This window comes from Pseudomonas sp. GW821-FHT07G06 (assembly GCF_058986625.1).
Genome location: NZ_JBYSVW010000002.1, coordinates 343,781 through 673,157, shown reverse-complemented (window position 1 = coordinate 673,157; position 329,377 = coordinate 343,781). Strand labels below are relative to the sequence as shown.

The following is a 329,377-nucleotide window of genomic DNA, read 5'->3' as shown; positions in this document are numbered from 1 at the left end:
GAGGTGACGTTGCTGCCGGAACCGTCAGTGACGGTGTAGCTGACGGTCGGCACCGTGCCGTTGTAGTTGGCATCCGGCGTAAAGGTGTAGGCGCCATTGGCCCCGATCACCAGGGTGCCGACGTTGGCGATGGTCGCGGTCTGGCCGGCGTTGAAGGTGCCAGGAACGCCGTCGATGGTGAAGTTCACCACGCTGACCGGACCGTCGACGCTGCTCGTGCCAGTGAGGACGCTACCGGTCACCAGGGCATCTTCAGTGGTGGTCACGCTTTCGCTGAGGTCGGTGAAGTTGTCATCGACCGGGGTGATGCTGATGTTCAAGGACGAGGTGACATTGCTGCCCGAACCGTCGGTGACGGTGTAGCTCACCGTCGGAACGCTGCCGTTGTAGTTGGCGTCGGGGGTGAAGGTGTAAGCGCCATTGGCCCCGATCACCAGGGTGCCGACGTTGGCGATGGTCGCGGTCTGGCCGGCGGTGAAAGTGCCAGGAACGCCATCGATGGTGAAATTAACCACGCTGACCGGACCGTCGACGCTCGAGGTGCCCGTCAACACGCTGCCGGTTACCGGGGCATCCTCAGCGGTGGTCACGCTTTCACTGGCATCGATAAAGCTGTCATCAACCGGCGTAACACCGATGTTCAGCGTCGAGGTGGAACCGTCGGTGACGGTGTAGCTCACGGTCGGCACCGTGCCGTTGTAATTGGCGTCCGGTGTGAAGGTGTAAGCGCCGTCGGCCCCGACCACCAGGGTGCCAACGTTGGCGATGGTCGCCGTCTGGCCCGCTGTGAAGGTGCCAGGAACACCATCAATAGTGAAGGTGACCACGTTCAGGGCGTTATCGATGTCGCTGTCGTTGCTCAGCACATTGCCGATCGCGGTGGTGTCTTCAGCAATGGTTTGGGTGTCGGCAGTCAAAACGCTCGGATCATCGACCGCTGTCACGGTGAGGTCCAGCGTGCTGCTCGAGCCGGTGTTGGTGGTGTACGTGATTTGCGGTACGGCACCGTTGTAGTTGGCGTCCGGAGTAAAGGTGTAGTTGCCATTGGCACCGATGGTCAACGTACCGACGCCGACGATGGTCGCTGTCTGGCCTGCGATGAAACTGCCGGTGACGCCGGCGATGGTGAAGCTGGTGACGCTGAGCGGCGTCTCGGCATCGCTATCGTTGTTCAGTACGTTGCCCGTCGCGATGCTGTCTTCGGCCAGAGTGCCCGTATCCGCGGTCAGTACACTCGGAGCGTTGAAGGTCGTGAGGGTCGTGGTGTTCTGGTTGCCAGTATCGAGCGTAGTGGGAGCAGCCGTGGACTCAAGACCGGTGGTTGGGAAGCCGATGGTTGGGTCGACGCGGCCAGCCGTGGCGTCGAGCATGACGAAGCTGTGACCGCCCCCGGCGGCACCACCCGAACCTGCGGCAGTCGGGCCCGCGGCGGTGGCTTCAAGGTCTTTGGTCGGGTCGGCACCGGCGGCAATGGCCTGTTGCAGCTCTTCAACGGACGGCGCGGCTTGTGCGGTGGCGGCTGCCAGGTCAACACTGGAGTCCGGCGCGTCAGCGCTCCATTGGGTGTCGCGGCCCAGATCGAGTGTGCGGCCATCGGCCAGTTCCAGGGACACGGCACCGGATAGGCCTGTGTCGATCTGGTCCCCGGCGGACAGTTTGTCGCCTTCAACGAGAACGCGGCGGATGCCCTCTGGGGACACCACGAAAACTTGACCGACAATGCTTTTGACGATGGCCACAACACTGCTCATTGAAGACTCTCCGGGGTGTCACGTTCAGTTGACTTCCATAGACCTGATGGCGTCTGCGCCGACCAGACTGGACGTTCATTGCAAAATAGATGCACAAGTTTGACGCTGCAATTCGTCAATATTTTGGCTATATTTTTTCGCTATTAACTTTATGCCAAACTATTGACCTTCTTGGAGCCATCCTAAACAATCGTCCCAGTAATGTCACATTGATATTTGAGCTGTGACCCTGTCTTCGGTATGTGATCCAGTTCCGCTTTTGAGCTTTCCGACATACGGTCACTCCGCTTGCCATCTTCCGACACCGCGCGCTTTTCAGCCGTGATTCAAGACAAGAAGTCCTGGGAAATTCCTACAATGCGTTCGCCTTTGTTCATGGCTCTACCTTTCGTCCTCGCCGCGTCTTTTGTCCAGGCGCAATCCTTACCAGAAGCCATGCAACAAGCGCTGGATGTCCATCCAGAGGTCCAGGCCGGCGTCAACAGCCGGTTGGCTGCGGACTATCAGTTGAGGGCTGCGAAGGGTGGGTACTTGCCACGGGTCGATCTGCTGGGCGGTTATGGTCGTGAAGGCACCGATAGCGTGACGACTCGAGACGGCAGCAACAATCACTTCGAAACCCTGAATCGCAGTGAATCAAGTTTGCGACTGACCCAAATGGTCTTTGACGGTTTTGCGACGACCAGCGAAGTAGGGCGTCAACAAGCCACCGTCAACTCCCGTGCCTATTCGCTGCTGAGTACTTCCGAGCGTACCGGGTTGACCGTGGCCCAGGTCTATCTCGACGTGCTGACCCGTCGCGAGTTCGTGCGCCTGGCCGAGGACAACCTCAAGAGCCACCAACGCATTTACGACCAGATCCAGCTGCGCACCCAGCGTGGCGTCGGCAGCGGTGCCGATCTCGATCAGGCGGAGGCGCGGATGGCCCAGGCGCGCAACAACCTGATCACCGAGCAGACCAACCTGGCTGATGCCGAGACCAACTACCTGTCCGCTGTCGGCCAGATGCCCGATCAACTGGAACGCCCGGCGAGTTTCCTGGCGCTGATGCCGGCCAACCTGAATGAAGCCCGCGCGCAGATGCTGGAAAACAGCCCGATCCTGCGCTCGGCCGAATCCGACATCGCCGCCGCCGAAAAGCAGTACGACACGGCCAAGTCGACCTTCTACCCACGCTTCGATGCTGAGCTGGGTCGCAGCGCCGACAACGATATCGATGGTCAGAACGGCCACAACAACGAGTGGCAGGCCATGCTGCGCATGCGCTTCAACCTGTATGCCGGCGGCAGCAACAAGGCCGACCTGGAGTCCAAGGCCTACCTGTCGAACCAGGCGCTGGACATCCGCAACAACGCCCTACGCCAGTTGAATGAAGAACTTGGCCTGGCCTGGAACGCCCTGAACAACGCCAATGCCCAGGTGCCGATCGCCCAGCAGTACGTTGATCACAGCACCGCCGTGCGTACCGCTTACCAGCGTCAGTTCAGCCTTGGCGAGCGCACTCTGCTCGATTTGCTCGACAGCGAGAACGAGCTGTTCTCCTCTTCTCGCCGTCTGGCGGAGATCAAGAACATTCAGTTATTTACTCAATACCGAATCAAGGCGACCATGGGCGAGTTGCTCAAGAGCCAGGGAGTGGTCGCACCGTTGGCATCCGTTGTGCAGAACGACGTGAAGCCCAAGGTCCAATTGCCCGGTATGAATTGAGCAGGACCTTCATTGTTCAATTGTTAGCCAAGAGTGCCGAGCGTGGAATCAGAAGTCAGTCGGGTTCAACTCATTCATGATCCACGCGCGTTGCATGACGATCCGTTGCTGGATGGTCTGCTCGCTCTTTGCATGCTGCACCAGAAGCCGGCCAGCGCGGCCATGCTCACCACCGGCCTGCCACTGCCCGAGCAGCGTTTGAGTGTCGAGTTGCTGCCTCGTGCGGCGGCTCGCGCGGGGCTGCAAGGTCGGGTGCTGCAGCGCAAGCTGGAGGACATTCCGCCGATTGCCATGCCGGCACTGTTGCTGCTCAAGGACGGTCGCAGTGCCGTGCTGCTTGGCTGGCAAGGCGAAGATCAGGTGCGGGTGCTGCTCAGCGAAAGCGATGGCGGTGAGTCCCTGGTCAGCCGCGAGCTGCTGGCCGACGATTACACCGGCAAGGTCTTTTTTGCCCAGCCGCAGCACAAGTTCGACGTCAATCACGGCACACTGATTCCGCGTGCGCGCTCGTGGTTCCGCGACACCCTCAAACGTTCGCGCTGGTTGTACGCCGACGCCATCGCCGCCAGTTTCCTGATCAACATCATTGCCATGGCCGCGCCGTTGTTCGTGATGAACGTCTACGACCGTGTCGTGCCGAACCAGGCCGAAGCGACGCTATGGGTGCTGGCTGTCGGCATCTCTGGCGCCTACCTCTTCGACCTGATCCTGAAAAGCCTGCGCAGCCTGTGCCTGGATCTGGCCGGCAAGAAAACCGACCTGATTATCTCGGCCACGCTGTTCGAGCGCATCGTCGGCATGACCATGAAGTACCGGCCGGCACGGGTCGGCAGTTTTGCCCAGAACATCCATGAATTTCAGAGCCTGCGCGATTTCCTCGCCTCGCTGACCCTCACCAGCCTGATCGACCTGCCGTTTACCCTCCTGATTTTCATGGTTATCGCGATCCTCGGCGGCCATCTGGTGTGGATACCGGTGCTGGCATTCCCGATAGCCCTGGCCATCGGCTATGCGTTGCAGAAACCCCTGGTAGCGACCATGGAGCGGACCATGGCGCTGGGGGCCGAGCGTCAGTCGAGCCTGATCGAAACCCTGGCCGGGCTGGATGCGGTAAAGGTCAACAACGCCGAAAGCGAACGGCAGTATCAGTGGGAGCAGACCATCGGCACCCTCAGTCGCCTAGAATTGCGGGTGAAGATGCTGTCCGGCCTGGCGATGAACATCACCTTGCTGATCCAGCAACTGGCCGGGGTGATCATGATCGTCTTCGGTGTGTACCAGATCATCGACGGTCACCTGAGCATGGGCGGCCTGATTGCCTGCTACATGCTCAGTGGCCGTGCGCTCAGCCCGCTGGCGTCGCTCTCCGGGTTGCTGACCCGCTATCAGCAGGCACGGGTGACCATGACGTCCGTCGACCAAATGATGGAACTGCCCCAGGAGCGCAATTTCGAAGAGCGCCCGCTCAGCCGCAAGGTGTTGCAGGGCGCGATTGAATGTCGCCAGCTCAATTTCACTTACCCCGAACAGCAGAACCTGGCGCTGAAGAACATCAATCTGTCGATTCATCCCGGCGAGAAGATCGGCATCATTGGCCGAAGCGGCTCGGGCAAGAGCTCGCTGGCCAAACTTCTGGTGGGGCTCTATCAGCCGGATGATGGCTCGTTGTTGGTCGATGGCGTGGATATCCGCCAGATCGACGTCAGCGAGCTGCGCTACAACATCGGCTACGTGCCCCAGGACATTCAGTTGCTCGCCGGCACCTTGCGCGACAACCTGGTTTCCGGTGCGCGGTATGTCGAGGATGAACTGGTGCTGCAAGCGGCAGAGCTGGCCGGTGTCCACGAATATGCGCGCCTGCATCCGCAGGGGTATGAGCTGCAAGTGGGCGAGCGCGGGCAGAACCTCTCCGGCGGCCAGCGGCAAAACGTGGCCCTGGCCCGTGCGTTACTGCTCAATCCGCCGATCCTGCTGCTCGACGAGCCGACCAGTGCCATGGATAACACCGGTGAAGAGCGCCTCAAGCAGCGCCTGGCAGCCGTGATCGAAAACAAGACCGTGGTGCTGGTGACACACCGGGCATCGCTGTTGTCGCTGGTGGATCGGCTGATCGTGATCGACCGCGGGCAGATACTCGCCGACGGTCCGAAAGCCGCGGTGATGGAAGCGTTGAAGAAGGGGCAGATCAGTGTTGCTTAAGTCGGGTAAGGGTTCGATCCTTCGCTACTTCAGGGGCTCTGCTTCGCTTCAGGGCCAGCCGCTGCCGGAGGTCAACAAGGCGTTGATCGAAGATGCGCCGCGCGTGGTGCGGCTGACGATCTGGTCGATCATCGCGTTCTTTGTATTCCTGATGTTCTGGGCCAACTTCGCGGTCATCGACGAAGTGACCAAGGGCGATGGCAAGGCGATTCCGTCGTCGAAGATCCAGAAAATCCAGAACCTTGAGGGCGGTATCATTTCCGAGCTGTTCGTCAAGGAGGGCCAGATCGTCGACGCGGGTGCACCGCTGCTTCGCCTGGACGACACTCGATTTGCGTCGAACGTTGGTGAAACCGAGGCCGACCGGTTGTCGATGGTGCTGCGGGTCGAGCGCCTGAGCGCCGAGGTCGACGATCGTCCGCTGAACTTCCCCGAGGATGTACTCAAGGCCGTGCCGGGTCAGGCCAAGAGCGAAGAGTCGCTCTATATCAGCCGCCGCCAGCAGTTGCACGACGAAATTGGCGGCTTGCAGGAGCAGTTGATCCAGCGCCAGCAGGAGCTGCGCGAGTTCACCTCCAAGCAGGCGCAGTACCGCCAGCAATTGGGCTTTCAGCGTCAGGAAATCAGCATGTCCGAGCCATTGGTGGCCCAGGGCGCGGTATCGCCGGTGGAAGTCCTGCGCCTCAGGCGTGCCGAAGCGGAGACCCGTGGTCAGCTCGACGCCACCACCCTGGCTATTCCGCGAGCCGAGTCGGCGATCAAGGAAGTACAGCGCAAAATTGACGAAACTCGCGGCAAGTTCCGTAGCGAAGCCCTGACCCAACTCAATGAAGCACGCACCGAACTGAACAAGGCCCAAGCCACCGGCAAGGCCCTGGAAGACCGGGTCAGCCGGACGCTGGTCACCTCGCCGGTGCGGGGTATCGTCAACAAGCTGCTGGTCAATACCATCGGCGGGGTTATCCAGCCAGGCAGCGACCTGGTGGAAATCGTGCCGCTGGACGACACTTTGCTGGTCGAGGCGAAGATCCGCCCGCAGGACATCGCGTTCCTGCACCCGGGGCAGGAAGCGACGGTGAAATTCACCGCCTATGACTACACCATCTACGGTGGGCTGAAGGCCAAGCTGGAACAGATCGGTGCCGACACCATTACCGACGAAGACAAGAAAACCACCTACTACATCATCAAACTGCGCACCGACCGCAGCCACTTGGGCACCGACGAAAAACCCCTGTTGATCATTCCGGGGATGGTGGCTTCCGTGGACATCATCACCGGCAAGAAGACCATCCTCAGCTACCTGCTCAAACCGATCATCCGCGCGCGGGCCGAGGCGCTGCACGAGCGGTAATTCGTCATTGAGGCTGATGGCCCCATCGCGAGCAGGCTCGCTCCCACATGGATTTTTTGCTGGATCACAAATTTGTGCCCAGCGGAGAACCCCTGTGGGAGCGAGCCTGCTCGCGAAGGCGTCAGTGGAAACACCACAACCCTGTCAGTAAGTGACAAATAACGTCACTCCGCATTCCACGCAGTCCCTTAGCAATCGCCATATCGTTATTCATTAACGGTATTTAAATTTCAATTCTTATACCTATAAAGTCAATCTCCTGCGTACCTGCCGACCAATCGGCGCGCCGCACGACACGAACCAACACGGGACCTCCGTGAGTTTCTGATCGACGCGCGCGCCCTTGAGCGTGCCGTGCGTGGGAGTGATTTATGTCTGCAGCTTCAGCTTCGCCAAGCATCGCGCCACAATTCTTTGAAATCCGCCCGTTCAGCGGAGCGGTGGGCGCCGAAATCCTCGGCCTCGATTTGTCCCGCCCGATCAATGACCAGGACTTCGCACGCATTCACCGCGCGCACCTGGACCATCATGTGGTGGTGTTCCGCGACCAACGCATCACCCCCGAACAGCACATCGACTTCAGCCGTCGTTTTGGCGTGTTGCAGATTCACGTGCTCAAGCAGTTCCTGCTGGCAGGGCATCCGGAAATCCTCATCGTTTCCAACATCGTCGAAAACGGCCAGAACATCGGCCTGGGCGACGCCGGCAAGTTCTGGCATTCCGATCTCTCCTATAAACAACTGCCGAGCCTGGGCTCGATGCTGCATGCCCAGGAGCTGCCATCGGAGGGCGGCGATACGCTGTTCGCCGACATGCACAAGGCCTGGGACAACCTGCCCGAGGCGCTGCGCAAAGCGGTGGAAGGCCGATCGGCCGCGCACTCCTACACGGCGCGTTACAGCGAAACCAAATTCGAAGGCAACTGGCGCCCGACCCTGACCCCGGAGCAGCTGGCCCAGGTCGCCGAAGTCGTGCACCCGGTCGTGCGGACACACCCGGAAAACGGCCGCAAGGCCTTGTTCGTCAGCGAGGGTTTCACCACCCGCATCATTGGCCTGCCGGAGGACGAGAGCCAACAACTGTTGGCCGAGCTCTACGCCCACAGCGTGTTGCCGCAAAACATCTACCGCCATCAATGGCAGCCCCATGACCTGGTGTTCTGGGACAACCGTTCGCTGATCCACCTTGCTGCCGGATGCCCCAGCCATCTGCGCCGCAAGCTGTATCGCACCACCATCCAGGGCGACGCGCCTTTCTGAATTGCCGGAGAATTGATCATGTCCAAACGTCTGCCCTTTGCACCCCTGGCCGCCGCCATCGGCCTGGGTTTCAGCCTGATCGCCGGCAGCCTGGTGGCGCCGACCGTGGCCCACGCCGAAGGTGAAATCCGCATCGCCGAACAGTTCGGCATCGTCTACCTGCTGCTCAACGTGGTGCGCGATCAGAACCTGATCGAGAAGTACGGCAAGCAGGAAGGTATCGACATCAAGGTCGACTGGACCCAGCTCTCCGGCGGCGCGGCGGTCAACGATGCGCTGCTGTCCGGCTCGATCGACATTGCCGGTGCCGGTGTCGGCCCGCTGCTGACCATCTGGGATCGCACCCACGGCAAGCAGAACGTCAAGGCCGTGGCTTCCCTCGGTAACTTCCCGTATTACCTGGTGAGCAACAACCCCAAGGTCAAGACCATTGCCGATTTCACCGAGAAGGACCGCATCGCGGTGCCGGCGGTGGGCGTGTCGGTGCAGTCGCGCTTCCTGCAATACGCGGCCGCCAGGCAGTGGGGCGACAAGGAATTCAACCGCCTCGACAAGTACACCATCGCCGTTCCGCATCCTGATGCCACGGCTGCGCTGATCGCTGGCGGAACCGAGTTGACCGGCCACTTCTCCAACCCGCCATTCCAGGATCAGGCGCTGGAAAATCCCAATGTACACGTGGTGCTGAACACCTATGACCTGCTCGGCCCGAACTCGCCGACTGTTCTGTTCGCCACCGAGAAATTCCGCAACGAGAACCCGAAAACCTACAAGGCCTTCATCGAAGCGCTGACCGAGGCCGCACAGTTTGCGCAGAACGATAAAGGCGCAGCGGCGGACACTTACATCCGCGTGACCAAGGCCAAAATCGACCGCGCCGCGTTGCTGAAAATCATCGACAACCCGCAGTTCGAATTCAGCGTCACGCCGAAAAACACTTACCCGTTGGCCGAGTTCCTCTACCGCGTCGGCGCGATCAAAAACAAACCGGACTCGTGGAAGGATTATTTCTTCCAGGACGCCAAGCCGCTGCAAGGGAGCTGACCGAAATGAACGCCCCTTTGCAAGGCCACACGGTCAGCAATCCGATCGCGGCAGCCCAGGCGCTGCTGTCGGTCGATAACGTCAGCCTCGAGTACCGCACGCCGCAGCGGGTGGTGCGGGCGACCCATCAAGTCAGCTTTGAGATCGATCCGGCGGACCGTTTTGTCCTGCTCGGGCCTTCCGGTTGCGGCAAGTCGACCTTGCTCAAGGCCGCCGCCGGATTCATCCAGCCCGTGGAAGGTGAGATCCGTCTGCAAGGCCAGCGCGTCGATGCGCCGGGGCCGGACCGGATCGTGGTGTTCCAGGAGTTTGATCAACTGCCGCCGTGGAAAACCGTCAAACAGAACGTGATGTTTCCGCTGCTCGCCTCGAAAACCCTCAGGCGCAAAGAGGCTGAAGAGCGGGCGTTGCACTACCTGGAGAAGGTCGGTCTGGCGGCGTTTGCCGATGCCTATCCGCACACCTTGTCCGGTGGCATGAAGGCTCGGGTTGCCATCGCCCGGGCGCTGGCGATGCAGCCGAAAATCCTCCTGATGGACGAACCCTTCGCCGCCCTCGATGCGCTGACCCGACGCAAGATGCAGGAGGAACTGCTGCTGCTTTGGGAAGAGGTGCGCTTCACGCTGCTGTTCGTCACGCATTCCATCGAAGAGGCGCTGGTGGTGGGTAACCGCATTCTGTTGCTGTCACCGCATCCGGGGCGAGTGCGGGCGGAAGTGCACAGCCACCAATACGATTTGCACAGCCTCGGCGGTGTGGCGTTTCAGGAATCGGCGCGCCGCATTCACCGGCTGTTGTTCGACGAAGGTCAATCGCCGCAAGCCGAGCATGAGCTGGATTTCGCTGACATCCGCATCGCGTATTGAGCCAGTTGAGAGGAGGGTCCGATGAGCCATTTATCATCCCCGCGTGAAGCGTTCGAAACGGTTTTGCAGCCACTGACCAGCGTGCCGCTGGAGCGTGAACTGCCCCTTGGCCAGCGCCTGTGGCAACAGGGCTGGTTGCGTAAAAGCCTGATCCTGGTGTTGCTCGCCGTGCTCTGGGAAGCCGTTGCGCGCTATCAGAACAACGATCTGCTGCTGCCGGGCTTTTTGCAGACCGCTCACGCGCTGTACGACGGCCTGCTCAGTGGCGAGTTGCTGGGCAAGGTGTGGATCTCTTTGGTGGTGTTGCTCAAGGGTTACCTGATCGGCATCGTCCTGGCGTTTGGCCTGACGACGCTGGCGGTGTCGACGCAATTCGGTCGCGACTTGCTCAGTACCCTGACTTCGATGTTCAACCCGTTGCCCGCTATCGCACTATTGCCGCTGGCGCTGTTGTGGTTCGGCCTGGGGCAGAACAGCCTGATTTTCGTACTGGTGCATTCGGTGCTTTGGGCCTTGGCGCTGAACACCTACGCCGGGTTTCTCGGCGTCTCGGAAACCCTGCGCATGGCCGGGCGCAACTATGGCCTCAAGGGCATGCGTTTTGTGCTGTTCATCCTGATCCCGGCGGCGCTGCCGTCGATCCTCGCCGGGTTGAAAATCGGCTGGGCTTTTGCCTGGCGGACGTTGATTGCTGCCGAGTTGGTGTTTGGCGCGACCAGCGGCAAGGGTGGGTTGGGGTGGTACATCTTTCAGAATCGCAATGAGCTGTACACCGACAAGGTGTTTGCCGGCCTGGCGGTGGTGATTCTGATTGGGTTGCTGGTGGAGAATCTGGTGTTTGATTCGTTGGAGCGGGTGACGGTGAAGCGCTGGGGGATGCAGCGCTGATCGAAAATCAAAAGATCGCATTCCTCTGTAGGAGCTGCCGAAGGCTGCGATCTTTTGACCTGCTAGCATTGCACCTGGATCAATCCTGATCGGTCATGAGTGCCCTGCATGCAACTCCCGGACATGAACCTGCTGGTCGCCCTCGACGCCTTGCTCGACGAGGGCAGTGTGGTGGGGGCGGCGCGGCGGATGAACCTGAGCCCGGCGGCCATGAGCCGGACGTTGACGCGCATCCGCGAAGCCATTGGCGACCCGATCCTGGTGCGCGCCGGCCGTGGCCTGGTGCCGACACCCAAGGCGCTGGAATTGCGCGAGCAAGTGCGCAGCGTTGTCGAGCAGGCCGGGTTGCTGTTTCGTTCGGCCGATGCGGTGGAGCTGAGTTCGCTGCGGCGGCGGTTCAGTATTCGGGCCAATGACTTCTTTGTCGGTGTCTACGGCGGCAGGTTGTTCGACACCCTCGACCGGCAGGCGCCGCACTGCGAATTGCGGTTCGTCCCGGAAGGCGATGGCGATGATGAGGCCTTGCGCGAAGGGCGGATCGATCTGAGCGTCAGCAACACACGGCCGTTGACCCCGGAAGTGAAGGTTCAGAACCTGTTTTCCACCCATTTCGTCGGCCTGGTGCGTGAGGATCATCCGCTGCTGGACGAAGAGATCACGGCAGAGCGCTATGCCGGTTATTCGCATATCAGCATGTCCCGGCGTGGCATTGCCCGGGGGCCGATCGATACCGCGCTCAATGCCCTGGGCCTGGAGCGGCGGGTGGCGGTGATCGCGCCAAGTTTTCATGCGGCGATGTTTGCCCTGCCCGATTCCGACCTGATTCTGCCGGTGCCCAAGGAAGCCTTGCTGAGTGTGCGGCGGCTGGGGTTGAAACTGCGCTCGTTCAACCTGCCGATTCCGTTGCCGACCCTGATGCTGACCCAGGCCTGGCACCCGCGCTTCGACAAGGACCCGGCGCACCGCTGGCTGCGTGAAACCCTGAAAACCTGCTGCGATGAGACGTGGCTGGCTGCGCAGCCTGAAAATCACCGCTGAACCCCTGTGGGAGCGAGCCTGCTCGCGAAGGCGTTGGGTCAGTCAGTATCAATGTTGAATGAAAAACCGCATTCGCGAGCAGGCTCGCTCCCACAGAGGTCCTTCATCATTGCGTCTGGCGCACTTATAACCTGCCAATAAGTTGATTTTCGTCAGGCATCACGCTTTTTAGAATGCTTCGGTCTTTCCACGCCGGAGCTCGCAGTACATGACTTCCCTTACGGTCACGGCACCTGTCGCTGCAGCCGCACCGCCGGTTTTCGGCCCACGGATCATCATCGGCCTGGTGGGTGTGCTGCTGGCGGTGCTGGTGTCGGGCCTGAACGAAATGGTGACCAAGGTCGCGCTCGCCGACATCCGCGGTGCATTGGCCATCGGCTACGACGAAGGCACCTGGCTGGTCGCCTGTTACACGGCGACGTCGGTGGCGGCCATGGCGTTTGCGCCGTGGTGTGCGGTGACGTTCTCGTTGCGGCGTTTCACCCTGTGCGCCATCAGCCTGTTCACCCTGTTGGGTGTGTTGTGCCCCTTCGCCCCGAATTACGAAAGTCTGCTGTTGCTGCGCACCTTGCAAGGCCTGGCGGGTGGTGCACTGCCCCCCATGCTGATGACCGTGGCCCTGCGGTTTCTGCCCGCCAACGTGAAGTTGTATGGCCTGGCCGGTTATGCCCTGACGGCGACGTTCGGTCCGGGCCTGGGCACGCCATTGGCCGGGCTGTGGACCGAATACGTCGGCTGGCAATGGACCTTCTGGCAAATCATCGCGCCGTGCCTGATTGCCATGGCCGCGGTAGCGTACGGCTTGCCCCAGGATCCGCTGCGCCTGGAGCGCTTCAAATCCTTCAACTGGCGCGGATTGCTGCTGGGTTTTCCTGCCATCTGCATGCTGGTGATCGGCATCCTGCAGGGCAACCGCCTGGACTGGTTCGAGTCGAACCTGATCTGCGGATTGCTCGGTGGCGGGCTGTTGCTGCTGGTGCTGTTCTTGGGCGGCGAGTGGTCGCAGCCGATGCCGTTTTTCAAGATGCAGATGCTCGGCATCCGTAACTTGTCTTTCGCCCTGCTGACCCTGGCGGGCGTGCTGGTGGTGTTGCAGGCGGTGATCATTATCCCGTCCAGCTATCTGGCGCAGGTCCAAGGTTATCGCCCGGTACAGACCGCACCGATCATGCTGCTGGCGGCGCTGCCGCAATTGATTGCGCTGCCGTTGGTGGCCGCCCTGTGCAACTTTCGCTGGGTTGATTGCCGCTGGGTATTGGGCATCGGCCTGGGCATGCTGGCGTTGTCGTGCGTCGGCGGCTCGCAACTGACGTCCGCGTGGATTCGTGACGATTTCTATGTACTGCAATGGTTGCAGATTTTCGGTCAGCCCATGGCGGTATTGCCGCTGCTGATGCTGTCCACCGGCAGCATCAACCCGATGGAAGGGCCGTTCGCATCGGCTTGGTTCAACACCGTCAAAGGCCTGTCGGCAGTCATCGCCACCGGGGTGATCGAAGCGCTGACCACGGCCCGTCTGCATTTTCACTCGACCATGCTGGTCGATCGCCTCGGCAACTCGCCGCTGGCCGAACGCGACAGCGCAAGTCTCGCTCATCGTCTGCATGAGCAAGCGCTGGTGCTCACGTCCTCTGATCTTTACCTGTGCATGGCCGGTATCGCCGTGACCTTGATCCTGCTGATTTTCTGGCTGCCGACGCGGATCTATCCGCCGCGCACACCGACCTGAATGCTCCACTGAAACAGAAGGTTTTTATGAACACCCAAGCAAAGCAGAAAGTCGCGGTGGCCGTGGCCGTCGCATTGGCCGTCGGTGGGGCGCTGTACCTGGCAATGCCCGGCCTGTTCGGCAAGCGTACCCAGCAGAACACCAACGATGCTTACGTCTCGGCGGATTTCACCCTGGTCGTGCCGCGGGTTGCCGGGTTTATCAAGGAAGTGCTGGTCGAGGACAACCAGCAGGTCAAGGCGGGGCAGTTGCTGGCGCTGATCGACGACCGGGATTTGCGCGCCGCCGCCCAGGCCGCCGACGCCGAAACGCTGGTGGCCAGGGCGCAGTTGCAAAACGCCCGGGCGACTCTGGAGCGCCAGGCATCGGTGATTGCCCAGGCGCAATCTTCGGTGGTTTCGGCCAAGGCGGAAATGGCCTTTGCCGAGCATGAATTGAACCGCTACAAGCACCTCGCCGGGGTGGGCGCCGGCACGGTGCAAAATGCGCAACAGGCGCAAACGCGCATCGACCAGGCTGGCGCACGTCTGGCTAACGCCACGGCAGTGCTGGCGGCGGAGCGCAAGCAGGTGGAGATCCTGACGGCCCAGCGCGATGCGGCGCAAGGCGGTCTGAAGCGGGCGCAAGCGAAGCTGGAAATGGCCAGCTACGAGTTGTCCTATACGCGGATCGTGGCGCCACAGGACGGTATGGTCGGAGAACGCGCGGTGCGGGTCGGCGCCTACGTGACGCCGGGCAGCAAGATCCTCGCCGTGGTGCCGCTGGCGCAGGCTTATGTGATGGCCAATTTCCAGGAAACGCAACTGACGGATGTGCAGCCGGGGCAGGCGGTGCAAGTGCGCGTCGACAGCCTGGGCGGTGCGGCACTCAACGGTCGTGTCGAAAGCATCGCACCGGCCACCGGGGTGACGTTCGCCGCGATCAAACCGGACAATGCCACCGGCAACTTCACCAAGGTGGTGCAGCGGATACCGGTGAAGATCGTGCTGGAGCCGGGGCAGGCGCTGGCCGAGCGCTTGCGGGTTGGGATGTCGGTGGAGGCGAGTATCGATACGGCCACCGCCAAGGCGAAAGAGGTTGTTCAGCGATGAAGATTTTTGTTGGTCGCGCTGACGCCTTCGCGAGCAGGCTCGCTCCCACATTCAAACGCATTCCCCTGTGGGAGCGAGCCTGCTCGCGAAGAGGCCTGTGGCAGCCACTCACCTTCAGTGCCTTGCTCGTCATGAGCCTCAGCGCCTGCACCGTCGGCCCCAATTTCCAAAAGCCCGAAACCACACAAATCACCGAATGGGCAAAACCGGCCAAATCCGCCGCCAGCCAGGCCATCGCCGAAACAATGGCCGAGCGCTGGTGGGAGGTATTCCATGACCCGAAACTCTCGGCCTTGAGCCAGCGCGCCCTGACCGACAACCTCGACCTGAAGCTGGCCGGCAGCCGTTTGCAGCAAAGTCGTGCGGTGCGCCAGGTCATCACTGCCAACCGCTACCCCAACACGGCCGCCAGTGGCAGTTACGGGCGCAATCGCAACAGTGGTGAAGGTCTGAGCGATCCGTCGGGTCACAACGGCCAATCGGCTTTCAACCTGTGGAATGCCGGCTTTTCCGCTTCCTGGGAGTTGGACTTCTGGGGCCGCGTGCGTCGGGAAACCGAAGCGGCCGACGCCACTTTGGAGGTCGCCGAGAACGATCGGCGTGGCGTGCTGCTGTCGGTGCTGGCCGAAACCGCTCAGGACTACATTCAATTGCGCGGTGTGCAGAACACCCGGCTCGTCACCGAACAGAACCTCGACGTCGCCCGCCATAGCCTGAAGCTCTCGCAACTGCGCCTGGCCGACGGCGTCGCGACGGATCTGGATGTCGCCGAGGCCGCCGCGCAGGTGGCGGCCATCGAATCGCGTCTGCCCGCGCTGGAGCAGCGCCAGTGGCAGCTGATCAATGCCTTGAGCCTGTTGATGGGCGAAGCACCCCAGGCATTGGCGGCGGAGTTATCCACAGACGCCCCGGTGCCACAAACGCCCCGCCAGGTTGCCATTGGCTTGCCCTCGCAACTGGCTGAACGTCGACCGGACATTCGCCAGGCCGAAGCGCGACTGCATGCCGCCACGGCGAGCATTGGCGTGGCCAAGGGGGATTTCTATCCGCGAATCATCCTGTCGGGGAGCATCGGCTCCCAAGCCATGCAACTGAGCGATTTCGGCTCCTGGGGTTCGCGTTCGTTCGGGATCGGCCCGCAATTGAGCTTGCCGTTGTTCGACGGTGGCCGTTTGCGAGGCGTACTCCAATTGCGTGAAGCACAACAACAGGAAGCGGCCATTGCCTATCAGCAAACCGTGTTGCGCGCCTGGCATGAAATCGATGACCAACTGACCGCCTACAACGCCAGCCAATTACGCCGCGACAGCCTGGCCGAAGCCGTGCGTCAAAACCGCATTGCGCTGGACACCGCACAACAGCAGTACGTTGAGGGCGTGGTGGATTTCGTCACCGTACTCACCGTGCAAGGGGCGTTGCTAGCCACGCAGGAGCAGTGGGTCGAGAGCTCGACCGGCGTGTCGCTGGCGGCCGTCGGGTTGTACAAGGCGTTGGGTGGGGGTTGGGAGTCGGTGTATCCGTTGAGCGAGACGGCGCAGCGTTAATACACAGGCAATGATGGCCATCTGCTTGACGCTAGTCCCCGCTGTCGTAGACTCCGTTGATCCGAAAGGGAGTGCGGTCATGCGGATTTTCTGTGTGTTGGGGTTGGGATGGGTCCTCGTCGCGAGCGTTGTCCAGGCGCAAACGCCCGGGGCAGACGACCCGCTTGCGCAAATGGATGCAGGCGCCAGTGCTGCGACCAGCACCGAGGCTCGCGGTGTATTGCGCGCCCGGGACCAGGCCGTACTGGCCAGTGAGGTCCCCGGGCGGATTGTCGAATTGCCGTTCAGCGAGGGGGAGTCGTTCAAGAAGGGCGACACCCTGGCGCGGTTCGATTGCTCGGCCTATCAGGCGCAGCTCAATGCCGCTCAAGCGGCCAGCCGTGGCGCAGGTGAAGAGCTGGCGCACAACCGGCAACTGGCCGCGCTGAATTCGGTCGGGCGTTTCGAAGTGGCACGTGCCGAGGCCAAGGTCAGCGAAACCCAGGCGCAGTCCCAGGTGTATCAAGTGCAGGTCAAGCGTTGCAGCGTGCTGGCGCCGTTCGATGGCCAAGTCGTCGAGCGCAAGGTGCAGCGCTATGAAAGCGTTCCTGCCGGTGCGCCATTGCTGGACGTGGTCGATAATCGCACCCTGGAAATCCATCTGCTGGTGCCCTCGCGCTGGATGGCCCGCCTCAGGCCCGGCCAGACCTTCAGTTTTGTTCCCGATGAAACCGGCAAGCCGTTGGACGCGACGGTCAAGCGCCTGGGCGCGCGAATCGATGAAGGCAGTCAGACCTTGCTGCTGGTGGCCAGCGTGCCCGATGCCAGCGGGTTGCTGGCGGGCATGAGCGGCACGGCGCATTTCGCGGAGTTCAAGTGAACGCGCCGGTGAGCGGCGGTGCCGAGCAGGTATTCGCACGTTTTCTTGATCTGGAGCGCCAGACCCGCGCAGCCCAAACGCCCGCCCAATTGGCCTACAGCCTGGTCAATGATGGCCAGGCACTGTTTGGCTTTCGCCATGCGGCACTGTTGATCGCCGGGAAGGTGCAGGCCGTGACCGGTGTCAGCGCGGTGGAACCGAATTCGCCGTTTGTCGCGTTCGTCGAGCAGGCGGTGGCGCAGTTGTTCAAAGGCGAGCAGTTGCAGCAGGCGCGGGTCATTGCCGCCGATGTCCTCAGCGAATCACTGCAGGCGGAGTGGCAAAGCCTGTCGGCTGCGCAGGTGTTCTGGCTGCCGCTGATCGATCGGCAGGGCGAAGTGTTCGGCGGGTTGTGGCTGGCCCGGGATGTTCCGTGGAACCCTGCCGAACAAGTGCTGCTGTCGCAACTGAGCGATACTTACAGCCACGCCTGGCAGGCGTTGCAACCGCGCAAGCCATGGCGCCTGCGCTGGACGCGCAAACGCCAGGCATTGCTGGTGGCAATGCTATTGCTCGGGCTGTTGACCCCGGTGCGCCAATCCGTTTTGGCGCCGGCCGAAGTGGTGCCGCTGGGTGGTCGGGTGGTGGCGGCGCCGCTGGACGGTGTGATTGCCGAATTCCTGGTCAAACCCAACCAGACGGTGAAGACCGGCGACCTGCTGCTGCGCTTCGAAAGCACCACGCTCAAGGCTCAGGCCGATGTCGCCGGACGCGCCCTCGGGGTTGCCGAGGCGGAACTCAAGGCCAACTCCCAGCGCTCGTTCGCCGATGCCGAGTCCAGCTCGAAACTGGATTTGCTGGCCGCCCGGGTCGAACAGAAACGCGCCGAGCGTGACTACGCCCGTGAACTGCTCAAGCGCAGCGAAGTGCGCGCCGAGCGCGATGGCATCGCGGTATTTGCCGATGCCGAGCGCTGGACCGGCAAGCCCGTGCAGACGGGCGAGCGGCTGATGGAAATCGCCGATCCGGCTCAGGCGCAATTGCGTATTGAACTGGCCGTGGGCGATGCGATTTCCCTGGAGCCCGGCGCCGAGGTCGCCTTGTTCCTCGACAGTGACCCACTGCAACGGCACCTGGCCAGACTCGAACGTTCGGCTTATGAAGCGCAGCCCACGGCGGGCGGGCAGTTGGCCTATCGCCTGGATGCGAATTTCGACGCGAAACCACCACGCATCGGTTTGCGCGGTACGGCGAAAATCTTCGGTGACCGGGCGCCGCTGGCGTTGTACCTGCTGCGTCGACCGCTGGCGGGTTTGCGTCAGAGCGTGGGCCTGTAAATGAGCCTGCCCGGCCTGCGTGCCGACCTGCAATTGTCCCCGGCAGCGCCGGCACTGGACGGTGCGCCCTGCTGGACGCTGGCCGACCCGGTGCGGGGGCGTTACTTCAAGCTCGGTACCACGGCCATGCGTTTGTTGCGCCACTGGTCGTTGGGTGAACCCGAGCAAGTCCTGCAAGCGGCCAATCGTGAGCCGGGACTGGCACTGGACGCTGCAGATCTTGAGCAGTTGCTGGTGTTCTTGCGCAGCCACGACCTGATTACCGCCCTCGATCCCCAACAGCGGGCCAGTTATAGCCTTAAAGCGGCTGCCCAGCGTCAGAGCCTGTGGCAGCAGCTGCTGCATCAATACCTGTTTTTTCGTATTCCGCTGTGGCGTCCCGAACGTTTTCTCAACCGTGCCTGGCCATGGCTGGAGCGCTTTGGCCCGCGGGCGCTACGCTACGGATTGCCCGCCGTGCTGGGGTTGGGGGTGTTTCTGGTGTCGCGGGACTGGCAGCGGTTTATCGCGACCTTTCCGCATTTGTTCAGCCTTGGCGGCGCATTGGCGTTCGGCGTGGCCCTGTTCTTCGCCAAGCTCTGCCACGAATTCGGTCATGCGTTCATGGCCAAGCGCGCCGGGTGCCGGGTACAAAGCATGGGCGTGGCGTTCATGGTGCTGCTGCCGATGTTCTATACCGATGTCAGCGATGCCTGGCGGGTCAATGATCGCAAGGCCCGGTTGCTGATTGGCGCGGGCGGTGTGCTGGCCGAGTTGCTGTTGGCATGCTTGGCCTTGCTGGCGTGGTCGTTGCTGCCCGACGGGCCGGCTCGCACCGCAGCATTCATGCTCGCCAGTGCTACGTGGATCACGACGTTGGTGGTCAACCTCAACCCGTTCATGCGCTTTGACGGTTATTTTTTGCTCAGCGATTTCTGGCAGGTCGATAACCTGCAAGGCCGGGCGTTTGCCTTGTGTCGCTGGCGCCTGCGCGAATTTTTGTTCGGCTACGGTGCCACGGCGCCGGAGCCTTGGCCGCCGTCAATGCAACGGCGTTTGCTGATCTGGGGGTATGGCTCGTGGTTATGGCGCGCGGCATTGTTTTTCGGGATCGCTCTGGCGGTCTACCACCTGTTCTTCAAGGTGTTGGGGATCTTCCTGATGCTGGTGGAACTGGTGTGGTTCATCTTCCTGCCCATCATGATTGAATGGCGTCAGTGGTGGAGCCGCCGCGAGCAGGCGCATGGGCCGCGGGTGCTGCTCAGCAGTCTGGCGGTGCTCGGGCTGTTGTTGCTGCTCATCCTGCCGTGGCGCAGTGCCGTCGAGGTGCCGGCCATGCTCGAAGCAGGACGGGTCAGCACCCTGCATGCGCCAGTGGCGGCCCGGATCAAGGCGGTGAATGTGCAGGACGGGCAGGCGGTGGCCCAGGGCGATGTCCTGATCGAACTGGAATCCCCTGATCTCGATTCGCACCAGGCCATCGCGCGCCGGGAAATCGAGATTCAGCAGTTGCAGATGCGTCGTCAGGCCAGCCGCAGTGAAACGGCTTCCGATGCCGGGATCGTCGAGCAGCGCCTGGCCGAAGCGGTCGCGGAATACCGGGGGCTGGCGGCTCAGCGCGAGCGTTTGCTATTGCGCGCCCCCCATGCCGGCACTGTGCGCGATCTGCTGCCGCAATGGGCGGTGGGTCGCTGGCTATCGACCCGGGAGCCGCTGGCCCGGGTTGTCGAACGGGGTGTGCGCTTGCGCGGTTATCTGGCCGAGGCGGAGCTCTGGCGCGTGGCACCGGGTGCCACCGGACGGTTTATCGCGGACGATCCGATGCACCCGGCGATTGCCGTGCAACTGAGCGAAATCGATACCAATGGTGCGGCGTTTGTCGATCAGGAGGCGCTGACTTCCGATCACCACGGGCCGATTGCCGTGCGCCGCGATCAGTATCAACGGGCCGAGCCGGTACAGGCGCAGTACGGTGCGCGGTTGATGACCCTCGAACCGGCGCCGCCGCCGGTGCAGCCATTGCGTGGCGTGGCAGTGTTGCAGGGCAGCGGCGAGTCGTTATTGGGGGTCGCCTGGCGGCGCATGGCGGCGCTGGGGGTCAGGGAAAGCGGTTTTTAAGGAGAGCGACGATGGCGAACAACAGTGCTGTGGCAGCCGAAGGTTTGGTGGTACGGCCTTCGCTAGTCAGTGACGGGCCTTTTTTGCAGCGCCTGTATCAATCGGCCCGACCCGACCTGCAATGGATCGACGACAGCGTGGAGGTGGTCGAGCAGGTTGTGGCCCAGCAGTTCCTGGTGCAGGAGCAAGGTCTGGGTGAAAACTTCCCCAATGCCATGCATTACGTGGTTGAGAAGCTTGGCACTGCGATCGGCGCGTTGAGCACTGATTTCGGGGCGAACGAGATTCGCGTGTTGTATCTGGCCTTTATCCCGGCGGCGCGGGGGCAGGGGTATGGGCGGGCGGTACTGCAGGGGGTGCAGAAAGCCGCCCAACAGATTCGTTGCCCGGTGGCGACGGTGGTCTGGGCCAGCAATCCCCATGCACTTGGGCATTACCTGGCCCTGGGCTTTGCAGTGCAGGAATACAACGTCGCGGCACAACGGCTGGTGTGGTATCCGCAAGGCTGAAGGCACTGCGAGCCAGAAAAGGGTCAGTTGAAGGCGATGTAGAAGTAGCCTCGCTGCGGATCACGTCCCATAGACGGCACCCGGGAAACGAAAATGTTTTCCACTTTGCCCAGTTCCGGCAATTGCAGCGTGCATAACCCGTCCACAAAATCGGTCGGGACCAGGCTGTTGAGCTCGACACTGAATGGCATGCGCTCACTGTTGCGCATGCGGGCACGGGGTGAGTCCTCAAGGTGTTCGATCTGTACCGACAATTCGCTGCCGTCGGGCAGGCGTAGGGCGACGGTCTGACCCAGCAGGGTCTGGAAATGATGGCTTTGAACCGCTTGCAACATGATCAGGCTCCGAAAAGTGAACAGTGCCGGGGGCGCGCGGCCCCCGACGAACCCTCAGCCACGCGATGGAAAATACCCTTGCAGGGCGATGCTGAAGTTGATGACCAGGAACGGGTTCATCACGCTCATGGGCTGGGTCCCGCCAGTGGAGGCAATCTCACCGGTGACGGTGGTGCTCACGCCCTGGAGCGTCACCGCTGTTGTCCCTTGTTGATCCGAATAGATATTCGCCGTCCCCGGTCCGCCACTTGAAGCGCCGATGAACGAGTTGGTTGCCGTTGGCACGTTCACGGGATTGCTCGCAGGGTTGGCCAGTTGCAGGGTGGTGGTGGCGGTCAGTCCGGACATCTGGTGGGTGTGGTTAGGCATGTTGCCGATGGTCGCGGTGACGTTTTCGGTTCCGGAAATCTCGCCAATGGTGCGCGTGCTGAGATTGGTGCCGGTGCCCTGGGCCATCGGTAATCGACCTTGCAGGTTGGGTAGCATGAAGGTGGTCTGGCCGTTGCCGCCGTAGTTCACGCCAATCAGCGAGAACAATGCACTCCATTGCGAAATGCTTAACGTCTGGCCATTGCAAAGGGCCCAGTTCTGGGGGGCGAAATCAAAGGCGAAAGGCTGGATAGTGCCGATAAATACTTCCATGAATCCTCATCCTTCAGGTTAGTGGTTGGCGCGCCACGCGGCTGCCAGACACTGGGGGTGTCGACTCCTTTTCCTTACGTGGCTCGGTCACGCCACGCCACAGCGTAGTCGTAGATTGTGGGTGTCGTGGCGATGCTGTGTTTGCCCGATGGACGCACTCCCCAAGGCTGTCATCGTTAAAACCCTTCATTGGTTGCGCAAAGCTCGGTAACAAGTCGGTTTAGCTTCAAATTGATATCAAAACACCACTAGTCGAAGCTTCATCGATCAACTACGCTTTGTCCTACAAAAGGACTATCAAAACGGTGAAGGGACTTGCACCATTTTCATTTCATTTCCGGTTTGCCGCGCTCGGGCTCGACCCTGCTTTCTGCAATCCTGTTGCAGAACCCGCGTTTCCATGCCGGAATGACCAGCCCCGTGGGTTCCCTGTTTTCCGGTGTTCTGGACCAGTGCAGCGCCGGCAGCGAGTTCGGCGCGGTGATCGACATCGACATGCGCCGCCGCCTGTTGCGCGGTCTGTTTGATTCCTTCTACGCCGACAAGGCTGACAAACCGGTGGTGTTCGACACCAATCGTCTTTGGAGCGCCAAGCTGCCGGCCATCAACGATTTGTTTCCCAAGGCCAAGGTGATTGCCTGTGTGCGCAACGTCGCCTGGATCATGGACAGCATCGAGCGTCTTTACCGCGCCAATCCCTATGAAAACACCAAGCTCTTCGGCGATGCCGTAGAGCGCAACACTGTCTACAGCCGTTGCGAAACCCTGGCCCAGCGCAATCGCCTGGTGGGTTTTGCCTGGGCGGCGCTCAAGGAAGCCTATTATGGCGAGCATGCCGATTCCTTGCTGATCATCGACTATGACCTTCTGACCCAAGCGCCTGATCGAGTGATGCGGCTGGTCTACGAATTCATCGACGAACCCTGGTTCGAACACGATTTCGACAACCTGGCCTACGATGCACCGGAATTCGATCAGGCCCTCGGAGTGACCGGTCTGCACAAGGTCAGACCCAAAGTTGCCGTACAGGCCCGGCGCACCATCCTGCCGCCGGATCTGTTCAAGCAATACTCAGACTTGTCCTTTTGGCTCGATGGCTCTGCCAGCGCCGCCAACGTCATTCGTATGAAGTCCGACGCCGCGAACATTTGATCGCGGCGTTTTTCATTGATGCGTTACGTACATTCGTTCGAGTTCGGGTGAGCAGCATGTGGTGGACCATTTTCGGTGGGGCAAAGGCAAAGTCACGGGTAACCGAAGGCCAGCGGACGCCAGCGGCGCCCATGATCATGTCCCTGGAACCGCGCATGCTGTTCGACGGTGCCGTCGCCGCCACGGTGGCCGATACCGCCGCCCAGGCCGACAGCCATTCCACAGCCGATGCCGCCAAGGCGCCGACTGCCGATCACCCGACGGCGAGCAAGGATACCCATGGCCAGGCCGATGCCACACCGGCGGCCAGCCCCGTTGCGGTGCCGGGGCAGAGCGTGGTGTTCGTCGACTCCCGGGTGAAAGATGCCGACAGCCTGCTCACAGGCGTCGCCCCCGGGACCCAGGTCGTGAAACTGGACGCGGGCAAGGATGGGCTGCAACAGATTGCCCAATACCTGGATCAGCATCAGGGCATCAGCTCGGTGCAGATCATCGCTCACGGTAACGCCGGCGACCTGTGGCTGGGCGACAGCTATCTGTCGGCCGACAACGTCGCCGACCGCAGTGCGGTGCTGGCGGAGATCGGCAAGGACATCAACGCCGGCGGCGACATCCTGATCTACGGCTGCTACACCGCCGAAGGCGAGCGTGGCCTGAGCTTCGTCGATTCGCTGGCGCAAATGACCGGCCGCGATGTAGCGGCTTCGAACAACCGCACGGGTATTGGCGGTGACTGGGATCTGGAAATCGTCACCGGCAACATCGAGAGCGCCAATGTCCTCTCGACCACGGCCATGAGCGACTATCAGTGGGGCCTGGCCACCTGGACCGCCACCAACAACGCCAATACCGGCGTCGGTTCGTTGCGCGCGGCGATCGCCTCGGCGCAGAACGGCGATATCGTCACCTTCAGCAGCGGCATGACGGTGCAGCTGACGTCCGAGTTGCTGATCAACAAGAACATCACCGTTGATGGCGACTTGAACAACGACGGTGCGGCCGAAGTGATTCTCGACGGCCAGTACAGGACTCGAGTGATTGAAGTGACGTCCGGCAGCACCGTGACCCTCGATGGCCTGGTGATCACCCGTGGCCTGGTGTCGGGTACGGGTGGCAACGGTGGCTACGGCGCCACGGGCGCGATGGCCGGGGGGATTTTCAACGCCGGGATTTTGACCCTGAAAAACGTTACCGTGACCTCCAACGCCGCTTCCGGTGGCGGTGGCGGCGGCGGTGTCACCGGCGCTTTTTACGGAGGTGGGGGGGGCGGTGGCGGCGGTTTGGGCGGCCAGGGTGGCGGGCATGGCGGTTCGGCAGGGCCGGGTACCGGCACATTGGGCGGCCAGGCGGGCGGCGGTGGCGTCGGCGGTTACGGCGGCGGTTATGACGCCACCCACATGGGCGGGCGCGGCGGTACCGCCACTGGCGGGGCTGGCGGCATAGGCGTTTCCTATTACAGCAACGGCGGTAACGGTGCGACGGCCACCAATGGCACGATTTCCATTGGCGGTGGTGGCGGCGGAGCCGGTTGGGACAAGGTGGGTGGCGCCGGTGGCAATGCGGTGGGCGGGATCTACAACGCCAGCAGCGGCACCCTCACCATCGTCGGCACCTCGACCATCAGTAACAACATCGGCGCTGGTGGCGGCGGTGGCGGTGGCGGTGGCCAGGGCAGCAATGCCAGCAATGGCGGTCTGGGCGGCAAGGGCGTCGGTGCAGTCTGGAACAAGGGCACGCTGCTGATCACGGCCGCCAACTTCGCCGCCCTGGCGGGTAATGCCGCGGCCAGTGGTGCTGGCGGCGTCGCATTGGGCGGGGGTTCAACCGGCACCTCGCCAACCTCCGTAGCGACAATCTACAACGACGGCGGCAACCTCAACACCGCCTATGCACCGCCGCCGACCGCGACCATTGTGGTCGCTGACTCCACACTGAGCATCGGCGAAACGTCCCTGGTGACCATTACCTTCTCCGAGGCAGTGACCGGTTTCACCAATGCGGATCTGACCATCGCCAACGGCACCTTGACCGCGGTCAGCAGCGGCGATGGCGGCATCACCTGGACAGCAACGTTCACGCCGTCCGCCAGTATTTCCGATACGACCAACGTCATCACCCTGGACAACACCGGGGTGATAAACGGTCTGGGCACCGCCGGTGTCGGCACCACCAACTCCAACAACTACACGGTCGACACCGTACGCCCGACCGCCAGCATCGTGTTTGCCGACACGGCGCTGAGAATCGGCGAAACCTCCCTGGTGACCATCACCTTCAACGAAGCGGTCACCGGCCTCACCAACGCCGACCTGACGATTACCAACGGCACCTTGACCTCGGTGAGCAGCGGCGATGGCGGCATCACCTGGACGGGGACTTTCACGCCGAGCGCGAGCATCACCGACACGACGAACCTGATCACCCTGGACAACACCGGGGTCAGCGACCTGGCGGGCAACGCCGGCAGCGGCACCACCGACTCCAACAACTATGCGATCGACACCGTGCGGCCAACAGCAACCATCGTGGTGGCGGACACGGCGCTGAGAATCGGCGAAACCTCGCTGGTGACGATCACCTTCAGTGAAGCGGTCAGCGGTTTCACCAACGCCGACCTGACGATTGCCAACGGTACGTTGACCTCGGTGAGCAGCAGCGACGGTGGCATCACCTGGACCGCCACATTCACCCCTTCCGCGAGCATCAACGACTCGACCAACCTGATCACCCTGAACAACACCGGGGTCAGCGATCTGGCGGGCAATGCCGGTAGCGGCACCACCGATTCGAACAACTATGCGATTGATACGCTTCGTCCGACCGCAACCATCGTGGTGACGGATACTGCGTTGAGAATCGGCGAAACCTCACTGGTGACAATCACCTTCTCCGAGGCCGTGAGCGGTTTCACCAACGCCGATCTGACCATTACCAACGGCACGTTGACCTCGGTGAGCAGCAGCGACGGAGGCATCACCTGGACCGCCACCTTCACGCCCTCCGCGATCATCAGCGACACGACCAACCTGATCACCCTGGACAACACAGGCGTGGTTGATCTGGCGGGCAATGCCGGCAGCGGCACTACCGACTCCAACAACTATGCCGTCGACACCGTGCGCCCGACGGCCACCATCGTGGTGACGGACACGGCGTTGAGAATCGGCGAAACCTCATTGGTGACGATCACCTTCAGTGAAGCGGTCAGCGGTTTCACCAACGCCGACCTGACCATTGCCAACGGCACGTTGACCGCGGTCAGCAGCAGCGACGGCGGCACCACCTGGACGGCAACCTTTACGCCTTCCGCGAGTATCAATGACACGACCAACCTGATCACCCTGGACAACACCGGCATCGCGGATCTGGCGGGCAACGCCGGCAGCGGCACCACTGATTCCAACAACTACGCCATCGACACCGTGCGTCCGACCGCCACGATTGTGCTGGCGGATACAACACTGACAGCGGGCGAAACCTCGCTGGTGACCATCACGTTCTCCGAGGCAGTGAGCGGATTCACCAACGCCGACCTGACCATTGCCAACGGCACCCTGACTGCGGTGAGTAGCAGTGACGGCGGTATCACCTGGACCGCGACCTTCACGCCAACCGTCGGCGTGAGTGACCCGAGCAACGTCATCACCCTGAACAATACCGGTGTGGCCGACATCGCCGGCAACACCGGCAGCGGCACCACCAGTTCCGGCAACTACACCATCGATACGGTGCTGCCGACAGCCACCATCGTGGTCGCCGACAATGCGTTGAAAATCGGTGAAACGTCACTGGTGACCATCACTTTCAGCGAAGCCGTCAGCGGTTTCTCCAATGCCGACCTGACCATCGCCAACGGCACGTTGAGCGCGGTGAGCAGCAGCGATGGCGGCATCACCTGGACTGCCACCTTCACCCCGACCGTCAGCATTACCGACGCTACCAACCTGATCACATTGGACAACACCGGTGTGCAGGCTGCCGGCACCGGTAACGTGGGCAGCGGCACCACCGATTCCAACAACTATGCGATCGACACCGTGCGGCCAACGGCAACCATCGTAGTGACGGACACGGCGCTGAGAATCGGCGAAACCTCGCTGGTGACCATCACCTTCAGTGAAGCGGTCAGCGGTTTCACCAACGCCGACCTGACCATCGCCAACGGCACCCTGACTGCGGTGAGCAGCAGCGACGGCGGCATCACCTGGACGGCGACCTTTACACCTTCCGCGAGTATCAATGACACGACCAACCTGATCACCCTGGACAACACCGGCATCGCGGATCTGGCGGGCAACGCCGGCAGCGGCACCACTGATTCCAACAACTACGCCATCGACACCGTGCGCCCGACCGCCACGATTGTGCTGGCGGATACAACACTGGCAGCGGGCGAAACCTCGCTGGTGAGCATCACGTTCTCCGAGGCGGTGAGCGGATTCACCAACGCCGACCTGACCATTGCCAACGGCACCCTGACTGCGGTGAGCAGCAGTGACGGCGGTATCACCTGGACCGCGACCTTCACGCCAACCGTCGGCGTGAGTGACCCGAGCAACGTCATCACCCTGAACAATACCGGTGTGGCCGACATCGCCGGCAACACCGGCAGCGGCACCACGAGTTCCGGCAATTACACCATCGATACGGTGCTGCCGACGGCGACCATCGTGGTGGCCGACAATGTGTTGAAAATCGGTGAAACGTCGCTGGTGACCATAACCTTCAGCGAGGCCGTCAGTGGGTTCTCCAACGCCGACCTGACCATCGCCAACGGCACCTTGACCTCTGTCAGCAGCAGCGATGGCGGCATCACCTGGACCGCGACCTTCACCCCGAGCAGCGCCATCACCGACTCCAGCAACGTCATCACCCTGGATAACAGCGGCGTGCAAAACGCCTCGGGTAACGCCGGCAGCGGCACCACCGATTCCAACAACTACGCCATCGATACCGTACGCCCGACAGCCACCATTGTGGTCGCGGACTCGGCGCTGGCGGTGGGTCAGACATCGGTGGTGACTATCACGTTCTCCGAGGCGGTGACTGGCTTTACCACGGCCGACCTGACGGTGAGCAATGGTACTCTGAGCAATCTCAGCACCAGCGATAACATCACTTATACCGCGACCCTGACGCCGACGGCGGGCATCACTGATGCAACCAATCTGGTCACACTGAACAACAGCGGTGTGCAGGATGCAGCGGGTAACACCGGCAGCGGCACCACCAACTCCAATAATTTCGCCGTCGACAGCCAGCGCCCGACGGCCACCATCGTCCTGGCGGACGCGACCCTGAGTGCCGGCGAAACTTCACTGGTGACGATCACCTTCAGCGAGGCGGTGACCGGTTTTGACAACAGTGACTTGAGCATCGCCAACGGCACGCTGAGCGCAGTGAGCAGCAGCGACGGCGGGATCACCTGGACCGCGACGTTTACGCCAACCGCAGGCATAAGTGACGCCAGCAATGTCATCACCCTGGCCAATACCGGCGTGACCGACATAGCCGGCAACACCGGCAGCGGCACCACCAATTCCGGCAACTACACCATCGATACGGTGCTGCCGACGGCGACCATCGTGGTGGCCGACAATGCGTTGAAAATCGGTGAAACGTCGCTGGTGACCATCACGTTCAGCGAAGCCGTCAGCGGTTTCTCCAATGCCGACCTGACCATCGCCAACGGCACCTTGACCTCCGTCAGCAGCAGCGACGGCGGCATCACCTGGACCGCGACCTTCACCCCGACCAGCGCCATCACCGACACCGGCAACGTCATCACCCTGGACAACAGCGGTGTGCAAAACGCCTCGGGCAATGTCGGCAGCGGCACCACCGATTCCAACAACTACGCCATCGACACCCAGCGCCCGACGGCGACCATCGTGGTGACGGACACGGCACTGAGCATCGGCGAAACCTCGCTGGTGACGATCACCTTCAGTGAAGCGGTCAGCGGTTTCACCAATGCCGATCTGACCATTGCCAACGGTACGCTGAGCACGGTGAGCAGCAGCGACGGCGGCATTACCTGGACTGCAACCTTCACGCCTTCGGCGAGCATCAACGACACGACCAACCTGATCACCCTGGACAATACCGGGGTCAGCGACCTGTCGGGCAACGCCGGCAGCGGCACTACCGACTCCAACAACTATGCCATCGACATGGTCCGCCCGACCGCCACGATTGTGCTGGCCGACCCGATGCTGAGTGCCGGTGAAACCTCGTTGGTAACCATTACCTTCTCCGAGGCGGTGAGCGGTTTCGACAACGCCGACCTGTCCGTTCCCAACGGCACGTTGAGCGCGGTGAGCAGCAGCGACGGCGGCATTACCTGGACGGCGACGTTCACGCCGAACGTTGCGATCAACGACACGACCAACCTGATCATCCTGGACAACAGCGGCGTCACCGATCTGGCGGGCAACACGGGTACCAGTACGACCAACTCCGCCAATTTCACCATCGACACCGTGTTGCCGACCGCCACCATCGTGGTCGCCGACAACGCCCTGAACGTCGGCGAAACCTCGCTGGTGACCATCACGTTCAGCGAAGCGGTGACCGGCTTCAGCAACGCCGACCTGAGCATCGCCAACGGCACGTTGAGCGCGGTCAGCAGCAGCGACGGCGGCATCACCTGGACGGCGACCTTTACACCCACCGCCAACATCACTGACGCCAGCAACCTGATCACCCTGGACAACAGCGGCGTGCAGAACACCTCCGGCAACACCGGAAGCGGCAGCACCGATTCCAACAACTACGCCATCGACACCCAGCGCCCGACCGCCACCATCGTGGTCGCCGACAATGCCCTGAACGTCGGCGAAACCTCGCTGGTCACCATCACCTTCTCCGAGGCAGTGACCGGTTTCACCAACGCCGACCTGATCATCGACAATGGCACCTTGAGTGCGGTGAGCAGCAGCGACGGCGGCATCACCTGGACGGCCACCCTGACACCGTTGGCGGCTATCACCGACACCAGCAACCTCATCCAGCTCGATAACAGCGGTGTTCTGGATGCGGTGGGCAATGCCGGTAGCGGCACCACCGATTCGAACAATTACGCGATCGACAGCCAGCGCCCGACCGCCACTATTGTCATGGCCGACACCGATCTGCGTCCCGGCGAAACCACCCTGGTGACCATCACCTTCAGTGAGGCGGTCAGTGGTCTGGACAGTTCTGATTTGAACGTCGCCAACGGCACCTTGAGCGGGTTGAGCAGTAGCGACGGTGGCGTTACCTGGACCGCGACTTTTATCCCGACGGCCGCGATCACCGACACCACCAACCTCATCACTCTGGACAACACCGGTGTCACCGACACGGCAGGCAACGCCGGGAGCGGGGTGACCAACTCGGCGAATTACCTGGTGCAAACCAGCGTGCCGACCGCCAGCATCGTGATCGCCGATACGGCGCTGAAGGCCGGCGAAACGACCCTGGTGACCATCACCTTCAGTGAGGCAGTCAGCGGATTCAGCAATGCCGACCTGACCATCGCCAACGGTACGTTGAGCAACGTCAGCAGCAGCGATGGCGGCATCACCTGGACGGCGGCCTTTACGCCAGCCTCGAACGTTACCGACGCCAGCAACCTTATCACTCTCGACAATAGCGGCGTGGCCAATGCGTCGGGCAACACGGGGTCGGGCACCACCGACTCGAACATTTTTGCCATCGACACCGCACTGCCGACCGCGACCATCGTGGTTGCCGACTCGCAGCTCGGCATCGGCGAAACCAGCACTGTGACCATCACCTTCAGCGAAGCGGTGAGCGGTTTCGACCTGTCGGATATCAGTGTTGCCAATGGCACGCTGTCGAACCTGAGCAGCAGCGATGGCGGCGTGACATGGACCGCGACCCTGACGCCGACTGCCAATGTCAGCGATGCAACCAACCTGATCGTGCTCGACACCGGTCGCATGCAGGACGCCGCCGGCAACCTCGGCGCAAGTATCGCCATCTCCAACAACTACGCGCTCGATGCGACCCGGCCGACGGTGAACATCGTGGTTGCCAACCCGAACCTGGGCATCGGTCAGACCACTACGGTGACCTTCACCTTCAGCGAGGCCGTCAGCAACTTCGATCTGTCTGATTTGAGCGTGACCAATGGCGACCTGAGCAATCTCGCCAGCAGCGATGGCGGCAAGACCTGGACCGCGACGTTCACACCGACGGCCAATGTCACCGACCCAAGCAACTTCATCGCGCTGGACACCGGCAACGTCACCGATCTGGTGGGCAACACCGGCAACACGGTCGCGGTGTCGAACAATTACACACTCGACAGCGAGCTGCCGACCGCCACCGTGGTAGTCGCCAATCCAGACCTGGGTGTGGGCCAGACCTCGCAGGTGACCATTACCTTCAACGAAGCGGTCAGTGGTTTTGATTTGTCCGATATCAGTATTGCCAACGGCACCTTGTCCGACCTGAGCAGCAGCGACGGCGGCAAGACCTGGACGGCGATGCTGACGCCGACCGCCAACGTCAATATCGTGAGCAATGCGATCAGCATCAACCGCGCCGGTATCAGCGACATGGCCGGCAACAGTGGCAGCGGTGTGAGCCAGTCCGACAACTTTGTCATCAACACGGTGCCGACCTCATCGGTTGTCGTCGTAACGGTAGACCCCGAGTTCCAAAGCAGCACCCCGGTGACGCTGGCCGATGTGCCTAACGTGCCGCTGCAACCGACCATTTTCACGCCTCCGACGGGCAACCTCACTTCACCATTGACCTTCCAGCCGTTGTTCGAACAACGGGTGATCGGCAATGGTATCCGGCCGTTGGGCGATATTTTCATGAACCACGGCGCATTGACCCCGAGTTTCATTGCACAGGTTTTCACCAGCAATGACAGCGGAGGCGATGGCTCGGGGCATGGTTTCCTCGGTTTCGGTGGCGGCGATGGCGGCGTGTTCAGCACCAGCACGCTGTCGAGCTTGTTCAATCAGGACAGCAGTGCAGAGCGCGATTCGTTGAACGCCTTTGGCAGTCAGTCGATCAAGTCCGGCGATGTTTCTCAGGGCCTGCGCGGGGTATTTGGCGCACCGACCCTGGGTCAGCAATTGCAACAACTCAAAGACAGCGAGCAGCAGCAGGTCGACAAGCTGGCCGCCGCTCTGAAGCTGGCCGGCATCAGCGAAATGCAGGCCTGATGAAAACTTTCACTTTTGATGCGGCACCCAGGGGCGATGCAAGGATGAAAAAAAGTCATAAGTTGTTCGGCGCCAGCCTGCTGGCACTGGCGATCAGCGGATGCGCAGTCACCAGTGAGCCGATCGAACGCAGTGTCAGTGAGCAGCGGGCCAAAAGTGACCTGCAAGCCATGTACAAGGGGCAGGAGCCTCTTGGCGGCCCGTTGACCCTGCACCAGGCCATGGCCCGCGCGGTGAAGTACAACCTCGAAGGCCGGTTGAAAATCATGGAAGAGGCCCTGGCCAAGCGTCAGCTCGACCTCGCCAGTTTCGACATGCTGCCGCGCATGGCGCTGGACGCCGGATACGTGGGGCGCAACAACGTCAACGCCTCCAGCAGCCAGAGTGTACGCACCGGCACGCAGTCCCTGGAACCTTCGACCTCCCAGGACCGCGACCGTGATGTAGCGGACCTGACCATGGTCTGGAACGTGCTCGACTTTGGTGTCAGCTACATCAGCGCCAAGCAGCAGGGCGACCAGCGCCTGATCGTTCAGGAGCGTCGGCGCAAGGTGATCAACACCATCGTCCAGGACGTGCGTTCGGCGTACTGGCGGGCGATGGCCGCCGAACGCCTGCTCACACAGATCGACAGCCTGATGGCGCGGGTTGAAACCGCGCGCAACAACAGCCAGAGCATGAGCCAGCAACGCATTGGCGACCCGGTGCAGGCCCTCGGTTATCAGCGCTCGCTGATCGAGGCGACCCGCCAGCTGGAAGAGCAGCGCCGTGCGTTGTCACTGGCCAAGACCGAACTGGCAACCCTGATCAACCTGCCGATGGGCACGGAGCTGACCCTGGCAACCGATAACGGTTATGAGATTCCCGAGCTCAAGGTCGACCTGGCCAGCCTCGAACAGGAAGCCCTGACCAGTCGTCCGGAACTGCGTGAGCAGGATTATCAGACCCGCATCAGCGCGGCTGAAACCCGCAAGGCCATGTTGCGCCTGCTGCCGGGCCTGGAGTTCTCCGCCGGCGGACATTACGACAGCAACTCGTTCCTGGTGGAGCAAGGCTGGGCTGATTACGGCGTCAAAGTCACCTGGAACCTGTTCAACGTGATCTCGGCTCCGGCGGCGATCGACGTAGCCAAGGCCGGTGAAGAAGTCGCCACGGCGCGCCGTCAGGCGATGTCGATTGCGGTGCTGGCGCAGCTGTATGTGGCCAATGCCAACTACCGCGAGGCCTTGCGCCAGTTCAAGACCAATCAGCAATTGTCGGACATCGACGGGCAAATCGTCGGTCAGTTGCGTAACCGTCACCAGGCGGACGGTATCGGAGAGCTTGATCTGATCCAGGGGGAACTCAACACCTTGCAGGCCGATCTGCGTCGTGACCTGTCCTACGCCGACCTGCGCAACGCCTATGGGCAGATTTTCGCCAGCGCCGGTCTCGACCCGCTGCCGGATCAGGTGCAATCGACGCAAGTCCAGTCCATCGCCACGGCCCTGGCCAACCGCGAAGCGGCCTGGGCGGCAGGTGATATTACGGTGCCGGTGGCTCATGTCCCGGTGCGCTGACGTGAAGGCCCCGAGCGCCAGCGTCAGCCGGGCTCAGCGCGAGCGACGCAACGGTCATCGCGGCGCGGCCATCCTGCTGACCGGCCTGCCGGCGGCAGGCAAGTCGACCCTTGCGCAAGCGCTGCACGCCGAGTTGTTTGCCCGCGGACTGCAAAGCGTGGTGCTCGATGGTGACGGGCTGCGGGTGGGGCTCAACCGGGACCTGGGCTTTGGCGACAGCGATCGTCAGGAGAACATCCGCCGCGCCAGCGAACTGGCATCGTTGCTGGTGGAGAACGGACACATCGTGATCCTGGCGATGATCGCGCCCTTGGTAGAGTTGCGTGATGTGTTCGCCCGGCGACTCGGTGACGACTACCGGGAAGTCTGGTGCAGCGCGGCCCTGGCGGTGTGCGAGCAACGCGATCCGAAAGGTCACTATGCCCGTGCCCGACGTGGGGAGTTGACCGGCTTTACCGGGGTGTCTGCGCCGTATCAGGCGCCGGTCGATGCGGCGCTGGTGCTCGACACAGGGGTACAAACGGTCGAGGCCTGCCTTGATCGACTGCTGACCTGGCTCACTGAATCCGAAGTGCTGCCCAGGTCCTGACCGATCGGCGTTCAGGGTTTTGGTGACAAGTCAGCCATGCCCTTGAGCAACTCGATCGGCAACGGAAAGACGATGGTCGAGCTCTTGTCGCCGGCAATCGAACTCAGGGTCTGCATGTAGCGCAGTTGCATGGCCCCCGGTTGGCGGCCAAGCATTTCGGCGGCCTGCATGAGTTTTTCCGAGGCCTGCAATTCACCTTCGGCGTGGATCACCTTGGCGCGCCGTTCCCGTTCGGCTTCGGCTTGCTTGGCGATGGCACGGACCATCGATTCATTGAGGTCCACGTGCTTGATCTCGACGTTGGCGACCTTGATGCCCCAGGCGTCGGTCTGGGCGTCGAGTACTTGCTGGATGTCCAGGTTCAACCGTTCGCGTTCGGCCAGCAGTTCGTCCAGTTCGTGTTTACCCAGCACCGCCCGCAACGTGGTTTGCGCCAATTGACTGGTGGCGGCCAGGAAGTCCTCGACCTGGATGATGGCTTTCTGCGGATCGAGCACGCGGAAATACAGCACCGCGTTGACCTTGACCGACACGTTGTCGCGGGTGATCACGTCTTGTGGCGGCACGTCCAGCACCACGGTGCGCAAATCGACCCTGACCATTTGCTGGACCACCGGAATCAGCAGGATCAGGCCGGGGCCCTTGACCTGCCAGAAGCGCCCGAGCTGGAACACCACCCCGCGCTCGTACTCGCGCAGGATGCGGAACGTCGACCCCGCCAGTGCGATGAGCAACAGCAGCAGCGCGACAAGACCCAATTGCAAACCCATGACTATTCTCCGCCCGGCGCCGCGTCAGCCGCGGCCACTTGCAGCAGCAAGCCCTTGCGCCCCACCACCCGCACCCGTTGCCCGGGTTGCAGCGGCGTCGCGCTGAGTACCTGCCATTGTTCTCCTTGCAGATGCACCCAGCCGCCATAGGCGTTGCCGGCCTGCAATGACGTCACCGCCGTCACGCTGCCGAGCAGCCCGGCATCACCACTGACGATGTGGCGCGGTCGGGTTTTCAAGGCGTGTATCACCAGGTAGATCAGTAGCAGCGCGCTGACCACTGCCAGGCCGACCATCAACGGCACGGGCACTTCGGTGTTGGACAGGATCACCGCGCCGATCACGAACATCACGATGCCGCCCAGGCCGATCACGCCGTAATTGGGCAGGGCCGCCTCGGCGATCAGGAACGCGATGCCGAAGGTGATCAGCCAGATCCCCACGGGATTGGGCACCAGCAACACAACCGTGTCGGCAGCGCAGGCCGATCCGCTCAACGCCAACAGCAACGCAACTGCACAGCAACGCGTGTTCACTTGACCCTCCGGGAGAGTCGTGGAGTGGCTCTGAGTACAGTTTAGTTGAGCCTCGACCTGTATGAATTTTGCTCAATTGTCATCGTCGGCCGATGGGCGGATTTCCCGCCGGATCACGCCGGCGGGCCTAGACTTTTACTACGCAAGCAACGCTTTAACCATCGTCTGCCAGCGATCACGGCGGACACCGAGGTGCATCATGCGTATGGCAAGAACCGTGCAGCGAAGCCTGGAGAAGGCTCAATGCGAATATGACATCGTCAGCCACCCCCACTCGGCCAGCAGCCTCGAAACGGCGCGGGTCGCCGGTATTCCTGCCGAACGGGTGGCCAAATCGGTGATCCTCGACGATCACCATGGGCACTACCTGATGGCTGTGCTGCCCGCCAGCCGTCACCTTGACCTGAGCAAGGTCCGCAGCAGCGGTGAGTGGCAGGTTTCCCGCGAAAGCAACCTGGCGCACCTGTTCGACGATTGCGAACGCGGTGCCGTACCGGCGCTGGGTGAGTCCTATGGATTGGAAGTGGTCATCGACCCGCTGCTGACCCGGCAGAAAGACATCTATCTGGAGGCCGGCAACCACGTCAACCTGGTGCGCATGGACATGCCCGAGTTCCTGAAAATGGTGCCCCATGCGGAGGTGCGGGAGTTGAGTCATTGAGGTTTGTGCTGCCAATGCTGACGTCTTCGCGAGCAGGCTCGCTCCCACAGGGGGGAACGAATTTTCCTGTGGGAGCGAGCCTGCTCGCGAATGACCGCGCAGCGGTCCCTAAATTGATCCCCAGGAGTTCAACATGGAAAGCCCGACCCACAACCTGCCATCCCTGTTCAAACAACTCGGCCTGCCGGACGACGCCGAAAGCATCGATAAATTCATCGCCACCCATTCACCGCTAAAACCGGAACTGCACCTTGCGGATGCATTTTTCTGGAGCCCGAGCCAGGCGGAGCTTCTGCGTGAAGAGATACTCGATGACGCAGATTGGGCGGAGGTGGTGGATCAACTGGATGTGATGTTGAGGAAGGGGCGGGGGGTGTAAATAACGGATAGGCGGCGGCTCACAGAGGTTGCTCTGATCGAACTAATTGACCAAAATTAAGACCTTATTTGAGGTCTTAATTATGCAAAATGTTTTGGCCGATATGGCTGTCAGCGTGTCTGAACTAAAGAAAAACCCCTCTGCCGTTTTGAATGGCGCCCATGGAGGGCCCGTCGCGGTGCTCAATCACAATCGCGTCATGGGCTACATGGTTCCTGCCGATGTGTTCGAAGCCATGATGGAGCGCCTTGATGATTTGGAGTTGGCGGAACTCGTGCGTTCTCGTCGTCATGAAACGCCGATCCCGGTAACGCTGGATGACTTATAAGCTCGAATTTCTCCCGTCGGCACGCAAAGAATGGGACAAGCTGGGGCACACAGTACGTGAGCAATTCAAAAAGAAACTGTCAGAGCGGCTTGAGGTGCCTCGAATCCAGTCTGACGCGCTGCATGGCATGCCTGACTGCTACAAGATCAAGCTGAGGTCATCGGGGTATCGACTCGTCTACGAGGTGATAGATGAGCGCATCGTTGTTTCTGTCGTTGCAGTAGGAAAGCGCGAACGCAGTGAGGTGTATGAGCGCGCCAGGAAACGTTGAGGGCTCTCGGCAGGTCGCTGTTATGTATTTGTTTCAAAACTTGACGGAAAATCCTCTCCAATGCAATATTGATAGTTAGCAAACTAACAGTGTGTGTTTTCCCTCGTGCCGAACAACCTCGACGTTCTCCAGATGAACATCAGCAGTGCCATGGTGGTGGCCGCCAGGCATTGGCGCAAAATCTGCCAGACCACGCTGGTCAACTATGGAATCTCCGAAGCCTGCGCCGTTCCGCTGTTGATGATCGGGCGCCTGGGCGAGGGCGTGCGTCAGGTGACGGTGGCGCAGGCCACAGGGATGGAGAGCCCATCGCTGGTGCGCCTGCTGGATCAACTGTGCCATTCCGGTTACGTCTGCCGGACCGAAGATACCCAGGACCGCCGCGCCAAATGCCTGAGCCTGACCGAAACCGGCCGGGAGCTGGTGCAGGCGGTCGAAGTGGAGTTGGTGCGCTTGCGCCAGGAAGTCCTTGAAGGCATTGACCCGAGTGATCTGGAAGCTACGCTGCGGGTACTGAGAGCTTTTGAAGCGGCCACGCCGCCATCGGTGGCCAACTCTTGAACGGATTTTTCGCAGGCATGCCCCCGGCGCGAGACTGGTTCTACGGGGTCCGCACCTTCGCCGCATCGATGATCGCGCTGTACATCGCCCTGCTCATGCAAATGCCGCGTCCGTACTGGGCGATGGCCACGGTGTACATCGTTTCCAGCCCGTTTCTCGGCCCTACCAGTTCCAAGGCGTTGTACCGGGCAATCGGCACCTTTATCGGCGCGGCGGCGGCGGTGCTGTTCGTGCCGATGTTCGTGCAGAGCCCCTACGTGCTGGTGGTGGTGATTGCACTGTGGACCGGCACGCTGCTGTTTCTGTCCCTGCATTTGCGCACCGCGAACAACTACGCCTTGATGCTCGCCGGCTATACCTTGCCGTTGATCGCCCTGCCGGTGGTGAACAACCCGCTTGGGGTGTGGGACGTGGCCGAGGCGCGGACCGAAGAAATCTTTCTGGGCATCGCGGTGGCGGCGGTGGTCGGTGCCATGTTCTGGCCGCGGCGCCTGGCGCCGGTGTTCAATGATTCGGTGAGCAAATGGTTTACCGATGCATCGACCTACAGCCTGCGTTTCCTCAGTCGCAACGTGCAGCCTGAAGAAGTCAGTGCGTTGCGCGCATCGATGGTCGCCACCTTCAACTCCCTGGAGTTGATGATCGGTCAGTTGCCCCACGAAGGTTCGCGTCCGCAGACGGTGCGCAACACCAAGGAGTTGCGTGGGCGGATGATTCATCTGCTGCCGGTAGTCGATGCCCTCGACGATGCGCTTTATGCCCTGGAACGACGTACGCCCGAGCTTGTGGACAAGTTCGCGCCGTTGCTGGCGGCCACCACCGAATGGCTCGGGCACAAGGATGCCGACCTCGACCGCTGGCAAGCACTCAAGGATCAACTGGAAGCCCTGCAACCTGCCCCTGAAGCGCTGGATGACCGCAAGCAACTGCTGTTCTCCAACGCGATTTACCGTCTCGGCGAGTGGATCGACTTGTGGCAGGACTGCCGCAGCCTGCAATACGCCATCCAGTGCGAAAGCCAGGACAGCTGGCGCGCGGTGTATCGGCACTGGCGGCTGGGGCGGCTGTCCCCGTTTCTGGATCGCGGCCTGATGTTGTATTCCGCGGCTTCCACCGTCACCGCGATTATCGTGGCCTCGGTGTTGTGGATACTGCTCGGCTGGACCGATGGCGGCAGCGCCGTGATCCTGGCAGCGGTGGCGTGCAGCTTCTTCGCCTCGATGGACGACCCGGCGCCGCAGATTTACCGGTTCTTTTTCTGGACGGCGATGTCGGTGGTGTTCGCCAGCCTTTATCTGTTTCTGGTGCTGCCCAATCTGCATGACTTTCCGATGCTGGTGCTGGCGTTTGCCGTGCCGTTCATTTGTGTCGGCACCCTGACGGTCAAGCCGCAGTTTTACCTGGGTATGCTGCTGACCCTGGTCAACACCTCGTCATTCATCAGCATTCAGGGCGCCTACGACGCCGACTTCCTCAGCTTCGCCAACTCCAACCTGGCCGGTCCCATGGGGCTGCTGTTCGCGTTCATCTGGACCCTGATCGCCCGGCCGTTCGGGGCCGAGCTGGCAGCCAAGCGCCTGACCCGTTTCAGCTGGCGTGACATTGTCGGCCTCTCCGAGCCGGCCACGTTGTCCGAACATCGGCTGTTGGGCATAAAGATGCTCGATCGGCTGATGCAGCACCTGCCGCGCCTGGCCATGACCGGCCAGGACTCCGGCGTGGCACTGCGGGAAGTGCGGGTGGCGCTGAATCTGCTGGACCTGCTCGCCCATACGCCGCGGGTCCTCGGTGTGCCGCAGGTGTTGCTGCGCCAGGTAGTCGCCGAGGTTGGCGAGTACTTCAAGGCCTGTCTCAAGGCCGGTGAGCGCTTGCCGGCACCGAGCCCGCTGCTGATGACCCTCGACCGCACGCGTCGCGCCCTCAGCGGTGCCGGCGATGACGAAACCCGTCGGCATCTGCTGCACGCCCTGAGCGGCCTGCGCCTGGCACTGTTGCCCGGCGTCGAATTCGTCGGCACCGCCGAACCCGAAGAACCGCTTCCCCATGGCATTGATGGAGCGCCTTTATGATCGGTGACCTGGATGTCAGCGGGGTGTTTCTGCCCACGCTGCTGGTGCTGATGGGCATTACCTATGTGTTGTACCTGTTGGTGCACGGGGTGCTGACGCGCCTGCACTTTTACCGTCTGGTCTGGCACCGGGCATTGTTCAACGTGGCCCTCTACGCCCTGCTGCTTGGCGCCGTGGACTCACTCAGTCGATACCTGATGACATGAAAAAACCCTTTCTAACCCTTGGTCGCGTGGTGTTGACCCTGCTGATCGTGAGCTTCGCCGTGGTCGTGGTCTGGCGCATGGTGATGTATTACATGTTCGCGCCCTGGACCCGCGATGGGCACATCCGTGCCGACATCGTGCAAATCGCGCCGGATGTATCCGGGCTGATCCAGCAAGTGGAGGTACGCGACAACCAGTTGGTCAAGCGCGGTCAGGTGCTGTTCAGCATCGATCCGGACCGCTTCAAGCTGGCACTGCGCCAAGCGAAAGCGGCTGTCGCCGACCGCGAAGAAACCCTGGCCCAGGCCCAGCGCGAGGCCAAGCGAAACAAAGGCCTCGGTAACCTGGTGCCGGGTGAGCAACTGGAAGAAAGCCAGTCGAAAGTGGCCCGCGCCCAAGTGGCCTTGATGGAAGCCCAGGTAGCGGTGGACAGCGCGCAGCTGAACCTCGACCGCTCGGTGATCCGCAGCCCGGTGGATGGCTACGTCAACGACCGTGCGCCACGGGCCCAGGAGTTCGTCAGCGCCGGGCGTCCGGTGTTGTCGGTGGTCGACAGCAATTCGTTCCACATCGACGGCTATTTCGAAGAAACCAAACTGAACGGCATCCATATCGGCCAGAGCGTCGACATCCGGGTGATCGGCGACAATGCGCGCTTGCGCGGGCACGTAGAAAGCATCGTTGCCGGTATCGAAGACCGCGACCGCACCAGCGGCAACAACCTGCTGCCCAACGTCAACCCGGCCTTCAGTTGGGTGCGCCTGGCCCAACGGATTCCGGTGCGCATCGCTTTCGATGACGTGCCGGAAGATTTCCGCATGATCGCCGGGCGCACCGCCACGGTATCGATCATCGACGATCAGCCACGGGAGCCGGCGCAATGAGCAAGGCCTCGGGTTTGGCGGTCGCCGGTTTGGGTTTGCTGCTGTCGGCGTGCCAGATGGTCGGGCCGGATTATCACTTGCCCGAAGAGGCGGCTGTCCATCGTCCAGATATCCAGGGCGATCTGGCGGTCGACGGCAAAACGGTGGTGTCCGCACCGGTGCCGGCCGATTGGTGGCGCCTGTACAAGGACCCGCGACTCGACCAACTGGTACAGCAGGCCATGGCCTCCAACACCGATTTGCGCGTGGCGGCGGCCAGCCTGTTGCGGTCTCGCGCTCAGGTGGATGAGGCCGAAGCGGCGGGCGGCTGGAGCGGCGGCGTGCAGATGGGTGCCCAGCGCTTGCAGGAGTCCGGCCAGGCGTTCCTGATACCGGAGAAAGTGCCGGTGGCCAACATTGGCGACATCGGCATCAGCGCGTCCTACCAGTTCGACCTGTTCGGTACCTTGCAGCGCGGTATCGAAGCGGCCAAGGCCAATGCCGATGCGACGCAGGCCGCCGCCGATACGGCACGCATCACCGTTGTGGCCGACGTGGTACGGGCCTACACCCAAGTGTGCGCGGCCAATGAAGAGCGGGAAATCGCCCAGCACTCCCTCGACCTGCAAGCGCAAAGCACCACACTGATCCAGCGCCTGCGCGATGCCGGGCGTGGCGACGAAACCCAGGTCACCCGCTCGCAAACCCAATTCAAATCCCTGCGCGCCGACATGCCGCGCTATGAGGCCTCACGTCAGGCCGGGCTGTATCGCCTGTCGATGTTGCTGGCCAAACCGGTGGACCAACTGCCGGCCGGCACCGCCACCTGCGACGAGCTGCCGAAAATCGCGCAATTGGTCCCGGTGGGCGATGGCGCCGCGCTGCTCAAGCGTCGCCCGGATGTGCGGCAGGCCGAGCGACGGCTGGCGGCTGCGACGGCCGGTATCGGTGTCGCCACGGGTGAGCTGTACCCGAATATCAGCATCGGCGCGACCATCGGTACCGTCGGTATCCTCGACGATCTCGGCGACCCGTCGACCAACCGCTGGGGCTTCGGCCCGTCGCTGACCTGGAAGGTGCCGACCAACGGCGCCCGGGCGCGCATCCGCGAAGCCGAAGCGGTGACCCAGGCGACGCTGGCGCATTTCGATGGGGTGGTGCTCAACGCGATTCGTGAAACCCAGACCAGCCTTGCCCAATACACGGCCTTGCTGCAACGCCGCGACGCCTTGGCCGATGCCGAGCAATCGGCAAAACTGGCGGCAGAACAGACCCATCGCTTCTTCCAGGCCGGCCGTGAATCGTTCCTGGCGGACCTGCAAGCGACCCGCACCTACACGGATGTCACGGCGCAATTGGCCGCTGCCAACACCCAGGTAGCCGCCAGCCAGATCGATTTGTTCCTTGCGTTGGGCGGCGGCTGGGAAAGCGGACGAACGCAAGCGTCGAACTCCGGCAAACCCTGAGGCCGTTGCTATGCTTTGAAGTGTTGGAAGGGCGCCTCGTGCAAAGCGCCCTTTCTTCGCACAAGGCTCGCGCAGGTCAGGGGGAAACCAATAATGAAAAACCCTTATGCTCTCGGCTTCTGGTGCGCCATCGTGGCATTAGTGCTGCTGTCGGCCACCTATTTCTATGGCGTCATGCTGGCCCACCAGATCGACAAGGCTCTGGTGTTCCTCGACAGTGCCGTCGCGTTGATAGCCGTGATGTCCGTTGCGGTGGTGGCCTGGGCCTCGGTCCAGAATCAGCGCATCAAAAAAAGACAACTCGAACAAGGCAAGACCCTGGTCCTGATCTGGGATACCAAGGTGGCGTTGCGTCGTGTCGAAACGGTGTTCGACCGTTATTTCTGGGGCAGTTACTGGCAACCGGGGCGCACGTTCCAGGAAGTCATGGGCGAATTGACCGGCACGCCGCTGGAAAAAAGCCTCGAAAACCTGAAAAAACAATGCCTGGCGCTGGACCGGCAAGTGGCTGACGACGGTCGGCACTGGCTCAGCAATGCCCGGGAGCTGGCTGATGTCGCCACGGCCATGGCCCGCGAACGTTATCAACTGGACGTCTGCGACCCGCGCGCGGAAGTGACGGGCGGAGCGGTGATCAACCGCGACTTCGAAGTGCTGGTGTACACCTGGACGGCGCGGCTTAAAAGCTTTGATCATCAGCTGGATGAGATTGAAGTCCAGTATTCCTGATTCTCTGTTGGCAAGACTGACGCCTTCGCGAGCAGGCTCGCTCCCACAGGGGAATGCATTACAATGTGGGAGCGAGCCTGCTCGCGAAGGCGATCGAACAGCTGCACCCCCAAGACACTCTTTCACCTTTAATCATTGGGCCGTTCGTCGCGCCTGATGCTAATCTGCATTCCACTTTCAGCGCAGTCGAGCCGCAACCCGTCATGGGTTCAGGGAAGACGACCACACTTTCAACAACGGACATTGAACGGGTCATACATGAACAAATCAGCAGGCGTGCTACTGGGAATTGTTGTCGCAATCGGTGCCATCAGCGCAGGCGGCGCCTGGTTCACCGGCACCAAGCTCGAAGGTGTGTTGAATACCTCGATTGCCGATGCCAACAAGGAGCTGCAAGCGGCCATGGTCGGTTCCAACGGCACCGCGTCGCTGGAGCTGGTGTCGCTGGAGCGTCATGTATTCAGCAGCACCGCGCACTATCGCCTCAAGGGCGAAGGTGAAATGTTCGGCGAAGCACCGGTCGAGCTGTTGTTTGTCGACCACATCGAACACGGCCCGTTGCCGTTCTCACGGCTGATGTCGTTGAAGTGGCTGCCGGTCCTGGCGACCAGTCACTACGAACTGGAAAAGACCCCGCTCACCGAGAAGTGGTTTGCCGCCGCCAAGGACAAATCCCCACTGACCGGCGTGGTCAACATCGGCTATGACAACGCCACCAACGGCACCTTCGAGTTGCAGCCGCTGGAAATGGCGCTGGATGACAAGTCGAGCATGAAATTCTCCGGCCTGAGCATGGACGTCGACGCCAGCGCCAAGGCGCAGAAGGTCAAGGCCAACGGCTACATGGACAGCCTGAAGGTGACCACCGTTTCCGAAGACCAGGCACCGGTGCAGGTTGAGTTGAACGGCCTGACCCTGGCCAGCAACCTGACCAAAAGTACCTACGGTTTCTATGTCGGCGAGAACGTCCTTGAACTGGCCAGCGGCAAATCGACTTTTGGCGTCAAGCAGTCGGTGCTGGACTTCAAGAAATTCGAGATGAAAAACCTGACGGAAGAAAAGGGCAGCAACGCCTCCGGGCGTGCGGACTACAAGGTCGGCGAAGTGTCCCTGAACGGCAAGGCCATCGGCTCCGGTGCGCTGACCATGAGCGTGAAGAACCTCGACATTCCGGCCACGATGTCGTTGATGCAGGTCTACCAGAGCAAACTGCAGCCGTATGAGCGTGCGGCGGCCGAAGCGACGGCAGCAGGCCTGCCGGCACCGGAGCTGAAACTGACCGAAGCCGAAGAGGCATTGCTCAAATCCAGCCTGGAAAAACTGCTGGCGGCCGGTCCGCAGGTGGCCCTGGAAAACCTGTCATTCAACACCGCCAACGGTGAGAGCCGCGCCAACATGGTGCTCGACCTGACCAAGCCACAAGCCATCGACCTGCCGACCGATCAGTTGGTCAGGCAGTTGATCGCGTTGCTGGACTTCAAACTGAAAGTGTCCAAACCCATGCTGGTCGATGTGCTCACCGTGCAGTCGCAAATCGACGGTCAGACCGACGCCAAGCTGATTGCCGATCAGGCCACCGCCACCGCGGACATGTTCAGCAGCATGGCGGTCGGCAGCCAACTGGCAAAACTGGACGGCAACAACATCGTCACCAACTTGCGTTACGCCAACAATCAGGTGGACTTCAACGGCCAGAAAATGACCGTCGAAGAGTTTGCCGGTTTTGTCATGAGCAAGTTTGCGGAAACCGGCGCCACCGAATAACGGCGGCCGTTTACCCGGTAACGCCCGGCCTCTGCATCGCGCAGGTGCCGGGCGTTTTGCTGTACGGCATCTCTAAGGAACGTCACGGATCAGGCGCCATGCCTCTTCCCAGGGCAAGGGTTGTTTCATCCGCTCGGCGAGCATCGCCATGGCCCGGTCCATCTCGCAGGCTACCGCCGCCGATACCACGCCATTTTTTCCGAACAGGCCGATGAAGGGCGGATCGTAAGGGTCGCCCTTGAACTCGACTTCGTCCCAGGCCTCGGCGTGCCCGAGGTAGTCGTAGGTCTTGCCGAAATGCCAGGTCCAGAAAAACGGCACGTCGAGGTAATGCTCGTCCCCGCCCAGCATATTGGCCGCAGCGATCCGCGCCTGCTGTTGGGCCAGTCGCCAGTGTTCGATGCGCACGTATTGGTTGTTCAGCGGGAAGGTGGCGATATCGCCAGCCGCCCAGAGGCCGTCGGCCACACGCATTGCGCCGTCGACACGCAGCGACTGATCCTGCTCTTTCGCCAGCCCGGTGAAGGCGGCGGTGGCTGGCGTGACGCCAATGCCGACCAGCACCAGATCGGCCGCCAGGCGTTGGCCATTGTCCAGACGCACGGCTTCGACCTTGTCCGTTCCCTCGATTTGCGCCGCATTGCCCTCGGTATGAAACATCACGCCATGGGCTTCATGTTGCGCGCGAATGGCCTTGCCGACCGTTTCGCCGAACTGTTTGGCAAATGGCACTGCGTGGCGGGCCAGCACGGTCACGTCCAGGCCAAGCTGGCGCAGGGACGAGGCGGACTCCATGGCAATGAAACTGTCGCCGATGATCACCACCCGTTGGCCGGCGCTGGCGTTGTTCAGAATCTGCTGCGCATGGGCTCTGGAGCGTAAAACGAACACCTGCGGCAAGTCGGCGCCGGGCAGCGTCAACAGCTTGGGTTCGCCGCCGGTGGCCAGCAGCGCGGCGTCGTAGGTCAGTGATTGGCCGTCAGTCAGCCGCAGTGTGCGGTTTGATGCGTCCAGGCTGGCCACTTCGCCCTGCAGGCGCTCGATGCGCTGCTCGCGGTAAAACGCCTCGTCGCGCAGCGGCGGGACTTCCTGCGGCGGCATTTCCCCGGCGATCACGTATTTGCTCAGCGCGGTGCGGTCGTATCCGGCCTCGGCTTCGCGGTCGATCAACAGCACCCGCCCACCGAAGCCTTTCTCGCGCAACGCCGCCGCTGCCGCCGTGCCTGCCGCGCCAGCACCGATAATAATGAAGGTTCGTGGATCGTCGGCCGGTGGCGTGTGGGCGTCCGATAATGGCTGGTCGCCGACCCAGATATCGCCGTCACGCACCTCGAGGGGATAGCGCTTGAGACTGTCCAGGGCTGGCGGTTCACACAGGCCGCCATCCTCGATCCGAAACTGCGCCTTGTGCCATGGACAGGTCAGGCGACCGTTGCATACCGCACCGTCAGCCAGCGGGGCGCCGGCATGCGGGCATTCGGCCTGATAAGCGCGAAGTTGCTCACCGGCCCGCAACAGCAGAATCTTGCTGCCCTGGACTTGCACTTCCAGACCCCGGTCTTCGGGCACATGGGTGACACGCGCAACGCGATGCAGAGTCATGATTGCTCTCCAGTCAGACGTTTACTTATGAGTCTGGCGCTTATCGCGAGGTTCAGCCAACTCCCCCTGCCACGGCGTGAACGGTCCGGCTATAGTTTGCACGCCGACGACGGCCCAACACGCACAAGGTGCTCCGGAATGACCCGATTGACCTCAATCAACGCTTGGCTCGCAGCCGCCGCTGTCGCCCTTTGCGTGCAGTTCCCGGCGCAGGCCCAGGAACGCTTCACCCTGAACATTCCCGGAGTTTCCGATGACCGTCTGTTCACGTCGGCCGCTGCGAGCGATTCGGCGGGCTGTGGCGGACACAACATTTCCCCGGCATTGAACTGGAACACCGGCCCGGCCGCCACCCAAAGCTACGCCATCGTCATGCACGACCCGGACGGCCAGAAAGGCCAGGGCATCGATCAGTGGGTGCATTACGGCATCAAGGCCGGTACCCACCAAATCCCGGCCGGTGCCGGGAGCAAACCCGGCCTCGAGGGCGTTGGCGGTACCAACAGCCAGAACACCACCGGCTACATCGGCCCTTGCCCGCCCGTTGGCGACAGCGCGCACCACTACATCATCCAGATCTACGCCCTGGACCTGGCCCCGGACGCCTTGCCCGCCGGCCTGACCCGTGTGCAGCTGCTGGAAAAAATCAAAGGCCACGTCCTGAGAAACAGCAGCGTGGTGCGGCGCTATCACCGCTAAAGGCGGATTTACAGAAAACTGAAGTGCGCAGCATGGCTGGGATTTGGCATCCGCCCCCGAAAGCGCGCACTATCAGGCCATAGCCGATGCGTTGGAGGATGCCGTGGCAAAAAAAATCGACCGCATCGCCCAAATGCTCAACTGCCCGCAAAAGGGTGAGGAACTACGGCGAGCGATTACCGAGAGTCGCAAGGATTTTCTGCTGAACCAGCCGGAAGAAGACGTTGTTGAAGACGACGACCTTGAAGAGGAGCTTTGCGAGGACGACGAGGACGATGATGAGTACGACGAGTTCGACTGGACGACAGAATGAAAAAAACCGCCTTTGGCGGTTTTTTTGTTTAGTGCGTAACCGGTGCGTAGGATCGAATGACTGATTTTTAAAGAATTTTGGTAGTCCATTTCCGAGATTGTTCGGAACCACCGCTCAAGCGGTAGTTTGGTTAAAGTTTGTAGTTACCATGGGGCATCGCTTCCTGGGAGCAACCAATGAAAGCCGAGAAAACCATTGCCACCTATCGTCGTTTGAGGACCTTACCTCTATGGCGGCTTCTAGCATCGGACCACGGTCCTCTGGTCTTGGGGTTGCTTCAGACTCTTCTCTATGAGAACGACCGTAGTCTGCCGGCCTCTATCTTTCACGAGCGTATTGAACGAGAGCTCGAAGAGCTACGGGCGCGAGGCGAAAAGCTGGCGACAGCACAGATCTATGTTGCGGGATGGCTGGCGGACGGGTACCTCGAGAGACGCTTTCCACCGGGTGCTTCAGAGGAAGAGTACGAGCTGACTACCGCTGCTGTAGAGGCGGTTCGTTTTGTTTCAAACATGGAGCAGCCTTACTCGGCGGCAACTGAGAGCCGTTTGACGTTGGTTATTCAGGCACTCGTTCATTTGGCCGAGGATACCGATCAGGATAAACATCGTCGTATCGATCGCTTGTTAACTGAGCAGGCTCGTATCAGCAAAGAAATAGAAGCCATTCAGAATGGGACGATTCGAGTACTTGCCGATGCATCAGCGGTGGAACGAGCACGCGAAATCATCGCATTAGCTGACGGTCTGACAGGCGACTTTCGCCGCGTTCGCGACCAATTCGATCAGCTCAATCGAGGGCTGAGGGAGCGGATCATGGACAACGATGGCAATCGGGGGGACACACTTGGCTCTCTTTTCGCCGGGATAGACCTGATCGGTGAAAGTGAGGCGGGTAGAACATTTTCTGCGTTTTGGCGATTACTCACAGATCCTGAACAGGCGGCCACTCTAGACCAAGCGCTGGATAGCGTGATGTCGAGGGAGTTTGTATCCCTTCTAGACGGCAAAGACCGGCGTTTTTTGCTTCGTATGACGCGTAATCTGCTGGAACAGGGAGGAGCGGTCCACGAGGTCCTGCAAACCTTTGCTCGCAGCCTTCGGCACTTCGTACAAAGTCGTGAGTACCTTGAGCAGCGACGCCTGAACCAACTACTCAAAGATGCTCAGCGTGCAGCTTTGGCATTGAAGGATGAGGTCAAGGCCACAGAAGCATTGAATTACAGCCTAGATTTGACCAGCTCCAAAATCTGGTCGTACTCCCAATGGGGGCTCTACGACCCGTCTCTACAGGCTTTACCGGATCAAATGCGTGAAGGCGATGCCCCACCCATCGATTTGGAGTCTGTGGGAAATCTGGTAGCCCAGTCGGAGATCGATTTTCGCACCTTAAAAGCTAATGTTCGTGAGGTACTTACCCTCAGAGCTCAGGCCACCATTGCAGAGGTCCTTGAACTGTTTCCTGCTGAGCAGGGGCTTGGAAGCGTAATCGGACTGCTGGCACTCGGCAGCCGTCACGGTTTCAGGGGCCAAAGCCACGAAATGGTGAACTGGCTGGGAGGGGACAATCGGGCGCGTGGGGCACGCATACCCACTCTGATATTCACAAGGGAGCGAATTGATGAACTGGTCTGAACATTTCCCTCCAGGGTTGCCGGATTCTGAACCGGAAAGCGAGCCCCCGAAGCCAGTTGAACACGAAAACGCAAATGCATTGTTCGTTAACGACAGTGGTGAATTACCGCTTGATGCTCGTCGTGCATTAGTGCAGCTGCTTGCGGGGCCTTCTTTGGATGGAAGACGGCACTCAAAGCTCTGGCCGGTGCTGATGCGTGATGAGGCGGTGATTCGCCGTCGTCTTGCAGATTTGTTCCTGGAATTGGTCATTGATGTTGATCTGGAAGTGGCCTTTACCCGTCAGGCAGACACCGGAGACCTTGAGGTTCCCAGACTACTTCGCCGTGCCCATTTGACCTTCATTGACTCCATTTTGCTGCTACATCTGCGGCACTTGCTGACTCAAGCTGAAGCCCGAGGAGAGCGGGCTGTTGTCTCGGTTGAAGAAATCGTCGAGTTTCTTCATTTGTATGAGCGAGCCGGCAGTACTGATCGTGCGGGTTTTACCAAGCGGATACACGCGTCTATTGAGAAAATCAAAAAGCACAGCATTTTGCAGAAAATCCGCCACGGCGCAGATCGATTCGAAATTTCTCCAACTCTGAAGCTACTTTTCTCAGCAGAGGAAATACAGCTTCTTACCAGCCTGTACCAACGAATGGCTGCGGGCGAGTTGTCCATGGATCGGGACAACTTTACTCAAAATCAAGGAGCAGACGAATGATTCCAGTTCCTCAAACCGGCTTGTTGTTTGAACGAGAGCAGTTCCGAATGTCGCGGTTGCAGGTGTTCAACTGGGGCACATTTTCCGGTATCCACGACGTCCCTATCTCAGATCGTGGTTTTCTCTTTGTCGGTCGTTCTGGTGCAGGAAAATCGACTCTACTAGACGCATTTTCAGCTTTGCTGGTTCCGCCTCAGTGGGTGGATTTCAATGCGGCCGCGCGAGAGGCGGAGAAGACCGGTCGGGACCGTAATCTGGTCAGCTACGTGCGGGGTGCCTGGGCAGAGCAGAAAGATGGCGAATCCGGTGAAATCGCTACTCGCTATCTGCGCACGGGGACGACCTGGTCGGCTTTGGCACTCACTTACCGCAACGAGCTTGGCCAGAAGGTCGTGCTCGTTCGACTTTTCTGGATACGCGGCAATGCCAACGGTTTAACCGACGTTAGCCTTCAGTACCTAATTTTCGAGAGAGATTTCGATCTACGCGAACTGGACGCGTTTGCACAATGGAATTTTGACGTACGCAAGCTGAATCAAGCATTTCCGGAGGCCTTCAGCCAAAACAAATTTCGGGCTTACTGCGAGCGCTTTTGCCGAATTCTTGGAATAGAGAGCGAAATGGCGCTTCGATTGCTCCATAAGACGCAATCGGCCAAAAATCTGGGAGATCTCAATAATTTCCTCCGTGATTTCATGCTCGACAAACCCCCGACCTTTGAAGTGGCCGACCGGTTAGTGAGTGAGTTCGCAGAGCTTAACGGTGCGCATCAGGCGGTGGTCACTGCTCGTGAGCAGGTCCAGACTCTTGTTCCGGCGCGCGACATGCATGAAGGGATGCAAACACTGCAGCTTGAGCGTAGTGGTCTTCAAGAGTTGCAGGCGGGAATCGACAACTATCGAGAAACGCTACGCATTGACTTGTTAGAGAAACATATTGCGGAACTACTCATTCAATCTGAAGGGCAGCAAGGAGAGCGGGACCGTCGTAAAGCAATTCTCGGTAACCATACAACCGGGTTGCATGATCTGGAGCGTCAGCACCGAGAAATGGGTGGGGACCAGATCGAGCAATGGAAGACCGAAGTTGCAACGCTCGCAGAGCAGCGAGCTGAACGATTGCGTAAGCGTGAACAGGCCAACGAGGCTTGCAAAAAGCTTGGCTGGAGCTTGCGGGAGACGCCTCAGGGATTCGCCGAGCAGGTAGGTGAAGCGCGGGAAGAAATTGAGCAATGGGAAAGTGGAAGCAATGATTGCCTGGGGCAGCAGGTCCGGCTTACCAGCGAAAAACAGCAGGCAGAAACCGCATTCACGTCTACCGTGAAAGAGGTTGAGGCGCTTAGGCGTCAACCGTCCAACATCCCGGCGGAAATGTTGGAGCTACGTAATGAGATTGCCTCAGCCATCGGCCTGGCGGATAACGCATTGCCTTTCGTCGGGGAGCTAATTGAAGTCAAAGTCGACGCTGGGTCATGGCAGGGCGCTATTGAACGGGTTTTGCGCGGTTTCGCACTGTCACTGCTAGTGGACGAGCGACACTATGCTGCATTGTCGACCCATCTGAACAACACGCAGCTTGGGAAACGTCTGGTTTATTACCGCACAGGGCGGGTGGAGTCGTTTCAATCCAAGCCCATCAGCAACGACTCTCTTGTCCTCAAGCTGAACGTCAAGGACGGGGCACAGGCGAACTGGCTGAAAAACGAATTGCAGCAACGATTCAACTACAGTTGCGTTGATTCCGTGCAGATGTTTCGAAACGCGGAGCGAGCCCTCACGAAGGAAGGGCAAATCAAGCATAGTAAAACCCGACACGAAAAGGATGATCGTCGTAAAGTCGATGACCGTCGCAATTGGGTATTGGGCTTCAATAACCGCGACAAACTGGAGCTATTCGAACAACAGGCACGGCAGTTGGCCGACCAGGTTGGCGAGCTCAGCCGTAAACTCAAAGTGCTTGTGGATCACGATAAGGCGCAGCGAGCTCGCGCTATGCATTGGCAGACGCTGGTGAACTTGCGTTGGCAAGAGATTGATGCCGCTGCGGTTCTTGATCGAATCTCGACGTTGGAACGACAAATCAGGGATGTTCAATCTGGGAATATTGCTCTGCAACAAATCGGCGAGCAGATTGAATCGCTGAGAAAGCAAATTGAAAAGGCCAGCGAGTCGTTACGTGAAATCGAGGTTGCTGAGGCAGCTACCTGCTTGCTGATCGCCACTCAGCAGAAAAAACTTCAGGAACTTCAAGTCGATGACTCTCTCGTTGCGCTGACGCCTGATCAACAGCGAGGTCTTGCAGAGCGTTACTCCAATCTGCCAGATATTGTCCGGCTTGAAAATCTCGATCGCCTGACCACTCTTCTTGAAAGAAAAATGCGCGATGAGATCGGGGACTTCAGTTTAAAAATTAGTCAGCTCGCCAACGGTGTTGAGCAACACTTTGCCGAGTTCAAGCGCAGATGGCCTCTCGACGCGGGGGATCTGGACACTAGCTTGCTGAGTGCAGCAGATTTTTTCGCAAAACTGATTCGATTGGAAACCGATGGTCTACCTGCGTATGAGCAGCACTTCTTCGATCTCTTGCGTAATCAAAGTCATCAGAATCTTGCGGCACTCTCTACTTATTTGAACGACGCCAGAAAGGCGATTCTGGAACGTATGGAATTGGTGAACGAAAGTCTCAATCAAGTGCCATTCAACCAGAGCGCCAGCCAGAAAACGTATCTTCACATCGATGCCAATGATCGACAGTTGCCCGCTGTCAGGGAGTTCAAGCAGGATATCCAGGAAGCCATGCGTCACGCCTGGTCGGATGATCGTGAATTTGCCGAGTTGCGATTCATGACATTACGTCGACTCGTCGACAAACTTTCCAGTCAGGAGCCTGAGCAGAAACGATGGCGTGATGCGGTGCTGGACGTACGTCAACACGTTGAATTCATCGGTCGTGAAATGGATGAAGAGGGCGTCGAGGTCGAAATCTATCGAAGTGGTGCGGGTAAATCGGGCGGGCAACGCCAGAAGCTCGCCACGACCTGTCTGGCCGCCGCTCTCAGATACCAATTGGGTGGTAACGAACACGGTGTTCCCATGTATGCGCCGGTTGTCCTCGACGAGGCATTCGACAAGGCGGACAACGAGTTCACAACGCTGGCGATGAACATATTTACCAATTTCGGTTTTCAGATGATTGTGGCGACCCCCCTAAAGTCAGTGATGACGTTGGAGCCCTTTATCGGTGGCGCTTGTTTTGTGGATATCAGCGACCGTCGAACCTCTGGTGTTTTGTTGATCGAATACGACGACGATCGTCGCAGGCTCAAGTTGCCGGAGCATGCCAGGGAAGGGGAAAACGTTGAAGACGCCTAAGGAAGTGCACACGCAGCTGACCAGAAAATTTCAGAATAAGCACCGCGAATGGCTACAGGTGCAAATTGCGCAAGAAGTTCACCTCTCCCTTTGGCCTTTGGAGATCAATCTGGGTGTCCCGACGGAGCAGGAAGCGTTGCGCCAACCTGATGGCGTTCTAAGCTGGGTGCATGCCTGGCAAAGTTGGCAGGGTGCAGGCGTTTTAGTTTGGGGCGAGCGCCGCTGGCGATCCTTGGGAACCCAGCGCGTTCCGGAAAGGCTGCTGTTAGAGGGGCCTGCAGACGTCGCTGTTTGGGTCGGTGAAAGCGCACGATGGGCAAGAGCCCTGGACCGTTATGCGGCATTAGTCGAACGATGGCCTGTATTGGACGGGGTGGTTGCTCGGTATTTCAATGTGCTGGCTGACTACAGTGATGTGGATTTCACCCGGCTCATCGAGATGTTGACCTGGATTAGCGAACATCCCGACTCAAACCTCTTCCCCCGACAATTGCCCATAGCTGGTGTCGACAGCAAATGGTTGGATGGTCGTAAAGCTCTGGTGGCCGAACTTCTGGCTCACTTACAAAGTGATCCACTGGGTAGTCGTGATTTCTTTCAGCGGTGTGGGCTCAGGCCATTGCCCCAACTAATGCGCCTGAGGGTCCTGGATCCTCTGCTCCGGCGTCAGTTAGGTGGACTAGGCGATATTAGTGCGCCTTTGGAACAGATATCGGCCTTGAATTTGTCCGTGGATCGAGTGTTCATCGTCGAGAACCTCCAGACGGGGTTGGCCTTCGATGAACTCCCCGGGACGGTCGTTATCATGAGACTAGGCTACGCCGTCGACGTTCTTGGGCAACTTCCCTGGCTCGCCAACAAAAAGTGTTTCTACTGGGGGGATTTGGATACACATGGCTTCGCTATTTTGAGTCGAGCGCGAAGTTACTTGCCAGAGCTGCAAACCCTGATGATGGATGAGCACACATTGCTTTCCCATCAGCCCCTTTGGGGAGAAGAAAAGGATCCCCACCTTGCACTGAATTTACCCAACCTCTTCGCTTCGGAGCAGCTTCTTTATGAGAAGCTCAAGCAAAACACGCTAGGGCAGAATGTGCGATTGGAACAAGAGCGAATAAGCTGGGATTTTGCTTGGAACACCATACGACATCTTGGCGAGGATTAACTGTCTGAGGTGACACCTCTTGTGGATACGAGACTGCGGCTACACGAAGTGAGTTAGTTGTAATCGGATTTTGGCAGGTCACTAAGCACAAGCGCAGCCATCCCATCCAGTCGTGCTTTGACCTTCTCCCAGTTCGGCATCACCTGCGTCAACAACCGATAAAAGCGCTCACTGTGGTTGTGTTCAGCGATATGACAGAGTTCATGAAGGATGACGTAGTCAATGCACTCGCGGGGTGTTTTGACCAGGTGAGGATTCAAGGTGATCCGACCTTTCGGCGAGCAACTGCCCCATTGGGTTTGCATCGCTTGAATACGCAACGGCGGTTCATCTGCTACCCAAAGCGTCTGTTCGAGTAGGGCCTGCAGGCGACGATCGAACACATCCCGCGCGCGGGCTCTGTACCAGGCCCTTAGCAGTTCGCGAACATTTTCTGCAGTTTTGTGCCTGACAGAAACTTCCAGCTTTCCTCGCAACATACGGACTTGAGGCGTGTCTGCGGGAGCCTCTATCACCTTGAGCACATGCTGCTTGCCCAAGTAATAGTGGCTCTCCCCACTGACATATTGACGAGGCGTGACATGCGTCAGCAGCGCTCGAAACTGTCGCAACTGCTGGTAAATCCAACGGCCACGATGCTTTAACGCCTGCAATACATCTTCGTCGCTGGCGGTAGCCGGTGCCTGTACCGACACCCGGCAATCAGGATCTACTTTGATCAGCAGGCGTTGCACCTGTCGCGCCTTGGGTGCCCGCTCAACCACAATCAGTTCATCGGCATAGTGGAAGCTCAACCAGTGCTTGGTCGGGCGTCCAATAGCTTCAGACAGGAGTATGGGAACACTCATGCAGCACTCAAGCCCACACGGGTGATCTGAACGACCCATTCAACGATGGTTTTTGCCTGATCCATCCCTGCACCAATGGCTTTGCACTCCTTGAACATCAGCGGCAGCAGTTTTTTGCGAATATCCGCTTCAATGTTTTGAGGGTTGATCGAGTGTTCAGCCACCGAAGCCGTCACCAATTCTTCCAGGCTAAAAGCCAATTTGACCCACGCATCCTGAGCCGCAGAGTCCAGCGCAGCAAAAGCGGCGGGTAAGGTCTTTTTGAAGACGCCGTAGTACGCCTGCGCGTGCTTGTTGCCGGCAAACGCGTCGGGCAACTCATCCAGCTTGCGTGCCTGTACTTGTTGCTCAAACTCGAGGAACAGCAGGTATTGCTTGAGTGGATGGTCGAAGAGTTTTTCCGCTTCCTCAATGGCTTGGCGCAGCAGCGTTGAGAACGCTTCCCTGGCATAGGGGTCGTCAAGCATCTCCTGTTCGATCATCTTGCTTACGCGAGTCTTGATGATGTCGGTCTCGTTGCGGGTTTTCTCCTCACTCCATTCTTCAGGCTTCTTCTGGCCCATCTTGCCGACTTCATAAACACCCTGAGGGTCGCGCACCTCAACCCCGACCACGTGCTTATCCAGCAACTTGCGCACTTGATCCGCGTATTGATCGTAGTTAACCGTTTCCCCTGCATCCTGCTTGGCCAAAAGGCGCAGGCTGGAGAGCTGTTTCAGGGTGTCCTTGTAGTGGTCACGATCTGCATCGCTGAAACTGGTGTCTTCGAAAAATGAAGCGGATTGCAGCGCTACTTTCAGGCAACTGGCAAATTCGCTCAGGGCTTCGTAGAAGTCCTCGCGAACCTTGAGGTTGACGTCCACCAAGTCGCCATCAAGTTCCTGCATTCGGGGGACGAGCACATGACGCAGTTGCTCGATATCACCTTTGTTCTTCACATTGGCAAAGATCGCCCAAAGGGCTTTGTACAACTGTGGCAGGCGTTTGTATTCGCTGCTCATCGGGTCATAGAGACCGGCGATGTCATTGATGTCATAGCCACCCTGCGTGCGGGACGCCAGGTCCTGGTACTTTTGAATGGTGGTGTCCAGCTCGGTCAGGATGCCGCGGTAGTCGATCAGCAAGCCAAATTTTTTCAGCGGATGCAGACGATTGACCCGGGCAATGGCCTGAATGAGGTTGTGTTCCTTGAGCGGCTTGTCGATGTAAAGCACGGTGTTTTTTGGCTCATCGAAACCGGTCAGCAGTTTGTCCACAACGATCAGCAGTTTGAGCGAATCATCCTTGTCGAAGCGTTCAATGATTTGTTTGGTATAGGTCTGCTCATCCGTGCTACCAACATTCTTGGCCCACCACTGGGTTACCTCCGGTGTGGAAGACTCATCGACTTCAAGGTTGCCTTCGCGGCTGTCCGGTGGGCTCATGACGAGCGCGCTTTCGAACAAGCCCGCTTCGTCCAGGTACTTCTTGTACTTGACCGCTGAAGCCTTGCTGTCACAGGCGAGCTGTCCTTTGAGGCCAGCATCGATGTTTTTCACAAAGTGGTTGGCGGCATCAAGCGCAATCAAGCGGATGCGATCCTCAGAGCTGTAAATCGCTCCCTTCTTGGCGAACTTGCGCTTGAGGTCAGTCTTTTGTTCGTCCGTCAGCCCTTCGGTGATACGCCCAAACCAACTGTCGATGGCGCGCTCATTCACATCCAGATCGGGCTGACGCTCTTCATACAGCAGCGGTGTAACGGCCTTATCCTCAACTGCGCGCTGCATTGTGTAGGCGTGCACAATCGGGCCGAACTTGTTGGTGGTTTTGTCTTTCTTGAGCAGCGGTGTGCCAGTGAAGGCGACATAAGCCGCATTGGGCAGCGCTTGCTTCATGCGAATGTTGTTTTCACCGCCCTGGCTGCGGTGACCTTCGTCGATCAGCACGATGATGTCCGAACTGGTGTTGACGCACTCCGGCAGTTTGGTGGCGCTGTTGAATTTCTGGATCAGCGAAAAAATGATGCGCTCATGACCGCGACCAATTTGCTCGGCCAGGCGTGTGCCAGAGGTCGCCATGGCGGATGCACGGTCTTTTTTACCTGATAGCTCCCCGCTTGAAGCGAAGGTTCTGCTCAGTTGGTTCTCCAGGTCGATCCGGTCAGTGACCACCACAATGCGGCATTGTTTAAGGTCGTCGTGCAGGATTAACGCCTTGCTCAGAAACACCATGGTGAACGACTTACCGGACCCAGTGGTATGCCAGATCACCCCACCTTCACGGCCACCGTCTTTGCGTTTCAGGCTGATTCTTTCAATCAATCGCTTGATGCCGAAAACCTGTTGGTAACGGGCTACGACCTTGCCAGCTTTTTTATCGAACAAGGTGAAGTAACGAATCATATCCAGCAAGCGCGTGCGGGATAGCAGGCCGATCAACAATTCATCCTGACCGGTGACGGCCAGCTCACCGCCGGCCAACAAACCTTCGTACCAGGGTAGGTCTCCGACAGGCCGATGAGCAAAGAGTTTGTTTTTCTGGTCAGAGCTGAGGGGACGATTCTTTATCTCATGTTGTTCAGAGGCGCTGAAATCCTCCTCACGCCAAGCCGCCCAGAACTTAGTCGGGGTGCCGCAAGTTCCATAGCGTCCGTCGCTGCCATTGATCGAAAGCAAGAGTTGGCTGTAAGCGAACAGCCGAGGGATTTCATCGTGGCGTTGATTGCGCAAGCTTTGTGAAATACCGGCATCAATGGTCGGGCCTTTCTGGGCGTTGCCGTCCGGGCGCTTGGCCTCAATCACTACCAGAGGGATGCCGTTGACGAAGCAGACAATATCCGGGCGCCGCGCCTCCACTCCGCCGCTGCGAAGTACGCGGAACTCTTCAGTGAAGACAAAACTGTTGTTGCTCAGATCCTGCCAGTCAATCAATGCGATGGTCGGGTTGGCCCTCTTTCCATCGACGAACTCGGTCACCGAAATGCCATACAGCAGATGGTTGTAGAGCCGCTCGTTGGCTGCTTGCAGTCCCTCGTTCAGGGCCGGGCTGCAGACTTCGCTGATCAGGTTGTCGATGGTTTTGGAGGACAGCGAGCATTCTTTGCCTGCAAACATGAACCGTCGTTTGCTCAGCTGCTCACGAAGTACATCACGCAGCACGACTTCATCGGTTTTGCCAGACCGCGCGCGCAGCGCTTGTTCAGGCGACAAGAAATCCCAGCCGAGATTGCTGAGTAAGGCCAGCGCAGGCAATTTTGCGCTGTATTCTTCCTGGAACTTCGGGCCGCTTATCATGTGCAAATTCCTTGTTTGTCGCCGGTATTAGTTTGGCTTCTTGTGGCCACTGAGGCGCTTTTCCAGGCGTTCCAGTTCTGCTAGTTCCTGAGTGTCTGCGTCTCGCGCTTCGGCGCTTCTGCGTTGTTGGTCGAACGCTTCATAACGTTCGTGGGCAACGTTTTTCATCTGCTCGTGGCTGACGCTGCCGGCTGTACGCAACAACGGCTGCTCGTTAAAGGCCATGAAACTGTCGATGTAGCGCCGCCAATCTTCCAGTTTTATGTGCTGGCGCTGTTTGGCGCGTAGCTCGGCGAAGTCCAGGAACATGCTGACCAAGCGGTTGAGCTGATCCAACTCTTCACCATTCAGATAGTTTTTGGCGACCACCACATCCGCTTTACGCACACGGTCGCCTTTGAAACTGAGCAAGTTCATGTTCGGCACGCTGGCATCGGCGCGGCGCACGATCAGCTCGGCGGCGGTATGACCGGTCACGGCGAAAAACAGCTTGTTCTGTACCTCGGCAAACAACCGCGCGGTGTCCTGCTCATTGGCGCGATAGTCCTCGGCCAGGGAAAGCAGATCACGGACCTTCTGATAGAAACGCTTCTCCGATGAACGTATGTCGCGGATGCGTTCGAGCAACTCATCGAAGTAATCCCAGCGCGGCTCCTTGAGTCGGGCGTCGTCCATCACGAAGCCTTTGAGCATGTATTCGCTCAGGGTTCGGGTGGCCCATTGGCGGAACTGCGAGCCGCGAGTTGAGCGGACTCGGTAGCCGATGGCGATGATCATGGGCAAGGCGTAGAGCTGCGTCAGGTACTCTTTTCCGTCAGCGGCAGTTGTCAACTTTGAGTTGACAACTGCCGCTTCGGACAGCTCGCCATCGGCCAAAACAGCCTGAATATGCTTGCTGATGTTTTGCTTGCTGGACTGATACAGCTCGGCCAGCTCCAGTTGAGTTAGCCAGACCTGACCATTCATTTCCCGCAGTGTGAACTGCGCCAAGCCGTCCTCGGTGCTGTAAAGGATCAGGTCGCTGATGGTCATTAGGCAGCCTCAACCTTTACTCGGCGTTTGCCGGTGAGGAGTTGTTGCATCAGGGCGTTTTTTTCCTGCTTCAGACTGAAAAATTTCTGTTGTAAGGCTTCGATCTCGTTATCTGCTGTGGCGAGCACAGTAGCAATGGCTTGCTGCTCGTTAATGTTTGGGAAAGTCCATTTTATTTTAGAGAAATTAGAGTATTTCAAGTTCCAAGTATCTGAAACCATACCTTGCGAGTGCCTATAAAATAGATGAATCATTGATGGTAGCTTAAATAAGTAAGATGCATAAAGTGGGTCGGCTCCGGCTTGAGGTGTAAGTACAGTATAAGCAGGGCTAACAATACCTTCAAAATGTGAAAGTCCGGAAACACCTTGCCACATTCGCATGGTGTTGTATCCAATGTCCCTTATACAGATTCTCAAGTATTTTGATTTGTCGGTATTGGAAGTGTCTTTTCTTCCTACGCTTTCTCGGTTTATAACCCCGTCATCCGAGGTGATCGATAGTAGCGGCAAACCTTGAGTTTCAGTTTCTACTCGCTCTTTGAATAATGTCCCAAGACGGAATTCTGACCAGTTTTCTTCAAAGCCGGGTAATCTTTTTTGCCGGGTTAGCAGCAATTGCATTAGCGCCTTTTTTTGTCGTTGACTGTTTCTGATAAGTCGTGCGGTGGCATTGATCGCCTGGTCCCATGTATACAGAATTTCGGAAATTTTCTTTTGCTCGATCACTGGTGGCAATAAGGTGACAACAGTAGTCAGTCGCTCTGGGGACGTATGTTTTACCTTGGTGCCAGAAGCTTGTTCTGAAATCTGTTTTCTGATCTCCTTTGAATTGTAAAGCCAGTATATAAAGTTGATATCAACTTTGGATTTGTCTCTCGGTTTAATTAGTCCAAGGCGTTGGTTGTGTAGGTATTTTTCGTTTTCAGGGACAAAAGCTGTACTACCTAGGAGCCCCGCCGCTTGTTCGGTCATGGCTACTACAACATCGCCTTTTTTAAGAACGTAGCTGCTGGGGATTTCCCCTACGTAATATTTGGTCTTCTGTCCTTGAGATCGAAACCCACCTTCCTCATAGAAGTGACCAGGAGTCATTAAAATATAATGACCAGAGTCTGTAAAGTTTTCACTCTTAAATGCAAACCCATGTTTAATATCAATCAGGGATGTCAGTGTTGTCTTTATCCACCCTTCAGGCGCCATAACCTAGCTCCTTCAAGTAACCTTCCATTGTTACTTCCAGCTCGGCTAGTTTGGCGTTGATTTTTTTTCGCTCGTCATGTACTGCGATCAGATCAATTTCTGCTTCTTTTTCAAAGGTATCAACATAGCGAGGGATGTTGAGGTTGTAGTCGTTTTCTCGAATTTCTTTGAGGTTTGCGCGGTGACTATATTTATCCGAGTTGATACGGTGGCGATAGGTCAGCAAAATATTCTTAATTTGCTCTTCGCCGAGGAAGTTCTGGTTTTTCCCGGATTTGAACTCGCGACTGGCATCGATAAACAACACGCTTTCGTCAGTCTTTGCTTTGTTGAATACAAGAATCGCAGCCGGAATGCCTGTGCCGTAAAAGAGCTTCTCCGGTAGACCAATCACTGCATCCAAAAGATTTTCATCAATCAACCTTTGACGAATCTTGCCTTCACTGGAGCCACGGAACAGCACACCATGAGGAACCACCACGGCCATACGCCCGGACTTAGGTTTCAGCGTTTCAATCATGTGCAGAATGAACGCGTAGTCGCCCTTGGTCTTCGGCGGAATACCACGATTAAACCGACCAAACTGATCATGCTCTGCAGTGTCATGACCCCACTTATCCAGCGAAAACGGCGGATTAGCAGTCACAATATCGAACTTCAGCAACTGACCATTTGGATCGAGCAATTTAGGGTTGCGTAGAGTGTCGCCCCACTCAATCTTGTGGTTGTCCTCGCCATGCAAAAACATGTTCATCTTGGCCAGCGACCATGTGGAGCCAATAGCTTCCTGGCCATACAGCGCGTACTGCTTGCTGCCATGGTGCTCACGCACTTTGCGCCCGCACTTCATCAGCAACGAAGCCGAACCACAGGCTGGGTCGCAAATCGTATCGCCCGGCTGTGGGTCGAGCAGTTCGGCGATCAGTTCAGAAACCTCCGGCGGGGTGTAGAACTCACCAGCCTTCTGCCCGCCGCTGGCTGCGAAGTTTTTGATCAGGTATTCGTAGGCGTTGCCGATCACGTCCAGGCTGCCGACGCGGGACGGTTTGAGGTTGAGTTCAGCCTTGGAAAACTCTTCCAGAAGGTCACGCAGGATGGTGTTCTTCTGCTTCTCTTCACCGAGGCGATCGGTGTTGAAAGAGATGTCTTGGAACACGCTTTTGCCGGCGTCTTTTAGCTTGGTGCCGTTGGCTTCTTCGATCGCGTGCAGCGCCTGGTCAATACGCTCACCGTTGCCTGGCTCGTGACGCTGGTCGTACAGCGCGTAGTAGCTGGCGTTACGCGGCAGCACGAAGCGCTCGTTCTTGAGCATTTCTTCGATCAGCTCAGGCTCGTCGCCGTACTCTTTACGGTAGTTGTCGTAGTGATCCTGCCAGACATCGCTGATGTATTTGAGGAACAGCATGGTCAGGATGAAATCTTTGTAGGTGTCGGCGCTGATCGTGCCGCGGAAGATATCGCAAGCCGCCCATAGCGCCTTGTTGATGTCGTCCTGTTTTACTTTGCCGCTCATGGTTTTTCCTTGGTCAGTTGCTGATAAATGCCCTGGAGCATTTTTTCGCGATTCGTATGGAGCTGGGCGATCAGTTGATCTTCTTCATCCCAGAGGCGCTGTAAGTGAGCCAGCCTGGTTTGGGTTTCCAGCGAGGGCAGCGGAATTTGCATGTGCATCAGCGAATGCTTGCTGATGGCCTGGATGCTGCTGCCGCTGCGTTCAAGGTTCCGTTGGCTCTCGGGAAGGTTGATCATCCAGCACAGGTACTCCGGCAATACTTTTGATGTTTTCGGGCTGAGAATGAAAAATTGGCTACTCGCTACAACCCGTTGCCCTTCTTTATATAAAGCTGCGTTGTTGGTATCGCCCCGAGCAACGACTGCGATTTCTCCCGGTGTCAGCGAAGGTGGGGCTTTGCTGCCCTCCCAGCGAACAGTAATGAGCGAGTCGGGGACGATCACAGCGGATTGGCGCGCGTCTTTGATCTGCAGGACTTTAACGTCCCCGGCGAGATCATTCTCAAGCGCTCCACGGAACGTGTAGCCGGATCGGACATCAGCCAGTTCGCTCAATTTGCATAATCGGGTTGGCATAATTCTCTCGAGGTAAAAGCGCCTTCCCTGGCGCAAAGTGCTCAGACCGTACAGTGTGGTGCCTGATTTTGCAGCCACTGGGTAATCTCATCTGACAATCCAGCCCAAGCCCCTTCTCCTTGAAGGCGAGTGACCAGCAGGCCATCGTCTTTGTCCATAGCCTGCCGCAGGTTGTCACGGATCTGAACCGACGTCTGATCAGTGACAATGATCCAGGTGGACTCCAAGGTATGGCACCAGGTGCCGTAGGCTTTGATTCGCTCATACAGCGACGGATAGTCACGTTGTTTACGCAGGTCGTAGCTGATTTGGTAAAGTTTCATGGCTTTAGCTTTCCTAGTAGGTCAGTTATGGCAATCGCGGCAGGCTGCAACCTGCCGCACCCCCAAAATTTCTCAGTACCGTTGCTATGAAAATGGTGGCGACTCAATATCGCTCGGAAATCTCCTACAGTCAAATGTCATTTTTTAAGTAGGGGTTCTATGGAGTTTGCTCAAAAGAAAAGGGCGTTCGGAAAAGGACAGACATGAGCGACATCCAGCTCTTTCGCTTGAATGCCGCCAACGGTGCCTACGAGCTACCTGCGCGCGCAGTGGCGGTCGAAAAACATCTACAAAGCCTGATCGAGGCGCACATGGAGGCCTTTCTTGGCGTGCGCTTTATCGCGACCGAATACGCCACCGGGAAGACCCACAAAGGGCGTATCGACTCGCTGGGGCTTGATGAAAATGGCTGTCCGGTCATCATCGAATACAAGCGGCACAGCAACGAGAATGTGATTAACCAGGGCCTGTTCTATCTCGACTGGCTGCTGGATCATCAGGCTGAGTTTCGCTGGTTGGTGATGGAAAAGCTGGGGAAGGAAGCCGCTGAGCATATTGAGTGGAGTGGTACGCGACTGCTGTGTATAGCCGCCGATTTCACCCGTTACGATCAGCATGCCGTGCAATTGATCCAGCGCAACATCGAGCTGATCCGCTACAAGCTGTTCGCAGATGACCTGTTGCTGCTTGAATTGGTTAATGCCGTGAGCGTGACAGACACCACCGCCCCAGCCAGGTCGGCAGACATTGGAGCAGATAAGCCAACACCCGCAGCTAAAGACAAGACTTGGCAGGAGCAACTTTCCCAAGCGGATCCGGAAGTTTCTGTGCTCTTCGAGCAGGCCTGCAGCTACATGCAATCGCTCGGTGATGATGTGCAGGAGAAGCCCCTGAAGCTGTACCTCGCATTCCGCCGTCTGAAGAACTTTGCCAGCGTGGTGGTGCAGTCCAAGCGTCTACAGCTTTATCTCAAGCTCAATCCGGATTCCGTCGAGCTCGTTGAAGGCTTCAGCCGCGATGTGCGTGCCATCGGTCACTGGGGGACAGGCGATCTGGAGTTGAGCCTGCGCACTCAGGCCGATCTGGAAAGGGCAAAAGTGTTGATTGAGCGTAGCTACCAAGAGAACTAGCTAAAACGCTCAATCGTGCATTTGCGGTCCTGGCATTTCAGTGAAATGCCAGGCGAGGGGGGGGATGCCGCCCGTGCCCGTGGTAGTTAATCAGGGCCAGGCAAAAGCCCTGTGTCTGGCGTACTAACCGGTGTCAGAGCCCGTTAGGGAGAAACTTGGTTGCGCCGCTGACATCATCGATTTTCTTGATGCGAAAGGCTTTCAGGCAAGTTTCGTCGCGGGTGTTGGCGTCGAAGCAATATTGCTTGATGAAATCGGCAAAGATCAAATCCTGGCCATTAACGGTGAGAACGCGCTTGTAATATTCACCATTGATGCCTTGGGCTTGACGACTGTCAGTCATCTCCTGATCCACCACCAGGCGTCCGTGCAGGTCGACAGCCGGAACCTGGGCTTTGGGATCTTCTTTGGAGCAGGCGCTCAGGAGCAGGCCTGCGGCAATCAGCGTACATAAACGCAGCATAGGAATTCATCTCTGATAACGGATGCCCCGGACCAGGGTCCGGGGCAGATCGATAGGAGGATTACTCGCCGAACAAGCGGCTGGAGCGATTGACTTCAGCCTTGCCGGAATCTTCCAGCAGAGACTTGGCACCGGAAGTCACATTGCGTGCCGAGTCGGCTTCAGACTGGATCACGTCGGTGCGTGCCGCGCTGTCACGCAACTCCGCATCGATGTAGTCGTTGGCGCGTGCGGTGCGCGCGCGCTTCGCCTGCAGTGCCAGGCGGCGCTCTTCCAGCTCCAGTGCGCGCAACTCGTCTTCGTAGCCTTCTTCACGGGTTTGAACACGCTTGTGTTCAAGTTCCTGTGACTTGCGCTGCTCAAGGGCCTTTTGCTGCGCAGCTTGCTGTGCCGCTGCCCGTTGCCGACGATCAGCCGCGATACGAGCATCCTCGCGTGCCCGTTCGGCTGCCGCCTGGCGGACGCGTTCGGCCTGAGCGGCTGCTTCAGTCTGTTTGGTCTGCTGTTCGACTTGATACAGGCTGTCGAACTGGTTTGCCAATGCCGGCAGGGTGAGCAGTGCGAGGGCGGAGCCCAGAACAATATGTTTCATGTCCGACCCCTTAGCTTTTCTTGGGTTCTGGACAGGTCGCATTCGGCTGAATGCGTGTTTCGTTGGAGACCGTCATCACCATCAGGGAGATTTCGCCAACCTTGAACTCACAAGGGCGACCCACCTGGGCAGACGTGTAGATCTTGCCGCTTTCGGAATAACCAATCAGCACGCCCGGCACCAGGGTGGTGTCATTGACCAGCGAGCCTGCCATGGCGCCTGCAGCGCCACCGGCTACACCGCCAACAATGGCCGTGTCAGTGTTTTTCGTGTTGCCCAGTGCGGCACCACCGATCAGACCCAGTACCCCACCGGCCATCATGGCGGCTTTTTTGTTCTTTTCGTTGCTGACTTTGATCTTGCTCGGCGAAATCGTCAGGATTTTTACGGTTTTAGCTTCCTGCTGGCTGTTTACCTGACTGGCGTCGAATACATCTGCTTGATACTCCTCACCGGACGTTTGGCAGCCAGCAAGAACAGCAGCAATCGAAAGCACCAGGCAGCGTTTTAACATCATCATTTCCAATATCTCTATGAGCGTAAGAAATCCCGAGCGGGACAATCCATTGTGATTTGAGGCAATGTGCCACCATTCTAATCAAACTGAAGAAGGTAAGGCCAAGAAAAGTTTGGAGCGAGGGAGGATCAGGTGTGCCAGGCAGGAGCCGAATAGCGCGTCGTTATGCGCAAAGTTCGGGTGGCAGTTTCTCTAGAAGGGTGACCGCATCCATGACGGCGAACACACGCCCACAAAAAAGCCCCAGACCCATAAGGCCTGAGGCTTTCTCGTTACAACGTATGGTGCCCAGGCGAGCTTCTAACCATAGAGACAAGTTGTTGTATTTAAAGGGTTTTCTATTGTCTTGCTTCTTCTCGCATACACACCGGCATACACCATGCCCGCTGCTGGGCTATTTTCTGGTCAATCCTTGATCGCTTTGTGCCGGGCAAAGTCGTGTCAGCTCAATCGCGAATCGCTACGTCTTTTCTATCGATCAATCCATGACGTGAAATGGCGATCTCAAATCGTTTGAAAAGACCAAAAAAATCGTTTAGTGACATCTCAAAATGGACTTCTCGCACATTGAGTGGCTCCCCGCTATCAACCGATGCCTGGAGGTCGGCGTGCCCCTCCAATTGTGCAATCAGCGCTGATACGGTCACTGGTTGATTTTGAGTCTGCCCGTGGACCTCGCCAGAGAACATCTTGACCCCCACAAGATACTCGCCGTCATTAATGAGCCCCTTCTGCTCCAGGTAGGCACCGATGTCAAAACTATCATGATCGTCAGCCGCAGCAGTGCCCACGGAGTCGTTGTATTGAACGCTAGCGTGAAAGTTATCCTGTCTCATTGGTTAATCCTGTCTAGATTGAGAGATTACTGTTGTGCGCCTATCTTTCTCTTTGAGTTGGTTTGAAAACGATTCCCTGAAATGGGGGATTGGTAAATGTCCTCATCCAAAAAGCGCAACAACTCTTTTAGCTTCTTTTTGTCGTTGGGAAAAATCAGCTTTAGCTGTCCCCCTTCTTCGTGAACGCCGATGTCAATACCAAACCCGGTCGCAGCCTCTCTGAGGACCACAGGCGTGCAGGTCTCAAGTATTCCTTCTTGATTAATGAAGGTAATTTTTTTTCTAATCCAGTTATCAATATTTGCGTTTAGCCATTCTGGATCGAATCCGGAAAATTTATTCTCATTGAAAAAACTCTCCACCTCTTCTTTGGTGGATTCGTGGTAATACGCATCCATTTCAAACAAGCGGCGGGTGTTGTGAAGACTTACAAATCTAAGTTCGGTGGGGGCACCATCAGCAACTGCCTGAGAAAGTAAGGCCGTCGGTTTGTTATCGAGAGTGATGCCAATTCCGTCAAGGCGGCGAAATGTATCGGCATCAAAAAACAGTGCAAATCTTTTTGTCGTGATGGCCTGCCTGCGATCAAAGGCCTGGATCATTACAGTTGTGACGCCATCCACGGTGAAACCACCGAAAAGCCCCTTGATTGAGCCTAGAGCCTCCTCTGAAGGTTCCCATGGGCCTATATCCTGTGGTGTCCGTACAGCCGCTACGACTCCCTCAATGTCATCAAAGTTATTTATGAGTAGAAGTTCATCGTCGTCAGGTCGGTATCGAGCATCAAACGGCACATCCGTTTTGCCTCCTTGGAAAAATCCAATTTGCCTATGGAACTCAGTCGCCAAGTCATCCTGAAGATCCGCGCTTGTTACTACTCTGAGTATGCGAGGTGCTGAGTTTAAAAGAACAAAAAGATCCATGCTTTCTCCCTATGTTGCGTCGAGTACCGTGTGTGATGTTATGTAATTTACTTTCGATATGTCGGCTGGTTTATTGAGGGTTTTCTTTGTTATAAAAAGCAAATTTGCCCCGTTAGTTAGTTGCACCTCATAAAACTTATAGCCGCATACTGCAAGTACTGGATTCGCGTAAAAAGATTTTGAAGCCCAAATGAATACAAAGAACATAAGAGCAAAAAATAAGAAAGTCGATGGCTCCAAAAAATATTTGCCACCGCCTAGCACGGGTAGCATATAGGCGACAAAGTACCCTGAAATTTCTTTGTCGGCAGGTTTTATCGAGGCTGCGGCAATCGTAGTTTTATTAAGCTTTTTGGCAGACGAGATAATAATCTGGTGGCATATAGCGCAAAGCGATAGCGAACAAAATAAAGCAAAGATCGACCACAATACTTCCTCATTATTTTGATAAAGCAAAAAAGAAAGAGTGAGGCCTATAGGTGCAATGGTGGTAAGAACAAGTGCGAATTTCATTAGGACACTAAGCATATTCAGCCCTTCCGATGCGGAGCTTTAAGCTCACGCTGTGCCATGGATAGAGCAAGCATAGTAAATGTCATTCACTGTGTATCCATACAGTTATTATTATTGGCTGCCATTTATCCGATAGTCTCGCCAGCGTCCGTGTATGTCAAATTGACACCTGTTACGAAATCTGTGGGTCATGAACAAGGCATCCGCACCTGGTCATGCGCGGAAGTTTGCGCGGAATGGTCGGCGTGGCCACCTGGCCCGCCTCAGAACTACGCAAGCCGCGTTGCGTAGAAACCTGCGTAGTTTTGCGACTGGCCCGAGCTGGCGTGCAACGGCGGGAGCCAACGGCCAAAACTGCGCAGACCATTTTGCGCAGGTTCTTGCGCAGCTCAATGCGCAGCTTCCCAAATTACGCACGCCGCGGTGCGTAACATCGTGCGTAATCCCCTGCGTAATGCCGCGACTACCGCCACGGTTTCACACATTGGGCCTTGCGTGGAAGTTTGCGTGGAACCATGCGTGGAATGCGTGGCGGCCTCGATCGGTGCGCACCTGGGCAATGACTGCGCACCATGGTTACCCCTGTAACCTTGCCCGTAACCATGGCGCCAGCCCTAACGGCCTCGGGATGGTTCGCACTCTGGAAAGGCCGGTTTTGCTGCGAACTTTGGTGCGCACTTCGCTGCGCACTTTGGCCTCAATACCAACAAACTCAAGGGTTGTAGCGTGGTTCGCACTGCGTACCGAGTGCGCACCACTCCGAGCCAGAAAAGGTCGGTTTCCGTGGAAACCTGCGTGGAAACTTCATTTTGGAAACCTGCCTGCAAGCCATACGCCTAGCGGGCTACAGGTGGTTTCCACACCGATAACTTCAGAGACTGGCAACCTGACTTGAAACCACCTTGGCAACCAATATCGGAGCGGCTTCAGGTCGTCCCACTACTGGTATCCAAGCGTGGTATCCAAGATCGCATGGATACCAGTTTTGGATACCAACTTGGATACCAGTGTTTCCGCTGGTCGTTAGCGACTGTACAGGCCTGACTATGGGGTGATGCGGTGCGTCTTGCCGTCCCAACCTTGACATTTGTTAACAGGCTGGGGCGCTGTGCACTGGGCGCCAATGTCATCATTTGTCATCAGGCCGGGGCGGCTGCTACCCGTGGGAAAACGCCTCGAACCATAACCGGGGCGGGTGTAACAGCGTTCCCTTGCCGCTGTAGCGTCGGTGTTGTCTGCCGCTTTGCTGACCACCGACAAAAGTGCACAGAGGTTTTGTGCACTTTTCGCTGTGCACTTTTTTGTGCACTGACTGCGCCAGGTCGGCGACAGCCAATTTTCTTGTTTACCACGCTGTTTACTCGGCCTGTTTACCCTGGTGCGCACCTTCGCCGTTGACTGCGTTGATCGTGCTGGCAAACCGGAGTTTTCCGTACCTCTCATGGGGTTAGGCTTTCGCTGCCCGTCAGCGGCGGTTGTGGGCGCGCCTGCTGGCTATCACGCCCCCTTGAGTTCACGAACAATGCCGTCAAGGCGTTGGGCCAATTCATCACAGACCGCGCACAGGCCACGCCCTCTAACGGGACAGCGCGGCTTATGAGCCAGGGTGTCAGCGTTGAGTTGGCGTACGTCTTCCTCGATGTCAGCGTGACGACGGCGCCGAACCGTGGATACCAGCGTGGATACCAATTCAGTGGATACCTGGTCAGAGGCATTCGCACCCTGTGGAAGTGAGTGCGCACCGGTCATTGGTGCGCACTCTGGAAGCGCGGTTTCTGGTCGTACCGGCGCTCGTACCTCTGTGGTGCGCACCGCCTCTGACTGCTGGTGCGCACCGGCTTGGTCACGGTGCGCACCACTGACCAGTTCGTCATGTTCCACGCGGTGCGCACCGTCCGGTAACGAGTGCGCATCTGCCTGCGCACCACTCTCCGGCATTGGGTGCGCACCGTCTCGCGCCCCAGCTAATACAGGGTGCTCACCGTCGGGGAGGTGCGCACCTGGTGACTGCGCACCGGTCGTGGTGCGCACCCAACCGGATTTGCTGGCGCGTTTCCTGATCGTACTTTCGGCCACCTGGTGCGCACCAGCTATCGCGCGCAACGAGTGCGCACCGGCCCGGTAATCAGCCTCGACCGATGCCCAGTCAATCGGCTGTGTTGTGTTCATATGTCGCCCTCGGTGTGGTGTTGCGCGGCATCAGCAAGGTCAACTTTTACCAACCCTTCATGGGGTTCGCTCGCTGGCGCTTCTTTCTGTGCGGTTTTCGGTCGCGGACCGGTGGATAACCCTCCGTGGAATTTGCAGCGGCCAGACAGATAAATGTCTTTCCGTTTGCAGGGTGTGCCCGCCCTGGTCTTGGCGCCACACTTCAGGCCGCGCAGCTCTTCAGGGAATGGCGGTGAAGGTGGCCACCAGTGCGGGTAGCCATTCTCGCGAAATGCCTTGGCCCATGCAGCATGCTCTTCGTGGTGCTTGCGCCAGAGCTTGCGCAATTCGGATTGATGATCGCTCATGGTGTGCCCTCGGTGGTGCGGCGCCAGCCATCACGCTTGGCCCGTCGAGTGACCGCGCCGAGAGAACACTCGTGTTTCATGGCCAACTGGCGAAGTGGCAACGTCCCCGCCCGGTAATCTGCTTCGACCGATGACCAGTCAATCAGCGGTATATCTTTCATGGTGTGTCCTCGGTAGTGCGGCACCAGCCATCACGCCTGGCTCGCTGTGCAATGTCGCTGAGAGAACAGCCGTATTTGGCTGCCATGAATCGAAGCGAAAGCACACCGGCCCGGTAGTCGGTCTCCATGCGCGCCCAGTCGGTACCGCGGGGCGTGCCTCTGGCCTGACACACCATCGGCGTATGGTCGTATTGCTTGCGTAGGTCGGCGCCGGTTGGGCAGTAGCGGCCCCTCGGTGCGTAGCAGGCACGGCAGCCGAACAGGTGGCGGTGGTATTGGTCGCGGGCATTTCGCCACGCTGGCGAGGCCGTGGCGGCGGATGGGTGCAAGTGTTGCGGCTCGCCATCGGTGGGCGATTGCTTAAGTCGGTCGATGGCTGGCGCTGGTGGTGTCTCCCACCTGTAGGAGCGAATCAACCGGGCCGCTCGACCGATGTGGCCGCGTTCGTCCAGGTCGTCGGCGGTCACACGGCCTGTCTCCAGCAACCAGTCAGGCGAACACCCGAGCACGTCGGCCAGACGCTCCAGCCAACGGGTGGCGTCGAGCTGGTGCGAATCTCCCCGCCGACCAGGTACGGTGCCGTCATGCAGGACCACCGACGGCGCATGCCCTCGCAGGAACTGGCCCAAGGCGGGCAAGTCGAGGCGATCAGTCATAAATCACCTCGTTTTTGCATGTTTTGAGCATGTGAAAACAGGACGAAACCCAATAAAGCTGGGGCTTTTGTCGGTTTCAGGTGCTCAAAATGCGGTGTTGGACCTGTTGTTTTGCTGGGGGACATGGGGGACACGGGGGACAACCAGTAAAACCGTGGCCTGTAGCCGTCCCCCGCTTCTGAAAAGGTGGGGGACTTGGGGGACAAAGGTTCTATCTGATGATTTTCTATCAATACTATTTTGTCCCCCACCGTCCCCCGTTTGTCCCCGGTCTGTCCCCCAGCCAAAAGCGCCTGTAGACGGCATGGTTTCTGGCTTTTGCTTGTTGTCCCCCGTGTCCCCCACGGTTTTTCGGTTTCGACGTGCCGATAGTCCATGGTCTATTCCTCGGTCGCGGCAATCAGGGCATCAGGGCTGACGACGTAGACGTGTGGTCGCCCCACGCCTTTGATTCGCACGCGCTTGGTGAATCGACCGTCTCGGTCGCCTTCGCGTTCGACGAGGGCGCCAGCGTTGTCGAGACAGGCCACCACGCGCTTGAGGTCAAACCCCGGAGCCGCCTCGATCAGTCCTTCGGTGGTGAACAAGTACAGGCAGCCTTCGCCGTGTGAGCGGTACCAACCGGCGCAGTTGTGAACGGGCGCGGTGTCAGTGCCGTCTACGCTGGCGAATCGGGATGTGTGGCGATTGATGAAGCCCAGCACGGCGCGCAGGATCTTGGCGTCTTCGGATTGGCCGCGCCCACGGAACGCCGTCCAGTCATTGAACAGCGCCAGCATGGTGTCGCGGACGGTACCGGCTGGCCATGGCAGCAAACCGGCCTGTATGGCCATTTCGCCCGCCAGCGCCGCAATGGCAAAGCGTCCCACGGCGCGGGCCTCCTGTCCGGTACCGACGGGGAATGCCTGGCGTATCTCGGCGTAGACAGCCTCCAGATCGGCGGCGACCTGTTCACGGCCCGCGTCGTCGAGTGGTTCGCCGTCTGGTCCACGTACACGCGCCACCAGCAGGGCGACAAAGGCCGGTCCAAGGTGGCCGTAATGCCGGGAGGCGGAGCGCTTGAGTGTGTCGGCGAACGTGCGGCCAGCACCCTTGCGGCCTTCCTCGCTCCCCGCATCGTGGGGCAGGCCAAGGCCGTGCAGGTCATCGAAGGCGCCGTACAGGCGATAGGCGGGAATATCGAGCAGGCGCAGTTCCTGACCGGCCTTGCTGCGAATACCGGCGCTCTCCATGTGCTTGCCCATGGTCAGTTCGCCGCTCGACAGCACCATCACCCGAAATTGCTGCACCTGACGCGGCAGGCCCGAGACCTTGCCACGCTGGCGCCCGGTGCCGTTGCCCAGGGCATAGATGATGCCGCCAATGTCCTGCGGCTTGGCCTCGCCGATTTCGTCCAGCACCAGCAAGGTGTCATTGCGTACGGTGGCCATGCCCTCCAGTCCGGTGCTGGTGGCGTTCCAGGTGCGCAGGAAGTCACGCGGTTTGCCCCACACGCTGGCGGCCACCAGCAGGGCAATACTCTTGCCGCTGGAGCTGTCGCCGAGGATGTGAAAACCGCCGCCGTCGGCATCGAGTAGCGCCAGCAGCGGGCCTGCCAACGCCGAACAGACCGCCAGCATCAGTATGGGATTGCCCAGGCAATGAGCGCCTACCTCGGTTTGCCATCCAGACAGATCGCCCGCCGTGGCGTATTCGTGTCCGCCTGCCTCGCTGGATTGAAACACCACGTCACCGCCGCCAATGACCTTGCGCGGCATGACGAACAGCGACGGGCCATGCCAGCCGGTGCGGGTGGCGGCCATGGCGTGGCGCTTCGGAGTACTCGACATGAGGTAGTCCATCAGCGCCCGCCGCTGGCTATAGGGAATGGTGGCGCCGAGGTTGAGCAGCACGGCGCGCAGTTCGGAGCCATCCCCCGCCAGCATCTCCATGGGCGCGGCCCACTCGCGCCAGGCACCGCCACCACTCGGTAGCAGGCGCAACAGGCGCCCGAAGTTTTCCCCGCGTTCGTCGCTGGTGATCGCCAGCACCTCCAGCGGCGAGCACACCAGGTTGTCGGTCTCCTTGTCATCGCGGATGCCGTGGAAGTACAGACCCGGCGCGAGGATATGGCCGCGCTCGGTCTGCACCCAGGTGGAATACATTGCATAGCAGGGGCGCGCAGGGGTGACCGTGCGGCGTTTGGTGTCCACGGCAGCCAGACGGGTGTCGGGTTCGGTCTCTGGCTTGGCTGCACGCTTTGCAGGGCGCTTGCCGGTGGGCTTGCCTGCGCCATCGCTGGCCGAACCTACGACACCGGTCGGCTCTGGCGGCTGGGTCAGGTCAGTCATGGCGGCCCCCTTGTGCTGGCGCCTGACCTGCGGCGGACATGATCGCCACCAACGGCCCGAGCGCCTGTTTCAGATCGTCGCGGGCGGCCTCCTTATCGGTGGCCACGTCCAGCGCTAGCAAGGCGTCTTCAATCCCCACCATCACGTCAAGAAAGGCGGCAGGGAACAACGCGGGATCGATGCCAAAGAGCTGACCCAGCACGGCGGCAGTCTCTTCGCGGCTCGCTGGCGCGATGGTGTGGTTAGTCATGGGTGTTCTCCCGGCTGGCGAGCCAGCACTGCAAATCGTTGAAGTCGGTCAGGTGGGCGGGGGCGTCGGCGGGCCATGCAGGAAAGGTCGCGAAACAGCAGGCCGCCACGGCGGCGTCATTGGCCGCCTTCCAGCCGGGGTTACCCTCGGTCTGGCGGTCGTCATCACCGGCAATCAACAGTTCCTGTTCATCGCCCAGCTTCTCGCGCAGGGCCAGCGTGACAGGCTTGAGGTTCCCGGCATTCATCGCGCAGGCCACCCCATACACACCCCGGTAAAGCTCGATCAGGGTGGCGCCGGTGGCCCAGCCCTCGCAGATGTAAAGTTCTTCGGCAGGGTTGATACGCCCCAGCAGGTGGAAGGCGCCTTGCACCTGCCCACCGAACAGAAAGCGCTTTCCTCCGTCCGGGGCGATGCGTTGCAGGTTGACCAGATCGCCAGCGGCATTGCGTAGCGGTACCAGCAGTTCGTCACCGCTCTGGCGCAGGTCGTGCGGTTTGACTTGCTTGGCGATCAGGTACGGGTGCGCAGGATCGGCGGGGCGAGCATTGCGCCAGAGATACCCGGCACGTTTTGCTGCCCGTTGCTGGCGCTTGAGGGTTTCGGCCTGGCGTTGGCGCTTGGCTTGCTCGATGCGCTGGCGCACCTCCATGGCTTCGCGATGATCGACCGGTTCACGACTGCACCAGGTGCGCGTGCCGCCGTCCTTCCAGCTGCCGAACGCCCCCGAGGCGATGCCGTCCAGGTACAAGACGTACCAGCCGTTTTCGCTGGCCTGCTTGTCGCCGGGAACGTGGAACCGGTGGATGGCGCCATCAGGCTCTGGCAGCCAATCGAGCGGGCCGAAGGCATCCTGCAGAACGTCGCGGAACAGAATCACGCTATCCACGGACCACCTCCAGCGCACTGAACATGGCGCAGATCAGAAACAGCACGAACAGCAGGTTAGGCACCGGCCCGGACGGTGGGCGCGGCGGCATTGGCAAAGGGGTATTAGTCATACCGGCCACCTCCGGCAAAGGCGCGGCAGACATTGCCGTTATTGATCGCGTGCCAACGGGTGATGTCGTCCACCGATTCAACCAGGGCAGACGTAACCATGGCGCCGGGGCTGCGCATCACCACCACGCCGCATTGGGCGTCGGCTAGCGTCAGGAACGGCCCGAGCAGGGCTTTGGCCACCTTCGGGTGGGACACGTAGAACAGTTCGGCAACTTTTTCCGGGCAAGCCGAATCCGTCAGCGCAGACGCGCCGTTTTGAATTTTCATGGTCTATCGCTCTTGCGGGATCGAGGTCAGTTTGTCGCGGGCGCCTTCGCCGACGTCGGTCAGCTTCGCGGCCAAGTCACCGAGGTTATGCAGGAGCCAGCCCAAATCGATCAGGGTTTTAGGGCTGAACTCGCCGCTTTCACCGGCGCGTGCCAGCAACTCGCCAATGCCCGCAATGCCGTAGCAAACGGACTGGCCGTAGCACTCCGAGGCGCGGGAAATTGCTTGGAGCTGTTCAGCCTGGGCGGGCGTCAATTTAGCTTGGGGATCGAGTTCCGAGGGGAATTCGCGCATGTCGGGCAACAGGTTGGACCATCCGACCAGCTTCATTGCGAGGCCTCCTGTTCAGCGAACAGCCTGGAGTCGTCGAAGCTCAACCACTGGTTGGCGCTGCGCAACAGGGCGTGTCGATCGGCACTGTCGAGGTTCCTGCCGTTTTGCTCAGCGGCAGCGATCAGCCAGGGCGAGAGCATGCCCATAAAGCCGAGGACCTGGCCGCGCAAGGCGCTGTATTGCTCCGGGGTGGCCGTGCGTGCGGCATCGAGCCAGGCCGTGGCGATTTGCCCAAGCTGTCCCGTCGCGAACTGGTCGCGGCGGTGCTGGCGCAGATGAATCAGCGCCAAGGCTGCCAGCTTGCCACCGGCTTGGGTGCCGCCGTAGTAGCCGCCCGTCAGCGGAACACTCCAGAAACATGGGGGGCCGTCGGGTTGCTTGCCGACAAAGGGCAGCCGGTGAAAAGGGTGTTTACGACGCGGGTGAAATTTGAGAGTGGCGGTGCTCATTGGGCGCCTCCAGCTTTCAGATCGTCGATCCCCGGGCGACTTCCCACCACGCCGAACGAGGCGCCGAGGTGACGATGCGTCCAGCAGAAATTGCCACTGAAAGTGCGAGTCTGCTCGATGTGCATTGCGATGTCGCGGGCCAGTTCGTTGCTGTAGCCGCCCATGGCAGGAATAACAAACGTCAGTAGGATTTTTTCCAGTCTCCTGAACTCATCCCTGGCGAAGTTCATTGAGCACATTTCCTGCGCGCTCAGAACGGCCTCACATAGGATTTCGCCCTCGATCACTGAAGGGACGGCATGAGGTGCGCGGCTCATTGCTCACCCCCTACAGCTTCCAGAGTGCGGACAATGGCCATGTGGGCGTTGTAGCGTTTGAGGCGAACAGAGAGGGATGAATCTGCGCGGAGGGCGCTCAAGGCCATACGGCGGTGAGCAAGGGCGCGAAGTGCGGACGGATTGAGGGTGGGCATGGGCGGAACTCCTGTAAGTGAGGAGCTGCCACGGTTCGCCGCGAAGCAAATTAAGGTGGCAGCTGTGCGCGGGTTCGCGGACCGGGCATACAGGACCCCGGCAGACCCGAAGGTCTCCCACGCACAGCCGCCATAAAACGACATTGCGGGCACAAAAAAAGCGCCAGCAATCGAAGTAGGGCGCGTTTGCGTCCTGCATGTACTCGGGCCGCGACGCCCGGTCGCTGAATTTGCAGCGACGGGCGAACCATACCGAGAGTGGGCGGGCTTGGCAATAGTCGGGAAGCGTGGGGAATTGTCGAAGGTATTTATTGTGGGTACAATAAACCCATGCAGATAACTTATGACCCAGCCAAAGACGCCCGAAACGTTGAAGAACGTGGACTCCCATTCGCCCTGGTGCGCGACTTCGATTGGTCCACGGCCTTGATCTTGGAGGACGACCGGTTTGATTACGGCGAGAGCCGGTATCAGGCGATGGGATTCATAGGGGATCGGCTGCATGTCGTGGTGTTCACCCCTCGGGGTGATGCGGTGCACGTCATCAGTTTTCGTAAAGCCAACAAACGGGAGGTCAAAAGCTATGACCAAAAAACTCAATCCTGAGATGGTCGATACGACAAACCCTGAATGGTCGGCCAAGGATTTCGCCAAGGCTAAGCCAGCCAGTGACGTGCTGGCGGGATTGTTCGGCAAGGCCCAGGCAAAGGAAATGCTCAAGCCAAAACGTGGACGTCCGAAGGCGGCGACCACCAAAGAGCACGTCAATGTGCGCTTTGATTCAGAGGTGCTGGAGCAATTCAGGGCCTCGGGGCCTGGCTGGCAAACACGCATGAACGCGGTGCTGGCCGACTGGCTCAAGACGCATACGCCGAACGAGGTGAAAGTATGACCAGCAAACTCATCAGATTGGTTTACATCCATGCCCGATAAGTCAGTGTCGGGCGAATGGGTCGAGCTGTGGCTTGATGCCGAAACGGTCGAAGCATTCAGGGCTGCTGGCCCAAACTGGAAAGAGCTTATGCACGCGGCCTTGGCCGAATGGCTCAAGACGCACGCGCCCGAAGAAGTGAAGGTTTGACCGCTAGTGAGCCTCAATCCCTTTAGAGACGGCGGCAGGCGGGCTTGATCCTCATTCAGTAAGGCGTGTTCGATGGGCGCCCCATGGCGGCTGTTATTGCGCGTTGCAACTATGCTGTGACTCGGTGAGCTCGGAATCAGACCGCAACGGAGGTCGCGGCCTAGATTTGTGCCCGGTGCATTCAATCCAATGAGGGTTAATTCTGTGGTCATGCAAACGCTGAAACCACGCGCAATAAGGAAAGCACGGAAGGTCGTACTGACGTTGGTCTCATCGGCCAAAGATGCGGAGATAGATCCCGAGCCCTTCGGGCAAGACGATGCCCTCAAGCTGCTCAACTCAATGACCAGAAGAGTGCGCAGCTGGCCACTGCCAAAGCCGCTTGAGCGGATATAGGGGCTGGTAAACCTCGCCCCCTTCAGAGGCGAGCCAGGAACGCGGGCGCGGTGCCGAACCGTTAGCCCGCGTTTTTTATTGGCGGCTGTCATTGGTGGCGTCCTCCAGTCCGAGGGTGAGTTGCAGCTGCTCTTTCCAGTAGGTCACGCCTTCGACGAGGCTTGGCTTGTCCCAACGGAAATGGGCAAGGCTGCTGCCGTCTTTGCTCGCTTTCTTCCTCCTGTCCTCCAGCCTTTGAGTGGCTACCCCGTACCCGCGGCGAACTGCTGGATCGCTGCTCAACAGGGCGTCTATGTGCAGGTCGCACCAAACAGCGAATCTTGCATTGCACCAGCGTGCAAACATCACAGCGAGTTTTGGGTGTAGCAACGTACCGCCGCCGCGATCCATTCTTGCCCGACTGGTTTTTACATACCCGGAATTCCGGGTATCTAGAATTTTCGATTCTCGACCGGTGAGAGCTTCATCCAAGGCACGCATGTATTCCAAGGTCTCTGCATTTTCTAGCCACCTGTCGAGACGTTTACCGAAGCGGTCAGCTATCTGGGTTGCATACAGCCAGCCGTCCAAGTTGAAGTGGACCGGCTGGCCTTGATAGTCGAAAGGGATGATTGCCGGTGGGGTCTCGCTGGCGCTGGTCATATCAGGCCACCGCGTTGCGCAAGGCAATGCGCTTGCGAACCCATTCCTGTACTTCAGCCAGGACGAACCCAACCGGCGAACCACGGGACTTGCTGTTGCTTAGCGATACTGGCCGGGGAAACGTCGGGTCGTCTTTGAGGCGCTTGTAGACGGTGGCTCTGGCGAGGCCGGTGATGGCCTCCACTTCAGGAAAGCGAATGATGGTGTTCGTAGGATCGAACTGTGGAACGTTGGCGGTAGTGGTCTCGATTGGACGGATATTGCTCATGTCTGTATCCCGTTGTTGATGGCGACGGGATGCAGGTTGGCAGGTGGGGTCGAGTGGTAATCAAGCCTTCTCGGGTGGATAGGGGCAGTTTGCGAAAGTGGTAAAACTCCCCGGCGATTTGGTGTCCTCGTATGGGTACCTAGGCTACAAGCCGCGTGTTTACTCGTCCTCTCGTGTGAGTACCTTGTGGTTTCTTAAGTGAGCTTTACGCAAGTGTTCCGGGCGCAGGATCTTGTCCACTGCCTCTGCCACGTTCCCTGTGGCGCCCTTGCTTTTCAGATACTGCACAACCTCAGCTTTGCTCGGTGCTGTCGTGTGGTCATCCGAGTCATACGTTGACCAGAACTGTTTTATTGCATCCTCCACGAACTCAAGCCCTTCGGATTTGTGTCCTTGGAAAGAGAGCGAGAGTGGAGGTGTGTTAACAGGAGTCGAGGTGGCGGGGTAAGTAGGGGTTTGAACAGATACCACTCTAGTCGCAAGTTTCGGCGGGCGTGTAATTTGAACCCGCTCACTTTCAATCCATGCACGCAATGACGCGCGAGTGATTATTGTATCGCGGAGGCTGATTTCGGCCTCCCGATCTATTGGCCTGATAGGCTTCAGCACCTTTTCCATTCCCGGATTCCCGTAGTGGTCGAGAGCATCGATCCACACGTACCCCATGCAAACAGCTGGCGATATTAATCCTTGTCGGATGGCTGAAACGATGCCAAGAGCGTGCCCGTGGGCTAGTTTCCAGCGATCTAGCTTCTTAACTTTTGCCTTGTTAAGTTCGTCACAGTCAAACGGGTCAATCATTGCCAGTAGCAAGGCGGCCTGCTCAATGTTGAACTCCATGACCGATTTCCAATGGTCGAGATTCGGCAGCTTCTCTGTAGGAATGAGGTTTACCAAATCGAGCGAATCATCAAAATCGTCCATTTACACGGCCTCTCCGGCATCAATATCTTGTGCTGGTCAAGGGCGGCTTTCAGCACCAGATGTTGTGGCTCCTGGTGCGAAGTGCTGGCTATTCGAACAGCAATAGCTTTCAGTCTATATCTGTCTACGCGATGAGTGGTAGTGCTGACGCCGCGGCGGCTAAGCCTGTTTTCCGAACTGCCCTTGCACGACGTTGCCTGCCTCCAGAGTGTCCAGGTGGTCGGCATACCATTGCATCATGGTGGCGCGTTGCTCCAGGTACTGAGCTTTGTTGTAGACGCCAGATACACCGTCCTCAGTGTGGGCGAGCTGGGCTTCTACATGGTCCTTCGGGAAACCGTTTTCGCGCAGGGTAGTGGACGCAATATGGCGAAATCCGTGGCCGGTTTGTCTGCCTGCATATCCCATCCGTCGTAGCGCCATATTGAACGCCATGTTGCTGCGGGGCTTGGTGCGTTCATTGCGACCAGGAAAAAGCAGTGGGTAAGCGCCGGTCAGCTTGTGCAGTTCTGAAAGTGCGTCGAGTGCCTGACGTGACAGGGGGACGGTGTGAGTGCGGCGTTTCTTCATCCGCTCGGCGGGAATAACCCATATCCCGGCCTTTCGGTCGAACTCTTCCCAACTGGCCTCGCGGAGCTCGCTCGGTCTGACCCCTGTCAGCATTAGCAGGCGCAGGCCCAGCCGTAGGTCATGAGCGTGGGGATAGGCGCTGATTGCTTGCAGGAGGGCGGGCAAATCCTTTGCGGTGACGTGAGGGTAGTTCTCGGATGGTTTGGACTGTAGAAAGCGGTTCAGCCCATCAAGGGGGTTATGTGTGGCTCGACCTGTGACGCGTGCAAGGTCGTAAATCTCTTTGCAAGATCGTCGAATCCTCGCCATCTGCTCAATGATGCCCAACCGCTCCATGCTGCGTAGAAACTCCATCCATTCAATCGGCAGGATTCCGGCATACAAGCGCTTTCCAAAAACCGGGAGTACATGCAGCTCAATGGCGCCAACGGTGCGCTTGGCCGTGCTGGTTGCCCAGCCGGGGCGGCGAATCTCGATCCATTCGCGGGCCAAGGCCTCAAAGGTGTTGTTGGCTGCCTCTAGTTCGGAGGCTTTGCGGGCGTGCTTGGCAGCTAGCGGGCTCACGCCGTCGGCGGCATCGTTGCGCAGTTCGGCTGCCTTCTGTCTGGCACCCGCGCCGCTCACTTCGGGATAGCTGCCGAGGCCCAGCCAGGACCACTTACCATCCGGCTTTTTATAGCGCAGCTCCCAAGACTTGCCGCCGTTGGGTCTAACGCGAAAGTACAGGCCTTGACCGTCATGCTCTCGAAAAGCAGAGGCTTCAGGTTCAAGGCCTGCGAGAGTGGTGTCTGCCAATGGGCGGCGTTTGATTTCGCTGCGCTTCATGTCGTGTATGCCTGTGGTTCTAATTTTCGGCCAGCATACACAGCGGCATACACGGTTGGAAGATATAGAGGTAAACAGGTATAGGCAGCTAGAAACAAGAAAGCCCGCACGGGGCGGGCTTTTCAGGGTGTTTTGTAGATGTCTTGAGACAGGTAAAAACAGCTGTTTGGTGCACCAGGCGGGATTCGAACCCACGACCCCTGCCTTCGGAGGGCAGTACTCTATCCAGCTGAGCTACTGGTGCAGCGGGCGCCATGATACTCATATGCACTGCGGGCGTCCATGCTGCTGAATCGCCTGCGTTTTTTTAAAGCTGTAACGGGCGTTTGCTACGTTGATCAGAAAATACAGGCAAAAGCGTCGTTTTCGTTCTTTTTTTCGAACAGCCTATTGTCCTTTACCCCCTTTGATCCTAGGATTCGTTTGAGATTTCAAACGCTCTTGTCTGGGTGCTGAACCGCACGATTTGAATCAGTGCGCTATTTATGTGCTTCAGCCCGGTGAATGATTTCCCTGACGGCAGCCTATCGAGGCGCCTTTCTACAATCATAATTTGCTCCGCGCGTGCGCGGTGCTGTTAAGGAAAGCCGACATGCAGCTTAAAGACACCCAGTTGTTCCGCCAGCAAGCCTTCATCGATGGCGCGTGGGTTGATGCGGACAATGGTCAGACGATCAAGGTCAACAACCCGGCAACGGGCGAAATTCTGGGCACCGTGCCGAAAATGGGCGCTGCCGAAACCCGCCGTGCCATCGAAGCCGCTGACAAAGCGCTGCCGGCCTGGCGTGCACTGACCGCCAAAGAGCGTGCAGGCAAACTGCGTCGCTGGTACGAGCTGATCATCGAGAACCAGGACGACCTGGCTCGCCTGATGACCCTGGAACAGGGCAAGCCATTGGCCGAAGCCAAGGGCGAAATCGTTTACGCCGCTTCCTTCATCGAGTGGTTCGCCGAAGAAGCCAAGCGCATCTACGGTGACGTGATTCCGGGCCACCAGCCAGACAAGCGCCTGATCGTGATCAAGCAGCCAATCGGCGTGACCGCTGCCATCACCCCGTGGAACTTCCCGGCTGCCATGATCACCCGTAAAGCCGGCCCGGCCCTGGCCGCCGGTTGCACCATGGTGCTCAAGCCTGCTTCGCAAACCCCATTCTCCGCCTTTGCCCTGGCCGAACTGGCCCAGCGTGCCGGCATCCCGGCTGGCGTGTTCAGCGTGGTTTCCGGCAGCGCCGGCGACATCGGCAGCGAACTGACCAGCAACCCGATCGTACGCAAGCTGTCCTTCACCGGTTCGACCGAAATCGGTCGTCAACTGATGTCGGAATGCGCCAAGGACATCAAGAAAGTGTCCCTGGAACTGGGCGGCAACGCGCCGTTCATCGTGTTCGACGACGCAGACCTGGATAAGGCCGTCGAAGGCGCGATCATTTCCAAGTACCGCAACAACGGTCAAACCTGCGTCTGCGCCAACCGCCTGTACATTCAGGATTCGGTCTACGACGCGTTCGCCGAGAAGCTGAAAGTGGCTGTAGCCAAGCTCAAGATCGGTAACGGTCTGGAAGACGGCACCACCACTGGCCCGCTGATCGACGAAAAAGCCGTGGCCAAGGTGCAAGAGCACATCGCTGACGCCATTTCCAAAGGCGCCACCGTGCTGTCCGGCGGCAAGTCGATGGAAGGCAACTTCTTCGAACCGACCATCCTGACCAACGTGCCGAACAACGCGGCCGTGGCCAAGGAAGAAACCTTCGGTCCATTGGCTCCACTGTTCCGCTTCAAAGACGAAGCCGATGTGATCGCGATGTCCAACGACACCGAGTTCGGTCTGGCCTCGTACTTCTACGCTCGTGACCTGGGCCGTGTGTTCCGCGTGGCTGAAGCCCTGGAATACGGCATGGTCGGCGTCAACACCGGGTTGATCTCCAACGAAGTCGCGCCGTTCGGCGGCATCAAGGCCTCGGGCCTGGGCCGTGAAGGCTCCAAGTACGGCATCGAAGATTACCTGGAAATCAAATACCTCTGCCTGGGCATCTAAGCCGGGAAGAGCATTGCTTCAAGCGCAAAGGGCACGAGAGCGCTGTCCCTTTGCGCCGCTTCAAACCGGAATTTTCTCTGTGGTCGGGAAAGCTGTGGCAGTCGATCATCGCATGCTGCCTTAGTTACCTCCCCACCGCTTAATCCTTGAACCACGCCGACCGATGAGCGGCGAATGAGGAATGTAATGAGCAAGACTAACGCTTCTTTGATGGCCCGCCGTACCAACGCAGTTCCACGTGGTGTTGGCCAGATTCACCCGATCTTCGCCGAGTCCGCGAAGAACGCGACCGTGACCGACGTTGAAGGTCGCGAGTTCATCGACTTCGCCGGCGGTATCGCCGTGCTGAACACCGGCCACGTGCACCCGAAAATCATCGCGGCCGTGACCGAGCAACTGAACAAGCTGACCCACACTTGCTTCCAGGTACTGGCCTACGAGCCGTACGTAGAAGTGTGCGAAAAAATCAACGCCAAGGTGCCAGGTGATTTCGCCAAGAAAACCCTGCTGGTGACCACCGGTTCCGAAGCCGTGGAAAACTCGATCAAGATCGCCCGTGCCGCTACTGGCCGTGCCGGCGTGATCGCCTTCACCGGCGCTTACCACGGTCGCACCATGATGACCCTGGGCCTGACCGGTAAAGTCGTGCCTTACTCGGCCGGCATGGGCCTGATGCCAGGCGGCATCTTCCGCGCGCTGTACCCGAACGAACTGCACGGCGTGAGCATCGACGATTCGATCGCTTCCATCGAGCGCATCTTCAAGAACGACGCCGAGCCGAAAGACATCGCTGCGATCATCATCGAGCCGGTTCAGGGCGAAGGTGGTTTCTACGTCGCTCCGAAAGAATTCATGAAGCGTCTGCGTGCCCTGTGCGACCAGCACGGCATCCTGCTGATCGCTGACGAAGTACAGACTGGCGCTGGCCGTACCGGTACTTTCTTCGCCATGGAACAGATGGGCGTTGCTGCCGACCTGACCACTTTCGCCAAATCCATCGCTGGCGGCTTCCCGCTGGCCGGTGTGTGCGGCAAGGCCGAGTACATGGACGCCATCGCTCCAGGCGGCCTGGGCGGCACCTACGCCGGTAGCCCGATCGCTTGCGCCGCGGCCCTGGCCGTGATGGAAGTGTTCGAAGAAGAGCACCTGCTGGATCGTTGCAAGGCCGTTGGCGAGCGTCTGGTAACCGGTCTGAAGGCCATCCAGGCCAAGTACCCGGTGATCGGCGAAGTCCGTGCCCTGGGCGCGATGATCGCTGTCGAGCTGTTCGAAAACGGCGACAGCCACAAGCCGAACGCCGCCGCTGTGGCGTCCGTTGTAGCCAAGGCGCGCGACAAGGGCCTGATCCTGCTGTCCTGCGGCACCTACGGCAACGTTCTGCGCGTCCTGGTACCGCTGACCTCGCCGGACGAGCAACTGGACAAAGGCCTGGCGATCATCGAAGAGTGCTTCGCCGAGCTGTGATCACTTAGTGTGACCTGATCGACAAAAAACCCGCTTCGGCGGGTTTTTTCATGCCTCTGGAAACACATCCCATGCATTAACGTTGTATCGAATGGCCCGCATTGGCTAAGGTTCCTGCATTGCCAGGGAGAGCTGTATGACAACTGTCATTTTACCCGCGGTTCCGAGAGTACTGATTGCCGAGGCCGACCCCTGGTCCCGGGACCTGCTCAAGGAAGTGTTGTTGAATGTACGCTGCGATGCGCGGCTGGATTTGTGCGCCGATGGCCAGCAAGCGCTGGAGCTATTGGCTGCCAACCCCTATGACCTGGTCATCGCCGATTGGGAGTTGCCGGGTGTCGATGGCCTGAATGTCCTGCGCAACATCCGCCAGCGCAAACGCAACCCGCCGCTGCCCTTCATCCTCATGAGCAGTCGCAACGACAGTGCCAGCGTGCGCGAGGCCTTGCCGCTGGCGCCGGCCGCGTACCTGACCAAACCCCTGAATATGGAAAGCCTGACCCACCGGTTGCAGGGGTTGCTGCTGCACGCCGGGGAAGAAGTCTCGTGCGAAGTGCCAACGCTGGCACCGGGCATGACGTTATCGGTGTTTCTGGAGCGTCGACGGGAATTGGCCGACGGCGCGCCGCTGATGACCGACGTGCAAGTGGCGGTCAAACGCAGCCTCAATCCCAATGGCCTCGACCTGACGGTGCTGGAAGACGAAATCCGCACCGATCCGCAGGTCACGGCTGTGCTGATTGCCGCTGCCAACAGCGCGGCCCAGCACCACGGCGCGGGCGTGCAAACCCTGTCCCAGGCACTGCATCGCCTGGGCACCGGACAGAGCATGAACCTGATTCTCGGCCTGGCGCTCAAGCGCAGTGCCCGGCTCAGTGATCCGCAATTGGCCGACTATGCCGAGCGTTACTGGGAGCTGTCACTGCACACTGCCGAATACGCACGAACCCTGGCGCGCTTGCTCGATCTGGATCAGGAGCGTTGTTATTGCGCCGGGATGTTGCATCGTCTCGGCGATCTGGCGTTGCTGCGCTGTCTGCAGGAGTGGCAACAGGCTGGCGGCGTACTGGACGAGCTGGAAGAAGTGGGTGAAGCGCTGGTTGAATATGGCGCGGCCTATGGCTCGGCCCTGCGTACACGCTGGCGTCTGCCGCTGGAGTTGCGGGAGTTGATTGCGGCGGCCTACCAGCTCGGTGGCGGGGTTTATTCCCGCGAGGCGCTGGTGATGAACATGGCAGCGCAGATGGCGCGCCTGACCGAGCATGAGGGCATCGAGGAGCTGGCGAAGAGCCGGACGGCGCGGTTGCTCAAGATCGGCTTGCCGGAGCTGATGCGGTTGCGCAAGAAGTAAAACCACCACCCAACCCTGTGGGAGCCGGCTTTTGTGGCGAGGGGGCTTGCCCCCGTTCGGTTGCGCAGCAGCCGTGAAACCAGCGAATGCGGTTGTTCTGACAATGCTGGAACGCCACAATCAGGACTGCTTTGCAGCCCAACGGGGGCAAGCCCCCTCGCCACAGGTATTCGGTGCTGCCAGCGAAATCTCAGGCCGTGACAATCCTGTTCTTGCCCTCGCGCTTGGCCTGATACATCGCGGCATCCGCCCGGGAAAACAGGTCCTCCACGGTTTCGTCCGAGGCGCTCAGGCTGGTCAGGCCCTGGCTGACCGTGATGCCGAACGTCCGGCCTTCATGGTTGAAACTCAACTGCTGAATCTGCCGATGCAGGCGTTCAGCCACCTGCAGGGCCATTTGTGGCGTGCACCCGGGAAACACCGCAGCAAATTCCTCACCGCCAATGCGCCCGAACAGGTCGCGACGGCGCAACGCTGCGCGGCCGCTTTCGGCAATGCGTTGCAGCACGTTGTCGCCTTCCTGGTGACCGTAGGTGTCGTTGATCGTTTTGAAGTCATCAATATCCAGCATCAGAAATGACAACGGCTCGCCCTGTTGACGGGCGTGTGCGAACTCGCGGTGAGCGCATTCGAAGAAATGATGGCGATTACTGCTCTGGGTCAGCGCGTCAGTGGTGGCCAGGCGATGCAGTTCGGTTTCCATCTGCTTCTTGTGGGTGATGTCTTCGGCAAAGCCGACGATGATCACCGGTTGCCCCGGCTCGGCATGGCGATTGATGAAGCACTTGTCGCTGAGCCAGCGCACCTGGCCGTCGGCGGCAATGATTCGATACTCGCGGTCTTCGACGGCGCCTTTGTCCAGCACTTCGGCCAGGCTGCGTTCGGCATAGTCGAGGTCGTCAGGGTGAATGCTGTCGCGCCATTGATTGCAGTCGGCCAGCAACTGATCGGCTGACCGGCCAAAGATCCGTTCGTAGGCCGGACTGACGTAAAGCACTCGACGGGTTTCCCAATCGAATGCCCACAGCACCGCGTTGACGCTTGCCAGCAAGGTGTTGAGCAACTGTTCCCGTTCGGTCAGGCGTGCGACTTCCCCTTGGGCGTGCATCAGCGCCATCAGGGTCTGCGCGGCCTCGGGCCCATGTGACGGAGATGAGTCTTGCAGGTTCTTTTGGGCCATCGACACAAATCTCAAAGGGCATGCGGCCAACACCAAGCCCGCGGGGGATGGCGAAGTGTCTTTGAGATAAGGGTTTCAAGATGAAGTTCCCGCCTTTTGTGGCGAGGGAGCTTGCTCCCGCCGGGCGGTACTGGCGACGCGTTTTTGCGGCCACAAATCAATGTGGGAGCGAGCCTGCTCGCGAAAAAGGAGTGTCAGTCAAATCGATGTTGACTGGCACTCCGCCTTCGCGAGCAGGCTCGCTCCCACAGGTTTTTCAGACGGCGGCAGGGCGCAGGGAGTAGGTTTTCAACTGATCGGCGAAGTCGCGCAGGGATTGAATCCCGCTGGCTTCGGCTTCATGCACCCAGTCCTTGATCGCCGCCAGCATGTCGTGGCCATTTGAGCTGGTCTTGACCCAGATCTGCTGCAGGGCCAGGCGTTTCTCGTAGATTACCTTCAGTGCCTGACTGTGCTCGAGCATGTTCTGGATGCGTACATGGTGTTTGTCATCCAGCAGGCTGGTTTCTCGCGACAGCAGGCGTTTGGCCCGGTGGAACTGGTGACGTACCGAGTGATCGACCTTTTCCAGCTCTTGCTTGACCAGCGGGCCGATCACCAATTTGCGGTACTGGGCCATGATCTGGAAGCGGTTGTTGAGGATCGCCATGGCGGTGTCCATGTCCAGGTTGCCCTTGCCTTCGACGCGATGGGCAATCGGCGCAACCCGTTGAACCTTGGCCAGGCGCAGGAAGCTGAAGACTTTGATCCACGCCCAGCCCAGGTCGAATTCCCACTTCTTCACCGACAGTTTTGCCGAATTAGGGTAGGTGTGATGGTTGTTATGCAGTTCTTCGCCGCCAATCAGGATGCCCCACGGCACCAGGTTGGTCGCCGCATCGCGGCATTCGAAGTTGCGGTAGCCGATGGCATGGCCCAGGCCATTGACCACGCCGGCGGCCCACACAGGGATCCACATCATCTGGATGGCCCAGATGGTGATGCCGATGGTGCCGAACAGCAGCAGGTCGATAACGGCCATGATCGCCACACCCAGCAGCGGGAAGCGGCTGTAGAGGTTGCGCTCGATCCAGTCTTCGGGGCAGTTCTTGCCGTAGATGCGCAGCGTCTCGGGGTTTTCCGCTTCGGCGCGATACAGCTCGGCGCCTTTGCGCAGCACCGTGGACAGCCCCTTGATGACCGGGCTGTGCGGGTCATCGACGGTTTCGCATTTGGCGTGATGCTTGCGGTGGATGGCCGTCCACTCGCGGGTGTTCTGCGCCGTGGTCAGCCACAGCCAGAAACGGAAGAAATGCTTGAGGCCCCCATTCAGCTCCAGGGAGCGATGGGCCGAGTAACGATGCAGATAGACCGTGACGGCGATGATCGTGACGTGGGTCATCAGCAGGGTGACTGCCACCAGTGACCAGGCCGACAAGCCGAGTAAACCTTCGTACCACATAGGCTGTAGGGCCCTCGATAAAGAAAAAAACAGCCGTTGCATTATCACTAAGCCCACACAGAAAACCAGTCGCCCTTTCAGATAAGAGTGGCTGGATGTGTCTTTAAACTATAATTCCAACCTTTTTGTATGGACATGGATCGCCGGATGCCTGCCACCTATCGCGATGCCTTGCGTGCAGCGCTGCTCTATCTGTTGCTTTCTGTGGTTTGGCTGCAGATCAGTGACTATTTATTAAACAGATTCTTCGATAGCTCCGCCGAGCGACTGCGATGGCAACTGATCAACGGTTACGTTTGGGTGCTGTTCAGCGCCGGATTGATCCTCATTGCCCGGGCCCGGCTTCTGCGGGTTATCGGCGCCAAACTGCGTGAGCGCGATGCCGACCGCATGCGCTTGCGACAGGCGGCGGCAGTGTTCGACTGCACTCGCGAAGGGGTGCTGGTCACCAATCGGGAAGGCGCGATCGTCCATGTGAACCGGGCCTTTATGGAGATCACCGGTTATGACTGTGAGGAGGTGCTAGGGCAGCGGCCCAATATGTTCAAGTCGGGGCGCCATCCAGCTCAATTCTATCAAGCGATGTTCGCCGCGCTTGCAAGCGCCGGGGAGTGGAGCGGGGAGATCTGGAACCGGCGCAAAAGCGGCGAGATTTACCCGCAATGGCAGACAATCCGCCTGATTCATGACGACGATGGCCAGCCGAGCCAGTATGTGGCGGTGTTTTCCGACATCAGCGCAATCAAGAACTCCGAACACGAGTTGATGCACCTGGCGCACCACGACCCGCTGACCGACCTGCCGAACCGTCTGCTGTTCACCGACCGCGCCGAGCAGGCCCTGGCCTCGGCACAGGTGCACAAGCGTGGTTGCGCGCTGCTGATGATCGATCTCGATCACTTCAAGATGATCAATGACAGCCTCGGGCATACCATCGGCGATCAGTTGCTCAAGGCGGTGGCCGGGCGCCTGGCCGCCATGTTCGGCCCGGGTATCACTCTGGCGCGCTTGGGCGGGGATGAGTTCGCGGTACTCGCCGAAAGCTGTCCGCAACTGGTTCAGGCCGCTGCGTTGGCCCAGCGGATTATCGATGGCCTCAAAGAGCCGTTCCTCATTGATGGGCACCAGCTGTTCATCAACACCAGCATCGGCATCAGCCTGTTCCCCAGCGATGCCTTGAGCGTCGAGCAACTGCTGCGTAATGCCGACTCTGCGCTGTTCAAGGCCAAAAGCACGGGGCGCAATGACTATGCCCTGTACACCGAAGAGCTGACGGCCCACGTGCAGCAACGCGTCGAGATCGCCTTCGAATTGCGCCGCGCCCTGGACCAGCAGGAACTGCAGGTTCATTACCAGCCGGTTCACGACCTCAAGACCAGCCGCCTGATGGGTGTCGAGGCGCTGGTGCGCTGGCAGCACCCGCAGCGGGGGCTGGTGTCGCCGGCGGAATTCATTCCGGTCGCCGAACGAACCGGCCTGATCGCCGAAATCGATGCCTGGGTCATGGCACAGGCGTGCCGGCAGATGTGTCAGTGGCAGCAGGACGGGGTGGTGCTGTCGTTTGTGGCGGTCAACGTTTCTTCGCGCCTGTTCGCTCGTCGCGAGTTGTATCAGCAGGTGGCGCAGGTGCTGCACGAAACCGGGCTGGAACCGGCCTGTCTGGAACTGGAAGTGACCGAAAGCGCGGTGATGGACGATCCGGAAGTCGCGCTGGAGCAGATGCACCGCCTGCGCGAGTTGGGTGTGCGCCTGGCCATCGACGACTTCGGCACGGGTTACTCATCGCTGTTGCGGCTCAAGCGCCTGCCGGTGCAAAAACTGAAAATCGATCAGGGCTTCGTCGCCGGATTGCCGTGGGACGAGGATGATGCGGCGATCTCACGGGTGATCATCGCCCTGGCCCAAAGCATGGGCATGCAGGTCCATGCCGAGGGGATCGAGCAGGTCGAACAGGCGGCTTTCCTCCTTGAACAGGGCTGTGATCTGGGCCAGGGCTACTGGTTCGGGCGGCCGGTGCCGGCGGTGCGACTGGATTGGACATGTGCGCCGGTGATCGGATAGGTGCCCAGTTCAGTTGATGCCCAAACCCTGTGGGAGCGAGCTTGCTCGCGATAGCGGAATATCAGCCGACATTTCTGGCGACTGACACTCCCTCATCGCGAGCAAGCTCGCTCCCACAGGTTTTTGGTGCACTTGAAAGAGGGTGATTCGCCTCAAGCCCTTGTCCCTTCAATTAATGTTTTCTAGTTATATAAACATTCTTAAATAGTCTTTTTAAGAATATCCAGACCTCACTAGTATTGCTCCCAAGCCGCAAGCAGTGTCGACACTGCGAGGCAATCTCTCAGTTGAAGGAGCAGCAATATGAGCGCATCCCTGCGTAGCGTCGACGGTCAAGACGAAGCCACCATCCTGCGTGAAATCCAGAGCGCCCTGCGCGACCTGCGTTTTGGTGCCGTGGAAATCACTGTGCACAACGCGCAGGTGGTGCAGATCGAACGCAAAGAAAAATTCCGTTTGCAGCAGCCAGGCAACAAGCCGGGCTGAAGTGGATCGCAGCCCCCTGTAGGAGCTGCCGAAGGCTGCGATCTTTGAACCGGCAACGCGATTCCAGAAATCCATAAAAAAAGCCAACAGACCAAGAATCCCAGGAGCTTTCACCATGTCGTCGATTCGTCATTTCGCTTTGGCCGCCCTGGCCAGCGCCCTTTTTGCCGGTTCCGCAGTTGCCAAGGACTACGAGCTGCTCAACGTGTCGTACGATCCGACCCGCGAGCTGTACCAGGACTACAACGCCGAATTCGTGAAGTTCTGGCAAAAGGAACATGCCGGCGACACCGTGAAAATCCAGCAATCCCATGGTGGCTCGGGCAAGCAAGGCCGGGCGGTGATCGATGGCCTGCGCGCCGACGTCGTGACCCTGGCCCTGGCCGGTGACATCGACGAAATCGCCAAGCTCGGCAAGACCCTGCCGGCGGACTGGCAAAAGCGCCTGCCGGACGCAAGCACGCCTTACACCTCGACCATCGTGTTCCTGGTGCGCAAGGGCAACCCTAAAGGCATCAAGGACTGGGGTGACCTGGTCAAGAATGACGTTTCGGTGATCACGCCGAACCCGAAAACCTCCGGCGGTGCGCGCTGGAACTTCCTCGCGGCCTGGGCCTATGGCCTCAAAGCCAATGGCGGCGACGAAGCCAAGGCCAAGGAATACGTGCAAACCCTGTTCAAGCACGTGCCCGTGCTGGACACCGGCGCCCGCGGCTCGACCATTACCTTCGTCAACAACGGCCAGGGCGACGTGTTGCTGGCCTGGGAAAACGAAGCCTTCCTGGCCCTGAAGGAAGAGGGCGGCGCCGACAAGTTCGACATCGTCGTGCCTTCGCTGTCGATTCTCGCTGAGCCACCGGTGGCGGTGGTCGACAAGAATGCCGAGAAAAAGGGCAACGAGCAGATCGCCGAAGCCTACCTCAAGCACCTGTACAGCCCGGCCGGCCAGGAAATCGCGGCGAAGAATTTCTATCGCCCGCGTGACAAGGACGTGGCCGCCAAGTACGCCCAGCAGTTCCCGAAACTGGAACTGGTGAGCATCGACAAGGACTTCGGCGGCTGGAAAACCGCACAGCCGAAATTCTTCAATGACGGCGGGGTGTTCGACCAGATCTACCAGGCGCAGTAATCTTAAATAGCCATCAATGAGCACCCATGCAGTCAGCCTGGGTGCTTAACTTGTGGGAGCGAGCCTGCTCGCGAAGGCGGTGTTTCAGTCGACAGGGATGTTGACGGGTACTCCCCCTTCGCGAGCAGGCTCGCTCCCACAGGGATGGTTTTAGCGGAACGCTTTTTAACCAAGGACTTTTATGTCGCGTCGTATCTCCCCCGTCATACCCGGCTTCGGGCTGACGCTGGGCTACACCTTGGTGTACCTCAGCCTGATTGTGCTCATACCACTGGCGGCGATGTTCGTGCATGCCGCTCAACTCACCTGGGATCAGTTCTGGGCAATCATCTCGGCGCCACGGGTGCTGGCGGCGCTGAAGCTCAGCTTCGGCACTGCCCTGTGTGCCGCAATCATCAACGGCATCATCGGCACGCTCCTGGCCTGGGTATTAGTGCGCTATACCTTCCCTGGACGAAAAGTGATCGATGCAATGATCGACTTGCCGTTCGCACTACCCACGGCGGTGGCCGGTATTGCGCTGACGGCGCTATACACCCCTACCGGCCTGGTTGGTCAGTTTGCAGCGGATCTGGGTTTCAAGATCGCCTACACCCCCCTGGGCATCACCCTTGCCCTCACTTTTGTGACACTTCCATTCGTAGTACGTACCGTACAGCCAGTATTGGCGGACATTCCTCGTGAAGTCGAAGAAGCAGCGGCGTGCCTGGGTGCAAAACCCTTGCAGGTTTTCCGCCATATCCTGCTGCCGGCACTGCTTCCGGCATGGCTGACCGGTTTCGCTTTGGCCTTTGCCCGCGGGGTCGGCGAGTACGGTTCGGTGATTTTCATCGCCGGCAACATGCCGATGAAAACCGAGATTCTGCCGCTGCTGATCATGGTCAAACTCGACCAATACGATTACACCGGCGCTACCTCCATTGGTGTACTGATGCTGGTGGTTTCCTTCGTCCTGTTGCTGCTGATCAACTTGTTGCAGCGGCGCATCGAAACCCCATAAGGAGGCGCACCCATGTCCCAATCGTCTATTGCTGCCGCTTCCTCGAACGCTGCCCGCCGTGGCAGCGCGACTTCGCGGCGAATCCTGATCGGTCTTGGCTGGCTGATTTTTGCCCTGTTCCTGTTGCTGCCGCTGTTCATCGTGGTGTCCCAGGGCCTGAAGCTCGGCCTCGGTGCGTTTTTCACCGCGATCTTTGAGCCGGACGCGCTGTCGGCACTGAAACTCACGGTCATCGCCGTACTGATTTCGGTGCCGCTGAACCTGGTGTTCGGCGTCAGCGCTGCGTGGTGCGTGAGCAAGTACTCGTTCCGCGGCAAGAGCATGCTGGTAACGCTGATCGACCTGCCGTTCTCGGTGTCGCCGGTGATCGCCGGCCTGGTCTATGTGCTGATGTTCGGCGCCCAGGGCCTGTTTGGTCCATGGCTGCAGGATCACGACATCCAGATCGTCTTTGCCCTGCCGGGCATCGTGCTGGCGACGATTTTCGTCACCGTGCCGTTCGTGGCCCGTGAACTGATCCCGCTGATGCAGGAACAAGGCACTCAGGAAGAGGAGGCCGCGCGTCTGCTGGGCGCCAATGGCTGGCAGATGTTCTGGCACGTCACCGTACCCAACATCAAATGGGGCCTGATCTACGGCGTGGTGTTGTGCACTGCGCGGGCCATGGGGGAATTCGGTGCGGTGTCGGTGGTTTCCGGGCACATTCGCGGGGTGACCAACACCCTGCCGCTGCACGTCGAGATCCTCTACAACGAATACAACCACGTGGCCGCGTTCGCCGTGGCGAGCCTGTTGCTGATCCTGGCGCTCTTCATCCTGCTGCTCAAGCAGTGGAGCGAAAACCGTATTAACCGCCTGCGCGCCAGCGCCGCGGAGGAATAATTCATGTCGATCGAAGTGCGTAACGTCAGCAAGAATTTCAACGCGTTCAAGGCGCTGGACAACATCAGCCTGGACATCCAGAGCGGCGAACTCGTCGCGTTGCTCGGTCCGTCGGGCTGCGGCAAGACCACGCTGCTACGGATCATCGCCGGCCTGGAAACCCCGGACCAGGGCAACATCGTGTTCCACGGTGAAGACGTTTCCGGCCACGACGTGCGTGATCGCAACGTCGGTTTCGTGTTCCAGCACTACGCCCTGTTCCGCCACATGACGGTGTTCGACAACGTCGCGTTCGGCCTGCGCATGAAGCCGAAAAACCAGCGTCCGAGCGAAAGCCAGATCGCAACCAAGGTTCACGAGCTGCTGAACATGGTGCAACTGGACTGGTTGTCGGATCGCTACCCGGAGCAACTCTCCGGCGGCCAGCGTCAGCGCATTGCCTTGGCCCGGGCGCTGGCGGTGGAGCCGAAAGTGCTGCTGCTCGACGAACCGTTCGGCGCCCTCGACGCCAAGGTTCGCAAGGAGCTGCGCCGCTGGCTGGCGCGTCTGCACGAAGACATCAACCTGACCTCGGTGTTCGTGACCCACGACCAGGAAGAAGCGATGGAAGTCGCCGACCGTATCGTGGTGATGAACAAGGGGGTGATCGAGCAGATAGGCTCACCGGGCGACGTCTACGAAAACCCGGCCAGTGACTTCGTCTATCACTTCCTTGGTGATTCGAACCGCCTGCACCTGGGCGAAGACAATCACGTGCTGTTCCGCCCGCACGAAGTGTCGCTGTCGCGCCATGAACTGGAAGATCACCACGCGGCCGAAGTGCGCGATATTCGTCCGCTGGGCGCGACAACGCGGGTGACGCTGAAGGTCGAAGGGCAGAGCGATCTGATCGAGGCCGAAGTGGTCAAGGATCACGACAGCCTGATCGGGTTGGCGAAGGGGGAGACGTTGTTCTTCAAGCCGAAGGTCTGGCAGAAGGTTGCCAACATCTGAAGCAAAAGCATCGCGAGCAAGCTCGCTCCCACAGGGATTTGGGTTGGCCACAACTATTGTGTTCGACCCTGATCCACTGTGGGAGCGAGCTTGCTCGCGATTGCTATCTAGACAGCAGCACGCTTCGGATTGACCCGCACCCCACCCGCCCGCGCCTCGATCTGCTCTTTGAGCTCATGCCGCATGCCCAGCATGAACGCCAGTTCCGCCACCACGAACAACGGTCCGACAATCAACCCGGTCACGTCATCGACAAAGGCCGGTTTGCGCCCTTCGTAGTGATGGCCGACAAACTGGATCGCCCAACCGATCACGAACATCGCCACGCCGCTGCCCAGCCAGACCAGCGTGCTTTGCTGTGCCAGCGCATGACCGGCCCACACGCACAGCCCGAGCAACAGGGTCATCAACACGCCCAGGCGCAATTCCAGGCGCAGGTAAAACCACGCCGATGCCAGCGAAACGAGCACCGCCGGTGACAGCCACACGCCACCCATCGACCACTGCGGCCGGGACAGCAACACCGCGACGGCAACCACGATCAGCGGAATACCGATAAAGTGCGATGCAATATTGCGCGGGTCACGGTGGTAGGCGGCGTATTGACTGAGGTGGTCGACGAGGCTTTTCATTGTTGTTCTCCTGTGGGGTGATTGATCATGCCCCGGGGCCACTTCCCGCTCTGTCAGCCAGGCGACAATCTCTAGGAGTTTTCATGGATATGCAGGTCTGGCGCCGACGCCTGATGAGCGGTCAGTGGTTCAGCCATTTGCCTGTTTCCCTACAGGATAGCCTGCTGTCGGCGGCCAGGCTGCGGCGCCTGTCGCCGGGTCAGCGGCTGTTCAAGCGTGGCGATCCGCCCTGCGGCCTGTACGCGGTGCTTGAAGGCGCGGTACGCGTCGGTGCCGTGAGCGAGCAGGGCAAGGAAGCCTTGCTGAGCCTGGTGGAGCCGCCGCACTGGTTCGGCGAGATCTGCCTGTTCGATGGCCAGCCACGCACCCACGATGCCTACGGCGTGGGCCAGTGCACACTGCTGCACATTCCCCAGAACACCTTGCTGGCGTTGCTCGACGAGCATCCGCAACACTGGCGGCAATTGGCGTTGCTGATGAGCCAGAAACTGCGCATGACCTTCATCAACCTCGAACAATTGAGCCTGCTGCCGGCCCCGGCACGGCTGGCGCACCGCTTGCTGATGATCGCCGAAGGCTATGGCGAGACTGCCCCGCCGCGGCGCGTCCTGCAACTGCCCCAGGAGCAGCTTGCCGCGATGTTGTCGCTGTCGCGCCAGACCACCAACCAGATCCTCAAGGAGTTGCAGGGGCAGGGGGTTATCGGGCTGAGTTACGGCGAGATCGAAATTCTCGATGCCGAGCGGTTGCGGGTGTTGGCCACGATTTAACCGTTCACCCAGGCCCAATGTGGGAGCGAGCCTGCTCGCGAATGCGTCAGGTCAGATACATCTGTATCGACTGACACTGCGCTTTCGCGAGCAGGCTCGCTCCCACAGTGGATTGGTGTGAATCACAGGTTTGTGGGCTTCCCCGCATAGAGGCCGGATAAGCAACCCGCCTCCAGGATCAATCAGCGCAACCCATCCCGAAACTGCCCCGGCGTCATCCCCGTCCAGCGCTTGAACGCGCGACTGAAGCTGCTGGTATCGGCAAACCCGAGCAGATAACTGATTTCGCTCAGCGACACCTGCGGGTCCCGCAGGTGCAACAGCGCGAGGTTTTCGCGGCTTTCGTTGAGCAGCGTATCGAACCGGCAGCCCTCATCCGCCAGGTGCCGTTGCAGGCTGCGCAGGCTCAAGTGCAGGGCCTTGGCGATGTGCTCGGCGCTGGGTTCGCCTTCGGGCAGTTGTTCTTCAATGGCGTCGCGGACCTTGCGCTCCCACGTCAGCGGCTTGAGTTGCGCCAGGGTGCGCTTGAGCACGGTTTCGTTGTGTTCGGCCAGTTCCGGGTTCGCGTCATCCAGGTGGCTGTCGAAGTCGACGAGGGCGAATTCAAGCCGGTCTTCGTCGGCACCGAAGTGCACGGGCGAGCGAAAGACTTTATGCCATTGGTGCGCGTCTGCGGGCTCCGGGCGGCGCAGGTAGGTCGCCAGCGGCGCGTAGTCGCGACCCAGGCGATTGCGGCAGGTGCGCACGTAAATCGCCATGAACGCATCGATGGCCTCGAAGGCCGGGGCCGGATTGCCAGCGGGGATTTTCAGACGGAAATGGTAGCGATCCTCGGCGCGGGTCAGTTCCAGTTCCAGGGCATCGCTGACCACCTGGTGATAGCGCACGATGCGCTCGAACACTTCCCGCAGGCTGCCGCTGGCGACCAGCGCATAACCGAGCGCATGGAAGGTGGTCGGGCTGACGAAGCGCGAAACCCGCAAACCGATCGCCGGGTCACCGCTGGCCTGCACTGCCAGATTCCACAGGTGTGTGGTGCCCGACAGGGGATAACGCGCGTTCGGGTCGTCCATCAGTTGCGGGTCGAGCCCCGATTGCTGGCACAGGGCGATGCTGTCAATGCCCAGGGCATCGAGCTGCTTGCGCAGGGCGCGGGTCCAGCTGGCGAGGGAGGTCGGTTCAGTCATGCTGATTGGCGCTTCCAGTCAACAGGTTGGCGTTCACGGCTACCGCATTGCGAGGTTCCGCAAGGCAGGATGCAACCATCAATAACCAGAGGATGGAAGCATGGACCGTACTTCTGCAAGCCCCCAACGACTGAATGCAGCCCAACGATCAGCCCATATCCGTGAAGTGGTGCTGGCCAGAGGCGTCGAACTGCGTGAGCAATACCCGATTCTCAAGCATCAGGACGCCCTCGGCGCAGGCATTCTGACCTTTGCCATCGCCGGTATGGTCGGTTCGGCGGCGCTCTACATGACCGGGCACATGGCCTGGTGGGCGTGCCTGTTGCTCAATGCTTTTTTCGCCTCGCTGACCCATGAGCTGGAACACGACCTGATCCACAGCATGTACTTCCGCAAGCAGAAAGTGCCGCACAACCTGATGATGGGATTGGTCTGGCTCGCCCGGCCGAGCACTATCAACCCGTGGATTCGCCGCCATCTGCACCTCAATCACCACAAGGTGTCCGGTTCCGAGGCTGACCTGGAAGAGCGCGCCATCACCAACGGCGAGCCGTGGGGCTTCGCACGCTTGTTGATGATCGGCGACAACATCATGTCGTCGTTCATCCGCATGTTGCGGGCCAAGACCTGGGCCATGAAGTTCAGCATCATTTACCGCACGCTGAAGGTCTACGCACCGCTGGCGCTGATGCACTGGGGCGCGTGGTACGTGTTTCTCGGCTTCCACGCAGCGAACGGCGTTGCGCATCTGATGGGCGCACCGATCGAGTGGTCGGCGACGACGTTGTCGGTGATGCAGGTGATCGACATCGCAGTTGTTGTGATCATCGGCCCGAACGTGTTGCGCACCTTCTGCCTGCACTTCATCAGCTCGAACATGCATTACTACGGAGACGTGGAGCCGGGCAACGTGATGCAGCAGTGCCAGGTGCTCAATGCCCCGTGGCTTTGGCCGCTGCAGGCGTTCTGCTTCAACTTCGGCAGCAGCCACGGGATCCATCACTTTGTGGTGAAGGAACCGTTCTACATCCGCCAGTTGACTGTGCCGGTGGGGCACAAGGTGATGCGCGAGATGGGGGTGCGGTTCAATGATTTCGGTACGTTTGCGCGGGCTAACCGGTTTGAGCGCAGGGACGAAGCGGCGGTAGAAGAAGTGCGTGCTGCCAGGGCTTGATGGGTTGTCATCAAGGGCCTCATCGCGAGCAGGCTCGCTCCCACAGGGGATCTCCGTTGTTCACAAATAATGTGTTCACCAAAGATCAAATGTGGGAGCGAGCCTGCTCGCGAAAGCGTTGTATCAGACAACATCAATCCGGCTGAAACGGCGACTCACTCAGAATCACCCCAGTCTCATCCACATACTGCTGCCAATGCTCGATCAAGGCACTGAGCCGCTGCGGCTGGCTCGACGCCAGGTCATGAATCTCCCCCGGATCACTGCCCAGGTCATACAGTTGCCAGGTCGCCGGTCCAACGGGCCCGGGGATGTACACCGCCTTCCATTGCCCCTGGCGGATCGCCCGCCGACCGAACAATTCCCACCCGGTCACGGTGTGCTCGTCATGCACGTGCGCCGTCTCGCCCGACAGGAACCCCAGCCACGACTTCCCGCGAACTTGCGCCACGGGTTTGCCGTGCCAATGCTTGCCCGGATGGCGCACACCGGCAAGATCCAGAATGGTCGGGGTGATGTCCATCACCGTGCCAAACCCATGGCTGATCTGGCCGTTGAGCGGCAGCTGCGGGTAATGCACCAACGCCGGCACGCGAATCCCGCCTTCGGTGGTGAAGGCCTTGAACAGTCGCGACGGCGCGGTCGCCACTTGCGCCCAGTTCGGCCCGTACCAGACGTAGGAATTGGCCCGGCCGATGTTGTCCAGGCTGTTGTCGTAATGCTGGTTGAGATAGGTCAGCAACTGCGGGCCGAATTTCGGGAAGGCCTCCAGCAACGCCCCTTCGGCACCGTTATCGGACATGAACAGGATGAAGGTGTTGTCCAGTTGTCCCTGCTGGCGCAAGTAATCGACGACACGCCCGATGTTCCAGTCCATGCGCTCGACCATCGCCGCATAAACTTCCATGGCCCGCGCAGAAATCTGCCGCTGTTCATCACTCAACGCATCCCACTGTGCGCTCAGCTGGATCAGGGGATGCGGTTCGACATCGGCCTCGATCAATCCCAGCTTCTTGAGTTTTTCCAGGCGTTCCAGCCGCAGCACTTCAGGGCCGGCGTCATAGCGCCCGCGGTATTTTTCCACCACCTCGGCCGGTGCCTGCAGTGGCCAGTGCGGTGCGGAAAACGGCAGGTAGGCGAAGAACGGCCGGGTCTGGTCGCGCTCCTTGAGGTATTGCAGCAGCTTGTCGCCAAAGGCATCGGAAGAATAAAAATCCTTCGGCAGTTCGTCGATGAACCGTTCATCTTCGATATACAGCGCCGGCGTGGATTTCAGCAGCCGGGGCGTCGTTTCATCGTAGGTCGGCTCGAAGCCGTAATGGTTGGCCGCGCCGGGCAACAGCGAAAACGAACGCTCGAAACCCCGGGCGTGGGGTGCCAATTCGGCGGTCAGGCCCAAGTGCCATTTGCCGCTCATCAACGTCTGGTAACCCGCCTCGCGCAGTAGCTCGGGCAGGGCGACCACGCGGTCGTTCAAGTGCCCTTCGTAGCCTGGCTTACCGATCAGTTCCGGGGTCAGGGCTTCGGCCATGGTGCCGATGCCGGCGATGTGGTGGTCGGTGCCGGTGAGCAACATCGAACGGGTCGGCGAGCAGGTCGGTGCGGTGTGGAAATCGGTCAGGCGCAGGCCATTGTTGGCCAGGGCATCGAGGTTCGGCGTATTGATTTCGCCGCCGAAGGCGCCGAGGTCGGAGAAGCCCAGGTCATCGGCCAGGATCACTAAAAAGTTGGGACGTTGCGGCATCAAGCATTTCCTTTTTCAGTAGGCAATGAAGGACAGCGGCAGATCGCGGACCTGCACCGGCACGGGAGGCTGGTAGTGACCGTCGCTGGTGAGTTCGTGAAGCAGTTCTTCGCGCAATTGGTGGAAGTCGAAACTGCTGCGCTGGCGCGGATGGGGCAGGGCAATGTCGACCACTTGCTTGATCCGCCCCGGACGCGGCTCCATCACCACCACGCGGTCGGCGAGGAAGATCGCTTCCTCGACATCGTGGGTGACCAGCACCGTGGTAATTTTTGCCCGCGCGCGGATCGCCAGCAGTTCGTCCTGCATCTGCTGGCGGGTCAGCGCGTCGAGGGCACCGAAGGGCTCGTCCAGCAGCAGAATCCGTGGGCTGGCCACCAGGCCACGGGCGATGGCCACGCGCTGCGCCATGCCGCCGGAGAGCTGGTGCGGATAGGCACGGGCGAAGTCGCCGAGGCCCACCAGCTCGATGAAGTCATGGATACGCCGATGCTTTTGCGCGGAGCTCAATGGCTCGTTGACCAGGCCCAGGCCGATGTTGTCGGCCACGCTCAGCCACGGGAACAAACGGTGCTCCTGAAAGACGATGCCGCGCTCGCCACCGATGCCGGTGACGGCTTTGCCATCGACGCTTATCTGTCCGCGAAATTGCCTGTCGAGGCCCACCAGCAGCCGCAGCAAAGTGGATTTGCCGCAACCGCTGGAGCCGACGATGGCGACGAACTCGCCCTCGGCGATGTCCAGGTTGAATTCGCGAATGGCCTCCAGTTCGAAGCCGTCGACGTCGAAGGTCTTGCCCACGTGATTGAAGCTGACAATCGGTGCGTTCATGCGTGTCTCCAGCGAGTGGCGCGGATTTCCAGGCGTTGGCCAATAAGGTTGAGCAGGGCGCCGGTCAGCCCCACCAGCAGCATGCCGGCCATGATCAGGTCCATGCGCAGCAGTTGCTGGGCGCCGATCATCTGGCTGCCGATGCCGCCGTTGGACGGCATGAAATATTCGGCGCCGATGGTGCCGAGCCAGGCGTAGATCAGGCTCAGCCTGAGCCCTGCGAAAATTCCCGGCGCCGCCCCCGGCAACACCAACCGACGCAGGCGCTGGGGCAGGTTCAGGCGCAACACCTGCGCGGCCTCGTTGAGTTGTGGCGAGAGATTGGCGACGCTGCGTTGGGTGGCGATGAACAGCGGGAAAAACGCGGCGAGGGCGACGAACACCCACTTGGCCAATTCCCCCAGGCCGAACCACGCGGTGAGCAGCGGCACCCAGGCGAAAATGGCGATCTGGCGGAGGGCGGCGAGGGTCGGGCCGAGCACGCGTTCACTGCTGCGCGACAGTCCCAGCAGCAGGCCCAGAGCGAAGCCGAGCCCGCCACCGAGCAATAACCCGCCAAGGGTTCGGCCCAGACTCAGGGCCATGCCGCCAATCAACGTGCCGTCGAGCAGGCCATGCCAAGTGGTGTGCAGGACGGCCTGCGGGCTGACCAGAATGTTCGGGTCAATCCACTGCTGATCCGAGCTCAGTTGCCACACCACCAGCAGCGCCAGCGGCAGCAGCCACGGTTGCAATCGCTGCCAGCCTTGATAACGCGGCCCGCGACGGATTTCGGCGGTGGCCGGGTGCGGCCAGTGCACCAGCTTCCTGTCCAGCAGGCCGATGCCGCGGTCCATCGCCACGCCGATCAAGCCGATCACCACGATGCACACGAAGACGATGTCGAGCATGAACAACTGGCGTGCCCAGACCATCAGGTATCCGATGCCTTCGCTGGACGCGAGCAGTTCGACAGCGAGCAGCGAGGTCCATCCGGCGGCCAGCGCAAGGCGCACACCGGCCATGAAGGCCGGCAGCGCGGCGGGCAGCACCAGGCGGCGGATCAACAGGTGCCTGGGCAGGCGCAACACGGCGGCGGCTTCGCGCAGCCTGGGTTGCGCATCGCGTACGCCGACCAGTGTGTGCAGGGTCACCGGCACCACGATGGCCTTGATCAGCACCACCAGTTTCAGCACTTCACCGATGCCGAAAAACACCATGAACAAGGGAATCCAGGCCAGGGTCGGGACTTGCGCCAACCCGGCGAAGGTGGGAAACACCAGGCGTTCGAGCGTGCGGCTGAAACCCAGCGCCGCGCCCAATACCGCACCGACACTGATCCCCGTGAGCAGGCCCCAGGACAAACGTTGCAGGCTGATCCACAAATGGCTCCACAGCTCGCCTTGGGACAATTCAATGGCGCTGCTCCAGACCAGGGTCGGCGCCGGCAGGATCTGCTCGCTCATCCAGTGGTTGCGGCTGGCGAGCCACCAGAGTGCAAACAGGCTGAAGGGCAGCAGCCAGGGCAAGAGCCGCTGGCTCAGTGTCGGCCAATGCCGTCGACCATCAAGCCGGGGTGAGGCCAGCGGCAGGCTCAGAAGGGAAACACGGGCCATGGGTGACCTCCGTTGTCGGGTTGCAATGCAAGCCTGTTTTTTGTGGGAGCGAGCTTGCTCGCGATGAGGGTGTGTCAGGCGACTTATGTGCTGGATGACATACCGCTATCGCGAGCAAGCTCGCTCCCACAGGGTTTAATGCGTATGCAAAATTGATCTATAAAAATAAAAATAAATTCTATTTAGGGATAAGCAAGGCCATTTAAGGCTTGGGAGCGCGCGCACATCCAATGCCTTCGAAGAATATTTTTGATGCTGTTTTTGCATACGCCATCGGAAGGCCCGTAGGAGTTGATATAGGTCTAAAAGCTATAAAAATGTGAATTTATAGTATTTAAGTGTTGGTTCTGATTCGGCCTACTTTCGGCTCCTCAACGCCCGTTGCCCCAAGGAGCCGTACCCATGAATCTTCCCTTCAAACGTGTCATCAACCTGTTCGCCGCACCGGCCCTGGCGGGGCTGCTGGTCTTCACGGCCAACGCCGGCGAGCTCAAGGAAATCCGCATCGCCGTGCCGGACCTGAGTGCCGGTACCCAGCACAGCGGTGGCGGTGTAGTGGATGTGTTGCGCGATCAACAGATCTTCGAAAAGGCCTTTGCCGATCAAGGCATCAAGATTCAGTGGAGCTTCTTCAAGGGCGCAGGCCCGGTGATCAACGAAGCGTTCGCCAACGGTCAGGTGGACCTGGCCTACCTCGGCGACCTGGCAGCCATCATCGGCAAGTCCAATGGTCTGGATACGCGATTGCTCAGCGCCTCGGCGCGCGGGGTGAAGCATTACCTCGGCGTGGTACCGGGTTCGGGGATCAAGACCCTGCAAGACCTCAAGGGCAAACGCGTGGCGATCTTCCGTGGCACGGCCAGCCAGTTGTCCTTCGATGCGGCGCTGGCCAGTCAGGGGTTGAGTGAGAAGGATGTGAAAGTCATCAACCTCGACTTCAACGCGGCGGTGGCGGCGCTGGCGGCGAAGCAGATCGATGCCTCGTGGGGTGGTTCCGGGCTTACCGCACTACAGGCCAAGGGACTGGCGGAGTTGCCTCTGACCACCAAGGACCTGGGCGGCGCCGGCAGTGTGCAGGCCGTGTTGGTGGGGACCGGGAAGTTTGTCGACGAGCACCCCGAGGCGGTCGCCACACTGCTCAAGGCTCAACAGCAAGCCGTGGCGTGGCTGACCCAGGACAGCAACAAGGACGCTTACGTTCAGTTGGTGTCAGGGTTGGCGAACTATCCGGCGGTGATCCTCACGCAGGATCTGAAGGATCAGAAACTGAGCGAGGTGTTCCCGTCGACACTTGATCCGGTGTTCCTTGGCAAATTGCAGGATGCGGTGGACCTGGCTTCGCAGCAGAAGCTGATTCGCAAGTCATTCAAGGTGAGCGATTGGGTGGCGCCTGAACTCGCAGCGGCAAAGCTCTGAAAACTTGAAAGATCGCAGCCTTCGGCAGCTCCTACAGGGATCACCGTGTCCTTGTAGGAGCTGCCGAAGGCTGCGATCTTTTGATCTTCAAACCGCAACGGCCATCTGCTGCCTGTCCACCGCCACCAACGTCTCGATCATCGCCCGCGCCGCCGGCGACAACCGGAACCCGGTGCGACTGACAATCCCGCACCGCGCATTCATGCTCTCGATGTTCTGCGGCAAATTACGCCAGTGCAGCAGCACCAGCGAACCCTTGGCAATGTCTTCGATGAACGCCTCTTGCGTGCCCACGCCGATGGCGTTGGATTGCAGCACCACCTTCACCAGCGCCGGAAAATGTTCGGTCTCGAGGGTCGGCGAAAAATCCACCCGCCCACTGAGGTTCGCCAGCAGTTTGCGAATGCCTGGCGGGATCTTCGTGGTCGCCAGCGGGTAATCGAACATGTCGTTGGTCGACAGGCTCTCCTTGGCCAGCAGCGGATGCCCCGGACGGCAGAAAAACACGCCGCGCTTGGGCGTCAGCGCCTGGGTCTGGAAGTTCGGGTCGGACTCGAAATGGCGGATGTCGGCGATGAAGAATTCGATCTCCTCACGGCTCAGGGCGCGGCTGAGTTTTTCCCAGTTATCCACTTCGAAGCAGGTGCGCACTTTCGGGTGTGCATTGATGAATTGCGCCACTGCCTCCGGCACCAGTTTCACCGCCGGCGCCGGGCCGCAACCGAAGCGCAGTTCGCCGGCATCGAGCTTGGTCATCTGCGTCACTTCCGAGCTGAGCAACGCCGCACCCTGCACCAGGCTGCGGGCATGTTGCAGCACCACCAGGCCTTCCGGGGTGGGGCGCAAATCCTTGTTGCCACGGTCCACCAACACGCAGCCGAACTCGTGCTCCAGCCCCTGAATGCTGCGGCTGAAGGCAGGCTGGGTAATGCCCATGGCCTCGGCCGCGCGCACGAAACTGCGGTGTTCGTCGAGGGCGATGAAGTAACGCAACTGGCGAAGATCCATATGCTTTTCCGGCATCCTAAAAATAGCTCGAAGGCATTTGCGACGAGGGTTGACTGAGGTTTTAAATGCAACCTCTTATTCCGTCAACGAAGCATGTTGATATCTATTAGATCTAAATAGAATATAGATAGAGCAGTGTTTCGCGGCCGGTTCAACCGCAAGCAGTCTGATGAGGGTCTACCCATGAGCAATGCCGCTTTCGCAGTACAACCCGCTGTCCACGCGCTTGAAATCCATCCGGTGGCCGGTCGCATCGGTGCCGAAATCCGTGGCGTACAGCTTTCCGGCGAGCTGGATGCCGCCACCGTTGAAGCCATTCAACAGGCGCTGCTGCAATACAAAGTGATCTTCTTCCGCGAGCAGACCCAACTCGACGATCAGCGCCAGGAGGCGTTCGCCCACCTGCTCGGCGAACCGATAGCGCACCCGACTGTGCCGGTGCGCGAAGGCACGCGTTTTCTGCTGGAACTGGACGGTGCCGAGGGCCAGCGTGCGAGCTCCTGGCACACCGACGTGACCTTCGTCGAGGCCTACCCCAAAGCCTCGATCCTGCGCTCGGTGGTGGCTCCGGCTTTCGGTGGCGACACCCTGTGGGCCAACACCGCCACCGCCTACAACGGGTTGTCGGCGGAGCTGCGTGAGCTGGCCGACAAACTGGTCGCCGTGCACAGCAACGAATATGACTACGCCGGCACCCGGCCGGACGTTTCGGCGGAGAAGCTGGAGCGCTATCGCAAGGTCTTCACCTCGACGGTCTACGAGACCGAACACCCGGTGGTGCGCGTGCACCCGATCAGCGGCGAGAAGAGCCTGTTGCTGGGGCATTTCGTCAAACGCATCAAGGGCTATTCCCAGGCCGATTCGGCGCACCTGTTCGGGTTGCTGCAAAGCCATGTGATCCGCCAGGAAAACATCGTGCGCTGGCGCTGGAAGGCCGGTGACGTGGCGATCTGGGACAACCGCTCCACCCAGCATTATGCGGTGGATGACTACGGGACCCAGGACCGGATCGTGCGGCGGGTGACGCTCAAGGGTGAAGTGCCGGTGGGTGTGAACGGGCAGGTCAGCCAGACGGTGAAAGGGCCGGATATCGACGGCGTCTGACCTGACGCCTTCGCGAGCAGGCTCGCTCCCACAGAGATCGCATAGCCACCGCAAATCCCCTGTGGGAGCGAGCCTGCTCGCGAAAGCGGCCTTTCAAGCAACAAAGAACTTTTTTGATCGGGAACCCCGCCTTATGAGTCCGTTGCACTTTGCTCAAACCTCCTCACCCCAACGGCTCAAACGCCTGCCCCTGGCTCTGCTACTGGCAGGCAGTGCCAGCTGGACCCAAGGCTATGCGGCCGAAAGCGCCACCCCTGAAACCAACCCGGCAAAAACCGCCACGGCCGACAATACCCAACTGGCAACCGTGACGGTCACGACTCGCCGCCGCGAAGAAAGCTCGCAGGACGTACCAACCCCGATGAGCGTGGTCAGCGGCCAGACCCTGGAAGCCCAGCGGGTCTATCGCATCCAGGATCTGCAGCAACTGGTGCCCAGCGTCAACGTCGCCTACATGCATGCGCGCCAGTCCAGCGTGTCGATTCGTGGCCTGGGCAACAACCCGGCCAGCGATGGCCTGGAAGGCAGTGTCGGCCTGTACCTCGACAACGTTTACCTCGGCCGGCCGGGCATGGCTGTGTTCGACCTGATGGACATCGAGCAGCTCGAAGTGCTGCGCGGTCCGCAAGGCACCTTGTTCGGCAAGAACACCACCGCCGGTGTGATCAACATCAGCACCCGCGCGCCGACCTTCACCCCGGAACGCAGCATCGAATCTTCGGTGGGCGAGGATGGCTACTTCCAGAGCAAGGGCACGATTTCCGGCCCGCTGAGTGACCAGCTCGCCGGGCGCTTTTCTGCGTATCGCACCCGCAGCGACGGCGATATCAAGAACGAATTCGACGGCCACGATTTGAACGGCGGCTCGCGCGATGGCTTCCGTGGCCAGTTGCTGTTCAAGCCAAACGAATCGTTCAACCTGCGCTGGATCGGCGACTACAACGAAGAAGATTCCAGCGCCGGCACCCGCGTGTTGTTCAGCACCGGGCCGACCATCAATGGCACCAACCTTTACCAGACCCGGGCCAATGCCGCGGGCGCGACACTGGTCGACGGCACCCACCGCAAGGTCAACCTGAACAACGACCAGCATGTCACCGTGCATCAGGGCGGCACGTCGGTGGAAGCGAACTGGACGCTGCCGAGCGACTTCACCCTGACGTCCATCAGCGCCTATCGCTGGTGGAATTTCACCCCGCGCAATGATGACGGCTTGAACGCAACCGTCTTCTACAACGCCGGGGTTTCGGTGGAGGACAAGCAGTACTCCCAGGAGTTTCGCCTGGCGTCGCCTACCGGCGGGTTCTTCGACTACGTGCTTGGCGCCTATTACTTCGGCTCCGACCTGGACAACAAATCCTTCACCTTTTACGGGCCGCAAGCGGATATCTGGAGTGGCACGCCCACCGGTGCGCTGAACAACATCGACAGTGTCGGCAACGGTCATATCGAAACCAACAGCTTCGCGCTGTTCGCACAGGGCACCTGGCACCTGACCGAACGCCTGGATTTCACTGCCGGCCTGCGCGGCACCTATGAAGAGAAAAACGCCTGGGTGACCCGCAATGCACCCGCCGGTGGTGCCGCAGTCACCGGTGCGGCGGCCGCGGCAAGACGTGCTCGTGCGGGGGCCTATGATTCCGGCGATCTGAACCAGTACAGCTCCAGTCCTTCGGGCCTGTTGAACCTCAGCTATCACCTCACCGAGGACCTGCTCACCTACGCCACGTTGTCCCACGGCGAAAAATCCGGTGGGGTCAACCTGGCCGTCGGTATGGCGCCGGTGGCCGGTGCCGACTCGTTGCTGATCGGCACCGAGCGCGCCAACAACGCCGAACTCGGTTTCAAGAGCACCCTGTGGGACCGTCGCCTGCAACTCAACGCCAACCTGTTCTGGACTCAGGTCAACGGCTACCAGACCAACGCCTATGACGAAATCAATCGCGTGCAGTACCTGACCAACGCCGGTTCCGTGCGCTCCCGTGGCGTGGAGTTCGAAAGCACCCTGATCCCGCTGCGCGGCCTGACGCTGAACATCAACGGTTCGTACAACGACGTCAGCTACCTCTCCTACAAGGATGCGCCGTGCCCGCCGGAAGTCAGCCTGGCGCCGGGCGCTCCGGCGTCTTGCGACCTCAGTGGCCATCAAGTGGTCGGCGCCTCGAAATGGATCGGCAACGCCAACGGCGAATACAAGTGGAACCTGAGCAACGGCTTCGAGGAGTACGTCACCGCCAGCTATGCGTTCCGCTCCAAAGCGGTGGGCACAGTGGAAGACTCCGACTTCGGGCAGATCCCGAGTTATGCGGTGGTCAACCTGTCCACCGGTCTACGCGGCGACTTCAACCAGGGGCAGTGGGACGTTTCGTTGTGGCTGAAAAACGCCTTCGACAAAACCTACTACACGACGCTGTGGACGGCCGCCAATGGTGGTTATGAAGGCCTGCTCGGTACGCCACGCACGCTCGGTGTGACCGGCCGATACGACTTCTGACGGCGAAAACGCATGCTTCGAATGAATACTTTCAATGCCCGCAAAGCATCGGATTTTTTCCGTTGCGCCAGAGCCCTTGAACGGCGGGCTCTGGCGGTGGGTTGAGGGTTTTTGTTATTCGTTTTAAGTCTAAATATAAGTTTAAACATTACTTTAAGAGCTAAGCGTTCAAGCCAATGATTGCTCTACCGGGGCGTCGTCGGGGGATGTTCAGCACGACGTTCCGGTTATCCGCAAAGAGACCGCAGGGAGTTAAACAATGGGCAATGTCCAGATCGCCACCGGTGCACATGAGGTGCTTTGGCGCCAGGCACCCGGTGGCGAATTGGTCGACCTCGGCCGACCGCACCGCGTGCCCTTGGGGCAGCTGCGTTTGCAGCGAGCCCCCAAAGGCGTCCTTCGCCGACGTGAAGCAATTGTGCTAGGCGTGCTGGCGTTGCTGGTGCATGGCGCGGTGATCTATTGGGTCAATCAGCAACCGACCCCGGTGCTGCCGATCGTGCCGCCAGAAGTCCCGCCCATGACCATCGAGTTCTCGCGTCCGGCGCCACCAGTGGTCGAGCCGCCGCCACCGCAACCTGTGCAACCCGTGATTGAGCCGCCACCGCCTGTGGAGGATGAACTGGCGGTGAAGCCGCCTCCACCGAAGCCGGTTCCCAAGCCCAAACCGATCGCCAAACCGCTACCGAAACCGGCGCCAAAGGCAGTCGAACAGCCACCCGCGCCGCCACAACCGGCAGCACCTGTCGCGGCCCCGGCGCCACCTGCACCACCGGCCCCTGCGCCCGTAACACCGGCCTCCGCCACCGCCGGCTACTTGAAAAACCCGGCGCCGGAATACCCGTCGCTGGCCCAGCGTCGCGGCTGGGAAGGCACTGTGTTGTTGCGCGTGCATGTGTTGGCCAGCGGCAAGCCCGGCGAGATTCAGATCCAGAAAAGCAGTGGTCGCGATGCGCTGGATGACGCCGCGCTGAACGCGGTGAAACGCTGGAGTTTCGTGCCGGCCAAGCAAGGTGATGTCGCTCAGGACGGCTGGGTCAGCGTGCCCATCGATTTCAAGATTCATTAAACAGAAACCAATTTCGCGCGAAACGTTTACACGAGGAATACATCATGACGCTACTGGCCTCTCCACTTGAATCCATCGAAAGCGCGGTGATCTGGCTGCTGGTGGTTTTTTCCGTCGCGACCTGGGGCCTGGCATTGCTCAAGGGCGTGCAGTTCGGTCGCCTGAAGGCACAGGATCGAAAGTTTCATCAGCAGTTCTGGGCCGCTTCGAGTCTCGACTCGGCGGCCGAACTGAGCGAAACCCGGCCCGGTGCGGCAGCCCGGGTGGCGCAGGCCGGTTATGCGGCCATCCAGGTGGGCGAGACGCCACAGGCGGCGGACTTGAGCCAGGCGATCAACCATCAGGATCGTCTGGAGCGAGCCTTGCGCCAGCAGATCGTGCGCGAGCGCCGGTCGCTGGAAACCGGGTTGGCCGTGCTCGCGAGTATTGGCAGTACCTCGCCGTTCATTGGGCTGTTCGGCACGGTGTGGGGAATCATGGAAGCGTTGAAAGGCATCAGTGCGGCGGGCTCGGCAAGCCTCGAAACGGTCGCCGGGCCGATTGGCGCGGCACTGGTCGCCACGGGCGTGGGGATCGCCGTCGCGGTGCCGGCGGTGCTGGTTTACAACTACTTTTTGCGTCGCTTGAAACTGACGGCGGCGGATTTGGATGACTTCGCCCACGACTTCTACAGCCTGGCGCAGAAGAGTTCGTTCCGCGTGCTGATTCACCCGACGGCACACAAGGTGGCAGCCCAGGGCAACGCGCAGAAAGTGAAGGAGGCGTCCTGATATGGCCTTCTCCACGCAAGACACCGATGAGGTGCTCAGCGAGATCAACGTGACGCCGCTGGTGGATGTGATGCTGGTGTTGCTGGTGGTGTTCATCGTCACCGCACCGCTGCTGACCAACGCCATTCCGATCAACCTGCCCAAGACCGAGGCGGTGGCGCCGGTGGAGCAGAAGGACCCGTTGGTGGTGAGCATCGACGGTGCCGGCAAACTGTTCATCAACAAGGACGAGATACAGCCGGACTTGCTGGAGTTCAACCTCAAGTCGGCGAAGGCCAAGGACCCCGAGGTGCGCGTGCAGTTGCAGGCGGACGATGGTGTGAATTACGGCGAGGTGGCGCGAGCCATGGCATCGATTGAGCGGGCAGGGATTACCAAGCTGTCGGTGATCACTGCGCGTTAACGGATTTTCGTTTTCCGGGGCCGTCTCCTTGGCAGGGTGCGGCCCCTTTTTTTGCTTCAACTTTCGCGAACACACTGTTCCCTGTGGGAGCGAGCTTGCTCGCGATGGCGGTGGATCAATCGACATCGATGGTGAATGTCCGGGCCCTATCGCGAGCAAGCTCGCTCCCACAGGTTGCATGTTTAATATTCGATATAGATCTTAATAAATAGCTTCTTATTCCTTAACGAATATAACTCTCCTCCCTATACTCGACCGGGAACAGACACGCAGCAGGAGAGCTCCCCCATGCGCAACGAATCAATTCGCTATCTGATTGTGCCGGGCTGGCAAGGATCGCCAGAAGATCATTGGCAAAGCCACTGGCAGAACAGCCTGCCGAACAGCGCACGGGTGGAGCAGGCCGACTGGCTGACGCCGCGCCGTGAAGACTGGGTCGCGGCGCTGGCCGAGGCGATTGCTGCCGACAGCACGCCGGTCATCCTGATCGCACACAGCCTGGGTTGCATCACCGTCGCCCATTGGGCGGCCACCGCGCCTGTGCAGTTCCTGCGTCAGGTGCGCGGTGCCCTGCTGGTCGCCCCGGCGGACGTCGAGCGCCCGGCCTGTGCACCGGCCTTGCGCAACTTCGCGCCGATCCCGACGGATCTGCTGCCATTTCCGAGCCAGGTCGTCAGCTCCGACAACGACAGCGCCGTCAGTGCGCCGCGAGCCCTGGAGCTGGCGCGCAACTGGGGGGCCGAGGCGGGGATTCTGGCGGGGGCGGGGCATATCAACGTGAAGTCCGGTCACCAGCGTTGGGAGCAGGGTTTTGCCTACCTCTATCGCCTGCAAAACCGCATGGAACACCACGCCCTGCGCCGCGCTTGAACACTTTTTTTATTTAACGCCCCCGTCTCCCGGCGGTTTTGGGCGGGAGTCTGCCATGAGCTTTGAAACCTTCGGTCAGCCGCTGCTGACCTTTCCCGACGCCGAAAAAAGTCCCCTGAGCATCCGCGCCAAGGCGCTGGTGTTTGTCGATCCGCGTTCGCGGCTATTACGTGAAGACCTTGAGCAACTGGCCACGCGCTCAGTCTCGGTGCTGATCCGTGGCGAAACCGGCACCGGCAAGGAGTTGCTGGCCCGTCATATCCACCGCGCCAGTGATCGCGGCGGGTTGTTCGTGTCGGTCAACTGCGGCGCCATCAGCCCGACCTACGCCGACGCCGAGCTGTTCGGTTATGCGGCGGGCAGCTACAGCGGTTCGGCGAGCAGTCGTGCCGGCTGGTTCGGTTCGGCCAACGGCGGCACGCTGTACCTGGACGAAATCGGTGACCTGCCGCTGCCGATCCAGATCAAGCTGCTCGCTGCCCTGGAGAACCATGAAGTCACCCGCGTCGGCGCTCAGCAGCCGAGCCCGGTGGATGTGCGGCTGGTGGCGGCCACCAGCATCGATCTGGCCCAGGCGGTGGCCGCCGGAAAATTCCATGAACGGCTCTATCACTACCTCAGTGAAGGCCCGCTCGAACTGCCGGCGCTGCGCGAGCGTACGGGGGACATCCTGCCGCTGGCCGAATACTTCCTCGGTATCTACAGCCAGCGCCTCGACCTGCCGGTGCCGTTGATCAGCGAAGCGGCGCAACTTGTGCTGGAACGCCACAGTTGGCCGGGCAATACCCGGGAGCTGGAAAACGTCATTCACTTTGCGCTGCTGGTGAGTACAGGCGACGAGATTTTGCCGGAGCATTTGAATTTGCCTGATCCGTTGGCGCAGATCGACAGTCAGATCAAGCAGATTCTCGACAATGGATCAGCCGCCGAACGAACAGCCTTGAAAAACCTCCTGCGCGACGCCCGGCTTTTGTAGGAGCTGCCGAAGGCTGCGATCTTTTGATCCTCGCAAATTCGGGCCGCCAAAGATCAAGAGCAAAAGATCGCAGCCTGCGGCAGCTCCTACAGGGTTGTATGAACAAAATGGAATATGAAGCTGAATAAACGTTATTGTTCGGGAATAAAAAATCCCGGTATTGTCCGCTTCACGCCAGCGATAGCACTTCACTGGCACTCTCATCTTCAAGCCGTCGCCACAAGCGACTGTGATTTTCGATAAGGACACTGCATGAAAAAGGTTCTGTTGTTCACCGCACTGGCGGCTGCCCTGACCGCGGGCCTGGCCCAGGCTGGCGAGAAACTGGTGGTTGCGGCAACGCCGATTCCACACGCCGAAATTCTTGAGCTGATCAAGCCAACCCTCGCCAAAGAAGGCGTGGACCTGGAAATCAAAGTCTTCACCGACTACGTTCAGCCGAACGTGCAGGTCGACCAGAAGCGTCTGGACGCCAACTACTTTCAGACCCTGCCGTACCTCAAGAGCTTCAACGAAGGCAAAGGCACCCACCTGGAAACCGTGATCGGTGTTCACGTTGAACCGTTTGGCGGCTACTCGAAGAAAGTCAAAACCCTGGCTGAGCTCAAAGACGGCGCGACCATCGCCATCCCGAACGAAGGCAGCAACAGCGGCCGTGCCCTGATCCTGCTGCAGAAGGCTGGTCTGATCGAGTTGAAAGACCCGAAAAACGCCCTGGCCACGCCAAAAGACATCGCCAAGAACCCGCACAACTTCAAGTTCAAGGAGCTTGAATCGGCCATGCTGCCGCGTGTGCTGGATCAGGTCGACCTGGACATGATCAACACCAACTACGCGCTGGAAGCGGGTCTGAACCCGGCTAAAGACGCGCTGGTGATCGAAGGTGCCGACTCGCCTTACGTGAACTTCCTGGTGGCCCGTCCGGACAACAAGGACAGCGTTGCCATCCAGAAACTGGCCAAGGCCCTGACCAGCCCGGAAGTGAAAGCCTTCATCGAGAAGAAGTACAGCGGCGCGGTATTGCCAGCGTTCTGATTCGCGAAGCAAACCCCTTCAAGGTTTCAAACGCCGACGGCTGATTTAGCGTCGGCGTTTTTTTACGACTGAGGATCAAAAGATCGCAGCCTTCGGCAGCTCCTACATTGGAATGCGTTTCCCTGTAGGAGCTGCCGAAGGCTGCGATCTTTTTTGGATCAGGCCGGCCTGGCCTTCAACGCCCTGCGCAACGCCATCAAGAGTTTCAGAATGTCCTGCGGATCCAGCCGTTGCGGCGGTGGTTCGTCTGCCATGTTCTCGTCCTTGTGAGGTGTTGGCCGGGAGTCTGGCCAAAAGTGGTTCGTCCTTGGAGTTGTGTTTCGAAAAAAAGATCCTTCCTACGCCGCAAGGGAAAATAGACGTCTTCCCTCATCCCGGTAAATCACGCGCCGTTCAATCCGGCCAATACCATGCTGGCTCATCCAGCATGCGCTGACCCACGATCCCGGTCTGGCCAAGATTTTTTTCCAGCACGATGCAGTTGCAGTCCGGGTCCTCCTGCAACGCCGAAATCAAGCGCCGGGCATGGGACACCACCCACACCTGGCACTGCGCCGAGGCACGGATGATCAAGCGTGCCAGCGCCGGCAGCAGGTCCGGATGCAGGCTGGTTTCCGGTTCGTTCAGCACCATCAGTGTCGGCGGCCGTGGCGTCAGCAGTGCCGCGACCAGCAGCAGGTAACGCAAGGTTCCGTCCGACAGTTCGGCGGCTGACAGCGGCCGCAACAGACCTTCCTGAAAGAACTCGATGGCGAAGCGTCCACCGGGCAGAGGTTCGATGTTCAGCCGTGCGCCGGGGAAGGCGTCGCTGATCGCCGCCCGCAAGGCATCGGGATCACCGATTTCGATGATCGTCTGCAAGGCCGCCGCCAGATCGCGTCCGTCGTGATGCAGCACCGGCGTGCGAGTACCCAGTTGCGGTTGACGCGCCGGGGCGTCGGCATCGCTGCGAAAATGATCGTAAAAGCGCCAGCGGCGGATGAACTCGCGCATCTCCAGCACTTCCGGCGAACCGCGCAGGCTGCCGACCTGATCGAACAGGCTGTCGAACGTCGGCGTGTGCTGCGCCAGCACATCCCACTTGCGTTCGGCGCGGGCGCGGATCATCGGGCCGTCACGATCGACCAGCAGACTGGCCGGGCGGTAGAACGCGCCTGCCCACAGGCATTCGCGCTTGATCTGCGGGTCGAGGCTGAAATAGGACGGGATCGGCGAGCTGTGCCCGGGCAGCATGAAATGGCCATTGGAATCGGGAAGGCCGAGGCTGATCGAATAGCCGAAATCTTCTCCCGCAAACCCCAGGCGCAGGCGCTTGACGCCTTGGCGCACGGTGGGCTCGATGGCGACTTCGCCGGTGCGCATGCGCCGGGAGAGGGTTTCCGGGCCGGCCCAGAAGGTCGAATCCAGCCCGCCTTCACGGGCCAGGGCATTGACCACGCCGCCGTGGGCGGTTTCCGCCAGCAGGCGCAGCGCACGGTACAGGTTGGACTTGCCGCTGCCGTTGGGGCCGGTGATCAGATTCAGTCGGCCCAGCGGGATCACCAGTTTGTTGATCGAGCGGTAGTTGGCTACCGCGAGCGTGTTGAGCATGTGGGTTCCTGTGGCGGGGTCGAGCGAGGCCCATTGTCCGGTACGGGCAGGTGTCTGGCGCAAGTGTTTTGGACGTAAGGCAGGGTGAATTTTTTCTTCATAAGACGCTCGTGCAAGGTTCCTGTCCTGTTCTAAGCTCTCTGTCGTGCTGTACATGAAAAAGGCCAAGGAGATTGCATGGTGGTTCCCGGATTCAAAGTAGTCATGGCCTTGAGTGTCGTCACCCTGCTGACGGCTTGCGACGAGAAAAAAACCGTGCAGGAATACCTGCCACGGGTGTTCGTGCAAGTCGTCAAGCCGGCGGACTACGCGGCCCCGGTTACCCTCACCGGTGATATTCAGGCGCGGGTACAGACGGAGCTGTCTTTCCGTGTGGGTGGCAAGATCATCCAGCGTTCGGTTGACGTCGGCGATCGAGTGAGCGCCAAGCAAGTGCTGGCCCGGCTCGACCCCAAGGACTTGCAGAGCAACGTCGACTCGGCCCAGGCACAAGTGGCCGCCGAACAGGCGCGGGTGAAGCAGAACGCGGCGGCATTCGTACGCCAGCAAAAACTCCTGCCCAAGGGTTATACCAGCCAGAGTGAATATGACTCGGCCCAGGCCGCCTTGAACAGCAGCCAGAGCGCCCTGAGCGCCGCCCAGGCGCAGTTGGCCAATGCCAAGGATCAGTTGAGTTATACGGCGCTGGTCGCCGATGCGCCGGGGATCATTACCGAGCGCCAGGCGGAAGTCGGCCAGGTGGTTCAGGCGACGATGCCGATCTTCAGCCTGGCCCGTGACGGCGACCGCGATGCGGTGTTCAACGTTTATGAATCGCTGCTGGCCGAGAAGCCGAGCGATGACACCATTGTCCTGAGCCTGCTCGACAACCCGGCGATCAAAACCACCGGCACCGTGCGCGAAATCACCCCGGCGGTGTCGGCGCAATCGGGTACCGTGCAGGTCAAGGTCGGCCTCAACAGTCTGCCCGACGGCATGCAATTGGGCTCGGTGGTGAGTGCCACGGCCAGGGGGTCGGGCAAGTCGGTCATCGAGTTGCCGTGGTCGGCACTGACCAAAAACATCAGTGAACCCGCTGTCTGGATTGTCGACGACAAGGGCAAGGCCCAGTTGCATTCGGTCACTGTCGGCCGCTACCTGACGGGCAAGGTCATCATCAGCGGCGGGTTGAAAGACGGCGACAAAGTCATCATCGCGGGCGGCCAACTCTTGCACCCTGACATGGAAGTCGAGATTGCCGAAGACACTTACAAGGATCTGACGTGGGGAGCCAAGCCATGAAGCCTTTATGGGCGTTGTCCATCGGGCTGGTGCTGAGCGCCTGTTCCAAAAGCGAACCACCGCCGGCACCGGTACGGCCGGTGTTGTCGATCAAGGTCCAGACCTTGAACGAAGAGGACCTGGGCCGCTTCGCCGGCAGCATCCAGGCGCGCTATCAAAGCGATACCGGCTTCCGCGTGGGCGGGCGGATCGCCAGCCGTAACGTCGATGTCGGCACCGAGGTGGAGAAGGGGACACTGCTCGCCACCCTCGATCCATCCGATCAGCAGAACCAGTTGCGTTCGGCCCAGGGCGACCTGGCGAAGATCCAGGCGCAACTGATCAATGCCAAGGCCAGTGCCCAGCGTCAACAGGCCCTGTTCGATCGCGGGGTCGGCGCGCAAGCGCAACTCGACGCGGCGAACACGGACCTGAAAACCACCCAGGCCTCCCTCGATCAGGCCCGGGCGGCCGTCAACCAGAGCAAAGACCAATTGGGCTACACCGAGCTGCGCGCCGACCATAAAGCCGTGGTCACTGCGTGGAGCGCCGAGGCCGGGCAAGTGGTGACGGCGGGTCAGCAAGTGGTGACCCTGGCGCAACCGGACATCAAGGAAGCGGTGATCGACCTGCCCGATACCCTCGTTGATCAGTTGCCCAGCGATGTGGTGTTTCAGGTCGCTGCGCAACTGGATCCGAGCATCAACACCACCGCGATCATCCGTGAAATCGAACCCCAGGCTCAAAGCGCGACACGCACCCGTCGCGCCCGTCTGACCCTGGCCGAAACGCCACAGGGCTTCCGCTTGGGCACGGCCATCAGCGTCACCCTGAGCACGGCGATCAAGCCGCGCATCGAGTTGCCAGTCACCGCGCTGCAGGAGGTCGATGGCAAGCCGCGTATCTGGGTGATCGATGCACAGAATAAAACCGTCTCTCCCCGTGACATCACCGTGATCAGCCGCACCGACAGCACCGTGGTGCTGGCCGGCGGCGTGAAGAACGGCGAGCGGGTGGTCAGTGCCGGGGTCAACAGCCTCAAGCCGGGGCAGAAAGTGAAAATCGACGAGGACAGTCAATGAAAGGGCCTTTCAACCTCTCGGAATGGGCCCTCAAGCATCAGTCGTTCATCTGGTATCTGATGTTCGTCGCGTTGCTGATGGGTGTGTTCTCGTATTTCAACCTGGGGCGCGAGGAAGATCCGTCGTTCACCATCAAAACCATGGTGATCCAGAGCAAATGGCCGGGGGCGACCCAGGAGGAAACCCTCAAGCAGATCACCGACCGGATCGAGAAAAAGCTCGAAGAGCTCGACTCCCTCGACTATGTGAAAAGCTACACGCGCCCGGGCGAATCGACGGTGTACGTGTACCTGCGCGACACCACCAGTGCCAAGGACATCCCGGAAATCTGGTACCAGGTGCGCAAGAAGATCAACGACATCAAGTACCAGTTCCCGCAAGGTATACAGGGGCCGTCGTTCAACGATGAGTTCGGTGACGTCTTCGGGTCGATCTACGCCTTCACCGCCGACGGCCTGACCCTGCGTCAGTTGCGCGACTACGTGGAACAGGCCCGCATGGAAATACGCGGTGTGCCGGGCCTGGGCAAGATCGAAATGGTCGGCCAGCAGGACGAAGTGCTGTACCTGAACTTCTCCACGCGCAAACTCGCCGCGCTGGGCATCGATGAACGTCAGGTGGTGCAGAGCCTGCAATCCCAGAACGCCGTGACCCCGGCGGGTGTCATCGAGGCCGGGCCGGAGCGGATTTCGGTGCGCACGTCAGGGAAGTTCGCTTCGGAGAAAGACCTGGCCGAGGTCAACCTCAAGCTCAACGACCGTTACTATCGTCTGGCCGACATTGCCGAAATCCGCCGCGGCTACGTCGATCCGGCCTCGCCGGAATTCCGCTTCAACGGCAAACCGGCCATCGGCCTGGCGATTGCCATGCAGAAGGGTGGCAACGTCCAGGCATTCGGCAAGGCCTTGCACGCCCGTATAGACGAATTGACCGCAGACCTGCCGGTGGGCGTCGGCATTTACAACGTGTCCGACCAGGCCGTGGTGGTCGAGGAGGCCGTCGGCGGCTTTACCAGCGCGCTGTTCGAGGCGGTGGTGATCGTGCTGCTGGTCAGCTTCGTCAGCCTTGGCGTGCGCGCCGGGTTGGTGGTGGCCTGCTCGATCCCGCTGGTGCTGGCGATGGTGTTTGTATTCATGGAGTACAGCGGCATCACCATGCAGCGGATTTCCCTCGGTGCACTGATCATCGCCCTCGGCCTGCTGGTGGACGATGCGATGATCACCGTGGAGATGATGGTCACGCGCCTGGAATTGGGCGAGACCAAGGAGCAGGCGGCAACCTTCGCCTACACCTCCACGGCGTTCCCGATGCTCACCGGTACGCTGGTCACGGTGGCGGGCTTCGTGCCGATCGGCTTGAACGCCAGCTCGGCCGGTGAATACACCTACACCCTGTTTGCGGTGATTGCCTGCGCGATGCTGGTGTCGTGGGTGGTGGCGGTTCTGTTTGCGCCGGTGATCGGCGTGCACATTCTCAGCACCAAAGTGAAACCCCATGAAGGCGAACCCGGGCGCATCGGCAAGGCGTTCAACGGCGGGCTGCTGTGGTGCATGCGCAATCGCTGGTGGGCCATCGGCATTACGGTGCTGTGTTTTGTGCTGGCGCTGTTTTGCATGCGCTTCGTGCAGAACCAGTTCTTCCCGTCTTCGGACCGCCCGGAAATCCTGGTGGACCTGAACCTGCCGCAAAACGCCTCGATCGATGAAACCCGTCGGGCTGTCGATCGCCTTGAAGCCACGCTCAAGGACGACCCGGACATCGAGCGCTGGAGCACTTACATCGGGCAGGGCGCAATCCGCTTCTATCTGCCACTGGACCAGCAACTGCAGAACCCCTTCTACGCGCAGTTGGTGATCGTCAGCAAAGGCCACACCCGTGAGGCCATGATGCAGAAGCTTCGCGAGCGCTTGCGCAATGACTTCGTCGGCATCGGCAGTTATGTCCAGGCACTGGAAATGGGCCCGCCGGTAGGGCGTCCGATCCAGTACCGGATCAGCGGCAAGGACATCGACCAGGTGCGCCGACATGCCATCGACCTGGCCACGGAGCTGGACAAGAACCCGCATGTGGGCGAGATCATCTACGACTGGAACGAACCGGGCAAAGTGCTGCGCATCGACATCGCCCAGGACAAGGCGCGGCAGTTGGGGCTGTCTTCCGAGGATGTGGCCAACCTGATGAACGGCATCGTCAGCGGCCAGTCGGTGACCCAGGTCGATGACGACATCTATCTGATCAACGTGGTCGGTCGTGCGGTGGATTCCGAACGGGGAACGCCGGAAACCCTGCAGAACCTGCAAATCGTCACGCCGAACGGCACGTCGATTCCGCTGCTGGCGTTCGCCACGGTGCGCTACGAACTGGAGCAGCCGTTGGTATGGCGCAGGGATCGCCTACCGACCATTACCATCAAGGCGGCGATCCGCGACGAGATCCAGCCGACGGACCTGGTGAAAATCCTCAAGCCGTCCATCGACGCGTTCGCAGCCAAATTGCCGGCGGGCTACAAGGTCGCCACCGGTGGTACGGTGGAGGAAAGCGGCAAGGCCCAGGGACCGATTGCCAAGGTTGTGCCGTTGATGCTGTTCCTGATGGCGACCTTCCTGATGATTCAGCTGCACAGCGTGCAGAAGCTGTTCCTGGTGGCCAGCGTCGCGCCGCTGGGGCTGATCGGCGTGGTGATCGCGCTGGTGCCAACGGGTACGCCCATGGGCTTCGTGGCGATCCTCGGGATTCTCGCGTTGATCGGTATCATCATCCGTAACTCGGTAATCCTGGTGACCCAGATCGAGGAGTACGAGCAGAAGGGTTATGCGCCGTGGGATGCGGTGGTACAGGCCACCGAACATCGGCGTCGGCCGATCCTGCTGACCGCGGCGGCGGCGAGCATGGGGATGATCCCGATTGCCCGGGAAGTGTTCTGGGGGCCGATGGCCTACGCGATGATCGGTGGGATCGTCATCGCCACCTTGCTGACGCTGCTGTTTTTGCCGGCGCTGTATGTGGCCTGGTACAAGATTCGCGAGCCGAAGAAAGAGGCTGTTTAAAAAGCGAGCGCTTCGCGCTCATCGCGAGCAAGCTCGCTCCCACAGGTGTACGCGGTCAACTGTGGGAGCGAGCTTGCTCGCGATGGCGTCGGGACTGACTACACAGCTTTACGCCACACACTCGCCAACCAAGGCTGCTGCTCCCGCGGCAGCCCGACCGGCCGGTAGTAATGCTCCAACTCCACAAACCCCGCCTCGATCAGCAACTGCTGCCAGGCCGCCAGGTCGTGATACGCCCCATAACGCGGCCCGTTCCAGCCTTCCTGATTCTCGCCACGGGGATTGGAACTGAACAACACCCCACCCGGTTTCAGCGTGCCCCACAACTGCTTCAACACCCGTGGCAACTCCTGACGCGGAACATGAAACAGCACCGCATTGGCAAAAACCCCGTCGAAACGCTCGGCCGGTAGATCGAGCTTCAGAAAGTCCTGCTGCCACACCTCGCAACCGCTGTCGTCCCGGGCCATCTGCGCGAATTTTTCCGAACCGTCGAGGCCGACGGCTGTGTGGCCCATGCGGGTGAAGGTTTGCAGATCACGGCCGGGTCCGCAGCCGAAGTCGAGAATGTCGAAAGGCGCCTCACCCTGGATGTGCCGCAACAGGGCATCGATGTTCTGGCTGACGTCGTGATCTCGCGTCCCTTCACGAAAACTTTCGGCCACCGCGTTGTAGTGGCCCAGGGTCGTGGTGGTGATCTGTTCGAGGTCGATGGGTGTTTGTTTCATGGTCGGCTGCGCAGGCAATTTGGATTCACCGAATATACGCCATGGCGCCGGGGGCTGCTGAGCAGCCCATCGCGAGCAAGCTCGCTCCCACAGATATCCACGGTCAACTGTGGGAGCGAGCTTGCTCGCGATGGCGGTGGCATAGACAACCGATGATTAAAGTCAGACTCAGCCCTTTTTCATCCCCAAGCACTCAATGGAGTGATCCACCATCGCCTTGGCAATCTCCAGCAAATGCCAGATCGAATACACCATCGCCCGGTCGGCGCCCTTGAGCTGGTCGCCACACTGATACGCCGTGACCGAAGCACAGCGCAGCAGGTCGGCGACATAGAGCTGGGTGTCTTCGAAGCTCACGTCCTTGCTGACGTTGTAGAAGCGCATTTCATCGGGTGCTGCGGGTTGCTTGCCGGTGAGGTGGAAATCGATGGCGCGGTAGAGCGCGGAGCGATCCCTGAGTGGGTCTTCGGTGGAGGTTTCGGGGGGATCGGGAACGGATTTTTCCATGAGTGTTACTCCTATTGCTGCATGGGAGCCATCACTTATCGCCTACTAAACGATTGGGTGGCGGCTGTACGCAGGTTAGTAGGCCGGTCAATAGGAAAACCGGTGCACCCGAAGGTGCCCCACGCACAGCCACCATATTCTGCATGCGGCAAAATTTGCCGGACATGAGCATGGAATCGCTATGCGCCTATTGTTCCGGGCTACTAAACCCGATCACTGATGAGCAGTGACGGACCGAGACTAGCCACCGGATTTGGCAGGCGCAAGCGAGCGAAATGATCTAGGAAACGTCCTGCAAAGGAAAGGGAACGAGCCTGCAAAACCGCTGATTTCCCTGTACGAAAACTTACCTCCGAAGACCAATGATGACCTGTGGCAGGTGAGCTTTTGTGGCGAGGGGGCTTGCCCCCGTTGGGTCGCGAAGCGGCCCTAAAACCATTCAATGAGGTGCGTCACCTGTAACTTCTTACAGTTTCGGTCCGGTCAAAAAAGGCCCAGTCTGTCCTCAGTCAAAGCGAAGGGCCGTCAATTTCGTGAACGCTCACCCCCACACCGCGACACCGACGCTGTCGGTCATTGACCCGCGCACTCTGGCGATTCGCAGCGTGGGTTACTGTCGCCACCCGGACAGCCCGGTGATTGATCCACGCATCACCCGGCAACGCTTCGACGCGGCAGGTCACTTGACCGAGTCCTGGGACCCACGGTTGTGGGGCACCTCGAAGCCGAACCTGACCACGCTCTACGGCTTGAGTGGCCAACCGTTGCTGACGGACAGCGTCGATGCCGGATGGCAATTGAGCTTGCTCGATCAGGCGGGTTCGCCCTGTTCATTCTGGGATGCGCGCGGGAGCCAGCGTCACACCCGGTTCGACGAACAACAGCGGCCGATCACCGTCACCGAACAGGCTGCGGGAGATCTGCCGCGCGTGGTGGAGCGCTTGACCTACGCAGATTCCGCTCCTGCTTTCGCCGAGCACAACCAGTGCGGGCAGTTGATCCGTCATGACGACCCGGCCGGCAGTCAGGTTTATTCCGAGTATGGAATGGCCGCAGCGGTGTTGCGGGAAGAGCGGCGCTTTCTCGCCGAGCTTGAAACGCCTGACTGGCCGCTCGAACCCGAGGCCCGGGACGACTGCCTGGAAGATCAGTCGTTCATCACCCGCTACAGCTTCAATCCCACGGGCGAGCTACGGCAGCAGACCGACGCCATGGGCAATCTCCGCACTTTCGGTTACGACCTCGCGGGCAAGCCGGATGAGGCCTGGCTGCAAGTGGCCGGGGAGGGGAAACCGTCAACGCGACTGGTCAGCGCCATCCGCTACAACGCCCTCGATCAGGTCGAAAGCGAAACTGCCGGCAATGGCGTGGTGACCCGTGTCGAATACGCGGCGGAGGACGGTCGCTTGCTCAGGTTGCAGGCCGCGCTCGGCAGTCAAAAGCAGTTGCAGGACCTGAACTACGTTTACGACGCGGTGGGCAACATCGTAGAACTGCTAGACCGGTCCCAACCGGTGACCCATTTCAACAATCAGCGTATCGACCCGATCAACCGCTACCGCTACGACAGCCAGTATCAACTGGTCGAAGCCCAAGGCTGGGAGGTCAGCCAGCCGAGCCATGGCCCGGCCCTGCCAACACTGTTGCCCACACCGCTGGACCCCAACCAACGGCGCAATTACACCCAGCAATTTGAATACGACCGGGGTGGCAACCTGATCACCCGTCAGCACAGCGGGGCGCCGGGTTTCTCGATGTTCACCTCGGCGCTGAGTAACCGCAGTCTGGCGCAACGCGACGATGGTTCGCTGCCGGGAGAGGGTGATATTGCATTGGGTTTCGATGCCTGTGGCAATCAACGGGAACTGCAACGTGGTCAAGTTATGGCCTGGGACCGTCGCAATCAATTGAGCCGCGTGACGTTGGTCAAACGCGAAACCGGGCCTGACGACTACGAAAGCTACCGCTACGACCGCCCCGGCCATCGCTTGCGCAAAGTGGGATTCGCCCAAAGCAGCGGCCGCACCTTGCGCACCGATGTCCGTTACCTCCCGGGTCTGGAAATCCACCGCCAGGCCGAGGGTGAAGAACATCACGTGATCAGTGTCGAGGTCGGACGCAGCAACGTGCAGGCATTGCACTGGCCCCAGGGGACGCACAGTGACCAACTGCGTTACAGCCTCAGCGATCACCTTGGCTCCAGCACCCTGGAGCTGGATGACGAGGCAGGCGTGCTGACCCGGGAACACTATTACCCCTTTGGCGGCACGGCGTGCTGGGCGGGGAAAAGTGCGTTGGTGGCGCAGTACAAGACCCTTCGTTATTCGGGGAAAGAGCGGGATGCGACGGGGCTTTATTACTATGGCTATCGTTATTACGTGCCTTGGTTGCAGCGATGGGTAAACCCGGATCCTGCGGGACCTGTTGATGGTCCAAATATGTACTGGTCTTTCAGAAATAATCCGGTCGTGCTTTTTGATATACAAGGAATGGGTGTTTTTAATTTTTCCGAAGACCCTAATAAAAAGACAGGGTCGGATACTTCTATGATCAAAAAGCTCGTAGTTGATTATGACGTTCCGAACATGCATCCAGGTGTTGATCTTGCCAAGTATCTTGAACAATCTAAACCAGGTAATAGCTTCGCTGGGATTATTAATGTGGTTACCGGAGAAGTTAATATTTATCCATTGAGTTTGGATCGTGCTGACGATGATTCAAATGTACCTGTTCCAAGCTGGAAGAGTCCTTATGAAGGGAGTTTGCATGATGGTGGAAGTGCGATTTTGCATAAATGGGTGCCCAAGGGTTATCCTCCAGATGCTCCTAAACTAACTTCGCATCGCCAAATTACAAGGATTTACTCAAAGAAAGAATTTGAGGAAATTGGGTTTACCTTAAATGATGTTAGGAATCTCCCAGAGTTTTCATCTAAAGGTTACAAAAAAATTCCTGCGATATCAGGGACATCTAGAACATTAAATACTAAAAAAACATATCAGGTGCCTGATAATTTTTTGTCCGTTGGGACGAATAGGGAAGATTACAGGCTGGCGGCGACGATATTTAAGAGCGCTGATCACGACTCATCGGGCGTGGTTCCATTTGAAGGGTTGCCGATAGAAGTAAAGGTAGATTTGATACGTATGTTTTCTAGTGTGAGCCTTACACTGGGACAGAATGCTTTAACCTTGAAAAAGTTATTTGAAGATGAACTTCGTCGGCCGGAGTTGGAAGTGCATCATAAATATTCCTTGGCAGCGTAAGAGTAAGTATTGCTTCACCGTTACGCTGTAATGTGTAGAAAAACTGAACCGGCTAGCGCTCAACGCTTATTCAACCCCCGAGCCAACCGATCCCCACCCAACTGAATCACAGCCACCAACGCCACCAGCAGCACAATCACCGTCAACATGATCTGGCTATCAAACCGCTGATACCCATACCGATAGGCAATATCCCCCAACCCGCCCGCGCCAATCGCCCCGGCCATGGCCGACGAGTTGATCATGGTCACCAGGGTAATGGTGAACCCACCGACAATCCCCGGCAGTGCTTCCGGCAACAACACATGCCAGACGATGTGCCACCGTCGGCAGCCCATGGCTTGCGCCGCTTCGATCAACCCATGATCGACCTCGCGCAAGCTGACCTCGGCAATGCGCGCAAAGAACGGCGTGGCTGCGATGGTCAACGGCACCACGGCCGCCCAGACGCCGTAAGTGGTGCCGACGATGAGACGAGTGAATGGAATCAATGCGACCATCAAAATCAGGAAAGGAACCGAGCGAAACAGGTTCACGAACGCACCCAAAACGCGGTTCAGCGCCGGGGCTTCGTAGATACCGCCCTTGGAGCTGGTGACCAGGATCACCGCCAGCGGAATGCCCGCCAACAGCGCGATCAACGACGACACGCCGACCATCAGGAACGTGTCGATAAAGCCCTGCAGCAAGCGATCAAACCACATAACCCAGTACCTCCACCTGTTGCGCCCATTGGCTGGCGCGTTGACGCAATTCTTCGGCACCGAGGGGTGAGCCCGTCACCGCCAACAGCAGTTGCCCAAGGGCATGGCCCTGAATCCGTTCCACGCCGCCGTGCAGCAATCGCACGCGGCCTCCGAGGGCGCTGAACAGTGCCGCCAGGTCCGGCTCGTCGCGTTGGTTGCCGGTGAACTGCAAGCGCAGGACCACGGCTGCATCCGGGGCGCTCGATTGCGGCTGCAGACGGCTTTGCAGCTCTTCCGGCAATGCGTGTTGCAAGGGCGCCAGCAACGTCTTGCTGACCTCATGCTGTGGATTGCCGAAGACTTCCCACACCGGCCCTTGCTCGACGATCCGCCCGTGTTCGAGGACGACTACCCGATCACAGATCTCGCGGATCACCGCCATCTCGTGGGTGATCAGCACAATGGTCAGGCCCAGGCGTTGATTGATCTCGCGCAACAGGCCGAGGATCGATTGCGTGGTCTCCGGGTCCAGTGCCGAGGTGGCTTCGTCGCATAGCAGGATTTGCGGGTCATGCACCAGCGCCCGGGCGATGCCCACGCGCTGTTTCTGCCCGCCGGAAAGTTGCGCCGGGTAAGCCTTGTGTTTGGCCTGCAAGCCGACCAGTTCCAGCAGCTCACGGACTTTCTGCTCGCGTTTTTCCTTGGGCACGCCAGCGACTTTCAAAGGCAGTTCGACGTTCTGCCAAACGGTCTTGGCCGACATCAGGTTGAAGTGCTGGAAGATCATGCCGATGCGCCGACGCAGCGCCACCAGGCGGTCTTCGTCGAATTCGCCGATGTCGACCTGATCGATCAGTACCCGACCACTGCTCGGTTGCTCCAGGCGATTGATGGTGCGAATCAGTGACGATTTGCCGGCGCCGCTGCGGCCGATGATGCCGAACACTTCGCCGCGCTGGATCGCCAGGTCGATGCCGTGCAACGCGGCCACCGGGCCTTGCTGGCCGTTGTAGGTTTTGCCCAGGCCGATGAAGCGCACGTGGGCATGGTTGAGTTCGGGACGCAGCTCGGTGCGCTCGGCGCTGTGCGGCTCTGGAGTCTCCAGTCGCCGTTGGATGGCGGCGGTCATGCTCAGCTTTCCCAACCGGCTTGGTAGAGCTTGCCGTGAGCCTTATCCAGTGCGGCGCGCACTGCGGGTGAGTGCTGGTAGATGTCGACGAACTTGATCAGGCGCGGGTCGGTTTTGCTTTTCGGCTGGATCACGAACTGAATCACGTACTCCTTGTGATCGAGGCCGTCGAACAGCAGCGCGGAGCCCGCGTCGAAGGTTTTCGATAGGCGAATATAGGCCGGGTAGCCCTGCACCAGATCGGCATCGTCATAGGCGCGTACCAGTTGCACGGCTTCGACCTGGAGGATCTTGATGTTCTTCGGGTTGGCGATGATGTCTTCTTCGGTGGCCTTGTAGCCGACGCCGGGCTTGAGGGTGATCAGGCCGGCCTTGGCCAGCAGTTGCAAGCCTCGACCGCTGTTGATCGGGTCGTTGGCGATGGCCACGCTGGCGCCTTGTGGCAGTTCGTCGAAGCTTTTGTATTTCTTTGAGTAGAGGCCGACGTTGTTGATGATCCCCGGCGCGAACGGCACCAGGTCGAAACCCGAGGCGGCCTTGGCGTTTTCCAGGAACGGGATGTGCTGGAAGTAGTTCACGTCGATGTCGCCGGCGGCGAGGCTGACGTTCGGCGCGATCCAGTCGGTGAACTCCACCAGCTCGACTTTCAGGCCTTGTCTGGAAGCCTCTTCGACGGCGGCTTCAAGGGGAATGGCGAACGCGGCGGTGGTGCCGATTTTCAGCGGCGCGTCGGCGGCGAAAACTGCAGAGCTGAACAGGCCGAGGGCCAGGGCCAGTGCTTTGACTGGGTGAGAGAGGGAGTGCTTTTTCATGATGAGTTATCCAGTCAGTGCATAAGGTTTGTGTTGTTTGGTCGGGCCTCTTCGCGAGCAGGCTCGCTCCCACAATGGATCTCGGGTGTTCACACAATCCCTGTGGGAGCGAGCCTGCTCGCGAAGCTTTTTAGCGGCGGTAAGCCGAGCCGGTATGTTGCTCGGGCAAGTGCGCCTCCTGCTGAAACAGCTTTTCGCGCAAGGTGCCGCTGTCGTATGCCGTCTTGTACGACCCCCGCCGCTGCAACTCGGGAATCACCAGCTCGATGAAATCCTCATAGCTTTCCGGGGTGACGATGCGGGTCAGGTTGAAACCATCCAGCCCGGTTTCAGCGATCCACGATTCCAGCTCATCCGCCACTTGCTGCGGTGAGCCGACCACGGTGATGTAGCGGCCACCGAGGGCGTGTTGCTCCAGCAATTTGCGGCGGGTCCAGTCGTTGTTTTGCAGGTGTTTGGTGGCGGACTGGATCGCGTTGCTCTTCACGTACTGGATCGGCTCGTCGATTTCATATTGGGAAAAATCGATCCCGGTGGACGCCGAAAAGTGCGCCACGCCGGCTTCGGCACTGGCATAGCTCAGGTACTCGGCGTGCTTGGCCCAGGCCAGCTCTTCGGTGGCGCCGACGATCACGTTCAGGCCCATGAACACCTTGATGTCCTCGGGATTGCGCCCGGCTTCGACGGCACTGGCACGGACCCTGTCCACCTGAGCCTTGGTCGATGGTTTGTTCTGGCCGCTGATGAACACGCACTCGGCATGTCGCCCGGCGAACAGCAAACCGCGATCCGAACTGCCGGCCTGGAACAGCACCGGTGTGCGCTGCGGCGAGGGTTCGCAGAGGTGATAACCCTCGACCTGATAGAACTCGCCCTTGTGCTCGACCTTGTGCACTTTCTCAGGCTGCGCATAGATCCGCTGCTGTGGATCGTTCAGTACCGCGCCGTTTTCCCAGCTGCCTTCCAGGAGTTTGTAGAGCACCTCCAGGTACTCGTCGGCCTGGTCGTAGCGGCGGTCATGCTCGACCTGTTCGCTCAGGCCCATGGCCTTGGCGGCGCTGTCGAGGTAGCCGGTGACGATGTTCCAGCCGACCCGGCCACGGCTGAGGTGATCCAGCGTCGACAGGCGTCTGGCGAACAGGTACGGCGCTTCGTAGGTGAGGTTGGCGGTCAGGCCGAAACCGAGATTTTTCGTCACCGCGGCCATGGCCGACACCAGCAACAACGGGTCGTTGACCGGCAGCTGGATCGACTCTTTCAACGGCACGTCCACCGAGTTCTGGTAGATGTCGTAGACGCCGACGATGTCGGCGATGAACAGGCCGTCGAACAGCCCGCGCTCGAGCAATTGCGCCAGTTCGGTCCAGTATTCGATCGTGTTGTAACGGGTGGATGTGTCGCGCGGGTGCGTCCACAAACCGTGGTTGATGTGCCCGATGCAGTTCATGTTGAAGGCATTGAGCAGGATCTTTTTCTTGGCCATTCAGATGGTCCCCCGTAGTGGCGGGTTTTCATCGTTGAGGTAGTAGTTGCCCACGGCGTGGTACTTCCAGCGCACCGGGTCGTGCAGGGTGTGCACCCGGGCGTTGCGCCAGTGGCGGTCGAGACCGTGTTCGATCAAGGTCGCCTGGCTGCCGGCCAGTTCGAACAGCGTGCTGCCGGCGGCCAGGGAGATTTCGGTGCTCAGGGCGCGGGCTTCGGCGACGGCAATCGATGCGGCTGCGACGGTCTCGGCCTGGGTGTCGGCCTGGGCTTCGTCGAGGTATTCACCTGCACGCTCCAGCAGTGCCTCGGCGGCGTGCAGGCGAATGCTCAGGTGGCCGAAGCTCTTGAGGGTCAGCGGATCGTCCGTGGCTTTTTCGTGGGTGGCGTCGATCCACGGCCGGGTTTTGCTGCGTACGAAGTGCAGCGCATCTTCATACGCGGCGCGGGCGATGCCGGTGTCGATGGCGGCATGGAGAATCTGCGCCAGCGGGCCGACCGGGGTCGGGCGCTCGAAAGCGCTTTGAAAGGGGATGACATCGTCGGCCGCGACGTAGACATCTTCGAACACCACCGAACCGCTGCCGGTGGTGCGCTGGCCGAAGCCGCTCCAGTCGTCAATTACGGTGAGGCCCTTGCTGTTGCGCGGGACGAACGCCAGTTGCTGCACGCCGTTTTCATCCACCACCGAGGTGGGAATGCGCTGGGCGTAAATCGCACCGGTGGCGTAGAACTTGCGGCCATTGATGCGATAGCCGCTGCCATCGCGGGTCAGGCTGGTGATGCGATCATGGGCGGTTTTGGTGCCGAGTTCGGCGAGGGCATTGCCGAAGCGCTGGCCGGCCAGCACTTCGGCATAAAGTCGTATTTTCTGCTCATGGCTGCCGTTCACGCGCAGCACTTCGAGGGCATAAAAATGGTTCTGTGGAATTTGCCCCAGCGAGCCATCGGCCTGGGCGATCAGAGCGATGACCTTGGCCAGGGTGACGTTGGAAACACCGGCGCCGCCATATTCCTTTGGCACGCTGATGCCCCACAGGCCCGAGCGGGAAAACACCTCCAGTTCCGGGTGTGGCAGACGGCGTTCACGGTCGCGTGTGGCGCTGTCACGTTTGAAATCTTCGGCCAGATCGCTGGCGACAATCAGGGCTTGCTCATCGCTGGTAATGACCGCGACGGGGTGAGAAATGCTCATGTGCTTCTCCAGATGTCTGGTCGTTAAATCCAGGAATGACGATTAGGCAGCGTGCCGTTGAGGCGATAGGCGCCGATGGCGTGGTATTTCCAGCGCACCGGATCGTGCAGCGTGTGCACCCGGGCATTGCGCCAGTGGCGGTCGAGGTTGAATTCGGCGAGGGTGGCGCGGCTGCCGGCCAGTTCGAACAGCTTTTCGCTGGCCTGCAACGAAATCTCGGTGGTCAGCACTTTGGCTTCGGCCACGGCAATCGAGGCGCGGGCGGCGGACCCGGCGGTGAGCGGTGTGGCGCTGACTTCATCGAGTACCTGCCCGGCCTTGCGCAGCAGCGCTTCGGCGGCGTGCAGTTCGATTTTCAGTTTGCCGATATCGGCGATCACGTACAGGTCATCGCTGGCCCGCTCGACCTTGGCGTCGATCCACGGCCGGGCGCGGTTTTTCACGAAGTCGATGGCGTCGTCGATGGCGCCCCGGGCGATACCGGCGTCAATGGCCGCCTGAATCAGTTGGGAGACGGCGCCCTGGATGTTCGGCGTGTCGTTGATCCGCCAGTTATCCACCACCAGTTCGGAATCGACCTGCACGTTGTTGAGCAAAATCGTGCCGCTGGCGGTGGTGCGCTGACCAAAGCCGGACCAGTCATCGACGATGCGTAGTCCCGGCGTGCCGCGACGGATGAACGCCAGCACTTGTTTGCCGTCGTCGTTCAATGCCTTGACCGCAACCCAATGGGCGAACAGTGCACCGGTGGAATAGAACTTCTGGCCGTTGAGGACGCCGTCGGCGGTGATGCGCGCTTTCAGTTCCAGGGTGTTCTTGGTGCCGCGTTCCGGCCCGGCATTGCCGATGCGCCAGCCATCCAGGACGCTTTTGAACAGTTGTCTTTTCTGCGCTTCGGTGGCGCTGCCGAGGATCAGGTTAAGAATGCCGAACTGGTTCTGCGGAATCTGCCCAAGCGCCGGGTCGGCGGCGGAAATGATCGCGAAGACCTCGGCCAGGGTGACGAACGAAACCTGCGGGCCACCGTACTCGCGGGGGATGGAAATGCTGCCCAGGCCGCTGCGGGTGAACAGTTCGATTTCAGACCATGGGAGCTTGCGCAGCTGGTCTCGCTTGGCCGCTTGCAGGCGGGCGACGTGCGCCAGTTCGTGGGCTGCCTTGATGGCTTGGGCGTCGTTGCGCAAGATTTGTGCGGGCAACAACAACGGGGCGATGTCCAGGTCACTCTGGACGATTGCATCTGCCAGACTGGACATCAGTGCCACTCCTTGGCTGCTCGCAATGCCCTGGCGATCTGCACTGGGGTGATTGTGTTCCGGACCATACCTACCTCACATCTCATGGAAGCGCTGCTTGTGGCCGCGCATGAAAACAAGAATGTCCGGTGGTCCGGTGCATATACCCTAAACGTGTATAAATATTTTATGAACTAACTTTTAGGAATATGGATAGAAGGGTGACAATGGCGCTGTCGCCAAGATCGCAGCCTTCGGCAGCTCCTACAGGGGTTTGGCCTTAACCCTGTAGGAGCTGCCGAAGGCTGCGATCTTTTGATTTTTTACAGTAACGGCATCACCGTCTGTGGGCCTCGGCAGCCTTGAGGTGCTGTTGTTTCGGGACTTTCAGATAAGGATTGGCGCAACCGATCTTCAGCGTGCGGGCCGGTGCCCAGCGGGAGTTGTTGCCCACCCGATCGAGAATGCAGTACGTCACTTCCAGCCGCAGATCTTCGCCGGCCTCGAGGATGATGGCCGGCGGTATCCAGACCTGGATCGGCTGACCCACATCGACGGACTTGAGCGGTGGCAGATCCAGGCGCACATCGCCCCAGCGCAGGGTGATTTCGTCGTCGACGGCCATGTTCAGGTACGGCTCGATGGTCAAGGGAACACCACGTTTGACCTGGCTCGGATTGACCCCCTGACGGCGAATCGCCTCGGGAATGCTCACCGGTGCCAGGCACTGGTTTTCATCGCCGCACAGCGCCGAGGGTTGGCCGCCTGGACAGTCGAGTTTGATCTGCACGTTTTGACTGGCCGATACCGCCGGGCCCCGGCCAATCTGCATGACCCGGTAGTGAATGCGCGAAGTACCGTTGGCGACAAAACTCTCAGGCACCCGCAACTGCACCGGTCGGCCGACATCGCTGGCCGTCAGCACGCGGGAGGCCACGTAGCAGTTGTCCCAGAACAGTTCGATCAGGTCTCCTGCGTCCATGGCGGGGTAGGGCGCCACATCGATCAGCAGGTGCGCCGCACAGGTGACGTTGATGCCGGCCTTGTTGGATTGCGCCAGGGTCGGGGCTGCAAGCCCGGATTTGTTCGAGGTGCTGTTCATGAAGTCTCCTTGAAGTCTTGCAACGAAGTCCGTTTCTGGAATATCAAAAACCAATAATCGAACAGATAAACCATTCATTACTTTGAGCGGAAATAATGATTTAAGTGTGAGGGGTGTCGTTGGTTTGAGACTAGATAAGAGTCAGGGAGATCAGGTGTCAATAAGAATTGTTAGTTATGGGTGGTGTGTGGTGCTATTCAGAAAGTTCCTACGGTTCCAAGTAAGTAAACCATGTCGGTGCGTCGAATTTTTCTGCTGAAAGCGCGGAAATATGGGCGAATTGGTGCAAGTCGTGGGCACCGTCTTACGACAGAGGATCTGGTTGAATTGGCATTGATTAATTATCGTGACGCATATATTTGTACCGTGCACGTGTACACGATATGCATGTTTAATAGATGAGTTTGGTTTGGTATTAATGAAGGGTTTTTCGAGAGGCGTCACTTCCATCCATGGAAGTTTACCGTTGTTGCGCAGGGCTGTTAGTTGTGAGCGTTATTCAGGAACTTGCTCAGGAACTGCCGGGTTCGCTCTTCTTTCGGGTTGGCAAACAACGCCTTCGCTTCGCCTTGTTCGACGATCACGCCCTTGTCGAAAAACACCACACGGTTGGCCACGTCCCGGGCAAAACCCATTTCGTGGGTGACGATCACCATGGTGCGCTTCTCTTCGGCCAGGCCGCGGATGGTCGCCAATACCTCACCCACCAGTTCCGGGTCGAGGGCCGAGGTCGGCTCATCGAACAGGATCACTTCGGGCTCCATCGCCAGCGCCCGGGCAATCGCCACGCGCTGTTGCTGGCCACCGGAGAGGCGACGCGGGTAAGCGTCCTCCTTGCCCGCCAGACCGACCTTGGCCAAGAGTTTTTTGCCCAGGGCTACAGCGTCGGCGTGCGGGGTCTTCTTGACCACGATCGGGCCTTCGATGACGTTTTCCAGGGCGGTGCGATGGGGGAACAGGTTGAAGTTCTGGAACACGAAGCCCACGTGCTGGCGCAAACGTCGCACCAGGCTCTGCTGCTGGTTCAGGGGACGGCTGGTATCGATCTCGATATCGCCGACCTTGATCCGGCCGCTGGTGGGTTCTTCCAGGAAATTCAGGCAGCGCAGGAAGGTGGTCTTGCCCGAACCGCTGGGGCCGATGATCGCGACCACCTCGCCTTCCTTGACCTCAAGATCGATGCCATTGAGCACGACTTGACCCTTGAACTGCTTTGTCAGTTTTTCCACGACAATCATTGGGTCAGGACTCCTGGTCGTGCCGATTGACCCGCGCTTCCAACTGGTTCTGCAGGTGCGACAGCACCGTGGCCAGGACCCAGTAGATCAGTGCGGCGGCAAGATACATGGTGAAGATTTCGAAGGTACGGGCGGTGATCAGTTGCGCCTGGCGGAACAGCTCCGGCACCTGGATGGTAGCGGCCAGCGCCGTGTCCTTGACCAGCGAGATGAAGCTGTTGCCCAGCGGCGGCAATGCGGTGCGCATGGCCTGTGGCAGGATGGCCCGGCGCAGGGTTTGCGCGCGGGTCATGCCGATACTGGCAGCGGCTTCCCACTGGCCGCGCTCGATGGAACTGATCGCGGCACGCAGGATTTCGCAGGCGTAGGCGGCCATGTTCAGCGAGAAGCCGATCAGGGCCGCCGGCAGCGGATCAAGTTCCAGACCCAATTGCGGCAAGCCGTAATAGATCACGAACAGTTGCACCAGCAACGGCGTGCCGCGAAAGAACGACACGTAGATGCGGGCGATCCAGCTCACCAGCTTGAAGCGCGACAGGCGCATCAGCGCCAGGCCGAACCCCATCACCAGGCCGAAGAACATCCCGCCCAGGCTGAGGATGACCGTGTAGTACGCGCCCTTGAGCAGAAAGGGCACGGAGTCCAGTGCGAGTTGGAAAGCTTCTTCCATTATTGAGTGACGTCAGCGTTGAAGTATTTTTCCGAGAGCTTTTTCAGGGTGCCATCGGCGCGCAGCTTGTCGATCGCCTTGTTCACCGCGGCCAGCAGTTCAGGCTCGCCTTTGCGCAGGGCAATGCCGGCTTCCTGACGGGAGAACGCGTCACCGGCGGCGGTGGTGTCCTTGGCTTTCTTGGCGTATTCCAGTGCCGCCAGACGGTCGATCAGAATGGCGTCGATACGGCCGACACGCAGGTCCTGGAACTTGGTCGGATCATCTTCGTAGGTGCGGATGTCAGCGGTCGGCACATTGGTTTTCACCCACTCTTCGTAGTTGGTGCCCAGGCCTACGCCGACTTTCTTGCCACCCAGGTCGGCAGCGGTCTTGATGTTCAGCTCGGCGGCCTTCTTGGTCAGCACCAGCGCCTGGATACCGGAAACGGTGTACGGCTCGGAGAAGTCATACTTCTTCTTGCGTTCTTCGGAGATGGTCACCTGGTTGATCACTGCGTCCAGGCGCTTGGATTCCAGGGCCGCGAGGATGCCGTCCCATTTGGTCGGTTGCAGTTTGACCTTGACGCCCAGCTCTTTGGCCAGGGCTTCGGAGAACTCGACTTCGAAGCCGGTCAGTTTGCCGTCGGCATCGACGAAACTGAACGGTGGGTAAGTGCCTTCCAGGCCAACGTTGATCACGCCGGCGTCTTTGATTTTTTGCAGTTGCTCACCGGCAACGGCTTGGCCAATCAGGCCGGCGCTCAGTGCCAGGCCCAGCGAGCCCACCAGCAGATTGCGACGTAGTGCGGAAAAATTCATGACAAGCCCCTGTGTTTTCTTATGGAAGACGCTTTAGGAAAGTTGGCAAATTCGGGAATCGGACGACTGCGATATCCTGCCCTAATGCAGCTTATGCGTCTCGCTGCAAATTCGCCTGCGGCGTGAATATAAGACGCCGCCGTTAGATAGGAAAATAATAAATATTCTTTTTGTTATTCTTCAATCGAATATGTGTGTCATAGGAAAAGATCGCAGCCTGCGGCAGCTCCTACATGGATCGGCGTGCACCTGTAGGAGCTGCCGAAGGCTGCGATCTCTTGATCTTCTGAATCGCTTACAGAAAATCCTTATAGGCAAACAACGCCGGCGCCCCGCCAGTGTGCAGGAAGATAATCGGACCTTCGTCGAAACGCTGACGCCCGATCCCGTCCAGCAGGCCCGCCATGGCCTTGCCAGTGTAGACCGGGTCCAGCAGCAAGCCTTCCTGACTCGCCAGCAGCTTCACCGCCGCCAGTGTTCCGGCATTCGGCTCGCCATAACGCGGGGCGAAATACTCGTCCCACAACTCGACCTTGAAAGCGTCCGGCAGGTCCACGCCCAGCAGCTCGGCAGTGCGTTCGGCCAGGCCTTGAACCTTTGGCCGCTGGTCTTCATCGCTGCGCGAGACCGTCACGCCGATCACTGGCAGGTCCGGCAGTGCTTCACTCAAGGCCAGTGCCAGACCGCTGTGGGTACCGGCACTGCCCGAGGCCAGGACCACGGCGGCGAACGTCAGGCCGGTGTCCTTGATCTGTTCGGCCAGTTCCAGCCCGGCACGTACGTAACCGAGTGCGCCCAGCGCGTTGGAGCCTCCGATCGGCACCAGATACGGCTTCTTGCCGTTGTTGCGCAGTCTGTCGGCCAGGGCTTGCAGTTGTTCGTCGGCGTTGTCGAGGTTTTCCACCAGTTCGACCTTGGCATCGAACAGGTCGAGCAGCAGGCGGTTGCCGTTGCTGGTGTAATTGCTGTCATCGGTGCCGAGGGGGTTTTCCAGAAGGGCTACGCAGCCCAGACCCAGTTTCGCCGCAATGGCAGCCGTTTGGCGCACGTGGTTCGATTGCAGCGCGCCGGCGGTGATCAAGGTGTCGGCACCCTGGGCCAACGCATCGGCGGCCAGGTATTCGAGTTTGCGCAGCTTGTTGCCGCCCATTGCCAGCGGCGTCAGGTCATCGCGTTTGACGTACAGGTCGCGACCCAGCCAGGTCGACAGGCGTTCGAGTTTTTCCAGGGCGGTGGGTTGACCGAGCAGGTCGAGGCGGTTAAAGCGGGCGAGCTGTTGTTTGATCATGGGTCCGTACTGGCCGTGGAAGATCTCAGGACTATAGGCACGCGAAAAAGGCTGGGCAACCGTCAATTGCTTATAGCTAATCGTAATGAGCACAGCATTATTGGTTCTTAATTTGCCCCGCTGCCCTTGCCGTAAAGTAATCGCCGTCAGTGCGGCCAGACAGTCCGGTCGCCCGTGAGGAGTTTTTACCGTGAGTGAGCGTTCCAGCCATTGGCAATTGCAGACCATCGTCAGCCAGCTGCGCACCGCGCGTGAGCAGTGGCGAGCGCAAAATGGCCGGGCCAGTACCGAGCAGGGCGGTCGCGAGCTGCCCTCCCGGGCGGCCATGGCAGAGATTCTCGAAGCCTTGTGCGGTGCGCTGTTCCCGATGCGCCTGGGGCCGGTTGACCTGCGCGAAGAGAGTGAAGACTTCTACGTCGGCCACACGCTGGATGTGGCGTTGAATGCACTGTTGGCCCAGGCGCGACTCGAATTGCGCTATGCCGCGCGCCACAGTGCCCAGGCCGATACCGAAGTCGAAGCCAAGACCATCCAGATCATCCAGGACTTCGCCCTCGCCCTGCCGGGGTTGCGCAGCCTGTTGGACACTGACGTTCTGGCGGCCTATCACGGCGACCCGGCGGCGCGCAGTGTCGATGAAGTGCTGTTGTGCTACCCGGGGATCCTGGCGGTGATTCACCATCGGCTGGCCCACCATTTGTACCGTGCCGGGCTGCCGTTGCTGGCGCGAATCAGCGCGGAAATCGCCCATTCGGCCACTGGCATCGACATTCACCCCGGCGCGCAGATCGGCCGCAGTTTCTTCATCGACCATGGTACCGGCGTGGTGATTGGCGAAACCGCGATCATCGGCGAGCGCGTGCGGATTTATCAGGCCGTGACCCTGGGCGCCAAGCGCTTCCCGGCGGACGAAGACGGTCAGTTGCAGAAGGGGCAGCCTCGGCATCCGATTGTCGAGGATGACGTGGTGATTTATGCCGGGGCGACGATTCTGGGGCGGATTACCATCGGCCAGGGTTCGACCATTGGCGGCAACGTCTGGCTGACCCGCAGCGTGCCGGCGGGCAGTAACCTGACCCAGGCAAATCTGCAGCATGAAGATGGGGCGCAGAAGTAGGCCTTTGAATCTCCGTTGTCTGGTCTGGCCTCATCGCGAGCAAGCTCGCTCCCACAATGGATCTCTGGTGAACACAACTGTTGTGGCCGGCATTGAACCCTGTGGGAGCGAGCTTGCTCGCGATTGGATTTCAAGCCGAATCGAGTCGCCAATCCCGCACCAGATCCTCCCTTGAGCTAGCGTACAACCACTACCGCCGAGCCCTGCGATTAGTCCTTAGCCCCCTATCCATGTTTAACTTGAACGTTCATTCAAGTTAAACCGGTGGTTCGCCGCCCGCTCACAACAGGAGGCTTGCCTTTGCTGAGTCCGATTTCTACAGCCACGTTTTACCCCTTCGAGGTGCACCGTACATGAGTGCATCGTCCATCCCTCCAAGCGGCCTGGTCCGCATGAATCCGCCGGTGTTCTGGTTCTCGGCGAGCTTCATTCTGTTATTTGGTGTCGTTGTCATCGCCATGCCCGAGCAGGCCGGTGCCTGGTTGCTGGCGGCGCAAAACTGGGCGGCCAACACGGTCGGCTGGTATTACTTGCTGGCGATGACCCTGTATCTGGTCTTCGTGGTGGTCACCGCCTTGTCCGGCTACGGCAAGATCAAGCTCGGTGCCGACCACGACGAGCCCGAATTCAGTTACCTGTCCTGGGCCGGCATGCTGTTCGCCGCGGGGATCAGCATCACCCTGTTTTTCTTCTGTGTGTCCGAACCGTTGACCCACATGCTGCAGCCGCCACAGGGCGAGGCCGGCACGGCGGACGCGGCGCGTCAGGCGATGCAGATTCTGTTTTTGCACTGGGGTTTACATGGCTGGGGCGTGTTCGCCTTTGTCGGTATGGCGCTGGCCTATTTCGCCTATCGCCACAACCTGCCGCTGGCCCTGCGCTCGGCGCTGTATCCGCTGATCGGCAAGCGCATCAATGGCCCCATCGGCTACGCGGTGGATGGCTTCGGCATCATCGCCACGGTGTTCGGCCTCGGCGCGGACATGGGCTTTGGTGTGTTGCACCTCAACTCTGGCCTCGATTACCTGTTCGGCATCGCCCACACCCAGTGGGTTCAGGTCGGCCTGATCACCCTGATGATGGGCGCGGCGATCATCGTTGCGGTGTCGGGCGTCGACAAGGGCGTGCGGGTCATGTCCGACATCAACATGCTGCTGGCCTGTGCGCTATTGCTGTTCGTGTTGTTCGCCGGCCCCACGCAGCACTTGCTCAACACCCTGATCCAGAACCTCGGCGATTACCTCGGCGCCTTGCCGATGAAGAGTTTCGACCTCTACGCCTACGACAAACCCAGCGACTGGCTGGGCGGCTGGACGGTGTTCTATTGGGCCTGGTGGATCGCATGGTCGCCGTTCGTGGGCTTGTTCATCGCGCGGATTTCCCGTGGCCGCACCATCCGCGAATTCGTTTTCGGCGTGCTGCTGATTCCGCTCGGCTTCACCCTGGCGTGGATGTCGATCTTCGGCAACAGCGCCATCGATCAAGTGCTCAACCACGGCATGAGCGCGCTCGGCATGTCGGCTATCGACAATCCGTCGATGACGCTTTACCTGCTGCTGGAAACCTACCCGTGGAGCAAAACCGTCATCGCGGTGACGGTGTTCATCAGCTTTGTGTTCTTCGTCACCTCCGCCGACTCCGGCACCGTGGTGCTGTCGACGCTGTCCGCCAAGGGCGGCAATCCCGATGAAGACGGGCCGAAATGGCTGCGGGTGTTCTGGGGCGCAATGACCGCACTGGTGACCAGCGCGCTGCTGTTTTCCGGCAGCATCGATGCGTTGAAGTCGGCGGTGGTCCTGACTTCGTTGCCGTTCTCGCTGATCTTGCTGTTGATGATGTGGGGGCTGCACAAGGCGTTTTATCTGGAGTCGCAGAAGCAGATCGCGCAGATGCATTCACTGGCACCGGTGTCCGGTTCACGGCGGGGCGGTTGGCGTCAGCGCCTGAGTCAGGCGGTGCATTTCCCGTCGCGGGATGAGGTCTATCGCTTCCTCGACACCACGGTGCGTCCGGCGATTGAAGAGGTGTCCGCGGTGTTCCGGGAAAAGGGTTTGCACGTGGTCATGCACCCGGACCCGGCCCATGACAGCGTCAGCCTGGAAATCGGCCACGGCGATCAGCACCCGTTTGTTTATCAGGTGCAGATGCGCGGCTATTTCACGCCTTCGTTTGCCCGTGGCGGCATGGGTTCCAAGCAACTCAACAATCGCCGTTACTACCGGGCCGAAGTGCATCTGAGCGAGGGCAGCCAGGACTACGACCTGGTGGGCTACACCAAGGAACAGATCATCAACGACATCCTCGACCAGTACGAGCGGCACATGCAGTTCCTGCATCTGGTGCGTTGATCGCGGGCAGGGCGCCGGGGCTTTTCAGCTCTCGGCGCTCAGCACCATGAACAACACCAGCGCCGCCACCGGAATGCTGAACACCATCGTGCCGATCCCCAGCTCCGTACTCAACGACTGGCCGGCGGTCACCACGCCGATGGCGCCGTTGATCACCGTCAGCGCCAGCCACAGGATCACGAAACTGTAGGTGAGTGTCTGGCGGCTGAAGCCGAGCTTCTCGCCGATGAACAGCATCATCGCGAGCAGGACCAGGCCGAAGGTGATGATGATGGTGGTGTGCATGGCTTCTTCCATCCTTGCGATCGTTATCGCTTCTTCGTTGCTTTGGCGACTGTGTTCCTGTCGACCCGGATCACGCAAGCCTGTCGCTGTTCTGTTGAATTATCCGGGCAGATCAAATTTCTGTGAAACGTTTCAGCATTTAGTCGAATCCCGGGTTTTCTGGTGTCCGTCCGGGCGTATGCTGGGCGACTGGCGAAGCAGTCGATACCAGATTCAAGATAGACAAGAGAGGATTCGATGACCTACACCGCTGCCGAAAACCGCTACGACTCCATCCCATACCGCCGCGTGGGCCGCAGCGGGCTGGTGCTGCCTGCACTGTCGTTGGGCCTGTGGCACAACTTCGGCGACAGCACGCCGATCGATACCCAGCGCGCGTTGCTGCGCACGGCGTTCGACCTGGGGATCAACCATTTCGACCTGGCCAACAACTACGGCCCGCCCTATGGCAGCGCCGAAATCAACTTCGGCCGTTTGCTGCGTGAAGACTTCAAGCAATACCGCGACGAATTGATCATCTCCAGCAAGGCCGGTTGGGACATGTGGCCAGGGCCTTACGGTCAGGGTGGCGGTTCGCGCAAGTACGTGCTGGCCAGCCTCGACCAGAGCCTGCAGCGCCTGGGCGTGGACTATGTCGACATCTTCTATTCCCATCGTTTCGACCCGGACACGCCACTGGAAGAAACGGCCAGTGCGCTGGCCACCGCGGTGCAGCAGGGCAAGGCGTTGTACATTGGCATCTCGTCTTATTCCGGGGTGAAAACCCGCGAAATGGCGACGTTGCTCAAAGAGTGGAAAGTCCCGTTGCTGATCCACCAACCGGCCTACAACCTGCTCAATCGCTGGGTGGAAAAAGACCTGCTGGACACCACTGACGAACTCGGCACGGGTGTGATTGCATTCACGCCGCTGGCGCAGGGATTGCTGACCGACAAGTACCTCAACGGCGTGCCGGCGGATGCGCGGGTCAATCGTCCGGGGGGTGGTTCGTTGCAGGCATCGCACTTGTCCGAGGCCAACATCGCCCAGGTGCGGGCACTCAACGAAATCGCCAGGCGTCGTGGCCAGAGCCTGGCGCAACTGGCGCTGGCGTGGACCCTGCGCGATCCGCGGGTCACTTCGGCATTGATTGGCGCGAGCCGGCCGGAGCAGATCATCGAGAACGTGGGGGCGCTGAAGAACCTGAGCTTCAGTGCGGAGGAACTGGCGGAGATTGACCGGTTTGCCCAGGAGGGCGGGATCAATCTTTGGGAGAAGCCTTCTACAGCCGAGTAATTTTCTGGCGTCTGTTCCGGCCTCTTCGCGAGCAGGCTCGCTCCCACATTGGATCTGTGTCAAGCACATACCCCGTGGGAGCGAGCCTGCTCGCGAAGGGGCCAGACCAGTCAATAAAGAAATCAGGGATTTACCGAAAAAACGGCACATCCCCCAACACCGTCGCCCGCTGCATCACCCGCCGCGCCGGCCGGTAATCATCCACGGCGTAATGCTGGGTCACGCGGTTGTCCCAGAACGCAATGTCGTCCTGCTGCCAGCGCCAGCGAATGGTGAATTCAGGCCGCGTGGCGTGGGCAAACAGAAACTTCAGAATCGCCTCGCTTTCGGTTTCCGACAATTCGTTGATCTTCGAGGTGAAGCCTTCGTTGACGAACAGCGAACGCCGCCCACTCACCGGGTGCGTGCGGATCACCGGGTGTGACAGCGGCGGATTCTTGCGCCGTGCTTCCTCCCACTGGGCCAACGCCTCGGGCGTGTTGCCGTAGCGCTCCAGCGGGAACGAGCGGGTGAAATCGTGGGTGGCGGTCAGGCCTTCGAGCAAGGTTTTCATCGGCGCCGAGAGGGCTTCATACGCGGCAATTCCGCTGGCCCACAAGGTGTCGCCGCCAAACTCCGGCAGCAGCTTGGCGCTGAGCACCGCACCCATGGCCGGGGTCGGCAGGAAGGTCACGTCGGTGTGCCAGATCGCGTTATCGCGCACGTCGGTGACGGCGGTGTCGAGGATCAGTACTTCCGGTTGTTCCGGCACATTGGGGTAGATCGGGTGAATGTGCAGGTCGCCGAAATTCGCGGCGAATCGCGCCTGTTGCTGTGGCGTGATCGGTTGGTCGCGAAAGAACAGCACCTGATGCTTGAGCAGGGCCTGCTCGATGGCGTCGCGTTGTTCCGCGCTCAGCGGCTGGCTGATGTCGACGCCGCTGATTTGCGCACCGAGGGCAGAACTCAAAGGGACGATGGTCAACTGGCTCATGGGTGGTTCTCTTCAATTCTGGGTAACACCGCCCCTGTAGGAGCTGCCGAAGGCTGCGATCTTTTGATCTTGCCCTTCAACCGAAAGGTCAAAAGATCGCAGCCTGCGGCAGCTCCTACAGGGGTGATTTAAAAAGGGGGGCCTACCTGAAAAGGCTTTAGTGGGCCTGGCCATGCCATGGCACCAGTTTGCGTTGCAGGGCGCGTAGGCCAAGTTCCATCGCAAAGGCGATCAGCGCAATCACCAGAATCCCCAGGACCACCACGTCGGTGACCAGGAACTGCGCGGCGGACTGCACCATAAAGCCAAGACCGCTGGTGGCGGCGATCAATTCGGCAGCGACCAGGGTCGACCAGCCGACTCCGAGGCCAATGCGCACCCCGGTCAGAATGTCCGGCAAGGCACTCGGTAAAATCACGTGGCGGATCAACTGCGCGCGAGTGGCCCCCAACGACTGCGCGGCACGCAATTTGGCCGGGTCGACCGTGCGCACGCCGGTGGCGGTGGCAATGGCAATCGGGGCGAAGATCGCCAGGTAGATCAGCAGCACTTTCGACAGTTCGCCGATGCCGCACCAGATCACGATCAGCGGCAGGTAGGCCAGCGGTGGAATGGGCCGGTAGAACTCGATCAACGGGTCGAGCACGCCACGGGCGATACGGTTGGCGCCGATGGCGATGCCCACCGGCACGGCGGTGAGAATCGCAAAGCCGAGGCCCAGGCCGATGCGGCTCAGACTCGCGCCGAGGTGCTGCCACAGGGTTGAGTCCATGTAACCCGAGGTCGCCAGCAGCCAGCCTTTTTGCAGCACGGCGGAGGGCGACGGCAGGAACAGCGGCTCGATCAAACCGGTCGCCGTCACTGCCCACCAAATGACAATGAGCGCGGCCAGTGTCAGCACGCTGATCCAGCGAGTGCTCAAGCGGCGTCGTGCCGCAGGCACAGGAGTGCCTGGCTTTATCGCGGCAACGGGAATTTCGTAACTGCTCATGCGCGCTCCTGCCGCTGGGCGGCGCTGCGTTGGGAGAACACTTTGGCGAGTACGTGTTCGCGGGTTTCGATAAAACGCGGATCGGATTTGATCGAGCGGGCCGACTCACCGGCGGCATAACGCTGACCGAAGTCGAGGCTCAGGCGCTCGACGATTTGCCCCGGGTTCGGCGCCAACAGAATCAGGTCGGTGGCGAGGAACACGGCTTCTTCGATGTCGTGGGTAATCAGGAAGACCGGCTTGGCGGTGCGTTGCCAGACTTGCAGCAACAGTTCCTGCATCTGCTCGCGGGTGAAGGCGTCGAGGGCGCCGAAAGGTTCGTCCATCAGCAACACGCGCGGGTCGGCGGCGAGCGCGCGGGCCAGGCCGACTCGCTGCTTCTGGCCGCCCGAGAGCTGCCAGATGCGGCGTTGTTCAAAACCAGAAAGATCGACCAGGGCGAGCATTTCCCGGGCGCGAGCTTCGCGTTTGTCCCGGGCGATACCGGCCAGCTCCAGGCCGAAGCCGACGTTGGCCAGCACGTCTTGCCAGGGCAGCAGCGCGTCGTCCTGGAACACCACGCCACGCTCGGCGCTCGGGCCTTTGACGGGCACGCCGTCGAGGGTGATGCACCCGGCGCTGGGTTCGACGAAACCGGCAATCAGGTTCAACAGCGAAGTCTTGCCACTGCCGGACGGGCCAAGGGCGACCAGCAATTGCCGGGGCCCGAGGCTCAGGGAGATATCCGCCAACACCGGTTCCGGGTTGCCGGGGTACTGTGCGCTGATGCGCTCCAGCTGTAGCAATGCCATCGCAGTCAACTCCCGATCAATTGGTGATGAACTTGGCGCTGACGTACGGCGCGTAGTCCGGCAGTACCGCCTCGACCTTGCCTTGTTCCTTGAGGAACGCCGCGGTGTCGGTGATGGCTTTGGTGGTCGGCGCGCCAAGGGTGAGCACCTGGTCAGCTGCCAGCGGGTAGACGTTGCCTTGCAGCAGCAGCGGAATATCGCTGGCCTTGGCGCCGGACAGTTTTACCAGCTTGTCGACGTTGCCCTGGTTGGCGAGCCAGGCTTGTGGGTCTTTGCGGTAGTCGGCGTAGGCGTCGAGGGTCACTTTGGCGAACGCGGTGATGATCTCCGGGTGCTTCTCGGCGAAATCCTTGCGCACGATCCAGGCATCGAAGGTCGGGGCGCCGAACTTGGCCAATTCACCGGAAGTAATCAGTACCTTGCCGTTTTCCTTGGCCACGCCGAGGGCCGGATCCCACACGTAGGTGGCGTCGATGTCACCGCGTTTCCAGGCGGCGATGATCGCCGGTGGCGCCAGGTTGAGAACGGTGACTTTCGAGGGATCGATGTTCCAGTGCTTCAGGGCAGCGAGCAGGCTGTAGTGGCCGGTGGATACAAACGGCACGGCGATTTTCTTGCCGATCAGGTCTTGCGGGGTCTTGATCCCGGAACCGTCGCGGGCGACCAAGGCTTCGGCGGCGCCGATCTGGGTGGCGATGAGGAACGTTTCCACCGGGACTTTGCGAGTGATGGCAGCGGTCAGAGGGCTGGAACCGAGGTAGCCGATCTGTACGTCGCCGGAGGCGATGGCGGCGATGATATCGGCACCGTTGTCGAATTTGCGCCAGCTGATATCGGCCTTGGTAGCCTTTTCGTACGCGCCGTCGGCCTGGGCGACTTTCGCCGGGTCAACGGTGGTCTGGTAGGCGACGGTGACGTCGGCCGCCTGGGCAAAGAAACTCGCGGTAGCCAGGGTTGCGGCCGCCAGCAAGCGTAGAGGGAAAGTCAGTTTCATCAGAAAGCTCCTTGTCAGGCGACCGAATGTCGGCGTGAAAAAGAGACTAAATGATCTAAGAATTCTAAAATAAATAACTTTTTAGAATTAGCTTATGAGCGGGCAATGTTAAAGGGTCAAAAGATCGCAGCCTTCGGCAGCTCCTACAGAGGCAGCGTACGGCCAAAAAAAATCGCAACCTGCGGCAGACTCCATGTAGGAGCTGCCGAAGGCTGCGATCTTTTTACAGGCGATGATTAATTACTGATCGCCAGAATGCTCGCCTGGTAAGCCCCGACAAACACATCGAAATCACCGACTTCGTTCTGTTCCAGCTCAGCCTGTTGAGCCAGCGATGAACGCGCCAGTTCTTCGAACCTGGCTTGCTCCTCGGCCGCCAGCGGCTCGCTGCGGAAGAACTCGGCGTGCGCCTGGCTTTGGCGCAGCGAGAACTGGGCAAAGCTCTCCTTGTGCTCGGCCATGGCCGCCAATACCTGGGCCGACGGCGTCAGGGACGGGTCCCGGACCTTGGCCATCTGGGCGTCCAGCGCCTTGCTGTGGGCATCGCCGCCATGGCTCTGGTCGAGCATTGCCGCCAGCGGAGCGATTTTTTCCAGCAGCTCACCGGCCCATTCCTTCAGATCAACCGGCTGGCCGTCGCGTTGCAGTTGCAGGCCTGGACGACGACCTTCCTTGACCACGCTGAGGAAGTTCGAGGTCGCGTTGCCGCAGCTGGTGTTGGTCAGCAGCGGGCTTTCGTTGAGCGCGCAGTACAGCAGGAACGCATCGAGGAAGCGCGACTCGGTAAGGTCGATGCCCATCGGCAGGAAGGGGTTGATGTCCAGGCAGCGCACTTCGACGTACTGGATGCCCCGGGCCATCAGCGCCTGGATCGGCCGCTCGCCGGTGTAGGTCACGCGTTTCGGGCGGATGTTGGAGTAGTACTCGTTTTCGATCTGCAGGATGTTGGTGTTGAGCTGCACCCACTCGCCATCCTGGTGGGTGCCAACTTCGACGTACGGCGCATACGGTGTGGCCACCGCTTTGCGCAGGCTGTCGGTGTAGCTGGCCAGATCGTTGTAGCACGGCGTCAGGCCGGCCTGGGCGTTGCTCTGGTAACCCAGGTCGCTCATGCGCAGGCTGGTGGCGTACGGCAGGTACAAGGTGTGCGGGTCCAGTTGTTCCAGCTGATGCGAACGACCGCGCAGGAAGCCGGCATCCAGCGCCGGCGACGCACCGAACAGGTACATCAGCAGCCAGCTGTAGCGGCGGAAGTTGCGGATCAGCGCGATGTAGGACGACGACTGGAAATCGCGGTCGTTGCCGACAAAACCTTCGGCCTGCCTGAGCAGCGGCCAGAGTTTTTCCGGCAGGGAAAAGTTGTAGTGGATGCCGGCAATGCATTGCATGGTCTTGCCGTAACGCAGGGCCAGGCCCTTGCGGTACACGTACTTGAGCTGCCCGATATTGGACGTGCCGTAATAGGCGATCGGGATGTCTTCCTCGGCCGGCAACGGGCACGGCATCGATGGGCTCCATAGGTACTCGTTGCCGAGCTTGCTGTAGGCAAAACGGTGAATGCTGTCCAGGCTCGCCAAGGTGTCCGCCGGGTCTGGCAGGGCCGGAGTGATGAACTCCAGCAGCGACTCGGAGTAGTCGGTGGTGATCTGTTCGTTGGTCAGCGCGGAACCCAATTCTTCCGGGTGCGGCGTTTGCGCCAGGCGACCTTCGCCGGTCACGCGCAGGCATTCACGTTCGATGCCGTGAAGGCACTGTTCGAGCAGAGAGAGGTTAGCGCGCTCGCCGAGCAGAGCCAGGCGGCGGTTGAGAAGTTCGCTCAAGTTGGATTCCTTCACGCGTCAGTCGCCCCAATATGGGGGTGGGCAAGACGGTCTACAAGGGTGAAGTTAAAACTGGCGTTTTCGCCTGGTTTTGGCGCCGCACAGGCCTCATGCCGATCGGTCAGGAATTGCACAATCCCTGTGGGAGCGAGCCTGCTCGCGAGGAGGGAGTATCAGTCAGCATCGACTTCGACTGACACATCGCCTTCGCGAGCAGGCTCGCTCCCACAGGAAACTCCGACGCTGCGGTCACAACGCCGAAATTAACTCAAATTGATGACGACTAGCTACAGGACAGCGAACGTGCCTTGCGCTTTTGCGACCAGTTTGTCGCCTTGCATCACATCAGCCTCGACCACCAAGGTGCGGCGACCCGGATGGATCACCCGCGCCGTACACATCACCTCGCCTTCGGATACGGCGCGGATGTAGTTGATCTTGCATTCGATGGTCGCGCTCTGCTGGTCAAAGCCATGGGTGCTGGAGCAGGCCAGCCCCATGGCAATGTCCACCAGGCTGAACAAGGCCCCGCCGTGCAGCTTGCCACCGCGATTGCGCAGTTCAGGCTCCAGCGCCAGGATGACTTGCGCCACCCCGGTTTCCAGACTGTGCAAGCGGCAGCCCAACAGCTTGAAAAACGCGCTTTCGGTCAGCCCGGCGGGAATGTCCATCAGCGTTTCTTCAACTGCTTGGCATTGGCGAACAGCGAAGCCATGGCGTTGTTGCTCGGTGCTGCTGCCGTGGTTTCCTTGCGCGGTGCCGTGTTCTGGGATTGGCGTGGCGCCGACCCCGGACGCGCGCCGCGAGCGCCGTCGATTTTCTCGCCCGGGGTGTCGCTCATGCGCATCGACAGGCCCACGCGTTTGCGCGGGATGTCGACTTCCATGACCTTCACTTTCACCACGTCACCGGCCTTCACCGCTTCGCGCGGATCCTTGATGAACTTCTCCGAAAGCGCGGAGATATGCACCAAACCGTCCTGATGCACGCCGATATCGACGAAGGCACCGAAGTTGGTCACGTTGGTCACCACGCCTTCGAGGATCATGCCCAGTTGCAGGTCCTTGAGGTCTTCGACGCCTTCCTGGAACTCGGCGGTCTTGAACTCGGGGCGCGGGTCGCGGCCGGGCTTATCCAGTTCCTGAAGGATGTCGGTGACCGTTGGCAGACCGAAGGTTTCGTCGGTGAATTTTTTCGGGTCCAGGCGCTTGAGGAAGCCACTGTCGCCAATTAGCGAACGAATATCGCGATCGGTCTCGGCGGCGATACGCTGCACGAGTGGATAGGCTTCCGGGTGCACTGCGGAGGCGTCCAGGGGATTGTCTCCGTTCATCACGCGCAGGAATCCGGCGGCCTGTTCAAAGGTTTTTTCACCGAGGCGCGCGACTTTCTTCAGCGCAGCGCGGGTCTTGAACGCACCGTGCTCGTCGCGGTGGCTGACGATATTCTGCGCCAGGGTCGCGTTGAGACCGGAGATGCGTGCCAGCAGCGCCACGGACGCGGTGTTCACGTCGACGCCGACGGCGTTCACGCAGTCCTCGACCACTGCATCCAGGCCACGGGCCAGTTTCAGCTGCGACACGTCGTGCTGGTACTGGCCGACACCGATGGATTTCGGATCGATCTTCACCAGCTCGGCCAACGGGTCTTGCAGGCGACGGGCAATCGACACGGCGCCACGGATCGACACGTCGAGGTCCGGGAATTCCTTGGAAGCCAGCTCAGATGCCGAGTAAACCGATGCACCGGCCTCGGAGACCATGACCTTGGTCATCTTCATCGCTGGATATTTTTTGATCAGCTCGGCGGCGAGCTTGTCGGTCTCGCGGCTGGCGGTGCCGTTGCCGATGGCGATCAGGTCCACCGAGTGCTTGGCGCACAGGGCGGCGAGTACGGCGATGGTCTGGTCCCACTTGTTGTGCGGTACGTGCGGATAAACCGTGGCGTGATCCAGCAGCTTGCCAGTGGAATCAACCACCGCCACCTTGCAGCCGGTGCGCAGGCCAGGGTCGAGACCCAACGTGGCGCGCGGGCCGGCCGGGGCCGACAGCAGCAGGTCGTGCAGGTTGTGGGCGAACACGTTGATCGCTTCGGTTTCCGCGCCATCGCGCAGTTCGCCCAGCAGGTCGGTTTCCAGATGGGTGTAGAGCTTGACCTTCCAGGTCCAGCGCACCACTTCTCCCAGCCATTTGTCGGCGGCGCGGTTCTGGTTCTGGATGCCGAATTGCTGGCCGATCATGCCTTCGCACGGGTGCATGGTGCCCGGCAGTTCGTCGCCGACTTTCAGCGCGGAGCTGAGGATGCCTTCGTTGCGGCCCCGGAAAATCGCCAGCGCGCGGTGCGACGGCATGCTTTTCAGTGGTTCGTCGTGCTCGAAGTAGTCGCGGAACTTGGCGCCTTCCTCCTCCTTGCCGGCAATCACGCGGGCACTGAGGGTGGCTTCCTGCTTGAGGTAGTTGCGCAGCTTGTCCAGCAGGCCGGCGTCTTCGGCGAAGCGCTCCATGAGGATGTACTTGGCGCCTTCGAGGGCTGCCTTCACGTCGGCCACGCCTTTTTCGGCGTCGATGAAACGTGCGGCTTCGGTTTCCGGGCTCAGGGACGGGTCGTTGAACAAACCGTCGGCCAGTTCGCCGAGGCCGGCTTCCAGGGCGATCTGGCCCTTGGTGCGGCGCTTCTGCTTGTACGGCAGGTACAAGTCTTCGAGGCGGGTCTTGGTGTCGGCGAGCTTGATGTCGCGTTCAAGTTGCGGCGTCAGCTTGCCTTGCTCTTCGATGCTGGCGAGGATGCTGATGCGCCGTTCGTCGAGTTCTCGCAGGTAGCGCAGGCGCTCTTCCAGATGACGCAATTGCGTATCGTCGAGGCTGCCGGTCACTTCTTTCCGGTAACGGGCGATGAAGGGAACGGTAGAGCCTTCATCGAGTAGCGCGACGGCCGCTTCGACCTGTTGTGGGCGTACACCGAGTTCCTCGGCGATGCGGCTGTTGATGCTGTCCATAAAACCACCTGACAAATTGTGAAAGCAGGCTCGCAGGCGCAAGGATAAGGGCTCGGCGAGTCTGGTTGAGCGGCCTGGCCTGCGCCGCTACCTGGATCAAAAGGTATCCCGTTGACCCGTGAAATCGAACAATTACTGCCGACGCCATGAAAATAAATGACGTCTGTCTGTAGTACCTGTCTGATGTTGCCTGACACAAAAGGCCGCGCATTATAACCAGCGATCTGTCGTTCGGGGACATCATGGGTTGCCGGTGCAATGGCCGGTTTTCTGGCACTAAAGGAAAAATCTGCTAACAATGCACACGGTGCGTATAACGGCAGCTACGCCATAATGCGCGCCGAGATCAAAGGAGCATCCAATGAGCAGCACTGCACAAACTGCTGAAGGCGAAAAAATTCTTATCGTTGACGACGATCCGGGGCTGAGCAGCCTGCTGGAACGTTTTTTCGTCAGCAAGGGCTACCGCGCCCGCGCCGTACCGAACACCGAGCAAATGGATCGCCTGCTGGCGCGCGAAGTGTTCAACCTGGTCGTCCTCGACCTGATGTTGCCCGGCGAAGACGGCCTGACCGCCTGCCGCCGCCTGCGCAACGCGAACAACCAGATTCCAATCATCATGCTCACCGCCAAGGGCGACGAGCTGAGCCGCATCAAGGGCCTGGAACTGGGCGCTGACGATTACCTGGCCAAGCCGTTCAACCCGGATGAGCTGATGGCTCGCGTCAAGGCGGTACTGCGTCGCCAGTCGGCACCGGTGCCAGGCGCCCCGGGCAGCGAAGACGAAAGCGTGACCTTCGGTGACTACGAGCTGTCCCTGGCCACCCGCGAGCTCAAGCGCGGCGAAGAAGTGCATATGCTCACCACCGGTGAGTTCGCGGTACTCAAGGCTCTGGTGATGAACGCGCGTCAGCCGCTGACCCGCGACAAACTGATGAACCTGGCCCGTGGCCGCGAGTGGGATGCCCTGGAGCGTTCCATCGATGTACAGATTTCCCGCCTGCGCCGGATGATCGAGCCCGATCCGTCCAAACCGCGTTACATCCAGACTGTCTGGGGCGTGGGTTATGTGTTTGTTCCGGATGGTACCGCCACCAAGTGATTGGCGATGTGTAGGAGCGAGTCTGCGGACACCGGATCAATCGATCCTGTCCGCAGACTCGCAAACCGCAATATGCGAGCATCGCTCTCTCCTGCAAGTGTTTAACGGTTATCCATGAAAACCCCCGTTTGGTTCCCCCAGAGCTTCTTCTCCCGCACCCTTTGGCTGGTGCTCATCGTCGTTCTCTTCTCCAAGGCGCTGACCCTGGTTTATCTGCTGATGAACGAAGACGTGCTGGTGGACCGCCAGTACAGCCACGGTGTCGCCCTGACGTTGCGCGCCTATTGGGCTGCCGATGAAGAAAACCGCGACAAGATCGCCGAGGCCGCGACCCTGATCCGTGTGGTGGGTGCCGGTGTGCCCGAAGGCGAACAACACTGGCCTTACAGCGAGATCTACCAGCGGCAGATGCAGGCGGAGCTGGGTGCCGACACTGAAGTCCGGCTACGCATGCATTCGCCACCGGCGCTGTGGGTGCGGGCGCCAAGTCTGGGCGATGGTTGGCTGAAAGTACCGCTGTATCCCCATCCGTTGCGCGGCCAGAAAATCTGGAACGTACTGGGCTGGTTCCTCGCTATTGGTCTGCTTTCCACTGCTTCGGCCTGGATTTTCGTCAGCCAGCTGAATCAACCGTTGAAACGTCTGGTGTATGCCGCGCGGCAACTGGGCCAGGGGCGCAGCGTGCGCCTGCCGATCAGCGATACGCCCAGTGAGATGACCGAGGTTTACCGCGCCTTCAACCAGATGGCCGAGGATGTCGAGCAGGCCGGTCGCGAGCGTGAGCTGATGCTGGCCGGGGTTTCCCATGATTTGCGCACGCCGTTGACCCGGTTGCGTCTGTCCCTGGAATTGATGGGCGATCGCACCGACCTGACCGACGACATGGTGCGCGATATCGAAGACATGGACGCGATTCTCGATCAGTTCCTGGCGTTCATTCGCGACGGACGTGACGAGTCGGTGGAGGAGGTTGACCTGAGCGACCTGGTCCGCGAAGTCGCTGCGCCCTACAACCAGAATGAAGAGAAAGTGCGGCTGCGCCTGGAGCCGATTCAGCCGTTTCCGTTGCGTCGTGTGTCGATGAAGCGACTGTTGAACAACCTGATCGGCAATGCGCTGCATCATGCCGGCAGCGGCGTGGAGGTGGCGGCGTACGTGTCTGGGGATGTGAGCGCACCGTACGTGGTGCTGAGCGTCATGGATCGTGGTGCCGGGATCGATCCGTCGGAACTGGAAGCGATCTTCAACCCGTTCACCCGTGGTGATCGTGCCCGGGGCGGGAAGGGCACCGGGTTGGGGCTGGCGATCGTGAAGCGGATTGCTTCGATGCATGGCGGGAATGTTGAATTGCGTAACCGCTCGGGCGGTGGACTGGAAGCGCGGGTGCGCTTGCCGTTGGGGTTGATGTTGCCGCGGGATGCTGTTTAAAACCTGATTTTTTCAGTGGGGCTGATTGCCCCTTCGCGGGCAAGCCCGCTCCCACAGTGATCGTGTTGAACACAAATTGTATGTCCACTGAAGATCACTGTGGGAGCGAGCTTGCTCGCGATGGCGGCATCCCTGCCGCCACAAAATTCAGAATCAACCCTTGCCTTTGGTCCGCGTCATATTCGGCCCGCCATTCTTCTCCAGATGCTCAATGATGATCCCCGCCACGTTCTTGCCGGTGGTGGTCTCGATCCCTTCCAGCCCCGGCGACGAGTTCACTTCCATCACCAGCGGCCCGTGATTGGAGCGCAGGATGTCCACACCCGCCACCGCCAACCCCATGACCTTGGCTGCACGCAACGCCGTCATGCGCTCTTCCGGCGTGATCTTGATCAGGCTCGCGCTGCCGCCGCGATGCAGGTTGGAGCGAAACTCGCCGGGTTTGGCCTGGCGCTTCATCGCCGCAATCACCTTGTCCCCGACGACGAAGCAGCGAATGTCCGCACCACCGGCTTCCTTGATGTACTCCTGGACCATGATGTTCTGCTTGAGGCCCATGAACGCCTCGATCACCGATTCTGCGGCGGTCGCGGTTTCGCACAGCACCACGCCGATGCCTTGGGTGCCTTCCAGCACCTTGATCACCAGCGGCGCGCCGTTGACCATTTCGATCAGGTCGGGAATGTCGTCGGGGGAGTGGGCAAACCCGGTCACCGGCAAGCCGATCCCGCGACGGGACAGCAATTGCAGCGAACGCAGCTTGTCCCGCGAGCGGGCAATGGCTACCGATTCGTTGAGCGGGAACACCCCCATCATTTCGAACTGGCGCAGCACGGCGCAGCCATAAAAGGTCACGGACGCACCGATACGTGGAATCACCGCATCGAAACCTTCCAGCGGCTTGCCGCGGTAGTGGATCTGCGGCTTGTGGCTGGCGATGTTCATGTAGGCGCGCAGGGTATCGACCACCACCATTTCATGGCCGCGTTCAGTACCGGCTTCAACCAGGCGGCGGGTGGAATACAGACGCGGGTTCCGCGACAGCACAGCGATCTTCATGCAACACCTGTGGAGGAGGTAGATACCGGGAACACCGGCTTGTCTTGTACATACTTGATGCCCGGATTGACCACCAACTGGCCGTGGATCAGGGCTTTGGAGCCGAGCAGCAGGCGATAACGCATGGACTTGCGGCAGGCGAGCGTGAACTCGACCCGCCAGACCCGATCACCGAGGGCCAGGGTGGTGCTGATCACGTATCGCACCTGCGCGTGACCGTTTGAGCTTTTAATGGTTTTCATCGTCACCAACGGTGCTTCGCAGCGCCGGTGGCGTAGTTGTACGACGGAACCCAGGTGGGCGGTAAAACGCACCCACTGCTCACCATCGCGCTCGAACAGCTCGATGTCGGTGGCGTGGAGGCTTGAGGTGCTGGCACCGGTGTCGATTTTTGCCCGAAGGCCGGCGACTCCCAAATCCGGGAGCGCCACCCACTCGCGCAGACCGACAACGGTCAAATGGTCAAATGTCTTCAAAAGTGCTCAACCGGTAGAAACCGCTCGGGCCGCACGCGGCCGGATTCGCGGTATTCACGCAGAATAATGATTAAAAGGCGACAGATATCTACGGCCCGGATTTCCAGCCTCGCCAGGAGGTTATGGAATGTCGGTATTGTAATCCGAGCCGGTGAAATTCTTGGTACGTCAGAAACGGTAGTACAGTTCACCAATATTTCAGAATGAGGAAATCCCATGGCACAAAAAAACGAAGAGGACGACAAAGTCCGCCTCGATAAATGGTTGTGGGCTGCACGATTCTACAAAACCCGCGCCCTGGCCAAGGCGGCGATTGAAAGCGGCAAAGTGCATTGCCGGGGCGAACGCTGCAAGCCGGGTAAAGAACCACGGGTCGGCGACGAGTTTGTGATCCGTACCGGCTTCGAGGAGCGCACGGTGGTGGTCCAGGCGTTGTCGATCGTTCGCCGTGGCGCACCGGAGGCGCAGCTGCTGTACGCCGAAACGCAAGCCAGCATCGCCAAGCGCGAAAACGCCGCCGCCGAGCGCAAGGCAGGCGCCCTGGGCGTGAGCACCGATGGCAAGCCGAGCAAGAAACAGCGGCGGGATCTGTTCAAGTTTCGTGGCAGCAGCAACGATGGCTGAAAGATCGCAGCCTGCGGCAGCTCCTACAGGGACCCGCACAAACCCATGTAGGAGCTGCCGAAGGCTGCGATCTTTTAAAGGCACTTGCAATTGCCCTGGTTAGCAACCATATCGTGGGATTCGCCAGCGGCACATCGAGCGGTTAAACAGCCACTCGTCGAAAATCACCACAGCCTCTGATCCATAGGCCATAACCAAAAGGCCGGTAGCATCTGAGGACAAGGATTGCGCTTCGCCCCCTTGTTTGGAGCAAACCGCGGATTGCTCCTAAAATGCCGGACATGGCTGAGCTTGTGCACCCACCGGTGCTGCCAACGCACGATTTTCACCGTTGTAACCAATTGTTACCCATTCAGATACCCAGACTAATGACTGACCTACCGGATAACGACTTCACCCAACGCTTCATCTTCGATGACAGCGACACCCGTGGCGAGCTGGTCTCGTTGGAGCTCAGCTACGCCGAAGTCCTGGCCAAACACGCCTACCCGCAGCCGGTCGCGCAACTGCTCGGCGAGCTGATGGCGGCCGCATCGTTGCTGGTCGGCGCGATGAAGTTCGATGGCTTGCTGATTCTGCAAGCCCGCTCCGAAGGCCCGATCCCGCTGCTGATGATCGAGTGCTCGAGCGAGCGCGACATCCGTGGCCTGGCCCGTTACGACGCGGACCGTATCGCACCTGACGCGACCTTGGCCGACCTGATGCCGGACGGTGTGCTGGCGTTGACCATCGACCCGACTCAGGGCCAGCGTTACCAGGGCATCGTCGACCTCGACGGCGCCACCCTGTCGGAATGCTTCACCAACTATTTCGTCATGTCCCAGCAAATCGGCACGCGTTTCTGGCTGTACGCCGACGGCCGTCGCGCCCGTGGCCTGCTGCTGCAACAGCTGCCGGCCGACCGCTTGAAGGACGAAGACGAGCGTGCCGCCAGCTGGCAGCACCTCACCACCCTGGGCGGCACGCTGACCGCCGATGAACTGCTGGGCCTGGACAACGAAACCGTGTTGCATCGCCTGTACCACGACGAGCAGGTGCGCCTGTTCGATGTACAGAAGTTGCGCTTTCGCTGCAGCTGCTCGCGCGAACGTTCGGCCAATGCGCTGGTCAGTCTGGGTGTGGAAGATGCGCAGCAATTGGTGGTCGAACACGGTGGCAACATCGAAATCGATTGCCAGTTCTGTAATCAGCGCTACCTGTTCGATGCCGCCGATGTCACCCAATTGTTCGCCGGCGCGGGTATCGAGACGCCGTCAGATACCCGTCACTAAAACGGTTCAGCGCAGGTAATTTCACTGGCTACCGCCGGATTAACGCCGTTACGACAGGAGGGGCCTACTCTTTTTGGGCTTTTCTGGCATAATCCGGCCCACTTTTTTCGCGGTAGTAGTGCACGACTTTCTACTACAAAAACGTTTGGAGCACTCGGCCACTGGCCGACGGGGAACCTCATGACGCAAGCCAACAATGCCGTGTACACCGATCTGAGTGTTGATGATCTGGTTAAAGAAGCCCTCAATCGCGGTGAAGGCGAGCTTGCCGATACCGGCGCACTGGTTGTTCGTACCGGTCACCGTACCGGCCGTTCACCAGTCGATCGTTTCATCGTTGATGAGCCGAGCACCACAGGCGCCATCGCCTGGGGCCCGATCAACCGCAAGTTCCCGGCCGACAAGTTCGATGCCCTGTGGGACCGTGTTGAAGCTTTCAACAACGCGCAAGAGCATTTCGTTTCCCACGTGCATGTAGGTGCGGCTTCCGAGCACTACCTGGCCGTGAAGATGACCACCCAGACTGCCTGGCAGAACCTGTTCGGCCGTTGCCTGTTCATCAACCCGGCTCAGTACAACCCGGCGGGTCGTGACGAGTGGCAGGTCCTCAACGTTGCCAACTTCGAATGCGTGCCAGAGCGTGACGGCACCAACTCCGACGGCTGCGTGATCATCAACTTCGCACAGAAGAAAGTGCTGATCGCCGGCATGCGTTACGCCGGTGAGATGAAGAAAGCCATGTTCTCGGTGCAGAACTTCCTGCTGCCGGCTGCCGACGTACTGCCAATGCACTGCGCCGCCAACATCGGCGAAGAGGGCGACGTGACCCTGTTCTTCGGTCTGTCCGGCACCGGCAAGACCACCCTGTCCGCCGACGAAAGTCGTTACCTGATCGGTGACGACGAACACGGCTGGGGCGAAGGCGTTGTGTTCAACATCGAAGGCGGTTGCTATGCCAAGTGCATCGACCTGTCCGAGAAGAACGAGCCAGTTATCTGGAAAGCCATCAAGCACGGCGCGGTATTGGAAAACGTCGTTATCGACGACGCCAAGCACGCCGACTACGCCGATGTCAGCCTGACCCAGAACAGCCGCGCCGCCTACCCGCTGGAGCACGTTGCCAAGCGTTCCGAGAAGAACCTCGGTGGTGAGCCGAACGCTGTGATCTTCCTGACCTGCGACCTGACCGGCGTGCTGCCGCCAGTGTCGATCCTCAACGAAGAACAGGCGGCCTACCACTTCCTGTCCGGCTACACCGCACTGGTGGGCTCGACTGAAATGGGTTCGGGCAGCGGCATCAAGTCGACCTTCTCCACCTGCTTCGGCGCACCGTTCTTCCCGCGTCCGGCTGGCGAATACGCTGAGCTGCTGATCAAGCGCATCCGCGGCTTCGGCTCCAAGGTCTACCTGGTCAACACCGGCTGGACCGGCGGTGGCTACGGTGTCGGCAAACGCTTCAACATCCCGACCACCCGTGCCGTGATCGCAGCGATCCAGAGCGGCGCGCTGATCGGTACCGCGACCGAGCACCTGGACACCATCAACCTCGACGTGCCACTGGCCGTACCGGGCGTTGAGACTGGCCTGCTGAACCCACGCAACACCTGGGCCGACAAATCCGCCTACGACGAAGCCGCCAAAGCACTGGCCGGCCTGTTTATCGAGAACTTCAAGAAGTTCGAAGTGAGCGACGCGATCAAGGCTGCGGGTCCGAAGTTGTAAGTGCTGGATTGAGCTAACGAAAAAGCCGCCCTTCGGGGCGGCTTTTTTGTGGGTGCGATTCGGAGGATTTGAGGCGCAGCTAGCATTATTCCAGCTGAAAAGGCTTCAAACGGCCAGAATAATGACACTTACGCGATCAATCGATCCCTTCCAACTTTCGCGTATCCCAACGTTGCGCTTTTATCGCTTGGTACAACATTTCGATAGTCAGTGGAACCTTATCGCCACGCCCCTTCGCCCGTCGCTTGAGAAACACATCAAAGCCTTCAGGCTGGAAGTAGCGATAGGCATCGTAGTCGACGAAGTCGATGGCGAACTGTTCTTCCAGTGCTTCCATCAGGTGCCGAGCATCAGCGCCATCGCAGCCCAGATCAAAGTTGATCGAGGTGTTGAGGCTAATGGTTTTGCGTTCGGGCAGACCGAGTTCTTCGTGCAGCAACTGCATGAGCAGTTGCATGGCGTGGTCGTCCGGGAAGTTGGGGGCGAGGTTCATTGCGGGGTGTCCGGTTGGGCTTGGGTGGATCTTATGGGTTGCCGATCGCGAGAGGAAGGAGCGACTGACTTGATCGTTCCTGGGCTCAATGCATTCAGGTCGCGGGGAAAGCTGACGTTCATCCCGCAGGATCTCGTTCATCTGTTGCACGCTTTCCATTAGCTCATTAAAAAACTTGCTCATGGTTATTTCCTGCGCTCGATGACGGCTTTCCATGCTTTTTGTCCATTGGATCAGTTTTTGTTGTTTTGATCGTTCTCATGCAGAACATGGGAACTGATCTTCACGCAACGTCAGACCGGGGCTTTCCAGTTGAGCATGCGTTGCTGGGCGACTTTGAGCAGGTCGCAGCCGTCCTGGGTCAGCAGGTAGAGCGCATGGGTGATGTGGGGGATGTCTTCGAGGTCGCCGTGTTTGAAGCATTGGCAGTGCAGGGTTTGCAGCAGCTCGCTGGAGGCCCGGATGCGTTGGAGGGCGGCTTCGAGGATGTCTTGGGGGTTGGCCTCTGTATCGATGATCAGGGGCGGGGAATCGGTGAGGTTGGTGTGGAGTGGGAGATAGCGTTCGTTGGTGAACGGGTTCCATTTGTTCATAGGGATTTTCTCTTTTAGTAGCCGATGAACCGCCGCTATCGTGACCAAGCGATGGGAGGCGGACTGTGTTCAGGTTGGTCAAACCAGGGAGAGATAACCCGGGTACGCCGAAGCGTCCCAAACACAGCCGCCATAAAGCGTGCCGACAAAAAGATGTCGGCAGCATACAAGCGCATGCATCAGTTTTCTCTCATTTTCAGGTGACCAAACCCGAGTCGCTGATTTGGCAGCGACACTCTGGACTATAGGATTGAGTGACTGGTCATCGATAGCCGACAAGGTGTCTTGTTTTGTAGGACCTTGCCGAAGCTTTTATAGGTTGTTGCTGACGGCGTTATCCACAGTGGACCGCGTTATCGTTTTTCGCGAGCAGGCTCGCTCCCACAGGGGATCGTGTTCTTCAGATGGTGAGGTTCGGCAAGCGCTGGCGGGCGATGTCGAGCAGGTCGTTGCCGTCCTGGGTCAGCAGGTACAGGGCGCTGACGATATTGGGGATGTCGCTCGCTTCGGCCTGTTTGAAGCAGGTGCAGTAAAGGGTTTCGAGCAGGTCGCTGGCGGCGCGGATGCGTTGTCGAGCGGCGTCGAGGATCTCGTAGGGATCGGCCTCGGTATCGATGACCAGCACCGGGGTTTCGCTGTAGCGGGTCTTGAGCGGGTGGTAGCGGGTTGTCAGTGAGTCGGGGCTTTTCATTGAGTGCGTCCTTTGCGAAATCGGCAAGTGTTCCCGGCAGGCCGAGACACTGTTTTCAGCCGCGCAGGAAACTATAGGAGCGGATGGTGTTGGGGGACAAGACGGCTGAGGTCGACAGGCTTTGTAAGGGTTTTGTCATATTTGGAGGAAGGGGACTACAGGTTGTTGGTGGGTTTTCAACGTGAACTGGCGAGAGGTAAAAATGCTTACAGCGTTCTCAGTCGTTTCGCAGTAAATCTCGGTAGAGGGTGCCTCGGACAATGTCGGGTGTTTCGAGTTTTACAGTGGCTGTGCTGGCCTCTTCGTCGGAGCACCGCCCGGAGCAAGCCCGCTCCCACAAGGGGCCTGAGTCGTGTGGGTAGTTCAGACTGGCGAGGTTATCTCGACGCTGCCGAACGACCCATACAGACTTACTCGGTCATGACCTTTGGCGCTTGGCGCGAGGCTGCTTCCAGATCCATCAAGCCTCTACCGTACGCTTCACTGTTGGCATAGAGGCCAGTCCGGTTCGCCGTTGCCAGCAGACGCTCGCGCACTTGCTGCGCAGTGAGCTCGGGGTAACGACTTTGCAGTGCCGCCAATGCTCCACTGACCAGCGCGGCAGCAGGCGAGGTGCCAGCCGTCTGGGTGTAGGTGCCATCCCTGTTGGTGGTCAGCAGGCCTTGTCCTGCACCGGAGTCGCCACCCGGTACAGCAATGCACCAGGCTGCCGCCACGCCACAATAGTTGGATTTGGCATTGATGGCGCTGCCGTCGTTTTTCAACGCAACCACCGCGATCCAGCCTTTTTCCAGTTCGGGTAGGGCGACAGGCAAGCCGGGTTCAGCCAAGGGCTCTCGTTTCAGTTCATTGCCGGTAGGGAAAACAAAGACGGCGCCGTCCTCCACCAGTTTGCGCGCGGTCACCAGTGATTGCGGCATGACTTGCTTGTAACGCGCCTCGTTGATTTCGGTCGCAGGAATGGCGTTGGCCCACGAGTTGTTGAGAATGCGCGCGCCCTTGTCGAAACCTGCTTGCCAGGACTGAGCGATTTCACCGTCGAAGAAAAATGGCTCGTTATCGTCGCCGAAGCGATAGGGGATCAACTGTGCGTTGAATGCGACGCCGTGCATGCCCTGGTCATCCTTGTTGGCTGCGAGGATGCCGGCCATCTGGGTGCCGTGGCCGACCCGATCAAAAGTGCCGACCTGATTCTCGACATGGTCAAAACCCGGATCACGGAGCCTTCCTCGAAACGCCGGCAGGCCGCTGTTCAGACCCGAATCGATCAGTGCGACAGCCACTCCCTGGCCGGTGCCGCCGCGGGCATAAAGACTTGATGCGTTGACAATCGCCAGACCTTTTTGGGCCTGATACTCCGGCGTTTCAAAGGCTGCCGTGTCCAGGGAAGGCTGTTGCGGGACGGTCAGGCATCCGTTCAAAAGAAGGGGGAGTGCGAGCGTGCAGGCAAGCGGAAAAAAGTGTTTTTGGGACATGGTCGTTCCTTGATAAGGATCCGCGTATCTCACGCTTCCTGCATGATGGACACCTGGCGGAAGTTGATGGCGGTAAACCATACCGGCTGACGGAAGGCCGAGATCAGTGGGCAAAGTGCCTTCTGTGTTTCAACCTATGGCCAGGGATCGCTGGGTTGGGACGCTGTATCATCCCGTATCGTTTTCGCCCCCGACCTTTTCTCGACTCGCTGCAATCGCCGGCTAGGCTTTTGACTCCGCAGCGGTCAATGGAGTGACAGCTTATGCACAACACCCTGGAACAGGTTTTCGGTTATCCACAGTTTCGACCCGGTCAGGAGGCGGCTGTCAGTGCCGTATTGGCCGGGCGTTCGGCGGCGGCGATTTTCCCCACCGGTTCCGGCAAGTCCCTTTGCTACCAATTGCCGGCGCTGTTGCTGCCGCACCTGACGCTGGTGGTCTCGCCGTTGCTGGCGTTGATGCAGGATCAACTGGCGTTCCTGCAACGCCACGGCATTTCGGCGGGCAGTATCGATTCGGCCCAGAGCCGCGAAGACGCCAGCGATGTCATGGCTCGGGCAAAATCCGGCGAACTGAAGATTCTGATGATCTCGGTGGAACGCCTGAAGAACGAACGCTTCCGGCATTTTCTGCAGCAAGTACCGATCTCGCTGCTGGTGGTGGACGAGGCGCATTGCATTTCCGAATGGGGGCACAACTTTCGCCCGGACTACCTCAAGCTTCCCGACTATCAACGCCAGTTCAATATCCCTCAGGTGCTGCTGCTGACCGCAACGGCGACGCCCAGGGTCATCGCCGACATGCAGGCGAAGTTCGCCATCGCCGCCGACGATGTGGTGACCACCGGTTTCTATCGCCCGAACCTCAATTTGCTGGTGGAGCCGGTTCGTGGAGCGGACAAGCGCCGACGCCTCGTCGAGTGGATGAACCAGCGTGCGGACCAGCCGAGCATCGTCTACGTCACCCTGCAGAAAACGGCGGAACACATCGCCGAACACCTGAACCGCAACGGCATTCAGGCCGAGGCTTATCACGCCGGGTTGCCCCATGAACAACGAGAAGCGATCCAGCGTCGCTTCATGGGCGGGCAGTCCAATTGCATCGTCGCCACCATCGCTTTCGGCATGGGCATCGACAAAAGCGACATCCGCAATGTGGTGCATTTCGACCTGCCTAAATCCATCGAAAACTATAGCCAGGAAATCGGTCGCGCCGGGCGTGACGGGCAACCGTCGGACTGCCTGGTATTGGCCAACCGCGACAGCCTCAACGTGCTGGAGAACTTCGTCTACGGCGACACCCCCGAGCTCGATGGCATCCGTTGCGTGCTGGACGAGATGCTTGCCGCCGCACCCGAAGGGCAGTGGGAGTTTCTGCTGGGGCCGTTGGCGGATCAGAGCAATATTCGCCAATTGCCGCTCAAGACCTTGCTGGTGCAACTCGAACTGCGTGGGTTGATCGCACCGCGTTACGCCTACTACGCCGAGTATCGTTTCAAGTATCTGGAGGAGCCCGAGGCGCTGTTGGCGCGTTTTGAAGGCGAGCGCAGGGATTTTGTCGCTGCGATCATCCAGACCTCCAGCCGCGCCCGGACCTGGGCTACGGTGAATTTCGAGACGTTGCACGAGCAGCATCAGGCCGAGCGCAGTCGGGTGGTCAAGGCGCTGGACTACTTCCAGGAGAAGGGTTGGGTGGAGCTCGAAAGCAAGCAGATGACCGAGGTCTACAGCGTGCTGCAAAGCGGGTTTGACAGCGCCGCGTTGAGCGAAGAGCTGCACCGTTATTTCACTCGGCATGAACACACCGAGATCGCGCGGATTCACGCGATGCTGGATCTGTTCGCCACCGACCGTTGCCTGGGCTATCGCCTGGCCGAGTATTTCGGCGACCACAATGCTCCGCAGCAATGTGGCCATTGTTCGGTGTGTCATGGGCAAGTGGCGCGGCTACCGGCACCACCGGAATTGCCGGCGCTTGTGGATAAAAATTTCGAGGCGTTGTGTGGCGACTTTATCCACAGGCACGAGCAGCACACGGGCAACGTGCCTTCGGCTGAACGCGTGACGCGGTTTCTTTGCGGGATCAGTGTGCCGCTGTTCACCAAACTCAAGGCACGGGCGATTCCCGGGTTTGCGGCGCTGGAAGATTATCCGTATGCCGGGGTACGCAGCTGGGCCGAGCGGCATCTGGCAGGCTGAACCACAACCCTTGTGGGAGCGAGCTTGCTCGCGATGAGGCCGGCACATTCAACAGTGATGGTGACTGACAAATCGCCATCGCGAGCAAGCTCGCTCCCACAGGGATTTACGGTGTACTCAAAGGGCTATATCCATCCGCTGAATGTTGCTCATCACAGGAATAAATTTCAAAAAAACGCGGTGGCTGACTATGGTGATGGCTGTCTTCGGATCGCCAACAAGAGAACAAAACATGAGCCAGACACCGTCGAATATTCAGCGCGCCGCCGTCATCGGCGCGGGCACCATGGGCCGTGGCATTGTCATGTGCCTGGCCAACGCCGGGGTGGCCGTGCAGTGGGTCGACAACAATCCGCAAATGCTGGAACAGGCAATGGCAACCGTGGCGGACACCTATGCCCACAGCGTGCGTCAGGGCCGCATTGATCAGGCAGAAGCCGACGCCCGTCTCGCGCGGGTAACGGCGGCCGATGGTTATGTGGCCATCCGTGATGTCGACCTGGTCATCGAAGCGGTGTACGAAAACCTCGAGCTCAAGCAGAAAATCTTCCGTGAACTCGATGGCCTGCTCAAGCCTGAGGCGATTCTGGCGAGCAATACTTCGGCGCTGGACATCGACGCTATCGCGGCAGTCACACGCCGGCCACAGCAAGTGCTGGGCCTGCATTTCTTCAGCCCGGCGCACATCATGAAGCTGCTGGAAATCGTCCGTGGCGCACAGACTGCTCCGGCAGTCCTCGACGCGGCGCTGGCGCTCGGCCAGCGCATGGGCAAGGTCAGTGTAGTGGCGGGCAATTGTGACGGTTTCATCGGCAACCGCATGCTCAATACCTATGTACTCGAGGCGCGGAAAATGCTGCTGGAAGGGGCTTATCCCTACCAGGTGGACGCAGCGCTGCAAGGGTTCGGTTTCGCCATGGGGCCGTTCCGCATGTTCGACGTGGTGGGCGTCGACCTGCAGTGGCGCGCGCGGCAACTGTCCGGTGTCGGGCAGGATGCGCCTGAAGTCCAGGTGGATAACCGACTGTGCGAGATGGAACGTTTCGGCCAAAAGAGTGGCAACGGTTTTTACCACTATGAACCGGGCAGCCGTCAGGCCGAGCACGATCCGCAGGTCGATGCACTGGTGCTTCAAGTCAGTGAAGAGCTGGGGTTTCAGCGTCGCGAGATCGGCCCGGAGGAGATTCTCGAGCGCTGCTTGCTGGCACTGGTCAACGAAGGCGCGAAGATCCTGCAGGAAGGCATTGCCGGATCGGCTCGGGATATCGATCTGGTCTACCTCAATGGTTACGGTTTCCCGGCGGACAAGGGCGGGCCGATGACCTGGGCTGATCAGCAAGGGCTGTCGGATATCCATCGGCGCCTGATCGACCTTGAGACGCGTCAGGGCGATCACTGGAATCCGGCGCGGTTGATTGGCGAGTTGGCGGCGGCGGGCAAGGAGTTTGCTGACAAGTGATTGATGTGGCGCCCGTCAGGGCGCCTTCGCGAGCAGGCTCGCTCCCACATTGTTACTTCATTGTCTGCAAAATGTGTGTTCGCCGATGATCGAATGTGGGAGCGAGCCTGCTCGCGAAGAACGATAACGCGGTTTTCACCTTAGACTTGGTGAACTCATTCCAGGATGCAACGCTGATGCCCCAACGCACCGACTACCCCCACTTCCAGCCCATCACCACCCGCTGGCACGACAACGACGCCTACGGTCACGTCAACAACGTCACCTATTACAGCTTCTTCGATACGGCGGTGAACACTTACCTGATCGAAGTCGGCGGCCTGAATATCCATGACGGCGAGGTGGTGGGGTTCGTGGTGAGCTCCTCCTGTGATTACTTTGCTTCCATTGCGTTCCCGGACCGTATCGAGATCGGTCTACGCGTGGGCAAGTTGGGTAACAGCTCGGTGCAATACGAACTGGCCGTGTTCAAGCAAGGCGAGGATGAAGCCTGTGCGGCAGGGCGCTTCGTGCATGTGTTTGTCGATCGTGCGTCGAATCAACCTGTGGCGATTCCTGCCGGGTTACGCGGGGCGCTGGAGCGTCTGGTGGTTCAGTAAGGCAAAAAAAATCGCAGCCCTTGGGCTGCGATTTTTACTGTACTGATCAGCGAGGCGCTCAAGGCCTTAGTCGCGGTAATGCTTGTGGTGGTGCTTGCGATGGCCATAGGCATGACCGCGGCCTGGATGGCCGTCACGGTAGTAACGACGGTCACCATGGCCGCGATACGAACGACGATCGTCGTCGTCATCATTATCGTACTCTTTGCCCATGTAGTTACCCAGCGCGCCACCGGCGCCGCCGCCTGCTGCGGCGCCGATCAGGCTGCCGGTGGTGCCGCCCACGCTGCGGCCGACCACGTTACCGCCCGCTGCACCCAACGCACCGCCAATGGCTGCTTCGCCACGGCTGTGTTTGTTTGCGCCGACGGCACTACCACCCGCGCCACCCAGGGCCGCGCCGATGGTGGAACCTGTACTGCCGCCTAACGACTGACCGACGACCGAGCCTAGAACCCCGCCCAATGCGCCGCCTACACCGGCTTCGGTGGTGCCGCCAGCAGACGCGAAACCGCTGACCAGGCCAAGGGACAACAAGAGAATCGAGGAGAACTTCATGGAGGAACCTCAAGGGGATGACGGCGCGATCCTGAGGCTCTGGAATGGGCGTGACAATCGAAATCCGACGAATAACACGACATGTATACAATATTGCAAGTTACTGTTTTTTGGGTGGAACTTAACGTTTTTTTGCCGGTCTTTTACTACTTCGCAAAGGCCGTTTTCATGAGGAAACGGCCTTTTTTGTGGGCGAAAGGAAAGTGCAGAATTAGGAAAGTTTGTTGTTTGATCTACCGCATTCGCGAGCAGGCTCGCTCCCACATTTGATCTTCAGTGAGCACAGCATTTGTGTTCGACAATGGTTCCCTGTGGGAGCGAGCCTGCTCGCGAAGAGGCCAGATCTGACGACGCGTTACGCCGACCTGGCCATGATCAACCCAGTCTCGCTCGCCGCTTCCAACCGGATCGCCACGAACTTCGATGTCGGGGTATGGCTGCCATCGCCGGTGCTTTCCAGAGGCACCAGCGGATTCACTTCCGGGTAGTACGCCGCCGCTTGCCCGGCCGGGATGTCGAATGCCAGCAGTGTGAAGCCTTTCACCCGACGTTCAACACCATCGTCCCAGAGCGAAACGATGTCAGCCTTCTGCCCCGGTTTGAAGCCCAGGCGAATGATGTCGGCCTCGTTGACGAACAACACGTCGCGTTGTCCCTTCACTCCGCGATAGCGGTCATTCAGGCCGTAGATCGTGGTGTTGTACTGATCGTGGGAGCGCATCGATTGCATGATCAGGTCAGGCAGTACACCGGTGGCGCGGGTGCGTTCGTGCACCAGGTCTTTGGGCAGTGCGTTGGGGCGGAAGTTGGCCCGGCCTGAGGCGGTGTTCCACTGGCGTGCGCCGGCACTGTTGCCCAGGTAGAAACCGCCGGGACTCTTGACCTTCTCGTTGAAGTCCTTGAATCCTGGAATGGTCTCGGCGATCAGGTCGCGGATGCGGCTGTAGTCGGCTACCAGCCAGTTCCAGTCCACCGGGTGGCTGCCCAGGGTCGCCGCTGCAATGCCGGCCAGGATCGCCGGTTCCGAGCGCATCTGGTTCGACAGCGGCTGCAACTGGCCATTGGAGGCGTGGACCATGCTGAACGAGTCTTCGACGGTTATCGCTTGCGGGCCTTCGTTCTGGATATCGATGTCGGTGCGGCCCAGGCACGGCAGGATCAACGCGTCCTTGCCGTGGGTCAAATGGCTGCGGTTGAGCTTGGTGCTGATCTGCACGGTCAGGTCACAGTTTTGCAAGGCCTGGAATGTGCGCGGGCTGTCTGGCGTGGCCTGGGCGAAGTTGCCGCCCAGGCCGATGAAGACTTTCGCCCGGCCTTCGGCCATGGCATGAATCGCCTCGACCACGTTGTGGCCGTTGTGGCGTGGCACCTTGAACTGGAAGCGGCGCTCCAGGGCATCGAGAAAGGCTGCCGGCGGACGTTCGTTGATGCCCATGGTCCGGTCGCCCTGCACGTTGCTGTGACCCCGCACCGGGCACAGGCCGGCACCCGGACGGCCAACGTTGCCGCGCAGCAGCATCAGGTTGGCGATCTCCTGGATGGTCGCCACCGAATGGCGATGCTGGGTGATACCCATGGCCCAGCACATGATGACGTTCTTGCCCTTGGCGTACATGCGCGCCGCTTGCTCGATCTCGACCAGGGTCAGGCCGGACTGCTCGACGATCTGCTCCCACGGGGTGTCGTCGATGACTGCCAGGTACTCCAGCACATTGGCGCCGTGCTCGTTGAGGAAGTCATGGTCGAACACCGCGGGTGCGCCGGTTTTCTGTGCGTCGCGTTCCCACAGCAAGAGAAATTTCGCCATGCCGCGCATAATCGCCATGTCACCGCCCAGGGCTGGGCGGAAGAAAGCGGTGTTGGTCGGCTTGTCGCCGTTGGTGAGCATTTCGATCGGGTGCTGCGGGTGCTGGAAACGTTCCAGGCCGCGTTCCTTGAGCGGGTTGATGCACACCACTTGCGCACCGCGTTTCACCGCTTCACGCAGCGGTTCGAGCATGCGTGGGTGGTTGGTGCCGGGGTTCTGGCCCCAGACGAAAATCGCATCGGCGTGTTCGAAGTCGTCGAACGTCACGGTGCCTTTGCCGACGCCGACACTTTGCGACAGCGCCACACCGCTGGCCTCATGGCACATGTTCGAGCAGTCAGGGAAGTTGTTGGTGCCGTAGGCGCGCACGAACAGCTGGTACAAATATGCCGCTTCGTTGCTGGCACGGCCCGAGGTGTAGAACTCGGCCTGGTCCGGGCTCGACAAGCCGTTCAGGTGTTTGGCGATCAGCGCGAAGGCGGCGTCCCAACTGATCGGTTTATAGCGGTCTGTTTCAGCGTCGTAGCTCATCGGCTCGGTCAGGCGACCCTGGTATTCGAGCCAGTAATCGCTCTGCTCCAGCAATGAAGTGACACTGTGTCTGGCGAAGAATTTGGCGTCGACACGGCGCTTGGTCGCTTCCCAGTTCACCGCCTTGGCGCCGTTCTCGCAGAACATCACCATGCCCTTTTCCGGAGAATCGCCCCAGGCGCAACCCGGGCAGTCGAAGCCACCGTTCTGGTTGGTCTTGAGCATGATGCGCAGATTTTTCATTGCGTTGTCGCTGGTCAACCAGGCCTGGGCCACACTGATCAGAGCGCCCCAGCCACCGGCAGGACCTTTGTAGGGCTTGTAACGAGGAACGGGGGTCTGGTCGGCTTGACGGTGTTGACTCACGCTTGATTCTCCAACGTTGGGCTGTAGACCCGCGGCGCATTTTTCTGTGGCAAATGGATGAGGTTGAGGTTGTGGCGCCGAGCCCACTGCACGGCAAGGCCCGTGGGCGACGACAGGCTGACCAGGGTCTGGATGCCGGCGCGCAGGACTTTCTGGATCAGTTCGAGACTGCAGCGGCTGGTGACAATCGCCAGCCCGCCGGCGGTCGGGATGTTCTGGCGGACAAGGCCTCCGATCAGCTTGTCGAGGGCGTTGTGTCGGCCTATGTCTTCGCGGCCCATCAGCAACTCGCCCTGATCGTTCATGAACACCGCTGCGTGCACCGCACCGCAATGCTGGCCCAACGGCTGGAAGGCGCCGATGCGCTGGCGCAGGCCATCGAGCCATTCAACGGGTGGCAGCGGGGCGCCGGGCAATACCTGAAGGTCCGGCAAGGCCTGCTCGACCGCTTCCACGCCGCACAGCCCGCAACCGCTGGTGCCGGCCAGTTGCCGACGCTGCTGCTTGAGGTTCCAGAAGGCGCGATTGGCGATGGTCACTTGCGCGTATTGCGCCGAGCCCGAGCCGGTCAGTTGCAGGTCGTAGATGTCCGAGGCGTCCTGGATGATGCCGCTGCCCAGGCTGAAGCCGACAATGAAGTCCTCCAGATCCGTCGGCGTTACCAGCATGACCGCCTGGCTGATGCCGTTATAGGCAATCGCCAACGCGACTTCCTCGGCCAGCGCGGTGCTGTCCGATTCCGAGTATTCAAAGTTGCTGTAGCTGTACGTCTGGCTGGCGGCGGGCGCGGGCGTTTCGAGGGCAGGCGCCGCGCAGGCAGGGCGCTTGGTGTTCATGGCATCACCCACGGTTTGATCAGCTTTAAGACTAGGCGCGGCAAACTGTCGCGTCTAATCGCTAATACTGATCTACCGATAGATGCCGTCGATCAAGCGTTCGTCAGTGATTGCTGATAGATCGCGAAGCAGGCTTCCGCCAGGGCTGAGCGGGGGGCGCTGCGACGCATGATCAGCCCCAGGCGGCCAAGGGTCTGGGCGTTCTCGATCGGTTGCAGGCGCAAGTGTTCGGTCAGCCCTTCGAGGCCGCCGTCCAAGGGCATCACGGCGCAACACAGGCCGCCGTGCACGGCTTGAAGCAGTTGATGGACGGCGTCGGTCTGCAGCAAGGGTTGTGGGGTGAGGCCGCGGCTATGGAAGTTATGGTCGATGGACTGGCGAAAGTGCATGCCGCTGGTGAGCATGCCCAGTGGCAGCTCGATCAATGATTCCCAGCTCAGCGGCGCCTCGCCAAAGGTGAAGAAGCGTTGGTCGTAGAGCAGGCCCATGCGGGTTTCGCTGAAGGCCAGGGAGTCGAAATGTTCGGCGTCCAGGCGTTCCAGATAGGAAACACCGAGATCCAGGCGATTGTTCGCCAGTTGTTCGAGGATCTGTTCCGAACTCAACGCTGAAAGCTCGAAGCGCAGGTTCGGGTGTTCGGCGTGCAGGCGTTGCAGCAGCGGCAGCGGATCGAAGCTCGACAACGGCACCATGCCCAGGCGCAACGTGCCGACCAGATTGCCGCGACAGGCCGCGGCCTCGGCATACAAGCCGTCATAGGCCGCCAACACCGTGCGCGCCCAGGCCAGCACCCGCTCGCCCGGCGCGGTGAAGCCTTCGAAGCGCTGGCCGCGATTGACCAGCGGCAGGTCGAGTTCTTCTTCGAGGCTGCGCAGGCGCATGGACAGGGTCGGCTGGGTGATGTGGCAGCGTGCGGCGGCCTGGCCGAAATGGCGGGTTTCGTCGAGCGCGATGAGGAATTTCAGCTGCTTGATGTCCATCTTCGCTCCTGGGCGCGGGAAGGTGCGGATTCTATCGCAAGCGGGGTCATTGGTCGGGTTGGATTCGCAAGTGGCGGCCGTGGTCTAGGCTTTTGCGTCTGGAACCCCAAACCCAAGGAGAGTGCACCATGAGTCTTTTGAGCTTTGTGAAGGAAGCAGGCGAAAAACTGCTGGATTTGCTGACGCCAGGCAACGCCAATGCCAGTGAGCAGTTGAAGGAGCACATCAGCAAGGTCGGCCTGGGCAACCCGAATGTGCAAGCGACGGTCGATGGTGACAAGGTGACCGTGACCGGCGAAGTGGCAAGCCAGGAAGAGAAGGAAAAAATTCTGTTGGCCGTGGGCAATATTGCCGGGGTGGGCAGCGTGGATGATCAGATCACTGTGACCGGGCCGGTGGTGAAGGCCGCCGTGTTTGTCACCGTCGTGAAGGGCGACACCCTCAGCGCGATTTCCAAGCGCGTGTACGGCGATGCCAACAAGTACAACAAGATTTTCGAAGCCAACAAACCGATGCTGTCGCACCCGGACAAGATCTACCCGGGTCAGTCGTTACGAATTCCCGAGTAAGTCGTCAAACCGCGTGATGGCCATCGCGGGCAAGCCACGCTCCCACAGAATCTGAGCCGTTCATAAAGGATGCGAACGACGCAGATTCTGTGGGAGCGTGGCTTGCCCGCGAAGCAGGCGCCTCGGTATCAAAGTCCGGCAATCAAATCCCGATAATCCCCGACCGCCGCAAACTCCGCCGTGTCCTTCGGCCCCTTGCGACTATCCGGTTCACGCACGGCCAGCAAATGTGCCACGCCAAAATCCCGCGCACTGCGCAGGATCGGCAACGTGTCGTCGATGAACAGGCTGCGTGCCGGGTCGAAATCGATATCGGCTTGTAGCGCATCCCAGAACTGCGGGTTTTCCTTGGGGAATCCGTAGTCATGGGAACTGATCAGGCGCTCGAAGTAGGGCGCCAGTTCGATTTTTTCCAGCTTCAACGACAGCGCATCCCGATGGGCGTTGGTGATCAGCACCACGCGCTTGCCGGCCCGTTTGATCGCCGCCAGAAAGGTGTCGGCATCCGGGCGCAGGGCGATCAGATGCGCGGTTTCCAGTTTCAGGTCGCGCACCGACAGCTTCAGTTCGGCACTCCAGAAGTCCAGGCAGTACCACTGCAGCTGGCCGGCATTGCGCTCGAACAACGGCTGCAATTCCATCTCGGCCATGGCCCGGCTGACCCCGTGCAATTCGGCGTAACGCTGGGGCAGGTGCTCCATCCAGAAGTGGTTATCGAAATGCAGGTCCAGCAACGTGCCGTCCATGTCCAGCAGAACGGTATCGATGTCGGACCAGGGTAATGAAGGCATGGCAACGTCTCGGGCAGTAGAAAGATTTCTGGCGTAAACAAACGGGAAAGCCGCGTTATAGTAGCGCGTTCACGCCAAGGAGCTTTGCATGCGCCAGAAACCCACCATACTCGCCCGCGAAATTGTCGCCACCAGTCGATTGTTCTGCGTGGAGGAGCTGAAGCTGCGCTTTTCCAATGGCGTGGAGCGTACGTATGAGCGCCTGGTTGGCAAAGGGGCCGGGTACGGCGCGGTCATGATCGTGGCGATGCTCGATGCCGAGCATGCGGTGCTGGTCGAGGAGTATTGCGGCGGCACCGATGAATACGAAATGTCTTTGCCCAAGGGTTTGATCGAGCCCGGCGAAGACGTGTTGGCGGCGGCCGAGCGTGAGCTCAAGGAAGAGGCCGGGTTCGGCGCGCGGCAGCTGGAGCACCTGACCGAGCTGTCGCTGTCCCCCGGTTACATGAGCCAGAAGATTCAGGTGGTACTGGCCACCGACCTCTACGAAGCGCGCCTGGAAGGCGACGAACCCGAGCCGATGCGGGTGGACAAGGTCAATCTGCGTGAACTCTCGGCGCTGGCGCAAAACCCGCAATTTACTGAAGGCCGTGCCTTGGCGGCGCTGTACCTGGCCCGTGATCTGTTGACTCAGCGCGGAGCGTTCCAGTCATGAACTTCCCGCATCCGTTGATGGCTCCGGTCATTGAGCTGGCTTTGCAGGCTGGCGAAGCGATCTTGCCGTTCTGGCGTACAGGCACCGCCGTCACGGCGAAGGCTGATGATTCGCCGGTGACCGCTGCTGACCTGGCCGCGCACCACCTGATTCTGGCCGGACTGACGGCGCTGGATCCGGGTATCCCGGTGCTCTCCGAAGAGGACGCCAACATTGCGCAAAGCGTGCGGGCCGGATGGCAGCGCTGGTGGCTGGTCGATCCGCTGGACGGCACCAAGGAATTCATCAGCGGCAGCGAAGAGTTCACCGTCAACATCGCCCTGATCGAAAACGGTCGGGTGGTGTTCGGTGTGGTGTCGATGCCGACCAATGGTCGCTTCTATGTCGGGGGCGCTGGCCTCGGCGCCTGGCGTGGCGATAAGGGTGGTACGCCCGTGGCAATCAAGGTGCGTGATGCGCTGGCGCCAGGTGAGTCGTTCACCGTGGTGGCCAGCCGGCGCCATTCGAGTCCTGAGCAGGAGCGTTTGCTGGCCGGGTTGAGCGCCAGTCTTGGTGAGCTACAACTGGCCAACATTGGCAGTTCGCTGAAATTCTGTTTGCTGGCTGAAGGGGCGGCGGATTGCTATCCGCGCCTGGCACCGACTTCGCAGTGGGACACGGCGGCCGCCCAAGGCGTACTGGAAGGTGCGGGCGGTGAAGTGCTGGAGTTGAGTGGTGAGCCGTTCAGCTATCCGGCGCGGGAGTCGCTGTTGAATGCGTTCTTCCTGGCGTTGCCGGCAAAGGCGGCGTGGCGGGAGAAGCTGCTGGAATTGGCGCGCGCATAAGATCATTCCCACGCGCTGATGCAAAATCCTTGTGGGAGCGAGCTTGCTCGCGATGGCGGTGGGTCAGGCAACTACAATGTTGGCCTGGACGACCCCATCGCGAGCAAGCTCGCTCCCACAGGTTTTGTGGTGGTCCCGATTTAGCGGTGCAACACGTACTGCCCGACAAACCTCACCGCATCCTCATCACGGCCTTCATTGACGACCCGCGTATGCAGCGTCAGCCGCGCTCGGCTGTATCGCTGGAACGTGGTCAGGAATTTCTTCCAGATCACCGGATCCGGCGCCTGGCAAATGGCGTTGGCATCGCCCGTCACCGGCAGCGGATAGCTGATCTGCCCTTCCTGAATCACGATGTGCCCGTCCGTGATGCCTTCTTCCTTGAGGCGCAGATGCAGCCAGCCCCAACCGGCCAGGACCGCGCCGCAATACAGGCTGCCGCCGAACATGGTGCTCTTGTGGTTGACGTTGGCGTCCAGCGGCAAGTGCAGGCGCAGTTGCTGGTCATGCCAGTCGAGCACTTTGAGGCCCATGTCCCGGGTGAGGGGAATGTCGTGATGGAGGACTGATTCCAGTTGTCGACTGTCGCGGCTCATTCAGGGGCCTCTTGTTTGAATTGGATGATTGAACGGTAGCTCAGTCGAGGTCGTCAGGGTGGGCCGAAGCGCCACTGTCCGAGAAGCTCAAACCGTGTTTGCGCAGTTTGTCGTGCAGGGTCTTGCGCGGAATGCCGAGGGCTTCGGCGACGCTGCGCACGGAGCTGTGCGAGCGCGCCAGTTCGGCAGCGATGAGGGTTTTTTCGAAGTTCTCCACTTGCTCGCTCAAACCGCCGCTGACCACTTCAACGCTATTGCCAGCGCCGCCTTCCGGCGTGCTGTTGTCGAGGGCCAGTTCCAACCCGAGGGCAAAACGCTCGGCCGCATTTTGCAGCTCACGCACGTTGCCGGGCCAGGTGTGGCGCAGCAGCAAGGCACGTTGTCCCGGTTGCAGTTCATGGGGCGGCAAGCCGTGGCGGGCACTGGCTTCATCGGCGAAATGCTGGAACAGCATCAGTGCGTCTTCGCCCCGTTCGCGCAGGGGTGGTATCCGCAGCGGCGCGACGTTCAGGCGGTAATACAAGTCGGCACGGAAGCGCCCTTGGTCCGCTGCCTGGCGTAGGTCTTCCTTGGTCGCGGCGATGATGCGGATGTCCAGCGGAATCAGTTGATTGCCGCCCAGGCGCTCGACCACACGCTCCTGCAGCAAGCGCAGCAATTTGACCTGCACATCCAGGCTCATGCTTTCGATTTCATCGAGGAACAACGTGCCGCCATTGGCGAATTCGAACTTGCCGATGCGGCGTTTCTGCGCGCCGGTGAAGGCGCCGGGCTCGTGGCCGAACAGCTCGCTTTCGACCACTGATTCGGCCAGGGCACCGGCATTGATCGCCACGAACGGACCGTTGCGACGGCCCGATAGATCGTGCAGCGCCCTGGCCACGACTTCTTTGCCGGCGCCGGTTTCGCCGAGGATCAGCACGTCGGCCCTGGTCGCGGCCAGGGCGCCGATCTGCTCGCGCAGGCGCAGCATCGAAGGTGAGTGGCCAACCAGGCGCGCGCTCAACTCATTGCGGTCGCTCAAGGCCAACCGCAGGCTGCGGTTGTCCAGCACCAGCCGGCGCAGGGCCAATGCGCGGCGCACGCTGTCAAGCAGGGCGTCGCTGGCGAACGGCTTCTCGAGAAAGTCATAGGCCCCGGCGCGCATGGCCTGCACCGCCAGTGGCACATCGCCGTGGCCGGTGATCAGCAGCACCGGCAATTCAGGGTCCTGGGCGTGCAGTTCGGTCAGCAGTTCCAGACCGTCCATGCCGGGCATGCGGATGTCGCTGACCACCACACCCGGCCAGTCGCGCTCCAGTTGCGCGGCCAGGCCCTTGGCTTCGGCCAGCGGCAGGATCTTCAGGCCGGCCAGATCCAGCGTCTGGCTCAAGGCCTGGCGCAAGTGGGGATCGTCGTCGATCAACACGACCTGGATGCGGTTGTCGATGGTCATGCACTTCGGTCCTCGGACGGTTGCAGGCTCACGCCTGGTGCGCCTGCGCGCAGCTTCAGGGTAATCAGGGCGCCGCCTTCCTTGTGGTTGGCGAACGACAGTTCACCGCCGAAGGCGCGCATCAGCGTTTCGCAAATCGCCAGCCCCAAGCCCAGGCCCTGGGTTCGGGTCTTGGTGGTGTAGAACGGCTCGCTGGCGCGCCCGAGGGCTTCCATGCAAAAGCCCGGGCCGTTGTCGCGAATGTACAGGTTGACGCCATCGGCCGTGGATTGGGCACTCAGCCAGAGTTTACGTGGCGGGCCTTTTTCCGTCAGGGCATCCAGGGCGTTGGCCAGCAGATTGCCGAGCACCTGGCGCAGGCGGGTTTCCCCGGCCTCGACCCACAGGGTGGCGGCGGGCAGATCACGGATCAGCTCGACGTCCATGCTGCGTCGGCGCTTGGCCAACAAGGCCAGGGCATCATCCAGCGCCGGTTGCAGGGCCACGCTTTCCGGGGCATGCCGGTCGCGCCGGGCAAAGGCGCGCAGGTGGGCGATGATCGAGGCCATGCGACCGGTCAATTCGCTGATCAGCTTGAGATTGCCGCGGGCATCGTCGGTGCGCTGGTGGTCGAGCAGCACCTCGGCGTTTTCCGCGTAGCTGCGAATCGCTGCCAGCGGCTGATTGAGTTCATGGCTGATGCTCGCCGACATGGTGCCCAGTGCCGACAGTTTGCCGGCCTGGACCAGATCATCCTGGGCGCGTACCAGTTCCTGCTGGGCCTGTTCGCGTTCCAGTACTTCCTGTTTCAAGCGCCGGTTCAGGCCTTCTAGATCGCTGGTGCGCTCGGCGACCCGGCCCTCCAGTTCGCGGCGGGCCTTGGCTTCGAAAGCAATGCGTTCCAGGTAATGACGGCGGCGCTGCATCATCAGGCCAAGCAACAGCATCAACACCAGCAGCGTTGCACCGCCGATGGCCACCACCGTGCGCACCGGGCGGTCGATCAAGGTGCGCGGGGCTAGGATGCTGACATTCCAGCCGGTTTCGGCGATCTGCTGGGTCTGGGTCAGCCAGGCATTGGGGTTGAGCTCCAGCGGTTTTGGCTCGCGGGTTGGATAGGGTTGGATCGCGGTGATGGCCTTGCTTTCGGCCTCGCTCAACGGACGGGTCGAGCGGAATCGCCACTCCGGTCGCGAGGTGAGAATGACCACGCCATTGTGGTCGGTCAGCAGCAGTTGTTCCGGGGTTTTGCCCCAGAGGCTTTCGGTGTGGTCAAGGTCGACCTTGACCACCAGCACACCGACGATTTTTTCGCCGTCGCGCACGCCGGCGGCGAAGAAGTAGCCGCGCTTGGCGGAGGTGGTACCCAAACCAAAGAAGCGCCCGAGCCGCCCGGCCATGGCTTCACTGAAATACGGCCGGAAGGAAAAATTTCGCCCGACGAAACTGTCGTGTTTGTCCCAGTTGGAGGCGGCCAGCGTCTTGCCCGTGGCGTCCATCAGGTACATGACTTCGGCGCCGGTCTGGGTGGCGATATTTTTCAGCAGGCGGTTGGCGTTGCCCTGGGTGACGCCATCGTCCGGTGCACCGACAACGGCGCGCAGGGCCGGCAGGTCACCGAGGATTTGCGGCAACACTTCATAGCGGTGCAGGGTGCCCAGCAGGTTGGCGACATAGAGGTCGAGGGTCTGACGATTCTGGCTGGCCAGTTCGCTGCGGTAATAGCGCTCGGCCAGGTGCTCCAGCGGCCACAGCAACGGCGCCAGGCACAGTGCCAGCAGGGCCAGGCTGCGCCAACGGGGTCTGGGGGGGAGAGTCGGTTTCATGAGCAGCATGCGCCTGTGGGTACAGGCGCATTATGCCTAGGCTTGCCCGCCTTGGGTCAGCGGCATCTTTATAGGCGAGCTTGCGCCGGCCTTTCAGGCAAAGACGTCGGCGTCCTTGAAAAACACGCCGGCCTGATCTTTGGCCGACAGTTGCGGCGTGCCTTCGAGTTGCCAGTCGATGGCCAGGTCCGGGTCGTCCCAGCGAATGCTGCGTTCGGCCGATGGCGTGTAGTAGTCGGTGGTTTTGTACAGGAACTCGGCAAATTCGCTCAGTACGACGAACCCGTGGGCAAAACCTTCCGGGACCCAGAGCTGCCGATGATTGGCGGAGGACAGCCGCACGGCGACCCATTTGCCGAAGTGCGGCGAGCTGCGACGGATGTCCACGGCGACGTCCAGCACTTCACCGACTGTGACGCGGACCAGTTTTCCCTGGGTATTTTCCAGCTGGTAATGCAGGCCGCGCAGCACACCCTTCTGCGAACGGGAGTGATTGTCTTGAACGAATTCAGTGTCCAGCCCGGTGGCCTCTTTGAAGGCCCTGGCGTTGAAACTCTCGTAGAAAAAACCACGCTCGTCACCAAAGACCTTGGGTTCGAGGATCAGAACACCGGGCAGGTCGGTGGTCACTACGTTCATGGTGGGCTCTCCAGTTGCATGCGTTTAATGGCCGCCATTCTTGCGCAAAGTGCCATTGGAGGCGAGTGCCAGAACCAAACCTGTGGGAGCGGGCTTGCTCGCGAAGAGGGCGTGTCAGTCACATTCAGGCTGCCTGTCACCCCGCCTTCGCGAGCAAGCCCGCTCCCACAAATGCCCTCATAGCGGCTAGCGGGGGGTTGCGTATCGCCCGAAGCAGTGGCGATATAGGCGCCTAATAAAATTTCAGGGGTTGTTGTATGCCGCTCGCCACGTTGATTCATCGCGCCAGTTTGCCCAGCCCGCAGGTGTCTGCGGAGCAAGCGCTAGAGCTGCTGGAAGAACATTACGGGTTCAGCGGCAGGCTGCAGGCCCTCGGCAGCCAGCAAGACCTGAACTACCGCGTCGACAGCGAGCGGGGACGTTTCGTCCTGAAAATCTGCCGTGGCGACTACTCGGTCGTTGAGCTTCAGGCACAGCATGCCGGGCTCAAGCACTTGGGCGAGCACCCCGATGTCCATGTGCCGCGTGTTATCGCAGCGAAAAACGGTGCAGACCTGCTGTCTCTGGACGTGGGTGGCCAGGCAGTGCACGTTCGCCTGCTCGACTACATCGAAGGCCAGCCGCTGACGAGCCTTGGCCATTTCAACCCGACGGTGGTGTCCGGCTTTGGTCGCCTGTGCGGTGAAATGGACCTGGCCCTGGCGGACTTCGACCATCCGGGCCTGGTGCGAACCCTGCAATGGGACGCCCGCCACGCTCACGCCCTGATCGCGCACTTGCTGCCGGTGATCAAGGATGAAGCCCAACGCAAACTGATCGTCGACGCGTCCGCACAAGCCGAACGGCATTTGCAGCCGCTGGAAGCCAAACTGCCGGTGCAGGCCATTCATATGGACATCACCGACGACAACGTGGTGTGGCAGCGCGATGCGCAACGCCATTGGCAACTGCAAGGCGTGATCGATTTCGGTGACCTGGTGCGTACCTGGCGTATTACCGATCTGTCGGTGACCTGCGCCGCGCTGCTGCATCATGGCGAGGGCGATCCGTTCTGCATTTTGCCGGCGATCCAGGCTTACCACGCGGTCAACCCCTTGCAACACGAAGAGTTGCTGGCGCTGTGGCCGCTGATCGTCGCCCGTGCGGCGGTGCTGGTGCTCAGTGGCGAACAGCAGGTCAGCATCGATCCGGGCAATGCCTACAGTCGCGATAACCTGGTCCATGAATGGGAAATCTTCCGTGTGGCCACCTCGGTGCCGTTGGCATTGATGGAAGCGGCGATCCTCACCGCCGTCGGCCAGAATCTGCCCACCATCGGCAGTGAAGGCTTCGCGCCACTGTTGCCGAGCCTGGTGGGACGTGAGTTCGCACTGATCGACCTGGGGGTGCTCAGCCCGCATTTCGAGGCCGGGAACTGGGAGCAGGAGGGTGTCGATCAGCGCCTGCTGGATGAAGCGGCCGCGGCTCATGGCCTGGCGGCCAGTCGCTATGGACAATATCGCCTGTCCCACACCCGCCCGGACAGCGCCACTGAACCGGACACTTGCCCCTTGCACGTTGAACTGCGTGTACCTCAGGGCACGACGGTCGAAGCACCGTTTGCCGGTGTGGTGCACCACCTGTCGGCGGGCGTGCTGCAACTGGACGGCCCGCAATTGAGTGTGCGGCTTTGGGGTGTCACGCCGTCGCTGCACAGTGGCGCGGCGCTGGTCAAAGGCCAGGTGCTGGGTTCGGTCAGCGGGCCGTTGATCGTGCAGTTGAGCCGTGGCGCGTCGATCGATGCGCCGTTGTTCTGCACACCATCGCGCGCCGCTGCCTGGCAGGCACTGTGCCCATCACCCGCGGCACTGCTGGGGCTGGCCTGTGATGCCGAAGCAGAACTCGACGGCGCGACCTTGCTGGCCCGGCGTGACGCCAGTTTCGCCCGTACGCAAAAACATTATTACGTCGACCCGCCGCGCATCGAGCGTGGCTGGCGCAACCATTTGATCGACATGCAGGGGCGCTCCTACCTCGACATGCTCAACAACGTCGCGGTATTGGGCCACGGTCATCCGCGCATGGCGGCGGTCGCCAGCCGCCAGTGGTCGTTGCTCAACACCAACTCGCGTTTCAACTACGCGGCCGTGGCCGAGTTCTCCGAACGCTTGCTGAAACTGTCCCCTGACGGCATGGACCGCGTGTTTCTGGTCAACAGTGGCAGCGAGGCCAACGACCTGGCGATTCGCCTGGCGTGGGCCTACAGCGGCGGCCGCGACATGCTCAGCGTGCTGGAGGCTTATCACGGCTGGACGGTGGGTGCCGACTCGGTGTCGACCTCGATCGCCGACAACCCCAGGGCCTTGAGCAGCCGCCCGGACTGGGTGCACCCGGTAACCGCGCCAAACACCTATCGCGGTGAATTCCGCGGACCGGACAGTGCGCCGGATTACGTGCGCAGCGTCGAGCACAACCTGGCGAAAGTCGCCGAGCAGAAACGCCAACTGGCCGGTTTCATCTGCGAGCCGGTGTACGGCAATGCCGGCGGTATCTCGCTGCCACCCGGCTATTTGCAACAAGTCTATGGCATGGTCCGGGCCCAGGGCGGCGTGTGCATCGCCGACGAAGTGCAAGTCGGCTACGGACGCATGGGCGATTTCTTCTGGGGCTTCGAAGAGCAAGGCGTGGTGCCGGACATCATCACCATGGCCAAAGGCATGGGGAACGGCCAGCCACTGGGCGCGGTCATCACCCGCCGGGAAATCGCCGAGGCACTCGAGGCCGAGGGTTACTTCTTCTCGTCCGCCGGTGGCAGCCCCGTCAGTTGCCAGGTCGGCATGGCCGTGCTGGATGTGATGGAAGAGGAAAAACTCTGGGAGAACGCCCAGGTCGTTGGCGGCCACTTCAAGCAGCGCCTCGAAGCGTTGATCGATATTCATCCGTTAGTGGGCGCGGTGCACGGTTCCGGTTTCTACCTGGGCGTCGAGTTGATCCGCAACCGCGAAACCCTGGAGCCGGCCACCGAGGAAACCACCGCACTGTGCGATCGCTTACGCGAGCTGGGGATCTTCATGCAGCCGACCGGCGATTACCTGAACATCCTCAAGATCAAGCCGCCGATGGTCACCTCGCGCCAGAGCGTGGATTTCTTCGTGGACATGCTGTCGAAGGTGCTCGCAGAAGGCCTGTAACCACATTCCCTCTGTGGGAGCGAGCTTGCTCGCGATAGCGGTCTTTCAGTCGAAAAATCTGTGACTGGAATGGCCTCATCGCGAGCAAGCTCGCTCCCACAGAGGTGGTGGTGTTAATTCGATTGATATCGGCTTTTTGTTGGTTTTTTTTGTAACTACAGATTGATGGTGCTTTAAAAGCCGATATTTATCGGATATAAAGTGACGCGCTTTCTTTTCTGTCAGGCATCAACGCCACTCCGGAGTCCTGAGTCATGACCACGTTGAACAGCACCCCTCGCGCCGACGGCTTCTACATGCCAGCCGAATGGGCACCCCAAACCCAAACCTGGATGATCTGGCCCGAGCGCCCGGACAACTGGCGCCTGGGTGGCAAGCCGGCACAAGCCGCGCACGTGGCCGTGGCCAAGGCCATCGCCCGTTTCGAACCGGTCACCGTGGCGGTTTCCGCCGGCCAGTACGAAAACGCCCGTGCCCGTCTGGACGTGCCGAATATTCGCGTAGTGGAAATGTCCAGTGACGACGCCTGGGTTCGCGACTCCGGTCCGACGTTCGTCATCAATAACAATGGCGAAGTCCGTGGCGTGAACTGGGACTTCAATGCCTGGGGCGGTTTTGACGGCGGCCTGTATTCGCCGTGGAACCGTGACTCGCAGGTCGGCGGCAAGATCCTCGAGATCGAGCGCAGCCCGCGTTACCGCACCGAAGGCTTCGTACTTGAAGGCGGTTCGATTCACGTCGACGGCGAAGGCACGCTGATCACCACCGAAGAATGCCTGCTCAATCGCAATCGCAACCCGCACCTGAGCCGCGAAGAAATCGAAGCGGTCCTGAGTGCGAACCTGGCTGTGGATAAAATCATCTGGCTGCCGGATGGCTTGTTCAACGACGAAACCGACGGCCATGTGGATAACTTCTGCTGCTACGTGCGTCCGGGTGAAGTGCTGCTGGCCTGGACCGATGATCCGCAGGACCCGAACTACCCGCGCTGCCAGGCGGCGATGAACGTGCTGCAAAGCAGCACCGACGCCAAGGGTCGCCCGTTCACGGTGCACAAAATGCCAATCCCGGGCCCGCTGTTTGCGACCGAGGAAGAATGTGCCGGCGTCGATCCGGTGGACGGTACTCAGGAACGTAACCCGACTGTGCGTCTGGCCGGTTCCTACGTGAACTTCCTGATCGTCAATGGCGGCATCATCGCGCCGTGCTTTGACGACCCGCAGGATGGCCCGGCAAAGGAAATCCTGCAGAACCTGTTCCCACAGCATGAAGTGGTGATGGTGCCTGGTCGCGAACTGTTACTGGGGGGCGGCAATATTCACTGCCTTACCCAGCAGCAACCTGCGCCGCACAAGGAGTGAGTGAGGTTGTAACAGCTTGAGTTGATTGCGAAATTTCTCAAGCGGTAAATCAGCGTCCTGCAACGCACAGAGCCCGCAGCCCTTCAGGGTTGCGGGCTTTTTTGTATCTGCAAGGCCACACTTCAGACACCTTGGCACAGCTCTTGTATCTCTGCTGTTGTAACTCGGGGAGGGGGAGGACTTCGATGTTCTGTCATAAACCTTGGATAAGTTAGCCGCTCACAAACCGGGAGAGAGCGCTGAAATGAACGCCGAAGTGAACGTAGTGAGCGACAAGGCGTTGCATCCCCTGGCCGTAAACAGCGAATCGCTCCAGATTCTGGCGCACTGGTTCAAGTCCAATGGAATGCGTCAGATCAGTGAAACTGATCCGCGCCGGACGATGATCGAGCGTTACCCTGCTGGTTTGTTCAGCGAGGCGGAACTGGATGCGTTGTGGGATGTAATGGAAGGATAAGAAGAACAACAACGGATTGATCAAAAAAAAGCGCTGCCGGGATGGCAGCGCTTTTTTTTGGGCTCAGATTCATACAATCACCACGATCGCCTGTGGGAGCGAGCCTGCTCGCGATGGCGTCCGATCAGCCCGCATTTATATCGACGGACCCACCGCTATCGCGAGCAGGCTCGCTCCCACAGGTGTTGTGACGTCGTACTCAGAAGCTGTAGGTACCCGTCACCACCAGGCTACGCGGTGCCCCCGGCTGGATCTGGAATGCACTGGTCGCCGACGAGTAATACGTCTTGTCGCTGATATTGTTCAGCGCCGCGCGCAGGTCCCAATCCTTCTGGCGGAAGCCTGCCAATGCGTCCCAACGGCCATAACCCGGCAACACGACGGTGTTGAGGTTGTCGGCATAGCGGTCGCCAACCAGGGTCAAACCGGTTTCGGCATACCAGCCCATTTCCGGTTTCCAGGTCAGGAACAGGCTGCCGTTGTGCTTGGCCACGTTGTTGATGCGCTTGCCTTCCAGGCCGTTGTTGTCCTTTTCGATGGTTGCGTCCTGCAGACCCACGCCGCCGCGCACGTACCAGTTGCCGGTAATTCTGCCGGCGGCAGTCAGCTCGATGCCGCGTGAACGTTGCAGCCCGGAGAGCAGGGTAATGGTCGGGTTGTTCGGATCGCTGGTGCGGCGGTTGTAGAGCTCCAGCTCGTAGATGGCCAGCGTGGTGCTCAGGCGGTCATCGAGCCAGTCACTCTTGACCCCGATTTCCTTCTGCCTGGTCAGCTCGGGGCTCAGGTCATTGCTGTTACCGGCCGCGCCCGGAGTGATGCCGATCAAGCCACCACCGACCGGCGAGAACGTCTTGCTCCAGGACGCGTAGAAGGAGTGATTTTGCAGCGGCGTCCAGACCACGCCAACGCGAGGGCTGGTGCTATGGCTGTCACGGTCTTCGGAAATGTTGCGCACCTTGTTGGTCGACTCGATATCGAACGTGTCGTAACGCAGGCCGGCGAGCAACTGCCATTGATCGTTCAGGCGCAGTTGATCCTGCACATACACCGCTCGGCTCTCGACCTCGGTATGGGTGTTGCTCGACACCACCATGCGCCCGGTATGACGCAAATTGCGGTCGGGGGCGTACAGGTCCAGCGCCGGGACCGGGGAGCTGCCCGGCCCGGAAGTGGCGGCGGTGTACAGCAGCGGGTCGCGGCGCTGGCTGCCGATCTCGATGCCGGTGAGCAAGCGGTGCTCCAGGCCGAAGGTATCGAAACCACCTTCCAGCTCGACGTTGTTGTAGACATTGCGGGTGTTCAGGTCCTGCTGCCAGTGCTGGCGCGTGACCTTGTTGGTGGCCGGGACATAACCGCTCAAGTAAGTATTGTCGAAATCGCTGTCGAGCTTGAACACACCCAGGGTCTGGCGCAGTTGCCAGTTGTCGCTCAATTCATAGGTGAGTTTCGAACGCAGGGATTGCGCCTTGTCGTCGATGAAATCGTTTTCACTGCCGTAGGTGGTATCGCGTCCTACGTCGGCCGGGCGACCGTCCACACCGGGGATGCCACGATCCGGCGTGCGGTTGTAGCGGCTGTATTCGTACTGCACCAACCAGTTCAGGTCGGGTGTCAGCTGCCAGCTCATCGAGGGTGCGAACAGCTGCCGATTGCCACTCACGCCATCGCGGAAGCTGTTCTCGTCCATGTTGCCCATGTTCAGGCGCAGGCTGAGGTTCTCGGAAGGATCGGCACTGAGGTCGGCATACAGGCTGCGCAAGTCCTCGCTACCGCCCTGGGCTTCAAGGGTCGAGCGGCGACCGAACTCGGGCAGCTTGCTCACCCGGTTGACGATGCCGCCCTGGCTGCCACGGCCATACAACACGGCGGCAGGGCCTTTCAGGACGTCGATGCGTTCGATGTTGTGCAAGTCGCGCACGTACTGACTGTCGTCGCGGATGCCATCGAGATAGAAGTCGTTGCTGGCGTCGAAACCGCGGATGCGCAGGCTGTCAAAGCGTGTGTCGGCGCCGCTGCTGACGTTGGGGATGCCGCTGAGTGCCGTGCCCAGATCGTTGGTGCCGTAATCCATCACGTTCGAGGTTTTGATCGAGTCGATGGCTTGTGGCACGTAGCGCACCGGCGTGGCGGTCCGGGTCGCCGTGTTGGTTTGTGTCACGCGCGGGTCGTCGGCTTCAGCTTCGGCGCTGATCGATGTCGCAGGCAAGGTGGTCGGTGCAGCGAAGGAAAAACCGGCAGACAACAAGGCAGAGAGCCCAAGGCTGTAGGGCGCAAAGCGAAAAGGGGCAGGCATTGAAGAGCGCATCCGTAGGATTTTTAGGTTGAAACAGGTGGAGGGCGCGAATAGTAATGCTTGTCATTTACTGTCGTTAGCTGTAATTGAGAACTTGTCTCATTTGATTGTTTCGAATTGTTTCTGAGTTGATACAAAGGGTTTTACGCAACCATTCGACCGATTCAAGCAACAGACTGAAAGCTGATCCGGCGTTTTTCCGCGGCTGCGGCGGCACTAATCTGCCGACATCGAATTTTCCTGAATTTCTGTCGGAGCTTTCCCATGATCCTGCATTACATCTACGACCCGTTGTGCGGTTGGTGCTACGGCGCCAAACCACTGGTGCAAGCCGCCCAGGCTGTGCTGCCCGTGCTTGCCCACGGCGGCGGCATGATGACGGGGGCCAATCGGCAAAAGGTTTCGCCACAACTGCGCAGTTACGTCATGCCCCATGACCGGCGTATTGCCGAATACAGCGGGCAGCCGTTCGGTGAAGCTTATTTCGAAGGTTTGCTGCGAGATCACAGCGCCGTGTTCGACTCGGCTCCACCCATCGCTGCGGTGCTGGCTGCCGAGCAAATGGCAGGTCGCGGGCTGGAGTTGCTGGGGCGTTTGCAAAGTGCTCACTACGTAGAAGGGCGCCGCATCGCCGACGAGTCGGTACTGTTTGAACTGGCCCACGATATGGGGTTGGACCCTCAAGCCTTCGAAAGAGCCTTCGGTGCGGCCGACACCGAAGGCCATATCAAGGACAGCCGGGCTTTGCTGGCCAAGGTGGGCGGCCAGGGTTTTCCGACCCTCGTACTTGAACACAATGGCCAATTCACCCTGATCGATATCGGGCCCTGGCTGGGCAAACCCCAGGCCTTTGCGCAGTGGCTGGGTCAGTCGCTGCCGGAGCAGCACTCATCCCATTCCGTAGCAGCCTGTGGTCTCGAAGGCTGCGCCGATTGAATATTCCTGCCGCGTAAAGCAGTTTCTTAGACGTTTTTCGCCTATTTCTAGAAGATTCATGAAATTGACACCTCGTTAAGGGCGCAGCTACGATTCGGCCCAACGCCTGTGGCCGACCGCCACGACTCAAAAACAATAAAAGGCCCGCCGCGAGAAATCGTGGGCGGGCCTTTTTGTTTTCGCCTTGAAATAAGAGCGCAATAGCGCCGTTTCGGCCATTCGACACAGCGCGTATCAACCGCATCAAGGAAAAAACAAAATGTTGAACAAGAGAATCAGCCTGATTGCTCTGGGGATGTTGAGCGCTACACAGGCCATGGCGAACGACCAGGCCGAATCCAAGGGTTTCGTTGAAGACAGCAGCCTCAAAGTGCTGCTGCGCAATGCCTACATCAATCGTGACTTCAAAGACGGCAACCCGGATAAATCCGAGTGGGGCCAAGCGGCCATCGGCACGTTCTCGTCTGGCTTCACCCAAGGCACCGTGGGCGTGGGTGTGGACGCTTTCGGCCTGTACGCATTGAACCTGGAGCGCAGTGAAGACCGTAGCGGCGCGCAAGGCATCGACTTCTTCAAAAAGGGCGACAGCGGCGAGCCGGCGGACGACCTGTCCAAGGGCGGCGCAGCGATCAAGTTCCGCCTGTCCAGCACCACCCTGACCTACGGCGACCAGATGCCGGCCCTGCCGGTGCTGAGCTACGACAACTCGCGCCTGCTGCCGGAAAGCTACACCGGCACACTGATCACCTCCAGGGAGATCAAAGGCCTGCAACTGGACGCCGGTCGCTTCACCGCCGAATCGCGTAAAAGCGCCGAAGGCCGTGACAGCGGTGGCTTGAAGTCGATCAACGTATTGGGCGGTAGCTACCAGTTCACCGAACAATTCAAGGCCGCGCTGTACGCTTCCGACGTCGAAGACGTGCTGAAGAAGCAATACGTGAACGCCAACTACGTGTTCCCGATCGACAAGGATCAGTCCCTGACCCTGGACTTCAACGGCTACCGCACCAAGCTGGACGATTCCTACGTCCGCGAAAACGGTATCACCGGCGACGACAACAAAATCTGGAGCCTGGCGGCCACCTTCGTCACCGGCCCGCACTCGTTCACCCTCGCGCACCAGCGCAGCACCGGCGACAGCAACCTGGGCTACGCCTACGGCGGCTACCAGAAAGACCAGGGTCGCGTCGGCGACGGTGGCAACACCATCTACCTGGCGAACTCCTACTGGTCCGACTTCAACGCCGAAGACGAACGCAGCTGGCAACTGGGCTACGGCCTGGACTTCAGCACCTTCGGTGTACCGGGCCTGAGCTACAACTTCGCCTACGTACGCGGTGACAACATCACCACGTCCACCAGCGAAGGCGGCACCGAGCGCGAGATCTTCAACCAGATCAAATACGTCGTCCAAAGCGGCCCGGCCAAAGACCTCAGCGTGAAACTGCGCAGCTCAGTCCTGCGCGTGTCGCAGAAGTCGAGCGAGTACAACGTCAGCGGCAACGAAGTGCGTGTGTTTGTGGATTATCCGATCAATATCTTTTGATGATGGGTTGCGGTATCGAGGTCTGATCAGAGGCTGAGAAAGAAAAAGCCCCGACTGGTTCGGGGCTTTTTTGTGGGCATAAAAAAGCAACCAATAAGGCTGCTTTTTAAAAGAGGTCTCACCCGGGCGCTGATTTTCAGGTCATCAACGGGGTTCCTAACGCCGACTATCGCCACCTGATGGCAGTCGGTTTCGCGCTCTTGGTTCGATTTTCTGCCAGTGATGGCGCTTACGTCAATCCGTATGGTAACCCGCGCGTTTTGTGTGGACTGCTGGCGTTTAGACTAATTGCGCTTTTGCGTTTGGAGTCCACGAAACTTGATCGAAAAACAAAAAGGCCCCGCTGATTCGTAACTCTGTTCACTTAAGCGCGGTGCTTCAGGCACACCTACTTTTGTGGCGAGGGAGCTTGCTCCCGCTGGGCTGCGTAGCGGCCCCAAAAATGTGACAACAATGCCATTTTTTGTGAGTGCTACGCACTCAAGCGGGAGCAAGCTCCCTCGCCACGGGGTCAGTGTCGGCCGTAAGTGAACAGCATTACCGCTGATTCGGGGCTTTTTTAAACTTGCAGCTCACATCATGGCGCGACATTGCTGACTCGGTTGTTGCATGGTGCATCAAGCACCTTCACAACATCATCGATGATCGCCTTACTCATATCCTGCAAAAAATGCGACGCCCAAGCGTGCCGATCAGTATCGCGAACCATGGCCGCGTCTGTTGCGAGCAGCTTGGCAACGTGGAGTAGATCGGAAGCATGGTAGAGAGCCTGGATAACCGGAACGCCTGCATTGACGCGAAACAGCGGTTCGTTGGCGTGGAAGGAGAAGTGGGTGAGGCCGATGGTTTTCAGATCTTGGGGATTGGTCATTGAACACCTCCGCTGGTTGGGAGGAGTTGAGTATTTGCATGCCTTCGAAGAAGGGCCAGCGTGGTTACAAAGAACGTGAAAACACAGATTTTGGACGAATCAATTTTATACATGGTCTAGCTCCTATCGTTGAGGAACTGCCACGAACCGTCGCCAAACGATTATGGGTGGCAGCTGTGCGCAGGTTGGCGAACCGGGACAATAGGAACCCGGCAGACCCGAAGGTCTCCCGCGCACAGCCGCCATAACGGAAAAATACGAGCGAAAAAAAACGCCAGCAATCGTTATGGTGGCGCCTGTGCGCCTATTGTTTGGGTCGGGTCGCCAAACCCGGTCGCTGATTTTGCAGCGATGTGGGCAGCCTAGCGTGGGGCAGGGCGATTCGCAACCTACGATCCTGGCCAACGGGGCTTATTCATTAATTACACTGGGTAACGAATGAAGTTCCCGCCCCCACCTTTATCCCCTCCCGCCAACCCCATACATTCATCTCCAGCGCCTCTCCCATCATCCCGACGGGAAGGTTACTGGAGTTGCCCTCATGCCTTTCGTAACCGTACGCATCACCCGCGATGGCGTTACCACTGAGCAGAAAGCTCAGGTGATCGCCGAAATCACTGAAACACTGGAACGCGTCCTCAACAAGCGCCCTGACCTGACCCACATCGTGATCGAGGAAGTCGACACCGATAACTGGGGTTACGCCGGAATCACCACCACCCAGTACCGCAAGCAACTGGCCGAGGCGGAGGGCAAGTCATGACGTCCTCCGTCACCATCGATTTCATCTCCGATGTGGTGTGCCCCTGGTGCGCGCTGGGGGCGACGGCGCTGGAGCAGGCGATCGAGAACGTGGCCGGGGAAGTCTCGGTCGAGCTGACCTACAAGCCGTTCGAGTTGAACCCGAACATGCCGGCCGAAGGTGAGCCAGCGGTCGAGCACCTGATGCACAAATACGGGCGCACTGCTGAAGACGTCGCCGCCGGCAAGGCCATGCAGATCGCTCGCGGCGAGGCCATCGGCTTCAAGTTCGATCTGGAGAAGCGCACGCATTTCTACAACACCTTCGATGCACACCGCTTGTTGCTGTGGGCGTTGCAGGAAGGGCGGCAAGTCGAGCTGAAGAAGGTGCTGCTGCGGGGCTATTTCAGTGAAGGCCAGAACCCGAGCGATCACCAGGCACTGGTGAGTCTGGCGACTGAAGCGGGGCTGGACGGGGCCACTGCACAAGAGGTGCTGGCGTCCGGTGCGTTCGCCGCTGAGGTGCGGGAGCTTGAAGCGTACTACCAGCAGCGCGGCATCAACTCGGTCCCGGCCATGGTGCTGAACGGTCGCCACCTAGTGTCCGGTTCGCAATCGGTCGAGTACTACGAACAGATGTTGAGAGAAATGGCCAAGGCACCGGCCGACGCCTGATTACAGATTTTCTACCCCACTTTTAATTGTCAGAGGTCTTCATCATGAGCATTTCGAAAAAAGTCATCGTCATCACCGGCGCATCCCAAGGTCTCGGCGACGGTATGGTCAAAGCCTTTCGTGAACTCGGTTACCGGATCGTCGCCACTTCGCGTTCGATCAAGCCGTCCACCGATCCGGACATTCTCACCGTGGCCGGTGACATCGGTGAACCGGAAACTGCCCGGCGCGTCATCCGTGAAGCGATGTCCCGTTTCGGTCGCATCGATACCCTGGTCAACAACGCCGGGATCTTCATCGCCAAGCCGTTCACCGCGTACACCGCAGAAGACTACGCCAATGTGTTGTCGGTGAACGTCAATGGCTTCTTCTATATCACCCAACTCGCCATCGCCGAGATGGAAAAGCAAGGCAGCGGCCATGTCGTCAACATCACCACCAGCCTGGTGGACCACGCCATCGACGGTGTGCCATCGGTCTTGGCTTCGCTGACCAAGGGCGGCCTCAACGCGGCCACCAAATCCCTGGCCATCGAATACGCCAAGCGCGGGATCCGGGTGAACGCGGTCAGCCCGGGCATCATCAAGACGCCGATGCACGGCGCAGAAACCCATGAAGCACTGGGCAACCTGCACCCGGTCGGGCACATGGGCGAGGTCGATGATATTGCGCAAGCGGTCGTGTATCTGGATGGCGCCAAGTTCGTGACCGGCGAAATCCTGCACGTGGACGGTGGTCAGAGCGCGGGTCACTGACAGCGCTTTTTCAAACCCCGGAAACAACAAAGCCCCTGCATTTCTGCAGGGGCTTTGTTTTGTATGGTGCCGGCACCAGGAATCGAACCCGGGACCTACTGATTACAAGTCCGCATTACGACACGTCTAATACGCGATCTCCCAGAAAATCAAACCTCTTCTATGCATATTTAGCATTATGTGTGCCGAATATAACTCTGTGCTGTGGACGGTATGTGGACGTTATTTTTATGTTTGGCATGGCTTTGGGTCATTGGGTGAGGTCCATCCATTACTAGCCAGAATTGTTTTGAAAAAAATCGGATTCGGTGCATGGGAGCAAGGGTTTATTTGCGCGTGATAGCGTGACATCGGTCCGGTTTCCCGGAGTTCTTGTTGGTTCTCACTGCGATTGATGGGTTTTTAAATGAAGAAAATCATAGCTTTGGTTTCTGTCTGTCTGGTCTTGTTGGGGTGTGGTGGAGACAGAGGTGAAAAGGTCAGCGTCGATAAGGTGCAATTGGTGAGTGCTCTTGGTTTCGCTGTTAACAATCAACCAGGGCTGTCTTTGTACGCAGGCCCAAACGAGTCAAATTATTTTGACATCAGTTTGCGTCACTCAGATTTTAAGGAAGGCTACTCCGTCAACGAGGAAGGGCACTCAAATCAGAATATAAACCTGAGTGCCACTTGGGACGGGAAGCACTTCGTTCAATCGTCAAAGCATCCTACTTCGATGAATTTCACTGTACTTTCAATTACTCCGACTGAGGCTGTTGTTGAGGTTGGCGGTACTCTTGTAAGCGTTAGTGGCGACTCGGAAAAATATCTGACGTTGGAAAAGTCAGTGCTGAAAATTCAAGGCGAGAGCTTCGAAAAACTGGCTTTGAATCAGTGATGAAAGAAAGCCTGCTCATTGCGTCAGGCTTTTTTTTGGGGTGGTGGTAGTGAATATTTTTCCGCCAGTGTGAAGAAAGTTTAAATTTAGAGTTGCTCGTACAAGCGGATGTAGCTATGTAGTCGATTTAAAGTCTGTTTTGTTCATTGGAGTTTAGTTTGATGCCGGAGTATATGTATAGGTTTCGACCTGTTGGAAGGCTTTTGGGGGATGATGATAACGAGGGGGAGCTCGATGGGCACTATATATATTTTGCCTCTCCTCAGCAGTTGAATGATCCAATGGAGGGGTATAGTGAGATTTTTTGGTCGGGTGACAGTGTTGTTTGGAAAAACTTGTTTAAGCACTATTTGCATTGCTTGATTTGTCGTATTGGGCAGTTGGTTTTGTTTCGGCTGTCAGACTGCGAATTTCCAATGCGTCACAGTTTGTCAGATTCTCCAGATAAAATTCAAAAAATTGTAACTGAGGTTTATCTTGAATTTATTTCACAAGAGCAAGTGCGAAGGCATATTGACTTGTTGAGTTTCGGCGGGCGGAAGGTTGGGCGCTCGGAATTGCAATGTCATTTGCAACTATTGCATACATATTCTCTTTGTGTTGTTGGCAAGAATCTCAAGCGTTATTCCTTACTGCCAGAAAGCTGGGAGGACGCATGCTCTGAGGATGTTGCACTGGGGATTTCAAGAAATTTTCTTACGCTCTTGGAGGAGGCACTGTACCAACCCGAGCAATTAATGGTTGATGCGATAGGTGAAGTTTCTCGATTGAAACTAAGTCAAGAGATTTTTCGGCTTAAGCGCGCGGACTGGAAAAATAATAAAGATAGTGCTTGGTTTAAAGTTGGGGTTGAGTTTCCCGAAGAGTATTGCAAAAATCTGGGTGAGCTCAATTTTGATAGTTGGTATGTGGCATGCTTTATGTCGGAATGTACTGACTCATCTATATGGGCTGCTTATGGCGGTAATCATAGTGATGTTTGCTTGAAGTTTAAAGCAGCAGGGGAGGCAGGTAAAAGGAGTATTGAGTTAAAAACAATAGTTGGTTGGGGGCCTGATGGTGATCGTTGGGCATATTCTAATTTCCTTTTCCAACGAGTTAATTATAAAAATAATTTTGCCGAGCTTGATTTTTTTCGTTCTATTGGCACGCTTCCAATGCCGGAGCTTTACAGGAATTGGTATGTGGATGAGCAGGGAGCTATAAGTGTATGCTCTGAATCAATCAGAGATAATGAGGACCATTGGAGGGCAGAGTATTGGAAAAAGTATTCTGAATGTTTAACTGTAAAAATGGAGGATTGGAATAAAGAGAATGAATATCGTGTGGTTTTTGGTTCAAGTCTTTTTGATTTGACCTCGCCGGAGACTAGAAAAATTCAGTATCAGTTTGAATCTCTAGAGGGGGTGATTTTTGGAATGAAAACGACATTTGAAGATAAGATGAGAATTATGGAAAAACTTAAGGTGTTGTGTGTTAAATATGGGCGCTCAAAATTTTCTTTTTATCAAGCTCAATACGACGCGGCGGGTCGAAAAATTAGAATATATAAAATAATGGATGATGTTTTAAGTGTTTAGTTTTTGTTCTTGAAGGTTAGGTTTGCTTTTTTCTTACTTGCGACTTGGTAATTTAAAATATTTACTTAATGCTGTGTTGCAGATTTGTTGGGAAGTACACTTAGGCGTTCATCGGCATCGTTAGGAGGCGGAGCGGGATGCCCGGTTATTGTGCCAGATTTCAGGGCGATGCTGGTTGGGCAGTAGCGCCCCCTTCTAATCGTGTGAAGGAAATTGAAAACCTGAAATGCCTACCCGAAACGCCTGTACCCCATGCGCTGCAACGGTTCCAACCACACCCTGTATGTTCTCTTGGTTATACAGCCCTCTCTTGAAAATCTCGCGTGCAGATTTGGAAAACACACCATTTGCTGCGTTTTCCTATTTTTCACCGCTCTAGCCCGGGCCTCTCCACTTTTCACCCTCTGCACAGTGCCCAGCGTGTGGTGTGCAATTTCTTTTCAAACAACTGTAAAACCTTTCACAAATTGAAAAACGCATAAACACGCCAAGGCCCGCAACCAGCCTGGGCTGGCGGGGTGTTTTCATCACACAAAAGTTTTCAAAAAATTTTCATACGGGGTCCGTCGGCGGGAGGGGGAAAAGTGCGTTTCTCCCCTCGCTTTTCTAGGGACGAGGATTTTTTGATATGCAGTAGTTTTTGCCGCCATGCAGGTGTTTGTCGTAGCATCTGCGAGCAGCTGCCGTCCGCTGCGGACAGCGACGAGAGGGTGTAACAATGATTGATGAGAAAGGCTGTATCACGCTGTTGATTGGCGCGTTGAAGGAAGGGAGAACAGCTGAAGAACGTGCTGCTGCTGCACGCGGCCTTGGATTTGCGGGAGGCGATGAAGCTGTCTCAGCTTTGAAAAGCACTTTGGCTGATGGCCGGACATCGGAAGAGCGTTCCGCCGCTGCGGAGGCGCTGGGACGAGCGTTGGCCAACAGCCGCCAATAATCGCGCAAACGTCAGAACTACCCTTAGCCCCTGCGCTGCCTCAGTTGCGGGGGTTTTTCTTATCCGCGTAGATACCCGCCCTCAGAAACAAAAAAGCCCCGCCAAGTGTGGCGGGGCTTTTTGGCTGGCGGAGAGTCAAACCTTCAGAGGTTTCTTTTCCCATTTCAGTGCCAGCTTTTCGAAATCCTTGTAGAACGTCTGCTTGCCTGTCTGGTGTCGGACTGCATCAATAAAAGGCTTGGCCTTTCGGTACAAATTAACAACATTCGTTCGATTTGCCTGGCGAAGCATTTCTTCGTGGTAGATCCCTTCGTTGATGCCAACGCAGATCCGCTCCCAGTGGTTCAAGACGTATTTCACTGCCCGGGCTTCATCACCATCGGCCATGTCAGGCTTGAGCAAATCTTTAATTGACCCAGCAGGGTCGTGCATTGTCGCCACCATCTCGTTGCCCAACCGCAACTGTTCATCCATACGGCAACCAAACATCAGATCAGCCGTTTGTTTCTTCTTCGCAGTGGACTGCACTTTTATAACCGAAATGATGGCAACCAGGACGCCGGTCATGAGCAGCAAATTTCTAAAGGCTTCAGACGCGAGCTGTGAGGTAACCGACGTGCAAATGTCCATTTCTTTGATTTACCCATAAAAAATGGAGACCGATGGTCTCCATTTGGAAGCTGTAAGTGGCGGTTTAGAAGCCTTCGTATTCTTCATAGGCTTGTACGGACAATACATTCATATTCATCCCTCTCTCTCTGATTTTTAGCGAATTCGCTAATTCGAGTGCGCTTTATATAGTACCGCCTCCACACGGGTCAACAGGCCATCCTGTATTCACTGCTGGGGTTTGCTGGGTTCCCCCAAGCCCGGTATCCATATAGTAGACGGGTTTCAAGGGATTTCGTTCCCGGTTTTCCGCAGCAGACCAGCGGTGCTGTGGGGGGATGTTGGAGACTATTGTTTGACGATTACCCACTCCTCTTGGGTAGCGAATGGAAGGGGCGGACCCAGAGGAAAAGCACTTCGACTTCAAGCGGTGATGGGTTTTAACTGCTCCCCCAACGCAGTGGCTTTCAACGCGTTCTCAGTGAATACCGACGTATCGACAGGGCTGGGCGATGGTCCGGGTACATGAGTGTGACCGGCAAGGTGAGTATTCATTGCTTCGACCAGGTCGAGCAGATCGCACAGGATCTGCAACGCGTTCACACCCTCGGAACCCAACCAGGTCTTGGCCGCCACGCTGCGCCGTAGACCGGCAATCTTTTCCTGCATATCACCACCGACCGTGGCGTTGAGCTTCTGCCCCACTACCAGATTGAGGTCGCGCCCGGTGGCCTGGTGCAGATCATCCACCGCCGCCAGGCTTGCCGATCCGCCCGACAGCAGCTTGAGCGCACCCAGGGCTTCAATCGACTTGATACCCCCCACCGACTCGCGGCTGTGGTCCTCGATGTCGAGAGTGCTGCTTTGATAGCGCTCGGTGTTGGCCAGGGCCTCCACGCTGCGCTCGCTGGAGTGATCGCTGATCTTGGCGTCCGTGAGCCGCGACCAGTTGCCGTCCGCGTCCACACGCTGCTGTACGGGCTCGCTGTGCTGCCAGACCTGATCGCCCTTCGGCACTTTGGGTAGACTCAAACCCTGGGGCAGGATGGCCAGCACAAAGGGTTTGTGTGGCAGGCCGTAGGCGAAGGACACCACGACCATGGTGCCCTCCTCGGGAAAGGCAAAAAAGCCCATGGCCTCGCCGCCGATTGGCAACGGTAACGGCACACCCGGCAGTTGTGGGATCTGCGGATCTGGCTCGCCATCGGGGCCGAGTACTTCAAGGTCAACAGCAACGCGGGGCCTGAAGTCGTCGCACAGGCCGGCGTCTGCCGGCGGATCGGGGATGCCCACCACCCGTGCAAAGCGTGGCAGGTGGTAGCCACCGGTGAGTTCCGGGTACTGGCGGTCAACGACGCGCCGGATTACTTCTTCCATTTGATCGCCATCTGGCTGCCGGTGAGGGTCACCGAGGTGATGCGCTCGCCCTGGTTGATCGAGGCGCCGGGGCGCAACCCGGGCAAGGCGGCAATGGTTGCGCTCTGGTTGCTGTAGTAGCTGTCGAACAGCGCGATGGGCAATTGCAGCGGCGGACGCTCGCCCCAAAAACTGTCGGCCCAGCTGCCGACGTAGATCTCGCCATCGCCCTGCTGTTGCCACATGTAGTCGGCGATGCCGAACACTTTGCCCAGGCTCTCCACCGCCTGAAAGCCGCTGGCCAGGTTGAAGAAAAAAGCGGTCTTGGTCTGCGCATAGGGTTGTGCCGGCACACGGAAACTCAGTCCGTTACGTTCGCTGATCGCCCCCAGCACGCTGCGCAAATCGACGTGACGCAAGGTCAGGGGCAACGGGATCTCCAGCGCTGCCGACAGCTCGCGGCAGAGCAGCACCTGTTCCTGGCTGTTGGCCGCCGTGCAGCGCTCCACGTAACCGAGGAAGTGCCGTTGCAAGGGTGACTCGTTGTAGCCGATGTCGAGCGTGACCAGGCCCCTCACGGATGCGGCGGCGCTGATAGTGAAGCTCGCCCGGCCAGGGGCGTGCAGATCCAGACGCGTCTCATCCTGACATAGGGGAAAAACCACCCCGTCGACGGTCAACACTTTGTGCAGGTTCATGGCGCGGGGTCTTTGGGTTTGAGATAGTCGTCGATGCCTTTCAGCACTTTTTCAAAGCCACTCAACTCAGTCACCACCGGTTGGCCATTGGCATCGACCGCCGGTTCACCAGGTGCAGTCTGCTTGTTCACCGGATTGGTGCCGCTGCGTTGCTCCACCCGTTCCGGTACCGACAATTGTTCACTGAGGCTGAATTGCACCTGCCAGGCGCGCAGGCTGCCGTCCTCGCTGACACTGACGTTCTCGTTGAACTGGACCTGACGGATGCCGAAGGCCAAGGCCGTGTTGTTGACGATCCGATAGAGCTTGGGCTGGCCACCGCCGGCGGTGGCCTCCACCAGGCGCATGAGGCTCTGCAACTGGGCGACATCGCGAAACGGAATGGTGAGCGACACGGTCAGCGTCTTGGGCTTGAAGCCCTTGTGTGCCTTGGTGGTGTTACTGGTCTGTCCGGACATGTCGCCACTTTCAATGCGCAGGTTGGCTGTGACCTTGAGTCCTTTACCTCGGATGCGTTCGCCGTCCAGGAGTAGTGTCATAACCCGACCAACTCCTTTACAAAACTCAGGCTCTCTTCACTGCCCAGCAGCAACAGACCGGCGCACAGCACCCACTCGTAACCGGGCGGCGTCCCTTCCAACAGTTGCCGGCGTAACTCGGTGACATTCCCTGGGCCGATCTGCCGAACCTGCATAGTGGTGTCAGGTAGAGCGTTGGCCAACGAGTTCTGCAAGTCGGTCAAGCCTTGATCGCGTGCGGCCTGCTGGGCAGCCTTGCGGGTAGCCAGCGCGCCCAGATCGGCGAGCGGTGAGCTGTCGGCGGCGTAGCTCTCAAACATGGCCAGTTGGCCGTTCAGTGATTGCTGGGCTGCTTGGGTGATGGTGCAGCGCTCCAGCGGTAGGGTGCCCCAGCCCGGTCCGGACGTGGCACTGGGCAGCGTCCATTTCTCGACTTCAAGGCGCGCCAGGTGCAAAGCCCGACGTTCGGTGCGCACCAGGTCAGGCGTGGGCAACAGTGCGTTGAAACGCGCCAGGGTCGCGGCGAACTGATCGTATCGAGTCGACAGGAATAAGATGCACAGGGCGAACTGATCGGCGCCGGCGGGCCGGTTTGGGTCGACGTCGATCAGCTTGGCGGCGAGCTGCTCGAGCAGATTCGGCGCCGAGAGAAAACGCTGGTAGCCGGTCCCTTGCCCCATGCCACTTTGGAACGGGGTCACGGTGAGGCAAGCCGGTGGGGTGCCCAGTTGATCGGCCATCGCGGCCTGGCCCAGTGCAATGGCCGCTTCAGCGGCGGCAGCGACAGGCCCGGGATTGGTGGTGGCGGTCATGCCAGCCAGGCGCAGCTCAGTACTGGCGATCTCGGCGCTGGCCAGCGCTTTGGCCGCGTCCAGACCGGCCACCCAGTCGGTAGCCTGACTGGGCCAGCGCATGGTCACCGGGGCCCAGTTCATGGCGACTCGCTTTCGGTAACCCAGGCGACGTTTTCAAGGGCGAGCTGGTCGCCCTCGGCCAGCGCCTGGTCGAGCTGCTGCTTCAACTCATTGGCGTATTGCAGGTGGTTCATCTTGAACACGGTGAAGTCGGCACCGACCTGGTGTAACTGCTCCACGGTGTGCAGGTGAAAATCCTTGCGGCCCTGATCGTCGCGGCAGCCAAAGGGCGAGTCGTGATTGGCGAGTATCACGCCAGCCAGGTTCAACTGATCGTCGAGCTGGCTGCTGTACTGGTGCGGCTCGCCCAGCGCGGCAGACCCGAAGCCCGCGGTGATGGCTACTTCACAGGCCCGATTGACGGCGTGAGTCTGGGCTTCGTGCAGCAGCTCCAGGTCACAGGCCCAGGCATTACCATCCCAGTAGTGCTGGGGGGTGGGACGCCGCAGCAATGTCAGGTGTTCGGGCAGCTCGCCCAGCTCGGTGTGTTCCGTTGCCAGGCCGTTGTGCGTGCGGTACACGGTGCCGCGATGGTCCACGGTGGTGACCCATGCCGAACCGTTCCAGGTGAAGACGTGACCTTCTGGCGCCGGCAGTTCGGGCGCGTCCAATGTTTGCCCCGGGGCGAGTGTGCAACCTTGGCTGACATGCACGGTGTCCGTGCCCTGGTACTCGCCATTACGACCACTGAACAAGTTGACGAACACCCGGGCGTCCTGATTGGCGTAGCCGTCGACCAATCGGAATGGCGGAATGCGCTTAGTTTTCACTTTTGGGGATTTCATCAAAGGGCCCTGCAGATGTAGTTGAAGGCGACGCTGCGTGGCCGGGTTTCGGCCCCGCCAGTGGACCCCGTCACGGAAGTTCCATAGGTCGGAGCGGCCACACCACCGCCGTCGAGAATGTTGTTGCCCGCGCCGACTGTAGACAATGTGTGGGTGTGATCCTTGAGCATGTCGGGGGCCCAGCTCAAGATCGCGCGATCTGTATCGATGGCCCGTCCGTTGTCCCAGCCTCGAATAAATTCACCCCGCAGGTCGGGCAACACTAGCGTGGGATACAGTTGGGCCAATGCCGGATAGAGCGCGCTGCTGAAGCCCTGACCGGCCATCAACAAATGCCCTGGGGGCGGCAGAGCGACGGGCCACGGGATGGGGCAACCGATAAGGGCGAAGTCGCTCTGGACGAGACTGTTGCTGTCCAAACGTTTGACCATCGGCTGCCAGACACCCGACGCAAGACTTCGCCAGTATTCGGGCGGATTGCCAGGACCAAAAAACTCCTGGTAAACATCAACGCCGGAATTGATAACCGAGACCCGCACCCAGCCGTGATAGTCCGCCACGGGACCATTGATGCCGTTATTGACGTAATACAGCGCCGAGGTATGGGTCAGACCATCCAGATCGATGCCGTCGGCATAAATAGCCCTCCCGCCAAGACCAAAGGCCCCGACCATCATGACCCTGCCCGGTGTCTCATCATCCAGAACCGCTTGTACATCGTGATAGGCCGCCGTACCCAGGGCGTCCACTTCAGTGTCGATACTGGACTTCACTGCCCACAAGGCGGCGGTGGTGGCCAGGATCTCGCTGCTGTTCGACGCAGGGTCGTCACTTATGGCGTTGGGCAGGTTGCCCAGTCCGACATCGTCTTTGGTGGTGCTGCGTGCACGCAAATCCGGGTAATCCCCTTTACGTGCTGCCACGTGCTGGATCAATGGCCCGTCGATGGGCTCGACGGTGTCGCGCAAGTCGATGACGTTGGAGGCACTGGTGGCGGTGGCCACTGGCACCAGGTAGTGCAATGCGCCATCGGTGTCGGTAAAGTCCACCAGATCGTCACCGTAGCGCACCGCCAACATGACTTTGGTTTCATTGAGGTAGCGGCGCAGTGAGATGTCGTACCACACGGTCCAGGGGAAAGCAGGCGGTGCGATGGAAGAGGCGCCATTCTTGACGCACAGACCTTCAATGTAGGCCGTACCCGGTTGAATCCGCCACGAGCCACTTTGGTTAAACACTCGCAGGCCATCACCGAAGTAACAGGCACGACCGAACCAATCCCGATTAGTCAGGCGCTCGCGCTCATCAATGCCGAACATGCGCACGGTGTAATCGAACTGCCAGGTCCGGGCGTCGATGGTCAGGTTGGTAATTGACTGCGCGCCGTCAAACACCAGGAGGATGTTGCGCGTGATGTTGTTGCCGGTCTGGCGGTTGGGGATGTTCTTGCGCTTCTGCTGCGGGGGCGCATACACCACGGCCAGCAGCACCCCTTCGGCGGTTTCCAGGCCGATCCAGTTGAAGTCCCAATCACCTATGTTCGAGCCGATCATGGCGCTGTAAACAATCTGGTTGGGATTGACGTAGCCCGACTGAGCCGGATTGATTGGCTCCTCGTACACCACCTGGTCAGCTGGTGGCTTGGGGGCGCGGCGATCCACCGGTAGATCTGGGTTCAGGCCTGGCACCAGGGCAAAGATGAACTTGCTCACGACCAGGGTTTCCTGATCAGCGGTTTTCTGTGCAATCAGGGTTTCGCCGGCGATGGTTATAGCGGCCATGTTTCGTCCTCCGTGCTGGCGACAAACGTCTGTTGATCGTCGTTAAAGTCCACCGCGTACACCCGCAGGTTATCCAGTGGGTTGATGGTTAAAAAATCGTAGCGGCGGCAGGTGCGACCGTAGTGGCGGATCAGTTCGCGCAGCAGCTCGGGATGCTGGGAGCTTTGCGCATCACTGACCTGGACAAACACCACGTCCCAATCGCGACCGTCCACACGCTCTTGGATTTCGACGACACCGACGCCGAGTCGCACCAGGATCTTTTTCAGGCCCTCGGTGCTACCGGCATCGACTGCGTTGACGAAGGCGTACTTCACGCGCAGGCGGTACAGCGCCTCCGGTTCGCCGGGAAAACGGGTGATGTCGCGTTGCCAGGCGAGCAGGTCAAGCAACTGCAAGTGGCAGACATCGGGGTCCATCTGCAACAGGGGCCAGGTCAACCAGCCTTCAACTTTCCCCCACCAGGCTTGCGCGGCAGCGGTGAGCTTGGCCAGCTCCGGGCCATCCAGCCAGAAGGGCAATTTGAGCTTAAACACCGGGCACCACCTGGAGCATCTGGATGCGAGGGATGTTCAGCGCGGACTCAATGTCGTAGTTGTCGAAGCGCAACGACTCGATCTGAAGGAACTGTTGGTGCAGCTCTTCGCCCAGACGGCTGAAGGAAAACCGCGACTGGGGGTAAGTCAGCGTCGGCTGGTAGTCACTTTGTGTGCTGTCGCGAAAGGCGGCGCGGATGAACAAGGCGATGTTGGCGTACAGGTCGTCGAGCTGCGCGGTGGTCAGGTTGAGGATTGGCCACACGGTCAGCTGGATGTCGTGGAAGGTTTCCGGCATGGCCATCACCAGCATGTCGTCGCCGTGCCCGTGGTGCCCGCCGTCACGGATGAAGGCGTTGATCTCGTCCAGGTAGCTGTCTGCCGGCACGTTGGCTTCGAACAGCACAAAGGCATTGGCGCTGCCGGGGCCACGCGGGGCGTCGTGTTCGAAGTACACCCCATCCGGGCGCACGCCCGGGAAGGTAGTAATCAGCGCCCGATAGACCGCGTCGGTGTTCCATTGGTTGATCGCCGAATACTGGTTGCGGGTGCGCAGGCGCAGGTCGTCGTCCGATTCTTTGTCCGAGCCTGGCACGGTCAGCCAGTCGTCCAGGTTCACCACGCTGACGATGCCTGGCACCGGTACCGGCAGGATCGCGTAGTAACCCGGGGCGAGGTTGTAGCCGCTGCCCGCCTCGGCAGCGATTACCGGAATCAGCAGCTGCGGCAGGCCATCGGTGAAGCTGCCCGGGGCGGTTGTCAGCAGTTCATAGGTGTGGCCGTTGATCGCGCCGGACTGCACCCGCGTGCCCGCCGGCACTTCGAGTTCACCCACCGGCACCAGTCGGGTGAACAGCAGCACGCCCTCGGCCTTGGTTTCGCCTTTCGGTTCGACCTGCACGGCCCACGCGAGCATTCCCAGATAGCCGTCGACGGCGGTTTTGACAAACGTGTTGGGCAGAGTGACATCCGCCATATAGTCGACCATCCACATCACCGGCTTGGTCACGATCGCCGTGACCACCCGCCAGAACGGCGACCAGGCGCTGGTGTTGCTCAGACGGCTGCCTTGATCCTGGACCTCTTGTTCCCAACTGCTTTGCAGCTCGGGCTGGGTGGTCGGGATGCCAGCGTCCTTTAACGCCTGGCGAAAATCTACGTCACTCAAAAGGCACCTCGATGTTGCCGAACTTCATGGTGGTGGCGGTAATCAGGTATTGGCCGTGCCCGGGCAGGCTGATGTGCGCGGTGCCAGGCACCAGGCGCTCGTCGGCCTCGACCATCAGCTCCAGTTGCTGGATGCAATCGCGCTGGCGCAGGGTGTCGCGCTCGGCGATCAGGGTCACCAGTAGCCCGCTTTCGCGGATCATGTGCGCGATGTCCTGGGCAATGCTGGCCCGGTCCTCGATCTCCACCGGTTGGTTGGAGGGATCGAGCACCAGGTCATTGTTGGCAATCAACAGGTCGACGTAGTCACTCATCCGGCGGCCATCCCGATCATGTTTTCCAGTTCGTGCTGCGTCATCGGTTGGCCGGTGTTGATCTCCATCCGCTCGATGTGCGTGCCTTTGTTCTGGTTGCTGGTGTTCTGGAACGACTGCATCAGGCCACCGGGTGGGACTTCGCCTGGACGGCTCGGTGACAGGCTGGGCATGGCATCGTTGATGGTCTGCTGGGCCTTGCTCGCCATGCTGGCCTGCTCGGCGGCGTTCATGGCTTCGGGGGCACCAGGTGCGTTGCCGCCGAAGCGGGTCTCGATGTTGACGCCGGGGATCTTGTTCAGCAGCTCGATAAAGTCATTGGCGGCGGTCTTCAAGATGTCGAACACCGACAGGTTGCTCCACGCCTCGGTGAACTTGTTCCAGGCATCAGACGCCATGGTGGGGATCGAGGCGAACCAGTCGCTGAGCATTTGGAACTGGTCGCTGAGCCATTTGAACGCCTCACTGTTGAGCAGCGCAGCCGTCCACTGATCCCAAAAGTAGATCGCGGCAATGACCAGGGCGACCAGCAGCACGATGCCCCCCACGATCAACAGAATGGGGTTAGCCCACATGGCAGCATTGACCAACCAGATCGCGGCCTGCCAGAGCTTCATCGCCACGGTGACGATGCCCAGCCCAACACCCATGACCAGCAGCAAGGCGCCATAAAGAACGATGGCGACCACATTGGACATGACCGCCGCTTTGCTCATCAGCCAGGCGAAACGAAGGGCTTTCTGAATGATCAGGTAGGCGGCGATTGCCGTACGAGATAGGCCCATGACAAAGGTGAACAGCGATAACGCTGCCACCAGGCCAATCACGCCCAGCGTGACCATCCCCACGGCCTTGGCCAGGTGCGGAAACTTGGTCGTCCAGCTTTGCAGCTTGGCCCCGCCTTCGGTGAAGTACTGAAGCAAGGGGACCAGTGCCGGTCCGATCAGTTGGCCGAAAGAGATACGCACGACCTCGATCATGCTTGCGAACTGGGCCCACGGGTCGACCATGGCCTGGGCCATGGTCTCGGCCTGCTCCATACCCTTGACCTTGCCGAGCTGATCCATGCTGTTGGCTAGCCCGTCGGTGTCGGCCATCAGCAGCTTGATCATGCCCACTGCTTCGTCCGAGCCGAACGCTTTTTTCAGCGCGTCAGACTCTGTCACGTCGAGGGTGTCACCGAACTTGCCCTTGATTTTGTCGAGGATGTCCAGCATGGGCAGCATCGCGCCCTGGCTGTCGGTGAAGTTCAACCCGAGCTTCTTCTGGGCACCACCAACACCAGACAAAAAGGATTTGTACTTGGTGCCGGCTTCGCCACCACTCATGGTGGCTTGTAGTGTGCCGAGGATGGCCATCTGTTCCGTGAGGCCGATGCCTGCGGCCGTGGCGTTCGCACCGACGCCGGTGAAGGCGTCCGCCATGCCTTGGCCGGTGGTCTTGAACATCTGCACGGCGCTTGCGGTTTGGCCTGCCAGGTTCTCGACCCATTCGCCTTTGCCCATGGCATCGGCCTGCCCTTTGAAAATGCCGTACATGGTGCCGACGTAGCTGGTCACGGTAGCGGCGTCGGCCTTGGTCGCCTTGGCCAGTACGTTGGACGCATTGGTAAAGGTGGCCAACTGTTCGCTGGTGAGCCCACCAATGGCGCTCTGGATGTCGTAGGCTGAGCGCACGAACGCCTGGGCGTTCTCCCCGTAGTTGATCGCGAACTGCAACGATTTCTGGTTGAGCAGATCCAGACCGTCGGCTGCCACGCCGAGGGACTTCACTTCGCCCAGGGCGCGCTGCTGGTCGATGGCCGGCCCCATGGCCGCCTGAAGTGCGTAGCCGGTGCCAACCAGCCCCGCCATGCCCACGCCCATTTGCTTCATGCCCGAGGTGCCGAGGGTGGCCAACTCACTGAAACTGGAGTTCACATTACCCAAGGGACCGGTGACCTTGTCAGTCAGCGACAAAATGAAGTTCAGTGCGGCGCTGTTACCGGCCATGTTCAGCCCTCAACCGTTTGAGCACTGATCGCGGCGAGACGCTGCAGCGTTGTCTGGCAGTTTGGTTCGAGCATTTCAGAGCCCAGCCAGCCGTAGCCCTCCAGCTCGGCGGCCACCAGGGTGGTGCCGGAGCCAGCAAAGGGGTCAAGAACCACGCCACCACGACTGCAAATTTTCACCACCTGGCGCATCAGTGCGGTGGGCTTGCCGGTCATGTGGAACTTGTCCGCCTGGCGCACCGGCTCGCGAAACACACCCGGTAGTACCGGCGCAGCACGGTCTAAAGGCATCGCGCCTTTGCTGCCCCACACCAGGTACTCCGCTTGGTTACGGAATCGACCGCACTGGGGGCGGACCCCTTCGGTTTTGTCCCAAACCGTGATGCCGCGCCAGGTGTACCCCGCCGCCTGTAGCGCATCGGTGGTCAGCGGCAGTTGGCGCCAGTCCGTGAACAAACACACCACCGCGCCAGGCTTCAGGACGCGGAATGCCTCAGACAGCCACATCACGCACCAGTGAAGGTGGGAGCGCTGATCACGATGATCGCCAACAAAGTCAGCGTGAAGCCCGCTGTGGATGTACTTTTGTGAGGGGGCCATCTGACGCGCACCGGTATGCAATCCACCGCTGGAGTACGGCGGATCCGTAATCAGTGCGTCGACGGATTCATCTGCAAGTCCCGCCAGAAAGCGCAGGCAGTCACCGTGGAACAGTTGGTTGTTCGTCATCTAGCGGTCCTCTTGCGGTTAGCCCTTGAACGCACGGGCTATGCCATTGGCGGTTGCGATTTCCATGCGGCTCCAGTAACGGTCCTCCAGCCATTTGGCGGTGCCCATGTTCTCCGTAGTGGGCGATTCACCAGGTAGCCAGTGGGCGACCAGGGCCATCAACTGGCCGAGGGTGTCCTCGTTCAGTCGCTCTGCACGGTCAAGGGCTTTTTTACGGTGATTGCTAGGTCAGGCGAGTATTCCTCAAGCAGTGCGCCGGCCAGTTGCAGAGTGGTCACCGGGTTGGCCAGCAGCGGACGCAGGCTGGCCAGCTCTTCCTGCTTGACGGTTTGGGTCAACAGGTTGTTGGCCGGGGCCACCTTGTTGTTGGCATTCAGGTTGTTGAAGTACTTGCTGACGTCCACTGGCGTCAGGGTGAAGGTGAATTCCTTGTCACCGACTTCCAGGGTGATTTCGCGTCGTTCGGTCATGTTTCAGTTCCTTGGGTGATGGTTTGAAAAATAAATATCCAGCTTGGCGGACAGGTTGTTTTCCAGCTTGTCCATGGCGCGGTCGATGTCGTTGTGTCGCGGGTAGTTCTGTGCGATCTCTACACGCAACTCCAAATGCTCCCGGCGCGCTTCGCTGACCTGACGAAACAGAAACGCCTGGAAGCCGATCACAGCGGTCAGCAGTAACTCGGGCATCAGGTCCACCAGTCTTTCCAGCATGTCCATGTCAGGCGCTCCAGTTCCCCCGACCGCCAAGGCGGACGGCGGTATACATCAGCCAGGCCAGCGGCTTTGGCATGCCCTCCTCGAGCAGGGCGTCGTAAAAGATCCGGTCGGCCTCGGCCTTGGTGAAACGGTCGGTGGCATCGGTGTAGATGAAGTCATGCACCACCGATGGCCGACGGGCGCATTCATCGTCGCGCGGTATCAACCACCAGACCGGTCGCGGCACGCTGGCCAGGTCGGTGCGGTAGTAATTCGGCACAGTCACCCACTGGTTGCAGGTGGTCAGGTAGAGCAACGGCCGGGTCAACTGCCACTGCTTGGTGCCGGAAATGGCTTTGACGACGAGGGTGCTTTTAAAAGGCATCGTTGGCGCACTCCACACGAACCCTGTTCGGTGCGATGTCGCTTGCAATCTGGGTACGTAGAAGCACACGCCCGACTTCCGGTGTCTTGCAGTACATCGCCACGAGGGTTGATGCGCTGTGGGCGACCATTGAGCGCGATTCGCTGAAGGCGTAGCCCACCAGGGCGACGGTGGTGAATGCGACGGCAATCAATAATCGAGACATTCAGTAGCTCCAGATCATTGGCCGGGGTAGATGGCCACCCACCGGCGCCATGTCCAGGTGAATAAACCGGCTCGCGCCTTTCTGGCTGATACCGACGCCGGTGAACGGCAGGGTCATGGCCAGGCGCAGAATTTCCACGGCCTCAGCCCCCATGCAACGGATGTCGACGGCCACGCCCATGGCGTGTGCACCGGGTACTTTTTTGCTGGCCTCGACCGGGTGACGCATGCAGCGGTAGGCGCTGCTCAGGGACAAGGGGCGGCCATACAGATCACGCAGCTTTTGCACCTGGTCCATGAAAGCACGGGTCATTTCGTGGCCGTTGCTGTTGCACTTGCCACACTTGCAGCGCAGTTCGGCAAAGGTGAAGTTCGGCCAAGGGCTGGGATCGATCATGCCAGCAGCCCCTCGATTTCAGCCGGGTCCAGGTACGGCACGCCGTTGATGCGGATAAAGTCCGGCGAGGTCACGTCGAACGGAACCTTGAACACGCTCTTCTCGCCACCCTTGGGATCGATGTCGAGCAGGTTGGATACCTTCAATTTCAGCCCGAAAGCCTCGACCCGCATTTCTTCGGTGGGTGTCTTGGCAAAGAACACGCAGTCGAACGGAGCCATCCCACGAAAGCTGCCGGCCTGGCGCGCTGCGTCGATCAACAACGAGAAGTTGCCAGCGTCCAGCTCCATCTCGCCACTCGCGGCCACATCACCATCCACATAGCCATCGGGCACGCCGCCGGTCTGCGCCGGGGCCGTGTTGTCGGTGATGTCCAGGCTGATTTTTTCGACGTGAATTTGCAGGTCGCCAATGTTCACGTCGAAGTTCTTACCGCCAATACGGCTCATGGGTTACTCCTCGTCGTCGTTGGACAGGTCCAACGCGATGTTCGCGGTTAGGTCTTTAGGGCAGTTGAAAGGTCGGCACTTGATGTACACCTCCACTGCTTTTTTGGTTTTCCAGAACAGCGTGACGTCGCCGTCTCGCGGTGGCTCGATGTCACCCGGCTGCACCTTGCCAAACACGGTGGCCGCTCGCGCCATGTCGCGCAGTGGGCGGGTAAAAGCCGAGGTCGCCGCCGCCATGCTGTTGGGGGTGTTGTTCAAGCGCCGATCCGCGACGCGCTGAATCAACAGGACCCGCACTCGACGCGCCGCCTTGTCGACCACACGCAGGTTCTCGATGACCAGGTAATCGGAGCCAGGCGCGTCCAGTAGATTGCCGTCCCCCCAGTACACGCCCGGGTAATCGGAGTACGTCTGCGACACGGAAAAGCGCGCACGGTCCAACTCGACGCGGACAGCGTTGGGCAACGGCATGCCGCTGATGTCCACGGGGACCGGGCCTAGTCCGAGCAGCGGGCCAGTGGCTACGCGCATCGGGCTGTCAGCGATACTGACGTGGGCATTCGCCAGGCGACCGGCTAACACACCCTGGTCGTTGCCATGCAACTGGGGGACGACCATCACACGCGGGGCGGAGACGCCGTTCACGATGGCTTTTTGCTGGGTGTAATAATCAATCCAGTCCGGATGAGGGATAGACTCGCCTACCTCGACGAGCGCAGCGACTTTCGCCACGGACCGGGAACTCTTCGCGGAGCCATTTACCTCCTCCAATTGATTGATTAAAAGCGGAGCAGGTGGCGTCAGGTCGATCCCTGCCGTGGCGGCCATGATGAAAAGACGACGACCGTAAATGTTCTCGACCTCGACGGCCTTGGCCTGCATGGCCGTCAGTTCGGCGCTGGTGGTGACGGGGGTGGTGATGATCACTGCTTCCACGGCCACGCCTTCGCGCTGAGACTGATCCACAGCGTCAGCCCATTTGCCGTCACCGGCAGCGATTGGCGCGGCCATGCAGGCCCAGCGGTCGCCGCCGTTCAGGCGCGCGGCGGTGATCTGGGTTTTCAGATCCGAATCCGCGGCGCCCAGGCTGGCATCGAGGTCGCTTTGGGTGTTGAGTGGGACCATCTTGCCGACGTTCGTCGGCGCCGGTCCGATAAAAAGAAAATAGCGCTCGATCTCCGTCACCGGGCCTTGGCCGAGATTCAGGTTGTTGACGCTTACTTTGCCAAGGGCCATGGGCTGCCTCTATCGCGGTGAATTAAGAATTTGGGGAATCAAGTAGGTCACCAGCTCGCTGACTTCCTGCTGGCTGGCGATGCCGAAAAACTCGCGGGCCGGCAGCGTGACCTCCCAATTGGTCGGACCTGGCTCGTCACCTTTGAGCAGGCGAATCAGCAGGCCAGCCTGGTCATAGGAAATATTGGCCGCGATCCAGGCGACACCGGGGCGCATGTAGCGGGTCTTGCCACGCTTCTTTTGCTCGCTGGGTATCGCTCGTTTGTAGCCCAATCGGCGCAGACGTTTGGCTTGTTGGGTGGTGGCCATCAGCGGGTTGGATTTTTTCTGCCGGCGCAGTTGCGCGGCGCCGCTCCGCAAGGTCATACCGTCGTTATGCACGCTGGCAATCATGGCCATTTTGCGAGCGCCCCAACCCAGTTCCGCGCTGTCTTTGCTCAGTTTCTTAACGCTCATGGCTTTAGCCAGGCCCGTGAGCATGCGTTTTTTCTGGCCCTTTTTTCGCAGTTTGCGCGGCGGGAAAGGACTGCCGTTCACATCGCTTTGCTCGCGTACCCGCTGACGCCACTTCGTGCGCAGGCGAAGGCCAACGCGGTTCATCAGTCGCGCCTGGAACTTGGGCGGCAGGCTGAGCATGGCCAGCTGTGTTTCGACATCCAGCACGCCGTCGACGGAAAGATTGATCAAGTCGTTACGCGCCATGGCTCACCTTGCCTTCTTCGGCAATCCACAGGTCAAACGGTACGACCGCCCAGGTCTTATCAAAGGCCTCGATCTCGCCGGTGGCGTCCTCGGCCAGGTACAACGGTTCAATAAAGTCGAGGGTGAGTTCGACGTCCGCCAGATCCGGATCGAGCTGCACGATGTCGAATGTCGGCGCCGGTAGCGCGTCCCGGTGGCGGTCGGGATCGTTGCTGACCAGCCAGGCACCGAGCAACGCCATCAAACGGGCTGGATTGCCGGCGAAACGCTCCAGCACGATGATCGCCCGATAGCGCATGTCGCCCAGGTACAGGCCGTGCTCTTCGAGCTTCCAGATCAGCACCAGGTTGACCTGGTCGGCCCAGCTGTCGAGTTGTTCGGCTTCGACCAAGCGGCGCTCGATCAGGTGTGCGGTCAGGGCGCGCAACTTGTCCATCAGATCAACTCCGCCGTGATGCGCCCACGACCTTGCAGCGTGCGCACGGACTGCTGGCTGTAGGTCAGAAAAAGTTCGTGGGTTTCCGGGGCTTCCTTGCCCAAGTTCTCGGCACTCTCACGGCGGTTGACTGTGGCGAACTGCTGGAGCAAAAAGGCCTTGGCGCGGCAGTACGCGGCGCGTCGGTAACTGGCGAGGTAGAACGCCTCTTTGTCCATGCCGGAGCCTTCCAGCGCGGTGAAGCCCATGTCCTGCCACGCGGCTTTGCGCAGCTCCAGGTCTTCATTCACCTCGCCCATGCCCATGGTGAGGCCTTCCACCAGCAGCTCCGGCAGGTATTCCGCCGGCAACCGGTAGGACGCCTGGAACTCGGCCAGCTCCAGGTCAGGCCAGAAGCCGTCATTGCTGATTGTGCGATCCACCAGGGTGGTCGGCTTGCCGCCAAAACTCATGTGCTGACCTCCTCTGCTGGACATGTTGAATAGGTGCGGGGGTGACTGCGTTAGCCGGTTGGCACAAGGCCTTCGGCTCGGCAGGCCCCCGCTGGGGGGGGTAGTCGGTTATTCGGTGCCGTGGCCCTGTTCAGCCTCTTGCTTGCGCAGGGCCTTCGTGGCTTCTTCCATGCGGGTTTTCACGCCGATCTCTGGATACAGCTCGGCGGCGCGGTAAAAGTGGGCGCAGGCTTTGCCCCAGCGCTCGGCGTCCATGGCGATAATTCCCAGCAACTTGTGATAGCGCGCTGGGATTTTCTCGAACAACTCCCACGACGGCGCGCTCGGTGGCAGCTCGCGAGGATCACCGGCAGCGGGATCGATCAGTCCAGGCCAGCTACCGTCCACACGTTGCAACAACTGCGACAGGTACGGCTCGGGGCTGCGCTTGGCCTTGTATTCGGCGTCGGCCCAGTCGATCACCGTGTCCGCGACAAAAGTCGGGATGTCACGGCGGAAGCGCTCCGGCATGGCCTGGCCTTGGTTGATGGCAAAGTCGGCCAGCTCAAGGGCCGGCTCGAACTGCTCGGTGTCGAACAGCCAGACCATCACCAGCATCAGCACCAGGTTCGGATGGTTCAGACCCGATTCGCGGTAGCGCAGCACGTATTCCAGGTACTTGGGCAGCAGTTCGTCGCGCTTCAGGCGCTGACGAGCTTCCATCGAATTCAGATCCGACAGCCTGGCGCAGTCTTCGGCTAGTGCGCTGGTCATCAGCGCCAGGTGCTTTTGCGCATTGGCAGGGCCGGCCAGCGCCGTGCCCGGGGTATAAGCCAGCTCAGTGGCCGGACCTTGCTCCAGAACGCGGCGTTTATGGTTCAGGGCGAGGCTCATACGAACTCCACGTTGGCGGCTTCGATGCCGGCAAACTTGCCCAGTTGCTCGATCACGTAGCCCTCGTTGCGGGCGTTGTAATCCTCAACCTGCGAGCGCTTCGGGTTTTCGACGATTTGGCGGCGCCAGCTGCTGTCCTGAAAGTAGATCGACAGGTTGTCCCAACTGGTGACCACCACGCCCTTGCTCGGAAAGTGCGGGCAGGTGTAGGACGGCAGGCCGCCGTAGGTCGCGATCACCTGGGCCTGCTCGATGCGTTCCTTCTCGGTCGGGGTGTCGCCTTGGGCGGCATACAGCTTGCCTTTGTCACTGGCCAACAGATCTCGGCCAATGATCGCGATCAGGTCTCCACCGTCGCGAAACTCCTCGTCGATCATCAGCGACACGTCGAACACCAGGGCGTCGAGGTTTTTGTAATCGCCGGTCTCGCCGATCTGGATTTTGCCGGCGGTCGCGCCGTCGGCCAGGATCTGTTGCGGGGCTTGCTCACGGGCGATCTGCATCCAGCCCTTGTTCACGTCCTGAAGCAGTGGGTTGGCCGTGCGGTCGGTGGTCTGGGCAATGCTGGTGCCGTTCCAGCCGATCATGATCCGGTCCAGCCCGATCTGTTTTTGCACGGCGGCGGCGTAGCGTTTGGCAAAGTCGGGGAACTTGGCCCAAGCGTCGATGGTGGCATATTTCAGACCCACGTCACTGTGGGTTTCGAACAGTTCGTAACCGTCGCCGTCCAGGCCCAGCACATTACGTGCGACTCGGTCGGTGGTGGTGGTGTTGGTCCGGCCAGTGACCGTTCCGCTCACGCCCAGCATGACTTTCTCGCCCTTGATCTCGGTGACCGGCAGCACATTGATGCGCTGTAGGAAATCCGAGCTGAGGGTGATTTTGTCGTTCAGCGTCTGCGCAAGGCTCGGGTCAACGTTGAACTCTTGGCGAACGTCCGCAACGGCATAGGTGGATGCGATGGCCAACGCCAGAGCGCTGAACTTTAAGCGGGCTGCATTACTCAGGCTCATGTCAGTACACCTTTTCCTGGTCGTCGGCGGCGCCGGTGACAGGGGGCACGGTCTTGCCCTTGCCATGATTCAGCGCGGTGTTGAAGTTTTCGACCAGCTTGTCCACCGAGTCTTTCAACTCGTTGTACTGGTCGGCGGTGATGCCGGTGTCGGCCACTGGATCAGTGATAGTCACAGTCAGGGGGTCGATCTCGGTGGTGACCGGCGCTTGCTTGGCAAAGGTGGCAGCGCTGGTTTCGAGGCTGGTGGCCAAGGTGCCGAGCTTGTCCACTGCGGCGGTAAAGGCGGCGGCAGTTTTAGGGTCCATAGAAGTGTCTTCGAGTGGGGTGGTCGGGGCTGCCGGAGCAGTCGTGGCGAAGGCCTTCATCAGCCGGCTGACGAATGACTGCGCTGACTCCTCGGGGCCTTCGGTCGGGGTCAGATCGCCCAGTGGTTCCAGTGAACCAAAGTGATTGCCAGTGCCGGCACGGCGGGAGAAATGCAGGGGCTCGGTGCCGAGGCTGGCCGGTTCATCGGTGACAGCCATGCCACGCAGGTACGCCTTGCCGGTATCGGCAAAGTTCGGTTGGATTTCCACGCTGCTGAAAATCTTCTGGCGGTCCTTGTTCATGGCCAGCAGGTACTCGTTGGGCTGGAGCTTGGCGAACAACCCCACCTTGCCATCGCCGACATCTTCGGCTTTCACCTCGACGACGGAGCCCAGGCTGCCGAAGTAGCGGATGTGCTCGTACCAGATCGTTGCGGTGTAGGTCGCCGGGTTGTAGTTGGCGGCCATGTCACGTAAGTCCTGCGCATCAATGGTGCGACCATCAATGGTCTTGCCGCTGGTGGCGACACGTTTCCAGTCAGTGATGAAAGTGCGTGGCATGGGAGAAAGTCGCTCGGTTCGGGTTGCAGTAGCCGCCACGATAAGCACCCCAAACCAGCCGGACAAACGGTTCAATTCCTAGAATGCGATTCCAGGAATTGAAGGGGGAGTTTGTAGGGGAACAGCTGCATAAACTGCGGCTCATGCCCTACTTACCTGAAGTCAAAGACGCCGCTAAAAAGCTGTATTTGCGGCGCTACAAACCGCGCGAAATTCAGGCGCAACTCAAGTTGCCCAATGCCCGAATTGTTTACTACTGGATCGCCAAAGGCTGCTGGGACGACCTGCTGACGGACGAAGAACCGTTAACCGCGGTCAGTCGCCGTATCACCCTGATCCTGGAAAAAATCGAGACGCTGAGTAAGTCCGAACTGGATGAACTCGACCGACTGTTGAGCGTGCGTGAGCGCCTGCAAAAACAGGCGAGTAAACCAGTGATACCCCAAGCCGGCGATCTACCCTCAGCGCCCACGGGAGAGCGTCTGGAGCGCGACGAGAAACGCAGTCGCCGAGATGCCGACGGGTCTCCCAAGAAGAAGCCCAAGCCGACGAAAAACGACATTGGCCACCTGACCGAGGTGGACTTTCTCGACAAGTTCACCAGCAAGCTGTTCGGCTATCAGAAAGAGCTGTTCGCGGCCAAACAAAACCCGCTCACGCGCCGGGTGCGCAACGTGCTCAAGGCCCGTCAAACCGGACTGACCTATTACTTCGCCGGCGAGGCGTTCATGGACGCCGTGCTAACCGGCGATAACCAGATGTTCCTGTCGGCCAGCCGAGCCCAGTCGGAGATTTTCCGCAACTACATCATCAAGTTTGCCCGGGAGTGGTTCGGCATCGAGCTGACCGGTAACCCCATCATTCTGAGCAACGGCGCCGAGCTGCGCTTTTTGAGCACCAACAGCAGCACCGCCCAGGGCCACCACGGCCATGTCTACGTGGACGAGTACTTCTGGATCCGTGACTTCGACAAACTCAAGTCGCTGGCGGGGGCGATGGCCACCCATCGGAAGTGGCGCAAGACCTACTTTTCCACGCCTAGCGCGGTCAGCCACCAGGCCTATCCGTTCTGGACTGGCGACACGTTCAAGCGCGGCAAGCACCGCGACGCCGGGAAAACCTTTCCGAACGAGGCCGAGCTGCGTCAGGGCGTGCTCTGTCCGGACGGCCAGTGGCGCAAGATCATCACCATTCACGATGCCATTGCCGGTGGCTGCGATCTGTTCGACCTGGAGCAGTTGCAACTCGAAAACTCCGACGATCAGTTCGAACAGCTGTACCTGTGCAAATTTATCGACAGCACGCAGAGCGCGTTCAGCCTGGCCGATCTGGAGCGCTGCTATTCGGATCAGTCGTTGTGGAAAGACTTCGATCCGGATCCGAAGGCGGCCCGACCGTTCGGCAACAGCCCAGTGTGGATTGGCTACGACCCAAGCCGTACCCGCGACGACGCCACCTGTGTGGTGGTGGCCCCGCCACTAGAGAAAGGCGGCAAGTTCCGGATTCTGGAAAAGCACTCCTGGCGTGGACATTCGTTCACCTACCAGGCCGCGCAGGTCAAGAAGCTCACCGAGCGTTTCAACGTGCAACATATCGGCATCGATGTCACGGGGGTGGGCTACGGCGTGTTCGACACGGTGCGCGACTTCTACCCCAAGGCAACGCCGATTAACTACAGCCTGGAAACGAAAAACACCCTGGTCCTCAAAGCCCAGGACACGATTCAGGGGCGCCGGATCGAGTGGGACGCCGGCTGGAACGACATTGCCTCAGCTTTCCTGACCATCAAGCGCGGCGCCACCAGCAGTGGGCAGATCACCTATAGCGCTTCGCGCACCGACGCCACCGGCCACGCCGATATCGCCTGGGCGATCATGCACGCCCTGCACCATGAACCCCTCAATATCAACAAACAGCGGCGCAGTCGCTGGTCAACATTGGAAGGCAGCCATGCAAGAGCTAAAGCAGCAGGACAACACACCGCCCCACAAGGTGCAGGCGTTCAGCTTCGGCGAGCCCGAGTCGGTGCTAGCCACCAACATGGCGCAGTACCTGGGCGTGTTCGCCAGCAACGACGGGCGTCTGTACACGCCGCCGGTATCGCGTACCGGTCTAGCCAAGTTGCTGCGCGCCAACGCCCACCACGGCACCATCCCGCGCTTCAAACGGAACATGCTGTTGCGTGACTTCATTCCGTCGGAGGGATGCAGCATGCAGACCATGGGCCGCGCCGCGCTGGACTTCATGGTGTTCGGTGATGCGTTTTTTCAACGTATGCGCAACCGCCTGGGTCAGGTCGTCGAGTTGCAGCACCTGCCGGCCATCAACATGCGGCGGATGGTGGGCGGGGGATTCGTCATGCTGCTGTCCAATGGCAAGGAGTTGGAGTTTGCCGAAGACGACGTGGAACACGTCATGGACTATGACGTGGAGCAAAGTGTTTATGGAGTGCCCGATTACTTGGGCGGTATGCATGCGTTGTTATTGAATGAATCAGCGACACTGTTTCGTCGGCGTTATTACAACAACGGCGCGCACGCGGGCTTCATCTTTTACACCAACGACCCGAATATGTCCGATGATGATGAAGCCAAGTTGATGGAGCAAATTCAAGGCACCAAAGGCGTGGGTAACTTTCGGTCAATGTTTGTGAATATTCCGGGCGGCTCAGATAAGGCCGTTCAGATTATTCCTATCGGAGATATTGCAACCAAGGATGAGTTCGAACGGATAAAGAACATTACCCGCAATGACATTATTGCTGCGTGGCGTATGCATCCAGCGTTGGCTGGTGTGATACCGGAAAATGCGGCGGGCTTTGGTGATATTGAAAAAATTGACCGGGTATATACAAACAATGAGATACGTCCGATCTGTCAGTTGTTTTTACAAGTCAATCAAATGTTACGCGCAGATAGAGGAATCGCCTGGGCAGAGCCCGCTGCCTCGGAATAACTCGGCTACAATCTGCTGTATCAAAATGGGTCGCTTGCCTCCACATACTGTGTGGCAAAATAGGCGCCTATGGATACGACGGGTGGGGCCGCTATGCGAGTGTACTGCAAAGAATGTAAAGGAAAGGCGCTGATCACTTCGAGCAAACAGTTGTCGGAGCAGTTCACCAACCTGTACTGCCTATGCTTGGACGCTGAGTGTGGCCACCGCTGGGTGACCACTCTGGCGTATTCACACACGCTGAGCCCTTCGGGCAAGACGACGAGTCGAGAGGTCCTCGACCACCTACGCAGTATGCCGAGGGCGCAGCAGCGCGAGCTGTTTGATCAGTTGGGGGCGCTTGCCAGTTGATCGATAACTGTATTCAACTCTGCTGAACATTCCCCCAGGCGCTGTCCGGTCCAATGCAATACAGACAGCAGTCCGTTAGCCTCATTTTGCTGTAAGGGCCTTGCTGCTACGGCTAAACCGATACAGCTCAAAATGTCATGCACGTCGCATAGAACATCACGCGTAGTAACAATGGTTCTTATTTTTGTCATGTTTTTCCTACTCTCCAAGGTGTATGTCACTTCACGGAGGACGTTTAATCATGACAAAAAAATGCCGTCAAGTTTTATCCTGTTACAGGCGCGGGCATGCGATATTCGGTCATTTTTTTATTATGGGGGTGTTCGTTATCAGGCGACGAGATGATATTGACGGAAACTAGGTCAATGATTAGGGCGGATTGCTTTGAGGGGTTTGAGTCTGCGGGGAAACTGATGGGTGGTAGTGTTTGTATTTTAATACTTTGAAAAGACAACACTTAAAGCTGTAAAGACAGCTTTAAGTGTCGGCTGAACTAAGGCATGACTCTAAGTATTGGCAGCTCTGAAATTAATTCATATCTACTACTCCGTAACGTCTGTGCCCCTGTAGGTTTTCGTAGGCTGCGACCAAAAAGCCCCGGGGTAACGGAATTTGAATCCAGCTGGAGCCGGTGTTGTGGTGCAGTAACCGGGTGGCCTCTACCAGAAAGAAGCTAGCAGGCAACTCCAGTTGATCTCGTCCGCTTCGCTGCTGCGCATCGCTGATGGCAATGAACTGTCCGTCAATCAACACAGATCTCCTCCCGTCGCTTGCTCCTGGACAAACTCCACCAGATGAAGGCTGCCGAACTCGGCATTTTCCACATCTGCGGCGATCAAGCGAATGCCGCACCACCCATAGGGATTGCCTTCTATCGAGCCGCCCCAGCCTTCTTCGTCGTGCAGATCTTTGGTCCAGTAGGGGCCAGGGTGTTCATTGGACATGGCGCTTTTATGCTCGATGCCGAAGCAGCCCCCACCTTCAGCGAGAAGGGCGTTAATCATGCGTTTGCCGAAGAGACGGATCACGGTCCTCACCACGTTGCCGTTTTCCGCTTGTAGTCGATAAACATCATCTGAAAAAAATTGATTGATCATCGTGGCGCGTGCTTCGGTCAGGGTTGCATGGTTGACCTCCAGCACGACTTCCCAGTCTTTCCAGGTGTCGATGACCTTGTAGCGTTTGATGTTGGCTTGATCAGACATGCTGCTCTCCCGTAGGGATGTTCAAGGTGTAAGGTTTGGCGAGCAATGCAGCGACCACCGCCGCGTCGCGCTCGGTCAGATCGCCCATGGTTTGCGCCAGGCTCGCCATGCTTTCCAATCGCTGGCGAGCGTCTGGGGTTTTGTGCACCAGGTAACCGATCAAAGCCGCGCCGATCACAGCCGTGGCCAACAAAGGGCGGGGTGGTTTAAAGGTGTGCCCCGGTTGACCTGGTGCGGTGGTATCCTTGGTGCCGCTGCTGCTTTGGAAAGTTACGTTCATGTACTACTCCTAACTGGTGGTTGGGTGTCGGGGAGCTGCAACTCCTCGACACCGTCTCTTTAGGCTTGCCGCAAAGGGCTGGCCGTGAATACCGGGCACTGTTCACAGCGCACTTCAAATAACCCCAAGTCGTGACTGTCGACCTCTAGCAGGTGTACGACGGTGACGAACGTTGGGGTTTCTTCCGGGTGATCCCGCCAATGATCGGCGGCAGCCAGTTCGGCCAGATCCTCGGCGGTGCACCTCTCTACGTAGTCGGTTGGCAACCGCATCTGGCCAATCAGCGTATTGGCGCTGTAACGAATCTTCATGGCCGCTTCCCCTCTACGCTTGCTGCACCAGATGAACGTCAAAGTCAGCAGGTACGCCCGCGTGAATGCCCTTTTTCTTGAGGTCGAACAGCGCCCGGATCTGAAACTGGGTGCAGTCGTCGGCGAGAAAGTGTTTCGCGCCGGCCATCGCCTGGTCCGTCACAAGATTCATAAAGTAAGGAGTGGTGCAGCAGGCCCCTACGTGAATCTTGACCTCTGTCCCTTGGTGTTTGAGCTCGTCTTGAATGCTCCGCAGCTTGGTGGTTTTGCCCGATGCCTGTGGGCCGGTGATGATGTTGATGTTCATGTAGTGCTCCTGTTATTGGGTGTTCAAGCGGGTTCGCATGTCTTCGCGAAAACGCTCAGTTTTCTTCGGGTCGTTAAGCCAATCGACGATTTCTTGCCGTGACCACCGTTGCAGCAAATGGCGGGCGAGGCAGTCCCGGCGAAACACTTCTTCAGTGGAAAGTTCGGCCATTGGCGGGCTCACTCAAAAACAAAGTTTGCGGGTGGGCTCGCTGCGTCTGGAATGTTTGAACTATTGGTGATTTCGGGTGGTTACAACCCTTGTAAATGCGGGGTTGGGCGGGGGCGAAAAGTAGTTCAGTACTAATGGAATGTGCTGAACTATCGACGGAGCAAGAATTGGCTGGAGCCCTTGTATTTAAAGGCTTGTAGCTGTTTTCGGTAGGCGAGTGAAAAATGGAATGTTGCTGGAATGAAAAATAGTTCAGCGCCTTCCACTGACATTCCAGTAATGCTTTTTTGTAAGTGGCTGTATTCATTAGATAATTAACCAATAGTTCAAAAATTACAGACAGATAAAGGGGCAGCACACAGACTCACTGGTAAAGCGCAGGCAACACTCCACCCATGGCGATATACCTTTGAGAATCAGTTGGTTATTAGCGTTTCTTGAAGAGCCAGCAGTTGAGCGTCCGGCGCTCTATCCGTGAGTAGGTCTTTCGACTCTCAATGAATTTGTAAGTGGTGCTTTGGGGAAGTGCGCGTTGCAGTTGGGCCCGCGTCAGTACCTCTTGGCCAGCTTTGCGGCAGCTGTCCTGGAAGTGCTCGATGACGATAGCGATCACCCCGGGTTCGGAACTGTGGTTCAGGGTTTCTCGGATCTCTTCACGGGTTTCGCCGTTTTCGGTGATCGTTACGCGTTGCTCATTGAGGTAGTGGTAGATCTGCCAGAATGACGCAGCGTCGGGGTGCTCCGATCGGCAGCGCTGTTGGCGATCGATCGCACGCATCTCCAGGTGCTTGGCCAGGCGTTCGGTATCGGCATCCTTCCATTCAGGAAACAGCGGCTGGGTGGCGTACGCGGCAGCCAATACCTGGGCATGGCACAGCGCGATACGAGCTTCAGTGATTGCCCCGACGTTCTGTAGGCGTTGCTCGAAGCGCGGAAAAGCCTCGAAATAGCGAGCCAGCCATTCTTGTTCGAATGCCAAGCAGCGCCGCAGGTAACCACCCAGGTAAGCGGCATCCATACCCTTCAAGCGATCAGCCTGGGGTTTCAGCGCCAGAGAGTGATGCTCTTTGGTGGCATGGAAGTGGACAATGCGAGACAGGAACGCTTCGGAGCTGTCCACGCTCATGTTCTGTGAAATGACCAGCGCTCCGCGCCAGAGATAGGTGCGAACCTCGTTGCCCGCTGTTTTCGCACCGGTGACGCGCAGTTTGGCGTGGTAGTCGAACAGGATTTTCAGTTCGTCCCAATTGAACTGCACCGTCACCTTTCGACCTTGGCTGTCGGTGTACTCCTTGTCAGACTCGATCAATACCACCGGCATGTTGCTGACTTCGGCAAATGAGCGAGACAGACCGACCGCACTGGCACCCGTGCCGCTGGGGCGAATGCCTTCTTCATTGTCGCGGCCACACAACTTCCAGAGGAAACGCAGCAGTGTGGTTTTGCCCGCACCTGGTTCACCGGTGAACTCAAGGAAGGGAAACGAGGATTGTTTGATGCCGATCTGTTGGACAAAAAAGGAAGCCGTCCACCAGGACAAACAGCCCAGCCCGTTGAGCCCGTTTACAGCCAGAAAGTCTTCGAACCACTCCGGATCAAACTCGGTGCCGCGCTCAAGCTTGAAGTTCGACAGCACGGTCTTCACTCCATCGCTGCCCAATTCAATGAAGCCGTGGCAGTTGATCTCCAGCTCGCTACCTTTGCAGTAACCAAACTGTGGATAGCAATAGATCCCGCTGCTGTCGTCATAGCCTACGAATGGCAGGCTGCGCACGGTACGGACTGCCCTGGTGGGGTCGTTGAACCATTTGTGCTTGAGGATCTTCAGGACGCTTTCACCGCCTTCAAAGTTGCCACCGGGCGTATGCTCCAGCAGCGAGCGGGCAAAGCCCCGGGGGTCGGTGATGGAATTGGGGGCTAGCGGCGCTTTGCAGCTGCGCCCCTTGTCCGGGAACTGGAAGTCAAAGAAGTAGCGTTGCTCCTGGGTAACAATGTCTTTTTCCAAGTACTCCAGGTTCGGGATGCAGTTGGCTTCCTGGCGGATCTTGACGTGCTTGCTGAAAATTTCCCGGTTGCCTTCGACTTTCTCTTCGCCCAGGTCCTTGCTCAGATCGGCCTGGTTAACCCGCGCCGAGTACAGGTTGTTGCGAAACTCCAGCAGATAGAAACCAGACGGTCGGCGTAGGTAGAGCAGGTAAGCCAGTTTGCCGGTGTTTTCCGCCGTGAACAGCCGCCCCTGGTACTCGGCCTCGGCCATGAAGGTGGAGTCGAGTTGGCCATGGCGGTACACGTCGTCCCAATCTCGGTCGCCTGCCAAGGCTACCCAGCCGATCTCGCGCAGCTCGCGGATCTGCCGTAGATACTTGGGAATGTATTTGTGGCCAGCGGCATCGTCGTCCAGGCCGATCACCCAGGTGATCGACTTGCCTTTGTTGGCTTCGATTATTTCCCAAGGGAAGTTGACGCAGCTAATAGACGCGATGGTTTTGAAGCCGGCCAGGTGTAAAGCGATGGCGTGAAAAATGCCCTCGACGATGTACACCTTGTCGCTTTTTTCGAGCGTCTGTCCCGGTGGCATCCAGCCTTTAGCCTGGTAGCTCATGCCTTTCTTTATACCGGCCTTAACGCTGTCGTTGGCGGTCACCATGGTGGCGTCGATGATGCGTTCCCAATAGCCATCGCACAGTGGGAAACGAACGGTGTCGGCCCATTGGCCATCCTTCATGCAGCGTTTGCCTTGCTCGTACCAACCTTTCATCGGGCCAATAGTGAAGCCGCGGTTGCGCTGCAGGTAGGCGTCGGCCGTAGCGTGAGGATTGTCCTCGGTCTTGGGGAAACGCTTGCTGAGGTTTTCGAACAGGTAGCTGTAGCGCTCGCGGGTCTTCTCTACGAACTGGCATTTGTTTTCACGCTGGCACTTCAAGACAAATGGCTTGAGCACACTGATAAACAGTTCGCGCTCGCCGCATCGAGGACACCTCCCTTGCTGCATGGATTTGTCGTTGATGCGTTTGAAGTCCAGATCGGCATCGTTCTTCAGGGCTTCGACGACCTCATCCTGATAGATGTTGTCGAAGACCTTCTGGTCCAGTGGCATGTGCCGCCCCATTACGCGGCACCCTTAGCTTTCTTGTCACTTGAGCGCACGCGCTCTGCTTGCTCGGCAGCCTCAAGAGTCAGGTGAACCATGTTGATCAGCGCAGCTTCTTTGGAGCCCTCTTTTTTTTCGCGAATGATGATCCGGCCGCGAGCTATCTCATTTTTGATGGCTGATACGGACTGACCTGTGCGCCGCGAAAGTTCGCGCATGGTGGTGTACGGCGTGTCTATAGCGATCTGCATTTGTTAAGCTCCTTAGCTATATATGCCTATTTTTGTGGCATATGCGCAAGTTAAGTGTGCAAGCGCACATTGTCAAGGGGGGCGTATGGAACTCGGCATAAAACTCAAAGAGATTCGGTTGACTGAGCGCCTGACTCAGGCAGAGATGTGTGAGGTCGTAGGCATCAAGTTAGAGACCTGGAAGGGTTACGAGTACGGGAGGCGAGCGTCGGTTAGCTCGACGGAGCTGTTGAAAATCACCACGCACCAGCGCTTCAAGAAGTATGCGTTGTGGTTGGTGACCGATGAAATTGCCCCTGAATGCGGCCAAATCAGCCCGTTGGTTGGACTGTGATGAGGGAGTTGGACATTCCTCCTCTCCATCGTACTTAACTTATCCACTGGAGTCGGCCCTCTGGCTGGTGTGGATAAGTCTCTCTAATGAAGTAAGGATTTTGCATGCCTAGAAACACCAAAAAAGAATCTCCTGCCACATTCAGCCTGACTGGAGGCTTCAGCTTCGGGACTTGCCATGAAGTGGCAGCAGTGCTGACTTTGTCCGGCCATCATGTCGTGGAGGACGTGAGCGGGAAGGTAGATTTTCTTTTGATTGGCTCAAAGTTGGCAGGGAGCACCGTGGCTATTGATTCCGCCCTGCGGCTTTTGATGGAGGGGCAAAGCATTACTTTGCTTCACGAAAATCATTGGATTGACTGGATGGGTATGAACTCTCAGGGGCTCCGAGAATTGTTGGGTACGTCTCCAGCTGTCGAGATCTCCGCTTTCCGCAAAGCGCCCAGTCGAGCTAAGACAGTGCTGTGGGAAGGCGATCACTTAGTGTGTTTCCGATACCGCAATAGCAAGGGGGAGGAGAGCGAACGAGAGGTAAAACTGCGAAAAATTAGTGGTGAAGCGGGCAAGCCTATTGACCTGACTGGCTTTTGCTTGATGAGAAATAAGAGCCGGACTTTCAAAATGGCAAACGTGCTTTCCGTTGAAATTATCGACTCCGAGTCTGACGAGTTGAAAGCGTTACTGGCCTGATTATGAGCATCAAGAAACTAGAAGACGGACGCTATGAAGTTGACTGCCGTCCGGAAGGCCGCAATGGCCCCCGGATCCGGAAGAAACTCCGGACAAAAAACGAAGCTTTGCACTACCAGAATAAAATAATGGGTGATGGCGCCCGAGGCGAGTTCGAGAAAAAGCCAAAGCGGGACGAACGCCGCCTGACGGAGCTAGTCACGCTTTGGTTTAACTCTCATGGACGTAGCCTGAAGCGGGGAGAAGAGCGCCAGCGGGCACTCAATGCCATGATCGAATGCATGGGAAATCCTCGCGCAGCCGACTTCAACACCACCCACTTTACTCAGTACCGAGCTGATCGTTTGGCGGGGAAATTCACCAGGGCGAGTATCGGTAGCGGTAGGAAGCAGGGGGAGGATGCAAAGCCCGTCAGTGCCAATACGTTGAATCATGAACTCGCATACCTGCGAGCGATGTTCAATGAACTTGAGCGATTGGGCGAGCTGAAGGGGGATAACCCTCTGGGCAAGGTACGGGCGTTGAAGTTCGATGAAACCGAGATGGCCTACTTGAGCGCCGAGCAGATTCCGCCGCTGCTCGATTCCCTGGATGGGCTCTCAGTCGCTGCTGGACTTGTAGCGAGGATCTGCTTGGCTACTGGGGCTAGATGGTCTGAGGCTGAAGGTCTGGTTGCAAGGCAGGTGCGCCATGGCCGAATTCATTACACCAATACGAAATCCTCAAAAAATCGAGTGGTCCCGGTGGCGTCAGATTTGGAAAAGCGGATCAAGGCGGCGTTGCCATTCCCGGGTTGCTACAAGAAGTTTGGGGAGTCTGTTGCTGCCATTGGCCTGGAGCTGCCAGCTGGACAGTTAACGCATGTACTGCGCCATACCTTCGCCAGTCACTACATGATGAATGGCGGTGACATCCTGACCTTGCAGCGGGTGCTGGGGCATGCCTCTTTGGATATGACCATGAAGTACGCGCATTTCAGCCCAGGACACCTAGCTGAAGTGGTCAATCTCAACCCTTTAGCAATGGGGTGTGGACATTCCGTGGACGCTGAGGCAGAAGTGAAGGTGGGAGATGTTAAGCCTTAGAAATGACAAAGCCCCGCAGAGCGGGGCTTTGAGGTGTGGTGCCGGCACCAGGAATCGAACCCGGGACCTACTGATTACAAGTCAGTTGCTCTACCATCTGAGCTATACCGGCGTGTCAGGGCGACGATTATAGCGATTGGATAGGTTCTGTAAACCCCTGAATTCTGACTATTTTTGCGCGGGCTTCGGGTCAGGCGCGCAGCAGGGTTTTCTTGAGTTTCTGGATGGCTTTCCAGGTTCGACTGTTTTGCATTGCGCGCAGCTGTGCTTCGGCCTGTTCGGCGCGTTGCAGGGCGGCGGCGAGTTGCTGTTCGGCATCGCTGACGGGGTGGCTGAACTTGTGGCCCTTGCAGAACTGGAACTCGTCCAGGTTGCACGGCGGGATGTCGAAGGCGGGTTTGAGGTTCAGGTGTTCTTCGGCGAGGTAGTAGGTGTTGATGCCGTCGAACAGGATGGAGTGGTAGCCGGCGTCGGTGACGAGGGTTTCCCAGGCCTGGTCGCGGGCCCAAGGGGTTTCGATGAGGATCACCCATGGCCGCCATTGGGTGAAGTCCATGCCGCGCAGGACGGTTTCTTCGTGGCCTTCGACATCGATTTTCAGGAAGTGGATGGCGCGGCCCCGGGCGTGTTCTTCGCAGATGGAGCTCAGGGTGCGGGACTTGATCGTCTGGGTGCGCACGTCCATTCCGGCGTCTTTGTGCATTTTCGCCATGGCCGGGTCGAGGGTCGAGAGGCCGGTGCCCGCGATGCCGTAGAAGGTCAGTTCGTCAGCACTTTCCCCGGCCGCGCATTGCAGGTTGGTGTCTTTGGGGCGTTGCTGGGACAGAGCTTGGTAGTAGTTGGGCATCGGTTCGACGTTAATGCCGGTCCAGCCGTTGTCGTAGAACGCCTTGGTGACCGAATCTTGGGTGGGATCGTTTGCCCCGACGTCGATGTAGAAGCCGTTCTCGACAGTTTTGAGGGCGCGCCACAGGCGTATGTCTTCGAAATTCTGTGCGTAGGAAATGAACGTCACTGGCGCATCCTGTCGGAGGAATGTTCTTGTTCGTGGCCGCGCTGCCGGCGCCCTTGCGTGTGTGTATATCAAGAGAAGGGAAAGGGTGCAATTTCCCCTGTCTGCGGTCCGGGATTAGGCGTTTATGTCGTTTTGATTAAATGCTTATGCACAATGGCATTGGCAGCGCACCGGGTTTAGGCCAAATTTGTGGATCTGTTCTCATTTGTCTGCAAATACCTGTTTTTTCGATTTTTTATGCGGGTGTGCAAAAAATGAACAGTGTGGATTTAGCCCTGAAACAGGCGTAGATATTGGATCCACGATTATTTCATCAACAGAGTTATCCACAGGGCGGATGTGTTTAAGCGCGTTCGGCCAGGAGCAGGAAATTACGCGGTGTGAGCGGGGTTTCGCAGAAGGTACCGACGCGGACGCTGTAGCCCCGTTCGGCGAGGAAAAGTGCCCGGTCGAGAACCAGCCAAAGCTCCAGCGGACGTCGGAACAGTCCACGTAGTAGCTCAAGGTTGCGCACTTCGGCCAGTCGCTGCCAACCGGCGGCTTCGAGGGCTGGCCAATTTTGCGGGCCGACTGTGGATAACTCTTTGAGTGCGGCCAGGTGATGGCAGTAATCGGCGAAGGGTTTGTCCAGCCAGGCGCTGGGCAGGGAAGGGGTTGGCAGGTACTCGTCCATGCCGCGCAGTTGCCGTTGCAGCAAGTCGAAACCCAGGCGGCGGGCCATGGAGGTGTCGCGTTGACGGCGCACGCGGGCGCCAGCGGTGACGGTTTCGCTCATGGGTAACGCGAGGTCGTCGAGGGAAAGCTGTAGGCCGGAGCCTTGGGCGACCGAGGAAATCGGCGAGTATTGGGCAAGACTGATCCGGTTGTAGCAGCACGGTGCAATGGCGAGTTGTTTACAGCCTGTGGCGCTGGCGAGTTGTATCAACCGCACATGCAAATCACCGCAGGCGTGAAGCGCGACGGGCGTGTGGTGCGCACTCAGTAAAGTAGCGGCGTCTGTCGCGAGCACATCCTGTTCAATGTGCAGCGCATGCAGGTGATGACGTTGGCTGAGTGTCTGGCCGCTGGTTACCAGTGCCGGGTCGTATTCCAGGCAAGTCAGTTGTTGCCCCGGTTGCAGCAGGCGGCGCCCCAAGTGTCCCTTGCCCGAGCACCAGTCCAGCCAATGCTTCGGTGTTTCGCAGAACTGCAATCGACTGGCGAAGGCTTCGATCTGTTGCCATTTACGCCCCGGAACATCGACGTTCAGTCTGTGGCTTGCCGCTTCGAGTGTGTGCGCAGGCAATTCATCCACAGCACTCAAGGCAACGGCGATTGATGCCAAGGAAGCAAAGGGGGCCGGCGCATTCAGAAGGGCGGGTTGATTGTGGGCGCTTTCCGCGTCTTCCAGCGACCGCTCGCGTAGCCATGCGGCCAGCTCCGGGTAGGACGCTTCCCAGGGAAGCTGCAGATGAGTGAACGGCCGAGGTTTCCACAGTGCCTGGTGCTCTGTCAGAAAAGCATCCAGCGCGGTGAAGCGGGCGAGCAAGGCCTCGCCCGTCAACACGCTCGTATCAACGCCCTTGGCAGGCATCGACGCGCAACCAGCGCTCCAGCAGCTTGAAGCCGCGCACCAGCACGTAAGCCATCACCAGGTAGAACATGCCCGCGGCGAAGAAAATCTCCACTGGCAGGTAGGTCCGGGCAATGATGGTACGGGCCATGCCAGTCAGTTCCAGCAAGGTCACGGTGCTGGCCAGGGCGCTGGCCTTGAGCATCAGGATCACTTCGTTGCTGTAGGCTGGCAGGCCGATGCGCGCGGCGCGTGGCAGCATGATGAAGAACAGCGCTTTTGGCCTGGACATGCCCAGTGCCCGTGCCGCTTCGATCTCGCCCGGTGGAATCGCCTGAATGGCGCCGCGCAGGATTTCCGCAATGTAGGCTGCCGTGTGCAGGGTCATGGTCGCCGTGGCGCACCAGAACGGATCGCGCAGATAGGGCCACATCGAGCTGTTACGGATCGCGTCGAACTGCGCCAGGCCGTAGTAGACCAGGAACAGTTGAACCAGCAGCGGCGTGCCCCGGAAAAAGAAGATGTAGCCGTAGGGAAAGGCCCGCACCCACCACAGGCGCGACGAGCGGGCGATGCCCAGCGGAATGGCCAGCAGCAAACCGGCGATCACGGCGATGGCCACCAGTTCCAGGGTCAGAGTCGCGCCCTGGGCCAGTTTCGGCAGCCACTTGATGATGACTTCCCAGTTCATTGGGTGCTCCTCGCGAAGCCGCGGGCGGCACGTTTTTCCAGGAAGTGCATGCCGGTCATCGCCAGCACTGTCAGGCTCAGGTACATGAACGCGGCCACCATATAGAAGGTGAACGGCTGTTTGGACACGGTCACGCCGATTTGCGCATGACGCATGATTTCTTCCAGACCGATCACCGACACCAGCGCGGTGTCTTTCATCAGGATCATGAACAGGTTGCCCAGGCCGGGTAGGGCGATGCGCCACATCTGCGGCATGATCAGCCGGGTGAAGATGCGCCATTTCGACAGGCCCAGGGCCACGCCGGCTTCACGATGGCCTTTGGGGATGGCGAGGATCGCGCCGCGAAACACTTCCGTGGCGTAGGCGCCGAAGCACAGTCCCAGCGCAATCACGCCAGCGGCGAAGGCGTTGAGTTCGAGGTCGGGGTTGCCGAAGAACTCGCCCAGGGCACGCATCAGGTTGACTGTGCCGAAGTAGATCAACAGCACCCAGAGCAATTCCGGGATGCCGCGAACCAGGGTCGAATAAGTGCCGCCAAGCCATTGCAGCGGCTTGTACGGGGAAGTCTTGGCCAAGGCGCCGAGCAGACCGAGCACCAGCCCCAGGCACAGGGCCGAGAGTGCCAGTTTCACAGTCATCAGCGCGCCAGCGGCGAGCGCCGGGCCGAATCCGTAGAGGTCGATAATCATGGATTTCTTTTCAAATCGCGGCAGGCAAGGCCGAGAACCGGCGCCATCAGGCGCCGGTCAGGCAAGTCAGAATCAATAGATGCTGAACGGGAAGTACTTGTCGTTGATCTTCTTGTAGGTGCCGTCAGCGACGATTTCTTTCAGCGCGGTGTTCAGCTTCGCGCGGATCGGATCGTTTTTACGCACGGCAATACCGATCTTGTCGCTTTCTTCCACCGGGTCGCCCTTGAACTCGTAGGCACGGCCAGCGTCGCTTTTCAGCCACTCGTAGTTGACGTACTTGTCGGCCAGGATGCCGTCCAGACGGCCGGAAGTCAGGTCGAGGTAGGCGTTTTCCTGGGTGTCGTAGAGCTTGATGGTGATGTCGTCACCATAGTTGTCTTCCAGGAAGGTGCCGGCCAGGGTCGCACGCTGGGCGCCGATGATCTTGCCTTTGACCGAGGCCTTGTCGGTTTTGAAGTCGACGTCTTTCTTGGCGATGAACTGCAGCTTGTTGGAGTAGTACGGGTCGGTGAAGTCCACCGCTTGCTTGCGCTCGTCGGTGATCGACATCGAGGAGATCAGGAAGTCGAACTTCTTGGCGTTCAGGGCCGGGATGATGCCGTCCCAGTCGGAGGTCACGACAGTGCACTCGACTTTCATCTTGGCGCACAGGGCGTCGCCGATCTCTTTGTCGAAGCCGACGACATTGCCACTGGCATCTTTATTGTTGAACGGCGGGTAGGCCGCTTCGATGCCCATCTTCAGGGTTTCGGCCATGGCACCGGCGCTGAACGCCAGGGTGACGGCGGCAGCCAGGAAGACCTTTTTGTAGTTCTGCATGTGGGTAGCTCCGTTAGCGGTTGCTGGACATGAATTGTTTGCAGCGCGCCGAAAGCGGGTTTTCAAACACCTGCTGTGGCGATCCTTGCTCTTCTACCAGGCCCTGGTGGAGGAACACCACTTCGCTGGAGACCTGACGGGCGAAGCCCATTTCGTGGGTCACGAGCAGCATGGTGCGGCCTTCTTCGGCCAGCGCGCGGATGACATTAAGTACTTCCTGGACCATTTCCGGGTCAAGCGCGGAGGTGGGCTCGTCGAACAGGATGACCTTGGGCTGCATGGCCAGGGTGCGGGCGATGGCCGCGCGTTGTTGCTGGCCGCCGGACAATTGCGCCGGGTAGGCGTGGCGCTTGTCGGCGATGCCGACCTTGGCCAGCAGGGCTTCGGCCACTTCGATGGCTTCGGCCTTGCTCTGGCCGAGCACGCGGCGCGGGGCTTCGATGATGTTGTCGAGCACGCTCATGTGCGGCCACAGGTTAAAGTTTTGAAACACAAAACCGATTTCGCTGCGCAGGCGATTGATCTGCTTGCCGTCGGCGGCCACCAGTTCGCCGTTCTTCGCAGCCTTGAGCTTGAGTTCTTCGCCGGCGACCAGGATCTGGCCCTGGTGCGGGTTTTCCAGCAGGTTGATGCAGCGCAGGAACGTGGACTTGCCGGAGCCGGAGGAACCCAGGATCGAGATCACATCGCCGTCGCGGGCGGTCAGCGAGATGCCTTTGAGCACCTCCAGCGAACCGTAGCGTTTGTGCAAGTTGCGGATTTCAAGCGCGGGCGTGGCCTCAGCCATGTGCGTTCCTCATATATGTTGCGCTCCTGCTGTTGGCGGCCTTCCTGGCGAGGCGGCCAACCTAGCATAGCGTTTCAATGGCAGCCAACAGCGCTACGGACGGTAAACGGCTGGCGTGTGGCAGGTTGTCGCATCGGCGCAGCAGACTGTCGCCCCATCAACAACCGAACAGCCGTTTGAACCTTGCCTGTCGACAAAAAGCGCGGTGGCTGTCGCAAAAAAAGGCGCGATGTTGCCAGCTTTGACGGGGTGTTGGAAGCGCTATCCGGCCAAATGCAGCGGTTGTGCACTTTTAATGTGCGCAGAGCTATTTTCAGGTGTGTTTCCGGTGCGCGGATTTGCCCCACAAAGTGGGTCGCAGGGTAACGCTCTGGCGAAGTGCCATTAAATTCAATGGGTTGCGATGACTGTCCGGTCGAAGTGAGATCGCCGGACTAGAGGGATTTGAAACATTTTGGCGCAATTATTGCGTGCAGAATCCAGAACGCCCCGTTGGCTTCTTTTTACGAGAAGGATCGCTGAACGGGATGCACGCATTCGCTTCTCCTTACAAAGGTAGTTTTAATGAGCAGTACCCAAAGCTCTAATGGCCTCGAACAGGGGCTCAAACCGCGCCACGTGACCATGCTGTCGATTGCCGGGGTTATCGGCGCCGGCTTGTTCGTCGGCTCGGGTCACGCCATCGCCGCTGCAGGTCCGGCTGTTCTGTTGGCTTACGCCGCCGCCGGCATGTTGGTGGTGCTGGTGATGCGCATGCTCGGCGAAATGGCCGTTGCCTCGCCGGACACCGGTTCGTTCTCGACTTACGCCGACCGCGCGATCGGTCACTGGGCCGGCTTCACTATCGGCTGGTTGTACTGGTGGTTCTGGGTTCTGGTGATCCCGTTGGAAGCCAACGCTGCCGCGACCATCCTGCATGCCTGGTTCCCTGGCGTGGACATCTGGGCCTTCGCCCTGGTCATCACGATGCTGTTGACCGTGACCAACCTGTTCAGCGTGAAGAACTACGGTGAATTCGAGTTCTGGTTCGCCCTGATCAAAGTGTTGGCCATCATCGGCTTCATCATTCTCGGCGTAGCGGCGATCTTCGGCTTCCTGCCGAACAGCCAGGTCAGCGGCGTTTCGCATCTGTTCGACACCCAGGGCTTCCTGCCAAACGGCATGGGCGCGGTACTGGGCGCGATCCTGACCACCATGTTCTCCTTCATGGGCACCGAGATCGTGACCATCGCGGCCGCGGAATCGAAGAACCCTGGCAAACAAATCTCCAAGGCCACCAACTCGGTGATCTGGCGGATCGGCTTGTTCTACCTCGTATCGATCTTCATCGTTGTGGCCCTGGTGCCATGGAACGACCCGGTACTGGCAAGCCTGGGCTCCTACCAGACCGTGCTTGAACGCATGGGCATCCCGAACGCCAAGATGATTGTCGACATCGTGGTACTGGTTGCAGTGACCAGCTGCCTGAACTCGGCGCTCTACACCTCGTCGCGTATGCTGTTCTCCCTGGGCAAGCGCGGTGATGCGCCAGCCATGTCCACGCGCACCAACAAAAGTGGCACGCCTTACTGGGCGGTGATGTTGTCCACTGGCGCAGCGTTCCTGGCAACATTCGCCAACTACGTGGCCCCGGCTGCCGTGTTCGAATTCCTGCTGGCCAGCTCCGGCGCCATCGCATTGCTGGTGTACCTGGTGATCGCGATTTCGCAACTGCGCATGCGCAAGCAGCGTATGGCTCGTGGTGAGAAAATCGTCTTCAGCATGTGGCTGTTCCCGGGCCTGACCTACGCGGTGATCGTCTTCATCGTTGCGGCCCTGACCATCATGCTGTTCCAGGATGCCCATCGTGTGGAAATCCTCGCGACCGGCTTGCTCAGTGCCCTGGTAGTGGCGGCCGGCTTGCTGGTGGCTCGCCGTCGCAAACTGGAAAAGCGTGGCGCGGTAGTGCTGAACTGATCCATATCGCGTAATGCAAAACGGCCGCTGTCAGTGATGACAAGCGGCCGTTTTTGTTTGTGCCGTAACCCTTACTCGGCTTTTTCTTCTGGCGTTTCCTGCGACTCGCGGTAGGCGTCCAGCGCAGTGCCGAAGTCAGCAATGAACTGTGGCTCGCTCAGCCATGCCTGGGCGGCGTCGCGGTCCATGCCGTCGGCCCACATGCGGTAGTCGATCAGCATGTCGGCGGCCAGGTGGGTGGCGGCCATGCCTTCGTCGTCGGCGTTTTCCATGTCCAGCAATTCTGGGTGGTCAACGATGATAAAGGCGAGGTTCGTCAGCAGGACCGAGAGCATTTCGCTGCGGCTGACGGCTTCGGCGTCGCGCATTTTGCTGAACATCGCCAAGGTGTATTCCGGGATCGGCTCGGCGAGGTGGCCGAGTTCATCATCGTCCAGAGCAGCGGGTTTCCTGCCGTGGATATTGATCTGCTTGGCTTTGGCTTTTGCACGCTTGGCGCGTTTCTGTTGCTTGTTCAGGGAGGCCATGGGAACTCAGTTCGGTTTCTGTTGGGTTTGCGCGGCAATGGCGTCGGACGCCGCCACATAGTCGGCCTGGAAGGTCGGAGATTCGATCCACGCCAGGGCGCCGGCTTCGTCTGTTTCGGCCGACCATTGGCGATATTCGATCAGCGCGGCGAGGATGAAGTCCATCGCGCCTTCTTCGCCTTCCTGCTCGTACACCAGCTCCAGCAACGGGTCTTCGAGGAAGGCCGTGCACATGGCTTGCTGGCTGATCTTTTCGGCGTCGATCATTTTCTTGAACAGTTCGGTCAGGTCCACCGATTCGAAGTCGATGCGATCGTCGTTCGGGTCCAGTTCGACCGGCGCGGCAGCCCGCTGGGTGCGGTTCTGCTTGGCCTTGGCCTTGGCGCGGGAGGCGCGTTTGTGCTGCTTGTTGGCGGAGGCCATGGGCGTCGTTCCGTATTCGTTGAAAGGGCAAGAGGCCTAGGGGGTGTTCTCAATTAGTTTTCCCGGCCCGGCGTGAAAACTAATTGAGAACGCCCCCTAGCTGCGCGGCACTCGCCGCCCGGGGGTATCGGGGGTCAGTTCGCCGTTTTGCAGCCAGGCCAATGCAATGGGCCATAGTGTGGCTTGGTATGGGCTGCGAAAAAAGGCGAAATGTCCGACTTCTTGTTCGCCGATGTCTTCGGGATGGATACGCAGGTGAGCGTTTGTACTGCCAGTGAAGTAGCTGAGCAGGCGTTCGATGGCCGGGACCGTGCCGTAAGGATCATCGCTGATGCTGATGGCCAGGGTTTGTGCGGTGACATCGGCAAAGGGCAGTTGCCCGCTTGTTGTGCTGATCGCGCGGCCGCTGGAGCGTTTTTCGTAACGGGCAGTGGACAGGCTCCAGTCACGGACCACGCCGGCGGGTGTGTCCTCCAGCCATCCGAGGCGTTTGCCCGGAAAGTAGCCGTAGATCATCGTCAGCAGTGGCATCAGCACATGCCACTTGCCAAACATCCGCCAGCGATGGGCGGGCGCATAGTCGCGCCAGTAGGCGAATTGCGCACCGACCGTCACCAGGCGCCGGATCAGGTGCCCGGACGCTCCCAGGCCCGCTGCACAGCCGCCAAAGCTGTGGCCGACCACATCGATAGGCTGACCGGTGAACTCACGTTGTGCGCGCTTGAGCATCGCCTCGAAATCCAGCGCTCCCCAATCGGTCCATGTAGCCTTCAGGCCTTTGAGCGATGCCGGCCGCGACTCGCCGATGCCGCGGTAGTCATAGGTGATGACATCGAAGCCATGATTGGACAGATAGTCGGCGAAGCGCGAGTAATGACGACAACGAACCGAGGTGGCGGCATTGATGATCACGACCGGACGAGCGGCATCCCGAGAAGGGTGTCGCCAGGTGAAGCCACCGAGGACAAAGCCGTCTGCAGCGGTTTCCTTGAATGGTTCGCCGGACGTGACGCATTGCAATGGCAACTCGATTTGAGTTGGGGCGAGTGAAGGCGTTTCCTGCAAATTCATCGGCGTCGGACCTTTGCGGGTAGCTGCCAACGATAGTCTTGATAGCGTTGATGAACAATCCATTGGCCTCAGCGCAGTGATTGATCGAGCAGTCGTTCTTCAAGGGCCGCCCGTTCCCGATCCAGTTCGTTACGGAGTTCTTCTTCACTCGGCAGGACGAGCTTGTACTTGCTGGTGAACAGTTGTTCGTTTCCTTCAAGCACCGAATAACGCACCACGGATTCATCCTTTTGCGCACAGAGAATGATGCCGACAGTGGGGCCGTCTTCCACGCCGCGTTTCAGGTCGTCGTACATGCGCACGTACATGTCCATCTGCCCCACATCCTGATGGGTCAGTTCACCGCGTTTGATATCGAAGATGACGAAGCACTTGAGCAAGTAGTTGTAGAACACCAGGTCGATGTAGAAGTCTTTGCTGTCGGTACTGATGCGTTGCTGGCGGGCAATGAACGCGAAGCCCTTGCCCAGCTCCAGCAAGAAGCCTTGCAGCTGTTCGATCAACGCCTGTTCGATCTCGCTTTCCTGAAGCTTGCCGGCATTGGGTAGGCCCAGAAACTCCAGGACCACCGGATCACGGATGAAATCCCGAGGGCTGGCCTTCATGTTTTGAATGTTGGTGGCGGCCTCCTGCTTGACACTGCCGCGATCGCGGCTCGCCAGCAGGCGTTCGTAGTACAGCGTATTGATCTGGCGTTCCAGGGCACGGCTCGACCAGTTTTGGGTGGCCGATTCGTTCATGTACCAGAGACGGGCGCTGTCGTTGTCGACCCGAAGCAGGCGGCGGTAGTGGGTCCAGCTCAATTCGGAACGCACTGCGTTCCAAATTGGAAAAGTTTGATAAAAATCCCGCATATAACGCAGATTGCGTTCGTCAAAACCTTTGCCGAAGTCGGCACTGAGCACTTTTGCCAAAGTGGCCAGTAAGCGTTTGCCATACCTCGCCCGCCGAGCCCCTTCCTGCTCGAACTCGACAATATGTCGCCCGATCTGCCAACAGGTTTGCACCTGAACGGTATCGACCGCACGAAGCACCTTCTGACGTGCCTGATGGATCAATTTGCCAAGGCTACCCAGCAGCGAAGCCAGATATGGGTCGTGAGTGTCGTTGGGTGTGAGGGCCGTCATGAGGTCTTCCGCAGCAGATTGGACAGCGAAAGAGAATGGCAAGTGGGCACCCTTCGAAGCTGCCGGGAGTGACTGAAAAACAGGAAGGAAAAACCGGATTCGCTGGCAGGACGTGTCGGAGGGCAGGCGAGGTCTGAGGAGCAAATGGCGTAGTACGTTTCGTACTCAGGCCAAATCAATCTAAAACCCCTCCCTGCGACTGGAAATCCAACGAATGTAACGATTGGGTTCTGCAGAACCCGGGAGTCGTCATCATGAAGTACCTCCATTCCCTCCTGTTGCCTCTCACCGCCGTCGGCGTGCTGATGTTTCCATCGATGTCGCCCGCCGCCAGCCTTGATCCAATCGACAGCACTGGCGTGCAGGTGCAGCGCCAGGAGCAAAACGGCATCGCCTACCTGTCCGGCGGTATCGGCGAGGATGAGTCCAGGGCCATCCAGCAGACCACCGGCTACAACCTGCACATGACGTTCTCTGTCGGGACGGGAAATGAATACATTCCTGACGTGAGCGTGGTCATTCAGAAAGCCCCGGGGCAAACCGTGCTGACGCTCAATAACGCCGGTCCGTTGGTTTACGTGAAGCTGCCTGCCGGTAAATACACGGTCATTGCGACGCGCAAGGGCGAAACACGGCAGGACGTTGCCGATGTTGGCAGTGGTGCAGCCCGTAACCTGGTTTTCCACTGGAATGATGCGAGTTAGCGAGACGCTCTAGGCCCTGAGTCCTGCGACTCAGGGTTTATCGTTATTAACGCCCGCGTACGCTTGGATGAGTGCAACGCGTAAAGGGTTGGTTTCTACGCTCAGCAGCTTGATGGCCAAGGCGCAGCAGACCACGATCAACATGGGTTTGATCAACCGTGGTCCGACTCGGACGGCGGCCCGTGCACCCAATTGAGCGCCGATGAAGGCCGCCAAAGCCATGGCTATGGCTACCGGCCAGATAATCACACCTTTGGTGATAAAGACCGACAGAGAGCCGAGGTTGCAAGAGGCGTTGGCAAGCTTGGTAAAACTCATGGCCCGCATCATACCCAGGCCGCAGAGCAGTACAAATCCGACAATGAAGAAAGAGCCCACGCCGGGGCCAAATATACCGTCGTAAAAGCCCAGGATAGGCGCCACGGTAAACGAAAACAGCAGAACACCAATTCTCTTGCGTCGATCTTCATTGGCCAGCTTCGGAGATAGCGCAAAATAGATCGCTACCAGAATCAGCATGATAGGCACGCAAACTTCCAGGTAGTGCTTATCAATAGAGCTGACCAGCAAGGCACCACTAGCGCCACCAATAAATCCGCAAATAACCAGGAAACGGCCTTCGCGCCACTCGATCAATCCTTTGCGAGCAAAGGTCACCGTTGCCGAAACAGTTGCCGAAGCGGCCTGGAACTTGTTCGTTGCAATTGCACTGATCGGATCTACACCTGCCAGAAACAATGCAGGCAAGGTGATCAAACCACCCCCACCGGCAATCGCATCAAAAAAGCCGGCGCAAAAAGCGACGAGCGCCAACATGCCAATTACATCCAAGGACATTGCATTCTCTCTTTATGGTTATTGGCCAGTAATCACATGACTGGTCGTTCAACAGCCTGATCACATAAGGAATCAGCCCTGCAGCACTAACGGGTCCTCTGAAACAACGATGGGGGTAGAAAATTTTGAAAGTCCGAAAATACGAACCAAGACCCGTCTGTTGTCTTTGATGACATCGCGACAGTGCAGAGCCCGGATGTTATTGATAACCATGGCCGATTCCTGGGTCAGCGTGCATTCGACCGGAGTTGCTTCATCTACACCTTGGCAAAGGGCGGTGTAAGCCGTTTTCACAAAGGTCGAGGCGCTGTCATTGACCGAAAAGCGATACGAGTTGAAGCGGGCTGCGAACCCTACCTTATCGTCGAACTCCAGAATCGAAACGTTGCGGCCATCCTCCCCTTTGCCACTGACAAAGGAGTCACTACGAGTGAACTGGAAGTTGCCCGTGGTCAGTGCGAGGCAGTTGGTGATGCCGATTTTTTCGAGTATGGGGGGTAGTGCAATGACTCGCGTAGGTTCCAGGCTCGGGTTCCACAAGGCGGAAAGTATGAGCGACGACGGAGAGGGCGAGTGCCCGTCTTTCGCGGTCACGGCGCACCAGTAAGGCGCCTCTGTTTGCGGTCCAAGCGCGAGGCCGGAATGGGAACTCAGTTCCTTGATGTCCGGCTCGGCTGGGATCTTGGTCAGTCCGCCGCCCTTGAAGTTGGCCACCAGTCGAATCAGTTTTCCTTCATTGTCCATGTCATAGGCAAAGGCACTGTTATCCACCAGTTTCAACAAGATCTGATTGCGGGCGGCCAGGCAAAGTACGTCGTAACGATTTTCCAGGGATGCCAGATCTGGCAGTTCATTTGGAGGGCTGATTTCGGTGATTTTTTGCAGCCCTTCAAAAATCAACACGGAGATAAGGCCATCGGAATAGGCGCCCAACAGTTCACATTGGTTTTTCGAAAACGAGAGCTTTAATTCGGTCGCTGCCAGAAACGCTTTGGACTTGGCTCCTGGTGCCTGTGGCCCGCCGATGGCGGCCAGTTTTTTGGTGAACGTGTGAAGCAGTGTTGACTGGTGAATATCAAAGCTGAAAGTTCTGATTTCTTGTTCAGTAAATAACCCAGTGGTTTCGACGTCTGGTTTGATGGCGTCAGTCATTGTCTACATCCCTGTTGTGTATCCGCTCCCGGTTATGCGGCAGCTCCTCCTTCGATTCTGCACAAACTGAAGATCAGCGTATGTCATCCGCTTCCGGTAAAGCATACGGAGCGTTCTTACAGACCAAAGACTGCCAGGAAGGGCTGATCTCCAATGCCTGAAGCTTTTCGGGGCTTGGCCCCGGCAACCGTTGCGGATGCTGGCGGGTGTGGTGATAGGGGGGGGGAATTGTCGCTTTGAAGGTGACCGGGCCAGTGCCTAATCAAATCGCAGGCATAAAAAAACCCTGAATCTTGCGATTCAGGGTTTTCGGTATTTGGTGCCCAGAGACGGAATCGAACCGCCGACACGGGGATTTTCAATCCCCTGCTCTACCGACTGAGCTATCTGGGCAACGGGGCGCATTAAACGGGTTTTTCAGGGGGTCGTCAAGCAAGTTTTCAAAAAAATTTTAATTATTACCGTCGCTTACGTTCCGACCCCCGAAAAATCGGGGTTATTCCGACGGCGGTACGTAGCCTTCGGCCTTGGCGTAATCCTCGCCGGAGAAGTACTTGTCCATTTCGCCCTGAAGATATTTGCGATCTTCGGCGTTCATCATGTTCAGGCGTTTTTCATTGATCAGCAGGGTTTGGTGTTTTTGCCAGTCGGCCCAGGCCTTCGCCGAGACGTGGTCAAAAATGTCCTGGCCTTTGGCGCCCGGGAAGGGAGCGCGCTCCAGGCCTGGCAATTCTTCTTTGTACTTGCGGCACATGATGGTGCGGGTCATGACGACTCTCCTGCGTTCAATACGGCGGCCGCGCGTTCGAGCAAGGTTTTGACCGGGGCGGCAAGGCCCAGGCGCGGCGGGGTGGCGAGGTTATACCAGAGCCAGTCGGCCTCGGCCACGTGATGGCCGGTCTCCTGGACCTGAACCAGCCAGGGTTCGATGGATAACTGAAAATGGCTGAAGGTGTGCACCAGGCTCGGCAATGCCTGTTGGGTGCCCAGTTCCAGTGAGTGCTGCGCGGCGAGGTGTGACAGGTCGTCGAGGTCGTCGAGTTCCGGCAGGCTCCACAAGCCGCCCCAGAGGCCCGTAGAGGGGCGACGGTAAAGCAGGATGGCGCCTTCGGTGTTGGCCAGCATCGGCATCAGCGTGCGCTTCTGCGGGATGGCCTTGCGCGGCTTGGGGATCGGGTAGCGGGTTTCCAGGCCGAGCATGTGCGCCTCGCAGCCTTTTTCCAGCGGGCACAACAGGCAGCTCGGTTTGCTGCGGGTGCAGAGCGTGGCACCGAGGTCCATCATCGCCTGGGTGTAGGCGTTGACCCGGTCGTGCGGCGTAAAGCGCTCAGCGTTGGCCCAGAGCTGTTTGGCGACCTTCGGCTCGCCCGGGTAGCCCTCTTGCGCGGTAAAGCGCGCCAGGACGCGCTTGACGTTGCCATCGAGGATCGGAGCGCGCAGGCCCATGCTGATGCTGGCAATGGCGCCGGCGGTGGACAGGCCGATTCCCGGCAGATCGGTGAGTTTTTCCACGTCTCGGGGAAATTCGCCGCCGTACTGCTCGACGACGATCTTCGCGGTCTTCTGCAAATTGCGCGCGCGGGTGTAGTAACCCAGGCCGGTCCACAGGTGCAGCACTTCGTCTTCCGGTGCAGCCGCCAGGGCTTCGACCGTTGGCAACGAGGCCATGAAGCGGTCGAAGTAGTTCAGCACGGTGCTGACCTGGGTCTGCTGCAGCATGATTTCCGAGACCCATACCCGATACGGGTTGATGTCCTGCTGCCAGGGCAAATCGTGACGGCCGTGGCGGTCGAACCAGTCCAGCACCGCCGTTGAAAACTGCTCGGCTCTCATCGCTTGAACAGTTCCTTGAGCGCGTCTTTCAGTTTCGGGTCGACTTTGTCGCCCCATTTTTCGTCGATTTTTTCGCTGATCCTCTCGCCAGCCAACTTGGTCGCGACCTGACTCATGCGGTCGTTATCCAAGCGGCAAGCCTTGGCGCCCAGCTCCAGCGGGCCACGGCAGCGCAGTGGCCACTCGATGCCGACAAACTTCTCGCCGACCTGACAGGCCGGGTCCGGCATGGCGCTGGTATCGCCTTCAACGATGATGCCGACGCGGTAGTCCATGCCCAACACGCGCAGATCGATGTCACCGTCACCGTTGACGGTCATGCCCGGGATGCGCACTTTCAGGTCCGGATTGCTGGCGACACCGTTACGCAAGGTCAGATTGCCCTTGAGCTCCTGGAACGGAGTGTCCTTGCCTCGCGGCTCGCCGCTGAGGGTTTTGCGGTTGAGCGTAGCGATGCCTTTGCACAGCTGTTGCTCGAGGTTGGCGTTGAGCAGCACGCCATTGTTGATGACGAAACTGGCGTTGCCGTTGAGGGTTTCGATCAACGCCTTCTGGCTGTTGCCGTTGCCGGTCAGGTTGCTGTTGAGCGTGACCAGGCCCTTGACCGGTGGGTTCTTGCCCTGGCTTTCGAGGATTTTTTCCGCCGGTACCCGGGTGATCTTCGTCTGCAGATTCAGCGCCGGCACTGGCTGGCGCACATCGAGCGTGCCGGTGGTTTCGAAGTTGCCCTCGTACAGGTCGCCGCGCAGGTTGGCCAGCGTCAGCAGGCCGCCCTGGCCGGTGGCCTTGAGCGCAGCGTTATGGATCGGCAGTTTTTGCAGGGTCAACTGGCCAAAGGTCAGGTCGGCGTCCACATCGAGCTTGCTCAAGCGTTCCACTGGCAACAGGCGCTCGCTGCTCCACGCGTCCTTGGTCGGCGCGGGTGGCAACGGCGTGCTGCCGGCGCCGGCCATGGCATCGGCTTCGGTGCTGGCGACTTCGGCCTGACGCACTTGTGTCGCGCTATTGGCCTCGGCGGATTTCGGCGGCAGGTAACGGTCGACGTTGAAGGTATCGGCCTTGAGCACGGCGCGCAGCGATTGCTTGGCGAAGTCTTCGACGGCAATGCGGCCGCTGAAGGTGCTGTCGTCGACTTTCAGGTTGAGGTTGTCGAGCGCCAGGCTGGTCGGTGTCGCGGCCAACCGGCTGACCAGCTCGACTTTGCTCAGGCTGCCTTCAGCCATGGCTGGGAGCTTCTGGCCGATGCTGTCGACGAATTTCGCCAGGTCGAACTGGGCAATCGAGATGCCGCCGCTGACCTGTGGAGTCTTGTCCAGATCGTTGACCTTCAGTTCACCCAGTGCCCGCAACTGGTTGGCAGAGACCTTGATGCCGGTCCACTCGGCAACGTTGGCGGCCCTGTCCAGCACCAACTGGCCCTGGGCGGAGAACGTCACGGCCTTGCCTTGCAAGGGGTCACCGGTCACTTCACCCGACAGCCTCATGTCTTCGAACTGATAGCGCTGCAGTGCACGTGCGATGCGCAACTCACCGTTGAGCTCGGTGCGCACCCGCAGTGCCGGCTGGTTGGCTGACAGGAAAGCCGTGAGCTTGAGCGGAATGTTGACGGAGTCGTGGACCGCGCCGGTGCTCAACTGAATGCTTTCGGCGCTGAAACTCTTGCCGGTTCGTTCGTCGGTGTATTCGACCCGCGCGTTGTTCACGGTCAGGCTGTCGATGTCCAGGCGGATCGGTTGAGGCGGTTTTTCCGCCGCGCCGCCGGTTTCGGGCGCCGGTTCGGGAGTGGCTGGCGGGGTGCCGGTCGCGTCGGTGCCGGCCGTTGCAGGCAGCTTGCCGATGTCCTCCCAGTTGCCATGACCCTCCTTGTCGCGGTTCAGGCGCAGGTTCAGGCCTTCGACGCGCACGTCGCTCATCTGTACTTCACGGCGCAGCAGCGGCAGTACGCGCACCGACAGGCCGAGCATCTGCAAATCGGCGTACGGTTCGGTCGGTTTGACCATGGTCGCGACACTGGCGTCGTGCAGCTCCAGGCCCAGCCACGGGAACAGGCTCCAGCCGATATCGCCATTGAGCGTCAGCTCGATGTGGGCTTTGTCGCGGGCAATCTGGCGAATCTCGTCTTTGTAGTCGTTGGGATCGAAGAGGTGGGTCAGGGCAAAGCCCAGCGCCACAATGATCAGCAACAGCCCGAGAAGTACCAGACCCAGGATTTTGCCGAACGCTTTCATGGGCGAGTCCTTGTAATTAGTCGAATTCAAAATTTAGCCGAGGAGTATAGCGCCCCCGAACAGACGACCGGTCAGTGATCACGCCGGCAATACATCCAGCGGCAGTTTCAGCTTGGCGGCCAGCGCCTGCGCCTCCAGATGCCCGGCAGGCGCCAACAGACGCAGGGTCATACCCGATTGCGCGGCCATTTTTTGCGCTTCGGCCACCAGTCGCTCGGCAACACCACGGCGACGGGTAATTTTCCGCACACAAAGGTGGGACAAGTGCCAGGCGTCTTGGTGCCTTTGCAGGCGGGCTGCGCCCAGCAGGCGATCATTGAAGCGTCCGGCGATCAGTGTGCCGTCGCTTAAACAGTCTTCGATCAACTGCGCTTCGCCGGAAAAAGGGGCGAACAACCAGTCTGGAGCGTCGCGGTAGATCTTCTGCAGATCCTGCCGATCCTGGGACGTGGCTTGGTTGAGCGGCTCGACAATGATCGGCATGGTGATTCCTGTGGGGTCATGAAGCGATGGAGATCAGACGACGTACAAAAGGTGATGTCAGTTTGGTTTTTCTGTCACTGGCAGATGGTAACCTTTGCCCGTTCGTCCGTCCTTCTGCGACCTGTTGTCGCACAACAAGGCGCTCCACCAAAAAACGGTCATGTCTGCGTGCATAAAGGCCGGGAGCGTGGCTGGCGAACCCTACTAATAATTGGGGGAATTACAATGACCACGAGCATCACGGCGGACGGCCTCAGCGCCGACCAGCCCGCGTTCCTGTCCAAGGAGCGGATCATCGCCAAGCCCGGCTTCAACCGTTGGCTGGTGCCACCGGCCGCGCTGGCCATCCACTTGTGCATCGGCATGGCCTACGGTTTTTCGGTGTTCTGGTTGCCGCTGTCCAAGGCGCTGGGCATCACGGCTCCAGTGGCCTGCGCAGCGGACACGGGTTTTATCGCACAGGTCTTTTCGTCCCAGTGTGACTGGCCGATCTCGATGCTCGGCTGGATCTACACCTTGTTCTTCATCTTCCTGGGTTGCTCGGCCGCCATCTGGGGTGGCTGGCTGGAACATGCCGGGCCACGCAAGGCTGGCGTAGTGTCGGCTCTGTGCTGGTGCGGCGGTCTACTGATTTCGGCGCTGGGCGTGTATACCCACCAGATCTGGCTGATGTGGATCGGCTCCGGGGTCATTGGTGGTATCGGCCTGGGCCTGGGCTACATTTCGCCGGTCTCGACCCTGATCAAGTGGTTCCCGGACAAGCGCGGCATGGCCACCGGCATGGCGATCATGGGCTTCGGCGGTGGTGCGATGGTCGGTGCTCCGCTGGCGGCAGCGCTGATGGGGCATTTCGCTTCGCCAACCAGCGTCGGCGTGTGGCAGAGCTTCCTGGTCATGGCCGCGATCTATTTCGTGTTCATGATCGGTGGCGCATTGTCCTACCGCGTCCCGCCAACCGGCTGGAAGCCTGAAGGCTGGACCGCCCCGGCGAAAAAAGCCTCCAACGCGATGATTACTCATCGTCATGTTCACGTGAATGTGGCCTGGAAGACGCCGCAGTTCCGTCTGGTGTGGCTGGTGCTGTGCCTGAACGTATCGGCCGGTATCGGCATTCTCGGCATGGCGTCGCCGCTGTTGCAGGAAGTGTTCGGTGGCAAGTTGTTGGGCAATGACCTGGCGTTCGGCCAACTCGACGCTTCGCAACTGGCTTCGATCGCCGCCATCGCGGCCGGTTTCACCGGTTTGCTGAGCCTGTTCAACATCGGCGGGCGCTTCTTCTGGGCTTCGTTCTCGGATTACCTGGGTCGCAAAAACACCTACTTCGTGTTCTTCGCCTTGGGCTTTGCCCTGTACGGACTGATTCCGAACCTCGGTCATCTGGGCAGCATCGCGCTGTTCGTGGCGGCGTTCTGCGTCATCCTGTCGATGTACGGCGGTGGTTTCGCGACTGTTCCTGCGTATCTGGCGGATCTGTTCGGTACGCAAATGGTCGGTGCGATTCACGGTCGTCTGCTGACGGCGTGGGCGGCTGCCGGCGTGCTCGGTCCAGTGCTGGTGAACTACCTGCGTGAGTATCAGCTGAGCATCGGCGTCGAGCGTGCAGCAGCGTACGACATCACGCTGTACATCCTCGCCGGCCTGCTGGTGTTGGGTTTCCTGTGCAACCTGCTGGTGCGCCCGGTGGCGGACAAGTACTTCATGACCGACGCCGAACTGGCCGCCGAACAGGCGCTGGGCCATGACAAAGGCGCTGACAACAGCACCGTGCTGGAGTGGAAAGCCGCGCCTGGCACCAAGCCGCTGGCGGTTGCGGCGTGGCTGGTGGTGGGTATTCCATTGGCGTGGGGTGTGTGGGTGACCTTGCAGAAGACGGCAGTGCTCTTTCACTAAGGGACTGGCCTGAGAACTCTCAGGCCGACACCCAGCCTGTGGGAGCGAGCCTGCTCGCGAAGAGGGAGTGTCAGTCGACATAAGTGTTGGCTGAGCCACCGCTTTCGCGAGCAGGCTCGCTCCCACAGTTGTTTTGTGGTGTGCCAAATAGCTTGTATGGACATGTCTATCGCCGGCACCCCCGGATTCACTCCGTCAGTGATATCACCTCGCGTGTTTCTGTTTGGCGCCCGCACCCCTATAATGGCTGCCTTTTTCGCCCAATGATTTTGCGGAGCTGGTGATGGCCGAACGTAAGGCGTCTGTCGAGCGCGACACTCTGGAAACCCAGATCAAAGCCTCGATCAACCTCGATGGCACCGGAAAGGCCCGATTCGATATCGGTGTACCTTTTCTTGAGCACATGCTGGACCAGATCGCCCGTCACGGGCTGATCGACCTGGATATTGTCAGCAAGGGCGACCTGCATATCGATGACCACCACACTGTGGAAGACGTCGGTATCACCCTCGGCCAGGCCTTCACCAAAGCCATCGGCGACAAGAAAGGCATCCGTCGCTACGGTCACGCCTACGTGCCGCTCGATGAAGCGCTGTCGCGCGTGGTGATCGATTTCTCCGGCCGTCCAGGCCTGCAGATGCATGTTCCCTACACCCGTGCCACCGTCGGTGGCTTCGACGTTGACCTGTTCCAGGAATTCTTCCAGGGCTTCGTCAACCACGCCAACGTCACCTTGCACATCGACAATCTGCGTGGGCACAACACCCACCATCAGATCGAAACCGTGTTCAAGGCTTTCGGTCGCGCCCTGCGCATGGCCGTCGAGCTCGATGACCGCATGGCCGGGCAAATGCCTTCGACCAAGGGCGTCCTGTAATGCAGACAGTCGCGGTTATCGATTACGGCATGGGCAACCTGCACTCGGTGGCCAAGGCCCTCGAGCACGTCGGTGCCGGCAAGGTGCTGATCACCAGCGATGCCAACGTGATTCGCGAAGCCGACCGGGTGGTTTTCCCCGGCGTTGGCGCGATTCGCGATTGCATGGCGGAGATCCGTCGCCTCGGCTTCGATTCGCTGGTGCGTGAAGTCAGCCAGGACCGTCCGTTCCTTGGCATCTGCGTGGGCATGCAAGCCTTGCTCGACACCAGCGAAGAGAACGACGGCGTTGACTGCATCGGCCTGTTCCCGGGCGCGGTTAAGTTCTTCGGCAAGGATCTGGTCGAAGACGGCGAACACCTGAAAGTCCCGCACATGGGCTGGAACGAAGTGAAGCAGAAGGTCAGTCACCCGCTGTGGCACGACATTCCAGACCTGGCGCGTTTCTACTTCGTGCACAGCTACTACATCGCCGCCGCCAACGCGCGCCAGGTGGTGGGTGGCGGTCACTACGGTGTCGATTTCGCCGCGGCGCTGGCCGAAGGCTCGCGTTTCGCCGTGCAGTTCCACCCGGAGAAAAGCCATACCCATGGCCTGCAGTTGCTGCAGAACTTCGCTGCGTGGGACGGTCGCTGGTAAATGGCCGTCAAGAAGAAACCGCCGATTCTGACCCTCACTCCCGAGCAGGAGAGCGAGGCCAATCACAAGATCAAGCGTTTCATGGAAGACCGCTTCGAACTCGACCTCGGCTCGTTCGAGGCGGCGGAGATTCTTGAGCTGTTTACTCGTGAAATTGCTCCGCACTATTACAACAGGGCGATTTTCGATGTGCAGGCGCACCTCAAAGAGAGGTTCGAAAGCATCGAAAGCGACCTGTGGGCGCTCGAGAAAAACTGATTTCCGAGCCAAGCTGAACATTCAAATTTGAAGGTTTGCCAGATGCTGATTATTCCCGCTATCGATCTTAAAGACGGTGCCTGTGTTCGTCTGCGCCAGGGCCGCATGGAAGATTCCACAGTGTTCTCCGATGACCCGGTGAGCATGGCTGCCAAGTGGGTGGAAGGCGGTTGCCGCCGTCTGCATCTGGTCGACCTGAACGGCGCCTTCGAAGGCCAGCCGGTCAACGGTGAAGTGGTCACCGCCATCGCCAAGCGTTATCCGAACCTGCCGATCCAGATCGGCGGCGGTATCCGCTCCCTGGAAACCATCGAGCACTACGTGAAAGCGGGCGTCAGCTACGTGATCATCGGCACCAAGGCTGTGAAAGATCCGGCCTTCGTTGCCGAAGCCTGCCGCGCGTTCCCGGGCAAGGTGATCGTCGGCCTGGACGCCAAGGACGGTTTCGTTGCCACCGACGGCTGGGCTGAAATCAGCACCATTCAGGTCATCGACCTGGCGAAGCAATTCGAAGCCGACGGCGTCTCCGCCATCGTTTACACCGACATCGCCAAAGACGGCATGATGCAGGGCTGCAACGTACCGTTCACCGCTGCGCTGGCTGCTGCCACTTCGATTCCGGTGATCGCGTCCGGCGGCATCCACAACCTGGGCGACATCAAGACCCTGCTCGACGCCAAGGCGCCGGGCATCATCGGCGCGATTACCGGCCGTGCGATTTACGAAGGCACCCTCGATGTCGCCGAAGCGCAAGCTTTCTGCGATTCGTACAAAGGCTGAGGACTGATCATGGCGCTGGCCAAACGCATCATCCCTTGCCTGGACGTGGACAACGGCCGGGTGGTCAAGGGTGTGAAATTCGAAAACATCCGCGACGCCGGCGACCCGGTGGAAATCGCCCGTCGCTATGACGAGCAGGGCGCCGACGAGATTACCTTTCTCGACATCACTGCCAGCGTCGATGGCCGCGACACCACGCTGCACACCGTCGAGCGCATGGCCAGCCAGGTGTTCATCCCGCTGACCGTGGGCGGTGGCGTGCGCACCGTGCAGGACATCCGCAACCTGCTCAATGCCGGTGCGGACAAGGTTTCGATCAACACTGCAGCGGTGTTCAACCCTGAGTTCGTCGGCGAAGCCGCGCAGCATTTCGGTTCGCAGTGCATCGTGGTCGCGATCGACGCGAAGAAGGTTTCCGGGCCGGGCGAAACCCCGCGCTGGGAAATCTTCACCCATGGCGGTCGCAAGCCAACCGGCCTCGACGCCGTTGAGTGGGCGAAGAAAATGGAAGGCCTGGGTGCCGGTGAGATCCTGCTGACCAGCATGGACCAGGATGGCATGAAAAACGGTTTCGACCTGGGCGTCACCCGCGCCATCAGCGATGCGCTGGGCATTCCGGTGATCGCTTCCGGCGGCGTCGGCAACCTGCAACACCTGGCCGACGGCATTATCGAAGGTCACGCCAGCGCGGTTCTGGCGGCGAGTATTTTCCACTTCGGCGAATACACCGTGCAGGAAGCCAAGGCTTATATGGCCCATCGCGGAATTGTGATGCGCTGAACAAACCAATGCAGGCCAGTGGACATCATGGCGTGCCCAAGGCACTCTTGGGTACGCCATGGATTTCGGTAGCCAGACATGCTTAAACGCTTTCTTCTCGTCCTTGCCAGCGCTGCTCTGTTGTTCATCAACGGAGCACACGCAAAAGACAGCCCCGATACCGACATGGTATTGCTGACTGAAAACTTCCCGCCCTACAACATGGCGAAGAATGGCAAGAACTTCGCTCAGGACGAGAACATCGATGGCATCGCCACCGATATCGTCCGCGAGATATTCAAGCGCGCCAACATTACCTACAGCCTGACGCTGCGTTTCCCTTGGGAGCGAATCTACAAACTCACCCTGGAAAAACCCGGCTATGGCGTGTTCGTCATGGCGCGGTTGCCGGATCGCGAGAAGCTGTTCAAATGGGTCGGCCCAATCGGCCCGGACGACTGGATCATGTTGGCCAAGGCTGACAGCAAGATCACCCTCGAAACCTTGAATGATGCGCGCAAGTACAAGATCGGCGCCTACAAGGGCGACGCGATTGCCGAGACGCTGGCCAAGCAGGGGCTGAATCCGATTGTTGTACTGCGCGATCAGGACAACGCGAAAAAACTGGTCAACGGGCAGATCGACTTGTGGGCCACCGGTGACCCGGCCGGGCGGTATCTGGCGCGTCAGGAAGGGGTCAACGGGTTGAAAACCGTATTGCGTTTCAACAGTGCCGAACTGTACCTGGCGCTGAACAAGGACGTGCCGGACGAGACGGTGGCCAAGCTCCAGGCGGCGCTGGACCAGATGCGCAAGGAAGGTAAGGTCGACGAGATCATGGCGCGGTATCTCTAACCCCCGACACCCACATTCAGCCATGCGCATATCACTGTGGGAGCGAGCTTGCTCGCGATGGCGTCGTGTTAGTCGACATCATTGTTGAATGACGGATCGCTATCGCGAGCAAGCTCGCTCCCACAGTGGTTCTGCGGTGTAGCTATTAGCGGTACACCCCATCCTTCCCATGCGCCGCAGTCGCCTGATTACCGCGCACACTGATCATCTGCCGGATATCAATCCACTCAACTCCCTGAGCCTTCAGCTTCGGCAACTCCCGCTCCAGCACCGCGAGCGTCTGCGGATACGGATGCCCGATCATCACCGCTGAACCCTGCTTGTGCGCGAGGCTGATCGCTGTCTGCAACTGGTTGAAGATCGCGGCTTCGGTTCGTTCATCGTCGAGAAACACATCCCGCGAAACGCTGGCCAGACCGATCTTCTGCGCTTCGGCCGCGGCCACGGTCCGGGCGCTGGTGCGGCTGTCGACGAAGAATTTGTGCCGTTGTTGCAAGTCTGCCATCAACCAGGCCATGGCCGCGGGTTGTGCGGTCATGCGGCTGCCCATGTGATTGTTGATACCGCTGGTGTACGGGACCATTTTGAAGGCGGCGTTCAGGCGCTTTTCCAGCTCATCGACAGGCAATTCGGGATGCCAGGCGAACGGGCCGGTGGCCGGATCCATGGGCATGTGCAGAATGACGATCTTGCCAGCGCGATGGGCTTCGCGGGCGAATTCGGTGGCGTGAGGCGTGTCGGGCATGATCGCCGTGGTCACCGGGCCGGGCAGGGCCAACACGCGGCGATCCCTTGGCAGGTTCTGCCCCAGGTCATCGATGATCAGCGTCAGGTAGGCTTTTTGCGGCGTGGTCGAGGCGGGCGTTGCGTGAACAACACCCGCCAGGCAGCAAAGCAGACTGAGAACGTACCGCAGGCGCATCCTCAACGGCCGGACGTGATGCTCAGCCCTTTGAGCAGGCTCAGGGCCTGGGCCAGTTGGTAATCATCGTCCTGTGGCATCGGCTTGGCCTTGCTGGAACCGGTCGGTTTGTCCGCACCGCCGTTGCCGTTGCCCAGGTGACCCTGCAAGTCGGCTTCCTTGAAGTAGTCGTTGTCCTGCTCGCTGGTGATCTTGGCCTTGCGCACTTCGATGTCCGGGACGATGCCCTGGGCCTGGATGGAGCGGCCGTTCGGCGTGTAATACAGCGCCGTGGTGATCTTCAATGCGCGATCATTGTTCAGCGGCAGCACGGTTTGCACCGAGCCCTTGCCGAAACTGTTGGTGCCCATCACCACGGCGCGCTTCTGGTCCTGCAGGGCGCCGGCGACAATTTCCGAAGCCGAGGCGCTGCCGCCGTTGATCAGCACGACCATTGGCACGGCTTCGCTTTCGTCCTTGCCGGTAGCAGAGAAACGCAGCTCGGAGTTGGCGATGCGGCCCTTGGTGTAGACGATCAGGCCCTTGGTGATGAAGTGGTCGACCACTTCCACCGCCGCCTGCAACACGCCACCCGGGTTGTTGCGCAGATCGAGGATGATGCCCTTGAGCTTCTTGCCGTTCTCCTTGCGCAGCTTGGCCAGGGCCTTGGAAACCTCTTCACCGGTCTTGACCTGGAACTGGGTGATGCGGATGTAGCCGTAGCCCGACTCCAGCAGCTGGCTCTTCACGCTCTTGACCTGGATGACGGCGCGGGACAGGGTCACGTCGAACGGCGTGCCACCGTCGCGTACCAGGGTCAGGGTGATTTTCTGGCCGATCTTGCCGCGCATCTTGTCGACGGCTTCGGTCATGCTCTGGCCGCGGGTGGGCTGGCCGTTGATCTTGACGATGAAGTCGCCGGCCTGAATGCCGGCCTTGGAAGCAGGCGTGTCGTCAATCGGCGACACCACCTTGATGAAGCCGTCTTCGGCGCCGACTTCGATGCCCAGGCCGCCGAATTCGCCACTGGTGCTTTCCTGCAACTCGGCGAAATCTTCAGGGCCGAGGTAAGCCGAATGCGGGTCGAGGTTGCTGAGCATGCCCTTGATGGCGTTTTCCAGCAGGGTCTTGTCGTCCACCGGTTCGACATAAGCGGCCTTGATCCGGTCCATCACCTCGGCAAAGGTGCGCAACTCATCCAGCGGCAGTGGCGCCTTGGTGGTCGCAGCAGTGCCCGCAGGCGCAACCGCCGGGGCCGGTTGAGCGGCAAACGCCAGAGGCGCGCCGATCACCAGGGCGATCGTCAGGGCCAGCGAGGTAAGGCGGGACAAATGCAGCATGTCTAACAAACTCCTGAATTAGGTAACGCGCTTATCCTTGCGCGCGGCACCATTGCGCCGGATCACTCGGGTGACCCTGCTGACGAATAGCAAAATACAGCGCTGGCGTGTCCTGCCCGCCACTGTTGCCGACAGTGGAGATGGACTCACCGGCTTTAACCACATCACCCGCAGACTTGAGCAACGTCTGGTTGTGACCATAAAGACTCAAAAAACCGTTGCCGTGGTCGAGGATCACCAGCAACCCGGCGCCTCGCAGCCAGTCGGCAAACACTACGCGACCTCCATGCACCGCATGCACGGTGCTGCCGGCAGACGCGCCGATCATCACGCCATCCCACTTGGTCCGGGCATCGTCGCCACGGCTTTCACCGTAGCGCGCCAACAGTCGACCATCGACAGGCCAGGGAAGTTTGCCGCGGGTTGATGCAAACGGACCACCAAAGGTCTCGCCGGAACTGGAAACCAGTGCGCCGGGAGTCGACCTGACCGGTTTGCGTGGGGCGTCGTCGCTGGCATCTGCCTGCGCCTGGGCCTCACGTAAACGCTTTTTTTCGGCTTCCTGCTGGGCAATCAGCGCTTTTTGTCGCGCTTCTTCTGCCTCACGGGCCTGGCGGGCCAGGGTTTCTTCAATGGTTTTAAGGACTTTAGACAGGTCTGCCTGATCCTGCTCGCGCGCCGCCAGTTTCTGATCGCGAGCCTTTACGTCGTCATTGAGCTTGGCCAGGACTTGCTGGCGCTCCTTGCGGACTTTCTCGAGCTCGTCACGCTGGGTGTCGAGGCTGCTTTGCTGTACCAGCAGTTGCGCCTGCTGCATGGCGATGTCTTTCTCGACATTGGACAGTTGGCGCAGGGTTTCGTTGAAATTCTTCAACTGCTCCAGGCGAGCCTGGCTCAGGTAGTCGTAATAGGTGAGGGTACGGGCGAATCTTTCCGGATTCTGCTGGTTGAGCAGCAACTTGAGGTATTCCTGGCGACCGTTCTGGTAGGCCGCCCGGGCCTGAATGGCGATCAGTCGTTGCTGTTCAATGCGCGCGCTCTGGAGTTTTTTTTTCTCCGCATCGAGTCGCTGCAGCTCGGCTTCGCTTTTCTTCAGCTCTTTTTGCAGGGCATCGACCTGCTTCTCGAGCTTGCCCATTTCGGTTTCGGTGCCCTTGAGCTCTTTCTGCACGCCGGACTTTTCTTCCTGCAGCTTGCCCAGCAGCTTCTTCAGCTCGGCAATGTCCTGACGCGTGGCGTCCAACTGTTGTTGGGTGTCTGCGCGCTCGTCAGCAAAGGCCGGTTGGAGCAGGCAAGTCAGAGCTAGGGCTATCAGGACGCGAAGCATAGGGGCGGGCGGCACCAGGGAAAGGGACGGCCTAGTATGCCCGCCATGGGCGGCAAAAAAAATGCCCATTTCTGACTGTGTGATGACTGGAGCAAGCGACAGACTGAATTCCATTTCAAAAACTCCAAAAACCACTGTGGGAGCGAGCTTGCTCGCGATGGCGTCCGATCATTCAACATAGATGTTGGCTGTCAGATTGCTATCGCGAGCAAGCTCGCTCCCACAGATTTTGTGGCGTTTTGGAAATCCGGTCAGACCAGAATCGAAGTCCCGGTCATTTCCGCCGGTTGCTCAAGGCCCAACAGCTTCAGCATGGTCGGCGCCACGTCGGCCAGCACGCCGCCTTCACGGACCTTCAGGTCGCGCTTGCCGACATAGATGAACGGCACCGGCTCGGTGGTGTGCGCAGTGTGCGCCTGGCCGGTGGTTGCATCGGACATTTGCTCGACGTTGCCATGGTCAGCGGTGATCAAGGCTTCGCCGCCGACTTTTTCCAGGGCATCGACGATGCGGCCCACGCACAGGTCAAGGCATTCAACAGCCTTGACCGCCGCTTCGAACACGCCGCTGTGACCGACCATGTCGCCGTTGGCGTAGTTGACCACGATCACGTCGTAACGCTGGTTTTCGATGGCGTCGACGATGCGGTCGGTGACTTCCGGCGCACTCATTTCCGGCTGCAAGTCATAGGTAGCGACTTTCGGCGACGGAATCAGGATGCGTTCTTCGCCCGGGAACGGTTCTTCGCGACCGCCGGAGAAAAAGAAGGTCACGTGGGCGTATTTTTCGGTTTCGGCGATGCGCAACTGGGTCTTGCCGTTTTTCGCCAGGTAGTCACCCAGCACGTTTTCCAGGCTGCCGGCGGCGAAGGCCGACGGCGCAGGGATGCTCGCAGCGTATTGGGTCAGCATGACGAAACCGGCCAGTTTCGGCTGGCGGGCACGCTCGAACTCACTGAAGCTGTGTTCGACGAACACGCGGGTCAGCTCGCGGGCGCGGTCGGCGCGGAAGTTCATGAACACCACGGCATCGCCGTCTTCGACTTTTACCGGCTCGCCGATAGAGGTGGCTTTGACGAATTCGTCGCTCTCGCCACGCTCGTATGCCGCTTGCAGGCCTTCCTGAGCGGTGGCGGCGTTGAATTCGCCCTGGCCATCGACAATCAGGTTGTACGCCTGGGACACGCGGTCCCAACGGTTGTCGCGGTCCATGGCGTAGTAACGGCCGATCAGGCTGGCGATCCGGCCTTTGCCCAGGGCCTGGAAGGTCGCGTCGAGCAGTTCGATGGAGGACTCAGCGCTTTTCGGCGGAGTGTCGCGGCCATCGAGGAAAGCGTGCAGGTAGATTTTTTCGGCGCCGCGCTTGAACGCCAGTTCCGCCATGGCGATCAGGTGGTCCTGGTGGCTGTGAACGCCACCATCGGACAACAGGCCCATGAAATGCACGGCTTTGCTGGCGGCAACGGCTTTATCCACAGCGGCGCAGATGGTCGGGTTCTCGAAGAACTCGCCGTCGTGGATCGATTTGGTGACGCGAGTGAAGTCCTGGTACACCACGCGGCCGGCACCGAGGTTCATGTGACCGACTTCGGAGTTGCCCATCTGGCCATCCGGCAGACCGACGTCCATGCCGCTGCCCGAGATCAGGCCGTTCGGCACGGTGGCCCACAGGCGATCCAGTACAGGCTTCTTCGCCGCGAAAATGGCGTTGGATTCGGGGCTGTCACTGTGACCGAAGCCGTCGAGAATCATCAGGACCAAAGGTTTAGGCGTGGTAGTCATGGAATCCACTCGTGGCTGAGGTAAAAGGGGTAATGGAAAAAGGGAGTCGCAGTTTAAAGCGAAGTTCCGGCCGCGTCACCGCCGGACGGGGTTTGGCCCACCATAGTGGCTGTGTATACTGGCCGACATTTTAACGCCCTGGAACCTCCTTCGATGGTTGCTAACCTGATTCAATTCGCCACTAACCACTACATTCTCGTCGGTATCTTCGTCGTACTGCTGGCGTTGCTGATTGCCTATCAAATGCAGGGCGGCGGCCGTAGCCTGAGCACCGGCGAACTGACTGGCCTGGTCAACAAGGACGCAGGCGTGGTGATCGACATTCGTCCAACCAAGGATTTCGCCGCCGGTCACATTGTCGGCGCGCTGAACATTCCCCAGGACAAACTGATCGCCCGCGTTGGCGAGCTGGAAAAGCACAAGGCCAAGACCATCATCCTGGTCGACGCCATGGGCCAGACCGCTGGCACTCACGCCCGCGAATTGATGAAATCCGGCTTCACCGCCGCCAAGCTGTCCGGCGGTATCTCCAGCTGGAAAGCCGACAATCTGCCGCTGGTGAAGTGATATGAGCAACGTCGTCGTCTATTCCAGCGATTACTGCCCTTACTGCTCGCGAGCCAAATACCTGCTCGAGAACAAAGGCGTGGCCTTCGAAGAGATCAAGGTCGATGGCAAACCGCAGGTGCGCGCTGCGATGGCCCAGAAGGCCGGACGGACGTCCGTGCCGCAAATCTGGATTGGCAGCACCCACGTGGGCGGTTGTGATGATTTGTTTGCCCTGGAGCGCGCCGGCAAGCTGGACGCGCTGCTCAGGGCCTGACGGCAATACCCCAAACAAGCAAACCTAAAAGAACCCTGGATCAAGAAGGATCTGCGATGACTGACCAACAGAACACTGCTGCGAACGAAGAAGAAACTGCACCGCAATTCTCCTTGCAGCGCATTTATGTGCGTGACCTGTCCTTCGAAGCTCCGAAAAGCCCGGCGATCTTCCGCCAGCAGTGGGAGCCGAGCGTCGCCCTGGATCTGAACACCCGTCAAAAGGCACTGGAGTCGGACTTCCACGAAGTCGTGCTGACCCTGTCGGTTACCGTGAAAAACGGTGACGAAGTGGCGTTCATCGCTGAAGTGCAACAGGCCGGTATCTTCCTGATCAAGAACCTGGACGATGCTTCGATGAGCCACACCCTGGGTGCGTTCTGCCCGAACATCCTGTTCCCGTACGCTCGCGAAACCCTGGACAGCCTGGTGACCCGCGGTTCGTTCCCGGCACTGATGCTGGCCCCGGTGAACTTCGATGCGCTGTACGCACAAGAGCTGCAACGCATGCAGGCTGCCGGCGAGACGCCGACCGTTCAGTAAAAGCTTCGTTTGCTCCATGAAAAAAGCGCCTCTGAAGGCGCTTTTTTCATGGAGCAAACGAAACCGCTGGATGCACTGCCCCCTGTAGGAGCTGCCGAAGGCTGCGATCTTTTGACTTTGATTTTTCAAGATCAAAAGATCGCAGCCTGCGGCAGCTCCTACATTGGGTCGTGGTGTTATTTGAAGTCGTTCTGGCGCCAGGCTTCGTACACGGCCACCGCCACGGTATTCGACAGGTTCAGGCTACGGCAGCCTTCGCGCATCGGCAGGCGCAGGCGTTGCTCGGGGGGCAGGGCGTCCAGCACCTCGGCGGGCAAACCCCGGCTTTCCGGGCCGAACAGGAACGCATCGCCTTCGACGAAACTGGCATCGTGGAATGGCCGCGAGCCCTTGGTGGTGAAGGCGAACAGCCGTGGATGACCGAGGCTTTCCAGGCAGCTGGGGAGGTCGGCGTGACGTTGCAAGGTGGCATACTCGTGGTAGTCGAGGCCGGCGCGGCGCAGGCGCTTGTCGTCCATCTCGAAGCCCAGCGGCTCGATCAAATGCAGGTGGCAGCCACTGTTGGCGCACAGCCTGATAACGTTGCCGGTATTCGGCGGAATTTCTGGTTGGAAAAGGATGACGTGAAACATGCACGGCTCCGAAGGTAAAGATGACGCGCATTCTACGCCGCAAGCAGGCGTGCGTTCGAAACTATTCCTGCGGGTGATGGGTTCGCTGGCGATCGTCGGGATGATGATCGGCCTGATGATCGGTCGCCTGACCACGCCAGACCCGAGTCAGTTGCAGCAGGTTGAGGTGACGGGCGACGGGCTGGTGGTGTGGTTCAACAACGAACCCAAGGTCCATGGCGAAATCGTCGACGGCAGTGTCGCGCTGCTGTTTGGCGCCGAGGGCCAGGCGCAGAAAGGCCAGCTCAAGCTTGGCGGCAAGGATGTGAACTGGCGGGTACGTTTGAGCGATGGAGGGTTGCTGCTGACGCTGGTGGCGGCCCGGCCGCTGCAGAGCGAGTGGGCCGGCAGCGAGGTCGATGACCGCTGGCGGCTGGAGATCCATCTCCGGGAGCAATAAAAGAGGGAATCCCCGGCCTGCCTGTACCAAGGTTCCCGAAACGGGAGGCTCGTCGCGAGTGCGGTGTGAGCCTGGTGTAAAGAAGGAACCCCTGACCTGCCTGTATCAAGGGCCCCAAAACGGCTGGGCTCGTCGCGGCTGCGGTGTGAGCCCGGTGTAAAGAGGGGAATCCCCGGCCTGCCTGTACCAAGGTCCCCGAAACCGGGTCGGTGATCTGAATCACTTGAAAGGGTTATTGCAGGGGGCGTGCCAGGTTTTCATATGTGGTAACAGAAAATTCTGAAGTAATACTCAAGGCCCCGTAATTCGGGGCTTTGGTGTTTTTTGGGGGTGAGTTTTGCGGCAGATGGAGGCGGTGTTTCGATTTAGCTTTCGTGCGCGATTGCGGTTCACGGTGCATTCAGTCGGTGCATTGATGGCTCTAAAAGCATCGCGAGCAAGCTCGCTCCCACAGGGTTCAATGGTGTCTACACGATAGTGAAAACGCCGAAAAACCACTGTGGGAGCGAGCTTGCTCGCGATTGGGCCTAACGATCAGCGAATAACTAAAGGCTGTTTAACCCTCATCCCCCTCATCATCATCCCCGCCATCCACCTTCATCCCCAATTCCTTGATCTTGCGCGTCAGGGTGTTACGCCCCCAACCCAGCAAGACGGCGGCGTCGCGACGGCGACCGGCGGTATGTTTGAGGGCTGTCTCGATCATGATCCGCTCGAAGGCCGGCACGGCGCTGTCGAGCAGGCTCGATTGACCGCGAGCCAGCGCCTGGTCGGCCCATTGGCGCAGGGCTTGCTCCCAGTTGGTGACCGGTGCCGAATCCTGCGGCAGGCTCAGCAGCTCCGGCGGCAGGTCGCCGATGTGCACTTCGCGACCCGAAGCCATCACCGTGATCCAGCGGCAGGTGTTCTCCAGTTGGCGCACGTTGCCGGGCCACGGCAGGTTTTTCAGGTATTCCTCGGTTTCGCTTTTCAGCAGCTTCGGCTCGACTGCCAGCTCCTGGGCTGCGCGGCTGAGGAAGTGCTTGGCCAGGGTCGGGATGTCTTCGCGACGATCCGACAAACGCGGGATGTGGATGCGGATCACGTTGAGGCGATGGAACAAGTCCTCGCGGAATTTCCCGGCATGCACCAGGGTTTCCAGGTTCTGGTGAGTCGCGGCGATGATGCGCACATCGACCTTCACCGGCACATGGCCGCCGACGCGGTAGAACTCGCCATCGGCCAGCACCCGCAGCAAGCGGGTCTGGGTGTCGGCGGGCATGTCGCCGATTTCATCAAGGAACAGCGTGCCGCCGTCCGCCTGTTCAAAACGCCCGCGACGCAGGTTGGCCGCTCCGGTGAACGCGCCTTTCTCGTGGCCGAACAGTTCGGATTCCATCAGGTCCTTGGGGATCGCCGCCATGTTCAGCGCGATGAACGGCGAAGCGGCGCGCGGGCTGTGACGGTGCAGGGCGTGGGCCACCAGCTCTTTACCGGTACCGGATTCGCCATTGATCAGCACGGTGATGTTGGAATGGCTCAGTCGACCAATGGCGCGAAACACCTCCTGCATCGCCGGCGCCTCGCCGATGATTTCCGGGGTACGGGTCAATGCCGGGGCGACTTCCAGGCCTTGCTGCTCCTGGGCGTGCTGGTTGGCGCGCTTGACCAGGGAAACCGCTTCGTCGACATCGAACGGCTTGGGCAGGTATTCGAAGGCGCCGCCCTGATAGGACGCGACAGCGCTGTCCAGATCGGAATGAGCGGTCATGATGATGACCGGCAACCGTGGATGCTGCTCGCGAATCCGCGCCAGAAGGTCCAGGCCGCTGGCGCCGGGCATGCGGATGTCGGAAATGATCACGTCCGGTTGCTGGCGCGCCAGACGGCTCATCACGCCATCGGCGCTGTCGAAGCTTTGCGTGGTCATGCCTTCCTGTTGCAAGGCTTTTTCCAGGACCCAACGGATAGAACGGTCGTCATCGACGATCCACACGGTTTCACTACGGCTCATGTCGATGTGGCTCCTTGTTCCAGTGGCAGAAAGATCGAGAAGGTGGTGTGGCCGGGGTGGCTGTCACATTCGATCAGGCCCTGGTGCTGGCTGATGATGTTCTGGGTTATGGCCAGGCCGAGCCCGGTACCGTCCGGACGTCCGCTGACCATGGGAAAGAAGATGGTTTCCTGAAGTTCTGCAGGGATGCCCGGACCGTTGTCGATGATCTCGATCTTGGTCACCAGGCGATGGCGCACATGGCCGATGGTGAACTGGCGCATGGTACGGGTGCGCAGGCTGATTCGACCCAGGCGCAGCTCGTTCTGGCTGCTGATGGCCTGCATCGCGTTGCGCACGATGTTCAGTACGGCCTGGATCATCTGTTCGCGGTCGATCAATACGTCGGGAATGCTTGGGTCGTAGTCGCGCACCAGCGTGATGCAACCCTGGCTTTCGGCTTCCACCAGTTGGCAGACGCGCTCCAGCACTTCGTGGACATTGCACAGGGCCAGTGACGGCAGCTTGTTGGAGCCGAGCATGCGATCGACCAGGTTACGCAGGCGGTCGGCTTCTTCGATGATGACGTTGGTGTAGTCGCGCAGGCTTTCTTCCGGCAGTTCCCGGGCCAGCAATTGCGCTGCGCCACGAATCCCGCCCAAGGGGTTCTTGATTTCATGGGCGAGCCCGCGCACCAGCATCTTGCTGGTCTCCTGCTTGGAAAGCTGTGCTTCTTCCTTGGTGATCCGCAGCAAGCGGTCACGCGGGTGGACTTCGAGCAGCAGCATCGTGTCGCCATTGCTCAGAATCGGCGTTACCGCGTAGTCGACGGTCAGTGTCTGGCCGGTCAGGGCGGTGAGCATGGCTTCGCGCTTGGTGAACGGGTGGGCCTGTTCGACAGCCTGGCGCAAGGAGTTCAGCGCTTCGGTCGATTCGGTAAACAGTTCACTGATGAACTGCCCATGGCTGCGCTGGCCGCTGATGGCCAGCAGCATCTCCGCCGCCGGGTTCATGTACTCGAGGCGCAGTTCGGCATCGAGCAGAATGGTGGCGGTGGTGAGGTTGTCGAGTAGCAAACGGTGGAGTGCGTCGCTAATGGTCATCGGGACCTCTTTTGGGGCGGAGCATGCGCAAGAAACAAGTGTTGGTAATTAGAAGTTGCAAAAAGTAAACCAAGGCTCCGAAAAGAAGCGCCAAAGGCCTGAAACGGGCGTTTGACGCTCGCTTGCGTGGCGTTCTGCCGGCTTTCACGGGTAATTTCGAACCAAAATGGGTTGGAATGTGAGTACGGTGCAAGCAGTTGCACCAATATAGTGCGCAAACCTGAACGAGGTTAAAAAAGTCGCAGGAAAGGATTTTTTTCTTCGGCGGGTTTGTCGTTGAGCGGGCATTCCGGCCGCTGGCCGTAGTCATCGAGGGTGCAGGGTTTGATCTTGCGCTTCTGGGCGAGAGACGTGCGCTGCATATGGAAGGGTTGGCTGGCGGTGCGTTCGATGATGCGTCCCTGCTCATCGAGGATTTCCACGGACAGGGTATGGCTGCCGCGATCGATGTTGCTCAAGGCGAACACCGGGCTCAAGCCGGGTTCGGCGGTGGGCTGGCCGTCGAGCAGCAACCGGTAGCGGTGACCGGGCTGCAGGGCGGGTTCGTTGGTGGCGCTGATGATGACTTCGCCGGTGTTGCTGCGGATGGTTGCGTCGGGTTCCGGGATCAGGATGCGCAGCACCTCATAGTGGAACAGCGCTTCTACTTCAGGACTGCTCTGTGCGATCAGCGGCGCTGCATTGGTGGGGTTGGCTGCTATTCGATTGGTCGTTGTCAGCTGTACGCGCCCTGTGTCGCCGGGTTTGGGCTGGTCGGTGAAAACCCGGTTGCCCTGAGCGTCGATGTACATGAAGACCTCTGCCGAGGCGGGCGGGCCGATCAGGCAGGCGATCAACAGCCAGGCCTTCAAGGCTTGTGCACCCGCTGTACGGTGAATGTCACCGCAGGGCTCTGCTGCACGACGTTTTCGCCATCGATCACTTGCACGGCGAGGCGATGCTCGCCGCGGTCGATGTTCACCAGTTGCAGGATCGGCACATTGACTGGCTGGCCGTAGGGCTGGCCGTCCAGCAGCAGGCGCATCAGGTGGGGGGCTTGCAGGCGCGGCTTGATCAGTACGTTTATCGTGAAGGTGCCATTGTTGGCGCGCAGAGCTTCGGTATTGGGCAGGCCGGTCAGCTCCAGCACTTCATAGGGCTTTTGGGGCTCATTCGGGGCGGCTTCAGCAACGGGCGCGGCTTCACCGGGAGGCTGGCGCTCAATGCTGTTGAGGGGCGGCAAGTGGACCGGTTGGGCACTGGTGCCGACAGGCGGTTGATTGCTGTACGCGGTGGCGCCGTTGGCGTCTGTGTATTTGTAGATCTGCGCCATGGCGGGCAGGGCGATCAGCAGCAGGATGAACAGAAAACCACGACCCATGGAATCGACCGGAAGCGAAAACGTTGGGTTGCAGCATAGGTCAGGGGAGGTGGTTGTCCCAAGTAAAACAAGATCAAAAGATCGCAGCCTTCGGCAGCTCCTACAGGATGTATGCCAATCCCGTGTAGGAGCTGCCGAAGGCTGCGATCTTTTGACTTTCGGCACAAAAAAGGCCTCCCGAAGGAGGCCTCTTTTTTGTCACGCTGCGTGCTGCAGCGCTACCGGATCAGCAGCTGTAGTACAGCTCGTATTCCAGTGGGTGTACGAAGGTACGTACCTTGATTTCTTCTTCGCTTTTCAGGGCGATGTAAGCGTCGATGAAGTCGTCGCTGAAAACGCCACCTTTGGTCAGGAACGCACGACCTTTGTCCAGCTCTTCCAGGGCTTCTTTCAGGCTGCCGCAAACTTGTGGAATCTCTTTCGCCTCTTCAGGCGGCAGGTCGTACAGGTTTTTGTCAGCAGCGTCGCCAGGGTGGATCTTGTTCTGGATGCCGTCCAGGCCAGCCATCAACAGTGCTGCGAAGCACAGGTACGGGTTGGCAGCCGGATCCGGGAAGCGTGCTTCGATACGGCGGGCTTTAGGGCTCGACACGTAAGGAATGCGGATCGAAGCGGAACGGTTGCGAGCCGAGTAGGCCAGCATCACCGGCGCTTCGAAGCCTGGAACCAGACGCTTGTAGGAGTTGGTTGCCGGGTTGGTGAAGCCGTTCAGGGCCTTACCGTGCTTGATGATGCCGCCGATGAAGTACAGAGCGGTGTCGGACAGGCCGGCATAGCCTTCGCCTGCGAAGGTGTTCTTGCCATCTTTCCAGATGGACATGTGCACGTGCATGCCCGAGCCGTTGTCGCCGTACAGCGGCTTAGGCATGAAGGTCGCGGTGCGGCCGTAGGCATCGGCAACGTTGTGCACGACGTACTTCAGGGTTTGGGTTTCGTCGGCTTTTTTCACCAGGGTGTTGAACTTGACGCCGATTTCGTTCTGGCCGGCAGTTGCCACTTCGTGGTGGTGAACTTCGACGGTCAGGCCCATTTCTTCCAGTGCGTTGCACATGGAGGTACGGATTTCGTGGTCGTGGTCGAACGGTGGAACCGGGAAGTAGCCGCCTTTGACGCCTGGACGGTGGCCCTTGTTGCCGCCTTCGATGTCCTGGTCGGACATCCAGGAGCCTTGTTCGGAGTAGATCTTGAACATGGAACCGGAAATGTCGGACTTGAACTTCACCTGGTCAAAGATGAAGAACTCTGGCTCTGGACCGGCGAACACGGTGTCACCGATACCGGTGGCTTTCAGGTGCTCTTCGGCGCGCTTGGCGATCGCACGTGGGTCGCGGTCGTAGCCTTGCATGCTCGAAGGCTCGATGATGTCGCAGACCAGGATCAGGGTCGGTTCTTCGGTGAACGGATCGAGAACAGCGGTGGAGTCGTCCGGCATCAGGATCATGTCGGAGGCTTCGATGCCTTTCCAGCCAGCGATGGAGGAACCGTCGAACATTTTGCCGACTTCGAAGAAGTCGTCATCCAGCGCATCGCGAGCCGGCATGGTCACGTGGTGCTGAGTGCCTTTGGTGTCCGTGAAGCGCAGATCAATCCATTTGACGTCATGATCTTTGATGAGTTGAACCGACTTCGACATAGTGTCCTCCGGGTGGCTTCGGGCTAGTAGTGGATGCCCTTAAATGTGGGTGATGCCGGCGCGAATACTCTGCCAAGGCAACCTGCCTCACAAGGGAGCAAATTGCATGCCAGTGCCCCAGCATGGGTTTTTTGCCCCAAAAACACGCTTATCAGCCATTAATGCACTTTAAAGTCGAAAATACCGCCCCTTAATGTGGCGTCAAAATGAATAAGTGACCCGTTTTGGTGCGCGCAAAACCTTCTGCACATTAACTGGTTAAACCTTGAGCAATTTCCGCTATAATCCGCGCCCCCCTTTTTCGGCAGGCCCTGCGCGCGCTGTTTCCATGAAATTAATCGTAAAAGTCTTCCCCGAGATCACCATCAAGAGCCGCCCGGTACGGATGCGTTTCATCCGCCAATTGGCCAAGAACATCCGTGCCGTGCTCCGCGATCTGGACCCGGCTGTGGTGGTGAACGGCGTGTGGGACAACCTCGAGCTGGAAACCCGCGTCAGCGACCCCAAGGCCCTGAAGGAGATGGGCGAGCGCCTGAGCTGCATGCCGGGCGTCGCGCACTTCCTGCAAATCGACGAGTACCCGCTGGGTGATTTCGACGACATCGTTGAAAAGTGCAAGCAGCACTACGGCGATGCTCTGGCCGGCAAGATTTTTTCGGTGCGTTGCAAGCGTGCCGGCAAGCACCCGTTCAGCTCGATCGATATCGAGAAATATGTCGGCAGCCAGTTGCGCCGTCAGTGTGGTGCCGCCGGGATCGACCTGAAAAAGCCTGAAATCGAAGTCCGCATCGAAGTTCGCGACCAACGGTTGTTCGTGATCCACAGCCAGCACAACGGCATCGGCGGATATCCGCTGGGTGCCCTGGAGCAGACGCTGGTGCTTATGTCCGGCGGCTTCGACTCCACCGTGGCGGCCTACCAGATCATGCGCCGCGGCCTGATGGCGCATTTCTGCTTCTTCAACCTGGGCGGACGTGCCCACGAACTGGGCGTCATGGAAGTCGCGCATTTCATCTGGAAGAAGTACGGCAGCTCCCAACGCGTGCTATTTGTCAGTGTGCCGTTCGAGGAAGTGCTGGGCGAAATTCTCGGCAAAGTCGATAACAGTCATATGGGCGTAGTATTGAAGCGTATGATGTTGCGCGCTTCGTCCCGGATTGCCGATCGACTGCACATCGAGGCCCTCGTCACCGGTGAGGCGATCTCCCAGGTGTCGAGCCAGACGTTGCCGAACCTGTCGGTGATCGATTGCGTGACCGACAAACTGGTCTTGCGTCCACTGATCGTCGCGCACAAGCAGGACATCATCGACACGGCCAACGAAATCGGCACCGCCGATTTCGCCCGGCACATGCCGGAATACTGCGGCGTCATCTCGGTCAATCCGAAGACCGCGGCCAAGCGCTATCGCGTCGAGCACGAAGAGAAAGAATTCGATATGGCGGTGCTCGAGCGTGCGCTCGAAAACGCCAAGCTGGTGCCGATCGATCGCGTGATCGACGAATTGGGCCAGGACTTGCAGATTGAAGAAGTCAGCGAAGCGCTGGCCGGTCAGATCGTCATCGACATCCGTCACCCGGATGCCGCTGAAGACGACCCGCTGGAACTCGCTGGCATCGAGGTACAAACGATGCCGTTTTATGCAGTGAACGCTCGTTTCAAGGAACTGGACCCTACTCGCCAGTACCTGCTGTATTGCGACAAAGGCGTGATGAGTCGCCTGCATGCCCACCATTTGCTCAGTGAGGGGCATGCCAATGTGCGCGTTTATCGACCGAGCTAAGTGCCCGGGGCTGTTTGCCTGTGGCCTGCGTCACCGGCCCCCCGACGCCACCGTCAAGCTGTAACGGCTTTCACGGACGCTACTGTTAATCGCTGCCAAGACTTGTCAGCACACCGAATCCTCTGATCGAGATACACAAGTGATCGAAAATCTACGCAACATCGCCATCATTGCCCACGTTGACCATGGTAAAACCACCCTGGTAGACAAACTCCTGCGTCAATCCGGCACCCTGGAGCGCAACGAGCTCAACGACGAGCGCGTGATGGACTCCAACGACCAGGAAAAAGAGCGCGGTATTACCATTCTGGCGAAAAACACCGCCATCAACTGGAACGGCTACCACATCAACATCGTGGACACCCCGGGCCACGCCGACTTCGGCGGCGAAGTTGAACGCGTAATGTCGATGGTCGACTCCGTTCTGCTGCTGGTTGACGCTCAAGACGGCCCTATGCCGCAAACCCGTTTCGTGACCAAGAAGGCTTTCGAAGCCGGCCTGCGTCCAATCGTGTGCATCAACAAGGTTGACCGTCCAGGCGCGCGTCCGGACTGGGTTCTGGACCAGATCTTCGACCTGTTCGACAACCTGGGCGCCACCGAAGAACAGCTGGACTTCAAAGTCGTCTACGCCTCGGCCCTGAACGGTATTGCCGGTCTGGACCACACCGAAATGGCTGAAGACATGACCCCGCTGTACCAGTCGATCGTCGACAACGTACCTGCGCCGAAAGTCGACCGTGACGGTCCGTTCCAGATGCAGATCTCCGCACTGGACTACAACAGCTTCCTGGGTGTTATCGGCGTTGGCCGTATCGCTCGTGGTCGCGTCAAGCCGAACACCCCGGTTGTGGCTATCGGCGCCGACGGCAAGAAGCGTAACGGTCGTATCCTGAAGCTGATGGGTCACCACGGTTTGCACCGTGTAGACGTTGAAGAAGCTGCTGCAGGCGACATCGTGTGCATCAGCGGTATGGACTCGCTGTTCATCTCCGACACCCTGTGCCACCCGGACACCGTTGAAGCGATGAAGCCGTTGACCGTCGACGAGCCAACCGTTTCCATGACCTTCCAGGTAAACGACTCGCCATTCTGCGGTAAAGAAGGCAAGTTCGTGACTTCCCGTAACATCAAGGAACGTCTGGACAAAGAGCTGCTGTACAACGTTGCACTGCGCGTTGAAGAAGGCGACTCGGCTGACAAGTTCAAGGTTTCCGGCCGTGGCGAACTGCACCTCTCGGTACTGATCGAAACCATGCGTCGCGAAGGCTTCGAAATGGCTGTAGGCCGTCCGGAAGTGATCATCCGTCTGGTTGACGGCGTGAAGCACGAACCGTTCGAAAACGTCACCATCGACCTGCCGGAAGAATCCCAGGGCAAGGTGATGGAAGAGATGGGCCTGCGTAAGGGCGACCTGACCAACATGGTGCCGGATGGCAAGGGCCGTGTACGTCTGGAATACAACATCCCTGCTCGTGGTCTGATCGGTTTCCGTAACCAGTTCCTGACCCTGACCAACGGCGCTGGCATCCTGACCTCGATCTTCGACCGTTACGACGTGATGAAGTCCGGCGACATGTCCGGCCGTCAGAACGGCGTTCTGGTTTCGGTTGAAACCGGCAAGGCACTGACCTACTCCCTGGAAACCCTGCAGGCGCGTGGCAAGCTGTTCGTAGAACACGGTCAGGAAATCTACAACGGTCAGATCGTTGGTCTGAACAGCCGTGACAACGACCTGGGCGTCAACCCTACCAAGGGCAAGAAGCTCGACAACATGCGTGCTTCGGGTAAAGACGAAACCATCGCTCTGGTTCCACCTGTTCGCTTCACCCTGGAACAGGCTCTGGAATTCATCCAGGACGACGAGCTGTGCGAAGTGACGCCTAAGTCCATTCGTCTTCGCAAGAAGATCCTGGACGAAAGCGAGCGTACCCGCGCTGCCAAGAAAGCCAAGGCATAAGATTTAGCCTGGCTTAACGAAAACGCCCCCGGTCGAAAGGCCGGGGGCGTTTTTGTTTGTCTGGGGTTTGTGCGGTGTTTGTGCCGGCCTCATCGCGAGCAAGCTCGCTCCCACAGGGGTTCTATGGTGTTCACACAATTTGTGGTTCACCTCGAACACTGTGGGAGCGAGCTTGCTCGCGATGGCGGCCGATCAGCCGCCACTGGTTTCAGGAAATATCAGAACCGCTCGATACTCCGCGAATTCCGCTCGCGCTCCACTTCCTTCGGCTTGTACGCGCAATACCCCGGCCGCGGGCCGATTTTCGGGTGGTTGCGGCAAGTATCCGGGCGCTTATCATAAATAGTGCACAGACGGCTCTTACGATCCAGGTACAGGCAATCGTTGTTGCTCATGCGCTGGAGGGTAAAGATTCCCGACTTCTGGTTGAAGCGCTCGACCAGACCTTCCTTTTGCAGGCGTTTGGCGATGTTCTTCGGCGGATCGCCCAGCTCGAACTCATCGACCACGCCGATGCGGATCAGGTCCTTGATCTTGACCTCGACGGGCAAAGTGCAGCAGCTGGACATGCACGAGCCGCACATCGGGGCAGAGTACTTGGCCCAGGTATCGAGGCGGTCGATCTCTGCGGCAGCGATCAGGTTCGGCTTCATCATCGTTTGTTACCAGCGTGTGCATCAGGGCGCGCGATCATACCGGGACTGGTGGATTTTTGAACAACCTTTCGCCAGATTTTTTCACTGCCGGCCAATAAACCGCTAATCCGGCACGGCCCCTGCATTGAATCAGGTACTCGACAATGTATTGCCGACCCGATTCGCACTAACAGGAAAAACTGCCGAACCAGAGCCTGTACCGCCTGTCAGACCGTCTAGGCTCAGACAACTCCAAGCTCGCTCGAGGTCCTATCGATGACTCAAGAACCACTTGTTCGCGAAGCAGAGGTGGCCGCATTCCGCGACGCCGTCTTGACCAAGCTCACTTATGCAGTGGGTAAAGACCCGGATCACGCCTTCGACCATGACTGGTTCGAAGCCATCGCCCTGGCCGCGCGGGATCACATGGTCGAGCACTGGATGGACCACACGCGGCAGATCTACCGCAAAGGTCAGAAGCGCGTTTATTACCTTTCCCTCGAATTCCTCATCGGCCGGCTGCTGTTCGACAGCCTGAGCAACCTCGGCCTGCTCGACGTGGCGCGCGAAGCCCTGACCGAACTTGGCGTCGACCTTGAACGCATCCGTCTGCTGGAGCCCGACGCGGCCCTGGGCAACGGCGGTCTCGGGCGTCTGGCGGCGTGTTTCCTGGAAAGCATGTCGACCCTCGGCATCGCCGGTCATGGCTACGGCATCCGCTATGAGCACGGGTTGTTCCGCCAGGCGATTGTCGACGGCTGGCAGCAGGAGCAGACCGAACACTGGCTGGATTTCGGCAACCCGTGGGAGTTCGAGCGGCCGGAAGTGGTCTACACCATCGGTTTCGGCGGCAGCGTCGAGACCCTGACCGACGACACCGGCAAATCCCGGCAAGTCTGGTCCCCGGCGGAAACCGTGCGGGCGATTGCCTACGACACGCCGGTGGTCGGCTGGCGCGGGGCGAGCGTCAACACGCTGCGCCTGTGGCGCGCCCGCGCCATGGAAGATCTGCACCTGGAGCGTTTCAACGCCGGTGACCACCTGGGCGCCGTGGCCGAAGTGGCCCGGGCCGAAAGCATCTCCCGAGTGCTGTACCCCGCGGACAGCACCGAGGCCGGCCAGGAGTTGCGCCTGCGCCAGGAGTATTTCTTCGTCGCCGCCTCGTTGCAGGATCTGCTGCGCCGCCATCGCAACATGCACACTTCGGTGCTGACCCTGGGCGATCACGCCTCGATCCAGCTCAACGACACTCACCCCTCGATTGCCGTGGCTGAACTGATGCGGCAACTGGTCGACGTCTATGACGTGGCGTGGGATGCAGCGTGGCAGGTCACCGTCGATACGCTGTCCTACACCAACCACACCTTGCTGCCCGAAGCGCTGGAAACCTGGCCGGTCGGCTTGATGGAGCGTATGTTGCCGCGGCACATGCAGATCATTTACCTGATCAACGCCCACCACATCGACTCCCTGCGGGCCAAAGGCATCCACGACTTCGACGTGCTGCGCGCGGTGTCGCTGATCGAGGAAGACAACGGTCGTCGGGTGCGCATGGGCAACCTGGCGTTTCTCGGCTCCCACAGCGTCAACGGCGTGTCCGGTTTGCACACGCAACTGATGCGCAAGACGGTGTTCTCCGAACTGCACAAGCTGTACCCGGAGCGAATCAACAACAAGACCAATGGCATTACCTTCCGCCGCTGGCTGTACCAGGCCAATCCCGAGCTGACCTCGATGCTGGTCGATGCCCTGGGCCCCGAGGTGCTGGACAACCCGGAAGAGCGTTTGCTCGCCCTCGAGCCGTTCGCCGAGAAAAGCGCGTTCCGCAAGGCATTCGCCGAGCAACGCCTGCACAGCAAGAAAGCCCTGGCGTACCTGATTCATGAGCGCTTGGGTGTCGCGGTCAACCCGGCGGCGATGTTCGACGTGCAGGTCAAGCGCATCCATGAATACAAACGCCAGCTGCTCAACCTGATGCACACCGTGGCGTTGTACCAGGCGATCCGCGCCGAACCTGAAATCGACTGGGTGCCACGGGTGAAAATCTTCGCCGGCAAGGCTGCCGCGAGTTATCACCAGGCCAAACTGATCATCAAACTGACCAATGACATCGCCCGGGTGGTGAACAACGACCCGACCGTGCGTGGCTTGCTCAAAGTGGTGTTCCTGCCCAACTACAACGTCAGCCTGGCGGAGAGCATCATTCCGGCGGCGGATTTGTCCGAGCAAATCTCCACCGCCGGTTTCGAAGCCTCAGGCACCAGCAACATGAAGTTCGGCCTGAACGGCGCGCTGACCATCGGCACCCTGGACGGGGCCAACGTGGAAATGTGCGATCGCATCGGTGCCGAGCATATGTTCATCTTCGGCCTCAGCGCGCAGCAGGTGGAGGCGCGCAAGCAGAACCATGAGTTCAGCGCCGTACCGGACATCGCCGCGTCCCATCGCCTGAACGATGTGCTGCAAGCGATTCGTGGCGGGGTGTTCTCGCCGGATGATCCGTCCCGCTACACCGGGTTGATCGATTCGCTGGTGGATTACGACCGCTTCCTGGTCTGCGCCGACTTCGATTCCTATTGGCACGCGCAGATGCGCGTCGAAGCCCATTGGCACGATTCGAAGGAGTGGTGGCGTTCAGCAGTGTTGAACACGGCGCGGATGGGCTGGTTCTCGTCGGACCGGACCATTCGCGAGTACGCCACGGAAATCTGGAAGGCGCTGGAGTAAGTCTTCAGGCAGGTGGATATACTGGCGCGCCGGAAAAGATCGCAGCCTTCGGAAGTTCCTACACCCATCCTGTAGGCGCTGCCGAAGGCTGCGATCTTTATGGATACGGCTGAGCTAATCTTTCCGGATTGGCCAATGCGCTTAGGGATATCGACCATGCAATGGATGTTCATGCTGATAGGGCTGGTGCTCGGCTGGATACTCGACGAGTCATTCAGCGATGCGCTGCTGGGCGCGTTACTCGGGTTGGGTATCGGCCAGGCCCTTCGCTTGGCCCGCATGGACTCGCAGGCCGTCGAGCAGCAGCGTTTGCTGGCTCAGGCGCAGGCAGCCCTGCAGGCGGTCGAGCAACGGCTGGCGCTGCTCGAAGCATCTGGCAGCAAGGCGCCGGAAACCCGCGAACCGCTTGTCTCACCTGAAACTTTCCTTGATGAAGCCCCTGCCGCAGCCTCGGACTTGATCTGGGAACTGCCGCCCGAACTCGAGCCAATCCAGGCAGCGGCCAGCGAAATCAGGGGGCCGGCCGCCGATGCCTGGAAACCCGAACCGACCGCTCGCGAAGCACAATCGCCTGGCTCCCCGCGTGGCCCGAATCTCATCGACCGCGCCATCAGTCGCGCCCGCGCCTGGTTGTTCGGCGGCAATACCGTGTTGCGCGTCGGCGTGGTGCTGCTGTTCCTCGGCCTGGCCTTTCTGCTGCGCTACGCCACCGAAGGCGTGGTGGTGCCGGTTGAGCTGCGTTACGCAGGCGTGGCTGCCGCAGCATTGGGCCTGCTCGGGCTGGGTTGGTGGTTGAGGGCTCGCAACAGCAGTTACGCGTTGATCCTGCAGGGCGCCGGGATTGCCGTGTTGTACCTGACGGTGTTTGCCGCGATGCGCCTGCATCCGCTGCTCGAGCCCTCGGCGGGGTTTGGCCTGCTGGTGGCGGTGACGGTCTGTTCGGCGATTCTCGCCATTGCCCAGGATTCCCTGGGGCTGGCTGCCGCGGCCGCACTGGGCGGATTCGCCGCGCCCATCCTGGCCTCCACCGGCGCCGGCAGCCATGTCGCGCTGTTCAGCTACTTTACCCTGCTCAACGCCGGCATCTTCGCCATCGCCTGGTTCAAGGCCTGGCGGCTGTTGAATGTCATCGGCTTTACCGGCACCTTCGGCATCGGATTCGCCTGGGGCCTGCGCTCCTACTCGCCGGAGCTGTTGTGGAGCACCGAGCCGTTTCTGATTTTGTTTTTCCTGATGTACGTGGCCATTGGTCTGCTGTTCGCCCGGCGCAGGTTGATGGAGATGGGCGATACACCCGCAGACAGTAGTCGCGAAGCACTGCTGCGCTGGTCGGCGCGCAAGGGTGACTACGTCGACGGCACACTGCTGTTCGGCCCACCACTGGCAGGTTTCGGCTTGCAGTTCGCGCTGGTGCAGCATCTGGAATTCGCTGCTGCATTCAGTGCCTTGGCACTGGGCATGATTTACATGGGGCTTGCCCGTTGGCTGATGGCCGGGCGCACGTTGTTGTTGGGAGAAACCTGCCTGGCCCTGGGCGTGATCTTCGCCAGCCTGGCGATACCGCTGGGGCTCGATGCGCGCTGGACGACGGCGGCATGGGCGGTGGAAGGCGCGGGGATCTTCTGGCTCGGTCTGCGCCAACAAAGGCCCCTGGGCCGGGCCTTTGCCTTGCTGCTGCAATTGGGGGCGGCGCTGGCGTTTCTCAGCGAGTTGCACGACAGCGAGAGCAGCCTGCTCGGTGGTGTACCGCTGGGCGCGCTGTTGCTGGGCGTCGCGTTGCTGTTCAGCTTCTACCAATTACATAAAGCCTTGCCGCAGCAGATCAGGCCATGGGAGCTCAAAGGCCTGCCTGTATTGGCTTGTCTCGGTCTGGCGTTTCTCTATTTGCTGGCGCCCTTGTTTTTCTTCAGCCATGGCACGGTGATCAGTTGGGCCTTGGCCGGGGCGCTCACGTTGTTTGTTGGCTTGCACCTGCAATCGCGCACGTTCGTGTTCACCGCGCTCGCTGTGCAACTGTTGGGTGGCGCGCTGTTCCTGACGGCAGGGCCGCAGTTCAGTGACGGTCTGCAGCCCCTGGCCCATGGCGGGTTCTGGGCGCCGCTGGTGCTGGGGCTGGCCGCGATGGTCGGGGCCTGGCGTTTGCAGATCGGCCATTCGTTCACCGCGTTCAAAGGGCTGAGTCTGTTGCGATTGTCCCAGGCGTTGCTGGTGTGGGGCGCGGGCTGGTGGGCGCTGGCCTGGGTCATCGAAGTGCTGCATTTTGCGCCGCAGTCGATACAGGCGACTTTGTTGTTGGGCATCGCTGCCGTGAGTGTTGCGCTGTGGACGGTATTGGCGCTGCGTCTGAAATGGTCGTCACTGGGGGGACTCGGCACGGTGTTGATTCCCGCTGCGGCACTGGTGCTGCTCGCGGCCTGGCACTCGCGTTATCACCCGGCGGCCAACTTCGGCTGGCTGGCGTGGGCCGCCGTGTTCGTCGTGCATTTCATGTCCCTGCGACGCCTGGCGCCCATGCTGCCAGCGCCCGTACTGAGCGTCGCCCATGTGCTCGGCTGCTGGCTGTTGATGGGCGTGCTGGCGCTGGAACTGCGTTACGCCTTGCTGGTGTTGTCCGAGCAATACAACGCCTGGCGCTGGTTGGGCTGGGCGATTCTGCCAAGTCTGTATCTGGTGCTGATGGCAGCACCTCGCGCATGGCCTTGGCCGGTGTCGGCCTATCCTCGGGAATACCGCGTGTACGCCGCTGCGCCGCTGGCCTTGCTGATGCTCGGCTGGTTCTGGCTGGCGAATATCGCCAGTGAGGGCAACGCTGAACCACTGCCTTACGTGCCATTGATCAACCCGTTGGAACTGGGCCTGTTGTTTGCGTTGTTCGGCGTTTATGTCTGGTCCCGCAGCGCCATGCCCCAACTGGCTGTCCGCAAGGATTACGCGGCCGTCGCCACGCAAGGGGTCGCAGGTGCCTCGCTGTTCGTGTTCTTTACGGCCTTGGTGATGCGCACGGCGCACCATTGGAGCGGGGTGCCGTTCGAGCTGGATCTGTTGCTGGAGTCGATGCGGGTACAAGCCGGCCTGTCCATTGTCTGGACCTTGATGGCCCTGAGCCTGATGATCGGCGGCCATTTGCGTCGCCGTCGCGAAGTCTGGCTGATCGGTGCAGCCTTGATTGGTGTGGTCGTGGCCAAGCTGTTTTTTGTCGAATTGAGCAATCGCGGCGGGCTGGCGCGGATCGTGTCGTTTATTGGTGTCGGCGTGTTGTTGCTGGTGGTGGGTTATTTCGCTCCGCTACCGCCCAAGCGCGCCGAAGCCGTGCCGGATACCGGCAAACCGGTCCCGGAATCACAAGGAGTGTCGTCTTGAGTCAGAAGCTGAACCTGAGTTGGCTGGGCATTGTTGCCATGGGTGTGGTGTTGTCGGCGGTTGCCCAGGAAAAACCGGCGGACTTCACCACCCAAGTGCCTTTGTCGGTAACGGGCGAAGGACCTTGGTATCGCCTTGAACTGCCCCTGAGCGTACAACTGAATGCACGGCAGGCTGACCTGAGCGATGTGCGTGTATTCAACGCCGTGGGTGAAGTTCAGGCTTATGCCTTGGCCCGGGAGTCGGCGCGGAGCAATGAAACGCGCACCTTGACCGAGGTGAAATGGTTTCCGCTGTACAACTCGGTGGACGCCACTGAAACCGCGCCGAGTGTGCGGGTGCAATCGAGCACCAACGGCACCTTGGTCGAGGTGCAGCCCTCCAGTCAGCTGGAGGCGGGTGAGGAAGAGTTGCGCGGCTGGTTGCTTGACGCGTCCGCTATCAAGGCGCCATTGCAGCAATTGATTCTCGACTGGACCAGCGAACGCGACGGTTTCCAGCGTTTCACCGTCGAAGCCAGCGATGATCTGCAGCATTGGCAGTCCTGGGGCGAAGGGCAGGTGGCGCGCCTGACCTTTTCCGACGAGCGGGTCGAACAGCATGAGGTCAGCCTGCCGGGCCAGTCGGCGCGTTACCTGCGGTTGCTGTGGATCACTCCGCATTCGGCGCCGACACTGACTTCGGCGCAACTGCAAAGCTTCAGTACCCGCAGCCTGCCGCTGCCGTTGGTCTGGTCCCAGGCGTTGACCGGCAGCACCGAGAAGGCGGGTGAATACACCTGGCAGTTGCCGATGGGGCTGAATGTCGAGCGGGTGCAGGTCGAGTTGAGCCAGCCCAACAGCCTGGCGCCAGTGAGCCTGGCCGGCCGGCGCGACAGCAGTCTGCCATGGCAGTCGTTGGGCAGAGGTTTGCTCTATCGCCTGACGCAGAATGGTCAGGACGTGGTGCAAAACCAATTGCAGTTGTCTGGGCAAATCGTCCAGCAATTGAAACTGACCGTGGACGAACGCGGCGGCGGCCTGGGTGATCAGGCGCCGACGCTGAAGTTTGCCATGCGCGCCACGCAACTGGTGTTTCTGGCACGTGGGCCGGGGCCTTACACGCTGGTGGTGGGGAGCGCGACGGCGAAGGCGGCGAACTTGCCGCTGTCAACGCTGATTCCGGATTACAGCCCGCAGAAGCTGTCTACCCTGGGCCGGGCCCTGGTGGATGTCGGGGCGGTGGCTACGCAGCCGTCGGCAGGCGCCACGTCTGCGCCGGTCGACAGCCACTGGAAGAAATTCGGGTTGTGGGCGGTGTTGCTGCTCTGCGTGGTGTTCCTGGTGGCGATGGCGTTCAGTTTGCTGCGCAAGCCTTCTGTCAAATCCTGACCGTGGGTGCTGCGCACCCAATCGCGAGCAAGCTCGCTCCCACAGGTATTGCGCTGTCCCTGTGGGAGCAAGCTTGCTCGCGATAGCGGTATATCAGTCAATAAAAATGCTGAGATGAGCGCTACTTTCCAGCTCACACCCCGCTCATTTCCATCTACGCTCAACCCCGCGCATGAACTCTCTTCGGCGGATCACGTCTGATAGGAGGAAATGCGCCCCGACTCGCGTTAAACTGCGCGGGTTTTTAGCCCCCCATTCCACCGGAGCCTTCCATGTCCCGCGTTACCTTGAGTCGCTATTTGATTGAGCAGACCCGCAGCAACAACACTCCTGCCGATCTGCGCTTCCTGATCGAAGTGGTGGCGCGTGCCTGCAAGGAGATCAACCACGCCGTGTCCAAAGGCGCCCTGGGTGGTGTACTGGGCAGCATGGGCACTGAAAACGTCCAGGGCGAAGTGCAGAAAAAGCTCGACGTGATCTCCAACGAAATCCTGCTCGAAGCCAACGAATGGGGCGGTCACCTGGCCGGCATGGCGTCCGAAGAAATGGACAACGCCTACCAGATTCCGGGCAAATACCCGAAAGGTGCGTACCTGCTGGTATTCGACCCGCTGGACGGTTCGTCGAACATCGACATCAATGCCCCGGTCGGCACTATTTTCTCGGTACTGCGTTGCCCGAACGAGTACCTGAGCCAGAACGAGCCTTTGAATGAAAAGGCCTTCCTGCAGCCAGGCACCCAGCAAGTGGCCGCCGGTTACGCGATCTACGGTCCGCAGACCATGCTGATCCTGACCCTGGGCGACGGCGTGAAAGGCTTCACCCTGGACCGTGAAATGGGCAGCTTCGTACTGACCCACGAGAACATCACCATTCCTGAAAGCACCCAGGAATTTGCCATCAACGCGTCCAACCAGCGTCACTGGGAAGCACCGGTACAGCGCTACGTCAGCGAGTTGCTGGCAGGCGATGAAGGCCCGCTGAAAAAGAACTACAACATGCGTTGGGTTGCCGCGATGGTGGCCGACGTGCACCGCATCCTGACCCGCGGCGGTCTGTTCATGTACCCACGTGACAGCCGCGAGCCGTCCAAACCGGGCAAGCTGCGCCTGATGTACGAAGCCAACCCGATGTCGTTCCTGGTGGAGCAGGCGGGCGGTGCGTCCACCGACGGCCACCAGCGCATCCTCGACATCCAGCCGGAAGGCCTGCACCAGCGTGTGGCGGTGTTCCTCGGTTCGAAAGAAGAAGTGGCCCGCGTCACGGCTTACCACAAGGAGTAAACCATGACCGCGCCCTGGCAGCCGTTGCTTGATTGGTGGTTCGGAAGTTCCGGGTCAGCGAGCGAAGTGGCGGCGCAGAAGGGCAGGTTATGGTTCGGCAAGCGCGACAGCCAGGACCTCGAAGCGCGTGAGCGTTTCGGGGACTGGGTCGAGCAGGCACTGGCCGGCGGATTGACCGAGTGGATGCAACGTCCCGAAGGTTGGCTGGCCCTGGTGCTGTTGCTCGATCAACTCCCGCGAATGATCTTTCGCGATTCTCCCAAGGCTTTTTCCGGTGATATCAGGGCTCAGGCACTGGTGGCGCAAGGCATTGCCGCGGATTTCGACCGGCAGTTGCAGCCGATTCAGCGGGTGTTCATCTACCTGGTGTTCGAGCATAGCGAGAACCTGGCGGTGCAGAACGAAGGTGTCTCGCGCTATATCAATCTGATTTCACAGTTGCCGGAAGAGGATCGGGCATTGTTTGCCGACTATCTGGATTTCGCCGAAAGGCATCAGAAAGTGATTGCGCAATTCGGTCGGTTTCCGCACAGGAATGCGGTGTTGGGGCGCGAGAGTACGGCTGAGGAACTGGCGTTTCTGTCGAAGCCTGGATCGAGGTTCTAGATCTTCATGGCGGCTGATGCCGCCTTCGCGGGCAAGCCCGCTCCCACAGTTGATTTGGTCGGACACAAAATTTGTGCCTGCCCTTGATCCCTGTGGGAGCGGGCTTGCCCGCGAAGGGGCCGGTGAGTGCGCCTTAGATCCTGAAGCTTCCGACTAGCTGCTTCAACCGCGCCGCCTGCTGCTCAAGATCGGCACACGCCCGCAAGGTCGCCTGCAGGTTCTCCACACCCTCTTGGTTCAGCGTGTTGATTTCGGTGATGTCGACGTTGATCGACTCCACCACGGCGGTCTGCTCTTCGGTCGCTGTCGCCACGGACTGGTTCATGCCGTCGATCTCACCAATGCGCTGGGTCACGCTGCCCAGGCGTTCGCCGGCCTGGTTGGCGATGCCGACGCTGCTTTCGCTCTGGCGCTGGCTGTCGGTCATGATGCCCACCGCTGCGCGGGCGCCGACTTGCAACTCTTCAATCATCGTCTGCACTTGCTGCGCTGAGTCCTGGGTGCGGTGAGCGAGGTTGCGTACCTCATCGGCCACCACGGCAAAACCGCGACCGGCCTCCCCGGCGCGGGCCGCTTCGATGGCGGCGTTGAGCGCCAGCAGGTTGGTCTGCTGGGAGATGCTGGTGATCACTTCCAGGATCTGCCCGATGTTGACCGTGTTGCTGTTGAGGGTTTCGATGTTGCCGCACGAGTCGCTGATCTTCGCCGACAACTGTTGCATCGCCGCGATGGTTTTATCCACCACCTGCTGGCCGTCTTCGGCCAGGCTGCGGGCGTCGCTGGAGTGCTGCGAGGCGAGGGCGGCGTTCTGCGCGATTTCCTGGGCGGCGGCGCCGAGCTGGTTGATCGCCGCAGCCACGCTGCTGGTGCGCGAGGCTTGCTGGTCGGAGTTGTACATCGATGAGTTCGACGCGGCCACTACACGTAGCGCTACTTCGTTGACCTGCCCGGTGGCCGAGGCCACTTCGATGATCGAGGTGTGAATGCGTTCGACGAAGCGGTTGAACGACAGCCCCAGCGCGCCGAATTCGTCGTGACCGTGAATGGTCAGGCGTTTGGTCAGGTCACCTTCGCCTTCGGCGATGTCGTGCATGGCGCGACCCATGGTCAGCAGCGGCTGCATCAGCAGGCTGATCAGCATGCCCAGCAGGGCGATGATGATCACTACGGCGATCACCATGGCGATGATCGCCGAGGTGCGGAATTCGCTGAGCATCGAGAACGCCGTTTCCTGGTCGAGCACCAGTGCCACGTACCAGTCTGCCGATGGCACGCCGTTGACGTGGGTGAAGGAGATGAACTGGCGCTTGCCGTCGATCTCGACTTCTTTCATGCCCGGGCTGACTTTCGGCGTGTCGCTCGGATAGGCCTCGGCCAGGTTCTTGAGCACCAGCTTGCTGTCCGGGTGAATCAGGATCTTGCCGTCGGCACCGACAATGAACGCATGGCCGTGGCCGCCGAAGTTCAGCGAGTTGATGATCGCGCTGACGCTGGACAGATCGATATCGGCGCCGGCGACGCCGATCATCTGGCCCTGGTGCTTTACCGGGGTGGCCACGGTGATCACCAGTTTGCCGGAGGAGGCGGCGATGTAGGGTTCGGTGACGATGGTCTGTTGTGCGCTATTGGCCGCTTTGTACCAGCCACGGGCACGTGGGTCGTAGTCCGCCGCGCGGTTGCCGGCCGGTACCGAGAACATCACGCCGTCGACGCCACCGAAGTAGCTCAGCTGGAAGTTGCCGGTGTAGGCGGGCAAGTCGATGATCCGTTTCAGGCCGGCGGGCGCATTGCCATCGGCGCTGACCTGTTGGGCCATCGACTGCAGCAACTGCATGCGGCTTTCCAGCCAGGTCTGGATGTTGCTGGTGGTCAGGCTGCCGAGTTCCTGCATCGAGGCTTCGGTACTGTTGCGCAGGGTTTCGCGCTGGCGATAGTCGTTGAACAGGATGAAACAAGCGAATGCGACGGCCACCACGAGGGCGGCAGCCAGCAAGATCTTGTGGCTGAACTTCATGTTTCTGGTCATGGGATGAGCTACCGCAGAGGGGCTGTTCTACAAAATGGGGGAGCAAATGCCACCGGCGTGGCATTGCGTTGCATTTATGTCGACTGAACGGCGCTAAAGATTAGGCGGATTTTTCTGAAAAACGACGAAATGCTTGGTGAACGAGGAAAGTGGTTGATTTTCGGCAAAAGGCAGACGAGTGGCCCGATAAATAGCCTGCCGGGCACGGAACCTCACAGGGGTTTTCTCTTCTAAGCTTCAGCTTGGCAGCCATGCCAATCCCCTACGCCCCCCGGAGTTTCACCATGTCGTTGCGTTCCATCGCCCTGCTTTCGTTCTGCGTATTGCTCGCTGCCTGCAGCAAGGTCAATCAGGAAAACTACTCGAAGCTCTCGGCCGGCATGGCCAAGGCCGATGTGGAAACCCTGTTGGGCAAACCCGCCGATTGTTCAGGCGCGCTCGGCATGTCCAGTTGCACCTGGGGCGACAAGAACAGCTTTATCAGCGTGCAGTTCGCCGGTGACAAAGTGCTGATGTTTTCCGGCCAAGGCCTGAAGTAAACCGGGGCGATCGCCCACGGGAGAAAAATAATGAAGCGGTTATTGATCATCCTTTTTGCCGGCCTGGTGTTGGCTGGCTGTGCCACGTCTGGCCCGGACCCTTTGGCGCCCAAGACGGCCAACAGCGTCAACCTCAAGCGCTACCAGGGCACCTGGTACGAATTGGCCCGTCTGCCGATGTACTTCCAGCGCGACTGCGCGCAATCCGAAGCCCATTACACGCTTAAACCCGATGGCAACGTCGCGGTATTGAACCGCTGCCTGACAGCGCAGTGGCAATGGGAAGAGGTCAAGGGCACGGCTTATCCTGAGGTGCCCGGCAAGAACGACAAGCTGCGGGTCGAGTTCGATACCTGGTTTTCCAGGCTGATCCCGGGTACGGCGAAGGGCGAGTACTGGGTGCTGTACGTCAGCGATGACTACAAGACCGCCATCGTCGGTGATCCGAGCCGGAAATATTTGTGGCTCTTGTCGCGCACGCCGACCGTGAACGGAGTGGTGCGTGAGGAACTGCTGAGCAAGGCGCGTCAGCAGGGTTACGACACCACCCGGTTGATCTGGCGGGCGTCGGAACAGCAGATGGCCAAGACCTCGAACTGAAAAAAAGATCGCAGCCTGCGGCAGCTCCTACAGGGCGAACATCAATCCCTGTAGGAGCTGCCGAAGGCTGCGATCTTTGCTTTTACCCGAGCAATTCGCGCAGGACTTGGGTGAAGGCGCGGCTGCTTTCTTCTTCGTCGGCATGGCGCCCGTCACGCACTACCCACTGGCCATTGACCAGCACATCCCGGACCTGACGATCACTACCGGCAAACAGCCAACGGTTGAGAATCCCGTCGCCGCTGGCCGTTGCCAGGTACGGATCGCTGCCGTCGAGCACCAGCCAGTCGGCGCGCTTGCCGACTTCCAGCGCACCAATCGGCTGACCCAGTGCCTGAGCGCCACCATCCAGCGCGGCATCAAACAGAGTGCGCCCGACCATCGGCTGCTCCGCGCCATACAAACGATTACGCCGTTGGTCACGCAGTCGCTGGCCATATTCCAGCCAGCGCAATTCCTCCACCACGCTCAATGACACATGGCTGTCGGAACCGATGCCCATGCGGCCGCCCTGGGCGAGGAAGTCCACCGCCGGGAAGATCCCGTCGCCGAGGTTGGCTTCAGTGGTCAGGCACAAGCCGGCGATGGCGCGACTCTTGGCCATCGACGTGACTTCTTCCGGGTTGGCGTGGGTCGCGTGGACCAGGCACCAGCGTTGATCGACGTCGATGTTTTCGTACAGCCATTGCAGCGGACGACGGCCACTCCAGGTCAGGCAGTCGTCGACTTCTTTCTGCTGCTCGGCGATGTGGATGTGCACCGGGCACTGCTTGTCGCTGGCTGCCAGCACTTCGCTGATCTGCTGCGGTGTGACCGCGCGCAGCGAGTGGAAACACAAGCCCAGGGCTTGCGCCGGTTGCTGCGCCAGGACCGGTTGCAGGCGCGATTGCAGCTTGAGGTAGTTTTCGGTGCTGTTGATGAAGCGGCGCTGGCCTTCGTTCGGGGTCTGGCCACCGAAACCGGAGTGGCTGTAGAGCACCGGCAACAGGGTCAAACCGATGCCCGCGGAACCTGCTGCCTGGCTGATACGCAGGGCCAGTTCAGCCGGGTCGGCATAAGGCTGGCCGCTGATGTCGTGGTGTACGTAATGAAATTCCGCCACCGAGGTGTAACCGGCCTTGAGCATTTCGATGTACAGCTGACGGGCGATGACGCCGAGTTGCTCCGGACTGATTTTTCCGACGAGGCGATACATCAGGTCGCGCCAGGTCCAGAAACTGTCGTTCGGATTGCCCGCCACTTCCGCCAGCCCGGCCATGGCCCGCTGGAAGGCATGGGAGTGCAGATTCGGCATGCCAGGCAGTAGCGGACCGCTTAACCGCTCGGCGCCATCTGCATGAGAATCGGCCTGGATATGGGTCAATACGCCATCGGCGCTGACCTCAAGACGTACATTGTTGGCCCATCCACTAGGCAGCAGCGCGCGTTCGGCAAAGAAGGCGGACATGGTTCAGCACCCCATCGTGTGTTATTTGTATATACATATACAGACGTTTGCCTGCCCGGTAAACTCCGGCAAGCTAGCGACATCAACTAAACGACCAAGGATTAACCGTGCCGACTCCGCCTCCAGTCTCTCCGTTGGCCGCGAACATGGGCGACAGTCCGGCGCCCTTGTACGCCCGCGTCAAACAAATGATCACCCAGCAAATCGACAGCGGAAACTGGCCGCCGCACTACCGGGTTCCGTCGGAAAGCGAGCTGGTCAGCCAGTTGGGCTTCAGCCGCATGACCATCAACCGTGCCCTGCGCGAGATGACTGCCGACGGTCTGTTGGTGCGCATGCAAGGCGTCGGCACCTTCGTCGCCGAGCCGAAAAGCCAGTCCGCGCTGTTCGAAGTGCACAACATCGCCGATGAAATCGCCTCTCGCGGTCATCGCCACACCTGCAAGGTCATCACCCTTGAAGAAGAGGCCGCCGGTTCCGAGCGCGCCCTGGCCCTGGACATGCGCGAAGGGCAGAAGGTGTTCCATTCGCTGATCGTGCATTTCGAGAACGATATTCCGGTGCAGATCGAAGACCGTTTCGTCAACGCGCTGGTGGCGCCGGATTACCTCAAGCAGGACTTCACCCTGCAAACGCCCTACGCCTACCTGAACCAGGTCGCGCCGCTGACCGAAGGCGAGCACGTGGTCGAGGCGATCCTGGCCGAGCCGTCCGAATGCAAATTGCTACAGATTGAAAAAGGCGAGCCGTGCCTGCTGATCCGTCGCCGCACCTGGTCCGGCCGCCAGCCGGTGACCGCCGCTCGCTTGATCCACCCCGGTTCCCGTCATCGTCTGGAAGGTCGGTTTCATAAATGAATAACGTAAAAGTCCTGCGCGCAAAAGACTACCCGCGCATGCCGTGGAAAAACGGCGGCGGCAGCACCGAAGAAATCACCCGCGATGCCGGCACCGGCCTGGATGGGTTTGGCTGGCGCCTGTCGATTGCCGATATCGGTGAGTCGGGCGGGTTTTCCACCTTCGCCGGTTATGAGCGGATCATCACCGTGTTGCAGGGCGACGGCATGAGCTTGTCGGTGGATGGCCAGATCACGCGCTCACTGTTACCGCTCGACCCGTTTGCCTTCAGTGGCGAGAGTCATGTCTCCTGCACACTGCTCGGCGGGCCGATCCGTGATTTCAACCTGATCTACGCGCCGCAGCGTTACCGTGCACGGTTGCAGTGGCTGGACGGTGAACAGCGGTTTTTCAGCGAGGCGGGGACTGTGCTGGTTTTCAGTGTCAGTGAAGCGTTGGAGGTGAAGGTCAATGCCGACGCCTCGCAACTGGGTCGCCATGATTGCCTGCAACTGGTCGGTAACAGTGGGTTGCTGGAAGTCTCCACCAGCGCCGCCTGCTGCGTGATTGAGCTGACCGCACGCTGATTCACAAATCGTCAAAAGATCGCAGCCTTCGGCAGCTCCTACATTTGGAATGCGTTCCCCTGTAGGAGCTGCCGAAGGCTGCGATCTTTTGCTTTTAACCGTTCCCAAAAGCGCACCAACTTGTTACCGAACGCCCCAGTGCGGCGCAAAACCACGCCCAAGTAACAAACCCCACACCCGCCAAAAATCCCCTCCGAAAAATTTCATCTTCCCCGGAGCCCTTGTTCCAGGCGCTCTCCAGCCGTTTCAGGATTTTTCTTGAATGCTCATCCAACAAGTTGGCCGCTTGATTGCATATGCTTGTATGTACAAGTAAAGACGTATGTGTATGAGTCACGAGGACTCAACCATCGTCCACTGATTCGCCGGTGTGCACTGATGCCCATTGGCTTGCTCGCCCACTGCCTGGGTTGGTTTTGGATTGATTGCTGAGGAGTTCTTTTCGTGACTAAATTTCGTGACGTTGAAATCCGCGCTGCCCGCGGTAACAAGCTGACCGCCAAGAGCTGGCTGACCGAAGCGCCGCTGCGCATGCTGATGAACAACCTCGACCCGGAAGTCGCCGAGAACCCTAAGGAGCTGGTGGTTTACGGTGGTATCGGTCGCGCCGCCCGTAACTGGGAATGCTACGACAAGATCGTCGAAAGCCTGACCAACCTGAACGACGACGAGACCCTGCTGGTGCAATCCGGCAAGCCGGTCGGCGTGTTCAAGACCCACGCCAACGCTCCGCGCGTGCTGATCGCCAACTCCAACCTGGTTCCACACTGGGCGAGCTGGGAACACTTCAACGAACTCGACGCCAAAGGCCTGGCCATGTACGGCCAGATGACCGCCGGCAGCTGGATCTACATCGGCAGCCAGGGCATCGTCCAGGGCACCTACGAAACCTTCGTCGAAGCCGGTCGTCAGCACTACAACGACAACCTCAAGGGCAAGTGGGTCCTGACCGCCGGTCTCGGCGGCATGGGCGGTGCCCAGCCTCTGGCTGCAACCCTGGCCGGTGCCTGCTCGCTGAACATCGAATGTCAGCAGGTCAGCATCGATTTTCGTCTGAAAAGCCGCTATGTCGATGAGCAAGCCAAAGACCTCGACGACGCGCTGGCGCGTATCGACAAGTACACCAAGGAAGGCAAGGCGATCTCCATCGCGCTGCTGGGTAACGCGGCTGAAATCCTGCCGGAACTGGTCAAGCGTGGCGTACGCCCGGACATGGTCACCGACCAGACCAGCGCCCACGACCCGCTCAACGGTTACCTGCCGGCCGGCTGGACCTGGGACCAGTACCGCGCTCGCGCCAAGACTGAACCTGCCGCTGTGATCAAGGCCGCCAAGCAATCGATGGCCGTGCACGTCAAAGCGATGCTGGACTTCCAGAAAATGGGCGTGCCGACCTTCGACTACGGCAACAACATCCGTCAGATGGCCCAGGAAGAAGGCGTGGAAAACGCATTCGACTTCCCAGGTTTCGTACCGGCCTACATCCGTCCGCTGTTCTGCCGCGGTATCGGCCCGTTCCGTTGGGCTGCGCTGTCGGGCAACGCTGAAGACATCTACAAGACCGACGCTAAAGTAAAAGAGCTGATCCCGGACGACGCCCACCTGCACAACTGGCTGGACATGGCGCGCGAGCGCATCAGCTTCCAGGGCCTGCCGGCACGTATCTGCTGGGTTGGCCTGGGCCTGCGCGCCAAGCTGGGCCTGGCGTTCAACGAAATGGTGCGTAGCGGTGAGCTGTCCGCGCCGATCGTGATCGGTCGTGACCACCTGGACTCCGGTTCGGTGTCGAGCCCGAACCGCGAAACCGAATCGATGCAAGACGGTTCCGACGCCGTGTCCGACTGGCCACTGCTCAACGCCCTGCTCAACACCGCGAGCGGCGCGACCTGGGTGTCCCTGCACCACGGCGGCGGCGTCGGCATGGGCTTCTCCCAGCACTCGGGCATGGTGATCGTCTGCGACGGTACTGACGAAGCGGCCGAGCGTATCGCTCGCGTGCTGCACAACGACCCGGCCACTGGCGTTATGCGTCACGCCGATGCCGGTTACCAGATCGCCATCGACTGCGCCAAGGAACAAGGGCTGAACCTGCCGATGATTACCGGTAAATAACCCGGAACCCTGTAGGAGCTGCCGCAGGCTGCGATCTTTTGATCTTGCTTTTTAAAAGATCGCAGCCTCGTTTCACTCGACAGCTCCTACAAAGATCTAACCAACCAAGAATAACAATCCACAGAGGTTGAACCATGGCTGTCAACAGCGAGCGTGCAGGCAGTAAACCGTTGATCGAGAAACGCTCGATCGACTACATCCCGGAAGCGGAAAGACACGGTCGTCTGTTTAGCCAATTCACCCTGTGGATGGGTGCCAACCTGCAAATCACCGCGATTGTCACCGGGGCGCTCGCCGTGGTGCTGGGCGGTGATGTGTTCTGGTCATTGATCGGTCTTTTGATCGGTCAATTACTGGGTGGCGGCGTGATGGCGCTGCATGCGGCGCAAGGCCCCAAGCTTGGCCTGCCGCAGATGATTTCCAGCCGGGTACAGTTCGGCGTGTACGGCGCGGCCATCCCGATCGTGCTGGTCTGCTTGATGTACCTGGGCTTCACCGCAACGGGAACCGTGTTATCCGGCCAGGCGCTGGGCCAGTTGTTTGGGGTCAGCGACACCGTCGGTATCCTCCTTTTCGCCAGTGTCATCGTGCTGGTCACGGTGCTCGGTTATCGGGTGATCCATTGGATCGGCCGTGTTGCCAGTGTCATTGGCGTGATTGCCTTTGTTTATCTGTTCAGCCGTCTGATCAGCCAGGTTGACGTTGGCGCTCTGTTGCAGATCCGCCACTTCAGCTGGAGCAGTTTCTTGCTCGCGGTGTCGCTCGCGGCGTCCTGGCAGATCGCCTTCGGCCCTTATGTGGCTGACTATTCTCGCTACCTGCCGAGCAAGATTTCCTCGGTGAAAACCTTTTTTGCCGCAGGCGCAGGTTCGGTCATTGGTGCACAGGTGGCGATGGTCCTCGGCGTGTTCGCTGCCGCTTCGGCCAACGGGCAATTCGCCGGCCACGAAGTGGCGTACATCGTGGGTCTGGGCGGGACCGGTGCCACCGCTGCGCTGCTGTACTTCAGCATCGCGTTCGGCAAGGTCACCATTTCCACGCTGAACTCCTACGGCAGCTTCATGTGCATCGCGACCATCATCAGCGGTTTCCGCGGTGACCTGAAAGTCACGCGCTTGCAGCGTCTGGTCTTCGTGCTGGTCATTGTCGGTGCTGCGACCCTGATGGCATTGCTCGGCCAGCACTCGTTCCTCGGTGCGTTCAAGTCCTTCATCCTGTTCTTGCTGGCATTCTTCACGCCATGGAGTGCGATCAACCTGGTGGACTACTACTGCATCACTCGCGAGCGCTATGACGTGCCGGCGCTGGGCGATCCGAACGGTCGCTACGGTCGTTGGAACCTTCTCGGTATCAGCGTCTATGTGTTCGGTGTGCTGGTGCAGCTGCCGTTCATCTCCACCAAGTTCTATACCGGTTCACTGGTGGCGGCTCTGGGTGATGTGGATATCTCCTGGATCATCGGTCTGGTGATTCCCGCAGCCCTGTATTACCTGTGTGCGAAAAAATGGCACGGCACAGTGCCTGATCGTTTGATCCTGCCGGTCGAGCAGGACGCGGTCACCGAACAAAAGCTGAATGTCGGTCGCGCTGCGGCGCAGGCCTGATTGGACGTGGACAGGGCTGGATGCCTCTTGACTGCCGTAAGCCAATTCATGATTAGGAGCGTCACAACAATGAAATCGAACAAGACCCTGCTGACCACATTGCTTTCCATGGGCCTGCTGGCCAGCGCTGGCGCCACTCAGGCGGCGGGTTGGTGCGAGTCGGGCAAACCGGTGAAATTCGCCGGTTTGAACTGGGAAAGCGCCATGCTGCTGACCGACGTGATGCAAGTCGTGTTGGAGAAAGGCTACGACTGCAAGACCGACAGCCTGCCGGGCAACTCCATCACCATGGAAAACGCCCTGAGCAGCAACGATATTCAAGTGTTTGCCGAAGAGTGGGTCGGTCGCAGCGAAGTCTGGAACAAGGCTGAGAAGGCCGGCAAGGTCGTCGGTGTCGGCGCGCCGGTGGTGGGTGCGATCGAAGGGTGGTACGTGCCGCGCTACGTGATCGAAGGCGACGCCAAGCGCAAGCTGGAAGCCAAGGCGCCGGACCTGAAAAACATTGCTGATCTGGGCAAATACTCGGCCGTTTTCAAGGACGCCGAAGAGCCATCCAAGGGCCGTTTCTACAACTGCCCGGCCGGTTGGACCTGTGAACTCGACAACAGCGAAATGCTGAAGAGCTACGGCCTGGAAAGCACCTACACCAACTTCCGCCCAGGCACCGGCCCGGCGCTGGATGCCGCCGTACTGTCGAGCTACAAGCGTGGCGAGCCGATCCTGTTCTACTACTGGTCGCCAACCCCGCTGATGGGCCAGGTCGATGTGGTGAAACTCGAAGAGAAACCAGGCGTGAACAAGACTGTGACCATCAAGGTCGGCCTGTCCAAGACCTTCCACGACGAAGCCCCGGAACTGGTGGCCGTGCTGGAAAAGGTCAACGTGCCGATCGACCTGCTGAACCAGAACCTGGGACGCATGACCAAAGAGCGGATCGAGTCGCCAAAACTGGCCAAGATCTTCTTGAAGGAACATCCTGAAGTCTGGCACGCGTGGGTGAGCGAAGACGCAGCCAAGAAAATCGACGCGGCCTTGTAGGTTGGGCTTCTCCGGCTGCCGGCAACGGCAGTCGGACGCTTGATCGCAACCCCTTGATTGAGAGTCTCTTATGTTTCCCGAAAGCTTTACCTTTTCCATCGCCGACTGGGTCAACGGTTGGGTCGATTCGCTGGTCACCAACTACGGCGACGTGTTCCGGCACATCTCCGATACGCTGCTGTGGGCCATCGTCAATCTTGAAGGCCTGCTGCGTGCAGCGCCCTGGTGGCTGATGCTGGCGATCGTGGCGGGCGTGGCCTGGCACGCGACCCGTAAAGTCGTGACCACGGCGGTGATCGTCGGCCTGCTGTTCCTGGTGGGTGCGGTCGGCCTCTGGGACAAGCTGATGCAGACCCTGGCGCTGATGATGGTGGCGACGATCATTTCGGTGTTGATCGGCATACCGCTGGGCATTCTCTCGGCGCGCAGCAATCGCCTGCGTTCGGTGCTGATGCCGTTGCTGGACATCATGCAGACCATGCCGAGCTTCGTGTACCTGATCCCGGTGCTGATGCTGTTTGGCCTGGGCAAGGTCCCGGCGATTTTCGCCACCGTGATCTACGCCGCGCCGCCGCTGATCCGCCTGACCGATCTGGGCATTCGCCAGGTCGACGGCGAAGTGATGGAAGCGATCAACGCCTTCGGTGCCAACCGCTGGCAGCAACTGTTCGGCGTGCAACTGCCGCTGGCCCTGCCGAGCATCATGGCGGGCATCAACCAGACCACCATGATGGCCCTGTCGATGGTCGTGATCGCCTCGATGATCGGTGCCCGTGGCTTGGGTGAAGACGTGCTGGTGGGGATTCAGACCCTGAACGTCGGACGTGGCCTTGAAGCCGGCCTGGCGATCGTGATTCTGGCTGTGGTGATCGACCGCATTACACAGGCGTACGGTCGTGCACGGCATGAGGTGAGCAAATGAACAACGCAACCGTGAGCAAGATCGAAGTCAAAAACGTCTTCAAGATTTTCGGCAACCGTGCCAAGGACGCGCTGGCCATGGTCGGCCAGGGCAAGACCAAGGATCAGGTGCTGGCCGAAACCGGCTGCGTGGTCGGCGTGAACGACCTGTCGCTGAGCATCGGCAGCGGCGAGATTTTCGTGATCATGGGCCTGTCGGGTTCCGGCAAGTCGACCCTGGTACGCCACTTCAACCGCCTGATCGATCCGACCAGCGGCGCGATCCTGGTGGACGGCGTGGACATCCTGCAATACGACATGGAAGCCCTGCGCGAATTTCGCCGACGCAAGATCAGCATGGTGTTCCAGAGCTTCGGCCTGTTGCCGCACAAGAGCGTGCTGGACAACGTCGCCTACGGCCTGAAAATCCGTGGCGAAAGCAAAGCCATGTGCGCCGAGCGTGCGCTGCACTGGATCAACACCGTGGGCCTCAAGGGCTACGAAAACAAATACCCGCATCAGCTTTCCGGCGGCATGCGCCAGCGTGTGGGCCTGGCCCGCGCCCTGGCGGCGGACACCGACATCATCCTGATGGACGAAGCCTTCAGTGCCCTCGATCCGCTGATTCGTGCGGAGATGCAGGACCAGTTGCTGGAACTGCAAAAGACCCTGCACAAGACCATCGTCTTCATCACCCACGACCTCGACGAGGCCGTGCGCATCGGCAACCGCATCGCGATCCTCAAGGATGGCCGCCTGATCCAGGTCGGCACGCCGAGAGAGATCCTGCACTCGCCGGCGGATGAGTATGTCGACCGCTTTGTGCAGCGTCGGGCGGCGGTGGTTTAAGAGATTTGCAGTGAGTGAGCTGGCCTCTTCGCGAGCAGGCTCGCTCCCACAGGGAAATGCATTCCAATGTGGGAGCGAGCCTGCTCGCGAAGGCGGCGGTGAAGCTGTATCACTATTTGGATGAGGTTGAAGATGTCCCAGGCTGAAAAAATCGTTATCACCGAAGCGCAGGTCACTTGGCAGGATGTGGTCGCTGTCGCTCGTCATGGTGCGCAGCTTGAGCTGTCGGCGCCGATCTGGGCGCGCATCGAAAACGCCCAGGCCATCGTCCAGCGCATCGTCACCAGCGGCGAACGTGCCTACGGCATCAACACCGGCCTGGGTGCGCTGTGCAACGTCTCGCTGCAGGACGAGCAACTCAGCCAATTGTCGCGCAATACCTTGCTCAGCCACGCCTGCGGCGTTGGTGCACCACTGGCCGACGAACAGACCCGTTCGATCATGTGTGCCGCCATCGTCAACTACAGCCACGGCAAATCCGGCCTGCACCGTCAGGTCGTCGAAGCGCTGCTGGCGCTGCTCAACCGGGGCATCACCCCGCAGGTGCCGTCCCAGGGTTCCGTGGGCTACCTGACCCACATGGCCCACATCGGCATCGCGCTGCTGGGCGTGGGCAATGTCAGCTATCGCGGGCAGATCGTTGCCGCGCAACAGGCGCTGGCCGAAGAAGGCCTGCAACCGGTCAAGCTCGGCGCCAAGGACGGTTTGTGCCTGGTCAACGGCACGCCGTGCATGACCGGCCTGAGCTGCCTGGCCATTGCCGACGCTACGCGCCTGCTGGAGTGGGCCGACGTGATCGGCGCCATGAGCTTCGAAGCCCAGCGCGGGCAGATCGACGCGTTCGATGCCGAGATCATCGCGCTCAAGCCGCACCCTGGCATGCAACAGGTCGGGATCAACCTGCGCGCCTTGCTCGACGGCAGCGAAGTGATTGCCCAGAGCAAAGGCATTCGCACGCAAGACGCCCTGAGCATTCGCTCGATCCCGCAAGTGCACGGCGCCGCGCGCGATCAATTGGTACACGCGACAAAACAGATCGAAACCGAACTCAACGGCGCCACCGACAACCCGTTGGTGCTGGGCACTGCCGATAACTACCGCGTGGTGTCCCAGGCCAACCCCCACGGCCAGTCCGTGGCAATGGCCGCGGACCTGCTGGCGATTGCCATGGCGGAAATCGGCTCCATTGCCGAACGTCGCCTGGACCGCTTGATCAACCCGCACGTCAGCGGCTTGCCGGCGTTCCTGGTGGCCAACCCTGGGGTGAACTCCGGGATGATGATCGTGCAATACGTGGCCGCTTCCCTGTGTGCGGAAAACCGTCAGCTGGCACAACCGGCGGTGCTGGATAACTACGTGACGTCGGGCCTGCAGGAAGATCACCTGAGCCTGGGCACCAACGCCGCGCTGAAGCTGCATCGCGCGCTGGAAAACTGCACGCAGATCCTCGCCATCGAGTACCTGCTGGCGGCCCAGGCGTTCGAATTCTTGAAAGAGCAACGCTTCGGCGCGGGCACCGATGCCGCTTGGCGTCTGCTGCGTGAGCGCGTTCCTGCCTATGACCAGGATCGCTGGCTGGCGCCGGACATCGCTGCCGCTGCCGGCGTTCTGAAAGACCCTGCTTTGCTGCAAAAAACCTTACCGAACTTGAACTGATTTCCAAACAAGACCAGCGTGCCAAGGCGCCAGCCCCCTTAAAAAGGGGGAAGCGACGGACAACGGATATTTCCGGAGCGTCTGGTAGTTAACAACAAACTCTCAAAAGGAGAATGAACATGACTGCGCTTAATTTGATCCCCGGCCAACTGAGCCTTGCCCAACTGCGTGATGTCTATCAGCAACCGGTCAAAATCACCCTCGACCACAGCGCTGCAGCCCAGATCGAAGCCAGCGTGGCCTGCGTGGAGCAGATCCTCGCCGAGAACCGCACCGCCTACGGCATCAACACCGGTTTCGGCCTGCTGGCCTCGACCCGCATCGCCAGCGAAGACCTGGAAAACCTGCAGCGCTCGCTGGTGCTGTCCCACGCCGCCGGTGTCGGCCAGCCGATCAGCGACGAACTGGTGCGCCTGATCATGGTGCTCAAGGTCAACAGCCTGAGCCGTGGTTTCTCCGGCATCCGCCGCGTGGTGATCGATGCGCTGATAGCCCTGATCAACGCCGAGGTGTACCCGCACATTCCCCTGAAAGGTTCGGTCGGTGCTTCCGGTGACCTCGCGCCTCTGGCCCACATGTCGCTGGTGCTGCTGGGTGAAGGCAAGGCACGCTACAAAGGCGAGTGGATGGAAGCCACCGAAGCGCTGAAAGTCGCCGGCCTGACCCCGCTGACCCTGGCCGCGAAAGAAGGCCTGGCGCTGCTCAACGGCACCCAGGTATCCACTGCGTTTGCCCTGCGTGGCCTGTTCGAAGGTGAAGACCTGTTCGCCGGTGCCCTGGCACTGGGCGGCCTGACCGTGGAAGCGGTACTGGGCTCGCGCTCGCCGTTCGATGCTCGCATCCATGCGGCCCGTGGCCAGAAAGGCCAGATCGACGCGGCCGCCGCTTATCGCGATTTGCTGGGCGAGCGCAGCGAAGTCTCCGACTCCCATGAAAACTGCGAGAAGGTCCAGGACCCGTACTCCCTGCGTTGCCAGCCGCAAGTCATGGGCGCCTGCCTGACCCAGTTCCGTCAGGCCGCCGAAGTGCTGGCCATCGAAGCCAACGCCGTTTCTGACAACCCGCTGGTGTTCGCCGCGGAAGGTGACGTGATCTCCGGCGGCAACTTCCACGCCGAGCCGGTGGCCATGGCAGCCGACAACATGGCCCTGGCCATCGCCGAAATCGGCTCCCTGAGCGAGCGTCGCATCTCGCTGATGATGGACAAGCACATGTCGCAACTGCCGCCGTTCCTGGTGGCCAACGGCGGCGTGAACTCCGGCTTCATGATCGCCCAGGTGACCGCCGCGGCACTGGCCAGCGAAAACAAGGCGCTGTCCCATCCGCATTCGGTGGACAGCCTGCCGACCTCCGCCAACCAGGAAGACCACGTGTCGATGGCGCCGGCAGCCGGCAAGCGTCTGTGGGAAATGGCTGAAAACACCCGTGGCATTCTCGCCGTAGAATGGCTGGCTGCGGTTCAGGGCCTGGACCTGCGCAATGGCCTGAAGACTTCGCCGAAGCTGGAAAAGGCCCGCGCCATCCTGCGTAACGAAGTGCCGTTCTATGAGAAGGACCGCTTCTTCGCGCCGGACATCAATGCGGCGACCGAGTTGTTGGCTTCGCGCTGCCTGAACGAGCTGGTTTCGGCGAAGTTGCTGCCGAGCTTGTAAGGGTTCCAATGTAGGAGCTGCCGCAGGCTGCGATCTTTTGATCTTGCTTTTAAAAGATCGCAGCCTCGTTGCACTCGACAGCTCCTACAGGGGGGCTGCGGTCTTCTCAGTAGGAGCTGCCGCAGGCTGCGATCTTTTGATCTTGCTTTTAAAAGATCACAGCCTCGGTGCACTCGACAGCTCCTGCAGGAGGCGATTCGGTTTTGCGTCGCATAACAATAATTAGGGACGAGCAATGCAACAGTCAGCAAAGGGTTTGAAACGCGGGCTCTCTGCCCGACATATTCGCTTCATGGCGCTGGGGTCGGCAATCGGCACCGGGCTGTTTTACGGTTCTGCCTCGGCCATTCAAATGGCCGGGCCTGCGGTGCTGCTCGCGTACCTGATTGGTGGCGCGGCGGTGTTCATGGTCATGCGCGCCCTCGGTGAGATGGCTGTGCACAATCCGGTGGCCGGCTCTTTCGGCCAGTACGCCAGCACCTATCTCGGGCCGATGGCGGGCTTCATCCTCGGTTGGACCTACGCATTCGAAATGGTCATCGTCGGCATGGCCGACGTCACTGCATTCGGTATCTACATGGGCTTCTGGTTCCCGGAGGTTTCCCGCTGGATCTGGGTGCTGGGCATCGTCTCGGTGGTAGGCGGCCTGAATCTGTGCAACGTCAAAGTCTTCGGTGAAATGGAGTTCTGGCTGTCGCTGCTCAAGGTCGGGGCCATTGTCGCGATGATCCTGGGTGGCTTCGGCATCATGTTGTTCGGCATCAGCACGGCGCCCGGCGCCCAGGCGACCGACATCAGCAATCTCTGGAGCCATGGCGGCTTCATGCCCAATGGCGTGGGCGGTCTGATCGCTTCGTTCGCCGTGGTGATGTTCGCGTTCGGCGGGATTGAAATCATCGGTGTGACCGCCGGTGAAGCCAAAGACCCGCAGCATGTGCTGCCCCGGGCGATCAATGCCGTGCCGTTGCGCATCCTGTTGTTCTACGTCCTGACGATGCTGGTGCTGATGTCGATCTTTCCTTGGCAGCAGATCGGCAGCCAGGGCAGCCCGTTCGTGCAGATTTTCGACAATCTGGGCATCAGCTCGGCGGCGACCATCCTCAATATCGTGGTGATCTCGGCGGCGATCTCGGCCATCAACAGTGACATCTTCGGTGCTGGCCGCATGATGTACGGCCTGGCTCAGCAGGGCCACGCGCCCAAGGGCTTCGCACGGCTGTCGCGCAATGGCGTGCCATGGATGACCGTTGTGGTGATGAGCGCCGCGCTGTTGCTGGGCGTGTTGCTGAACTACCTGATCCCGGAAAACGTGTTTCTGCTGATCGCCTCCATCGCGACCTTTGCCACGGTTTGGGTCTGGCTGATGATTCTGTTTACCCAGGTGGCCATGCGTCGTTCCATGAGCGCCGAGCAGGTCGCACAATTGAAATTCCCGGTACCGTTCTGGCCTTATGCACCGATAGCGGCGATTGCCTTCATGCTGTTCGTCTTCGGCGTGTTGGGCTACTTCCCGGACACCCAGGCGGCTCTGATAGTCGGCGTGGTGTGGATCGTGCTGCTGGTGCTGGCCTACCTGACCTGGGTGAAACCGGCGGCAGGCCAGGCTGCCCTGGTGACGCCGGACCCGACTTTTTCTCATCGATAACCTAACGGAGGCCAAGGATGAAAACGCTCTGGCAACACTGTCACGTCGCAACCATGGCGCAAGGCGTCTACTCGATCATCGAGGATGCGGCCATCGTGACGTCAGGCGCGCTCATTGAGTGGATCGGCCCGCGCGCTGAACTGCCGGCGGGGGATTACCCGGCCGTCAACGATCTTGAAGGCGCCTGGGTCACCCCGGGACTGATCGACTGCCACACCCACACGGTGTTCGGCGGTAATCGCAGCGGTGAATTCGAAAAGCGCCTGCAAGGCGTCAGCTACGCTGAAATCGCCGCCAGCGGTGGTGGCATCGCCAGCACCGTGCGCGCCACCCGCGCGGCCAGCGAAGACGAACTGTTCGCCAGTGCCGCCAAGCGCCTGAAAAGCCTGATGCGCGATGGCGTCACCAGCATCGAAATCAAGTCCGGCTACGGCCTGGACCTGGCCAACGAGCGCAAGATGCTGCGCGTGGCCCGTCGCCTCGGTGCCGAACTGCCCGTCAGCGTGCGCAGCACCTGTCTGGCCGCTCACGCCTTGCCGCCGGAATACACCGATCGCGCCGACGACTACATCGATCACATCTGCGCCGACATGCTCCCGGCCCTGGCGGCCGAAGGGCTGGTCGACGCGGTGGATGCATTCTGTGAATACCTGGCGTTCTCGCCGGCGCAGGTCGAGCGCGTATTCATCACCGCCCGGGAACTGGGCTTGCCGGTGAAGCTGCACGCGGAGCAATTGTCCTCGCTGCACGGCTCGAGCCTGGCGGCGCGCTACCACGCGTTGTCCGCCGATCACCTGGAGTTCATGACCGAAGACGACGCCATCGCCATGGCTGAGTCCGGTACCGTCGCGGTGTTGTTGCCCGGGGCCTTTTACTTCCTGCGCGAAACCCAATTGCCGCCGATGGATGCCCTGCGCAAGCACGGCGTGAAAATCGCCATCGCCAGCGACCTCAACCCGGGCACCTCACCGGGACTGTCGTTGCGCCTGATGCTGAACATGGCCTGCACCTGCTTCCGCATGACCCCGGAAGAAGCCTTGGCGGGTGCCACGATTCACGCCGCTACCGCGCTGGGCATGGCCGATACCCACGGCTCGCTGGAAGCCGGCAAGGTCGCGGATTTCGTCGCCTGGCAAATCGATCGTCCGGCCGACCTGTCGTACTGGCTGGGCGGCGACCTGGAAAAACGCGTCGTGCGCCACGGCGTCGAGACACATCTGTAGGAGAGCCGTTGTGGATAAGGTACTTAACTTCAAACAAGGCCGCGTACCGCTGCTGATCAGCATGCCTCACGCTGGCGTACGTCTGACGCCTGCGGTCGAGGCTGGATTGATCCCCGACGCGAAAAGCCTGCCGGATACCGACTGGCACATCCCTCAACTCTATGACTTTGCCAGCGAACTGGGCGCCAGCACCCTGGCCGCCGAATACTCGCGCTTCGTCATCGACCTGAACCGTCCGTCCGACGACAAGCCGCTGTACGTCGGCGCGACCACCGGCCTGTATCCGGCCACGCTGTTCGACGGTATCCCGTTATTCCGTGAAGGGCTGGAGCCTTCGAAAGAGGAGCGCGCAACCTATCTGGAAAAGATCTGGACGCCGTACCACAGCACCCTGCAGCAGGAACTGGCGCGACTGAAGGCCGAGTTCGGCTATGCGCTGCTGTTCGATGCGCATTCGATCCGTTCGATTATCCCGCACCTGTTCGACGGCAAGCTGCCGGACTTCAACCTCGGCACCTTCAATGGCGCCAGTTGCGATCCTCAGCTGGCGACCCGACTGGAAGCGATCTGCGCGCGCCACAACAACTACACCCATGTGTTGAACGGACGCTTCAAGGGCGGCCACATCACCCGTCATTACGGCAACCCGGGCGAGAACATCCACGCTGTGCAACTGGAACTCGGGCAGTGCACGTACATGGAAGAGTTCGAGCCGTTCCGTTATCGGGCGGATCTGGCGGAGCCTACGCGGGTGGTGCTCAAGGAGTTGCTGCAAGGTTTGCTCGCGTGGGGGCAGCAGCGCTACGGCGCTTGAGATCAAAAGATCGCAGCCTGCGGCAGCTCCTACATGGGATTCGCGTTTACCTGTAGGAGCTGCCGAAGGCTGCGATCTTTTTTGTCGCCACCGTGCAAAACACGGTCGCCACAGGTCGCTTTTACCGCTCGTCTGCTGCGTATTGTTCTGGCCACGGTGCACAAAGACACCGGCCCGATAATAATCCGCTGCCGCACGAGAATACTCTCTATGACTAGCCCCAAAGGTCTGTTCGCCCGCTGTCTCTCAATCCTCTGCGGCACCGCTTTCCTGAGCACCAGCGTCCTGGCCGCTGATGATCCCTCCTGCAAGACCGTGCGCATGGGCGTGGTCAACTGGACCGATGTGATTGCCACCAGTGGCATGGCCGATGTGCTGCTCAATGGTCTGGGCTACGAAAGCAGGCAAACCAGCGCCGTACAACAAATCATCTTTGCCGGCATCCGCGACAAGCGCCTCGACATCTTCCTCGGTTACTGGAAACCGGCGATGGATAAAAACATCGCACCCTTCGTGGCTGCCAATCAGGTCAAGGTCATGGACAAGCCGAGCCTGGCCGATGCCCAGGCCACCCTCGCGGTCCCTGACTATGTGGCAGCGGCGGGCCTGAAAACCTTCGCCGACATCGCCAGGTTCAAAGACCAGCTCGGCGGCAAGATCTACGGCATCGAGCCGGGCAGCGGTGCCAACACCACGATCAAGACGATGATCGAGACCAATCACTTCGGCCTGAAGGACTTCAAGCTGATCGAGTCCGGTGAGGCCGGGATGCTGGCAGCCGTGCAGCGGGCGGTGAATCGCAAGGAGTTCGTGGTATTCGTCGGCTGGACCCCGCACCCGATGAACATCAACATGAAGATCGACTACCTGACCGGCAGCGAAGACGTGTACGGGCCGAACGAAGGTGCGGCGACCGTATCCACTGTCACCGCCCCGGATTACGCCGAGCGCTGCCCGAACGTCAATCGGTTGCTGGAGAACCTGACGTTCACCGCTGCCCAGGAAAGCCAGCTGATGGTACCGATCATGGAGCGCCAGACGGCTCAGGATGTCGCCAGAAAATGGCTGCGCGAGCATCCCGAAGATCTGCAGCGCTGGCTGGCGGGTGTCAGCAGTTTCGATGGCAAGGACGGCATCGCCACGGTTCAGGCCAGCCTGAAGAACTGACCCCCCGTCTGATTTGTGCAATACCTGTGGGAGCGAGCCTGCTCGCGAAGGCGGTCTGACAGTCAACATTGATGTTGGATGTGCCGGCCTCTTCGCGAGCAGGCTCGCTCCCACAGGGTGGGTCCCACACATTTCCCTGAACGGGCACCCGGCTCATGGCTTCTTACCCGCTTTCCAGGCAGATGACGGCATTCGTCGAGAAAACCGTCAGTTTCAACAGCACCGACAGCAGCCTCGCCGGATTGCGCCAGGCCTACAGCGAGATGTGCAGGGCGTTTACTCCGGCACGTCCCGCCGGGTTGTATGTGGTCGACTTCGTGTTGTCCGGCGTTGCTGTTCGCTCCTATCAGCCACCCGTCAGCGGTACGTCGTGCATCGTTTACCTGCATGGCGGCGGCTGGGTGGTGGGGGACCTGGACTCCCACGATTTCATCTGCGCCGAACTGGCATCGACACTCGGTGTGCTGGTGATCGCCGTCGATTATCGCCGGGCACCGGAGCATCCGTTCCCCGCTGCGTTCGATGATTGCCTGAAGGTCTGGCGAGCGCTGCGCACCGGGCCGTTTCAACTTGATCCGGAGCGCATGCTGGTGGCCGGTGACAGTGCCGGTGGCAATCTCGCAGCAGCGTTGTGCCTGGCACTGCGTGATGCCGGCGAGCTGTTGCCGTGCGCGCAGGTTCTGATCTATCCGGGATTGGGCGGCGATCACCGGCTGCCATCACGCAGTGAGTGCATCGACGCGCCGTTACTCAGCAGTAGTGACGTCGATTGTTATCACGCCCTTTACCTGCGCGGCACCCGCCAGCCGAGCGCCTACGCCATGCCATTGCTCGCCACGGATTTCAGGGGATTGCCACCGGCCTGGATCGCCGTGGCGCAGTTCGACCCGTTGCGTGATGACGGCGTGCGGTATGCCGAGGGACTGAACGCTGCGGGCGGGGCTGCCACGCTGTATGTCGGCGAGGGCCTGGTTCATGGCTGTTTGCGGGCCCGCGGGCAGGTGGCCGAGGTCGATGAGCTGTACCAGACCCTGTTCGGATACCTGGCGGCAAAACTCTGACTCCGCCAGGGCATGCTCATTGACGTAATTCGGGTTTATGATGCCGGACGGCAGAATAATAGAAGTCCCCCCAGGGATGACCTCGACCCCATACGGAGTGCGCAATGCAGACTTTGTACCCGCAGATCAAACCCTACGCCCGGCACGATCTGGCCGTCGACGAGACCCACACGCTGTATGTCGACGAAAGCGGTTCACCGGAAGGTTTGCCGGTGGTGTTCATCCACGGCGGCCCCGGTGCCGGATGTGATGCCCAGAGTCGTTGCTTCTTCGATCCCAATCTGTATCGCATTGTTACCTTCGACCAGCGCGGCTGCGGTCGCTCCACTCCCCACGCCAGCCTGGAAAACAACACGACCTGGGATCTGGTCGCCGACCTGGAGCGGATTCGCCAGCACCTGGGCATCGACAAGTGGGTGCTGTTTGGCGGCTCCTGGGGTTCGACCCTGGCGCTGGCCTATGCGCAAACCCATCCTGAGCGCGTACACGGTCTGATCCTGCGCGGGATTTTTCTGTGCCGTCCGCAGGAAATCGAATGGTTCTATCAGGCTGGCGCGAGCCGTCTGTTCCCCGATTACTGGCAGGACTACATCGCGCCGATCCCGCTGGACGAGCGCGGCGATTTGCTCACCGCGTTCCACAAGCGTCTGGTCGGCAACGACCAGATTGCCCAGATGCACGCGGCCAAGGCCTGGTCCACCTGGGAGGGCCGTACTGCGACCCTGCGTCCGAACCCGCTGGTGGTCGATCGCTTCTCCGAGCCACAGCGTGCATTGTCGATTGCCCGCATCGAATGCCACTACTTCAGCAACCACGCCTTCCTGGAACCGAACCAGTTGATCCGCGACATGGGCAAGATCGCCCATTTGCCCGGCGTGATCATCCATGGCCGCTATGACGTGATCTGCCCGCTGGATAACGCCTGGGAATTGCATCAAGCCTGGCCGAACAGCGAACTGCAGGTCATCCGCGATGCCGGTCATGCCGCTTCCGAACCGGGCATCACCGACGCGCTGGTCCGCGCCGCCGATCAGATGGCCCGGCGTCTGCTCGACCTGGCGCCTGACGAGGCATGAAGGGCCTGCTGCAACGGGTGCGTGGCGCGCGAGTCGAGGTTGCCGGCGAAGTCGTGGGTGCCGTTGATCAGGGACTGCTGGTCCTGGTGGCCGTTGAGCCAGACGATACGCGGGCCAGCGCCGACAAACTTCTTAATAAGCTGCTTAACTATCGGGTGTTCAGTGACGCTGAGGGCAAGATGAATTTGTCCCTGGCGGATGTGGGCGGCGGGCTGCTGCTGGTCTCTCAGTTCACCCTGGCTGCCGATACCAGAAGCGGGCTGCGTCCGGGTTTCTCGACTGCGGCCCCTCCGGCGTTGGGAGAGGAATTGTTCGACTATCTATTAAGCAAAGCGAAACAGGTGCATGGCACTGTGGCATCAGGTAGATTCGGCGCGGATATGCAGGTGCACCTGGTCAATGATGGCCCGGTCACCTTCCTGTTACAGACCTGAAAGCGCTTGAAACAAGTTTTTACGCTCATTTCGACTGAAAACAGGGCTTTATCGCGATAAATACTTTGTTACCCCTGATGCGTTGTAACGCGGCCTACTAGATAATCGCGCGCTACGGGGATCAGCGTTCGTTGGTCCATTTTGACTTAGGTAGAGACTTGTCTGGATCCGATTGGGGAATCATTTCGCCCCAGCGGAGTCGGAACAATGCTCGCCAACTTGGCAAGAGTGGTTTGCAAGGGCGGTTTTTTCATACCGTACACCCTGCAGACCCTTTAACTGGCCGTTGGTTTTTTGATCTGTTTTCGGCGAGGGTTGCTCGTGATTGTTAGTCCCTGTAACGCACCAAAATTGTCTGCCAAACGGTTACGCAGCGCCCTGGTAGCGGGCTCTGCACTGCTCTGCCTGCTCAGCGCCGGCCAGCTTTGGGCATTCAGTCTGGATGATGTATCGGCCAAGGCAAAAGAGCTGGCCGCGCAGAAATACGAAGCGCCGCGCAGTAACCTGCCGAACGAGTTCCGCGACATGAAGTTCGCGGACTATCAGAAAATTCGTTTTCTGACGGAAAAAGCCGAATGGGCTGATCAGAAGACGCCGTTCAAGCTGTCCTTCTATCACCAGGGCATGCATTTCGATACGCCGGTGAAAATCAACGAAATCACCGCGAACACCGTCGAAGAGATCAAATACGACCCGAGTCGTTTCGACTTCGGCGACATGCAGTTCGATCCGAAGGCCACCGAACAGCTGGGTTATGCCGGTTTCCGTGTGCTGTACCCGATCAACAAGGCCGACAAGCAAGACGAAATCATGACCATGCTCGGCGCGAGCTACTTCCGCGTCGTCGGCAAGGGTCACGTCTATGGCTTGTCCGCTCGCGGCATGGCCATTGATACTGCCTTGCCGTCCGGTGAAGAATTCCCGCGTTTCCGCGAATTCTGGATTCAACAGCCCAAGCCAGGCGACAAGCACCTGGTGATCTTCGCCCTGCTGGACTCTCCGCGTGCCACCGGCGCCTATCGCCTGACCCTGCGTCCGGGCAGCGACACCATCGTCGACGTCAAGGCGCAGATGTTCCTGCGTGACAAGGTCGGCAAACTGGGCATCGCCCCGTTGACCAGCATGTTCCTGTTCGGCGCCAACCAGCCGTCGAAAGTACTGAACTACCGCCGCGAACTGCACGACTCCAGCGGCCTGGCGATTCATGCCGGCAACGGCGAGTGGATCTGGCGTCCGCTGAACAACCCGAAACACCTGGCGGTGAGCAACTTCAGCGTGGAAAACCCGCGCGGTTTCGGTCTGCTGCAACGTGGCCGCGACTTCAGCCACTACGAAGACCTCGACGACCGCTACGACAAGCGCCCAAGCGCCTGGATCGAGCCGAAGGGTGACTGGGGCAAGGGCACTGTCGACCTGGTCGAGATTCCGACCGCCGACGAAACCAACGACAACATCGTGGCCTTCTGGAACCCGGAAAAATTGCCGGAACCTGGCCAGCCGCTCGATGTCGCTTATCGTATGCACTGGACCATGGACGAAGCGGCGATTCACGCGCCGGACAGCGCCTGGGTCAAGCAGACTCTGCGTTCGACCGGTGACGTCAAGCAGTCCAACCTGATTCGTCAGCCGGACGGCAGCGTTGCCTACCTGGTGGACTTCGAAGGCCCGTCCCTGGCAGCGTTGCCGGCCGACTCCGAGGTTCGCAGCCAGGTCAGCGTCGGCGACAACGCCGAGCTGGTGGAAAACAGTGTTCGCTACAACCCTGAAACCAAGGGCTGGCGCCTGACCCTGCGGATGAAGATCAAGGATCCGAGCAAGGCCACCGAGATGCGTGCCGCGCTGGTGCAGAACATCGTGCCGGCGGACCTGGCCAAGACCTCGATTCCGTCGTCCAACTCGTCGGTTGCCAAGGCCGACAAGGTTGCCGCCAAGCAACAAGAGAAAGCAGACAAGGAAGCCAAGCAAGCGGAGGCCAAGCAGGCTGAAGCGAAGCCTGTTGCAGATGCCAAGGACAAGGCCAATAAAGACGCCAAGCAGCCAGTCGCTGCCGACGCGGCCCCAGCCACACCGGAATCGGCGCCGACTGAAGAAGTCCTGACCGAGACCTGGAGCTATCAGTTGCCTGCCGATGAGTAACTCTCAAGTACGGCCAGAAACTCTTTCCGAGTATCTGGCGCATCTGCCGATGACCGACGAGCAGCGCGCGGAACTCGCGGGCTGCCAGTCTTTCAGCGAATTGCACGAACGCCTGTCGTCTTCGACGTTCGACGCCCCGACCGAAGCCGCCCAGGCTTCGGTCGGCAAACGCCTGACCCTGAGTACCGCCGAAGAGCTGCAGGACGCGGAAATGCTGGTGCTCGACGCCAACGGCCGGGTCTGCCTCAAGGCGACCCCGCCGATCCGGCGGACCAAGGTCGTGCCGGAGCCGTGGCGCACCAACATTCTGGTGCGTGGCTGGCGGCGGATGACCGGTCGTACCAATCCGCCGAAGCCGCCGAAGGACGAGCGTGTACTGCCGGCTGCGCGCTGGCGTACCGTCGGCTCGATCCGTCGCTACATTCTGTTGCTGTTGATGCTCGGCCAGACCATCGTCGCCGGCTGGTACATGAAAGGCATCATGCCGTACCAGGGCTGGTCGTTCGTCGACCTCAACGAAGTGCTGCACCAACCGCTGCTGCAAACCGCCACGCAAGTGCTGCCGTACGCCTTGCAGACCAGCATCCTGATCCTGTTCGGGATTCTGTTCTGTTGGGTATCGGCCGGTTTCTGGACCGCGCTGATGGGCTTCCTCGAGTTGCTGACCGGCCACGATAAATACCGTATCTCCGGTAAAAGTGCCGGTAACGAGCCGATTCCAAAGGATGCGCGCACCGCACTGGTGATGCCGATCTGCAACGAGGACGTGCCTCGGGTATTCGCCGGCCTGCGGGCGACCTTCGAGTCGGTCGCGGCCACGGGTGACCTGGACCGCTTCGATTTCTTCGTCCTCAGCGACAGTAACGACGCCGATATCTGTGTGGCCGAGCAACAGGCCTGGCTGGACGTCTGCCGCGAAGCCGGTGGGTTCGGCAAGATCTTCTATCGCCGCCGTCGCCGTCGCGTAAAACGCAAGAGCGGCAACCTCGACGACTTCTGCCGTCGCTGGGGTGGTGACTACAAGTACATGGTCGTACTCGACGCCGACTCCGTGATGAGCGGTGAGTGCCTGACCAGTCTGGTGCGCCTGATGGAAGCCACGCCGGACGCCGGGATCATCCAGACCGCGCCACGGGCGTCGGGCATGGATACCCTGTATGCGCGCATGCAGCAGTTCGCCACTCGCGTGTATGGCCCGCTGTTCACCGCCGGCCTGCACTTCTGGCAACTGGGCGAGTCGCACTACTGGGGCCACAACGCGATCATCCGCATGAAGCCGTTCATCGACCACTGCGCCCTGGCGCCGTTGCCCGGTAAAGGCGCGTTCTCTGGCTCGATCCTGTCCCACGACTTCGTTGAAGCCGCGCTGATGCGCCGTGCCGGTTGGGGCGTGTGGATTGCCTACGACTTGCCGGGCAGCTATGAAGAACTGCCGCCGAACCTGCTGGACGAACTCAAGCGTGACCGTCGCTGGTGTCACGGCAACCTGATGAACTTCCGCCTGTTCCTGGTAAAAGGCATGCACCCGGTGCATCGCGCGGTGTTCCTGACCGGCGTGATGTCCTACCTGTCGGCGCCGTTGTGGTTCTTCTTCCTGGTGCTGTCGACCGCGCTGCTGGCGGTCAACACGCTGATGGAGCCGCAGTACTTCCTTGAACCGCGCCAACTCTATCCGCTGTGGCCACAATGGCACCCGGACAAGGCGATTGCGCTGTTCTCGACCACCATCGTGCTGCTGTTCCTGCCGAAGTTGCTGAGCATCATCCTGATCTGGGCCAAGGGCGCGAAAGAGTTCGGTGGCAAGTTCAAGGTGACCCTGTCGATGCTGCTGGAGATGCTGTTCTCCATGCTGCTGGCACCGGTGCGGATGATCTTCCACACCCGTTTCGTCCTCGCCGCGTTCCTCGGCTGGGCCGCGACCTGGAACTCGCCGCAGCGTGACGACGACTCCACTCCGTGGAGCGAAGCGATCAAGCGCCATGGTCCGCAAACCCTGCTGGGCTTCTTCTGGGCCATGCTGGTGATCTGGCTGAACCCGAGCTTCCTGTGGTGGCTGGTGCCGATCGTCGGTTCGTTGATGCTGTCGATCCCGGTGTCGGTGATCTCCAGCCGCGTCGGCCTGGGCCTGAAGTCCCGTGACGAGAGCCTGTTCCTGATCCCTGAGGAATACAATCCGCCGCAGGCCTTGCTGGCCACCGACCAGTACACCCATGAAAACCGCTGGCACGCGCTGAACGACGGCTTCGTCCGTTCGGTGGTCGATCCACAGCAGAACGCCCTGGCGTGCTCGCTGGCGACCTCGCGGCACAATCAGGCTGAGCCGATCGAGTGGTTGCGGATCGAGCGGGTGCGGCACGCGATGAAGGTTGGACCTGAAGGCCTGACCAACAATGAGCGTGTGCAACTGTTGAGCGACCCGGTGGCATTGGCTCGCTTGCACGAGCAGGTCTGGAGCGAAGGGCATGCCGAGTGGCTGGGCGCATGGCGCAAGTCGGTCCAGGCCGACCCCCATGCACCGTTGCTACCGCTCAAGCCGATGAGCGAACAGCCTCAGTTGGCATGATAAAAAAACCCGCGAAAGCGGGTTTTTTTATGGCTTGAAGTTTGTTCTTGAGCTTGCAGAAAATTCGGTAACAGCAGTGTCTGGTCGATCGCTTTCGCGGGCAAGCCCGCTCCCACAAGGGGCCGCATTCCAGTGTGGGAGCGGGCTTGCCCGCGAAGGCATCACCTCGGTCCTGAGTGAGCCGAGGTCTGCAGATCACCTCAAACCCTGAACTTGCCCACCAGCATCTGCAAATGCGTCCCCAGTCGTGCCAGCTCAACGCTGGAGGCTGCGGTCTCTTCACTGGCTGCCGAGGTCTGGTCCGACACATCCCGCACGTTCAGCACGCTGCGGTTGATCTCTTCGGCCACGGCGCTTTGCTGTTCGGCGGCAGCGGCGATCTGCTGGTTCATCGCCTGAATCGCCGAGACGGTGCGGGTGATGCTTTCCAGTGAGCCACCGGCGCGGCGGGTCAGTTCGACACTGCTGTCGGTCAGAGTGCGGCTGTTGTCCATGATGGTCGCCACTTGCTGCGTGCCGTTTTGCAGGCCGACGATCAGCTCTTCGATCTCTTCGGTGGACTTCTGGGTGCGCTGGGCCAGGCTGCGGACTTCGTCTGCGACCACGGCAAACCCACGTCCGGCTTCACCGGCTCGGGCGGCTTCAATCGCGGCGTTGAGTGCCAGCAGGTTCGTTTGCTGGGCCACGGACTTGATCACGTCGAGCACGCTGCCGATCTTGTCGCTTTCGCGCTTGAGTTCGCCCATGGCCTCGGTGGAGTGGCCGACTTCCGCGGCCAGGCGTTCGATCTGGGCGATGGCTTCGCCCACCACTTTATCGCCCTCACGGGCCTGCTGGTCGGCGGCGACGGCCGCTTCGGAGGCCTCTTCGGCGTTGCGCGCCACTTCCTGCACGGTGGCGGCCATTTCATTCATGGCCGTCGCGACCTGATCAGTCTCGACTTTCTGGCTGTTGACCCCGGCGCTGGTCTGCTCGGTGACCGCCGACAGCTCTTCAGCGGCGCTGGCGATCTGCGTGACGCCATCGCTGATGCCGCCGATCAGTTCGCGCAAGCCCTGGGTCATGCTCTGCATGGCGCGCTGCAGCTGGCCGAGTTCGTCGCGACGTTGCGACGTCAGGTTGTGGGTCAGGTCGCCGCTGGCAACGCGCTCAGCGACGGCCAGGGTCTGGTTCAACGGAATGATGATCTGCCGGGTGATGGCCCAGGCGGCCAGCAGGCCGAAGGCGATGGCCAGAACGGTGGCGAGGGTCAGCATGTTCTTGGCGTGGGCGGCGTCGCTGTCACGCACGACGGTTTGCGAGACGGTGAGTTTCTGGCTCATGTCCAACAGGATGTCGCCTTGGGCGGACATGCGTACCAGGGCCTTGGCGCTGGCTACCTGGGAGTCGCGGAACTGGCTGACGGCGGCGCGGTAGGCCTTGAGTGAATCAGTCGCCTGTTGCAGGTTGGCGATGTGTTCTTCAGGCAGTTTGGCCGGCAGGCTCTCGAGGTTCTTCAGGGCGTTGTCGATCGCGTCGAAGGCTGGCTGTTCGGCTTCGCTCTTGCCGCTGTAGGTGTAGCCACGAACCTGGAAGCGCGCCTGCTGAATCAGTTTGCTCAGGTCGATCACGCTATTGAACGTTACGACGCTGTCACCTTGCAGCATGGATTTTTCCACTTCGGCGACACGGGCTACGGCGTTGTCGGCGGTGGCGCCGAGTTTGCTGCGGGCATCTTCACGCTGGGCACCCGCTTGGGTCATGTCGTTGAAGGCACGACGGTATTCGGCGACAGCGGCCAGTTGTTGATCGACCATGGCCGTGTCAGCCGGTTGTTCGATCAGGCCGCGGGCGGTCTGCAGGCCGCTTTCGAGTTTGCCCAGCAGATCGTTGACGGCACCGGGACCTTGTTCACCGCGACGCATCTCGTAATCCAGGCGTGCAATGCGCAGGTCCTTGGTCAGGTCGTTGAGGCTGGCGATGAACCCCAGTTTATCGCCACGGCTGGTGACGCCGCTCAGGCCGCTCCAACCGGTGAAGGTGATCAGCAGGGTCAGTAACAGCACCAGGCCGAAGCCGATCCCCAGCTTGCGTTTGACGCTGACGTTTCCCAGATTCTCGGCTAGCCATTGGTACATGCTGAAACTCCCCGGACCACAATTTGGTTTTATGGGGACTGTATCGGCGGCGCGCAGAGATTCTGTAGGAGCTGCCGCAGGCTGCGATCTTTTGATCTTTAAAAGCAAAATCAAAAGATCGCAGCCTTCGGCAGCTCCTACAGGGGGGCAGTGTTAGAACAGGCGGGCCAGCAGCGCGGTCACGGCGGTTTCGACGCGCAGGATGCGCTCGCCCAGTTGCACCGGTTGCAGGCCGGATTTGCCCAGCAGGTCGATTTCGTAGGGAATCCAGCCACCCTCGGGGCCGATGGCCAGGGTCACCGGTTCGCTGAGTGCGCGAGGGCAGGGCGGGTAATTGCCGGGATGCCCCACCAGGCCGAGGGTGCCGTCGGTGATTGCCGGCAAACGGTCCTCGACGAACGGCTTGAAGCGCTTCTCGATGACGACTTCCGGCAGCACGCTGTCCCGGGCCTGTTCGAGGCCGAGAATCAATTGCTCGCGAATGGCCTCGGGCTCCAGGAAGGGAGTCTGCCAGAAGCTCTTCTCGACGCGATAGCTGTTGACCAGCACGATATGTGGCACACCCATGGCCGCCACGGTCTGGAACACCCTGCGCAGCATCTTGGGGCGCGGCAGGGCCAATACCAGGGTCAGCGGCAGCTTGGCCGGTGGCGGCTGGTCGAGGGTGACGCGCAATTCCGCTTCGTCGGCGTCCAGGCGCAGTACTTCGGCCGAGCCCATCAGCCCGCCGATTCGCCCGACGCGCATGCTGTCACCCACTTCACAGCGGTGGACTTCCTGCATGTGCGTCAACCGGCGATCACGCAGGATCACCCGGTCGGCCGCAATGAAGTCGGCTTCTTCCAGGAGCAGCAGGTTCACGCTTGGGTCGCTGGCGGCTGGTCGTTGTGATCGTCAGCCGGTTGGTCTTCCGGATGGTCGCCACGCTTGCTGATCAGGCTGCCGAACAGGATGCCGATCTCGAACAACAGCCACATCGGCACGGCCAGCAAGGTCTGCGAGAAGATGTCCGGTGGTGTCAGGATCATGCCGACCACGAAGCAGCCGATGATCACGTACGGGCGGATCTTCTTCAGGTATTTGACGTCGACCACGCCGATCCACACCAGCAGCACCACGGCCACCGGGATTTCGAACGCCACGCCAAAGGCGAAGAACAGCGTCATGACGAAATCGAGGTAGCTGGTGATGTCGGTCATCATTTCCACACCGGCCGGGGTGGCGGCGGCGAAGAACTTGAAGATCAGCGGGAACACCAGGAAATAGGCGAAGGCCATGCCGGCGTAGAACAGAAAGATGCTGGAAACCAGCAAGGGCACGGCAATACGCTTTTCATGCTTGTACAGGCCCGGGGCGATGAAACCCCAGATCTGGTGCAGGATCACCGGAATCGCCAGGAACAGCGAGACCATCATCGTCAGCTTCAGCGGCGTCAGGAATGGCGACGACACGTCGGTGGCAATCATCGTCGCGCCGGCGGGCAGGTACGCACGCAGCGGCGTGGAGACGAAGGTGTAGATCTGCTGGGTGAAGGCAAACAGCCCGGCAAAGATGATGAAGATCGCCGCTACGCAGCGCAGCAGACGGGTACGCAACTCGGTGAGGTGCGAAACCAGCGGCATGTGCTGGTCGTTTTCAGGAAGATCGCTCATGGGGCTCGCGGTGGCAGTGTTGGGTCATGAGGGGCCGGCGCAACGGGCGCAGCGGGTTCAACCGGAGCGGCTGCAACAACGCGCGCAGGTTCGACAGGCGCTACAACGGGAGCAGGTGTCGAGTCGACAGTGGCGGCAGGCGCTTGAATCGTCTGCGCACCCACATGCTCGACCGGCGTCGGCTCCTGCTGGGTCGGCGTGAAGATTTTCCGCGCCTCCTGCTCAAGCGACAGGATGTGTTCGTTGTGCAGTTGCCGACGAATCTCGTCGGCACCGATTTCACGTTCAACTTCCTGTTTGATTGCGTTGAAGCTGCGCTTCAGGCGCCCGACCCACAGGCCAGCGGTGCGCGCAGCGCCCGGCAAGCGCTCGGGGCCCAGCACCAGCAGGGCGACGAGGCCGACGAGCAGCAGTTCAGAGAAGCTGATACCAAACATTAGTCTGCGCTCACACGTCTTTGCGGATCGGCTCTTCGACTTTCTGTGCCTGCACGTCGATGGTGTGCGGCTGGTTCACAGTGGTCTGTGGCTGGACCGGCGGAACCGGTTGGGCCGGGGTCGCATTCGGGTCGGCCGGTTTTTCGTCGTCGTTCATGGCTTTCTTGAAGCCCTTGATCGATTCGCCGACGTCAGTGCCGAGGTTTTTCAGTTTCTTGGTGCCGAATACCAGTACCACGACAACCAGGATGACGATCCAGTGTTTCCAGTCAAAAATGCCCATGCTGCTGCTCCTCTCTAATAGTTATTCAGGCGGACGGGCGCGAGGCTTTCTCGGCGTGTCCGGAGAGACCGAAACGACGGTCCAGTTCATCGAGTACAGCCTGTGGATGCTGCCCCAATTGGGCGAGCATGACCATGCTGTGGAACCACAAATCGGCGGTTTCGTAGATCACATCGCTGCAGTCGCCGCTGACGGCGGCGTCCTTGGCGGCAATGATGGTCTCGACCGACTCTTCGCCGACTTTTTCCAGAATCTTGTTCAGGCCCTTGTGGTACAGGCTGGCGACATACGAGCTGTCGGCGGCTGCGCCTTTGCGCTCTTCCAGTACCTCTGCGAGGCGATTGAGAGTGTCACTCATGTTTGTGCCCTGCGGAATAGATGGCATGCGGATCTTTCAGGACCGGGTCGACCGTTGTCCAGTCGCCGTTCTCGTAGACGCGGTAGAAGCAGCTCTGGCGTCCGGTATGGCAAGCGATGTCGCCGATCTGCTCGACCATCAGGATGATGACGTCGGCGTCACAGTCCAGGCGCATCTCGTGCAGGGTTTGCACGTGGCCGGACTCTTCGCCCTTGCGCCACAGCTTGCCACGGGAGCGCGACCAGTAAATGGCGCGGTTCTCGGCAGCGGTCAGCTCCAGTGCTTCGCGGTTCATCCAGGCCATCATCAGGACGCGCCCGGTCTTGTGATCCTGGGCAATTGCCGGCACGAGGCCATCGGCGTCCCACTTGATCTGGTCCAGCCAGTTTTTCATCTTCAGTTCCTGAAGCAGCCCCAAGCCTTAAGCTTCAAGCCGCAAGTAAAAGCCAGTGCGCTTCGATCCTTCGTATTGTGCAACGCATATCTACAGGCGTGAATTAAACATGATTGCTACGAACATCGCTTGAAGCTTGAAGCTTATAACTTGCAGCTGATACATGCTATCGACGCACGACCAGATACAAACCGACCGCCATCATGATGCCAGCTGGCCAATAGTCCAGCTGATTCAGTGGCCCGCCAGCGGCAAGGATGGCGCCACCGGCCAGATGGGCCGTACCGAGCAGGCGCAGGAACCAGTCGTCGCGGCGTCGGTGCCACGCGGGCGGCGGGTCGTAGGCGTGGGGCTGGGACATGCGTTCGAGCAGGTCGCGGGCCATGTTGGCCAGGTGCGGGATCTGTTCGAACTGGCTCTGCACGTTGCCGAGCAGGGCTTTGGGGCTGACCCGCTCGCGCATCCAGCGTTCGAGGAACGGCTGCGCGGTGTTCCACAGGTCGAGGTCCGGGTACAGCTGACGGCCCAGGCCTTCGATGTTCAACAAGGTTTTTTGCAGCAGGACCAACTGCGGTTGAACCTCCATGTTGAAGCGTCGAGCGGTCTGGAACAGGCGCATCAGCACCTGACCGAAGGAAATATCTTTTAACGGTTTTTCGAAGATCGGCTCGCACACGGTACGGATCGCCGCTTCGAATTCGTTGAGCTTGGTTTCCGCTGGCACCCAGCCCGAATCGATGTGCAACTGCGCCACGCGACGGTAATCGCGCTTGAAGAAGGCGAACAGGTTGCGCGCCAGGTAATCCTGGTCTTCCGGGGTCAGGCTGCCGACGATGCCGCAGTCGATCGCAATGTACTGCGGGCTCCACGGGTTCACGGTGCTGACGAAGATGTTGCCGGGGTGCATGTCGGCGTGGAAGAAGCTGTCGCGGAACACCTGGGTGAAGAAAATCTCCACGCCACGCTCGGCGAGCATTTTCATGTCGGTGCGCTGGTCGGCCAGGGTCGCCAGATCGGTGACCTGGATACCGTAGATGCGCTCCATCACCAGTACTTTCGGCCGGCACCAGTCCCAATAGACTTGCGGCACGTACAGCAGTGGCGAGCCATCGAAGTTGCGCTTCAACTGGCTGGCATTGGCCGCCTCGCGCAGCAGATCGAGTTCGTCGTAGATGGTTTTTTCGTAATCGCTGACCACGTCCACCGGGTGCAGCAGGCGCGCATCGGCGGAGAGCTTTTCGGCGGCGCGGGCGAGGATGAACAGCCACGCCAGGTCCTGGGCGATCACCGGTTTGAGGCCGGGACGGATCACCTTGACCACCACTTCTTCGCCGGTTTTCAGTTGCGCGGCATGCACCTGCGCCACCGAAGCCGAGGCCAGCGGTTCGACATCGAAACGGCTGAACACGTCGCTGATTTTCTTGCCCAGCTGTTCTTCGATCAGCTTGACCGACACCTGCGAGTCGAACGGCGGCACGCGGTCCTGCAGCTTCATCAGTTCATCGGCGATGTCTTCGGGCAACAGGTCGCGGCGAGTGGACAGGATCTGCCCGAACTTAATGAAAATCGGCCCCAGGTCCTGCAACGCCAGGCGCAGGCGCGCGCCACGGCTCAGGTCCAGGGTCTTGCGCGGGAACCAGCGCCACGGCAACGCGTAACGCAGCGCTCGCAGAAACCACGGCAGTGGCAGGGCGAACAGCAGGTCATCGAGGCGGTAGCGGATCACGACGCGCTGGATGCGCAACAAACGGCGGACGGCAAGCAGCTTCATGCGTTATCGCTTGGGTCGAGGGATCGGGAAAGGCGCTCGAAACGCGCCTCGAGACGTTCCAGATCGAGCTTGATCTGGTCCAGTTCACTGAATCGGGCTTCGGCTTCGCGCTGACCGACAAGGGTGCGCGATTCTTCGGCCAGGTATTCGCCCAGGTTCTGGCCCAGGCTGGCAAAGCCTTGCTGGTACCAGCGGGCGCGACTGCGCAGGTGGCCGCCGACCAGTTGCGTGGCGACCGGACCCAGCCAGCGCGAGAGTTCGTACTCCCAGTCCAGCTCCAGGTCCTGGAGGATCGCCGCCAGTTCCAGCAGCACGCCGCTGTCGCCGTCGAGTTCGACTTCCGGGCTGTGCAGGATCGAGGTCTTGTCCTTGCTCATGGCCAGTTTCAACAGGCTTGAAGCCGGTGCACGCAAGGTACAGTCGGCGCCGGTTTCCCACTGGGAGGCGAGCATCAGGCCTTCGTCGCTGGGCAGGATGAACAGGTGCAGCGCCGGGCTGCGGCAATCGACGGCAATCACTTTGCCGGTCAGATGCGCCAGCCGCGGCAGCGCCGTGCTGTCGAGGCGCAGCACCCGGTTCAGACCGAGTTCAACGCTGGCGAGCAGGCCGGCAAGCAGCATCAGGGCTTGATGCCGCGGTGCAGGGCAACGATGCCTGCGGTCATGTTGTGATAGGTCACGCGGTCGAAACCGGCCTCGACCATCATCGACTTCAGGGTTTCCTGGTTCGGGTGCATGCGGATCGATTCGGCCAGGTAGCGATAGCTTTCCGAGTCGTTGGTGATCAGCTTGCCCATCAACGGCATGAAGGCGAACGAGTAGGCGTCGTAGGCCTTGGACATCAGCGCGTTGGTCGGCTTGGAGAATTCCAGCACCAGCAAACGGCCACCTGGCTTGAGCACGCGCAGCATCGAGCGCAGGGCATCTTCCTTGTGGGTCACGTTGCGCAGGCCGAAGGCGATGGTCACGCAGTCGAAATGGTTGTCCGGGAACGGCAGTTTTTCCGCATCGGCCTGGACGAATTCGACGTTGCCGGCCACACCCAGGTCCAGCAGGCGGTCACGGCCGACCTTGAGCATGGACTCGTTGATGTCGGCCAGTACGACCTGGCCGGTCGGGCCTACCAGGTGCGAGAACTTCCTGGTCAGGTCGCCGGTACCACCGGCGATGTCGAGCACGCGATTGCCGGCACGAACGCCCGACAGCTCGATCGCGAAACGCTTCCATAGACGGTGCATTCCGCCCGACAGAAGGTCGTTCATCAGGTCGTACTTGGCGGCTACCGAGTGGAAAACCTCAGCGACTTTTTCCGCTTTCTGGCTTTCCGGAACGTTTTTGAAGCCGAAGTGAGTGGTGGGTTCGGCATCGCTGCCTTTGCGCTGATCAGTCATATCGCTGTCACCAAAAGAGAATGCGCGACATTCTAATCCCCAAGGCATGCTTTGTCTTGGCAAGGCTGAAGGTAAGATGGGCAACCATCGGGACGTTTTGACGCAGCAGAGGTCAAGATGACCCGGGAAAGCATCCATAAAGCAGGAGTCATTCAATGGCCCGTATTAGTGTTGAACGTGCCCACGGCCTGGGCAAGGAAGCGGCTCGCGAGAAGGCCGACAAGCTGGCGCAGAAACTTTCCGATCAGTATGGCCTGGAGCCGCAGTGGTCCGGCGACACCCTGAACCTCAAGCGCTCGGGTGTGAAGGGTGCGGTGCATGTCACCGAGGATTCGATTCGTGTCGACGTGGAGCTGGGCCTGATGATGTCGGCCATGAGCGGCATGATCAAAGCGGAAATCGAGAAGGCGCTGGACAAGGCCCTCGTGTGATCCCGAAAAGATCGCAGCCTTCGGCAGCTCCTACACAGGCTCGCGTTTACCTGTAGGAGCTGCCGAAGGCTGCGATCTTTTCCGAAAGGCACCACTCATTTATGTCATTTGTTAGGGTGCCGTTTCTAATTTTTCTCCCTACTTTGTGCCAGAGCCCGCCACTTATCCGGGCAGTTCCTCAAACCTTTTGCGCGTGAGGTGCACCATGGCCAAAGTTATTTTGAAGAAAAAAATCGACGCATCGACCAGCACGCTGGGCGACGTCAAATCCTATGCCCGCAAGATCTGGCTGGCAGGCCTGGGCGCCTACGCCAAGGTCGGCCAAGAGGGCAGCGAATACTTTCAAGAGCTGATCAAGGCTGGTCAGGTTGTTGAAAAGAAAGGCAAAAAAGTAGTCGCTGAGAAACTCGAAGCGGCCAATGCCGAGATCGTTGAAGTCAAGAGTGAAGTCAGCACTTTCAAAGGCCGTGTCGAAGTTCAACTCGACAAGGTCGAGAAGGCGTTCGACACGCGTGTCGCAAGTGCCTTGAATCGTATCGGCATTCCGTCTAAACATGACGTTGAGACACTCTCTGCTAAGCTCGATGAGCTGACGGCATTGCTCGAACGTGTCGCGCGTAAATCTTAAGGAGAACGGGATGGCTGTTAAAAAGAAAACCGAAAAAGAAGGCAGCTCGTGGATCGGGAAGGTTGAAGATTACTCCCGAAAAATCTGGCTGGCTGGTTTAGGCGTGTACTCGAAGATCGACACTGACGGCAGCAAACTCTTCGATGCATTGGTTAAGGACGGCGAGAAAGCCGAGAAGCTCACCAAGAGCGCTGTTGGCAAGACAGTCGACGCCGCCAAGGACTCCGCTTCTTCGGCCAAATCGCGCATCAGCGGCGTGAAAGATCGTGCACTGGGCAAGTGGGATGAGCTCGAAGGTGCTTTCGACAAGCGTCTGAACAGCGCCATCTCGCGTCTGGGCGTACCGAGCCGCAACGAAGTCAAGGCCCTGCACAGCAAGGTCGAGACCCTGACCAAGCAAATCGAAAAACTGACCGGTGCCAAGGTTGCGCCTGTTGCGGCGAAAACCGCGGCAGCCAAGCCTGCTGCCAAGACTGCCGCCGCCAAGCCTGCCGCGAAAACCGCTGCCAAGCCACTGGCAAAAGCAGCGGCTAAACCTGCTGCCAAGCCTGCCGCTAAAACTGCAGCGGCCAAACCGGCTGCAGCGAAAGCTGTCGCCAAACCGGCTGCCAAGCCAGCAGCGGCCAAGCCTGCGGCTAAAACGGCTGCAGCAAAACCCGCCGCCGCCAAGCCGGCAGCCAAACCTGCTGCTGCGAAAAAACCTGCAGTGAAGAAGCCGGCAGCTCCAAAAGCCGCCGCGCCAAAACCAGCAGTGGCAGCTGCCAAGCCTGCAACCCCGGCAGCAGCTCCGGTCAGCGCTTCGAACTCCGCGACCGCGCCAACCCCTGCTGTCACCCCGACTGCCGCGCCAGCTCCATCGACGCCAACCAGTCAGTCCTGATTTTCAGGGCTCAAGAAAACGCCCGGCCTGCCAAGGTCGGGCGTTTTTGTTTGTGCGCGGACTTCTGAGCGACACAAGCCCACTGTGGGAGCGAGCTTGCTCGCGATAGCGGTGTATCAGTCGACATCCATGTTGGCTGAACAGACGCCATCGCGAGCAAGCTCGCTCCCACAGGGTTGGGGGGGTGTCAGGCTTACTCGTGTGCATCCAGGTACTGCATCGCCATTTGCTCCGTCGCCACTTTGATCGGTGGCAACAGATGCGGCGCCACCAGCATCATGATCTGATAAACCACCAGCCGTACCTCGCCTTCGCGATCGAGAATCCGCTGGTAATCCAGTGAAAACAGCAGGGTCATGGTGATTTGTTCCACCAGTTGCCCTAACGCCTGAGTGTCGCTGACCAATTGCCCTTGAGCCTTCAATCGTGCGAGCAACGACGCCAGTGTGCGCTTGAGTGCATTGAGCAGGTTGCGAATGCCCTTGGCCAGTTTCGGCAGGCGTCCGGCGAGGTTCGACAGGTCCTGGAACAGAAACCGGTAGTGGGACAGGCGCTCGACGATCAAATGCAGGAACAACCAGTAATCTTCGGGGCCCAATTCGACGTCGGACGGTGGGTCGAGCAGCGGTTGCAGTTCACATTGAAAGCGCTCGAACAGCCCGAGTATCAGCGGTTCCTTGCCGTGAAAGTGGTAGTAGAGGTTGCCCGGGCTGATGCCCATTTCATTGGCAACTTCCATGGTGGAGACATTCGGTTCGCCCTTCTGATTGAACAACTGCAGGGCACATTCGAGGATCCGGTCGCGGGTTTTCATCCAGTCTTCTTAATGATCGGGTCTTGCCACGGCCGGCAGCGGCCGTGGCTCGTTGAACGTCAGCGCACGCGCACGTAAGTACCGGGTGCTGCCTCCATCGGTGGGTAGTTCTGGTTGCCGAGCGCCATGTGGGTTTCCTTCTGCGCGCCGGAGCGTTCCTGAATCCAGCTCAGCCATTGGGTCCACCAACTGCCGTCGACATGCCTGGCGTCGTAGTACCAGGCGCGCGGGTCGCTGCTTAGTTTGCCGTTCTCGACGTAGTTGGCTTTCGGGTTGCTCGGCGGGTTGAGGATGCTCTGCACATGTCCGCTGTTGGACAGCACGAAGCGCCGCTCGCCACCGAGCAACAGCGTTGAGCGATACACCGCATCCCACGGCGTGATGTGATCGTTGATGCCGGCGACGCTGAAGCTGTCGACGGTGACCTTCTGCAAATCGATCGGCGTGCCACACACTTCCAGTCCGCCCGGGTGGGTCAGCGGGTTGTGCTTGAAGAAGTCCAGCAGGTCACCATGCAGGGCGGCCGGCAGGCGCGTGTTGTCGTTGTTCCAGTAGAGGATGTCGAACGCCGGTGGCTCCTTGCCCAACAGGTAGTTGTTGACGAAGTAGCTCCAGATCAAATCGTTGGGGCGCATCCAGGCGAAGACCTTGGCCATGTCACGGCCGTCCAGCACACCTTTTTGATAGGAGCGGCGCTTGGCAGCCTCCAGCGTCTGCTCGTCGGCGAACAGCGTAGCGGGGCTGTCCAGCTGACTGTCGAGCAGGCTCACCAGATACGTCGCGCTGGACACCCTGCGCAGCTGCCGCTTGGCCTGCAAATGGCCTTGCAGCGCGGCAATGGTCAGCCCGCCGGCGCAGGCGCCCATCAGGTTGACCTCGCGTGCGCCGGTGATCGCCCGGCAGACATTCATCGCTTCTTCCACGGCTTCGACGTAGGTCGAGAGCCCCCATTCGCGGTGACGCACATCCGGGTTGCGCCAGCTGATCATGAAGGTTTGCAGGCCGTTTTTCAGGGCGTACTGGACGAAACTGTTGTGCGGGCTCAGGTCGAAAATGTAGTACTTGTTGATTTGCGGCGGCACCACCAGCAGGGGCTTGGAATACTGCTTTTCGCTCATCGGTTTGTACTGGATCAACTCCAGCAGCTCGTTGCGAAACACCACGGCACCGGTGGTCGTGGCGACCGTCCTGCCGACCTCGAACGCTTGCTTGGTGACTTGCCGGGGCAGGCCGTCGTTATGCAGCAGATCGTCCACCAGATGGCCGATGCCCCGCACCAGGCTGTTACCGCCGGAATTGAACAGCTCCTTGACCGCCAGTGGGTTGAGCAGGGTGTTGGAGGGCGATACGGCGTCGTTGAGCAAGGTGAAGGCGAAGTGGGCGCGGGCGCGGTCGTCCGGGCTCATGTTGCTCTCGTCGATCCAGCTTTTGACCTGCTTCTGCCAGCTCAGATAGGCCTGCAGGCTACGGCGATAAAACGGGTTGAGGCTCCACGCCGGGTCGGCGAAGCGAGCGTCGTGCGGGTTGGTCGGGTGCAGGGTTTCGCCCAGCAGCACGCGACCAAGCTGACCGCCGAGTTTGAGGGCATGCCGGGCGCTGTGCAGTGGGTTGCGCAAGCCATGGGCGGCCACACTGCGCAGGGTCGACAGCAGATCCCGGCCGCGCAGGCCGGTAATCGCACTCTGTGCATTGATGAACGCGGCGGGAGTCGCTAAGGATTCCCTCGCTGGTTTCTCGCGCATGATTCAACACTCCTTCGTCTTCAGGCCAAAAACAAACACACTGAACCAGAACACCATAGACGCTGTAACGGGTTGTTGCGCGGCGTGGCGTCCTGCCGACCGCTGATGCAGCGCTTTAACTGCCCAATGGCGCCGGACGCGGATGCATCACCGCGCGCTGGCGCTCCTCCTCCAGGAATTTCATGATGATCGGGGCCACCGCTTCGGCCCGGGTAATCAGGAACAGATGACCGTCATCGATGATGTGCAATTGGGCGTTGGGAATCCGCCAGGCCAGCAAGCGCATGTTGACCAACGGGATCAACGGGTCATCGTCGCCGGCCAGCACAAGGGTCGGCTGGCGGATCTTGTGCAGCCAGTGGATGCTGGTCCAGCCGAGGCCGGCGAACAGTTGCCAGTAGTAACCGAGCTTGCCCGCCGAACGCACCTTGGCCGCGTGGCTGGCGGCCAGTGTCGGGTCGCGACGGAACGCACCACCGTAGATCATCGGCGCGATGCGGATCACGTGGGACGGCTGGATGTAGCGTCGCGGGCTGGCCATCATCCACAACACTTTCGGCTTGCCCGGCACCATCACTGCACCCGCCGCCGTGGCGGCCAGCACGAGTTTCTTGCAGCGCTCCGGATAGTCATAAGCGAACTGCTGGGCCAGGGCGCCACCCCAGGACACGCCGATGACGTTGACCTGCCCGTAGTCGAGATAGTCGAGCATCCGCGCCGTGAGCTTGGCCAACCCCGGAAAACGATACGGCCGGTTTGGCGTCGACGAACCGCCGACACCGGGTACGTCGAAGGCGATGACTTCCAGGTCCGGGTCCAGCGCCGCAATGAACGGGAACACCAGCTCCAGGTTGGCGCCGATGCCGTTGAAAATCAGCAGGGGCGTCAAGTGAGGCTTGCCGGGGCGTACCGCCGTGCGGAGCGTCTGGCCATCCAGGTCGACGGTACGGAATATGAAGGGTTGCGGCATGCTTCAGGCCCTGTGGGTCGCTTTTTCCAGTTCATCCCCGCCCCCTGTGGGAGCGAGCTTGCTCGCGATAGCGGAGTGTCAGTCAGCGCATATGCCAAACCTGCCACCGTCATCGCGAGCAAGCTCGCTCCCACAGGGAAGTCGAGGTGTGTCAGTTACCGCTCATGCACGTAAGTGCCCGGTGCAGCTTCGCCCGCCGGGTACGCCTTGTTGCCCAGTTTCAGCGGAGCTTTTTTCAGGTTCCCCGAGCGCTGTGCCTGCCAGGCCTGCCAATGCAGCCACCACGAATCGGCGTGCTTGGTCGACTCTTCCTGCCAGTCATCGGCATTGGCGGGCATTTCAGTGCTGGTCATGTAGCGCGATTTCGGATTGCCCGGCGGGTTCAGAATGCTCTGGATATGCCCGCTGCTGGACAGCACGAATTCAACATTGCCGCCGAACAGTTGCGCCGACTTGTAGCAGGAGCGCCACGGGGTGATGTGGTCGCTGGTCCCGGCCAGGGAAAAGATATCGGCGGTGACCTGCTTCAGGTCGATCGGTGTGCCGCACACTTCCAGTGCATTCGGACGAATCAATGGATTGCTTTTGAACATTTCGATCAGGTCGCCGTGGAACGCGGCCGGCAAGCGGGTGGTGTCGTTGTTCCAGAACAGGATGTCGAACACCGGTGGCTCGTTGCCCAGCAGGTAATTGTTGACCCAGTAGTTCCAGATCAGGTCGTTGGGGCGCATCCAGGCAAAGACTTTCGCCATGTCGCGGCCTTCCAGCACGCCGGCCTGATAGGAGTGGCGCTTGGCGCTTTCGAGGGTTTGTTCATCGACGAACAGCGCCACATCGCTGTCCAGGGTGGTGTCGAGCACGCTGACCAGCAAGGTGAGGGCATTGACCTTGTTCTCGCCAATCGCTGCGTAATGGCCCAGCAGCGCGGTGCAGGTGATGCCACCGGAGCAGGCGCCGAGCATGTTCACGTCCTTGCTGCCGGTGATCGCGGTGACCACGTCGACCGCTTCCTTGAGCGCCTCGATGTAAGTCGACAGGCCCCACTCACGCTGCTCCTTGGTCGGATTGCGCCAGCTGACGATGAAGGTTTGCACGTTGCTGCGCAGGCAGAACCGCGCCAGGCTTTTCTCCGGGCTGAGGTCGAAAACGTAGAATTTGTTGATTTGCGGTGGCACCACCAGCAAAGGGCGCTCGTGCACCTGTTCGGTGGTGGGCTTGTACTGGATCAGCTCTAGCACGTCGTTGCGAAACACCACTGCACCTTCGGTCACGGCCAGGGTCTTGCCGACCTCGAATGCCCCCATGTTGACCTGGCTCGGCATGCCGCCGTTGTGTACCAGGTCCTTGGCCAGATGCGAGAGGCCGTCGAGCAGGCTTTTACCGCCGGTCTCGAAGAAACGTTTGACCGCTGCCGGGTTGGCCGCCGTGTTGGTCGGGGCGAAGGCTTCGGTCATGAGGTTGATCACGAAGTGCCCGCGGCTGACGTCCTTGGCCGGCAGGTTGCTGTCATCGATCCAGTCGTGGAGTTCCTTGCGCCACGCCAGATAGGTTTGCAGATAACGTTTGTAGAGCGGGTTCTGGCTCCAGGCCGGATCGGCGAAGCGACGGTCATCGCCATTCGGAAGAAGTTCGGATTTGCCGAGCAGTACGTTCTTGAGTTCAAGACCGAAATGGGCGACATGCTTGGCGCTGTGAATCGGCTGTTTGATGGCCTGCCTGAGCACCATGCGAGCAGAAGCCAGTAGATCTTTTCCACGCAATCCAACGACAGGATTCAGCCCCAAGGTGTTTTCGGAGGCTTGTTGCTTCAAGTCATCGTTATTCTTGTTACTCATCTACGACGCTCCAATGTCCTGAGACGAGTACCCGGGGCCTGCTGTGCAGTCACACAACCAATGCCAGGTACTGCTGCTCGGGTGACCGTTAATACTGCATCGCTGCTTTTGTTCGCAGTGAGCACTGCAGGGAACTTGCCAGTTCCATTGGTTACCCGAGTTTAATTTTTTTCGCAAGCAGGCCAATCGACGGCCCTGAAGCGGAGCATTCAAACAGATGAAATTAGAAAATGCCCTCTAAAGAGCAAGAGGCTCGGATTAGAGCATCAGCTTGACGACGGATTCGTTCGGGTCGCGGGTTTTTCCGGCGGCTTTGAGTTCGGCCAGATAATCTTCCCACAGTGCGTCATAACGTCGCGCCAGTTCGTAGAGGTATTCCCAGGTGAACAGGCCGCTGTCGTGACCGTCATCGAAGGTCAGTTTCAGTGCGTACTGACCGGCCGGTTCTACCTTGGTCAGGCCGACGTTGATTTTGCCAAATTGCAGGATGGGTTTGCCGTGGCCCTGGACCTCGGCGGAAGGAGAGTGCACGCGCAGGAACTCGGCGGGCAGGGTGTATTCCTCGCCGGACGCGTATTTCAGCGACAGGGTTTTCGAGGCTTTGTGCAGCTTGATGTCGGTGGGGATCATGACCGGATGTCCGCTTTGTGGAGATCCTTGTGGGAGCGAGCTTGCTCGCGATTGCGGTATCACATTCAACATGAGTATCGAATGAGATGGCCTCATCGCGAGCAAGCTCGCTCCCACAGGTTCTCTATCGCTGTAAGAGTTGCTTACAGGATATAACGGGACAGGTCTTCGTTCTGCGCCAATTCGCCCAGATGGCTGTTGACGTAGTCGGCGTCGATCTGGATCACCTTGCCGTCATGGGCGCTGGCCAGGTCGCCGGCGCTGAACGACACCTCTTCGAGCAGGCGCTCGAGCAGGGTGTGCAGGCGACGGGCACCGATGTTTTCGGTTTTTTCGTTGACCTGCCAGGCGATCTCCGCGATGCGCTTGATGCCGCTCGGCTGGAACTCGATGCCCAGGCCTTCGGTTTTCAGCAGCGCACAGTATTGCTCGGTGAGCGAGGCGTGCGGTTCGCTGAGGATGCGTTCGAAGTCTTCCGGGCTCAGGGCCTTGAGTTCGACACGGATCGGCAGACGGCCTTGCAGCTCAGGCACCAGATCGCTTGGCTTGCTCAGGTGGAACGCACCGGAAGCAATGAACAGGATGTGGTCGGTCTTGACCATGCCCAGCTTGGTGTTGACGGTGCAGCCTTCGATCAGCGGCAGCAAGTCGCGCTGCACGCCTTCGCGGGATACATCGACGCCACCGGAATTACCACGCTTGGCGACCTTGTCGATTTCGTCGATGAACACGATGCCGTGCTGCTCGACGGCTTCCAGGGCCTTGGCCTTCAACTCTTCATCGTTGACCAGACGGCTGGCTTCTTCGTCGCGCACCATCTTCAGCGCTTCTTTGACCTTGAGCTTGCGGGCTTTTTTCTTGCCCTTGCCCATGTTGGCAAACAGGCTTTGCAGCTGGTTGGTCATTTCTTCCATGCCCGGTGGCGCGGAGATGTCGACGCCGGCCATTTCGGCGACTTCGATTTCGATCTCCTTGTCGTCCAGCTGACCTTCGCGCAGGCGCTTGCGGAACAGCTGGCGGGTGTTGGAATCGGCAGTCGGGGCATCGTCGTTGCTGAAGCCCATGCGCGCCGGTGGCAGCAGGGCGTCGAGGATGCGCTCTTCGGCGGCGTCTTCGGCGCGGTGGCGAACCTTGACGATTTCCTGCTCGCGCAGCAGCTTGATCGCGGCATCGGCCAGGTCACGAATGATCGATTCGACGTCGCGGCCGACATAGCCGACTTCGGTGAACTTGGTCGCTTCGACCTTGATGAACGGCGCATTGGCCAGCTTTGCCAGGCGACGGGCGATCTCGGTTTTACCGACGCCGGTCGGGCCGATCATCAGGATGTTCTTTGGCGTGACTTCAACGCGCAGCTCTTCAGGCAGCTGCATGCGACGCCAGCGGTTGCGCAGGGCAATGGCGACGGCGCGCTTGGCATCGTCCTGGCCGATGATGTGGCGGTTGAGTTCGTGGACGATTTCACGGGGAGTCATGGACATAATATTCAGTGGACCTCAAGCAAGAATGAGCCGTAGTGCGGTGGCTGCACGGGCTTACTCGGCGCAGTCCTGCTCCTCAATGGTCTGGGTGTGGTTGGTGAATACGCAGATGTCGCCGGCGATGCCGAGGGCGGTTTCGACGATTTCCCGGGCTGACAGGTCGGTTTTTTTCAGCAACGCGCTGGCTGCGGCCTGGGCGTAGGCGCCACCGGAACCCATGGCGATCAGGCCGTCTTCGGGTTCGACTACGTCACCGTTGCCGGTAATGATCAGGGAGGCATCCTTGTTGGCGACCGCGAGCATGGCTTCAAGGCGGCTCAGGGAGCGGTCGGTGCGCCATTCTTTGGCGAGTTCGACGGCGGCGCGCACCAGGTGGCCCTGGTGTTTTTCAAGCTGGCCTTCGAAACGTTCGAAGAGGGTAAAGGCGTCGGCGGTGGCACCGGCAAAACCGGCAATGACCTGGCCGTGGTACAGGCGGCGAACTTTTTTCGCGTTGCCTTTCATCACGGTATTACCAAGGGAAACCTGGCCGTCGCCGCCCATGACGACTTTGCCGTGGCGGCGAACTGAAACGATGGTGGTCAAGGGAAGAGTCTCCACGCAGCGGGGCGAAAATGCCTTATGCCCATTCATATGGGGGTGCTGGAGTGGATTTCAACTGTAGGACGGGAGAGGGGACGAGTGGTGCGAGGCGCGTAGGAGCTGCCGAAGGCTGCGATCTTTTGATTTTGTTTTTTCAAGATCAAAAGATCGCAGCCCGCGGCAGCTCCTACAGGGGGCGGTGATTCCCGGGCGGGCAGGTAATCAGCGGCTCTGGCGTTGTTGTAACAACAGATTGCTGAAGCCGGCGCCGGCCAGTTGTTTCTGGGCGGTCGTCAGTTGTTCGCGGTTGCTGAACGGTCCGACCAGCACCCGATACCAGGTTTCGTCCTTCACCGTCCCGGACTCAACCGCCACAGCCTGGCCCAGCAGAATGATCTGCGCCCGAACCTTGTCCGCATCGGTCTCCTTGCGGAACGAGCCAGCCTGCAGGAAAAACTTCGTCACAGGCGCAGCCTTGACCGGCGGCGCTGGCGGCGGCGTGATCCCGGCCAATGCAGCCTGGGCGCGAGCCGTGTCGATCTTCGCCGCTTCGGCCGGGGTGACCGGCGTTGTCGGGATGGCCGGCACTTGCGGTGTCGGCAGGGTTTTTTCCGGCACGGCATCCGGCGGCACGATGACTTCCGATTCCGGCAGCAAGGTGTAGAAGTCGTACTTCGGCTTCACCGGTTGCGTCGGGCTCGGCGGGGTCTTGTTGGCCTCGGCGATCTTGCTGGCTTTTTGCTGTTGCTCGACCTTTTCACGCTTGACCGTGTCGCTGCCCTTGCCCGGTTCCAGCTTCATCAGGAACACGATGAACGCGCCGACCGTCAGGCCGATGGCCATCCACAGCCAGCCCGGGATCGGTTGCTTTGCAGGAGCTTGGTAACGGCTGGCGCCACGCTTGGGTGCAGGTTTTTTCTTGGCAGCCAACTTACATACGCTCCAGAGTTTCCAGGCCCAAGAGTTCCAGGCCTTGCTTGAGGGTGCGTCCGGTCAGCGCGGCGAGGCGCAGGCGGCTCTGCATTTGTGCCGGGGTATCGGCGGCGAGGATCGGGCAGTTCTCGTAGAAACTGGAGAACAGGCCGGCGACGTCGTACAGGTAGGTGCAGAGGATGTGCGGGGTGCCTTTTTCGGACACGTTGTTCAGGATCTCGCCAAACTGCGCGAGCTTCGCTGCCAGTTCGAGTTCGTGCGTCGCTTCGAGGACGATCTGGCCATCGACTTCGCTGAAGTCCTTGCCGAGTTTGCGGAACACGCCGGCCACGCGGGTGTAGGCGTACAGCAGGTAGGGTGCGGTGTTGCCTTCGAAGTTGAGCATCAGGTCGAAGTTGAAGCTGTAGTCACTGGTGCGGTGCTTGGACAGGTCGGCGTATTTCACTGCGCCGATGCCCACCACCTTGGCGATGTTGCGCAACTCGGCCTCGGCCAGTTCCGGGTTCTTGTCCTTGACCAGGGTGTAGGCACGTTCCTGGGCTTCGGTCAGCAGGTCGATCAGCTTCACGGTGCCGCCATCACGGGTCTTGAACGGACGGCCGTCAGCGCCGTTCATGGTGCCGAAGCCCATGTGTTCCATTTCCATCGGATGGGTCACGAAACCGGCTTTGCGCGCCACGGCGAACACCTGCTGGAAGTGCAGGGCCTGACGCTGGTCGACGAAGTACAGCGCACGATCGGCCTTGAGCTTGCCACTGCGGTAGCGCACGGCCGCCAGGTCGGTGGTGGCGTAGAGGTAACCGCCGTCAGCCTTGACGATGATCACCGGCAGCGGGTCGCCGTCGGCGTTCTTGAACTCGTCGAGGAACACGCACTGGGCGCCGTTGCTCTCGACCAGCATGCCAGCGGCCTTCAAATCGTTGACCACGTTGATCAGGTCGTCGTTGTAGGCGCTTTCGCCCATCACGTCGGCCATGGTCAGTTTGACGTTGAGCAGTTCGTAGATCTTCTGGCAGTGGGACAGCGAGATGTCCTTGAACTTGGTCCACAGGGCCAGGCAGTCGGCATCGCCGGCCTGCAGCTTGACCACCAGGCCGCGGGCGCGGTCGGCGAACTCTTCGGATTCGTCGAAGCGCTGCTTGGCGGCGCGGTAGAAGTTCTCCAGGTCCGACAGCTCGTCGCTGGTGATCGGGTTTTCCTGCAGGTAAGCCATCAGCATGCCGAACTGGGTGCCCCAGTCGCCGACGTGGTTCTGACGGATCACGGTGTCGCCGAGGAATTCGAGAACGCGGGCCACGCCGTCGCCGATGATGGTCGAGCGCAGGTGGCCGACGTGCATCTCCTTGGCCAGGTTCGGTGCCGACAGGTCGACCACGGTGCGCTGTACCGGACCGGCCTTGCGCACGCCGATGTGGTCATCGGCCAGGGCGGTGTCCAGGCGGGTCGCCAGGGCGTCGGTGTTCTGGAAGAAGTTCAGGAAGCCGGGACCTGCGATTTCGGTCTTGGAAACGTTTTCGTCAGCCGGCAGCGCGGCGATGATTTTTTCCGCCAGATCACGTGGCTTCATGCCGGCCGGCTTTGCCAGCATCATGGCGATGTTGCTGGCAAAGTCGCCGTTCTTCTTGTCGCGAGAGTTTTCCACCTGGATCGCCGGCGACAGGCCTTCAGGCAACACACCTTCGTTGACGAGTTGGGTGATGGCTTGTTGGATCAGCTGGCGAATGGTGTCTTTCATGGTCTTCTCTTTCGACCGCAGGCGCGGCGGCGCATCATGCGCTGGTGGAAAAACTGGGCATTATCCGTTGCGAAGACGGGCTTGCCAACCTTAGCAGGCAGGTTGTGGATGTGTGGTGACAAATTGGCCGTCATCGCGAGCAAGCTCGCTCCCACAGGTTTTGTGGTGGGCACAAATTGTATGCCCCCTGAAAACCATTGTGGGAGCGAGCTTGCTCGCGATTACGGTTTTGAAATCAATACAAATCGACAGGATCGACATCCAAAGACCAGCGCACCGCCCGCCCACTCGGCATCTGCTCCAGCACCAACAACCAACTGGCCAGCAACCGATGCAGTGGCGCCCGCGCCGTAGCCTGCAACAACAACTGCGCGCGATAACGCCCGGCCCGCCGCTCCATTGGTGCCGGCACCGGCCCCAACAGTTCGATCCCGGTCAAACCCTGTTCAGCCAGCAAGCGCTCGGCCTCGCTGCACGCCTCATCGAGAAAACCTTCGGCCTGGCCCGGTTTATGCGCTTCGGCCCGCAGCAGCGCCAAATGCGCAAACGGCGGCAAGCCAGCCGCGCGGCGTTCGCTCAGGGCCTGTTCGGCGAAAGCGAAATAGCCTTGCTCGGTCAGTTGCACCAGCAGCGGGTGGTCGGCCAGGTGCGTCTGGATAATCACCTTGCCCGGCTCTTCGGCGCGGCCTGCGCGGCCGGCGACCTGGACGATCAACTGCGCCATGCGTTCGCTGGCGCGGAAGTCGCCGGAGAACAGGCCGCCGTCGGCGTCGAGGATCGACACCAGCGTCACCCGTGGGAAGTGGTGGCCTTTGGCAAGCATTTGCGTGCCGATCAGGATGCACGGCTGGCCTTTCTGAATGGTCGCGAACAGCTGGTTCATCGCGTCCTTGCGCGATGTGCTGTCGCGGTCGACCCGCAGCACCGGATAGTCCGGGAACAGAATCGCCAGGCGCTCCTCGGCCCGTTCGGTGCCGGCGCCGACGGGGCGCAGATCGACCTTGTTGCATTTCGGGCACTGGCGCGGCACGCGTTCGACGTAGCCGCAGTGGTGGCAGCGCAGCTCGCCGTAACGCTGATGCACGGTCATTCGCGCATCGCAGCGCTGGCACTCGGACATCCAGCCGCAATCGTGACACAGCAGGGTCGGGGCGAAACCGCGGCGGTTGAGGAACACCAGTACCTGCTGCCCGGCGGCCAGGGTCTGGCCGATGGCCTGCTGCATCGGCCCGGAAATACCACTGTCCAGCGGGCGGCTTTTTACGTCCAGGCGCAGGAAGCGCGGCTGTTTGGCCCCGCCGGCGCGCTCATTCAGGCGCAGCAGCCCGTAGCGGCCGGTGTAGGCGTTGTGCAGGCTTTCCAGCGAGGGCGTGGCGGAGCCGAGGACGATCGGGATGTTTTCCTGTCGCGCCCGCACCAGCGCAAGATCACGGGCGTGGTAGCGCAAGCCTTCCTGCTGTTTATAGGAGCCGTCGTGCTCTTCGTCGATGATGATCAGGCCGGGGTTCTTCATCGGCGTGAACAAGGCAGAACGGGTGCCGATAATGATGTCGGCCTCGCCGTCCCGGGCGGCCAGCCAGGCATCAAGGCGTTCGCGGTCATTGACCGCCGAATGGATCAGCGCAATGCGGGCGTTGAAGCGCTGTTCGAAGCGCGCCAGGGTCTGTGGGCCGAGGTTGATTTCCGGGATCAGCACCAGTGCCTGCTTGCCGGCCTCCAGGGTTTCGCGGATCAACTGCAGATAGACTTCGGTCTTGCCGCTGCCGGTGACGCCGGCCAGCAGGAACGCGTGGTAACTGTCGAAGCCGGCGCGAATGGCCTCATAGGCGGCGCGCTGCTCCGGGTTCAGCGGCAGTTCCGGTTGCGCCAGCCAGTGTTCGTGACGTGCACCGGGGGCGTGGCGACGGATCTCGACCTGCACCAGTTCCTTGGCCAGCAGCAAGTCCAGGCTGTCCTTGCTCAGCATCAGTTTGCTCAGCAACTGATGAGCGACGCCGTGGGGATGCTGGGCCAGCGTGGCCAGGGCTTCGCGCTGACGCGGAGCGCGGGCGATGCGCGGATCATCGAGGCTGGCGCCTGGCGCGGCAGACCAGAAGCGTTCCTGGCGCGCTTCGGCCAGCTCACCCTGGCGCAGCAACACCGGCAATGCCCAGCTCAAGGTGTCGCCGAGGCTGTGCTGATAGTACTGAGAGGTCCACAGGCACAGCTTGAACAGCGCGGGCGGCAGCGGTGGCGTAGCGTCGAGCAGGGCCAGGGCCGGCTTGAGTTTCTCGGCCGGCACTTCGCTGGTGTCGGTGACTTCCACCAGAATCCCGATCATCTCGCGCCGGCCGAACGGTACCCGCAGGCGCATGCCGGGGTGCAGTTGGGCACGCAGGACGCCGGCCGGAGCGCGGTAGTCGAACAGGCGGCGCAGCGGCGAAGGCAGGGCGAGGCGCAGAATGGCGTCGGGCACGCGGGGGATTCTCTTTGCGGGCAGTAAATGAAAGGCTGGACCCATAACCTGTGGGAGCGAGCTTGCTCGCGATGAGGCCCTGTCAGTCAGCATTTATGTTGCCTGACACGACGCTATCGCGAGCAAGCTCGCTCCCACAGGGGAATGTGCTTTGGGCCGGGAGCCTAGCAGACGGTCGGTAGAAGCGACAGCTTGCGTGAACGGGATTGTCTGGTAGAATCCGCGGCCTAATTACGTGCGGTATTCAACAATAGTGTTGGGTGGCGGCACGCTAGCCCGAGGAAAACACCATGAAAGCTGATATCCATCCAGAATACCCGGCAGTTGCTGTTACCTGCAGCTGCGGCAACAAGTTCGAAACCCGTTCGACCTTCGGCAAAGCCCTGGCGATCGACGTTTGCAACGAATGCCACCCGTTCTACACCGGTAAGCAGAAGACTCTGGACACTGGCGGCCGCGTTCAGCGTTTCGCAGACCGTTTCGGTGCTTTCGGCGCGAAAAAGGCCTAAGGCCGATCAACTTGGGAAGCCGCTACGGTTTTTCCATGCTGATGAAAAAGGCGTCCCTCGCGGGCGCCTTTTTTGTGTCCGCGATTTGGCTGTCTGGCGCGCAGGCCTTTTGTCCGACGCCAGGCGGCCTGACGCCCGTCGCGGTGCAGCGGGTGGTGGATGGCGACACCCTGCGCCTGAGCGATGGCCGCAATGTGCGCATGATCGGCTTGAACACGCCGGAGCTGGGCAAGCAGGGCCGTTCCGACGAACCCTTCGCCGTGGCCGCGCGCAAACGCCTTGAGGCATTGGTGGCGGCGAGTGACGGGCGGGTCGGGTTGGTGCCTGGTAAAGAAAGCAAGGACCATTACGGCCGCACGCTGGCCCATGTCTACGGTGCAGATGGCGCCAACCTTGAAGCGCAGATGCTCGCCGAAGGCCTGGGTTTCCAGGTGGCC

Annotated in this window: 303 protein-coding genes, 3 tRNA genes and 2 pseudogenes (1 of these 308 only partly in view); 140 read left to right on the top strand and 168 right to left on the bottom strand. The window is 59.8% G+C overall.

Features of this window, described 5'->3' with window-relative positions:
• The coding region (locus AC3WJW_RS06565; RefSeq protein WP_493725513.1) for a retention module-containing protein at nt 1–1,751 on the bottom strand (1,751 nt) is incomplete at its 3' end.
• 357 nt (nt 1,752–2,108) lie between these two features.
• Between AC3WJW_RS06565 and AC3WJW_RS06560 the strand changes: the two genes are divergently transcribed.
• The 15 genes from AC3WJW_RS06560 to AC3WJW_RS06490 all read left to right on the top strand — a co-directional run bounded on the left by AC3WJW_RS06560 (nt 2,109) and on the right by AC3WJW_RS06490 (nt 21,251).
• Complete coding sequence (locus AC3WJW_RS06560) at nt 2,109–3,458, top strand: TolC family outer membrane protein (protein ID WP_493725512.1); 1,350 nt, start codon at nt 2,109–2,111, stop codon at nt 3,456–3,458.
• Nucleotides 3,459–3,500: 42 nt separating this feature from the next.
• Nucleotides 3,501–5,657, top strand: a complete 2,157-nt coding sequence (locus AC3WJW_RS06555) for a type I secretion system permease/ATPase (protein ID WP_493725511.1) — start codon at nt 3,501–3,503, stop codon at nt 5,655–5,657.
• Complete coding sequence (locus AC3WJW_RS06550; protein WP_493725510.1) at nt 5,647–7,011, top strand: HlyD family type I secretion periplasmic adaptor subunit; 1,365 nt, start codon at nt 5,647–5,649, stop codon at nt 7,009–7,011. Before AC3WJW_RS06555 ends, AC3WJW_RS06550 begins: the two co-directional genes overlap by 11 nt.
• Nucleotides 7,012–7,382: 371 nt before the next feature.
• Nucleotides 7,383–8,270, top strand: a complete 888-nt coding sequence (locus AC3WJW_RS06545) for a TauD/TfdA dioxygenase family protein (protein WP_493725509.1) — start codon at nt 7,383–7,385, stop codon at nt 8,268–8,270.
• Between the two features lie 18 nt (nt 8,271–8,288).
• Complete coding sequence (locus tag AC3WJW_RS06540; RefSeq protein ID WP_429397681.1) at nt 8,289–9,314, top strand: ABC transporter substrate-binding protein; 1,026 nt, start codon at nt 8,289–8,291, stop codon at nt 9,312–9,314.
• 5 nt (nt 9,315–9,319) lie between these two features.
• Nucleotides 9,320–10,180 (top strand): ABC transporter ATP-binding protein, encoded by an 861-nt coding sequence (locus AC3WJW_RS06535; RefSeq protein WP_493725508.1) that lies wholly within the window; start codon nt 9,320–9,322, stop codon nt 10,178–10,180.
• Between the two features lie 21 nt (nt 10,181–10,201).
• Nucleotides 10,202–11,068 (top strand): ABC transporter permease, encoded by an 867-nt coding sequence (locus AC3WJW_RS06530; protein WP_015092951.1) that lies wholly within the window; start codon nt 10,202–10,204, stop codon nt 11,066–11,068.
• Between the two features lie 108 nt (nt 11,069–11,176).
• Nucleotides 11,177–12,106 carry a LysR family transcriptional regulator gene (locus tag AC3WJW_RS06525; protein ID WP_493725507.1) on the top strand — a complete coding sequence of 310 codons (930 nt, stop codon included), beginning with the start codon at nt 11,177–11,179 and terminating at the stop codon, nt 12,104–12,106.
• Between the two features lie 208 nt (nt 12,107–12,314).
• Nucleotides 12,315–13,835 (top strand): MFS transporter, encoded by a 1,521-nt coding sequence (locus AC3WJW_RS06520; RefSeq protein ID WP_493725506.1) that lies wholly within the window; start codon nt 12,315–12,317, stop codon nt 13,833–13,835.
• A gap of 26 nt (nt 13,836–13,861) precedes the next feature.
• Complete coding sequence (locus tag AC3WJW_RS06515) at nt 13,862–14,926, top strand: HlyD family secretion protein (RefSeq protein WP_493725505.1); 1,065 nt, start codon at nt 13,862–13,864, stop codon at nt 14,924–14,926.
• The gene (locus AC3WJW_RS06510; RefSeq protein WP_493725504.1) at nt 14,923–16,470 is read left to right on the top strand and encodes an efflux transporter outer membrane subunit; all 1,548 of its coding nucleotides are present in this window, start codon (nt 14,923–14,925) and stop codon (nt 16,468–16,470) included. The genes AC3WJW_RS06515 and AC3WJW_RS06510 overlap by 4 nt, the downstream gene beginning before the upstream one ends.
• Before the next feature lie 79 nt (nt 16,471–16,549).
• Nucleotides 16,550–17,329 carry an efflux RND transporter periplasmic adaptor subunit gene (locus AC3WJW_RS06505; protein ID WP_493725503.1) on the top strand — a complete coding sequence of 260 codons (780 nt, stop codon included), beginning with the start codon at nt 16,550–16,552 and terminating at the stop codon, nt 17,327–17,329.
• Nucleotides 17,326–18,645: an efflux RND transporter periplasmic adaptor subunit gene (locus AC3WJW_RS06500; protein WP_493725502.1), complete on the top strand. Its 1,320-nt coding sequence runs from the start codon at nt 17,326–17,328 to the stop codon at nt 18,643–18,645. Before AC3WJW_RS06505 ends, AC3WJW_RS06500 begins: the two co-directional genes overlap by 4 nt.
• Nucleotides 18,646–20,742, top strand: a complete 2,097-nt coding sequence (locus AC3WJW_RS06495) for an efflux RND transporter periplasmic adaptor subunit (protein WP_493725501.1) — start codon at nt 18,646–18,648, stop codon at nt 20,740–20,742.
• 11 nt (nt 20,743–20,753) lie between these two features.
• Nucleotides 20,754–21,251: a GNAT family N-acetyltransferase gene (locus AC3WJW_RS06490; RefSeq protein ID WP_493725500.1), complete on the top strand. Its 498-nt coding sequence runs from the start codon at nt 20,754–20,756 to the stop codon at nt 21,249–21,251.
• A 23-nt stretch (nt 21,252–21,274) separates the two neighbouring features.
• Here AC3WJW_RS06490 and AC3WJW_RS06485 read toward each other — a convergent pair whose 3' ends face one another.
• Both AC3WJW_RS06485 and AC3WJW_RS06480 read right to left on the bottom strand, forming a co-directional pair.
• On the bottom strand, nt 21,275–21,586 hold the full coding sequence (locus tag AC3WJW_RS06485; protein WP_102702420.1) for a DUF6916 family protein: 312 nt from the start codon (nt 21,584–21,586) through the stop codon (nt 21,275–21,277).
• 54 nt (nt 21,587–21,640) lie between these two features.
• The gene (locus AC3WJW_RS06480; protein ID WP_493725499.1) at nt 21,641–22,228 is read right to left on the bottom strand and encodes a phage tail protein; all 588 of its coding nucleotides are present in this window, start codon (nt 22,226–22,228) and stop codon (nt 21,641–21,643) included.
• A 315-nt stretch (nt 22,229–22,543) separates the two neighbouring features.
• Here AC3WJW_RS06480 and AC3WJW_RS06475 point away from each other — a divergent pair, with 315 nt between their 5' ends.
• The 4 genes from AC3WJW_RS06475 to cysC all read left to right on the top strand — a co-directional run bounded on the left by AC3WJW_RS06475 (nt 22,544) and on the right by cysC (nt 34,716).
• The gene (locus AC3WJW_RS06475) at nt 22,544–23,380 is read left to right on the top strand and encodes a sulfotransferase family protein (protein ID WP_493725498.1); all 837 of its coding nucleotides are present in this window, start codon (nt 22,544–22,546) and stop codon (nt 23,378–23,380) included.
• Between the two features lie 155 nt (nt 23,381–23,535).
• Nucleotides 23,536–32,568, top strand: coding sequence for an Ig-like domain-containing protein (locus AC3WJW_RS06470; protein ID WP_493725524.1), 9,033 nt, complete (start codon nt 23,536–23,538; stop codon nt 32,566–32,568).
• A gap of 44 nt (nt 32,569–32,612) precedes the next feature.
• Nucleotides 32,613–34,127, top strand: a complete 1,515-nt coding sequence (locus AC3WJW_RS06465) for a TolC family protein (protein WP_217836832.1) — start codon at nt 32,613–32,615, stop codon at nt 34,125–34,127.
• A complete protein-coding gene (gene cysC / locus AC3WJW_RS06460) occupies nt 34,111–34,716 on the top strand; it encodes an adenylyl-sulfate kinase (protein WP_493725497.1) in 606 nt (201 codons plus the stop codon). Before AC3WJW_RS06465 ends, cysC begins: the two co-directional genes overlap by 17 nt.
• An 11-nt stretch (nt 34,717–34,727) precedes the next feature.
• On the opposite strand, the gene AC3WJW_RS06455 is transcribed toward cysC, so the two are convergent.
• Both AC3WJW_RS06455 and AC3WJW_RS06450 read right to left on the bottom strand, forming a co-directional pair.
• A complete protein-coding gene (locus AC3WJW_RS06455; RefSeq protein WP_116582504.1) occupies nt 34,728–35,486 on the bottom strand; it encodes a slipin family protein in 759 nt (252 codons plus the stop codon).
• Between the two features lie 2 nt (nt 35,487–35,488).
• Nucleotides 35,489–36,022: an NfeD family protein gene (locus AC3WJW_RS06450; protein WP_493725496.1), complete on the bottom strand. Its 534-nt coding sequence runs from the start codon at nt 36,020–36,022 to the stop codon at nt 35,489–35,491.
• Between the two features lie 199 nt (nt 36,023–36,221).
• Here AC3WJW_RS06450 and AC3WJW_RS06445 point away from each other — a divergent pair, with 199 nt between their 5' ends.
• The 11 genes from AC3WJW_RS06445 to AC3WJW_RS06395 all read left to right on the top strand — a co-directional run bounded on the left by AC3WJW_RS06445 (nt 36,222) and on the right by AC3WJW_RS06395 (nt 45,319).
• Entirely contained in the window at nt 36,222–36,683 is a 462-nt protein-coding gene (locus AC3WJW_RS06445; protein WP_007975646.1) for an aminoacyl-tRNA deacylase, read from the top strand.
• A gap of 133 nt (nt 36,684–36,816) precedes the next feature.
• A complete protein-coding gene (locus AC3WJW_RS06440) occupies nt 36,817–37,062 on the top strand; it encodes a DUF2789 domain-containing protein (protein WP_015092958.1) in 246 nt (81 codons plus the stop codon).
• Nucleotides 37,063–37,144: 82 nt separating this feature from the next.
• Nucleotides 37,145–37,390 (top strand): type II toxin-antitoxin system prevent-host-death family antitoxin, encoded by a 246-nt coding sequence (locus tag AC3WJW_RS06435; protein ID WP_007975643.1) that lies wholly within the window; start codon nt 37,145–37,147, stop codon nt 37,388–37,390.
• Nucleotides 37,380–37,661, top strand: a complete 282-nt coding sequence (locus tag AC3WJW_RS06430; RefSeq protein ID WP_007975642.1) for a type II toxin-antitoxin system RelE family toxin — start codon at nt 37,380–37,382, stop codon at nt 37,659–37,661. Before AC3WJW_RS06435 ends, AC3WJW_RS06430 begins: the two co-directional genes overlap by 11 nt.
• Before the next feature lie 132 nt (nt 37,662–37,793).
• Nucleotides 37,794–38,222, top strand: coding sequence for a MarR family winged helix-turn-helix transcriptional regulator (locus tag AC3WJW_RS06425; protein WP_493725495.1), 429 nt, complete (start codon nt 37,794–37,796; stop codon nt 38,220–38,222).
• Nucleotides 38,219–40,291 (top strand): FUSC family protein, encoded by a 2,073-nt coding sequence (locus tag AC3WJW_RS06420; RefSeq protein ID WP_493725494.1) that lies wholly within the window; start codon nt 38,219–38,221, stop codon nt 40,289–40,291. The genes AC3WJW_RS06425 and AC3WJW_RS06420 overlap by 4 nt, the downstream gene beginning before the upstream one ends.
• Complete coding sequence (locus AC3WJW_RS06415) at nt 40,288–40,497, top strand: DUF1656 domain-containing protein (RefSeq protein ID WP_007975639.1); 210 nt, start codon at nt 40,288–40,290, stop codon at nt 40,495–40,497. The genes AC3WJW_RS06420 and AC3WJW_RS06415 overlap by 4 nt, the downstream gene beginning before the upstream one ends.
• Entirely contained in the window at nt 40,494–41,381 is an 888-nt protein-coding gene (locus AC3WJW_RS06410; RefSeq protein ID WP_429387373.1) for an efflux RND transporter periplasmic adaptor subunit, read from the top strand. Before AC3WJW_RS06415 ends, AC3WJW_RS06410 begins: the two co-directional genes overlap by 4 nt.
• Nucleotides 41,378–42,826, top strand: coding sequence for an efflux transporter outer membrane subunit (locus AC3WJW_RS06405; RefSeq protein WP_116582510.1), 1,449 nt, complete (start codon nt 41,378–41,380; stop codon nt 42,824–42,826). Before AC3WJW_RS06410 ends, AC3WJW_RS06405 begins: the two co-directional genes overlap by 4 nt.
• A 93-nt stretch (nt 42,827–42,919) precedes the next feature.
• Nucleotides 42,920–43,555, top strand: a complete 636-nt coding sequence (locus AC3WJW_RS06400) for an NADH:ubiquinone oxidoreductase subunit N (RefSeq protein WP_493725493.1) — start codon at nt 42,920–42,922, stop codon at nt 43,553–43,555.
• 258 nt (nt 43,556–43,813) lie between these two features.
• Entirely contained in the window at nt 43,814–45,319 is a 1,506-nt protein-coding gene (locus tag AC3WJW_RS06395) for a YdgA family protein (RefSeq protein WP_493725492.1), read from the top strand.
• Between the two features lie 72 nt (nt 45,320–45,391).
• Here the strand turns inward: AC3WJW_RS06395 and AC3WJW_RS06390 are convergent, their stop codons facing one another.
• A complete protein-coding gene (locus tag AC3WJW_RS06390; protein ID WP_493725491.1) occupies nt 45,392–46,921 on the bottom strand; it encodes an FAD-dependent oxidoreductase in 1,530 nt (509 codons plus the stop codon).
• Between the two features lie 138 nt (nt 46,922–47,059).
• Here AC3WJW_RS06390 and AC3WJW_RS06385 point away from each other — a divergent pair, with 138 nt between their 5' ends.
• The 6 genes from AC3WJW_RS06385 (at nt 47,060) to AC3WJW_RS06360 (ending at nt 54,809) form a co-directional block, all read left to right on the top strand.
• Nucleotides 47,060–47,620 (top strand): YbhB/YbcL family Raf kinase inhibitor-like protein, encoded by a 561-nt coding sequence (locus AC3WJW_RS06385; RefSeq protein ID WP_493725490.1) that lies wholly within the window; start codon nt 47,060–47,062, stop codon nt 47,618–47,620.
• A gap of 43 nt (nt 47,621–47,663) precedes the next feature.
• Nucleotides 47,664–47,933: a hypothetical protein gene (locus AC3WJW_RS06380; RefSeq protein WP_493725489.1), complete on the top strand. Its 270-nt coding sequence runs from the start codon at nt 47,664–47,666 to the stop codon at nt 47,931–47,933.
• A 176-nt stretch (nt 47,934–48,109) separates the two neighbouring features.
• A complete protein-coding gene (locus tag AC3WJW_RS06375; RefSeq protein ID WP_493725488.1) occupies nt 48,110–49,567 on the top strand; it encodes a DUF3375 domain-containing protein in 1,458 nt (485 codons plus the stop codon).
• Complete coding sequence (locus tag AC3WJW_RS06370) at nt 49,554–50,273, top strand: DUF4194 domain-containing protein (protein ID WP_493725487.1); 720 nt, start codon at nt 49,554–49,556, stop codon at nt 50,271–50,273. Before AC3WJW_RS06375 ends, AC3WJW_RS06370 begins: the two co-directional genes overlap by 14 nt.
• On the top strand, nt 50,270–53,644 hold the full coding sequence (locus AC3WJW_RS06365) for an ATP-binding protein (RefSeq protein ID WP_493725486.1): 3,375 nt from the start codon (nt 50,270–50,272) through the stop codon (nt 53,642–53,644). The genes AC3WJW_RS06370 and AC3WJW_RS06365 overlap by 4 nt, the downstream gene beginning before the upstream one ends.
• Nucleotides 53,631–54,809, top strand: coding sequence for a Wadjet anti-phage system protein JetD domain-containing protein (locus tag AC3WJW_RS06360; protein ID WP_493725485.1), 1,179 nt, complete (start codon nt 53,631–53,633; stop codon nt 54,807–54,809). Before AC3WJW_RS06365 ends, AC3WJW_RS06360 begins: the two co-directional genes overlap by 14 nt.
• Nucleotides 54,810–54,862: 53 nt before the next feature.
• On the opposite strand, the gene AC3WJW_RS06355 is transcribed toward AC3WJW_RS06360, so the two are convergent.
• The 7 genes from AC3WJW_RS06355 to AC3WJW_RS06325 all read right to left on the bottom strand — a co-directional run bounded on the left by AC3WJW_RS06355 (nt 54,863) and on the right by AC3WJW_RS06325 (nt 63,574).
• Entirely contained in the window at nt 54,863–55,657 is a 795-nt protein-coding gene (locus AC3WJW_RS06355) for a M48 family metallopeptidase (RefSeq protein ID WP_493725484.1), read from the bottom strand.
• Nucleotides 55,654–58,929 carry a type I restriction endonuclease subunit R gene (locus AC3WJW_RS06350; protein WP_493725483.1) on the bottom strand — a complete coding sequence of 1,092 codons (3,276 nt, stop codon included), beginning with the start codon at nt 58,927–58,929 and terminating at the stop codon, nt 55,654–55,656. The genes AC3WJW_RS06355 and AC3WJW_RS06350 overlap by 4 nt, the downstream gene beginning before the upstream one ends.
• Before the next feature lie 27 nt (nt 58,930–58,956).
• On the bottom strand, nt 58,957–59,961 hold the full coding sequence (locus AC3WJW_RS06345) for a virulence RhuM family protein (RefSeq protein WP_493725482.1): 1,005 nt from the start codon (nt 59,959–59,961) through the stop codon (nt 58,957–58,959).
• Nucleotides 59,961–61,163, bottom strand: a complete 1,203-nt coding sequence (locus AC3WJW_RS06340) for a restriction endonuclease subunit S (RefSeq protein ID WP_493725481.1) — start codon at nt 61,161–61,163, stop codon at nt 59,961–59,963. Before AC3WJW_RS06340 ends, AC3WJW_RS06345 begins: the two co-directional genes overlap by 1 nt.
• Nucleotides 61,153–62,676: a type I restriction-modification system subunit M gene (locus tag AC3WJW_RS06335; protein ID WP_493725480.1), complete on the bottom strand. Its 1,524-nt coding sequence runs from the start codon at nt 62,674–62,676 to the stop codon at nt 61,153–61,155. The genes AC3WJW_RS06340 and AC3WJW_RS06335 overlap by 11 nt, the downstream gene beginning before the upstream one ends.
• The gene (locus AC3WJW_RS06330; protein WP_493725479.1) at nt 62,673–63,230 is read right to left on the bottom strand and encodes a restriction endonuclease subunit S; all 558 of its coding nucleotides are present in this window, start codon (nt 63,228–63,230) and stop codon (nt 62,673–62,675) included. The genes AC3WJW_RS06335 and AC3WJW_RS06330 overlap by 4 nt, the downstream gene beginning before the upstream one ends.
• Nucleotides 63,231–63,292: 62 nt before the next feature.
• Entirely contained in the window at nt 63,293–63,574 is a 282-nt protein-coding gene (locus tag AC3WJW_RS06325) for a hypothetical protein (protein ID WP_493725478.1), read from the bottom strand.
• A 203-nt stretch (nt 63,575–63,777) separates the two neighbouring features.
• Here AC3WJW_RS06325 and AC3WJW_RS06320 point away from each other — a divergent pair, with 203 nt between their 5' ends.
• Entirely contained in the window at nt 63,778–64,704 is a 927-nt protein-coding gene (locus tag AC3WJW_RS06320; RefSeq protein ID WP_493725477.1) for an endonuclease NucS domain-containing protein, read from the top strand.
• Nucleotides 64,705–64,837: 133 nt separating this feature from the next.
• Here AC3WJW_RS06320 and AC3WJW_RS06315 read toward each other — a convergent pair whose 3' ends face one another.
• The 17 genes from AC3WJW_RS06315 to AC3WJW_RS06235 form a co-directional block, all read right to left on the bottom strand.
• The gene (locus AC3WJW_RS06315) at nt 64,838–65,167 is read right to left on the bottom strand and encodes a hypothetical protein (RefSeq protein ID WP_493725476.1); all 330 of its coding nucleotides are present in this window, start codon (nt 65,165–65,167) and stop codon (nt 64,838–64,840) included.
• 61 nt (nt 65,168–65,228) lie between these two features.
• On the bottom strand, nt 65,229–65,759 hold the full coding sequence (locus AC3WJW_RS06310) for a DUF5384 family protein (protein WP_104451609.1): 531 nt from the start codon (nt 65,757–65,759) through the stop codon (nt 65,229–65,231).
• Between the two features lie 10 nt (nt 65,760–65,769).
• A complete protein-coding gene (locus AC3WJW_RS06305; RefSeq protein WP_102700142.1) occupies nt 65,770–66,279 on the bottom strand; it encodes a hypothetical protein in 510 nt (169 codons plus the stop codon).
• 443 nt (nt 66,280–66,722) lie between these two features.
• Nucleotides 66,723–67,112: a hypothetical protein gene (locus AC3WJW_RS06300; RefSeq protein WP_493725475.1), complete on the bottom strand. Its 390-nt coding sequence runs from the start codon at nt 67,110–67,112 to the stop codon at nt 66,723–66,725.
• A gap of 26 nt (nt 67,113–67,138) precedes the next feature.
• Nucleotides 67,139–68,035 carry a hypothetical protein gene (locus AC3WJW_RS06295; protein WP_493725474.1) on the bottom strand — a complete coding sequence of 299 codons (897 nt, stop codon included), beginning with the start codon at nt 68,033–68,035 and terminating at the stop codon, nt 67,139–67,141.
• Between the two features lie 9 nt (nt 68,036–68,044).
• A complete protein-coding gene (locus AC3WJW_RS06290; protein WP_493725473.1) occupies nt 68,045–68,548 on the bottom strand; it encodes a KwaA family protein in 504 nt (167 codons plus the stop codon).
• Between the two features lie 1,497 nt (nt 68,549–70,045).
• On the bottom strand, nt 70,046–70,486 hold the full coding sequence (locus tag AC3WJW_RS06285) for a hypothetical protein (RefSeq protein ID WP_493725472.1): 441 nt from the start codon (nt 70,484–70,486) through the stop codon (nt 70,046–70,048).
• A 227-nt stretch (nt 70,487–70,713) separates the two neighbouring features.
• Nucleotides 70,714–71,064 carry an HGGxSTG domain-containing protein gene (locus AC3WJW_RS06280; RefSeq protein ID WP_493725471.1) on the bottom strand — a complete coding sequence of 117 codons (351 nt, stop codon included), beginning with the start codon at nt 71,062–71,064 and terminating at the stop codon, nt 70,714–70,716.
• A complete protein-coding gene (locus AC3WJW_RS06275; protein ID WP_493725470.1) occupies nt 71,061–71,225 on the bottom strand; it encodes a hypothetical protein in 165 nt (54 codons plus the stop codon). The genes AC3WJW_RS06280 and AC3WJW_RS06275 overlap by 4 nt, the downstream gene beginning before the upstream one ends.
• Nucleotides 71,222–71,881: a hypothetical protein gene (locus AC3WJW_RS06270; protein WP_493725469.1), complete on the bottom strand. Its 660-nt coding sequence runs from the start codon at nt 71,879–71,881 to the stop codon at nt 71,222–71,224. The genes AC3WJW_RS06275 and AC3WJW_RS06270 overlap by 4 nt, the downstream gene beginning before the upstream one ends.
• 380 nt (nt 71,882–72,261) lie before the next feature.
• Nucleotides 72,262–74,211 (bottom strand): DUF927 domain-containing protein, encoded by a 1,950-nt coding sequence (locus AC3WJW_RS06265; RefSeq protein WP_493725468.1) that lies wholly within the window; start codon nt 74,209–74,211, stop codon nt 72,262–72,264.
• Nucleotides 74,204–74,461 (bottom strand): hypothetical protein, encoded by a 258-nt coding sequence (locus AC3WJW_RS06260; RefSeq protein WP_493725467.1) that lies wholly within the window; start codon nt 74,459–74,461, stop codon nt 74,204–74,206. The genes AC3WJW_RS06265 and AC3WJW_RS06260 overlap by 8 nt, the downstream gene beginning before the upstream one ends.
• Complete coding sequence (locus AC3WJW_RS06255; protein WP_493725466.1) at nt 74,454–75,350, bottom strand: toprim domain-containing protein; 897 nt, start codon at nt 75,348–75,350, stop codon at nt 74,454–74,456. Before AC3WJW_RS06255 ends, AC3WJW_RS06260 begins: the two co-directional genes overlap by 8 nt.
• Nucleotides 75,351–75,454: 104 nt before the next feature.
• On the bottom strand, nt 75,455–75,730 hold the full coding sequence (locus AC3WJW_RS06250; RefSeq protein ID WP_493725465.1) for a hypothetical protein: 276 nt from the start codon (nt 75,728–75,730) through the stop codon (nt 75,455–75,457).
• Nucleotides 75,731–75,733: 3 nt separating this feature from the next.
• Complete coding sequence (locus tag AC3WJW_RS06245) at nt 75,734–76,060, bottom strand: hypothetical protein (protein ID WP_493725464.1); 327 nt, start codon at nt 76,058–76,060, stop codon at nt 75,734–75,736.
• Nucleotides 76,057–76,512 carry a hypothetical protein gene (locus AC3WJW_RS06240; protein ID WP_493725463.1) on the bottom strand — a complete coding sequence of 152 codons (456 nt, stop codon included), beginning with the start codon at nt 76,510–76,512 and terminating at the stop codon, nt 76,057–76,059. Before AC3WJW_RS06240 ends, AC3WJW_RS06245 begins: the two co-directional genes overlap by 4 nt.
• Complete coding sequence (locus tag AC3WJW_RS06235; RefSeq protein ID WP_493725462.1) at nt 76,509–76,829, bottom strand: hypothetical protein; 321 nt, start codon at nt 76,827–76,829, stop codon at nt 76,509–76,511. Before AC3WJW_RS06235 ends, AC3WJW_RS06240 begins: the two co-directional genes overlap by 4 nt.
• 485 nt (nt 76,830–77,314) lie before the next feature.
• On the opposite strand from AC3WJW_RS06235, the gene AC3WJW_RS06230 reads away from it, so the two are divergent.
• The 3 genes from AC3WJW_RS06230 to AC3WJW_RS06220 are packed head-to-tail and all read left to right on the top strand — an operon-like array spanning nt 77,315 to nt 78,065.
• Complete coding sequence (locus tag AC3WJW_RS06230; RefSeq protein ID WP_493725461.1) at nt 77,315–77,590, top strand: BrnT family toxin; 276 nt, start codon at nt 77,315–77,317, stop codon at nt 77,588–77,590.
• On the top strand, nt 77,568–77,876 hold the full coding sequence (locus tag AC3WJW_RS06225; protein WP_493725460.1) for a BrnA antitoxin family protein: 309 nt from the start codon (nt 77,568–77,570) through the stop codon (nt 77,874–77,876). Before AC3WJW_RS06230 ends, AC3WJW_RS06225 begins: the two co-directional genes overlap by 23 nt.
• A gap of 30 nt (nt 77,877–77,906) precedes the next feature.
• Complete coding sequence (locus tag AC3WJW_RS06220) at nt 77,907–78,065, top strand: BrnA antitoxin family protein (protein ID WP_493725459.1); 159 nt, start codon at nt 77,907–77,909, stop codon at nt 78,063–78,065.
• 471 nt (nt 78,066–78,536) lie between these two features.
• Here AC3WJW_RS06220 and AC3WJW_RS06215 read toward each other — a convergent pair whose 3' ends face one another.
• The 5 genes from AC3WJW_RS06215 to AC3WJW_RS06195 form a co-directional block, all read right to left on the bottom strand.
• Nucleotides 78,537–79,103 (bottom strand): KilA-N domain-containing protein, encoded by a 567-nt coding sequence (locus tag AC3WJW_RS06215; RefSeq protein ID WP_493725458.1) that lies wholly within the window; start codon nt 79,101–79,103, stop codon nt 78,537–78,539.
• Between the two features lies 1 nt (nt 79,104).
• A complete protein-coding gene (locus tag AC3WJW_RS06210; protein WP_493725457.1) occupies nt 79,105–79,371 on the bottom strand; it encodes a helix-turn-helix transcriptional regulator in 267 nt (88 codons plus the stop codon).
• Between the two features lie 159 nt (nt 79,372–79,530).
• Nucleotides 79,531–80,295, bottom strand: coding sequence for a hypothetical protein (locus tag AC3WJW_RS06205; protein ID WP_493725456.1), 765 nt, complete (start codon nt 80,293–80,295; stop codon nt 79,531–79,533).
• Nucleotides 80,296–80,454: 159 nt separating this feature from the next.
• Nucleotides 80,455–81,690 (bottom strand): tyrosine-type recombinase/integrase, encoded by a 1,236-nt coding sequence (locus AC3WJW_RS06200; protein ID WP_493725455.1) that lies wholly within the window; start codon nt 81,688–81,690, stop codon nt 80,455–80,457.
• A gap of 167 nt (nt 81,691–81,857) precedes the next feature.
• A tRNA-Arg gene (locus AC3WJW_RS06195) sits at nt 81,858–81,934 on the bottom strand.
• A gap of 348 nt (nt 81,935–82,282) precedes the next feature.
• On the opposite strand from AC3WJW_RS06195, the gene gabD reads away from it, so the two are divergent.
• The 3 genes from gabD to AC3WJW_RS06180 all read left to right on the top strand — a co-directional run bounded on the left by gabD (nt 82,283) and on the right by AC3WJW_RS06180 (nt 86,540).
• Nucleotides 82,283–83,725, top strand: coding sequence for an NADP-dependent succinate-semialdehyde dehydrogenase (gabD, locus tag AC3WJW_RS06190; protein ID WP_493725454.1), 1,443 nt, complete (start codon nt 82,283–82,285; stop codon nt 83,723–83,725).
• 186 nt (nt 83,726–83,911) lie between these two features.
• Nucleotides 83,912–85,189, top strand: coding sequence for a 4-aminobutyrate--2-oxoglutarate transaminase (gene gabT / locus AC3WJW_RS06185; protein WP_007975624.1), 1,278 nt, complete (start codon nt 83,912–83,914; stop codon nt 85,187–85,189).
• Nucleotides 85,190–85,325: 136 nt separating this feature from the next.
• The gene (locus AC3WJW_RS06180) at nt 85,326–86,540 is read left to right on the top strand and encodes an HDOD domain-containing protein (protein ID WP_493725453.1); all 1,215 of its coding nucleotides are present in this window, start codon (nt 85,326–85,328) and stop codon (nt 86,538–86,540) included.
• Between the two features lie 190 nt (nt 86,541–86,730).
• Here the strand turns inward: AC3WJW_RS06180 and AC3WJW_RS06175 are convergent, their stop codons facing one another.
• Nucleotides 86,731–87,720: a sensor domain-containing diguanylate cyclase gene (locus AC3WJW_RS06175; RefSeq protein ID WP_493725452.1), complete on the bottom strand. Its 990-nt coding sequence runs from the start codon at nt 87,718–87,720 to the stop codon at nt 86,731–86,733.
• Between the two features lie 256 nt (nt 87,721–87,976).
• Nucleotides 87,977–89,161, bottom strand: coding sequence for a delta-9 fatty acid desaturase DesA (desA, locus tag AC3WJW_RS06170; protein WP_095964474.1), 1,185 nt, complete (start codon nt 89,159–89,161; stop codon nt 87,977–87,979).
• Between the two features lie 147 nt (nt 89,162–89,308).
• Between desA and dibA the strand changes: the two genes are divergently transcribed.
• From dibA to AC3WJW_RS06140, 6 genes are all read left to right on the top strand, one after another.
• The gene (dibA, locus tag AC3WJW_RS06165; protein ID WP_493725451.1) at nt 89,309–91,222 is read left to right on the top strand and encodes a phosphodiesterase DibA; all 1,914 of its coding nucleotides are present in this window, start codon (nt 89,309–89,311) and stop codon (nt 91,220–91,222) included.
• A 303-nt stretch (nt 91,223–91,525) separates the two neighbouring features.
• Nucleotides 91,526–91,708 (top strand): sulfur starvation response protein OscA, encoded by a 183-nt coding sequence (gene oscA, locus AC3WJW_RS06160; protein ID WP_007975618.1) that lies wholly within the window; start codon nt 91,526–91,528, stop codon nt 91,706–91,708.
• A 115-nt stretch (nt 91,709–91,823) separates the two neighbouring features.
• Complete coding sequence (locus AC3WJW_RS06155) at nt 91,824–92,837, top strand: sulfate ABC transporter substrate-binding protein (RefSeq protein WP_102701901.1); 1,014 nt, start codon at nt 91,824–91,826, stop codon at nt 92,835–92,837.
• Between the two features lie 181 nt (nt 92,838–93,018).
• A complete protein-coding gene (cysT, locus tag AC3WJW_RS06150; protein WP_007972956.1) occupies nt 93,019–93,837 on the top strand; it encodes a sulfate ABC transporter permease subunit CysT in 819 nt (272 codons plus the stop codon).
• Nucleotides 93,838–93,849: 12 nt separating this feature from the next.
• Nucleotides 93,850–94,719, top strand: coding sequence for a sulfate ABC transporter permease subunit CysW (gene cysW, locus AC3WJW_RS06145; protein ID WP_007972954.1), 870 nt, complete (start codon nt 93,850–93,852; stop codon nt 94,717–94,719).
• Between the two features lie 3 nt (nt 94,720–94,722).
• Complete coding sequence (locus AC3WJW_RS06140) at nt 94,723–95,712, top strand: sulfate/molybdate ABC transporter ATP-binding protein (RefSeq protein WP_007983086.1); 990 nt, start codon at nt 94,723–94,725, stop codon at nt 95,710–95,712.
• A gap of 107 nt (nt 95,713–95,819) precedes the next feature.
• Here AC3WJW_RS06140 and AC3WJW_RS06135 read toward each other — a convergent pair whose 3' ends face one another.
• Complete coding sequence (locus AC3WJW_RS06135; RefSeq protein WP_493725450.1) at nt 95,820–96,344, bottom strand: Mpo1 family 2-hydroxy fatty acid dioxygenase; 525 nt, start codon at nt 96,342–96,344, stop codon at nt 95,820–95,822.
• A gap of 83 nt (nt 96,345–96,427) precedes the next feature.
• Between AC3WJW_RS06135 and AC3WJW_RS06130 the strand changes: the two genes are divergently transcribed.
• The gene (locus AC3WJW_RS06130; RefSeq protein WP_493725449.1) at nt 96,428–97,114 is read left to right on the top strand and encodes a Crp/Fnr family transcriptional regulator; all 687 of its coding nucleotides are present in this window, start codon (nt 96,428–96,430) and stop codon (nt 97,112–97,114) included.
• A 182-nt stretch (nt 97,115–97,296) separates the two neighbouring features.
• Here AC3WJW_RS06130 and AC3WJW_RS06125 read toward each other — a convergent pair whose 3' ends face one another.
• Nucleotides 97,297–98,301, bottom strand: coding sequence for an AraC family transcriptional regulator (locus AC3WJW_RS06125; RefSeq protein WP_493725448.1), 1,005 nt, complete (start codon nt 98,299–98,301; stop codon nt 97,297–97,299).
• A gap of 100 nt (nt 98,302–98,401) precedes the next feature.
• Here AC3WJW_RS06125 and AC3WJW_RS06120 point away from each other — a divergent pair, with 100 nt between their 5' ends.
• Nucleotides 98,402–99,475 carry a fatty acid desaturase gene (locus tag AC3WJW_RS06120; protein ID WP_493725447.1) on the top strand — a complete coding sequence of 358 codons (1,074 nt, stop codon included), beginning with the start codon at nt 98,402–98,404 and terminating at the stop codon, nt 99,473–99,475.
• A gap of 133 nt (nt 99,476–99,608) precedes the next feature.
• On the opposite strand, the gene AC3WJW_RS06115 is transcribed toward AC3WJW_RS06120, so the two are convergent.
• The 3 genes from AC3WJW_RS06115 to AC3WJW_RS06105 are packed head-to-tail and all read right to left on the bottom strand — an operon-like array spanning nt 99,609 to nt 103,645.
• Nucleotides 99,609–101,219 carry an arylsulfatase gene (locus AC3WJW_RS06115; RefSeq protein ID WP_493725446.1) on the bottom strand — a complete coding sequence of 537 codons (1,611 nt, stop codon included), beginning with the start codon at nt 101,217–101,219 and terminating at the stop codon, nt 99,609–99,611.
• Nucleotides 101,220–101,234: 15 nt separating this feature from the next.
• Nucleotides 101,235–102,050: an ABC transporter ATP-binding protein gene (locus tag AC3WJW_RS06110; RefSeq protein WP_493725445.1), complete on the bottom strand. Its 816-nt coding sequence runs from the start codon at nt 102,048–102,050 to the stop codon at nt 101,235–101,237.
• Nucleotides 102,047–103,645: an ABC transporter permease gene (locus AC3WJW_RS06105; protein ID WP_493725444.1), complete on the bottom strand. Its 1,599-nt coding sequence runs from the start codon at nt 103,643–103,645 to the stop codon at nt 102,047–102,049. The genes AC3WJW_RS06110 and AC3WJW_RS06105 overlap by 4 nt, the downstream gene beginning before the upstream one ends.
• 402 nt (nt 103,646–104,047) lie before the next feature.
• Between AC3WJW_RS06105 and AC3WJW_RS06100 the strand changes: the two genes are divergently transcribed.
• The gene (locus AC3WJW_RS06100; protein WP_493725443.1) at nt 104,048–105,061 is read left to right on the top strand and encodes an ABC transporter substrate-binding protein; all 1,014 of its coding nucleotides are present in this window, start codon (nt 104,048–104,050) and stop codon (nt 105,059–105,061) included.
• 87 nt (nt 105,062–105,148) lie between these two features.
• Here the strand turns inward: AC3WJW_RS06100 and AC3WJW_RS06095 are convergent, their stop codons facing one another.
• Nucleotides 105,149–106,069: a LysR family transcriptional regulator gene (locus tag AC3WJW_RS06095; protein ID WP_493725442.1), complete on the bottom strand. Its 921-nt coding sequence runs from the start codon at nt 106,067–106,069 to the stop codon at nt 105,149–105,151.
• Between the two features lie 183 nt (nt 106,070–106,252).
• Between AC3WJW_RS06095 and AC3WJW_RS06090 the strand changes: the two genes are divergently transcribed.
• The 8 genes from AC3WJW_RS06090 (at nt 106,253) to AC3WJW_RS06055 (ending at nt 114,790) form a co-directional block, all read left to right on the top strand.
• Nucleotides 106,253–107,173 carry a TauD/TfdA dioxygenase family protein gene (locus AC3WJW_RS06090; protein ID WP_493725441.1) on the top strand — a complete coding sequence of 307 codons (921 nt, stop codon included), beginning with the start codon at nt 106,253–106,255 and terminating at the stop codon, nt 107,171–107,173.
• A 133-nt stretch (nt 107,174–107,306) separates the two neighbouring features.
• Nucleotides 107,307–109,667, top strand: a complete 2,361-nt coding sequence (locus AC3WJW_RS06085; protein ID WP_493725440.1) for a TonB-dependent receptor — start codon at nt 107,307–107,309, stop codon at nt 109,665–109,667.
• 259 nt (nt 109,668–109,926) lie between these two features.
• Complete coding sequence (locus tag AC3WJW_RS06080; protein WP_493725439.1) at nt 109,927–110,736, top strand: energy transducer TonB; 810 nt, start codon at nt 109,927–109,929, stop codon at nt 110,734–110,736.
• A 44-nt stretch (nt 110,737–110,780) separates the two neighbouring features.
• Entirely contained in the window at nt 110,781–111,506 is a 726-nt protein-coding gene (locus AC3WJW_RS06075; protein ID WP_007972931.1) for a MotA/TolQ/ExbB proton channel family protein, read from the top strand.
• A gap of 1 nt (nt 111,507) precedes the next feature.
• Complete coding sequence (locus tag AC3WJW_RS06070; RefSeq protein ID WP_007972930.1) at nt 111,508–111,909, top strand: ExbD/TolR family protein; 402 nt, start codon at nt 111,508–111,510, stop codon at nt 111,907–111,909.
• A 288-nt stretch (nt 111,910–112,197) separates the two neighbouring features.
• A complete protein-coding gene (locus AC3WJW_RS06065; RefSeq protein ID WP_007972928.1) occupies nt 112,198–112,779 on the top strand; it encodes an alpha/beta hydrolase in 582 nt (193 codons plus the stop codon).
• Between the two features lie 55 nt (nt 112,780–112,834).
• The gene (locus tag AC3WJW_RS06060; protein ID WP_493725438.1) at nt 112,835–113,755 is read left to right on the top strand and encodes a sigma 54-interacting transcriptional regulator; all 921 of its coding nucleotides are present in this window, start codon (nt 112,835–112,837) and stop codon (nt 113,753–113,755) included.
• A gap of 252 nt (nt 113,756–114,007) precedes the next feature.
• Nucleotides 114,008–114,790 (top strand): MetQ/NlpA family ABC transporter substrate-binding protein, encoded by a 783-nt coding sequence (locus tag AC3WJW_RS06055; protein WP_007983099.1) that lies wholly within the window; start codon nt 114,008–114,010, stop codon nt 114,788–114,790.
• A gap of 393 nt (nt 114,791–115,183) precedes the next feature.
• Here AC3WJW_RS06055 and AC3WJW_RS06050 read toward each other — a convergent pair whose 3' ends face one another.
• Nucleotides 115,184–116,380, bottom strand: a complete 1,197-nt coding sequence (locus tag AC3WJW_RS06050) for an AAA family ATPase (protein WP_493725437.1) — start codon at nt 116,378–116,380, stop codon at nt 115,184–115,186.
• Between the two features lie 177 nt (nt 116,381–116,557).
• On the opposite strand from AC3WJW_RS06050, the gene AC3WJW_RS06045 reads away from it, so the two are divergent.
• Genes AC3WJW_RS06045 through AC3WJW_RS06035 form a run of 3 tightly spaced genes read left to right on the top strand, consistent with a single transcriptional unit; the run spans nt 116,558 to nt 121,769 of the window.
• On the top strand, nt 116,558–117,661 hold the full coding sequence (locus tag AC3WJW_RS06045) for an efflux RND transporter periplasmic adaptor subunit (protein WP_493725436.1): 1,104 nt from the start codon (nt 116,558–116,560) through the stop codon (nt 117,659–117,661).
• On the top strand, nt 117,658–118,722 hold the full coding sequence (locus AC3WJW_RS06040) for an efflux RND transporter periplasmic adaptor subunit (protein WP_493725435.1): 1,065 nt from the start codon (nt 117,658–117,660) through the stop codon (nt 118,720–118,722). Before AC3WJW_RS06045 ends, AC3WJW_RS06040 begins: the two co-directional genes overlap by 4 nt.
• Complete coding sequence (locus tag AC3WJW_RS06035) at nt 118,719–121,769, top strand: efflux RND transporter permease subunit (RefSeq protein ID WP_493725434.1); 3,051 nt, start codon at nt 118,719–118,721, stop codon at nt 121,767–121,769. Before AC3WJW_RS06040 ends, AC3WJW_RS06035 begins: the two co-directional genes overlap by 4 nt.
• Before the next feature lie 98 nt (nt 121,770–121,867).
• Here AC3WJW_RS06035 and AC3WJW_RS06030 read toward each other — a convergent pair whose 3' ends face one another.
• On the bottom strand, nt 121,868–122,497 hold the full coding sequence (locus tag AC3WJW_RS06030) for a class I SAM-dependent methyltransferase (RefSeq protein ID WP_493725433.1): 630 nt from the start codon (nt 122,495–122,497) through the stop codon (nt 121,868–121,870).
• A gap of 168 nt (nt 122,498–122,665) precedes the next feature.
• Nucleotides 122,666–123,004, bottom strand: a complete 339-nt coding sequence (locus AC3WJW_RS06025; RefSeq protein ID WP_102701881.1) for a DUF6124 family protein — start codon at nt 123,002–123,004, stop codon at nt 122,666–122,668.
• Between the two features lie 533 nt (nt 123,005–123,537).
• Between AC3WJW_RS06025 and AC3WJW_RS06020 the strand changes: the two genes are divergently transcribed.
• Nucleotides 123,538–126,270, top strand: a complete 2,733-nt coding sequence (locus AC3WJW_RS06020) for an RHS repeat domain-containing protein (protein ID WP_493725432.1) — start codon at nt 123,538–123,540, stop codon at nt 126,268–126,270.
• Nucleotides 126,271–126,329: 59 nt separating this feature from the next.
• On the opposite strand, the gene AC3WJW_RS06015 is transcribed toward AC3WJW_RS06020, so the two are convergent.
• The 11 genes from AC3WJW_RS06015 to AC3WJW_RS05965 form a co-directional block, all read right to left on the bottom strand.
• On the bottom strand, nt 126,330–126,974 hold the full coding sequence (locus AC3WJW_RS06015) for a methionine ABC transporter permease (protein ID WP_102701880.1): 645 nt from the start codon (nt 126,972–126,974) through the stop codon (nt 126,330–126,332).
• Nucleotides 126,964–128,085, bottom strand: coding sequence for a methionine ABC transporter ATP-binding protein (locus AC3WJW_RS06010; RefSeq protein ID WP_493725431.1), 1,122 nt, complete (start codon nt 128,083–128,085; stop codon nt 126,964–126,966). Before AC3WJW_RS06010 ends, AC3WJW_RS06015 begins: the two co-directional genes overlap by 11 nt.
• Nucleotides 128,086–128,087: 2 nt before the next feature.
• The gene (locus AC3WJW_RS06005) at nt 128,088–128,897 is read right to left on the bottom strand and encodes a MetQ/NlpA family ABC transporter substrate-binding protein (RefSeq protein ID WP_493725430.1); all 810 of its coding nucleotides are present in this window, start codon (nt 128,895–128,897) and stop codon (nt 128,088–128,090) included.
• 130 nt (nt 128,898–129,027) lie between these two features.
• The gene (locus AC3WJW_RS06000) at nt 129,028–130,380 is read right to left on the bottom strand and encodes an LLM class flavin-dependent oxidoreductase (protein WP_493725429.1); all 1,353 of its coding nucleotides are present in this window, start codon (nt 130,378–130,380) and stop codon (nt 129,028–129,030) included.
• Nucleotides 130,381–131,574 (bottom strand): SfnB family sulfur acquisition oxidoreductase, encoded by a 1,194-nt coding sequence (locus AC3WJW_RS05995; RefSeq protein ID WP_493725428.1) that lies wholly within the window; start codon nt 131,572–131,574, stop codon nt 130,381–130,383.
• Between the two features lie 23 nt (nt 131,575–131,597).
• On the bottom strand, nt 131,598–132,830 hold the full coding sequence (locus AC3WJW_RS05990; protein ID WP_493725427.1) for an SfnB family sulfur acquisition oxidoreductase: 1,233 nt from the start codon (nt 132,828–132,830) through the stop codon (nt 131,598–131,600).
• A 316-nt stretch (nt 132,831–133,146) separates the two neighbouring features.
• Nucleotides 133,147–133,911, bottom strand: coding sequence for a hypothetical protein (locus AC3WJW_RS05985; protein WP_493725426.1), 765 nt, complete (start codon nt 133,909–133,911; stop codon nt 133,147–133,149).
• Between the two features lie 482 nt (nt 133,912–134,393).
• On the bottom strand, nt 134,394–135,149 hold the full coding sequence (tcyN, locus tag AC3WJW_RS05980; protein ID WP_007972898.1) for an L-cystine ABC transporter ATP-binding protein TcyN: 756 nt from the start codon (nt 135,147–135,149) through the stop codon (nt 134,394–134,396).
• A gap of 4 nt (nt 135,150–135,153) precedes the next feature.
• The gene (gene tcyL, locus AC3WJW_RS05975) at nt 135,154–135,819 is read right to left on the bottom strand and encodes a cystine ABC transporter permease (protein ID WP_007972897.1); all 666 of its coding nucleotides are present in this window, start codon (nt 135,817–135,819) and stop codon (nt 135,154–135,156) included.
• The gene (gene tcyJ, locus AC3WJW_RS05970) at nt 135,819–136,619 is read right to left on the bottom strand and encodes a cystine ABC transporter substrate-binding protein (RefSeq protein ID WP_095964502.1); all 801 of its coding nucleotides are present in this window, start codon (nt 136,617–136,619) and stop codon (nt 135,819–135,821) included. The genes tcyL and tcyJ overlap by 1 nt, the downstream gene beginning before the upstream one ends.
• 295 nt (nt 136,620–136,914) lie before the next feature.
• Nucleotides 136,915–137,907, bottom strand: a complete 993-nt coding sequence (locus AC3WJW_RS05965) for a D-cysteine desulfhydrase (protein WP_493725425.1) — start codon at nt 137,905–137,907, stop codon at nt 136,915–136,917.
• 190 nt (nt 137,908–138,097) lie between these two features.
• On the opposite strand from AC3WJW_RS05965, the gene epsC reads away from it, so the two are divergent.
• Together epsC and betT are read left to right on the top strand one after the other, a co-directional pair.
• Nucleotides 138,098–139,024: a serine O-acetyltransferase EpsC gene (gene epsC / locus AC3WJW_RS05960; RefSeq protein ID WP_007972891.1), complete on the top strand. Its 927-nt coding sequence runs from the start codon at nt 138,098–138,100 to the stop codon at nt 139,022–139,024.
• A gap of 392 nt (nt 139,025–139,416) precedes the next feature.
• Nucleotides 139,417–141,372: a choline transporter BetT gene (gene betT, locus AC3WJW_RS05955; RefSeq protein WP_162130348.1), complete on the top strand. Its 1,956-nt coding sequence runs from the start codon at nt 139,417–139,419 to the stop codon at nt 141,370–141,372.
• Nucleotides 141,373–141,396: 24 nt separating this feature from the next.
• Here betT and AC3WJW_RS05950 read toward each other — a convergent pair whose 3' ends face one another.
• Nucleotides 141,397–141,657 carry a hypothetical protein gene (locus tag AC3WJW_RS05950; RefSeq protein WP_007972888.1) on the bottom strand — a complete coding sequence of 87 codons (261 nt, stop codon included), beginning with the start codon at nt 141,655–141,657 and terminating at the stop codon, nt 141,397–141,399.
• Nucleotides 141,658–141,894: 237 nt separating this feature from the next.
• Between AC3WJW_RS05950 and mgrA the strand changes: the two genes are divergently transcribed.
• A complete protein-coding gene (gene mgrA, locus AC3WJW_RS05945; protein ID WP_493725424.1) occupies nt 141,895–142,932 on the top strand; it encodes an L-glyceraldehyde 3-phosphate reductase in 1,038 nt (345 codons plus the stop codon).
• 130 nt (nt 142,933–143,062) lie between these two features.
• Here mgrA and tauD read toward each other — a convergent pair whose 3' ends face one another.
• From tauD to AC3WJW_RS05910, 7 genes are all read right to left on the bottom strand, one after another.
• A complete protein-coding gene (gene tauD, locus AC3WJW_RS05940; protein ID WP_492585301.1) occupies nt 143,063–143,905 on the bottom strand; it encodes a taurine dioxygenase in 843 nt (280 codons plus the stop codon).
• 157 nt (nt 143,906–144,062) lie between these two features.
• Nucleotides 144,063–144,896, bottom strand: a complete 834-nt coding sequence (gene tauC, locus AC3WJW_RS05935) for a taurine ABC transporter permease TauC (protein ID WP_429518396.1) — start codon at nt 144,894–144,896, stop codon at nt 144,063–144,065.
• Nucleotides 144,893–145,687 carry a taurine ABC transporter ATP-binding subunit gene (tauB, locus tag AC3WJW_RS05930; protein WP_493725423.1) on the bottom strand — a complete coding sequence of 265 codons (795 nt, stop codon included), beginning with the start codon at nt 145,685–145,687 and terminating at the stop codon, nt 144,893–144,895. Before tauB ends, tauC begins: the two co-directional genes overlap by 4 nt.
• 16 nt (nt 145,688–145,703) lie before the next feature.
• On the bottom strand, nt 145,704–146,681 hold the full coding sequence (gene tauA, locus AC3WJW_RS05925) for a taurine ABC transporter substrate-binding protein (RefSeq protein WP_493725422.1): 978 nt from the start codon (nt 146,679–146,681) through the stop codon (nt 145,704–145,706).
• Nucleotides 146,682–146,917: 236 nt separating this feature from the next.
• Nucleotides 146,918–148,501, bottom strand: a complete 1,584-nt coding sequence (gene gshA / locus AC3WJW_RS05920) for a glutamate--cysteine ligase (RefSeq protein ID WP_493725421.1) — start codon at nt 148,499–148,501, stop codon at nt 146,918–146,920.
• Nucleotides 148,502–148,788: 287 nt separating this feature from the next.
• Nucleotides 148,789–149,172 (bottom strand): PaaI family thioesterase, encoded by a 384-nt coding sequence (locus AC3WJW_RS05915; RefSeq protein ID WP_493725420.1) that lies wholly within the window; start codon nt 149,170–149,172, stop codon nt 148,789–148,791.
• Nucleotides 149,172–151,496, bottom strand: coding sequence for a Tex family protein (locus AC3WJW_RS05910; RefSeq protein WP_102700223.1), 2,325 nt, complete (start codon nt 151,494–151,496; stop codon nt 149,172–149,174). The genes AC3WJW_RS05915 and AC3WJW_RS05910 overlap by 1 nt, the downstream gene beginning before the upstream one ends.
• Nucleotides 151,497–151,857: 361 nt before the next feature.
• Between AC3WJW_RS05910 and ompR the strand changes: the two genes are divergently transcribed.
• Both ompR and AC3WJW_RS05900 read left to right on the top strand, forming a co-directional pair.
• Entirely contained in the window at nt 151,858–152,598 is a 741-nt protein-coding gene (ompR, locus tag AC3WJW_RS05905; RefSeq protein WP_007972873.1) for an osmolarity response regulator transcription factor OmpR, read from the top strand.
• A 114-nt stretch (nt 152,599–152,712) separates the two neighbouring features.
• Entirely contained in the window at nt 152,713–154,026 is a 1,314-nt protein-coding gene (locus tag AC3WJW_RS05900; RefSeq protein ID WP_493725419.1) for an ATP-binding protein, read from the top strand.
• Nucleotides 154,027–154,179: 153 nt separating this feature from the next.
• Here AC3WJW_RS05900 and rimK read toward each other — a convergent pair whose 3' ends face one another.
• Nucleotides 154,180–155,085 (bottom strand): 30S ribosomal protein S6--L-glutamate ligase, encoded by a 906-nt coding sequence (gene rimK, locus AC3WJW_RS05895; protein ID WP_007972871.1) that lies wholly within the window; start codon nt 155,083–155,085, stop codon nt 154,180–154,182.
• On the bottom strand, nt 155,082–155,561 hold the full coding sequence (gene rimB, locus AC3WJW_RS05890; protein ID WP_007972870.1) for a retropepsin-like aspartic endopeptidase RimB: 480 nt from the start codon (nt 155,559–155,561) through the stop codon (nt 155,082–155,084). Before rimB ends, rimK begins: the two co-directional genes overlap by 4 nt.
• A 216-nt stretch (nt 155,562–155,777) precedes the next feature.
• Here rimB and AC3WJW_RS05885 point away from each other — a divergent pair, with 216 nt between their 5' ends.
• From AC3WJW_RS05885 to AC3WJW_RS05875, 3 genes are all read left to right on the top strand, one after another.
• Nucleotides 155,778–156,185 carry an RNA-binding S4 domain-containing protein gene (locus AC3WJW_RS05885; RefSeq protein WP_493725418.1) on the top strand — a complete coding sequence of 136 codons (408 nt, stop codon included), beginning with the start codon at nt 155,778–155,780 and terminating at the stop codon, nt 156,183–156,185.
• Nucleotides 156,186–156,553: 368 nt separating this feature from the next.
• Nucleotides 156,554–157,456 carry an Hsp33 family molecular chaperone HslO gene (gene hslO / locus AC3WJW_RS05880; protein WP_102700226.1) on the top strand — a complete coding sequence of 301 codons (903 nt, stop codon included), beginning with the start codon at nt 156,554–156,556 and terminating at the stop codon, nt 157,454–157,456.
• 180 nt (nt 157,457–157,636) lie between these two features.
• On the top strand, nt 157,637–159,178 hold the full coding sequence (locus tag AC3WJW_RS05875) for a phosphoenolpyruvate carboxykinase (protein ID WP_493725417.1): 1,542 nt from the start codon (nt 157,637–157,639) through the stop codon (nt 159,176–159,178).
• A gap of 136 nt (nt 159,179–159,314) precedes the next feature.
• Here the strand turns inward: AC3WJW_RS05875 and AC3WJW_RS05870 are convergent, their stop codons facing one another.
• From AC3WJW_RS05870 to AC3WJW_RS05855, 4 genes are all read right to left on the bottom strand, one after another.
• On the bottom strand, nt 159,315–159,671 hold the full coding sequence (locus tag AC3WJW_RS05870; RefSeq protein WP_493725523.1) for a DUF1493 family protein: 357 nt from the start codon (nt 159,669–159,671) through the stop codon (nt 159,315–159,317).
• 293 nt (nt 159,672–159,964) lie between these two features.
• Entirely contained in the window at nt 159,965–160,264 is a 300-nt protein-coding gene (locus tag AC3WJW_RS05865; RefSeq protein WP_493725416.1) for a hypothetical protein, read from the bottom strand.
• A 400-nt stretch (nt 160,265–160,664) separates the two neighbouring features.
• On the bottom strand, nt 160,665–160,955 hold the full coding sequence (locus tag AC3WJW_RS05860; protein ID WP_493725415.1) for a hypothetical protein: 291 nt from the start codon (nt 160,953–160,955) through the stop codon (nt 160,665–160,667).
• Nucleotides 160,956–161,365: 410 nt separating this feature from the next.
• The gene (locus AC3WJW_RS05855) at nt 161,366–162,430 is read right to left on the bottom strand and encodes a S8 family peptidase (protein ID WP_493725522.1); all 1,065 of its coding nucleotides are present in this window, start codon (nt 162,428–162,430) and stop codon (nt 161,366–161,368) included.
• 263 nt (nt 162,431–162,693) lie between these two features.
• On the opposite strand from AC3WJW_RS05855, the gene AC3WJW_RS05850 reads away from it, so the two are divergent.
• The 3 genes from AC3WJW_RS05850 to AC3WJW_RS05840 all read left to right on the top strand — a co-directional run bounded on the left by AC3WJW_RS05850 (nt 162,694) and on the right by AC3WJW_RS05840 (nt 166,686).
• Entirely contained in the window at nt 162,694–164,628 is a 1,935-nt protein-coding gene (locus AC3WJW_RS05850) for a RecQ family ATP-dependent DNA helicase (protein WP_493725414.1), read from the top strand.
• Between the two features lie 232 nt (nt 164,629–164,860).
• Nucleotides 164,861–166,087, top strand: a complete 1,227-nt coding sequence (locus tag AC3WJW_RS05845) for a 3-hydroxyacyl-CoA dehydrogenase (protein WP_493725413.1) — start codon at nt 164,861–164,863, stop codon at nt 166,085–166,087.
• Between the two features lie 176 nt (nt 166,088–166,263).
• A complete protein-coding gene (locus tag AC3WJW_RS05840) occupies nt 166,264–166,686 on the top strand; it encodes an acyl-CoA thioesterase (RefSeq protein WP_102700233.1) in 423 nt (140 codons plus the stop codon).
• 66 nt (nt 166,687–166,752) lie between these two features.
• On the opposite strand, the gene AC3WJW_RS05835 is transcribed toward AC3WJW_RS05840, so the two are convergent.
• The 4 genes from AC3WJW_RS05835 to AC3WJW_RS05820 all read right to left on the bottom strand — a co-directional run bounded on the left by AC3WJW_RS05835 (nt 166,753) and on the right by AC3WJW_RS05820 (nt 171,764).
• Nucleotides 166,753–167,244, bottom strand: coding sequence for a glycine zipper domain-containing protein (locus tag AC3WJW_RS05835; RefSeq protein ID WP_102700234.1), 492 nt, complete (start codon nt 167,242–167,244; stop codon nt 166,753–166,755).
• A gap of 355 nt (nt 167,245–167,599) precedes the next feature.
• The gene (locus AC3WJW_RS05830; RefSeq protein ID WP_493725412.1) at nt 167,600–169,948 is read right to left on the bottom strand and encodes an FdhF/YdeP family oxidoreductase; all 2,349 of its coding nucleotides are present in this window, start codon (nt 169,946–169,948) and stop codon (nt 167,600–167,602) included.
• A complete protein-coding gene (gene fdhD, locus AC3WJW_RS05825) occupies nt 169,945–170,784 on the bottom strand; it encodes a formate dehydrogenase accessory sulfurtransferase FdhD (RefSeq protein ID WP_218485834.1) in 840 nt (279 codons plus the stop codon). The genes AC3WJW_RS05830 and fdhD overlap by 4 nt, the downstream gene beginning before the upstream one ends.
• A 92-nt stretch (nt 170,785–170,876) precedes the next feature.
• Entirely contained in the window at nt 170,877–171,764 is an 888-nt protein-coding gene (locus tag AC3WJW_RS05820) for a LysR family transcriptional regulator (RefSeq protein ID WP_493725411.1), read from the bottom strand.
• A gap of 128 nt (nt 171,765–171,892) precedes the next feature.
• Between AC3WJW_RS05820 and lysM the strand changes: the two genes are divergently transcribed.
• A complete protein-coding gene (gene lysM / locus AC3WJW_RS05815) occupies nt 171,893–172,333 on the top strand; it encodes a peptidoglycan-binding protein LysM (protein ID WP_007972838.1) in 441 nt (146 codons plus the stop codon).
• A 128-nt stretch (nt 172,334–172,461) separates the two neighbouring features.
• Here the strand turns inward: lysM and yrfG are convergent, their stop codons facing one another.
• Complete coding sequence (gene yrfG / locus AC3WJW_RS05810; RefSeq protein WP_150755608.1) at nt 172,462–173,124, bottom strand: GMP/IMP nucleotidase; 663 nt, start codon at nt 173,122–173,124, stop codon at nt 172,462–172,464.
• A gap of 88 nt (nt 173,125–173,212) precedes the next feature.
• Between yrfG and nudE the strand changes: the two genes are divergently transcribed.
• Complete coding sequence (gene nudE / locus AC3WJW_RS05805; protein WP_007972833.1) at nt 173,213–173,779, top strand: ADP compounds hydrolase NudE; 567 nt, start codon at nt 173,213–173,215, stop codon at nt 173,777–173,779.
• The gene (cysQ, locus tag AC3WJW_RS05800; protein WP_493725410.1) at nt 173,776–174,603 is read left to right on the top strand and encodes a 3'(2'),5'-bisphosphate nucleotidase CysQ; all 828 of its coding nucleotides are present in this window, start codon (nt 173,776–173,778) and stop codon (nt 174,601–174,603) included. Before nudE ends, cysQ begins: the two co-directional genes overlap by 4 nt.
• A 140-nt stretch (nt 174,604–174,743) precedes the next feature.
• On the opposite strand, the gene AC3WJW_RS05795 is transcribed toward cysQ, so the two are convergent.
• The 4 genes from AC3WJW_RS05795 to rfbC form a co-directional block, all read right to left on the bottom strand.
• Nucleotides 174,744–175,199: a YiiD C-terminal domain-containing protein gene (locus tag AC3WJW_RS05795; RefSeq protein WP_095964528.1), complete on the bottom strand. Its 456-nt coding sequence runs from the start codon at nt 175,197–175,199 to the stop codon at nt 174,744–174,746.
• 40 nt (nt 175,200–175,239) lie between these two features.
• Entirely contained in the window at nt 175,240–176,634 is a 1,395-nt protein-coding gene (locus tag AC3WJW_RS05790) for a sigma-54-dependent transcriptional regulator (RefSeq protein WP_007972827.1), read from the bottom strand.
• Nucleotides 176,631–178,439, bottom strand: coding sequence for a sensor histidine kinase (locus AC3WJW_RS05785; RefSeq protein ID WP_493725409.1), 1,809 nt, complete (start codon nt 178,437–178,439; stop codon nt 176,631–176,633). Before AC3WJW_RS05785 ends, AC3WJW_RS05790 begins: the two co-directional genes overlap by 4 nt.
• 93 nt (nt 178,440–178,532) lie before the next feature.
• Complete coding sequence (gene rfbC, locus AC3WJW_RS05780; protein ID WP_102700239.1) at nt 178,533–179,078, bottom strand: dTDP-4-dehydrorhamnose 3,5-epimerase; 546 nt, start codon at nt 179,076–179,078, stop codon at nt 178,533–178,535.
• Between the two features lie 257 nt (nt 179,079–179,335).
• Between rfbC and AC3WJW_RS05775 the strand changes: the two genes are divergently transcribed.
• The 3 genes from AC3WJW_RS05775 (at nt 179,336) to AC3WJW_RS05765 (ending at nt 184,066) form a co-directional block, all read left to right on the top strand.
• Nucleotides 179,336–182,248: an aminotransferase gene (locus AC3WJW_RS05775; RefSeq protein ID WP_493725408.1), complete on the top strand. Its 2,913-nt coding sequence runs from the start codon at nt 179,336–179,338 to the stop codon at nt 182,246–182,248.
• A 254-nt stretch (nt 182,249–182,502) separates the two neighbouring features.
• A complete protein-coding gene (gene aguA, locus AC3WJW_RS05770; RefSeq protein WP_493725407.1) occupies nt 182,503–183,609 on the top strand; it encodes an agmatine deiminase in 1,107 nt (368 codons plus the stop codon).
• Between the two features lie 244 nt (nt 183,610–183,853).
• Nucleotides 183,854–184,066, top strand: coding sequence for a hypothetical protein (locus tag AC3WJW_RS05765; RefSeq protein ID WP_007972820.1), 213 nt, complete (start codon nt 183,854–183,856; stop codon nt 184,064–184,066).
• 199 nt (nt 184,067–184,265) lie between these two features.
• On the opposite strand, the gene AC3WJW_RS05760 is transcribed toward AC3WJW_RS05765, so the two are convergent.
• Nucleotides 184,266–186,359, bottom strand: a complete 2,094-nt coding sequence (locus AC3WJW_RS05760) for a TonB-dependent receptor (RefSeq protein WP_493725406.1) — start codon at nt 186,357–186,359, stop codon at nt 184,266–184,268.
• A gap of 264 nt (nt 186,360–186,623) precedes the next feature.
• Here AC3WJW_RS05760 and AC3WJW_RS05755 point away from each other — a divergent pair, with 264 nt between their 5' ends.
• Both AC3WJW_RS05755 and AC3WJW_RS05750 read left to right on the top strand, forming a co-directional pair.
• On the top strand, nt 186,624–187,295 hold the full coding sequence (locus tag AC3WJW_RS05755) for a DsbA family protein (protein WP_493725405.1): 672 nt from the start codon (nt 186,624–186,626) through the stop codon (nt 187,293–187,295).
• A gap of 259 nt (nt 187,296–187,554) precedes the next feature.
• Nucleotides 187,555–188,841 carry an OprD family porin gene (locus tag AC3WJW_RS05750; RefSeq protein ID WP_493725404.1) on the top strand — a complete coding sequence of 429 codons (1,287 nt, stop codon included), beginning with the start codon at nt 187,555–187,557 and terminating at the stop codon, nt 188,839–188,841.
• 577 nt (nt 188,842–189,418) lie between these two features.
• On the opposite strand, the gene AC3WJW_RS05745 is transcribed toward AC3WJW_RS05750, so the two are convergent.
• Entirely contained in the window at nt 189,419–189,712 is a 294-nt protein-coding gene (locus AC3WJW_RS05745; protein ID WP_104451190.1) for a DUF3077 domain-containing protein, read from the bottom strand.
• 541 nt (nt 189,713–190,253) lie between these two features.
• Between AC3WJW_RS05745 and AC3WJW_RS05740 the strand changes: the two genes are divergently transcribed.
• From AC3WJW_RS05740 to AC3WJW_RS05715, 6 genes are all read left to right on the top strand, one after another.
• Nucleotides 190,254–190,475 carry a tautomerase family protein gene (locus AC3WJW_RS05740; RefSeq protein ID WP_007972813.1) on the top strand — a complete coding sequence of 74 codons (222 nt, stop codon included), beginning with the start codon at nt 190,254–190,256 and terminating at the stop codon, nt 190,473–190,475.
• Nucleotides 190,472–191,128 carry a DsbA family oxidoreductase gene (locus AC3WJW_RS05735; protein WP_493725403.1) on the top strand — a complete coding sequence of 219 codons (657 nt, stop codon included), beginning with the start codon at nt 190,472–190,474 and terminating at the stop codon, nt 191,126–191,128. Before AC3WJW_RS05740 ends, AC3WJW_RS05735 begins: the two co-directional genes overlap by 4 nt.
• 44 nt (nt 191,129–191,172) lie before the next feature.
• On the top strand, nt 191,173–191,883 hold the full coding sequence (locus AC3WJW_RS05730) for an SDR family NAD(P)-dependent oxidoreductase (RefSeq protein WP_007972810.1): 711 nt from the start codon (nt 191,173–191,175) through the stop codon (nt 191,881–191,883).
• A 406-nt stretch (nt 191,884–192,289) separates the two neighbouring features.
• Nucleotides 192,290–192,760, top strand: a complete 471-nt coding sequence (locus tag AC3WJW_RS05725; RefSeq protein WP_493725402.1) for a hypothetical protein — start codon at nt 192,290–192,292, stop codon at nt 192,758–192,760.
• Between the two features lie 161 nt (nt 192,761–192,921).
• Nucleotides 192,922–194,340, top strand: a complete 1,419-nt coding sequence (locus AC3WJW_RS05720; protein ID WP_493725401.1) for a hypothetical protein — start codon at nt 192,922–192,924, stop codon at nt 194,338–194,340.
• A 718-nt stretch (nt 194,341–195,058) separates the two neighbouring features.
• On the top strand, nt 195,059–195,277 hold the full coding sequence (locus tag AC3WJW_RS05715) for a HEAT repeat domain-containing protein (RefSeq protein WP_493725400.1): 219 nt from the start codon (nt 195,059–195,061) through the stop codon (nt 195,275–195,277).
• Between the two features lie 135 nt (nt 195,278–195,412).
• Here AC3WJW_RS05715 and AC3WJW_RS05710 read toward each other — a convergent pair whose 3' ends face one another.
• The 26 genes from AC3WJW_RS05710 to AC3WJW_RS05585 form a co-directional block, all read right to left on the bottom strand.
• Nucleotides 195,413–195,844, bottom strand: a complete 432-nt coding sequence (locus AC3WJW_RS05710) for a DUF4760 domain-containing protein (protein ID WP_493725399.1) — start codon at nt 195,842–195,844, stop codon at nt 195,413–195,415.
• Between the two features lie 465 nt (nt 195,845–196,309).
• Nucleotides 196,310–197,263, bottom strand: a complete 954-nt coding sequence (locus tag AC3WJW_RS05705) for a hypothetical protein (protein ID WP_493725398.1) — start codon at nt 197,261–197,263, stop codon at nt 196,310–196,312.
• A complete protein-coding gene (locus AC3WJW_RS05700; protein ID WP_493725397.1) occupies nt 197,251–197,940 on the bottom strand; it encodes a hypothetical protein in 690 nt (229 codons plus the stop codon). The genes AC3WJW_RS05705 and AC3WJW_RS05700 overlap by 13 nt, the downstream gene beginning before the upstream one ends.
• On the bottom strand, nt 197,937–198,479 hold the full coding sequence (locus tag AC3WJW_RS05695; RefSeq protein WP_493725396.1) for a baseplate complex protein: 543 nt from the start codon (nt 198,477–198,479) through the stop codon (nt 197,937–197,939). Before AC3WJW_RS05695 ends, AC3WJW_RS05700 begins: the two co-directional genes overlap by 4 nt.
• Complete coding sequence (locus AC3WJW_RS05690; protein WP_493725395.1) at nt 198,476–199,393, bottom strand: hypothetical protein; 918 nt, start codon at nt 199,391–199,393, stop codon at nt 198,476–198,478. The genes AC3WJW_RS05695 and AC3WJW_RS05690 overlap by 4 nt, the downstream gene beginning before the upstream one ends.
• Nucleotides 199,390–200,157 carry a DUF4376 domain-containing protein gene (locus AC3WJW_RS05685; protein WP_493725394.1) on the bottom strand — a complete coding sequence of 256 codons (768 nt, stop codon included), beginning with the start codon at nt 200,155–200,157 and terminating at the stop codon, nt 199,390–199,392. Before AC3WJW_RS05685 ends, AC3WJW_RS05690 begins: the two co-directional genes overlap by 4 nt.
• A complete protein-coding gene (locus AC3WJW_RS05680; RefSeq protein WP_493725393.1) occupies nt 200,157–201,938 on the bottom strand; it encodes a phage tail-collar fiber domain-containing protein in 1,782 nt (593 codons plus the stop codon). The genes AC3WJW_RS05685 and AC3WJW_RS05680 overlap by 1 nt, the downstream gene beginning before the upstream one ends.
• Nucleotides 201,926–202,474, bottom strand: a complete 549-nt coding sequence (locus tag AC3WJW_RS05675) for a phage tail protein (protein WP_493725392.1) — start codon at nt 202,472–202,474, stop codon at nt 201,926–201,928. Before AC3WJW_RS05675 ends, AC3WJW_RS05680 begins: the two co-directional genes overlap by 13 nt.
• Nucleotides 202,467–203,642 (bottom strand): baseplate J/gp47 family protein, encoded by a 1,176-nt coding sequence (locus tag AC3WJW_RS05670; protein WP_493725391.1) that lies wholly within the window; start codon nt 203,640–203,642, stop codon nt 202,467–202,469. Before AC3WJW_RS05670 ends, AC3WJW_RS05675 begins: the two co-directional genes overlap by 8 nt.
• Entirely contained in the window at nt 203,635–203,955 is a 321-nt protein-coding gene (locus AC3WJW_RS05665) for a DUF2590 family protein (protein ID WP_493725390.1), read from the bottom strand. Before AC3WJW_RS05665 ends, AC3WJW_RS05670 begins: the two co-directional genes overlap by 8 nt.
• A complete protein-coding gene (locus tag AC3WJW_RS05660; RefSeq protein WP_493725389.1) occupies nt 203,952–205,946 on the bottom strand; it encodes a phage tail tape measure protein in 1,995 nt (664 codons plus the stop codon). The genes AC3WJW_RS05665 and AC3WJW_RS05660 overlap by 4 nt, the downstream gene beginning before the upstream one ends.
• Before the next feature lie 2 nt (nt 205,947–205,948).
• Nucleotides 205,949–206,674, bottom strand: coding sequence for a DNA-methyltransferase (locus tag AC3WJW_RS05655; protein ID WP_493725388.1), 726 nt, complete (start codon nt 206,672–206,674; stop codon nt 205,949–205,951).
• A gap of 18 nt (nt 206,675–206,692) precedes the next feature.
• Complete coding sequence (locus AC3WJW_RS05650; protein ID WP_493725387.1) at nt 206,693–206,833, bottom strand: DUF6890 family protein; 141 nt, start codon at nt 206,831–206,833, stop codon at nt 206,693–206,695.
• 23 nt (nt 206,834–206,856) lie between these two features.
• Complete coding sequence (locus AC3WJW_RS05645) at nt 206,857–207,144, bottom strand: putative phage tail assembly chaperone (RefSeq protein ID WP_493725386.1); 288 nt, start codon at nt 207,142–207,144, stop codon at nt 206,857–206,859.
• 3 nt (nt 207,145–207,147) lie between these two features.
• Nucleotides 207,148–207,390: a hypothetical protein gene (locus tag AC3WJW_RS05640; protein WP_493725385.1), complete on the bottom strand. Its 243-nt coding sequence runs from the start codon at nt 207,388–207,390 to the stop codon at nt 207,148–207,150.
• 1 nt (nt 207,391) lies between these two features.
• Nucleotides 207,392–207,754, bottom strand: coding sequence for a DUF1353 domain-containing protein (locus AC3WJW_RS05635; protein WP_493725384.1), 363 nt, complete (start codon nt 207,752–207,754; stop codon nt 207,392–207,394).
• Complete coding sequence (locus tag AC3WJW_RS05630; RefSeq protein ID WP_493725383.1) at nt 207,744–207,959, bottom strand: hypothetical protein; 216 nt, start codon at nt 207,957–207,959, stop codon at nt 207,744–207,746. The genes AC3WJW_RS05635 and AC3WJW_RS05630 overlap by 11 nt, the downstream gene beginning before the upstream one ends.
• Nucleotides 207,960–208,355 (bottom strand): D-Ala-D-Ala carboxypeptidase family metallohydrolase, encoded by a 396-nt coding sequence (locus AC3WJW_RS05625; RefSeq protein WP_493725382.1) that lies wholly within the window; start codon nt 208,353–208,355, stop codon nt 207,960–207,962.
• A complete protein-coding gene (locus tag AC3WJW_RS05620) occupies nt 208,352–208,804 on the bottom strand; it encodes a phage protein (RefSeq protein WP_493725381.1) in 453 nt (150 codons plus the stop codon). The genes AC3WJW_RS05625 and AC3WJW_RS05620 overlap by 4 nt, the downstream gene beginning before the upstream one ends.
• Before the next feature lie 3 nt (nt 208,805–208,807).
• Entirely contained in the window at nt 208,808–210,040 is a 1,233-nt protein-coding gene (locus AC3WJW_RS05615; RefSeq protein WP_493725380.1) for a DUF2586 domain-containing protein, read from the bottom strand.
• Between the two features lie 9 nt (nt 210,041–210,049).
• A complete protein-coding gene (locus AC3WJW_RS05610) occupies nt 210,050–210,742 on the bottom strand; it encodes a phage virion morphogenesis family protein (protein ID WP_493725379.1) in 693 nt (230 codons plus the stop codon).
• Entirely contained in the window at nt 210,732–211,178 is a 447-nt protein-coding gene (locus AC3WJW_RS05605) for a phage tail protein (protein ID WP_493725378.1), read from the bottom strand. The genes AC3WJW_RS05610 and AC3WJW_RS05605 overlap by 11 nt, the downstream gene beginning before the upstream one ends.
• Nucleotides 211,178–211,630, bottom strand: coding sequence for a head completion/stabilization protein (locus tag AC3WJW_RS05600; RefSeq protein ID WP_493725377.1), 453 nt, complete (start codon nt 211,628–211,630; stop codon nt 211,178–211,180). The genes AC3WJW_RS05605 and AC3WJW_RS05600 overlap by 1 nt, the downstream gene beginning before the upstream one ends.
• Before the next feature lie 108 nt (nt 211,631–211,738).
• Nucleotides 211,739–212,503: a phage terminase small subunit gene (gene gpM / locus AC3WJW_RS05595; protein ID WP_493725376.1), complete on the bottom strand. Its 765-nt coding sequence runs from the start codon at nt 212,501–212,503 to the stop codon at nt 211,739–211,741.
• Nucleotides 212,500–213,516 carry a phage major capsid protein, P2 family gene (locus AC3WJW_RS05590; RefSeq protein ID WP_493725375.1) on the bottom strand — a complete coding sequence of 339 codons (1,017 nt, stop codon included), beginning with the start codon at nt 213,514–213,516 and terminating at the stop codon, nt 212,500–212,502. Before AC3WJW_RS05590 ends, gpM begins: the two co-directional genes overlap by 4 nt.
• A 1-nt stretch (nt 213,517) precedes the next feature.
• Nucleotides 213,518–214,384: a GPO family capsid scaffolding protein gene (locus AC3WJW_RS05585; protein WP_493725374.1), complete on the bottom strand. Its 867-nt coding sequence runs from the start codon at nt 214,382–214,384 to the stop codon at nt 213,518–213,520.
• Between the two features lie 143 nt (nt 214,385–214,527).
• On the opposite strand from AC3WJW_RS05585, the gene AC3WJW_RS05580 reads away from it, so the two are divergent.
• From AC3WJW_RS05580 to AC3WJW_RS05570, 3 genes are all read left to right on the top strand, one after another.
• On the top strand, nt 214,528–216,570 hold the full coding sequence (locus AC3WJW_RS05580) for a terminase large subunit domain-containing protein (protein WP_493725521.1): 2,043 nt from the start codon (nt 214,528–214,530) through the stop codon (nt 216,568–216,570).
• Complete coding sequence (locus tag AC3WJW_RS05575) at nt 216,467–217,339, top strand: phage portal protein (RefSeq protein ID WP_493725520.1); 873 nt, start codon at nt 216,467–216,469, stop codon at nt 217,337–217,339. The genes AC3WJW_RS05580 and AC3WJW_RS05575 overlap by 104 nt, the downstream gene beginning before the upstream one ends.
• 69 nt (nt 217,340–217,408) lie before the next feature.
• The gene (locus AC3WJW_RS05570; protein WP_493725373.1) at nt 217,409–217,690 is read left to right on the top strand and encodes an ogr/Delta-like zinc finger family protein; all 282 of its coding nucleotides are present in this window, start codon (nt 217,409–217,411) and stop codon (nt 217,688–217,690) included.
• 746 nt (nt 217,691–218,436) lie between these two features.
• Here AC3WJW_RS05570 and AC3WJW_RS05565 read toward each other — a convergent pair.
• The 7 genes from AC3WJW_RS05565 to AC3WJW_RS05535 all read right to left on the bottom strand — a co-directional run bounded on the left by AC3WJW_RS05565 (nt 218,437) and on the right by AC3WJW_RS05535 (nt 223,306).
• Nucleotides 218,437–218,895 carry a DUF2528 family protein gene (locus AC3WJW_RS05565; protein WP_493725372.1) on the bottom strand — a complete coding sequence of 153 codons (459 nt, stop codon included), beginning with the start codon at nt 218,893–218,895 and terminating at the stop codon, nt 218,437–218,439.
• Nucleotides 218,888–219,175: a hypothetical protein gene (locus AC3WJW_RS05560; RefSeq protein ID WP_493725371.1), complete on the bottom strand. Its 288-nt coding sequence runs from the start codon at nt 219,173–219,175 to the stop codon at nt 218,888–218,890. The genes AC3WJW_RS05565 and AC3WJW_RS05560 overlap by 8 nt, the downstream gene beginning before the upstream one ends.
• 59 nt (nt 219,176–219,234) lie before the next feature.
• Nucleotides 219,235–219,486: a hypothetical protein gene (locus AC3WJW_RS05555; RefSeq protein ID WP_493725370.1), complete on the bottom strand. Its 252-nt coding sequence runs from the start codon at nt 219,484–219,486 to the stop codon at nt 219,235–219,237.
• Between the two features lie 13 nt (nt 219,487–219,499).
• The gene (locus AC3WJW_RS05550) at nt 219,500–219,793 is read right to left on the bottom strand and encodes a P-loop NTPase family protein (protein WP_493725369.1); all 294 of its coding nucleotides are present in this window, start codon (nt 219,791–219,793) and stop codon (nt 219,500–219,502) included.
• A gap of 12 nt (nt 219,794–219,805) precedes the next feature.
• Complete coding sequence (locus AC3WJW_RS05545; protein ID WP_493725368.1) at nt 219,806–219,964, bottom strand: hypothetical protein; 159 nt, start codon at nt 219,962–219,964, stop codon at nt 219,806–219,808.
• Between the two features lie 427 nt (nt 219,965–220,391).
• On the bottom strand, nt 220,392–223,061 hold the full coding sequence (locus AC3WJW_RS05540; RefSeq protein WP_493725367.1) for a toprim domain-containing protein: 2,670 nt from the start codon (nt 223,059–223,061) through the stop codon (nt 220,392–220,394).
• Between the two features lie 11 nt (nt 223,062–223,072).
• Nucleotides 223,073–223,306 (bottom strand): hypothetical protein, encoded by a 234-nt coding sequence (locus tag AC3WJW_RS05535; RefSeq protein WP_493725366.1) that lies wholly within the window; start codon nt 223,304–223,306, stop codon nt 223,073–223,075.
• A gap of 85 nt (nt 223,307–223,391) precedes the next feature.
• On the opposite strand from AC3WJW_RS05535, the gene AC3WJW_RS05530 reads away from it, so the two are divergent.
• From AC3WJW_RS05530 to AC3WJW_RS05520, 3 genes are all read left to right on the top strand, one after another.
• On the top strand, nt 223,392–223,640 hold the full coding sequence (locus tag AC3WJW_RS05530; RefSeq protein ID WP_493725365.1) for a helix-turn-helix domain-containing protein: 249 nt from the start codon (nt 223,392–223,394) through the stop codon (nt 223,638–223,640).
• Nucleotides 223,641–223,744: 104 nt separating this feature from the next.
• Nucleotides 223,745–224,329: a BRCT domain-containing protein gene (locus AC3WJW_RS05525; RefSeq protein WP_493725364.1), complete on the top strand. Its 585-nt coding sequence runs from the start codon at nt 223,745–223,747 to the stop codon at nt 224,327–224,329.
• A 2-nt stretch (nt 224,330–224,331) separates the two neighbouring features.
• Entirely contained in the window at nt 224,332–225,414 is a 1,083-nt protein-coding gene (locus AC3WJW_RS05520; protein WP_493725363.1) for a phage integrase, read from the top strand.
• Nucleotides 225,415–225,450: 36 nt separating this feature from the next.
• Here AC3WJW_RS05520 and AC3WJW_RS05515 read toward each other — a convergent pair.
• The 7 genes from AC3WJW_RS05515 to AC3WJW_RS05485 form a co-directional block, all read right to left on the bottom strand.
• Nucleotides 225,451–225,526 (bottom strand) — tRNA-Thr (locus AC3WJW_RS05515).
• 78 nt (nt 225,527–225,604) lie between these two features.
• Nucleotides 225,605–226,429, bottom strand: a complete 825-nt coding sequence (locus AC3WJW_RS05510; RefSeq protein WP_493725362.1) for an FkbM family methyltransferase — start codon at nt 226,427–226,429, stop codon at nt 225,605–225,607.
• A 343-nt stretch (nt 226,430–226,772) separates the two neighbouring features.
• Complete coding sequence (locus AC3WJW_RS05505; protein WP_493725361.1) at nt 226,773–228,002, bottom strand: methyltransferase; 1,230 nt, start codon at nt 228,000–228,002, stop codon at nt 226,773–226,775.
• Nucleotides 227,983–228,672 (bottom strand): ABC transporter permease, encoded by a 690-nt coding sequence (locus AC3WJW_RS05500; protein ID WP_104451168.1) that lies wholly within the window; start codon nt 228,670–228,672, stop codon nt 227,983–227,985. Before AC3WJW_RS05500 ends, AC3WJW_RS05505 begins: the two co-directional genes overlap by 20 nt.
• Nucleotides 228,669–229,364 (bottom strand): ABC transporter permease, encoded by a 696-nt coding sequence (locus tag AC3WJW_RS05495; RefSeq protein ID WP_015093060.1) that lies wholly within the window; start codon nt 229,362–229,364, stop codon nt 228,669–228,671. Before AC3WJW_RS05495 ends, AC3WJW_RS05500 begins: the two co-directional genes overlap by 4 nt.
• Before the next feature lie 72 nt (nt 229,365–229,436).
• A complete protein-coding gene (locus AC3WJW_RS05490) occupies nt 229,437–230,186 on the bottom strand; it encodes an ABC transporter substrate-binding protein (protein WP_007972785.1) in 750 nt (249 codons plus the stop codon).
• A gap of 13 nt (nt 230,187–230,199) precedes the next feature.
• Nucleotides 230,200–230,973: an ABC transporter ATP-binding protein gene (locus tag AC3WJW_RS05485; protein WP_007972784.1), complete on the bottom strand. Its 774-nt coding sequence runs from the start codon at nt 230,971–230,973 to the stop codon at nt 230,200–230,202.
• 564 nt (nt 230,974–231,537) lie between these two features.
• Here AC3WJW_RS05485 and gabP point away from each other — a divergent pair.
• Nucleotides 231,538–232,929, top strand: a complete 1,392-nt coding sequence (gene gabP / locus AC3WJW_RS05480; RefSeq protein WP_015093062.1) for a GABA permease — start codon at nt 231,538–231,540, stop codon at nt 232,927–232,929.
• A gap of 71 nt (nt 232,930–233,000) precedes the next feature.
• On the opposite strand, the gene AC3WJW_RS05475 is transcribed toward gabP, so the two are convergent.
• From AC3WJW_RS05475 to AC3WJW_RS05460, 4 genes are all read right to left on the bottom strand, one after another.
• The gene (locus AC3WJW_RS05475) at nt 233,001–233,456 is read right to left on the bottom strand and encodes a hypothetical protein (protein WP_108230821.1); all 456 of its coding nucleotides are present in this window, start codon (nt 233,454–233,456) and stop codon (nt 233,001–233,003) included.
• Nucleotides 233,457–233,462: 6 nt separating this feature from the next.
• Entirely contained in the window at nt 233,463–233,879 is a 417-nt protein-coding gene (locus tag AC3WJW_RS05470; RefSeq protein WP_493725360.1) for a hypothetical protein, read from the bottom strand.
• A 96-nt stretch (nt 233,880–233,975) separates the two neighbouring features.
• Entirely contained in the window at nt 233,976–234,950 is a 975-nt protein-coding gene (locus AC3WJW_RS05465) for an alpha/beta hydrolase family protein (protein ID WP_493725359.1), read from the bottom strand.
• A gap of 68 nt (nt 234,951–235,018) precedes the next feature.
• On the bottom strand, nt 235,019–236,077 hold the full coding sequence (locus AC3WJW_RS05460) for a PDDEXK nuclease domain-containing protein (protein ID WP_493725358.1): 1,059 nt from the start codon (nt 236,075–236,077) through the stop codon (nt 235,019–235,021).
• A gap of 254 nt (nt 236,078–236,331) precedes the next feature.
• Here AC3WJW_RS05460 and AC3WJW_RS05455 point away from each other — a divergent pair, with 254 nt between their 5' ends.
• Complete coding sequence (locus AC3WJW_RS05455) at nt 236,332–236,781, top strand: carboxypeptidase regulatory-like domain-containing protein (RefSeq protein ID WP_493725357.1); 450 nt, start codon at nt 236,332–236,334, stop codon at nt 236,779–236,781.
• Nucleotides 236,782–236,811: 30 nt separating this feature from the next.
• Here the strand turns inward: AC3WJW_RS05455 and AC3WJW_RS05450 are convergent, their stop codons facing one another.
• The 7 genes from AC3WJW_RS05450 to panM form a co-directional block, all read right to left on the bottom strand.
• Nucleotides 236,812–237,618, bottom strand: a complete 807-nt coding sequence (locus AC3WJW_RS05450) for a TSUP family transporter (RefSeq protein ID WP_218503713.1) — start codon at nt 237,616–237,618, stop codon at nt 236,812–236,814.
• A 72-nt stretch (nt 237,619–237,690) separates the two neighbouring features.
• A complete protein-coding gene (locus AC3WJW_RS05445; protein ID WP_493725356.1) occupies nt 237,691–238,770 on the bottom strand; it encodes a hypothetical protein in 1,080 nt (359 codons plus the stop codon).
• A gap of 317 nt (nt 238,771–239,087) precedes the next feature.
• Nucleotides 239,088–239,163: transfer RNA gene (locus AC3WJW_RS05440), tRNA-Phe, on the bottom strand.
• 103 nt (nt 239,164–239,266) lie between these two features.
• Nucleotides 239,267–239,539, bottom strand: coding sequence for an oxidative damage protection protein (locus AC3WJW_RS05435; RefSeq protein ID WP_007972770.1), 273 nt, complete (start codon nt 239,537–239,539; stop codon nt 239,267–239,269).
• Complete coding sequence (gene mutY / locus AC3WJW_RS05430; protein ID WP_493725355.1) at nt 239,536–240,603, bottom strand: A/G-specific adenine glycosylase; 1,068 nt, start codon at nt 240,601–240,603, stop codon at nt 239,536–239,538. Before mutY ends, AC3WJW_RS05435 begins: the two co-directional genes overlap by 4 nt.
• A complete protein-coding gene (locus tag AC3WJW_RS05425; RefSeq protein WP_493725354.1) occupies nt 240,600–242,831 on the bottom strand; it encodes an AsmA family protein in 2,232 nt (743 codons plus the stop codon). The genes mutY and AC3WJW_RS05425 overlap by 4 nt, the downstream gene beginning before the upstream one ends.
• Before the next feature lie 78 nt (nt 242,832–242,909).
• Nucleotides 242,910–243,314 (bottom strand): aspartate 1-decarboxylase autocleavage activator PanM, encoded by a 405-nt coding sequence (gene panM / locus AC3WJW_RS05420; RefSeq protein WP_493725353.1) that lies wholly within the window; start codon nt 243,312–243,314, stop codon nt 242,910–242,912.
• Between the two features lie 225 nt (nt 243,315–243,539).
• Here panM and AC3WJW_RS05415 point away from each other — a divergent pair, with 225 nt between their 5' ends.
• The 7 genes from AC3WJW_RS05415 to AC3WJW_RS05385 all read left to right on the top strand — a co-directional run bounded on the left by AC3WJW_RS05415 (nt 243,540) and on the right by AC3WJW_RS05385 (nt 249,371).
• Complete coding sequence (locus AC3WJW_RS05415; RefSeq protein ID WP_493725352.1) at nt 243,540–245,204, top strand: OFA family MFS transporter; 1,665 nt, start codon at nt 243,540–243,542, stop codon at nt 245,202–245,204.
• A 283-nt stretch (nt 245,205–245,487) separates the two neighbouring features.
• Nucleotides 245,488–246,081, top strand: a complete 594-nt coding sequence (hisB, locus tag AC3WJW_RS05410) for an imidazoleglycerol-phosphate dehydratase HisB (RefSeq protein WP_003186751.1) — start codon at nt 245,488–245,490, stop codon at nt 246,079–246,081.
• Nucleotides 246,081–246,719, top strand: coding sequence for an imidazole glycerol phosphate synthase subunit HisH (hisH, locus tag AC3WJW_RS05405; protein WP_007972757.1), 639 nt, complete (start codon nt 246,081–246,083; stop codon nt 246,717–246,719). Before hisB ends, hisH begins: the two co-directional genes overlap by 1 nt.
• Entirely contained in the window at nt 246,720–246,977 is a 258-nt protein-coding gene (locus tag AC3WJW_RS05400) for a DUF2164 domain-containing protein (protein ID WP_020795737.1), read from the top strand. It begins immediately after the preceding gene.
• A gap of 42 nt (nt 246,978–247,019) precedes the next feature.
• On the top strand, nt 247,020–247,757 hold the full coding sequence (gene hisA, locus AC3WJW_RS05395; RefSeq protein WP_015093076.1) for a 1-(5-phosphoribosyl)-5-[(5-phosphoribosylamino)methylideneamino]imidazole-4-carboxamide isomerase: 738 nt from the start codon (nt 247,020–247,022) through the stop codon (nt 247,755–247,757).
• Nucleotides 247,758–247,766: 9 nt separating this feature from the next.
• Nucleotides 247,767–248,537, top strand: coding sequence for an imidazole glycerol phosphate synthase subunit HisF (gene hisF / locus AC3WJW_RS05390; protein ID WP_007972752.1), 771 nt, complete (start codon nt 247,767–247,769; stop codon nt 248,535–248,537).
• A gap of 78 nt (nt 248,538–248,615) precedes the next feature.
• The gene (locus AC3WJW_RS05385; protein ID WP_493725351.1) at nt 248,616–249,371 is read left to right on the top strand and encodes a substrate-binding periplasmic protein; all 756 of its coding nucleotides are present in this window, start codon (nt 248,616–248,618) and stop codon (nt 249,369–249,371) included.
• Nucleotides 249,372–249,516: 145 nt separating this feature from the next.
• On the opposite strand, the gene AC3WJW_RS05380 is transcribed toward AC3WJW_RS05385, so the two are convergent.
• The 4 genes from AC3WJW_RS05380 to gpmI form a co-directional block, all read right to left on the bottom strand.
• Complete coding sequence (locus AC3WJW_RS05380; protein ID WP_493725350.1) at nt 249,517–250,293, bottom strand: divergent polysaccharide deacetylase family protein; 777 nt, start codon at nt 250,291–250,293, stop codon at nt 249,517–249,519.
• A 2-nt stretch (nt 250,294–250,295) separates the two neighbouring features.
• The gene (locus AC3WJW_RS05375) at nt 250,296–251,612 is read right to left on the bottom strand and encodes a S41 family peptidase (RefSeq protein ID WP_102700274.1); all 1,317 of its coding nucleotides are present in this window, start codon (nt 251,610–251,612) and stop codon (nt 250,296–250,298) included.
• 31 nt (nt 251,613–251,643) lie between these two features.
• Nucleotides 251,644–252,939 carry a murein hydrolase activator EnvC family protein gene (locus tag AC3WJW_RS05370; RefSeq protein WP_493725349.1) on the bottom strand — a complete coding sequence of 432 codons (1,296 nt, stop codon included), beginning with the start codon at nt 252,937–252,939 and terminating at the stop codon, nt 251,644–251,646.
• Between the two features lie 251 nt (nt 252,940–253,190).
• Nucleotides 253,191–254,720, bottom strand: a complete 1,530-nt coding sequence (gpmI, locus tag AC3WJW_RS05365) for a 2,3-bisphosphoglycerate-independent phosphoglycerate mutase (RefSeq protein WP_493725348.1) — start codon at nt 254,718–254,720, stop codon at nt 253,191–253,193.
• 153 nt (nt 254,721–254,873) lie between these two features.
• Between gpmI and AC3WJW_RS05360 the strand changes: the two genes are divergently transcribed.
• From AC3WJW_RS05360 to secB, 3 genes are read left to right on the top strand one after another with little or no spacing between them, the layout of a single operon-like run.
• Nucleotides 254,874–255,287 carry a rhodanese-like domain-containing protein gene (locus AC3WJW_RS05360; protein WP_015093082.1) on the top strand — a complete coding sequence of 138 codons (414 nt, stop codon included), beginning with the start codon at nt 254,874–254,876 and terminating at the stop codon, nt 255,285–255,287.
• Between the two features lies 1 nt (nt 255,288).
• On the top strand, nt 255,289–255,543 hold the full coding sequence (grxC, locus tag AC3WJW_RS05355; RefSeq protein WP_007972741.1) for a glutaredoxin 3: 255 nt from the start codon (nt 255,289–255,291) through the stop codon (nt 255,541–255,543).
• 56 nt (nt 255,544–255,599) lie between these two features.
• A complete protein-coding gene (secB, locus tag AC3WJW_RS05350; protein WP_015093084.1) occupies nt 255,600–256,085 on the top strand; it encodes a protein-export chaperone SecB in 486 nt (161 codons plus the stop codon).
• A 176-nt stretch (nt 256,086–256,261) separates the two neighbouring features.
• Here secB and AC3WJW_RS05345 read toward each other — a convergent pair whose 3' ends face one another.
• Nucleotides 256,262–256,717 carry a tRNA (cytidine(34)-2'-O)-methyltransferase gene (locus AC3WJW_RS05345; RefSeq protein ID WP_493725347.1) on the bottom strand — a complete coding sequence of 152 codons (456 nt, stop codon included), beginning with the start codon at nt 256,715–256,717 and terminating at the stop codon, nt 256,262–256,264.
• Here AC3WJW_RS05345 and AC3WJW_RS05340 point away from each other — a divergent pair.
• Nucleotides 256,716–257,156: a hypothetical protein gene (locus tag AC3WJW_RS05340; protein WP_493725346.1), complete on the top strand. Its 441-nt coding sequence runs from the start codon at nt 256,716–256,718 to the stop codon at nt 257,154–257,156. The two genes, AC3WJW_RS05345 and AC3WJW_RS05340, sit on opposite strands and share 2 nt — an antisense overlap.
• Nucleotides 257,157–257,712: 556 nt before the next feature.
• On the opposite strand, the gene ntrC is transcribed toward AC3WJW_RS05340, so the two are convergent.
• The 5 genes from ntrC to glnA all read right to left on the bottom strand — a co-directional run bounded on the left by ntrC (nt 257,713) and on the right by glnA (nt 263,224).
• Nucleotides 257,713–259,149 (bottom strand): nitrogen regulation protein NR(I), encoded by a 1,437-nt coding sequence (gene ntrC, locus AC3WJW_RS05335; RefSeq protein WP_008002922.1) that lies wholly within the window; start codon nt 259,147–259,149, stop codon nt 257,713–257,715.
• Nucleotides 259,146–260,231 carry a nitrogen regulation protein NR(II) gene (gene glnL / locus AC3WJW_RS05330; RefSeq protein ID WP_218475764.1) on the bottom strand — a complete coding sequence of 362 codons (1,086 nt, stop codon included), beginning with the start codon at nt 260,229–260,231 and terminating at the stop codon, nt 259,146–259,148. Before glnL ends, ntrC begins: the two co-directional genes overlap by 4 nt.
• 230 nt (nt 260,232–260,461) lie before the next feature.
• Nucleotides 260,462–261,082, bottom strand: a complete 621-nt coding sequence (locus tag AC3WJW_RS05325; protein ID WP_493725345.1) for a DUF4124 domain-containing protein — start codon at nt 261,080–261,082, stop codon at nt 260,462–260,464.
• Nucleotides 261,079–261,591 (bottom strand): DUF4124 domain-containing protein, encoded by a 513-nt coding sequence (locus AC3WJW_RS05320; protein ID WP_493725344.1) that lies wholly within the window; start codon nt 261,589–261,591, stop codon nt 261,079–261,081. The genes AC3WJW_RS05325 and AC3WJW_RS05320 overlap by 4 nt, the downstream gene beginning before the upstream one ends.
• 226 nt (nt 261,592–261,817) lie before the next feature.
• Complete coding sequence (gene glnA, locus AC3WJW_RS05315; protein ID WP_007970634.1) at nt 261,818–263,224, bottom strand: glutamate--ammonia ligase; 1,407 nt, start codon at nt 263,222–263,224, stop codon at nt 261,818–261,820.
• A gap of 328 nt (nt 263,225–263,552) precedes the next feature.
• Between glnA and thiI the strand changes: the two genes are divergently transcribed.
• Both thiI and typA read left to right on the top strand, forming a co-directional pair.
• Complete coding sequence (gene thiI / locus AC3WJW_RS05310) at nt 263,553–265,007, top strand: tRNA uracil 4-sulfurtransferase ThiI (RefSeq protein WP_493725343.1); 1,455 nt, start codon at nt 263,553–263,555, stop codon at nt 265,005–265,007.
• A 139-nt stretch (nt 265,008–265,146) separates the two neighbouring features.
• On the top strand, nt 265,147–266,967 hold the full coding sequence (gene typA / locus AC3WJW_RS05305) for a translational GTPase TypA (RefSeq protein WP_007970631.1): 1,821 nt from the start codon (nt 265,147–265,149) through the stop codon (nt 266,965–266,967).
• Between the two features lie 218 nt (nt 266,968–267,185).
• Here the strand turns inward: typA and AC3WJW_RS05300 are convergent, their stop codons facing one another.
• The gene (locus AC3WJW_RS05300) at nt 267,186–267,623 is read right to left on the bottom strand and encodes a YkgJ family cysteine cluster protein (RefSeq protein ID WP_007970630.1); all 438 of its coding nucleotides are present in this window, start codon (nt 267,621–267,623) and stop codon (nt 267,186–267,188) included.
• Nucleotides 267,624–267,878: 255 nt separating this feature from the next.
• Here AC3WJW_RS05300 and AC3WJW_RS05295 point away from each other — a divergent pair, with 255 nt between their 5' ends.
• The 5 genes from AC3WJW_RS05295 to AC3WJW_RS05275 all read left to right on the top strand — a co-directional run bounded on the left by AC3WJW_RS05295 (nt 267,879) and on the right by AC3WJW_RS05275 (nt 276,948).
• Nucleotides 267,879–270,329, top strand: coding sequence for a glycogen/starch/alpha-glucan phosphorylase (locus AC3WJW_RS05295; RefSeq protein ID WP_102702598.1), 2,451 nt, complete (start codon nt 267,879–267,881; stop codon nt 270,327–270,329).
• Nucleotides 270,330–270,485: 156 nt separating this feature from the next.
• The gene (locus AC3WJW_RS05290) at nt 270,486–273,689 is read left to right on the top strand and encodes a DUF2339 domain-containing protein (protein ID WP_493725342.1); all 3,204 of its coding nucleotides are present in this window, start codon (nt 270,486–270,488) and stop codon (nt 273,687–273,689) included.
• Complete coding sequence (locus tag AC3WJW_RS05285) at nt 273,686–275,059, top strand: DUF3999 domain-containing protein (RefSeq protein WP_493725341.1); 1,374 nt, start codon at nt 273,686–273,688, stop codon at nt 275,057–275,059. The genes AC3WJW_RS05290 and AC3WJW_RS05285 overlap by 4 nt, the downstream gene beginning before the upstream one ends.
• A 272-nt stretch (nt 275,060–275,331) precedes the next feature.
• Nucleotides 275,332–276,342 (top strand): class 1 fructose-bisphosphatase, encoded by a 1,011-nt coding sequence (locus tag AC3WJW_RS05280; RefSeq protein WP_034148565.1) that lies wholly within the window; start codon nt 275,332–275,334, stop codon nt 276,340–276,342.
• Nucleotides 276,343–276,345: 3 nt separating this feature from the next.
• Nucleotides 276,346–276,948 (top strand): DUF924 family protein, encoded by a 603-nt coding sequence (locus tag AC3WJW_RS05275; protein ID WP_493725340.1) that lies wholly within the window; start codon nt 276,346–276,348, stop codon nt 276,946–276,948.
• 133 nt (nt 276,949–277,081) lie between these two features.
• Here the strand turns inward: AC3WJW_RS05275 and AC3WJW_RS05270 are convergent, their stop codons facing one another.
• Nucleotides 277,082–277,846, bottom strand: a complete 765-nt coding sequence (locus AC3WJW_RS05270; RefSeq protein ID WP_371317842.1) for a methyl-accepting chemotaxis protein — start codon at nt 277,844–277,846, stop codon at nt 277,082–277,084.
• Nucleotides 277,847–277,939: 93 nt separating this feature from the next.
• Nucleotides 277,940–278,962, bottom strand: a pseudogene (locus AC3WJW_RS05265) (HAMP domain-containing protein); the annotation flags it as partial.
• A gap of 296 nt (nt 278,963–279,258) precedes the next feature.
• Here AC3WJW_RS05265 and AC3WJW_RS05260 point away from each other — a divergent pair.
• A complete protein-coding gene (locus tag AC3WJW_RS05260; protein ID WP_007975531.1) occupies nt 279,259–279,513 on the top strand; it encodes a hypothetical protein in 255 nt (84 codons plus the stop codon).
• A gap of 30 nt (nt 279,514–279,543) precedes the next feature.
• On the top strand, nt 279,544–280,113 hold the full coding sequence (locus tag AC3WJW_RS05255; protein ID WP_493725339.1) for a lipocalin family protein: 570 nt from the start codon (nt 279,544–279,546) through the stop codon (nt 280,111–280,113).
• An 82-nt stretch (nt 280,114–280,195) separates the two neighbouring features.
• On the opposite strand, the gene AC3WJW_RS05250 is transcribed toward AC3WJW_RS05255, so the two are convergent.
• On the bottom strand, nt 280,196–281,560 hold the full coding sequence (locus AC3WJW_RS05250; protein WP_493725338.1) for a formimidoylglutamate deiminase: 1,365 nt from the start codon (nt 281,558–281,560) through the stop codon (nt 280,196–280,198).
• A 146-nt stretch (nt 281,561–281,706) separates the two neighbouring features.
• Here AC3WJW_RS05250 and hutC point away from each other — a divergent pair, with 146 nt between their 5' ends.
• The 18 genes from hutC (at nt 281,707) to mdoH (ending at nt 304,913) form a co-directional block, all read left to right on the top strand.
• Nucleotides 281,707–282,417: a histidine utilization transcriptional repressor HutC gene (gene hutC / locus AC3WJW_RS05245; RefSeq protein ID WP_162135916.1), complete on the top strand. Its 711-nt coding sequence runs from the start codon at nt 281,707–281,709 to the stop codon at nt 282,415–282,417.
• Complete coding sequence (locus AC3WJW_RS05240) at nt 282,414–282,983, top strand: HutD/Ves family protein (protein WP_493725337.1); 570 nt, start codon at nt 282,414–282,416, stop codon at nt 282,981–282,983. The genes hutC and AC3WJW_RS05240 overlap by 4 nt, the downstream gene beginning before the upstream one ends.
• A 444-nt stretch (nt 282,984–283,427) precedes the next feature.
• Nucleotides 283,428–285,095: a urocanate hydratase gene (gene hutU, locus AC3WJW_RS05235; protein ID WP_007975538.1), complete on the top strand. Its 1,668-nt coding sequence runs from the start codon at nt 283,428–283,430 to the stop codon at nt 285,093–285,095.
• Between the two features lie 134 nt (nt 285,096–285,229).
• Nucleotides 285,230–286,699, top strand: coding sequence for a purine-cytosine permease family protein (locus AC3WJW_RS05230; RefSeq protein WP_493725336.1), 1,470 nt, complete (start codon nt 285,230–285,232; stop codon nt 286,697–286,699).
• 69 nt (nt 286,700–286,768) lie between these two features.
• On the top strand, nt 286,769–287,737 hold the full coding sequence (locus AC3WJW_RS05225; RefSeq protein WP_493725335.1) for an ABC transporter substrate-binding protein: 969 nt from the start codon (nt 286,769–286,771) through the stop codon (nt 287,735–287,737).
• A 70-nt stretch (nt 287,738–287,807) separates the two neighbouring features.
• A complete protein-coding gene (locus AC3WJW_RS05220; RefSeq protein ID WP_034148578.1) occupies nt 287,808–288,659 on the top strand; it encodes an ABC transporter permease in 852 nt (283 codons plus the stop codon).
• Nucleotides 288,656–289,486, top strand: coding sequence for a quaternary amine ABC transporter ATP-binding protein (locus tag AC3WJW_RS05215; protein ID WP_007975542.1), 831 nt, complete (start codon nt 288,656–288,658; stop codon nt 289,484–289,486). The genes AC3WJW_RS05220 and AC3WJW_RS05215 overlap by 4 nt, the downstream gene beginning before the upstream one ends.
• A 132-nt stretch (nt 289,487–289,618) precedes the next feature.
• Nucleotides 289,619–291,142 carry a histidine ammonia-lyase gene (gene hutH, locus AC3WJW_RS05210; RefSeq protein ID WP_493725334.1) on the top strand — a complete coding sequence of 508 codons (1,524 nt, stop codon included), beginning with the start codon at nt 289,619–289,621 and terminating at the stop codon, nt 291,140–291,142.
• A 119-nt stretch (nt 291,143–291,261) separates the two neighbouring features.
• Entirely contained in the window at nt 291,262–292,794 is a 1,533-nt protein-coding gene (hutH, locus tag AC3WJW_RS05205) for a histidine ammonia-lyase (RefSeq protein WP_007975546.1), read from the top strand.
• 235 nt (nt 292,795–293,029) lie between these two features.
• The gene (locus AC3WJW_RS05200) at nt 293,030–294,439 is read left to right on the top strand and encodes an amino acid permease (protein ID WP_493725333.1); all 1,410 of its coding nucleotides are present in this window, start codon (nt 293,030–293,032) and stop codon (nt 294,437–294,439) included.
• A gap of 17 nt (nt 294,440–294,456) precedes the next feature.
• The gene (gene hutI / locus AC3WJW_RS05195; protein ID WP_104451129.1) at nt 294,457–295,662 is read left to right on the top strand and encodes an imidazolonepropionase; all 1,206 of its coding nucleotides are present in this window, start codon (nt 294,457–294,459) and stop codon (nt 295,660–295,662) included.
• Nucleotides 295,663–295,672: 10 nt separating this feature from the next.
• Nucleotides 295,673–296,476, top strand: coding sequence for an N-formylglutamate deformylase (hutG, locus tag AC3WJW_RS05190; protein WP_493725332.1), 804 nt, complete (start codon nt 295,673–295,675; stop codon nt 296,474–296,476).
• A 210-nt stretch (nt 296,477–296,686) separates the two neighbouring features.
• Nucleotides 296,687–297,643 (top strand): choline ABC transporter substrate-binding protein, encoded by a 957-nt coding sequence (locus AC3WJW_RS05185; RefSeq protein ID WP_493725331.1) that lies wholly within the window; start codon nt 296,687–296,689, stop codon nt 297,641–297,643.
• A 155-nt stretch (nt 297,644–297,798) separates the two neighbouring features.
• Nucleotides 297,799–298,704 (top strand): alpha/beta hydrolase, encoded by a 906-nt coding sequence (locus AC3WJW_RS05180; RefSeq protein ID WP_493725330.1) that lies wholly within the window; start codon nt 297,799–297,801, stop codon nt 298,702–298,704.
• A gap of 104 nt (nt 298,705–298,808) precedes the next feature.
• Nucleotides 298,809–299,780, top strand: a complete 972-nt coding sequence (gene pip, locus AC3WJW_RS05175; RefSeq protein WP_095964593.1) for a prolyl aminopeptidase — start codon at nt 298,809–298,811, stop codon at nt 299,778–299,780.
• Nucleotides 299,777–300,214 (top strand): D-aminoacyl-tRNA deacylase, encoded by a 438-nt coding sequence (gene dtd, locus AC3WJW_RS05170; protein WP_015093112.1) that lies wholly within the window; start codon nt 299,777–299,779, stop codon nt 300,212–300,214. Before pip ends, dtd begins: the two co-directional genes overlap by 4 nt.
• A gap of 321 nt (nt 300,215–300,535) precedes the next feature.
• Nucleotides 300,536–302,350, top strand: a complete 1,815-nt coding sequence (locus tag AC3WJW_RS05165) for a glucan biosynthesis protein G (protein WP_493725329.1) — start codon at nt 300,536–300,538, stop codon at nt 302,348–302,350.
• The gene (gene mdoH, locus AC3WJW_RS05160; protein ID WP_104451122.1) at nt 302,343–304,913 is read left to right on the top strand and encodes a glucans biosynthesis glucosyltransferase MdoH; all 2,571 of its coding nucleotides are present in this window, start codon (nt 302,343–302,345) and stop codon (nt 304,911–304,913) included. The genes AC3WJW_RS05165 and mdoH overlap by 8 nt, the downstream gene beginning before the upstream one ends.
• Before the next feature lie 200 nt (nt 304,914–305,113).
• Here mdoH and AC3WJW_RS05155 read toward each other — a convergent pair whose 3' ends face one another.
• The 11 genes and pseudogenes from AC3WJW_RS05155 to ubiE form a co-directional block, all read right to left on the bottom strand.
• Nucleotides 305,114–305,827 carry a methyl-accepting chemotaxis protein gene (locus AC3WJW_RS05155; protein ID WP_371317841.1) on the bottom strand — a complete coding sequence of 238 codons (714 nt, stop codon included), beginning with the start codon at nt 305,825–305,827 and terminating at the stop codon, nt 305,114–305,116.
• Between the two features lie 141 nt (nt 305,828–305,968).
• A pseudogene (locus AC3WJW_RS05150) lies at nt 305,969–307,030 on the bottom strand (methyl-accepting chemotaxis protein); the annotation flags it as partial.
• Nucleotides 307,031–307,183: 153 nt separating this feature from the next.
• A complete protein-coding gene (locus AC3WJW_RS05145; RefSeq protein ID WP_493725328.1) occupies nt 307,184–307,891 on the bottom strand; it encodes a 16S rRNA (uracil(1498)-N(3))-methyltransferase in 708 nt (235 codons plus the stop codon).
• Entirely contained in the window at nt 307,888–308,682 is a 795-nt protein-coding gene (gene tatC, locus AC3WJW_RS05140) for a twin-arginine translocase subunit TatC (protein WP_057712372.1), read from the bottom strand. Before tatC ends, AC3WJW_RS05145 begins: the two co-directional genes overlap by 4 nt.
• A complete protein-coding gene (gene tatB, locus AC3WJW_RS05135) occupies nt 308,679–309,119 on the bottom strand; it encodes a Sec-independent protein translocase protein TatB (protein WP_493725327.1) in 441 nt (146 codons plus the stop codon). Before tatB ends, tatC begins: the two co-directional genes overlap by 4 nt.
• Nucleotides 309,120–309,129: 10 nt before the next feature.
• Nucleotides 309,130–309,402 carry a twin-arginine translocase TatA/TatE family subunit gene (locus tag AC3WJW_RS05130; protein WP_102698555.1) on the bottom strand — a complete coding sequence of 91 codons (273 nt, stop codon included), beginning with the start codon at nt 309,400–309,402 and terminating at the stop codon, nt 309,130–309,132.
• 25 nt (nt 309,403–309,427) lie between these two features.
• Entirely contained in the window at nt 309,428–309,760 is a 333-nt protein-coding gene (locus tag AC3WJW_RS05125; protein WP_056725734.1) for a phosphoribosyl-ATP diphosphatase, read from the bottom strand.
• On the bottom strand, nt 309,753–310,154 hold the full coding sequence (gene hisI / locus AC3WJW_RS05120; RefSeq protein ID WP_493725326.1) for a phosphoribosyl-AMP cyclohydrolase: 402 nt from the start codon (nt 310,152–310,154) through the stop codon (nt 309,753–309,755). The genes AC3WJW_RS05125 and hisI overlap by 8 nt, the downstream gene beginning before the upstream one ends.
• Before the next feature lie 166 nt (nt 310,155–310,320).
• The gene (gene ubiB / locus AC3WJW_RS05115; RefSeq protein ID WP_102698557.1) at nt 310,321–311,925 is read right to left on the bottom strand and encodes a ubiquinone biosynthesis regulatory protein kinase UbiB; all 1,605 of its coding nucleotides are present in this window, start codon (nt 311,923–311,925) and stop codon (nt 310,321–310,323) included.
• Nucleotides 311,922–312,545, bottom strand: a complete 624-nt coding sequence (locus AC3WJW_RS05110) for a ubiquinone biosynthesis accessory factor UbiJ (protein ID WP_007975567.1) — start codon at nt 312,543–312,545, stop codon at nt 311,922–311,924. The genes ubiB and AC3WJW_RS05110 overlap by 4 nt, the downstream gene beginning before the upstream one ends.
• Nucleotides 312,545–313,315, bottom strand: coding sequence for a bifunctional demethylmenaquinone methyltransferase/2-methoxy-6-polyprenyl-1,4-benzoquinol methylase UbiE (ubiE, locus tag AC3WJW_RS05105; RefSeq protein WP_007975568.1), 771 nt, complete (start codon nt 313,313–313,315; stop codon nt 312,545–312,547). Before ubiE ends, AC3WJW_RS05110 begins: the two co-directional genes overlap by 1 nt.
• Before the next feature lie 155 nt (nt 313,316–313,470).
• Here ubiE and AC3WJW_RS05100 point away from each other — a divergent pair, with 155 nt between their 5' ends.
• From AC3WJW_RS05100 to AC3WJW_RS05090, 3 genes are all read left to right on the top strand, one after another.
• Nucleotides 313,471–313,746 (top strand): polyhydroxyalkanoic acid system family protein, encoded by a 276-nt coding sequence (locus AC3WJW_RS05100; RefSeq protein WP_102698558.1) that lies wholly within the window; start codon nt 313,471–313,473, stop codon nt 313,744–313,746.
• A gap of 205 nt (nt 313,747–313,951) precedes the next feature.
• The gene (locus AC3WJW_RS05095) at nt 313,952–314,374 is read left to right on the top strand and encodes a phasin family protein (RefSeq protein ID WP_218501339.1); all 423 of its coding nucleotides are present in this window, start codon (nt 313,952–313,954) and stop codon (nt 314,372–314,374) included.
• 10 nt (nt 314,375–314,384) lie between these two features.
• Nucleotides 314,385–315,254, top strand: coding sequence for a phasin family protein (locus AC3WJW_RS05090; RefSeq protein ID WP_493725325.1), 870 nt, complete (start codon nt 314,385–314,387; stop codon nt 315,252–315,254).
• Between the two features lie 193 nt (nt 315,255–315,447).
• On the opposite strand, the gene AC3WJW_RS05085 is transcribed toward AC3WJW_RS05090, so the two are convergent.
• The 10 genes from AC3WJW_RS05085 to AC3WJW_RS05040 form a co-directional block, all read right to left on the bottom strand.
• Nucleotides 315,448–316,068 (bottom strand): TetR/AcrR family transcriptional regulator, encoded by a 621-nt coding sequence (locus AC3WJW_RS05085; RefSeq protein ID WP_407799798.1) that lies wholly within the window; start codon nt 316,066–316,068, stop codon nt 315,448–315,450.
• A 59-nt stretch (nt 316,069–316,127) separates the two neighbouring features.
• Nucleotides 316,128–317,810: a class II poly(R)-hydroxyalkanoic acid synthase gene (gene phaC / locus AC3WJW_RS05080; protein WP_493725324.1), complete on the bottom strand. Its 1,683-nt coding sequence runs from the start codon at nt 317,808–317,810 to the stop codon at nt 316,128–316,130.
• A 115-nt stretch (nt 317,811–317,925) separates the two neighbouring features.
• Nucleotides 317,926–318,780, bottom strand: coding sequence for a poly(3-hydroxyalkanoate) depolymerase (phaZ, locus tag AC3WJW_RS05075; protein WP_007975576.1), 855 nt, complete (start codon nt 318,778–318,780; stop codon nt 317,926–317,928).
• 155 nt (nt 318,781–318,935) lie between these two features.
• Nucleotides 318,936–320,615 (bottom strand): class II poly(R)-hydroxyalkanoic acid synthase, encoded by a 1,680-nt coding sequence (gene phaC / locus AC3WJW_RS05070; protein ID WP_102698563.1) that lies wholly within the window; start codon nt 320,613–320,615, stop codon nt 318,936–318,938.
• A gap of 258 nt (nt 320,616–320,873) precedes the next feature.
• A complete protein-coding gene (locus tag AC3WJW_RS05065) occupies nt 320,874–321,245 on the bottom strand; it encodes a gamma-butyrobetaine hydroxylase family protein (protein ID WP_108230757.1) in 372 nt (123 codons plus the stop codon).
• A 143-nt stretch (nt 321,246–321,388) separates the two neighbouring features.
• The gene (gene hslU, locus AC3WJW_RS05060) at nt 321,389–322,726 is read right to left on the bottom strand and encodes an ATP-dependent protease ATPase subunit HslU (protein ID WP_102698564.1); all 1,338 of its coding nucleotides are present in this window, start codon (nt 322,724–322,726) and stop codon (nt 321,389–321,391) included.
• Nucleotides 322,727–322,780: 54 nt separating this feature from the next.
• Nucleotides 322,781–323,311, bottom strand: coding sequence for an ATP-dependent protease subunit HslV (gene hslV, locus AC3WJW_RS05055; RefSeq protein WP_007975582.1), 531 nt, complete (start codon nt 323,309–323,311; stop codon nt 322,781–322,783).
• A 219-nt stretch (nt 323,312–323,530) separates the two neighbouring features.
• Nucleotides 323,531–324,238, bottom strand: coding sequence for an SPOR domain-containing protein (locus AC3WJW_RS05050; RefSeq protein WP_095942351.1), 708 nt, complete (start codon nt 324,236–324,238; stop codon nt 323,531–323,533).
• A 1-nt stretch (nt 324,239) separates the two neighbouring features.
• A complete protein-coding gene (gene argS, locus AC3WJW_RS05045; RefSeq protein ID WP_493725323.1) occupies nt 324,240–325,976 on the bottom strand; it encodes an arginine--tRNA ligase in 1,737 nt (578 codons plus the stop codon).
• Between the two features lie 235 nt (nt 325,977–326,211).
• On the bottom strand, nt 326,212–328,431 hold the full coding sequence (locus AC3WJW_RS05040) for a primosomal protein N' (RefSeq protein ID WP_033047971.1): 2,220 nt from the start codon (nt 328,429–328,431) through the stop codon (nt 326,212–326,214).
• Nucleotides 328,432–328,721: 290 nt separating this feature from the next.
• On the opposite strand from AC3WJW_RS05040, the gene rpmE reads away from it, so the two are divergent.
• Entirely contained in the window at nt 328,722–328,940 is a 219-nt protein-coding gene (gene rpmE, locus AC3WJW_RS05035; RefSeq protein WP_008047849.1) for a 50S ribosomal protein L31, read from the top strand.
• Nucleotides 328,941–328,975: 35 nt separating this feature from the next.
• Nucleotides 328,976–329,377: the 5' portion of a thermonuclease family protein gene (locus AC3WJW_RS05030; protein WP_493725322.1), read on the top strand. Its footprint extends 387 nt past the window's final position; the window shows 402 of its 789 coding nt (coding positions 1–402); the start codon lies at nt 328,976–328,978; the stop codon falls past the right edge of the window.

Bases quoted from the DNA above. Each gene is read 5' to 3' on its own strand.
- AC3WJW_RS05710 (WP_493725399.1), bottom strand. From the start codon at position 195,844: ATGACCGGCGTCCTGGTTGCCATCATTTCGGTTATAAAAGTGCAGTCC.
- dtd (WP_015093112.1), top strand. From the start codon at position 299,777: ATGAAGGGCCTGCTGCAACGGGTGCGTGGCGCGCGAGTCGAGGTTGCC.
- AC3WJW_RS05130 (WP_102698555.1), bottom strand. From the start codon at position 309,402: ATGGGCATTTTTGACTGGAAACACTGGATCGTCATCCTGGTTGTCGTG.
- AC3WJW_RS05250 (WP_493725338.1), bottom strand. From the start codon at position 281,560: ATGTCCGCCTTCTTTGCCGAACGCGCGCTGCTGCCTAGTGGATGGGCC.
- AC3WJW_RS05125 (WP_056725734.1), bottom strand. From the start codon at position 309,760: ATGAGTGACACTCTCAATCGCCTCGCAGAGGTACTGGAAGAGCGCAAA.
- AC3WJW_RS06335 (WP_493725480.1), bottom strand. From the start codon at position 62,676: ATGAGCGGCAAAGTAAAACAGGACGACATCAACAAGGCGCTATGGGCG.
- AC3WJW_RS06525 (WP_493725507.1), top strand. From the start codon at position 11,177: ATGCAACTCCCGGACATGAACCTGCTGGTCGCCCTCGACGCCTTGCTC.
- AC3WJW_RS06410 (WP_429387373.1), top strand. From the start codon at position 40,494: ATGAAAAAACCCTTTCTAACCCTTGGTCGCGTGGTGTTGACCCTGCTG.
- AC3WJW_RS05340 (WP_493725346.1), top strand. From the start codon at position 256,716: ATGCACGGCTCCGAAGGTAAAGATGACGCGCATTCTACGCCGCAAGCA.
- AC3WJW_RS05775 (WP_493725408.1), top strand. From the start codon at position 179,336: ATGCCGCTCGCCACGTTGATTCATCGCGCCAGTTTGCCCAGCCCGCAG.
- AC3WJW_RS05655 (WP_493725388.1), bottom strand. From the start codon at position 206,674: ATGACGAACAACCAACTGTTCCACGGTGACTGCCTGCGCTTTCTGGCG.
- AC3WJW_RS05280 (WP_034148565.1), top strand. From the start codon at position 275,332: ATGTCCCGCGTTACCTTGAGTCGCTATTTGATTGAGCAGACCCGCAGC.
- fdhD (WP_218485834.1), bottom strand. From the start codon at position 170,784: ATGAACACCAAGCGCCCTGCCTGCGCGGCGCCTGCCCTCGAAACGCCC.
- desA (WP_095964474.1), bottom strand. From the start codon at position 89,161: ATGTGGTACGAAGGTTTACTCGGCTTGTCGGCCTGGTCACTGGTGGCA.
- AC3WJW_RS05415 (WP_493725352.1), top strand. From the start codon at position 243,540: ATGACCACGAGCATCACGGCGGACGGCCTCAGCGCCGACCAGCCCGCG.
- AC3WJW_RS05555 (WP_493725370.1), bottom strand. From the start codon at position 219,486: ATGAAGATTCGTTACAGCGCCAATACGCTGATTGGCCAGATGCGGTTG.
- AC3WJW_RS06260 (WP_493725467.1), bottom strand. From the start codon at position 74,461: ATGACTAACCACACCATCGCGCCAGCGAGCCGCGAAGAGACTGCCGCC.
- hslU (WP_102698564.1), bottom strand. From the start codon at position 322,726: ATGTCCATGACTCCCCGTGAAATCGTCCACGAACTCAACCGCCACATC.
- AC3WJW_RS05790 (WP_007972827.1), bottom strand. From the start codon at position 176,634: ATGACCATCGACAACCGCATCCAGGTCGTGTTGATCGACGACGATCCC.
- hisB (WP_003186751.1), top strand. From the start codon at position 245,488: ATGGCCGAACGTAAGGCGTCTGTCGAGCGCGACACTCTGGAAACCCAG.
- AC3WJW_RS05180 (WP_493725330.1), top strand. From the start codon at position 297,799: ATGGCTTCTTACCCGCTTTCCAGGCAGATGACGGCATTCGTCGAGAAA.
- AC3WJW_RS05320 (WP_493725344.1), bottom strand. From the start codon at position 261,591: ATGGGTCGTGGTTTTCTGTTCATCCTGCTGCTGATCGCCCTGCCCGCC.
- AC3WJW_RS05645 (WP_493725386.1), bottom strand. From the start codon at position 207,144: ATGACCGAACGACGCGAAATCACCCTGGAAGTCGGTGACAAGGAATTC.
- AC3WJW_RS06345 (WP_493725482.1), bottom strand. From the start codon at position 59,961: ATGACCATCAGCGACCTGATCCTTTACAGCACCGAGGACGGCTTGGCG.
- AC3WJW_RS05850 (WP_493725414.1), top strand. From the start codon at position 162,694: ATGCACAACACCCTGGAACAGGTTTTCGGTTATCCACAGTTTCGACCC.
- AC3WJW_RS06495 (WP_493725501.1), top strand. From the start codon at position 18,646: ATGAGCCTGCCCGGCCTGCGTGCCGACCTGCAATTGTCCCCGGCAGCG.
- AC3WJW_RS05565 (WP_493725372.1), bottom strand. From the start codon at position 218,895: ATGTCTGATCAAGCCAACATCAAACGCTACAAGGTCATCGACACCTGG.
- AC3WJW_RS06265 (WP_493725468.1), bottom strand. From the start codon at position 74,211: ATGACTGACCTGACCCAGCCGCCAGAGCCGACCGGTGTCGTAGGTTCG.
- ubiB (WP_102698557.1), bottom strand. From the start codon at position 311,925: ATGAAGCTGCTTGCCGTCCGCCGTTTGTTGCGCATCCAGCGCGTCGTG.
- AC3WJW_RS05580 (WP_493725521.1), top strand. From the start codon at position 214,528: ATGCCCTACTTACCTGAAGTCAAAGACGCCGCTAAAAAGCTGTATTTG.
- cysQ (WP_493725410.1), top strand. From the start codon at position 173,776: ATGAACTTCCCGCATCCGTTGATGGCTCCGGTCATTGAGCTGGCTTTG.
- AC3WJW_RS06130 (WP_493725449.1), top strand. From the start codon at position 96,428: ATGGATATGCAGGTCTGGCGCCGACGCCTGATGAGCGGTCAGTGGTTC.
- tauD (WP_492585301.1), bottom strand. From the start codon at position 143,905: ATGAGCCAGTTGACCATCGTCCCTTTGAGTTCTGCCCTCGGTGCGCAA.
- AC3WJW_RS05725 (WP_493725402.1), top strand. From the start codon at position 192,290: ATGAAGAAAATCATAGCTTTGGTTTCTGTCTGTCTGGTCTTGTTGGGG.
- grxC (WP_007972741.1), top strand. From the start codon at position 255,289: ATGAGCAACGTCGTCGTCTATTCCAGCGATTACTGCCCTTACTGCTCG.
- AC3WJW_RS06220 (WP_493725459.1), top strand. From the start codon at position 77,907: ATGCCCGATAAGTCAGTGTCGGGCGAATGGGTCGAGCTGTGGCTTGAT.
- AC3WJW_RS06250 (WP_493725465.1), bottom strand. From the start codon at position 75,730: ATGAAAATTCAAAACGGCGCGTCTGCGCTGACGGATTCGGCTTGCCCG.
- AC3WJW_RS05745 (WP_104451190.1), bottom strand. From the start codon at position 189,712: ATGACCAATCCCCAAGATCTGAAAACCATCGGCCTCACCCACTTCTCC.
- phaC (WP_493725324.1), bottom strand. From the start codon at position 317,810: ATGCGCGAGAAACCAGCGAGGGAATCCTTAGCGACTCCCGCCGCGTTC.
- tatC (WP_057712372.1), bottom strand. From the start codon at position 308,682: ATGAGCGATCTTCCTGAAAACGACCAGCACATGCCGCTGGTTTCGCAC.
- AC3WJW_RS06230 (WP_493725461.1), top strand. From the start codon at position 77,315: ATGCAGATAACTTATGACCCAGCCAAAGACGCCCGAAACGTTGAAGAA.
- AC3WJW_RS05560 (WP_493725371.1), bottom strand. From the start codon at position 219,175: ATGAACGTAACTTTCCAAAGCAGCAGCGGCACCAAGGATACCACCGCA.
- rfbC (WP_102700239.1), bottom strand. From the start codon at position 179,078: ATGAACGTAGTGACCACCGACCTGCCCGGTGTTCTGATCCTCGAACCC.
- AC3WJW_RS05465 (WP_493725359.1), bottom strand. From the start codon at position 234,950: ATGAATTTGCAGGAAACGCCTTCACTCGCCCCAACTCAAATCGAGTTG.
- oscA (WP_007975618.1), top strand. From the start codon at position 91,526: ATGAGCGCATCCCTGCGTAGCGTCGACGGTCAAGACGAAGCCACCATC.
- AC3WJW_RS06100 (WP_493725443.1), top strand. From the start codon at position 104,048: ATGAATCTTCCCTTCAAACGTGTCATCAACCTGTTCGCCGCACCGGCC.
- panM (WP_493725353.1), bottom strand. From the start codon at position 243,314: ATGCCGATCATTGTCGAGCCGCTCAACCAAGCCACGTCCCAGGATCGG.
- AC3WJW_RS05505 (WP_493725361.1), bottom strand. From the start codon at position 228,002: ATGCCTGCCAAGGGCGTTGATACGAGCGTGTTGACGGGCGAGGCCTTG.
- AC3WJW_RS05685 (WP_493725394.1), bottom strand. From the start codon at position 200,157: ATGAAATCCCCAAAAGTGAAAACTAAGCGCATTCCGCCATTCCGATTG.
- AC3WJW_RS05290 (WP_493725342.1), top strand. From the start codon at position 270,486: ATGCAATGGATGTTCATGCTGATAGGGCTGGTGCTCGGCTGGATACTC.
- AC3WJW_RS05630 (WP_493725383.1), bottom strand. From the start codon at position 207,959: ATGTCTCGATTATTGATTGCCGTCGCATTCACCACCGTCGCCCTGGTG.
- AC3WJW_RS05360 (WP_015093082.1), top strand. From the start codon at position 254,874: ATGGTTGCTAACCTGATTCAATTCGCCACTAACCACTACATTCTCGTC.
- AC3WJW_RS06155 (WP_102701901.1), top strand. From the start codon at position 91,824: ATGTCGTCGATTCGTCATTTCGCTTTGGCCGCCCTGGCCAGCGCCCTT.
- AC3WJW_RS06110 (WP_493725445.1), bottom strand. From the start codon at position 102,050: ATGAACGCACCGATTGTCAGCTTCAATCACGTGGGCAAGACCTTCGAC.
- AC3WJW_RS05065 (WP_108230757.1), bottom strand. From the start codon at position 321,245: ATGATCCCCACCGACATCAAGCTGCACAAAGCCTCGAAAACCCTGTCG.
- AC3WJW_RS05225 (WP_493725335.1), top strand. From the start codon at position 286,769: ATGAAATCGAACAAGACCCTGCTGACCACATTGCTTTCCATGGGCCTG.
- AC3WJW_RS06060 (WP_493725438.1), top strand. From the start codon at position 112,835: ATGAGCTTTGAAACCTTCGGTCAGCCGCTGCTGACCTTTCCCGACGCC.
- hisA (WP_015093076.1), top strand. From the start codon at position 247,020: ATGCTGATTATTCCCGCTATCGATCTTAAAGACGGTGCCTGTGTTCGT.
- glnL (WP_218475764.1), bottom strand. From the start codon at position 260,231: ATGACCATTAGCGACGCACTCCACCGTTTGCTACTCGACAACCTCACC.
- AC3WJW_RS05370 (WP_493725349.1), bottom strand. From the start codon at position 252,939: ATGCTTCGCGTCCTGATAGCCCTAGCTCTGACTTGCCTGCTCCAACCG.
- AC3WJW_RS05875 (WP_493725417.1), top strand. From the start codon at position 157,637: ATGACGCAAGCCAACAATGCCGTGTACACCGATCTGAGTGTTGATGAT.
- gpM (WP_493725376.1), bottom strand. From the start codon at position 212,503: ATGAGCCTCGCCCTGAACCATAAACGCCGCGTTCTGGAGCAAGGTCCG.
- AC3WJW_RS05445 (WP_493725356.1), bottom strand. From the start codon at position 238,770: ATGACTGACGCCATCAAACCAGACGTCGAAACCACTGGGTTATTTACT.
- pip (WP_095964593.1), top strand. From the start codon at position 298,809: ATGCAGACTTTGTACCCGCAGATCAAACCCTACGCCCGGCACGATCTG.
- AC3WJW_RS05605 (WP_493725378.1), bottom strand. From the start codon at position 211,178: ATGGACAAGTTGCGCGCCCTGACCGCACACCTGATCGAGCGCCGCTTG.
- AC3WJW_RS05785 (WP_493725409.1), bottom strand. From the start codon at position 178,439: ATGAAACCGACTCTCCCCCCCAGACCCCGTTGGCGCAGCCTGGCCCTG.
- AC3WJW_RS05720 (WP_493725401.1), top strand. From the start codon at position 192,922: ATGCCGGAGTATATGTATAGGTTTCGACCTGTTGGAAGGCTTTTGGGG.
- gpmI (WP_493725348.1), bottom strand. From the start codon at position 254,720: ATGACTACCACGCCTAAACCTTTGGTCCTGATGATTCTCGACGGCTTC.
- AC3WJW_RS06010 (WP_493725431.1), bottom strand. From the start codon at position 128,085: ATGACCGCCGCCATCCAACGGCGACTGGAGACTCCAGAGCCGCACAGC.
- AC3WJW_RS05995 (WP_493725428.1), bottom strand. From the start codon at position 131,574: ATGAGCATTTCTCACCCCGTCGCGGTCATTACCAGCGATGAGCAAGCC.
- AC3WJW_RS06400 (WP_493725493.1), top strand. From the start codon at position 42,920: ATGAAAAACCCTTATGCTCTCGGCTTCTGGTGCGCCATCGTGGCATTA.
- AC3WJW_RS06135 (WP_493725450.1), bottom strand. From the start codon at position 96,344: ATGAAAAGCCTCGTCGACCACCTCAGTCAATACGCCGCCTACCACCGT.
- AC3WJW_RS05110 (WP_007975567.1), bottom strand. From the start codon at position 312,545: ATGCTGCTTGCCGGCCTGCTCGCCAGCGTTGAACTCGGTCTGAACCGG.
- AC3WJW_RS05640 (WP_493725385.1), bottom strand. From the start codon at position 207,390: ATGGACATGCTGGAAAGACTGGTGGACCTGATGCCCGAGTTACTGCTG.
- betT (WP_162130348.1), top strand. From the start codon at position 139,417: ATGAATCCGCCGGTGTTCTGGTTCTCGGCGAGCTTCATTCTGTTATTT.
- AC3WJW_RS06300 (WP_493725475.1), bottom strand. From the start codon at position 67,112: ATGAGACAGGATAACTTTCACGCTAGCGTTCAATACAACGACTCCGTG.
- AC3WJW_RS06340 (WP_493725481.1), bottom strand. From the start codon at position 61,163: ATGGCGCCTGAAGGGTGGATAAAGACAACACTGACATCCCTGATTGAT.
- AC3WJW_RS06315 (WP_493725476.1), bottom strand. From the start codon at position 65,167: ATGCTGCGTTTATGTACGCTGATTGCCGCAGGCCTGCTCCTGAGCGCC.
- AC3WJW_RS05545 (WP_493725368.1), bottom strand. From the start codon at position 219,964: ATGGCCGAACTTTCCACTGAAGAAGTGTTTCGCCGGGACTGCCTCGCC.
- AC3WJW_RS05585 (WP_493725374.1), bottom strand. From the start codon at position 214,384: ATGCCACGCACTTTCATCACTGACTGGAAACGTGTCGCCACCAGCGGC.
- AC3WJW_RS06560 (WP_493725512.1), top strand. From the start codon at position 2,109: ATGCGTTCGCCTTTGTTCATGGCTCTACCTTTCGTCCTCGCCGCGTCT.
- tauB (WP_493725423.1), bottom strand. From the start codon at position 145,687: ATGGCATTGCTACAGCTGGAGCGCATCAGCGCACAGTACCCCGGCAAC.
- AC3WJW_RS05525 (WP_493725364.1), top strand. From the start codon at position 223,745: ATGCCTAGAAACACCAAAAAAGAATCTCCTGCCACATTCAGCCTGACT.
- AC3WJW_RS06030 (WP_493725433.1), bottom strand. From the start codon at position 122,497: ATGAAACAAACACCCATCGACCTCGAACAGATCACCACCACGACCCTG.
- AC3WJW_RS06285 (WP_493725472.1), bottom strand. From the start codon at position 70,486: ATGCCGGAGAGTGGTGCGCAGGCAGATGCGCACTCGTTACCGGACGGT.
- AC3WJW_RS05095 (WP_218501339.1), top strand. From the start codon at position 313,952: ATGGCCAAAGTTATTTTGAAGAAAAAAATCGACGCATCGACCAGCACG.
- AC3WJW_RS06430 (WP_007975642.1), top strand. From the start codon at position 37,380: ATGACTTATAAGCTCGAATTTCTCCCGTCGGCACGCAAAGAATGGGAC.
- AC3WJW_RS06455 (WP_116582504.1), bottom strand. From the start codon at position 35,486: ATGGGTTTGCAATTGGGTCTTGTCGCGCTGCTGCTGTTGCTCATCGCA.
- AC3WJW_RS05600 (WP_493725377.1), bottom strand. From the start codon at position 211,630: ATGAGTTTTGGCGGCAAGCCGACCACCCTGGTGGATCGCACAATCAGC.
- AC3WJW_RS06515 (WP_493725505.1), top strand. From the start codon at position 13,862: ATGAACACCCAAGCAAAGCAGAAAGTCGCGGTGGCCGTGGCCGTCGCA.
- AC3WJW_RS06120 (WP_493725447.1), top strand. From the start codon at position 98,402: ATGGACCGTACTTCTGCAAGCCCCCAACGACTGAATGCAGCCCAACGA.
- hisI (WP_493725326.1), bottom strand. From the start codon at position 310,154: ATGAAAAACTGGCTGGACCAGATCAAGTGGGACGCCGATGGCCTCGTG.
- AC3WJW_RS06270 (WP_493725469.1), bottom strand. From the start codon at position 71,881: ATGACTGATCGCCTCGACTTGCCCGCCTTGGGCCAGTTCCTGCGAGGG.
- AC3WJW_RS06530 (WP_015092951.1), top strand. From the start codon at position 10,202: ATGAGCCATTTATCATCCCCGCGTGAAGCGTTCGAAACGGTTTTGCAG.
- argS (WP_493725323.1), bottom strand. From the start codon at position 325,976: ATGAAAGACACCATTCGCCAGCTGATCCAACAAGCCATCACCCAACTC.
- AC3WJW_RS05700 (WP_493725397.1), bottom strand. From the start codon at position 197,940: ATGAACCTGCACAAAGTGTTGACCGTCGACGGGGTGGTTTTTCCCCTA.
- AC3WJW_RS05490 (WP_007972785.1), bottom strand. From the start codon at position 230,186: ATGCAGAACTACAAAAAGGTCTTCCTGGCTGCCGCCGTCACCCTGGCG.
- AC3WJW_RS06485 (WP_102702420.1), bottom strand. From the start codon at position 21,586: ATGTTGCAAGCGGTTCAAAGCCATCATTTCCAGACCCTGCTGGGTCAG.
- tcyJ (WP_095964502.1), bottom strand. From the start codon at position 136,619: ATGAATTTTTCCGCACTACGTCGCAATCTGCTGGTGGGCTCGCTGGGC.
- mgrA (WP_493725424.1), top strand. From the start codon at position 141,895: ATGACCTACACCGCTGCCGAAAACCGCTACGACTCCATCCCATACCGC.
- AC3WJW_RS05625 (WP_493725382.1), bottom strand. From the start codon at position 208,355: ATGATCGATCCCAGCCCTTGGCCGAACTTCACCTTTGCCGAACTGCGC.
- AC3WJW_RS05915 (WP_493725420.1), bottom strand. From the start codon at position 149,172: ATGGACATTCCCGCCGGGCTGACCGAAAGCGCGTTTTTCAAGCTGTTG.
- AC3WJW_RS05855 (WP_493725522.1), bottom strand. From the start codon at position 162,430: ATGTCCCAAAAACACTTTTTTCCGCTTGCCTGCACGCTCGCACTCCCC.
- AC3WJW_RS05500 (WP_104451168.1), bottom strand. From the start codon at position 228,672: ATGAACTGGGAAGTCATCATCAAGTGGCTGCCGAAACTGGCCCAGGGC.
- AC3WJW_RS05540 (WP_493725367.1), bottom strand. From the start codon at position 223,061: ATGCCACTGGACCAGAAGGTCTTCGACAACATCTATCAGGATGAGGTC.
- tauC (WP_429518396.1), bottom strand. From the start codon at position 144,896: ATGAGCAGTTACGAAATTCCCGTTGCCGCGATAAAGCCAGGCACTCCT.
- AC3WJW_RS05680 (WP_493725393.1), bottom strand. From the start codon at position 201,938: ATGGCCGCTATAACCATCGCCGGCGAAACCCTGATTGCACAGAAAACC.
- AC3WJW_RS05650 (WP_493725387.1), bottom strand. From the start codon at position 206,833: ATGGCCCTGGTCGCCCACTGGCTACCTGGTGAATCGCCCACTACGGAG.
- AC3WJW_RS05345 (WP_493725347.1), bottom strand. From the start codon at position 256,717: ATGTTTCACGTCATCCTTTTCCAACCAGAAATTCCGCCGAATACCGGC.
- AC3WJW_RS05185 (WP_493725331.1), top strand. From the start codon at position 296,687: ATGACTAGCCCCAAAGGTCTGTTCGCCCGCTGTCTCTCAATCCTCTGC.
- AC3WJW_RS06210 (WP_493725457.1), bottom strand. From the start codon at position 79,371: ATGAGCAATATCCGTCCAATCGAGACCACTACCGCCAACGTTCCACAG.
- AC3WJW_RS06235 (WP_493725462.1), bottom strand. From the start codon at position 76,829: ATGAGCCGCGCACCTCATGCCGTCCCTTCAGTGATCGAGGGCGAAATC.
- AC3WJW_RS06065 (WP_007972928.1), top strand. From the start codon at position 112,198: ATGCGCAACGAATCAATTCGCTATCTGATTGTGCCGGGCTGGCAAGGA.
- AC3WJW_RS06050 (WP_493725437.1), bottom strand. From the start codon at position 116,380: ATGCTCAACACGCTCGCGGTAGCCAACTACCGCTCGATCAACAAACTG.
- AC3WJW_RS06480 (WP_493725499.1), bottom strand. From the start codon at position 22,228: ATGGAAGTATTTATCGGCACTATCCAGCCTTTCGCCTTTGATTTCGCC.
- AC3WJW_RS05425 (WP_493725354.1), bottom strand. From the start codon at position 242,831: ATGAAAGCGTTCGGCAAAATCCTGGGTCTGGTACTTCTCGGGCTGTTG.
- thiI (WP_493725343.1), top strand. From the start codon at position 263,553: ATGAAATTAATCGTAAAAGTCTTCCCCGAGATCACCATCAAGAGCCGC.
- AC3WJW_RS05400 (WP_020795737.1), top strand. From the start codon at position 246,720: ATGGCCGTCAAGAAGAAACCGCCGATTCTGACCCTCACTCCCGAGCAG.
- AC3WJW_RS05885 (WP_493725418.1), top strand. From the start codon at position 155,778: ATGGCACAAAAAAACGAAGAGGACGACAAAGTCCGCCTCGATAAATGG.
- AC3WJW_RS06245 (WP_493725464.1), bottom strand. From the start codon at position 76,060: ATGAAGCTGGTCGGATGGTCCAACCTGTTGCCCGACATGCGCGAATTC.
- AC3WJW_RS05845 (WP_493725413.1), top strand. From the start codon at position 164,861: ATGAGCCAGACACCGTCGAATATTCAGCGCGCCGCCGTCATCGGCGCG.
- AC3WJW_RS06350 (WP_493725483.1), bottom strand. From the start codon at position 58,929: ATGATAAGCGGCCCGAAGTTCCAGGAAGAATACAGCGCAAAATTGCCT.
- tcyL (WP_007972897.1), bottom strand. From the start codon at position 135,819: ATGGAAGAAGCTTTCCAACTCGCACTGGACTCCGTGCCCTTTCTGCTC.
- AC3WJW_RS06055 (WP_007983099.1), top strand. From the start codon at position 114,008: ATGAAAAAGGTTCTGTTGTTCACCGCACTGGCGGCTGCCCTGACCGCG.
- AC3WJW_RS06470 (WP_493725524.1), top strand. From the start codon at position 23,536: ATGCTGTTCGACGGTGCCGTCGCCGCCACGGTGGCCGATACCGCCGCC.
- AC3WJW_RS05740 (WP_007972813.1), top strand. From the start codon at position 190,254: ATGCCTTTCGTAACCGTACGCATCACCCGCGATGGCGTTACCACTGAG.
- AC3WJW_RS05375 (WP_102700274.1), bottom strand. From the start codon at position 251,612: ATGCTGCATTTGTCCCGCCTTACCTCGCTGGCCCTGACGATCGCCCTG.
- AC3WJW_RS05730 (WP_007972810.1), top strand. From the start codon at position 191,173: ATGAGCATTTCGAAAAAAGTCATCGTCATCACCGGCGCATCCCAAGGT.
- AC3WJW_RS05240 (WP_493725337.1), top strand. From the start codon at position 282,414: ATGAATAACGTAAAAGTCCTGCGCGCAAAAGACTACCCGCGCATGCCG.
- dibA (WP_493725451.1), top strand. From the start codon at position 89,309: ATGCCTGCCACCTATCGCGATGCCTTGCGTGCAGCGCTGCTCTATCTG.
- AC3WJW_RS06435 (WP_007975643.1), top strand. From the start codon at position 37,145: ATGCAAAATGTTTTGGCCGATATGGCTGTCAGCGTGTCTGAACTAAAG.
- AC3WJW_RS06205 (WP_493725456.1), bottom strand. From the start codon at position 80,295: ATGGACGATTTTGATGATTCGCTCGATTTGGTAAACCTCATTCCTACA.
- AC3WJW_RS06240 (WP_493725463.1), bottom strand. From the start codon at position 76,512: ATGAGCACCGCCACTCTCAAATTTCACCCGCGTCGTAAACACCCTTTT.
- AC3WJW_RS05260 (WP_007975531.1), top strand. From the start codon at position 279,259: ATGTCGTTGCGTTCCATCGCCCTGCTTTCGTTCTGCGTATTGCTCGCT.
- glnA (WP_007970634.1), bottom strand. From the start codon at position 263,224: ATGTCGAAGTCGGTTCAACTCATCAAAGATCATGACGTCAAATGGATT.
- AC3WJW_RS05085 (WP_407799798.1), bottom strand. From the start codon at position 316,068: ATGAAAACCCGCGACCGGATCCTCGAATGTGCCCTGCAGTTGTTCAAT.
- aguA (WP_493725407.1), top strand. From the start codon at position 182,503: ATGACCACGTTGAACAGCACCCCTCGCGCCGACGGCTTCTACATGCCA.
- AC3WJW_RS06385 (WP_493725490.1), top strand. From the start codon at position 47,060: ATGACCCGATTGACCTCAATCAACGCTTGGCTCGCAGCCGCCGCTGTC.
- mutY (WP_493725355.1), bottom strand. From the start codon at position 240,603: ATGAGAGCCGAGCAGTTTTCAACGGCGGTGCTGGACTGGTTCGACCGC.
- yrfG (WP_150755608.1), bottom strand. From the start codon at position 173,124: ATGCCTTCATTACCCTGGTCCGACATCGATACCGTTCTGCTGGACATG.
- tatB (WP_493725327.1), bottom strand. From the start codon at position 309,119: ATGTTTGGTATCAGCTTCTCTGAACTGCTGCTCGTCGGCCTCGTCGCC.
- cysT (WP_007972956.1), top strand. From the start codon at position 93,019: ATGTCGCGTCGTATCTCCCCCGTCATACCCGGCTTCGGGCTGACGCTG.
- AC3WJW_RS05985 (WP_493725426.1), bottom strand. From the start codon at position 133,911: ATGAACAGCACCTCGAACAAATCCGGGCTTGCAGCCCCGACCCTGGCG.
- tauA (WP_493725422.1), bottom strand. From the start codon at position 146,681: ATGAAACTGACTTTCCCTCTACGCTTGCTGGCGGCCGCAACCCTGGCT.
- AC3WJW_RS05495 (WP_015093060.1), bottom strand. From the start codon at position 229,364: ATGATTATCGACCTCTACGGATTCGGCCCGGCGCTCGCCGCTGGCGCG.
- AC3WJW_RS06175 (WP_493725452.1), bottom strand. From the start codon at position 87,720: ATGGCCCAAAAGAACCTGCAAGACTCATCTCCGTCACATGGGCCCGAG.
- gabD (WP_493725454.1), top strand. From the start codon at position 82,283: ATGCAGCTTAAAGACACCCAGTTGTTCCGCCAGCAAGCCTTCATCGAT.
- AC3WJW_RS05435 (WP_007972770.1), bottom strand. From the start codon at position 239,539: ATGACCCGCACCATCATGTGCCGCAAGTACAAAGAAGAATTGCCAGGC.
- AC3WJW_RS05870 (WP_493725523.1), bottom strand. From the start codon at position 159,671: ATGAACCTCGCCCCCAACTTCCCGGACGACCACGCCATGCAACTGCTC.
- AC3WJW_RS05695 (WP_493725396.1), bottom strand. From the start codon at position 198,479: ATGACACTACTCCTGGACGGCGAACGCATCCGAGGTAAAGGACTCAAG.
- AC3WJW_RS05760 (WP_493725406.1), bottom strand. From the start codon at position 186,359: ATGCCTGCCCCTTTTCGCTTTGCGCCCTACAGCCTTGGGCTCTCTGCC.
- lysM (WP_007972838.1), top strand. From the start codon at position 171,893: ATGAGTCTTTTGAGCTTTGTGAAGGAAGCAGGCGAAAAACTGCTGGAT.
- AC3WJW_RS05455 (WP_493725357.1), top strand. From the start codon at position 236,332: ATGAAGTACCTCCATTCCCTCCTGTTGCCTCTCACCGCCGTCGGCGTG.
- AC3WJW_RS05255 (WP_493725339.1), top strand. From the start codon at position 279,544: ATGAAGCGGTTATTGATCATCCTTTTTGCCGGCCTGGTGTTGGCTGGC.
- AC3WJW_RS05470 (WP_493725360.1), bottom strand. From the start codon at position 233,879: ATGGCCTCCGCCAACAAGCAGCACAAACGCGCCTCCCGCGCCAAGGCC.
- AC3WJW_RS05090 (WP_493725325.1), top strand. From the start codon at position 314,385: ATGGCTGTTAAAAAGAAAACCGAAAAAGAAGGCAGCTCGTGGATCGGG.
- AC3WJW_RS05295 (WP_102702598.1), top strand. From the start codon at position 267,879: ATGACTCAAGAACCACTTGTTCGCGAAGCAGAGGTGGCCGCATTCCGC.
- AC3WJW_RS06440 (WP_015092958.1), top strand. From the start codon at position 36,817: ATGGAAAGCCCGACCCACAACCTGCCATCCCTGTTCAAACAACTCGGC.
- AC3WJW_RS05820 (WP_493725411.1), bottom strand. From the start codon at position 171,764: ATGGACATCAAGCAGCTGAAATTCCTCATCGCGCTCGACGAAACCCGC.
- AC3WJW_RS05615 (WP_493725380.1), bottom strand. From the start codon at position 210,040: ATGGCCCTTGGCAAAGTAAGCGTCAACAACCTGAATCTCGGCCAAGGC.
- AC3WJW_RS06040 (WP_493725435.1), top strand. From the start codon at position 117,658: ATGAAGCCTTTATGGGCGTTGTCCATCGGGCTGGTGCTGAGCGCCTGT.
- AC3WJW_RS06325 (WP_493725478.1), bottom strand. From the start codon at position 63,574: ATGAAACTTTACCAAATCAGCTACGACCTGCGTAAACAACGTGACTAT.
- AC3WJW_RS05530 (WP_493725365.1), top strand. From the start codon at position 223,392: ATGGAACTCGGCATAAAACTCAAAGAGATTCGGTTGACTGAGCGCCTG.
- cysC (WP_493725497.1), top strand. From the start codon at position 34,111: ATGTCCCGGTGCGCTGACGTGAAGGCCCCGAGCGCCAGCGTCAGCCGG.
- AC3WJW_RS05230 (WP_493725336.1), top strand. From the start codon at position 285,230: ATGGCTGTCAACAGCGAGCGTGCAGGCAGTAAACCGTTGATCGAGAAA.
- AC3WJW_RS05835 (WP_102700234.1), bottom strand. From the start codon at position 167,244: ATGAAGTTCTCCTCGATTCTCTTGTTGTCCCTTGGCCTGGTCAGCGGT.
- AC3WJW_RS06225 (WP_493725460.1), top strand. From the start codon at position 77,568: ATGACCAAAAAACTCAATCCTGAGATGGTCGATACGACAAACCCTGAA.
- AC3WJW_RS05750 (WP_493725404.1), top strand. From the start codon at position 187,555: ATGTTGAACAAGAGAATCAGCCTGATTGCTCTGGGGATGTTGAGCGCT.
- AC3WJW_RS05860 (WP_493725415.1), bottom strand. From the start codon at position 160,955: ATGAAAAGCCCCGACTCACTGACAACCCGCTACCACCCGCTCAAGACC.
- AC3WJW_RS05535 (WP_493725366.1), bottom strand. From the start codon at position 223,306: ATGCAGATCGCTATAGACACGCCGTACACCACCATGCGCGAACTTTCG.
- AC3WJW_RS06035 (WP_493725434.1), top strand. From the start codon at position 118,719: ATGAAAGGGCCTTTCAACCTCTCGGAATGGGCCCTCAAGCATCAGTCG.
- AC3WJW_RS05665 (WP_493725390.1), bottom strand. From the start codon at position 203,955: ATGAGTGACTACGTCGACCTGTTGATTGCCAACAATGACCTGGTGCTC.
- AC3WJW_RS05610 (WP_493725379.1), bottom strand. From the start codon at position 210,742: ATGGCGCGTAACGACTTGATCAATCTTTCCGTCGACGGCGTGCTGGAT.
- mdoH (WP_104451122.1), top strand. From the start codon at position 302,343: ATGAGTAACTCTCAAGTACGGCCAGAAACTCTTTCCGAGTATCTGGCG.
- AC3WJW_RS05590 (WP_493725375.1), bottom strand. From the start codon at position 213,516: ATGAGCCTGAGTAATGCAGCCCGCTTAAAGTTCAGCGCTCTGGCGTTG.
- AC3WJW_RS05570 (WP_493725373.1), top strand. From the start codon at position 217,409: ATGGATACGACGGGTGGGGCCGCTATGCGAGTGTACTGCAAAGAATGT.
- AC3WJW_RS06070 (WP_007972930.1), top strand. From the start codon at position 111,508: ATGGCCTTCTCCACGCAAGACACCGATGAGGTGCTCAGCGAGATCAAC.
- tcyN (WP_007972898.1), bottom strand. From the start codon at position 135,149: ATGATTGTCGTGGAAAAACTGACAAAGCAGTTCAAGGGTCAAGTCGTG.
- secB (WP_015093084.1), top strand. From the start codon at position 255,600: ATGACTGACCAACAGAACACTGCTGCGAACGAAGAAGAAACTGCACCG.
- AC3WJW_RS06200 (WP_493725455.1), bottom strand. From the start codon at position 81,690: ATGAAGCGCAGCGAAATCAAACGCCGCCCATTGGCAGACACCACTCTC.
- AC3WJW_RS05715 (WP_493725400.1), top strand. From the start codon at position 195,059: ATGATTGATGAGAAAGGCTGTATCACGCTGTTGATTGGCGCGTTGAAG.
- AC3WJW_RS06085 (WP_493725440.1), top strand. From the start codon at position 107,307: ATGAGTCCGTTGCACTTTGCTCAAACCTCCTCACCCCAACGGCTCAAA.
- AC3WJW_RS05910 (WP_102700223.1), bottom strand. From the start codon at position 151,496: ATGGACAGCATCAACAGCCGCATCGCCGAGGAACTCGGTGTACGCCCA.
- AC3WJW_RS06320 (WP_493725477.1), top strand. From the start codon at position 63,778: ATGAGCGACATCCAGCTCTTTCGCTTGAATGCCGCCAACGGTGCCTAC.
- AC3WJW_RS05385 (WP_493725351.1), top strand. From the start codon at position 248,616: ATGCTTAAACGCTTTCTTCTCGTCCTTGCCAGCGCTGCTCTGTTGTTC.
- AC3WJW_RS06465 (WP_217836832.1), top strand. From the start codon at position 32,613: ATGAAAAAAAGTCATAAGTTGTTCGGCGCCAGCCTGCTGGCACTGGCG.
- rpmE (WP_008047849.1), top strand. From the start codon at position 328,722: ATGAAAGCTGATATCCATCCAGAATACCCGGCAGTTGCTGTTACCTGC.
- AC3WJW_RS05200 (WP_493725333.1), top strand. From the start codon at position 293,030: ATGCAACAGTCAGCAAAGGGTTTGAAACGCGGGCTCTCTGCCCGACAT.
- AC3WJW_RS06355 (WP_493725484.1), bottom strand. From the start codon at position 55,657: ATGAGTGTTCCCATACTCCTGTCTGAAGCTATTGGACGCCCGACCAAG.
- rimK (WP_007972871.1), bottom strand. From the start codon at position 155,085: ATGAAGATCGCTGTGCTGTCGCGGAACCCGCGTCTGTATTCCACCCGC.
- AC3WJW_RS05950 (WP_007972888.1), bottom strand. From the start codon at position 141,657: ATGCACACCACCATCATCATCACCTTCGGCCTGGTCCTGCTCGCGATG.
- AC3WJW_RS05735 (WP_493725403.1), top strand. From the start codon at position 190,472: ATGACGTCCTCCGTCACCATCGATTTCATCTCCGATGTGGTGTGCCCC.
- AC3WJW_RS05765 (WP_007972820.1), top strand. From the start codon at position 183,854: ATGAACGCCGAAGTGAACGTAGTGAGCGACAAGGCGTTGCATCCCCTG.
- AC3WJW_RS05475 (WP_108230821.1), bottom strand. From the start codon at position 233,456: ATGGCCTCCCTGAACAAGCAACAGAAACGCGCCAAGCGTGCAAAAGCC.
- AC3WJW_RS05900 (WP_493725419.1), top strand. From the start codon at position 152,713: ATGAAAACCCCCGTTTGGTTCCCCCAGAGCTTCTTCTCCCGCACCCTT.
- AC3WJW_RS06075 (WP_007972931.1), top strand. From the start codon at position 110,781: ATGACGCTACTGGCCTCTCCACTTGAATCCATCGAAAGCGCGGTGATC.
- AC3WJW_RS05520 (WP_493725363.1), top strand. From the start codon at position 224,332: ATGAGCATCAAGAAACTAGAAGACGGACGCTATGAAGTTGACTGCCGT.
- AC3WJW_RS05635 (WP_493725384.1), bottom strand. From the start codon at position 207,754: ATGCCTTTTAAAAGCACCCTCGTCGTCAAAGCCATTTCCGGCACCAAG.
- hutH (WP_007975546.1), top strand. From the start codon at position 291,262: ATGACTGCGCTTAATTTGATCCCCGGCCAACTGAGCCTTGCCCAACTG.
- AC3WJW_RS06095 (WP_493725442.1), bottom strand. From the start codon at position 106,069: ATGGATCTTCGCCAGTTGCGTTACTTCATCGCCCTCGACGAACACCGC.
- AC3WJW_RS06105 (WP_493725444.1), bottom strand. From the start codon at position 103,645: ATGGCCCGTGTTTCCCTTCTGAGCCTGCCGCTGGCCTCACCCCGGCTT.
- hutH (WP_493725334.1), top strand. From the start codon at position 289,619: ATGTCCCAGGCTGAAAAAATCGTTATCACCGAAGCGCAGGTCACTTGG.
- AC3WJW_RS05485 (WP_007972784.1), bottom strand. From the start codon at position 230,973: ATGGCTGAGGCCACGCCCGCGCTTGAAATCCGCAACTTGCACAAACGC.
- gabP (WP_015093062.1), top strand. From the start codon at position 231,538: ATGAGCAGTACCCAAAGCTCTAATGGCCTCGAACAGGGGCTCAAACCG.
- AC3WJW_RS05795 (WP_095964528.1), bottom strand. From the start codon at position 175,199: ATGAGCCGCGACAGTCGACAACTGGAATCAGTCCTCCATCACGACATT.
- AC3WJW_RS05300 (WP_007970630.1), bottom strand. From the start codon at position 267,623: ATGATGAAGCCGAACCTGATCGCTGCCGCAGAGATCGACCGCCTCGAT.
- AC3WJW_RS05690 (WP_493725395.1), bottom strand. From the start codon at position 199,393: ATGAACTGGGCCCCGGTGACCATGCGCTGGCCCAGTCAGGCTACCGAC.
- AC3WJW_RS05840 (WP_102700233.1), top strand. From the start codon at position 166,264: ATGCCCCAACGCACCGACTACCCCCACTTCCAGCCCATCACCACCCGC.
- AC3WJW_RS05865 (WP_493725416.1), bottom strand. From the start codon at position 160,264: ATGAACAAATGGAACCCGTTCACCAACGAACGCTATCTCCCACTCCAC.
- AC3WJW_RS05460 (WP_493725358.1), bottom strand. From the start codon at position 236,077: ATGACGGCCCTCACACCCAACGACACTCACGACCCATATCTGGCTTCG.
- AC3WJW_RS06280 (WP_493725471.1), bottom strand. From the start codon at position 71,064: ATGAGCGATCATCAATCCGAATTGCGCAAGCTCTGGCGCAAGCACCAC.
- AC3WJW_RS06275 (WP_493725470.1), bottom strand. From the start codon at position 71,225: ATGAAAGATATACCGCTGATTGACTGGTCATCGGTCGAAGCAGATTAC.
- AC3WJW_RS05705 (WP_493725398.1), bottom strand. From the start codon at position 197,263: ATGGAAGAAGTAATCCGGCGCGTCGTTGACCGCCAGTACCCGGAACTC.
- AC3WJW_RS06510 (WP_493725504.1), top strand. From the start codon at position 14,923: ATGAAGATTTTTGTTGGTCGCGCTGACGCCTTCGCGAGCAGGCTCGCT.
- AC3WJW_RS05220 (WP_034148578.1), top strand. From the start codon at position 287,808: ATGTTTCCCGAAAGCTTTACCTTTTCCATCGCCGACTGGGTCAACGGT.
- AC3WJW_RS06375 (WP_493725488.1), top strand. From the start codon at position 48,110: ATGAAAGCCGAGAAAACCATTGCCACCTATCGTCGTTTGAGGACCTTA.
- AC3WJW_RS06290 (WP_493725473.1), bottom strand. From the start codon at position 68,548: ATGAAATTCGCACTTGTTCTTACCACCATTGCACCTATAGGCCTCACT.
- AC3WJW_RS06445 (WP_007975646.1), top strand. From the start codon at position 36,222: ATGCGTATGGCAAGAACCGTGCAGCGAAGCCTGGAGAAGGCTCAATGC.
- hisF (WP_007972752.1), top strand. From the start codon at position 247,767: ATGGCGCTGGCCAAACGCATCATCCCTTGCCTGGACGTGGACAACGGC.
- AC3WJW_RS06080 (WP_493725439.1), top strand. From the start codon at position 109,927: ATGGGCAATGTCCAGATCGCCACCGGTGCACATGAGGTGCTTTGGCGC.
- AC3WJW_RS05215 (WP_007975542.1), top strand. From the start codon at position 288,656: ATGAACAACGCAACCGTGAGCAAGATCGAAGTCAAAAACGTCTTCAAG.
- AC3WJW_RS05550 (WP_493725369.1), bottom strand. From the start codon at position 219,793: ATGAACATCAACATCATCACCGGCCCACAGGCATCGGGCAAAACCACC.
- AC3WJW_RS05155 (WP_371317841.1), bottom strand. From the start codon at position 305,827: ATGAATGAAATGGCCGCCACCGTGCAGGAAGTGGCGCGCAACGCCGAA.
- AC3WJW_RS06405 (WP_116582510.1), top strand. From the start codon at position 41,378: ATGAGCAAGGCCTCGGGTTTGGCGGTCGCCGGTTTGGGTTTGCTGCTG.
- nudE (WP_007972833.1), top strand. From the start codon at position 173,213: ATGCGCCAGAAACCCACCATACTCGCCCGCGAAATTGTCGCCACCAGT.
- AC3WJW_RS05965 (WP_493725425.1), bottom strand. From the start codon at position 137,907: ATGATCAAACAACAGCTCGCCCGCTTTAACCGCCTCGACCTGCTCGGT.
- AC3WJW_RS06390 (WP_493725491.1), bottom strand. From the start codon at position 46,921: ATGACTCTGCATCGCGTTGCGCGTGTCACCCATGTGCCCGAAGACCGG.
- ubiE (WP_007975568.1), bottom strand. From the start codon at position 313,315: ATGACTGATCAGCGCAAAGGCAGCGATGCCGAACCCACCACTCACTTC.
- AC3WJW_RS06215 (WP_493725458.1), bottom strand. From the start codon at position 79,103: ATGACCAGCGCCAGCGAGACCCCACCGGCAATCATCCCTTTCGACTAT.
- AC3WJW_RS06540 (WP_429397681.1), top strand. From the start codon at position 8,289: ATGTCCAAACGTCTGCCCTTTGCACCCCTGGCCGCCGCCATCGGCCTG.
- AC3WJW_RS06295 (WP_493725474.1), bottom strand. From the start codon at position 68,035: ATGGATCTTTTTGTTCTTTTAAACTCAGCACCTCGCATACTCAGAGTA.
- AC3WJW_RS05990 (WP_493725427.1), bottom strand. From the start codon at position 132,830: ATGTCCAGTCTGGCAGATGCAATCGTCCAGAGTGACCTGGACATCGCC.
- hslO (WP_102700226.1), top strand. From the start codon at position 156,554: ATGACTGACCTACCGGATAACGACTTCACCCAACGCTTCATCTTCGAT.
- AC3WJW_RS05275 (WP_493725340.1), top strand. From the start codon at position 276,346: ATGACCGCGCCCTGGCAGCCGTTGCTTGATTGGTGGTTCGGAAGTTCC.
- AC3WJW_RS06115 (WP_493725446.1), bottom strand. From the start codon at position 101,219: ATGCCGCAACGTCCCAACTTTTTAGTGATCCTGGCCGATGACCTGGGC.
- AC3WJW_RS05380 (WP_493725350.1), bottom strand. From the start codon at position 250,293: ATGCGCCTGCGGTACGTTCTCAGTCTGCTTTGCTGCCTGGCGGGTGTT.
- hutC (WP_162135916.1), top strand. From the start codon at position 281,707: ATGGGCGACAGTCCGGCGCCCTTGTACGCCCGCGTCAAACAAATGATC.
- hutI (WP_104451129.1), top strand. From the start codon at position 294,457: ATGAAAACGCTCTGGCAACACTGTCACGTCGCAACCATGGCGCAAGGC.
- AC3WJW_RS06005 (WP_493725430.1), bottom strand. From the start codon at position 128,897: ATGAAAAAGCACTCCCTCTCTCACCCAGTCAAAGCACTGGCCCTGGCC.
- AC3WJW_RS06000 (WP_493725429.1), bottom strand. From the start codon at position 130,380: ATGGCCAAGAAAAAGATCCTGCTCAATGCCTTCAACATGAACTGCATC.
- AC3WJW_RS06125 (WP_493725448.1), bottom strand. From the start codon at position 98,301: ATGACTGAACCGACCTCCCTCGCCAGCTGGACCCGCGCCCTGCGCAAG.
- AC3WJW_RS06305 (WP_102700142.1), bottom strand. From the start codon at position 66,279: ATGATGATGTTAAAACGCTGCCTGGTGCTTTCGATTGCTGCTGTTCTT.
- AC3WJW_RS06045 (WP_493725436.1), top strand. From the start codon at position 116,558: ATGGTGGTTCCCGGATTCAAAGTAGTCATGGCCTTGAGTGTCGTCACC.
- ntrC (WP_008002922.1), bottom strand. From the start codon at position 259,149: ATGAGCCGTAGTGAAACCGTGTGGATCGTCGATGACGACCGTTCTATC.
- gabT (WP_007975624.1), top strand. From the start codon at position 83,912: ATGAGCAAGACTAACGCTTCTTTGATGGCCCGCCGTACCAACGCAGTT.
- AC3WJW_RS06505 (WP_493725503.1), top strand. From the start codon at position 16,550: ATGCGGATTTTCTGTGTGTTGGGGTTGGGATGGGTCCTCGTCGCGAGC.
- AC3WJW_RS05100 (WP_102698558.1), top strand. From the start codon at position 313,471: ATGGCCCGTATTAGTGTTGAACGTGCCCACGGCCTGGGCAAGGAAGCG.
- AC3WJW_RS06520 (WP_493725506.1), top strand. From the start codon at position 12,315: ATGACTTCCCTTACGGTCACGGCACCTGTCGCTGCAGCCGCACCGCCG.
- AC3WJW_RS06415 (WP_007975639.1), top strand. From the start codon at position 40,288: ATGATCGGTGACCTGGATGTCAGCGGGGTGTTTCTGCCCACGCTGCTG.
- hisH (WP_007972757.1), top strand. From the start codon at position 246,081: ATGCAGACAGTCGCGGTTATCGATTACGGCATGGGCAACCTGCACTCG.
- AC3WJW_RS05755 (WP_493725405.1), top strand. From the start codon at position 186,624: ATGATCCTGCATTACATCTACGACCCGTTGTGCGGTTGGTGCTACGGC.
- AC3WJW_RS06535 (WP_493725508.1), top strand. From the start codon at position 9,320: ATGAACGCCCCTTTGCAAGGCCACACGGTCAGCAATCCGATCGCGGCA.
- AC3WJW_RS06310 (WP_104451609.1), bottom strand. From the start codon at position 65,759: ATGAAACATATTGTTCTGGGCTCCGCCCTCGCACTGCTCACCCTGCCG.
- AC3WJW_RS06395 (WP_493725492.1), top strand. From the start codon at position 43,814: ATGAACAAATCAGCAGGCGTGCTACTGGGAATTGTTGTCGCAATCGGT.
- ompR (WP_007972873.1), top strand. From the start codon at position 151,858: ATGAGCAGCACTGCACAAACTGCTGAAGGCGAAAAAATTCTTATCGTT.
- AC3WJW_RS06545 (WP_493725509.1), top strand. From the start codon at position 7,383: ATGTCTGCAGCTTCAGCTTCGCCAAGCATCGCGCCACAATTCTTTGAA.
- AC3WJW_RS06370 (WP_493725487.1), top strand. From the start codon at position 49,554: ATGAACTGGTCTGAACATTTCCCTCCAGGGTTGCCGGATTCTGAACCG.
- AC3WJW_RS06365 (WP_493725486.1), top strand. From the start codon at position 50,270: ATGATTCCAGTTCCTCAAACCGGCTTGTTGTTTGAACGAGAGCAGTTC.
- phaZ (WP_007975576.1), bottom strand. From the start codon at position 318,780: ATGCCGCAACCCTTCATATTCCGTACCGTCGACCTGGATGGCCAGACG.
- phaC (WP_102698563.1), bottom strand. From the start codon at position 320,615: ATGAGTAACAAGAATAACGATGACTTGAAGCAACAAGCCTCCGAAAAC.
- AC3WJW_RS06180 (WP_493725453.1), top strand. From the start codon at position 85,326: ATGACAACTGTCATTTTACCCGCGGTTCCGAGAGTACTGATTGCCGAG.
- AC3WJW_RS06090 (WP_493725441.1), top strand. From the start codon at position 106,253: ATGAGCAATGCCGCTTTCGCAGTACAACCCGCTGTCCACGCGCTTGAA.
- AC3WJW_RS06425 (WP_493725495.1), top strand. From the start codon at position 37,794: ATGAACATCAGCAGTGCCATGGTGGTGGCCGCCAGGCATTGGCGCAAA.
- AC3WJW_RS06490 (WP_493725500.1), top strand. From the start codon at position 20,754: ATGGCGAACAACAGTGCTGTGGCAGCCGAAGGTTTGGTGGTACGGCCT.
- AC3WJW_RS06140 (WP_007983086.1), top strand. From the start codon at position 94,723: ATGTCGATCGAAGTGCGTAACGTCAGCAAGAATTTCAACGCGTTCAAG.
- AC3WJW_RS05450 (WP_218503713.1), bottom strand. From the start codon at position 237,618: ATGTCCTTGGATGTAATTGGCATGTTGGCGCTCGTCGCTTTTTGCGCC.
- AC3WJW_RS06015 (WP_102701880.1), bottom strand. From the start codon at position 126,974: ATGTGGTTTGATCGCTTGCTGCAGGGCTTTATCGACACGTTCCTGATG.
- cysW (WP_007972954.1), top strand. From the start codon at position 93,850: ATGTCCCAATCGTCTATTGCTGCCGCTTCCTCGAACGCTGCCCGCCGT.
- AC3WJW_RS06025 (WP_102701881.1), bottom strand. From the start codon at position 123,004: ATGGAAAAATCCGTTCCCGATCCCCCCGAAACCTCCACCGAAGACCCA.
- AC3WJW_RS05620 (WP_493725381.1), bottom strand. From the start codon at position 208,804: ATGAGCCGTATTGGCGGTAAGAACTTCGACGTGAACATTGGCGACCTG.
- AC3WJW_RS05270 (WP_371317842.1), bottom strand. From the start codon at position 277,846: ATGTACAACTCCGACCAGCAAGCCTCGCGCACCAGCAGCGTGGCTGCG.
- AC3WJW_RS05660 (WP_493725389.1), bottom strand. From the start codon at position 205,946: ATGGCCGGTAACAGCGCCGCACTGAACTTCATTTTGTCGCTGACTGAC.